Annotated in this window: 386 protein-coding genes, 1 tRNA gene, 3 rRNA genes, 8 pseudogenes and 2 riboswitches (2 of these 400 only partly in view); of the genes and pseudogenes, 267 read left to right on the top strand and 131 right to left on the bottom strand. The window is 71.0% G+C overall.

The window, feature by feature from the left end:
• Nucleotides 1-1,345: the 5' portion of a purine-cytosine permease family protein gene (locus CP970_RS12135; protein ID WP_055551048.1), read on the bottom strand. It extends 113 nt beyond the left edge of the window; only the first 1,345 of its 1,458 coding nucleotides appear in the window; its start codon is at nt 1,343-1,345; its stop codon lies off the left edge, out of view.
• Nucleotides 1,346-1,543: 198 nt separating this feature from the next.
• Between CP970_RS12135 and ftsY the strand changes: the two genes are divergently transcribed.
• The gene (gene ftsY / locus CP970_RS12130) at nt 1,544-2,773 is read left to right on the top strand and encodes a signal recognition particle-docking protein FtsY (RefSeq protein WP_150493280.1); all 1,230 of its coding nucleotides are present in this window, start codon (nt 1,544-1,546) and stop codon (nt 2,771-2,773) included.
• Nucleotides 2,774-2,857: 84 nt separating this feature from the next.
• Here ftsY and CP970_RS12125 read toward each other — a convergent pair whose 3' ends face one another.
• The gene (locus CP970_RS12125; RefSeq protein WP_055547513.1) at nt 2,858-3,520 is read right to left on the bottom strand and encodes a bifunctional DNA primase/polymerase; all 663 of its coding nucleotides are present in this window, start codon (nt 3,518-3,520) and stop codon (nt 2,858-2,860) included.
• 471 nt (nt 3,521-3,991) lie between these two features.
• On the opposite strand from CP970_RS12125, the gene nsdA reads away from it, so the two are divergent.
• From nsdA to ftsH, 6 genes are all read left to right on the top strand, one after another.
• The gene (gene nsdA, locus CP970_RS12120) at nt 3,992-5,467 is read left to right on the top strand and encodes a transcriptional repressor NsdA (RefSeq protein WP_055547511.1); all 1,476 of its coding nucleotides are present in this window, start codon (nt 3,992-3,994) and stop codon (nt 5,465-5,467) included.
• Between the two features lie 334 nt (nt 5,468-5,801).
• Nucleotides 5,802-7,160: an ammonium transporter gene (locus CP970_RS12115; RefSeq protein ID WP_150493278.1), complete on the top strand. Its 1,359-nt coding sequence runs from the start codon at nt 5,802-5,804 to the stop codon at nt 7,158-7,160.
• Nucleotides 7,157-7,495: a P-II family nitrogen regulator gene (locus tag CP970_RS12110; RefSeq protein WP_150493276.1), complete on the top strand. Its 339-nt coding sequence runs from the start codon at nt 7,157-7,159 to the stop codon at nt 7,493-7,495. Before CP970_RS12115 ends, CP970_RS12110 begins: the two co-directional genes overlap by 4 nt.
• Nucleotides 7,496-7,585: 90 nt before the next feature.
• Nucleotides 7,586-10,423 carry a [protein-PII] uridylyltransferase gene (locus CP970_RS12105; RefSeq protein ID WP_398654969.1) on the top strand — a complete coding sequence of 946 codons (2,838 nt, stop codon included), beginning with the start codon at nt 7,586-7,588 and terminating at the stop codon, nt 10,421-10,423.
• 437 nt (nt 10,424-10,860) lie between these two features.
• A complete protein-coding gene (gene ffh / locus CP970_RS12100; RefSeq protein WP_055552788.1) occupies nt 10,861-12,414 on the top strand; it encodes a signal recognition particle protein in 1,554 nt (517 codons plus the stop codon).
• Nucleotides 12,415-12,539: 125 nt separating this feature from the next.
• Nucleotides 12,540-14,474 (top strand): ATP-dependent zinc metalloprotease FtsH, encoded by a 1,935-nt coding sequence (gene ftsH, locus CP970_RS12095; RefSeq protein WP_055552790.1) that lies wholly within the window; start codon nt 12,540-12,542, stop codon nt 14,472-14,474.
• Nucleotides 14,475-14,523: 49 nt separating this feature from the next.
• Here the strand turns inward: ftsH and CP970_RS12090 are convergent, their stop codons facing one another.
• Nucleotides 14,524-15,384 carry a methyltransferase domain-containing protein gene (locus CP970_RS12090; RefSeq protein WP_055552792.1) on the bottom strand — a complete coding sequence of 287 codons (861 nt, stop codon included), beginning with the start codon at nt 15,382-15,384 and terminating at the stop codon, nt 14,524-14,526.
• Between the two features lie 217 nt (nt 15,385-15,601).
• Between CP970_RS12090 and proS the strand changes: the two genes are divergently transcribed.
• The 18 genes from proS to CP970_RS12000 all read left to right on the top strand — a co-directional run bounded on the left by proS (nt 15,602) and on the right by CP970_RS12000 (nt 30,320).
• The gene (gene proS, locus CP970_RS12085) at nt 15,602-17,017 is read left to right on the top strand and encodes a proline--tRNA ligase (protein WP_055552819.1); all 1,416 of its coding nucleotides are present in this window, start codon (nt 15,602-15,604) and stop codon (nt 17,015-17,017) included.
• Nucleotides 17,018-17,278: 261 nt separating this feature from the next.
• On the top strand, nt 17,279-17,875 hold the full coding sequence (locus CP970_RS12080; protein WP_055552794.1) for a hypothetical protein: 597 nt from the start codon (nt 17,279-17,281) through the stop codon (nt 17,873-17,875).
• A 190-nt stretch (nt 17,876-18,065) separates the two neighbouring features.
• Complete coding sequence (gene rpsP, locus CP970_RS12075) at nt 18,066-18,503, top strand: 30S ribosomal protein S16 (RefSeq protein ID WP_055552796.1); 438 nt, start codon at nt 18,066-18,068, stop codon at nt 18,501-18,503.
• 2 nt (nt 18,504-18,505) lie between these two features.
• Nucleotides 18,506-18,745: an RNA-binding protein gene (locus CP970_RS12070; RefSeq protein WP_014176063.1), complete on the top strand. Its 240-nt coding sequence runs from the start codon at nt 18,506-18,508 to the stop codon at nt 18,743-18,745.
• Nucleotides 18,746-18,857: 112 nt separating this feature from the next.
• On the top strand, nt 18,858-19,457 hold the full coding sequence (gene rimM, locus CP970_RS12065; protein WP_055552798.1) for a ribosome maturation factor RimM: 600 nt from the start codon (nt 18,858-18,860) through the stop codon (nt 19,455-19,457).
• Nucleotides 19,457-20,278: a tRNA (guanosine(37)-N1)-methyltransferase TrmD gene (gene trmD, locus CP970_RS12060; RefSeq protein ID WP_055552800.1), complete on the top strand. Its 822-nt coding sequence runs from the start codon at nt 19,457-19,459 to the stop codon at nt 20,276-20,278. The genes rimM and trmD overlap by 1 nt, the downstream gene beginning before the upstream one ends.
• A 165-nt stretch (nt 20,279-20,443) precedes the next feature.
• Nucleotides 20,444-20,794, top strand: a complete 351-nt coding sequence (rplS, locus tag CP970_RS12055) for a 50S ribosomal protein L19 (protein ID WP_055529866.1) — start codon at nt 20,444-20,446, stop codon at nt 20,792-20,794.
• 45 nt (nt 20,795-20,839) lie between these two features.
• Nucleotides 20,840-21,562: a signal peptidase I gene (gene lepB, locus CP970_RS12050; RefSeq protein WP_055552803.1), complete on the top strand. Its 723-nt coding sequence runs from the start codon at nt 20,840-20,842 to the stop codon at nt 21,560-21,562.
• Nucleotides 21,555-22,646, top strand: coding sequence for a signal peptidase I (lepB, locus tag CP970_RS12045; RefSeq protein ID WP_055552805.1), 1,092 nt, complete (start codon nt 21,555-21,557; stop codon nt 22,644-22,646). The genes lepB (CP970_RS12050) and lepB (CP970_RS12045) overlap by 8 nt, the downstream gene beginning before the upstream one ends.
• Nucleotides 22,531-23,496, top strand: coding sequence for a signal peptidase I (lepB, locus tag CP970_RS12040; RefSeq protein WP_079043837.1), 966 nt, complete (start codon nt 22,531-22,533; stop codon nt 23,494-23,496). The genes lepB (CP970_RS12045) and lepB (CP970_RS12040) overlap by 116 nt, the downstream gene beginning before the upstream one ends.
• 80 nt (nt 23,497-23,576) lie before the next feature.
• Complete coding sequence (lepB, locus tag CP970_RS12035; RefSeq protein ID WP_055552807.1) at nt 23,577-24,332, top strand: signal peptidase I; 756 nt, start codon at nt 23,577-23,579, stop codon at nt 24,330-24,332.
• Nucleotides 24,322-24,849, top strand: a complete 528-nt coding sequence (locus CP970_RS12030; protein WP_055552809.1) for an NUDIX hydrolase — start codon at nt 24,322-24,324, stop codon at nt 24,847-24,849. Before lepB (CP970_RS12035) ends, CP970_RS12030 begins: the two co-directional genes overlap by 11 nt.
• Nucleotides 24,850-24,904: 55 nt before the next feature.
• Complete coding sequence (locus CP970_RS12025) at nt 24,905-25,213, top strand: DUF2469 domain-containing protein (RefSeq protein WP_003965949.1); 309 nt, start codon at nt 24,905-24,907, stop codon at nt 25,211-25,213.
• 76 nt (nt 25,214-25,289) lie between these two features.
• Nucleotides 25,290-25,694, top strand: a complete 405-nt coding sequence (locus CP970_RS12020) for a YraN family protein (RefSeq protein ID WP_079043838.1) — start codon at nt 25,290-25,292, stop codon at nt 25,692-25,694.
• Nucleotides 25,694-27,313, top strand: a complete 1,620-nt coding sequence (locus tag CP970_RS12015) for a YifB family Mg chelatase-like AAA ATPase (RefSeq protein ID WP_055552813.1) — start codon at nt 25,694-25,696, stop codon at nt 27,311-27,313. Before CP970_RS12020 ends, CP970_RS12015 begins: the two co-directional genes overlap by 1 nt.
• The gene (gene dprA, locus CP970_RS12010; RefSeq protein WP_055552815.1) at nt 27,310-28,470 is read left to right on the top strand and encodes a DNA-processing protein DprA; all 1,161 of its coding nucleotides are present in this window, start codon (nt 27,310-27,312) and stop codon (nt 28,468-28,470) included. The genes CP970_RS12015 and dprA overlap by 4 nt, the downstream gene beginning before the upstream one ends.
• Nucleotides 28,471-28,814: 344 nt before the next feature.
• The gene (gene whiG / locus CP970_RS12005; RefSeq protein ID WP_055552817.1) at nt 28,815-29,657 is read left to right on the top strand and encodes an RNA polymerase sigma factor WhiG; all 843 of its coding nucleotides are present in this window, start codon (nt 28,815-28,817) and stop codon (nt 29,655-29,657) included.
• 105 nt (nt 29,658-29,762) lie between these two features.
• A complete protein-coding gene (locus CP970_RS12000; RefSeq protein WP_150494774.1) occupies nt 29,763-30,320 on the top strand; it encodes a TetR/AcrR family transcriptional regulator in 558 nt (185 codons plus the stop codon).
• Between the two features lie 32 nt (nt 30,321-30,352).
• Here CP970_RS12000 and CP970_RS11995 read toward each other — a convergent pair whose 3' ends face one another.
• Nucleotides 30,353-30,901 carry a M23 family metallopeptidase gene (locus tag CP970_RS11995; RefSeq protein WP_150493274.1) on the bottom strand — a complete coding sequence of 183 codons (549 nt, stop codon included), beginning with the start codon at nt 30,899-30,901 and terminating at the stop codon, nt 30,353-30,355.
• A gap of 402 nt (nt 30,902-31,303) precedes the next feature.
• Here CP970_RS11995 and rpsB point away from each other — a divergent pair, with 402 nt between their 5' ends.
• The 11 genes from rpsB (at nt 31,304) to CP970_RS11940 (ending at nt 42,371) form a co-directional block, all read left to right on the top strand.
• The gene (gene rpsB / locus CP970_RS11990) at nt 31,304-32,242 is read left to right on the top strand and encodes a 30S ribosomal protein S2 (RefSeq protein ID WP_055552943.1); all 939 of its coding nucleotides are present in this window, start codon (nt 31,304-31,306) and stop codon (nt 32,240-32,242) included.
• 102 nt (nt 32,243-32,344) lie between these two features.
• The gene (gene tsf / locus CP970_RS11985) at nt 32,345-33,181 is read left to right on the top strand and encodes a translation elongation factor Ts (protein WP_055552941.1); all 837 of its coding nucleotides are present in this window, start codon (nt 32,345-32,347) and stop codon (nt 33,179-33,181) included.
• 186 nt (nt 33,182-33,367) lie between these two features.
• Nucleotides 33,368-34,129, top strand: a complete 762-nt coding sequence (pyrH, locus tag CP970_RS11980; protein WP_055552940.1) for a UMP kinase — start codon at nt 33,368-33,370, stop codon at nt 34,127-34,129.
• A gap of 158 nt (nt 34,130-34,287) precedes the next feature.
• Complete coding sequence (gene frr / locus CP970_RS11975) at nt 34,288-34,845, top strand: ribosome recycling factor (RefSeq protein ID WP_055552949.1); 558 nt, start codon at nt 34,288-34,290, stop codon at nt 34,843-34,845.
• Nucleotides 34,846-34,918: 73 nt separating this feature from the next.
• A complete protein-coding gene (locus tag CP970_RS11970; protein ID WP_079043848.1) occupies nt 34,919-36,022 on the top strand; it encodes a phosphatidate cytidylyltransferase in 1,104 nt (367 codons plus the stop codon).
• A 74-nt stretch (nt 36,023-36,096) separates the two neighbouring features.
• On the top strand, nt 36,097-36,276 hold the full coding sequence (locus CP970_RS11965; protein WP_055552938.1) for a hypothetical protein: 180 nt from the start codon (nt 36,097-36,099) through the stop codon (nt 36,274-36,276).
• A gap of 90 nt (nt 36,277-36,366) precedes the next feature.
• Nucleotides 36,367-37,473, top strand: a complete 1,107-nt coding sequence (gene rlmN, locus CP970_RS11960) for a 23S rRNA (adenine(2503)-C(2))-methyltransferase RlmN (RefSeq protein WP_055552937.1) — start codon at nt 36,367-36,369, stop codon at nt 37,471-37,473.
• Nucleotides 37,474-37,701: 228 nt separating this feature from the next.
• Nucleotides 37,702-38,787, top strand: coding sequence for a thiamine ABC transporter substrate-binding protein (locus CP970_RS11955; protein ID WP_055552936.1), 1,086 nt, complete (start codon nt 37,702-37,704; stop codon nt 38,785-38,787).
• A complete protein-coding gene (locus tag CP970_RS11950) occupies nt 38,763-40,460 on the top strand; it encodes an ABC transporter permease (protein ID WP_079043847.1) in 1,698 nt (565 codons plus the stop codon). The genes CP970_RS11955 and CP970_RS11950 overlap by 25 nt, the downstream gene beginning before the upstream one ends.
• Before the next feature lie 35 nt (nt 40,461-40,495).
• A complete protein-coding gene (locus tag CP970_RS11945) occupies nt 40,496-41,569 on the top strand; it encodes an ABC transporter ATP-binding protein (protein ID WP_107099056.1) in 1,074 nt (357 codons plus the stop codon).
• A gap of 10 nt (nt 41,570-41,579) precedes the next feature.
• Complete coding sequence (locus CP970_RS11940; RefSeq protein ID WP_055552933.1) at nt 41,580-42,371, top strand: maleylpyruvate isomerase family mycothiol-dependent enzyme; 792 nt, start codon at nt 41,580-41,582, stop codon at nt 42,369-42,371.
• A 23-nt stretch (nt 42,372-42,394) separates the two neighbouring features.
• On the opposite strand, the gene CP970_RS11935 is transcribed toward CP970_RS11940, so the two are convergent.
• Together CP970_RS11935 and CP970_RS11930 are read right to left on the bottom strand one after the other, a co-directional pair.
• Nucleotides 42,395-43,057 (bottom strand): response regulator, encoded by a 663-nt coding sequence (locus CP970_RS11935; RefSeq protein ID WP_055552932.1) that lies wholly within the window; start codon nt 43,055-43,057, stop codon nt 42,395-42,397.
• Nucleotides 43,058-43,115: 58 nt separating this feature from the next.
• A complete protein-coding gene (locus CP970_RS11930) occupies nt 43,116-44,363 on the bottom strand; it encodes a sensor histidine kinase (protein ID WP_055552946.1) in 1,248 nt (415 codons plus the stop codon).
• A 142-nt stretch (nt 44,364-44,505) separates the two neighbouring features.
• Here CP970_RS11930 and CP970_RS11925 point away from each other — a divergent pair, with 142 nt between their 5' ends.
• A complete protein-coding gene (locus CP970_RS11925) occupies nt 44,506-45,645 on the top strand; it encodes a glycosyltransferase family 4 protein (RefSeq protein ID WP_055552931.1) in 1,140 nt (379 codons plus the stop codon).
• 126 nt (nt 45,646-45,771) lie between these two features.
• On the opposite strand, the gene CP970_RS11920 is transcribed toward CP970_RS11925, so the two are convergent.
• From CP970_RS11920 to CP970_RS11895, 6 genes are all read right to left on the bottom strand, one after another.
• On the bottom strand, nt 45,772-46,908 hold the full coding sequence (locus CP970_RS11920) for an LOG family protein (protein ID WP_055552929.1): 1,137 nt from the start codon (nt 46,906-46,908) through the stop codon (nt 45,772-45,774).
• 38 nt (nt 46,909-46,946) lie between these two features.
• Nucleotides 46,947-47,351 (bottom strand): VOC family protein, encoded by a 405-nt coding sequence (locus CP970_RS11915; RefSeq protein ID WP_055552928.1) that lies wholly within the window; start codon nt 47,349-47,351, stop codon nt 46,947-46,949.
• A 137-nt stretch (nt 47,352-47,488) separates the two neighbouring features.
• Entirely contained in the window at nt 47,489-48,667 is a 1,179-nt protein-coding gene (locus CP970_RS11910; RefSeq protein ID WP_055552927.1) for a hypothetical protein, read from the bottom strand.
• On the bottom strand, nt 48,649-49,416 hold the full coding sequence (locus CP970_RS11905; protein WP_055552945.1) for an ABC transporter ATP-binding protein: 768 nt from the start codon (nt 49,414-49,416) through the stop codon (nt 48,649-48,651). The genes CP970_RS11910 and CP970_RS11905 overlap by 19 nt, the downstream gene beginning before the upstream one ends.
• 194 nt (nt 49,417-49,610) lie before the next feature.
• Nucleotides 49,611-50,990, bottom strand: coding sequence for an aspartate aminotransferase family protein (locus CP970_RS11900; protein WP_055552926.1), 1,380 nt, complete (start codon nt 50,988-50,990; stop codon nt 49,611-49,613).
• Nucleotides 50,975-51,520, bottom strand: coding sequence for an Lrp/AsnC family transcriptional regulator (locus CP970_RS11895; RefSeq protein WP_079043846.1), 546 nt, complete (start codon nt 51,518-51,520; stop codon nt 50,975-50,977). Before CP970_RS11895 ends, CP970_RS11900 begins: the two co-directional genes overlap by 16 nt.
• A 163-nt stretch (nt 51,521-51,683) precedes the next feature.
• On the opposite strand from CP970_RS11895, the gene CP970_RS11890 reads away from it, so the two are divergent.
• The 3 genes from CP970_RS11890 to CP970_RS11880 all read left to right on the top strand — a co-directional run bounded on the left by CP970_RS11890 (nt 51,684) and on the right by CP970_RS11880 (nt 57,298).
• A complete protein-coding gene (locus tag CP970_RS11890) occupies nt 51,684-53,123 on the top strand; it encodes a gamma-aminobutyraldehyde dehydrogenase (RefSeq protein ID WP_055552925.1) in 1,440 nt (479 codons plus the stop codon).
• Between the two features lie 279 nt (nt 53,124-53,402).
• Nucleotides 53,403-56,003, top strand: coding sequence for an MXAN_6230/SCO0854 family RING domain-containing protein (locus CP970_RS11885; protein WP_150493272.1), 2,601 nt, complete (start codon nt 53,403-53,405; stop codon nt 56,001-56,003).
• 131 nt (nt 56,004-56,134) lie between these two features.
• Complete coding sequence (locus CP970_RS11880; RefSeq protein WP_150493271.1) at nt 56,135-57,298, top strand: ABC transporter substrate-binding protein; 1,164 nt, start codon at nt 56,135-56,137, stop codon at nt 57,296-57,298.
• Between the two features lie 63 nt (nt 57,299-57,361).
• On the opposite strand, the gene CP970_RS11875 is transcribed toward CP970_RS11880, so the two are convergent.
• A complete protein-coding gene (locus CP970_RS11875; RefSeq protein ID WP_055548159.1) occupies nt 57,362-57,937 on the bottom strand; it encodes a CGNR zinc finger domain-containing protein in 576 nt (191 codons plus the stop codon).
• A gap of 108 nt (nt 57,938-58,045) precedes the next feature.
• On the opposite strand from CP970_RS11875, the gene CP970_RS11870 reads away from it, so the two are divergent.
• Nucleotides 58,046-59,233, top strand: coding sequence for an epoxide hydrolase family protein (locus CP970_RS11870; RefSeq protein ID WP_055548157.1), 1,188 nt, complete (start codon nt 58,046-58,048; stop codon nt 59,231-59,233).
• Between the two features lie 46 nt (nt 59,234-59,279).
• On the opposite strand, the gene CP970_RS11865 is transcribed toward CP970_RS11870, so the two are convergent.
• Nucleotides 59,280-60,032: a DUF4190 domain-containing protein gene (locus tag CP970_RS11865; RefSeq protein ID WP_063806099.1), complete on the bottom strand. Its 753-nt coding sequence runs from the start codon at nt 60,030-60,032 to the stop codon at nt 59,280-59,282.
• A 29-nt stretch (nt 60,033-60,061) separates the two neighbouring features.
• Here CP970_RS11865 and CP970_RS11860 point away from each other — a divergent pair, with 29 nt between their 5' ends.
• From CP970_RS11860 to CP970_RS11850, 3 genes are all read left to right on the top strand, one after another.
• The gene (locus CP970_RS11860; protein WP_079043546.1) at nt 60,062-61,225 is read left to right on the top strand and encodes an adenosine deaminase; all 1,164 of its coding nucleotides are present in this window, start codon (nt 60,062-60,064) and stop codon (nt 61,223-61,225) included.
• A gap of 21 nt (nt 61,226-61,246) precedes the next feature.
• Nucleotides 61,247-61,927: a glycerophosphodiester phosphodiesterase gene (locus CP970_RS11855; protein ID WP_055548149.1), complete on the top strand. Its 681-nt coding sequence runs from the start codon at nt 61,247-61,249 to the stop codon at nt 61,925-61,927.
• Nucleotides 61,928-62,112: 185 nt separating this feature from the next.
• Nucleotides 62,113-63,267, top strand: coding sequence for a serine hydrolase domain-containing protein (locus CP970_RS11850; RefSeq protein ID WP_150493269.1), 1,155 nt, complete (start codon nt 62,113-62,115; stop codon nt 63,265-63,267).
• 87 nt (nt 63,268-63,354) lie between these two features.
• Here CP970_RS11850 and CP970_RS11845 read toward each other — a convergent pair.
• Nucleotides 63,355-63,606: pseudogene (locus CP970_RS11845) on the bottom strand (WhiB family transcriptional regulator); the annotation flags it as partial.
• 53 nt (nt 63,607-63,659) lie between these two features.
• Entirely contained in the window at nt 63,660-64,226 is a 567-nt protein-coding gene (locus CP970_RS11840; protein WP_055554443.1) for an NADAR family protein, read from the bottom strand.
• A gap of 207 nt (nt 64,227-64,433) precedes the next feature.
• Here CP970_RS11840 and CP970_RS11835 point away from each other — a divergent pair, with 207 nt between their 5' ends.
• The 8 genes and pseudogenes from CP970_RS11835 to CP970_RS11800 form a co-directional block, all read left to right on the top strand.
• Nucleotides 64,434-65,936, top strand: coding sequence for a gamma-aminobutyraldehyde dehydrogenase (locus tag CP970_RS11835; RefSeq protein WP_055554446.1), 1,503 nt, complete (start codon nt 64,434-64,436; stop codon nt 65,934-65,936).
• Nucleotides 65,937-65,994: 58 nt separating this feature from the next.
• Nucleotides 65,995-67,248: a polyamine ABC transporter substrate-binding protein gene (locus CP970_RS11830; protein WP_055554448.1), complete on the top strand. Its 1,254-nt coding sequence runs from the start codon at nt 65,995-65,997 to the stop codon at nt 67,246-67,248.
• Nucleotides 67,249-67,398: 150 nt separating this feature from the next.
• Complete coding sequence (locus tag CP970_RS11825; RefSeq protein ID WP_055554450.1) at nt 67,399-68,559, top strand: ABC transporter ATP-binding protein; 1,161 nt, start codon at nt 67,399-67,401, stop codon at nt 68,557-68,559.
• Entirely contained in the window at nt 68,556-69,485 is a 930-nt protein-coding gene (locus CP970_RS11820) for an ABC transporter permease (RefSeq protein ID WP_055554452.1), read from the top strand. Before CP970_RS11825 ends, CP970_RS11820 begins: the two co-directional genes overlap by 4 nt.
• On the top strand, nt 69,485-70,306 hold the full coding sequence (locus CP970_RS11815) for an ABC transporter permease (protein ID WP_055554455.1): 822 nt from the start codon (nt 69,485-69,487) through the stop codon (nt 70,304-70,306). The genes CP970_RS11820 and CP970_RS11815 overlap by 1 nt, the downstream gene beginning before the upstream one ends.
• Before the next feature lie 31 nt (nt 70,307-70,337).
• Complete coding sequence (locus CP970_RS11810) at nt 70,338-71,756, top strand: NAD(P)/FAD-dependent oxidoreductase (RefSeq protein WP_055554457.1); 1,419 nt, start codon at nt 70,338-70,340, stop codon at nt 71,754-71,756.
• 183 nt (nt 71,757-71,939) lie between these two features.
• Nucleotides 71,940-72,404 carry a hypothetical protein gene (locus CP970_RS11805; protein WP_055554459.1) on the top strand — a complete coding sequence of 155 codons (465 nt, stop codon included), beginning with the start codon at nt 71,940-71,942 and terminating at the stop codon, nt 72,402-72,404.
• Between the two features lie 213 nt (nt 72,405-72,617).
• Nucleotides 72,618-73,625, top strand: a pseudogene (locus CP970_RS11800) (chitinase); the annotation flags it as partial.
• Here CP970_RS11800 and CP970_RS11795 read toward each other — a convergent pair.
• Complete coding sequence (locus CP970_RS11795) at nt 73,579-74,244, bottom strand: phosphatase PAP2 family protein (protein ID WP_055554461.1); 666 nt, start codon at nt 74,242-74,244, stop codon at nt 73,579-73,581. The pseudogene CP970_RS11800 and the gene CP970_RS11795 overlap by 47 nt on opposite strands.
• A gap of 416 nt (nt 74,245-74,660) precedes the next feature.
• A complete protein-coding gene (gabT, locus tag CP970_RS11790; RefSeq protein ID WP_055554463.1) occupies nt 74,661-75,995 on the bottom strand; it encodes a 4-aminobutyrate--2-oxoglutarate transaminase in 1,335 nt (444 codons plus the stop codon).
• A 256-nt stretch (nt 75,996-76,251) separates the two neighbouring features.
• On the opposite strand from gabT, the gene CP970_RS44165 reads away from it, so the two are divergent.
• From CP970_RS44165 to CP970_RS11775, 3 genes are all read left to right on the top strand, one after another.
• Nucleotides 76,252-78,405 (top strand): ATP-binding protein, encoded by a 2,154-nt coding sequence (locus CP970_RS44165; protein WP_191094904.1) that lies wholly within the window; start codon nt 76,252-76,254, stop codon nt 78,403-78,405.
• Between the two features lie 206 nt (nt 78,406-78,611).
• Nucleotides 78,612-80,333, top strand: coding sequence for a PucR family transcriptional regulator (locus tag CP970_RS11780; protein ID WP_150493266.1), 1,722 nt, complete (start codon nt 78,612-78,614; stop codon nt 80,331-80,333).
• Nucleotides 80,334-80,583: 250 nt separating this feature from the next.
• The gene (locus tag CP970_RS11775; protein WP_150493264.1) at nt 80,584-82,029 is read left to right on the top strand and encodes an aldehyde dehydrogenase family protein; all 1,446 of its coding nucleotides are present in this window, start codon (nt 80,584-80,586) and stop codon (nt 82,027-82,029) included.
• Nucleotides 82,030-82,119: 90 nt separating this feature from the next.
• Here CP970_RS11775 and CP970_RS11770 read toward each other — a convergent pair whose 3' ends face one another.
• Both CP970_RS11770 and CP970_RS11765 read right to left on the bottom strand, forming a co-directional pair.
• Nucleotides 82,120-82,419 (bottom strand): hypothetical protein, encoded by a 300-nt coding sequence (locus tag CP970_RS11770; protein ID WP_055556106.1) that lies wholly within the window; start codon nt 82,417-82,419, stop codon nt 82,120-82,122.
• A 267-nt stretch (nt 82,420-82,686) separates the two neighbouring features.
• Nucleotides 82,687-83,094: a hypothetical protein gene (locus CP970_RS11765; RefSeq protein WP_224058384.1), complete on the bottom strand. Its 408-nt coding sequence runs from the start codon at nt 83,092-83,094 to the stop codon at nt 82,687-82,689.
• 222 nt (nt 83,095-83,316) lie between these two features.
• On the opposite strand from CP970_RS11765, the gene CP970_RS11760 reads away from it, so the two are divergent.
• From CP970_RS11760 to CP970_RS11725, 8 genes are all read left to right on the top strand, one after another.
• Nucleotides 83,317-85,266 carry an acyl-CoA dehydrogenase family protein gene (locus tag CP970_RS11760; protein WP_055556115.1) on the top strand — a complete coding sequence of 650 codons (1,950 nt, stop codon included), beginning with the start codon at nt 83,317-83,319 and terminating at the stop codon, nt 85,264-85,266.
• A gap of 137 nt (nt 85,267-85,403) precedes the next feature.
• A complete protein-coding gene (gene secA / locus CP970_RS11755) occupies nt 85,404-88,169 on the top strand; it encodes a preprotein translocase subunit SecA (RefSeq protein ID WP_055556117.1) in 2,766 nt (921 codons plus the stop codon).
• Nucleotides 88,170-88,246: 77 nt separating this feature from the next.
• Nucleotides 88,247-89,506 carry a 1-deoxy-D-xylulose-5-phosphate reductoisomerase gene (gene dxr / locus CP970_RS11750; RefSeq protein WP_055556107.1) on the top strand — a complete coding sequence of 420 codons (1,260 nt, stop codon included), beginning with the start codon at nt 88,247-88,249 and terminating at the stop codon, nt 89,504-89,506.
• Nucleotides 89,503-90,804: a M50 family metallopeptidase gene (locus CP970_RS11745; protein ID WP_055556109.1), complete on the top strand. Its 1,302-nt coding sequence runs from the start codon at nt 89,503-89,505 to the stop codon at nt 90,802-90,804. Before dxr ends, CP970_RS11745 begins: the two co-directional genes overlap by 4 nt.
• A gap of 178 nt (nt 90,805-90,982) precedes the next feature.
• Nucleotides 90,983-92,140 (top strand): flavodoxin-dependent (E)-4-hydroxy-3-methylbut-2-enyl-diphosphate synthase, encoded by a 1,158-nt coding sequence (ispG, locus tag CP970_RS11740; RefSeq protein ID WP_055556111.1) that lies wholly within the window; start codon nt 90,983-90,985, stop codon nt 92,138-92,140.
• Nucleotides 92,141-93,149: 1,009 nt separating this feature from the next.
• Nucleotides 93,150-93,998 carry a GNAT family N-acetyltransferase gene (locus CP970_RS11735; RefSeq protein WP_055556736.1) on the top strand — a complete coding sequence of 283 codons (849 nt, stop codon included), beginning with the start codon at nt 93,150-93,152 and terminating at the stop codon, nt 93,996-93,998.
• A 139-nt stretch (nt 93,999-94,137) separates the two neighbouring features.
• Nucleotides 94,138-94,680, top strand: coding sequence for a GNAT family N-acetyltransferase (locus CP970_RS11730; RefSeq protein ID WP_055556721.1), 543 nt, complete (start codon nt 94,138-94,140; stop codon nt 94,678-94,680).
• 72 nt (nt 94,681-94,752) lie between these two features.
• Nucleotides 94,753-96,453 (top strand): proline--tRNA ligase, encoded by a 1,701-nt coding sequence (locus tag CP970_RS11725; RefSeq protein WP_055556722.1) that lies wholly within the window; start codon nt 94,753-94,755, stop codon nt 96,451-96,453.
• Nucleotides 96,454-96,547: 94 nt separating this feature from the next.
• On the opposite strand, the gene CP970_RS11720 is transcribed toward CP970_RS11725, so the two are convergent.
• The 3 genes from CP970_RS11720 to CP970_RS44905 are packed head-to-tail and all read right to left on the bottom strand — an operon-like array spanning nt 96,548 to nt 98,493.
• A complete protein-coding gene (locus tag CP970_RS11720; protein WP_055556723.1) occupies nt 96,548-97,441 on the bottom strand; it encodes an aminoglycoside phosphotransferase family protein in 894 nt (297 codons plus the stop codon).
• A gap of 36 nt (nt 97,442-97,477) precedes the next feature.
• Complete coding sequence (locus tag CP970_RS44910; RefSeq protein WP_055556724.1) at nt 97,478-97,948, bottom strand: ferritin-like domain-containing protein; 471 nt, start codon at nt 97,946-97,948, stop codon at nt 97,478-97,480.
• A complete protein-coding gene (locus tag CP970_RS44905; RefSeq protein WP_224058382.1) occupies nt 97,945-98,493 on the bottom strand; it encodes a hypothetical protein in 549 nt (182 codons plus the stop codon). Before CP970_RS44905 ends, CP970_RS44910 begins: the two co-directional genes overlap by 4 nt.
• Before the next feature lie 176 nt (nt 98,494-98,669).
• On the opposite strand from CP970_RS44905, the gene CP970_RS44160 reads away from it, so the two are divergent.
• The 10 genes from CP970_RS44160 to CP970_RS11670 all read left to right on the top strand — a co-directional run bounded on the left by CP970_RS44160 (nt 98,670) and on the right by CP970_RS11670 (nt 110,852).
• Entirely contained in the window at nt 98,670-98,834 is a 165-nt protein-coding gene (locus CP970_RS44160; protein ID WP_157877876.1) for a hypothetical protein, read from the top strand.
• The gene (gene rimP, locus CP970_RS11710) at nt 98,831-99,331 is read left to right on the top strand and encodes a ribosome maturation factor RimP (protein WP_055556853.1); all 501 of its coding nucleotides are present in this window, start codon (nt 98,831-98,833) and stop codon (nt 99,329-99,331) included. The genes CP970_RS44160 and rimP overlap by 4 nt, the downstream gene beginning before the upstream one ends.
• 2 nt (nt 99,332-99,333) lie before the next feature.
• Complete coding sequence (gene nusA / locus CP970_RS11705) at nt 99,334-100,323, top strand: transcription termination factor NusA (RefSeq protein ID WP_055556849.1); 990 nt, start codon at nt 99,334-99,336, stop codon at nt 100,321-100,323.
• A gap of 144 nt (nt 100,324-100,467) precedes the next feature.
• Nucleotides 100,468-100,758 carry a YlxR family protein gene (locus CP970_RS11700; RefSeq protein WP_098245106.1) on the top strand — a complete coding sequence of 97 codons (291 nt, stop codon included), beginning with the start codon at nt 100,468-100,470 and terminating at the stop codon, nt 100,756-100,758.
• 145 nt (nt 100,759-100,903) lie between these two features.
• Nucleotides 100,904-104,047, top strand: a complete 3,144-nt coding sequence (gene infB, locus CP970_RS11695) for a translation initiation factor IF-2 (RefSeq protein ID WP_150493260.1) — start codon at nt 100,904-100,906, stop codon at nt 104,045-104,047.
• A 150-nt stretch (nt 104,048-104,197) separates the two neighbouring features.
• Complete coding sequence (locus CP970_RS11690; protein WP_055554467.1) at nt 104,198-104,491, top strand: DUF503 domain-containing protein; 294 nt, start codon at nt 104,198-104,200, stop codon at nt 104,489-104,491.
• A 67-nt stretch (nt 104,492-104,558) separates the two neighbouring features.
• Nucleotides 104,559-105,008, top strand: coding sequence for a 30S ribosome-binding factor RbfA (gene rbfA, locus CP970_RS11685; protein ID WP_055554469.1), 450 nt, complete (start codon nt 104,559-104,561; stop codon nt 105,006-105,008).
• A complete protein-coding gene (gene truB / locus CP970_RS11680) occupies nt 105,005-105,910 on the top strand; it encodes a tRNA pseudouridine(55) synthase TruB (protein WP_150493258.1) in 906 nt (301 codons plus the stop codon). The genes rbfA and truB overlap by 4 nt, the downstream gene beginning before the upstream one ends.
• Nucleotides 105,911-106,191: 281 nt before the next feature.
• Nucleotides 106,192-109,758: a serine protease gene (locus tag CP970_RS11675; protein WP_224058380.1), complete on the top strand. Its 3,567-nt coding sequence runs from the start codon at nt 106,192-106,194 to the stop codon at nt 109,756-109,758.
• A 143-nt stretch (nt 109,759-109,901) separates the two neighbouring features.
• Entirely contained in the window at nt 109,902-110,852 is a 951-nt protein-coding gene (locus tag CP970_RS11670) for a bifunctional riboflavin kinase/FAD synthetase (protein ID WP_055553081.1), read from the top strand.
• A 136-nt stretch (nt 110,853-110,988) separates the two neighbouring features.
• On the opposite strand, the gene CP970_RS11665 is transcribed toward CP970_RS11670, so the two are convergent.
• The 6 genes from CP970_RS11665 to CP970_RS11635 all read right to left on the bottom strand — a co-directional run bounded on the left by CP970_RS11665 (nt 110,989) and on the right by CP970_RS11635 (nt 120,236).
• Nucleotides 110,989-111,978: an ABC transporter ATP-binding protein gene (locus tag CP970_RS11665; RefSeq protein WP_055553086.1), complete on the bottom strand. Its 990-nt coding sequence runs from the start codon at nt 111,976-111,978 to the stop codon at nt 110,989-110,991.
• 35 nt (nt 111,979-112,013) lie between these two features.
• Nucleotides 112,014-113,174 (bottom strand): ABC transporter ATP-binding protein, encoded by a 1,161-nt coding sequence (locus CP970_RS11660; protein ID WP_191094903.1) that lies wholly within the window; start codon nt 113,172-113,174, stop codon nt 112,014-112,016.
• Nucleotides 113,063-114,004: an ABC transporter permease gene (locus CP970_RS11655; RefSeq protein ID WP_055553082.1), complete on the bottom strand. Its 942-nt coding sequence runs from the start codon at nt 114,002-114,004 to the stop codon at nt 113,063-113,065. The genes CP970_RS11660 and CP970_RS11655 overlap by 112 nt, the downstream gene beginning before the upstream one ends.
• Nucleotides 114,001-115,095 (bottom strand): ABC transporter permease, encoded by a 1,095-nt coding sequence (locus CP970_RS11650; protein ID WP_055553083.1) that lies wholly within the window; start codon nt 115,093-115,095, stop codon nt 114,001-114,003. Before CP970_RS11650 ends, CP970_RS11655 begins: the two co-directional genes overlap by 4 nt.
• Nucleotides 115,096-115,098: 3 nt before the next feature.
• Nucleotides 115,099-116,988 carry an ABC transporter substrate-binding protein gene (locus CP970_RS11645; RefSeq protein WP_079043860.1) on the bottom strand — a complete coding sequence of 630 codons (1,890 nt, stop codon included), beginning with the start codon at nt 116,986-116,988 and terminating at the stop codon, nt 115,099-115,101.
• A gap of 416 nt (nt 116,989-117,404) precedes the next feature.
• A complete protein-coding gene (locus tag CP970_RS11635; protein WP_450262678.1) occupies nt 117,405-120,236 on the bottom strand; it encodes a MinD/ParA family ATP-binding protein in 2,832 nt (943 codons plus the stop codon).
• 148 nt (nt 120,237-120,384) lie between these two features.
• On the opposite strand from CP970_RS11635, the gene CP970_RS46210 reads away from it, so the two are divergent.
• A complete protein-coding gene (locus CP970_RS46210; RefSeq protein ID WP_150493255.1) occupies nt 120,385-120,636 on the top strand; it encodes a hypothetical protein in 252 nt (83 codons plus the stop codon).
• Between the two features lie 23 nt (nt 120,637-120,659).
• Here CP970_RS46210 and CP970_RS46205 read toward each other — a convergent pair.
• The 3 genes and pseudogenes from CP970_RS46205 to CP970_RS11620 all read right to left on the bottom strand — a co-directional run.
• Nucleotides 120,660-120,740, bottom strand: a pseudogene (locus tag CP970_RS46205) (SCO5717 family growth-regulating ATPase); the annotation flags it as partial.
• Between the two features lie 296 nt (nt 120,741-121,036).
• The gene (locus CP970_RS11625; protein ID WP_055548145.1) at nt 121,037-121,744 is read right to left on the bottom strand and encodes a hypothetical protein; all 708 of its coding nucleotides are present in this window, start codon (nt 121,742-121,744) and stop codon (nt 121,037-121,039) included.
• Nucleotides 121,745-121,837: 93 nt separating this feature from the next.
• Nucleotides 121,838-122,419: pseudogene (locus CP970_RS11620) on the bottom strand (type VII secretion protein EccE); the annotation flags it as partial.
• Between the two features lie 45 nt (nt 122,420-122,464).
• Here CP970_RS11620 and CP970_RS11615 point away from each other — a divergent pair.
• Nucleotides 122,465-123,076 (top strand): S8 family serine peptidase, encoded by a 612-nt coding sequence (locus CP970_RS11615; RefSeq protein ID WP_063806098.1) that lies wholly within the window; start codon nt 122,465-122,467, stop codon nt 123,074-123,076.
• Between the two features lie 53 nt (nt 123,077-123,129).
• The gene (locus CP970_RS11610; protein WP_317987150.1) at nt 123,130-123,369 is read left to right on the top strand and encodes a WXG100 family type VII secretion target; all 240 of its coding nucleotides are present in this window, start codon (nt 123,130-123,132) and stop codon (nt 123,367-123,369) included.
• 207 nt (nt 123,370-123,576) lie between these two features.
• Here the strand turns inward: CP970_RS11610 and CP970_RS11605 are convergent, their stop codons facing one another.
• Nucleotides 123,577-123,924: a DUF397 domain-containing protein gene (locus CP970_RS11605; RefSeq protein ID WP_055548143.1), complete on the bottom strand. Its 348-nt coding sequence runs from the start codon at nt 123,922-123,924 to the stop codon at nt 123,577-123,579.
• 173 nt (nt 123,925-124,097) lie between these two features.
• On the opposite strand from CP970_RS11605, the gene CP970_RS11600 reads away from it, so the two are divergent.
• The gene (locus tag CP970_RS11600; RefSeq protein WP_055548141.1) at nt 124,098-124,286 is read left to right on the top strand and encodes a hypothetical protein; all 189 of its coding nucleotides are present in this window, start codon (nt 124,098-124,100) and stop codon (nt 124,284-124,286) included.
• 4 nt (nt 124,287-124,290) lie between these two features.
• Here the strand turns inward: CP970_RS11600 and CP970_RS44895 are convergent.
• Nucleotides 124,291-124,601, bottom strand: a pseudogene (locus tag CP970_RS44895) (hypothetical protein); the annotation flags it as partial.
• 159 nt (nt 124,602-124,760) lie between these two features.
• On the opposite strand from CP970_RS44895, the gene CP970_RS11590 reads away from it, so the two are divergent.
• From CP970_RS11590 to CP970_RS11565, 6 genes are all read left to right on the top strand, one after another.
• Entirely contained in the window at nt 124,761-125,579 is an 819-nt protein-coding gene (locus tag CP970_RS11590) for an outer membrane protein assembly factor BamB family protein (RefSeq protein WP_055548139.1), read from the top strand.
• Nucleotides 125,580-125,804: 225 nt separating this feature from the next.
• The gene (rpsO, locus tag CP970_RS11585; RefSeq protein ID WP_055548137.1) at nt 125,805-126,092 is read left to right on the top strand and encodes a 30S ribosomal protein S15; all 288 of its coding nucleotides are present in this window, start codon (nt 125,805-125,807) and stop codon (nt 126,090-126,092) included.
• A 417-nt stretch (nt 126,093-126,509) separates the two neighbouring features.
• The gene (locus tag CP970_RS11580; RefSeq protein WP_055548135.1) at nt 126,510-128,726 is read left to right on the top strand and encodes a polyribonucleotide nucleotidyltransferase; all 2,217 of its coding nucleotides are present in this window, start codon (nt 126,510-126,512) and stop codon (nt 128,724-128,726) included.
• On the top strand, nt 128,723-130,102 hold the full coding sequence (locus tag CP970_RS11575) for a M16 family metallopeptidase (protein WP_055548132.1): 1,380 nt from the start codon (nt 128,723-128,725) through the stop codon (nt 130,100-130,102). The genes CP970_RS11580 and CP970_RS11575 overlap by 4 nt, the downstream gene beginning before the upstream one ends.
• Before the next feature lie 38 nt (nt 130,103-130,140).
• Nucleotides 130,141-130,893, top strand: a complete 753-nt coding sequence (gene dapB, locus CP970_RS11570; RefSeq protein WP_055548130.1) for a 4-hydroxy-tetrahydrodipicolinate reductase — start codon at nt 130,141-130,143, stop codon at nt 130,891-130,893.
• A gap of 13 nt (nt 130,894-130,906) precedes the next feature.
• The gene (locus CP970_RS11565; RefSeq protein WP_055548128.1) at nt 130,907-131,359 is read left to right on the top strand and encodes a hypothetical protein; all 453 of its coding nucleotides are present in this window, start codon (nt 130,907-130,909) and stop codon (nt 131,357-131,359) included.
• Between the two features lie 39 nt (nt 131,360-131,398).
• On the opposite strand, the gene CP970_RS11560 is transcribed toward CP970_RS11565, so the two are convergent.
• Nucleotides 131,399-131,956 (bottom strand): PH domain-containing protein, encoded by a 558-nt coding sequence (locus tag CP970_RS11560; protein WP_055548126.1) that lies wholly within the window; start codon nt 131,954-131,956, stop codon nt 131,399-131,401.
• A 145-nt stretch (nt 131,957-132,101) separates the two neighbouring features.
• Nucleotides 132,102-132,341, bottom strand: a complete 240-nt coding sequence (locus tag CP970_RS11555) for a hypothetical protein (RefSeq protein WP_055548124.1) — start codon at nt 132,339-132,341, stop codon at nt 132,102-132,104.
• A 201-nt stretch (nt 132,342-132,542) separates the two neighbouring features.
• Here CP970_RS11555 and thyX point away from each other — a divergent pair, with 201 nt between their 5' ends.
• From thyX to CP970_RS11510, 8 genes are all read left to right on the top strand, one after another.
• Nucleotides 132,543-133,283, top strand: coding sequence for an FAD-dependent thymidylate synthase (gene thyX / locus CP970_RS11550; RefSeq protein ID WP_055548122.1), 741 nt, complete (start codon nt 132,543-132,545; stop codon nt 133,281-133,283).
• Nucleotides 133,284-133,473: 190 nt separating this feature from the next.
• On the top strand, nt 133,474-134,373 hold the full coding sequence (gene dapA, locus CP970_RS11545) for a 4-hydroxy-tetrahydrodipicolinate synthase (RefSeq protein WP_055548120.1): 900 nt from the start codon (nt 133,474-133,476) through the stop codon (nt 134,371-134,373).
• 149 nt (nt 134,374-134,522) lie between these two features.
• Nucleotides 134,523-136,208: a ribonuclease J gene (locus CP970_RS11540; RefSeq protein ID WP_055548117.1), complete on the top strand. Its 1,686-nt coding sequence runs from the start codon at nt 134,523-134,525 to the stop codon at nt 136,206-136,208.
• A 543-nt stretch (nt 136,209-136,751) separates the two neighbouring features.
• A 16S ribosomal RNA gene (locus CP970_RS11530) occupies nt 136,752-138,277 on the top strand.
• Between the two features lie 295 nt (nt 138,278-138,572).
• Nucleotides 138,573-141,697, top strand: a 23S ribosomal RNA gene (locus CP970_RS11525).
• A gap of 91 nt (nt 141,698-141,788) precedes the next feature.
• A 5S ribosomal RNA gene (gene rrf, locus CP970_RS11520) occupies nt 141,789-141,905 on the top strand.
• Together the 16S, 23S and 5S rRNA genes form the textbook arrangement of a ribosomal RNA operon.
• Before the next feature lie 116 nt (nt 141,906-142,021).
• Complete coding sequence (locus CP970_RS11515) at nt 142,022-142,684, top strand: DegT/DnrJ/EryC1/StrS family aminotransferase (protein ID WP_055544883.1); 663 nt, start codon at nt 142,022-142,024, stop codon at nt 142,682-142,684.
• A gap of 131 nt (nt 142,685-142,815) precedes the next feature.
• Nucleotides 142,816-142,888, top strand: a tRNA-Thr gene (locus CP970_RS11510).
• An 82-nt stretch (nt 142,889-142,970) separates the two neighbouring features.
• Here the strand turns inward: CP970_RS11510 and CP970_RS11505 are convergent.
• Entirely contained in the window at nt 142,971-145,592 is a 2,622-nt protein-coding gene (locus tag CP970_RS11505; protein ID WP_055544882.1) for a SpoIIE family protein phosphatase, read from the bottom strand.
• Between the two features lie 436 nt (nt 145,593-146,028).
• Here CP970_RS11505 and CP970_RS11495 point away from each other — a divergent pair, with 436 nt between their 5' ends.
• The 10 genes from CP970_RS11495 to CP970_RS11450 all read left to right on the top strand — a co-directional run bounded on the left by CP970_RS11495 (nt 146,029) and on the right by CP970_RS11450 (nt 160,938).
• Nucleotides 146,029-151,422, top strand: a complete 5,394-nt coding sequence (locus tag CP970_RS11495) for a HAMP domain-containing protein (RefSeq protein ID WP_055544881.1) — start codon at nt 146,029-146,031, stop codon at nt 151,420-151,422.
• A gap of 244 nt (nt 151,423-151,666) precedes the next feature.
• Nucleotides 151,667-152,350, top strand: a complete 684-nt coding sequence (locus CP970_RS11490) for a response regulator (RefSeq protein WP_055544880.1) — start codon at nt 151,667-151,669, stop codon at nt 152,348-152,350.
• Between the two features lie 125 nt (nt 152,351-152,475).
• On the top strand, nt 152,476-155,250 hold the full coding sequence (locus CP970_RS11485) for a DNA translocase FtsK (protein ID WP_107098850.1): 2,775 nt from the start codon (nt 152,476-152,478) through the stop codon (nt 155,248-155,250).
• A gap of 228 nt (nt 155,251-155,478) precedes the next feature.
• Nucleotides 155,479-156,348: a helix-turn-helix domain-containing protein gene (locus CP970_RS11480; RefSeq protein ID WP_150493253.1), complete on the top strand. Its 870-nt coding sequence runs from the start codon at nt 155,479-155,481 to the stop codon at nt 156,346-156,348.
• Nucleotides 156,349-156,465: 117 nt separating this feature from the next.
• On the top strand, nt 156,466-157,947 hold the full coding sequence (rimO, locus tag CP970_RS11475; protein WP_055553889.1) for a 30S ribosomal protein S12 methylthiotransferase RimO: 1,482 nt from the start codon (nt 156,466-156,468) through the stop codon (nt 157,945-157,947).
• A complete protein-coding gene (gene pgsA / locus CP970_RS11470) occupies nt 157,944-158,627 on the top strand; it encodes a CDP-diacylglycerol--glycerol-3-phosphate 3-phosphatidyltransferase (protein ID WP_055553887.1) in 684 nt (227 codons plus the stop codon). The genes rimO and pgsA overlap by 4 nt, the downstream gene beginning before the upstream one ends.
• Nucleotides 158,624-159,205 (top strand): CinA family protein, encoded by a 582-nt coding sequence (locus CP970_RS11465; protein ID WP_224058375.1) that lies wholly within the window; start codon nt 158,624-158,626, stop codon nt 159,203-159,205. The genes pgsA and CP970_RS11465 overlap by 4 nt, the downstream gene beginning before the upstream one ends.
• 109 nt (nt 159,206-159,314) lie before the next feature.
• Complete coding sequence (locus CP970_RS11460) at nt 159,315-159,686, top strand: helix-turn-helix domain-containing protein (RefSeq protein WP_055553884.1); 372 nt, start codon at nt 159,315-159,317, stop codon at nt 159,684-159,686.
• 189 nt (nt 159,687-159,875) lie between these two features.
• Nucleotides 159,876-160,346 carry a Dps family protein gene (locus CP970_RS11455; RefSeq protein ID WP_055553882.1) on the top strand — a complete coding sequence of 157 codons (471 nt, stop codon included), beginning with the start codon at nt 159,876-159,878 and terminating at the stop codon, nt 160,344-160,346.
• 235 nt (nt 160,347-160,581) lie between these two features.
• Nucleotides 160,582-160,938 (top strand): hypothetical protein, encoded by a 357-nt coding sequence (locus CP970_RS11450; protein ID WP_079043902.1) that lies wholly within the window; start codon nt 160,582-160,584, stop codon nt 160,936-160,938.
• On the opposite strand, the gene CP970_RS11445 is transcribed toward CP970_RS11450, so the two are convergent.
• The 3 genes from CP970_RS11445 to CP970_RS11435 form a co-directional block, all read right to left on the bottom strand.
• Nucleotides 160,886-161,689 carry an SDR family NAD(P)-dependent oxidoreductase gene (locus CP970_RS11445; RefSeq protein ID WP_150493251.1) on the bottom strand — a complete coding sequence of 268 codons (804 nt, stop codon included), beginning with the start codon at nt 161,687-161,689 and terminating at the stop codon, nt 160,886-160,888. The two genes, CP970_RS11450 and CP970_RS11445, sit on opposite strands and share 53 nt — an antisense overlap.
• 79 nt (nt 161,690-161,768) lie before the next feature.
• Entirely contained in the window at nt 161,769-162,569 is an 801-nt protein-coding gene (locus tag CP970_RS11440) for an Fpg/Nei family DNA glycosylase (protein WP_150493249.1), read from the bottom strand.
• Nucleotides 162,570-162,619: 50 nt separating this feature from the next.
• A complete protein-coding gene (locus CP970_RS11435; RefSeq protein WP_055555080.1) occupies nt 162,620-167,293 on the bottom strand; it encodes an ATP-dependent helicase in 4,674 nt (1,557 codons plus the stop codon).
• 99 nt (nt 167,294-167,392) lie between these two features.
• Between CP970_RS11435 and CP970_RS11430 the strand changes: the two genes are divergently transcribed.
• The 3 genes from CP970_RS11430 to CP970_RS11420 are packed head-to-tail and all read left to right on the top strand — an operon-like array spanning nt 167,393 to nt 169,339.
• Nucleotides 167,393-168,265, top strand: coding sequence for an AraC family transcriptional regulator (locus CP970_RS11430; RefSeq protein WP_055555082.1), 873 nt, complete (start codon nt 167,393-167,395; stop codon nt 168,263-168,265).
• A 10-nt stretch (nt 168,266-168,275) separates the two neighbouring features.
• Nucleotides 168,276-169,034, top strand: a complete 759-nt coding sequence (locus tag CP970_RS11425) for an AzlC family ABC transporter permease (RefSeq protein ID WP_055555084.1) — start codon at nt 168,276-168,278, stop codon at nt 169,032-169,034.
• Nucleotides 169,031-169,339: an AzlD domain-containing protein gene (locus tag CP970_RS11420; RefSeq protein ID WP_055555086.1), complete on the top strand. Its 309-nt coding sequence runs from the start codon at nt 169,031-169,033 to the stop codon at nt 169,337-169,339. Before CP970_RS11425 ends, CP970_RS11420 begins: the two co-directional genes overlap by 4 nt.
• Before the next feature lie 56 nt (nt 169,340-169,395).
• Here CP970_RS11420 and CP970_RS11410 read toward each other — a convergent pair whose 3' ends face one another.
• Entirely contained in the window at nt 169,396-170,436 is a 1,041-nt protein-coding gene (locus tag CP970_RS11410; RefSeq protein ID WP_055555088.1) for a hypothetical protein, read from the bottom strand.
• A gap of 152 nt (nt 170,437-170,588) precedes the next feature.
• Between CP970_RS11410 and murJ the strand changes: the two genes are divergently transcribed.
• The 4 genes from murJ (at nt 170,589) to CP970_RS11385 (ending at nt 174,816) form a co-directional block, all read left to right on the top strand.
• On the top strand, nt 170,589-172,250 hold the full coding sequence (gene murJ, locus CP970_RS11405) for a murein biosynthesis integral membrane protein MurJ (protein ID WP_169801293.1): 1,662 nt from the start codon (nt 170,589-170,591) through the stop codon (nt 172,248-172,250).
• A gap of 443 nt (nt 172,251-172,693) precedes the next feature.
• Complete coding sequence (locus tag CP970_RS11395; protein WP_150493247.1) at nt 172,694-172,921, top strand: hypothetical protein; 228 nt, start codon at nt 172,694-172,696, stop codon at nt 172,919-172,921.
• 284 nt (nt 172,922-173,205) lie between these two features.
• On the top strand, nt 173,206-173,400 hold the full coding sequence (locus CP970_RS11390; protein ID WP_055555096.1) for a DUF3046 domain-containing protein: 195 nt from the start codon (nt 173,206-173,208) through the stop codon (nt 173,398-173,400).
• Nucleotides 173,401-173,625: 225 nt separating this feature from the next.
• On the top strand, nt 173,626-174,816 hold the full coding sequence (locus CP970_RS11385; protein ID WP_055555110.1) for an AI-2E family transporter: 1,191 nt from the start codon (nt 173,626-173,628) through the stop codon (nt 174,814-174,816).
• Here CP970_RS11385 and CP970_RS11380 read toward each other — a convergent pair.
• The 3 genes from CP970_RS11380 to CP970_RS11370 all read right to left on the bottom strand — a co-directional run bounded on the left by CP970_RS11380 (nt 174,810) and on the right by CP970_RS11370 (nt 177,136).
• Nucleotides 174,810-175,277 (bottom strand): SRPBCC family protein, encoded by a 468-nt coding sequence (locus tag CP970_RS11380; RefSeq protein ID WP_055555098.1) that lies wholly within the window; start codon nt 175,275-175,277, stop codon nt 174,810-174,812. The two genes, CP970_RS11385 and CP970_RS11380, sit on opposite strands and share 7 nt — an antisense overlap.
• Nucleotides 175,265-176,161, bottom strand: coding sequence for an RNA polymerase sigma-70 factor (locus tag CP970_RS11375; RefSeq protein WP_055555100.1), 897 nt, complete (start codon nt 176,159-176,161; stop codon nt 175,265-175,267). Before CP970_RS11375 ends, CP970_RS11380 begins: the two co-directional genes overlap by 13 nt.
• 120 nt (nt 176,162-176,281) lie before the next feature.
• Nucleotides 176,282-177,136: a class I SAM-dependent methyltransferase gene (locus CP970_RS11370; RefSeq protein ID WP_055555102.1), complete on the bottom strand. Its 855-nt coding sequence runs from the start codon at nt 177,134-177,136 to the stop codon at nt 176,282-176,284.
• Nucleotides 177,137-177,512: 376 nt separating this feature from the next.
• Here CP970_RS11370 and recA point away from each other — a divergent pair, with 376 nt between their 5' ends.
• The 4 genes from recA to CP970_RS11350 all read left to right on the top strand — a co-directional run bounded on the left by recA (nt 177,513) and on the right by CP970_RS11350 (nt 182,816).
• Entirely contained in the window at nt 177,513-178,634 is a 1,122-nt protein-coding gene (gene recA, locus CP970_RS11365) for a recombinase RecA (protein WP_055555104.1), read from the top strand.
• 3 nt (nt 178,635-178,637) lie between these two features.
• Entirely contained in the window at nt 178,638-179,402 is a 765-nt protein-coding gene (recX, locus tag CP970_RS11360) for a recombination regulator RecX (RefSeq protein ID WP_055555106.1), read from the top strand.
• A gap of 142 nt (nt 179,403-179,544) precedes the next feature.
• Entirely contained in the window at nt 179,545-180,276 is a 732-nt protein-coding gene (locus CP970_RS11355) for a helix-turn-helix domain-containing protein (RefSeq protein ID WP_150493245.1), read from the top strand.
• A complete protein-coding gene (locus tag CP970_RS11350; protein ID WP_150493243.1) occupies nt 180,273-182,816 on the top strand; it encodes an FtsX-like permease family protein in 2,544 nt (847 codons plus the stop codon). Before CP970_RS11355 ends, CP970_RS11350 begins: the two co-directional genes overlap by 4 nt.
• 66 nt (nt 182,817-182,882) lie before the next feature.
• On the opposite strand, the gene CP970_RS11345 is transcribed toward CP970_RS11350, so the two are convergent.
• From CP970_RS11345 to CP970_RS11315, 8 genes are all read right to left on the bottom strand, one after another.
• A complete protein-coding gene (locus CP970_RS11345) occupies nt 182,883-183,281 on the bottom strand; it encodes a rhodanese-like domain-containing protein (RefSeq protein ID WP_150493241.1) in 399 nt (132 codons plus the stop codon).
• A complete protein-coding gene (locus tag CP970_RS11340) occupies nt 183,278-183,835 on the bottom strand; it encodes a cupin domain-containing protein (protein WP_150493239.1) in 558 nt (185 codons plus the stop codon). Before CP970_RS11340 ends, CP970_RS11345 begins: the two co-directional genes overlap by 4 nt.
• A gap of 83 nt (nt 183,836-183,918) precedes the next feature.
• The gene (locus CP970_RS45785) at nt 183,919-183,966 is read right to left on the bottom strand and encodes a hypothetical protein (protein WP_317987190.1); all 48 of its coding nucleotides are present in this window, start codon (nt 183,964-183,966) and stop codon (nt 183,919-183,921) included.
• Nucleotides 183,967-184,239: 273 nt separating this feature from the next.
• Nucleotides 184,240-185,964, bottom strand: coding sequence for an FAD-dependent monooxygenase (locus CP970_RS11335; RefSeq protein ID WP_079043110.1), 1,725 nt, complete (start codon nt 185,962-185,964; stop codon nt 184,240-184,242).
• A gap of 247 nt (nt 185,965-186,211) precedes the next feature.
• The gene (locus CP970_RS11330) at nt 186,212-187,141 is read right to left on the bottom strand and encodes an amino acid ABC transporter permease (protein ID WP_055543640.1); all 930 of its coding nucleotides are present in this window, start codon (nt 187,139-187,141) and stop codon (nt 186,212-186,214) included.
• The gene (locus CP970_RS11325; protein ID WP_055543639.1) at nt 187,138-187,806 is read right to left on the bottom strand and encodes an amino acid ABC transporter permease; all 669 of its coding nucleotides are present in this window, start codon (nt 187,804-187,806) and stop codon (nt 187,138-187,140) included. The genes CP970_RS11330 and CP970_RS11325 overlap by 4 nt, the downstream gene beginning before the upstream one ends.
• Before the next feature lie 113 nt (nt 187,807-187,919).
• Nucleotides 187,920-188,753, bottom strand: a complete 834-nt coding sequence (locus tag CP970_RS11320) for a glutamate ABC transporter substrate-binding protein (RefSeq protein ID WP_055543638.1) — start codon at nt 188,751-188,753, stop codon at nt 187,920-187,922.
• A gap of 55 nt (nt 188,754-188,808) precedes the next feature.
• Nucleotides 188,809-189,588, bottom strand: a complete 780-nt coding sequence (locus CP970_RS11315) for an amino acid ABC transporter ATP-binding protein (RefSeq protein ID WP_055543637.1) — start codon at nt 189,586-189,588, stop codon at nt 188,809-188,811.
• A gap of 273 nt (nt 189,589-189,861) precedes the next feature.
• Between CP970_RS11315 and CP970_RS11310 the strand changes: the two genes are divergently transcribed.
• Nucleotides 189,862-190,554, top strand: a complete 693-nt coding sequence (locus CP970_RS11310) for a response regulator transcription factor (protein ID WP_055543636.1) — start codon at nt 189,862-189,864, stop codon at nt 190,552-190,554.
• 15 nt (nt 190,555-190,569) lie between these two features.
• Nucleotides 190,570-191,988: a sensor histidine kinase gene (locus CP970_RS11305; protein WP_055543635.1), complete on the top strand. Its 1,419-nt coding sequence runs from the start codon at nt 190,570-190,572 to the stop codon at nt 191,986-191,988.
• Nucleotides 191,989-192,009: 21 nt separating this feature from the next.
• Here the strand turns inward: CP970_RS11305 and CP970_RS11300 are convergent, their stop codons facing one another.
• Complete coding sequence (locus CP970_RS11300) at nt 192,010-193,005, bottom strand: TAXI family TRAP transporter solute-binding subunit (RefSeq protein ID WP_055543634.1); 996 nt, start codon at nt 193,003-193,005, stop codon at nt 192,010-192,012.
• 139 nt (nt 193,006-193,144) lie between these two features.
• On the opposite strand from CP970_RS11300, the gene miaB reads away from it, so the two are divergent.
• Both miaB and CP970_RS11290 read left to right on the top strand, forming a co-directional pair.
• The gene (miaB, locus tag CP970_RS11295) at nt 193,145-194,638 is read left to right on the top strand and encodes a tRNA (N6-isopentenyl adenosine(37)-C2)-methylthiotransferase MiaB (RefSeq protein ID WP_224059215.1); all 1,494 of its coding nucleotides are present in this window, start codon (nt 193,145-193,147) and stop codon (nt 194,636-194,638) included.
• A 77-nt stretch (nt 194,639-194,715) separates the two neighbouring features.
• Nucleotides 194,716-195,489 (top strand): class III extradiol dioxygenase subunit B-like domain-containing protein, encoded by a 774-nt coding sequence (locus CP970_RS11290; RefSeq protein ID WP_055543632.1) that lies wholly within the window; start codon nt 194,716-194,718, stop codon nt 195,487-195,489.
• Nucleotides 195,490-195,583: 94 nt separating this feature from the next.
• Here the strand turns inward: CP970_RS11290 and CP970_RS11285 are convergent, their stop codons facing one another.
• Entirely contained in the window at nt 195,584-195,859 is a 276-nt protein-coding gene (locus CP970_RS11285; RefSeq protein WP_055543631.1) for an antitoxin, read from the bottom strand.
• Nucleotides 195,860-195,881: 22 nt separating this feature from the next.
• Nucleotides 195,882-196,181, bottom strand: a complete 300-nt coding sequence (locus CP970_RS11280) for a hypothetical protein (protein WP_055543630.1) — start codon at nt 196,179-196,181, stop codon at nt 195,882-195,884.
• Between the two features lie 182 nt (nt 196,182-196,363).
• Here CP970_RS11280 and miaA point away from each other — a divergent pair, with 182 nt between their 5' ends.
• The 6 genes from miaA (at nt 196,364) to hflX (ending at nt 204,527) form a co-directional block, all read left to right on the top strand.
• A complete protein-coding gene (miaA, locus tag CP970_RS11275; RefSeq protein ID WP_055543629.1) occupies nt 196,364-197,302 on the top strand; it encodes a tRNA (adenosine(37)-N6)-dimethylallyltransferase MiaA in 939 nt (312 codons plus the stop codon).
• Nucleotides 197,303-197,409: 107 nt separating this feature from the next.
• Nucleotides 197,410-197,898 (top strand): hypothetical protein, encoded by a 489-nt coding sequence (locus tag CP970_RS11270; protein ID WP_055543628.1) that lies wholly within the window; start codon nt 197,410-197,412, stop codon nt 197,896-197,898.
• A gap of 85 nt (nt 197,899-197,983) precedes the next feature.
• Complete coding sequence (gene dapF / locus CP970_RS11265) at nt 197,984-198,862, top strand: diaminopimelate epimerase (protein WP_055543627.1); 879 nt, start codon at nt 197,984-197,986, stop codon at nt 198,860-198,862.
• A gap of 142 nt (nt 198,863-199,004) precedes the next feature.
• On the top strand, nt 199,005-201,155 hold the full coding sequence (locus tag CP970_RS11260; RefSeq protein WP_055543626.1) for a RelA/SpoT family protein: 2,151 nt from the start codon (nt 199,005-199,007) through the stop codon (nt 201,153-201,155).
• Nucleotides 201,156-201,269: 114 nt separating this feature from the next.
• A complete protein-coding gene (locus CP970_RS11255) occupies nt 201,270-202,769 on the top strand; it encodes a M1 family metallopeptidase (protein ID WP_055543625.1) in 1,500 nt (499 codons plus the stop codon).
• A 267-nt stretch (nt 202,770-203,036) separates the two neighbouring features.
• Nucleotides 203,037-204,527: a GTPase HflX gene (gene hflX, locus CP970_RS11250; RefSeq protein ID WP_055543624.1), complete on the top strand. Its 1,491-nt coding sequence runs from the start codon at nt 203,037-203,039 to the stop codon at nt 204,525-204,527.
• A 112-nt stretch (nt 204,528-204,639) separates the two neighbouring features.
• Here the strand turns inward: hflX and CP970_RS11245 are convergent, their stop codons facing one another.
• Nucleotides 204,640-205,857, bottom strand: a complete 1,218-nt coding sequence (locus CP970_RS11245; RefSeq protein ID WP_055543623.1) for a trypsin-like serine peptidase — start codon at nt 205,855-205,857, stop codon at nt 204,640-204,642.
• A gap of 187 nt (nt 205,858-206,044) precedes the next feature.
• Complete coding sequence (locus tag CP970_RS11240; RefSeq protein ID WP_063805978.1) at nt 206,045-207,280, bottom strand: trypsin-like serine peptidase; 1,236 nt, start codon at nt 207,278-207,280, stop codon at nt 206,045-206,047.
• Nucleotides 207,281-207,639: 359 nt separating this feature from the next.
• Between CP970_RS11240 and CP970_RS11235 the strand changes: the two genes are divergently transcribed.
• From CP970_RS11235 to CP970_RS11215, 5 genes are all read left to right on the top strand, one after another.
• Complete coding sequence (locus CP970_RS11235; RefSeq protein WP_398654927.1) at nt 207,640-209,325, top strand: diaminobutyrate--2-oxoglutarate transaminase family protein; 1,686 nt, start codon at nt 207,640-207,642, stop codon at nt 209,323-209,325.
• A 111-nt stretch (nt 209,326-209,436) separates the two neighbouring features.
• Nucleotides 209,437-211,530 (top strand): IucA/IucC family protein, encoded by a 2,094-nt coding sequence (locus CP970_RS11230; protein ID WP_055544954.1) that lies wholly within the window; start codon nt 209,437-209,439, stop codon nt 211,528-211,530.
• Between the two features lie 36 nt (nt 211,531-211,566).
• Nucleotides 211,567-212,310: a GNAT family N-acetyltransferase gene (locus tag CP970_RS11225; protein ID WP_055544953.1), complete on the top strand. Its 744-nt coding sequence runs from the start codon at nt 211,567-211,569 to the stop codon at nt 212,308-212,310.
• A 58-nt stretch (nt 212,311-212,368) separates the two neighbouring features.
• Nucleotides 212,369-214,237, top strand: coding sequence for an IucA/IucC family protein (locus tag CP970_RS11220; protein WP_055544952.1), 1,869 nt, complete (start codon nt 212,369-212,371; stop codon nt 214,235-214,237).
• A 40-nt stretch (nt 214,238-214,277) separates the two neighbouring features.
• The gene (locus CP970_RS11215) at nt 214,278-216,287 is read left to right on the top strand and encodes an ATP-dependent DNA helicase (protein WP_055544951.1); all 2,010 of its coding nucleotides are present in this window, start codon (nt 214,278-214,280) and stop codon (nt 216,285-216,287) included.
• A 145-nt stretch (nt 216,288-216,432) separates the two neighbouring features.
• Here CP970_RS11215 and lexA read toward each other — a convergent pair whose 3' ends face one another.
• The gene (gene lexA, locus CP970_RS11210) at nt 216,433-217,218 is read right to left on the bottom strand and encodes a transcriptional repressor LexA (protein WP_030778599.1); all 786 of its coding nucleotides are present in this window, start codon (nt 217,216-217,218) and stop codon (nt 216,433-216,435) included.
• Between the two features lie 495 nt (nt 217,219-217,713).
• On the opposite strand from lexA, the gene nrdR reads away from it, so the two are divergent.
• On the top strand, nt 217,714-218,259 hold the full coding sequence (gene nrdR, locus CP970_RS11205; RefSeq protein WP_055544950.1) for a transcriptional regulator NrdR: 546 nt from the start codon (nt 217,714-217,716) through the stop codon (nt 218,257-218,259).
• A 137-nt stretch (nt 218,260-218,396) separates the two neighbouring features.
• Nucleotides 218,397-221,288, top strand: a complete 2,892-nt coding sequence (locus CP970_RS11200) for a vitamin B12-dependent ribonucleotide reductase (protein ID WP_055544949.1) — start codon at nt 218,397-218,399, stop codon at nt 221,286-221,288.
• Nucleotides 221,289-221,487: 199 nt separating this feature from the next.
• On the opposite strand, the gene CP970_RS11195 is transcribed toward CP970_RS11200, so the two are convergent.
• Entirely contained in the window at nt 221,488-222,015 is a 528-nt protein-coding gene (locus CP970_RS11195) for a TerD family protein (protein ID WP_055544948.1), read from the bottom strand.
• 117 nt (nt 222,016-222,132) lie between these two features.
• Between CP970_RS11195 and CP970_RS11190 the strand changes: the two genes are divergently transcribed.
• Both CP970_RS11190 and CP970_RS11185 read left to right on the top strand, forming a co-directional pair.
• Nucleotides 222,133-222,954, top strand: coding sequence for an arylamine N-acetyltransferase family protein (locus CP970_RS11190; protein WP_055544947.1), 822 nt, complete (start codon nt 222,133-222,135; stop codon nt 222,952-222,954).
• Between the two features lie 33 nt (nt 222,955-222,987).
• The gene (locus CP970_RS11185) at nt 222,988-223,593 is read left to right on the top strand and encodes a YdbC family protein (RefSeq protein WP_055544946.1); all 606 of its coding nucleotides are present in this window, start codon (nt 222,988-222,990) and stop codon (nt 223,591-223,593) included.
• A gap of 49 nt (nt 223,594-223,642) precedes the next feature.
• Here the strand turns inward: CP970_RS11185 and CP970_RS11180 are convergent, their stop codons facing one another.
• Nucleotides 223,643-224,272, bottom strand: a complete 630-nt coding sequence (locus tag CP970_RS11180) for a TetR/AcrR family transcriptional regulator (RefSeq protein ID WP_055544945.1) — start codon at nt 224,270-224,272, stop codon at nt 223,643-223,645.
• Nucleotides 224,273-224,530: 258 nt separating this feature from the next.
• Here CP970_RS11180 and CP970_RS11175 point away from each other — a divergent pair, with 258 nt between their 5' ends.
• The 4 genes from CP970_RS11175 to CP970_RS11160 all read left to right on the top strand — a co-directional run bounded on the left by CP970_RS11175 (nt 224,531) and on the right by CP970_RS11160 (nt 229,703).
• Nucleotides 224,531-226,156, top strand: coding sequence for an ABC-F family ATP-binding cassette domain-containing protein (locus CP970_RS11175; protein WP_055544944.1), 1,626 nt, complete (start codon nt 224,531-224,533; stop codon nt 226,154-226,156).
• 34 nt (nt 226,157-226,190) lie between these two features.
• Entirely contained in the window at nt 226,191-226,850 is a 660-nt protein-coding gene (locus tag CP970_RS11170) for a histidine phosphatase family protein (protein ID WP_055544943.1), read from the top strand.
• Nucleotides 226,851-226,862: 12 nt separating this feature from the next.
• Nucleotides 226,863-227,771, top strand: coding sequence for an ADP-ribosylglycohydrolase family protein (locus tag CP970_RS11165; protein ID WP_055544942.1), 909 nt, complete (start codon nt 226,863-226,865; stop codon nt 227,769-227,771).
• Between the two features lie 210 nt (nt 227,772-227,981).
• Nucleotides 227,982-229,703 (top strand): DUF4153 domain-containing protein, encoded by a 1,722-nt coding sequence (locus CP970_RS11160; RefSeq protein WP_398654922.1) that lies wholly within the window; start codon nt 227,982-227,984, stop codon nt 229,701-229,703.
• 81 nt (nt 229,704-229,784) lie between these two features.
• Here the strand turns inward: CP970_RS11160 and CP970_RS11155 are convergent, their stop codons facing one another.
• The gene (locus tag CP970_RS11155) at nt 229,785-231,341 is read right to left on the bottom strand and encodes an MFS transporter (protein WP_055544962.1); all 1,557 of its coding nucleotides are present in this window, start codon (nt 231,339-231,341) and stop codon (nt 229,785-229,787) included.
• Between the two features lie 125 nt (nt 231,342-231,466).
• Between CP970_RS11155 and CP970_RS11150 the strand changes: the two genes are divergently transcribed.
• From CP970_RS11150 to CP970_RS11140, 3 genes are all read left to right on the top strand, one after another.
• Complete coding sequence (locus CP970_RS11150; RefSeq protein WP_055544941.1) at nt 231,467-232,081, top strand: TetR/AcrR family transcriptional regulator; 615 nt, start codon at nt 231,467-231,469, stop codon at nt 232,079-232,081.
• 140 nt (nt 232,082-232,221) lie between these two features.
• Complete coding sequence (locus CP970_RS11145) at nt 232,222-232,923, top strand: ribonuclease HII (protein ID WP_055544940.1); 702 nt, start codon at nt 232,222-232,224, stop codon at nt 232,921-232,923.
• A 79-nt stretch (nt 232,924-233,002) separates the two neighbouring features.
• Nucleotides 233,003-233,683 (top strand): hypothetical protein, encoded by a 681-nt coding sequence (locus tag CP970_RS11140; RefSeq protein ID WP_055544939.1) that lies wholly within the window; start codon nt 233,003-233,005, stop codon nt 233,681-233,683.
• A 165-nt stretch (nt 233,684-233,848) separates the two neighbouring features.
• Here CP970_RS11140 and CP970_RS11135 read toward each other — a convergent pair whose 3' ends face one another.
• Entirely contained in the window at nt 233,849-234,487 is a 639-nt protein-coding gene (locus CP970_RS11135; protein WP_055544938.1) for a hypothetical protein, read from the bottom strand.
• Nucleotides 234,488-234,705: 218 nt separating this feature from the next.
• Entirely contained in the window at nt 234,706-236,895 is a 2,190-nt protein-coding gene (locus CP970_RS11130) for a RecQ family ATP-dependent DNA helicase (RefSeq protein WP_055544937.1), read from the bottom strand.
• Between the two features lie 133 nt (nt 236,896-237,028).
• Here CP970_RS11130 and CP970_RS11125 point away from each other — a divergent pair, with 133 nt between their 5' ends.
• The 14 genes from CP970_RS11125 (at nt 237,029) to CP970_RS44155 (ending at nt 252,990) form a co-directional block, all read left to right on the top strand.
• On the top strand, nt 237,029-238,414 hold the full coding sequence (locus CP970_RS11125; RefSeq protein ID WP_055544936.1) for a DUF4192 domain-containing protein: 1,386 nt from the start codon (nt 237,029-237,031) through the stop codon (nt 238,412-238,414).
• Nucleotides 238,415-238,681: 267 nt separating this feature from the next.
• Nucleotides 238,682-240,742: a glycogen debranching N-terminal domain-containing protein gene (locus CP970_RS11120; protein WP_079043272.1), complete on the top strand. Its 2,061-nt coding sequence runs from the start codon at nt 238,682-238,684 to the stop codon at nt 240,740-240,742.
• Between the two features lie 119 nt (nt 240,743-240,861).
• On the top strand, nt 240,862-241,623 hold the full coding sequence (locus tag CP970_RS11115) for an NUDIX hydrolase (RefSeq protein WP_055544934.1): 762 nt from the start codon (nt 240,862-240,864) through the stop codon (nt 241,621-241,623).
• Nucleotides 241,624-241,812: 189 nt separating this feature from the next.
• Nucleotides 241,813-243,723 (top strand): ABC transporter ATP-binding protein, encoded by a 1,911-nt coding sequence (locus tag CP970_RS11110; RefSeq protein ID WP_055544933.1) that lies wholly within the window; start codon nt 241,813-241,815, stop codon nt 243,721-243,723.
• A 162-nt stretch (nt 243,724-243,885) separates the two neighbouring features.
• A complete protein-coding gene (locus CP970_RS11105) occupies nt 243,886-244,773 on the top strand; it encodes a FadR/GntR family transcriptional regulator (protein WP_191094901.1) in 888 nt (295 codons plus the stop codon).
• 454 nt (nt 244,774-245,227) lie between these two features.
• Complete coding sequence (locus tag CP970_RS11100; protein WP_055544931.1) at nt 245,228-246,772, top strand: RNA polymerase sigma factor; 1,545 nt, start codon at nt 245,228-245,230, stop codon at nt 246,770-246,772.
• Between the two features lie 92 nt (nt 246,773-246,864).
• Entirely contained in the window at nt 246,865-247,752 is an 888-nt protein-coding gene (locus CP970_RS11095; protein WP_079043271.1) for a tyrosine-type recombinase/integrase, read from the top strand.
• Nucleotides 247,753-248,121: 369 nt separating this feature from the next.
• Complete coding sequence (locus tag CP970_RS11090) at nt 248,122-248,427, top strand: hypothetical protein (protein WP_206188623.1); 306 nt, start codon at nt 248,122-248,124, stop codon at nt 248,425-248,427.
• 121 nt (nt 248,428-248,548) lie between these two features.
• Complete coding sequence (locus CP970_RS11085; RefSeq protein WP_055544929.1) at nt 248,549-249,145, top strand: hypothetical protein; 597 nt, start codon at nt 248,549-248,551, stop codon at nt 249,143-249,145.
• Complete coding sequence (locus tag CP970_RS11080) at nt 249,142-249,429, top strand: hypothetical protein (RefSeq protein ID WP_055544928.1); 288 nt, start codon at nt 249,142-249,144, stop codon at nt 249,427-249,429. Before CP970_RS11085 ends, CP970_RS11080 begins: the two co-directional genes overlap by 4 nt.
• Nucleotides 249,426-250,712: an AAA family ATPase gene (locus CP970_RS11075; protein ID WP_079043270.1), complete on the top strand. Its 1,287-nt coding sequence runs from the start codon at nt 249,426-249,428 to the stop codon at nt 250,710-250,712. The genes CP970_RS11080 and CP970_RS11075 overlap by 4 nt, the downstream gene beginning before the upstream one ends.
• 329 nt (nt 250,713-251,041) lie before the next feature.
• Nucleotides 251,042-251,338: a hypothetical protein gene (locus CP970_RS11070; RefSeq protein ID WP_055544926.1), complete on the top strand. Its 297-nt coding sequence runs from the start codon at nt 251,042-251,044 to the stop codon at nt 251,336-251,338.
• A gap of 207 nt (nt 251,339-251,545) precedes the next feature.
• Nucleotides 251,546-252,823 (top strand): phage major capsid protein, encoded by a 1,278-nt coding sequence (locus tag CP970_RS11065; RefSeq protein WP_055544925.1) that lies wholly within the window; start codon nt 251,546-251,548, stop codon nt 252,821-252,823.
• Nucleotides 252,820-252,990 carry a hypothetical protein gene (locus CP970_RS44155; RefSeq protein WP_157877669.1) on the top strand — a complete coding sequence of 57 codons (171 nt, stop codon included), beginning with the start codon at nt 252,820-252,822 and terminating at the stop codon, nt 252,988-252,990. The genes CP970_RS11065 and CP970_RS44155 overlap by 4 nt, the downstream gene beginning before the upstream one ends.
• A 459-nt stretch (nt 252,991-253,449) precedes the next feature.
• On the opposite strand, the gene CP970_RS11060 is transcribed toward CP970_RS44155, so the two are convergent.
• Nucleotides 253,450-254,694, bottom strand: a complete 1,245-nt coding sequence (locus CP970_RS11060) for a helix-turn-helix domain-containing protein (protein WP_224058370.1) — start codon at nt 254,692-254,694, stop codon at nt 253,450-253,452.
• Nucleotides 254,695-254,997: 303 nt separating this feature from the next.
• Here CP970_RS11060 and CP970_RS11055 point away from each other — a divergent pair, with 303 nt between their 5' ends.
• Nucleotides 254,998-255,258, top strand: coding sequence for a hypothetical protein (locus CP970_RS11055; RefSeq protein ID WP_150493237.1), 261 nt, complete (start codon nt 254,998-255,000; stop codon nt 255,256-255,258).
• A gap of 217 nt (nt 255,259-255,475) precedes the next feature.
• Complete coding sequence (locus CP970_RS11050) at nt 255,476-255,877, top strand: helix-turn-helix domain-containing protein (protein WP_055544923.1); 402 nt, start codon at nt 255,476-255,478, stop codon at nt 255,875-255,877.
• Between the two features lie 146 nt (nt 255,878-256,023).
• On the opposite strand, the gene CP970_RS11045 is transcribed toward CP970_RS11050, so the two are convergent.
• Complete coding sequence (locus tag CP970_RS11045) at nt 256,024-256,521, bottom strand: hypothetical protein (RefSeq protein ID WP_150493235.1); 498 nt, start codon at nt 256,519-256,521, stop codon at nt 256,024-256,026.
• Between the two features lie 382 nt (nt 256,522-256,903).
• Between CP970_RS11045 and CP970_RS11040 the strand changes: the two genes are divergently transcribed.
• Nucleotides 256,904-257,734 carry a serine protease gene (locus CP970_RS11040; protein WP_055544921.1) on the top strand — a complete coding sequence of 277 codons (831 nt, stop codon included), beginning with the start codon at nt 256,904-256,906 and terminating at the stop codon, nt 257,732-257,734.
• Between the two features lie 173 nt (nt 257,735-257,907).
• Here CP970_RS11040 and CP970_RS11035 read toward each other — a convergent pair whose 3' ends face one another.
• On the bottom strand, nt 257,908-258,138 hold the full coding sequence (locus CP970_RS11035) for a DUF7455 domain-containing protein (RefSeq protein WP_055544920.1): 231 nt from the start codon (nt 258,136-258,138) through the stop codon (nt 257,908-257,910).
• A gap of 441 nt (nt 258,139-258,579) precedes the next feature.
• Between CP970_RS11035 and CP970_RS11030 the strand changes: the two genes are divergently transcribed.
• The 6 genes from CP970_RS11030 (at nt 258,580) to CP970_RS11005 (ending at nt 265,680) form a co-directional block, all read left to right on the top strand.
• On the top strand, nt 258,580-260,703 hold the full coding sequence (locus tag CP970_RS11030; protein ID WP_055544919.1) for a DNA gyrase/topoisomerase IV subunit B: 2,124 nt from the start codon (nt 258,580-258,582) through the stop codon (nt 260,701-260,703).
• A 295-nt stretch (nt 260,704-260,998) separates the two neighbouring features.
• A complete protein-coding gene (locus CP970_RS11025) occupies nt 260,999-261,511 on the top strand; it encodes a DUF1453 family protein (protein WP_055544918.1) in 513 nt (170 codons plus the stop codon).
• Complete coding sequence (locus tag CP970_RS11020; RefSeq protein WP_055544917.1) at nt 261,508-262,650, top strand: sensor histidine kinase; 1,143 nt, start codon at nt 261,508-261,510, stop codon at nt 262,648-262,650. The genes CP970_RS11025 and CP970_RS11020 overlap by 4 nt, the downstream gene beginning before the upstream one ends.
• Complete coding sequence (locus tag CP970_RS11015; RefSeq protein ID WP_079043269.1) at nt 262,647-263,426, top strand: response regulator transcription factor; 780 nt, start codon at nt 262,647-262,649, stop codon at nt 263,424-263,426. The genes CP970_RS11020 and CP970_RS11015 overlap by 4 nt, the downstream gene beginning before the upstream one ends.
• Nucleotides 263,427-263,536: 110 nt before the next feature.
• Nucleotides 263,537-264,091, top strand: a complete 555-nt coding sequence (locus tag CP970_RS11010; protein ID WP_079043268.1) for a DUF485 domain-containing protein — start codon at nt 263,537-263,539, stop codon at nt 264,089-264,091.
• Complete coding sequence (locus CP970_RS11005) at nt 264,088-265,680, top strand: solute symporter family protein (protein WP_055544916.1); 1,593 nt, start codon at nt 264,088-264,090, stop codon at nt 265,678-265,680. Before CP970_RS11010 ends, CP970_RS11005 begins: the two co-directional genes overlap by 4 nt.
• 27 nt (nt 265,681-265,707) lie before the next feature.
• Here the strand turns inward: CP970_RS11005 and CP970_RS11000 are convergent, their stop codons facing one another.
• The 4 genes from CP970_RS11000 to CP970_RS10985 form a co-directional block, all read right to left on the bottom strand.
• A complete protein-coding gene (locus CP970_RS11000; RefSeq protein WP_055544915.1) occupies nt 265,708-266,385 on the bottom strand; it encodes a response regulator in 678 nt (225 codons plus the stop codon).
• Complete coding sequence (locus tag CP970_RS10995; RefSeq protein ID WP_055544914.1) at nt 266,382-268,022, bottom strand: sensor histidine kinase; 1,641 nt, start codon at nt 268,020-268,022, stop codon at nt 266,382-266,384. Before CP970_RS10995 ends, CP970_RS11000 begins: the two co-directional genes overlap by 4 nt.
• Nucleotides 268,023-268,050: 28 nt before the next feature.
• On the bottom strand, nt 268,051-268,980 hold the full coding sequence (locus CP970_RS10990; protein ID WP_055544913.1) for a sucrase ferredoxin: 930 nt from the start codon (nt 268,978-268,980) through the stop codon (nt 268,051-268,053).
• Nucleotides 268,981-269,084: 104 nt separating this feature from the next.
• Nucleotides 269,085-270,338, bottom strand: a complete 1,254-nt coding sequence (locus CP970_RS10985) for a citrate synthase family protein (RefSeq protein WP_055544912.1) — start codon at nt 270,336-270,338, stop codon at nt 269,085-269,087.
• 120 nt (nt 270,339-270,458) lie between these two features.
• Between CP970_RS10985 and CP970_RS10980 the strand changes: the two genes are divergently transcribed.
• On the top strand, nt 270,459-271,646 hold the full coding sequence (locus CP970_RS10980) for a citrate synthase/methylcitrate synthase (protein ID WP_055544911.1): 1,188 nt from the start codon (nt 270,459-270,461) through the stop codon (nt 271,644-271,646).
• Here the strand turns inward: CP970_RS10980 and CP970_RS10975 are convergent.
• The 4 genes from CP970_RS10975 to CP970_RS10960 form a co-directional block, all read right to left on the bottom strand.
• Entirely contained in the window at nt 271,643-272,341 is a 699-nt protein-coding gene (locus CP970_RS10975; RefSeq protein WP_224058367.1) for a DUF6082 family protein, read from the bottom strand. The genes CP970_RS10980 and CP970_RS10975 overlap by 4 nt on opposite strands.
• A gap of 125 nt (nt 272,342-272,466) precedes the next feature.
• Entirely contained in the window at nt 272,467-272,727 is a 261-nt protein-coding gene (locus CP970_RS10970) for a hypothetical protein (RefSeq protein WP_055544910.1), read from the bottom strand.
• 125 nt (nt 272,728-272,852) lie between these two features.
• Nucleotides 272,853-273,089 carry a hypothetical protein gene (locus tag CP970_RS10965; protein ID WP_098245205.1) on the bottom strand — a complete coding sequence of 79 codons (237 nt, stop codon included), beginning with the start codon at nt 273,087-273,089 and terminating at the stop codon, nt 272,853-272,855.
• A gap of 96 nt (nt 273,090-273,185) precedes the next feature.
• Complete coding sequence (locus CP970_RS10960) at nt 273,186-273,761, bottom strand: DUF6082 family protein (protein WP_055544909.1); 576 nt, start codon at nt 273,759-273,761, stop codon at nt 273,186-273,188.
• A gap of 377 nt (nt 273,762-274,138) precedes the next feature.
• On the opposite strand from CP970_RS10960, the gene CP970_RS10955 reads away from it, so the two are divergent.
• Nucleotides 274,139-275,224, top strand: coding sequence for a CobW family GTP-binding protein (locus CP970_RS10955; RefSeq protein WP_224058365.1), 1,086 nt, complete (start codon nt 274,139-274,141; stop codon nt 275,222-275,224).
• 10 nt (nt 275,225-275,234) lie between these two features.
• On the opposite strand, the gene CP970_RS10950 is transcribed toward CP970_RS10955, so the two are convergent.
• Nucleotides 275,235-277,688, bottom strand: a complete 2,454-nt coding sequence (locus CP970_RS10950) for a DNA gyrase/topoisomerase IV subunit A (protein WP_055544907.1) — start codon at nt 277,686-277,688, stop codon at nt 275,235-275,237.
• Nucleotides 277,689-277,902: 214 nt separating this feature from the next.
• Between CP970_RS10950 and CP970_RS10945 the strand changes: the two genes are divergently transcribed.
• The 4 genes from CP970_RS10945 (at nt 277,903) to CP970_RS10930 (ending at nt 282,674) form a co-directional block, all read left to right on the top strand.
• On the top strand, nt 277,903-279,255 hold the full coding sequence (locus CP970_RS10945) for a M16 family metallopeptidase (RefSeq protein WP_055544906.1): 1,353 nt from the start codon (nt 277,903-277,905) through the stop codon (nt 279,253-279,255).
• Nucleotides 279,252-280,637: a M16 family metallopeptidase gene (locus CP970_RS10940; RefSeq protein ID WP_055544905.1), complete on the top strand. Its 1,386-nt coding sequence runs from the start codon at nt 279,252-279,254 to the stop codon at nt 280,635-280,637. Before CP970_RS10945 ends, CP970_RS10940 begins: the two co-directional genes overlap by 4 nt.
• A gap of 196 nt (nt 280,638-280,833) precedes the next feature.
• A riboswitch (cyclic di-AMP (ydaO/yuaA leader) is annotated at nt 280,834-280,995 on the top strand.
• Nucleotides 280,996-281,008: 13 nt separating this feature from the next.
• Complete coding sequence (locus tag CP970_RS10935) at nt 281,009-281,809, top strand: M23 family metallopeptidase (RefSeq protein WP_055544904.1); 801 nt, start codon at nt 281,009-281,011, stop codon at nt 281,807-281,809.
• Nucleotides 281,810-281,987: 178 nt separating this feature from the next.
• Nucleotides 281,988-282,674: a GntR family transcriptional regulator gene (locus CP970_RS10930; protein WP_055544903.1), complete on the top strand. Its 687-nt coding sequence runs from the start codon at nt 281,988-281,990 to the stop codon at nt 282,672-282,674.
• Nucleotides 282,675-282,841: 167 nt separating this feature from the next.
• Here CP970_RS10930 and CP970_RS10925 read toward each other — a convergent pair whose 3' ends face one another.
• Nucleotides 282,842-283,123 carry an HPr family phosphocarrier protein gene (locus CP970_RS10925; RefSeq protein WP_030021209.1) on the bottom strand — a complete coding sequence of 94 codons (282 nt, stop codon included), beginning with the start codon at nt 283,121-283,123 and terminating at the stop codon, nt 282,842-282,844.
• A 155-nt stretch (nt 283,124-283,278) separates the two neighbouring features.
• Here CP970_RS10925 and CP970_RS10915 point away from each other — a divergent pair, with 155 nt between their 5' ends.
• The 4 genes and pseudogenes from CP970_RS10915 (at nt 283,279) to CP970_RS10900 (ending at nt 288,747) form a co-directional block, all read left to right on the top strand.
• Nucleotides 283,279-286,164, top strand: a complete 2,886-nt coding sequence (locus CP970_RS10915; protein WP_055544902.1) for a bifunctional acetate--CoA ligase family protein/GNAT family N-acetyltransferase — start codon at nt 283,279-283,281, stop codon at nt 286,162-286,164.
• 83 nt (nt 286,165-286,247) lie between these two features.
• The gene (locus tag CP970_RS10910; protein WP_055544901.1) at nt 286,248-286,835 is read left to right on the top strand and encodes a DUF5998 family protein; all 588 of its coding nucleotides are present in this window, start codon (nt 286,248-286,250) and stop codon (nt 286,833-286,835) included.
• Nucleotides 286,835-288,025 carry an alkaline phosphatase family protein gene (locus tag CP970_RS10905; protein WP_055544900.1) on the top strand — a complete coding sequence of 397 codons (1,191 nt, stop codon included), beginning with the start codon at nt 286,835-286,837 and terminating at the stop codon, nt 288,023-288,025. The genes CP970_RS10910 and CP970_RS10905 overlap by 1 nt, the downstream gene beginning before the upstream one ends.
• Before the next feature lie 60 nt (nt 288,026-288,085).
• A pseudogene (locus CP970_RS10900) lies at nt 288,086-288,747 on the top strand (thymidine kinase).
• Between the two features lies 1 nt (nt 288,748).
• Here the strand turns inward: CP970_RS10900 and CP970_RS10895 are convergent.
• Nucleotides 288,749-289,474 (bottom strand): VOC family protein, encoded by a 726-nt coding sequence (locus CP970_RS10895; RefSeq protein WP_079043266.1) that lies wholly within the window; start codon nt 289,472-289,474, stop codon nt 288,749-288,751.
• 439 nt (nt 289,475-289,913) lie between these two features.
• Between CP970_RS10895 and CP970_RS10890 the strand changes: the two genes are divergently transcribed.
• Complete coding sequence (locus CP970_RS10890; RefSeq protein WP_055544897.1) at nt 289,914-290,759, top strand: sulfurtransferase; 846 nt, start codon at nt 289,914-289,916, stop codon at nt 290,757-290,759.
• Nucleotides 290,760-290,885: 126 nt separating this feature from the next.
• Here the strand turns inward: CP970_RS10890 and sepH are convergent, their stop codons facing one another.
• Nucleotides 290,886-291,989 carry a septation protein SepH gene (gene sepH / locus CP970_RS10885; protein WP_055544896.1) on the bottom strand — a complete coding sequence of 368 codons (1,104 nt, stop codon included), beginning with the start codon at nt 291,987-291,989 and terminating at the stop codon, nt 290,886-290,888.
• Between the two features lie 475 nt (nt 291,990-292,464).
• Here sepH and CP970_RS10880 point away from each other — a divergent pair, with 475 nt between their 5' ends.
• Complete coding sequence (locus tag CP970_RS10880; protein WP_063806023.1) at nt 292,465-293,586, top strand: hypothetical protein; 1,122 nt, start codon at nt 292,465-292,467, stop codon at nt 293,584-293,586.
• A gap of 6 nt (nt 293,587-293,592) precedes the next feature.
• Here the strand turns inward: CP970_RS10880 and CP970_RS10875 are convergent, their stop codons facing one another.
• Complete coding sequence (locus CP970_RS10875; RefSeq protein WP_055544895.1) at nt 293,593-294,930, bottom strand: D-arabinono-1,4-lactone oxidase; 1,338 nt, start codon at nt 294,928-294,930, stop codon at nt 293,593-293,595.
• Nucleotides 294,872-296,128 (bottom strand): MFS transporter, encoded by a 1,257-nt coding sequence (locus CP970_RS10870; protein WP_055544894.1) that lies wholly within the window; start codon nt 296,126-296,128, stop codon nt 294,872-294,874. The genes CP970_RS10875 and CP970_RS10870 overlap by 59 nt, the downstream gene beginning before the upstream one ends.
• 144 nt (nt 296,129-296,272) lie before the next feature.
• Between CP970_RS10870 and CP970_RS10865 the strand changes: the two genes are divergently transcribed.
• Together CP970_RS10865 and CP970_RS10860 are read left to right on the top strand one after the other, a co-directional pair.
• The gene (locus CP970_RS10865) at nt 296,273-297,400 is read left to right on the top strand and encodes a ferrochelatase (protein ID WP_055544893.1); all 1,128 of its coding nucleotides are present in this window, start codon (nt 296,273-296,275) and stop codon (nt 297,398-297,400) included.
• Between the two features lie 10 nt (nt 297,401-297,410).
• Nucleotides 297,411-298,226: an inositol monophosphatase family protein gene (locus CP970_RS10860; protein ID WP_055544892.1), complete on the top strand. Its 816-nt coding sequence runs from the start codon at nt 297,411-297,413 to the stop codon at nt 298,224-298,226.
• Between the two features lie 113 nt (nt 298,227-298,339).
• Here the strand turns inward: CP970_RS10860 and CP970_RS44150 are convergent, their stop codons facing one another.
• On the bottom strand, nt 298,340-298,513 hold the full coding sequence (locus CP970_RS44150; RefSeq protein WP_169801200.1) for a hypothetical protein: 174 nt from the start codon (nt 298,511-298,513) through the stop codon (nt 298,340-298,342).
• A 311-nt stretch (nt 298,514-298,824) separates the two neighbouring features.
• On the opposite strand from CP970_RS44150, the gene CP970_RS10855 reads away from it, so the two are divergent.
• The 4 genes from CP970_RS10855 (at nt 298,825) to CP970_RS10840 (ending at nt 302,372) form a co-directional block, all read left to right on the top strand.
• Nucleotides 298,825-299,478: a response regulator transcription factor gene (locus CP970_RS10855; RefSeq protein ID WP_055544891.1), complete on the top strand. Its 654-nt coding sequence runs from the start codon at nt 298,825-298,827 to the stop codon at nt 299,476-299,478.
• Between the two features lie 6 nt (nt 299,479-299,484).
• A complete protein-coding gene (locus CP970_RS10850; RefSeq protein ID WP_055544890.1) occupies nt 299,485-300,729 on the top strand; it encodes a sensor histidine kinase in 1,245 nt (414 codons plus the stop codon).
• Between the two features lie 394 nt (nt 300,730-301,123).
• A complete protein-coding gene (locus CP970_RS10845) occupies nt 301,124-301,420 on the top strand; it encodes a DUF4193 domain-containing protein (RefSeq protein ID WP_055544889.1) in 297 nt (98 codons plus the stop codon).
• 13 nt (nt 301,421-301,433) lie between these two features.
• On the top strand, nt 301,434-302,372 hold the full coding sequence (locus CP970_RS10840; protein ID WP_055544888.1) for a hypothetical protein: 939 nt from the start codon (nt 301,434-301,436) through the stop codon (nt 302,370-302,372).
• A gap of 120 nt (nt 302,373-302,492) precedes the next feature.
• Here CP970_RS10840 and CP970_RS10835 read toward each other — a convergent pair whose 3' ends face one another.
• Entirely contained in the window at nt 302,493-302,945 is a 453-nt protein-coding gene (locus CP970_RS10835; protein ID WP_055544887.1) for a DUF3093 domain-containing protein, read from the bottom strand.
• A 58-nt stretch (nt 302,946-303,003) separates the two neighbouring features.
• Between CP970_RS10835 and CP970_RS10830 the strand changes: the two genes are divergently transcribed.
• The 12 genes from CP970_RS10830 to CP970_RS10775 all read left to right on the top strand — a co-directional run bounded on the left by CP970_RS10830 (nt 303,004) and on the right by CP970_RS10775 (nt 319,021).
• The gene (locus tag CP970_RS10830) at nt 303,004-303,588 is read left to right on the top strand and encodes a PaaI family thioesterase (RefSeq protein ID WP_055544886.1); all 585 of its coding nucleotides are present in this window, start codon (nt 303,004-303,006) and stop codon (nt 303,586-303,588) included.
• The gene (gene dut / locus CP970_RS10825; protein ID WP_055544885.1) at nt 303,585-304,145 is read left to right on the top strand and encodes a dUTP diphosphatase; all 561 of its coding nucleotides are present in this window, start codon (nt 303,585-303,587) and stop codon (nt 304,143-304,145) included. Before CP970_RS10830 ends, dut begins: the two co-directional genes overlap by 4 nt.
• A gap of 1 nt (nt 304,146) precedes the next feature.
• Nucleotides 304,147-304,920, top strand: a complete 774-nt coding sequence (locus CP970_RS10820; RefSeq protein ID WP_055544884.1) for a DUF3710 domain-containing protein — start codon at nt 304,147-304,149, stop codon at nt 304,918-304,920.
• Between the two features lie 164 nt (nt 304,921-305,084).
• The gene (locus CP970_RS10815; RefSeq protein ID WP_224058362.1) at nt 305,085-308,459 is read left to right on the top strand and encodes an ABC transporter permease; all 3,375 of its coding nucleotides are present in this window, start codon (nt 305,085-305,087) and stop codon (nt 308,457-308,459) included.
• Entirely contained in the window at nt 308,456-311,302 is a 2,847-nt protein-coding gene (locus CP970_RS44145) for a hypothetical protein (protein ID WP_191094900.1), read from the top strand. Before CP970_RS10815 ends, CP970_RS44145 begins: the two co-directional genes overlap by 4 nt.
• On the top strand, nt 311,295-312,242 hold the full coding sequence (locus CP970_RS10805) for an ABC transporter ATP-binding protein (RefSeq protein ID WP_398654903.1): 948 nt from the start codon (nt 311,295-311,297) through the stop codon (nt 312,240-312,242). The genes CP970_RS44145 and CP970_RS10805 overlap by 8 nt, the downstream gene beginning before the upstream one ends.
• Nucleotides 312,243-312,345: 103 nt before the next feature.
• On the top strand, nt 312,346-313,569 hold the full coding sequence (locus CP970_RS10800) for an alginate lyase family protein (protein WP_055551029.1): 1,224 nt from the start codon (nt 312,346-312,348) through the stop codon (nt 313,567-313,569).
• A gap of 105 nt (nt 313,570-313,674) precedes the next feature.
• Nucleotides 313,675-314,367: an ABC transporter ATP-binding protein gene (locus CP970_RS10795; protein WP_079043745.1), complete on the top strand. Its 693-nt coding sequence runs from the start codon at nt 313,675-313,677 to the stop codon at nt 314,365-314,367.
• A gap of 148 nt (nt 314,368-314,515) precedes the next feature.
• Nucleotides 314,516-317,062: a sensor histidine kinase gene (locus CP970_RS10790; protein ID WP_055551025.1), complete on the top strand. Its 2,547-nt coding sequence runs from the start codon at nt 314,516-314,518 to the stop codon at nt 317,060-317,062.
• 44 nt (nt 317,063-317,106) lie between these two features.
• Complete coding sequence (locus tag CP970_RS10785) at nt 317,107-317,790, top strand: response regulator (protein WP_055551045.1); 684 nt, start codon at nt 317,107-317,109, stop codon at nt 317,788-317,790.
• Nucleotides 317,791-317,896: 106 nt separating this feature from the next.
• Nucleotides 317,897-318,295, top strand: a complete 399-nt coding sequence (locus CP970_RS10780) for an OB-fold nucleic acid binding domain-containing protein (RefSeq protein ID WP_079043742.1) — start codon at nt 317,897-317,899, stop codon at nt 318,293-318,295.
• A gap of 3 nt (nt 318,296-318,298) precedes the next feature.
• Nucleotides 318,299-319,021, top strand: coding sequence for a DUF3159 domain-containing protein (locus CP970_RS10775; RefSeq protein ID WP_055551023.1), 723 nt, complete (start codon nt 318,299-318,301; stop codon nt 319,019-319,021).
• Nucleotides 319,022-319,236: 215 nt separating this feature from the next.
• On the opposite strand, the gene CP970_RS10770 is transcribed toward CP970_RS10775, so the two are convergent.
• Nucleotides 319,237-319,914: a potassium channel family protein gene (locus CP970_RS10770; protein WP_055551021.1), complete on the bottom strand. Its 678-nt coding sequence runs from the start codon at nt 319,912-319,914 to the stop codon at nt 319,237-319,239.
• Complete coding sequence (locus tag CP970_RS10765; RefSeq protein ID WP_055551019.1) at nt 319,914-320,582, bottom strand: potassium channel family protein; 669 nt, start codon at nt 320,580-320,582, stop codon at nt 319,914-319,916. The genes CP970_RS10770 and CP970_RS10765 overlap by 1 nt, the downstream gene beginning before the upstream one ends.
• 265 nt (nt 320,583-320,847) lie before the next feature.
• Between CP970_RS10765 and CP970_RS10760 the strand changes: the two genes are divergently transcribed.
• From CP970_RS10760 to CP970_RS10735, 6 genes are all read left to right on the top strand, one after another.
• Entirely contained in the window at nt 320,848-322,212 is a 1,365-nt protein-coding gene (locus tag CP970_RS10760) for an FAD-binding oxidoreductase (RefSeq protein WP_063806165.1), read from the top strand.
• 41 nt (nt 322,213-322,253) lie between these two features.
• The gene (locus CP970_RS10755; RefSeq protein ID WP_055551017.1) at nt 322,254-323,312 is read left to right on the top strand and encodes an amino acid--tRNA ligase-related protein; all 1,059 of its coding nucleotides are present in this window, start codon (nt 322,254-322,256) and stop codon (nt 323,310-323,312) included.
• A gap of 36 nt (nt 323,313-323,348) precedes the next feature.
• Complete coding sequence (locus CP970_RS10750) at nt 323,349-324,707, top strand: preATP grasp domain-containing protein (protein ID WP_055551015.1); 1,359 nt, start codon at nt 323,349-323,351, stop codon at nt 324,705-324,707.
• 111 nt (nt 324,708-324,818) lie between these two features.
• Nucleotides 324,819-325,703 carry an ATP-grasp domain-containing protein gene (locus CP970_RS10745; protein WP_055551013.1) on the top strand — a complete coding sequence of 295 codons (885 nt, stop codon included), beginning with the start codon at nt 324,819-324,821 and terminating at the stop codon, nt 325,701-325,703.
• Nucleotides 325,700-326,944: an MFS transporter gene (locus CP970_RS10740; protein WP_055551011.1), complete on the top strand. Its 1,245-nt coding sequence runs from the start codon at nt 325,700-325,702 to the stop codon at nt 326,942-326,944. Before CP970_RS10745 ends, CP970_RS10740 begins: the two co-directional genes overlap by 4 nt.
• 10 nt (nt 326,945-326,954) lie before the next feature.
• Nucleotides 326,955-327,464, top strand: coding sequence for a YbaK/EbsC family protein (locus tag CP970_RS10735; protein WP_317987149.1), 510 nt, complete (start codon nt 326,955-326,957; stop codon nt 327,462-327,464).
• 16 nt (nt 327,465-327,480) lie between these two features.
• Here the strand turns inward: CP970_RS10735 and CP970_RS10730 are convergent, their stop codons facing one another.
• Nucleotides 327,481-328,038, bottom strand: coding sequence for a CGNR zinc finger domain-containing protein (locus tag CP970_RS10730; RefSeq protein WP_055551009.1), 558 nt, complete (start codon nt 328,036-328,038; stop codon nt 327,481-327,483).
• A 133-nt stretch (nt 328,039-328,171) separates the two neighbouring features.
• On the opposite strand from CP970_RS10730, the gene CP970_RS10725 reads away from it, so the two are divergent.
• The 8 genes from CP970_RS10725 to CP970_RS10690 all read left to right on the top strand — a co-directional run bounded on the left by CP970_RS10725 (nt 328,172) and on the right by CP970_RS10690 (nt 339,289).
• A complete protein-coding gene (locus CP970_RS10725; protein WP_169801252.1) occupies nt 328,172-329,203 on the top strand; it encodes an EamA family transporter in 1,032 nt (343 codons plus the stop codon).
• Nucleotides 329,203-332,169 carry an AfsR/SARP family transcriptional regulator gene (locus CP970_RS10720; protein WP_055551004.1) on the top strand — a complete coding sequence of 989 codons (2,967 nt, stop codon included), beginning with the start codon at nt 329,203-329,205 and terminating at the stop codon, nt 332,167-332,169. Before CP970_RS10725 ends, CP970_RS10720 begins: the two co-directional genes overlap by 1 nt.
• Nucleotides 332,142-333,017, top strand: coding sequence for a hypothetical protein (locus CP970_RS10715; RefSeq protein WP_055551002.1), 876 nt, complete (start codon nt 332,142-332,144; stop codon nt 333,015-333,017). Before CP970_RS10720 ends, CP970_RS10715 begins: the two co-directional genes overlap by 28 nt.
• A gap of 134 nt (nt 333,018-333,151) precedes the next feature.
• Nucleotides 333,152-334,732: a pyridoxal phosphate-dependent decarboxylase family protein gene (locus CP970_RS10710; protein WP_079043739.1), complete on the top strand. Its 1,581-nt coding sequence runs from the start codon at nt 333,152-333,154 to the stop codon at nt 334,730-334,732.
• A complete protein-coding gene (locus CP970_RS10705; protein ID WP_224058360.1) occupies nt 334,729-335,967 on the top strand; it encodes a fatty acid desaturase in 1,239 nt (412 codons plus the stop codon). Before CP970_RS10710 ends, CP970_RS10705 begins: the two co-directional genes overlap by 4 nt.
• Before the next feature lie 46 nt (nt 335,968-336,013).
• Nucleotides 336,014-336,493 (top strand): cobalamin-dependent protein, encoded by a 480-nt coding sequence (locus tag CP970_RS10700; RefSeq protein WP_055551000.1) that lies wholly within the window; start codon nt 336,014-336,016, stop codon nt 336,491-336,493.
• Nucleotides 336,477-337,904: a methylaspartate mutase gene (locus CP970_RS10695; protein ID WP_055550998.1), complete on the top strand. Its 1,428-nt coding sequence runs from the start codon at nt 336,477-336,479 to the stop codon at nt 337,902-337,904. Before CP970_RS10700 ends, CP970_RS10695 begins: the two co-directional genes overlap by 17 nt.
• A complete protein-coding gene (locus CP970_RS10690; RefSeq protein ID WP_079043738.1) occupies nt 337,901-339,289 on the top strand; it encodes an aspartate aminotransferase family protein in 1,389 nt (462 codons plus the stop codon). The genes CP970_RS10695 and CP970_RS10690 overlap by 4 nt, the downstream gene beginning before the upstream one ends.
• A gap of 32 nt (nt 339,290-339,321) precedes the next feature.
• On the opposite strand, the gene CP970_RS10685 is transcribed toward CP970_RS10690, so the two are convergent.
• Genes CP970_RS10685 through CP970_RS10675 form a run of 3 tightly spaced genes read right to left on the bottom strand, consistent with a single transcriptional unit; the run spans nt 339,322 to nt 340,483 of the window.
• Nucleotides 339,322-339,897 (bottom strand): putative glycolipid-binding domain-containing protein, encoded by a 576-nt coding sequence (locus CP970_RS10685; protein ID WP_224058358.1) that lies wholly within the window; start codon nt 339,895-339,897, stop codon nt 339,322-339,324.
• 14 nt (nt 339,898-339,911) lie between these two features.
• Nucleotides 339,912-340,151, bottom strand: a complete 240-nt coding sequence (locus tag CP970_RS10680; protein ID WP_055550992.1) for a hypothetical protein — start codon at nt 340,149-340,151, stop codon at nt 339,912-339,914.
• The gene (locus CP970_RS10675) at nt 340,151-340,483 is read right to left on the bottom strand and encodes an ArsR/SmtB family transcription factor (protein WP_055551034.1); all 333 of its coding nucleotides are present in this window, start codon (nt 340,481-340,483) and stop codon (nt 340,151-340,153) included. Before CP970_RS10675 ends, CP970_RS10680 begins: the two co-directional genes overlap by 1 nt.
• A gap of 200 nt (nt 340,484-340,683) precedes the next feature.
• On the opposite strand from CP970_RS10675, the gene CP970_RS10670 reads away from it, so the two are divergent.
• The 3 genes from CP970_RS10670 to CP970_RS10660 all read left to right on the top strand — a co-directional run bounded on the left by CP970_RS10670 (nt 340,684) and on the right by CP970_RS10660 (nt 346,561).
• Nucleotides 340,684-342,942 carry an MMPL family transporter gene (locus CP970_RS10670; RefSeq protein ID WP_079043743.1) on the top strand — a complete coding sequence of 753 codons (2,259 nt, stop codon included), beginning with the start codon at nt 340,684-340,686 and terminating at the stop codon, nt 342,940-342,942.
• Between the two features lie 61 nt (nt 342,943-343,003).
• Nucleotides 343,004-345,076 (top strand): APC family permease, encoded by a 2,073-nt coding sequence (locus CP970_RS10665; protein ID WP_055550990.1) that lies wholly within the window; start codon nt 343,004-343,006, stop codon nt 345,074-345,076.
• Nucleotides 345,077-345,187: 111 nt separating this feature from the next.
• Entirely contained in the window at nt 345,188-346,561 is a 1,374-nt protein-coding gene (locus tag CP970_RS10660) for a class I SAM-dependent RNA methyltransferase (protein WP_055550989.1), read from the top strand.
• Between the two features lie 214 nt (nt 346,562-346,775).
• Here CP970_RS10660 and CP970_RS45510 read toward each other — a convergent pair whose 3' ends face one another.
• The 4 genes from CP970_RS45510 to CP970_RS10645 all read right to left on the bottom strand — a co-directional run bounded on the left by CP970_RS45510 (nt 346,776) and on the right by CP970_RS10645 (nt 351,268).
• Nucleotides 346,776-346,907 carry a hypothetical protein gene (locus tag CP970_RS45510; protein WP_263406793.1) on the bottom strand — a complete coding sequence of 44 codons (132 nt, stop codon included), beginning with the start codon at nt 346,905-346,907 and terminating at the stop codon, nt 346,776-346,778.
• Nucleotides 346,908-346,972: 65 nt separating this feature from the next.
• Entirely contained in the window at nt 346,973-350,437 is a 3,465-nt protein-coding gene (locus CP970_RS10655) for a type ISP restriction/modification enzyme (RefSeq protein WP_150493231.1), read from the bottom strand.
• Between the two features lie 151 nt (nt 350,438-350,588).
• Entirely contained in the window at nt 350,589-350,987 is a 399-nt protein-coding gene (locus CP970_RS10650) for a PIN domain-containing protein (RefSeq protein ID WP_055550985.1), read from the bottom strand.
• Complete coding sequence (locus tag CP970_RS10645) at nt 350,984-351,268, bottom strand: hypothetical protein (RefSeq protein WP_055550983.1); 285 nt, start codon at nt 351,266-351,268, stop codon at nt 350,984-350,986. The genes CP970_RS10650 and CP970_RS10645 overlap by 4 nt, the downstream gene beginning before the upstream one ends.
• A gap of 420 nt (nt 351,269-351,688) precedes the next feature.
• Between CP970_RS10645 and CP970_RS10640 the strand changes: the two genes are divergently transcribed.
• The 7 genes from CP970_RS10640 (at nt 351,689) to CP970_RS10610 (ending at nt 361,179) form a co-directional block, all read left to right on the top strand.
• Entirely contained in the window at nt 351,689-352,426 is a 738-nt protein-coding gene (locus CP970_RS10640) for a helix-turn-helix domain-containing protein (RefSeq protein WP_063806164.1), read from the top strand.
• 112 nt (nt 352,427-352,538) lie between these two features.
• Nucleotides 352,539-353,999: a CoA transferase gene (locus CP970_RS10635; protein WP_055550979.1), complete on the top strand. Its 1,461-nt coding sequence runs from the start codon at nt 352,539-352,541 to the stop codon at nt 353,997-353,999.
• 36 nt (nt 354,000-354,035) lie between these two features.
• Entirely contained in the window at nt 354,036-355,229 is a 1,194-nt protein-coding gene (locus tag CP970_RS10630) for a CaiB/BaiF CoA transferase family protein (RefSeq protein WP_055550977.1), read from the top strand.
• Nucleotides 355,230-355,326: 97 nt separating this feature from the next.
• Nucleotides 355,327-356,487, top strand: a complete 1,161-nt coding sequence (locus tag CP970_RS10625) for an acyl-CoA dehydrogenase family protein (RefSeq protein WP_055550975.1) — start codon at nt 355,327-355,329, stop codon at nt 356,485-356,487.
• Nucleotides 356,484-357,581: an acyl-CoA dehydrogenase family protein gene (locus CP970_RS10620; protein WP_150493229.1), complete on the top strand. Its 1,098-nt coding sequence runs from the start codon at nt 356,484-356,486 to the stop codon at nt 357,579-357,581. Before CP970_RS10625 ends, CP970_RS10620 begins: the two co-directional genes overlap by 4 nt.
• Nucleotides 357,582-357,727: 146 nt before the next feature.
• Complete coding sequence (locus CP970_RS10615; RefSeq protein WP_055545035.1) at nt 357,728-360,472, top strand: AfsR/SARP family transcriptional regulator; 2,745 nt, start codon at nt 357,728-357,730, stop codon at nt 360,470-360,472.
• Nucleotides 360,473-360,582: 110 nt separating this feature from the next.
• The gene (locus CP970_RS10610) at nt 360,583-361,179 is read left to right on the top strand and encodes a hypothetical protein (protein ID WP_055545036.1); all 597 of its coding nucleotides are present in this window, start codon (nt 360,583-360,585) and stop codon (nt 361,177-361,179) included.
• Nucleotides 361,180-361,231: 52 nt separating this feature from the next.
• Here CP970_RS10610 and CP970_RS10605 read toward each other — a convergent pair whose 3' ends face one another.
• The 3 genes from CP970_RS10605 to CP970_RS10590 all read right to left on the bottom strand — a co-directional run bounded on the left by CP970_RS10605 (nt 361,232) and on the right by CP970_RS10590 (nt 364,317).
• Nucleotides 361,232-361,900: a response regulator transcription factor gene (locus CP970_RS10605; protein WP_224058356.1), complete on the bottom strand. Its 669-nt coding sequence runs from the start codon at nt 361,898-361,900 to the stop codon at nt 361,232-361,234.
• Between the two features lie 64 nt (nt 361,901-361,964).
• Complete coding sequence (locus CP970_RS10600) at nt 361,965-363,260, bottom strand: sensor histidine kinase (RefSeq protein ID WP_224059206.1); 1,296 nt, start codon at nt 363,258-363,260, stop codon at nt 361,965-361,967.
• A gap of 202 nt (nt 363,261-363,462) precedes the next feature.
• Nucleotides 363,463-364,317 carry a helix-turn-helix domain-containing protein gene (locus CP970_RS10590; RefSeq protein ID WP_055545038.1) on the bottom strand — a complete coding sequence of 285 codons (855 nt, stop codon included), beginning with the start codon at nt 364,315-364,317 and terminating at the stop codon, nt 363,463-363,465.
• Between the two features lie 125 nt (nt 364,318-364,442).
• Here CP970_RS10590 and CP970_RS10585 point away from each other — a divergent pair, with 125 nt between their 5' ends.
• From CP970_RS10585 to CP970_RS10575, 3 genes are all read left to right on the top strand, one after another.
• A complete protein-coding gene (locus CP970_RS10585; RefSeq protein ID WP_055545039.1) occupies nt 364,443-365,234 on the top strand; it encodes an SDR family oxidoreductase in 792 nt (263 codons plus the stop codon).
• An 81-nt stretch (nt 365,235-365,315) separates the two neighbouring features.
• Nucleotides 365,316-366,110: an SDR family oxidoreductase gene (locus CP970_RS10580; RefSeq protein WP_055545040.1), complete on the top strand. Its 795-nt coding sequence runs from the start codon at nt 365,316-365,318 to the stop codon at nt 366,108-366,110.
• 125 nt (nt 366,111-366,235) lie between these two features.
• Nucleotides 366,236-366,991, top strand: coding sequence for an SDR family oxidoreductase (locus tag CP970_RS10575; protein WP_055545044.1), 756 nt, complete (start codon nt 366,236-366,238; stop codon nt 366,989-366,991).
• On the opposite strand, the gene CP970_RS10570 is transcribed toward CP970_RS10575, so the two are convergent.
• From CP970_RS10570 to CP970_RS10550, 5 genes are all read right to left on the bottom strand, one after another.
• Nucleotides 366,940-367,878 (bottom strand): LysR family transcriptional regulator, encoded by a 939-nt coding sequence (locus tag CP970_RS10570; protein ID WP_055545041.1) that lies wholly within the window; start codon nt 367,876-367,878, stop codon nt 366,940-366,942. The genes CP970_RS10575 and CP970_RS10570 overlap by 52 nt on opposite strands.
• A gap of 57 nt (nt 367,879-367,935) precedes the next feature.
• Nucleotides 367,936-368,826, bottom strand: coding sequence for a hypothetical protein (locus CP970_RS10565; RefSeq protein ID WP_224058354.1), 891 nt, complete (start codon nt 368,824-368,826; stop codon nt 367,936-367,938).
• Nucleotides 368,823-370,697, bottom strand: a complete 1,875-nt coding sequence (locus CP970_RS10560) for a GMC family oxidoreductase (RefSeq protein WP_150493227.1) — start codon at nt 370,695-370,697, stop codon at nt 368,823-368,825. The genes CP970_RS10565 and CP970_RS10560 overlap by 4 nt, the downstream gene beginning before the upstream one ends.
• Nucleotides 370,694-371,104 (bottom strand): hypothetical protein, encoded by a 411-nt coding sequence (locus CP970_RS10555; RefSeq protein WP_055556917.1) that lies wholly within the window; start codon nt 371,102-371,104, stop codon nt 370,694-370,696. The genes CP970_RS10560 and CP970_RS10555 overlap by 4 nt, the downstream gene beginning before the upstream one ends.
• A gap of 84 nt (nt 371,105-371,188) precedes the next feature.
• Entirely contained in the window at nt 371,189-372,259 is a 1,071-nt protein-coding gene (locus tag CP970_RS10550) for an aldo/keto reductase (protein WP_055556919.1), read from the bottom strand.
• A gap of 123 nt (nt 372,260-372,382) precedes the next feature.
• On the opposite strand from CP970_RS10550, the gene CP970_RS10545 reads away from it, so the two are divergent.
• The gene (locus CP970_RS10545; protein ID WP_224058352.1) at nt 372,383-373,213 is read left to right on the top strand and encodes a helix-turn-helix transcriptional regulator; all 831 of its coding nucleotides are present in this window, start codon (nt 372,383-372,385) and stop codon (nt 373,211-373,213) included.
• A gap of 28 nt (nt 373,214-373,241) precedes the next feature.
• Here the strand turns inward: CP970_RS10545 and CP970_RS10540 are convergent, their stop codons facing one another.
• Entirely contained in the window at nt 373,242-373,850 is a 609-nt protein-coding gene (locus CP970_RS10540) for a CGNR zinc finger domain-containing protein (RefSeq protein WP_150493225.1), read from the bottom strand.
• 38 nt (nt 373,851-373,888) lie between these two features.
• Here CP970_RS10540 and CP970_RS10535 point away from each other — a divergent pair, with 38 nt between their 5' ends.
• Nucleotides 373,889-375,301 carry an MFS transporter gene (locus CP970_RS10535; RefSeq protein ID WP_150493223.1) on the top strand — a complete coding sequence of 471 codons (1,413 nt, stop codon included), beginning with the start codon at nt 373,889-373,891 and terminating at the stop codon, nt 375,299-375,301.
• On the opposite strand, the gene CP970_RS10530 is transcribed toward CP970_RS10535, so the two are convergent.
• The 4 genes from CP970_RS10530 to CP970_RS10515 form a co-directional block, all read right to left on the bottom strand.
• Entirely contained in the window at nt 375,276-376,448 is a 1,173-nt protein-coding gene (locus tag CP970_RS10530) for an FAD-dependent oxidoreductase (protein ID WP_150493221.1), read from the bottom strand. The two genes, CP970_RS10535 and CP970_RS10530, sit on opposite strands and share 26 nt — an antisense overlap.
• Nucleotides 376,449-376,612: 164 nt before the next feature.
• Nucleotides 376,613-377,044 carry a molybdopterin-dependent oxidoreductase gene (locus CP970_RS10525; RefSeq protein WP_055556976.1) on the bottom strand — a complete coding sequence of 144 codons (432 nt, stop codon included), beginning with the start codon at nt 377,042-377,044 and terminating at the stop codon, nt 376,613-376,615.
• Between the two features lie 90 nt (nt 377,045-377,134).
• The gene (locus CP970_RS10520; RefSeq protein WP_055556977.1) at nt 377,135-379,903 is read right to left on the bottom strand and encodes a molybdopterin-dependent oxidoreductase; all 2,769 of its coding nucleotides are present in this window, start codon (nt 379,901-379,903) and stop codon (nt 377,135-377,137) included.
• A complete protein-coding gene (locus tag CP970_RS10515; protein ID WP_055556979.1) occupies nt 379,900-380,760 on the bottom strand; it encodes an FAD binding domain-containing protein in 861 nt (286 codons plus the stop codon). The genes CP970_RS10520 and CP970_RS10515 overlap by 4 nt, the downstream gene beginning before the upstream one ends.
• A gap of 263 nt (nt 380,761-381,023) precedes the next feature.
• Here CP970_RS10515 and CP970_RS10510 point away from each other — a divergent pair, with 263 nt between their 5' ends.
• On the top strand, nt 381,024-382,682 hold the full coding sequence (locus tag CP970_RS10510; protein ID WP_150493219.1) for a helix-turn-helix domain-containing protein: 1,659 nt from the start codon (nt 381,024-381,026) through the stop codon (nt 382,680-382,682).
• Here CP970_RS10510 and CP970_RS10505 read toward each other — a convergent pair whose 3' ends face one another.
• Nucleotides 382,683-383,108: a TOBE domain-containing protein gene (locus tag CP970_RS10505; protein WP_055548428.1), complete on the bottom strand. Its 426-nt coding sequence runs from the start codon at nt 383,106-383,108 to the stop codon at nt 382,683-382,685.
• A gap of 23 nt (nt 383,109-383,131) precedes the next feature.
• Complete coding sequence (locus CP970_RS10500; RefSeq protein ID WP_055548426.1) at nt 383,132-383,545, bottom strand: Ohr family peroxiredoxin; 414 nt, start codon at nt 383,543-383,545, stop codon at nt 383,132-383,134.
• Nucleotides 383,546-383,660: 115 nt separating this feature from the next.
• Here CP970_RS10500 and CP970_RS10495 point away from each other — a divergent pair, with 115 nt between their 5' ends.
• Both CP970_RS10495 and CP970_RS10490 read left to right on the top strand, forming a co-directional pair.
• On the top strand, nt 383,661-384,221 hold the full coding sequence (locus tag CP970_RS10495) for a MarR family winged helix-turn-helix transcriptional regulator (RefSeq protein ID WP_079043570.1): 561 nt from the start codon (nt 383,661-383,663) through the stop codon (nt 384,219-384,221).
• A complete protein-coding gene (locus CP970_RS10490) occupies nt 384,218-384,985 on the top strand; it encodes a maleylpyruvate isomerase family mycothiol-dependent enzyme (protein WP_055548422.1) in 768 nt (255 codons plus the stop codon). Before CP970_RS10495 ends, CP970_RS10490 begins: the two co-directional genes overlap by 4 nt.
• A gap of 42 nt (nt 384,986-385,027) precedes the next feature.
• Here CP970_RS10490 and CP970_RS10485 read toward each other — a convergent pair whose 3' ends face one another.
• Nucleotides 385,028-385,411, bottom strand: coding sequence for a hypothetical protein (locus CP970_RS10485; RefSeq protein ID WP_055548420.1), 384 nt, complete (start codon nt 385,409-385,411; stop codon nt 385,028-385,030).
• Between the two features lie 60 nt (nt 385,412-385,471).
• Between CP970_RS10485 and CP970_RS10480 the strand changes: the two genes are divergently transcribed.
• The gene (locus CP970_RS10480) at nt 385,472-386,047 is read left to right on the top strand and encodes a hypothetical protein (RefSeq protein WP_055548418.1); all 576 of its coding nucleotides are present in this window, start codon (nt 385,472-385,474) and stop codon (nt 386,045-386,047) included.
• A 13-nt stretch (nt 386,048-386,060) separates the two neighbouring features.
• Here the strand turns inward: CP970_RS10480 and CP970_RS10475 are convergent, their stop codons facing one another.
• The gene (locus tag CP970_RS10475; protein WP_276204653.1) at nt 386,061-387,995 is read right to left on the bottom strand and encodes an acyl-CoA dehydrogenase family protein; all 1,935 of its coding nucleotides are present in this window, start codon (nt 387,993-387,995) and stop codon (nt 386,061-386,063) included.
• A gap of 357 nt (nt 387,996-388,352) precedes the next feature.
• Here CP970_RS10475 and CP970_RS10470 point away from each other — a divergent pair, with 357 nt between their 5' ends.
• From CP970_RS10470 to CP970_RS10460, 3 genes are all read left to right on the top strand, one after another.
• On the top strand, nt 388,353-389,054 hold the full coding sequence (locus tag CP970_RS10470) for a ScbR family autoregulator-binding transcription factor (RefSeq protein WP_055548416.1): 702 nt from the start codon (nt 388,353-388,355) through the stop codon (nt 389,052-389,054).
• A 75-nt stretch (nt 389,055-389,129) separates the two neighbouring features.
• On the top strand, nt 389,130-390,365 hold the full coding sequence (locus CP970_RS10465; protein WP_055548414.1) for a cytochrome P450 family protein: 1,236 nt from the start codon (nt 389,130-389,132) through the stop codon (nt 390,363-390,365).
• A 49-nt stretch (nt 390,366-390,414) separates the two neighbouring features.
• Complete coding sequence (locus CP970_RS10460; RefSeq protein ID WP_055548412.1) at nt 390,415-391,383, top strand: Gfo/Idh/MocA family protein; 969 nt, start codon at nt 390,415-390,417, stop codon at nt 391,381-391,383.
• Between the two features lie 23 nt (nt 391,384-391,406).
• Here the strand turns inward: CP970_RS10460 and CP970_RS10455 are convergent, their stop codons facing one another.
• Complete coding sequence (locus CP970_RS10455) at nt 391,407-392,063, bottom strand: histidine phosphatase family protein (RefSeq protein WP_055548410.1); 657 nt, start codon at nt 392,061-392,063, stop codon at nt 391,407-391,409.
• Nucleotides 392,064-392,196: 133 nt separating this feature from the next.
• Between CP970_RS10455 and CP970_RS10450 the strand changes: the two genes are divergently transcribed.
• Entirely contained in the window at nt 392,197-393,453 is a 1,257-nt protein-coding gene (locus CP970_RS10450; protein WP_055548408.1) for an amidohydrolase, read from the top strand.
• A 37-nt stretch (nt 393,454-393,490) separates the two neighbouring features.
• Here CP970_RS10450 and cobN read toward each other — a convergent pair whose 3' ends face one another.
• Nucleotides 393,491-397,099: a cobaltochelatase subunit CobN gene (gene cobN / locus CP970_RS10445; RefSeq protein ID WP_055548430.1), complete on the bottom strand. Its 3,609-nt coding sequence runs from the start codon at nt 397,097-397,099 to the stop codon at nt 393,491-393,493.
• 35 nt (nt 397,100-397,134) lie between these two features.
• Nucleotides 397,135-397,272: riboswitch (cobalamin riboswitch) on the bottom strand.
• A 117-nt stretch (nt 397,273-397,389) separates the two neighbouring features.
• On the opposite strand from cobN, the gene CP970_RS10440 reads away from it, so the two are divergent.
• From CP970_RS10440 to cobJ, 3 genes are all read left to right on the top strand, one after another.
• A complete protein-coding gene (locus tag CP970_RS10440; RefSeq protein ID WP_317987148.1) occupies nt 397,390-399,201 on the top strand; it encodes a cobalamin biosynthesis protein CobG in 1,812 nt (603 codons plus the stop codon).
• Between the two features lie 11 nt (nt 399,202-399,212).
• Nucleotides 399,213-399,839 (top strand): precorrin-8X methylmutase, encoded by a 627-nt coding sequence (locus CP970_RS10435; protein ID WP_107098953.1) that lies wholly within the window; start codon nt 399,213-399,215, stop codon nt 399,837-399,839.
• 101 nt (nt 399,840-399,940) lie between these two features.
• Nucleotides 399,941-401,407 carry a precorrin-3B C(17)-methyltransferase gene (gene cobJ, locus CP970_RS10430; protein WP_240507348.1) on the top strand — a complete coding sequence of 489 codons (1,467 nt, stop codon included), beginning with the start codon at nt 399,941-399,943 and terminating at the stop codon, nt 401,405-401,407.
• A gap of 156 nt (nt 401,408-401,563) precedes the next feature.
• Here the strand turns inward: cobJ and CP970_RS10425 are convergent, their stop codons facing one another.
• Entirely contained in the window at nt 401,564-402,310 is a 747-nt protein-coding gene (locus tag CP970_RS10425) for a cobalt-precorrin-6A reductase (protein ID WP_055548440.1), read from the bottom strand.
• Between the two features lie 17 nt (nt 402,311-402,327).
• Here CP970_RS10425 and CP970_RS10420 point away from each other — a divergent pair, with 17 nt between their 5' ends.
• Both CP970_RS10420 and CP970_RS10415 read left to right on the top strand, forming a co-directional pair.
• On the top strand, nt 402,328-403,467 hold the full coding sequence (locus CP970_RS10420; RefSeq protein WP_055548442.1) for a cobalt-precorrin-5B (C(1))-methyltransferase: 1,140 nt from the start codon (nt 402,328-402,330) through the stop codon (nt 403,465-403,467).
• 52 nt (nt 403,468-403,519) lie between these two features.
• The gene (locus tag CP970_RS10415) at nt 403,520-403,966 is read left to right on the top strand and encodes a DUF4279 domain-containing protein (RefSeq protein WP_055548445.1); all 447 of its coding nucleotides are present in this window, start codon (nt 403,520-403,522) and stop codon (nt 403,964-403,966) included.
• Here the strand turns inward: CP970_RS10415 and CP970_RS10410 are convergent.
• Complete coding sequence (locus CP970_RS10410) at nt 403,963-404,745, bottom strand: MBL fold metallo-hydrolase (protein ID WP_055548446.1); 783 nt, start codon at nt 404,743-404,745, stop codon at nt 403,963-403,965. The genes CP970_RS10415 and CP970_RS10410 overlap by 4 nt on opposite strands.
• Before the next feature lie 116 nt (nt 404,746-404,861).
• Between CP970_RS10410 and CP970_RS10405 the strand changes: the two genes are divergently transcribed.
• Nucleotides 404,862-405,464: a TetR/AcrR family transcriptional regulator gene (locus CP970_RS10405; RefSeq protein WP_055548448.1), complete on the top strand. Its 603-nt coding sequence runs from the start codon at nt 404,862-404,864 to the stop codon at nt 405,462-405,464.
• A gap of 21 nt (nt 405,465-405,485) precedes the next feature.
• Here the strand turns inward: CP970_RS10405 and cobM are convergent, their stop codons facing one another.
• Together cobM and CP970_RS10395 are read right to left on the bottom strand one after the other, a co-directional pair.
• Complete coding sequence (cobM, locus tag CP970_RS10400) at nt 405,486-406,235, bottom strand: precorrin-4 C(11)-methyltransferase (protein ID WP_055548450.1); 750 nt, start codon at nt 406,233-406,235, stop codon at nt 405,486-405,488.
• Entirely contained in the window at nt 406,232-407,488 is a 1,257-nt protein-coding gene (locus CP970_RS10395; RefSeq protein WP_055548452.1) for a bifunctional cobalt-precorrin-7 (C(5))-methyltransferase/cobalt-precorrin-6B (C(15))-methyltransferase, read from the bottom strand. Before CP970_RS10395 ends, cobM begins: the two co-directional genes overlap by 4 nt.
• Before the next feature lie 164 nt (nt 407,489-407,652).
• Between CP970_RS10395 and tsaD the strand changes: the two genes are divergently transcribed.
• Nucleotides 407,653-408,708, top strand: coding sequence for a tRNA (adenosine(37)-N6)-threonylcarbamoyltransferase complex transferase subunit TsaD (tsaD, locus tag CP970_RS10390; RefSeq protein WP_150493217.1), 1,056 nt, complete (start codon nt 407,653-407,655; stop codon nt 408,706-408,708).
• 90 nt (nt 408,709-408,798) lie between these two features.
• Here the strand turns inward: tsaD and CP970_RS10385 are convergent, their stop codons facing one another.
• Entirely contained in the window at nt 408,799-409,830 is a 1,032-nt protein-coding gene (locus CP970_RS10385) for a FecCD family ABC transporter permease (RefSeq protein WP_150493215.1), read from the bottom strand.
• Nucleotides 409,827-410,837: a FecCD family ABC transporter permease gene (locus CP970_RS10380; RefSeq protein WP_055549307.1), complete on the bottom strand. Its 1,011-nt coding sequence runs from the start codon at nt 410,835-410,837 to the stop codon at nt 409,827-409,829. The genes CP970_RS10385 and CP970_RS10380 overlap by 4 nt, the downstream gene beginning before the upstream one ends.
• Before the next feature lie 28 nt (nt 410,838-410,865).
• Between CP970_RS10380 and fes the strand changes: the two genes are divergently transcribed.
• The 6 genes from fes (at nt 410,866) to CP970_RS10350 (ending at nt 416,227) form a co-directional block, all read left to right on the top strand.
• The gene (gene fes / locus CP970_RS10375) at nt 410,866-412,407 is read left to right on the top strand and encodes an enterochelin esterase (protein WP_224058349.1); all 1,542 of its coding nucleotides are present in this window, start codon (nt 410,866-410,868) and stop codon (nt 412,405-412,407) included.
• Between the two features lie 41 nt (nt 412,408-412,448).
• Nucleotides 412,449-413,429 (top strand): ABC transporter substrate-binding protein, encoded by a 981-nt coding sequence (locus tag CP970_RS10370; protein ID WP_055547348.1) that lies wholly within the window; start codon nt 412,449-412,451, stop codon nt 413,427-413,429.
• Nucleotides 413,430-413,555: 126 nt separating this feature from the next.
• On the top strand, nt 413,556-413,948 hold the full coding sequence (locus tag CP970_RS10365) for a cell division protein SepF (RefSeq protein ID WP_055547346.1): 393 nt from the start codon (nt 413,556-413,558) through the stop codon (nt 413,946-413,948).
• A gap of 126 nt (nt 413,949-414,074) precedes the next feature.
• The gene (locus tag CP970_RS10360) at nt 414,075-415,244 is read left to right on the top strand and encodes an AAA family ATPase (RefSeq protein ID WP_055547344.1); all 1,170 of its coding nucleotides are present in this window, start codon (nt 414,075-414,077) and stop codon (nt 415,242-415,244) included.
• Nucleotides 415,241-415,573 (top strand): nucleotide pyrophosphohydrolase, encoded by a 333-nt coding sequence (locus CP970_RS10355; RefSeq protein WP_055547342.1) that lies wholly within the window; start codon nt 415,241-415,243, stop codon nt 415,571-415,573. The genes CP970_RS10360 and CP970_RS10355 overlap by 4 nt, the downstream gene beginning before the upstream one ends.
• Nucleotides 415,574-415,744: 171 nt before the next feature.
• Nucleotides 415,745-416,227, top strand: coding sequence for a DUF6099 family protein (locus CP970_RS10350; RefSeq protein ID WP_055547340.1), 483 nt, complete (start codon nt 415,745-415,747; stop codon nt 416,225-416,227).
• Nucleotides 416,228-416,292: 65 nt separating this feature from the next.
• On the opposite strand, the gene CP970_RS10345 is transcribed toward CP970_RS10350, so the two are convergent.
• On the bottom strand, nt 416,293-416,541 hold the full coding sequence (locus CP970_RS10345) for a hypothetical protein (protein WP_055547338.1): 249 nt from the start codon (nt 416,539-416,541) through the stop codon (nt 416,293-416,295).
• Between the two features lie 248 nt (nt 416,542-416,789).
• On the opposite strand from CP970_RS10345, the gene CP970_RS10340 reads away from it, so the two are divergent.
• The 3 genes from CP970_RS10340 (at nt 416,790) to CP970_RS10330 (ending at nt 418,745) form a co-directional block, all read left to right on the top strand.
• Nucleotides 416,790-417,713 carry an LLM class F420-dependent oxidoreductase gene (locus CP970_RS10340; RefSeq protein WP_055547336.1) on the top strand — a complete coding sequence of 308 codons (924 nt, stop codon included), beginning with the start codon at nt 416,790-416,792 and terminating at the stop codon, nt 417,711-417,713.
• 122 nt (nt 417,714-417,835) lie between these two features.
• Nucleotides 417,836-418,387 (top strand): hypothetical protein, encoded by a 552-nt coding sequence (locus CP970_RS10335; RefSeq protein ID WP_055547334.1) that lies wholly within the window; start codon nt 417,836-417,838, stop codon nt 418,385-418,387.
• 67 nt (nt 418,388-418,454) lie between these two features.
• Complete coding sequence (locus tag CP970_RS10330; protein WP_150493213.1) at nt 418,455-418,745, top strand: hypothetical protein; 291 nt, start codon at nt 418,455-418,457, stop codon at nt 418,743-418,745.
• On the opposite strand, the gene CP970_RS44140 is transcribed toward CP970_RS10330, so the two are convergent.
• The 5 genes from CP970_RS44140 to CP970_RS10305 all read right to left on the bottom strand — a co-directional run bounded on the left by CP970_RS44140 (nt 418,729) and on the right by CP970_RS10305 (nt 423,975).
• Nucleotides 418,729-419,823 carry a hypothetical protein gene (locus tag CP970_RS44140; protein WP_191094899.1) on the bottom strand — a complete coding sequence of 365 codons (1,095 nt, stop codon included), beginning with the start codon at nt 419,821-419,823 and terminating at the stop codon, nt 418,729-418,731. The genes CP970_RS10330 and CP970_RS44140 overlap by 17 nt on opposite strands.
• Before the next feature lie 168 nt (nt 419,824-419,991).
• Nucleotides 419,992-420,801 carry a TetR/AcrR family transcriptional regulator gene (locus CP970_RS10320; protein ID WP_191094898.1) on the bottom strand — a complete coding sequence of 270 codons (810 nt, stop codon included), beginning with the start codon at nt 420,799-420,801 and terminating at the stop codon, nt 419,992-419,994.
• A gap of 188 nt (nt 420,802-420,989) precedes the next feature.
• Nucleotides 420,990-421,727: an HAD family hydrolase gene (locus CP970_RS10315; RefSeq protein ID WP_055547488.1), complete on the bottom strand. Its 738-nt coding sequence runs from the start codon at nt 421,725-421,727 to the stop codon at nt 420,990-420,992.
• Nucleotides 421,724-422,872, bottom strand: a complete 1,149-nt coding sequence (locus CP970_RS10310) for an acyl-CoA dehydrogenase family protein (protein WP_055547486.1) — start codon at nt 422,870-422,872, stop codon at nt 421,724-421,726. Before CP970_RS10310 ends, CP970_RS10315 begins: the two co-directional genes overlap by 4 nt.
• Entirely contained in the window at nt 422,866-423,975 is a 1,110-nt protein-coding gene (locus tag CP970_RS10305) for a ScbA/BarX family gamma-butyrolactone biosynthesis protein (RefSeq protein WP_079043508.1), read from the bottom strand. The genes CP970_RS10310 and CP970_RS10305 overlap by 7 nt, the downstream gene beginning before the upstream one ends.
• Nucleotides 423,976-424,189: 214 nt before the next feature.
• Between CP970_RS10305 and CP970_RS10300 the strand changes: the two genes are divergently transcribed.
• The 16 genes and pseudogenes from CP970_RS10300 (at nt 424,190) to CP970_RS10230 (ending at nt 441,495) form a co-directional block, all read left to right on the top strand.
• Nucleotides 424,190-424,855: a ScbR family autoregulator-binding transcription factor gene (locus CP970_RS10300; protein ID WP_079043507.1), complete on the top strand. Its 666-nt coding sequence runs from the start codon at nt 424,190-424,192 to the stop codon at nt 424,853-424,855.
• A 385-nt stretch (nt 424,856-425,240) separates the two neighbouring features.
• On the top strand, nt 425,241-425,948 hold the full coding sequence (locus CP970_RS10295; RefSeq protein ID WP_079043506.1) for an ATP/GTP-binding protein: 708 nt from the start codon (nt 425,241-425,243) through the stop codon (nt 425,946-425,948).
• 69 nt (nt 425,949-426,017) lie between these two features.
• Nucleotides 426,018-426,605, top strand: a pseudogene (locus tag CP970_RS10290) (flavodoxin family protein); the annotation flags it as partial.
• A 33-nt stretch (nt 426,606-426,638) separates the two neighbouring features.
• Nucleotides 426,639-427,004, top strand: a pseudogene (locus tag CP970_RS44890) (nuclear transport factor 2 family protein); the annotation flags it as partial.
• 38 nt (nt 427,005-427,042) lie between these two features.
• A complete protein-coding gene (locus CP970_RS10285; RefSeq protein WP_055547482.1) occupies nt 427,043-427,963 on the top strand; it encodes a DMT family transporter in 921 nt (306 codons plus the stop codon).
• The gene (locus CP970_RS10280) at nt 427,960-429,414 is read left to right on the top strand and encodes an FAD-dependent oxidoreductase (RefSeq protein WP_055547480.1); all 1,455 of its coding nucleotides are present in this window, start codon (nt 427,960-427,962) and stop codon (nt 429,412-429,414) included. The genes CP970_RS10285 and CP970_RS10280 overlap by 4 nt, the downstream gene beginning before the upstream one ends.
• 72 nt (nt 429,415-429,486) lie before the next feature.
• Entirely contained in the window at nt 429,487-429,870 is a 384-nt protein-coding gene (locus tag CP970_RS10275; protein WP_157877710.1) for a nuclear transport factor 2 family protein, read from the top strand.
• A 67-nt stretch (nt 429,871-429,937) separates the two neighbouring features.
• Nucleotides 429,938-430,951: an AvrD family protein gene (locus CP970_RS10270; RefSeq protein WP_055547476.1), complete on the top strand. Its 1,014-nt coding sequence runs from the start codon at nt 429,938-429,940 to the stop codon at nt 430,949-430,951.
• Nucleotides 430,952-431,006: 55 nt separating this feature from the next.
• On the top strand, nt 431,007-432,026 hold the full coding sequence (locus CP970_RS10265) for a beta-ketoacyl-ACP synthase III (RefSeq protein WP_055547474.1): 1,020 nt from the start codon (nt 431,007-431,009) through the stop codon (nt 432,024-432,026).
• 82 nt (nt 432,027-432,108) lie between these two features.
• The gene (locus CP970_RS10260; protein ID WP_224058346.1) at nt 432,109-432,363 is read left to right on the top strand and encodes an acyl carrier protein; all 255 of its coding nucleotides are present in this window, start codon (nt 432,109-432,111) and stop codon (nt 432,361-432,363) included.
• Between the two features lie 101 nt (nt 432,364-432,464).
• On the top strand, nt 432,465-433,160 hold the full coding sequence (locus CP970_RS10255; RefSeq protein WP_055547466.1) for an HAD-IB family hydrolase: 696 nt from the start codon (nt 432,465-432,467) through the stop codon (nt 433,158-433,160).
• A 139-nt stretch (nt 433,161-433,299) separates the two neighbouring features.
• Nucleotides 433,300-434,808 (top strand): 3' terminal RNA ribose 2'-O-methyltransferase Hen1, encoded by a 1,509-nt coding sequence (locus tag CP970_RS10250; RefSeq protein ID WP_055547504.1) that lies wholly within the window; start codon nt 433,300-433,302, stop codon nt 434,806-434,808.
• On the top strand, nt 434,805-437,405 hold the full coding sequence (locus CP970_RS10245) for a polynucleotide kinase-phosphatase (RefSeq protein WP_055547464.1): 2,601 nt from the start codon (nt 434,805-434,807) through the stop codon (nt 437,403-437,405). The genes CP970_RS10250 and CP970_RS10245 overlap by 4 nt, the downstream gene beginning before the upstream one ends.
• Nucleotides 437,406-437,665: 260 nt before the next feature.
• Nucleotides 437,666-438,898 carry an arginine deiminase gene (locus tag CP970_RS10240; RefSeq protein WP_055547462.1) on the top strand — a complete coding sequence of 411 codons (1,233 nt, stop codon included), beginning with the start codon at nt 437,666-437,668 and terminating at the stop codon, nt 438,896-438,898.
• Nucleotides 438,899-438,999: 101 nt separating this feature from the next.
• A complete protein-coding gene (argF, locus tag CP970_RS10235; protein ID WP_055547455.1) occupies nt 439,000-439,998 on the top strand; it encodes an ornithine carbamoyltransferase in 999 nt (332 codons plus the stop codon).
• Nucleotides 439,999-440,046: 48 nt separating this feature from the next.
• Nucleotides 440,047-441,495: an amino acid permease gene (locus CP970_RS10230; protein ID WP_055547448.1), complete on the top strand. Its 1,449-nt coding sequence runs from the start codon at nt 440,047-440,049 to the stop codon at nt 441,493-441,495.
• Here the strand turns inward: CP970_RS10230 and CP970_RS10225 are convergent.
• Entirely contained in the window at nt 441,467-441,904 is a 438-nt protein-coding gene (locus tag CP970_RS10225) for an ATP-binding protein (RefSeq protein ID WP_055547502.1), read from the bottom strand. The two genes, CP970_RS10230 and CP970_RS10225, sit on opposite strands and share 29 nt — an antisense overlap.
• A gap of 269 nt (nt 441,905-442,173) precedes the next feature.
• Here CP970_RS10225 and CP970_RS10220 point away from each other — a divergent pair, with 269 nt between their 5' ends.
• The gene (locus tag CP970_RS10220) at nt 442,174-443,001 is read left to right on the top strand and encodes an enoyl-CoA hydratase family protein (protein ID WP_055547447.1); all 828 of its coding nucleotides are present in this window, start codon (nt 442,174-442,176) and stop codon (nt 442,999-443,001) included.
• Nucleotides 442,998-445,391: a bifunctional salicylyl-CoA 5-hydroxylase/oxidoreductase gene (locus CP970_RS10215; protein ID WP_079043504.1), complete on the top strand. Its 2,394-nt coding sequence runs from the start codon at nt 442,998-443,000 to the stop codon at nt 445,389-445,391. Before CP970_RS10220 ends, CP970_RS10215 begins: the two co-directional genes overlap by 4 nt.
• Nucleotides 445,392-445,395: 4 nt before the next feature.
• On the opposite strand, the gene CP970_RS10210 is transcribed toward CP970_RS10215, so the two are convergent.
• Together CP970_RS10210 and CP970_RS10205 are read right to left on the bottom strand one after the other, a co-directional pair.
• Nucleotides 445,396-446,217, bottom strand: a complete 822-nt coding sequence (locus tag CP970_RS10210; RefSeq protein ID WP_055547445.1) for a PaaX family transcriptional regulator — start codon at nt 446,215-446,217, stop codon at nt 445,396-445,398.
• A 4-nt stretch (nt 446,218-446,221) separates the two neighbouring features.
• Entirely contained in the window at nt 446,222-447,889 is a 1,668-nt protein-coding gene (locus CP970_RS10205) for an AMP-binding protein (RefSeq protein WP_055547443.1), read from the bottom strand.
• A 108-nt stretch (nt 447,890-447,997) separates the two neighbouring features.
• On the opposite strand from CP970_RS10205, the gene CP970_RS10200 reads away from it, so the two are divergent.
• Nucleotides 447,998-449,110: an acyl-CoA dehydrogenase family protein gene (locus tag CP970_RS10200; protein WP_055547442.1), complete on the top strand. Its 1,113-nt coding sequence runs from the start codon at nt 447,998-448,000 to the stop codon at nt 449,108-449,110.
• Nucleotides 449,111-449,197: 87 nt separating this feature from the next.
• The gene (locus CP970_RS10195; RefSeq protein WP_055547440.1) at nt 449,198-449,599 is read left to right on the top strand and encodes a RidA family protein; all 402 of its coding nucleotides are present in this window, start codon (nt 449,198-449,200) and stop codon (nt 449,597-449,599) included.
• Nucleotides 449,600-449,707: 108 nt separating this feature from the next.
• On the opposite strand, the gene CP970_RS10185 is transcribed toward CP970_RS10195, so the two are convergent.
• Entirely contained in the window at nt 449,708-451,237 is a 1,530-nt protein-coding gene (locus CP970_RS10185; protein ID WP_055547438.1) for a helix-turn-helix domain-containing protein, read from the bottom strand.
• Nucleotides 451,238-451,330: 93 nt separating this feature from the next.
• Entirely contained in the window at nt 451,331-453,235 is a 1,905-nt protein-coding gene (locus CP970_RS10180) for an amidohydrolase (protein ID WP_055547498.1), read from the bottom strand.
• Nucleotides 453,236-453,328: 93 nt separating this feature from the next.
• Between CP970_RS10180 and CP970_RS10170 the strand changes: the two genes are divergently transcribed.
• The 3 genes from CP970_RS10170 to acnA all read left to right on the top strand — a co-directional run bounded on the left by CP970_RS10170 (nt 453,329) and on the right by acnA (nt 457,889).
• Entirely contained in the window at nt 453,329-454,336 is a 1,008-nt protein-coding gene (locus CP970_RS10170) for a LacI family DNA-binding transcriptional regulator (RefSeq protein ID WP_055547436.1), read from the top strand.
• 109 nt (nt 454,337-454,445) lie between these two features.
• A complete protein-coding gene (locus tag CP970_RS10165) occupies nt 454,446-454,970 on the top strand; it encodes a hypothetical protein (protein ID WP_224058344.1) in 525 nt (174 codons plus the stop codon).
• Between the two features lie 204 nt (nt 454,971-455,174).
• Nucleotides 455,175-457,889 (top strand): aconitate hydratase AcnA, encoded by a 2,715-nt coding sequence (gene acnA / locus CP970_RS10160; RefSeq protein ID WP_055547494.1) that lies wholly within the window; start codon nt 455,175-455,177, stop codon nt 457,887-457,889.
• Between the two features lie 64 nt (nt 457,890-457,953).
• Here acnA and CP970_RS10155 read toward each other — a convergent pair whose 3' ends face one another.
• From CP970_RS10155 to CP970_RS10145, 3 genes are all read right to left on the bottom strand, one after another.
• Nucleotides 457,954-458,346, bottom strand: a complete 393-nt coding sequence (locus CP970_RS10155) for a VOC family protein (RefSeq protein ID WP_055547434.1) — start codon at nt 458,344-458,346, stop codon at nt 457,954-457,956.
• Nucleotides 458,347-458,467: 121 nt separating this feature from the next.
• A complete protein-coding gene (locus CP970_RS10150; protein ID WP_055547492.1) occupies nt 458,468-459,808 on the bottom strand; it encodes an MFS transporter in 1,341 nt (446 codons plus the stop codon).
• Between the two features lie 188 nt (nt 459,809-459,996).
• On the bottom strand, nt 459,997-461,373 hold the 3' portion of the coding sequence (locus tag CP970_RS10145) for an amidase family protein (protein ID WP_055547431.1). 186 nt of this gene lie beyond the right edge of the window; 1,377 of the gene's 1,563 nt are visible here — the last part of the coding sequence; its start codon lies off the right edge, out of view; it ends in the stop codon at nt 459,997-459,999.

The following is a 461,373-nucleotide window of genomic DNA, read 5'->3' as shown; positions in this document are numbered from 1 at the left end:
TCGTGGCCAGCCAGCCCAGGCCGTGACGGCCGATCCAGGACGTGGCCAGCGGCCCGCTGAACCAGTCGACCTTGGTGAAGAGCAGGCCCACCACCAGGGCGATCGCCCACGCCGTCATGGCCTGCCAGGCGAAGCCCGCCCGGTACCAGTAGGCGCTGGTGCGCTTGGTGTCCATCAGGGCCTCGCCGTCGTACGTCTTGCGGCGCAGCATGTCGATGCCGAAGACGCCGATCCAGGCGGAGAAGGCGACCGCGAGCAGGGTGAGGAAGGAGATGAACGAGCCCATGAAGCTCGTCGCCACGTTCATCAGGATGTAGCCGAAGATCAGGCTGATGACGGCGTTCACGCTGACCGCCCACGCGCGCGGGACCTTGATGCCGAGCGTCATCGCGGTGAAGCCCGCGGAGTACATCGACATCGAGTTGATCAGCAGCATGCCGATCAGGGCCATCAGCAGGTACGGCACCGCGATCCACATCGGGAGCAGCTCGCCGAGGAAGGAGACCGGGTCCTGCGCCGAGGACAGCTTCGGGTCGGAGACGGCCATGACCGCGCCCATCAGGACCATCGGGACGACCACGATGCCCGCGCCGCCGATGGCGTGGCCGATGAGCGGCTTGTTCGACGCGGCGCGCGGGAGGTAGCGGGTGAAGTCGGGGCCCGTGGGAACCCAGCTGATGCCGCCGGCGGCGATCGTGCCGACGCCCGCGACCATCATCGCCGTGGAGCCCGCGGGCTTGTCGAAGACGGCCGACCAGTCGGTCTCGGCGAGCAGGTAGACCAGCACGAGCACGCTGAACGCGCCGAAGGCGTACGTCGACCAGGTGCTGCAGATGTGCAGGATCTTGCGGCCGAGACCACTGATCAGGAACGTGCAGGAGACGAAGGCGACCAGCGTGACGACGGTCAGCCAGGTGCTCGACTCCACGCCGAAGCAGATGTTCAGGACCGTGAGGATCGCGTACGCGCCCGTGACCGCGTTGATGGTCTCCCAGCCCCAGCGGGCGACCCAGATCAGCGCGCCGGGGAAGAGGTTGCCGCGCTGGCCGAAGACCGCGCGCGAGAGCGTCATGCCCGGCGAGCCGCCGCGCTTGCCCGCGATGGAGATCAGACCGACCATGCCGTAGCTGAGCAGGGGCGAGACGAGCGCGACGACCAGGACCTGCCAGAAGTTCAGGCCGTTGGACACGATCAGGCCCGCGCCCATGGTGAGCAGCAGGACGCTGATGTTGGCCGCGACCCAGGTGGGGAACAGTTCGCGGGTCTTGCCCGTGCGCTCGGCGTCCGGGACGGGTTCAAGGCCGCGCGTCTCGAGGGCGCCTTCGGATTCGGCGGTGGTGCTCATGGGGGTGGGTCCGTGCCTCTCGCTCGGCTCGCAACGTCGCGATCCGTCGGTGGGGTTGATCGCGATGGACTCTACGCGCGTTGATGCGGCGAGCTCCATCGTACTTTAGTCCGAGTAACGCCCTCCCGAGGCTTATGTTCTTTGGAGGAACACACAATCTGGGCCTCCGCCGGAGCCATGGCCGATACTGGGAGCGTTATGGAAATCGTCATCCTTGCTGTAGTCATCGCCGTGGTCGTGATCGGCGCGCTCGGCGGGCTCGTGATCGGCAGCCGCAAGAAGAAGCAGCTGCCCCCGCAGGCCCCGTCCGGTACGCCCACCATCACCGCCCCTTCCGCCGAGCCTCAGGTCGGCGACGAGGCCGAGACGCCGCGCGACGAACCGCGCCGCACGATCGAGGAGGTGGAACTCCCGCTCGTCGATCCTTCGGCTTCCGCCCCGGTCGTCGAGGAGCCGGTCACCGAACCGGCCGCGCCGGAGATCGAGACCCCCGAGCCCACCGCCGGACGTCTGGTCCGGCTCCGCGCCCGGCTCTCCCGCTCGCAGAACGCGCTCGGCAAGGGGCTGCTCACGCTGCTGTCCCGCGAGCACCTCGACGAGGACACCTGGGAGGAGATCGAGGACACGCTCCTCACCGCCGACGTCGGCGTCGCCCCCACCCAGGAGCTCGTGGAGCGCCTGCGCGAGCGCGTGCGCGTGCTCGGCACCCGTACGCCGGACGAGCTGCGCACGCTGCTGCGCGAGGAGCTCATCGCGCTGCTCGGTACGGGCGAGGGCGCCGACTTCGACCGCGTGGTCAAGACCGAGTCGGGCCTGGAGACCCCGGGCATCGTGATGGTCGTCGGCGTCAACGGCACCGGCAAGACCACCACCACGGGCAAGCTCGCGCGCGTGCTCGTCGCCGACGGCAAGTCCGTGGTCCTCGGCGCCGCCGACACCTTCCGCGCCGCCGCCGCCGACCAGCTGCAGACCTGGGGCGAGCGCGTCGGCGCCCGCACCGTCCGCGGCCCCGAGGGCGGCGACCCCGCCTCGATCGCCTTCGACGCGGTCAAGGAGGGCATCGCGGACGGCGCGGACGTCGTCCTCATCGACACCGCGGGCCGGCTGCACACCAAGACCGGCCTGATGGACGAGCTCGGCAAGGTCAAGCGGGTCGTCGAGAAGCACGCCCCGCTGGACGAGGTCCTTCTCGTGCTCGACGCCACGACCGGTCAGAACGGCCTGGTGCAGGCGCGGGTCTTCGCCGAGGTCGTCGACATCACGGGCATCGTCCTGACCAAGCTCGACGGCACCGCCAAGGGCGGCATCGTCGTCGCCGTCCAGCGCGAACTGGGCGTCCCGGTCAAGCTCGTGGGCCTCGGCGAGGGCGCGGACGACCTGGCGCCGTTCGAGCCCGAGGCGTTCGTGGACGCGCTCATCGGGGAGTAGGAGCGCCGCCACGTATACGAAGAGGGCCCCTCGCATGGTGCAGATGCGAGGGGCCCTCTTCGTATGCGTGATGCGTGGGCGGCGCTACGCGGGGGACCGGTGTGCCACGTACGCCAAGGTCCCCAGGAGCAGCCGCGCCTGTGGTGGGTTCGTCGCGGTGTCGAGGGCGGGGGAGCGGAGCCACCGGACCGGGCCGAGGCCGCCGCGGTCGGAGGGCGGCGCCGTGATGTGGTCGCCGGGGCCCAGGCCGTGCAGGTCGAGGGCCGCGTCGTCCCAGCCCATGCGGTAGAGCAGCTGGGGGAGTTCGGTGGCGGCGCCGGGGGCGACGAAGAACTGCGCCCGGCCGTCCGGCGTGACCGTCACGGGACCCAGCGGAAGGCCCATCCGCTCAAGGCGCACGAGCGCCCGCCGCCCGGCGGTCTCCGCCACCTCGATCGCGTCGAAGGCGCGCCCCACGGGCAGCAGCACCGAGGCGCCGGGGAACTGGGCCCAGGTGTCCGTCACTTCGTCGAGCGTGGCCCCCGCGGGGACCTCGGGGGCGAAGTCGAGCGGGTGGGCGCCGGGGGCCGCGCATGCGGCGGCGCCGCACGAGCAGGCGCCGTCGAGCGCCCGGGCGCCGGGCACCGCGGTCCATCCCCACAGGCCGGTGTACTCCGCCACCGTGGTGCGGTCCGACGCGCGAGCGCGTCGCCGTGATCCGGTCCGGGGCTTGTCGGTTCCCCGGATGCCGCCGATCGTGAAGCCCATGCCCCCTCCAACGGGTCGAACGCACCGCGGTTACGTGACGGAATCGGATCGTGACCCTCTGCTTTCGCGACGGCGCCCGGTGGTCTCACGGGTGGTGCGCCCGGTGTCATGCGCCCCGGCGCACTCCGCTCCGCCCACTTTCTGTCGTCCCCTGTCAAGTGAATCGCTTGTAGCGGCAGGGGAGTTCATTCGAAGGGGTGGCGAATGGTGGCGTTTCCGTAATCGCCCTCGCCGGAGGGGTGATCGTAGGATTACTTTCAGTGCACGGCCCCGGGAGTTCGAGCACCCGTGGGTATGCCGGAGGCAAGTCGGTTTCCTGTTCGATGGGTGACATTCACCGGACGGACGGCCGTAAGTAGCGGCATTCTGTTAGGGCTTGGCGTGGACGATGCGCGGCCGATGGGCAGTGCACAGGCGTGGACAGCGCGGCGCGGACAGCGCACAGATGTCTTGAAGGATGGGGGCGTTCCAGTGGGCGGCAATGGCGGAGGCGGTATGAACGCTGAGAAGCGCCCCAATGAGATGCTCACATCCTGGTTCGTGCGCAGCGGCTGGTCGAAGGGCGAGCTCGCGCGCCAAGTCAACCGCAGGGCGCGGCAGTTGGGTGCCCATCACATCTCGACGGACACCTCGCGGGTGCGCCGCTGGCTCGACGGCGAGAACCCGCGCGAGCCGATCCCGCGCATCCTGTCCGAACTGTTCTCCGAGCGGTTCGGCTGCGTCGTCGCCGTCGAGGACCTGGGGCTGCGCGCCGCGCACCGCACGCCCGCCTCCTCCGGGGTCGACCTGCCCTGGACGGGGCCGCAGACCGTCGCACTCATCAGCGAGTTCTCGCGCAGCGACCTGATGCTGGCGCGCCGGGGCTTCCTCGGCACCTCGCTCGCGCTCTCCGCGGGCCCCGCCCTGATCGAGCCCATGCAGCGCTGGCTGGTGCCCACCCCGTCGACGCCGCCCGAGGATCCCGAGCCCGCCGCCGTGTCGCGCCGCCCGGCCCGGCTCTCCAAGCCCGAACTGGACCTGCTCGAATCCACCACGGTGATGTTCCGCCAGTGGGACGCCCAATGCGGGGGAGGGCTCCGGCGCAAGGCCGTCGTCGGTCAACTGCACGAAGTGACGGACCTGTTGCAGGAGCCCCAGCCCGAAGCCACATCCCGTCGCCTGTTCAAGGTCGCGGGCGAACTGGCCGAACTTGCCGGCTGGATGAGCTACGACGTGGGCCTGCAGCCCACCGCCCAGAAGTACTTCGTCCTCGCCCTGCACGCCGCCAAGGAAGCGGGCGAGAAGTCCCTCGGTTCGTACATCCTTTCCAGCATGAGCCGCCAGATGATCCACCTCGGGCGGCCCGACGACGCCCTGGAACTCATCCACCTCGCGCAGTACGGCAGCCGTGACTGCGCGAGCCCGCGCACCCAGGCGATGCTGTATGCGATGGAGGCCCGCGCCTACGCCAGCATGGGCCAGCCGGGCAAGTGCAAGCGGGCCGTGCGGATGGCCGAGGACACCTTCGCCGACGCCCTGGAGTTCGACGAGCCCGAGCCGGACTGGATCCGCTTCTTCTCCGAGGCCGAGCTGAACGGCGAGAACGCCCACTCGTACCGCGACCTGGCCTACGTGGCGGGCCGCAGCCCGACGTACGCCTCGCTCGCCGAACCCGTCATGGACCGTGCCGTCGAGCTCTTCGGCAAGGACGTCGAGCACCAGCGTTCGTACGCCCTGAACCTCATCGGCAAGGCCACCGTCCACCTGCTCCAGCGCGAGCCCGAGCAGAGCACGGTGCTCGCGGGGCAGGCCCTGGACATCGCCAAGAAGGTCCGCTCGGAGCGGGTGAACACCCGGCTGCGCAAGACCGTCGACACGGCCGTGCGGGACTTCGGAGACGTCGGCGAGGTCCTGGAGATCACCGAGCGGCTCGCCATCGAGATGCCGGAGACCGCGGAGGCGGTCTGAGCACCGGCACGACCGGCTCCGGCCGCGGCAGCCATCCCGAACAGCCCGACTCGGCTCCCCCACGCCAGGTCAGTCGGATGGCCGCCGCGGCCGGTTCTCGTGCCGTGCGCAGGGTAGGAAATCCCGCCCCCGCCGACCCGGCAGTTCATGGCCGCGTAACACGCACGACCTCTTCGTCACTGCGGTGAAACACCGAGGCGCACGCGCCGAAACCGCGCTGGGCCAGTCTCTGGCCCACAACCGGCCCACCGCCCCGCCCCCACCGGGAGCAAGGGCCCTCGGTACCGCACAGGCTCAGTCCGCACGGGCCGCATACGACGACGAGGAGACGCCGATGCCCCCAGGCATCACGATCGCCGCAGACGCCCCCGCGCTGTCTGCCGCCAACACCGGGTTCATGCTCATCTGTTCCGCCCTGGTGATGCTGATGACGCCGGCCCTCGCCTTCTTCTACGGAGGCATGGTCCGCGTCAAGAGCACCCTCAACATGCTGATGATGAGCTTCATCAGCCTCGGGATCGTCACCATCCTGTGGGTCCTCTACGGCTTCTCCATCGCCTTCGGCACCGACCACGGCAGCCTCCTCGGGTGGCAGGGCGACTACGTCGGGCTGAGCGGCATCGGCCTCACCGAGCTCTGGGACGGCTACACCATCCCGGTCTACGTCTTCGCCGTCTTCCAGCTGATGTTCGCCGTTCTGACCCCCGCCCTGATCAGCGGCGCCCTCGCGGACCGCGTGAAGTTCACGGCCTGGGCGCTGTTCGTCGCCCTGTGGGCCACGATCGTGTACTTCCCCGTCGCCCACTGGGTGTGGGGCACCGGCGGCTGGGCCTTCGAGCTCGGCGTCATCGACTTCGCGGGCGGCACGGCCGTGCACATCAACGCCGGAGCCGCGGCCCTCGGCGTGATCCTCGTCATCGGCAAGCGCGTCGGCTTCAAGAAGGACCCGATGCGGCCGCACTCCCTGCCGCTCGTGATGCTCGGCGCGGGCCTGCTCTGGTTCGGCTGGTTCGGCTTCAACGCCGGATCCTGGCTCGGCAACGACGACGGCGTCGGCGCGCTCATGTTCCTCAACACGCAGGTCGCCACCGCGGGGGCGATGCTCGCCTGGCTCGCCTACGAGAAGATCCGCCACGGCGCGTTCACCACGCTCGGCGCCGCGTCCGGTGCCGTCGCGGGACTCGTCGCCATCACCCCGTCCGGCGGCTCCTGCTCGCCGCTCGGCGCGATCGCCATCGGCGCCATCGCGGGGCTGCTGTGCGCGATGGCCGTCGGCCTCAAGTTCAGGTTCGGATACGACGACTCCCTCGACGTCGTCGGCGTCCACATGGTCGGCGGTGTCGTCGGCTCGATCCTCGTCGGTTTCTTCGCCACCGGCGGCGGGCAGTCCGAGGCCCAGGGCCTCTTCTACGGAGGCGGCCTCGGCCAGTTGGGGAAGCAGCTCGCGGGCGTCGGCGCCGTCCTCGCGTACTCCCTGATCGCCTCCGCCGTCCTCGCCCTGCTCATCGACAAGACCATCGGGATGCGGGTCGGCGAGGACGAGGAGGTCGCGGGCATCGACCAGGTCCAGCACGCCGAGACGGCGTACGACTTCAGCGGCGCGGGCGGTGGCACCGCTCCCCGTACGGCAACGCTGCCGGGGCCCGGCGCGGACGGCGCACAGACGAAGAAGAACAAGAAGGTGGACGCATGAAGCTCATCACCGCGGTCGTCAAGCCGCACCGGCTCGACGAGATCAAGGAAGCCCTCCAGGCCTTCGGCGTCCAGGGCCTTACCGTCACCGAGGCCAGCGGCTACGGACGCCAGCGCGGGCACACGGAGGTCTACCGCGGCGCGGAGTACACCGTCGACCTGGTGCCGAAGATCCGCATCGAGGTCCTCGTCGAGGACGACGACGCCGAACAACTCGTCGATGTCGTGGTCAAGGCCGCCCGTACCGGCAAGATCGGGGACGGCAAGGTGTGGAGCGTGCCGGTGGACACGGCGGTACGGGTACGGACGGGGGAGCGGGGGCCCGACGCGCTGTGAGCCGGTGAGGCGGGGCGTCGGGGCGGTGGGACCGGGCGGGGGTCGGGTGGGGTCGAACGTGACTGAGCTGGACTGAACAGGAGCTGCTGGGTGACGCGTGTGGACGTACGAACCGAATCGGAAGCGGAAGACTCCGGACCCAGCGGCTACGCGGCGGCCCGGCTGCGGCTCCTCCACGAGGGGGCGCGGTCCGGGCCGCCGCGCCGTGCCGCCCTCGCCGACCTCACGGACGAGTGGCTGACCGGTCTCTTCACCGCGGCCGAGGTGCCCCGGGGCGTCTCCCTGGTCGCCGTCGGCGGCTACGGGCGCGGTGAACTCTCCCCGCGCAGCGATCTCGACCTGCTGCTCCTGCACGACGGGAGCGCGGACGGCGCGCTGATCGCCGCCCTCGCGGACCGCCTCTGGTACCCCGTCTGGGACCTCGGGCTCGCCCTCGACCACTCCGTCCGTACGCCCGGTGAGGCGCGCAGGACCGCGGGCGACGACCTCAAGGTGCACCTCGGGCTCCTCGACGCGCGGCATGTCGCGGGGGACCAGGGCCTCACCGCGGGGCTGCGCACCGCCGTCCTCGCCGACTGGCGCAACCAGGCCCCCAAGCGACTGCCCGAGCTGCGCGAACTGTGTGAGGAACGGGCCGAGCGGCAGGGCGAGTTGGGCCACCTCCTCGAACCCGACCTGAAGGAGGCGAGGGGCGGGCTGCGGGACGTCACCGCGCTGCGCGCCGTCGCCGCCTCCTGGCTCGCCGACGCGCCTCGCGAAGGGCTCGACGACGCGCGGCGCCGGCTCCTCGACGTGCGCGACGCGCTGCACCTCGCCACGGGCCGGGCCACCGACCGGCTGGCCCTCCAGGAGCAGGACCAGGTCGCCGCCGAACTCGGGCTGCTCGACGCGGACACGCTGCTGCGTCAGGTGTACGAGTCCGCGCGCGTCGTGTCGTACGCCAGTGATGTCACCTGGCGCGAGGTCGGGCGGGTGCTCAGGGCGCGGGGCGCCAGGCCGCGGCTGCGGGCCATGCTCGGCGGGCGCGGGGCCGCGCTCGGCGGTCGCGGGGCCCTCGCCGCCGAGCGGTCGCCGCTGGCCGAGGGCGTCGTGGAGCACGAAGGGGAGGCCGTCCTCGCGCGGACCGCCAGGCCCGAAAGGGACCCCGTGCTTCCGCTGCGGGCCGCCGCGGCCGCCGCGCAGGCCGGGCTCCCCCTGTCCCTGCACGCGGTGCGGCGGCTCGCGGCCTCGGCAGGGCCGCTGCCCACGCCGTGGCCCGCCGAGGCGCGGGAGCAGCTCGTGACGCTGCTCGGCGCGGGGCGGCCCACCGTGGACGTGTGGGAGGCGCTGGAGGCCGAGGGGCTCATCACGCGGCTGCTGCCGGACTGGGAGCGGGTGCGGTGCCGTCCCCAGCGGAACGCCGTCCACACGTGGACGGTCGACCGGCATCTGGTGGAGACGGCGGTGCGGGCCGCGGAGCTCACCCGGCGGGTGGGGCGGCCCGATCTGTTGTTGGTCGCGGCGCTGCTGCACGACATCGGGAAGGGGTGGCCCGGGGACCACTCCGTGGCCGGGGAGATCATCGCCCGCGATGTCGCCGCGCGGGTCGGGTTCGACCCGGGCGACGTGGCGGTCGTGGCGTGTCTCGTGCGGCACCACCTGCTTCTCGTGGAGACCGCCACGCGGCGGGACCTCGACGATCCCGCGACGGTGCGGGGGGTCGCGGACGTGGTCGGGTCCGTGGGGACGCTGGAACTGCTGCACGCCCTGACCGAGGCGGACGCGCTCGCGACCGGGCCCGCGGCGTGGTCCGCGTGGCGGGGGGCGCTCGTCGGCGATCTGGTGAAGCGGGTCGGGGCCCTGCTCTGCGGGGACGAGCCCGCGGAGCCGGTGGACGTGGCGCCGACGGCCGAGCAGGAGCGGCTCGCGGTGGAGGCGGTGCGGACGGGCGGGCCGGTGCTGGCGTTGCGGGCCCGGACGGAGGGGGCCGCGGGGGCGGCGGCAGCGGAGCCGTTGGGCGTGGAGTTGCTGATCGCCGTGCCGGAGCAGGACGGGGTTCTCTCCGCTGTGGCCGGGGTGCTCGCGTTGCACCGGCTGGCCGTGCGGACCGCGGAGCTTCGGGGGGTGGCGTCGCCGGTCGGGGCCTCGGGGGCCTCGGGGGCCTCGGGAGCCGAGGGGGGTGCGGGTGGGGGTGGTGTGCTGTTGCTGAACTGGCGGGTCGCCGCCGAGTACGGGTCGTTGCCGCAGGCGGCTCGGTTGCGGGCGGATCTGGTGCGGGCGCTCGACGGGTCGCTGGACATCGCGGCGCGCCTTGCGGAGCGGGACGCGGCGTATCCGCGGCGGCGGGGGACGGTGACGCAGGCGCCGGCGGCGCGGGTGACGGTGGCGTCGGCGGGGTCGCGGCTCGCGACGGTGATCGAGGTGCGGGCCCAGGACGCGCCGGGGCTGCTGCATCGGATCGGGCGGGCGTTGGAGGGGGCGGGGGTGGTGGTGCGGAGTGCGCATGTGTCGACGCTTGGGGCCAATGCGGTGGATGCGTTTTATGTGACGGGGGTTGATGGGGGCCGTTGGAGGGGGAGCGGGCTGTGGGGGTGGCTCGGGGGTGGAGGGGGCGTTGAGAGCCTGAGCGGGTTGCCTTGGGCTGGGGTCTGCGCCTTGTTTTCGTCTTGGGGGCGGGGCCGCGGGGGTATGTGCGTACTCGCCATCCCGGGGCGGGAGCTACTGGCCTTGCTTCCTTGCCTCGGTCTCCACTGTGCTCCGTTCGCACATACCCCCACGTCCCCTCGGGAGCGTTCGCGGCTGCGGGCGGGTGGGGGTTCCGTCCCCCCGCCCGCGCCGTGGCTTGTGCTCCCGTCCTCGCTCCTCGGCGACGGGGGCTGTGCCCACCCGTGCCGCCCAGCGGCACGATTGCCCACAGCAGCGCGGGCCCGCAGTCGCCGTCCGGTCTGAGGGGACGTGGCGGTATGTCCGCCCGGAGCACTGGGGGCCTCGTTCCGAGGTGCCCAAGCCGTGGCGGTGCGCCTGGGACGGCGAGGACGGACATACCGCCGCGGCCCCGCCCCACAGCCGAAGCCGAGGCGGGTTGTTCCTACAGGGACGGTCCGTCGCGGAGATACGGGTGGGCGGGTGGGAAAGGTATCCGGCGCGAAGCGGCGGGGTCGGTGCTCCGCCCCGAGGGGCGGTTACGGGGGCGTGAGGCACGGTGCCGGAGTGGTTGGGCCACGGTGGGGAGGGGCCAGGACGGGGGCGTACGCCCCGGGGCGAGGTGGAGCGGAACCGTGCGGAGGAAGGGAAGTCCCGCCCAGAGCCCCAGGCACTGGCACGTGGCAGATACTCTGGAAGGCGACCTGTCAGCCCGCCCCCAGATCCGAGGATTCGCGACCGCCGTGTTCGATACTCTCTCCGACCGCCTCGCAGCGACATTCAAGAACCTCCGGGGCAAGGGCCGCCTGTCCGAGGCGGACATCGACGCCACGGCGCGCGAGATCCGCATCGCCCTGCTCGAGGCGGACGTCGCCCTGCCCGTGGTCCGCGCCTTCATCAAGCAGATCAAGGAGCGCGCGGCCGGCGCCGAGGTCTCCCAGGCGCTCAACCCCGCCCAGCAGGTCATCAAGATCGTCAATGAGGAGCTCATTGGCATTCTGGGTGGCGAGACCCGGCGCCTGCGGTTCGCGAAGACCGCGCCGACGGTCATCATGCTCGCGGGTCTGCAGGGTGCCGGTAAGACGACCCTCGCGGGCAAGCTCGGCCTCTGGCTGAAGGGGCAGGGCCACTCGCCGCTCCTGGTGGCGTGCGACCTGCAGCGTCCCAACGCCGTCAACCAGCTGTCGGTCGTCGCCGAGCGCGCGGGCGTCGGCGTGTACGCCCCGCAGCCGGGCAACGGCGTCGGCGACCCGGTGCAGGTCGCCAAGGACTCCATCGAGTTCGCCAGGACCAAGCAGTACGACGTCGTGGTCGTCGACACCGCCGGTCGCCTCGGCATCGACCAGGAGCTGATGCAGCAGGCCGCGGACATCCGCGACGCCGTCAGCCCCGACGAGGTCCTGTTCGTCGTCGACGCGATGATCGGTCAGGACGCGGTCAACACCGCCGAGGCCTTCCGGGACGGCGTCGGCTTCGACGGCGTGGTCCTGTCGAAGCTCGACGGTGACGCCCGCGGTGGTGCCGCGCTCTCGATCGCGCAGGTCACCGGGCGCCAGATCATGTTCGCCTCGAACGGCGAGAAGCTGGACGAGTTCGACGCGTTCCACCCGGACCGCATGGCGTCCCGCATCCTCGGCATGGGCGACATGCTCACGCTGATCGAGAAGGCCGAGCAGACCTTCTCGCAGCAAGAGGCCGAGAAGATGGCCTCGAAGCTTGCCTCCAAGAAGGGGCAGGACTTCACGCTGGACGACTTCCTGGCCCAGATGGAGCAGGTCAGGAAGATGGGCAGCATCAGCAAGCTGCTCGGGATGATGCCCGGCATGGGGCAGATCAAGGACCAGATCAACAACCTCGACGAGCGCGACGTCGACCGCACCGCCGCCATCATCAAGTCGATGACGCCGGGCGAGCGCCAGGAGCCGACCCTCATCAACGGCTCGCGGCGCGCGCGCATCGCCAAGGGCTCGGGCGTCGAGGTCAGCGCCGTCAAGAACCTGGTGGAGCGGTTCTTCGAGGCGCGGAAGATGATGTCCCGCATGGCTCAGGGCGGCGGCATGCCGGGTATGCCCGGGATGCCGGGCATGGGCGGCGGTCCGGGCAAGCAGAAGAAGAAGCAGAAGCAGGCCAAGGGCAAGCAGCGCTCCGGCAACCCGATGAAGCGCAAGCAGCAGGAGCAGGAGGAGGCCACGCGCCGGGAGCAGGGCGGTCAGCCCGGTGGCGCCTTCGGTCTCCCGGGCGGCCAGGCCGGGCAGGACTTCGAGCTGCCGGACGAGTTCAAGAAGTTCATGGGCTGAGTCCGCGCCGCCGCGCGAGCCTTCTCTCGTACGTACGAGATCCGGGGCGTCCCTCTACGGAGGGGCGCCTCTGGTGCGTTCCGGGAGCGGGTGCCCTGCCGCATTTTGTGACGTAACGTCCGAATATGAGCAACCCTGTGCCGCCGCGCCAGGCGCCCGATCAGCCGTGGCGCTCCGAGGGCGCGCCCCCGCCCGAGCCCACGCCGCCGCCGAAGAAGAAGATGCCGGGCGGCTGGGGGAGTCTGATCCTGACGGCTCTCATCGTCTACCTCATCGCCAACCTCGTGCTGTCCTTCTTCAACGACGGCGACGAGCCGACCATCTCGTACACGGAGTTCAGCAAGCAGGTCGACTCCGGCAACGTCACGAAGATCTACGCCAAGGGCGACGCGATCCAGGGGCAGCTCAAGAAGGAGCAGCCGCAGCCGGACGGTGACAAGGGGAACTACACCAAGTTCACGACGCAGCGTCCCGCCTTCGCCGACGACAAGCTCTGGGACGACCTGACCAAGCACAAGGTCACCGTCACCGCCGAGCCCGTGGTGCAGGAGCGCAGCTTCCTCTCCAACCTGCTCATCTCGCTCGCCCCGATGCTGCTGCTCGTCGTGCTCTGGATCTTCATCGCCCGGCGGATGAGCGGGGGCATGGGCGGCGGTGGCGGCATGCTCGGGCGCAAGGCGCCGCCCAAGCCGGTCGAGCTGGAGCCCGGCGCGAAGCGGACGACGTTCGCGGACGTCGCGGGCATCGACGAGGTCGAGGGCGAGCTCAACGACGTCGTCGACTTCCTCAAGAACCCGGACGCCTATCGCGCGATGGGCGCCAAGATGCCGCGCGGTGTGCTCCTCGCGGGTCCGCCCGGCACCGGCAAGACGCTGCTCGCGCGCGCCGTCGCGGGCGAGGCGGGCGTGCCCTTCTTCTCGGCCTCCGCCTCGGAGTTCATCGAGATGATCGTGGGCGTCGGCGCCTCGCGCGTACGGGAACTCTTCGCCGAGGCCCGCAAGGTCGCCCCCTCGATCATCTTCATCGACGAGATCGACACCATCGGGCGCGCGCGGGGCGGCGGCAGCGGCATGGGCGGGCACGACGAGCGCGAGCAGACCCTGAACCAGATCCTCACCGAGATGGACGGCTTCTCGGGCTCGGAGGGCGTCATCGTGCTGGCCGCCACCAACCGTGCCGACATCCTCGACCCCGCCCTCACCAGGCCGGGACGGTTCGACCGCGTCGTCAACGTCTCGCCCCCCGACCGCGGCGGCCGCGAGGCCATCCTCAAGATCCATACGCGCACCATTCCGCTGGCCGACGACGTCGACCTCGCCCAGGTCGCCCGTACGACCCCGGGCATGACCGGCGCCGAGCTCGCCAACCTCGCCAACGAGGCCGCCCTGCTCGCGGTCAAGCGCAAGCAGAAACAGGTCACGCAGTCCGACCTCTCCGAAGCCATGGAGAAGGTGCAGCTGGGCGCCGAGCGGCCGCTGGTCATGCCGGAGGAGGAGCGCAGGCGCACGGCCTACCACGAGAGCGGTCACGCACTGCTCGGGATGCTGCAGCCCGGTGCCGACCCGGTCCGCAAGATCACGATCGTGCCGCGCGGCCGGGCCCTGGGCGTCACCCTCTCGACCCCGGACTCCGACAAGTACGCCTACACGGAGGATTATCTTCGGGGCCGAATCATCGGTGCCCTAGGAGGCATGGCCGCCGAACACGTCGTCTACGGAGTCATCACCACCGGCGCCGAGAACGACCTGGAACAGGTCACCAACATCGCGCGCGGCATGGTCGGCCGCTGGGGCATGAGCGAGCGCGTCGGCCGCCTCTCGGCCCTCCCGAACGACGCCCAGCAGGCCTACGGGCTCGCGGCCGCCCCGGAGACCCTCGACGCCATCGACGGCGAGATGCGGCGGATCGTCGACGAGTGCTACGAGAGCGCCTGCCGCCAGCTCAGGGAGCACCGCGGGCAACTGGACGACCTGGCGGCGGCGTTGCTGGAGAACGAGACGCTGGAGGAGGCACAGGCGTACCGGGTCGCGGGCGTCACGCGGCTGACCAAGGACAGCTGAGGGCGGATGAGGGCCGTCGAGGACAGCTGGAGGCGGCTGAGGGGCGCGACTACGTCGTACGCGCGATCAGGTACCGGAAGACGTTCGGCATCCACACCGTCCCGTCCCCGCGCCGGTGCGGATGCAGCGCCTCCGCGAGCTCCTTGTCGACCTGCGCCTGGTCCGTCGCGCCCACCGCCGCGTCGAAGAGGCCCGTCGAGAGCAGCCCGCGGGCCGCGCTCGCCACGTTCGCGTACCCGAAGGGGCACGCGACGCGTCCCGAGCCGTCCGGTTTGAGGCCCGCCCGGTGGGCCACCTCCTCCAGGTCGTCCCGCAGCGCCGGGCGCCAACTTCCCGTACTCCGCAGGGGGTCGGCGAGCTTGGTCGCCACCCTCAGGACCGAGGAGGACGCACAGCGCTCCGGAGGACCCCATCCGACGAGCACCACCGGGGTGCCGCGGGCGGCGAGCGGAGCCGCGGCCTCCAGGAGGGCCGAGAGGCCTTCGGAGTCGCCCGCCACGCAGCCGATCGGGTGGAAAGCGGTCACCAGGTTGTACGGCAGGGCGTCCGGGTCCGCGGCGTCCGCGGGATCGCCCGCCACCAGCCGCGTGTCCGTACGCGCGCGTGCGCCCCCCGTGGTGTCAGGCAACAGGCGTTCGCGCGCGAGGGAGAGCCGCTCGGGCGCCGAGGGGTCGACGCCGGTGACCGCGGCGCCCCGTGACGCCGCCATCAGCAGGGCGAGGCCGGAGCCGCACCCGAGACCGAGCAGCCGGGTGCCGGTGCCCACTTCGAGCCGTTCGTAGACCGCTTCGTAGAGCGGGACCAGCATCCGTTCCTGAATCTCCGCCCAGTCACGCGCGCGTGCCCACAGGTCCACACGAGGGGTCGCGCCCGCGTGGAGGTGGTGCGACTGCACGAGCGTTGGTGTCATCGAAAGCGCCCCAATCCGCCGAGAGTTACTGCCGTGCCGGAATTCAACGGTTCGTCCGCCCCCGTGTAGTGCGCTCGCACTCCCCCCGTATGCCAGAGAACTCCGCATCCGTCGTGGCGTCCAGAGGTTGTGGGCCAATGCTTGCGTGCCACCGTTGTGCGCCCCCTGGGTGATAAAGACGCGCGCTCTTCGAAGGGTCGCCCCTACGATGCGCGCCATGGCCAAAACACCCGTTCTCACGCCTCAGGCGGACGATTTCCCGCGCTGGTACCAGGATCTGATCAACAAGGCCGAGCTGGCCGACAACGGCCCGGTGCGCGGCACCATGGTGATCCGACCGTACGGGTACGGCCTGTGGGAGCGGATGCAGCAGGACATGGACGCGCGCATCAAGGCGACCGGCACGCAGAACGCGTACTTTCCCCTCCTCATCCCGCAGTCGTACCTGACCAGGGAGGCCGAGCACGTCGAGGGCTTCGCGCCGGAGCTCGCCGTCGTCACGCACGGCGGCGGCAAGGAGCTGGAGGAGCCGGTCGTCATCCGCCCCACTTCGGAGACGATCGTCAACGAGTACTTCGCCAAGTGGGTGCAGAGCTACCGCGACCTGCCCCTGCTGATCAACCAGTGGGCGAACGTGGTCCGTTGGGAGCTGCGCCCGCGCCTGTTCCTGCGCACGTCGGAGTTCCTCTGGCAGGAGGGCCACACCGCCCACGCGACGTACGAAGAGGCCCGGGACTTCGCCGCCCGCATCCACCGCCACGTCTACGGAGACTTCATGCGCGACGTCCTCGCCATGGACTTCGTGCTCGGCCGCAAGACCGCCAAGGAGCGCTTCGCCGGCGCCGTCAACACCCTCACGCTCGAAGGCATGATGGGCGACGGCAAGGCCCTCCAGCTCGGCACCAGCCACGAGCTCGGCCAGAACTTCGCCCGGGCCTTCCACACCCAGTACCTGTCCAAGGAGGGCAAGCAGGAACTGGTGTGGCAGACCTCCTGGGGCAGTACGACGCGGATGATCGGCGCCCTGGTGATGATGCACGGCGACGACAACGGCCTGCGCGTGCCGCCGCGGCTCGCGCCCGTCCAGGTCGTCGTGCTCGCCATCAAGGGCGACGACGCCGTACTCGCCAAGGTCCGCGAGATCGGCGACACCCTGCGGGCGGCCGGTCTCCGCGTCCAGGTCGACGACCGCACGGACACCCCCTTCGGGCGCCGCGCCGTCGACTGGGAGCTCAAGGGAGTGCCCGTCCGCGTCGAGGTCGGCCCGCGCGACCTGGAGAACGGCACCGCGATGGTGGCCCGCCGCATCCCCGGGGGCAAGGCGCCGGTCGCGATCGACGCCCTCGCCGCGCTGCTGCCCACCGCCCTCGAAGAGGACCAGGCGCTGCTCCTGGCCCAGGCCCGCGAGCGCCGCGAGTCCCGCACCGCGGACGTCGCCACGGTCGACGAGGCGGTGGAAGCCACCGCCGCGGGTGACTGGGCGCGCATCCCTTGGGCCGTGCTCGGCGAAGAAGGCGAGGCCAAGCTTGCCGAGCACGCCGTGACCGTACGGTGTCTGGTCGCCGAGGACGGGGCGGTGCCGGACGCCGACGAGACCCCCGGTAACGTCGCCCTCGTGGCCCGCTCCTACTGAGGAGGGCGCCTCCGGTACCGCCGCGCCCGATCTCGACTCGTATGCCCGCCCCGGCAACACGAGCCCCGGCGCGAGGAGTTGTCCTACGCGCCGGGGCGTACGCGCCACTACGTACCGGCTTGGTGTGAGCTGTGAGGCTTCTCCGCAGATCAGCGCACCCGCCCTCGTCCGGACGCATCAATGGCAACTGACGGGTACGTGCAAATTATTTGAGATGCCCCGGAATGGAACCCCCGGGGCTCCCGGCTCGTTGTTCACGACGTGAGCACGACACCACCTGTTCTCGCCGCAGAGCTGGCACAGGCGTGGGCCGACATTCAGCGGCACCACTCCGAGCTGCCCGACCTTGCCGCGCCCGAATCCCTGATCGGAGAGTCGTCGTCCGCCTGCGGCGCCGAGCTCTCCTTCGAGCGACTGCTTCACGAGGCAGTCCATGGCATCGCCGCCTCGCGCGGCGTACGCGACACCTCACGCGCCGGCCGTTACCACAACCGCAGATTCCTGGCGATCGCCGAGGAGCTGGGTCTTGACCACTCCGAGGAGCCACATCCCAGCAGTGGCTTCTCGCTGGTCATGCTCAACCCCGAGGCGAAGAAGCGCTACCGCCCGACGATCGAGCGCCTGCAGCGTGCCCTGAAGGCACACACGGCGGCGACGACCGCGGACACCGCGCGCAGCTTCCGCGGCCCGGCCGCACGGCACGGCTCCTCCGGGGGCGGCGTCCGCGTGAAGGCGGTCTGCGACTGCGGGCGCAACGTCCGCGTCGTGCCGTCCGTACTGGCCCAGGCGCCGATCATGTGCGGCGGCTGCGGCAAGCCCTTCCGCATCCCGGAGGCGATCGGCGCGGGCGTGGGCTGAGCTGGACCGGGGCGGCCGAACCGGGTTCGGCCGCCCCGGCGGCGTATGGCACAATGGCTAGCTGTACTCGACAGCCGCATAGGACCCCTCTCTCCTCCGGCTGACGCGTCCATCGGGCACTCGAGTACCGCAACCCCACGCGGCATCGTCGTTGTGCCCACCCACGTCAAGACCAGGAGACACCACTCCCGTGGCAGTCAAGATCAAGCTGAAGCGTCTGGGCAAGATCCGTTCGCCTCACTACCGCATCGTCGTCGCCGACTCCCGTACCCGCCGTGACGGCAGGGCCATCGAGGAGATCGGCCTGTACCACCCGGTGCAGAACCCCTCGCGCATCGAGGTCAACTCGGAGCGTGCCCAGTACTGGCTGTCCGTCGGCGCCCAGCCGACCGAGCCGGTCATGGCCATCCTGAAGCTCACCGGTGACTGGCAGAAGCACAAGGGCCTGCCGGCCCCGGCGCCGCTGCTCGTCGCGGAGCCCAAGGACAAGCGCGCCGCGTTCGAGGCCTTCACCAAGGGTCTCGAGGGCGACGACGCCAAGGGCGAGGCCATCACCCAGAAGGCCAAGAAGGCTGACAAGAAGGCGGACGAGGCCGAGGCCGCGTCCACCGAGTCGACCGAGGCCTGAGCATGCTCGAGGAGGCTCTCGAGCACCTCGTGAAGGGCATCGTCGATAACCCCGACGACGTGCAGGTCGCCTCGCGCAACCTGCGTCGCGGACGCGTCCTCGAGGTTCGGGTCCACCCCGACGACCTCGGCAAGGTGATCGGCCGTAACGGCCGCACCGCGCGCGCTCTGCGTACCGTCGTAGGCGCCATCGGCGGCCGCGGTGTCCGCGTCGACCTCGTCGACGTGGACCAGGTTCGCTGAACCGGGTTCGCTGAACCGACAGGGTTCACAGAATCACAGCAGCACCGGCTCGGGCCGGGGAGGGCTTACGAGCCGTCCCCGGCCCGTAGTCGTTGGATGAGGAGAGAACGCAGTGCAGTTGGTAGTCGCCCGCATCGGCCGTGCGCACGGCATCAAGGGTGAAGTCACCGTCGAGGTCCGCACCGACGAGCCGGAGCTGCGGCTCGGGCCCGGTGCCGTGCTCGCCACCGACCCCGCCTCCGTGGGTCCGCTGACCATCGAGACCGGCCGGGTGCACAGCGGCCGCCTGCTGCTGCGCTTCGAGGGCGTGCGGGACCGCACCGGCGCCGAGGCGCTGCGCAACACCCTCCTGATCGCCGCGGTGGACCCGGAGGAGCTCCCGGAGGACCCCGACGAGTACTACGACCACCAGCTGATGGACCTCGACGTGGTCACCAAGGACGGGACCGAGGTCGGCCGGATCACGGAGATCTCGCACCTGCCCTCGCAGGACCTGTTCATCGTGGAGCGCCCCGACGGCAGCGAGGTCATGATCCCCTTCGTCGAGGAGATCGTCACCGAGATCGACCTCGAGGAGCAGAAGGCCGTCATCGACCCGCCGCCCGGGCTGATCGACGACCGCGCCGAGATCGCCTCCGCGCGGGACGACGACGCGGCCTCGGAGGCCAACGCGGCTTCGGAGGGCAACGCGGCTTCGGAGGGAACGGCGTAATGCGGCTCGACGTCGTCACGATCTTCCCCGAGTACCTCGAACCGCTGAACGTCTCCCTCGTGGGCAAGGCACGCGCGCGTGGGCAGCTCGACGTCAACGTGCACGACCTCAGGGAGTGGACGTACGACCGGCACAACACGGTCGACGACACCCCCTACGGCGGCGGCCCCGGCATGGTCATGAAGACCGACCCCTGGGGCGCGGCCCTCGACGACGTGCTCGCCGAGGGGTACGAGGACGGGGCCCACGGGCCCGTCCTGGTCGTCCCCACGCCCAGCGGGCGCCCCTTCACCCAGGAACTCGCCGTGGAGCTCTCCGAGCGGCCCTGGCTGGTCTTCACGCCCGCCCGCTACGAGGGCATCGACCGCCGCGTCATGGACGAGTACGCGACCCGGATGCCCGTCTACGAGGTGTCCATCGGCGACTACGTCCTGGCCGGCGGAGAAGCCGCCGTGCTGGTCGTCACGGAGGCCGTGGCCCGGCTCCTGCCGGGGGTCCTCGGCAACGCCGAGTCCCACAGGGACGACTCCTTCGCCCCCGGAGCCATGGCCAATCTGCTCGAAGGCCCGATCTACACGAAGCCTCCCCAGTGGCGCGGGCACGGCATCCCCGACGTCCTGCTCAGCGGCCACCACGGCAAGATCGCGCGCTGGCGCCGGGACGAGGCGCTGCGGCGCACCACCCGCAACAGGCCCGATCTGATCGAGCGTTGCGACCCAGGAGCCTTCGACAAGAAGGACCGCGAGATGCTCTCGATCCTGGGGTGGCGGCCGGGGCCCGACGGCCGATTTGGGCGAGACCCCGAGGCCGTGGAAGAATAGACCGCTGCTGTACGTCCAGCGTGCGCCCCTGCCACAGGGGGATCGACCGTTGCTCCCCGTGTACCCGGGGATGGTCCAGACGCCCGCCCGACGCGATCAGCTATCGAATCCTTCATCACGAATACCGCTGATGACCTGTGGCATCGGCGAAGAAAGCAGACGATCATGGCTAACCTGCTCGACTCGGTCGACAGCGCGTCGCTGCGCAGCGACATCCCGGCCTTCCGCCCGGGTGACACCGTCAACGTCCACGTGCGCGTCATCGAGGGCAACCGCTCCCGTGTGCAGCAGTTCAAGGGCGTAGTCATCCGTCGCCAGGGTGCCGGCGTGCGCGAGACCTTCACGGTCCGCAAGGTCTCCTTCTCCGTCGGCGTCGAGCGCACCTTCCCGGTGCACACCCCGATCGTCGAGAAGATCGAGCTCGTCACCCGCGGTGACGTGCGTCGCGCGAAGCTGTACTACCTCCGTGACCTGCGCGGCAAGGCCGCGAAGATCAAGGAGAAGCGCGACAGCTGAGGTCCCGCGCGGGTCCACAGCGGGGCCGGATAGCATCTGGCCCCGATGGACACCGAAGCACGGAACACGGAGCGCGACCGCTCCTCCCCACCCTCCGATTCCGGAGACGTCACGCACGTCGCCGAAGAATCCGAGGAGGCGGAGGAACGGTCGCGTTCCGTTTTCATGTCACTGGTCTCCTGGTTGCCCGGCGGCCGGATCACGCTGTCGATCTTGGTGTGCATGGGGTTCCTGCTGCTCCTCAGTACGTTCGTGGTGCAGCCCTTCCAGATCCCGAGCGGCTCCATGGAGCCCGCGTTCCGGGTCGGGGACCGGGTACTCGTCAACAAGTTGGCGTACCGTTTCGGTTCCGAGCCGCAGCGGGGTGACGCGGTCGTCTTCGACGGCAGCGGGTACTTCGGAGACGCCAACTACATCAAGCGGGTCGTGGGCACAGGGGGAGACCGGGTGGTCTGCTGCGACAGGCGGGGGAGGGTCAAGGTGAACGGCGAGCCCATCGACGAGCCGTACCTGTACCCCGGGGACACCCCCTCCCAGGTGCCCTTCGAAGTCGTCGTCCCCGAAGGCAGCCTCTTCCTCCTCGGCGATCACCGCAGCGACTCCCGGGACTCGCGCGACCACCTGGGGCAGCCCGGCGGCGGCATGATCCCGGTGGACGAGGTGATCGGCAGGGCCGACTGGATCGCCTGGCCGGCCGGACACTGGACCTCCCTGAAGCGTCCCGAGAGCTACGCGCGCGTGCCGGCACCAGGCGGCGCACATGGGTAGCCGCGGACGCACTCGCTCCGACTCCGGTCACCACGGGGCTGACACCCCCCTGCCCACCGGGTCCCGGCCGACCGGCGAGCCCGCACGGCCGGGCAGGGCGGAGCGGCGCAAGCTCGCCAAGAAGGTCAAGCGGCGCAGGCGGCGTTCGGCGATCAAGGAGATACCCCTCCTCATAGGTGTGGCGCTGCTGATAGCCCTCGTCCTGAAGACCTTCCTGGTGCAGGCCTTCGTGATTCCCTCGGGCTCCATGGAGCAGACGATCCGGATCGGCGACCGGGTCCTGGTGGACAAGCTCACCCCCTGGTTCGGGTCGAAGCCGTCGCGCGGGGACGTCGTCGTGTTCAAGGACCCGGGCAACTGGCTCGAAGAGGAACAGGGCAAGAAGAAGGACCCCCCTGTCGTCGTCAAGCAGATCAAGGAAGGGCTCACCCAGATCGGGCTGCTGCCCTCCGACAGCGAACGGGACCTGATCAAGCGCGTGATCGGCGTCGGCGGCGACACCGTGAAGTGCTGTGACAAGAACGGCAAGGTCACCGTCAACGGAGTGGCGCTCGACGAGCCGTACATCCACCCCGGTGACAAGCCGTCGGCCTTCGAGTTCACGGTGAAGGTCCCCAAGGGCCGCCTCTTCATGATGGGCGACCACCGCAGCGACTCGGCCGACTCCCGGTTCCACCGCACCGAGAAGTTCAGCGGCACCGTCTCCGAGGACGAGGTGGTGGGACGGGCGATCGTCATCGCCTGGCCCTTCGGCCACTGGCGCAAGCTGGAGGAGCCGGACACCTTCGCGTCCCTGGCCGACGCGCGCCAGGGATCGGACGTCGTCACAGGGGCGTCGCATAGGGTGGCCCCCGGCGATCGATACGGATTGATCCGACTCCCGACCCCTGCGGAACTCCCGCTCGTTATGGGAGTGGTGGGCCTGCATCGCATCTGGGGCAGGCGGCGGCACGGACTGAGGAGTGGATGTGGGGGATTTGGCGGTCGGCGCACGATCCGGACACGAAGGGCCCGAGGAGCGGCCGGGGCGATCCGACGAGCCGGTCGGCGAGGCCGTCGCGGACGGCACGAACCCCGGGAGTGACGCCGTGGACGGCGGCGACGAGGCGAAGGGCGAGCAGGGCGGCAAGCCGCCCAAGAAGGCCCGTTCCTTCTGGAAGGAGCTTCCGCTCCTCATCGGCATCGCGCTGGTCCTCGCGCTGGTCATCAAGACCTTCCTGGTCCAGGCGTTCTCCATCCCGTCCGACTCGATGCAGAACACGCTGCAGCAGGGCGACCGCGTCCTCGTCGACAAGCTGACGCCGTGGTTCGGCTCCGAGCCCGAGCGCGGCGAGGTCGTGGTCTTCCGGGATCCGGGCCACTGGCTGGACGGCGAGCCGACCCCCGACCCGAACGCGATCCAGCGGGTCCTCGGCTGGGTCGGTCTGATGCCGTCCGCCGACGAGAAGGACCTGATCAAGCGCGTGATCGGGGTCGGCGGCGACACCGTGGAGTGCAAGGGCACCGGACCGGTGAAGGTCAACGGCAAGGCGCTGAACGAGCCGTACGTCTTCGCGGGGAACACCCCGTGCAGCGTCGACGACCAGGGCGGCCAGTTCAAGGTCACCGTGCCCAAGGGCAAAATCTGGGTCATGGGTGACCACCGGCAGAACTCGCTGGACTCCCGCTACCACCAGAACCAGCCGGGGGGCGGCGCCGTCCCCGTGGACAACGTCGTGGGCCGCGCCATCGTGATCGCCTGGCCGCCCACCCGCTGGGCCACGCTGCCCAAGCCGGACACCTTCGACCAGCCGGGCATCAACGCGCTGTCGAGCGCGGCGCCCGGCGTCCTCGGACTCGCCGGTGCGGTGCCGATCGTGCTGTGGCGCAGGCGGCGTCTCACGGTCGCGGCCGCCCAGGGCGCGAGGGTTTCTGGCGGAGGTACCGCCAGGTAGGGTGCCGTCCCAGATCGCCGATCTTCCGCCGTCCGTGGGTACGGACGGCGGGGTCGTCTCCGAGACGGGGGAGCACCGGGATGAGCAGGACACGTCGTACGGACGAGGGTCACGGACGGCTCGGCAGCGTGCTGTCGGGTGTCGCCGTGGCCCTCGGCTGTGTGCTCTTCCTCGGTGGTTTCGTCTGGGGCGCCGTCCTGTACCAGCCGTACACCGTCCCCACCGGATCCATGACGCCGACCATCGGATCCGGCGACCGGGTCCTCGCCCAGCGGATCGACGGCGACGACGTGCGCCGCGGTGACGTCGTCGTCTTCAAGCAGTCGACCTGGGGCGACCTGCCGATGGTCAAGCGCGTGGTCGGAGTGGGCGGCGACCGGATCGCCTGTTGCGAGGACGGCAAGCTGACCGTCAACGGCAAAGAAGTCGCAGAACCGTATCTCCCCGACGGCACGGGCGCTTCCGCGACCGGCATCCCCACCACGACCGTGCCCAAGGGCCGCCTCTTCCTGCTCGGCGACGAGCGCAGCGGCTCCCTGGACTCCAGCGTGCACCTGGGCGACAGCGACCATGGCTCCGTGCCGCGCGACGCGGTGAAGGCACGGGTCGACGCGGTGGCCTGGCCGATGGGCAAGTTCGGGATGCTCGAACGTCCGGACGGCTTCGCGCAGATGCCGGGCGGCATCTCCGAGCCGGGCCCGCTGCGGATGGTGCTGGCCGCGGTGGTGGTCGGCGTGGTGCTCGTCCTGGGCGGCGCCGCGTACGGTCCGGTGGCCAAGCGGCTCGGCCGCAGGCGCGAGGCGAGCCGTACGAGGGCGGTGACCGGTGCGAGCTGAGGAGACCGGGTCGTCTACGACCTCCGAATCCGGGCGGCCGCTGCGCAGGGTCGCCAGGGTGGTGCTGCTCGATCCCGACGACCGCATCCTGCTGCTGCACGGCTACGAGCCCGCGGATCCGGCCGACGACTGGTGGTTCACGCCGGGCGGCGGTCTGGAGGGCGACGAGACGCACGAGCAGGCGGCCCTGCGTGAGCTGCGCGAAGAGACGGGCGTCACGGACGTCGAGCTCGGCCCCGTCCTGTGGCAGCGGATCTGCTCCTTCCCGTTCGACGGGCGGCGCTGGGACCAGGACGAGTGGTACTTCCTGGCGCGTACGTCACAGACGGCGACAGCTCCCGAAGGGCTGACGGAGCTGGAACGACGCAGTGTCGCCGGAGCACGTTGGTGGTCGTGCCGGGAACTGACCGAGGCTCATGAGACGGTGTATCCGACCAGGCTCGCCGAGCTGCTTCGCAGACTGCTCGACGAGGGGCCCCCGAAGAGGCCCGAGATCCTCGACACGGAAATCGTGTAGGGGCTCGCGGGGCTGACGCACAATAGGGGGACGCACGGCTGAAGGGGAACATGCCATGAGCGCCGAGGACCTCGAGAAGTACGAGACCGAGATGGAGCTGAAGCTCTACCGGGAGTACCGCGATGTCGTCGGTCTGTTCAAATATGTGATCGAGACCGAACGGCGCTTCTACCTCACCAACGACTACGAGATGCAGGTGCACTCGGTCCAGGGTGAGGTTTTCTTCGAGGTATCCATGGCGGATGCCTGGGTGTGGGACATGTACAGGCCCGCCCGGTTCGTGAAGCAGGTCAGGGTACTCACGTTCAAGGACGTGAACATCGAGGAGCTCAACAAGAGCGATCTCGAGCTGCCGGGAGGCTGAGTTCACTCGCCGGGGTGGCGGAGTTTTCCACAACCGGCGAGTAATGCACCAAGATCCAATAGGTGCGGGCTGATCCGTGACGGTGGGTGCCGGAGGTGGTGCCCACATGAACGCACGAGGAGCACTCGGAAAGTACGGCGAAGAACTGGCCGCGCGGCGGCTGGTCGAGTCCGGCATGACGGTTCTGGAGCGCAACTGGCGCGCGGGCCGAATCGGTGAGATCGACATCGTGGCGATGGACGGCGAGGCCCTCGTCGTCTGCGAGGTCAAGACGCGCAGGGCGGGCCTCGCGGGCACGCCCTTCGAATATCCGATGGCGGCCGTGAGCCCGGTCAAGGCGGCCCGGCTCAGGCGGCTCGCCGAGCACTGGATCGAGGAACGCGGCGGCCCACCACCCGGCGGCGTCCGCATCGACCTGGTCGGCGTGCTGCTCCCCCGGCGCGGCGCTCCCCTCGTCGAGCATGCGCGGGGGGTGGCCTGATGGGATTCGCGCGTACGTGTTCCGTGGCCCTGGTCGGCGTCGAGGGCGTGGTCGTCGAGGTGCAGGCCGATCTGGAGCCCGGCGTCGCCGCCTTCACACTGGTGGGGCTGCCGGACAAGAGCCTGAGTGAGAGTCGCGACCGGGTCAGGGCGGCCGTGGTCAATTCGGGCGGTGAGTGGCCCCAGAAGAAGCTCACGGTGGGACTGAGCCCGGCGTCGGTGCCCAAGGGCGGCAGCGGATTCGATCTCGCGGTCGCCTGTGCCGTGCTCGGGGCCGCGGAGCGGATCGACCCGCGCGTGCTCGCCGACATCGTCATGATCGGGGAGCTGGGCCTGGACGGGCGGGTGCGGCCGGTGCGCGGCGTGCTGCCCGCGGTCCTCGCGGCGGCCGACGCGGGGTACGAACAGGTCGTCGTCCCCGAGTGCACGGCGGCCGAAGCCTCGCTCGTGCCCGGCATCTCGGTCCTCGGCGTACGCAGTCTGCGGCAGCTCATCGCCGTCCTCACCGACGAGCCGGTGCCCGAGGAGGAACCGGTGGAGCCGGGGCGGCCCGACCCGATGCTCGCGGGCCTCTGCGTGCCGGGAACGGGCATGGGCACGGGACTGAGCGGCGCCTCGGACGACGCCCACGCGCTGGACCTGACCGAGGTCGTGGGACAGACGGCGGCACGGACCGCCTTGGAGGTGGCCGCCGCAGGGGCGCACCACCTCTTTCTGCAGGGGCCGCCGGGAGCGGGCAAGACGATGCTCGCGGAGCGGCTGCCCGCGATCCTGCCCCGGCTCTCCCGTGAGGAGTCGCTCGAGGTCACGGCGGTGCACTCGGTGGCGGGCATGCTGCCGCCCGGCAGACCGCTGGTGGACGTCGCGCCGTACTGCGCGCCGCACCACTCGGCGACGATGCAGTCGCTCGTGGGCGGCGGGAAGGGGATCGCGCGGCCGGGGGCCGTTTCGCTGGCTCATCGCGGCGTGCTCTTTCTGGACGAGGCACCGGAGTTCAGCAGCCAGTCCCTGGACTCCCTGCGCCAGCCCCTCGAATCCGGTCATGTGGTGATCGCCCGAAGCGCCGGGGTGGTGCGGCTGCCCGCCCGATTCCTGATGGTGCTCGCGGCCAACCCCTGCCCCTGCGGTCGGCACACGCTCCTGGGGGACGGCTGCGAGTGCAGCGCCTCCGTCGTCCGCCGATACCAGGGGCGGCTCTCCGGTCCACTGCTCGACCGGGTCGATCTGAAGGTGGAGGTGGAGCCTGTCACCCGGTCCGAGCTGGCGGGGCACGGCATCGCGGGAGACTCCACGCGCACCGTGGCCGACCGGGTGCGCACCGCGCGCGAGAGAGCGGCCGCCAGGCTGGCCGGTACGGGCTGGCGGACGAACAGCGAGGTCCCCGGACACGCGCTGCGCACCCGCTGGCCCGCCGAGCCCGGCGCCCTGGACGCGGCCGAGCTCGACCTGGAGCGCGGCTTCCTGACCGCCCGCGGGCTCGACCGGGTGCTGCGGGTCGCGTGGACCGTCGCGGATCTCGCGGGGCGCGACCGGCCCGGCGTGCACGACGTGGCCCTGGCGCTGCAGCTGCGTACCGGCATCGCGCGGGGCGTGCCGATGGCGATCGGGTCGGGGGCGTGACCGGTGGATCCGCGCCGGACGAGGAGCGGCTCGCACGGGTCGCGCTGACGCGGGTGCTCGAACCGGGGGACGCCGTGGGCGGGCGGTGGCTTCGCGAGGCGGGTGCCGTCGAGGTGCTGCGCCGGATCAGCGCGGGGGAGGAGCGGTTCTCCGGCGTGACAGGACGCAGATGGGCAGGTCTTGGCGCGCGGGCCGCCAAGGTCCGGCCCGCGCGGGACCTCGAGTCGGCGCGGGACGTCGGGGCGCGCTTCGTGGTCCCCGGGGACGCGGAGTGGCCGGTGCCGCTGGACGACCTGGGGGATGCGCGACCGATCGGGCTCTGGGTGCGCGGGCGGCCCTCCCTGCGGATATGGGCGCTGCGGTCGGTGGCCGTCGTGGGCGCGAGGGCCTGCACGGAGTACGGCGCGCACATGGCGGCCGGGCTCGCCGCGGGGCTCGCGGAGCGCGGCTGGGTCGTGGTGTCCGGTGGGGCGTACGGCGTGGACGGCGCGGCGCACCGGGGAGCCCTCGGCGCCGGTGGGGCCACCGTGGCGGTGCTCGCGTGCGGGGTGGACAGGACCTATCCGCGCGGACACGCCCAGTTGCTCGGGCGGATCGCGGAACAGGGGCTCGTGGTCGGGGAGTTGCCGCCGGGTGATCATCCGACGCCGAGCCGGTTCATCCTGCGGAACAGGGTGATCGCCGCGCTGACCCGGGGCACGGTGGTGGTCGAGGCCGCCTACCGCAGTGGTGCGCTGGTCACGGCGCGCGGTGCCCAGGAGTTGGGGCGCTTCACGATGGGGGTGCCGGGGCCCGCGACCAGCGGCCTCTCCGCGGGGGTGCACGAACTGCTGCGGGGGGACGGCGTCCTCGTGACCGATGCCGCGGAAGTCGTCGAGCTGGTCGGGGACATGGGTGAGCTCGCGCCGGAGCGGCGGGGCCCCGTCGTCCCGCGAGACCTGCTCGCCCCGGGAGCGGCCCGTGTCCTGGCCGCGCTGCCAGGGCGGGGGTGCGCTCGGGCGCGGGACATCGCGCGCGACGCGGGCACGACGACGGACGACGCCGTAAGCCGACTGTACGAGCTTCGCTCTCTCGGGTTCGTCGAACGACACGGCGACGGCTGGCAGTTGACACGCCAGGCGTTTCTGTCCGTCTCCACCGCTGGAGGTGAATCGTGACCGAGCGTGTTCCGCCGGATGGACGGCACCCGACGACCTTGGGAAATCGGGCAGTTGATACTTCGGATCCGTCACTCAGGGCGACGGAATCGACTCCTTGGTGCACCCAGCGGAACGTATCTGCGCACTCAGGATCCCATAGCCTTCGCACACTGCGACACTTCAGTCACGCTACGCTCACAAGGATTCCGACGCGTACAGGCGACCAGACGGACAACCTCATTCATTCCACGCAAGATCTCCACCGCACCGGAGCGAGCGGCACCGGCGAGTCCGTCGGGCCGAGCGACCTCACCGACCCACGCGACCTCAACAGTTCACGGCAGAACGGCTCAAGGCGACGAATGCCCCAGCACACCTCAGGGTCCGACCGGGCGGCGGTTCCCCCCGCCGCCCGTAGCGGGGAGCGGGAGCGGCCCCCCGCGCCCTCGTCGCTGGACGAGTTGTGGCGGTCGTACAAGGAGACCGGGGACGGGCGGCTGCGGGAGCAGCTGATCCTGCACTACTCGCCGCTGGTGAAGTACGTCGCGGGGCGGGTGAGCGTGGGGCTGCCGCCCAATGTGGAGCAGGCCGACTTCGTCTCGTCCGGGGTGTTCGGTCTGATCGACGCCATCGAGAAGTTCGACATCGAGCGGTCCATCAAGTTCGAGACGTACGCGATCACCCGCATTCGCGGGGCGATGATCGACGAACTGCGGGCGCTCGACTGGATCCCGCGCTCCGTGCGGCAGAAGGCGCGCAACGTGGAGCGGGCCTACGCCACGCTGGAGGCCCAGCTCCGCAGGACGCCGTCGGAGAGCGAGGTCGCCTCGGAGATGGGGATCGCGCTGGAGGAACTGCACGCCGTTTTCAGCCAGTTGTCGCTGGCGAACGTGGTGGCGCTGGAGGAGTTGCTGCACGCCGGAGGGGACGGCGGTGACCGCCTCAGCCTCATGGACACCCTTGAGGACCACGCGGCCGACAACCCCGTCGAGGTCGCGGAGGACCGGGAGCTGCGCAGGCTGCTCGCGCGGGCGATCAACACGCTGCCGGAGCGCGAGAAGACCGTCGTGACGCTCTACTACTACGAAGGGCTCACGCTCGCCGAGATCGGCAACGTGCTCGGCGTGACCGAGAGCCGGGTGAGCCAGATCCACACGAAGTCCGTGCTGCAGCTGCGGGCGAAGCTGGCGAGTTTCGGGCGCTGAGGGGCGCTGAATCGTCCCTGCCCCAGCGGTGTGAGCGGGGAGTCACTCCCGCGCGGGGCGTCCCGTCCGTAAAGTGGAGCTGTGCCAAGGATTCGAGCGGCCTCTGTGGCCGAGCACCGGTCGATGCAGCGCGGCGCCCTGCTGGACGCTGCGCGATCCCTGCTGTCCGAAGGCGGTACGGAGGCGCTGACCTTCCCCGCACTCGCCGAGCGCACCGGGCTCGCCCGGTCGTCCGTCTACGAGTACTTCCGGTCACGGGCCGCCGTGGTGGAAGAGCTGTGCGAGGTCGACTTCCCCGTCTGGGCCGCGGAGGTCTCCGCGGCGATGGAGGGGGCGGAATCGGCCGAGGGCAAGGTCGAGGCGTACGTGCGCCGGCAGCTGGCCCTGGTCGGTGACCGGCGCCACCGCGCGGTTGTGGCCATCTCCGCCAGCGAGCTCGACGCCGGTGCCAGGGAGAAGATCCGCGCCGCGCACGGCGGGCTCATCGCGATGATCGTCGAGGCGCTCGAGACGCTGGGGCACGAGCAGCCCCGGCTCGCGGCGATGCTGCTGCAGGGCGTCGTGGACGCGGCGGTGCGGCGGATCGAGCTCGGCGCGGCGGAGGATCCGACCGCCATCACCGAGGCGGCCGTCGCCATGGCGCTGCGGGGCGTGCGGGGCTGAGGCCCTCACCGCGGGGGTGTCCCGCCCTCGTCTCACCACGGGGGTGCTCCCGTCATGGGCAGGAGCCGTGACGGGCCCCGGCGCAGGAGCCACGGGGGCAGCAAGGTCAGCGGGTTGAGGTAGGTCTCGGACCGGAGCAGGCCCCAGTGGAGGCAGCTGCCGGGGCAGTGGCCCGTCGGCGCCTCCAGGACGCCCACCGTGTCGCCCGGGGTGACCTCGGCGCCCTTCTTCAGGGTCGCCCGCACCGGTTCGTAGGTGGTGCGCAGAGGCGGATCCCCCGTGCCGTCCAGTTCCACCGAGACCACGCCCCGGCCCGCCACGCGGCCCGCGAAGGAGATCCGGCCCGCGGCGACCGCGCGCACCGGGGTGCCCGCGGGGGCGGAGAGGTCCACGCCGCGGTGGCCCGCTGTGTAGTCCGTCGCCGGGGGGTCCCAGCCCCGTACGACCGCGGGGCGGGCGCCCACCGGCCAGGTCGTGGCTTGCGGCGTCGGGGCGGCCGGTGGGGCGGCGGGCTGGGGCAGGAAGGTCGCGAGCAGGGCCGCCAGCGTGGGCAGCAGCAGTTCCAGGTGCGTGAGAGCCATGCGAGAAGCGTTCCGTGCCGGGCCGCGCCGTGGGGATCTTGGTCCGGATCTGGGGATTACCGGCCGGTTGTGGACAGCCGTGTCACCCGGTCGTGGACAGACATGTCACCCGGTCGTGGACAAGCCGCGTCACCCGGTCGTGGAGGCCCGCGCGGCGGAGCTCGGCCGGTCAGGAAGAGGGCTCGGGAGGTCAGGGGCAGTGGCGTCACCCGCCGCCTCGCGGGTCCCGTACACTTCTTGTGGCGATCCGGGTCACCGGGTCGACTTCGCACGCCCCGACATCTGGCCATGAAAAAGCCGGTGTCAGCGCCCCTCGGTCCCTAGTGGCAAGGCGCAAAGCGGGCGTCAGGCGCGACCGCCATCCGGCGGACGCGGCAACCGAGAACACCAAGGAGTACGGCCATGGCCGTCGTCACGATGCGGGAGCTGCTGGAAAGCGGCGTCCACTTCGGTCACCAGACCCGTCGCTGGAACCCGAAGATGAAGCGCTTCATCTTCACCGAGCGCAACGGCATCTACATCATCGACCTGCTCCAGTCGCTGTCGTACATCGACCGCGCCTACGAGTTCGTCAAGGAGACCGTCGCCCACGGCGGCACGGTCATGTTCGTCGGCACGAAGAAGCAGGCGCAGGAGGCGATCGCCGAGCAGGCGACCCGCGTCGGCATGCCCTACGTGAACCAGCGCTGGCTGGGCGGCATGCTCACCAACTTCTCGACCGTCTACAAGCGTCTGCAGCGCCTCAAGGAGCTCGAGCAGATCGACTTCGAGGACGTCGCCGCTTCCGGTCTCACCAAGAAGGAGCTTCTCGTGCTCTCGCGCGAGAAGGCCAAGCTGGAGAAGACCCTCGGTGGTATCCGCGAGATGTCCAAGGTGCCCAGCGCCGTCTGGATCGTGGACACCAAGAAGGAGCACATCGCGGTCGGTGAGGCCCGGAAGCTCAACATCCCGGTCGTCGCCATCCTCGACACCAACTGCGACCCCGACGAGGTCGACTACAAGATCCCGGGCAACGACGACGCGATCCGCTCCGTCACCCTGCTCACCCGCGTGATCGCCGACGCCGTCGCCGAGGGCCTCATCGCCCGTTCCGGCGTGGCCACCGGTGACTCGAAGCCGGGCGAGAAGGCCCAGGGCGAGCCGCTCGCCGAGTGGGAGCGCGACCTGCTCGAGGGTGAGAAGAAGGCCGACGAGGCCCCCAAGGCTGACGACGCCAAGGCCGACGAGGCCAAGGCCGAGGACAAGCCGGCCGCGGACGCCGCCGAGGCGCCCGTCGCCGAGGCCCCTGTCGCCGAGGCGCCCGCCGCCGAGGCTCCGGCCGCGGACGCCGAGCAGGCCTGACCCTCACAGGTTCGGTAGTTGACGGCGGGGGCCCGATCGGCCCCCGCCGTTCACCCGTAGACCTTCGTAGATCTTTCAGACTTCGAGAGAGAATTTTCGATCATGGCGAACTACACCGCCGCTGACGTCAAGAAGCTCCGTGAGCTCACGGGCGCCGGCATGATGGACTGCAAGAAGGCGCTGGACGAGGCCGACGGCGATGTCGACAAGGCCGTCGAGGCCCTGCGCATCAAGGGCCAGAAGGGCGTCGCCAAGCGCGAGGGCCGCTCCGCCGAGAACGGCGCCGTGGTCTCCCTCATCGCCGACGACAACACCTCCGGTGTCATCGTCGAGCTGAAGTGCGAGACGGACTTCGTCGCCAAGGGCGAGAAGTTCCAGGCCGTCGCGAACAACCTCGCCGCCCACGTCGCCAAGACCTCCCCGGCCGACATCGAGGCGCTGCTCGCGTCCGAGATCGAGGCCGGCAAGACCGTCCAGGCGTACGTCGACGAGGCCAACGCCAACCTCGGCGAGAAGATCGTCCTGGACCGCTTCGCGCAGTTCTCCGGCGCCTACGTCACCGCGTACATGCACCGCACGATGCCCGACCTGCCCCCGCAGATCGGTGTCCTCGTCGAGCTGGACAAGGCCGACGCCGCCGTCGCCAAGGGCGTCGCGCAGCACATCGCCGCCTTCGCGCCGAAGTACCTCTCCCGCGAGGACGTCCCGGCCGAGGTCGTCGAGTCCGAGCGCCGCGTCGCCGAGGAGACCACCCGCGCCGAGGGCAAGCCCGAGGCCGCGCTGCCGAAGATCGTCGAGGGTCGCGTCAACGGCTTCTTCAAGGAGGCCACCCTCCTCGGTCAGCCGTACGCGCTGGACAACAAGAAGTCGGTCGAGAAGGTTCTCGCCGAGGCCGGTGTCACCCTGAAGCGCTTCTCGCGCATCAAGGTCGGCATCTGAGTCCGTACCGCGATCGACGGTAGACCCCGCTAGGGTCGACAGCGGTCGCCCGCGCACGGCACCTCGTGCGTGATGTACGACCGCAGGATCTGACGAGGAGGCCATTGCCGAGCATGGGATGCGAACGACACCCCACCGGCAGTGGCCTCCTTCGTATGTGTGCCAAGTAAGAGAAGCGAGAACCACATGACCACCAAGGCCGACTCGAAGAGTGACGACGACAAAGTTGCCGGACGCTTCCTGCTGAAGCTCTCCGGCGAGGCGTTCGCCGGTGGGGGCGGCCTCGGGGTCGACCCCGACGTGGTGCACGCCATCGCCCGTGAGATCGCGGCCGTCGTCCGTGACGGCGCCCAGATCGCCATCGTCATCGGCGGCGGCAACTTCTTCCGTGGTGCCGAGCTCCAGCAGCGCGGCATGGACCGGGCCCGCTCGGACTACATGGGCATGCTCGGCACGGTCATGAACTGCCTCGCGCTGCAGGACTTCCTGGAGAAGGAAGGCATCGACTGCCGCGTCCAGACGGCCATCACCATGGGCCAGGTCGCGGAGCCGTACATCCCGCTGCGCGCCGTGCGGCACCTGGAGAAGGGCCGTGTGGTCATCTTCGGTGCGGGCATGGGCATGCCGTACTTCTCCACCGACACCACCGCCGCACAGCGCGCCCTGGAGATCGACGCCGAGGCCCTGCTGATGGGCAAGAACGGCGTGGACGGGGTGTACGACTCCGACCCCAGGACCAACCCCGACGCGGTGAAGTACGACGCCCTCGGCTACGGCGAGGTCATCACCCAGGACCTGAAGGTCGCCGACATGACCGCGATCACGCTGTGCCGGGACAACAAACTGCCCATCCTCGTCTTCGAGCTGCTCTCCGAAGGCAATATCGCCCGGGCCGTCAAGGGTGAGAAGATCGGCACTCTCGTGGGTGACCAGGGAAGCCGGGCCTGACCCCAGGGACCTGGGCCAGTCTCGAGGGACGTACGCGAGACGCCCCTTGAGGGGATGGACAAAGCCCTGCCGGTCGGACACCGTGCAGGAAAGAGACGCGACGCAGCCGGCCGCCCCCGTGCAATGCCGGGCCTACTCAAGACACGCAGGAGCAAGTGGTGATCGAAGAGACCCTCCTCGAGGCCGAGGAGAAGATGGAGAAGGCCGTCGTGGTCGCCAAGGAGGACTTCGCCGCGATCCGCACCGGCCGTGCGCACCCGGCGATGTTCAACAAGATCGTGGCTGACTACTACGGCGCCCTTACGCCGATCAACCAGCTGGCCTCGTTCTCGGTGCCCGAGCCGCGGATGGCCGTGGTGACCCCGTTCGACAAGAGCGCGCTGCGCAACATCGAACAGGCGATCCGCGACTCCGACCTCGGCGTCAACCCGAGCAACGACGGCAACATCATCCGTGTGACGTTCCCGGAGCTCACCCAGGACCGTCGCAAGGAGTACATCAAGGTCGCCAAGACCAAGGCCGAGGACTCCAAGATCTCGATCCGGTCGATCCGTCGCAAGGCCAAGGAAGCCTTCGACAAGGCGATCAAGGACGGCGACATCGGCGAGGACGAGGGACGCCGCGCCGAGAAGGAGCTCGACGACACCACCGCGAAGTACGTCGCACAGGTGGACGAGCTGCTCAAGCACAAGGAAGCCGAGCTGCTCGAGGTCTGACCGAGTTCTGACCGAGGTCTGCTCGATGTTCGACCGAGGCTGATCGAAGTCTGAGGAATCAGGAAAGCGATCCGTGAACGACTCTTCCTGGGAGGCGCCGCCCAGAGCCGGGTATTGGGGGCCGCCCGACCAGGGGCCTGGTCAGGGGGCGACCCCGGCAGGTCCCGCGTACGATGCGCAGGACGCGCTGTTTCCGTCTGAGACGCAGCCCATGCCCATCGTGCCCGACGTACCCGTGAGCGGCGGAGACCAGGACGACGACCGGGGGGCCACTCGGATGGGCGGCCCCCTGTTCCGTGACGAGCCTCCGCAGGAGCCCATGCCCAGCGCACCACAGCCCGCCCCGGCAGCACCGCAGAAGAAGAGCGCGGGCCGCGACCTCGGGGCGGCCATAGGAGTCGGGGTGGGACTCGGCGCGGTGATCATCGCGTCGTTGTTCATCGTGAAGGCCGTCTTCATCGGCGTCATAGCGGTCGCCGTCGTGGTCGGTCTTTGGGAGCTCACCTCCCGGCTCGAGGAGCGCAAGGGCATCAAGGCGCCGCTGGTCCCGCTGGCCGTGGGCGGCGCCGCGATGGTCGTCGCCGGTTACGTGCGCGGGGCCGAGGGCGCGTGGGTGGCGATGGCGCTCACCGCGCTCGCGGTCCTCGTGTGGCGCATGACCGAGCCGCCCGAGGGCTATCTGAAGGACGTCACGGCGGGGGTCTTCGCGGCCTTCTACGTCCCGTTCCTCGCGACCTTCGTGGCGCTGATGCTCACCGCGGACGACGGCCCGCAGCGGGTCCTCACGTTCCTGCTCCTGACCGTGGTCAGCGACACCGGTGCGTACGCGATCGGCTGGCGCTTCGGCAAGCACAAGCTGGCGCCGCGCATCAGCCCCGGCAAGACCCGCGAGGGCCTGCTCGGAGCGGTCACCTTCGCGATGGCGGCGGGTGCGGTGTGCATGCAGTTCCTGATCGACGACGGGACCTGGTGGCAGGGCCTGCTCATCGGCTTCGCCGTCGCGGTCAGCGCCACGCTCGGCGACCTCGGCGAGTCCATGATCAAGCGGGACCTCGGCATCAAGGACATGGGCACGCTCCTTCCGGGCCACGGCGGCATCATGGACCGGCTCGACTCCCTGCTGCCGACGGCGCCCGTGGTGTGGCTGCTGCTGGTCGTCTTCGTCGGATCGGGCTGAGCCCGCCCGCTTCCCGCGTCACGCACGAGCCCCGTCCGGTGCCGGACGGGGCTCGTTGCGTACAGTCACCCGCCATGGGGCGGGCGAGACGCGAGAAGGACGGCACCTACCACGGGGATCTGCCGTGCAAGTGGTGCGGAACACTCATCGACCAGGGCGGGCGGCGCAGGCCGCGGCAGTACTGCCGGATGTCACACCGGTGGAAGAGCTACGGCTCCCACGTCGCCGTGATTTTCGGCGGGATCTTCGGCTGAGGGCAGCTGAGGGCAGGGGCCGGGTTGGGCCGGAGGCCGGATTTCCGCCCGCGCGAGGTGGGCGCGGTCATCTGCGACACTGGAAGAACCATGCCTGTACCCGGAGAACTCACTTTCGTCGCGCCCCGCGGTGCCAAGAAGCCCCCGCGGCATCTCGCCGACCTCACGCCCGCCGAGCGCAAGGAAGCCGTCGCCGCCATCGGCGAGAAGCCGTTTCGCGCCAAGCAGCTCTCGCAGCACTACTTCGCGCGGTACGCGCACGACCCGGCCGAGTGGACCGACATCCCCGCCGGTGCGCGCGAGAAGCTCCGTGAGGCGTTGCTGCCCGATCTGATGTCCGTCGTGCGGCACATCAGCTGTGACGACGACACCACCCGCAAGACGCTCTGGCGGCTCTTCGACGGGACGCTGGTGGAGTCGGTGCTCATGCGCTACCCGGACCGGGTCACCATGTGCATCAGCTCCCAGGCCGGGTGCGGCATGAACTGCCCGTTCTGTGCCACGGGACAGGCCGGTCTCGACCGGAACCTGTCGACCGGCGAGATCGTGCACCAGATCGTGGACGGCATGCGGGCGCTCAGGGACGGCGAGATCCCGGGCGGTCCCGCGCGGCTCTCCAACATCGTCTTCATGGGCATGGGCGAGCCGCTCGCCAACTACAACCGGGTGGCGGGCGCCATCCGCCGCCTCACCGACCCCGAGCCGGACGGCCTCGGCCTCTCGCAGCGCGGGATCACCGTCTCGACGGTCGGCCTCGTCCCGGCGATCCACCGGTTCTCGGACGAGGGCTTCAAGTGCCGCCTCGCCATCTCGCTGCACGCGCCGGACGACGAGCTGCGCGACACCCTCGTACCCGTGAACACGCGGTGGAAGGTGAGCGAGGTGCTCGACGCGGGCTGGGAGTACGCCGCGAAGTCCGGGCGTCGGCTCTCCATCGAGTACGCGCTGATCAGGGACATCAACGACCAGGCGTGGCGAGGAGACCGGCTCGGCCGGATGCTCAAGAACAAGCCGGTGCACGTGAACCTGATTCCGCTGAACCCGACGCCGGGCTCGAAGTGGACGGCGTCGCGCCCCGAGGACGAGAAGGCGTTCGTCGCGGCCATCGCCGCCCACGGGGTGCCGGTGACCATCCGGGACACCCGTGGCCAGGAGATCGACGGAGCGTGCGGCCAGCTCGCCGCGGCCGAGAGGTAGTCTGGCGGGCGTACGGCTTCGTACATACATCTGCATATTCCGACAGGGGAGCGCCACAGCGCTGAGAGTGCGGCATCCGGACAGGTGCGCCGCAGACCCTCTGAACCTCGCCCAGGTCATTCTGGGTAGGAAGTTCGGGCATTACTCAAGCTGTAGCGCCCTGCCCGCGGACCACTCGGTCGGCGGGCGGGGCCGCGTCTTCTCCTGGTCACCCAGGAGGAAGTTTCCGTGAGCACCACCAAGAAGGTCACGTTCACCGCGGTCGCGGTGGGCATCGGGCTCGTCGCGGTCTCCGCGTGCGGCAGCTCCGACAGCGGGTCGGGGAAGACCGACTCCAAGAGCGTCACGCTCGTCAGCCACGACTCCTTCAACGTCTCCAAGGACGTACTGAAGGACTTCGAGAAGCGCTCCGGCTACAAGGTCAACGTCCTCAAGGACGGGGACGCGGGCGCCGCCGTCAACAAGGCGATCCTGTCGAAGGACAATCCGCAGGGGGACGTCTTCTTCGGCGTCGACAACACGCTCCTTTCCCGCGCGCTCGACAACGGGCTCTTCCAGCCGTACGAGGCCAAGGACGCAGGGATGGTCCTGCCGGAGTACCGGCTGGCCAAGGGCGAGAAGCGCGTGACGCCCGTCGACTCCGGCGACATCTGCGTCAACTACGACAAGAAGTACTTCGCCGACAAGAAGCTCGCGCCGCCGAAGTCCTTCGAGGACCTGGTCAAGCCCCAGTACAAGGACCTGCTCGTCACCGAGAACGCCGCGACCTCCTCGCCGGGGCTCGGCTTCCTGCTCGGCACCGCCGCCGAGTACGGCGACGGCGGCTGGGAGGGCTACTGGAAGAAGCTGAAGGCCAACGGCGTCAAGGTCGTCGACGGCTGGGAGCAGGCCTACAACGAGGAGTTCTCCGGGTCCGCGGGCGGCAAGAAGGCCAAGGGCGACCGGCCGCTCGTCGTCTCGTACGCCTCGTCGCCGCCCGTCGAGGTCCTCTACGCCAAGCCGCAGCCCAAGGAGGCGCCGACCGGCGTCGCGACCGGCACCTGCTTCCGGCAGGTCGAGTACGCGGGGCTGCTCAGCAACGCCAAGAACACCAAGGGCGGCAAGGCCCTGCTCGACTTCCTGAGCGGCAAGCAGTTCCAGGACGACATGCCGCTTCAGATGTTCGTGAATCCCGTCCGGGAGGCCGCCCAGGTCCCCAAGCTGTTCCGGGAGTACGGCGTGGAGGTCAAGAAGCCCGAGACCATGGACCCCAAGAAGATCGCCGACAACCGTGAGCCGTGGATCAAGTCGTGGACCTCGCTCGTACTGAAGTGACCGAAGCGAAGGCGCGCCCCGGGAAGGGGCGCTCGCGCGGGGGCGCGGCGCGGCTCGGTCTGATGGCCGTGCCCGTCGCGTTCTTCGCGCTCTTCTTCGCCTATCCGGTCTCGGCGATCGTCGGGCGCGGTCTGCACATCGACGGCGCCTGGCAGTTCGGGCGGATCACCGAGGTGCTCGGGCAGTCCGACATCCGGCACGTGCTGTGGTTCACCACCTGGCAGGCGCTCGCGTCGACCGCGCTCACGCTGCTCATCGCGCTCCCCGGCGCGTACGTCTTCGCGCGCTTCGACTTCCCGGGCAAGCAGGTGCTGCGGGCCGTCGTCACTGTGCCGTTCGTGCTGCCGACGGTCGTCGTCGGGACCGCCTTCCTCGCGCTGCTCGGCCGGGGCGGGCTGCTCGACGAGCTGTGGGGCGTGCGCCTGGACACGACGGTGTGGGCGATTCTGCTCGCGCACGTCTTCTTCAACTACGCGGTCGTCGTACGGACCGTGGGTGGGCTCTGGGCGCAGCTCGATCCGCGGCAGGAGGAGGCCGCGCGGATGCTCGGCGCCTCGCGTTTCAGGGCCTGGCGGACGGTGACGCTGCCCGCGCTCGGGCCTGCCGTCGCGGCCGCCGCGCTCATGGTCTTCCTCTTCACCTTCACCTCCTTCGGCGTCGTGCAGATCCTCGGCGGGCCCGCGTACTCCACCCTCGAAGTGGAGATCTACCGGCAGACCGCCCAGCTGCTCGACCTGCCGACGGCCGCCGTCCTGACGATCGTGCAGTTCGCCGCGGTCGGGCTGATCCTGGCCGTCCACGCGTGGACGGTGCGGCGGCGCGAGAGCGCGCTCAAGCTCGTCGACGCGGCCACCGTCGCGCGGCGGCCGCGCGGCGCGGGGCAGTGGACGCTGCTCGGCCTGGTCATTGCCACGGTCGCCGTGCTGATCCTGCTGCCGCTCGGAGTGCTGATCCAGCGGTCCTTCGACGGTCCCGACGGGTTCGGATTCGCGTACTACAAGGAGCTGACCTCGGCGGAGGGCGGCGCCTTCCTCGTGCCGCCGATCGAGGCGGTCGGGAACTCGCTGCGGTACGCGATCGTGGCCACGGCCATCGCGGTCGTCATCGGCGGGCTCGCCGCCGCCGCGCTCACCCGCAGGGCCGGGCGGCTCGTGCGCGGCTTCGACGCGCTGCTCATGCTGCCGCTCGGGGTCTCCGCGGTGACCGTCGGCTTCGGTTTTCTTATCACCCTGGACAAGCCGCCGCTCGATCTGCGGTCCTCCTGGATCCTGGTGCCGCTCGCCCAAGCCCTGGTGGGCGTGCCCTTCGTCGTACGCACGATGCTGCCTGTCCTGCGCGCGGTGGACGGACGGCTTCGCGAGGCGGCCGCCGTGCTCGGGGCTTCGCCGCTGCGGGCCTGGCGGGAGGTCGATCTGCCGATGGTGCGGCGGGCGCTGCTTATCGCCGCCGGATTCGCCTTCGCCGTCTCGCTCGGCGAGTTCGGCGCCACCGTCTTCATCGCGCGGCCCGACAACCCGACGCTGCCGGTCGCCGTGGCGCGGCTGCTCGGCCGGGCCGGAGACCTCAACTACGGCCAGGCGATGGCCCTTTCGGCGATCCTGATGGTGGTGTGCGCGGTGTCGCTGCTGCTCCTTGAACGCATCCGTACCGACCGCACCACGGGGGAGTTCTGATGACGACCGCCTTGACGGGCCCCGTGACGGACTCCGTGACGAACCCCTTGCTGAGCCTGCGCGACGCGACCGTGCGGTTCGGGGCGCGGGCCGCGCTCGACGCGGTCGGCCTCGATGTCGCCGAGCACGAGATCGTCTGTGTGCTCGGGCCGAGCGGCAGTGGCAAGTCGACGCTCCTGCGGGTGGTCGCCGGGCTGCAGGGGCTCGACGCGGGGCGGGTCCTGCTCGGCGGCCAGGACCAGGGCGGGGTGCCCGCGCACAAGCGGGGCGTCGGCCTGATGTTCCAGGACCACCAGCTCTTTCCGCAGCGCGACGTGGCGGGCAACGTGGCCTTCGGCCTGCGCATGCACGGGGCGTCGCGGGGCGAACAGGCCGACCGGGTCGCCGAGTTGCTGGAGCTCGTCGGTCTGCCGAAGGCGCAGCGGCGCGCGGTGGCCTCGCTGTCCGGCGGCGAGCAGCAGCGGGTCGCGCTCGCGCGTGCGCTGGCGCCGCGCCCCAGGCTCCTCATGCTGGACGAGCCGCTCGGGCAGCTCGACCGTTCGCTGCGGGAGCGGCTCGTCGTCGAACTCCGCGAGCTCTTCGGTGAGTTGGGCACCACCGTGCTCGCCGTCACGCACGACCAGGGCGAGGCCTTCGCGCTCGCCGACCGGGTCGTGGTGATGCGGGACGGGCGGATCGCCCAGTCCGGCAGCCCGCTTGAGGTGTGGCAGCGGCCCGCGGACGAGTTCGTGGCGCGCTTCCTCGGCTTCGACAACATCGTCGCGGCGACGGTGTCGGGCGGGGGTGCGGACACGGTGTGGGGCAAGGTGTCCGTGCCGGAGGGCACCCCGGCGGGACGGCACAAGATCCTGGTGCGCCCGGCCGGTGTGCGCCTCGTCCCCGCAGATGAGGGCCTGCCCTGCGTGGTGACGGCACGTACCTTCCGCGGTACTCATGTCGCCGTGCACCTCCAGCCCGTCGAGGGGCCGCGCCTGGAGGCGGCGTGCGCGCTGCGGCGGGCGCCCGAGGTGGGGGAGCGGGTCGGCGTCGGGTTCGACGCGGAGGACGTGGTGGTGCTCGCCGACGGCACCGGACGAAACGCAGGTGCCACCCCGGCGAAGTCGCTCTAGAGTTCGAGCCATGACCACCCTGAGCCATGATCGGTACCGCGCCGAAGTCACCCGCCAGTTCGACCTCTTGAGGGCCACCCTGTCCGGTGCCGACCTCTCCGTCACCGTGCCGACCTGCCCCGACTGGACGCTGGGGGAGCTCGCCCGGCACATGGGCGGAGCGGTGCGCTGGAGCGGGCACCTGGTGGCGACCCGCGCCGAGAGGAACGTCCCCGACGAGGCCGTGCCGAACGCGCAGGGCCCCGGGGACGACGACCCCGCCGCCCTCGACGCCTGGCTCGCCGAGACCGCCGCGTTCGGGGCGCGCGTCTTCGGGGACACCGATGCCGACACCGCGGTGTGGTCGTGGACGGCGGACCACACCGCGGGATTCTGGGCGCGGCGCATGACGCACGAGCTGGCGATCCACCGCGCGGACGCGGCGATCGCCGCGGGCGTCGCGTACGAGGTGGCGCCGGATGTCGCGGCCGACGCGATCGACGAGTGGCTGGAGATCGTCCGGTTCGTACAGCGGACGTCTCCCGAGGACAGCGCGTCCGAGCTGAAGGGCGCGGGGCGCAGCATCCATCTGCACGCCACCGATGCCCCGGAGGGCCTGGACGCCGAGTGGCTCATCGAGTTCGGCGAGGACGGCTTCACCTGGCGGCGCGGGCACGCGAAGGCGTCGGTCGCGCTGCGCGGGCCGCTCTCGGAGGTGCTGCTCGCCTTCTACCGGAGGCGGCCGCTGGACAGCGGGCTTGTGGAGGTCGTCGGGGAGCGGGAGCTGCTCGAATTCTGGCTGGAGCGGGCGACCTTCGGCTGAAACGATCGTGGTCGCGCCACCTCTCACCCGGCCGTCGACGGTCTGACCAGGCCCAACTCGTACGCCAGGATCACCGCCTGGGCTCGGTCGCGCAGTTCCATCTTGGTGAAGAGCCGGTTGATGTGCGTCTTCACGGTGTGGTCGGTGATCGTCAGGCGGTCGGCGATCTCCGCGTTCGACAGGCCCTGCGCGATGAGGACGAGCACCTCGGCCTCGCGGGCGGTCAGGCCCTCGATGTCCCGCGCCGGGGGCACGGCGGACCGCTGGCGCGCGAACTCCGCGACGAGGCGCTGGGTGATCTCGGGCGAGAGCAGCGCGTTGCCCGCCGCCACCACCCTTACGGCGTGCAGGAGTTCGGGGAACGTGCAGTCCTTGAGCAGGAACCCGGAGGCTCCGGCGGTCAGCGCGTCGTACACGTACTCGTCGAGTCCGAACGTCGTCAGCATCAGGGCCCGGGTCGCGCCGCCGGACGCGGTGAGGATCTCGCGGGCCGCGTCGATGCCGTTCACCCGGGGCATGCGGATGTCGAGGAGCACGAGGTCGGGGCGGTGCTCGGCGGCGAGCGCGACCGCCTGGGCGCCGTCCGCCGCCTCGGCGACGACCTCGATGTCGTCCTGGGTGTTGAGGAGGTTCACGAATCCGGTGCGCACGACGGCCTGGTCGTCGGCGACGAGGGTTCTGATCACGCGGAGGCCGTCCTGTCGCGGGGAGTCTGCTGGGCTTGCGGGATGTCCCGGGCTCGTGTCACCAAGGGAGTTCGGCCTCCACCGTGAAGCCGCCGGTGGGTCCCGCGCCCGCGGTCAGGCTGCCGCCGACCAGCGCCGCGCGCTCGCGCATGCCGGTCAGGCCGTGGCCGCTCGTGGAGCCGCTGTCCGGCGGCCCTGGTCCGTCGTCGCTCACGCGGAGCGTCAACCGGTCGGCGCGGTAACCCAGTTCGACCACGGATCGGGCGCCCGGCGCGTGCTTGCGGGCGTTCGTCAGGGACTCCTGCACGATGCGGTACGCGGACAGTTCCCACGCGGCGGCCAGGGGCACGCGCTCCCCGGTGATCCGCAGCTCCGCGCCGCCGCCCACCGCGCGGTGTTGTTCGAGGAGTTCTGCCAGGCCCTCCAGGGTGGGCTGCGGGGCGGTCGCCGCGCCCGCCCCTCGCGCGTCCTCGGTACGTTGCGGGGTGCGCAGGACGCCGAGCAGCCGCCGGAGCTCGGCCATCGAGTCCCGGGCCGTGCCCGCGATCTGCTGGAATCCCTCGCGGGCCTCCGGGGTGAGCCCCGGCGTCGTGTACGTGGCGCTCTCCGCCTGCACCGCGATCATCGACACCGAGTGCGAGACGATGTCGTGCAGCTCGCGGGCGATCGCCGCCCGCTCCGCCTGGGCGGCCTGCCGCCGCTCCATCGCGATCAACTGGGCCTGGGCGAGCGCCCGTTCGCGCCGGGTCTCCTCGCGGGCGCGCACCGCGTCGCCCATGCTGACGGCGCCGAGGATCACCGCGCAGAGCCCGAACGCCTCGGCGAACAGGCCGAGCGATCCCGCGTTGCCGAGCGCGGGGACGTCGGGGAGGCGGTCGTCGCGGGCCCAGCTCAGGATGTGCCACAGGTTGATGGCGAGGGCGCCGAGCGTGCCGCCCGCGACGAGCAGCGCGGGGTGCAGGACGCGGTGCCTGCCGAGGACGTAACAGCCGATCAGGCCGCTGATCATCACCGCGATGGACAGGGAGGTGTCGGCGCCGAAGCTGACGAGACCGGCGGCGACGGTCACCAGGGCCACCGGCGGGAAGGCGCGGCGCCACATCAGCGAGGCCGTGGACAGCAGGATCGCGCTCGCGTTGGTCGCCGAGCCGGGGAACACCACGAGTTCGGCGGCCGCGCCCACGGTCAGGACCGCGCCCGTGAGCCACGGGTAGGCGGGGGTGGCGGCCAGCGCGCGCAGGCGGCGGCGCAGGACGGTCGCCCCGGGTGGAACGGTTGGTCGGGGCGGGGCGGTGGTCGTGCTCATGGCCATGATTCTTCCGTCCGGACGGGGCGGGTGCGTCGCCGCCGGGGTGGAGACGGGCGGCGCACGTCATGCCACGGGTTGACGTACGGGTCCGGAGCCTCGGGTGACGCCTCGGGCGCGGCGGCTTCCTACCGTCGAAGCCATGCCTCGCACCCTCGTCGTCACCAATGACTTCCCGCCCCGGCAGGGCGGCATCGAGACCTTCGTGGACGCGCTCGTCCGCCGGTTCCCGCCCGGCGCGGCCGTCGTGTACACCTCGGCCGAGCCGGGCGACGTGACGTACGACGGTACGTTCCCGCACCCCGTCGTACGCGACCGGGCGCGCACCCTGCTGCCCAGCAGGGGAACCGGGGAGCGTGCCGTGGCCATTGCCCGGCGGTACGGCTGCGACCGCGTCTGGTTCGGCGCCGCAGCGCCGCTCGGGCTGCTCGCCGGGCGGCTGCGGCGCGAGGCGTCGGTGCGGACGGTGGTCGCCACGACGCACGGCCACGAGGTGTGGTGGGCCCGCACGCCGGGCGCGCGGGCGCTGCTGCGGCGCGTGGGGGCAGGGGCGGACTGCGTGACGTACCTCGGCGAGAGCACCCGGGGGCCCGTGCGGCGGGCGATGGACCCCGGGGTGCGGTTCGCGCGTCTGGTGCCCGGTGTCGACGCGGCGGGTTTCCGGCCGGGCGCCGACGGGCGCGCGGTGCGCGAGCGGTACGGGCTCGGCGACGGCAGGCCCGTCGTCCTGTGCGCCGCCCGCCTGGTGCCGCGCAAGGGGCAGGACACCCTGATCGAGGCGCTGCCGATGGTGCGCAGGGCGGTCGCCGACGCCACCCTGCTGCTGGTCGGCGCGGGCCCGTACGAGGCCAGGCTGCGCAGGATCGCCGAGGAACAGGGCGTCGTGGACGGCGTCGTCTTCGCGGGCGGCCATCCGCACGAGGCGATGCCGCCCTTCTACGCGGCCGCCGACGCCTTCGCCATGCCGTGCCGCACGCGCAGGCGCGGCCTGGAGGTCGAGGGGCTCGGCATCGTCTTCCTCGAAGCCGCCGCGGCCGGACTGCCCGTCGTGGCGGGCGACTCGGGCGGTGCGCCGGACGCGGTGCTTGACGGGGAGAGCGGCTATGTCGTCGACGGCCGGTCGCCCGCGGCCGTCGCGGACCGTCTCGTACGGCTGCTCAGGGATCGTGAACTCGCCCGCGCCATGGGGGAGAAGGGGCGGGCGTGGGTGCGGAGGGAGTGGGACTGGGATCGGTCCTACGAGGTGTTGGCCGGGTTGCTCTCTGCCGACCGGGTTCACTAGCCCGCCGCTTCGCGGCGGATCATCCCCACCCGCCCATCCGTATCTCCGAACCGACCGGCCGAGGTAGGGGCGGGGAGGGAGGGGGCTCGTTTCGCCGCGTCGGCCGACGGAGTAGCCGCTCCGCCTCTACGCCGACCGTAGCGATTCCAGTGTCTTCGGTGCCTCCTCCACCGTGTCCACCAGTGCGATCCGCGATTCCATCGGCCGCCCCTTGGCCAGTGCCTTGAGGAGTGGCCAGGCCGGGAGGTGTTCCGTCCAGTGCGTGCGGTCCACCAGGACCATCGGGGTGGGTTCGCCGCGGGACTCGTAGTAGTTGGGGGTGGCGTTGTCGAAGATCTCCTGGACCGTGCCCGCCGCGCCGGGGAGGAAGACGACGCCCGCGTTCGAGCGGGCCAGGAGGCCGTCCTCGCGGGTGGCGTTGGCGAAGTACTTGGCGAGGTGGGAGGCGAACGCGTTCGGCGGCTCGTGGCCGTAGAACCAGGTGGGGATGCCCACCGAAGGGCCGCCGGAGGGCCAGCGGTCGCGGACCGCGAAGGCCGCCTTCGCCCACTCGGTGATCGACGGCGTGAACGACGGCGCCTCGGCGAGGAGTTCGAGCGCCTCGTCCAGCATCTCGTCGTCGAAGGGGGCCGCGTACGCCCCGAGGTTGGCCGCCTCCATGGCGCCGGGGCCACCGCCCGTCGCGACCGTGAAACCGGCCCTGGCCAGCTCGCGGCCGAGCCGCGCCGCGCCCGCGTAGTCGTCGGTGCCGCGGGCCATCGCGTGGCCGCCCATCACGCCCACCACCCGCGCCCCGACGAGGAGTTCGTCGAGGGCGTCGGAGATGGAGTCGTCGTGGATCGCGCGGAGCATCGAGGCGAAGACGTCGCCGTCGGACGTGGTCCGCTGGAACCAGGAGTACGCGTGGGCGTCCGGCGTCGCCTCGTACCCGCCGTCGGCGAGGCCCGCGAACAGGTCGCCGGGGGTGTACAGCAGCCCCCGGTAGGGGTTGAAGGGCAGTCCGGGAACCGGCGGGAAGACCAGTGCCCCGGCGGCCCGCACCCGGTCGGCTGCCTCCTGCCCCATCGGGCAGCCGAGGAAGACGGCACCGGCCACGTCGGCCGTCAGGAGCGCGGCGGTGCGCTGCGTCAGGTCGACGGCCTGGACGCGGTACCCGGCGACGCCACCGCGCGCCGTGACCTCGTCGAACTCGGCGAGGGTCTCGATCTCACGGTCGTCGCCCGGGAGTTGTGGGGCGGATGCGTGTTCGGGGTTCGGCTGCATCCGCCCATGCTAAGCAGCGGCGTGCGGGACGGGTCGGGTCAGCCCTGGACCTCGGAGGCGTCCATCCACATGACCTCCCAGGTGTGGCCGTCCAGGTCGTCGTAGGCCCGGCCGTACATCGTGCCGTAGTCCTGGACCTTGCCCGCGGTGCCGCCCGCCGCGATCGCCTTGTCGACGAGCTCGTCGACCTTCTCGCGGCTCTCGGCGCTCAGACAGATGAGCGCCTCGCTCACCTTGGTGGCGTCGGCGATCTCCTTCTGCGTGAATTTCGCGTAGTGCTCCTTGCTGAGCATCATCGCGATGATGGTGTCGCTGATGACCACGCACGCGCAGTCGTCGCTGGAGAACTGCGGGTTGAGGCCGTAGCCGAGCTCCGTGAAGAACTTCTTCGTCGCCGCGACGTCGTTCACGGCCAGGTTCACGAAGATCATCTGCTGGTACATGAGGTCTCTCCCGGTGGATGCGTCCCGTACGTGCGGCCGTACGTGTGTGCGTGCCTTACGGAGGGTTAGACAGCCGTTCGATCCGGAACTCATCGCCCGTCACGAACTTTCTTCCCACGAGTTCTCCCGGGTGGCGTTCAGCGCCCGAGCGGCACCGCGGCCAGTTCCGCGACCAGCCAGGTCAGCGTCCCGAACACGGCGGCGAGCGCGCCCGCCCGCAGCGCCGCGGAACTCCGCAGCATCGTCGCGGGCGCCCCGAGCCGCAGCAGCGCGGCCGTCGTGTCCGAGCGGGCCTGCCTGGCCTCGACGGCCGCGGTGGCCAGGGTCAGCACCGCGCAGCCCGCGACGAGCAGCGCGCCGAGCGCGGTGAGCGGACCGACGTCGGGCCGCGGCCCCGCGTACAGGACGACGGACGCGTACGCCCCCGAGGCCACCGCGCACACCACGCCGAGCGGCCGCCCGATGCGCCGCGCCTCCTCCTGGAGCACGCGCCCCGCGAGCAGCCGCACGGCGCCGGGCCGCACCGCCTGGAGGATCCGTCCGCACAGGTACGTGAGGCCCGGGCCCGCGAGCGCGAGGCCGAGCGCGGTCAGCGCCCAGCCCGCGAGGACGCCCGCGGGACTGCCCGCGAGCCCGCCGGGCATGGGCAGTCCCGAGCCCACGCCTGAACCGTCCTGGGCACGGCTCGCGTACGTCTCGACGGCGAGGCCCGCGGCGAGCAGCGCGACGCCCCAGGGCAGACCGCTGGGCGCGGGGGCCGGTCCTTCCCGCTCCGGTTCCGGCTCGGCGCCGATCCCGGTGCCCGCCTTGGCGGGCCGCGGCCGCAGCGCGAGGGCGCTCGCGACCGACGCGAGGATCGGGACGAGCGCGAGCAGGGTGAGCGCGGCGGCGAGCGGCAACGGCTTGTCGGCGGCGAGCGATTCGGCCGCGGCCCCGTCGAACGGGAGCCCGGACAGATCGCCGCGCAGGTGCAGGAAGAAGAGCAGCGCCAACATGGAGCCGAGCGTGCACGCCACCGCAGTGGAGAGCGCGGCGAGCGCCATCAGGCGGCCTGGGCCGAGGCCCACGGCGGAGAGCCCGGCGCGCGGGCGGGTGCCCGGGTCGGTGCGGGCCACGGCGACCGCGAAGTACACGGTGGCGGCGATCGGCGCGAGGCACCAGGCCAGGCGCAGGACCGATCCGGCACCGGGGTGTTCCATCGCGTACGTCAGGGTGCGGAGCAGCAGGAAGCCGGTGCCCGCGGACGCGGCGGCGACCAGGAGCCGGCGCAGCTGGACGAGCGGGTGGGCGCCGCGGGCTAGACGGAGAGCGAGCACGCGGCCCGGCCTTCCGCCTCGGTGGTGCCGGCCTTCGGCCTGGCGGGGTCGCCGGAGCCCGGCAGGTGCACCGTGTTCACGCGCCGTCCGTCGAGCAGCGAGACGGTGCGGTCGGCGAGGGCGGCGACCTCCGCGTCGTGCGTGGCGAGGACGACCGTGATGCCGTGCGAGCGGGCCGCGGTGGTCAGGGTGCGCAGCACGTGCGCGCGGTCCGCGCGGTGCAGCGGGGCGGTGGGCTCGTCGGCGAAGAGCACGGACGGCGTGCTGACCAGGGCGCGGGCGACGGCGACGCGCTGGCGCTCGGCCTGGAGGAGGGCGTGCGGGCGCTTGCGGGCGCAGGCGCCGATGTCGAGGCGCTCCAGCCACTCCAGCGCCACGGGCTTGGCGGCGCGGTGGGAGGCGCCGCGCAGCATGAGCGGCAGGGCGACGTTCTCCCAGGCGGTGAGCTCGGGGACGAGGTGCGGCTCGGGGTCGATCCAGCCGAACCGGTCGCGCCGCAGGCGTTCGCGCACCAGCGGGCGCATGGTGTGCACGGGCGTGCTGTTGAACCACACCTCGCCCTGCTGGGGGAGCAGCTGGCCCGAGAGGCACCGCAGGAGGGTCGTCTTGCCGCAGCCGCGCGGGCCGCTGACCGCGAGGATCTCGCCCTCGCGGACGCCGAGCGAGACGCCGGTGAGGGCGGGGGAGCCGTTGTGCTTGACGTGCAGAGCGCGTGCCCACAGCACGTCGTTGTCCGGTGGGGCAGCCATCGCGTACACCTCGGTTCAGATCAGTTTGCCTCCCCCGTCCGGGGGAACGAAGGCGGGGCCGATCGGTCACTGGGCACGCTAAGGATTCGGGCGGACTTGCTCGGAAACGACGCGGCCCTGTGGCGCCCGTTGTCACTCGAACGGGTGCCACAGGGGCCGGTGTTGATCAGTCAATAACCGATCAGAGCTTCGTCTCAGAGCTTCGTCCAGGCCTCCGTGAGGACCTGGCGCAGGATGCCCTCGATCTCGTCGAAGGTCTCCTGGGTGGAGATCAGCGGCGGGGCGAGCTGGACGACCGGGTCGCCGCGGTCGTCGGCACGGCAGTACAGGCCGTTCTCGTACAGCGCCTTGGAGAGGAAGCCGTACAGGACGCGCTCGGTCTCCTCGTCGTTGAACGTCTCCTTGGTCTCCTTGTCCTTCACCAGCTCGATGCCGTAGAAGAAGCCGTTGCCGCGGACGTCGCCGACGATCGGCAGGTCGTGCAGCTTGCGGAGGGTCTGGAAGAAGGCGTCCTCGTTGTCCAGGACGTGCTGGTTGAGGCCTTCCTTCTCGAAGATGTCGAGGTTGGCGAGGCCGACCGCGGCGGAGACGGGGTGGCCGCCGAAGGTGTAGCCGTGCAGGAAGGTGTTGCCGCCCTTGTAGAACGGCTCGGCGATCTTGTCCGAGACGATGCACGCGCCGATCGGGGAGTAGCCCGACGTCATGCCCTTGGCACAGGTGATCATGTCCGGGACGTAGCCGAACTTGTCGCAGGCGAACATCGTGCCGAGGCGGCCGAAGGCGCAGATGACCTCGTCGGAGACGAGCAGCACGTCGTACTTGTCGCAGATCTCGCGCACGCGCTGGAAGTAGCCGGGCGGGGGCGGGAAGCAGCCGCCCGCGTTCTGCACCGGCTCCAGGAAGACGGCCGCGACCGTCTCCGGGCCCTCGAAGAGGATCTCCTGCTCGATCTGGTCGGCGGCCCAGCGGCCGAAGGCCTCGGGGTCGTCGCCGTGGATCGGCGCGCGGTAGATGTTGGTGTTCGGCACCTTGTGCGCGCCGGGGACCAGCGGCTCGAAGGGGGCCTTCAGGGCAGGGAGCCCGGTGATGGACAGGGCGCCCTGCGGGGTGCCGTGGTAGGCGACCGCGCGGGAGATGACCTTGTACTTCGTGTGGTTGCCGGTGAGCTTGTGGTACTGCTTCGCCAGCTTCCACGCGGTCTCGACGGCCTCGCCGCCACCGGTGGTGAAGAAGACCTTGTTGAGGTCGCCGGGCGCGTAGTCCGCGAGGCGCTCGGCGAGCTCGACGGCCTTGGGGTGGGCGTAGGACCACACCGGGAAGAAGGCCAGCTCCTGCGCCTGCTTGTAGGCGGTCTCCGCGAGCTCGTGACGGCCGTGGCCCGCGTTGACGACGAAGAGGCCGGACAGGCCGTCCAGGTACTTCTTGCCCTTGTCGTCGAAGATGTAGGTGCCCTCGCCACGCACGATGGTGGGCACGGGCGCGTTCTCGTAGTCCGACATGCGGGTGAAGTGCATCCACAGGTGGTCGTACGCGGTCTGGCTGAGGTCCTTGCTCACGGCTATCGGGTTCCCCACATATAGGTCTGCTTCTTGAGCTTGAGGTAGACGAAGCTCTCGGTGGAGCGCACGCCGGGGAGGGCGCGGATGCGCTTGTTGATGACTTCGAGCAGGTGGTCGTCGTCCTCGCAGACGATCTCCACCAGGAGGTCGTGCGAGCCCGCGGTCATCACCACGTACTCGGCCTCCGGCATGGCGGCCACGGCGTCCGCGACCGGGTCCACATCGCCCTCGACATTGATGCCGACCATCGCCTGCCTGCGGAAACCCACGGTGAGCGGGTCCGTGACGGCGACGATCTGCATCACGCCCTGGTCGAGCAGCTTCTGGACGCGCTGGCGCACGGCCGCTTCGGAGAGGCCCACGGCCTTGCCGATCGCCGCGTACGGACGGCGGCCGTCCTCCTGGAGCTGTTCGATGATCGCCAGAGAGACGGCGTCCACGGGCGGGGTGCCGTTCCCATTGCCGCTCGCGCCCGGATTTCCGGTGCGTGAGCCGCGGGGGCTGCTGGGGTCTGCGCTGCGACTTGCCACGACCTCACTGTGCACGACGTCTCGTCACTTCCGCAAGGCCAGATCGATGAAATTCGTTGTCTACGACTTCGATAGTCACGGATTCCGCAGTTCTGGGCCGCTGGGTATGTTGAAAGCGTCGGTACAGCGACTAGGGTGGGTGTCTCATCCACTGGACATCTGACCTGGAGGGCCGGAAGTGACCACCGAGCTGCGACGTCTGCGCAACTACATCAACGGAGAATTCCGGGACGCGGCCGACGGACGGACCACCGAGGTGATCAATCCGGCGACCGGCGAGGCGTACGCGACCGCGCCGCTGTCGGGGCAGGCCGATGTCGACGCCGCCATGAAGGCCGCCGCCGACGCGTTCCCCGCCTGGCGCGACCTGACGCCCGCCGAGCGGCAGAAGGCCCTGCTGAAGATCGCCGACGCCTTCGAGGAGCGCGCCGAGGAGCTCATCGCGGCCGAGGTCGAGAACACGGGCAAGCCGATCGGACTCACGCGGTCCGAGGAGATCCCGCCCATGGTCGACCAGATCCGCTTCTTCGCGGGCGCGGCCCGGATGCTCGAAGGCCGCGCCGCGGGCGAGTACATGGAGGGTCTGACCTCCATCATCCGCCGCGAGCCGATCGGCGTCTGCGCGCAGGTCGCGCCGTGGAACTACCCGATGATGATGGGCGTCTGGAAGTTCGCCCCCGCACTCGCGGCCGGTAACACGGTCGTCCTCAAGCCCTCGGACACGACGCCCGCGTCGACCGTCCTGATGGCCGAGATCATCGGCTCCATCGTGCCGCCCGGCGTCTTCAACGTCGTCACCGGCGACCGCGACACCGGCCGCGCCATGGTCGAGCACAAGACGCCCGCGATGGCCTCCATCACCGGCTCCGTGCGCGCCGGCATGCAGGTCGCCGAGTCCGCGTCCAAGGACCTCAAGCGGGTCCACCTGGAGCTGGGCGGCAAGGCGCCGGTCGTCGTCTTCGAGGACACCGACATCGCCAAGGCCGTCGAGGACATCTCGGTCGCGGGCTTCTTCAACGCGGGCCAGGACTGTACGGCCGCCACGCGCGTGCTCGTCCACGAGTCCATCCACGACGAGTTCGTGACGGCGCTCGCCAAGGCCGCCGCCGACACGAAGACCGGGCAGCCGGACGACGAGGACGTGCTGTACGGCCCGCTCAACAACGCCAACCAGCTGAAGCAGGTCTCCGGCTTCATCGACCGCCTGCCCGCGCACGCGCGCGTGGAGGCCGGTGGCCAGCGGGTCGGCGAAAAGGGCTACTTCTTCGCGCCGACCGTCGTCTCGGGCCTCCAGCAGGACGACGAGATCATCCAGAACGAGGTCTTCGGCCCCGTCATCACCGTGCAGTCCTTCACGGACGAGGCGCAGGCCGTCGAGTACGCGAACGGCGTGGAGTACGCGCTGGCGTCGTCCGTCTGGACCAAGGACCACGCGCGCGCGATGCGGATGTCCAAGGTCCTCGACTTCGGCTGCGTCTGGATCAACACGCACATTCCGCTGGTCGCGGAGATGCCGCACGGTGGCTTCAAGAAGTCCGGGTACGGCAAGGACCTTTCGGCGTACGGGTTCGATGACTACACGCGCATCAAGCACGTGATGACGTCCATCGAGGGCTAGTCGCCGCGGGCGGCGTGAGCGGTCCGGCGGCGCGTCTGCCTTGTTGCCCGCCGTCGGCCCCCGCGGGTGCGTGGGGGCCGATCGCGCAGTTCCCCGCGCCCCTTACGGGGCCGCCCTCACCTGCGCCGATAATCGGGTGACCGCCTCCCCGCCCCCGCGTACCGTTGCGTACGCGGGGGCGGCTCCGTGGTGTGCTTCCTTCTTTCTTGTCTCTGCAAAAGATCCGTAGCGCACCCACTTCCCGCCCCCGCCTTTGCTGTCCTACGGGGGTGTGACCTGATGAAGACGACGACGGCTGACGACCTCGCGGGGCTCCTGCTGCGCCGCAGGCAGAGCGTGTACGTGGGCTCCGGTGCCGGACGGTCCGCCGTCACCGACGCCGCCGTGGTCGTCCTCGAAGCCGAACTCGCCGACCGCGGGCACCTGTTGACCGCCCCGCTGCGGCGCGCGCTGACCGCGCTGTCCGTCGACGACCTCGCCGCGACCGGGCGCGGGCTGCTCGCCGACGTCGACGCGCTGATGGGCTCCGACCGCCACCACGCCCCGCTGTTCCGGCGCTTCCCCGACGAGGTCCCCTACGAGCACGCGCGCGGCCACTACACCGACCTCGTCGTCGCGCGCCTCGCCGCCCAGCCGCACCAGCCCTGCATGAACTGCGCGGGCACCGGGCACCGGGTGCGCGCCCTCGGGCCCTGCGCCCACCTGCTCTGCGACGCCTGCGTCACCAAGATCGACAACTGGGGCTGCTGCGAGGAGTGCTGCGTCTGGTACGCCTGCCCGATCTGTGAGCAGCGCTACGAGACCGACGGGCCCACCGACCCGTGGCTCGACACGGGCGCGGGCCTTGGCGGTGACGGCGGCGAGGTCCTGCGAGTGCTGCGCGTCGCCGCGCCCGGCGACGCCGCCGCCGAACTCGCCGCGCTGCTCGCCCGTCGTACGCCGCTGGACCCGCAGGACCACGACGACCTGGTGCTGCTCCTGGGGCACCTGGACCCGGCCGACGCCGCCGACTGGCTGCCCGAGTCCATTCCGCTGCGCGAGAGCAAGGCCCTCGCGCTCGCCCCGCTGCTCGGCCTGCCCGCGGTCCGGCCGCTGGTCGCGCGGTACGCGGACACCGCCACCGACGTGCTGCGGATCCTCGTCGTGGCCTCCGGGGGCGACCCCGACCTGCTCGAACCGCCGCGGCTGCGCGGCCTTTCGCGGCCGGTGCGCCGTGCACTCCTCGGGCTGCTCGACGGGTTCGACTTCGAGCGCCTCGTCGAGGACATCGCCAGGCATCCGCGTGCCTGGAAGCGGGTCGGGGAGATCCTGCACCCCTTCGAGCACGCCCACCGGCACGCGCGCGTGGCGCTCGCGTTCGCCGTTCTCCGCGAGACCCGGGTCCGCGACGACGCGCTCGGCGAGGTGCTGCTCGCCGAGGCCGCCCGGCACGAGGGCGTCCGGCTCGCCGGTGACCGGCTGCGCGTGGTCACCTGGCAGGGGCGCGTCGAGGAGGCGCTCGGCCGCTGGGACGTCCCTGGCGCCGTACGGCTGCTCGGTGAGCGGCCCGGTGAACTCCTGCGCAGGCTCGACCTGTTGCTCGCCCGGTCCGGCTCGGCGACCCTGCCGGAGCCGGTCGGCGAGGCGCTCGCCGACGCCCTGCCGCGCACCGCCCCCGGCCCGCTGCTCGGCGCGTACGGCCGGATGAAGGTCCGTGCCGAGCCGGGGCACCGCCGGGTCTTCTTCCCGCGCGGCCGGGTCACCAAGGCGTACGCGGTCGAGGACCACCGGCCGCCGCTGCCCGCGCGGGTCGCGGGGCGCGCCGGTGAGCTGATCGGGGCGGAGGCCGTGCGGCGGCTCGCCGAGCGGGCGGGGGAGCGGTACGACGTGGCCGTCCTGGACGCCTCGCTCGCCGATCTCCCGGTGCCCTTCGCCGAGCGCGCCTCGGCCGCGTCGCTGGTAGCCGTGCCGCGCGGCAGCTCGCTGCCCATGCCCGCGGACAGCGAGACCGTGCGGCTCTTCCTGCACTGGACGCAGCCCAAGGGCACGCGCGTCGACCTCGACCTGTCCGTCGCGCTCTACGACGACCTGTGGCGGTTCGTCGGCCTGTGCGACTACACGCATCTGACGTACGCGGGCGGCGCGGCCCGGCACTCCGGGGACCTGACCTCCGCGCCCGCCCCGCACGGCGCCACCGAGTACCTGGACCTCGACCTGCCGCGGCTCGCCAACTCGGGCGTGCGGTTCGTGGTGCCCGCGGTCATCTCGTACAACGACGTGCCCTTCGACGAACTCCCGGACGCCTTCGCGGGGTTCATGGCCGTCGAGGGCAAGGAGCGCGCCGTCTACGACCCGCGCACGGTCCGGCAGCGCTTCGACCTCGCGGGCGACGCGAAGCTGTGCGTGCCGATGATCGTCGACCTGCGGACCCGGCACGCCTGGTGGACCGACGTCACCCTCGCCACGACGGGCGTCGGCCACGACGTGGAGCGCTACCGGGGGCAGCTCGGCCGGATGGGGAACGACTTGCTCGACACCTTCCAGCCGTGCGGCCGCGCCACGCTGTGGGACCTGGCCTGCTGGACGGCGGCCGCCCGCACCGACGGCGACGTGTACGTGCGCGGCCGGGGGCACGTCCTGTGGGGCTACCGCCGCGCCGCCGACGAGCCGCGCGCCGACTTCGCGCTGCGCATCCGCGACGGCTGGGAGCCCGACGTGCTGAGCGCCGAGCCGGAGCTGGCCGAGCGCCGGGCCCTTCTCGCCCTGCTGCACGGGGAGTTGGCGGGCGCGGGGGACGCCGCGTCCGGCACGGTGTACCGCCTCTACCCGGGGCCCGTCGACGCCGCGCCGCTGGAGCGGGTCACGGCGGGGGATCTGGCGGGGTGGCTGGCGCCCGCATAGGGGGCGCGGGTGATCGACAGGGTGTCGGGTCCAGGGGGCGGGGCTCGACGCTGCGTCCATTGTCCGGCCGGGGAGCGGGGGCGCATGCTGCCGGGGTGCGAGCGAACCCCAGAGCGTCCTCAGCCCGTCCGATGTCCCGCCGTTCCCTGCTGCGCGCCGTCGGCGGCGGGGCGGCTCTCAGCGCGCTCGCGGGCTGCGGTGTGCCCGCCGCGTACATCGGCCCCGGTGAGCGCGGTGCGAGCGACCGCTCGCGGCAGGACAAGAGGCTGACCTTCGCCAACTGGCCGCTGTACATCGACACCGACGACAAGGACAAGACGAGGCGCCCCTCGCTCGACGCCTTCGAGAAGCGGACCGGGATCGACGTCCGCTACACGGAGGAGATCAACGACAACGACGAGTTCTTCGGCAAGATCAGCCCGTCCCTGATGAACCACCAGGAGACGGGGCGCGACCTCATCGTCATCAGCGACTGGATGTGCGCCCGCTTCGTACGCCTCGGCTGGGTGCAGGAGATGGACCGTGCGCACCAGCCCAACGTCACCAAGTACCTCGACCCGCTGCTGCGTTCACCGCACTTCGACCCGGGGCGCAAGTTCACGGTGCCCTGGCAGTCCGGCATCACCGGCATCGCGTACAACAAGCGCAGGGTCGGCCGCGAGATCAAGCACGTCTCCGACCTGTGGGCCGACGACCTCAAGGGCCGGGTCACGCTGCTCTCCGGGCTCGACGAGGCGTTCGCGCTGCTGCTCCAGGGCGACGGCGTCGACGTCACCAAGTGGACGGCCGACGACTTCCACCGGATGTGCGACAAGGTCGAGAAGATGGTGAACTCCCACCACATCCGCCGCTTCACCGGCAACGACTACATCAAGGACCTCTCCAGCGGCGACGTCCTCGCCTGCCAGGCCTACAGCGGCGACGTCATCCAGCTCCAGGCGGACGACCCGGACATCGAGTTCATCGTCCCCGAGGAGGGCGGCGAACTGTGGGCCGAGTCCCTCATGGTCCTCAACCTCGCACGCCACAAGCGCAATGCCGAACGCCTGATCGACTACTACTACGAGCCCGAGGTCGCGGCATCGCTTGCCGCCTGGGTCAACTACGTCTGCCCGGTGCCCGCCGCCCGCGACATCCTCGCCTCGTCCAAGGACAAGGAACTCGCCGAACTCGCCGAGGACCCGCTGATCTTCCCCGACGACACGATGCGCGAGCGGCTCGCGATCGCGCGCGACATCACGTCGAAGGAGCGCACGGAGTTCGCGAAGCGGTGGAACGCGTTGGCGGGGCTGTAGGCGGGGCTGTAGAGGCGGCGCCGCGCGTGAGGCGGCCTCGCGCGCGGCACATCGAGGTGACGGTCACTCCGCCGAGCCGGGCTTCTTGCGCTGGTTGGCCTGGAAGCGCGCCTTCTTCTGGCGGTTCCCGCACGTGTTCATGTCGCACCATTTGCGGGTGCGGCTCCGGCTGGTGTCGAAGAAGGCGGCACGGCAGGTCGGTGACGCGCACAAGGCCAGTCTTCCGTCGCGTTCGCCGGCGATGACGCTGATCGCGTCGGCGGCGATCACACCGAGGGCGTCTTCCACGCTGGACGTCGAACCGAGCCGCCATTGCCGCTTGCCCTCGGGCGTCAGGACGGCCGCGGCCCGGCCCCGAGCGCTGCGGTCGTTGATGACCTGGACAGCGGATGCGGGAAGGGCCTCCTGGAGCGCGGCCGCTGTCGCGGCGGCGTGGATCGACTCCCTCAGCTCCCTGGCGAGGTCGAGCTGGGCGCTGGTGCAGGAGTCCACGGCGAGGCCGTTCACCGCCAGCCAGTCGATGAGTCGCCGCGGCGTGGGAATGCGCTCCACGGCGTCGCCCCGCCGCTCCGAGAGAGTCCCCGTGAAGCTGGTCGCCAGCACCGTACCGAGGCGGAAGTCAGGGAACCCAGCAGGCATGGAACCACCTTAGCCGGTTGCGCCCCGGCACGAAGACGCGCTAGAACCGTCTTAGCCGGTTCAGGGAGAGTCGTAGCCGGTTCCGCGATGGCATGGCCAGGAGGTCCCATGAGCCGCCCCACCAGCGACGTACAGGCGTTTGAAGCCCGCGCGACCGACGCCGACCTCGACGACCTGCGCGCGAGACTCGCCGCGGCGCGACTGCCGGAGGCGGAGACGGTGCACGGCGCCGCGCCAGGACCGCGCCGATGGGGGCAGGGCGTTCCGCTGGCCGACCTCGTCGACGTCGTGAACTACTGGCGCACCGGGTACGACTGGCGGTCGTTCGAAGCGCGCCTCGACCGGATCGGCCAGTTCCGTACGACCATCGACGGGCTGGGAATCCACTTCCTGCACCGCCGGTCCCCGCGCGCGGACGCCACTCCGCTGATCTTGACGCACGGTTGGCCGGGCAGCGTCGCCGAGTTCATCGACGTGGTGGACGAGCTGGCGGATCCGGAAGACGCGGACGCGCCGGCGTTCCACGTCGTCGTCCCCTCGCTGCCGGGCTTCGGCCACAGCGACAAGCCGACCACCACCGGGTGGGGAGTCGAGAAGATCGCCGCCGCGTGGGTGGAACTGATGGGGAGGCTCGGCTACGGCACGTTCGTGGCCCACGGCGGCGACTGGGGAGGTGTGATCACCACGGTTCTCGGCGGCAGGTTCCCGGCACACGTCCTCGGCATCCACACCACGCTCGCGCAGGAACCGCCCGGCCTCACGACGGACGGGCTGACGGAGGTCGAGCGTCGGTGGACCGAGGAAACCCGCGACTTCTGGCGCCGCCGCTCGGCGTACGCGAAGCAGCAGGCGACCCGGCCGCAGACCATCGGCTACTCGCTCGTCGACTCACCGGTCGGACTGCTCGCCTGGATCCTCGACAAGTTCGCCGAGTGGTCGGACACCGAGGACAGCCCGTTCGAGACGATGTCCATCGACAGGATCCTCGACGACGTCACGCTGTACTGGCTGACGCGGACCGGTGCGTCGGCGGCCCGCATCTACTACGAGAGCCACGGCGGCGTGAACGCCCTTGACCCCGGACTCCGGGTCGACGTGCCGTCGGCGATCAGTGTGTATCCCCGCGACATCGAGAAGTGTCCGCGCCCCTGGGCACAGGAGCGGTACCGGCGGATCGTCCGCTGGGGGTCGCCCGAAAGCGGGGGACACTTCCCGTCGCTGGAGGTTCCCCAGTACTTCGTCAAGGATCTCCAGGAGGGCCTCGCGGCGGTGCTGGCCGCTCGTGCTCATCGGTGAACGCGGCCGGGGGCGACACTCGCCCGCCGAACCGGCCGGGCGCCGGTCAGCGCCGGGAGTCCACGACCACCGTCGCGGAGAAGCCCGGGTCGTCCGACGAGCCCGAGTCGTCGTCCTCGTCCGGCACCACGAGCAGGAAGACCACCATGGCGACGCCGAGCACGATCCCGCCCACGCCGCAGATGATCCCGGCCAGCGCCTGCCCCCCGTTCGTGGCCTCGCCCCGCCGCGCCTTGCGGCGGCCTATCGAGCCGAAGACCACCGCGAGGATGCCGAGCACGATCGCCAGCGGCCACAGGCAGAAGCCGACCGCCGCGACGATGCCGAGGACCAGCGCGGCGACGCCCATGCCGTTGGCGGGCGCCATCGGCATCGCGGGCCAGCCGTAGCCGGGGGGACCCTGGACCGGGTAGCCGGGATGGCCCGGGTAGCCGGGCCATCCCTGGGGTCCCGGATGTCCTGGGTGTCCGTGCCCTTCGTATCCCGGGGGTGCCTGATATCCGTCGTACCCCGCGTTGCCCGGGTAGCCCGGGTGACCGGCCGGGCCCGCATAGCCATGGCCCGGGTACCCGTACGGCGCCTGCCCAGGGCCGTCCGGGGACACCGGAGGCGGCGGCACCGGCTCCCCCTGCCCCGCGCCGGGCGGCGCGAAGCCGGGCGGCGGCACCAAAGCTCCCGGCGGCGGCCACGCCCCCCGCTTCTCCAGGGACGGCGGCGGCACCGCGTCCTCCGCGGGCGGGGCCCAGGGATCCCGCTCCTGAGGCGCGTCCGCGCCCCGCGCGGCATCGTCCTCGGACATAACGGGTCACCTCTTTCGTACGTTCCGTCATGCTACGGCCCCTGGTTGGCCCACGCCGACCGGTGCCGACCTACGATGATCCCCGTCCCGTCGATCAGCCGATCAAGCCCGTTCCTGGGGAGGAAACCGTGACCGAGCAGCAGCAGCCCGCAGCCGCGCAGGACAGAGACCCGCATGCCTTCATCGCCGGGCTGCCCAAGGCCGAACTGCACGTGCACCACGTCGGCTCCGCCTCCCCCCGGATCGTCTCCGAGCTGGCCGCCCGGCACCCCGACTCCGCCGTGCCGACGGATCCCGAGGCGCTCGCCGACTACTTCACGTTCACGGACTTCGCGCACTTCATCAAGGTGTACCTGTCCGTCGTGGACCTGATCCGCACCCCGGACGACGTGCGCCTGCTCACCTTCGAGGTGGCCCGCGACATGGCCCGGCAGAACGTCCGCTACGCCGAGCTGACCATCACCCCGTACTCCTCCGTACGCCGCGGCATCGACGACCGCGCCTTCATGGACGCCATCGAGGACGCCCGCACGGCCGCCGAGGCGGAGTTCGGCACCGTACTGCGCTGGTGCTTCGACATCCCCGGCGAGGCCGGGCTCGTGTCGGCCGAGGAGACGCTCCGGCTCGCCACCACCGACAAGCTGCGCCCCGAGGGCCTGGTCTCCTTCGGGCTCGGCGGGCCCGAGATCGGCGTGCCGCGCCCGCAGTTCAAGCCGTACTTCGACGAGGCGATCGCCGCGGGCCTGCACTCGGTGCCGCACGCGGGCGAGACCACCGGGCCCGAGACCGTGTGGGACGCGCTGACCCACCTCGGCGCCGAGCGCATCGGCCACGGCACCAGCTCCGCCCAGGACCCGAAGCTGCTCGCGCACCTCGCCGAGCGTGGCATCCCGCTGGAGGTCTGCCCGACCTCGAACATCGCGACGCGCGCGGTCCGCACCCTCGACGAGCACCCGCTCAAGCAGTTCGTCGAGGCCGGGGTGACGGTGACGATCAACTCCGACGACCCGCCGATGTTCGGCACCGACCTGAACACCGAGTACGCCGTCGCGGCCCGCCTCCTCGACCTCGACGAGCGCGGCATCGCGGCCCTCGCCAAGAACGCCGTCGAGGTGTCCTTCCTCGACCGCGCGGGCAAGGACCGCATCGCCGCGGAGATCGACACGTACACGGAGACGTGGCTCGCCCCGTAAGCACGGCACCACAATGGGCCCATGCGCACCGTGACAGCTGTGGCCCACCGAGGCGATCCCTACCGCGTCCGCGAGAACACGCTCCCCTCCCTGCGCTCCGCGCTCGAACGGGGCGCGGACGCGGTGGAGGTCGACGTCCGCCTGACCGGCGACGGCGTGCCCGTCCTGCTGCACGACGAGTCGCTCAAACGGCTGTGGGGTTACGACCGGCCGCTCGCCGCGCTGTCCGCCGCGGAGGTCGCGGGGCTCACCGAGGACGGCGTACCCACGCTCGAAGCGGCGCTGAAGGCCACGGACGGGCACCGGCTCATGATCGACCTGCCGGGCGCGACGCCCGCCGCGGTCCGCGCGGTCGTCGGGGTCATCGCCGACTGCGGGGCGGCCGAGCGCGTGTACTACTGCGCGGGCGCGCAGACCATGCTCGCCGTGCGTGCCGCGGATCCGGCCGCCGAGATCGCGCTGACCTGGACGAGCCTGGCCCCGCCGCGCCGCGCCGTGCTCGACGCCCTGAAGCCGCGCTGGCTCAACTACCGCTTCGCCCTGGTCGACCGCGAGCTCGCCTTCCACCTCCACCGCGAGGGGTTCCTCGTCTCGGTCTGGACCCCGGACACCCGCCGCTCGATGCGCCGTCTGCTCGACGCGGACGTCGACTCGATCACCACGAACCGCGTGGACGTCCTGGACGCGCTGCGCACGTCTTGAGGGCCCGCGCGTAGAACACCCCTTGAGCACCCCTTAGGGGACTTCCCTCAGCAACACCCCTGATCCGTACGCCCTTTGACCCCGACGGCTGCCCGGGACCATGCCCTCCCCGTCGACGATCCGCCCCGGTCCGGTGATCACCAGGATGAGAGCACCACACCGCACCGACCGAGGAGTCCGTCACCGTGAAGGTCCCCGCCCGCGCCGCGCTCGCCGCCGCCCTCGTCCTCGGCCTCACCGGCGCGGCGGCCGCACCCGCCCTGGCCAACGCCCCCGCCGCCCACGCCCCCCACACTCGACCCGCGCCGGACCCGTCCACCGCCCCCGACGCCAAGGCCCTGCGCGACGCGATCAAGGGCCTGCCGAACGCCGACGCGACCGCCGCGCTCGTCCGCGTCGGCGGCACGGAAGGGACCTGGCGCGGCAGTTCCGGCGTGCACGACCTGGTCACCCACCGCAAGGCCGATCCGCACGGCCGGTTCCGCGCCGGTTCCACGACGAAGATCGTGACGGCGGCCGTGGCGCTCCAACTGGCCGCCGAGGGCCGGATCGACCTCGACAAGCCCGTGCAGCACTACCTGCCGGGCCTGTTCACGGAGGCGTTCAAGCCCATCCCCGTACGCAGCCTGCTCAACTACACCAGCGGCCTCAGGTCGGGCGACGGCTTCGACGACGAGTACGCGCACCGCTTCGAGACGCTGGACTACGAGACCGTCGTCGCGTCGGCCATCGCCAAGGGCCCCGAGCACGACCCCGGCGAGGAGCAGCACTACCGCAACATCGGCTACACCGTGCTCGGCATGCTGATCGAGAAGGTCACCGGGGACACGTACGCGCACCAGGCCCGCGCGCGGATCTTCGAGCCGCTGCGCATGCGCGACACGTACTTCCCCGGCGCCGATCCCCGCATCCGGGGCCCGCACAACCGCGGTTACCAGACGCGGGAGCGGGCGGACGGCACCACCCGGCTCGTCGACGTGACCGAATGGAATCAGTACGACCGGTTCGCGGCGGGCGACATGATCTCCTCCACGGCCGACCTGGAGCGGTTCACGCGGGCACTGTTCGGCGGGGAGGTCGTGCCGCGGCCGCAGCTGAAGGAGATGTTCACGCTGCCCGCGAAGGTCAAGGACGCGACCTTCGGCGCGGGACTCCAGCGGTACCGGATCGGCGACCGGGTCATCTGGCTCAAGACCGGCGCCCGCTACGGCTACACGAACATGATCGCCGCGACCGAGAACGGCTCCCGGACCCTGGTCTACTCGGTCAACGCGACCGACGCGAAGGGCACGGACATGAACGCGGTGGCCGAACGCATCGCGCGCGCGGCGCTGAGCTGAGCCAGCTCACCCACGTGGCGTCGAGTGCTCCCGAGCCCCTGCGGCCCGGCGCCCCTTCGAACTCCGCCCCGCCGGGGCCCGCCGCTTCGCGTTGCGGGCCCTGCGCCGTGACGCCCTGGACATCGCCGCGCGCTCCGTCTCCGACGTACCGCCCCAGACTCCCGTGGACTGCTCCGTCTCCAGGGCCCACTCCAGGCACTGGGTCACCACCGGGCACCGGCAGCACACCGCCTTCGCCTCACGGACGTCCCGCAGCGCGGGCCCGGAGCCGCCCACCGGGAAGAACAACTCAGGGTCCTGCCTCTCCCGCACGCACGCCGCCCTGTCGAGCCACTCCATTTCCTTCTCCCTCATTGGTAACGGAGCACCGCGAGTACCCCGAAACCCTTCGCTCAAGGCGCCCCCGCCAGCTCCCGCGCGGCCATCAGCGCGAATCCCAGCAAGTTCGCGCCCTGCCACTTCGTGGGGTCCTGCGCGCGAGGATCGTCCGCGGCCAGGCCGATGCCCCAGACACGGTCCAGGGGGCTCGCCTCCACGAGGACCCGCTGCCCCGTCCCGGCCAGGAAGTCCCGGAGCGCCGGGTCGGACGTGAACTTGTGGACGCTGCCCTCGACGACGATTCCGAAGCGCTCCCTGGCCCATGTCGCCTCGTCGAAATCCCGCACGAGCCGTCCCGCGTTCTTCGCCTCCGCGGGCGTCCGCGCCGCGAGGACCGCCCGCTCCGCGTCCGCGTCGTCGAAGAGGCGGGCCTTGGCCGCCATCATCCAGTGCTCCGCCGTCGCGTACCCGACAGCGTCCACGGTGAACGGCGAGGGCCACCACTGGCTGAAGCAGCTCGCGCCGAGGGAGCCGTCCCTGCGCGGGGCGTGGCCCCAGAAGTGCAGGTACTTCACCTTCTCGCCCGCCCGCACCACGCGGACGAGGTCCGTCACGGAACGCACCGAGTCGATCTTCGCCATACACGGGAGTCTGGCACGCACCACTGACACTCCGTCCTGCGTTTTCCGGGACGACTCGACACCTGGTCGACAGATTCCGTCGCGTAACCAAAAGGCAACAACGGAATCACTTGTTGGACTACTGCCGCTCTGCCAGGATCGGCACTCAAATCGATCTGGAGCTACGCCGACCCCCGCGCGACGGGGAGGACGGCGGAGGAGAGCGTCATGCACAACTTCCAGGCGCAGGACCACTTCTCGGACGGCGCGCAGTACATCGCGGGGCGGCTGACCAAGGGGACTTCGGGCACCCAGCACGCCGTCGTCGACCCCGCCACGGGCAACGAGGTCTACTCGTACGAACTCGCCGGAAGAGACGACGTCGACGCCGCCGTCGCCGCGGCCGCCGAGGCGTTCCCCGGCTGGGCGGGCGCCACCCCGGGCGAGCGCTCGGACGCCATGCACCGCTTCGCGGGCGTGCTGGCCGACCGCGCGGAGGAGATCGCGCGGGCCGAGTCCTTGCAGTGCGGGAAGCCGATCAAGCTGAGCCGGGAGTTCGACGTCCCGGGGACCGTCGACAACGCCGCCTTCTTCGCGGGCGCGGCCCGCCATCTGCAGGGCCAGTCGGCGGGCGAGTACACCGGGGACCACACCTCGTACGTACGCCGTGAGCCGATCGGCGTGGTCGGCTCCATCGCGCCCTGGAACTACCCCCTCCAGATGGCCGCCTGGAAGGTCCTCCCGGCGATCGCCGCAGGCAACACCATCGTGCTGAAGCCCGCGGAGCTGACGCCCTTCACCTCGCTCCTGTTCGCACAGGCCGCCACCGAGGCCGGGATCCCCGACGGCGTCGTCAACATCGTCACGGGCGCGGGCAAGGAGGCGGGCGAGCGCCTGGTGGGCCACCCCGACGTCGCCATGACGTCCTTCACCGGGTCCACCGGCGTCGGCAAGCGCGTCGCCGAGATCGCCACGGCCACCGTCAAGCGCCTCCACCTGGAGCTCGGCGGCAAGGCGCCCTTCGTGGTCTTCGACGACGCCGATCTCGACGCGGCCGTGCACGGCGCGGTCGCCGGTGCGCTGATCAACTCGGGCCAGGACTGCACGGCCGCCACGCGCGCGTACGTCCAGCGCCCGCTGTACGACGCCTTCGTGTCGGGCGTCGCCGACCTGATGGAGAGCGTGCGGCTCGGCGACCCGTTCGACCCGAGCACCGACATGGGACCGCTCATCTCGCACGCGCACCGCGACCGCGTCGCCGGTTTCGTCGACCGGGCCCGCTCCTACGCGCGCGTGGTGACCGGCGGCGCGCCGCTCCAGCACCCCGGCGCGTTCTACAAGCCCACGCTCATCGCCGACGCCGCGCAGGACAGCGAGGTCGTGCAGTCCGAGATCTTCGGGCCCGTGCTCGTGGTGCTGCCCTTCGACAGCGACGACGAGGGCATCCGGCTCGCCAACGACACCCCCTACGGACTCGCCGCGTCGGCCTGGAGCCGCGACGTGTTCCGCGCCAACCGGGCGACCCGCGAGATCAAGGCCGGGTGCGTGTGGGTCAACGACCACATCCCGATCCTCAGCGAGATGCCGCACGGCGGCTACAAGGCGTCCGGCTACGGCAAGGACATGTCGGCGTACTCGTTTGAGGAGTACACGCAGGTCAAGCACGTCATGTTCGACAACACCGCGGTGGTCCGCAAGGACTGGCACCGCACGATCTTCGGGGACCGATAGCCACCACAGGGCCGCCTGACCCGCGGCCGCCCATCCTCCCGAAAGGGCAACCACGCGCATGGAGCAGTACGAGCCCGACCGCCTGCCCTCCCCGGCCCAACTGGCCGCCATGCACCGCAGCCTGCGCAACGGCAGGGGCTCCCTGACCCGCCGTTCCCTGCTGCGCGCCACCTCGGGCGGCGTGCTCGCCGTCGGCGGACTCGGGGCGCTGAGCGCCTGCGGGATCCCCGCGGCGGGCAAGGGCAAGGGAGGCGTCGCCGCCGATGACCACTCGGCCGACGAGAAGCGCGTCACCTTCTCCAACTGGACCGAGTACATGGACGTCGACGAGAAGGACGCGAACCGGCGGCCCACCCTGGAGGCGTTCACCAAGCGCACCGGGATCACGGTCAAGTACACCGAGGACATCAACGACAACGTCGAGTTCTTCGGGAAGATCAAGCCGCAGCTCGCCGCGGGCCAGGACACCGGACGCGACCTCATCTGCGTCACCGACTGGCTGGCCGCCCGGCTCATCCGCTTCGGGTGGGTCCAGAAACTGGACCCGGCCAATCTGCCGCACGCGTACGCCCATCTCTCCACCCAGTTCCGCGATCCCGACTGGGACCCGGGGCGGGCCTACTCGTACCCCTGGACCGGCATCTCCACCGTCATCGCCTACAACAAGAAGGCGACCGGCGGGAAGAAGATCACGTCCGTCTCGCAGCTGCTCGACGACCCGGAGCTCAAGGGGCGCGTCGGCTTCCTCTCCGAGATGCGCGACACCGTCGGCATGACCCTCATCGACCTGGGCAAGGACCCCGCGGACTTCACCGACGACGACTTCGACGCGGCGATCGCCCGCCTCCAGAAGGCCGTCGACAACAAGCAGATCCGCCGTTTCACCGGCAACGACTACACCTCCGACCTGGACAAGGGCGACATCGCCGCGTGCCTCGGCTGGGCCGGTGACATCGTGCAGCTCAAGGCCGACAACCCGGCCGTCGACTTCCACATTCCGGACCAGGGCTACATCACGTCCACGGACAATCTGCTGGTCCCCAACAAGGCGCGGCACAAGAAGAACGCCGAGCGGCTCATCGACTACTACTACGAGCCGGAGCCTGCGGCTCGGCTCGCCGCGTACATCAATTACGTGTGCCCCGTGGACGGGGTGCGGGATGCTCTCGCGAAGATCGACGCCGACGCGGCGTCGAATCCGCTGATCATTCCCGACAAGGAGATGAAGGCGAAGTCCCGGGCGTTCAGGTCGCTGACGCCCAAGGAAGAGACCGCGTACGAAGAGAAGTTCGCGAAGCTTACTGGCGCGTAGCGCTTGGGCAGGCAGCTGTCGGCCTGCGTCCGCAGGTTGTCTTCGGCTGGTCGCGCCCCGCGGCGGAGCCGCAAGTGTCAGAGCCCCGCGCCCCTTCGGGGGCGCCCCTTGTCCGCCCCTCGTTCCCCCTCGACTTCCCCTGGACCCACCATGACCACTGCTCAAGACCACGGCGGCGACGTCCGTCTCTCCGGGATCAGCAAGACCTACGGCTCCTTCACCGCCGTACAGCCGCTCGATCTCACCGTGCCGCAGGGCTCCTTCTTCGCGCTGCTCGGGGCGTCCGGCTGCGGCAAGACCACCACGCTCCGCATGATCGCCGGTCTGGAGGAGCCCAGTTCCGGCACGGTCCACCTCGGTGACCAGGACGTCACGGCGCTGCCGCCCTACAAGCGTCCGGTCAACACCGTCTTCCAGTCGTACGCGCTCTTCCCGCACCTGGACATCTTCGAGAACGTCGCCTTCGGCCTGCGCAGGCGCGGCATCAAGTCCGTGAAGAAGCAGGTCGGCGAGATGCTCGACCTGGTCCAGCTCGGCGAGCAGGCCCGCAAGAAGCCGCACCAGCTCTCCGGTGGACAGCAGCAGCGCGTCGCCGTCGCCCGCGCGCTCATCAACCACCCCAAGGTGCTGCTCCTCGACGAGCCGCTCGGCGCCCTCGACCTGAAGCTGCGCCGCCAGATGCAACTGGAGCTCAAGCGCATCCAGACCGAGGTCGGCATCACCTTCGTGCACGTCACGCACGACCAGGAGGAGGCCATGACGATGGCCGACACCGTGGCCGTGATGAACGGCGGCCGCGTCGAACAGCTGGGCGCCCCCGCCGACCTCTACGAGAACCCGGGGACCACCTTCGTCGCCAACTTCCTCGGCACCTCGAACTTCATCGAGGCCGAGATCGGCGGCACCAGCGGCGACGACATCGTCCTCAAGGCCGGGGACGGCAAGCTCGTGCTGCCCGCCGCCCGATGTACCGCCCCGACCACGGCGGGCGGCAAGGTCCTGGTCGGCATACGCCCGGAGAAGATCTCCCTCACGCACGCCGACGACGCGGGGCAGATCCCCGAGGGCCGCAACCGCATCACCGGCACCATCGCCGACAGCAGCTTCATCGGCGTCTCCACGCAGTACGTCGTCGACAGCCCGCTCTGCGACTCCTTCGAGGTGTACGCGCAGAACATCGAGCGCGACGGCAGGCTCACCCCTGGCGCCGAGGTGGTCCTGCACTGGAACCCCGCGCACACCTTCGGCCTCGACGCCACGCAGGACGTCGAGGCGGGCGTCGAGAAGGTCGAGGAGGACACCTCCGCATGACGACGACCCTCACCGACGCGCCCCCGAAGGAAGAACCCGAGGCGCCATCGCGCAAGCCCCGCAGGCGCGGCCGCCTCGTCCCCTACTGGCTGCTGCTCCCCGGCATCCTCTGGCTCGTCGTCTTCTTCGCGCTGCCGCTGGTCTACCAGGCGTCGACGTCCGTGCAGACCGGCTCCCTCGAAGAGGGCTTCAAGGTCACCTGGCACTTCGCGACCTACTGGGACGCGCTGAGCGACTACTGGCCGCAGTTCCTGCGCTCGGTGATGTACGCGGGCGCCGCCACGGTCCTGTGCCTGCTGCTCGGCTATCCGCTCGCGTATCTGATCGCGTTCCGCGCGGGCCGCTGGCGCAACCTCATCCTGGTCCTGGTCATCGCGCCGTTCTTCACCAGCTTCCTCATCCGTACGCTGGCGTGGAAGACGATCCTCGCCGACGGCGGGCCCGTCGTCGGCGCCCTGAACTCGCTGCACGTCCTGGACGTCACCAGCTGGCTGGGCGTCACGGACGGGGACCGGGTCCTCGCCACGCCACTCGCGGTGATCTGCGGACTCACGTACAACTTCCTGCCGTTCATGATCCTGCCGCTCTACACCTCCCTGGAGCGCATCGACGGCCGCCTGCACGAGGCCGCGGGCGACCTGTACGCCAGGCCGTCCACGACCTTCCGCAAGGTGACCTTCCCGCTCTCCATGCCGGGCGTCGTCTCCGGCACGCTGCTCACCTTCATTCCGGCGGCGGGCGACTACGTGAACGCGGACCTGCTCGGCTCCACCGACACCCGCATGGTCGGAAACGTCATCCAGACGCAGTTCCTGCGCATTCTGGATTACCCGACGGCCGCGGCGCTCTCCTTCATCCTCATGGCCGCGATCCTCTTCATGGTCACCTTCTACATCCGCAAGTCAGGGACGGAGGACCTCGTCTGATGGCTGCCTTCTCGCCTTTCTCCGCCTTCTTCCGCTGGCTCCGGCGCAATGTCATCGTCATCGCCGGTCTTCTTACGCTCGCCTATCTGCTGCTCCCGAACGTCGTCGTGACGGTGTTCTCCTTCAACAAGCCGAAGGGCCGCTTCAATTACTCCTGGCAGGAATTCTCGCTCGACGCCTGGCAGGATCCGTGCGGCGTCGCCGACATGTGCGGTTCGCTCTCGCTGAGCCTGCAGATCGCCACCTGGGCGACGATCGGCGCGACCGTGCTTGGCACGATGATCGCCTTCGCGCTCGTGCGCTACCGCTTCCGGGCGCGCGGCGCGGTCAACTCGCTGATCTTCCTGCCGATGGCGATGCCCGAGGTCGTCATGGCCGCTTCGCTGCTCACGCTCTTCCTCAACATGGGCGCGCAGCTCGGTTTCTGGACCGTGCTGATCGCCCACATCATGTTCTGCCTCAGCTTCGTGGTGACCGCCGTCAAGGCACGCGTCATGTCGATGGACCCGCGCCTCGAACAGGCCGCGCAGGACCTTTACGCGGGACCCGTGCAGACGTTCCTGCGCGTGACGCTGCCGATCGCCGCGCCGGGAATCGCGGCGGGCGCGCTGCTCGCCTTCGCGCTCTCCTTCGACGACTTCATCATCACGAATTTCAACGCGGGCTCGACTGTGACGTTCCCCATGTTCGTCTGGGGATCCGCGCAGCGGGGTACGCCCGTTCAGATCAATGTGATCGGCACGGCGATGTTCCTCGTCGCCGTCCTTCTCGTACTCTCCGGAATGCTCATCGGAAAGCGCCGGAACAAGCAAGCGAACTGACGCTCTTACCTTTTCTGAAGGAGTGGAAATCATGGCCCCTAGCGCCATGACCCGTTGGACCAAGTCCCTCTCCGACGCCCAGCCGGTGTCCTTCTGGCTGGACGACCCCGGCAGGCCGACCCCCGAACCCGCCCTCACCGGCGACGACCGGTGCGACCTCCTGGTCGTGGGCGGCGGCTACAGCGGACTGTGGACCGCGCTCATCGCCAAGGAGCGCGACCCGCGCCGCGAGGTGGTCCTGGTCGAGGGCCGCGAGGCGGGCTGGGCCGCCTCGGGGCGCAACGGAGGCTTCTGTGCCGCGTCCCTCACGCACGGCATCTCCAACGGCCTGTCCCGCTGGCCCGGCGAGATCGAGAAGCTGGAGGAGCTCGGCGCCCGCAACCTCGACGAGATCGAGGCGGCCGTCAAGCGCTACTCCATCGACTGCGACTTCGAGCGCACCGGCGAGATCGACGTGGCCACCGCGCCGCATCAGCTGGCCGAACTGCGCGAGATGTACGCGGAGATGGCCGAGCACGGTCTCGCGGCGGGCTCGGAGCTGCTCGACGCGGACGCGCTGCGCGAGCAGGTCGACTCGCCGACGTTCCTCGGCGGCCTCTGGGACCGCGACGGCGTCGCCATGCTGCACCCGGCGAAGCTGGCGTGGGGCCTGAAGCGGGCATGCCTGGAGAAGGGCGTGCGCGTCTACGAGCACACCCCGGCGCTCCAACTGGCGTCGTCCGGCGCGGGGATGGCGATCCGCACGCCGTACGGCAGGGTCTTCGCCCGTCAGGTCGCGCTCGCCACGAACATCTTCCCCTCCCTGGTCAAGCGCCTGCGTTCGTACACCGTTCCGGTCTACGACTACGCGCTGATGACCGAGCCGCTCACCGAGGACCAGCTGGCCTCGATCGGCTGGAAGAACCGCCAGGGACTCGGCGACAGCGCCAACCAGTTCCACTACTTCCGGCTCTCGGCCGACAACCGCATCCTGTGGGGCGGTTACGACGCGATCTATCCGTTCGGCGGCAAGGTGCGCGCCGAGTACGACGACCGCCCCGAGACGTACGCGAAGCTCGCGGGCCATTTCTTCACCTGCTTCCCGCAGCTGGAGGGGGTGCGCTTCACGCACGCGTGGGGCGGCGCGATCGACACCTGCTCGCGCTTCTCGGCGTTCTTCGGCACGGCGCACAAGGGCCGCGTCGCGTACGCGGCGGGCTACACGGGCCTCGGCGTCGGAGCCACCCGGTTCGGCGCCGACGTCATGCTGGACCTCCTCTCCGGAGAGCGCACCGAGCGTACGGACCTGGAGATGGTCCGTACGAAGCCGCTGCCGTTCCCGCCCGAGCCCTTCGCGTGGACCGGGGTGGCGCTGACCAAGTGGTCGCTCGCCAGGTCCGACGCCAACGGCGGCAAGCGGAACCTGTGGCTCAAGACCATGGACAAGCTGGGGCTCGGCTTCGACAGCTGAGCGGCCGGGCGGGCGGGTCGTCCCGCGCGGCTGAGCGGGGCGTGCTCGACCGGCGTACGCCCTGCCCTCGGCCAGTGCCCCTCTCCACTGCCAACTGGTGGCGGGAAACCGCGTAATGCTCGGCCCCGGGACCTCTCTCACCTGTGTACGCACCGTTATTGCACAGGTAAGGGAGGTCCCGTCATGACTGGCTCGGAGGCCAAGTCGGCGGTCGAATGGCTCGTGTCGGTGGCACCGGATCCGGACGCCTGCCGCTGGGAGTGGGAACGCAATCCCCTGGGGGTCGCGCTGCTGCCCGCGGGCAAGCGCTGGGACGTGCTGATCCTGCCGGGTGAGCTCGGATACCCCACGCTCGACGTGCTGACCCGCTGCGTCGACCGTCCGGGCCCCGTGCTCGCCGACTTCGGCGACGCCCGCATGGGGTTCTTCGTGCCGCCGGGCACGGTCGCCCGCTGGATCGGCACGGGCGTACGCGGCGCGGGCCGCGGCACCTGGATCGTCGTGCCCTACCCGGGGCGGGCCAGCGGCGGCGTCCGCTGGCTGGTCCCGCCGGACGGCGCGGGCACGCTGACGGACCCGGCGCTGCTCGAACTGGCGATGCACGAGGCGGCCGCGCGGGTGGCGGGTGACGGGGAGGCTGGGGGCTGAGCTGCCGGAAGTCTTGACAACTTAATTGGTCTGGACCAAGTTGGGCGCGCCACCCTCCCATCCCCCCATGTGCCGGAGGCAGTTGTGGACCGCTCGCTGATAAGCCATGTCAGACGTACGACCCTTGCCATCGCCGCGGCGCTCGCGCTCGCCGCGCCCGCGGTGACCTCGGCGACCGCGCAAGCCGCCGACGCCGCGCCCAAGGCCCCCGCCGACCACGCCCTCGTCGGCTATCTGCACACCAGCTTCGCCAACGGCTCCGGGTACACCCGGCTCGCGGACACCCCCGACAGCTGGGACATCATCGACCTCGCCTTCGGCGAACCGACCTCGGCGACCTCGGGCGACATCCGCTTCGGCCTCTGTCCGAAGACCGAGTGCCCGAACGTGGAGACGAAGGACGAGTTCAAGGCCGCGATCAAGGCCAAGCAGGCCGCGGGCAAGAAGGTCCAGATCTCCATCGGCGGCCAGAACGGCCAGGTCCAGCTGAAGACGACGGCGGCCCGCGACAAGTTCGTCTCCTCCGTCTCGGCGATCATCGACGAGTACGGGCTCGACGGCCTGGACATCGACTTCGAGGGCCACTCCCTCTCGCTGAACGCCGACGACACGGACTTCAAGAAGCCGAAGACCCCGTCGATCGTGAACCTCATCTCGGCGGTGAAGACCCTCAAGGCCAAGTACGGCTCCGGCTTCACCCTCACGATGGCGCCCGAGACCTTCTTCGTACAGCTCGGCTACCAGTTCTACGGCACCGGCAAATGGGGCGGCCAGGACCCGCGCGCGGGCGCCTACCTGCCGGTCATCCACGCCCTGCGCGACGACCTCACGCTGCTGCACGTCCAGGACTACAACTCGGGCCCGATCATGGGCCTGGACAACCAGTACCACTCCATGGGCGGCGCGGACTTCCACATCGCGATGACCGACATGCTCCTGACCGGCTTCCCGGTGGCGGGCGACAAGAACAACGTCTTCCCGCCGCTGCCGCCGCAGAAGGTCGCCATCGGCATGCCCGCCTCCGTCAACGCGGGCAACGGCCACGTCTCCACGGGCGAGGTCAACAAGGCCCTCGACTGCCTGACGAAGAAGACCAACTGCGGCTCGTACCAGACCCACGGCACCTGGCCGGACCTGCGCGGCCTGATGACCTGGTCGATCAACTGGGACCGGTTCAACAGCTGGGAGTTCTCGAAGAACTTCGACGCGTACTTCGGCTGACGCGCGCCACGACCAGCACCATCACCTGCAACAACATCGCTGACAGCAGCCACGACGCCACGACGTCCAGCGGCCAGTGATACCCCTGCCGCACGAGCCCGAAGCCGATCGCCGCGTTCAACAGGACGCAGCCGATGACCAGTTCGCGTCGGCCGTAGGCGCCGTGCGGCAGGGGGAGCAGGAGCAGTGCGGCCGCTCCGTAGGCGACCGCGGCCGTCGCCGCGTGGCCCGAGGGGTAGAAGCCGCCTTCGCCGGTCATGCCCGGCGGTCCCGGCCGCGTGATCATGGACTTGAGCGGGGCGACGAGCGCGGGCACGCAGGCCATCGTGACGGCGGCGGCCAGGCCCGGCAGCCACCAGCGGAACGTTCCGGCGCGCCGCGCGTGCCAGGACACGTACGCGATGACCGCCGCGAGGACCGGCACGGCGACCGCGATGTTGCCGAGGTCGGCGAGGAACTCCGCGGCCCGGTCGGGCAGACGGCTGCCGACGACGGCGCGCCCCCATCGTTCGTCGGCCCCGCGCAGCGGGCCGTCGATGACGACCTGCCAGGTGAGGAGGGCGAAGAGGAGCGCACACGACGTGAGGGACAGGGCGGTCCGTCCCTGGGAAGTAGCCATGGGCAGCAGCCTGTCAGGAAGGAGCGGCCGGACGCGCCGAAGGGCTAGCGCAAGGGGGGGTGTGCGCTAGCCCTTCGGTGAACAGCCGTTCCCGATGGGCGGCCGTCCGGATCGGGGTGCCGCGCGCCCCGGGGGGTTTGGGGCGGGCGGCCATCCGATCGGTGAGGAGTTCCGGAGCCTGAAGCTCCGGGTGTGCGCGAGGGCACGACCAGGGTGAGGCCGGGGAAGCTCCACCGTGGTGCCGCCCACAGTCCCCTGTGGGCGGGGTGTTTCTCTCAACTGCAGAAACCGTACGTCAGCGACGTGCGGGCCAACAGGCGGAACAGCATCCCGACATGGGGCCCGCACACGTTCTTCACAGGCCCCGACGGTCGCCCCGGGACACCGGGGCGGCACCGCACGGGGATCCCCACACGTCAGACGCCCGCGAAGACGCCCTCGATGATGTCCATGCCCTCGTTCAGGAGGTCGTCGCCGATGACCAGCGGCGGCAGGAAGCGCAGGACGTTGCCGTAGGTGCCACAGGTCAGGACCAGCAGACCCTCGGCGTGGCAGGCCTTGGCGAGGGCCGCGGTGGCCTCCGGGTTCGGCTCCTTGGTCGTGCGGTCCTTGACCAGCTCGATGGCGATCATCGCGCCGCGGCCGCGGATGTCGCCGATGATGTCGAACTTCTCGGCCATCGCGGACAGGCGGGCCTTCATCGTCGACTCGATCGCCTTCGCCTTGGCGTTGAGGTCGAGCTCCTTCATCGTCTCGATGGCGCCGAGCGCACCGGCGCAGGCCACCGGGTTGCCGCCGTAGGTGCCGCCGAGGCCGCCCGCGTGCGCGGCGTCCATGATCTCGGCGCGGCCCGTGACGGCGGCGAGCGGCAGGCCGCCCGCGATGCCCTTGGCCGTCGTGATCAGGTCGGGGACGATGCCCTCGTCCTCGCAGGCGAACCACTGGCCGGTGCGGCAGAAGCCGGACTGGATCTCGTCCGCCACGAAGACGATGCCGTTGTCCTTGGCGTACTCCACGATCGCGGGCAGGAAGCCCTTGGCGGGCTCGATGAAGCCGCCCTCGCCGAGCACCGGCTCGATGATGATCGCGGCGACGTTGTCCGCGCCGACCTGCTTGCCGATCATGTCGATGGCCTGCTTGGCGGCCTCGACGCCCGCGTTCTCGGCGCCGGTCGGCCAGCGGTAGCCGTAGGCGACCGGGACGCGGTAGACCTCGGGCGCGAACGGGCCGAAGCCGTTCTTGTACGGCATGTTCTTGGCGGTCAGCGCCATCGTGAGGTTCGTGCGGCCGTGGTAGCCGTGGTCGAAGACGACGACGGCCTGGCGCTTGGTGTGCGCGCGAGCGATCTTGACGGCGTTCTCGACGGCCTCGGCGCCCGAGTTGAACAGCGCCGACTTCTTCGCGTGGTCACCCGGCGTGAGCTCGGCGAGCGCCTCGGCGACGGCCACGTAGCCCTCGTACGGCGTGACCATGAAACAGGTGTGCGTGAAGTCCTGGAGCTGGGCGCTCGCCCGGCGTACGACGGCCTCGGCGGAGGCGCCGACGGAGGTCACGGCGATGCCGGAACCGAAGTCGATCAGCCGGTTGCCGTCGACGTCCTCGATGATGCCGCCACCCGCGCGCGCGGCGAAGACGGGCAGGACCGAGCCCACACCACCGGCGACCACGGCGGTACGGCGGGCCTGCAGCTCCTGCGACTTCGGTCCGGGGATGGCGGTGACGACGCGGCGCTCCTGCGGAAGGGCGGTCATGGGGGGCTCCTGGGGGTGGGGCGACGATACGGACGCTGCACTGCTTTCTTCGCAGGTTAGGGGCGGGGCCAGGGGGTGGGCATGCTCCATGGGGGAGTCGTTCGGCGTGGCGGTTGTCCGTGGTGGACATAGCGGCGCACCCGGCCCGGCGACGCCGGATCGTCGGGGGCCCGGGCGCGTATTCGGTGAACTCCCCCTTCCGGGGCACTAGATTGACCCGCGAAACAACAGATCGGCTGGTCAGGGGGCAAGGGGCATGGACTCCGACGGCACGCACGACGCACGCGGCACTCACCCGACACCGGTGCCGCGCCCGGCGGCGCCTCCGCCAGGGGCCGTGACGCCGCATTCAGGGGTGCCCGCACCGGGCCTGCCGCCCCGCCCGGCGGGGGCTCCCGGCGCCCCGCCGCTGCCCGACGGGGCCGCCTTCCTCGGCTGGCTGCGGGCGCCGCGACCTGCGACCCTGCCCGGCATCTGGCGCTTCGCGCACAAGCCGAGGCCCGCGCAGGAGCCCGAGGTCGTACCGACCCGGCAGCTGCTCAGCGGCGCGCTGATCGCCTTCCTCGTCGGGTGGCTCGTCTGGTCCCTGCTCTGGAACGGCTACCTGGGCGGCTGGTGGGTGCTGCCGCTCGAACTGTTCCTGCCCGACTCCTGGATCTACGCCCACGACGAGCTCGGCAACGCGTTCGTCTGGTACGGCTACTACACCCTCATCGCCTTCGGCATCATGATCGCGGTCGGCAAGATCGGCCGCTGGGGCGAGGTCTGGCGCCGCTTCGCCGCTCCCCACCTGCGCCGCCGCGAGGCCCCCGCGCCGCCGCCCCCGCCCGAGGAGGACCCCGCCCGCTGGCCCCAGCTGCGGGCGGCGGGCGCGGCGGCGGCCGCCGACCGGCTCGCCGCCGACGCGGGCGCGGGCCTGATGCGGGACGTGGACCACGCGCGGATCGCCCGGGCCTGGCGCTCCGTGCGGTCCGGGCGCAGCCCTCTCGCCGCCTTCACCGACGCCGTCGTGCGCGACGGCGCCCGCGCCTGCCCGCACCCCTCCGGGGACCGGGACCTGCCCGCGCGCGCCGCCCGGCATGACCTGGCCACCGCGCAGGTGCGGATCGGCACGACCGCCGACGACCCGCGCAACCCCTACGCCTACCGGGGCACCGGGCTCGCCCTCGGCCCCGAGCTGCTCGGCACCTCGCTGCTCGCCGTCGGCCCCGGCGGCTCCGGCAAGACCGCCCGCGTGGTGTGGCCGCTCGCCGAGTCGCTCTGCCTGGGCGCGCTCGCCGGGCGGGCCGCCGTGGTCGTCGTCGGGGCGGCGGGCGCGGGGCTCGGACCCACCGAGGACTACGACGTGGTCGTCCGCGTGGGACACCCCGACTCGGAGTACGACCTCGATCTGTACGGCGGCACCACCGACCCCGACGAGGCGGCGGCCGTGCTCGCCGAGGCCCTCGTCGGCGACCTCGTCGACCCGCACCCCAGCGGCGACAGCCGCCGCTCCACGACCTGCCTCGCCCAGCTCCTCGGCCCCCACTACGCCGTCCACCGGCGCTTCCCCTCCGTGCCGGAACTGCGCGCGCTCCTCGACGGTTCCCCCGGACCGCTCGGCGCGCTGCGCAAGGCGCTGCAGGACGCGGGGCAGAACGCGATGATCCGCGAACTCGACGCGCGCGAGCGCCAGTTGGGTCACCCCGGCGACCCGGGCGCGGTCCTCGCCGACCGCATCGCCCTGCTCGACCGCCCGGCCTTCGCCGCCTTCTTCGACACCACGGGCCGCAGCACGCCGTTCTCGCTGCGGGCCCTCGACCATCCCGTACGCGTCCGCGTCGACCTGCCCGAGCGCGGCCACGCGGACGCCTCGCGCATCCTGGCCCGCCTTGTCCTCGCCCAGTTCACCGCGAGCGCCGCCGTCCGCGAGGACCGCTCCCTGTTCGCCTGCCTCGTCCTGGACGACGCGTCGGGCACGGTCACCCCGGAAGCCGTACGCCGGGTCCAGCGCCTGCGGTCGGCCAACGCGGGCGTCGTGATGACCTTGCGTACGCTCGATGACGTACCCAGGCCCCTGCGCACACCGCTGCTCGGCGCGATCGGCTGCCGCATGGCGCTCTCCGGTCTCACTCCGTGGGACGGCCAGGACTTCGCGGAAGTCTGGGGCAAGGAGTGGACGGAGGCACGCGATGTCACCGACCGGCAGATCATCGCCGAGACCCCGCTGGGCAAGACGGTGCACATGCTGCGCCGCGTCATCACCGGCAACGCCCCGACGGCCCGCGCCGTCACCGTCCGACAGGTCGAACGCGAGCGCTGGTCCGCCTCCGAGCTGGCGCACGGGGTGCCGCCGGGGCACGCGGTGCTCTCGCTGACCGACGTACGGGGGGAGTACGCGCCGCCGCTGCTCGTGGACCTGCGGGCCTGAAATGGCCGGGACGGGGCACCCGGGGTGTCCAGGGCGGCCGGGGCCTCCGGTCCGTACGTACGAGGTGTTCGGTCTCGGGCGCACCATACGGTGAGGCAGAATCGACACAGGTCGTTCATACGGACCGGCCAAAAGATCCACATCCCGGCGCCCGCATCCCGGGGGCCGGGAACCGCCCGCCCCGCTGCCGCAGACCTGAAGGTCCCATGCCGCCCACGCTCGCCTCGCTCGTCCACCACTCCGCGCTCAAGCTGACCGTGCGTGCGGGCGAGGAACGCCTGGACACCCCCGTGCGCTGGGCACACGCCAGCGAACTCGCCGACCCGGTGCCCTACATGGAGGGCGGCGAGCTCCTCCTGATCACCGCGCTCAAGCTGGACGCGGAGGATCCGGAGGCCATGCGGCGCTATGTGAAGCGCCTCGCGGGCGCCGGCGTCGTGGGCCTCGGCTTCGCCGTCGGCGTGCACTACCCCGACATCCCGGGGGCCCTGCTCGACGCCGCGACCGACGCGGGCCTGCCGCTCATCGAGGTGCCCAGGCGCACCCCGTTCCTCGCCATCAGCAAGGCCGTGTCCGCCGCCATCGCCGCCGAGCAGTACCGCGCGGTGACCGCGGGCTTCGCCGCCCAGCGCGAGCTGACCAAACAGGCGCTGAGCGACGGCCCCGAAGGACTGCTGCTCGCGCTCGCCGGACAGGTCGACGGCTGGGCCGCGCTGTACGACGCGTCGGGCGCCGTCGTCGCCACCGCGCCGGAGTGGGCCTCGCGCAGGGCGGGACGGCTCACCGCGGACGTCGAACGCCTCAGGGAGCGGCCCGCGCCCGCCAGCTCCGTCGTCGCGGGCACCGAGGACCGCGTCGAGCTGCACTCGATCGGCACCGGGCGCAGGCCGCGCGCCGCGCTCGCCGTCGGCACGGCGTCCACCCTCGGCACCGCCGAGCGGTACGCGGTGCACTCCGCCATCGCCCTGCTCACCCTCACCACCGAACGGTCCCGCTCGCTGCAGGCCGCCGAGCAGCGGATCGGCGCGGCCGTGCTGCGCATGCTGCTCGCGGGGGAGCCCGAGCACGCGCGGACCGTCGCGGGCGACCTGTACGGCGGGCTGCTCGACGCGCCCTTCCGGCTCGTCGTCGCCGACGTCGCGTCCGCGTCGGCCGCGCGGGTGCGGGCCGGTGCCCAGGGAGCCACGGGCGCGGGGGCCGCGGGGGAGGGGGACGCGCGGGACGAGGGCACGCACCCCGTCGCCACGTCGGCCGCCGTCGTCCTCGCGGCCGCGGAGGCGCACGGCGCCGACCAGCTCGCCGCGCTCGTCGACGTCGTCGAGGCGGCGGCCGCCCGCGCGGGCGAGGCACTGCTCGTCGTTCCGTACGGGGAGCGGCTCGTGCTCCTCGCGGTGGACGGCGGCGCCGGGGTGCGGGCCTGCGCCGAGTACGCGGCGGCGCTGGAAGCGGGCCGCGTCGGCGCGGCGACGGAGCCCGCGACCGCCTCGGGCGACGAGGCCGAGCTGGTGATGGGCCTGTCCGCACCGGCGGGACCGATCGCCGCCGCCACGGCGTACAAGCAGGCGGAACAGGCCCTCTCCGTCGCCCGCAGGCGCGGCCGTGCCCTCGTCGAGCACGAGGAGCTGGCCGCCGGATCCGTCCTGCCGCTCCTCGCGGACGACGCGGTGCGCGCGTTCGCCGACGGCCTCCTGCGGGCCCTGCACGAACACGACGCCACGGGCCGCGGCGACCTGGTCGCCTCGCTCCGCGCCTGGCTCTCCCGCCACGGCCAGTGGGACGCGGCGGCGGCCGACCTGGGCGTCCACCGCCATACGCTGCGCTACCGCATGCGAAGGGTCGAGGAAATCCTCGGCCGCTCCCTGGACGACCCGGACGTCCGCATGGAGCTGTGGCTGTCGCTGAAGGCAACATCAATGGGCTCGGACTGACGCGCCCCGTAAGGGGGGGCGGGGAACGGGCCCCGTAAGGGGCGCGGGGAACTGCGCGCCCAGCCCCCTCCGGCCCGCGGAGAAAGAACCGGCCCCAAGGAAGCCCGAGGCCCAGGGGCCAGCACACGTACAAACCGGTGCAGGCCCCCCGGCCAGTACTCCGCGTCGGATAAACGTCAGCCCCACCCCCTACCCCTACGGTGAGGGACGTACCCCCCGACACATCTCCGCGGAAGGGCCGGGAATCGACATGACTTCCATCCACGCCTTCTGGCTCGCCGGTCGCCAGACCACCGGCGAGACCACCCTCGACGTCACCTCGCCCTGGGACGGACGGGTCGTCGGCAAGGCAGCCGTCCCGACCGACGCCCAGGTCGAGGAGGCCGTCGCCGCCGCGTACGCCGTCCGCGACGAGTTCGCCGCGACCCCGGCCCACGTCCGCGCCGCCGCGCTCACCCACGTGTCGAACCGCCTGGTCGAGCGCACCGAGGAGATCGCCCAGCTGATCTCCGCCGAGAACGGCAAGCCGATCAAGTGGGCCCGCGGCGAACTCGGCCGCGCGATCTCCGTCTTCCGGTTCGCCGCCGAGGAGGCCCGCCGTTTCAACGGTGGCGAGGCCCAGCGCCTCGACACCGACGCGGGCGGCCAGGGCCGCCTCGCCCTGACCCGCCGCTTCCCCAAGGGTGTCGTCCTCGGCATCGCGCCGTTCAACTTCCCGCTGAACCTCTGCGCGCACAAGATCGCCCCGGCCATCGCCGTCGGCGCGCCGATCATCCTCAAGCCCGCCCCGGCCACCCCCCTTTCCGGCCTGATCCTCGGCGAGCTGCTCGCCGAGACCGAGCTGCCCGCGGGCTCCTGGTCGATCCTGCCGGTCACCAACGACAAGATGCCCGCCCTCGTCCAGGACGAGCGGCTGCCGGTCATCTCCTTCACCGGCTCCGACAAGGTCGGTTACGCGATCATGGACTCGGTGCCGCGCAAGCACTGCACCCTGGAGCTCGGCGGCAACGGCGCGGCCGTCGTCCTCGACGACTTCTCCTCGGACGAGGACCTGGACTGGGCCGCCTCGCGCATCGCGACCTTCTCCAACTACCAGGGCGGCCAGTCCTGCATCTCCGTGCAGCGGGTCATCGCGGACGCCACCGTGTACGACCGGCTCGTGCCGCGCGTCGTCAAGGCCGTCGAGGCCCAGGTCACCGGCGACCCGTCGGACCCGAAGACCGACGTAGGACCGCTGGTCAGCGAGGACGCAGCCAAGCGCGTGGAGTCCTGGGTCGACGAGGCGGCGAAGGCGGGTGCCAAGGTGCTCACCGGCGGCAAGCGCGACGGTGCCTCCTACGCGCCGACCGTGCTCGCCGACGTGCCCGCCGACGTCACGATCGCCTGCGAGGAGGTCTTCGGACCGGTCCTCACGTTCAAGAAGGTGAACGGCGAGGAGGAGGCGTTCGCCGCCGTCAACGACTCCAAGTTCGGCCTCCAGGCGGGCGTGTTCACGCACGACCTGCAGGCCGCCTTCCGCGCGCACCGCGCCCTGGAGGTCGGCGGCGTGGTCATCGGCGACGCCCCGTCCTACCGCGCCGACCAGATGCCGTACGGCGGTGTGAAGCAGTCCGGCGTGGGCCGCGAGGGCGTGCGCTACGCGATGGACGACTACACCTACGAGCGCGTGATGGTCCTGACGGGCCTCGCCCTCTGACCGAGTGACCAAGCCGCGACCAGGCGGCAGAAGACCACGGCCGGAGCCCACTGTGCGGGGGCTCCGGCCGTCGTGCGTGCGGGGCGTGCGTCAGAGGACGCGCTCCTGCGCGTCGAACTGGTCGACCGGCGCGTTGGTGCAGGCCGCCACCGGGCCGCCGAGCACGTTGCCGCCGACGCCCTGGGGCGCCGGGACGGCGCAGCGCAGGTCCACGTTGACGAACGAGGCGCCGTAGCTGTTCAGGATGCCGCCCGCGTCGCCGCCGATGGCCACGTCGCCGTTGTCGGTGGCGAACTCCGTGGAGTCCGCCGCGGCCACGCCCGCACCGCCGAGGGTCGCGACGGCCGCCGCGGCCATGAGCGCGGCACCGGTCAGAACTTTCCGGATCATCTTTGCTCCAATGGGGAGAGGAAGGTGATGGCGGCAGGAGCGGCCATCAACCGGAAAAAACACGGCGGCCGCGGAAAGGTCACCGCGTTTCATTCATTCAGTGCAATGCCCGGTCAATTAGCCGAGGGTGAATTCTTCAATTCATTCATGGCTGAATGCGCCGGAGCGAGGAAACGAGCGGGCCCTCCCCCGACCGCGCGAGGAGACAGCACGGTGGGGAAGGGCCCGCTCAGACCCGCGACGGAGGAAGGGCTCCCCGACGGAGGGTCAGATGATGCGCTCGGGAGCGTCGAACTGGTCGACCGGCGCGTTGTTGCAGGTCGTGACGGGGCCGCCGAGCACGTTGCCGCCGACGCCCTGGGCCGCGGGGACGGCGCAGCGCAGGTCCACGTCGACGAACGGGGCGCCGTAGGCGTTGGCGACACCGCCCGTGTCGCCCGCGATGGCGACGTCACCGTTGTTGGTGGCGAACTCCGAGGAGCCGTTGCCCGTACCACTGACCGTCTCGCCGTAGGCGACGCGGGCGGCCTTGTTCATGTCGTGCGCGCTGGTGGTCACGTTCTCGGCCTCGGGACCACCGCCCGTCGTCGCCGAGGCGATACCGGCGGCACCCACGGTCGCGGCGGTGGCGGCGGTCGCGAGCGCGGCGCCGGCCAGAACCTTCCGGATCATCATTTCTCCAATTGCAGAGGGAGTGACGGCTGCATTCTGTAGCAGTCGTTCTGCTGGAACGGGGCATGAGGAAGAAAGGTCACCGGCATTCACGCATTCAGTCCAATTCAGCGGGATCGTGCGCGAGGGCTGGCCGGGATGCCCTGAATCGGGTACATACGATCGAGTAGCACCGGTCGGTAACGAGCCGGACCGGTGGTCCCGACACGCGGCGAGGTGAACCTCATGTCCGCAACATCCCCCGCACCCGAGCACCGGGCGAAGGTCTCCGAACGGGAGGCCAGGCAGGTCGCAGAGGCCGCCCGCGAGCAGGACTGGCGCAAACCCAGTTTCGCCAAGGAACTCTTCCTCGGCCGCTTCCGGCTCGACCTGATCCATCCGCACCCGATGCCGCCCGACGAGGACGCGAAACGCGGCGAGGAGTTCCTCGCCAAGCTCCGCGACTTCTGCGAGACGAAGATCGACTCGGCACGCATCGAGCGCGAGGCACAGATCCCCGACGAGGTCATCAACGGGCTCAAGGAGCTCGGCGCCCTCGGCATGAAGATCGACACCAAGTACGGCGGGCTCGGCCTCACCCAGGTGTACTACAACAAGGCCCTGGCCCTGGTCGGCTCGGCGAACCCGGCGCTCGGCGCGCTGCTCTCCGCGCACCAGTCGATCGGCGTGCCGCAGCCCCTGAAGATCTTCGGCACGCAGGAGCAGAAGGACGCCTTCCTGCCGCGCTGCGCCCGCACCGACATCACCGCGTTCCTGCTCACCGAGCCGGACGTGGGTTCGGACCCGGCGCGGATGGCGATGGCGGCCGTCCCCGACGGCGACGACTACGTGCTCGACGGCGTGAAGCTCTGGACGACCAACGGCGTCGTCGCCGACCTGCTCGTCGTCATGGCACGGGTGCCGAAGTCCGAAGGGCACAAGGGCGGCATCACGGCCTTCGTCGTCGAGGCGGCCTCCGAGGGCGTCACGGTCGAGAACCGCAACGCCTTCATGGGCCTGCGCGGCCTGGAGAACGGCGTGACCCGCTTCCACCAGGTCCGCGTCCCCGCCGCGAACCGCATCGGCCCCGAGGGGGCGGGCCTCAAGATCGCCCTGACCACCCTCAACACCGGACGCCTCTCGCTGCCCGCGATGTGCGTCGGCGCGGGCAAGTGGTGTCTGAAGATCGCCCGCGAGTGGTCGGGCGCCCGTGAGCAGTGGGGCAGGCCGGTCGCGTACCACGAGGCGGTCGGCGCGAAGATCTCCTTCATCGCCGCCACCACCTTCGCCCTGGAGGCCGTCCTCGACCTGTCCTCGCAGATGGCCGACGAGGACCGCAACGACATCCGCATCGAGGCGGCCCTCGCCAAGCTCTACGGCTCCGAGATGGCCTGTCTGATGGCCGACGAGCTCGTGCAGATCCGCGGCGGCCGCGGCTTCGAGACCGCCGCCTCGCTCAAGGCCCGCGGCGAACGCGCGGTCCCCGCCGAGCAGGTCCTGCGCGACCTGCGCATCAACCGCATCTTCGAGGGCTCCACGGAGATCATGCACCTGCTGATCGCCCGCGAGGCCGTGGACGCCCACCTGAAGGTCGCCGGCGACCTCATCGACCCCGACAAGTCCCTGTCCGACAAGGCGAAGGCGGGCGCGAAGGCGGGCGGCTTCTACGCCCGCTGGCTGCCCAAGCTCGTCGCGGGCCCCGGCCAACTCCCGCGCTCGTACGGCGAGTTCCACCCGGCCGGGCACGCGGACCTGTCCGGACACCTGCGCTACGTCGAGCGCAACGCCCGCAAGCTGGCCCGCTCCACCTTCTACGCCATGTCCCGCTGGCAGGGAAAGATGGAGACCAAGCAGGGCTTCCTCGGCCGGGTCGTCGACATCGGCGCCGAGCTCTTCGCGATGAGCGCGGTGTGCGTGCGCGCCGAACTCCTGCGCACCACCGAGGAGTACGGCCGCGAGGCGTACCAACTGGCCGACGTCTTCTGCAAGCAGTCCCGCATTCGCGTCGAGGAACTCTTCAACCGGCTGTGGAGCAACACCGACGAACTGGACCGCAAGGTCGTCAAGGGCGTCCTTTCAGGGACGTACACCTGGCTCGAATCAGGAATCGTCGATCTCTCCGGAGAAGGCCCCTGGATCGCTGACGCCACTCCCGGACCCACCACCCACGAAAACGTCCACCGACCCATTCGCTGACCCCTGTTTCCCCCGCCCCTCGCGCCCCTCGACTGCTTGCTGTGCGGATTCCGCACGACAACAATGAGCGGACCGGTGCCGAGGGGTGGGGGATTTCCGTGTCCGTCCTCAAATTGGATCGCCTCACCGGAAAGATCATGCGTGCGGGCGAGGGCAGAATGCTGCGCAAGCTGCAGCACATCGCGGCTCAGGTCAACTCCGTGGAGCCGGACTTCGAGGATCTCTCGGACACCGAACTGCAGGCGCTGACCGCCGAGTTCAAGGAGCGGTACGCCGAAGGGGAGAGCCTCGACGACCTGCTCCCCGAAGCCTTCGCGACCGTCCGCGAGGCGGCGCGGCGCACCCTTGGCATGCGCCACTTCGACGTACAGATCATGGGCGGCGCCGCGCTGCACCTCGGCAACATCGCCGAGATGCAGACCGGTGAGGGAAAGACGCTCTCCGCGACGCTGCCCGCCTATCTGAACGCCCTCGCGGGCGAGGGCGTCCACCTCGTCACGGTCAACGACTACCTCGCCGAGCGCGACGCCCAGTGGATGGGCCGCGCCTACCGCTTCCTCGGCCTGACCGTGGGCGTCATCAAGTCCGACATGGCGCCCGCCGTCCGCCGCGAGCAGTACGCCTGCGACATCACGTACGGCACGAACAACGAATTCGGCTTCGACTACCTGCGCGACAACATGGCCTGGTCGAAGGCCGAACTGGTGCAGCGCGGCCATCACTTCGCGATCGTCGACGAGGCGGACTCCATCCTCATCGACGAGGCCAGGACACCGCTGATCATCTCGGGCCCCGCCGATCAGCCCACCCATTGGTACGGCTACTTCGCCGACGCCGTGCGCGGGCTGAAGGGCATCGCGATCCAGGAGGAGAAGTTCACCACCCCGACGCGCAAGATGGAACTGGCGGAGCTGCGGGCCGCGTACGACTACGAGTACGACCCGAAGAAACGTACCGTCGCGATCCTCGACCGCGGCGTGGAATTCCTGGAGGACCAGCTCGGGATCGACAACTTCTACGACTCCGCGCACACGTCGCTCATAGGCCAGCTGAACAACGCGCTCAAGGCCAAGGAACACTTCAAGAAGGACAAGGACTACGTCGTCACCGACGGCGAAGTCCTGATCGTCGACGAGCACACCGGACGCATTCTCGCCGGACGCCGCTACAACGAAGGCGTCCACCAGGCGATCGAGGCGAAGGAAGGAGTGACGATCAAGGACGAGAACCAGACGCTCGCCACGATCACCCTGCAGAACTTCTTCCGCCTCTACGGAAAACTCTCCGGAATGACGGGCACGGCCATGACGGAGGCCGCCGAATTCCATCAGATCTACAAACTCAACGTGGTGCCCATCCCCACCAACAAGCCGATGGTCCGCGCGGACCAGGCCGATGTGATCTACCGCGAGGAGTCCGTGAAGTTCGGCGCGGTCGTCGCCGACATCATCGAGCGGCACGAGCTCGGCCAGCCGATCCTCGTCGGCACCGTCTCCGTGGCGAAGTCCGAGCACCTCTCGGCACTGCTCACCCGGCGCGGCATCCGGCACGAGGTGCTCAACGCCAAGAACCACAAGGGCGAGGCGCGGATCGTCGCGCAGGCGGGCCGCAAGGGCGCGGTCACCGTCGCCACGAACATGGCGGGCCGCGGCACCGACATCATGCTCGGCGGCAACCCCGAGGCCATGGCCGACGCCGCACTCGCGGACGAGGGACGCACCCCCGACGAGGCCCCCGAGCGCCACCGCGAGCTCCTCGCGCGCATCGAGGCCGAGGCCGCCGCCGAACACGACGAGGTCAAGGAGCTCGGCGGCCTCTACGTGCTCGGCACCGAACGCCACGAGTCCCGCCGCATCGACAACCAGCTGCGCGGCCGCAGCGGCCGCCAGGGCGACCCCGGACAGTCCCGCTTCTACCTCTCGCTCGGCGACGACCTGATGCGGCTCTTCCGCGCCGAGCTGGTCGAGCGGGTCATGCTCATGGCCAACGTGCCCGCCGACGTCCCCATCGAGAACAAGATGGTGACCCGGGCCATCGCCTCCGCGCAGTCCCAGGTCGAGCAGCAGCACTTCGAGACCCGCAAGAACGTCCTCAAGTACGACGAGGTCCTCAACCGCCAGCGCGGCCTCATCTACGCCGAGCGCCGCCGGGTCCTGGAGGGCGAGGACCTCCGCGAGCAGGTCTTCCACTTCATGGACGACACCGTCGAGGCGTACGTGGCGGCGGCCACCGCCGAGGGATTCCCCGAGGAGTGGGACCTGGAGCGGCTCTGGAGCGCCTGTCGCGAGCTGTACCCGATGGGCGTCACCCCCGCCGACCTCGACAAGGAGGCGGGCGGCCGCTCCGAGGTGGACGCCGAACTGATCGGCGAGGCCCTGACCGAGGACATGCACGCGCGCTACGAGGAACGCGAGCGCGCGCTCGGCGAGGACGCCGTGCGCGAGCTGGAGCGCCGCGTGGTGCTCTCCGTCCTCGACCGCAAATGGCGCGAACACCTTTACGAAATGGACTACCTCCAGGAGGGCATCTGGATGCGGTCCTACCTCGGCAGGGACCCCCTCTTCGAGTTCCAGCGCGAGGGCTACGACATGTTCACGGCCATGATGGACGCCATCAAGGAGGAGTCCGTCGGCTTCCTCTTCAACCTGGAGGTCCAGGTCGAGCAGCCCGCGCCCGACACCGTGCAGGACGCGGTCGAGATCAGCGCGAAGGGCCTCGAAGCCCGCAGGAGCGCGGGCCAGCTCCACTTCAGCGCACCCACGGTGGACACGACGGAGGGTGTTGTCGAGGGCGACTTCGAGCCGTCCGACGACACCGTGGATGCCACCGCCGACGGCCCTGCCGACCTCGACGACAACACTGACGCCCCACCCAGGAGCGGGCGCCGCCGCAAGAAGCGATGACTCCGGACGGACGCCACGCGCGCCACATCGGGGCCCGCACTGTCCGGGCCCACAGGAGTTGCGGCCACAATGGGGGGATGAGCGACAGCCCATCCCCCCTCGCGGACCCGCATCTCGTCTTCGATCCGGTCTCCGGAGAAGCGCCGCGGGACATCGTCATCCTCGGCTCCACGGGCTCGATCGGCACCCAGGCCATCGACCTCGTCCGCAGCCATCCCGACCGCTTCCGCGTCACGGCGCTCTCCGCCGCGGGCGGCCGCGTGGGTCTCCTCGCCGAGCAGGCACGTCAGCTGCGGGTGAAGACCGTCGCGGTCGCCCGCGAGGACGCCGTACCGGCCCTGCGGGAGGCGCTCCAGGGGCAGTACGCCGCCGGGGAGCCGCTCCCCGAGATCCTGGCCGGACCCGACGCGGCGACCCAGCTGGCCGCCTCCGCCTGCCACACGGTGCTCAACGGCATCACCGGCTCCATCGGCCTGGCCCCGACGCTCGCCGCCCTGGAGGCGGGCCGCACCCTCGCGCTCGCCAACAAGGAATCCCTCATCGTCGGCGGGCCCCTGGTCAAGGCGATCGCCAAGCCCGGCCAGATCATCCCGGTCGACTCCGAGCACGCGGCGCTCTTCCAGGCCCTTGCCGCGGGCACCCGCGCGGACGTGCGCAAGCTGGTCGTCACCGCCTCCGGCGGCCCCTTCCGGGGACGTACGAAGGCCGACCTCGTGAACGTCACCCCCGAGGACGCGCTCGCGCACCCCACCTGGGCGATGGGCCCGGTCATCACGATCAACTCCGCGACGCTGGTCAACAAGGGTCTTGAGGTCATCGAGGCGCACCTCCTCTACGACATCCCCTTCGACCGCATCGAGGTCGTCGTCCACCCGCAGTCCTACGTGCACTCCATGGTCGAGTTCACCGACGGCTCGACGCTCGCCCAGGCCACCCCGCCGGACATGCGGGGCCCGATCGCCATCGGCATCGGCTGGCCCGAGCGCATCCCCGACGCCGCCCCCGCCTTCGACTGGACGAAGGCGTCGAGCTGGGAGTTCTTCCCCCTGGACAACGACGCGTTTCCCTCGGTCGGGCTCGCCCGGCACGTCGGGGAGCTCGCGGGCACGGCCCCGGCGGTGTTCAATGCCGCCAACGAGGAGTGCGTGGACGCGTTCCTGAAGGGCGCGCTGCCCTTCAACGGGATCATGGAGACGGTGACGGAGGTCGTGGCCGAACACGGCACACCGGCCGCGGGAACCTCCCTGACCGTCGCGGACGTCCTCGAGGCGGAGACCTGGGCACGTGCTCGGGCACGTGAACTGGCAGGCAAGGCGACCGCGGAGGCTCGTGCATGACGACCTTGATGATGATCCTCGGGATAGTCGTCTTCGTGATCGGGCTGCTGTTCTCGATCGCCTGGCACGAGCTGGGGCACCTGTCGACCGCCAAGATGTTCGGCATCCGCGTGCCGCAGTACATGGTCGGCTTCGGACCGACCATCTTCTCGCGCAAGAAGGGCGACACCGAGTACGGCATCAAGGCCATCCCGCTCGGCGGCTACATCCGCATGATCGGCATGTTCCCGCCGGGCCCGGACGGCCGCATCGAGGCACGCTCCACGTCGCCCTGGCGCGGCATGATCGAGGACGCCCGCTCGGCGGCCTTCGAGGAGCTGGAGCCCGGCGACGAGTCCCGCCTCTTCTACACGCGCAAGCCGTGGAAGCGCGTGATCGTGATGTTCGCGGGCCCCTTCATGAACCTCGTCCTCGCCGTGGCGATCTTCCTCGGCGTGATGATGACGTTCGGCATCAGCACCCAGACGACCTCCGTCGGCAAGGTCTCGGACTGCGTCATCCAGCAGAGCGAGAACCGCGACAAGTGCGAGAAGGGCGACAAGGCCACGCCCGCCAAGGCGGCGGGCCTCAAGGCGGCCGACAAGATCGTCGCCTTCCAGGGGCAGCCCGTCGACGACTGGTCCACGCTCCAGGCGAAGATCCGCGAGACCATCGGCCCGGCCACGATCACGGTCGAGCGCGACGGCAAGCGGCTCGACCTGCACGCCAACCTGATCAAGAACCAGGTCACCAAGACCGACGGCGACGGCGCGTACGTCGAGGGCAAGTACGTCTACGCGGGCTTCCTCGGCTTCACCCCGGCCAGCGGCATCGTCCAGCAGTCCTTCGGCGACTCCGTGAACCGCATGGGCGACATGATGGAGAACGGCGTCGAGTCGATCATCGCCCTGCCGTCCAAGATCCCCGACCTGTGGGACGCGGCGTTCGGTGACGGCGAGCGCAAGCAGGACTCCCCGATGGGCGTGGTCGGCGCGGCCCGCGTCGGCGGCGACGTGTTCACCCTGGACATCCCGCCGGAGAACCAGATCGCGATGATGCTGTTCCTCATCGCGGGCTTCAACCTCTCCCTGTTCCTGTTCAACATGCTGCCGCTGCTCCCGCTCGACGGCGGCCACATCGCGGGCGCCCTGTGGGAGTCGGTGCGCCGCAAGACCGCGCGGGTCATGCGCCGCCCTGACCCGGGCCCCTTCGACGTCGCGAAGCTGATGCCGGTCGCCTACGTGGTGGCGGGGATCTTCATCTGCTTCACGATCCTGGTGCTCATCGCGGACGTGGTGAATCCGGTCAGAATTTCCTGATTACGAGAAGTTTGCGGCGGCCCGGCACTCTATGTGTCGGGCCGCCCACCATTGAGTGGACTTCGGGGCGTGGTGTGCTCCGGCGCACCGGGGTGACGTAATCTCGAAGCCTGGAGCCCGCCGATCTCGGGACCTTGATCCACACCTTGTGATCCACACTCTTGGGGATGCTCGCCAGATGACTGCCGTTTCGCTCGGAATCCCGTCCGTTCCGACCAAGCTCGCCGACCGCAGGGTCAGCCGCAAGATCCAGGTCGGTTCTGTGGCTGTCGGTGGAGACGCACCGGTCTCGGTGCAGTCGATGACGACGACGCGTACGTCTGACATCGGTGCGACGTTGCAGCAGATCGCGGAGCTGACGGCGTCGGGCTGCCAGATCGTGCGGGTGGCGTGTCCGACGCAGGACGACGCGGACGCGCTGGCGACCATCGCGCGGAAGTCGCAGATCCCGGTGATCGCGGACATTCACTTCCAGCCGAAGTACGTGTTCGCGGCGATCGACGCGGGGTGTGCGGCGGTCCGGGTGAATCCCGGGAACATCAAGCAGTTCGACGACAAGGTCAAGGAGATCGCGAAGGCGGCTTCGGCGGCCGGGACGCCGATCCGGATCGGGGTCAACGCGGGGTCGTTGGACGCGCGGTTGCTGAAGAAGTACGGGAAGGCGACGCCGGAGGCGCTCGTGGAGTCGGCGCTGTGGGAGGCGTCGCTGTTCGAGGAGCACGGGTTCCGGGACATCAAGATCTCCGTGAAGCACAACGACCCGGTGGTGATGGTGAATGCCTACCGGCAGTTGGCGGCGGCCTGTGACTATCCGCTGCACCTGGGTGTGACCGAGGCGGGGCCCGCGTTCCAGGGCACGATCAAGTCGGCCGTCGCCTTCGGGGCGCTGCTGAGCGAGGGCATCGGCGACACGATCCGGGTCTCGCTGTCGGCTCCTCCGGCGGAGGAGGTCAAGGTCGGCATGCAGATCCTGGAGTCCCTGAACCTCAAGCAGCGCCGCCTGGAGATCGTGTCGTGCCCGTCCTGCGGGCGCGCCCAGGTCGATGTCTACAAGCTGGCCGAAGAGGTGACCGCGGGGCTCGACGGCATGGAGGTGCCGTTGCGCGTCGCTGTCATGGGGTGTGTCGTCAACGGTCCCGGTGAGGCCCGTGAGGCGGACCTCGGGGTCGCGTCCGGCAACGGCAAGGGGCAGATCTTCGTGAAGGGCGAGGTCATCAAGACCGTTCCCGAGTCGAAGATCGTCGAGACGCTCATCGAAGAGGCGTTGAAGATCGCGGAGCAGATGGAGAAGGACGGGGTGGCCTCCGGCGAGCCCTCTGTGGCGGTCGCGGGCTGAACCGTTTCCTTCTCGGCGCGGGTCCCTGGGCAGGGGGCGTTCGTGTAGGAGCGACCCCCTCCCACGCGCGGCTCCGCGCCGCCCGCTCCCTGTAGGAACCCGCCCGCTCCGCGGCGGCCGACTCCCACCCACCCACCCGTGACTCCGCGCCGGTCCCTCCCTGTAGGTGCCCGGGGCTCTCGGCATCGCCGCTCCCTGTAGGTGCCCGCCCGCTTCGCGGCGGTCGATTCCCACCCGCCCGCCCGTGGCTCCGCGCCGGTCCCTTCCTGTAGGTGCCCGGGGCTCTCGGCGCCGCCGCTCCCTGTAGGAGCCCGCCCGCTCCGCGGCGGCCGGTCCCCACCCGCCCGCCCGTGGCTCCGCGCCGGTCCCTTCCTGTAGGTGCCCGGGGCTCTCGGCGCCGCCGCTCCCTGTAGGAGCCCGCCCGCTCCGCGGCGGTCCGTCCCCACCCGCCCGCCCGATTCTCGGCACCGGCCTCTCCTTGTAGGGGCCCGCCCGCTCCGCGGCGGTCGGCTCCCGCCCGCTCGCCTGTGGCTCTGCGGCGCCCCTCCCTGTAGAGGCCCGCCCGCTCCGCCGAGGTTCGCTCCCTCCTGCCTGGCCCTGGCCCTGGCCCACAAGCCAGCCCGCAGCTTCGCGGCGCCCCTCTGTAGGGGCGGGCCCACCACCAATCCGCCGCCTCCCGCACCCCACCCCGCTCCTACCTCCACACCCCGGCGCGGAGTCACGGGTGGGCGGGTGGGGACCACGCCGCGGAGCGGCGGAAAAGCGCCAGCCCCCACCGGGGGAAAGCGGCACTCCAGGGCTCAAGCCTCACGGACCAATGCCACCCCCCCGGCACAAGCGGGCGGCTGGGGTGGGGACCACGCCGCGGAGCGGCGGAAAGCGCCAGCCCCCACCGGGGGCAACCGGCACTCCAGGCCCAGGCCCCACGCACAAATGCCACCCCCCGCACAAGGCGCCCCCGCCAGGTACAGTGCGGAGATCAGCAGACCGTATGGTGAGGCCCCCGCACGTGTTGACTCAGACCACCACCAGGGTCCTCGAACCGAGTGACCTGGACGCCGCGCTCGCCGTGCTCGACCGCGAGCCGGTCGCGAACGCCTTCGTGGCCGCCCGCGTGCAGGTCGCGGGTCTGGATCCGTGGCGGCTCGGCGGCGAGATGTGGGGCTGGTACGAGGACGGCATGCTGCGGTCCCTCTGTTACGCGGGCGCCAATCTCGTACCGATCTGCGCCACCCCACGGGCCGTACGCGGCTTCGCGGACCGTGCGCGCAGGGCCGGGCGCCGCTGTTCCTCGATCGTGGGGCCCGCCGGTCCCACGGCCCAGCTGTGGCGGCTCCTGGAGCCGTCCTGGGGCCCCGCCCGCGAGGTCCGCGCGCAGCAGCCCCTGATGGTCGCCGACCGGCTGCCGGACGACATCGCCCCCGACCCGTACGTCCGTCGTGTCCGCAAGGACGAGATGGAGACGATCATGCCTGCGTGCGTGGCGATGTTCACCGAGGAGGTCGGGATCTCGCCGATGGCCGGTGACGGCGGGCTGCTCTATCAGGCGCGGGTGGCCGAACTGGTCGGCTCCGGACGCTCGTTCGCACGCCTGGACGAGCACGGCAAGGTGGTCTTCAAGGCGGAGATCGGCGCCGCCACCCCGCAGGCCTGCCAGGTCCAGGGCGTCTGGGTGGCCCCCGAGTACCGGGGCCGCGGACTCGCCGCCCCCGGCATGTCGGCCGTCCTGCGCTACGCACTCGCGGACGTCGCCCCCGTCGCCAGCCTCTACGTGAACGACTTCAACACCGCGGCCAGGGCGGCCTACCGGAAGGTGGGCTTCAAGGAGATCGGCGCGTTCATGAGCGTGTTGTTCTGACACCCCGCTCCGACACCCCGCTCCGACACCCCGCTCCGACACCCCGCTCCGACACCCTGCTCCGACACCCCGCTCTGACCCCCCGCACAAGAAGCCGCGCCCTGTTCAGAAGCGCCGTGGTGCGAAGTAGGGTCGGGCCATGACAGACGATGTCGTGATCGGTCCGCTCGACCTCGGCGCACGCGTGGACGAGGCGCTGCGCGTCCAGGCCCACGCCTTCGGTCTCAGCGAGGACGAGGTGGCCGTACGACGACAGATCGTGCTGCGGCACCTCACCTACCCCCGCGCCCGCGCGTTCGGGGCGACCACCGGCTACGGCCGTCTCGTCGGCTTCGTCTACGGCATGCCCAACGACCGCGCCCACTGGTGGTCCACCGTCGTCGAGCCGTATCTGCGCGGCCAGCACCTGGACGGCTGGCTCGACGAGTCGTTCGTGATCACCGAGCTGCACGTGCACCCCGGCTACCAGAACCGGGGCATCGGGCGCGCGCTCATCACGACCATCACGGACGGCGTCCCCGAGCCCCGCTCGATCCTCTCCGCGATCGACACCGAGAGCCCGGCCCGCGGCCTCTACCGCTCCCTCGGATACGCCGATCTGGCCCGCCGCGTCCTGTTTCCCAGCGCCCCCAAGCCGTACGCGGTGATGGGCGCGCCCCTGCCCCTGAACCGCCGCGCCTGAATCGATTTCCGGCCGGGGCGGGCCCCCGGATAACCTCCTGGGACCAACCTTTTGCAGCAGGAGTCAATAATCATGGCCAAGGCCCAGGTCCAGCGCATGTCCCGATTGATGGCGAAGACCTTGCGCGACGACCCGGCGGACGCCGAGGTGCTGAGCCACAAACTCCTCGTCCGCGCCGGTTACGTGCGCCGCACCGCCGCCGGTGTCTGGTCCTGGCTGCCGCTGGGCAAGAAGGTCCTCGCCAACGTCGAGCGCGTCGTGCGCGAGGAGATGGACGCCATGGGCGGCCAGGAGGTCTCGCTGCCCGCCCTGCTGCCCAAGGAGCCCTACGAGGCGACGGGCCGCTGGACCGAGTACGGCGCGGAGCTGTTCCGGCTCAACGACCGCAGGGGCGGCGACTACCTCCTCGGCCCCACCCACGAGGAGATCTTCACCCTCCTGGTCAAGGACCAGTGCACGTCCTACAAGGACCTGCCCGTGATCCTCTACCAGATCCAGACCAAGTACCGCGACGAGGCCCGCCCCCGCGCCGGCATCCTGCGCGGCCGCGAGTTCCTGATGAAGGACTCCTACTCCTTCGACCTGGAGGACGAGGGCCTCGCCCAGTCGTACGCGCTGCACCGTGACGCGTACCAGAAGATCTTCCAGCGCCTCGGCCTCGACTACCGCATCTGCGCCGCCACCGCGGGCGCCATGGGCGGCTCCAAGTCCGAGGAGTTCCTCGCCCCGGCCGCGGCCGGTGAGGACACCTTCGCCGACTGCCCGAAGTGCGACTACGCGGCGAACACCGAGGCGGTCTCCTTCGCCCTGAAGCCGGTGGACGCCGCCGAAGTGCCCGCCGCCGAGGAGATCCCCACCCCCGACACCCCGACCATCGAGACGCTCGCCGCGCACCTCGGCGTCGAGGCCTCCGCGACGCTCAAGAACCTCCTCGTGAAGGTCGACGGCGAGATCGTCGCCGTCGGCGTCCCCGGCGACCGCGAGGTCGACATGGACAAGGTCGAGGCCCACTTCGCCCCGGCCGCCGTCGAGCTGGTCACGGCCGAGGACTTCGAGGGCCGCGACGACCTGGTGCGCGGTTACGTCGGCCCGCAGGGCCTGGCGAAGGTCCAGTACGTCGCCGACCCGCGCGTCGCCCCCGGCACCGCCTGGATCACCGGCGCCAACAAGGACGGCGTGCACGCCAAGAACGTCGTCGCGGGCCGTGACTTCGAGGTCGACGCGTACGTCGACGTCGTGGTCGTCCAGGAGGGCGACCCGTGCCCGAACTGCGGCACCGGGCTCAAGCTGGACCGCGCCATCGAGATCGGCCACATCTTCCAGCTGGGCCGCAAGTACGCCGACGCCTTCCAGCTCGACGTGCTCGGCAAGGAGGGCAAGCCGGTCCGCGTGACCATGGGCTCGTACGGCATCGGCGTCTCGCGTGCCGTCGCCGCGCTCGCCGAGCAGCACGCCGACGACAAGGGCCTGATCTGGCCCGAGGAGATCGCCCCCGCCGACGTCCACGTCGTCGCCGCGGGCAAGGCCCTGCAGACCGAGCTGGCCCTCGAGGTCTCGGACAAGCTGGCAGCGGCCGGTGTCCGGGTCCTGGTCGACGACCGCCCCGGCGTCTCCCCGGGCGTGAAGTTCACCGACTCCGAGCTGATGGGCGTCCCGAAGATCCTCGTCGCTGGCCGCCGCTCGGCCGACGGCGTCGTCGAGCTGAAGGACCGCCGCACGGGCGAGCGCGAGGAGCTCCCGGTCGACGAGGCGATCGCGCGACTGACTGCTTAGTAAGAACCCGGAGGGGCTGAGAATTCAGCCCCTCCGGCGTTTGAGGAGCGGGGTCCGGGGCGGAGCCCCGGGAGACGGCGCCGCGGAGCCGTGACTACAGCCAGCCCGCGAACTCCAGCAACAGCTCCGCGTCCTGCACGCGCCCCACCCGCAGCGCCCGGGCACCGGACTCCACCGCGCGGAACAAGGTCCATCCCCGCAGCCGTTCCTGATCCACTTCGAGGGACTCGGCCAGCTTCTTCACGCGCCGTCGCGTGATCGACGCCCCGGACGGCGAGGCGATCAGGTCCTCCACCCGGTCACGGACCAGGCGCGCCAGGTCGAAGGCGGGTTCGCCGACCACCGGGTCGGGCCCCACGGCCAGCCACGGCACCCGGTCTCCCGCGAGGACCTTGCTCTGCCGGAAGGTGCCGTGCAGGAGCCGTGCCTCCGGCTCCGCGGCGAGGAGTTCCTCGCGGGCCGAGATCGCGGCCGAGACCAGTGGGGCGACCTCCGCGTCCGCTGAGGCCCGCATGGCCGCCGCCTGCCGTCCCGTCCGCTCGGCCACCGTCTCGAAGCGGTGTCCCGCCGGTGGCTCCACCCACAGCCTGCGCAGCGTCCCCGCCGCCTCCAGGAGGGCCTTGGCCTCGGGCAGGGTGCGCACCGACACGTCGCGGTGCAGCCGTTCGACGAGCAGCGCCCCGTCGGACGCGGCGGGGTCGAGCAGCCGTGCGGCGCCGAGTCCGTTCCAGTGCGCGAGCGCGGCCCGCTCGCTCTCCGGGCGCGACCGGGGCGGCACCAGCTTCAGCACGGCGGGGGTGTCGTCGGCCTGCCGCACCAGCAGCACAAGGCTGCTGCGCCCGCCGGGCACATGCACGCGTTCGACGGTCAACTCGCGTAGAGCGACTGCCTGTTCGGCTGCCATCGGCAGCTTCTCCAGCCAGTCGTCGCCGTCCCGCGCCGTCTCGCCGAGCGCGGTGACGAGGCGCTGCGGCGGTTCGAAAGCCATGCGCGAGTCGTTCCCTTCCTGAACTTCCTGTACGGGTTACGCCTGGGGCGTCGCCGGTGCCGAGGGGTCGGCGGCGGCGGACCGCTCGGCGAGCCCAGGGAAGGCTACGCTCCCGCCGCGCCACCGTGCCGCCCGGACCGCCGCCTCGCGCAGCGCGAGGGCCGCGTTGCCGCGCCGGGTGCCCGTGGCGGCCCGTACGAGATCGGAGTAGACCCCGGCGACCCGGTCCTCGAGCTCCGCGGCGAGCCGCACGGCGGAGGCGGAGTCCGGCACCGGGAACGGCAGCGCGTACGCCGGGTCCGCTGGCTGCGGCTCGCCGCCCAGGTCGCGCACCGCGCGCTGCAGCTCGTCGCGCCGGGCGCGGTGGGCGTCGTACGCGGTGCGGGCGTCGTCCCTGCGCTTCTCGCCGACGCGTCCACCGACCACTCCGAAGCCGTACACCGCCGCGTGCTCGGCGGCCAGCGCGGCCTGCACGGCCTTCAGCTCCTCGTCCTTCGAACCGCTCACTTGTCGCCCTCCGTCAGCAGATACGCGTGTGCCGCTCCCGCGGCGCTCACCGAGGCGAGCAGCCTGGCCTGTTCCGCAGGGGCGTCGAGCAGGGCCTGGGCCCGCCGGTCCGCCAGCGTCCGCTCGGCCTTGGCGAGCTCGCGCACGGCGTCCTTGGGATCCGCGGCCACGGACGGCGCGGGTGATGCGGCGCGGGAGCCCCGGGGGCCGGGGGAGCCCGCGGGGGACGCGGAAGCCGGAGCGCGGCCGTCCGTGAACGCCTCCACATGGCGCCGCACCTCGGCCCGCAGCGGCCGCAGCCGTTCGGCGAGCGAGGGGTGCGCCGCGAGGACGGCGTCGTAGCGCCCAAGGAGTTCCGTGCTGTCCGCGGCCGCGTGGGCGCGCAGCCGCCGGGCGGCGGACGGGCGCTCGTCGGTGTCCGTGGCGTCCGAGCAGCCCGCGAGCAGCGCGGCTCCGGCGATTCCGGCGGCACCGGCGACCCCGGTGAGCAGACTCCTTCGGCGCGGTCCCGAAGGGGACCGTGGGGCGGTGAGATACGACGGCACGGCAGACGTCCTCGGAAGGCGGGCCAAAAGGCGTGAGTGAGCAGGAAGCGAGCAGGTGGGGGGAGGGGAAGGGCGAGGGGAAGAGCGAGGGGAAGACGAGGGGAAAGGTGAGGGGAAACCTGGCGGGGCGGAGAACGGGGGCGGAGACGGGGGTGGAGAAGGAGTGGCGCGGGTCCGTGATCACCGTACCCGCGGGCCGCTCCCGCACCCGCGAGCGGCTCGGCACGGAGCGGTGCATCGCCCCGCCCGTGGGCGGCAACACCCCTCGGGACCGGATACCCTTTGACCTGACACGCGACGATCCCACAACAGCACACGCGGCCGAGGAGTCACCCGGATGAGCACCACCCAGAGCGAGAGGCTGCGGCAACTACTGGAACCGCTCGTCAGCTCCCAGGATCTCGATCTCGAAGAGATCGAAGTGACCCCGGTCGGACGCAAGCGAGTGCTGCGAGTCGTCATCGACTCAGAGGACGGCGTGGACCTCGACACGATCGCGGAAGTGAGCCGCCTGCTCTCCGCGAAGCTCGACGAGAGCGACGCCATGGGCGAGGGGGAGTACGACCTGGAGGTCGGATCCCCCGGCGCCGAGCGCGCCCTGACCGAGCGCCGCCACTACGTGCGCGCCGTGAACCGCCTGGTGAAGTTCCAGCTGACGGAGGGCGGCGGCGAGCTGGTCGCCCGCATCCTCACCGTGGACGACGAGGGTCTCGACCTCGAGGTGCCGGGCGTGAAGGGCCGCAAGCCCACGTCGCGCCGCCTGGCCTTCGACGAGATCGACAAGGCGCGCGTACAGGTCGAGTTCAACCGCAAGGACAAGAAGGAAGAGGAGGCGTAGCCGTGGACATCGACATGAGTGCCCTGCGGGGTCTGGTCCGGGAGAAGGAGATCTCCTTCGACCTCCTCGTCGAGGCGATCGAGTCGGCCCTCCTCATCGCCTATCACCGCACCGACGGCAGCTTCCGCCGTGCGCGCGTGAAGCTGGACCGCGAGAGCGGCCACGTGACGGTGTGGGCGACGGAGGACCCGGCGGACCTCGAAGAGGGCCAGGAGCCCAAGGAGTTCGACGACACCCCGTCCGACTTCGGCCGCATCGCCGCGACCACGGCGAAGCAGGTCATCCTGCAGCGTCTGCGCGACGCCCAGGACGACGCGACGCTCGGCGAGTACGCGGGCCGCGAGGGCGACATCGTCACCGGCGTGGTCCAGCAGGGCCGCGACCCGAAGAACGTGCTGGTCGACATCGGCAAGCTGGAAGCCATCCTGCCGGTGCAGGAGCAGGTGCCCGGCGAGGAGTACCCGCACGGCATGCGCCTGCGCTCGTACGTCGTACGCGTGGCGAAGGGCGTCCGCGGTCCCTCCGTGACGCTGTCGCGCACGCACCCGAACCTGGTGAAGAAGCTCTTCGCGCTGGAGGTCCCGGAGATCGCCGACGGTTCCGTCGAGATCTCGGCCATCGCCCGCGAGGCCGGTCACCGCACCAAGATCGCGGTCCGCTCGACCCGCTCGGGGCTCAACGCCAAGGGCGCCTGCATCGGCCCGATGGGCAGCCGCGTGCGCAACGTCATGGGCGAGCTGAACGGCGAGAAGATCGACATCGTCGACTGGTCCGAGGACCCGGCCGAGATGGTCGCCCACGCGCTCTCCCCGGCCCGCGTCAGCAAGGTCGAGATCGTCGACCTCGGCGCCAGGTCGGCCCGGGTCACGGTGCCCGACTACCAGCTGTCCCTCGCGATCGGCAAGGAGGGGCAGAACGCCCGTCTGGCCGCGCGGCTCACCGGCTGGCGCATCGACATCAGGCCCGACACCGAGCAGCCCGGGGACCAGTAGCCGCGCCGCGGTGACCGGCCTCCGGCAAGATCGCCGGGAATAAATTCCCGGCGATCACCGCTGGGATCACGACAGTATGTGGCGAGTAGCCGTTCGATTGTTGCCCCAAAGGGGTGAGGTCGGTGCGGGGAGGTAGACTTAAGAGTGTCTGGCCGGACGCATGCCCGCGCATGCCCTGAGCGCACCTGTGTGGGGTGCCGGGAGCGAGCGGCCAAGAGCGATCTGCTGCGCATCGTGAGGAAAGAGGGCGCCTGCGCCCCCGATCCAAGCGGTACGCTGCCCGGCCGGGGTGCGTATGTACACCCCGCCCTGGTCTGTCTGGACCTGGCGGTCCGCCGCCGGGCGTTCCCTCGGGCCTTTCGCGCCCAGGGGCCGCTCGACACGGAGGCGTTGCGCCGAGCCGTCGAGACAGTTGCCCAGCAGGCGACACCGTAAGACGTGGCCGCACGGAACCCCGTGCGGCCTGGTATTCCGCGAGTTGGAAGTAGGTCGAGATTGCGATGAGCACTCGATGAGCACGCGATGAGTACGCCCATGAAGTAGCGACGGTCCGGCGTAACCCGGACCTAAAAGGAGCGAAGTGGCTAAGGTCCGGGTATACGAGCTCGCCAAGGAGTTCGGCGTAGAGAGCAAGGTCGTCATGGCCAAGCTCCAAGAACTCGGTGAATTCGTACGTTCGGCGTCCTCGACGATCGAGGCGCCGGTAGTACGTAAACTGACTGACGCATTGCAGCAGGGCGGCAACGGCAAGTCCGCCGCCAAGCCCGGGGCGCCCCGCAAGGCGGCCGCCCCCAAGCCGCCGGCCCCCTCGGGTCCGGCAGCCCCCTCTCCCGCGCAGGCCGCCCGTCCGGGTCCGGCCGCGCCGAAGCCGCCGGCGCCCAAGCCCGCCGCGGCCGAGAAGCCCGCGGCCGCCGCTCCGGTGACCCCGGGCCCGCGCCCGACGCCCGGTCCGAAGCCCCCGGCCCCCAAGCCGGCCCCGGCCTCCCCGGCGCCGACCGCCCCGGAGTTCACCGCTCCGCCGGCTGCTCCGGCCGCCCCCGCGGCTCCGCAGTCCTCGCAGGCTCCGCGCCCCAGCACCCGTCCCGGCGCCCCGAAGCCCGGTGGCCGTCCGGCCCCCGGTCAGGGTGGCCAGGGTCAGGGTGGTCAGGGCCAGGGCGGTCGTGGTGACCGCGGCGATCGTCCGGAGCGCGCCCCGCGCCCCGGCGGCCAGGGTGGCGCCCCGCGTCCCGGCGGCGCCCGTCCCGCGGGTCCGCGTCCGGGCAACAACCCCTTCACCTCTGGTGGTTCCACCGGCATGGCGCGCCCGCAGGCGCCCCGTCCGGGTGGTGCCCCGCGTCCCGGCGGCGGCCCCGGTGGTCCCGGTGGCGCCCCGCGCCCGCAGGGCCAGGGCGGCCAGGGTGCTCCCCGTCCGCAGGGTCAGGGCGGCGCCCGTCCGACCCCGGGCGGCATGCCTCGCCCGCAGGGCGGCGCTCCGCGTCCCGGCGGCGGTCCCGCCGGTAACCGTCCGAACCCGGGCATGATGCCGCAGCGTCCTGCCGCGGGCCCGCGTCCCGGCGGTGGCCCCGGTGGCGGCGGTGGCCGTGGGCCGGCCGGTGGCGGTCGTCCCGGCGGTGGCGGCGGTCGTCCCGGTGGCGGCGGCGGCTTCGCAGGTCGTCCCGGTGGCGGTGGCGGCGGTTTCGCAGGTCGTCCCGGTGGTCCCGGTGGCGGCGGCGGTGCCGGTCGTCCCGGTGGTGGCGGCGGCTTCGGCGGTCGTCCCGGCTTCGGTGGCCGTCCCGGCGGTCCCGGTGCCCGTGGTGGCACGCAGGGTGCCTTCGGCCGTCCCGGTGGGCCCGCCCGTCGTGGTCGCAAGTCGAAGCGGCAGAGGCGCCAGGAGTACGAGGCCATGCAGGCCCCGTCGGTGGGCGGCGTCATGCTGCCCCGCGGCAACGGACAGACCGTCCGCCTGTCGCGCGGTGCCTCGCTGACGGACTTCGCGGAGAAGATCAACGCGAACCCGGCCTCGCTCGTCGGCGTGATGATGAACCTCGGCGAGATGGTCACTGCCACGCAGTCCGTCTCCGACGAGACGCTGAAGCTCCTCGCGGACGAGATGAACTTCGTCCTGGAGATCGTCAGCCCGGAGGAGGAGGACCGCGAGCTCCTCGAGTCGTTCTCCATCGAGTTCGGCGAGGACGAGGGCGGCGAGGAGATGCTCGTCTCCCGTCCGCCGGTCGTGACCGTCATGGGTCACGTCGACCACGGTAAGACCCGACTTCTGGACGCGATCCGCAAGACGAACGTCGTCGCGGGCGAGGCCGGCGGTATTACGCAGCACATCGGTGCGTACCAGGTCGCCACCGAGGTCAACGGCGAAGAGCGCGCCATCACCTTCATCGACACCCCCGGTCACGAGGCGTTCACCGCCATGCGTGCCCGTGGTGCGAAGTCCACCGACATCGCGATCCTCGTGGTCGCGGCCAACGACGGTGTGATGCCGCAGACGATCGAGGCGCTGAACCACGCCAAGGCGGCCGACGTGCCGATCGTGGTCGCGGTCAACAAGATCGACGTCGAGGGTGCCGACCCGGGCAAGGTGCGCGGTCAGCTCACCGAGTTCGGTCTGGTGGCCGAGGAGTACGGCGGCGACACGATGTTCGTCGACATCTCCGCGCGCAAGGGCGAGAACATCGAGCAGCTGCTCGAGGCCGTGGTCCTGACCGCGGACGCCTCGCTCGACCTGCGGGCCAACCCGGAGCAGGACGCGCAGGGCATCGCGATCGAGGCCCACCTCGACAAGGGCCGCGGCGCCGTCGCGACCGTCCTCGTCCAGCGCGGTACCCTCCGCGTCGGCGACACGATGGTCGCCGGTGACGCGTACGGCCGAGTCCGCGCGATGCTCGACGACAAGGGCGAGAACGTGGAAGAGGCGACTCCGTCGACTCCGGTCCTCGTGCTCGGTCTCACCAACGTCCCGGGCGCCGGCGACAACTTCCTGGTTGTCGACGAGGACCGTACGGCCCGTCAGATCGCCGAGAAGCGTGCCGCCCGTGAGCGCAACGCCGCGTTCGCCAAGCGCACCCGCCGGGTGTCCCTCGAGGACCTCGACCAGGTGCTCAAGGCCGGTCTGGTCCAGGACCTCAACATCATCATCAAGGGCGACGCGTCCGGTTCGGTGGAGGCTCTCGAGTCCTCGCTGCTCCAGCTCGACGTCGGCGAAGAGGTGGACATCCGCGTCCTGCACCGCGGTGTGGGTGCGGTCACCGAGTCCGACATCGACCTGGCGATGGGCTCCGACGCCATCGTCATCGGCTTCAACGTCCGTGCGGCCGGTCGTGCCGCGCAGATGGCGGAGCGCGAGGGCGTCGACGTCCGCTACTACTCGGTGATCTACCAGGCCATCGAGGAGATCGAAGCGGCCCTCAAGGGCATGCTCAAGCCGGAGTACGAGGAGGTCGAGCTCGGCACCGCGGAGATCCGCGAGGTCTTCCGCTCGTCCAAGCTCGGCAACATCGCGGGTGTCCTCATCCGTTCCGGCGAGGTCAAGCGCAACACCAAGGCCCGACTGCTGCGCGATGGCAAGGTCATCGCGGAGAGCCTCAACATCGTGGGCCTGCGCCGCTTCAAGGACGACGTCACCGAGATCCGCGAAGGCTTCGAGGGCGGTATCAACCTCGGCAACTTCAACGACATCAAGATCGACGACGTCATCGCGACGTACGAGATGCGCGAGAAGCCGCGCGGCTGATCAGCTCGCTGATCTGCGCGGTCAGTGTCGGGGCCGGTCGGCGGGAGAAATCCCGTCGATCGGCCCCGGCCGTTCCGTGTACGGTTCTGATGTTCCTGCCAAGCGGTTGGCGGGGCCTCTACCCCGTACCGGCGGGACATCCGGATACACATGTATGTGGGGACTCTGTCCTTCGACCTACTCCTCGGCGACGTACATTCGCTGAAGGAGAAACGCTCCGTCGTCCGCCCGATCGTCGCCGAACTCCAGCGCAAGTACGCGGTGAGCGCGGCGGAAGTGGGCGGTCAGGACCTGCACCGCAGGGCCGAGATCGGCCTCGCCGCGGTGTCGGGTGACACGGGCCATCTGACGGACGTACTGGATCAATGCGAGCGCCTCGTCGCGGGCCGGCCCGAAGTGGAGCTGCTGTCCGTCAGGCGGCGGTTGCACGGCGACGACGATTGAATGAAGCAAGACCGGCCCGGGGCCAGACCCCCGGGAATCGGAATGTGGCAAAAAGGGAGACGGAGCAGTGGCCGACAACGCGCGGGCGAAAAGGCTGGCGGACCTCATCCGAGAGGTGGTTGCCCAGAAGCTGCAGCGCGGGATCAAGGACCCGCGGCTCGGTACGCATGTGACCATCACGGACACCCGGGTCACGGGTGACCTGCGAGAAGCGACCATCTTCTACACGGTCTACGGCGACGACGAGGACCGCGCGGCGGCGGCCGCGGGCCTGGAGAGCGCCAAGGGCGTGCTCCGGTCGGCGGTCGGCCAGGCCGCGGGCGTGAAGTTCACGCCGTCGCTGGCCTTCGTCGCGGACGCCCTGCCGGACAACGCGAGGGCCATCGAGGACCTCCTCGACAAGGCACGGATGTCCGACGCCAAGGTGCGGGAGGTCTCCGCGGGCGCCGAGTTCGCCGGTGGGGCCGACCCGTACAAGAAGCCCGAGGATGACGAGGACGGCGACGCCCCCGCATGAGCACGAGCAGCACCACGCCGGACGGCCTTGTCATCGTCGACAAGCCGTCCGGCTTCACTTCGCACGACGTGGTGGCCAAGATGCGCGGGATCGCCAAGACCCGCCGCGTCGGACACGCGGGCACCCTCGACCCCATGGCGACGGGCGTCCTCGTGCTCGGCGTGGAGCGCGCCACCAAGCTCCTCGGTCATCTGGCGCTGACCGAGAAGGAGTACCTGGGCACCATCCGCCTGGGCCAGAACACGATCACGGACGACGCCGAGGGCGAGCTCACCTCGTCCGCCGACGCCTCCGGGATCACCCGCGAGGCGATCGACGCGGGCATCGCCAAGCTGTCCGGCGACATCATGCAGGTGCCGTCGAAGGTCAGCGCCATCAAGATCGACGGCAAGCGGTCGTACGCGCGGGCGCGCAAGGGCGAGGACTTCGAGATCCCCGCCAGGCCCGTGAAGATCTCCGCCTTCACGGTGTACGACGTGCGCGAGGCCGTCGCCGATGACGGCACCGCCGTCCTCGACCTGGTCGTCTCCGTCGTCTGCTCGTCGGGGACGTACATCAGGGCGATCGCCCGCGACCTCGGCGCGGACCTCGGCGTCGGCGGGCATCTGACCGCGCTGCGCCGCACCCGCGTCGGCCCGTACAAGCTGGACGCCGCCAAGACGCTCGACCAGCTCCAGGAGGAGCTGACGGTGATGCCGGTGGCCGAGGCCGCGAGCCGGGCCTTCCCCCACTGGGACGTGGACGACAAGCGCGGACGGCTGCTGCTCAACGGGGTGCGGATCGACATGCCCGAGGAGTACGCGGGCCGGGGCGCCGTCGCCGTCTTCGACCCCGAGGGCCGCTTCCTGGTCCTCGCGGAGGAGTCGCGGGGCAAGGCCAAGAGCCTGGCCGTCTTCGCCTGAGGCGGGATTCCTTCCGGGGCGGGGCCGCCGCTCCGCCGAGACGGGGCTTCTGCTCCGTCGTGTATTCAGTCGTGGAGCGGCGGGCTTTCCAGCGCGCCGCTCCACGATCCCCCCACCCCCCACCCAAGGTGTTTCCACCGCTCGGCGCCGATTCACCCCTTCGGGCAGGCGCTCGGAGTGAACCGAGGGAGCGGAAGGGGGCGCGTTCGCGCCGCGTTCTGTCCCGCTGATCACCGCCGACCTACGGTCGGAAGGACGGGGTGCGGCGGGGAGGTTCGGTCATGGGGGGACGGGGCCCGCGGGCCAAGGGCGCGGGGGACGCCAGGGGGGCGGGGGACACCGGCGGCGCGCGGGGCGGTGACGGCGCGCGGGACAACCGGGTGCTCGACCGGTCCCTGGTGCGGATATGCGACCTGGCGGGCCGCCCGCGCGGCACGGGCTTCGCCGCCGACGAGCACGGCACGGTCATCACCAGCCACGAAGCGGTCGACGGCCTGGCCAGGGTCGTCCTGCACGGCCCCGGCGAGCGCACCTGCGTCGTACCGGCCGACGCCGTGGTGGCACTGCCCGGCACCGATCTCGCGCTGGTCCGCACCGAAGGGCTCGATCTGCGGCCCCTGCCCGTCACCGTCAGGGACTCCGTGGAGACCGGCGCCTATGTGCGGATCGCCGCCTGCGGGTGGCGCGAGGCGCGGGTGCTCGGCACCTCTCCGGTGACGTACACGGCGACGGACCGCTTCCATCTGGTGGGCGCCGCCCTGGAGTTGGCGATCGGCACGCAGGGCGCGGACGCGCTGCGGCTCGGTGGCGGCGCGGCCGGGGGCCCTGTCGTCGACGCCGCCTCCGGTGCGGTGCTCGCCGTCCTCGGGACCGCCCTGCTGCCGCAGGCGTCCGAGCGCGCCCCGGCCGGGGAAGCGCCCTTCGCGCACCGCGCCGCGGGCTTCGCCGTGCCGTTGCGGGAGGCCGCCGCCGCCGACCCCGGCGGGCCGCTCGACGAGCTCCTCGCGCGCAACGCCGCGACCGTCCCGGCGTACGGCCACGACCTCAACACGGCAGGAGCGCTGCACCTGACCGCCACGTCCCTGGGCTCGGACGGGCCGCGCGCCGCCGTGCTCGAACCCGTGGAGCGGCCCGACACGACAAGGGAGTTCGACGCCTTCACCGCGGCCGCGGGGCACGCGTGCGTGCTCGGACTCGTCGGCGACCCCGGCACCGGGCGCACGACCGAGCTCGCCGCCCTCGCCGCGCGGCGGGCCAGGGGCGCCGCGCCCGCCCCCACGCTCTGGCTGCGCGGCGCCGACCTGCGGGCCGACGACGCGTCCGTGGCCGACGCGGTGGCGCGCGCCCTCGACCGGGCCGGCCGGATCCTCGCCGCGTCCGAGGAGACACCGGCCGACAGTGGGCCCGGGGACATCTCGGCGGCGCGGGTCGCGCGGGTGGCGCGGGACGCGGGGCGGCCGCTCCTGCTGCTCCTCGACGGGCCCGAGGAGATGCCGCCCGCGCTCGCGCACCGCCTGGCCGGATGGAGCGACGGCACGGCCGCGTGGCTGCGGGAGGTCGGGGCGCGCCTCGTCGTCGCCTGCCGCGCGGAGTACTGGGAGCAGGCGGGGGCGTACTTCGACGCGGCGTCGCTGCACGGCACCGGCACCGGTTGCGGCGACGGTCTGCCGGGCTGCGTACGACTCGGTGACCTGCCCGCGCCGCAGGCCGCGCGGGCCCGTGCGCGGTACGGCATCCCGGAGGGCACGCTCGCCGCCGCCGACGCACGGCATCCGCTGGCGCTGCGGCTTCTCTGGGAGGTGCGGGCGGCGCTGCCCGACGCGCCGCCGCCGGGCGGGCCGGACCGTGCGGAGATCTTCGCGGCCCACCTGGACCTGCAGTGCCTGCGGGTCGCGGTGCGGCTCGCGGCGGCGAACGGACTGCGGGGGACCGCCGTGCGGCGCCTCGCGGCGCGGGTGTCGGGGCAGCTCCACGAGGCGGCCCGGCGCTGTCTCGGCCCGGGCCAGGGCGAGCTCGACCGGGCCGCGTTCGAAGAGGTGTTCCCGTGGGGCGCGCTGCCGGGCAAGGGGTTCGACACGTGCACGGGGTGGGCCTCCGCGGTCCTCACGGAGGGCCTGCTTGTGCCCGCCGGATCGGGCTACCGCTTCGCGCACGAGGAACTCGCCGACTGGATCCAGGGCCTCCACCTCGACGTGGACGGCGCCCTGTCCTCCCTGATCCACCGCCACCGTCCCCCGGGCCCGCTGCCGCGGGGTCCTCGCCCGCTGCCGGTCCCGCGCCACCGGGCGGGCCCCGTGATCCAGGCACTCCTTTCGCTGGAGAGGCAGCGGGGCGCGGCCGAACTGGCCGCGCGGCTCGGGGAGTTGGTGGACGCGTTGGGCGAGTTCAGGGACGGGGAACCGGGCGCGCCAGCCGGTAGCGAGGGAAGCGACGGGAAGTGGTGGGCCGGGAGACTGCTGACGGAGGTCCTTTCGCGGGTGGGGGACGCCACGCCGTACCTCGGGGTGCTCGGGGTGCTCGCCGACCGGGGGGAGTTCGGCACCGGGTTCTGGCTCGGTCTTCCGCTGGGGGAGGCCGCGCGGTTCGACCTGCTGCGGCGGCTCGTCGTCCGGGACGGCCCGCCGGGCACCCCCGACCGCTGTCTGGACGCCGTCGCCGAGCTCCTCGCCGAGGACCCCGCGGGCGTGCAGCCGCAGCTCGCGGGATGGTTCGCCGACGAGCGGCCGCTGGACGCCGCGCCCGACGCCACCGTCGCCTCCGCCGCGCAGGCGCTCCTGTACACCCACCGGCACCGCGCCATCGACGACCTGACCGAGGCCCTGGTGAGGTGCGCCAACGCCCGTGCCGACGAGCTGCTCGCCGCCCTCGCCGAGGAGGAGCCGTCCGCGGTCTGCCGCGCCGTCGACCGCTGGGCCCACGACGAGCGGCCCGCGCGCCGGGTGGCCGCCGTCGCCTACGGCCTGCGCGCCGCCCCGCACACCGTCACCGAGGCCGACAGGGAACTGCTCAGGTACGCCGCCTTCGCGCTGCTGGCCCGTCCGGTCGACGACACCCTGCACGGCGCCGCGCTCGCCCTCCTCGTCCGCGACCCGCACACCCGGTCACGGCATCTGCCCCGGGCCCTGCGGCACTTCGCGGACGGCGACCCCCAGCTGCCCGCGAGCGCCCTCGCCGAGGCCATCGCCACCCACCCCGAGCCGGTGCTCGCCGCGTTCCGGGCCCGCCTGCACGCGCCGGGACGGGCCGCCGACGACGTCCTGCGCAGCCTCGCCGACGTCACGACGCCCACCCTGGCGCGCCGCGTGGCCACCCTCGTGCACGACCTCCTGGAGGCCCGCCCCGAGGCGGCGGGCCCCGCCGCCTCGTACATCGACCGGCGTCTCGAACAGGGTCCCGGCGTGCGCGCCGTGCTCTTCCCGCTGGTCGCGGGGCTGCTGCACAGCCGCCCCGCCCAGGTGCGCGCCGCCCTCGCGCCCGTCCTGGCCGCCTCGGGCACCGCCGCGTCGCGGGAGCTGCGGGGCGAGCTGCTCGACGTACTGCTGAGCCAGGAGCGGGACTGCGCCGTCCTGGAGAGCGTCCTGCGGTCCGTGGTGCGCGGCCTTCCCGAGTGCGGCGAGGTCCGTACCCGCGCGCGCGTGCACCGCACCGCGCTGCTCCTGGTGCGCACCCCCGAGGGGGCCGTCTGCTTCGACCGGCGCCTGGTGGAACTGGCCCGCTCCGAGCCGGGCTTCGCCGCGCTCGTCACCCGCTGGATCGGCGCGGCCCCGCAGGAGTGGGCCGCGCTCGTCGGCCCGAGCGCGCGCCGCACGCTCGGCGGCCTGGCGGGCGGGGACCGGGTCCCTGCCTAGGCCCGAGTGACCCCCGCCACCCCCTCCGATGAGATACCGATGCGAGCGGGAACCCGTCGGCATGGCAGTCTTAGACCTGCGCAATCGGCAACGGGAACGTACAGACGTACGTGCCATACACGGGTTCGGCGAGGAGCAAAGAAGTGCAGCGCTGGCGTGGCTTGGAGGACATCCCCCAGGACTGGGGGCGCAGCGTCGTCACCATCGGTTCCTACGACGGCGTGCACCGCGGGCACCAGCTGATCATCGGCCGCGCCGTGGCGCGCGCCCGTGAGCTCGGCGTGCCCGCCGTGGTCGTCACCTTCGACCCGCACCCCAGCGAGGTCGTGCGCCCCGGCAGCCATCCGCCGCTGCTCGCCCCGCACCACCGGCGCGCCGAGCTGATGGCGGACCTCGGCGTGGACGCGCTGCTCATCCTCCCCTTCACCACCGAGTTCTCGAAGCTGTCGCCCGCCGACTTCGTCGTGAAGGTCCTCGTCGACAAGCTGCACGCGCGCGTGGTCGTCGAGGGCCCCAACTTCCGCTTCGGTCACAAGGCCGCGGGCAATGTCGACTTCCTGACCGAGCTCGGCGCGACGTACGACTACGAGGTCGATGTCATCGACCTGTACGTCAGCGGCGCGGCGGGCGGCGGTGAGCCGTTCTCCTCCACCCTGACGCGGCGCCTGGTCGCCGAGGGCGACGTCACGGGCGCCGCGGAGATCCTCGGCCGCCCGCACCGCGTCGAGGGCATCGTCGTGCGCGGCGCCCAGCGCGGGCGCGAGCTCGGCTTCCCCACGGCCAACGTGGAGACCCTGCCGCACACGGCGGTCCCGGCCGACGGCGTGTACGCCGGGTGGCTGCAGGTCGAGGGAGAGGCGATGCCCGCGGCGATCTCGGTCGGCACGAATCCGACGTTCGACGGGACCGAGCGGACGGTCGAGGCGTACGCGATCGACCGCGTCGGGCTCGATCTGTACGGGCTGCACGTCGCCGTCGACTTCCTGGCCTTCGTGCGGGGGATGGCCAAGTTCGACTCGATCGATGAGTTGCTGGTCGCCATGGCGGATGACGTTAAGCGGTCCCGCGAGCTGGTTGAGGCGGCTGGGGCGTAGTCCTTTTCCGCGTGCCGGTGGGGGCTTGTCGCGCAGTTCCCCGCGCCCCTAAAGGGGCGCCCCGTCAGGGGCGCGGGGAACTGCGCGAGCAACCACGACGCACCTGCGGGCGCCGACGCGCGGGTCCCGGCAGACGCTACCGCGCCACCGCCCAGTGACAGGCAACCTGCGTCTCCCCGCCGCCAGACAGGACCGGCAGATCCTCCCCCCGGCACCGATCGGCAACGCCCACCCGCTCGGCCTCGCCAGAGGAAAGCACCTGGCACCGCGCGTGGAACCGGCACCCGCCCGGAATGCGTGAGGGATCCGGCGGCTCGCCCGTGAGGACCACGGGCGCACCCGGTGCCTCCGGGAGTACCGACAACAGCGCCTGCGTATAAGGGTGTTGAGGAGACGTCAGCACCTCCTCCACCGTCCCCGTCTCCACGATCCGGCCCAGGTACATCACCGCCACGCGGTCCGCGATGTTCCAGGCGAGGCCCAGGTCGTGCGTCACCACGAGCGCGGAGAGGCCGAGTTCGTCGCGCAGCCGGAGCAGCAGGGCGAGGATCTCGCCGCGTACGGACGCGTCGAGGGAGGCCACCGGCTCGTCGGCGACGATGAGTTCGGGTTCCAGGACCAGCGCGCCCGCGATGACCACGCGCTGGCGCTGGCCGCCCGACAGCTCGTGCGGGTAGCGCAGGAAGAAGCGCTCCGGCGGGCGCAGGCCCGCCCGGGAGAGGGCGTCGGCGACCGAGGCCCGTTCGTCGCCCGCGTAGCCGTGGATGCGCAGCCCTTCGGCCACCGCGTCGTACACGGTGTGCCGGGGGTTGAGCGAGCCGCTGGGGTCCTGGAGGACCAGTTGGACCCGCTTGCGGTACGCCTTGAGGGCGCGGCCGGAGTAGTCCAGGGGCTGCCCGGCGAACGTCACCTTGCCGGTGGTCGGCGGCACCAGGCCGAGGAGCGAGCGGGCGAGCGTCGTCTTGCCGCAGCCCGACTCGCCGACCAGCGCGACGATCTCACCGGCCTTGATGTCGAGGTCGACGCCGTCCACGGCGCGGGCGGTCGGCGCGCCCCGCCGCCCGGGGAAGGCGATGTGCAGGGCGGCGGCCGACAGGAGGGGGCCGCCCGGGGTGTCGGTGGTCATGCGCGGCTCCTCGTGGCTCTTCGGCGTGCTCTGGTTCACGATGCGCTCTCCGCGGCCGATGCCGAGGTGGGCTGTGCGGGGAGCTGGGAGCCCGCGTGGACACAGGCCGACCGGTGCTGAGGGCCCGCGTCCCGCAGGGCCTGGTCGTCGGTGGCGCAGGAGTCGATGGCGACCGGGCAGCGCGGATGGAACGTACAGCCGGTGGGGAGCGCGGACGGGTCGGGCGGGTCACCGGGCAGGCCGCGCGGGGCGAACCGCGATGCCGCGTCGCCGATCCGCGGGAAGGCGGCGGAGAGGGCCTTTCCGTACGGATGCCGGGCGTTCTCGTAGACCTCGGACGCGGGGCCCTCCTCGACGACGCGGCCCGCGTACATCACCGCGAGCCGGTCGCAGGTGTCGGAGAGCACCGCGAGGTCATGGCTGATCATCATCAGGCCGAGGTCCTGCTCGGCCACCAACTGTTCGATCAGGCGCAGGATCTGGGCCTGGATCATCACGTCGAGCGCGGTGGTCGGCTCGTCGGCGATGATCAGGCGCGGGTCGCAGGCGAGCGCCATCGCGATCATCACGCGCTGGCGCTGGCCGCCGGACAGCTCGTGCGGATAGGCGTCGGCGCGGGCGGCGGGCAGCCCCACGTGTTCGAGGAGTTCGCCGACCTTCGTCTTCGCGCCGGTCTGCGTCGCCTTCTTGTGCAGCAGGATCGGCTCGGCGATCTGGTCGCCGATGCGGTGCACCGCGTTCAGCGAGTGCATGGCGCCCTGGAAGACGATGGACGCGCCCGCCCAGCGGACCGCGCGGACCCGCCCCCACTTCATGGTGAGGATGTCCTCGCCGTCGAGCAGGATCTCGCCGGACACCTTGGTGCCCGCGGGCAGCAGCCGGAGCAGGGCGAGCGCGAGCGTCGACTTGCCGCAGCCGGACTCGCCCGCGACGCCGAGCTTCTGGCCCGCGCCGACGGAGAGGTGCACGCCGCGGACGGCGGCGGCGCCGTTCGCGTACGTCACTTCGAGGTTCTTGACGTCCAGGAGGCGCTGTTCGGCCGGGCGCGCGCCGCCTGCCGCCACGTCGTCCTTGCTCACATGGTTCAACGGGAGGCCCCCAGCCTGGGGTTGAGCACGGATTCCACGGCGCGGCCGCACAGCGTGAACGCCAGTGCGACGATCGCGATGGCGAGTCCGGGCGGGGCGAGGTACCACCAGTGGCCCGCGCTGACCGCGCCCGCCTCGCGCGCGTCCTGGAGCAGGCCGCCCCACGAGACGCCCGTCGGGTCGCCGAGGCCGAGGAAGGCGAGCGTCGCCTCGGTGAGGATGGCGCCGGAGATGACGAGGGTGGTCTGCGCGAGGACGAGCGGCATGACGTTGGGCAGCACGTGCCGGGCCATGATGTGACCGTGGCCGCCGCCGAGCGCCTGGGCCCGCTCGATGTAGGGGCGCGACTCCACGGCGAGCGTCTGCGCACGGACCAGGCGCGCCGTCGTCGGCCAGGTCGTCACGCCGATCGCCAGGATGATCGTCCAGATCGAGCGGGACATGACGGACGCGAGGGCGATGGCGAGGACCAGGGTCGGCATCACCAGGAACCAGTCGGTGACGCGCATGATGACGGTCGCGTACCAGCCTTTGAAGTGTCCCGCCGTGATCCCGACGAGGGTGCCGATGGCCACCGAGAGGACGGCCGCGAGCAGCCCCACGGAGAGCGAGACGCGCGCGCCCCACACCAGCAGCCCGAGCAGATCACGCCCGAACTGGTCGGTGCCGAGCGGGAATTCGCCGCTCGGCGACTCCATCGGCTTGCCCGGCGCGTCGGTCACGCTCTGCGCGTCCGAGCCGACGAGCAGCGGCGCGAAGATCGCCGCGAGCCCGATCAGGACGAGCACGGCGAGGCCGAAGAGCCCGGCCCTGTGCGTGCGGTACTCCCGCCAGAAGCGGGCGGCGGAGTGCCTGCGCCGGGTCCAGGCGAGCGACCGCGCGCTCTTCGCAGCCGCTGTCGGCGTGGTCGGGGTGGTCGGTGCGGATTCGGTCGTCATCGGCCCACCCGGGGATCGAGCAGCGGATAGATCACGTCGGCCAGGGTGTTCATCAGGATCACCGCGGTGGAGAAGACGAAGAAGAGCCCCTGCACCAGCGGCAGGTCGGGCACGCTCAGCGCCGAGTAGAAGAGCCCGCCGAGCCCCGGCCAGGAGAAGACGGTCTCGACGAGGATCGCGCCCGCCACCACCGTGCCGAGATTGACGAACATCAGGGTGACGGTGGGCAGCATGGCGTTCGGCACGGCGTGCCTGCGCCGTACGAGATCGTCCCTGAGCCCCTTGGCGCGCGCGGTCGTCAGATAATCGCTGCCCATCTCGTCGAGGAGCGAGGAGCGCATGACGAGCAGCGTCTGCGCGTAGCCGACGGCGACCAGGGTGATCACGGGAAGCACCATGTGGTGCGCGACGTCGAGGACGTACGCGATCCCCGTCTCGCCGCCCGACTCCAGACCGCCGGTCGGGAACATCCCCGGAATCGGCCCGATGCCCACCGCGAACGTGATGATCAGCAGCAGGCCGAGCCAGAACGACGGCACGGAGTACAGCGTCAGCGCGAGCCCTGTGTTGAAGCGGTCGCCGAGCCCGCCGTTGCGCCAGGCCGTGCGGGTGCCCAGCCAGATGCCGATGAGCGTGTAGAGGACGTACGCCGTTCCGGTGAGCAGGAGCGTCGCGGGGAGCGCCTCGGTGATCTTGTCCATCACGGGCGCGTGGAACTGGTAGGAGGTGCCGAAGTCGCCGGTCAGGACGTTGCCCGTGTAGTCGAAGAACTGGGCCATGACCGACTTGTCGAGGCCGAACTCCTGGCGCATCGCGGCCAGTTGTTCGGCGGAGACGCGCTTGCCGCCCGTCATCTGCTTGACCGGGTCGCCGGGGATGAGCCGGAACAGGAAGAAGCTGGTGACGAGCACGGCGAACAGCGACACGACGGCGCCGCCGAGCTTGCCCGCCACGTAGAGGAGATAGGCGCGGGTGTCGCGGGCGCGCGGCCCGCGGGCCGACGACAGACCGGCGGTGGCCGGTCCGCCGTCGGCCCCGGGGCCCGGCGGGCCCTCGGTGTCGAGCAGTGCGGGATTGCTGTCAGCGGTCATGCGTTACTCGCGGTCCTCTGCGGTCGAACGGCGGCGCAGGGCGAACAGGACTCCGCCGCCCACGAGCACCACCGCGGCAGCGGCGATACCGATGATGACACCGGTCGAGCTGCCGTCCTTGGAGGAACTCTTCCCATCCGCGGGCACGGCCGACCACCAGCTCCAATATCCGTCCTGGCCGTAGATGTTGCCCGCGGCCGTCGGCATGGTGGTGATGGACTTGATCTGGTCGGTGCGGTAGGCCTCGACGGCGTTCGGATACGCGAGGACGTTCATGTATCCCGAGTCGTACAGCCACGACTCCATCTGCTTGACGATGCCGGCGCGCTTGGCCGGGTCGTACTCGGCGAGCTGCTTGTCGTAGAGCTCGTCGTACTTCTTGTCGCAGATGAAGTTGTCGGTGGCGGCGCTCTCCTTGGCCTTCTTCGGCAGCGCGGGGCAGGTGTGGATGCCGAGCACGAAGTCAGGGTCGGGGTTGACCGACCAGCCGTCGAAGGCGAGGTCGTACTCGCCCGCGTACCAGGGCACGGACACGTCGTCCAGGCAGTCGACCTTGAGCCCGATGCCCAGGTCGCCCCACCACTCCTTGAGGTACTTGCCGACCGCCTTGTCGTTGGGGTCGGTGGCGTGGCACAGGATGCGGAAGTCCAGCGGCTTGCCGTCCTTGCCGACGCGCTTGCCGTCACCGTTCTTCTTGTAGCCCGCCTCGTCGAGGAGCTTGGCGGCCCGCTTCGGGTCGTACTTCAGCTCCTGGTCGGCGGACGGCTTCCACGCGTAGTCGGCGAAGCGCGGCGGAATGTAGCCCGCGCCCTCGACGGCCTGTCCCTGGAAGACCTTGTCGACGATCGCCTGGCGGTCGACCGAGAGGAACAGCGCCTGGCGGACCCGCTTGTCGAGCAGGGCCGGATTGCCGTCACCGAACTTCTCGCCGTCCAGCGTCTTGGCGCCCGGATTGGTGGCAAGGGCGAAGAAGCGCCGCCCGGGCCCTTCGTTGACCTTGATGTTCTCCTCGCCTTTGAGGGAAGCCGCCTGCGCGGGAGTGAGCGCGGGCTGCCCGGCGACGAACGACACCTCGCCCTTCCTGAGGGCGGACACGGCGGCGTCCTGGTCCTTGTACGTCTTGAAGACCAGCTCGTCGAACTTGGGCGAGCCGCGCCAGAAGCTCTTGTTGGCCTTCAGCCGTACGTACTGGTCGACCTTGTAGTCCGTCAGGATGAACGGGCCGTTCCCGACGATCGGGAAGTCCTTGTCGTTGTTGAACTTCGAGATGTCGTCGACCTTCTCCCACACGTGCTTGGGGACGATCGGCACGTCGAGGGCGGCCATGGTCGCCTGCGGCTTCTTCAGCTCGATGACCAGCTTGGTGGGGCTGGGAGCGGTCACCTTCTTGAAGTTGGTGACGAAGTTCGAGTTCGCGGTGGCGGTGCCCTCCTTGGACATCACCTTGTTGAACGTCCAGGCGGCGTCCTCGGCGGTCGCCTGCTTGCCGTCCGACCACTTGGAGTCGCCCCGGATGGTGTACGTCCAGGTCAGCTTGTCGGCCGAGGGCTTCCACGAGGTGGCGAAGCCGGGGATCGCCTTGTTGTCCTTGGGGTCGTAGTTCGTCAGGTACTCGTACGTGAGCCGGTGGATGCTGGTGCTGAGCAGCCGCTGGGCGAGGAAGGGACTGAGCGAGTCGACGCTCTGCGCGACGGCGACGGTCAGCACCTTCTTGCCGTCGTCCGCCTTGGCCGCGGCCTGCTGAGGGGCCGGGTTGAGCGGCGTGGCGAGACCGGCCGTCAGAGTGAACGCGGCGGCGCCACCGGCGAGTGCGATCCTCAGGCGGCCGTGGGGTCGGCGGGGTGCTGTGCTCTTCGGTGCTGCTGTTCTGCCGTGCTGATCTTGTGTGTCCATGGCTCGGTGACCTCGCGTCATCGCTCGCGCAGGGATGGCTGGTTGCACGTTGTGTGATCAAGGGACGTCAGCTGGTTGATGTGAGTGTCTACCAGCGCCAGTCTGCGCGCGTCAACGGCAGGTGAACCCCATGTGGCCTGCGGAAATAACGAGTTGACCGGGATTTCATCCGCATTGGTCAAGACCTTTGATGCTTGGCTGGTGAGGGGGTGGCGGTGGGGGGAGGGGCTGGTAGGGGGGCTCCCGCTGTGGGCGGGCGTTCCGCAGGGCGAGTGGGGTCTCCCCTGCTCGAGCGAAGCCGAGAGCTTGGGGAAGGGTGGGCACAGCCCCCGTGTGGCGTGGCGATGACCAGGGCAGGAACGCGGATGGGCCCGCACCGAGAACGGTGCGGGCCCACTGGAGTTGGCGTACGGCGATTACTGCTGCTGCTGCTGCTGCGGCGGTGGCTGGTGCCCCTCGGGAGGCGGAGGCGGGGCCTGCGCTGCCTGCCCCGGCTGGAAGGGCGCACCCGGCTGGAAGGGCGCCCCGGGCTGCACGGCTTGGGGCTGCCCGGGCTGCTGGGGCTGCTGCGGCACAGCCTGCACGTGAGGCTGAGGCTGAGGCACCTGCCCAGGCACCGCCCCCGGCGCGGAATACGCCTGGGAAGCCCCAGTCGACTGCCACCCTTGAGCCCCTCCGGGCTGCCCCGGATACCCGTACTGCCCGGGCTGCTGGGGCTGCTGGGGCTGACCGCCAGGACCCGGCTGCCCCGGATAGGGCGCCTGCGGCTGAGCGTACGGCTGAGGCTGCTGCCCCTGCTCCGGGTAAGGCGCCTGCCCCGGATAGGGCGCCTGCCCGGGCTGAGGCACCTGCCCCCCGCCGTACGGCTGAGGCTGCTGCTGCCCCGGCATCGGCGGAGCCATGTGCGGCGGCGGATTCCCGTCCGACGTCCACAGCCCCTGCTTCTGCTGGGCCCGCACGAAGTCCTCCGCCACCAACGCGGAGAGGTTGAAGTACGCCTCCCGCACCTTCGGCCGCATCATGTCGAGGTCGACCTCGGCCCCGGCGGCGAGATGCTCGTCGAAGGGGATGACGACGACGCCGCGGCACCGCGTCTCGAAGTGCGACACGATGTCGTCGACCTTGATCATCTTGCCGGTCTCGCGCACACCGGAGATGACGGTGAGGGACCGCGAGACCAGATCGGCGTACCCGTGCGCGGAGAGCCAGTCGAGCGTCGTCGACGCGCTGCTCGCGCCGTCCACGGACGGGGTCGAGATGATGATGAGCTGATCGGCGAGGTCGAGGACCCCGCGCATGGCGCTGTACAGGAGTCCCGTACCCGAGTCGGTGAGGATGATCGGGTACTGCTTGCCCAGTACGTCGATGGCGCGCCGATAGTCCTCGTCGTTGAAGGTCGTGGACACGGCCGGGTCGACGTCGTTGGCGATGATCTCGAGCCCGGACGCCGCCTGCGAGGTGAAGCGGCGGATGTCCATGTACGAGTTGAGGTACGGGATGGCCTGCACGAGGTCACGGATGGTGGCCCCGGTCTCACGGCGCACGCGGCGCCCGAGCGTACCGGCGTCGGGGTTGGCGTCGATCGCGAGGATCTTGTCCTGCCGCTCGGTGGCGAGCGTGGAGCCGAGCGCCGTGGTGGTGGTCGTCTTGCCGACGCCACCCTTGAGGCTGATGACGGCGATGCGGTAGCAGGACAGCACCGGAGTCCGGATCAGCTCCAACTTCCGCTGCCGCTCGGCCTCCTCCTTCTTGCCACCGATCTTGAACCGGGAACCGCCGCCCGCGGGCCGACTGCTCTTCGCCTTCGGCTTGTTGTTGCGCAGCAGCCGGTCGGAGGAGAGTTCGACGGCGGCGGTGTACCCGAGCGGGGCGCCGGGATTGGTGCGCTCGCGCTGGTCGTGCTGTAGGGCCTGCGGCCAGGCGGCGCCGGTGCGGGGGTCGATGGGGGGCTGCCCCGGCATCTGACCGGGCTGCTCCGGGGCCGGGGCCGGGGCCGGGGCCTGGTGCTGCTGCGGCGGCTGGGGCTGGACCGGAGGCTGTGCCTGGACGGGCGGTTGAGGTTGCGGCTGCGGCTGGGCCGGGAACGGCTGCTGCTCCTGCGGCGCGGGCGCGGGCGGCTGCGGGAACCCGTAACCGGCCGGGGGAGCACTCTGAGGACCTGCCTGCGGGAACCCGTAACTGCCGGGCTGAGGCTGGGCCTGCGGCTGAGGCTGCGGCTGCGGTACGTGGGGTGCCTGCGGAGCGACGGGCGGCTGGGCCTGAACCGGCGGCTGCGGCTGAGGTTGCGGCTGCGGCTGTGCCGGGGCGGGCGCGGGCGGCGGGGTCTGCGCCTGTACGGGCTCGGGCTGCACCGGCTGCGCGGGCGGCGGAGTGGGCGTGGGCGCGGGCCACTGCGGCGCGGAGGCAGGAGCGGCGGGCTGATAGGCGGGCGGCAGCGGCGGAAGCCCGGCCTGCGGCGTGGGCGGCGGAGTCCAGGCGGACGGCACGGAGTCCTGCACGTCGTCGACGACGTCGGGAGCGGCAACGGCATCGAGTGCGACTCCCGAACCACTGTCGACGTCACCCGTCACAGAACCGGAAGGCACGTCGTCCGCGCCCGGCTCCTGCCCCTGATCCGAGCCGAGGCCGGACCCCGAGTCGACGGAAGCCACAACAGCATCGGCAGCTTCGCCCTCGGCCTCGTCCTCAGCGGCCACGGACAGCTCAGCACCACGATCCTCGCCCTCGCCCTCACTCTCATCCGGCTCCGCGGAGTCGTCCGATACCTCGGCCAGGACGGGAGCGGGATCGACGACGGGAGCGGGATCCACGACGGGAGCCGGAACCGGCGCAGGAGGCATGGCGGGAGCAGGAGGCACGACCGCGGACTCACCCGGCCCGGATTCCTCCTTGCCCGATTCCTCCTTGCCCCGCTCCTCGATCTCCCGCTTCAACGCGCGAGCGGAGAACCGCATGGTGGCGCCACTCTCAAGATCGCCACCCCCCAGACTCTCGGCAACGGGCGAAGCGGCGGCGGCAACTTCAACGTCTTCGGCGCGCTCAGCGCTCTCGGCGTCCTCAGCGTCCTCGACCTCTTCGGCGTCCTTGGCCGCAACGAGAGAGTCGACCTCGCCCTTGGGCACCACACCGGTCACGTGAACGGAGGCGGCGGGCCCGGCGAGGGCCCCGCTCCAGTCGGAAGCACCGCCGCCGGACGCACCGACCGGGGCCTCGTCCGGCGGGGAGGCGGGCAGGAACCCGTTCCCCACGGGAAGCTTGGGCAGCGCGCTGGGCGCGGGCGCGACACTGGACGGCGCCTCGGAAGACGAGGGAACGTCCCCCACAGGCGACACAGGCGACACGGGCCCGGAAGGCGGAGCGAGAGGCGCAGGCGCAACAGGCGGAGCGGCAGGCGGAGTGAAGACGGGCGGAGCCACGGGAGCCGAACCAGGACCAGCCGCCCCCGACGGAGCCGCCCCCGACGGAGCCGCCCCCGACGGAGCCGGGAAGGGCGAAGCCGAGGCGGGCGGCGGCGCAGGCGCGAAGGGGGCCGCGGCCGGATCCGGGGCGGGCGGAGTGGAGACAGGCGGAGTCGAGACAGGCGGTGCCGACGGAGTCTCCCCCGCGCTGCCGGACGCGTTCTGCGTGTACCAGGCGGGCGGGGCGTAGTCGATGGTGAACTCGCCCGTCGTCTCGGCGGCGGACTCCGCGTCGGACTGATCATCGACGGGTGAGTCCCAGCCCCCGCGGATCTCGTCCCGATCGCTGTTCACAATGCCTCCTGGTGTGGTCGAGCACCCTCGTGCCGTGGTGGGGGGCGACCGTTCCTGTCGTCCGATCCGCCTGGCTCTCCCCGTAGAGGGACGCGCACGACCCGCTCGCGGGTTCTGGCGTCGCGCCCTGTCCCAGCCTAATCACCAAAACCACGAGCACGGCAGGGCAGTCCACCCCACCAATGCTGTCCATTACGTCACGCCCCACCCAGGAGCGATCCGCGTACATCAATCCGCGACGGACAATTCCCCCAACATCCGACACTCCACCGTGAATTCACCCGATACCCGGGCCCTCAATCCATCCGCCGGGCGGCACCCAACAATCCGGTCTCGGCATCGGTGGCCTGCGTCATCACGTACTGCCGGTCGCGATCGGCACACCACAACGTCACCCCGTCGGCAAGCGTCGGCAGCGAATCCACGTCCCCCCCCGGCAATCCGAGCGACCGCCCGATCTGCACCGCCTCGTCCGGCGACACCCGCTGCACCCCCACGAGCCGTGCCTGCCGCATCAGCCGAGGCGCGACGGGACTCAAATAGGGCAACACCGTCAGCACGGACTGCCAGGGCCCGGACACGACCCGCCCCCGAGGCGGCCGCATCCCACAGTCCCGCACGACGAGCACGGGACTCCCGGCCGAGGCCCCCTGCGGCGGCACCCGCCCCACGTCATGCACGGACATGGATCTCTGCCCGACCCCCAACGCCTGAACCAACCGCGCCCAGGCCCCGGTCCGCCCGGTCTCCACCGCCACTCGGGCCCCGGTAGCAGCGGCCCGCAACGCGATCACCTGCGCGGTCCAGAGCCCGCCGACGAACACCATGTCGTACGGAGTGGGGCGGTTGACCCCGAGAGTCGCGGGCTCACCCTGCGCGTCCACGCCGATCACGATGCCGTCGTCCCCGATGGGCAGCGCGAGCGCGTCCACCTGCTCGACGGAGAGGCCGTGCCTGCCGTGCCTGGGCCCTGCCAGACCGAACCCGCCGCGCACGGCGGCCACGCGGGTGCCGCCGCCCGCACCGGCGACGGAAGGGCCGGGAGCGCCTGAACCAGGGCCGGGCGCGGCAAGCCGCCGAAGGAGTCCCCCAAGCCATCAGCGCGCCCCTCCCAACGGAAGCGTCGCCAGCATCCCGGGCAGCTGCTCGCGGTCGAGCCGCACGAGCCCGGTGCCGGCCTGCCGAGCGCCTTGTTCCAACGCCCGCCGTGCCGCGTCGAGTTCGGCCGCACTGCGTCCCGTCACGCGTACGTGCCCGCACAGTGCGACCTCCTGCCGCTCGCCTCGCGCGAGTGTGAGGCTGAACGTCGTGGCAAGCGCCGGTACGGCGGTGAGCAGGGCGACGAGTCGCGGCAGCGGGGGCTCGCCTGACGTGCCGGACGTGCTGGACCCGCCGGGTGCGCCGGACCCGCCCAACTGGGGCCAGCGCCGCACCCCATAGGTCGTGTGCCGCCGGTTGTCGCAGCGCCACGCGCGCGGGGACTCCTCCGTGCGCCGTTCCACCGGCTCGGGCCGCCCAGCCTGCGCGGTCACCAGGGGGTTGGCGCAGGCAGAGGTGGCGATCACGGTGGACACCTCCGTCTCGTTCAGGACCGTCACCCGAAACCCCTTGCCCGTCAGCTGACTTGAGAGCTGGTCCGCAGCCCGCACCAGGCACTTCTGGGCGCCCACGAGGCCGCCGACAAGTCCGGCAAGGTCGCCAAGTACTCAGAGTTCGGGCAGTACGTGGACTTGGCGGCCCCTGGCCTCGACACCCCCCACTGGTGCGACGCCACCTTCCGCTCCTACTGCGACGAAGGCGGTGGCGGCACCAGCTCAGCCACCGCCATCGCCTCCGCCTCCGCCGCCCTCGTCCGGTCCAATCCCGACTGGACCGCCAGCCAAGTCCTCCGCGTCCTCATCGACACCGCAGGCCGCGACTGGCCGAAGGACAAGCCGAGTGACTACCTCGGCTACGGCCTGATCCGCCCGGCTCGCAACGTCGTGAAGGGTGAGGGCAAGCCAGGCCCCGCCGACATCGACCCGATCACGAGCAAGAAGATTCCGGGTGTCGGCTCCGCCGCTGACGGTGCCGCTCCTTCCCCCTCCGCGCCCGCCGCGTCCGCGAAGCCCTCGGAGAAGGACGCCTCAGGCGACGAACAGGCCGCAGTGGTGAAGTCCTCCGACGGCGACGACAACAACCCGCTCTGGCTGGTACTCGGCGGCATCACCGCAGTCCTCGAAGGCATCAGCGACAACGAAAAGCTGACCGACGGGCTCGAGGACCAGGTCCGCTCGACGATGGACAGCATCGACGTGCAGTACGGCGGAAAGCACTCGGCCATCAGCGGCTACTGACCGCAGGGCACGGGGACGACGTCCCACAACCACTGAGAGACGGGGCAGCAGGCATGGCAAACGTTCACTTGGACGAACTCGCGGTCAAGTACGGCGGCCTTGACGCCATCACCACCGAACTCGGCATCCAGGCACGGCAGCTGGAGGCCGACCTCGCGGACATCAAGCGAGCCGTGGCCAAGGTGGTCGAGGGCTGGGAGGGTGAGGCCCACACGGCGTACACCCTGAAGCCGGGCGCTCGTGGACATCGGCCAGAAGGTCGGCCAGGCCGGTGGCGACTACCGCGGCGGTGACCTCAAGGGCGCCAGCTACTTCCAGTGAGTCATGACGGCGGTACGTACGACAACGGGGCGGGGCGGGGCGGGGGCGGGCGCGGGAGGCGTCCGCCCCGCCCCGTTGTCGCGGCGGGCCTCCGCTTCCCGCGGGCAGCGCACACGAATCCCGGTGACACGCAGAATCCCATGACGTGCCCGCCGGGGCGTTCCCGCAAGGCGTCGGCGCTACTCCGCCGCCAACCCGCCGTTGCGAGTCGACGGCTCCAGATCGAACTCCCCGTCCCGTGCCCCCAGAACGAAGGCCTGCCACTCCGCCTCCGTGTACCGCAGCACGGTCTCCGGATCCAGCGACGACCGCATCGCGACGGCGCCCGCGGGGAGGTACGCGATCTCGACCCGCTCCTCGTGTTCCTCGGTCCCGGGCGCGCTCTGCCATTCGACGCCGGAGATGTCGAGGGAGTAGAGCTCCTCCTTCTCGCGTTCCTTGCGAGCCTTCTCCTGAGCCTCGACGGCCTGCGTCTCGGTGTCCTGTGTCCCGGTGTCCTGCGCCTCGTGGTCGTGTGCCTCGGTCATGGCGGAGGGGTCCCTTCACAACGTACGAAAAAGCTGTGCGCTCACCCTACTTGGGGTGTTCCGTCGCTGTTCAGAGGTTTGACAGGCCCGCGAACGTCACGGTGGCGTCACGCCCGCGCAGCAGAGAGTGCAGGGGCGTGCTCATGACAGGATCGCGTGCATAAGGTCCTGCCATGGACCTGAATCACCTGCAAACACTCGCCATCGGCGGTCGGCATGGCGGCGGCCACTACCACCACCACTACGGAAGTTCGACGGGTGGAGGCGGCGGAGACCTGCCGTGGGCGTGGATCATCATCGGCATCGTCGTCGTGGTGGCCCTGTGTGTCTGGGCGCACCACCATCAGCAGGCGAACAGCTGAGGCCTCAATACTCGCCAGCCACCAGCCCCGTCTGCACCATCGACTTCCCCCGTCTCCGCGACACGAAGATCCCCCGCCCGTCGGCATGGGCCGCGCCCGCACCCCGCCCAGGAGATCGCCCTCGTCCGGGTCTCCGGCCAGGGCCACTCCCTGTGCGCCCAATTCCTTCATGCGCTGCATGAACGGCTCGTACGACGCACGACCCGCGCCCGCCGTCGAGCGGGCGATGATGAAGCGGTCGCCCACGTCGCGGGCGAACGGGAGGAGTTCGGTGAGGGCGCCGAGCGGGTTGCCCGACGACGTGGACACCAGGTCGGTCCCTGGCTGACACGGACGGCACGGCGCGGGCATCGACGGCCCGGCAGGCGCCCGACGCGATCAGGGAAACCGTGGAGAGGGTCCCGAAGACCCCCGAGGGGCAGGTCGCCGTCGAGTGGGTGGAGGAGCTCAAGGAAGGCGGGCCCGCTCTGCGCCGTGACCCGGCACGTCAGCGTCGACGGCAGGACAGCCGTCGCCGTGCCCGGCAAGCGGCCCGAGAAGGGCAAGCCCGAGAAGAGCAAGCAGAGGGCGGAGCCCGAGGCACCGTGCGACCACCTCGCGGTAGTCGACATCGACACAGGCAAGAAGCTCTGGGAGAAGCCGCTGCCGAACGGGGGCAGCGGCTCGACGGGTGTGAACGTCACGATGACGCGAGGGACGGTCGTCGCTACCTGGGGGCAGGGCTCGGCGGCGTACGACATGACGACAGGGAAGCGGCTCTGGGCCGACCTGAACCCGTCGACCTGCACCGACACAGGATTCGCCGGAGGTCGCGGGCTGCTCGCGCTGCGGTCCTGCGGAGACTCGGCCGACCCCGAGTTCCGGGTGCAGAAGGTCGCCCCGCGCACCGGCAGGACCGTATGGACGCACAAGGTGGCCCGGGGTATCGACAGCGTCTACCTGGCCTCTTCGCAGCCGCCGGTCATCGCCGTCGCCACCGGCAACGACGGCACGATCGACTACTTGCACTCTCTGGACGACCGGGGCAGGAACCGGGCAACCATCCCCCTCCCGGACCGGCGCTACCTCCACAACTGCGACGAAAGCTTCAGCGCCGAGGTCGAGCGGTGCAGCGGTGTGGTGGTCGGCGAGCGGCAGCTCTACATGGCGACCAAGCCGCGAGATACGTACGAAGCCGGCCTGTCGCGGAGAGTGCCCAATGAGGTCGTCGCCTTCGATCTGGCACGCCAGACCGGCGAGCAGGACGAAGGGCCACAGGCCCCGCTGATGCACGGCTACGAGAGCAGTCGCTGACCCCGCCCCGCGAGCGGCGCCGCAGGCTCCCGCCGAGGCACCGACCTCCGACTGGTACCCTGTGTAACGGCCGCATGTCTACGCTCCCCCAACCCTCCCACGGAAACCCTGACGGAGACCCTGGAGGAAGCGCCCTGCGGACCCCCGCCTCCCGAGTCATGGAAGCTTCCCTGAGATGTGGACCAGGGGCACTCGGTGGCCACGAAAAGACTACGAGGAGTACGCGTGTCGCTCGACGCCGCTACGAAGAAGCAGATCATGACCGAGTTCGGCCAGAAGGAGGGCGACACCGGCTCCCCCGAGGTGCAGGTCGCGATGCTCTCCCGTCGGATCTCCGACCTGACCGAGCACCTCAAGACGCACAAGCACGACCACCACTCCCGTCGTGGTCTGCTGATCCTGGTCGGTCAGCGTCGCCGCCTGCTGCAGTACCTGGCCAAGAAGGACATCCAGCGCTTCCGTGCCCTGGTTGAGCGCCTGGGCATCCGCCGCGGTGCGGCGGGCGCCAAGTAAGACGTCGTGAAGGGAGCGGTTCCCACTCGAAGCACTCGAAGGGGGCCGCTCCCTTTGCTGTACGTGCGCAGTGTCACCGACGCTTTGTAGTCTGGTCGCACAACGCATTGCGCATTACCGCACATGCGGTGACGGAAGGGACGGAAACGGACCGTCCATTCCAGGCGTACGCCGGGCCAGCCAGCCCGTGCGAACAAATGAACGAATGACGAGGAGAGGCGCCCCAGCCGCCGCCGGTCCTCGGTAGTGGCCCCCGGGATGCGCAGACGAACAGCCCCGGGTGCTTCGATCGAAGACCGGCCCGCATCCGAGGCGCGCTTCTCCGCCCCGTCCCCCCGCCACACGGGCCCGGGGACGAAAGACGACACGTACGACGAACTACGTACGTACGACGACACGTAAACGGAGAAACCGCTAGTGGAGAACGAGACCCACTACGCCGAGGCCGTCATCGACAACGGCACGTTCGGCACCCGCACCATCCGCTTCGAGACGGGCCGCCTGGCCAAGCAGGCCGCAGGCTCCGCCGTCGCGTACCTGGACGACGACACCATGGTGCTGTCGGCCACCACCGCTTCCAAGCGGCCCAAGGACCAGCTCGACTTCTTCCCCCTCACGGTGGACGTCGAGGAGCGGCAGTACGCCGCGGGCAAGATCCCCGGTTCGTTCTTCCGTCGTGAGGGTCGCCCCTCCGAGGACGCGATCCTCACCTGCCGCCTGATCGACCGCCCGCTGCGTCCTTCCTTCAAGAAGGGCCTGCGCAACGAGATCCAGATCGTCGAGACGATCATGGCGCTCAACCCCGACCACCTGTACGACGTGGTCGCGATCAACGCCGCCTCCTGCTCCACGCAGCTGGCAGGACTGCCCTTCTCGGGCCCGATCGGCGGCACGCGCGTGGCGCTCATCAAGGGCCAGTGGGTCGCCTTCCCGACGCACACCGAGCTCGAGGACGCCGTCTTCGACATGGTGGTCGCCGGTCGCGTCCTCGAGGACGGCGACGTCGCGATCATGATGGTCGAGGCCGAGGCCACCGAGAAGACCATCCAGCTGGTGAAGGACGGCGCCGAGGCCCCGACCGAAGAGGTCGTCGCCGCCGGTCTGGAAGCCGCGAAGCCCTTCATCAAGGCCCTCTGCAAGGCCCAGTCGGACCTCGCCGCCAAGGCCGCCAAGCCCACCGGCGACTTCCCGGTCTTCCTGGAGTACCAGGACGACGTCCTCGAGGCCCTGACCGCCGCGGTCAAGACCGAGCTCGCCCAGGCGCTCACCATCGCCGGCAAGCAGGAGCGCGAGGCCGAGCTGGACCGCGTCAAGGAGATCGCCGGCGAGAAGCTGCTCCCGCAGTTCGAGGGCCGCGAGAAGGAGATCTCCGGTGCCTACCGCGCGCTGACCAAGAAGCTGGTCCGCGAGCGCATCATCAAGGACAAGGTCCGCATCGACGGCCGCGGCGTCACGGACATCCGTACGCTGGCCGCCGAGGTCGAGGCCATCCCGCGCGTGCACGGCTCGGCGCTGTTCGAGCGTGGCGAGACCCAGATCCTGGGCGTCACCACGCTGAACATGCTCCGCATGGAGCAGCAGCTCGACACCCTTTCCCCGGTGACGCGCAAGCGCTACATGCACAACTACAACTTCCCGCCGTACTCCGTCGGTGAGACCGGCCGCGTCGGTTCGCCGAAGCGCCGCGAGATCGGCCACGGCGCGCTCGCCGAGCGCGCCATCGTGCCGGTCCTGCCGACGCGCGAGGAGTTCCCCTACGCGATCCGTCAGGTGTCCGAGGCCCTCGGCTCCAACGGCTCGACGTCCATGGGTTCGGTCTGCGCCTCCACCATGTCGCTGCTGAACGCCGGTGTGCCGCTGAAGGCCGCCGTCGCCGGTATCGCCATGGGCCTCATCTCCCAGGAGATCGACGGCGACACGCACTACGTGGCCCTCACCGACATCCTCGGTGCCGAGGACGCGTTCGGTGACATGGACTTCAAGGTCGCCGGTACGAAGCAGTTCGTGACCGCGCTGCAGCTCGACACCAAGCTCGACGGCATCCCCGCCTCGGTCCTGGCCGCCGCGCTGAAGCAGGCCCGCGACGCGCGTCTGCACATCCTCGACGTGATGAACGAGGCCATCGACGTTCCGGACGAGATGTCCCCGAACGCGCCGCGCATCATCACCGTCAAGATCCCGGTGGACAAGATCGGTGAGGTCATCGGCCCCAAGGGCAAGATGATCAACCAGATCCAGGAGGACACCGGCGCCGACATCACGATCGAGGACGACGGCACGATCTACATCGGTGCCGCCCAGGGTTCGCAGGCCGAGGCCGCCCGCGCCACGATCAACGGCATCGCCAACCCGACCATGCCGGAGGTCGGCGAGCGCTACCTGGGCACCGTCGTGAAGACGACGACCTTCGGTGCGTTCGTCTCGCTCATGCCGGGCAAGGACGGTCTGCTGCACATCTCGCAGATCCGCAAGCTCGCCGGCGGCAAGCGCGTGGAGAACGTCGAGGACGTCCTCGGTGTGGGCCAGAAGGTCCAGGTCGAGATCGCCGAGATCGACTCCCGCGGCAAGCTGTCCCTCATCCCCGTCATCGAGGGTGAAGAGGACGACGACAAGAAGGACGACACCGACAAGTGACGTCGCGTAGCACCACGACGACGGCCCGCACCTCCTCGGAGGCGCGGGCCGTCGCCCGTACCCAAACCCTGATCAAGGGCGAGAACGGCATCGGCACGGTCCGCAGGACCACCCTCCCCGGCGGCCTCCGCGTCGTCACGGAGACCCTGCCCTCCGTCCGCTCGGCGACCTTCGGCATCTGGGCGAACGTCGGCTCCAGGGACGAGACCCCGTCCCTGAACGGCGCCACGCACTACCTGGAGCACCTCCTCTTCAAGGGCACGAGCAAGCGCAGTGCCCTCGACATCTCGTCCGCGCTCGACGCGGTCGGCGGCGAGATGAACGCCTTCACGGCGAAGGAGTACACGTGCTACTACGCGCGCGTGCTCGACACCGACCTGCCGCTCGCCATAGACGTCGTCTGCGACATGCTGACGGGCTCCCTGATCCTCCAGGAGGACGTCGACGCGGAGCGCGGCGTCATCCTCGAAGAGATCGCCATGACCGAGGACGATCCGGGCGACTGCGTGCACGACCTGTTCGCGCACACGATGCTCGGCGACACCCCCCTCGGCCGCCCGGTCCTCGGCACGGTCGACACGATCAACGCCCTGACCGCCGACCGCATCCGCCGCTTCTACAAGAAGCACTACGACCCCACCCACCTGGTGGTCGCCGCCGCGGGCAACGTGGACCACAACAAGGTCGTACGCCAGGTCCGCGCGGCCTTCGAGAAGGCAGGCGCACTCCAGCGCACCGACGCGACCCCGATGATCCCGCGCCAGGGCTCCCGCGCCCTGCGCACCTCGGGCCGCGTCGAGGTCATCAACCGCAAGACCGAGCAGGCGCACGTCATCCTCGGCATGCCGGGCCTGGCCCGCACCGACGAGCGCCGCTGGGCCCTCGGCGTCCTGAACACCGCGCTCGGCGGCGGCATGTCGTCCCGCCTCTTCCAGGAGGTCAGGGAGAAGCGCGGCCTGGCCTACAGCGTGTACTCGTACACGTCGGGCTTCGCCGACACCGGCCTCTTCGGGGTGTACGCGGGCTGCCGCCCCAGCCAGGTGCACGACGTCCTGAAGATCTGCCGCGACGAGCTCGACCAGGTCGCACAGGACGGTCTCTCGGACGACGAGATCGGCCGCGCCATCGGCCAGCTCGCGGGCTCCACGGTCCTGGGCCTGGAGGACACCGGCGCCCTGATGAACCGCATCGGCAAGAGCGAGCTCTGCTGGGGCGAGCACATGTCGGTCGACGAGATGCTGGCCAAGATCTCCGCGGTCACCCCCGACGAGGTGCGCGAGGTGGCCCGCGACGTGCTCGGCCGCCGCCCGTCCCTCTCGGCCATCGGCCCGCTCAAGGACAAGCAGGCGGCCCGGCTCCACGAAGCGGTCGCCTAGGCCGCCCGAGGGCCCAACTCCCCTAAGGAATGAAGGACATGAGCAAGCTGCGCGTGGCGGTCATCGGCGCCAAGGGCCGCATCGGCTCCGAGGCCGTCAAGGCCGTCGAGGCCGCCGACGACATGGAACTGGTCGCGGCGCTCGGCCGGGGTGACGGCCTGGAGACGCTGGCCGAGACCGGCGCCCAGGTAGCGGTCGAACTGACCCATCCCGATTCGGTGATGGACAACCTCGACTTCTGCGTACGACACGGCATCCACGCCGTCGTCGGCACGACGGGCTGGAGCGACGAGCGCCTCGCGCGGCTGCGGGCCTCGCTGGCCCGGTCCCCGGAGACGGGCGTGCTGATCGCGCCGAACTTCTCCATCGGCGCGGTCCTGACGATGAGGTTCGCGCAGCTCGCGGCGCCGTACTTCGAGTCCGTCGAGGTCGTCGAGCTGCACCACCCGAACAAGGCCGACGCCCCCAGCGGCACCGCCACGCGCACCGCCCAGCTCATCGCCGAGGCGCGCAGGGCGGCGGGCAGCGCCCCGCAGCCCGACGCCACGACGACGGCCCTGGACGGCGCCCGCGGCGCGGACGTCGACGGCGTTCCCGTGCACTCGGTGCGCCTGCGCGGCCTCCTGGCCCACCAGGAGGTCCTGCTCGGCGGCGAGGGCGAGACCCTGACGGTCCGGCACGACTCGCTGCACCACAGCAGCTTCATGCCGGGCATCCTGCTCGGCGCGCGCCGCGTGGTGAGCACGCCGGGCCTGACCTTCGGCCTGGAACACTTCCTGGACCTGAACTGAGCGCCTGACCCTCATGCGAGCGAAAATCACCTACGCCGTCACGGCTGCCGTCCTGGTCGTCTACTTCGTCCTGGTCGGCAGCCGCGGCGTGCTCCTGATACAGCACGGCACCGTCCTCACCGTCACCTTCGGTGTCGCGGTGCTCATCCTGCCGGTCATCGGCGTCTGGTTCCTCTGGAAGAACACCCAGTTCGTCCGGAACGCCAACCGCCTCGCCGCCGAACTGGAGGCCGAAGGCGGCCTCCCCGTCGACGAGTTGAAGCGCACGCCCGGCGGCCGCATCGACCGCGACTCGGCCGACGAGGTCTTCGCCCGGCGCAAGGCCGAGACGGAGGACACCCCGGACGACTGGCGCTGCTGGTTCCGCCTGGCCGTCGCCTACCACGACGCCAGGGACACCCCCCGCGCGCGCAAGGCCATGCAGCATGCGATCGCCCTGCACGAAGGCAGGGCGATCAACGCGTAGTTCGTAGGTAGTGGTCCCCGGGTCGGGCGCCCGTACGCGTCAGGCCGTGCGCCCGTACTCGTCGGCCCACACCTCGATGGAGTCGGCCGCCCGGTCGAAGGCCTCGTGCCGCGCCAGGAAGTCGGCGTTCCGGTCGGTCAGCAACGGCTGCTGCCCTTCGGCCCGCTGATCACGGCGTACGAGAATGAGTGCCTGCCCCTGCACGGTCCGCGGCAGCCCCAGCCAGCGCACCGGCTGCTGCGCCGTCCGTACGGCCGTGATCTGGGCCCACGGCACGGTCTGGGTCGTCAGGAAGCCGACGCGGCGCAGCCCCCGCGCGCTCACCCAGGTGCCCATGCGCAGCAGCCGCAGGGAGCTCGCGATGATGACCACCGCGAACCCCGCGCAGATCGCCGCGCCCGCGAGGGAGCCCGCGAACGCGATGATCACGGCGGCGACGAGGACGAAAGAGGCGAGCAGCAGCAGGAGTGCGCCCGCCCCGACCCGCCACGGTCCCGGCCGGTAGGGCCGGCGCCAGTGGTCGCGGTCGTCGAAGGGCAGGGCGGTGTCGTCCGTCTCTTCGAAAGCGCGGTCCGCGGTCAGGAAGGGCAGGGGCACGGGCTGATCCTCACTCGATCCACACAGGGGCTGTGCCCGGTGAGGCTATCGAGCCGTGTCCCCTGCGACCACCCTTGGGGGGCCAAGGGGGTACCCGCCCGGCCATTGGTGCCACGGAGGCGGACCGGAGGCGGACCTGAGCAGGTCAGCGTCCGTCGGAGGCTTCGGACTGCTGTGTCTTGGCGGGTGACTGATCGGCGGACATCGCGGGCATCCCGAAGATCAGGGATCCCACGAGACCGGCCACCACGGTCAGTCCCATCAGGGTGCGCCCCAGGATCTGACTGGCCGAGGCGCGTTCACGGGGCGGGGGAGTGACGTTGCTGCGGAACTTGTCGGCTTCGGCGATGAAGGCGAACGGGACGGGCTCTCGCCGACGGAACATGGGGCGCGCTTCTCCTCACGGGTCTCGAACGGAGCTCTGTGGACTCTGTTGTATAGAGAGACGCTCGAAACGCCCAAAAGGTGCCCTGTTTCGGCAAATTAGTCGAAGAATGTCGTAGCGGGTCACCGAACGGCCGATTGTCAGTGGCGGGCCATAGAGTGGGCGCCGCCCCGAGTGACGCATACGGAAGGACCCCCGCCAGTGAGCGAGACCCCCACCGAAGACCTCAAGCCCAGCTTCCGCAGCGAGGTCACCGTCGAGTTGGTGAAGCACGCCGCCACCGACTCCGACGTCCTGTGGGCAGCCCGTGTCTCCACGGCGGGCGAGCAGTCCCTGGAGGAGCTCCAGAAGGACCCGGAGCGCTCCAAGGGTCTGATCAACTACCTGATGCGGGACCGCCACGGCAGCCCCTTCGAGCACAACTCGATGACGTTCTTCATCAGCGCCCCGATCTTCGTCTTCCGCGAGTTCATGCGCCACCGCGTCGGCTGGTCGTACAACGAGGAATCGGGTCGCTACAGGGAGCTCCAGCCGGTGTTCTACGTCCCCGGTGAGTCCCGCAAGCTGGTCCAGCAGGGCCGCCCCGGCAAGTACGAGTTCGTCGAGGGCACCCAGGCGCAGCAGGAGCTGACGGGCCGCGTCATGGAGGACTCGTACCGCCAGGCGTACGAGGCGTACCAGGAGATGCTCGAGGCCGGAGTCGCCCGCGAGGTCGCCCGCGCGGTCCTCCCGGTGGGCCTCTACTCCTCGATGTACGCGACGTGCAACGCCCGTTCGCTGATGCACTTCCTCGGCCTGCGCACGCAGCACGAGCTCGCCACGGTCCCGTCCTTCCCGCAGCGGGAGATCGAGATGGTCGGCGAGAAGATGGAGCAGCACTGGGCCGAACTGATGCCGCTGACGCACGCCGCCTTCAACAAGAACGGACGCGTGGCGCCGTAAGGCACTGATGTACGGGTGGGCCGAGTGAAGTGTCCGTATTGCGGCATTTCGGGAAGTTCATCTAGCCTGATCAAACGGACCCGGCACTGCTTGAACCCCCGAGCAGGCAGTGCCGGGCTCCACACTTGTCAGGTCCGCTCACATCCCCCGAGGGGCGACCCCGCGCTGAGCAGCGAGTAGCGTGTTACCCATGGCTCCGACCTCCACTCCGCAGACCCCCTTCGGGAGGGTCCTCACCGCCATGGTCACGCCCTTCAAGGCGGACGGCGCACTCGACCTCGACGGCGCGCAGCAGCTCGCCGCCCACCTGGTGGACGCAGGCAATGACGGCCTCGTCATCAACGGCACCACCGGTGAGTCCCCGACCGTCAGTGACGCGGAGAAAAACGATCTCGTACGAGCCGTAGTGGACGCCGTCGGAGACCGCGCCCACGTCGTCGCGGGCGTCGGCACGAACGACACGCGGCACAGCATCGAGCTCGCCCGCGCCGCCGAGCAGCGGGGCGCGCACGGCCTGCTGACCGTGACGCCGTACTACAACAAGCCCCCGCAGGAGGGCCTGTTCCGGCACTTCACCGCGATCGCGGACAGCACCGAACTGCCGGTCATGCTCTATGACATCCCGGGCCGCAGCGGCGTACCGATCAACACCGAGACGATCGTCCGCCTCGCCGAGCACCCCCGGATCGTCGCCAACAAGGACGCCAAGGGCGACCTCGGCCGCGCCAGCTGGGCCATCGCCCGCTCCGGCCTCGCCTGGTACTCCGGCGACGACATGCTGAACCTCCCGCTCCTCTCCGTCGGCGCGTGCGGCTTCGTCTCCGTCGTCGGCCACGTCGTCACCCCGGAGCTGCGCGCCCTGCTCGAGGCGCACCTCACGGGCGACGTCCAGAAGGCCACGGAGATCCACCAGAAGCTGCTCCCGGTCTTCACCGGGATGTTCCGTACGCAGGGTGTGATCACGACGAAGGCGGCGCTCACCCTCCAGGGCCGTCCCGCAGGTCCCCTCCGGCTGCCGCTGGTCGAGCTGTCCCCCGAGGAGACGCACCAGCTCAAGATCGATCTCGCCGCCGGCGGGGTACAGCTGTAACCACAGACTTCACAACTGAATAAGCGCAACACCGCGGGCGCGACACGAGCTGTCGGCCGCCCGCACCCCACACAACAACTGCTACTGCACGAACGTCATGCGCGCCACGTGCCCCTCAGGTACGTGGCGTGCGTGGTGAGGAGAGTCTTTTGAGTCATCCGCATCCTGAACTCGGCGCTCCGCCGAAGCTCCCGAAGGGCGGCCTGCGGGTCACCCCGCTCGGCGGCCTCGGCGAGATCGGCCGGAACATGACCGTCTTCGAGTTCAACGGTCGCCTGCTGATCGTCGACTGCGGAGTGCTCTTCCCCGAGGAGGAGCAGCCCGGAATCGACCTGATCCTGCCGGACTTCACGTCCATCAGGGACCGCCTCGACGACATCGAGGGCATCGTGCTCACGCACGGCCACGAGGACCACATCGGCGGTGTCCCCTACCTCCTGCGCGAGAAGCCGGACATCCCGCTGATCGGCTCCAAGCTGACCCTCGCGCTGATCGAGGCGAAGCTCCAGGAGCACCGCATCCGGCCGTACACGCTGGAGGTCGTCGAAGGCGACCGCGAGCACCTCGGCCCGTTCGACTGCGAGTTCGTCGCGGTCAACCACTCCATCCCGGATGCCCTGGCCGTCGCCGTCCGCACCCCCGCGGGCATGGTCGTCGCCACCGGCGACTTCAAGATGGACCAGCTGCCGATGGACGGCCGCCTCACGGACCTGCACGCGTTCGCGCGGCTGAGCGAGGAGGGCATCGACCTCCTTCTCTCCGACTCGACGAACGCCGAGGTGCCGGGCTTCGTCCCGCCCGAGCGGGACATCTCGAACGTGATCCGGGGCGTCTTCGCCGGTGCCCAGAAGCGGATCATCGTGGCGAGCTTCGCCAGCCACGTGCACCGCATCCAGCAGATCCTGGACGCCGCCCACGAGTACGGCCGCCGGGTCGCCTTCGTCGGCCGCTCGATGGTCCGCAACATGGGCATCGCGCGTGACCTGGGCTACCTCCGCGTACCCCCGGGCCTGGTCGTGGACGTCAAGACGCTCGACGACCTCCCCGACAGCGAGGTCGTCCTGGTCTGCACGGGCTCCCAGGGCGAGCCGATGGCCGCGCTCTCCCGCATGGCCAACCGCGATCACCAGATCCGGATCGTCCAGGGCGACACGGTGATCCTGGCGTCGTCCCTCATCCCGGGCAACGAGAACGCGGTCTACCGCGTGATCAACGGCCTGACCCGCTGGGGCGCGAACGTCGTCCACAAGGGCAACGCGAAGGTGCACGTCTCGGGCCACGCGTCCGCGGGCGAGCTCCTGTACTTCTACAACATCTGCAAGCCCAAGAACCTGATGCCGGTCCACGGCGAATGGCGCCACCTGCGCGCCAACGCCGAGCTCGGCGCCCTCACCGGCGTCCCGCACGACCGCATCGTGATCGCGGAGGACGGCGTGGTCGTCGACCTCGTCGAGGGCAAGGCGAAGATCGTCGGCAAGGTCCAGGCGGGATACGTCTATGTGGACGGCCTCTCCGTGGGCGACGTCGGCGAGCCCGCCCTGAAGGACCGCAAGATCCTCGGCGACGAGGGCATCATCTCGGTCTTCGTGGTGGTGGACTCCAGCACCGGCAAGATCACCAGCGGTCCGACCATCCAGGCCCGTGGCTCCGGCATCGACGACTCGGCATTCAGCGCCGTCATGCCCCGGATCCAGGAAGTCCTGGACAAGTCGGCCCAGGACGGCGTGGTGGAACCCCACCAGCTGCAGCAGCTCATCCGCCGCACGCTGGGCAAGTGGGTCTCGGACAACTACCGCCGACGCCCGATGATCTTGCCCGTGGTCGTCGAGGTCTGACCCTCACGACTGCGTGATCTCCGGAGCGGGGCGCCTCGATTTGCATCGGGGCGCCCCGCTCCGTTAGGTTTACGGCTCCGCCAGCGAGGGAAGCCCCGAGCACTCACGTGCCTGGGACCGACCCGAGCGGGGCGGGAATTCCGACTCAGAACTTCTGATAAAGTCGGAACCGCCGGAAAGGGAAACGCGAAAGCCGAAAGGCCGGAGCGGGAACCGGAAAGGCACCGAGGAAGTCGGACACGAAAGAGTCTGATAGAGTCGGAAACGCAAGAACAAAAGAAACACCGAAGGGAAGCGCCCGGAGGAAAGCCCGAGAGGGTGAGTACAAAGGAAGCGTCCGTTCCTTGAGAACTCAACAGCGTGCCAAAAGTCAACGCCAGATATGTTGATACCCCGACTCACTTCGGTGAGTTGAGGTTCCTTTGAAAAAGTCCTGTACGGCCTCGGTCGTGCAGGCAGCACAGCGAGGACGCTGTGAACCGGGAGATTATTCCTCTCCTTGGTTCCGCTCTCGTGTGTGTCGTCCCGGATTACCGGTACACATTCACGGAGAGTTTGATCCTGGCTCAGGACGAACGCTGGCGGCGTGCTTAACACATGCAAGTCGAACGATGAAGCCCTTCGGGGTGGATTAGTGGCGAACGGGTGAGTAACACGTGGGCAATCTGCCCTTCACTCTGGGACAAGCCCTGGAAACGGGGTCTAATACCGGATAACACCTTCTCTCGCATGGGAGAGGGTTGAAAGCTCCGGCGGTGAAGGATGAGCCCGCGGCCTATCAGCTTGTTGGTGAGGTAGAAGCTCACCAAGGCGACGACGGGTAGCCGGCCTGAGAGGGCGACCGGCCACACTGGGACTGAGACACGGCCCAGACTCCTACGGGAGGCAGCAGTGGGGAATATTGCACAATGGGCGAAAGCCTGATGCAGCGACGCCGCGTGAGGGATGACGGCCTTCGGGTTGTAAACCTCTTTCAGCAGGGAAGAAGCGAAAGTGACGGTACCTGCAGAAGAAGCGCCGGCTAACTACGTGCCAGCAGCCGCGGTAATACGTAGGGCGCAAGCGTTGTCCGGAATTATTGGGCGTAAAGAGCTCGTAGGCGGCTTGTCACGTCGGTTGTGAAAGCCCGGGGCTTAACCCCGGGTCTGCAGTCGATACGGGCAGGCTAGAGTGTGGTAGGGGAGATCGGAATTCCTGGTGTAGCGGTGAAATGCGCAGATATCAGGAGGAACACCGGTGGCGAAGGCGGATCTCTGGGCCATTACTGACGCTGAGGAGCGAAAGCGTGGGGAGCGAACAGGATTAGATACCCTGGTAGTCCACGCCGTAAACGGTGGGAACTAGGTGTTGGCGACATTCCACGTCGTCGGTGCCGCAGCTAACGCATTAAGTTCCCCGCCTGGGGAGTACGGCCGCAAGGCTAAAACTCAAAGGAATTGACGGGGGCCCGCACAAGCAGCGGAGCATGTGGCTTAATTCGACGCAACGCGAAGAACCTTACCAAGGCTTGACATATACCGGAAAGCATCAGAGATGGTGCCCCCCTTGTGGTCGGTATACAGGTGGTGCATGGCTGTCGTCAGCTCGTGTCGTGAGATGTTGGGTTAAGTCCCGCAACGAGCGCAACCCTTGTTCTGTGTTGCCAGCATGCCCTTCGGGGTGATGGGGACTCACAGGAGACTGCCGGGGTCAACTCGGAGGAAGGTGGGGACGACGTCAAGTCATCATGCCCCTTATGTCTTGGGCTGCACACGTGCTACAATGGCAGGTACAATGAGCTGCGAAGCCGCGAGGCGGAGCGAATCTCAAAAAGCCTGTCTCAGTTCGGATTGGGGTCTGCAACTCGACCCCATGAAGTCGGAGTTGCTAGTAATCGCAGATCAGCATTGCTGCGGTGAATACGTTCCCGGGCCTTGTACACACCGCCCGTCACGTCACGAAAGTCGGTAACACCCGAAGCCGGTGGCCCAACCCCTTGTGGGAGGGAGCTGTCGAAGGTGGGACTGGCGATTGGGACGAAGTCGTAACAAGGTAGCCGTACCGGAAGGTGCGGCTGGATCACCTCCTTTCTAAGGAGCACTTCTTACCAACTCCGGTTGGTCAGAGGCCACTACGTCGGCAAACGATCGACGGTGGTTGCTCATGGGTGGAACGTTGACTACTCGGCACGATCGGTTGGCTTCACTAGTACTGCTTCGGCGTGGAACGTGAATGTTGATGGGTCGGGTCGGGCACGCTGTTGGGTATCTGAGGGTACGGGTTTGTCCCGACCTCAATGCCGACCCCGGTGAAGCATCCTGGTAAGGGTGTGTGACGGGTGGTTGGTCGTTGTTTGAGAACTGCACAGTGGACGCGAGCATCTGTGGCCAAGTTTTTAAGGGCGCACGGTGGATGCCTTGGCACCAGGAACCGATGAAGGACGTGGGAGGCCACGATAGTCCCCGGGGAGTCGTCAACCAGGCTTTGATCCGGGGGTTTCCGAATGGGGAAACCCGGCAGTCGTCATGGGCTGTCACCCGCTGCTGAACACATAGGCAGTGTGGAGGGAACGCGGGGAAGTGAAACATCTCAGTACCCGCAGGAAGAGAAAACAACCGTGATTCCGGGAGTAGTGGCGAGCGAAACCGGATGAGGCCAAACCGTATGCGTGTGATACCCGGCAGGGGTTGCGCATACGGGGTTGTGGGATCTCTCTTTTGCAGTCTGCCGGCTGTGAGACGAGTCAGAAACCGTTGATGTAGACGAAGGACATGCGAAAGGTCCGGCGTAGAGGGTAAGACCCCCGTAGTCGAAACATCAGCGGCTCGTTTGAGAGACACCCAAGTAGCACGGGGCCCGAGAAATCCCGTGTGAATCTGGCGGGACCACCCGTTAAGCCTAAATATTCCCTGGTGACCGATAGCGGATAGTACCGTGAGGGAATGGTGAAAAGTACCGCGGGAGCGGAGTGAAATAGTACCTGAAACCGTGTGCCTACAAGCCGTGGGAGCGTCGGACATCAAGCTTGCTTGGTGTCTCGTGACTGCGTGCCTTTTGAAGAATGAGCCTGCGAGTTTGCGGTGTGTTGCGAGGTTAACCCGTGTGGGGAAGCCGTAGCGAAAGCGAGTCCGAATAGGGCGATTTAGTAGCGCGCTCAAGACCCGAAGCGGAGTGATCTAGCCATGGGCAGGTTGAAGCGGCTGTAAGAGGTCGTGGAGGACCGAACCCACCAGGGTTGAAAACCTGGGGGATGACCTGTGGTTAGGGGTGAAAGGCCAATCAAACTCCGTGATAGCTGGTTCTCCCCGAAATGCATTTAGGTGCAGCGTCGTGTGTTTCTTGCCGGAGGTAGAGCACTGGATAGGCGATGGGCCCTACCGGGTTACTGACCTTAGCCAAACTCCGAATGCCGGTAAGTGAGAGCGCGGCAGTGAGACTGTGGGGGATAAGCTCCATGGTCGAGAGGGAAACAGCCCAGAGCATCGACTAAGGCCCCTAAGCGTACGCTAAGTGGGAAAGGATGTGGAGTCGCACAGACAACCAGGAGGTTGGCTTAGAAGCAGCCACCCTTGAAAGAGTGCGTAATAGCTCACTGGTCTAGTGATTCCGCGCCGACAATGTAGCGGGGCTCAAGCGTACCGCCGAAGTCGTGTCATTCATACAATAGGGCCAACGCCTGTATGGATGGGTAGGGGAGCGTCGTGTGCCGGGTGAAGCTGCAGCGGAAGCTAGTGGTGGACGGTTCACGAGTGAGAATGCAGGCATGAGTAGCGATACATACGTGAGAAACGTGTGCGCCGATTGACTAAGGGTTCCTGGGTCAAGCTGATCTGCCCAGGGTAAGTCGGGACCTAAGGCGAGGCCGACAGGCGTAGTCGATGGATAACCGGTTGATATTCCGGTACCCGCTGTGAAGCGTCAAACATCGAATCAGGCGATGCTAAGTCCGTGAAGCCGTCCCGATCTCTTCGGAGTTGAGGGAAGTGGTGGAGCCGACGGACCAGACTTGTAGTAGGTGAGTGATGGGGTGACGCAGGAAGGTAGTCCAGCCCGGGCGATGGTTGTCCCGGGGTAAGGGTGTAGGACGTGAGGTAGGCAAATCCGCCTTGCATGAAGTCTGAGACCTGATGCCGAGCCGATTGTGGTGAAGTGGATGATCCTATGCTGTCGAGAAAAGCCTCTAGCGAGTTTCATGGCGGCCCGTACCCTAAACCGACTCAGGTAGTCAGGTAGAGAATACCGAGGCGTTCGGGTGAACTATGGTTAAGGAACTCGGCAAAATGCCCCCGTAACTTCGGGAGAAGGGGGGCCATCACTGGTGATGACATTTACTGTCTGAGCTGGGGGTGGCCGCAGAGACCAGCGAGAAGCGACTGTTTACTAAAAACACAGGTCCGTGCGAAGCCGTAAGGCGATGTATACGGACTGACGCCTGCCCGGTGCTGGAACGTTAAGGGGACCGGTTAGTGCGCTTTCGGGCGTGCGAAGCTGAGAACTTAAGCGCCAGTAAACGGCGGTGGTAACTATAACCATCCTAAGGTAGCGAAATTCCTTGTCGGGTAAGTTCCGACCTGCACGAATGGCGTAACGACTTCTCGACTGTCTCAACCATAGGCCCGGTGAAATTGCACTACGAGTAAAGATGCTCGTTTCGCGCAGAAGGACGGAAAGACCCCGGGACCTTTACTACAGTTTGATATTGGTGTTCGGTTCGGCTTGTGTAGGATAGGTGGGAGACTTTGAAGCGGGCACGCCAGTGTTCGTGGAGTCAACGTTGAAATACCACTCTGGTCGTGCTGGATGTCTAACCTCGGTCCGTGATCCGGATCAGGGACAGTGTCTGATGGGTAGTTTAACTGGGGCGGTTGCCTCCCAAAGAGTAACGGAGGCGCCCAAAGGTTCCCTCAGCCTGGTTGGTAATCAGGTGTTGAGTGTAAGTGCACAAGGGAGCTTGACTGTGAGACCGACGGGTCGAGCAGGGACGAAAGTCGGGACTAGTGATCCGGCGGTGGCTTGTGGAAGCGCCGTCGCTCAACGGATAAAAGGTACCCCGGGGATAACAGGCTGATCTTCCCCAAGAGTCCATATCGACGGGATGGTTTGGCACCTCGATGTCGGCTCGTCGCATCCTGGGGCTGGAGTCGGTCCCAAGGGTTGGGCTGTTCGCCCATTAAAGCGGTACGCGAGCTGGGTTTAGAACGTCGTGAGACAGTTCGGTCCCTATCCTCTGTGCGCGTAGGAATATTGAGAAGGGCTGTCCCTAGTACGAGAGGACCGGGACGGACGAACCTCTGGTGTGCCAGTTGTCCTGCCAAGGGCATGGCTGGTTGGCTACGTTCGGAAAGGATAACCGCTGAAAGCATCTAAGCGGGAAGCCTGCTTCGAGATGAGTATTCCCACCCCCTTTGAGGGGTTAAGGCTCCCAGTAGACGACTGGGTTGATAGGCCAGATCTGGAAGCCCGGTAACGGGTGGAGGTGACTGGTACTAATAGGCCGAGGGCTTGTCCTCAGTTGCTCGCGTCCACTGTGTTGGTTCTGAAACCACGAACAACCCCGTATGTCGGGCCACGACTACGGTGCGGTTGTCAGTTTCATAGTGTTTCGGTGGTCATAGCATGAGGGAAACGCCCGGTTACATTCCGAACCCGGAAGCTAAGCCTCATAGCGCCGATGGTACTGCAGGGGGGACCCTGTGGGAGAGTAGGACGCCGCCGAAATCATCTTGATAAGAGCTGGTCCCTGAACTTCGGTTCAGGGACCAGCTCTTTTTTGTTTTGTGTTACCTGCCGTTCACGTTGCGCAGCCAACATCCGCAGACATGGGCACAGTTGCAATGTTGCGCGCCGCAGGTGTCGGTACCGGTGACGAGGTCGTCGTGCCGGCCTTCGGCAATGTCGAGGTCGCCGAGGCCGTCGTCACCGCGGGGGCCGTGCCGGTCTTCGCCGACATAGAGCCGTCGACGTACTGCCTCGATCCTGATGCCGTCGCCGCCGTGGTGACCCCGCGTACGGCCGCCGTCGTCGTGGTCCACCGCTTCGGGAACCAGGCCGACATGGGCCTGCTGCGGGGCGTGGGGCAGCGGCACGGGCTTCTCGTCCTGGAGCAGGGCGACTTGGGGGAGTCGCACGACGGGCAGGCGCGGCGGCGGGCGCACGCCGCTTATCTCAGTGGGCGGCTCAGTGGCGTCGTGACGCCGACCGGTGGCGCCGGGCACAGCTTCCAGCAGTACGTCGTGCGGGTGCCGGGGAACGGGCGGCCCGACCGGGACGCGTTCGCACGGGCCGTACGGGTCAAGGGAGTTGACTGCCGGGTGCCGGTGAAGACGCCGGTGCACCGCATGCCGGAGTTCTGGCGGGACGTGGTGCTTCCGCAGACCGAGCGGGCCGCCGACGAGACACTGGCGCTGCCCGTCGACGCGTCGATGTCGCGGCGGGACCTGCAGCGCCTGGTCTCCGCCTGCAACGCGCTCGGTGGGCTTCTCCAACCGGCCTTCTGACGAATGGGCGGATGAAGCGGATGAATGGGCGCGACGAAGATGAATGGGCGCGATGAATCGGCGGTTCGAGAGGCCTTCGATTTCGGGTATGATCTATCTCGTTGCCAAGCGGGAAACCGCGAAGGCGACAGGCCCCTATAGCTCAGTCGGTAGAGCGTCTCCATGGTAAGGAGAAGGTCAGCGGTTCGATTCCGCTTGGGGGCTCAATGTGTGAAGGACCCCGCCCGGTTGGGCGGGGTCCTTTTGCGTTTCCGGAGGCCCGGGGCGCTGTGGCCCCCGGACTGCGTCAGTCCTTCTGGAGGCCGGGGACGCGCATCGCGAGGATCGCCATGTCGTCCGACGGGGCGTCCGTGGCGAAGCGCTCCACCGCGCGCATGATGCGGCCGGCGACCGCGCCCGCCGTCAGGCCCGTGCACGTGGTGAGGACGTCCGCGAGGCCGTCGTCACCGAGCATGCGGGTGCCCTCGCGGCGCTCGGTGACGCCGTCGGTCACGCAGAGCAGGACGTCGCCGGGGTCGAGCGTCATCGTCTGTTCGTAGAGCTCCAGGTCGTCCATGACGCCGAGCAGGGGCTGCGGTTCCGCGTACGGCTCGACCGTGCCGTCCTGGCGAAGGCGGAGCGGGAGCGGGTGTCCGGCGCAGACGACCTTCAGGACGGCCGAGCCGTCCTCCTGGGGCCACAGCTCGCCGTACAGGAGCGTGAGGAAGCGGCTGCGGGCGCCCTCGTCGAGGATCGCCGCGTTCAGGCGCTCCAGGACCGCGGGGCCGCCGAAGCCCTCGCGGGCGAGCAGGCGCAGGGCGTGCCGGGCCAGGCCCGTGACGGCCGCCGCCTCCGGGCCCGTGCCGCAGACGTCGCCGATCGCGAAGCCGTACGCGCCGTCGCGGATCGGGAAGAGGTCGTAGAAGTCGCCGCCGACTTCGTTGCCCTCGCCTGCCGCGCGGTAGATGACCTCGACCTCGACGCCGGGGACCTGCGGGAGTCCCGGCGGCAGCAGGCTGCGCTGGAGGGACTGGCTGATGGCCATGCGCTCGGAGTAGAGGCGGGCGTTGTCCAGGGCGAGAGCGGCTCGGCGGGAGAGATCTTCGGCCAATTCCAGGATCTCTTGGCGGAAGTGTTCGTCGGAGGGCTTGCCGAGGGTCAGCATGCCGATGACGCGGTTGCGGGCGACCAGGGGCAGGACCACGGTCTCGCCGCCCACCGCCGATGCCGTGGAGAGCGTCGTGCCGATGCCCGAGCTCAGGGTCATGGGCTCGCCGAGGCCCAGGCTGCGCATCGAGGAGCGCAGCGCAGCCTGGTGCGCGGCCTCGGAGGGGGCCGCCCAGACGCGGGCGCCCGGGGTGGGTACCGGGTCGGGCGGGGCGATCTTGGAGAGGAGTGCCTTGAGGCCGTCGATGCGCTCCTCGTCCTCGTGCAGGACGTACGAGAGGTAGGGCTCGGCCGACTGGTCGGCGATGGTGTAGACGGCGCACCAGGTGGCGAGCGTCGGCACCGTCATCTGGGCCATGAGCGCGAGGGTCTGGTCGCGGTCCAGGGTGCCCGCGAGCAGGTCGGACGCCTCGACCAGGAAGGAGAGGGAGCCGCGGCGCAGCCGTTCCAGCTCGCCGAGGCGGGCGGACTCCACGGCAAGGGCGATCCGGTCGGCGGCGAACTGGAGGCGCAGCGCCTCTTCGTTCGAGTACCGGTCGGGGGCCTCGGCGGCGACGCCGAGGGATCCGGTGAGGCGGCCCTCGACCTTGAGGGGGACCGTGACGACCGAGCGCATGCCCGTGCCGCCGAGCAGCGGGACGGCGCCGGGGACGACGGTGAGGTCCTCGTGGACGGCGGGCATGCGGGCCGAGCCGTAGCGCCCGGGACCCGCCTCTACGGGGACGCGGGCGAAGCGCTGGCGGGCCGAGGGCAGGCCGGTGGAGGCGCGGACCTCCAGCTCGGTCTCGTCGTCGGTGGCCAGGAGCAGGAAGGCGGCGTCGCCGTCCAGCATGTCGCGGGCGCGCTCGACGGTGCGCTGGAGCAATCCGTCGAGGTCGTCGGGGGCGGGGGAGCCGATGAAGACCTCGAAGGGGTCCGTGGCGTTCGGCTCGCTGAGCGTGCTCTGGTCGGGGTTCGGGCCGCGGAGCGGGGTCTGCAGCACCGCGCGCTCCTCGTCGCGTACGAGGAGGCAGACCGTGGACGGTTCGCCGTCGGTGTCGCGGACGCGCAGGTGCGAGGCGTAGACGGGCAGTACGCAGCCGTTGGAGCCGCGGATGCCGTAACTGCCTTCCCAGCGGGAGAGTTGGAGAGCCTCGGCGATGCCGGTGCTGGTGCCCGGGGTGTGCGGCCAGGCCGCGAAGTCGTTGAGCGGCTTGCCCATGACCTGCTCGGCGACGTACCCGAAGAGTTCTTCGGCGTCCTCGTTCCAGGCGGAGATGGCGCCGACGCGGTCGATCTGGACGACGGCGACGCGGACCCGGCCGTCGGCGATCGGGAGGAGGTCGGCCGGTAGGGCGGGGCCCGCGGTGCGGGTGCCCACCGGGCGGTCGGGGAGGTCGAGTTGGAACCAGACCTGCTTGTGGGTGGGGGTGTAGTCGACGCCCCAGCGGGTGGCCAGTGCCGCGCAGAGCTGGAGGCCGCGGCCGCCCTCGCGGTCGGGGCTGCCCGTGTTGACGGAGGACTGCTGGAGCGGGATCTCGCGCTCCGGGTAGCGGTCGGAGACTTCGATGCGTACGGCGTCCTCGGAGCGCAGGCACAGCACGTCGGCGGCCGTGCCCGCGTGCACCACGGCGTTGGTCACCAGCTCGCTGGTGAGGACGACGGCGTCGTCGACGACGTCCGTGAACCCCCAGCCCTGGAGGGTGTCGCGGACGAAGGAGCGGGCCGTCGCGACGGAACGTCCGACGGGGTCGAAGGTCGCAGCCGCGCGCGCGGTGATCACAGCACTCCTCGTACGAGTATCGACAGTATCGACTGTATCGACGCCCAGGTCTCCCGAACTCATGGTGCGGCCGCCCCTCCGATGCCCGCTTGTTCGTGTACCACCGCCCTGGCCGGGCAGGACCGGGGTGGTTGGACAGCCGGATGCAAGGTTACTTACCTTCGCCGTCCATGCTGATGCCGGTCGTCAGTGTTTCCGCCCGGAGGGTGTGCGGACGGTGTGCGAAGCTGCCGAACTGTTATGGCCTGGTTCAGCCATGGTGAAACACTGGGCAAGCTTCATGGAGAGAGCCCAGAACAACCCGAGCAGTACGGTCGACCCTTGCGGGAGGGACACAGTGGAGTCTGGCGCAGCGACGCGGGGCACTAAGACGCGCGCGAAAGACGGACAGTCCCTGAACAAACAGCGCAAACCGCGCAACGGGGCGACCGCTTCCGTGGACGCGGCGGCATTGAACAGGCTTCTGGCGGCGCTGGTGGCGATGCGGGACGGAAATTTCCGCAAGCGCCTCACCGTCTCCGGCGACGACGTCATGTCGGAGATCGCGGCTGTTTTCAATGAGGTGGCCGACCGGAATCTGCATCTGACAGGTGAGCTGTCACGGGTGCGGCGGATGGTCGGACGTGAGGGAAAACTCACGGAACGACTTGAGACCGGAGCGAGCGAGGGCTCGTGGGCGGCCGCGATCGACGCGTCGAACGCGCTCGTAGACGATCTCGTACGTCCCGTCTCCGAGGTCGGCAGGGTCCTCTCCGCCGTGGCCGACGGCGATCTCGAGCAGCGGATGGAGCTGCGGGCGCAGGCGGTCGACGGGAACGGGCATCCGCTGCGCGGCGAGTTCCTGAAGGTCGGCAGGACCGTCAACAACCTCGTCGACCAGCTCTCCACCTTCACCGACGAGGTCACCCGCGTGGCCAGCGAGGTCGGCACGGAGGGCAAGCTCGGCGGGCAGGCCAGGGTGCGGGGGATGTCCGGGTCCTGGAAGGACCTCACGGACTCCGTGAACACCATGGCGTACCGCCTGACCGCTCAGGTGCGGGACATCGCCCTGGTGACGACGGCGGTGGCCAAGGGTGACCTCTCCCGGAAGGTCACCGTCCATGTCGCGGGCGAGATGCTCGAGTTGAAGAACACCGTGAACACGATGGTGGACCAGCTCTCCTCGTTCTCCTCCGAGGTGACCCGGGTGGCCCGCGAGGTGGGCACGGAGGGCGAGCTCGGCGGGCAGGCGCAGGTGCCCGGGGTGGCCGGCGTGTGGAAGGACCTCACCGACTCGGTGAACCTCATGGCGGGCAACCTCACCGCGCAGGTGCGCGGGATCGCGGAGGTCACGACGGCGGTCGCCAACGGTGATCTGTCGCGGAAGGTCACGGTGAGCGCGCGCGGCGAGGTCGCCCAGCTCGCCGAGACGATCAACCAGATGACCGAGACGCTGCGCACGTTCGCGGACGAGGTCACGCGCGTGGCCAACGAGGTCGGTGCCGAGGGCCAGCTCGGCGGGCAGGCCAACGTGCCGGGCGCCGCGGGGACGTGGAAGGACCTGACGGACTCGGTCAACACGGTCTTCCGCAACCTCACCACGCAGGTGCGGGACATCGCGACGGTGACGACGGCGGTGGCGAGCGGCGATCTGTCGCAGAAGGTCACGGTCGACGTCGCGGGCGAGATGCTCGAGCTGAAGAACACCGTGAACACCATGGTCGACCAGCTCTCCGCCTTCGGTTCCGAAGTGACGCGTGTGGCGCGGGAGATCGGTGTCGAGGGTGAGCTCGGCGGGCAGGCGCAGGTGCAGGGCGCGGCCGGTACGTGGAAGGACCTGACGGACTCGGTCAACACCGCCTTCCGCAACCTCACCGGGCAGGTCCGCAACATCGCGCAGGTGACGACGGCGGTCGCCAACGGTGACCTGTCGCAGAAGGTCACCGTCGACGTGTCCGGCGAGATGCTGCAGCTGAAGAACACCGTGAACACGATGGTGGACCAGCTGTCGTCCTTCGCCGACCAGGTCACGCGGATGGCGCGCGACGTGGGCACCGAGGGGCGGCTCGGCGGGCAGGCGCGCGTGGACGGCGTCTCCGGCACCTGGAAGGACCTCACCGACTCCGTCAACTTCATGGCGGGGAACCTGACGTCGCAGGTGCGCCAGATCGCCCAGGTGACGACGGCCGTGGCTCGCGGTGATCTCTCCCAGAAGATCGAGGTCGACGCCCGGGGCGAGATCCTGGAGCTGAAGAACACCATCAACACGATGGTCGACCAGCTCTCCGCGTTCGCCGACCAGGTGACCAGGGTGGCCCGTGAGGTGGGCACGGAGGGGCGCCTGGGCGGGCAGGCGCAGGTGCCCGGCGTGGCCGGTGTGTGGCGCGATCTGACGGACTCCGTGAACGGCATGGCGGGGAACCTCACCGCGCAGGTGCGCAACATCGCGCAGGTCGCGACGGCGGTGGCCCGCGGTGACCTGTCGCAGAAGATCGACGTGGACGCGCGCGGCGAGATCCTGGAGCTCAAGAACACCCTGAACACGATGGTCGACCAGCTGTCCGCCTTCGCGGAGCAGGTCACGCGGGTCTCCCGCGAGGTGGGCACGGACGGCATCCTGGGCGGCCAGGCCGAGGTCCAGGGCGTCTCCGGGACCTGGAAGGACCTCACACAGTCCGTGAACGGCATGGCGAACAACCTCACCCTTCAGGTGCGGAACATCGCCGAGGTCACCACGGCCGTCGCCATGGGCGACCTCTCCAAGAAGATCACCGTCGACGCGAAGGGCGAGATCCTCGAACTCGTCACGACCGTCAACACGATGGTCGACCAGCTGTCGTCGTTCGCGGAGCAGGTCACGCGCGTGGCCCGCGAGGTGGGTACCGAGGGCCAGTTGGGCGGCCAGGCGCGGGTGCCGGGTGTCACCGGCATCTGGAAGGACCTGAGCGACAACGTCAACCTGATGGCCAACAACCTGACCAGCCAGGTGCGGAACATCTCGCAGGTCTCGGCCGCCGTCGCCAACGGTGACCTGACCAAGAAGGTCACGGTGGAGGCGCGCGGCGAGGTCGCGCAGCTCGCCGACACGGTCAACACCATGGTGACGACGCTGAGTTCGTTCGCCGACGAGGTCACGCGCGTGGCCCGCGAGGTGGGCACCGACGGCATCCTCGGCGGCCAGGCGCGCGTGCCGGGCGTCTCGGGTACGTGGAAGGACCTCACCGAGTCGGTGAACTCGATGGCGTCCAACCTGACCGGACAGGTCCGCAACATCGCGATGGTCACCACCGCGATCGCCAAGGGTGACCTGACCAAGAAGATCGACATCGACGCGCGCGGCGAGATCCTGGAGCTCAAGACCACCATCAACACGATGGTCGACCAGCTGTCGTCCTTCGCCGAGCAGGTCACCCGGGTCGCCCGCGAGGTAGGCACGGAGGGCCAGCTGGGCGGCCAGGCACGCGTGCGTGACGTCGACGGCACCTGGCGCGACCTCACCGAGTCCGTGAACGAGATGGCGGGGAACCTGACCCGTCAGGTGCGCGCCATCGCGAAGGTCGCCACCGCGGTGACCCGGGGCGACCTCAACCTGAAGATCGAGGTCGACGCGTCGGGCGAGATCCAGGTGCTTCAGGACAACATCAACACCATGATCGCCAACCTGCGCGACACCACCCTCGCCAACAAGGAGCAGGACTGGCTGAAGGGCAACCTGGCGCGGATCTCCGGCCTGATGCAGGGCCGCCGCGACCTGGAGGACGTCGCCTCGCTGATCATGAGTGAGCTGACGCCGGTCGTCTCGGCCCAGCACGGCGCCTTCTTCCTGGCGCTGCCCACGGACGACGCCACGGACCTCGGGGGCGACCACGAGGACGCGTACGAGCTGCGCATGCTGGGCAGCTACGGCTACTCCATGGGGTCCATGCCGACATCGTTCCGGCCCGGCGAGACCCTCATCGGCACGGCCGCCAAGGAGCGGCGCACGATCCTCGTGGAGAACGCGCCGTCCGGCTACCTGCGGATCGCGTCCGGCCTCGGGGAGGCGCCGCCCGCGCAGGTCATCGTGTTGCCGGTGCTCTTCGAAGGGACCGTCCTCGGCGTGATCGAGCTGGCAGCCTTCCAGCCCTTCACGCAGATCCAGAAGGACTTCCTCAGCCAGATCGCCGAGATGATCGCGACGAGCGTCAACACCATCAGCGTCAATACGAAGACCGAGGTGCTGCTCAAGCAGTCGCAGGAGCTGACCGAGCAACTGCGCGAGCGCTCGGCGGAGTTGGAGAACCGGCAGAAGGCGCTGCAGGACTCGAACGCGGAGCTGGAGGAGAAGGCGGAGCTGCTCGCCCAGCAGAACCGTGACATCGAGGTCAAGAACACCGAGATCGAAGAGGCGCGGCAGGTCCTCGAGGAGCGCGCCGAGCAGCTCGCGGTCTCGATGCGGTACAAGTCCGAGTTCCTGGCGAACATGTCGCACGAGCTGCGCACACCGCTCAACTCGCTGCTGATCCTCGCCAAGTTGCTCGCCGACAACGCCGACGCGAACCTCACCCCGAAGCAGGTCGAGTTTGCCGAAACGATCCACGGCGCGGGATCGGACCTGCTGCAGCTGATCAACGACATCCTCGACCTGTCGAAGGTCGAGGCGGGCAAGATGGACGTCTCCCCGACGCGCATCGCCCTGGTCCAACTCGTCGACTACGTAGAGGCCACTTTCCGTCCGCTGACCGCGGAGAAGGGCCTCGACTTCTCCGTACGGGTGTCCCCGGAGCTGCCCGCGACGCTGCACACGGACGAACAGCGCCTGCTCCAGGTGCTGCGCAACCTCCTGTCCAACGCGGTGAAGTTCACCGACTCCGGAGCGGTCGAGCTGGTCATCAGGCACGCGAACAACGACGTGCCCAACGCGATCCGCGAGCAGCTCCTGGAGGCGGGCTCGCTGCGTGACGCCGACGCCGATCTGATCGCCTTCTCGGTGACCGACACCGGCATCGGCATCGCGGCCAGCAAGATGCGGGTCATCTTCGAGGCCTTCAAGCAGGCGGACGGCACGACCAGCAGGAAGTACGGCGGCACGGGCCTCGGTCTGTCGATCAGCCGGGAGATCGCGCGGCTGCTCGGCGGCGAGATCCACGCCCAGAGCGAACCGGGCCGCGGCTCGACCTTCACGCTCTATTTGCCGCTGCACCCGAGCGAACTGCCGCCCCAGGGCTACACGCAGCTGGCGGCCCCGGCCGCGCCGCGTGAACTGCCCGCCGTCGAGCAGTCCACGGCGGCCGACGCCGCGGTGCCGATCGAGGGCACCGTGGTGCGCCACGAGGCGCCCACGGGGCCCTCGGCGCTCTTCAGGAGGCGGCGCAGGCCCGCACCCGCGCAGGAGCCTTCGGCTCTGCCCGCCGCGGACTCCCAGGAGCGGCGGCCGCAGGAACAGTGGCCCTCCGCGGCGACGGATGCGCCGTCCGCGAGGCCCGCGTTCCACTTCGGCGGCGAGAAGGTGCTGATCGTCGACGACGACATCCGCAACGTCTTCGCGCTCACGAGCGTCCTGGAACAGCACGGCCTGTCGGTGCTGTACGCGGAGAACGGCCGCGAGGGAATCGAAGTCCTGGAACAGCACGACGACGTGACGGTCGTTCTGATGGACATCATGATGCCGGAGATGGACGGGTACGCGACGACGACGGCGATCCGCAGGATGCCGCAGTTCGCCGGGCTCCCGATCATCGCGCTCACCGCGAAGGCGATGAAGGGCGATCGCGAGAAGGCGATCGACTCCGGAGCTTCCGACTACGTCACGAAGCCGGTCGACCCCGACCACCTGTTGTCGGTGATGGAGCAGTGGATGCGCGCGGAGTGACCGAGAACCGGCTTCGTCACACGGAGTTGCTGACAGAGTGTGGCCGAGGCCGTGTAGAACCGCGGTATTCGGGGAACCTTCTGGTCTCCCACCGCGTTTCTGCTACGTGCACAGTGACATCGCGGTGACAGGGTGTGGCGACAGGCGGGGTGCGGCTACCATGACCGGCACAAGGACGGACGGCGCAAGGGAGTCGTCCTCTGGGGCGGCGCCCGGTGTACCGCCGGGGCGAGGAGGGCGGGCCATGGTGCAGAAGGCCAAGATCCTCCTGGTCGATGACCGGCCGGAGAATCTGCTGGCGCTGGAGGCCATCCTCTCTGCGCTCGATCAGACACTGGTGCGGGCATCGTCCGGGGAGGAAGCGCTCAAAGCACTACTCACGGACGACTTCGCGGTCATCCTGCTGGACGTGCAGATGCCGGGAATGGACGGCTTCGAGACCGCGGCGCACATCAAGCGGCGGGAGCGGACCCGGGACATCCCGATCATCTTCCTCACCGCCATCAACCACGGACCGCATCACACGTTCCGCGGTTATGCCGCGGGAGCGGTGGACTACATCTCCAAGCCGTTCGACCCGTGGGTGCTGCGCGCGAAGGTCTCGGTGTTCGTCGAGCTGTACATGAAGAACTGCCAACTGCGGGAGCAGGCGGCCCTGCTGCGGCTCCAGCTCGAGGGCGGCGGCAAGTCCCCGGCGGGCGACGCGAAGGAGCCCGCGGGTCTGCTCGCGGAGCTCTCGGCGCGGCTCGCGGCCGTCGAGGAGCAGGCCGAGGCGCTCTCCAAACAGCTGGACGAGGAGTCGGCGGACGCGGCGGCGGTCGCCACGGCAGCCCATCTCGAACGCAAACTCACCGGGCTGCGCCGGGCTCTTGACGCACTGGAACCGGGCACAGGGAGCGGCACGCCCTCGGTCCCCTCACAGAACTGACGTGCCATGGAGCCCCGCGGGTCCGTTGATTCCCCGTCAGTTGACGGACCCCGCAGGGGCGACACAGGCGGGTGAAGCAGTGGGCACACGTGTCCACAGTGGCCCGCACCGGTAACCTCACACCCATGGCCTCACGTCAGTCCGCAGCCAAGAAGACGCCCGCGAAGAAGGCGGCCGCGCCGACGAAGGCTCCGGCGAAGAAGGCCGCTGCCAAACCGCCCGCCAAGAAGTCGGCGGCGAAGAAGGCGCCCGCAAAGAAGGCACCTGCCAAGAAGGCGCCCGCGAAGAAGCCCGCACCCAAGCCCGCGCCCAGCCCCACAGGGGGCGTGTACCGGCTCGTGCGCGCCGTCTGGCTCGGTGTCGCGCACGGGGTGGGCGCCATGTTCCGCGGCATAGGGCGGGGCGCCAAGGGCCTCGACCCGGCCCACCGCAAGGACGGGCTCGCGCTCCTGCTCCTCGGCATCGCGCTGATCGTCGCCGCGGGCACCTGGTCGAACCTGCGCGGCCCCGTCGGCGATCTCGTCGAGGTCCTGGTGACCGGCGCGTTCGGCCGCCTGGACCTCCTGGTGCCGCTGCTCCTGGGCGCCATCGCCGTCCGCCTCATCCGGCACCCGGAGAAGCCCGAGGCCAACGGCCGCATCGTGATCGGTCTGTCCGCCCTGGTCATCGGGGTGCTCGGGCAGGTCCACGTGGCGTGCGGTTCACCGGCCCGCAGCGACGGCATGCAGGCGATAAGGGACGCCGGAGGCCTGATCGGCTGGGGTGCGTCCACCCCGCTGATCTTCACCATGGGCGAGATCCTCGCGGTGCCGCTCCTCGTGCTCCTCACCGTCTTCGGGCTGCTCGTCGTCACGGCGACGCCCGTCAACGCCATCCCGCAGCGGCTGCGGCTGCTCGGCGTGAAGCTCGGCGTGATCCATGAGGAGCCCGAGGCCGACGACTTCACGCACGACGACGAGCGCTACGAGGACCAGTGGCGCGAGGCGCTGCCCGCGCGCTCCTCGCGGCGGCGCTCCGCCGCACCCGAGGAGTACGAGCCCGACCAGGCCGAGCAGGAGGCGCTCGCCAGGCGCCGCAGGCCGCGCAGGACTCCCGTACAGCCGGACATGGACCGTCCGATGGACGCCGTGGACGTGGCGGCCGCCGCGGCCGCCGCCCTGGACGGTGCCGTGCTGCACGGCATGCCGCCCTCGCCGCTGGTCGCCGATCTGACGCAGGGCGTGTCGGGGGAGCGGGAGGAGCGCGCGGAGCGCGAGCGTGCGGCCCCTGTGCCGACCGCGCGCGCCACGGACGCCCCCGTGCCCGGCAAGCTCAAGAAGAAGCCGGAGGCGCCCGCTGAGAGCCTCGTGCCGGACCTCACCAAGTCCTCGCCCGAAGCCCCGCGCGACCTGCCGCCGCGCGCCGAGCAGCTGCAGCTCTCCGGAGACATCACTTACTCGCTGCCCTCGCTCGACCTCCTGGAGCGCGGTGGGCCCGGCAAGTCGCGCAGCGCGGCCAATGACGCGGTCGTCGATTCGCTGTCGAACGTCTTTGCGGAGTTCAAGGTCGACGCGGACGTCACGGGCTTCACGCGCGGACCGACGGTCACCCGGTACGAGATCGAGCTCGGTCCCGCCGTGAAGGTCGAGAAGATCACGGCCCTCGCCAAGAACATCGCGTACGCCGTGGCATCCCCGGACGTGCGGATCATCTCGCCCATCCCCGGCAAGTCCGCGGTCGGCATCGAGATCCCGAACACCGACCGCGAGATGGTCAACGTGGGTGACGTGCTGCGCCTCGCGGACGCCGCCGAGGACGACCATCCGATGCTGGTGGCGCTCGGCAAGGATGTCGAGGGCGGCTACGTCATGGCGAACATGGCGAAGATGCCGCACATCCTGGTGGCCGGAGCCACCGGTTCCGGCAAGTCGTCCTGCATCAACTGCCTGATCACTTCGATCATGATAAGAGCGACGCCCGAGGACGTACGGATGGTCCTCGTGGACCCCAAGCGCGTCGAGCTCACCGCGTACGAGGGCATTCCGCACCTGATCACGCCGATCATCACCAACCCCAAGCGGGCCGCCGAGGCCCTCCAGTGGGTCGTACGCGAGATGGACCTGCGCTACGACGACCTCGCGGCGTTCGGCTACCGGCACATCGACGACTTCAACCAGGCCATCCGCGACGGCAAGCTCAAGACGCCCGAGGGCAGCGAGCGCGAGCTGAAGACGTATCCGTATCTGCTGGTGATCGTCGACGAGCTCGCGGACCTGATGATGGTCGCGCCGCGCGACGTCGAGGACTCGATCGTGCGCATCACGCAGCTCGCGCGTGCGGCCGGTATCCACCTGGTGCTCGCCACGCAGCGTCCGTCCGTGGACGTCGTGACCGGTCTGATCAAGGCGAACGTGCCGTCCCGGCTCGCCTTCGCGACCTCCTCGCTCGCCGACAGCCGCGTCATCCTCGACCAGCCGGGCGCCGAGAAGCTCATCGGAAAGGGTGACGGTCTGTTCCTGCCGATGGGCGCGAACAAGCCCACCCGTATGCAGGGCGCCTTCGTCACCGAGGACGAGATCCACGCCGTCGTCCAGCACTGCAAGGACCAGATGGCGCCGGTCTTCCGGGACGACGTCACGGTCGGCACCAAGCAGAAGAAGGAGATCGACGAGGACATCGGCGATGACCTCGATCTGCTGTGCCAGGCCGCTGAGCTGGTGGTTTCCACCCAGTTCGGGTCCACCTCGATGCTCCAGCGCAAGCTGCGCGTCGGCTTCGCCAAGGCGGGACGGCTGATGGACCTGATGGAGTCGCGCTCCATCGTGGGCCCGAGCGAGGGATCCAAGGCTCGTGACGTTCTTGTGAAACCTGATGAGCTGGACGGCGTGCTGGCCGTGATCCGCGGGGAGGCTCAGCCATAAGGGTGGGCTCGGCCATCAGGGTGGGCGGCTCACCCTTAAGGGATCGCCGGGCAACCGTTTCCCTTCGGCGTACGTCAAGTTGAGGGGGAGAACAGCACGATGTCCCACCATCGGGATGTCCGGCCATTCTGATGGCGTACAAACTCCGTCCGCCCGGTTGCCCCACCCTTTCAAGGCCCCCCTAAAATGAACCTCCGGCAGGTGGCTACACGCTCGAAAGGCGCCCCCGTGTCCATCGGCAACTCCCCTGAAGACGACCGCCCTTCAGACGACCGCCTCGCGGACGAGATCCCTTCGGGTGACCGTCCGGCCGACGACCGGCCCTCGATCGGCCAGGTCCTGCAGCAGGCGCGCGTCGCCGCCGGCCTGACGGTCGACGAGGTCAGCTCGTCCACCCGCGTGCGCATTCCGATCGTGCACGCGATCGAACAGGACGACTTCTCGCGATGCGGCGGCGACGTGTACGCCCGCGGCCACATCAGAACCCTGGCGCGCGCCGCGGGCGTCGATCCGGCCCCGCTCCTCGCCCAGTACGACGAAGGGCACGGCGGACACCCGCCCGCCCCCACCCCGGCGGCGCCCCTCTTCGAGGCCGAGCGCATCCGGTCCGAGCCGCGGCGGCCCAACTGGACCGCCGCCATGGTCGCCGCGATCGTCGCGGTGATCGGTTTCGTCGGCTTCACCGCGTTCAGCGGCGGTGACGACGGCGACGGCTCGAAGTCGGTCGCCGAGGGCTCCACGCCCGCCCCCTCCAAGACCGCGGAGAAGCCCAAGCCCCACAAGCCCGCCGACCCCAAGCCCGACCCGTCCGACAGCGCCATCGCCGGTGTCCCGCGCGACAAGGTCACGGTCAAGGTCGACGCCGCGGACGGCCGCAGCTGGATCTCGGCGAAGGACCACAGCGGACGCACCCTCTTCGACGGCGTGCTCGAGCAGGGCCAGGCCAAGACGTTCCAGGACAAGCAGAAGATCGCCCTCGTCCTCGGCGACGCCGGTGCGATCCAGCTCTACGTGAACGGCAAGCAGGTCGACAACGAATTCGAACCCGGTCAGGTCGAGCGCCTCACGTACACCAAGGGCGACCCCGAGGTCGGCTGAGCGGCAGGTCAGGGCCGGGAGCGCCGGAAGGCCCGGTGACGCGGCGGTGGCCCGGGGCTGACCGCCGGGTAACCCTGGCGGCGGGTGCCGAGGCGGGGACGAAGTAGTCTTGAGACCATGCCCGAACGCCGTACTGTCGCCCTTGTCACTCTTGGCTGCGCCCGTAACGAGGTGGACTCGGAGGAGCTCGCAGGCCGCTTGGAGGCGGACGGCTGGCAGCTCGTCGAGGACGCCGAGGACGCGGACGTAGCCGTCGTCAACACCTGTGGTTTCGTCGAGGCCGCCAAGAAGGACTCCGTCGACGCCCTCCTCGAAGCCAATGACCTCAAGGGGCACGGCAGGACGCAGGCCGTCGTCGCGGTCGGCTGCATGGCCGAGCGGTACGGCAAGGAGCTCGCCGACGCGCTGCCCGAGGCCGACGGCGTGCTCGGATTCGACGACTACTCCGACATCTCCAACCGCCTGAACACCATCCTCAGCGGTGGCAGCGTCGAGGCGCACACCCCGCGCGACCGGCGCAAGCTGCTGCCGATCAGCCCGGCCGAGCGACAGGACGCCCAGGCGGCCGTCGCGCTTCCCGGCCACGCGTCCGTCGAGCCCGCGGTCATCCCGCAGGACCTGCCCGAGGGCGTCGCGCCCGCTTCCGGGCCGCGCGCACCACTGCGCCGCCGCCTGGGCAGCAACCCCGTCGCCTCCGTGAAGCTGGCCTCCGGCTGCGACCGGCGCTGCTCCTTCTGCGCCATCCCTTCCTTCCGCGGCTCCTTCATCTCGCGCCGTCCCTCCGACGTGCTCGGTGAGACCCGCTGGCTCGCCGAGCAGGGCGTCAAGGAGGTCATGCTCGTCTCCGAGAACAACACCTCGTACGGCAAGGACCTCGGCGACATCCGGCTCCTGGAGACGCTGCTCCCCGAGCTCGCGGCCGTCGACGGCATCGAGCGGGTCCGCGTCAGCTACCTGCAGCCCGCCGAGATGCGGCCCGGCCTGATCGACGTGCTCACGTCGACCGAGAAGGTCGCCCCCTACTTCGACCTGTCCTTCCAGCACTCCGCCCCGGGCGTGCTGCGCGCCATGCGCCGCTTCGGGGACACCGACCGCTTCCTGGAGCTCCTGGAGACCATCAGGTCCAAGGCGCCGCAGGCCGGTGTGCGGTCCAACTTCATCGTGGGCTTCCCCGGTGAGAGCGAGGCCGACCTGGCGGAGCTCGAGCGGTTCCTGACGGGCGCGCGACTGGATGCCATCGGCGTCTTCGGATACTCCGACGAGGAGGGCACCGAAGCCGCGACATACGAGGAGAAGCTCGACCAGGACGTCGTCGACGCGCGCCTCGCGCACATCGCGCGGCTCGCGGAGGAGCTCACCTCGCAGCGCGCGGACGAGCGGCTCGGCGAGAGCGTCGAGGTCCTCGTGGAGTCCCTCGACGAGGAGGAAGGCCCGCTCGGCAGGGCCGCGCACCAGGCCCCGGAGACGGACGGCCAGATCCGCTTGACGGGCGCCACGGGTGGGGCCGGTCTCGAGGTCGGTCGTATGGTCGTGGCAAAGGTCGTCGGCACGGAGGGCGTGGACTTGGTGGCTGAGTGTCTAGAGGAGGCCGGCAGATGACCGGAGTCCCGGCATCCGCGTCTGGCGGCTCCGGCGCGCAGCCGGTGCGCGGCGGGAAGCTGGGCGCTGCGGCCGTCAACCAGGCCAGCCTGTGGAACGTCGCGAATCTGCTGACGATGGTCCGGCTGCTGCTCGTGCCGGGCTTCGTGATGCTGCTCCTCGGCAACGGCGGGTACGACCCGGCGTGGCGTGCCTTCGCTTGGGCCGCCTTCGCCGTCGCCATGATCACCGACCTCTTCGACGGCCATCTGGCGCGCACGTACAACCTGGTCACGGACTTCGGGAAGATCGCCGATCCGATCGCCGACAAAGCGATCATGGGCGCCGCGCTGATCTGTCTGTCCTGGCTCGGGGACCTGCCCTGGTGGGTGACCGGGGTCATTCTCGGGCGTGAGCTCGGGATCACGCTGCTGCGGTTCTGGGTGATCCGCTATGGAGTCATTCCGGCCAGTCGCGGCGGCAAGATGAAGACGCTCGCGCAGGGCACGGCCGTCGGGATGTACGTCCTGGCGCTGACCGGGCCGCTCGCGACGCTGCGGTTCTGGGTGATGGCGGTCGCCGTGGTGCTGACCGTGGTGACCGGGCTCGACTACGTGAAGCAGGCCGTGGTGCTGCGCAGGCAGGGCATGGCCCAGGCGCGGGAGTCCGCCGTCGAGGCGGCCGAGGAGGCCGCGAAGTGACGTCCCCCGGGCTCTCGGCCACCGCGGTGTCGGCGAGCGGGCTGCTGCGTCTGCTGGCCGCGCGGGGCGAGACGCTCGCCGTGGCGGAGTCGCTGACCGGGGGCCTGGTGGCCGCCGAGATCACGGCGGCGCCCGGGGCTTCGAAGGTCTTCCGGGGGTCCGTCACCGCCTACGCCACCGACCTCAAGCGGGACGTGCTGGGCGTCGACGGCACTCTGCTGGCCGAGCGCGGGGCCGTGGACCCGGAGGTCGCGCGGCAGATGGCGGACGGTGTGCGCAAGGTGCTCGGCGCGGACTGGGGGATCGCGACCACCGGCGTCGCGGGCCCGGATCCGCAGGACGGGCAGGCCGTCGGGACCGTGTATCTGGCGATCGCGGGTCCGGATGTCGAAGGCATGCGCGGTTACGCCGATGGCGGAGCCGAGGGGAAAGTGACCGCCCCACGGTTGAACGGCGACCGTTCGGAAATTCGTATGGAGAGTGTACGGAGCGTGCTCACACTGCTTCTCGAGCGGCTCTCCGGCGAACGTGCCGAGAATGGGCGGGCACAGGATACGGAACAGAACGGGGGGAATTGATGTTTGCAGCCCTGAGTGAACACGACATCGCTCCCCGCACGGCCGCCGCGCGAGGCGGTACGGTGGGGCGTGAAGGATGCGGCTACGCGGTCCGAGGAGGGAGCCACCGATGATTCTGCTCCGTCGCCTGCTGGGTGACGTGCTGCGTCGGCAGCGCCAGCGCCAGGGCCGTACTCTGCGCGAAGTCTCCTCGTCCGCCCGAGTCTCGCTCGGCTATCTCTCCGAGGTGGAGCGGGGGCAGAAGGAGGCATCCTCCGAACTGCTTTCCGCGATCTGCGACGCGCTTGACGTACGGATGTCCGAGCTCATGCGTGAAGTGAGCGATGAACTGTCGCTCGCCGAGCTGGCTGCGTCTGCAGCAGCGGAACCGGTGCGCGCACCGGTTCGCCCGATGCTCAATTCCGTCTCCGTGGCCGGTGTGCCACCGGAACGGGTAACGATCAAGGCGCCCGCGGAGGCGGTGGACGTCGTCGCCGCGTGATGTCGCGCTGATGGTGTTCGCTCCCTGAGCGCTCATGTTGGTGAAAGCCCTGGCCGGGTAACCGGCCAGGGCTTTCGTGTTTCCATACGGGCGGAAGCGCACGAAAGTACCCCGAAGTGACCTATATGGCTCTTATATGCCATGGTTGGTGGGGATTTCTCTTGTTCGTGGATGAGTTGGAGGAGACAGATGTACGTCGTGAAGAGCCCGCTGTCCGACGCGGATCTCAAGACGGTCTCGGAGGCGCTGCAGGGCGCGCTCGTGGACCTGGTCGACCTGTCGCTGGTGGCCAAGCAGATCCACTGGAACGTGGTCGGCCCGCGCTTCCGCTCCGTGCACCTTCAGCTCGACGAGGTCGTGGACACGGCCAGGCTGCACTCCGACACCGTCGCGGAGCGCGCCTCGACGCTGGGCGTATCGCCCGACGGCCGCGCCGTCACGGTGGCGCGGACCAGCGGCATCGGCACGGTCGGGGACGGCTGGGTCAAGGACGCGGACGCGGTGGGGACGCTCGTGGACGCGCTCGGCGCCGTGATCACGCGGATGCGCGAGCGGGTCGGGGCGACCGGTGACGCGGACCCGGTCAGCCAGGACATCTTCATCGGGATCACGGCCGACCTGGAGAAGCACCACTGGATGTTCCAGGCGGAGAACAGCTGACGGCAGGTGCGGGCCCGCGGGCGTGGGAGCGCCGCGGGGGAGCGAGGGGGCGCCCTCGTGCGGTACGGGGGTGACCCCGTGTCGTGCGGGGGCGCTTCTGTTCGCCGTGATGCCTCCGGTGGCCTCGGTACGCCCTCCCGTGGGGTGAAGCGGGACGTTTAGCGTTTTACGTCGATCCCAGGTCGGGCGGGAGGTGGCAGTCGTGGCAGCAGCCGTGAGCGGGGCGGCGGCCGTGATGTGGCGTCTGGCGCGCTGGCTGCCCGCTCTGGGGCTCGGCGCGCTGTGGTGGTGGGGCGTGCTGAGGCTCGCCCTCGCGCCCGACGCGGGAGTGCTCGAGGGCGCGGTCGCGGCCGGGGGCTGGGGGCTGAGCGTGCTTCCCGTGCACTGTGTGTCGAAGGCGCGGGCGGCCGGTGTGGCGAGGCCCGGGGGCCGGCGGCATGCCCGGCGGCCGGACGGTGCGCTGCGGTGGCCCGGGGAGCGTACGGCCGCGAGGTGCCGGGCCCGCGTGGTGTCGGCGGCGGGGCGGCTGCGGGGGCAGGTCACCACGGCATGGCGACGCCGCCGTTCGGGCGGAGGATCTGACCGGTCGTGAAGGCCGAGGCGTCGGACGCCAGGTGCAGTACGGCGTGCGCGATGTCGGCCGGTTCGCCGACGCGGCCCAGGGGGGACATGCGGGCCATGAATCCCTCGGTGTGGGTCTGCGCCTCGGCGTCGTGCCGGTGGGTCATGGGGGTGCGGATCCAGCCCGGCGCCACGGCGTTGACGCGGATGCCGTGGGGGCCCACTTCGGTGGCGAGGGTCTTGGTGAGCTGGACGACGGCTGCCTTGGCCGCGCCGTAGCAGAGGAGGCCGGGACCGCCGGTGTCCACGGCGCCGGAGGCCATGGTGATGATGCTGCCCTTGGTGCCGACGGTGTGGGTGGTGGGCGTGGCGGCTTTGAGCATGGTGCGGGCCGCTGCCTGACAGGCGTACAGGACGCCCTTGAAGTTGATGTTCAGGACGCGGTCGAGGTCCTCGTCGGTGGTCTCCAGGACCGGGCTGCTGTGCATGATTCCGGCGATGGCCGCCATGATGTCGAGGCGGCCGCCGGATGCTTCCGCCGCGGCGGCCACGGCCTCGTCGACCTGCGCCCTGTCGGACACGTCCAGCGGGTGGATGTGGGCGGTGCCGCCGCTCTCCTTGATGAGCGCGGCGGTCTCGTGGAGTCCCTGGGGGTCGCGGTCGGCGCAGTGGACGGTGGCGCCCGCCTCCGCGAGGAGCAGGGCCGAGGCGCGGCCGATGCCACTGGCGGCGCCGGTGAGGAAAGCGGTGCGTCCGGTGAGGTCGTACGCCTTGAGGGACATGACGGGACGGTACGGCGGGATCTGACGGGGCGTCAACTGGCTTGGTGAGATGGGTTGGTGCGGTGCGTTGGTGCGGGTCTCAGGGGGTGGGGCCCTGCTGGCAGGTGGGGCACCAGTACGTGGGGCGGCTGCGGGAGCCGTCGCCCTGTTCGGCGGTACGCACGGGGGTGCCGCAGCGCAGACAGGGGCGGGGCGCGCGGCCGTAGACGTACAGGCGCTGGTCGGGGCGGGGGCGGCCGGTGGTGGTGCGCGAGGGGCGGTCGCGGTTGGCCTCCAGGAGCTTCTTGGCGAGGACCGGCAGGCGGGCGGCCGTGTCTTCGGGGAGCTCGCCCACGGGGAGCCAGGGGGTGACACCGAGTACGAAACAGAGCTCGCTCTTGTAGATGTTGCCGATGCCCGCGAGATTCCGCTGGTCCAGGAGGGCTTCGCCGAGCGGGCGGTCGGGGGCCGCGAGGAGGTTGGCGAGGGCGCGGTCGGGATTCCAGTCGGGGCCGAGGAGGTCGGGGCCCAGGTGGCCCACGGCCTTGTGCTCGTCGGTGGTGCGGAGCAGTTCGAGCACGGGCAGGCGGTAGCCGACGGCGATGTGCTCGGGGTTGCCGATGATCGCCCGGATCTGGTGCCCGGGGCCACCTCGCCAGCGCTCGCCCGGGGCGTACACGCGCCACGAGCCGTCCATGCGGAGGTGGGAGTGCAGGGTGAGCCCGCCCTCGACGCGGGTGAGGAGGTGCTTGCCGCGCGGGGTCACGTCCAGGACGGCACGCCCGGTGAGGTCGACCGTCGCGAGCTTGGGGACGCGCAGGTCGGAGCGGGTGATGCTGCGCCCGGCAAGCGCGGCGTGCAGCCGCCGGGCCGCCTGGTGGACGGTGTCTCCTTCGGGCATGGGTTCAGGGTGGCACGGCGGGGAGTCGTGTGCCCTGTGCGTGTGCGGGGTCAGGCGCGTAGGCGTAGGCCGCGGGGTGTGGCGTGGAAGCCGGAGCCTTCCAGGAGGGGGGCGAAGGGGGAGGTCAGGGCGGAGGTGCCGTTGACGCGCTCGACGGTGACCGTGCCGAGTGAGCCCGCGCGGGCCGCGGTGGCCAGGGCTTCGGCGGCGGCGTGCAGGCGGGGGTCCTCGTCGATCGGGCTCTCCGGAGTGGCGGGCCAGGCCAGGAGGGTCTTGCCGCCCCGCTCCATGTAGAGGGTCAGTTCTCCGTCGACCAGGACGACCAGGGAGCCTGCCTTGCGGCCCGGCTTGTGGCCCGCGTCGTTCGGCGGCTCGGGCCAGGGCAGGGCCGCGCCGTAGGCATTGGCCGGGTCGGCGGCGGCGAGGATGACGGCGGACTGGGTGCCGGAGGAGAGTGAACCGTCCGTCCGCTCCCGGGAGTTCGCCGTGGCGCGCAGGCGGTCCACCGCGCCGTCCATCGCGAACTGGGCGGCGCCGAGGCCTTCGACGACATAGCCGCGGCGCGCCTGGCCGCTGTCCTCGAACGCCGAAAGGACGCGGTACGTCGCCGAGAAGCCGCCCTCGACGCCTTCGGCCGCCACCGCGCCCCGGGTGACCACGCCGTGGCGGTCGAGGAGGGTGCGGGCCAGTGCGTGGGCGCGCAGGGTGGGGTCGGGTTCGCGCAGGGGGAGCAGGGACCAGCGGCCCGCGACCGTCGGGGGGCCGGTGCGGGAAGCGGGTCGGGCGGCGGCGGTCAGGCTGCCGTAGCGCCCGCGCGGGATGCTGCGTTTGGCGCGGTGGGCCGTGGCGCCCGCGGTGCGGCCCGAGCCGAGGAGCGAGCGCATCGGGGCGAGCGTGTCGTTCGTGAGCCGTCCCGACCAGGTCAGGTCCCAGACCGCGTCGGCCAGTTGGGGATCGGTGGCGTCCGGGTGGGTGGTGGCGCGGACCTGGTCGGCGATCTGGCGGAAGAAGAGGCCGTAGCCCCCGGAGAGGGCGTCCAGGACGGACTGGTGCAGCGCGGTGAGCTCCAGGGGGTGCGGGGGCGGCAGGAGCAGGGGCGCGGCGTCGGCCAGGTAGAGGGAGACCCAGCCGTCCTTTCCCGGCAGGGATCCCGCACCGGCCCAGACCACCTCGCCCGCCGCGGTGAGTTCGTCGAGCATCGCGGGGGCGTACCCCGAGACGCGGGAGGGCAGCACGAGCTTCTCCAGGGCGGAGGCGGGGACGGTCGCGCCCTGGAGCTGCTCGATGGCCCGCACCAGGCCGTCGACACCGCGCAGGCCGTGTCCGCCCAGGTGCTGCCACTGGGGCAGGAACTGGGCGAGTGCGGCCGGTGGCACCGGCTCCAGTTCGTGCCGCAGGGCCGCGAGCGAGCGGCGGCGCAGTCGGCGCAGGACCGCCGCGTCACACCACTCCTGGCCGATGCCCGCCGGGTGGAACTCTCCTTGTACGACGCGGCCGTTCGCCGCGAGGCGTTGCAGCGCGCCCTCCGTGACCGCCGCGCCGAGGCCGAAGCGGGCGGCCGCGGCGGCTGACGTGAAGGGGCCGTGCGTACGCGCGAAGCGGGCGAGGAGGTCGCCGAGCGGGTCCTTGACCGGCTCCGTGAAGGCCTCGGGCACGCCCACGGGCAGCGCCGTGCCGAGGGCGTCGCGCAGGCGGCCCGCGTCCTCGATCGCCGCCCAGTGGTCGGTCCCGGCGATCCTGACCCGGATGGCGCGGCGGGCCGATGACAGCTCCTCGGCCCACTCCGGCTCGGCGCCGCGCTCGGCCAACTCGCCCTCGGTGAGAGGGCCGAGGAGCCGCAGCAGGTCGGCGACGCCCTCGGCGTCCTTGGCGCGGCGGTCCTCCGTACGCCACTGGAGCTCCTGCTCGAGCTCCGTGAGGACGTCCGCGTCGAGCAGCTCGCGCAGCTCCGCCTGGCCGAGCAGCTCGGCGAGCAGCCGGGAGTCCAGGGAGAGGGCCGCCGCCCGCCGCTCGGCGAGGGGGGAGTCGCCCTCGTACAGGAACTGCGCCACGTATCCGAAGAGGAGCGAGCGGGCGAAGGGGGAGGGCTCGGGGGTGGTGACCTCGACGAGGCGGACGCGGCGGGACTCGATGTCCCCCATCAGTTCCGTGAGGCCCGGTACGTCGAAGACGTCCTGGAGGCACTCCCTGACCGCTTCGAGGACGATCGGGAACGAACCGAACTCGCTGGCCACTTCGAGCAGTTGAGCGGCGCGCTGGCGCTGCTGCCAGAGCGGGGTGCGCTTGCCGGGGCTGCGGCGCGGAAGCAGCAGCGCGCGGGCGGCGCACTCGCGAAAGCGCGAGGCGAACAGGGCCGAGCCGCCCACCTGGTCGGTGACGATCTGGTGGACCTCGCCCTTGTCGAAGGCGACGTCGCCCGCGCCGATGGGTGCCTTCTCTGCGTCGTACTCCATGGAGGGCGCGCTCGGCTCCTGGTCGAGCAGGTCAAGGCCCATCAGGTCGGCGTCGGGCAGGCGCAGCACGATGCCGTCGTCGGCGTGCATGACCTGCGCGTCCATGCCGTACCGCTCGGTGAGGCGGGCGCCGAGCGCGAGGGCCCAAGGGGCGTGCACCTGGGCGCCGAAGGGGGAGTGCACGACGACGCGCCAGTCGCCCAGCTCGTCGCGGAACCGTTCGACGACGATCGTGCGGTCGTCCGGGATGTGGCCGCAGGCCTCACGCTGCTCGGCGAGGTACGTCAGGACGTTGTCCGCGGCCCAGGCGTCCAGGCCCGCGGCGAGGAGACGCGCGCGTGCCCGCTCCTGCGGGAGCGCCCCGACCTCCCGGAGGAACGCGCCGAGGGCCCGCCCCAGTTCGAGGGGGCGCCCCAGCTGGTCGCCCTTCCAGAAGGGGAGCCGACCGGGGACACCGGGGGCGGGGGAGACGAGCACGCGATCGCGTGTGATGTCCTCGATGCGCCAGGAACTCGTGCCCAGGGTGAAGACGTCGCCCACCCGGGACTCGTACACCATCTCCTCGTCGAGCTCTCCGACGCGGCCGCCGCCCTTCTTGGGGTCGGCGCCCGCGAGGAAGACTCCGAAGAGGCCGCGGTCGGGAATCGTGCCCCCGGAGGTGACGGCGAGGCGCTGTGCGCCCGGGCGGCCGGTGACCGTGCCCGCGACGCGGTCCCAGACCACGCGCGGGCGCAACTCGGCGAAGGCGTCGGAGGGATAGCGGCCCGCCAGCATGTCGAGGACCGCCGTGAACGCGGACTCCGGGAGAGAGGCGAAGGAGGCGGCCCCGCGGACCGTGGCAAGGAGGTCGTCGACCTGCCAGGTGTCCAGCGCGACCATCGCGACCAGCTGCTGGGCCAGTACGTCCAGAGGGTTGGCGGGGACGCGGAGCGACTCGATGGCGCCGGTGCGCATGCGTTCGGTGACGACGGCGGCCTGGACCAGGTCGCCCCGGTACTTGGGGAAGACGACTCCCGTGGAGACCGCGCCCACCTGGTGGCCCGCCCGGCCCACGCGCTGCAGCCCGGAGGCGACGGACGGCGGCGACTCGACCTGCACGACCAGGTCGACCGCGCCCATGTCGATGCCCAGCTCCAGGCTGGACGTGGCGACCACGGCGGGCAGCCTGCCCGCCTTGAGGTCCTCCTCGACCTGCGCCCGCTGCTCCTTGGAGACCGAGCCGTGGTGGGCGCGGGCCAGGACGGGCGGGGCGCCCTTGGCGGCGCCCGACTCGGCCATCAGCTCCGCGGGGGAGTGGTCTTCGGGGAGCGCCTCGCCGGTCGCCCGCTCGTACGCGATCTCGTTCAGGCGGTTGCACAGGCGCTCCGCGAGGCGGCGGGAGTTGGCGAAGACGATCGTCGAGCGGTGCGCCTGGACGAGGTCGGTGATGCGCTCCTCGACGTGCGGCCAGATCGAGGGGCGCTCGGCGCCCTCTTCGGAGTCGGCGACCGGGGAGCCGCCCAGCTCGGCGAGGTCCTCGACGGGGACGACCACCGACAGGTCGAACTCCTTGCCGGACGGCGGCTGGACGATCTCCACCTTGCGCTGCGGGGAGAGGTAGCGCGCCACCTCGTCCACCGGCCGCACGGTCGCGGAGAGGCCGATGCGGCGCGCGGGCCTCGGCAGCAGCTGGTCGAGCCGCTCCAGGGACAGGGCGAGGTGGGCGCCGCGCTTGGTGCCCGCGACCGCGTGCACCTCGTCCAGGATGATCGTCTCGATGCCGGTCAGCGCGTCCCGCGCGGCGGACGTCAGCATCAGGAAGAGCGACTCGGGCGTGGTGATCAGGATGTCCGGCGGCCTGGTCGACAGGGCTCGGCGCTCGGCGGCCGGGGTGTCGCCCGAGCGGATGCCGACCCGTACCTCGGGCTCCGGCAGGCCGAGGCGCACCGACTCCTGGCGGATGCCGGTCAGCGGACTGCGCAGATTGCGCTCCACGTCGACCGCGAGGGCCTTCAGCGGCGACACGTAGAGCACCCGGCAGCGCTTCTTGGGGTCGGCGGGCGGCGGGGTCGAGGCCAGCTGGTCCAGCGCGGCGAGGAACGCGGCCAGGGTCTTGCCGGAGCCGGTCGGCGCGACGACCAGCACGTCGGAGCCCTCGGCGATCGCCTGCCACGCCCCTGCCTGGGCGTCGGTGGGCGCGGAGAAGGCACCGGTGAACCAGCCGCGGGTCGCGGGCGAGAACCCGGCGAGAGCGGCGTGGGCGCTGGGGGCGCTGGGCGCGGACCTGACCATGCCCCCATCGTGCACCCCACCACTGACAACACCCCTGACAACCGCGTCCACCTGCGAAATCACGGTGAGCACAAGGGCCCGGACGCGCAGAATGGGGGCATGGCGGGTTCGGCGGAGCAGGCACGGCACTGGCGGTACGCCGAGCTGCCCGGCGTCGACCTGCTGCAGGCCCGCTACATCCACAAGACGTTCGTCCGGCACACCCATGAGCACTTCGTGATCGCCGCGATCGCCGAGGGCGTCGACGTCTTCCAGCACGGCGGCGGCGAGCAGGCCGCGGGGCCGGGCGCCCTCGCCCTGATCAATCCCGACACCGCGCACACGGGCCGGGCCGGTGTGCCCGAGGGCTGGCGGTACGGGGCGGTCTACCCGGCGCCCGAGCTGGTCTCCGCCATCGCCGCGGAGACCACCGGCATCCGCGGCACCCCCGGTTTCGTCCGTCCGGTGCTCGACGATCCGTACGCCGTGGCCCTGGTCCACCGGGTGCTGCGGGCCGCGGAGGAGGGCAACGCGCTCGCCGCCGACACCGTGCTGCGGATGGCGGTGACCCGGCTGCTGCGGCAGAACGGCGGGCGCCTGCCGCAGCGGACCGTGCGCACCGCGGGCGCGCGCACGGCGGCACGCGCGCGTGCCGTCCTGGAGCAGCGGCTCGTCGCTCCGCCGAGCCTGGAGCAGCTCGCCACCGAGCTCGGAACCGGCCCCTTCGCCCTGCTGCGCGCCTTCCGCGAGGCCTATGGAATGCCGCCGCACGCCTGGCTCACCGACGCGCGGGTGCGCCGGGCACGTGGCCTCCTGGACGCGGGCACGCCGCCCGCGGAGGCGGCCGTCGCCGTGGGCTTCACCGACCAGCCGCACCTCAACCGGCACTTCACCCGGATCGTCGGGGTGCCCCCTGGGGCGTACCAGCGCGAGCGCAGGGGCGTCGTACGCGAGCGCAAGAACGTACAAGACCCGGCAGTCGCCCCCTCGTAGCGTCCGGGGCGTGGCAGAACAGACAGTCCCGTCGGACGCGGGCGAACTCGCGCAACCGAAGCCGGAACCGAAGCCGGAACCGAAACCGGACGCGGCCGTCGTCCGTGACGGGCTCGGCGTCGGAGTCGCCGTCGGGCTCTCCGGCTTCGCCTTCGGAGTGACCTCGGCGGGCAGCGGCCTCACCGTGCCGCAGACGTGCGTGCTCAGCCTGCTGGTGTTCACCGGAGCCTCGCAGTTCGCCCTGGTCGGCGCGCTCGTGGGCGGCGGGAACCCGTTCACCGCCGCCGCGGGTGCCTTCTTCCTCGGCGTGCGCAACGCCTTCTACGGGCTGCGGCTCTCGCAGTTGCTGGCCCTCCCGCGCGCGGTACGGCCGTTCGCCGCGCACTGGGTCATCGACGAGACCACGGCGGTCACCCTCGCCCAGCCCACCCGCCGCAGCGCCCGCATCGGCTTCACCGTCACCGGGATCAGCCTCTACGTGCTGTGGAACCTCACCACGCTCCTCGGCGCGCTGGGCGCCGAGGCGATCGGTGACACCGACGCGTGGGGGCTCGACGCGGCGGGGCCCGCGGTCTTCCTCGCGCTGCTCGCGCCGATGCTGCGTACGACGAGGGAGCGCGCGGCCGCGGCCTTGGCCGTCGTCCTGGGGCTCGGTCTGCTGCCCGTACTGCCCGGCGGAGTTCCGGTCCTGGTGGCGGCCCTCGCGGCGCCGGTCGTGCTCTACGTAGAGGGCCGCTCGGCACGGGCGGCACGGGAGGAACTCCGTTGAGCACCTGGATCGCTATCGGTCTGACCTTCGTCGGCTGCTACCTCGTCAAGCTCGCCGGACTGCTGGTGCCCGCGGGCGCGCTGGAGCGGCCGCTCGTCAGACGGCTGGCAGCCCTGCTTCCCGTGGCCCTCCTGGCGGCGCTCACGGCCCAACAGGCCTTCGCCGACGGGCGGGAGCTCGTCCTGGACGCCAAGGCGGCGGGGCTCGCCGCGGCGGCCGTGGCGCTGTTGCTGCGCGCGCCGTTCCTCGTGGTCATCGCGGCGGCGGTCGCCGTCACGGCGGGGGTGCGGGCGTTGACGGGCTGACGCGGCCGCTGACGGGCCGAGGGGAGGGGCAGGGGGGGGGAGGCGCCCGTCGGCCCTCAGTCGATGGACCGTCCGTATGCCCGCAGGGTGCGCAGCGCCTCGATGGTCACGATCGGGCGTGCCTCCAGGGCCGTGCCGGGCGCCCACTGCCGCCAGCGGACGGGCCAGCCGCCGTCGGCCCGCTGGTCCCGTTCGAGGAAGTCCAGCGAGCGTTCCATCTCGTCGTCGGTGAACCACGCGCGCGCGAGGGACTCGGGGGTCTTCGCGAAGTCGTGCGGGAAGTGGTGCTCGCCCGGCGCGTAACCGGCCGCCACCGGGTAGGCGTCCAGGTCCGTCGGATCCAGTGCCGCGATGCGCTGCTCGCGCACGAGGCGGCCGAGCCGGTCGGCCGCCGCCTGGGCGCGGGGGCGGTCGGGCGCGCCGTCGAGGAAGGCGACGGCCGCCTGCACTTCGTACGGATGTGACTTCTCGAGCGCCTCGACGGCCGCCCAGCAGAAGTCCGTGGCGCGGAACAGCCAGGCGTGCCAGACCTCGTTGTGGTGCAGCAGGCCCACCACGGGGCCGGTGGCGAGGAGTTCACTGGGCGGATCGTCCAGGATCGGGACGAACGGCGCCGAGGGATAGCCGCGTTGGCTGGGATGGATCGCCGGAAGGGCACCGTCCGGCGTCGACACGGACGTCAGATAGCGGCACACGCGCTCCACCCGCTGCCCGCCGCAGCGCCCGATCGAGTCCAGGACGCGCAGCGCGTGCCCGGTGTGCAGCGGCTGGCTGACGGGCCCGCGCAGGTCGGGTTCCAGCGCGTAGCCGTACCCGCCGTCCCCGGTGGCATAGGCGGTCAGGGCGGCCTCCACCGCGTCGGCGGCCTGGTCGCCGCCGGTGTCTGTGGAGCTTGCGGTGCCTGCGGTGCCTGCGGCTGTGGTGCCTGAGGCTGTGGTGCCCGTGGTGCCTGCGTTGCCTCGGGGAAAGTGGTACGCGAACCGTCGCTGTTCGAGGACGCGCGCGGTGAGCCAGACGAACTGCTCGGCGCGGGCGACCGGGGAGAGCGCCGCGTCGGGCGAGGGCACGGGGTCGGGGGATGCTCCGGTTTCGGCCATGCTCCGACCGTAGGACGGAAAGCGTTCTCGGCAAGCCCCCTGGGACGGGCTGCACTCTCAGGGGCGCGATACGGGAGGCATGGGGTTGACGGCTGCGCGTGATCTTCAGGCCGTAGGTTGGGCCCATGACGGAGGGGACGCGGACCGGGGCGATGACGCGGTCACGGAGAAAGCAGCGGCGAGGGCGGCACGCCGCGCCGAAGTCGGACGGGGGCAAGGGCGGGTTAATGCGCTCGTCCCTGTTGATGGCGGCGGGGACGTTGGTGTCCCGGGCGACCGGGCTGATCAGACTGGTCCCGCAGGGTGCGGCGCTGGGAACCGGGCTGCTCGCCACCACGTACAACCAGGCCAACACCGTGCCGACCAGCCTGTACTTCCTGTTCATCGGCGGGGCGCTCAATTCCGTGCTCGTGCCGCAGCTGGTACGGGCGCGGATCGAGCAGCCGGACGGCGGCAGGGCGTTCGAGCAGCGCCTGGTCACCCTCGTCCTGTGTGTGCTGGGCATCGGCACGGCGCTGGCGGTCTGGGCGGCGCCGCAGATGATCAGCCTCTACCAGAGCGATACGCCCGACAACCATGAGGCGTTCGAGCTGACCGTGACGTTCGCCCGGTTCCTGCTGCCGCAGATCTTCTTCTACGGACTGTTCAGCATCCTGGGCCAAGTCCTCAACGCCCGGAACCGGTTCGGGGCGATGATGTGGACTCCCGTCCTCAACAACGTCGTCCTGGTCGCGGTGTTCGGCATCTACATCGGGCTCATGACGGTGCCGGACCGGGTGCAGGACATCACGCGGACCCAGGTGACGCTCCTCGGGGTCGGCACGACGCTCGCGCTGGCCGTCCAGGGACTCGCCCTGATCCCCTTCGTCCGCGCGGCGGGCTTCCGCTTCCGCCCCCGCTTCGACTGGCGCGGCACGGGCCTGCGCAAGAGCGTCAGCGCGGCTCGCTGGACGCTGCTCTTCGTCCTGGCCAACCTGGTGGCCAGTACGGTCGTGACCCGGTACGCCTCGGCAGCCGACCAGGCACTGCCGAAGGACGGCGTGGGCTTCACCGCCTACTCCAACGCGCAGACGATCTGGATGCTGCCCCAGGCGATCATCACGGTCTCCCTGGTCACCGCCTTGCTGCCGCGGATGAGCCGGGCCGTCGCCGAACGGCGCCTGGACGACGTGCGCGGCGACCTGTCCCGGGCGCTGCGGATCAGCGGGGTCGTCATCGTTCCCGCCGCCTTCTTCTTCCTCGCCTTCGGACCGCAGACAGCACAGTTGCTGTTCGCTCACGGTGCCGCCGACGCGGCCGCCGCCCGGCCCCTCGGCCACATGCTCCAGGCCTTCGGGCTCGGCCTGATCCCCTTCTCCGCGCAGTACCTGCTGCTGCGCGGCTTCTACGCCTTCGAGGACACCCGTACGCCGTTCTGGACGGCCGTATGGATCAGCGCCGTCAACATTGCCCTGGCCACCGGGTGCCATCTGCTGCTGCCCGCTCGCTGGGCGGTCACCGGGATGGCGGCCGCGTATGCCGCCTCGTACGCCACCGGCCTGCTCATCACCGCCCTACGCCTGCGAAGGCGCCTGGAGGGCCGCCTCGACGGCAAACGCCTGTGCCGTACCTACGGCAAACTGACGGTCTCCGCCGCGACAGCCGGTGCGTTCGGCTGGCTCGTCGCCCGCGTCTGTGCCATGAACCTGGCGACGGAAACCTGGGCTCTCGCGCTGACCCTGGCCGCGGGCGGCGTCACGATGGCGCTCCTGTTCCTGCTCCTTGCCCGTGTCCTCAGGATCAGCGAGCTGCGGACCTTGCCGGGACTGAGGTGACGACGCCACCGGGACCGGTCGACGTCATCAGGCGCGCCACTGCTGGTCGGGCAGGAAGCGCACGTCGTACCGTTCGGGGACCGAGTCGAACCTGTCGTGTTCCGGGATCAGCGGCTGGGGCGGCAGGCCGTGCCGTTCGGTGGGTGCACTGAGGTTTTCGAAGAACCGCTCGAAGAAGTCGCCGGGGGTGAGCAGCTTCTCCTGCTGTACGCCTTCGGTGCCCTCTACGAAGAGTCGGACCGCGCCCTGGGTGACGTAGAAGACCTCGTGTGTGTCGGTGTGCTCGTGGGCCGGTATGAGGTCGCCCTCGGGGTGAGGCTGCCGCCTGAGTCCACCACCGCCGACTTCCGACGAGGGGTGAGGTGCCCGGGGCCGGGAGCGGGGCGGGCGCCCGCCGTGGGAACGCGTTGCTGCGGCGGCGGGCCTTTCGCTATGCCGCGATCGTGCCCGCCTCTTCCATGCCCGCCGGCGTCTCCTTGGTCGCCGACAACCAGCCCCTCACGCCCATCGTCAACACCCTGTGCGGTCTTCTGATGGGCACGGAGATCGGCGACGACGGCATCATCGCCATCGCCTGGTGCGTCGGCATCGTCCTGGTCGGCTACTTCTGGTCGAAGCGTCCCTTCAGCCGGAACTCCACCGCTCCCGTCGCGGCCGTCGCGACCAAGTAACGCTCACCGCCTCCCGAGTGGTGTGCCCCCCGCCGCCCCTCGGGCCAAGGCCCCCACCGCCGCCGCGACGTCCGTCCTGTCCGTCACCTTCGGTTCGCACATCGCGGCGGGCATGTCACCGCACCGGCGCCTCTCGGTAGCATCGAGGCCATGACAGACGATCTCCCGGAACCCGCCCGCCGTGGTGAGCTGCTCGTCTCTCAAGAGCCGAGAGCGCCGCAAGCTGAAGCGCGATCAGTCACGCTGATCAACAGGTAGGGCAGAGTGAGTGTGGAGCGGATTGCATGCGGTTGACGGTTTTCTGGCAGCGGATGGCGGCTCACTTCGGAGCGGGGTACGCCGATTCCTTCGCGCGCGATCACGTGATGGCGGAGCTCGGCGGACGTACGGTCAATGAGGCGCTGGACGCGGGCTGGGAGGCCAAGGACGTCTGGCGCGCGGTCTGCGCGGCGATGGACGTACCGGCCGAAAAGCGCTGACTCCGGGAGGGTCGGGTCGCGGTGGGGCCGCGGTAGGGCGCCCCACGCGCGCGTGGGGCGGGTGTCGACCGACGAGGGTGGCGGCCGAATGTCGTCGGAGTGGGCGAGACTGGCACCGTGGCACCCACCGACGAGACCGCGCAGGTCACCCAGAGCACCGCTTCACTCGGCACGACGCCGCCCACGCAGCCCCCCACCGGGGCCGATGCGGGCCGTGGCGCCCGCATGCCGCGCTGGCTGCCCCGGGCCATGGTGCTTGCCCTCACGCTCATCGCCTGTTTCCAGCTCGGCAGTTGGGCCTTCCACCAGCTGACCGGTCTGTTGATCAACGTATTGATCGCGTTCTTCCTGGCGCTCGCGGTCGAGCCCGCGGTGAGCTGGATGGCCGCGCGCGGGCTGCGCAGGGGCTTCGCCACCTTCCTCGTCTTCCTGAGCGTCGTGATCGCGAGCGCGGGCTTCATCACGTTGATGGGATCCATGCTCGCGGGCCAGATCGTGGACATGGTCGAGGATTTCCCCGACTACCTCGACAAGGTCATCAGCTGGATCAACCAGACCTTCCACACGGACCTCTCCCGCGTCGAGGTCCAGGACAGCCTGGTCCACTCCGACTGGTTGCAGAAGTACGTGCAGAACAGCGCCAGCGGCGTCCTGGACGTCTCCGCACAGGTCCTCGGCGGTCTCTTCCAGCTCCTGACGATCCTGCTCTTCTCGTTCTACTTCGCGGCCGACGGGCCCCGACTGCGCCGCGCCCTGTGCTCGGTGCTGCCGCCCGCCAGGCAGGCCGAGGTGCTGCGGGCCTGGGAGATCGCGGTCGACAAGACCGGCGGCTATCTGTACTCGCGCGGCCTGATGGCGCTGATCTCCGGGATCGCGCACTACATCCTGCTCCAGGCGCTCGGCGTGCCCTACGCGCCCGTGCTCGCCGTCTGGGTGGGCCTGGTCTCCCAGTTCATCCCGACCATCGGCACGTACCTGGCGGGCGCCCTGCCGATGCTGATCGCCTTCACGGTCGACCCCTGGTACGCGCTCTGGGTGCTGGTCTTCGTCGTGGTCTACCAGCAGTTCGAGAACTACGTGCTGCAGCCCAAGCTCACCGCCAAGAGCGTGGACATCCACCCGGCGGTCGCCTTCGGATCCGTCATCGCGGGCACCGCGCTGCTCGGCGCGGTCGGGGCGCTCATCGCCATCCCGGCCGTCGCGACGCTGCAGGCGTTCCTCGGGGCGTACGTGAAGCGGTACGACGTCACGGACGACCCCCGGGTCCACGGGCACCGGCGCCGGGGCGGAGCGCCCTTCGTCGCGCGCGTGCGGCGCGCCCTGCGCGGGCCGAACCATCCGGCGGCCCCGGCGGAGTCCGAGACCGGGCCGCGGACGGACGGATCCCGGCCGGACGGACCGGACAGCCGTCAGTAGGAGTTCCTGGGCGCGGCAGTGCGCGTCAGGGCCGTGTCGGCGGCTTTGAGGATGGCGCCGAAGGTGCGGGTGATGACCGGCCGCGCGAGGCGCCTGGTGAGGAACGGGCCGAGCAGCGGGACGGGGATCTCGGCGCGGGTGGTCCAGCACACCCGGGTGCCCCCGTCGACCTCGGTGAAGGTCATGCGGCCGAGTTCGTGCCGCGACGGCGGCAGGCTGCGCTCCACGACGTACTCCGTGGCGTACGGCGGGTCGTACCGCGTGATGCGCTCCTTGAACCAGCCGATCAGCCAGAGGTGATCGCGCACGGCGCCCACTCCGTAGGGTGCGCCTTCGCCGTGCCTGGCCAGGCGGCAGCGGAGCACCAGGGGCGAGCTCGTGTAGTGGGTGGTCGTGGTGAGCCAGGTGAACACGTCCTCGACCGGGGCGGCGATGACGCGTTCCACCGTCATGGTTTCCATGTCCCGTGACCTCCTCTGTCGAGCGGGAGCACCGCATCGGTGCGGTGCAGCTTGTCCGGGTTGCGCACTCCGTAGAGGCCGGTGATCCGTCCGTCGTGGATCTCGAACGCGACCAGCCAGTCGAGTACGCCGTCGGTGACGAACCGGGCCGCGGGCATGCCGTTGTACGTGGCGGGTTCGGCGCGCGTCGCCGGAGTGGTGCTCCGGATCACGCCTAGGACGAACCGAGCGACATCGGCGCGGCCGGTGATCGGACGGCGGGCGGCGACGACCTTCCCGCCGCCGTCGGAGATCTGGACGACGTCGGGCGCCAGCAGGTCCATCAGGGACTGGATCTCGCCGGTCGCCGCCGCGCGCAGGAACCGCTGGACGATCTCTCGTCCGGCATCGGAGTCCGGCTCGAAACGGCGCCGCCGCGCGTGGACGTGCCGACGGGCACGGTGGGCGATCTGCCGTACGGCGACCTCGCTCCTGCCGACCGACGAGGCGATCTCGCCGTGGGTGTAGCCGAAGACGTCGTGCAGCACGAACACCGCGCGCTCGGTCGGATTCAGCGTCTCCAGGACGAGCATCATGGCCATCGACACCGACTCGGCGAGGATCGCGTCCTCGCTCACCTCCGGCGCGGTACGGATCGGCTCGGGCAGCCACGTGCCGACGTACTCCTCGCGCCGTGCCCGCACCGCGCGCAGGTGGTTGAGGGACTGCCGGGTCACCACACGGACCAGGTACGCGCGCGCGTGCTCCACGCTCTCCTGGTCCACCGCGCTCCAGCGCAGGTAGCTCTCCTGCAGCACGTCCTCGGCGTCGGAGGCGCTGCCCACGATCTCGTACGCGATGGTGAACAGCAGCGGACGGTGCTCGTTGAAGGCGTCCTCAGCCATGGCTCGGCCCTCCCGCGCGCGCGTGTCGGCGTCTCGGCATCACACCCGGCTCCTCTCTTCGGCCGCCCATCGAGACACCGCGGACCGGCGAACCGTGACAGTCGGCAGGTGTGATTCAGTTCACAAGGTGGATTCGGGAGGGTCTTTGCGCCAGACGACGGCCTCGGTGCTCGGCCGACGCTCGGAGAAGCGGCCCGAAAGGGATGCCGCCTTCAGCAGTCGGCGCAGGTCCGCCTCGAAGGCGTCGCGGTGCGCGCCGAACAGGTGCGGGGTGGATGACGACAGCGAGAACACCGCCGCGACGACGTCGTCGACGGTGCGCTCAAGCGCCTGGCCTGCGGGCACGGCGAGGCGCCGGGGGCCGTGGAGGCCCGCCCTGGCGAACACCGCGGCCTCGCCGCCCGGCGTCCCGTGCGGGAGCACGCCGCGACCGGCCCGCCGGACGGGACCCAGATACCGCCGCACCAGTTCCCCGATCGCCTCCTGGGGCACCGCCGGATGCGGCAGGCCGACTACGGAGAGGTCCTCTGTCTTCAGGTCCGAGATGTGCACCAGTGCTCCACCGGGCCGGAGCATGTCCCTGACCGTCGCCGCCACCAGATCGCGGTCCATCCAGTGGAAGGACTGCGCGAAGGTCACGACGGTGAACGTGCCGAGACCCGCGGGCAGTTCCTCGGCCCGGATCCGTACCCAGCGCGTTCTGTCGGCCACTCCCGCCGCGGCGGCGTCGCGCGCGGCCTCGGTGAGCATCCCGCTGTCCGGGTCCACGCCGACGACCTCGCCGAACGAGTGCGCGAGGGTCAGCGCGACGGTGCCCGGTCCGCAGCCCACGTCGAGCAGGCGCCCCCGGCCGTCGAGCGCCAGGGCCTCCGTGAGGGCGTCGGCCAGGCCGGGGGCGTAGGGGAGCCGACCGCGCCGGTAGTGGGCGGCCGCGCCCGAGAAGAGGCTCTCGTCCCACTCCCAGTCGGTGTCCATGACTGTTCACCGTCCTTGGTGTGCTTGGTGTTGCGTGGTGCCCTTCGGGTCCGTCGGCGTCCGTCAGTATGCGTGGTGGCGGGGCCCGCGCGGGGCGGTCCTGCCCCGGCGCGGGGTCCGGGTGAGCCCGTCGGGTGAGGGTGCCGACGCGCAGCGTGGTGCGCTTGACACTAAAATCGAACATCCATTCTCATGGGGTGTCCGGCGGCGATTTTCCGGGGCTGGGCGGGCGGATCCCTGCGAGGCTCCGGAGGATTTCGATGAGGGATTGCCTCGAGTTATCCACAGGCTGGACGGGCGTCGGGGCGGATTGTCAGTGGCAGGCGTTAGCGTCTTTGACGTGAAGCGATCGACTCAAGCAAATCGGGTGGAACCCATGGCAGGAACCGACCGCGAGAAGGCGCTCGACGCCGCGCTCGCACAGATTGAACGGCAGTTCGGCAAGGGCGCAGTGATGCGCATGGGTGAGCGGCCGAATGAGCCCATCGAGGTCATCCCCACCGGGTCGACCGCGCTCGACGTCGCGCTCGGCGTCGGCGGCATCCCCCGCGGCCGTGTGGTGGAGGTGTACGGACCGGAGTCCTCCGGTAAGACGACGCTGACGCTGCACGCCGTGGCGAACGCACAGCGCGCGGGCGGCGCCGTCGCCTTCGTGGACGCGGAGCACGCCCTCGACCCCGAGTACGCGAAGAAGCTCGGCGTGGACATCGACAACCTCATCCTGTCCCAGCCGGACAACGGCGAGCAGGCACTCGAGATCGTCGACATGCTGGTCCGCTCCGGCGCCCTCGACCTGATCGTCATCGACTCCGTCGCCGCCCTGGTGCCGCGCGCGGAGATCGAGGGCGAGATGGGCGACTCGCACGTGGGCCTCCAGGCCCGCCTGATGAGCCAGGCGCTCCGGAAGATCACCAGCGCGCTCAACCAGTCCAAGACCACCGCGATCTTCATCAACCAGCTCCGCGAGAAGATCGGCGTGATGTTCGGCTCCCCGGAGACCACGACCGGTGGCCGCGCGCTGAAGTTCTACGCCTCGGTGCGGCTCGACATCCGACGCATCGAGACCCTCAAGGACGGCACGGACGCGGTCGGCAACCGCACCCGCGTCAAGGTCGTCAAGAACAAGGTCGCGCCGCCCTTCAAGCAGGCCGAGTTCGACATCCTCTACGGCCACGGCATCAGCCGCGAGGGCGGCCTGATCGACATGGGCGTGGAGCACGGCTTCGTCCGCAAGGCCGGCGCCTGGTACACGTACGAGGGCGACCAGCTCGGCCAGGGCAAGGAGAACTCCCGCAACTTCCTGAAGGACAACCCCGACCTCGCCAACGAGATCGAGAGGAAGATCAAGGAGAAGCTGGGTGTCGGTGTGAAGCCGGAAGCCGCGGCTGCCGAGCCGGGCGCGGACGCCGCGGGCACGGCACCGGCCGAGGACGCCGCCAAGTCGGTGCCCGCACCGGCGGCCAAGGCCACCAAGAAGGCCGCGGCGGTCAAGAGCTAGTCCGTGACGCGACGAACCGACTGGGCGGACCACACCGCCCCCGAAAGCCGCCCCGGCACCGCGGGGCGGGGCCACGGGGGCGGTGTGGAGCAGGGTGACCACGGCCAGGGCGGCGGCTATGGAGAGGACGGCTTCGGAGAGGGCGGCTTCGGGGACGACGGCGGTCGCAAGGGCGGCCGACGGCGTCGGCGGCGCGGCGGCTTCGACGGCCACCAGGACAGCGGCCCCCCTTCCTCGTCGAGGGCCGAGAAGGGGGAGCCGCCCAAGGGGGATCCGGCTGAGCGGGCGAAGGCGATCTGCCTGCGGCTGCTCACCGGAACCCCTCGCACGCGCAAGCAGTTGGCGGACGCGCTGCGCAAGCGGGAGATCCCCGATGAGGTGGCGGAAGAAGTGCTCTCCCGCTTCGAAGAGGTCGGTCTGATCAACGACAGCGCTTTCGCGGACGCCTGGGTGGAGTCCCGGCACCACGGCCGGGGCCTGGCCCGACGGGCACTCGCGCGGGAGCTGCGCACCAAGGGCGTGGACTCCACGCTGATCGACGAGGCCGTGGGGCAGCTCGACTCCGAGCAGGAGGAGGAGACCGCGCGCGAGCTGGTCGCCCGGAAGCTCCGCTCCACGCGGGGCCTCGACCGCGACAAGCGCCTGCGCCGCCTCGCGGGCATGCTCGCCCGCAAGGGCTACTCGGAGGGCATGGCACTCCGCGTGGTCCGCCAGGCCCTGGAAGAAGAGGGCGAGGAAACCGAGGACTTGGGATACGAGGCGTTCTGACCGGGCCGCTCCCACGGGGGTGGGGCGGCCCGCGACGAGCCACGTATCCCAACACGCTTTCCCCACAGGGGGGTTAACCCCCCTGTGGAGACGCCGGGCCGCCGCAGTGCACAGGAACCTGTGCACAGGCGACTGTGTACGCATGGCACAGGAACCCGGCACCACTGACGCGACGAGGTCCGGCGCTCCGGCGCCGGACCCGGCTTCGGCTTCGGACCCGGCTTCGGACCCGGCTTCGGCACCGGAAGAGCTGAGCGACCTCCGCGTACTCAAGGCGCTCGCGCAGCCGCGCAGACAGCGGATGCTGCAGCACCTCACCGTGCACGGCCCCGCCACCTCCGCGACGCTCGCCAGGGCGCTCGGTCTCAACACCGGGGCCACCAGCTACCACCTGCGCGAACTCGCCCGCTACGGCTTCGTCGAGGAGACGAGTGGTCCGGGGGCGAGCGGTCCCGGGCACGGGGGCCGCGAGCGCTGGTGGCGGGCCGTCCCCGGTGACCGGCGCTTTCCGCCTCGCAGTCGGCAGAGCCCCGAGGTGCGGCTCGTCATGGACGAGCTCGACCACCTCTCGTACGCCGCCGACCTCGAGCTCTTCGAACAGCTGCGGCAGGAGAGCGGCGCCACCGAACTCGGCGAGTGGGCCGACGCGTTCCCGTACTCGCGCGGCACGATCCGGCTGACCCTCCCCGAACTCCACGCGTTCTTCGAGGAGTACATCGCGCTGCTCAACCGCTACAAGCGGTCCGATGCCGACACTCCAGCCGATGCCCGCACCGTGCTCACCCGGCTCCTGGCCTTCCCCGCGCCGACGGCTCCCGCGCCATCGACCGACGCGCCCTCCCGCGACAACCGAGAAGAGACCGAGACCTCATGATGCTGCGCTACGCACTGCAGACCGTCAGGGACCGCAAGGGTGGATTCCTGGGCTCGTTCCTCGCGTTGATGTGCGCTGCCGCCCTCATCACGGCCTGCGGCACCCTTCTGGAGACCGGGCTGCGCGGCACCATCAAGACCGAGCGCTACGCCGCGGCGCCCGTGATCGTCTCCGCCGACCAGAACGTCCACCAGACCACGGTCAAGCACAAGAAGGGCAAGACCAAGGTCAAGCACAAGGCGAAACCGATCGCTGAACGGGCCTGGCTGCCACGGGACATCGAGGACCGGCTGAAGGCGGCGCCGGGCGTCGGTATGGTCGTGCCCGAACTCACCTTCCTCGCCCAGCCGTTGACGCCCGCCCTCGCGAGCGCCACCGACCGGCCCTCGTACGGTCACGCCTGGGAGTCCGCCGCGCTGACCCCCTTCCGTCTCGTCGAAGGCAAGGCGCCGCGCACGGCCCACGACCTCGTCATCGACCGGGGGCTCGCCGACCGCGCGGGGCTGAGGTCCGGCGACCGCCTCACCGTCCAGTCGACGCGGAGTCCGCGCGACTACCGCATCACCGGCATCGCCGCGCCCGAGCAGGGCGCTCTGGCTCACCAGACCTCGCTCTTCTTCTCCTCGGCGGAGGCCGAGAGGCTCGCGGCGCACCCCGGCAAGGTCACGGCATTCGGCGTAGTCCCGGCGAAGGGTACCGACGCCGATGCGCTCAAGCAGGCCGTCGAGCACGCCGTCGACGGCACGACCGCGCAGGTCAGCTCGGGGGCGGGTCGTGGTCCCGTCGAGTTCCTCGACGCGGCGGGCGCCAGGATCAAGCTCGTCAGCATGGGCGGTGCCATGGGCGGCACGTCCCTGCTCGTCGCCATCCTGGTGGTCGTCGGCACCTTCGCCCTCTCCGTCCAGCAGCGTCATCGCGAACTGTCCCTGCTGCGCGCCATCGCCGCCACACCGCAGCAGATCCGCAGGCTCCTCGGCCGCGAGGCCCTGCTCGTCGGCGCTGTCGCGGGCGTCGTCGGGGCGCTGGCCGGCATCCCGCTCGGCGGCTGGCTGCACGGCCGGTTCGTGGAGATGGGCGCCGTGCCCGCCACTCTGGAGCGCACCGTCAGCGTCTTCCCGCCCTTCGCCGCCATCGCCGCGACCCTGCTCGGTGCCTGGGCCGCCGCCCGCATCGCGGGGCGCCGCATCGTCCGGATCCACCCGGCCGAAGCGCTTGCCGAGGCGCGGGTCGAACGCACCCGCCCGGCGTGGAGCCGCATCATCGCCGGTCTCGTCCTGCTCGCCGGTGGCGTCGTCCTGGTCGCCGTGCTGAGCGTGCTGCGCACCGAGGCCGCGTCGACTCCCGTCACCTTCCTGACCGTTGTGGTCTTCGCCTGCGCCATCGCCCTGCTCGGGCCGCTCGTCGTCCGGGCCGCGGCCTTCCTGCTGCGCGGCCCGCTCCGGATGACGGGACCCGGCGGCAAGCTCGCCCACGCCAACCTGCGCGGCAACGCGGCCCGGATGGCCGCCGTCGTCACCCCGCTCGCCCTGCTCACCGGCATGACCTGCACCGTGCTCTTCGTCCAGCCCACCCTCGGCGACGCCGCCCGAGCCCAGGCCCGCGACGGCATCCACGCCGACTGGGCGCTCGCCGCGCAGGGCCCGGGCGTTCCGGCCGAGGCCGCGCGGAAGCTGCGTACGACCGAAGGCGTCGATGCCGCCACCGAGGTCGTCCGCACCACCGTGCGCGTCGGGCTCGACAAGTACCCGGCGCAGGGCGTCACTCCCGAAGGCCTCACCCGGACCTGGGACCCCGATGTCACCGAGGGATCCCTGAAGGGCTTCGGCGAGGGCGGCGTCGCCGTGAGTGAACTCGCCGCCGACCGGCTCGGGCTGAAGCCGGGCAGCACGCTCAAGCTCACTCTCGGGGACGGCACGAAGACCGAGCTCGCGGTGCGCGCCGTCTACGCACGCGGGCTCGGGTTCGGCGACCTGACCATGGCGCACGACCTGGTCGCCCGCCACGTGGACAACCCGCTCGCCGCCACGGTCCTCGTCAAGAGCGACCGTACGCAGGAACAACTCGCGGCGGAGGTCAAGAAGTTCCCGGGTGTGCGGGTCCTCGCCCCGGCCGCCGTCGACGACCTCCAGGCGGCACAACAGCAGCAGAACGCCGAGGTGAACTACCTCGCCATGGGCCTCGTCCTGGCCTTCACCGCCATCGCCGTCGTCAACACCCTCGCGATGTCGGTCTCCGAACGCATCCGTGAGTTCGCGATGCTCCGTCTCGCGGGTGCCACGCGCCGCCAGGTCCTGCGGATGCTGCGCACCGAGGCGCTGTCGGTCCTGTTCATCGGCACGGCGCTCGGCAGCGGTGTGGCGCTCGCCGTCCTGACCGCCTTCAGCGTCGGCATGACGGGCAGCGCGGCACCGTCGATCACTCCGCTGGTGTACGTCTCCGTGGTCGCCGTCGCAGGGCTGCTCGCCCTGGCCGCGACCGCTCTGCCAGGCCGCGCCGCGCTCAAGCCGCTCCCCGTCACGGTGGCAACTGCCAAGGAGTAAGGGGCAGTACGCAATGGTGGGCGCCCCTTACCGAGATGGAGGGGCGCCCAACCATGCGCTACGCGGTCACGTCGTGACCGGAAGCCCGGCCGCCCGCCACGCCTGGAAGCCACCGACCAGGTCGGTGGCGTTGTTGAGCCCCAACTGCCGCAAGGAGGCGGCCGCGAGGCTCGACGCGTACCCCTCGTTGCAGATCACGACGACCCGCAGATCATGCCCGGTGGCCTCCGGAGCGCGGTGGCTGCCCTGCGGGTCGAGGCGCCACTCCAGTTCGTTGCGCTCGACGACCAGGGCACCGGGGATCCGCCCGTCGCGCTCGCGCAGCGCCGCGTACCTGATGTCGACCAGGAGCCCACCGGCGTCGGCGGTGTCGTACGCCTCCCGGGGAGTGACCCGGTGCAGGTCGGCGCGGACGCGCTCCAGCAACTCGTCGATGCCTAGGGGGCCTATGGGGTACTCGCTCACTGCCAGTCCTCCGGGCGTTCCACGGACTCCAGGCGGAGCACCTCGCCGGTGCGGCTGTAGCGGCGGATCTGCGGCAGCGGCGGATAGTAGGCGTGCACCGAGACGGCGTGCTCGGTCGTGGACTCGTTCAGCACCTCGTGCACGTGGTTGCGGCCGAAGGCGCGGCCCTGGCCCGTCGCCAACTCCCGTTCCCTGTCCACTCCTTCGGAGAGCTCCAGGGTCTTCCAGCCGTCGGTGGGCAGCCGTGCGGCGAGCGAGTGCTCCTTGAGCGTGCCCGCCGCGGTGAGGAAGGCGCCGACCGACTCCGCGTGGTCGTGCCAGCCGGTGCCGGTGCCCGGCGGCCAGCCGATCAGCCAGGCCTCGCTGCCCCCGGGCCCCTGGAGGCGCACCCAGGTGCGGCCCTCCGGATCGAGCGGCAGGGAGGCGATGAGGTCGGGGTCGGCCGCGGTGCGGCGGACGAAGTCGAGGAGCTCGGCCGAGGTGGGCGAGACGGCGTGTGCGGGCGTCGTGGCGGCAGGGGCCGAAGGCGTGGAGGGGGGTACGGAAGGTGACACGGTGACCGTCCTGGAAGTTCGCGGAAGCGCGCGCGGGCGGGTCAGCAGACCGCGGCCCGGCGCGAAGGAAGAAGGAGGCGAATTCAGCAGGACGGGTGACACACGCAGCCCGCATAGCGGACGAGGTCCATGTGGACCCTCCGCCACAGGCGCACATCGGTGTCGGTCACGATCCGGAGTAGACCACGGGGGTGGGGGCGGGTCAACTCCGGCTCAGCATGCGGTCGGCGGGGGGCCGGAATACGGTCGGCGAGGGCCTGGACACGGTCGGCAAAGGGCTTGGATGCCGTCGGCAAGGGGGCGTGGACGCGGCCGGGGCCGGGGTGCGTACACCCCGGCCCCGCGTATCTCTGTGGACGCGTCCCTTCGCGGGCGCGCCTGCCTCGGCGCGTCCCTGCGCGCCCTCACTTGCCGGGTCGAGCCGCCCCCGCCGCCTTCTCTGTTCCCGTCGCCGTCGTCGTTCCCACAGCCTTCGCCGCTCCCGTGGCACTCGCCCGCTCGCCCGCCTGGTCCGACCGGTCCGCCCGCGCCGACGGGTCCGCGTCGGCCCCCGAGTCCCGTGTCACCGCCGCCCCGCCAAGGGCCGCCTCCGCCGCCGCGTACAGCTCGGCGGGGCGCACCCCCGAGAGCGCGGTGACCAGGTGCCCGTCGGGGCGTACGAGCAGCACGGAGTGCGCGGCCGCGCCCGGGTAGCTCTCCGCGACGAGCAGCTCGGCACGGTGCGGCAGCGCCGTGACGGCGGCGGCGAGACGCGGCATGATCCCGGCCGTGACCCAGTGCCGCCGTTCCCACACCACGGTGCCGGGGGCGACGAGGACGACGAGCAGATGTCCGAGCCCGAGCCGGTCCCGCAGTTGGACGAAGGACCCGTCCGGCGCCGTGACCTGCACGTCGGTGACCGGCGCGCCCGGTTCCGTGGCTACCGGCACCGCCGAATCGGACGGTTCGGGTGCCAGCGGGGACTCGGCGTACGTACCCGGCGCACCGAGCGGGCCGCGTCCCACGTGCCCGTCCGTGAGGAGCGTGTCGTGCCCGCGCGCGGTCCCCGGCACGTACGACCGGAGGCCTCCGCCGCCGCGCAGCACCGGCAGCGACTGGTCGGCCGCGCGCAGCCGTGCGGCCACGCCTGCCCGCCGCTCGGCCTGGTAGCTGTCGAGCAGCGATTCGCGGGCGCCGTGGTGCCAGCTGAGGGCCAGCTTCCACGCGAGGTTGTCGGCGTCCCGCAGTCCCTCGTCGAGCCCCTGGGTGCCGAGCGCGCCGAGCAGGTGGGCGGCGTCCCCGGCGAGGAAGGCACGGCCGACCCGCCACCGGCGGGCGAGCCGGTGGTGGACGGTGTGCACGCCCGTGTCAAGCAGTTCGTACGGCGGTGTGGAGCCTCCGCACCAGCCCGCGAGGGTCTCCCTGATCCGCTCGACGAGGGCGTCGGGCGTCACCAGGTCGCCGCGCGGCGGCAGGAGCCAGTCGAGCCGCCACACCCCGTCGGCGAGCGGACGGCCCGTCACCTCGGAGCCCCCGCCGCGCCACGGGGGCATCCGATGCAACAACGCCTCACCGGGCCACGGAAGTTCCGTGCGCAGCGCGGCCACGGCGTGTCGTTCGACGGCCGTACGCCCCGGGAAGCGGATGTCGAGCAGCTTGCGCACCGTCGAGCGGGGGCCGTCGCACCCCACCAGGTAACTGCCACGCCACCAGGTGTCCTTGGGCCCGCGCGTGTGCGCGGTGAGACCGCCCGCGTCCTGCTCCAGGGAATCGAGCTTGCTCTCCACGGCGACCTTGATCAGCCGCTCGTCGGCGATGGCCGCGCGCAGGGCGCCGGTCAGCACGTGCTGCGGTACGTGCAACGGGGTCGGTGCCTCATCACTGAACGTGAGCTCCCGCATCAGCTGCTTGCGTCGCAGGGACCGCCAGCCGCCCCACCGGGCGCCGGATTCCTGGTCACCGAAGGAGTGCCCGGCGAGCCGCTCCACGAGGGCCGCGGTGTCCTCCCGCAGGACGACGGTCCGCGCGGGCCGCTGCTCGTCCTTGCCGGGCCCTTCGTCGAGCACCACCGTGGGTACGGAGTGCCGGGCGAGGGCCAGCGCGAGCGTGAGCCCCACGGGGCCCGCGCCGACGACGATCACCGGGTCCACGGTGCGCACCCCTCCGCCACGAGGGCTCGGGAGCGCTGGACGTACGTACAGGAACTGACAGTTGGAGCCCGGTGCACGATCACAGAACGTATGCAACCCATTGCCGGTGCTTGCGTCAAGTGACGTCGTCGTGAGCTGGCGCCTCAAATGAAAGAGGCAGCAAAAAGAGGCAGGGGCGCCGTGGCCGCTGCCTCTTTCCGCTGTGTGTCTGTTGTGCCGGTGGAGCCGATGGCTTCCGAGGGTCCAGTCAGCCTGCGCCTGCGCTGTTGTCCCCGTAACCGTGATCGGGCCCCTTGACCGTCTTGGGACCGATCGTCTCCAGCTCGTCCAGCGCGCCGGGACCCACCACGGCGCCCGTGCTCTTCTTGGAGCGACGCATCCTGCGCTCCAGCCAGGACGCCAGCGTGGTGAGCAGCAGGTTGAGGACGATGTAGACCACCGCGACCACGATGAAGCTGGGGATGACGCTCGCGTAGAACGAGGCGGCCGTCTTCCGCGCGTTGAGCAGCTCCGTGAAGCTGAGCAGCGCGCCGCCGAGCGCGGTGTCCTTGACGATGACGACGAGCTGGCTGACGAGCGCGGGAAGCATCGCGGTGACGGACTGCGGCAGCAGGATGCTCGTCATCGTCTGGCCCTTGCGCAGGCCGATCGCCTTGGCCGCCTCCGTCTGGCCCTTGGGCAGCGACTGGATGCCCGCCCGCACGATCTCGGCGAGCACCGAGGCGTTGTAGAGCACCAGGCCCGTGACCACCGCGTACATCGGGCGCGCGTCGACGCTGATGTCGGTGTAGTCCGCGTAGAACTGGTTGGCGAACACCATCAGGATCAGGACCGGGATCGCGCGGAAGAACTCGACGACCACAGCCGAGGGAACCCTGACCGATACGTGGTCGGAGAGCCGCGAGATGCCGAAGAGCGCGCCCAGCGGGAGGGCGATCACCATGGCGAGCCCCGCGGCCTTCAGCGTGTTCGCGAGCCCCGGCAGCAGATACGTCGTCCAGGCCTCGGAGTCCGCGAGCCAGGGGCGCCACTTGGCCCACTCCAGCTGTCCCTTGTCGGACATGGCGGACCAGGCCCACCAGGCGCCCAGGAGCAGCAGGACGAAGAAGAGGACGGACAGCAGGACGTTGCGGCGTTTGGCGCGGGGGCCCGGAGCGTCGTAGAGGACGGAGGTCATCGCTTCACCGCCAGGCGCTTGCCGAGCCAGCCGAGTATGAGGCCGGTCGGCAGGGTCAGGACCACGAATCCGAAGGCGAATATCGCGGTGATGAGGAGCAACTGCGCCTCGTTCTCGATCATTTCCTTCATCAGCAGAGCCGCCTCGCCGACGCCGATGGCCGCCGCGACCGTGGTGTTCTTGGTCAGGGCGATCAGTACGTTGGTCAGCGGGCCGATCACGGAACGGAAGGCCTGCGGCAGCACGACGAGACCGAGCACCTGACGGAAGTTGAGCCCGAGGGCGCGGGCCGCTTCGGCCTGGCCGAGCGGCACCGTGTTGATGCCCGACCGCACGGCCTCGCAGACGAAGGCCGACGTGTAGGCCCCGAGGCCGAGCACCGAGAGGCGGAAGCTCAGGGCCTTGAAGTCATCGGCCGCGCCCAGGGTGATGCCGAAGACGTCGGCGAGCCCGAGCGAGCTGAACACGATGATGACGGTCAGCGGAATGTTCCGCACGATGTTGACGTAGGCCGTGCCGAACCAGCGCATGACCGGAACGGGGCTGACGCGCAGAGCGGCCAGTACGGTGCCCCAGACCAAGGCGCCTATGCCGGAGTAGACGGTGAGTTTCACCGTTACCCAGAAGGCCCCGAGCAAGTCGTAGTCTTCAAGAAAGTCGAACACGATCTCCCGCGCTCTCGCGTGTGGTGATGGCGAGGCACGCCGCCGCGTCCGTGCGGCGGCGTACCGGCGTGTGCCCGGTCAGGGGGCCGACTTCAACAGTCGGCCCGACTGGGTCACTTGACGATGTCGCCGATCTTCGGCGCGGGCTCGTTCTTGTAGTGGGCAGGACCGAAGTTGTCCTTCACGGCCTTGTCCCAGGCCTTGTCCTTGACCATCTTCTCAAGGGCCTTGTTGATCTTGTCCTTGAGCTTGGTGTCGCCCTTCTTGATGCCGATGCCGTAGTTCTCGTTGGTCAGCTTCAGGCCGGCGAGCTTGAACTTGCCCTTGTACTGGTCCTGCGCCGCGTACCCGGCGAGGATCGAGTCGTCGGTGGTCAGCGCGTCGACGGCGCCGCCGCTCAGTCCGTCGATGCACTCGGAGTACGTGCCGTACTCCTTGAGCTGGGCCTTGGGCGCGATGGTCTTCTTGACGTTCTGCGCCGAGGTCGAGCCGGTCACGGAGCAGAGCTTCTTGCCGTTGAGGTCCGTGGCCTTGGTGATCTTGTCGTCGGACCGGACGAGGAGGTCCTGGTGGGCAAGGAGGTACGGGCCCGCGAAGTCGACCTTCTTCTGCCGCTCGTCGTTGATGGAGTACGACGCCGCGATGAACTTCACGTCACCGCGCTCCAGCGCGGTCTCGCGGTCAGCGCTGGGCGTCTCCTTCCACTGGATGTCGTCGGCGGAGTAGCCGAGCTCCTTGGCGACGTAGGTCGCGACGTCGACGTCGAAGCCGGTGTAGCCGTCAGGTGTCTTCAGGCCCAGGCCCGGCTGGTCGAACTTGATGCCGATGGTGATCTTCTTGCCACCACCGGAGCCGTTGTCGTCCTTGTTCGAGCCGCCGCAGGCGGTGGCGGTGACGGAAAGGGCGAGCGCGACGGTAGCCGCCGCGGTGACCTTGCGAACCTTCATGGTGAACATCCTTTGTGTCGGCAGGAGAGAAGTGAGACGCAGGGGGCGTCGCGCGTCAGTGGTGAAGGATCTTCGAAAGGAAGTCCTTGGCCCGGTCGCTGCGCGGGTTGCTGAAGAACTGATCCGGCACGGCCTCTTCCACGATCCGGCCGTCCGCCATGAACACGACGCGGTTGGCCGCGGACCGGGCGAAGCCCATCTCGTGGGTGACCACGACCATGGTCATGCCGTCACGCGCGAGCTGCTGCATGACCTCCAGGACCTCGTTGATCATCTCCGGGTCGAGCGCCGACGTGGGCTCGTCGAAGAGCATCACCTTCGGGTCCATCGCCAACGCGCGGGCGATCGCCACGCGTTGCTGCTGGCCACCGGAGAGCTGCGCCGGGTACTTGTCGGCCTGCGAGGCGACACCCACGCGGTCCAGGAGACCGCGTGCCTTTGTCTCAGCTTCCGCCTTGGACGTCTTGCGCACCTTGATCTGGCCCAGCATCACGTTCTCGAGCACGGTCTTGTGCGCGAAAAGGTTGAAGGACTGGAAGACCATGCCCACGTCCGCACGGAGACGGGCGAGCTCCTTGCCCTCCTGAGGCAGCGGCTTGCCGTCGATCGAGATCTCTCCCGACTCGACCGTCTCCAGACGGTTGATGGCGCGGCACAGCGTCGACTTGCCCGACCCGGAGGGGCCGATCACGACGACGACCTCACCACGGGCGATGGTCAGGTCGATGTCCTGGAGGACGTGCAGAGCGCCGAAGTGCTTGTTGACGTTCTTCAGCACGACAAGGTCGTCCGCCCCGGGCGGTATGGCGTCCTTGGTCACCGATACTTCGGTCACGGCTTGTTGCTCCATCCTCCTCGGTTGGGAGGACAGTAATAACCCAGTGCGACCAGCGTCATTACATCTGAGGGGAAATTGAGCATAACGATCCGGCCGCAACCGGACACACCGTGTGAAGAGGGTGCACGGCGTGCGTACCGGGTGGGTAACGGAACGTGCTCGCGCCCCGAACCCTCTTGACGCGGTCCTTATCCATCGGCGTGGATGCCTTGGTGCGTGTGCGCGGATACCGGCCACGCAGGAACCACGGATGAACTGGAGGGGGCCCGCATGAGACTGCTTCTCGTCGAGGACGACGACCACGTGGCCGCCGCCTTGTCCGCGGTCCTGTCCAGGCACGGCTTCGACGTCGTGCACGCGCGCAACGGCGAAGAGGCGCTGCAGGCGCTCCTGCCCTCGCAAATGCCCTCCTTCGGAGTGGTCCTTCTGGACCTGGGACTGCCCGACCAGGACGGCTACGAGGTGTGCGGCAAGATCCGCAAGCGCGGCTCGATCCCGGTCATCATGGTGACGGCCCGCGCGGACGTACGCTCCCGGATCCACGGCCTCAACCTCGGAGCCGACGACTACGTAGTGAAGCCGTACGACACCGGGGAGCTCATCGCCCGCATCCACGCGGTCATGCGGCGCCCCGCGTCCGGCGGCGCGGAGGCCGCCGAGGACGTCAGCGACCTGAGGCTCGGCGCCGTACACATCGAACTCCCCACCCGGCAGGTCAGCGTGGACGGTTTGGTCGTCCAACTGACCCGCAAGGAGTTCGACTTGCTCGCGCTTCTCGCCCAGCGACCCGGAGTGGTGTTCCGCCGCGAGCAGATCATCAGCGAGGTGTGGCGCACCAGTTGGGAAGGGACGGGCCGCACCCTGGAGGTGCACGTGGCGTCCCTGCGCGCCAAGCTGCACATGCCGGCACTGATCGAGACCGTGCGCGGCGTCGGCTACCGCCTCGTCGCCCCGGCGACGTAGCGCGGGCGAGGACAGGTGCGCTCCCGCCTCCTCCCGCTGCTCATCATCCTCATGGCGGGCGTCCTGCTCGCGCTCGGCTTCCCGCTCGCGGTGAGCGTCGCGGCGGCCCAGCAGCAGAAGGTGGTCGTCGACCGGATCGACGACACGGCGCGCTTCGCCTCACTCGCCCAGTTCGTCACGAAACGCCCCACGGGGTCACGGGTGGCGCGCGACCCCGACGAACGCCGCGAGACGCTCCAGAAGGAACTCGACTTCTACCACGACGTCTACGGCATCAAGGCGGGCGTCTTCTACCGCGACGGCGGCCCGATGGCCAACGCTCCCGGCAGCTGGTTCCTGCCCAGGAGCGGCGAGGTGCGGGACGCCTTCGAGGAGGCCCTCAGGTCCCGTGGCAGCCACGACCCCGAGCAGGTGTGGCCGTGGCAGCGCGGACGCCTGTCCGTCGCGACGCCGGTCATCAGGGACGGTGACGTCGTCGCCGTCGTCGTCACCGACTCGCCCACCGGGCGCATGCGTTCACAGACGCTGCGGGGCTGGCTGCTCATCGCCGCGGGCGAGTCCGCGGCGATGCTCCTGGCGGTCGGCGCGGCCCTGCGGCTCACCGGCTGGGTGCTGCGCCCCGTCCGCGTCCTCGACGCGACCACGCACGACATAGCGACCGGAAGCCTCAAGTCCAGGGTCGCGGCCGCGGGCGGGCCACCGGAACTCCGGCGCCTGGCCCGCTCGTTCAACGAGATGGCGGACAACGTCCAGGACGTGCTCGAACAACAGCGCGCCTTCGTGGCCGACGCCTCGCACCAGCTGCGCAACCCCCTGTCCGCGCTGCTCCTGCGCATCGAACTGCTCGCCCTCGAACTCCCCGAGGGCAACGAAGAGGTGGCCTCGGTCCGCACCGAGGGCAAGCGCCTGGCCCAGGTCCTCGACGACCTGCTCGACCTGGCCCTCGCGGAGCACGCCGCGGCCGACCTGAGCCTGACCGACATCGGTGAACTGGCGGCCGAGCGGGTCGGCGCCTGGCGGCCGCTCGCCGACGAGCGCGGGGTGCGGCTGACCGGCGACTGCCCGGCCACCACCGGCTGGGCCGATCCGGTCGCCCTCTCCAGCGCGCTGGACGCGGTGATCGACAACGCCCTGAAGTTCACGCCGGAGGGAGCGGCGGTCCACGTCATCGTCTCCTTCAGCGTCACCGCGACGACCGTCGTGGTCACCGACGGCGGCCCCGGCCTCACCGAGGACGAGCTGGCCCGCGTCGGCGACCGCTTCTGGCGCAGCAACCGCCATCAGAACGTGAAGGGTTCGGGCCTCGGCCTGTCCATCTCGCGGGCCCTGCTCACGGCGGGCGGCGGCTCCATCACGTACGCGCGCCATGAACCGCGGGGACTCAGAGTGACCGTCAGCGTCCCGCGCAGCGAGCCGGTGCCGCAGACACGCTGAGTACGGGCCGGGCCGGGCGGGTCAGGGTTTGACCGACCGGTAGTAGCGCCGCGCTCCCTCGTGCAGCGTGAGGGGGTCCGTGTAGAGGGCGGTACGCAGGTCCACCAGCTGAGCCGCGTGCACCTGCGCGCCGATGTGGTCGCGGCTGTCGATGACCGAGCGGGTCAGCCCCTCGGTCAGCTCCGGATCGGCCCGGTCCGTGGTGACCAGGAGGTTCGCCACGGCGAGCGTCGGCACGGCGGAGCCCTGCTGGGCGCTCGGGTAGGCGTCGGCAGGCATCGTCGCCGCCCGGTAGTAGCGCGAGGCGCCGCCCTGCTTGTGCAGTTCGTTGACCAGGCCGCCGAGCTTGACCAGGCGGACGGGCATCTCTTCGGAGAGCTCGCGCACGGAATCGGTCGGCAGCCCGCCCGACCAGAAGAACGCGTCGATCTTGTCCTTCTTCAGGAGCTCGGGCATGGTGTCGATCCCGGCGGCCACCGGCGTGATGTCCTTGGCCGGGTCGAGGCCCGCTGCCTCCAGCACCCGGTCCGCTATCAGCCGCACGCCCGAGCGGTCCTGTCCCACGGCCACCCGCAGGTTCCGCAGGTCCTCCGCGGACTCGACGTCGGACGAGCGCGGCACGACGAGCTGTACGTAGTCGTCGTACAGCCGCGCACAGCCCCGTAGACGGTCCGCGCCGGGCTTGCCCTCCAGGCGGTACTTCTCGACGGCGTCGGCGGCGGCGATCGTGAAGTCGGCCTTGCCGGTCGCCACCCGCTCGACGTTCTGCTGCGAGCCCTCGCTGTTGATCAGCTCCACATCGACGTCGGGCATGTCCCGGGAGATCGCTGTCTTCAGGAGCTTGCCGTAATGCTCGTACACGGCGTTCCGTACGCCGGTACTGACGGTCACCCGGCCGCTCGGCGAGCTCTCGCCCATGGGGAGCAGCCACCACAGCAGCAGCCCGAACACCACGAGGGCCGCGGCCGAACCTTGCAGGGCGCGGCGCCTGCTGATGTGGGGGAGTGCCTGGAACATGCGCGCGATCCTGCCAGCTCGGCCGCCGCCGGTCCATGGCCGACGGGGGCGCCCCGGAGCCCGTGGGCCGCCGGGGTCGGGGACGACTTCTCACACCGCCTACCCTTGTTCCATGACCAGCAGCGACCGGAGCCAGGCAGTGGACGTCAATCGAACATATGAGGTCCGCACCTACGGGTGCCAGATGAACGTCCACGACTCCGAGAGGCTCTCCGGTCTCCTTGAGGACGCGGGTTACGTGCGCGCTCCGAAGGATGCGGACGGCGACGCCGACGTCGTCGTCTTCAACACCTGCGCCGTGCGCGAGAACGCCGACAACCGCCTGTACGGCAACCTCGGCCGCCTCGCCCCGATGAAGAGCAAGCGTCCCGGGATGCAGATCGCCGTCGGCGGCTGTCTGGCCCAGAAGGACCGCGACACCATCGTCGAGAAGGCGCCCTGGGTCGACGTCGTCTTCGGCACGCACAACATCGGCAAGCTGCCGGTCCTCCTGGAGCGCGCCCGCGTCCAGGAAGAGGCCCAGGTGGAGATCGCCGAGTCGCTCGAGGCCTTCCCCTCGACGCTGCCGACCCGCCGCGAGAGCGCGTACGCGGCGTGGGTCTCCATCTCCGTGGGCTGCAACAACACCTGCACCTTCTGCATCGTCCCCGCGCTGCGCGGCAAGGAGAAGGACCGCAGGAGCGGCGACATCCTCGCCGAGATCGAGGCGCTCGTCGGCGAGGGCGTCTCCGAGATCACCCTCCTCGGGCAGAACGTGAACGCGTACGGCTCGGACATCGGCGACCGCGAGGCCTTCAGCAAGCTGCTGCGCGCCTGTGGTCGGATCGAGGGCCTGGAGCGCGTGCGCTTCACCTCGCCGCACCCGCGCGACTTCACTGACGACGTGATCGCCGCCATGGCCGAGACGCCGAACGTGATGCCGCAGCTGCACATGCCGCTGCAGTCGGGATCGGACCCGATCCTGAAGGCGATGCGCCGCTCGTACCGCCAGGACCGCTTCCTGGGGATCATCGAGAAGGTCAGGGCCGCCATGCCGGACGCGGCGATCTCCACGGACATCATCGTCGGCTTCCCCGGGGAGACCGAGGAGGACTTCGAGCAGACCATGCACGTGGTCCGCGAGGCGCGCTTCACGGGCGCCTTCACCTTCCAGTACTCCAAGCGCCCCGGGACCCCCGCGGCGACCATGGAGGGGCAGATCCCCAAGGAGGTCGTGCAGGAGCGCTACATGCGGCTTTCCGCCCTCCAGGAGGAGATCTCCTGGGACGAGAACAAGAAGCAGGTCGGCCGCACCCTGGAGCTGATGGTCGCCGAGGGCGAGGGCCGCAAGGACGGCGCGACGCACCGCCTCTCGGGCCGCGCCCCCGACAGCCGTCTGGTGCACTTCACCAAGCCGGACGTCGACGTGCGTCCCGGTGACGTGGTGACGGTCGAGATCACGTACGCGGCCCCGCACCACCTGCTCGCCGAGGGCGCCGTCCTGAACGTGCGCCGCACGCGCGCGGGGGACGCCTGGGAGAAGCGGAACGCCGAGGCGGCCGCCAAGCCCGCCGGCGTGATGCTGGGCCTGCCGAAGATCGGCGCTCCCGCGCCGCTTCCGGTGGCGGCGGGCAGCGGCTGCGGCTGCGACTGACCGGACGCGCTGTTCCGGATCGGCTCGGGCAGTCGACCCGGGTCCGCTCGCGCGGGGCGGGCATTACGCTGCGGATCATGCTTGTCGCCGCAGCCGTCTGCCCTTGTCCGCCCCTGCTCGTCCCCGAGGTCGCCGCGGGCGCCGCTCCTGAACTGGACGCCGCGCGCGCGGCCTGCACCGACGCCATCGGGGTGCTCGCCGCCGCCAGGCCCGACCGGCTCGTCGTGGTCGGTCCCGCCGAGCAGGCCGGGCGCGGGCCGCATCAGCAGGGGGCCCGCGGGTCGTTCCGGGGCTTCGGTGTGGACCTCGACGTACGGCTCGGAGTCGCCGAAGCCGAGGGCCAAGCCGACGCGGACGCCTCGGACGAGGACGCCTCGGACGAGGACGCCTCGGACCAGGGCCCGGAGCGTGAACTTCCGCCCTCGCTCGCCGTCGCCGCCTGGCTGCTCAGGCGTACGCGGTGGTCGACCGCTCCGCTGGAAGGTCTCGGTGTGGGGGAACCACTTGCCGCCGAGCGGTGTATCCAAGTCGGAGGGGACATCGCGGCGCGGGCGGACCGGGTGGCACTGCTGGTGATGGGCGACGCCAGCGCGTGCCGCACGCTGAAGGCGCCGGGGTATCTCGACGAGCGGGCGGCCGGTTTCGACGCGGCGGTCGGGCGGGCCCTGGGCGCGGCCGACGTGACCGCGCTCAAGGCGCTGGACGCGGAGCTCGCGTACGAACTGAAGGCCGCGGGCCGTGCCCCGTGGCAGGTGCTCGCCGGAGCGGCAGACGGCGCGGGGCTGAGCGGCGAGCTGCTGTACGAGGACGCGCCGTACGGCGTGGGGTACGTCGTGGCGGCCTGGTCCTAGCGGGGGCCGCGGCCGCTACGGCACGTAGCGCCAAGGCGCGCACGCGGCGACGGCCGCGAAGCGTGACTGCTTCACGGCCGTCCGCCGATGCGATTCAGGATGCCGGAGGGGGTGACGGGGGCGACGGCGGAGTGGCGCCGCCACCCGCGTCCTTGCCCTCGTCCGTCCCCGCGAGGCGGTCGACGGCCTCCTTGGCCTTGCCCGTACCCGACTGGATCTTGTCGCTGTACTTGCCCTTGGTCTTCTCGTCGGCGACCTTCGCGGCCTTGTCCAGGCCCTGGTCGATCTTGTCCCCGTGCTGCTGCGCGAGGTCGGAGACCTTGTCCTTGACAGGGGCGATCTTGGCTTTCAGCTGGTCCAGGAAGCCCATGGATCCACCTTCCCTCGCTGGGCTACTTGCGGGCGCTCTCACCGGCCTCGTTGTCGGCCGCCTCCTCCGCGGACTGCTGCTTCGGGATCTCCACACCCTCCGCGGCAGCCGTCTCGGTGGCTTCCTCCGGCTTGGCCTCGGCCTCGTTGTCGGCGTCGGTGGCCTCGGCGGCGGGCTTCGGGTCGGCGGGGGCCTCCGCGGACTCCTTGGCGGACTCCTCGGCCTCCTCCGGCTCTGCCGTCAGCGTGGCGGCAGCCGCATCGGTCGTTGACGCTTCATCGGTGGCCTTGGACTTCCGGCGAAACCGTGAAAAAACACCCATATCTACTCCATACGTTACTCGTGTGGGCGAAATCCCGCGCCGCCCGGTGCGCCCCATTGCGTCGCCCGGGTCATCGGTCCTCGAAACCGGCGGCCGGAACCTCGCAACAGGCAACGACCCCGGAGCCGTGCCGTCACGTAGCTCATTCGGGAAGTGGTCGTGGGGTTTGCGAGACTGGGACGGTGAGTAGCGCAGCTCCCGCCCCGCGGGTCATCGCCGTCGTCGGTCCGACCGCGGCAGGAAAGTCCGATCTGGGCGTTTTCCTCGCCCAGCGCCTCGGCGGCGAAGTCGTCAACGCCGACTCCATGCAGCTCTACCGAGGGATGGATATCGGCACCGCCAAGCTGACGCCCGACGAGCGCGGCGGCGTGCCCCACCAGCTCCTCGACATCTGGGACGTCACGGAGGCCGCGAGCGTCGCCGAGTACCAGAGGCTGGCACGCGCGGAGATCGACCGGCTCCTCGCCGAGGGGCGCTGGCCGATCCTGGTCGGCGGCTCCGGTCTGTACGTCAGGGGGGCCGTGGACAACCTGGAGTTCCCCGGCACCGACCCCGCTGTCCGGGCCCGCCTTGAGGAGGAGCTCACGCTGCGCGGCTCCGGCGCCCTGCACGCCCGCCTCGCCGCCGCCGACCCCGAGGCCGCCCACGCGATCCTGCCCAGCAACGGCCGCCGGATCGTCCGCGCCCTGGAGGTCATCGAGATCACGGGCAAGCCCTTCACGGCCAACCTGCCCGGCCACGACTCGGTGTACGACACGGTCCAGATCGGCGTCGACGTGGCCCGCCCCGAACTCGACGAACGCATCGCCACGCGCGTGGACCGCATGTGGGAGGCGGGCCTGGTGGACGAGGTGCGCGCGCTGGAGGCGGAAGGGCTGCGTGAGGGGCGCACGGCGTCCCGTGCGCTCGGCTACCAGCAGGTGCTCACGGCGCTCGCGGGGGAGTGCACCGAGGACGAAGCGCGCGCCGAAACCGTGCGCGCCACCAAGCGCTTCGCGCGCCGCCAGGACTCGTGGTTCAGGCGCGATCCGCGGGTGCACTGGCTCAGTGGGGCCGTGGCCGATCGCGGGGAACTTCCGGAGCGCGCACTGGCGTTGCTCGAACGACCGGTCACAGCCTGATCACGTGATGGCATCGGGACGCTCCGGCGGTCATCCCGGCACCTGACGGCGTGCCATCATCGACCATCGATCGACCGGTGGAGTCCGAAGTGGGAGGGCGCGTGGCGATGGAGGCCGGCCCTCGTGACACCGCACATGACGGCGGGGAGCAACTCAGCCCCGACGGGCCCGACGACCTCGCGGGCGGCGTGACGGACGACGGTCCGGGCGCGGACGAGATGGCGCCCGAGGCCGAGGTCGAGGTGGAGCTCCGACCGCAGCGCCGCCTGCGCATCTGGCAGCTCGCGCCGATCGTGATCCTCGCCGCACTCGGCTCCCTGATGTTCGCCTTCCCGCTGGCCTTCGAGTTCGGCGGCGGTGGCGGGGGCGGTGCGGGTGACGGCGGTGCCGTGGTCGCCATGCTCGGCCTGCTGATCAGCTGCTGCGCCGCGGGCTGGGGCATGATGGCCGCCCGCCGCGTGGGGCACACCTGGCCCGGGCTCCCGGAGCGCGGCTCCGGACGACGCCCGGACTGGCGGGTCGTCTGCGCGTACGCACTGCTCTTCCTGGCCGCCGTGGGGCTCGCGGTGTGGCGGGTGGCCAGGCTCCGTTCCTGACGGAACCTCCGCCTCCGGGCCACCTGCGATGCGCCCCGAAGGCACCGCGGGACCGTGTGTCGTACCCACCCCGTACGATCGAGGAATGAGCACGCGGATCGCCTTCCTCAAGGGGCACGGGACCGAGAACGACTTCGTGATCATCCCCGACCCCGACAACACCGTCGAGCTGCCCCCGGCCGCCGTGGCCGCCCTGTGCGACCGCCGCGCGGGCATCGGTGGCGACGGCCTGCTCCATGTCGTACGCTCCGCCGCCCACCCCGAGGCACGCCACCTCGCGGACCGCGCCGAGTGGTTCATGGACTACCGCAACGGCGACGGCTCGGTCGCCGAGATGTGCGGCAACGGAGTGCGCGTCTTCGCCCGATACCTGCAGCGCGCGGGACACGTCGGCGAGGGAGACGTCGCGGTGGCCACCCGCGGCGGCGTGAAGACCGTGCACATCGCCAAGGCGGAATCCGGCGGCGAGATCACCGTCGGCATGGGCAAGGCGCGACTCCCCGAAGGCGACGTCACCGTCTCCGTGGCCGACCGCAGCTGGCCCGCGCGCAACGTGAACATGGGCAATCCGCACGCGGTCGCCTTCGTCACCGACCTCTCCGAAGCGGGCCATCTGTACGACCCGCCGCCCTTCAGCCCGGCCAGCGCCTACCCGGACGGCGTGAACGTCGAATTCGTGGTCGACCGCGGCCCGCGTCACGTCGCCATGCGCGTGCACGAGCGCGGCTCGGGCGAGACCCGGTCGTGCGGCACGGGCGCGTGCGCCGTGGCCGTCGCGGCGGCCCGCAAGGACGGTGTGGACCCCGCGGTGACCGGCGCCCCGGTGACGTACACCGTCGACCTGCCCGGCGGACGCCTGGTCATCACCGAGCGGCCCGACGGCGAGATCGAGATGACGGGACCCGCCGTCATCGTCGCCGAGGGCGAGATCACGTCCGAATGGCTCGAAACGGTACTCGCATGAACTGTCGCTCGAATGGGTGATCCGTTTCACGCTCGGCGAGAGGCGGTCAGCACCGCGTGATGGGCTCGGTAGCATCAAGCACCGGCCCGGACGGAGCACGCCACCGTCCGTTCACCGCCGGTAGAAGCAGCCGGAGGTGCCCATGAGTGCGGAGGCTACGAACCCTGCGACGCCCGGCCCCGTGACACCCGGGGTCCAGCGCAGGCGCGGCCGCGCCCGTCTCGACCTGCGCAGGCTCGGCCGTGCGGCCCTGCTCGGACCCGCGACACGGGACCGTCTGCCCGACGCGATCGGCCATGTGGCGGAGGCCCACCGGGCCCACTACCCGGACATCGACCTGGAGCCGCTGCGCCGCGCGTACGTCCTCGCGGAGTCCTCGCACCGTGGCCAGATGCGCAAGAGCGGCGAGCCGTACATCACGCATCCGCTCGCCGTGACGCTGATCCTCGCCCAACTGGGCGCGGAGATCACGACGTTGACCGCGTCCCTGCTCCACGACACCGTCGAGGACACGGACGTCACGCTCGACCAGGTGCGCGACGAGTTCGGCGACGACGTCTGCTACCTGGTCGACGGCGTCACCAAGCTCGAAAAGGTCGACTACGGAGCGGCGGCCGAACCGGAGACGTTCCGCAAGATGCTGGTCGCCACCGGCAACGACGTACGCGTCATGTCGATCAAGCTCGCCGACCGACTGCACAACATGCGCACCCTGGGTGTCATGCGCCCCGAGAAACAGGCGCGCATCGCCAAGGTGACCCGGGACGTACTCATTCCGCTCGCCGAGCGCCTCGGTGTGCAGGCGCTCAAGACCGAGCTGGAGGACCTCGTCTTCGCGATCCTCCACCCGGAGGAGTACTCCCAGGTCAACGCCATGATCGCGGCGAATACCGACGGAGTGGGGGACCCGCTCGGGGACATCGCGGGCGATGTGCGCGGCGTGCTGCGCGACGCGGGCATCACCGCCGAAGTCCTCATCAGGCCGCGGCACTTCGTCTCGGTGCACCGGGTGCACCGCAAACGGGGCGAGCTGCGCGCGGCGGATTTCGGGCGCCTCCTCGTCCTCGTGAACGAGGACGCCGACTGCTACGGAGTCCTCGGCGAGCTGCACACCTGCTTCACGCCGGTGGTATCGGAGTTCAAGGACTTCATCGCCGTCCCGAAGTTCAACCTGTACCAGTCGTTGCACACGGCGGTGGCCCGGGCCGACGGCGAGGTCGCCGAAGTCCTCATCCGTACGCACCAGATGCACCAGTTCGCGGAGGCGGGCGTCGTCGCACTGCGCAATCCCTACGCCCCGTCCGCGGAGGAGATTCCCGCGGGCGCGGACGACGAGCGCATCGACCCCACCAGGCCCGGCTGGCTCTCCCGGCTCCTGGACTGGCAGCAGGCCGCGCCCGACCCGGACACCTTCTGGTCGACGCTGCGCGAGGACCTCGCGCAGGACCGCGAGATCGCCGTCTTCCGGCCCGACGGAGGCACCCTCGGACTGCCCGCGGGCGCCAGCTGCGTGGACGCCGCCTACGCCCAGTACGGGGAAGACGCCCACGCCTGCATCGGGGCCCGCGTCAACGGCCGCCTCGCGACGCTCAGCACGGTCCTGCGCGACGGCGACACGGTCCAGCTGCTCATGGGCCAGGACGCGGCCTCCGGACCCTCGCGCGACTGGCTCGACCACGCCCGCACGCCCGCCGCGCGGATCGCCATCCGGCGCTGGCTCACCACGCACCCGGCCCCCGACGCCCCCGCGGCCGCCCCTGCCGGACAGCGAAGGCCGCCGCGCCAGCCCTTCTCGGCCGATTCCGGGCCGGAATCCGTCGACAGTCCGCGCCCCGCCGCGGCGAACGCCGTCGTGGACCGTGAGGGCGCGAGCGTGCGTCTCGCGGGCTGCTGTACGCCCGTGCCGCCCGACGAGGTCACCGCGTTCGCCGTGCGCGGCGGAGTCGTGACCGTGCACCGGGTCGGTTGTCCCGCCGTGGAGCGCATGAAGGAAGTGGGGCGCCCGGAGATCGGCGTGCGCTGGGGGGACACCGCGGAGTGTCGCGTCACGCTCATCGCCGAATCGTTCGGCCGCGCACATCTGCTCGCAGACCTCACCGAAGCGATCGCCCTCGAAGGCGTGGCGGTCATCTCCGCGACCGTGGAGCCGCCGACCCAGCAGCGCGTGCGCCATACGTACACGCTGCAACTCCCGGACGCCGCGCACCTTCCAGGACTGATGCGGGCGATGCGCGCTGTGCCAGGGGTGTACGACGTGAGCCGCGCCCAGCATCCGGCGGCGGCAGCTCCCTGAGCCGTGCCCCGAAGCCTGCTCCGCGCGTTCCGCGAGTCCTCCGTCCGCGACTCGTTCGAGTGGCTCGGCGCGCGCCGTCCCACCGGGGAAGGCCTGCGCTGATAGCGGTAGTTCATGCTGCTCACCCCTCGGCCCAAGGCCACCAGGACGAAGGCCCTCCGCACGCGCCGCGTTGCCGTCGCCCTGCTCGCCGCCTCCGCGTCCGCCGCCCTCATCGCGGCGAGCGCCCCGCCGCCCGCGACCCCCCTCGGCATCGGCGACCGGCTCTTCCCGCACCTGGGCAACCCCGGTTACGACGTGGCGTCGTACGACATCGCCTTCACCTACCGCGGCGACAACAGCAAGCCGCTGGACGCCGTGACCAAGATCGACGCGCGCGCGACGGCTCCCTTGGAACGCGTGAATCTCGACTTCGCGCACGGCAAGGTCCGTTCCGTCGAGGTCAACGGCAAGGCCGCCCGCTTCGTCGGCACCGGCGAGGACCTGGTCGTCACACCGGCCGCCCCGGTGGCGCCCGGCGAGCGGATGCTGATCACCGTGCGGCACACCAGCGACCCGGTCGCCGCGAAGGGCGCCGAGGGCGGCTGGGTGCGCACCGGGGACGGGCTCGCCATGGCCAACCAGGCCGACGCCGCCCACCTGGTCTTCCCGTGCAACGACCACCCCTCGGACAAGGCGGACTTCACCTTCCGGATCACCGCTCCGAAGGGCCTCACCGCGGTCGCCAACGGCCTCCCGGTCGCCAGGACCCGGCACGGCGGAGGCGGCACCACCTGGTCGTACCGGACCCGCCACCCCATGGCCACCGAGCTGGCCCAGGTGTCGATCGGCCGCTCCAGCGTCATCCGGCGGAAGGGGCCGAACGGCCTCCCCGTACGCGATGTGGTGCCCACCAAGGACCGCAAGACCCTGGAGCGCTGGCTGAAGAAGACGCCCGGCCAGCTCGGGTGGATGGAGAAGAAGGTCGGCCGCTACCCCTTCGAGGCGTACGGAGTGCTGATCGCACAGGCGCAGACCGGCTACGAACTGGAGACGCAGACGCTCTCTCTCTTCGAGAGAGAGCTCTTCACCCGCCCCGAGTACCCCGAGTGGTACGTCGACTCGATCATGGTGCACGAGCTGGCGCACCAGTGGTTCGGCGACAGCGTGAGCCCGCGGTCCTGGTCGGACCTCTGGCTCAACGAGGGCCACGCCACCTGGTACGAAGCGCTCTACGCCCAGGAGAAGGCGCAGCGGCCGCTCGCGGTGCGGATGCGGGACGCCTATCGCCAGTCGGACGCCTGGCGCGCGGCGGGCGGGCCGCCCGCCGCGCCGAAGGAGCCCGCGCCGGGGCAGAAGATCAGCATCTTCCGGCCCGTCGTCTACGACGGCAGCGCGCTGGTGCTCTACGCCCTGCGGCAGGAGATCGGGCAGCCCGCCTTCGACCGCATCGAGCGGGCCTGGGTCCACGAGTACCGGGACGGCAACGCGACGACCGACGACTTCGTGCGGCTCGCGTCCCAGGAAGCGGGGCGTGACCTGGGCGGATTCTTCAAGGCCTGGCTGTACGGGGAGAAGACGCCGCCGATGCCGGGGCACCCGGACTGGCGTACCTCGACGACGGACGGGAAGTAACCGGGAGCGGGGCGGCGGGCGGCGTGAGGGGCCGGAGCCCGCGGCGGCCCCGGTGCGGGAGCCCGCAATAACCCGCGTGACGAGACGGGGCGTGCCGTGCAACCATCTTCAGGTCGGCACGGCGGCCCGTCCGGGACATCCCCTCGGGGAGATCTCAGGGTCGGCTCAGGCCGGTCCGGGGAATCTCCGGACGGCCCGGGGCGTTGTCGAAGGTGACGGATCAGGCAGCCGTCCGCATTCCCATCGACGAATCGACGTAAGGACCCAATGACCTCCTCTTCTTCCCCTTCCCAGGACGCACAGAGCTTCGCGCAGAACTACCCCGAAGGTCTTCGGGCCGATGCCCTGATGGAAGAGGACGTCGCCTGGAGCCACGAGATCGACGGAGACCGGGACGGCGACCAGCTCGACCGCTCCGAGCGCGCGGCCCTGCGCCGCGTCGCGGGCCTCTCCACCGAGCTCGAGGACGTCACCGAAGTCGAGTACCGACAGCTCCGTCTGGAGCGCGTGGTGCTCGTCGGCGTGTGGACTTCCGGGACGGTCCAGGATGCGGAGAACTCCGTCGCCGAGCTGGCCGCCCTCGCCGAGACCGCGGGTGCGCTCGTGCTCGACGGCGTCATCCAGCGCCGCGACAAGCCGGACCCGGCGACGTACATCGGCTCCGGCAAGGCCCTTGAGCTGCGCGACATCGTCCTCGAGACCGGCGCCGACACCGTCGTGTGTGACGGTGAGCTCAGCCCCGGCCAGCTGATCCACCTCGAAGACGTCGTCAAGGTCAAGGTGGTCGACAGGACCGCCCTGATCCTCGACATCTTCGCCCAGCACGCCAAGTCCCGAGAGGGCAAGGCGCAGGTCGCCCTCGCGCAGATGCAGTACATGCTGCCGAGGCTCCGCGGCTGGGGTCAGTCGCTCTCCCGTCAGATGGGTGGCGGCGGCGGTGGCGGCATGGCCACCCGTGGTCCCGGTGAGACCAAGATCGAGACGGACCGGCGACGGATCCGCGAGAAGATGGCGAAGATGCGCCGGGAGATCGCGGAGATGAAGACGGGCCGCGACATCAAGCGGCAGGAGCGCCGACGCAACAAGGTGCCCTCGGTCGCGATCGCCGGTTACACGAACGCGGGCAAGTCCTCGCTGCTCAACCGACTCACGGGCGCGGGCGTCCTGGTGGAGAACTCGCTGTTCGCCACCCTCGACCCGACCGTGCGCCGGGCCGAGACGCCGAGCGGTCGGCTCTACACGCTGGCCGACACCGTCGGGTTCGTACGGCATCTGCCGCACCACCTCGTCGAGGCGTTCCGCTCCACCATGGAGGAGGTCGGCGAATCCGACCTGATCCTGCACGTGGTGGACGGCTCGCACCCGGTGCCGGAGGAGCAGCTGGCCGCCGTGCGCGAGGTGATCCGGGACGTGGGCGCCACCGACGTACCCGAGATCGTGGTGGTCAACAAGGCGGACGCGGCGGACCCGTTGGTCCTCCAGCGGCTGCTGCGCAACGAGAAGCACGCGATCGTGGTCTCCGCGCGGACAGGTGCCGGTATCGAGGATCTCCTCGCGCTCATCGACGCCGAACTGCCGCGACCCGAGGTCGAGATCGAGGCCCTCGTTCCGTACACGCACGGCCAGCTCATCTCGCGGGCGCACGCCGAGGGCGAGGTGCTCTCCGAGGAGCACACCGCCGAGGGCACGGTGCTCAAGGCGCGGGTGCACGAGGAGCTTGCCGTGGAGCTCGCTCCGTATGTGCCGGCCACGCACTGACCCGTTTCGGTAGACAGACGGAAGGCCCGTCCCCACTTCGGTGGGGACGGGCCTTCCGTTCGTACGGGCCGTGCCGCCCGCTCGCGTGCGGCACGGGCTCCTGCTCGAAGGGCTACTGCGAGCCGTACTTCTTGCTCATCATGTCGTAGACCTGCTCGGCGCCCTTGCCCAGCTGCGGTCCGGCGAGCCAGGTGTTGGCGGCCGGGCCGATCGAGGTGTTGGACACGAGCTTGGTCTTGTCGCCGACGACCCGGAACCAGCCGCCGCCGGACGAACCGCCGGTCATGGTGCAGCCGATGCGGTACATCGTCGGCAGCGACGGCGACAGGGAGAGACGGCCCGGCTTGTCGACGCACTTGTGCATCATCAGGCCGTTGTACGGCGGGGCGGCCGGGTAGCCCCAAGCGCCCATCGAGCTCACGGTCTGCGTCGAGGGGGTCGAGAAGTCGACGTCGAGCGCGTTGCCGACCGTCTCCTCGAGCGACTTGCCGCCCTGCTCGGGCTTCACGTGCAGCACGGCGTAGTCGTACGTCGCGCCCGCGCCGCCCGTCGGGCCGCCCTCGTCGATCCACTCGTTGGAGGTCGAGATCCAGTCGGCCCAGTACTGGCCGTAGGGGGCGACTTCCTGCGGGGCCGCGTTGGCCAGCTCGGCCTCGGACTTGCCCAGGTCGTTGTACGAGGGGACGAAGGTGATGTTGCGGTACCAGCCGCCGTTCTTACCGGCGTGCACGCAATGGCCCGCGGTCCACACGAGATTGGACTTGCCCGGGTTGCGGGGGTCCTTCACGACGGTGCCGGAGCAGACCATCGACCCGTCGGGGGAGTCGAAGAAGATCTTGCCCACCGGGGCGGCGTTCTCGTGGTACGGCGTCTTCTCGGGCTTGGCCTGGACCGGCGTCGGCTCCGGGTCGGTCGCGCCCTGGTCGGCGCTCGCGTCCTTCGCGGCGATCGTCTTGTTCGGGTCCTTGGCGTCCTTCATCCGCTCGGGCTTCCAGAGCCCCTCGATGACCGGATTGACGAAGTCCTTGGCCTCGCGAAGCCACTCGCCGTTGCCCCAGTTCTTCTTCCAGCCGCCCTTCTTCCACTCATCCAGGTCGATGCCGTGGTCCTTGAGCTTGTCGGCGATGTCGCCGGGCAGTTTGGAGTCGGGACCGGAGTCGGAGCCGCCGTCGGCTCCCTGCGACGCGGCGGCGTCCGGCTTGTCGCCCGCCTTGTCTTCGCTCGGGCCGCAGCCCGTGGCGGTGAGCGCCAGGGTCGCGGCGAGGCCGGTGGCGGCGAGTGCGACGCCCCGTCCACGGCGGCGCGCGAACGGCGCACGAGTGGAACGCATGGTGGTGTTACCCCCGTTGAGAACGTGTGGTTGCCATGTACGTGTCATCTGTCGAAGCGGGCACTCCGCGGAGCTCCACATCGACGCAACACCTCACTATGCCTGTGAGGTTGAGGGCGAACGGCGGCGGGGTCGTGAAGATTTCCGGTGCCCCGCCGCCGTACGTCCGCTGCCGCCGACCAGTCGACTACTGACCGGCGAACTTCTTGCTGACCGAGCTGTAGACGCCCTTGGCCTCCTTGCCCAGGCGCGGACCGGCGAGCCAGCCCGCCGTCACCGGGCCGATGGAGGTGTTCGACACCAGCGCGGGCTTGCCGTCCTGGCCCTCGGCGACCCAGCCGCCGCCGGACGAACCGCCGGTCATGGTGCAGCCGATGCGGTACATCGTCGGGTCGGGCTTGCTGAGCGAAAGGCGGCCCGGCTTGTCGGCGCACTGGAACGCCTTCTGGCCGTCGAACGGCGGTGCGGCCGGGTAGCCGGTCGCCGTCATCCCGTCGATCTGCGGCACCGCGGGAGCGTTGAAGTCCACGGGGAGAGCCGAACCGACCGTCTCCTCCAGCGACTTGCCGTCACCGCCCTTCTCGGGCGTCACGTGGATGACCGCGAAGTCGTACGGGGCACCCAGGCCGCCGGTGGGGCCACCCTGCTCGATCCACTGGTCGGAGGTCTGTGCCCAGTCGCCCCACCAGACGCCGTACGGAGCGACTTCTTCCTTGGGAGCGTTCTGGAGCTCTTCGACCGACTTGCCGCTGTTGTTGTACGAGGGGACGAAGACCATGTTGCGGTACCAGCCGCCCTTGGCGCCCGCGTGCACGCAGTGGCCCGCGGTCCACACCATGTTGGACTTGCCGGGGTGGGCCGGGTCCTTGACGACGGTCGCGGAGCAGACCATCGAACCGTCGGGACCGTCGAAGAAGAGCTTGCCGGACTCGGCGACCTGGTCGTGGTACGGCGTCTTGACGGCAGCCGCGTCCACGGGCTTCGGCGTCGGGTCCGTGACGCCCTGGTCACCGGAGATGTCGTTGTCGTCGACCCCGTGGTCGGGATTCTTGTCGGCGTCCCGCATCCGCTCCGGGTCCCACAGGTCCTTGATGATCGGGTTGACGAACTCACCGGCCTCGCGAAGCCACTTGTCCTTGTCCCAGTTCTTCTTCCAGCCGCCCTTCTTCCACTCGTCCAGGTCGATGCCGTGCTCTTTGAGCTTGTCCTTCAGACCGTCCGGGATCGTGACCTTGCCGTCGCCGCCACTGTCACCGGGCTGCGAAGCGGACGAGTCGCCACCGGCGTTGTCGTCGCCGGGGCCGCAGGCCGTGGCGGTCAGTACGAGCGCCGCGCCGAGCGCCACAGCGGCCGCCACGGGGGAGGTTCTGGAGCGCTTGCTCCTCCCGCCGCGAGCGGTAGAGAGCGGACGTATGGGTCGCATCGTGAAATTCCCCCTGGGCCTAGAAATCGTTCCAAAGTGCCGTACATCCGGGCACGGAGCACCCGCTGCGACCGGGTGTGGAGCGCCCGTCGTCGCCGGGTGCGGAACACCCCGTTCCTGATGAACGGCACCCCACACTATGCCGGTGCCGTTGGGGACGGCCGACGGAAGGGCAACGGTTCCGTCACGACAAGGATCTTCTGATTACCCGTGATCCTCCGGGGCTCTCGTCGTTGGTACGTACGGGGGACCAGAGCCATGCGTTCATCCCCCCTGCCAACTTGCCACCGAGCAGGCCCGCGTGGAGCCCCCCGGACTCCACGCGGGACGCACTCATCCCAGCGGGAGGACCAACAGTCGTGGCCGTGACCGATCCTGCGCCCGCGGCGGCATCCGCAGCGCACTCCGCGACGCACCCCGCCCCACCCGCCACCGGAGCCCCCGCGGAACACTCCGGCGCGCACTCCGCGGCGCACGAGGGAATCCTGCGCCGCCAGTCGGCGCGCGAGTCGGCGGCGCGCACCTACGCGCGGGCCCTGCCGATCGTGCCCGTACGCGCGCGCGGCCTGACGATCGAGGGCGCGGACGGGCGCCGCTACCTCGACTGCCTCTCGGGCGCCGGAACCCTCGCCCTCGGCCACAATCACCCCGTGGTGCTCGAAGCCATCAGGAAGGTCCTCGACTCGGAGGCTCCCCTGCATGTTCTCGACCTGGCCACCCCCGTCAAGGACGACTTCACCACGGAGCTCTTCCGTACCCTGCCGGCCGGCCTGGCCGACCGGGCGCGCATCCAGTTCTGCGGCCCGGCGGGCACGGACGCGGTGGAAGCGGCCCTGAAACTGGTCCGCGCCGCCACCGGCCGCGACGGCATGCTGGCCTTCACCGGCGCCTACCACGGGATGACGGCCGGGGCCCTCGAAGCCTCCGGCGGCGCACCGGACGTACGCGTCGCGCGCCTGCCCTACCCGCAGGACTACCGCTGCCCGTTCGGACTCGGCGGCGAGTACGGCGCCGAACTCTCCGCCCGGTGGACCGAGAGCCTCCTCGACGACACCAAGTCCGGCGTCCCCGCACCGGCCGGCATGATCCTCGAACCCGTCCAGGGCGAAGGCGGCGTCCTTCCGGCCCCCGACGCATGGCTCCGCAGGATGCGCGAGATCACCGCGGCGCGCGGCATCCCGCTCATCGCCGACGAGGTGCAGACCGGCGTCGGACGCACCGGAGCCTTCTGGGCCGTCGAGCACAGCGGCGTCGTCCCGGACGTGATGGTGCTGTCCAAGGCGATCGGCGGCAGCCTCCCGCTGGCCGTCGTGGTCTACCGCGACGACCTGGACGTCTGGCCGCCCGGCTCCCACGCGGGCACCTTCCGCGGCAACCAACTCGCGATGGCCGCGGGCACGGCGACCCTCGCCTACGTCCGCGAGAACGGCCTCGCCGAACGCGCCGCCACCCTCGGCGCCCGCATGCTCACCCAACTGCGCTCCCTGGCGGCCGAACACTCCTGCATCGGCGAGGTCCGAGGCCGGGGCCTGATGATCGGCGTCGAACTCGTGGACCCGACGGGGGGAGGATCCGGCCCGGTGGGCGGATCTGGCCTGGCGGGAGGCGTAGGTCCGGCGGGAGGCTCGGGGGCGACGGGAGGTGCAGGTCCGACGTGCGGTGCGGGCCAGGGGGCAACTTCGGGCCTGGCCTCGGACTTGGCGACGTCTCCGGACGTATCGCTTGCCTCGAACGCGGCACCGGCTCCGGCACCGGCCGCCCCGATCCCGGCACAAGGCAAGAAGCACGCCCCGGTTCTGATTCCAAGTGGCCCCTCCCCGGACGCTCTGCCGCGCATCACCCAGCCCCACCCACCAGCCCCCGAACTGGCCGCCGCCGTCCAGCGCGAGTGCCTGCGCCGCGGACTCATCGTCGAACTCGGCGGCCGTCACTCCAGCGTCGTACGACTCCTTCCTCCTCTCACCATCACCGATGAACAGGCAGCCGCAGTCCTCGACCGCCTTGCCGATGCGCTGTCCGCCGCGGCGCGCCCGTCCCACGCATAGCCAAGGCGGACACCCGGGGCCTTTGCGGCGGTCATGAACTGTCGACAAGCGCCCAGTCCAGTCGCCACACGGAGCCCGAACAAGCCCGAACAACCTCGCAAGGAAGCCCTCTTGAACGCCACCCCTGCATCCGAAGGCCGACCCCACCACCACGCCCCAGGCGCGGGCGGCACGCAATCCTCACTGGTGGCGGATTCCAGTACGGTCCCCCGGCAGAAGGGCGGCGGCCAGGAGGCCGAGCGCCTGCACGGCATCTCCATCGATCTGCTGGAGCACCCCGACCCCCACACCGCCGCGCAGGCGGCGGCCGTCGAGAACCTGCTCCGCTGCTGGGTCAGGGAGAACAACCTCCCCGCCCCGGACCAGGGCGCCCTACGCATCCCGCTGGCCGCGAGCGGCACGGCCCTGCTGGTCCCCGTCCACTACTGGTCGGCCACCGGCTGGCACCGCTTCGGTCTCCCCTATCTGGCGGACGGCCCGGACAGCGCGCCTCCCGTCGACGCCGTCACCGTCGCCGCACTCCTCGGCCGCGAGACCGCCCGCCGCGACGCCGAGGTCCCAACGACCCGGACCGCGGAGCCGCCCGAGCCGGAGCCGACGGCTGGCCAGGCCGAGGCCACGCCTGACCAGGCCGAAGTCACGCCCGACCGGGCCGAGGCCACACTCGACAGAGCCGAGGCCATGGCCGCCCCGTCCGCGGACGCCGGTGCCGACGAGGCCGTCAAGAGCATCGGCATGGTCGACAAGGTCGACGGCGCCGACCTCGTCGGCCGCGTCGCGGACTCCGTACGCCGCACCGCGGAGTTCATCGCCGACCGCCGCGACAGCCCCGTCGATGAGCCCGACCTCTTCCTCGCCGCCGAACAGTCCCTGCTCCTCGGCCACCCCCTGCATCCGACCCCCAAGAGCCGCGAGGGTCTGTCCGACACCGAATCCCGGCTCTACTCACCGGAGCTGCGCGGCGCCTTCCCGCTGCACTGGCTGGCGGTCGACCGGTCCGTGCTCGCCATGGACTCGGCCTGGACCGAGCGCGGCCGCCCCCTTCCGGCCGACCAGCTCACCGCCCGCCTCGCCGGACCGGGACTGCCGTTGCCGGACGGCCGCGTGGCCCTGCCCGTGCACCCCTGGCAGATCCGTGAACTGCGGCACCGCCCCGCAGCCGCCGACCTCCTGGATGCCGGACTCCTCCAGGACCTCGGCCCCCATGGCGCCCCCTGGTACCCCACCTCCTCCGTGCGCACCCTCTACCGCTCGGGCGCCGCGGCCATGCTGAAGCTCTCGCTCGGCCTGCGCATCACCAACTCCCGTCGTGAGAATCTCCGTAAAGAACTCCACCGCGGCGTCGAGGTCCACCGGCTGCTGCGCAGCGGCCTCGCCGAGCAGTGGCAGGCCGCCCACCCGGGCTTCGACGTGGTCCGCGACCCCGCCTGGCTCGCCGTCACAGGATCCGACGGCGCGCCCGTCCCCGGGCTCGACGTCATGATCCGGCACAATCCCTTCGGCCCGGGCGACGACGCCACCTGCATCGCCGGACTCGTGTCGCCCAGGCCATCGACACGGGCGGCGGAGCACGGTCGCCGCCCGATGCGTTCCCGGCTGGGCGAGACCATCACGAGGCTCGCCGGACGAACGGGCCGTCCCCGGGGCGCCGTTGCCGCCGAGTGGTTCCTGCGCTACCTCGAAACCGTCGTCCGACCCGTGCTGTGGCTGGACAGCGAGGCGGGCGTCGCCCTGGAGGCGCACCAGCAGAACACGCTCCTCCTCCTTGACCCCCACGGCTGGCCGGTGGCCGGCCGCTACCGGGACAACCAGGGCTACTACTTCCGCGAGTCCCGACGCGCCGAACTCGACCGGCGCCTCCCCGGCATCGGACAGGACAGCGACACGTTCGTCTCCGACGAGGTGACGGACGAGCGGTTCGCCTACTACCTCGGCATCAACAACGTCCTCGGCCTCATCGGAGCCATCGGCGTCGAACGGCTCGCGGACGAGAGGCTGTTGCTCGCGGCCTTCCGTCGCTTCCTCGGCGACGTCGCGTCCGGCCCCGACAGGCTGCGCACCTCGCTGCCCGCGACGCTGCTCGACTCACCCGTGCTGCGCTGCAAGGCCAACCTGCTGACCCGACTGCACGGCCTCGACGAGCTCGTCGGCCCGGTCGACACCCAGTCCGTCTATGTCTCCATCGCCAACCCCCTTCATTCCTGAGGAACATGACCCACCACTTCTGACAGGAGCGACGCCGTGCCTCCCACCGATGCGAGCACTGACGCCGGAACGGCATCCGCACCAGCGGGCGCCGACAGCACCGACACCCTCGACCTGCGGCTGCCCGACGACCTCATCGGCCTGATGGCCGAGACCGATGCCCGAGCTGCGCGGACCGGCCCCCTCGGCAGCGAGGAATCCGTCGCGTACGACCTCCTCGACGGCGTCGCCCAATGGGGCCCTGCCACGACCGCGGCCGGGGTCTTCCAACTCGTGCCCGTCCGGCTGGAACGCGACCTCACCCTGATCAGTCGGTGGATGAACGACCCCGCCGTGGCGGCCTTCTGGGAACTCGCGGGATCCGAGGCCGTCACGGAATCCCATCTGCGCCCCCAGCTCGACGGCGATGGACGCAGCGTCCCCTGCCTGGGCGTACTCGACGGCACACCGATGAGCTACTGGGAGATCTACCGGGCCGATCTCGATCCGCTGGCCCGGCACTATCCCGCCCGTCCGCACGACACCGGAATCCACCTCCTGATCGGTGGTGTCGCCAACCGCGGCCGCGGGCTTGGTACTTCGCTGCTGAGAGCCGTGGCCGACCTGGTGCTCGACCACCGCCCCGCATGCGCACGTGTCGTAGCAGAACCCGACCTCCGCAACACCCCCTCCGTCTCCGCATTCCTGAGCGCAGGCTTCCGCTTCTCCGCCGAAGTGGAGCTGCCCGACAAGCGAGCCGCGCTCATGGTCCGTGACCGGGCCCTGCGCGCCGTGCTCTGACCCGGTCACTCTTAGTACACCGCTCGACCCGATCCGGTTCCCTCCCTGAGGAGTTCCCGTGCCGAATCCGCCCGCCAGTCAGATTCCCCATCCCTCCGCCGAGCTCTTCGACCCACCCGAGCTGAGCCAGGACAGGTGGCAACGGGCGGGGCGCCGCCTGCTCGCCAAGATGCTCGGGGAGTTCGCGTACGAGGAGATCATCCGGCCCGTGCCGGAAGCGCTGGGCGAGGCGGACACCTACCGCCTCGACCTCGAATCCACCGAGGTGGGGCAGACCTTGGCGCAGATCGGCCACTACGGCACGTACCTCACCTTCGGCGCCCGCCGCGGCGCGTACGGCAGTTGGTGTGTGGACCCGGCCAGCGTGGCCCTCGCCGAGTGCGGCGACCAGCCCGTTCCGTTCGGCGATCCGCTGCGATTCCTCGCGCTCGCCCGCCGGACCCTGCGCCTCGACGGCGCGACCCTCGGCCACCTCATCCGCGAGCTGAACGTCACGCTCTGTGCCGACACCAAGATCGACCACTCTGCGCTCACCGCCGATCAGCTGGCCGATCTCAGCTACGCGGACCTGGAAGGACACCAGACCGGCCACCCCTGGCTCGTCCTCAACAAGGGGCGCATTGGTTTCTCCGCGAGCGACACCGACCGCTGGGCGCCGGAAGCCCGCCGCGCCACGACGCTGCCGTGGATCGCCGTCCACACCGACCTCGGCCTCTACCGCGGCGTCGCAGGCCTGGAGACCGCGCAGCAGCTCTACGCCCGCGAATTGTCCACCGCCACGCAGGAAGCCTTCGCGGACTTACTTCGCGCGCGTGGGCTCGACCCACAGGACTACCTCTACCTCCCGGTCCACCCCTGGCAGTGGGACGACGTCGTCCTGCCGCTCTTCGCCTCGTCCGTGGCCGCGAACACCATCGTGCCGCTCGTCACCGACGGCGATCTGCGCCTGCCCCAGCAGTCCATCCGCACCTTCCTCAACACGTCCCGACCCGACCGGCACACGGTGAAGTTGCCGCTGTCGGTGCTCAACACGCTGGTCTGGCGCGGCCTGCCGACCGTGCGTACGCTCGCGGCGCCCGCCGTCACGGCGTGGATGCACCAGCTGCGCGACACCGATCCCTTCCTGCGCGACGAGTGCGGTGTGATCCTGCTCGGCGAAGTCGCATCGGTGACCGTCGAGCACCCGGTGTACGACGCGCTGCCCGAAGTGCCGTACCAGTACAGGGAACTGCTCGGCGCCATCTGGCGTGAGCCCATCACCCGGTATCTGGCCCCGGGCGAGCGCGCCCGCACGCTGGCCTCGCTGCTGCACACCGACCCGGACGGCAGGACGTTCGTCAGGGAACTCGTGGAGCGTTCAGGGCTCGCCCCGGACGTCTGGTTGCGGCGCCTCTTCGCCGCCCTGCTGCCCCCGCTGCTGCACTTCCTCTACCGCTACGGCACCGTGTTCTCCCCTCACGGGGAGAACGCCATCGTCGTCTTCGACGACAACGACGTACCCGTACGGCTCGCGGTGAAGGACTTCGTCGATGACGTCAACGTCAGCGCCGAGCCCTTGCCGGAGCACGACTTCATGCCGGAGGACGTACGGAACGTCCTGCTCACGGAGCAGCCCGGCTTCCTCACCCAGTTCATCCACTCCGGCCTCTTCGTAGGCGTCTTCCGCTACTTCGCACCGCTGTGTGAGGAACAACTGGGCGTTCCGGAGCGCGATTTCTGGTCCTTCGTGCGGGCGGAGATCCTCCGGCACCAGGCGCGCGCTCCGGAGATGAAGGAGCGGTACGAGATGTTCGACCTGCTCACCCCGCGGATCGAGCGGCTGTGCCTCAACCGGAACCGGCTCCACCTCGACGGGTACCGCGACCGCCCCGAGCGGCCGCACGCCGCCGTGCACGGAACCGTGCCCAACCCCCTCCATCAGCCGTGATCGCGGGAATGTCAGTGGGGCACCGTAGGGTGGTCGCGCTATGACGAAGCCCTCCCTCCCCGAGCTCCTGCACGCCGCCGTCACCGCTGTCGGCGGCACGGAACGCCCTGGCCAGGTGTCCATGGCCGAGACCGTCGCCGAGGTGATCGACGACGGCTCCCATCTGCTCGTCCAGGCCGGCACCGGCACGGGCAAATCCCTCGGCTATCTCGTACCGGCGCTGGCGCACGGGGAGCGGGTGGTCGTCGCGACGGCCACCCTCGCCCTGCAGCGCCAGCTCGCCGAGCGGGACCTGCCGAGGACGGTGGAGGCGCTGCATCCACTGCTGCGCCGCCGTCCTCAGTTCGCGATGCTCAAGGGGCGCTCGAACTATCTCTGCCTGCACCGCCTCCACGAAGGCGTGCCGCAGGAAGAGGAAGAAGGTCTCTTTGATCAGTTCGAGGCGGCCGCGCCCACCAGCAAGCTGGGCCAGGACCTCCTGAGGATGCGGGACTGGGCCGACGAGACGGAGACGGGCGACCGCGACGACCTCACCCCCGGGGTCTCCGACCGGGCCTGGTCGCAGGTGTCCGTCTCCTCCAGGGAGTGCCTCGGCGCCTCGAAGTGTGCCTACGGAGCGGAATGCTTCGCCGAGGCCGCGCGTGAGCGGGCCAAGCTCGCCGAGGTCGTCGTCACGAACCACGCACTGCTCGCGATCGACGCCATCGAAGGCGCCCCGGTCCTGCCCCAGCACGAAGTGCTGATCGTGGACGAGGCGCACGAGCTGGTCTCCCGGGTGACCGGCGTGGCCACGGGCGAGCTCACCCCGGGACAGGTCACCCGCGCCGTTCGGCGTGCCGCCAAGCTCGTCAACGAGAAGGCGGCCGACCAGCTCCAGACCGCCTCCGAGGGCTTCGAGCGGCTGATGGAGCTGGCTCTGCCCGGCCGCCTGGAAGAGATCCCCGAGGACCTCGGGTACGCGCTGATGGCCCTGCGCGACGCCGCCCGCACGGTCATCACGGCACTGGGTTCCACCCGGGACAAGTCGGTCCAGGACGAGGACGCGGTCCGCAAGCAGGCGCTCGCCTCCGTCGAATCGATCCACGACGTGGCGGAGCGCATCACGAACGGCTCCGAGTACGACGTCGTCTGGTACGAGCGGCACGAGCGCTTCGGCGCCTCCCTGAGGGTGGCGCCCATGTCCGTCTCGGGGCTCCTGCGCGAGAAGCTCTTCGCCGACCGTTCGGTGATCCTCACCTCCGCCACGCTCAAGCTCGGCGGCGACTTCAACGGAGTGGGTGCCTCCCTGGGCCTCGCTCCGGAGGGCATCGAATCCGAGGACGCCCCCGTCTGGAAGGGCCTGGACGTCGGCTCGCCGTTCGACTACGGCAAGCAGGGCATCCTGTACGTCGCCAAGCATCTGGCCCGTCCGGGACGCGAGGGCACGCGCAGTGACATGCTCGACGAGCTGGCAGAGCTGATCGAGGCGGCCGGTGGCCGCACGCTCGGGCTGTTCTCCTCGATGCGTGCCGCCCAGAGCGCCGCGGAGGAGCTGCGGGGCCGTCTGGACAAGCCCATTTTGCTGCAGGGCGAGGAGACCCTGGGCGAGCTGATCAAGAGTTTCGCCGCCGACCCGCAGACGTGCCTCTTCGGGACACTCTCCCTGTGGCAGGGCGTCGACGTGCCGGGTGCCAGCTGCCAGCTGGTGATCATGGACAAGATCCCGTTCCCGCGCCCCGACGACCCGCTGATGAGCGCACGCCAAAAGGCGGTGGACGAGGCCGGAGGCAATGGCTTCATGGCCGTCGCGGCGACCCATGCAGCCCTGCTGATGGCCCAGGGCGCGGGCCGCCTCGTACGGGCGTCAGGCGACCGCGGCGTGGTGGCCGTCCTGGACCCCCGCCTGGCCACCGCGCGCTACGGCAGCTACCTGCGGGCCTCACTGCCCGATTTCTGGTACACGACGGACCGCAATCAGGTGCGTCGTTCCCTGGCCGCGATCGACGCTGTGGCGAAGGCGGCGGACGATACGAAGGTGGCGGACAAGGCGGAGGTGGCGGACGAGGCCTAGCCTCGCTCTGCCCGGGCGCCTCGCTCTACCTGGTGGAGCCTGGCGTCCGGGTGATGCCCGGATACAGCAGGCCGTGCCCCCCCCGGATACAGCAGGGCCCCGGAACCGGCGCAGTTGGTCCCGGGGCCCGGTCAGGGGCGGTCTCTCACACCCGCCTCAGCACCGCCACGACCTTGCCGAGGATCGTCGCCTCGTCGCCGGGGATCGGCTGATACGCGGAGTTGTGCGGCAGCAGCCACACGTGACCGTCCTCGCGCTTGAAGCGCTTGACCGTGGCTTCGCCGTCCAGCATCGCCGCCACGATGTCGCCGTTCTCGGCGACGGGCTGGCGGCGCACGGTGACCCAGTCGCCATCGCAAATGGCGGCCTCGATCATCGAGTCGCCGACGACCTTCAGCACGAAGAGCTCTCCGTCACCGACGAGCTGCCGGGGGAGGGGGAAGACGTCCTCCACCGACTCCTCGGCGAGGATCGGCCCACCTGCGGCGATACGGCCGACGAGCGGGACGTACGAAGCGGCTGGCTTGCCCGTGGTGTCGGTGGGCTGGCTGCTCGGCTGGTCCGAGCCGCGCACCTCGTACGCGCGCGGGCGGTGCGGGTCGCGGCGGAGGAAGCCCTTGCGCTCCAGGGCCATCAGCTGGTGGGCGACCGACGACGTGCTGGAGAGCCCGACCGCCTGCCCGATCTCACGCATGGACGGCGGATACCCCCGCCGCTGGACGGAATCCCTGATCACCTCGATCACCCGGCGCTGCCGGTCGGTGAGCCCCGAGCTGTCGGCGCGGATTCCTGGAGGTCGGCCCGGCAGGGAGCGTGTGGGCTTGGGCCCCTCCTGGTTCGTGGCTGCGTCATTCATGGCATGCACCGGCTCGAGTCGGCTCTGGGAGCGGTCCTGGGCAGTGATGGTGGCGCTGTCTGCGGTGGTGGTCACGTCGGTCGGCCCCTCTCGAGATGTTCTCTCCCTAGCTAGCCAACGGTAGTTGCTTTCGAAAGGTTGCGCCAAACACACGTTCGAGTGAAAAATTGCAGATTACCTGACGTGATCATGTGCCCAGGTGTATGGCTAGCGCTCGGACCGAATGCCAATTCGGTTCATTACGGTACGCTTCACCGCCGGGACGCCAGCCCCTCGGTGGAGCCTCCATAGTGCCATCCGGCGCCCCGTCAGCCCGGCACCGGCCCCCTTTCCGGGCGGTGCGGGCGCGGCTGCGTATGCCTGTCACGGTCTGAGGCGGCGCGACACGCGATTGGTGTCGGAAAAGCGGCCAAACCCCAGATCTAGTGGTTGGATTGCAACAGCGGCCCAGAAGTTGTGGTCCCTGGTCTTTCGAGGCTCCGGGGATCGCCTATGCTTGGGGCTGCTTCGAGGGCCCCGAGGGCCTGTTGAAGCTTATGAGTCGTGCCGTGAAGGAGGGTTGGGAGTTCCATGCACTGCCCCTTCTGCAGGCACCCCGACAGCCGTGTAGTCGACAGTCGCACCACTGACGACGGCACGTCGATCCGCAGGCGCCGTCAGTGCCCCGACTGCTCCCGTCGTTTCACGACCGTGGAGACGTGCTCACTGATGGTGGTCAAGCGCAGCGGCGTGACCGAACCCTTCAGTCGTACGAAGGTCATCAATGGCGTCCGCAAGGCATGCCAGGGGCGGCCGGTGACCGAGGACGCCCTCGCTCTGCTCGGCCAGCGGGTCGAAGAGGCGGTGCGCGCCACCGGAAGTGCCGAACTGACCACTCATGACGTGGGCCTGGCCATACTGGGTCCGCTGCAGGAGCTCGACCTCGTCGCCTACCTGCGCTTCGCGTCCGTGTATCGGGCCTTCGACTCGCTCGAGGACTTCGAGGCCGCCATCGGGGAGCTGAGGGAACAGCGGCTCGACGCCGAGCCGTGCGACGCGGACGGAGAGCGCGCCGTGAATGACTGCGGGCCCGGAGGGACTGTAGAAGTCCCGGTGCCCGCCACCGCCGCCGACTGACCGGCTGACCGACCGGCCGGCGGCGAACCAGACCTGTTGTGGGTGTCATCTGCGATGCCCGCAACATCAGACACACATCCGTGCCACGGGAAGAACGTGGCACTTCAGGGCGTTTTAGCCTGATACAGGGAGGCGGCATGACCGAGACGACGAGCGGCCCGGCACGAGGTTCCCGCGCCAAGGGATCCAAGGCCAGCAAGGGTCTGCGTATCGAGCGCATCCACACGACGCCCGGCGTGCATCCGTACGACGAGGTGGTCTGGGAGCGCCGTGACGTCGTCATGACCAACTGGCGCGACGGCTCGGTCAATTTCGAGCAGCGTGGCGTCGAGTTCCCCGACTTCTGGTCGGTGAACGCGGTCAACATCGTCACCAGTAAGTACTTCCGCGGGGCCGTCGGTACCCCGCAGCGCGAGACCGGCCTCAAGCAGCTGATCGACCGCATCGTGAAGACCTACCGCAAGGCCGGCGAGGACTACAGCTACTTCGCCTCGCCCGCCGATGCCGAGATCTTCGAGCACGAGCTGGCGTACGCCCTCCTGCACCAGATCTTCAGCTTCAACTCGCCGGTCTGGTTCAACGTCGGAACGCCCCAGCCGCAGCAGGTGTCCGCCTGCTTCATCCTGGCCGTCGACGACTCCATGGAGTCGATCCTCGACTGGTACAAGGAAGAGGGCATGATCTTCAAGGGCGGCTCCGGCGCCGGCCTGAACCTGTCCCGCATCCGTTCCTCCAAGGAACTGCTGTCCTCCGGAGGCAACGCCTCGGGTCCCGTCTCCTTCATGCGCGGTGCCGACGCCTCCGCAGGAACGATCAAGTCCGGTGGCGCCACGCGCCGCGCGGCCAAGATGGTCATCCTCGACGTCGACCACCCCGACATCGAGGGCTTCATCGAGACCAAGGTGAAGGAAGAGGAGAAGATCCGCGCCCTGCGTGACGCGGGCTTCGACATGGACCTGGGCGGGGACGACATCACGTCCGTCCAGTACCAGAACGCCAACAACTCGGTCCGTGTGAACGACACGTTCATGAAGGCGGTCGAGGAGGGCGGCAAGTTCGGCCTGACGTCCCGCATGACGGGCGACGTCATCGAGGAGGTCGACGCCAAGTCGCTCTTCCGCAAGATGGCCGAGGCCGCGTGGGCGTGTGCCGACCCCGGCATCCAGTACGACGACACCATCAACGCCTGGCACACCTGCCCGGAGTCCGGCCGGATCAACGGCTCGAACCCGTGCAGCGAGTACATGCACCTGGACAACACGTCCTGCAACCTCGCCTCGCTGAACCTGATGAAGTTCCTGAAGGACGACGGCAAGGGCACCCAGTCCTTCGACTCCGAGCGCTTCTCGAAGGTCGTCGAGCTGGTCATCACCGCGATGGACATCTCCATCTGCTTCGCGGACTTCCCGACCCAGAAGATCGGCGAGAACACCCGCGCCTTCCGTCAGCTGGGCATCGGCTACGCCAACCTCGGCGCCCTGCTCATGGCCACCGGTCACGCGTACGACTCCGACGGCGGCCGTGCCCTCGCCGGTGCCATCACGTCGCTGATGACGGGTACGTCGTACAAGCGCTCCGCGGAGCTCGCCGCGGTCGTCGGTCCGTACGACGGCTACGCCCGCAACGCCACGCCGCACAAGCGCGTCATGAAGCAGCACGCCGACGCCAACGCCTCGGCCGTCCGCATGGACGACCTGGACTCGCCGATCTGGGCCGCCGCCACGGAGGCCTGGCAGGACGTCGTCCGCCTCGGTGAGAAGAACGGTTTCCGTAACTCCCAGGCGTCGGTCATCGCCCCGACCGGCACCATCGGTCTCGCGATGTCCTGCGACACCACGGGCCTGGAGCCGGACCTCGCCCTGGTGAAGTTCAAGAAGCTCGTCGGCGGCGGCTCGATGCAGATCGTCAACGGCACCGTGCCGCAGGCGCTGCGTCGCCTGGGCTACCAGGAGGAGCAGATCGAGGCGGTCGTCGCCCACATCGCCGAGAACGGCAACGTGATCGACGCCCCGGGTCTGAAGACCGAGCACTACGAAGTCTTCGACTGCGCCATGGGCGAGCGTTCCATCTCCGCGATGGGGCACGTCCGCATGATGGCCGCGATCCAGCCGTGGATCTCGGGCGCCCTCTCCAAGACGGTCAACCTTCCGGAGACCGCCACCGTCGAGGACGTCGAAGAGGTCTACTACGAGGCCTGGAAGATGGGCGTCAAGGCGCTTGCCATCTACCGCGACAACTGCAAGGTCGGCCAGCCCCTCTCCGCCAAGAAGAAGGAGCAGGAGAAGGCCGAGGTCACCGAGAAGACCGAGGACACGATCCGTGCCGCGGTCGAGAAGGTGGTCGAGTACCGCCCCGTCCGCAAGCGCCTTCCCAAGGGCCGCCCGGGGATCACCACCTCCTTCACCGTGGGTGGCGCCGAGGGCTACATGACCGCCAACTCCTACCCGGACGACGGTCTCGGCGAGGTCTTCCTGAAGATGTCCAAGCAGGGCTCGACCCTCGCGGGCATGATGGACGCCTTCTCCATCGCCGTCTCGGTCGGTCTGCAGTACGGCGTGCCCCTGGAGACGTACGTTTCCAAGTTCACGAACATGCGCTTCGAGCCGGCCGGTATGACGGACGACCCGGACGTGCGGATGGCGCAGTCGATCGTCGACTACATCTTCCGCCGCCTGGCGCTGGACTTCCTGCCCTTCGAGACCCGCTCCGCGCTCGGCATCCACTCCGCCGAGGAGCGCCAGCGGCACCTGGAGACGGGCTCGTACGAGCCCGCCGAGGACGAGGTCGACGTCGAGGGTCTTGCCCAGTCCGCCCCGCGGCAGACCGAGGCGCTGAAGGCGGTCTCCACGCCTAAGGCCGAGGCGGTCGTGCCTGCCTCGCAGCAGGCGCACACCAGCGCCGAGCTCGTCGAGATGCAGCTGGGCATCCAGGCCGACGCCCCGCTCTGCTTCTCCTGCGGTACGAAGATGCAGCGGGCCGGTTCCTGCTACATCTGCGAGGGCTGCGGCTCGACCAGCGGCTGCAGCTGACCCGGTGGGGTCTGGTCGGACGCGCCTCCGGCCAGACCCTCAAGGGGTGCTGACGCGCAGCGGTGGCTGACCCGTAGCGGCAGCTGATCCACAGCGCACGAAGGGGACCGACGCACCGTCGGTCCCCTTCGCCGTGTCCGGGTGGTATCAGACCGTGGCGACCTGTCCGCAGGCCAACAGGAAGGCCTCCGGCGCAGCGTCAGAGCTCGCTTCCCATGAGTGCGGCGAACGACGTCGGGTCGGCGTCGAAGCCCCGGAGGACCTCGCGGAACAACCATGCTCCGGACTCGTCCCGTGCGAACTCGGCGATGACCGCAGCCGTGGACCGCGAGACGTCGCCCAAGTCGCTCTGGGCCAGGTCGGTGTGACCTTCACGGATCCGGACCATCGTGTTCGCGATGTCGCCGAACACCCTCTGCTCTTCCTGCTGTTGTATCGCCACGCCCACCACGACCCGGGAGTACGTGGACGAGAGCCGGTCGAGCTCCAGGGTCATCACCTCGTCGAAACCGAAGCCCTGTCCCGTCCTGCTGTCGCGGTTGAGCGTGATGGTGCCGTCCGGTGAGCGGCTGTCGAAGTGCACGAGATAGACAGGGCTGCCGTACGGAGCGTCCGTCGCGTACGTCGCGGTGATGATGTCGAGATCGTTGGGCGGCTCTCCGGCCGGGCTCGGATCCCATTTGAGACCGATTTCGACCTTCGAGATCCCCTTGTTGACACTGCTCACCGGACTTCCCCCTTCTCGTGCTCTGACCACGGTGGACTCGCTCGGCAAGTCCAAGGCACACGCTACGGCGTACGACAGCCGGTTGGCGCGGGATCCGGTGATGCGGATCATTGCCCCATGACATGGAACGGGGAAGAACTCGATATCGACTCCTACGTGGCGCGACTCGGGCACAAGGGAGAGCTGAAGCCGGACCTGGAGACGCTGCGCGCGCTGCACCGGGCGCATGTGGCGGCGATTCCCTTCGAGAACCTGGAGATGATGCTTGGCCGACCGGTCCCGCTCGAACTGGCGGCCCTCCAGGACAAGTTGGTGCTCAGGCCGCGCGGCGGCTACTGCTACGAACAGAACCTGCTCTTCGCGGCGGCCCTGGAGCGCATCGGCTTCAGTGTCACCGGACTTGGCGCCAGGGTCAGGGCCGGGGCGTCCGCCACGCGCGCGGTGACGCACATGCTCCTCAAGGTCGAGGCGGACGGCGAGGAGTGGCACTGCGACGTCGGCTTCGGCGGCGACGGACTCCTGGAGCCGATCCCGCTGCGTGAAGGAACCGAATCACGGCAAGGAGAGTGGCGCTTCCGGCTCGACCGGGAGGTCAACGGCGTTCTGGTGCTGCGGACGTGGCGGTCCGACGGGTGGTTCGACCTCTACGCGTACACGGGGGAACCGCGCCTGCCCGTCGACTACGTAGTCATGAACCACTACACCTCGACCCACCCGAGGTCGTCGTTCATGCGTCGCCCCGTGGTGCAGAAGGCCGGCCCGCAGGCGAGGCGCAGCCTGGTCGGCGATCGATTTTCGGTGACGCATCCTGACGGCTCGGTGGCCGAACGAAGCGTTCCTGTGGGCGAATTGACGGATATTCTCGCTCAGGAGTTCGGTGTCGAGCTGACTGCCGAGGAGATGGCCACGCTGATCCGGGTGCACTACGCCGGAGCGTGACCCGGGCCATGCTCCGCGCCGTACGATGGCGCGGTGCTGGTCAAGTGGATTCGCTGCACCGTGGTGGACCGTAGGGGGTTCGAGCGAGGGCAGCGGAAGTGGGCGGGGCTTTTGGGCGAGCCGGGATTTCGAGGACAAGGCGGGGGGTGGAGTCGGGGACGGCCGGGTGTGGCCCATGTCTTCGCCTTCTGGGAGAGCCGCGCCTTCTACGACTCCTTCATGGCTCGCTCGCACGACCGCCTGGCGGCCGCGCAAGGAGGCACCTACAGAAACCTCCAGGCCAAGCTCTTCGACCACCGTTTCGACGTGAAGACAGGGTTCGAGCCGCGCTTCACGGACGCGGACGTGGTGCGGGTGGCGCACTGCCGCATCCGTGAAGCACGCGTCGACCACTTCGCGTTGATGCAGGAGAAGGTCTGGAATCCGGCGATGGCCGGATCGCCGGGGATGGTGCGGGGCCTCTTCGGAGAGGCACCCGGACACGAGTTCATGGTGCTTTCCATGTGGCAGTCGGCCGCCGAGCACGGGAAGTACCGGGCCGAGCGGGTGGAGCGACTCTCGCTGAGAGCTCAGACAGACGCCGATGTCGCGGCCCTCGCGGGCGACATCGTCGAGCTGGAACCGGCTTGGACAGTGTGACTCTTCCGGTCCCCATCGTGGCGTACGGGTGGTCGGCGCGGAGGAATCGTCATCGCCTGTTGTAGGCACCGGCGCGCGTGGCGGCGAGTGCCGCGGCCGCCGACTGGTCGGCGAGCGCCGAGTCGATCGGCTCCCGGGTGATGAACACACGGAGCAGGAGAGGCGCGGAGACCGCGCGGACCAGGGCCGCCGCGTCGATGTCCGTGTCCGCCTCTCCGCGTTCCACCGCCCGTGCGACCACGGCCGTGCAGCGGGTGAACCGCTCGGCGTAGAAGGCGTGCAGGGCCTGCGCGGCCCGCTCCGACTGGAAGGCCGCAGCGACGAACGCGGTGGGCGCGGAGGCGGCCGAGCTGTCGGAGAAGGAGTCGACCACCTCGCGGGCGAGTTCGCGTAGATCGCCCTCCAGGCTGCCGGTGTCCGGCGGAACCCACGAGTCCTCGCCCGCCATGTCCAGGGCGTCGGCGACCAGTCCTTCGAGACCGCCCCAGCGACGGTACAGCGTGGTCTTGTGGACGCCGGAGTGATCGGCGACGTACTCGACGGTGAGGCCCGGGTAGCCGTGGTCGGCGAGGCCGGTCAGTACGGCGTCGCGGACGGCGGCGCGAGTGCGGGCCGTACGGCCGCCGGGGCGCCGGGTGCCGGGCGCGGGCGGCACGGACTCGGTGGCGGTGGATGCCACCTCGGTTCCGCCTGCCCCAGTTCCGCCTGCCTCAGTTTCGGCTGTCCCTGTTCCGTCTGCCTCTGTCGGGCTTGCGCCTCGACCGCGCTGACCAGCTGGAACACGCTTGTCCGTCATTGATCTTCCTTCTCTTCCACCTCATGCGCGGACCAGGAACGTCTCACGTACGGAACTCAATGGCAACTCGTGTTGCATTAGCTCGGCGGCCGTGTCAGACTCATCGTAACGCGACAGAGGTTGCGTTTATTTGGAGTGGACATGAATGCGGGGGTGCCTTTGCCTACTCAGATTTCGTTGCACGGCGTGACCAAGGCTCGTGGTGAACGGCAGTTGTTCGATGACGTGTCCCTCGCGGTCCGCCCGGGCGAGCGCATAGGCGTAGTGGGGGAGAACGGCGCCGGGAAGTCCACGCTGCTCCACCTGATGTCCGGCCGCCAACTGCCCGACGAGGGCGAGGTCGTGGCCGTCGCCGAGCGAGGAGCGGGGTTCCTCGCGCAGACACCGCAACTGCCCCCGGACAGCCGCGTCGGGGACACGATCGATGCCGCACTGGCCGAACTGCGCTCCATGGAGCAGCGGTTGCGCGACCTCGAGGCCGATCTCGGTACCGCGACCGAGCAGACCCTGGGCGACTACGGAGATCTGCTCACGGCCTTCGAGCTGCGCGGTGGCTACGAGGCGGACGCGCGTGTGGACAAGGCGATGCACGGACTTGGCCTCGCCCACATCGACCGGGACCGGATCCTGGGCAGCCTGTCCGGTGGCGAACAGGCCCGGCTCGGCTTGGCGTGCCTCATCGCGGCGGCACCCGAAGTCATGTTCCTGGACGAGCCGACCAACCACCTGGACGAGGACGCCCTGGACTGGCTGGAAGATGCGCTCGGGGCGCACCGAGGCACCGTGATCGCGGTCTCGCACGACCGCACCTTCCTGGAGCGCGTCGCCACCGCGATTCTCGAAGTGGACGCCGACCGCCGCTCGGTCGTGCGGCACGGCGGCTATCAGGGCCTTCTCGCGGAACGGGCGGCCGCCCGTCGCCGCTGGGAGCAGGAGTACGAGGAGTGGTGCGTGGAGACGAGCAGGCTCCAGGAGTTCATGGCGACGACGGCCCATGCCGTGGCCGGCGGCCGCGGCATGAAGGACAACAACAAGATGGCGTACGACCGGGCGGGAGGCCGTGTCCAGGCCTCGGTCGCCGGACGGGTGCGCAACGCGCAGGAGCGACTCCGTCGGCTGCGCGAGCATCCCGTGGCCAGACCGCCAGAGCCGCTGCGCTTCACGGCACGCCCGGTCGCGGGAGCGGCCGAAGGGGCGCTGGTGACTCTGCGCGACGTACGCGTGGGCGAGCGCCTCGCCGTGGACGAGCTCACGGTGTCGGCAGGCGAGCGTCTGTTGATCCACGGGGGCAACGGAGCGGGGAAGTCCACGCTGCTGCGGACCATGGCGGGCGTTCTGGAACCGGACGAAGGGACCGTCGTCCGCAGAGGCAGGATCGGGTATCTCGCGCAGGAGATACCCGTGGGGGCGCCTGCCGAGCCGGTGCTCGCGGTGTTCGGCAGAGGGCTGGGGCTCACCGAGGAGGAGCAGGCGGAACTGATCCTTTCGTATGGACTGTTCCGGCCCCGTGACCTGCACGTCCCGGTGGGGTCGCTCTCCGCGGGGCAGCGTCGGAGGCTGGCCCTCGCCCGGCTCCTGGCCAGGCCCGCGGACCTGCTGCTGCTCGACGAACCCGCCAACCATCTGGCGCTCGGCCTGGTGGAGGAGCTGGAGACGGCGCTGGACCAGTGGGCAGGGGCCCTGGTCGTCGTGTCGCACGACCGACTGCTGCGTCGGCGCTTCACGGGTCGAATACGCCGGATGGAGTCCGGACGGCTACCCGGTTGAGCCGGTCGGCAGGGAGCCGATCTAGGGTCTTCTTATGGCACGCCCGCGGCGCATCATCCTGGTCCGGCACGGCGAGTCGGCGGGAAACGCCGACGACACCGTGTACGAGCGCGAGCCCGATCACGCGCTCGCACTCACCGAGACGGGCTGGTCCCAGGCGGCGGACACCGGCAAACGCCTGCGGGAGGTGCTCGGCAGGGAGCGGGTGAGCGTGTACGTCTCTCCCTACCGCCGCACCCACGAGACCTTTCAGGCCCTGCGGCTCGACCCGGAGCTGGTGCGCGTGCGGGAGGAGCCGAGACTGCGGGAGCAGGACTGGGGCAACTGGCAGGACAGGGACGACGTACGGCTGCAGAAGGCCTATCGCGACGCGTACGGACACTTCTTCTACCGCTTCGCACAGGGTGAATCGGGGGCCGATGTCTATGACCGGGTAGGAGCTTTCCTGGAGAGCCTCTACCGGAGCTTCGAAGCCCCGGACCATCCGCCGAACGTCCTGCTGGTCACCCATGGTCTGACCATGCGGCTGTTCTGCATGCGCTGGTTCCACTGGTCGGTCGCCGAGTTCGAGTCGCTGTCCAACCCGGGGAACGGTGAGATGCGGATGCTGGTTCTCGGGGACGACGGCAAGTACACGCTGGACCGTCCCTTCGAACGCTGGCGCGAACCCGAGCCGTACGGCATCACCGGATAGAGTGGCAGGGCGATGACCGCTGACTCTTCTCCCGACCGGCGCCTGGAGCGCGCTCTGGCCAGCCTGCGCGGACTGGCGGTGGGGGACGCGCTGGGCTCCCAGTTCTTCGTGCCCGCGCACTACCCGCTACTCAAGCGACGACAGCTGCCGGACGCTCCATGGCAGTGGACCGACGACACCGAGATGGCCTGCTCCGTGCTGGCCGTCCTCATCAGGCATCACCGGATCGACCAGGACGCGCTGGCCCGGTCCTTCGCCGAGCACCACGACGTCGACCGGGGGTACGGCCCTGCCGTGAACCGGCTGCTGCGGCAGGTCGGTGACGGCGGGGACTGGCGGGAGCTGGCTTCCGCGCTCTTCAAGGGGCAGGGGTCCTGGGGGAACGGAGCGGCCATGCGGATCGCGCCGCTCGGGGCCTGGTACGCGGACGACCCGGAGCAGGCGACGCACCAGGCGGAGATCTCCGCCTACCCCACGCACCAGCACCGGGAAGCCGTCGTCGGGGCCATGGCGGTGGCCGCGGCCGCGGCGTTGACGGCCGACCCCGCTGGGCCGCCCACGCCGAAGGCACTGCTCGACGGAGTCATCGCCCTGGTGCCGCGGAGCGCCGTCGGCGCCGGTCTGCGCAGGGCGCGGGACATGCTCGACTACGGAGACTCCGCGACGGTCGCCGCGGTGCTGGGGTGCGGACGTCGTACGACGGCCCATGACACGGTGCCGTTCGCGCTGTGGTCGGCCGCCCGCGGGCTCGGGGCGTACGAGCGGGCCATATGGGACACCGCTCAGGTCGGCGGCGACATGGACACGACGTGCGCCATCGTGGGCGGCGTGGTCGCTTCCGGTGCGGGCGGGGCACCTCCCGAGGAGTGGCTCGAGCGAACCGAGGCATTGCCGGACTGGGTTCCCGTCGGCGTGAGCTGACCTCGGACACGGGCGTCCGGGCGGCACTGTCACGGTCCTGCCACAGGGGAGGCCCGGGGCAGGAGCCGCCGTCGGCCGCGCGGCTACTGTGGGGCGGGCCGCCAGTTGATCTTGACTTGCGTGCGTTGAACGAGATGCCGGTCCCGGCCATCCCACGGCTCTGTGTACGTGCCGTGAGGTGCGCCTGCGGACCGGCCGGGAGGGGGTCCCGTGGCTGAAACACCAGACGGACGCGACGGTCCGGGCGGGTCTGAACCGTCCGACGCTGTTCCGTCAGATGCGCCTGTTCCGTCGGGCGGGCCAGTTCTGTCGGGTGGGGAAGGCCCATCGGGCGGGCCAGTTCGGTCCGAGGCGTCGGCTCCGTCAGATGGCGAAGAGCCGCGCCCCAGCCCGGGACGGCCCACCGGGAACGGAGTTCCTGGGCCGCGCGCGGGGTGGGATTATCCGGCGCCCTCCCACACGCCGCTGCTCGCCGACCTGCGGTCGAACCCGCCCGTCCCGGTCCGCACGGCCACACTGTGCGCGGTGCTCGCCACCGGCGTACTGAGCATGCTGCTTCTCGGCGACGGGCTGGCGCTCAACCTGCTGATCGTCGCCGTGCCCGCCGCGCTCGCCGCCTACTTCGCCGCGCAGGCGGCAGGACGCAGACCGCGGCCCTGGTCGCTGGCGTGGGCCGTCGGAGGTCTCGCGCTGCTGGTCGTGCCCGCGCTGCGCGACGCGGGATGGCCGTCGTTCCTCGCGATCGTCTCCGCGGTCGCGCTCGGCTCGCTCGCGCTGCACGGCTCCAGGACCTGGCTCGGCGTACTCCTGAGCCCTCTCGGCATCTTCGACGCCGTCTTCAGCGGGGTTCGCTGGGGCTGGCAGGGGCTGCGTCGGCGCTCGGGCAGCGCACGAGGCTTTGGCCCCGTGCTGCGCGCGGCCGCGGTGACCGCCGTGCTGCTCCTGGTCTTCGGGGCGCTGTTCGCCGGGGCCGATGCAGCCTTCGCGGATCTGCTCGGGGACCTGATACCCGACGCCTCCCTCGAGGGCAGTCCCTGGCGCTTCCTGCTCCTGATCGTCGGTGTGGTCGGGGCGCTGGCCGCCGCGCACACGGCCGCCGCTCCCGTGCGCTGGGACCGGCTGGTGGTGCAGCCCGGCCGCGCCCGCGGCCGGGTCGAGTGGGCGCTGCCGCTGATCGTGCTCAACGTGCTGTTCGCCGCGTTCAACGCCGTGCAGCTGGCCGTGCTCTTCGGCGGATACGACGCGGTGCTCGACAAGACCGGACTCACATACTCCGCCTATGCGCGGCAGGGATTCTGGCAACTGCTCCTCGCCACCCTCCTGACGCTGCTTGTCATCGTCTTCGCGCTGCGCTGGGCCCCTCGCGACGGAGCCGGGGACCGGACGCTGGTGCGTGGCGTGCTCGGCACCCTCTGCGCACTGACGCTGGTCGTGGTGGCGTCCGCGGTCCGCCGGATGGACATGTACGTAGAGGCGTACGGGCTGACCAGGCTGAGGATCTCGGTCGTCGCGGGGGAGCTGTGGCTCGGCGTGGTCATCCTGTTGATCATGGCGGCCGGGATCTGGGGCACCCGTTGGCTGCCGCGCGCCGTCGCCGCGAGCGCCGCGGCCGGTGTGCTCGCGTTCGGCCTGCTGTCACCGGACGCGCTGATCGCCGAACGCAACGTGCAGCGTTACACAGAGACCGGCAAGTTCGACTTCGACTACATGGGGCAGCTGTCCGCCGACGCGGTGCCCGCCCTGGACAAGCTGCCGGAGCCCCAGCGTTCCTGCGCGATCGAGGCCATCATGGACGGACTCGGCGCGGAGAGCCGCCCCTGGTACGCGACGAGCCTGGGGGAGTCCCGAGCCCGGCGCATCGTCGAGGAGCGGCCGTCCCCGGCGTCTTCCGGGCTCTGTGACGGGGCGAGCACTGATCCCACGTACCGCTAGATCCCATGTACGGCCAGTGCCAGGAGGGTCCCGGGCGGCGGAGAACGGTCGACCGGGACCCCCTGCGTGGAGCCGTGTCCGTCAGCCGCCCGCCGGGCCTGCCGCGCTCGCCGTGCCCGCGAGCGCGTCGAGGTCGCTCTTGCGTACGCGGATCACCAGGAGGGCGGTGACCAGGGCGAGGACGGCCATGGCGGCGGCCGGGATGAAGGCGGTGGAGATGCCCTGGGAGAGGACTTCGTGGCTCCAAGGGGCCGGGAGTTCGTGGGTCTTGGCGAATGCGGCCTTCTGTTCGGGCGAGGCGTGTGCCATGAAGTCCGCCACCTGCTTCTCGGCCTCGTTGCGGCTCGCCGTGCCGAACACCGTGGTCAGGATGGAGAGTCCGAGTGAACCACCGACCTGCTGCATGGCGTTGAGCAGCCCGGATGCCGCGCCCGCTTCGTGAGGGGCGACTCCGGAGACCGCTGTCAGTGTCAGTGTCACGAAGTTCAGGCCCATGCCGAAGCCGAACAGCAGCATCGGGCCGAGTACGCCACTGACGTACGAACTGTCCGGGCTGATCAATGTCTGCCAGCTGAGCCCGATGGCGACGATGAGCGAGCCTGTGACCATGAACGGCTTGGGTCCGAGCACCGGAAGGAATTTCTGCGACAGGGCGGCGCCAAAAGCGATCACGACCGTCACCGGCAGGAAGGCCAGGCCCGCCTCGATCGGGGTGTAGTCCAGGACGTTCTGGACGAAGAGCACGATGAAGAAGAACATGCCGAACATCGCCGCGGCCAGACACAGCATGATCACGTAGGTGCCCGAGCGGTTGCGGTCGGCGAACATCCTGAGCGGAGTGATCGGTTCCTTCGCCCGGCGCTCGATCAGCACGAAGGCCAGGAGCAGCACGACCGCCGCTCCGAACGACCCCAACGTGAGCTCGTCGCGCCAGCCCTCTTCGGACGCGCGGATGAATCCGTAGACCAGGGAGGCCATGCCCGCCGTCGAGGTGAGTGCGCCCAGGAAGTCGAAGCGGCCCGGGTGGCGCTCGGATTCACTGATGTAGAGCGGGGTGAGTACGGCGATCAGGACCCCGATGGGCACGTTCACGAACAGGACCCAGCGCCAGTCCAGCCATTCGGTGAGCATGCCGCCCGCCAGCAGGCCGATCGCGCCGCCGCCTGCGGAAACGGCGGCGAAGACGCCGAACGCGCGGTTCCGCGCGGGGCCCTCGGGGAAGGTGGTGGTGATGAGCGCCAGCGAGGTGGGCGAGGCGATCGCACCGCCCACGCCCTGCAGGACGCGCGCGGCCAGCAACTGCCAGGGCTCCTGGGCGAATCCGCCCAGGAGCGAGGCGAGTGTGAAGAGGAGGATGCCGGTCATGAAGACACGGCGACGCCCCAGAATGTCACCGGCGCGGCCGCCGAGCAGCAGCAGACCGCCGAAGGTGAGGGTGTAGGCGCTGACGACCCACGTGAGGTCGGTCGTCGAGAATTTGAGCGCGCCCTGTATGTGGGGCAGCGCGATGTTCACAATCGTCGCATCCAGGACCACCATGAGTTGGCAGGCCGCGATGACGGTGAGAGCTATGCCGGGATGCCCCTCTCGGCGGGCGGCCCCGGGCTTTTGATTGTGCGTCAATTGAGAGGCGGTCATCATGATCCCCCGCAAGCGCCATAGTGAACGGTTCCGTTCACTGTCCTGAAAGACGGTAGTGACTCCCCCTCAGTGAACGCAAGCGTTCACTGAGGCTTGCCCGCTCGCTCAACGGAGAGAAGACGATGGCTACTTCGCGCTGGACGGCCGTTACCACTCGGACGGCATCCCCGCGCCGCCGGGGGCCCGTCCTCGAGCGGGCGATCCTCGAAGCCGCCCTCGAACAGCTGAGTACGGTCGGCTGGCGAGGGCTCACGATGGAGGGCGTGGCCGCGGGCGCGCAGACGGGGAAGGCCGCGGTGTATCGCCGCTGGCCGTCCAAGGAGGATCTGGTCGTGGACGCGCTACAGGCCGGGTTGCCCACGCTCGACAGTGCGCAGGACCTCGGAAGCGTGCGGGAGGATCTTCTTCAGCTGTGCAGACAGGTGCGGGAGGCGATGTTCTCGCGCTCCGGATTCGCTCTGCGCGCGGTGCTTCACGAATGCGATACGGCAACGGCTGAGCGCTTCCATGATGTGATCTACGAAGGTGTCATCGAGCCGGTCGTGAAACTGATCAGTGACGTCGTACGTCGCGGAATTGAGCGCGGAGACGTGCGTTCCGGAGGGGGCGACTCTTATGTGTGCGATGTCATTCCGGCCATGCTCATGTATCGCTCCAAGGTGTGCGGGAGCGAATGGCTGGACGAGGAATTCGAGGACCTGATCGACCGTGTCATGGTGCCGTTGCTACGCCCCTGAGGGACTCTTCCCGCTGCCGGGGACCGGTGGTGAAAGCGTTGGCCGGCTTCCTTCGGGCGAGGTGTCGGCGCGAGCTTTCGAGCGACTCGGCAAGCCTGGGTGTCGCGTGCGGTCTCCGGCGGCGTACGCTGTCTGGCGCCATGCCGTACGAAGCACCCACCCACGCCGTCGAGCGCTCTTTGCGCGCCACCACCGGAGCGAAGATCGTTGCCGGTGTCGACGAAGTCGGGCGCGGCGCGTGGGCAGGCCCGGTCACCGTCTGTGCGGCGGTCACGGGACTGCGCAGGCCGCCCGAAGGACTCACCGACTCCAAGCTGATCAGCCCCAAGCGGCGCACCGCGCTCGCGGAAGAGCTGGAGGGCTGGGTCACGTCGCACGCTCTCGGGCACGCTTCGCACGAGGAGATCGACGGACTGGGGATGACGGCCGCGCTGCGGCTCGCCGCGGTACGTGCTCTGGAGGGGCTGCCGGTCCGGCCGGACGCGGTCATCCTCGACGGGAAGCACGACTACCTCGGGTCTCCCTGGCGGGTTCGTACCGTGATCAAGGGTGACCAGTCCTGTATCGCCGTCGCCGCGGCTTCGGTGATCGCCAAGGTCCGGCGCGACAAAATGATGGCCGAACTGGGCATCGAACATGCAGACTTCGGTTTTGCGGCCAACGCCGGCTATCCGTCGCCGGTGCACAAGGCCGCACTGGAGGTTCGGGGCCCCACCCCGTACCACCGGCTTTCGTGGGCGTATCTTGATGCGCTGCCCCAGTGGCGGCACCTCAAGAAGGCCCGCAGCTGGGCGGACGGAAACGTTCCGGAAATCGAGGGTCAGCTCGGCTTTGAGTTCTGACGCTTTTCCGGCACTTCCGGTCGCACTCATGTGCCACCCGCCGACGCGAGTCGCATCGGCGTTTGATAGACAACACTTCATGCCTCTCATTCCCGAGGAGCCTCAGATTCACGAGAGTGCCCAGGGTCCCCGCGCCACGCCGGCCAACAGCCGTACCGCGCCGACCCCTCGTCCTGTACCCGGCCCGCGTCCCGCGGCTCCGCCGCGCCCCGGCCGTCCGGGTCCTGTCCGGCCGATGCCACCCGCGCAGCGCACGCCGCGCGATTCGGCCGCCAAGCCAGGGCCGTCCGCCCCGGCTGCTTCTGTTCCCTCCATTCCTTCCGCTCCCTCCGCTTCCGGAGCAGCCGCCGACGGTGCTGCCACCGCCTCGGTTCCGCAGGTCCAGCTGATCCCGGCTTCGGTCGAGGGCGCGCTGGACGCGGCCGAGGAGGCCGTCGACCTGCTCCTGGACTCCGGGCGCGCGCCCGGGGAGGTCCTGGTGATCACCACCGGCGAACCGCACCCGTGGGCCACGCACGAGCTGTCCTTCGGTGAGGCCGCCTACTGGGCTCAGCACGACGCGGGTGACGACGTCTTCTACGCGGACGCCGCCGCTCTCGACCGTGCCGCGGCCCGACCGGTGGTCGTCGTCGCCGTCAACGGCGGCGACGAAGAGGTCGCGCTCGGCGCACTGCCGACGGCCCTCACCCGGGCAGGCACTCTGCTGATCGTGTGCGGCGACCCGCAGCGGATCAACTCGATGCTGGGCGCGGGCGTCTGACGTCCGCGTCCGGCAACGGTGATCCGCCGCCGGTCCTGTGATGCCTGACGTGTGTCGCGCGAGGCACGGCTGGTTCGGCCGCGTGCCGATCCGTGCTGTGCCGTGCGTGCGGTACCGCTCGGGCAGCGGTGCCGTCGCTGGTGGACGGTGGCGGCGAGCGGTGCCTCAGCGTGCCGCCGCGCGCCGCAGCACATCCGAGGCCGCGCCTCCGGTGCGCGCCACGGGTGGTTCGGTCTCGGTGAACAACTCGGGTCGTGAACCGGCGCTCGGTCGGCGGCCGCCGCGTCCCTCGCCGAGCACCTGCCAGCCGTCGCGGGTCAGCGTGATGTACGCGCCGCACCGCAGCCCGTGCAGCGTGCAGGCATCCCGTAGGCCCCACATCCAGGCTCCGTCCTCCTGGGTCCAACGCGCGTCCCCGTCACGGCAGTAGAGCAGCACCGCGGTACGTATCGGGGTGCGGCGCCGCAGGTCGTGCGGAATGATCCGACGCAACTGCGCGAGCAGGGCGTTGCGGAACACCCAGCCGTCCGTCACGGTCGCTCGCCGACTGAACGAGGCGCTCGCCCTGAGACGTTCGTCCGGGTCCAGTACGGCCACGACGGCCGTCAGGGGGGTCGGCCGGTGGCGTGAGTGGAGACCGCTCACGACATCGCGCGGGTTGCGCAGCAGCGGGATTCCCGCGGCAGACCACTCCGCGGGTTCGAGCATCCGGGCCAGTCGGTGGGCGGAGGCGGCGGACAACTCGGCCGACGTCGGGGACTCCGGCTTCGATGCCGCGGCGGACGGAGCGAATCCGAAGGTCACGGTCCTCCCTTCGGCTACGCGCCCATACAGCGGGCGGGGTCGGACTGGGGGAGCGCACCACGGCACAGCCCTACCGGACCGCGAGGAGCCGCGCGGGGAGCTGTTCCGATTCTTCCCGTCGCAGTGGCTTGCGGCAACGAGCAATCGTCACCGCACACCGGTATCGGCCGATGCGCCGCCTATATCCCTGCCCAGCCCATCCTCCGTCGACGCGTACGTCATCCCTGCACGGCCAGGACCAGCGGCAACACCCCCTTGGCTCCGGCGCGTCGGAGCATGCGCGCGGCCACCGCGAGGGTCCAGCCGCTGTCGGTCAGGTCATCGACGAGGAACACCGGGCCGTTCGCTTCCTGGAGCGCGGTGGCCAGTGCGTCGGGCACTGTCAGCGCGCCGTGGAGAGCCCGCAGGCGCTGGGCACTGTTGCTCCTCGGGACCCGTGCGGCATCGGCGCCCGCGGCGTACTCGATGGAACCGAGGAGCGGAAGCCGACCGATCTCGGAGATCCGCGCGCCCAGCGTCTGGATCAACTGCGGCCGTGTGTACGAGGCCATGGTCACCACGCCGACCGGGCGCGCCTGCGCGTCATTCGCGCCCGATGCCCAGCCGCCAGGGCCCTTCGCCCAGTCCGCGAGCACCTCCACCACGGCCTTCGCGACATCGTCGGGCACCGGTCCGTCCGGGGCCTGGGGGGCGAGCATGGGGCGCAGCCGGTTGCCCCAGCCGATGTCGGAGAGCCGCCCCAAGGCCCGCCCCGGCGCCGCCTGCTCGCCCGCGGGGATGCGCCCCTTGAGGTCCACGCCGACCGCGGCCAGACCGGTGGGCCACATCTTCCGCGGCTCCACGTCGGCGCCGGGACGGCCGAGCTCACCCTTCGCCGCGTCCAGGGCCTCGGGGGACACCTTGTCGCCGAACCGCGCCCCCGCGCAGTTGTCGCAGCGCCCGCAGGGTGCCGCTCCTTCGTCGTCCAGCTGGCGCCGCAGGAACTCCATGCGGCAGCCCGGTGCCGACGCGTATTCGCGCATCGCCTGCTGCTCCGCCTGCCGCTGCTTGGCGACCCAGGCATAACGATCGGTGTCGTAGGCCCACGGCACGCCCGTGGAGATCCAGCCGCCCTTGACGCGCTTGACCGCGCCGTCCACGTCGAGGACCTTGAGCATCGTCTCGAGCCGCGAGCGGCGGAGCTCGACCAGGGGCTCGAGAGCGGGCAGTGACAGCGGCCGGTCGGCCTGGGCCAGGACGTCCAGAGTGCGTCGCACCTGCTCCTCGGGCGGGAAGGCGAGCGAGGCGAAGTAGTTCCAGATCGCCTCGTCCTCCTTGCCGGGCAGGAGCAGCACCTCGGCGTGGTCGACGCCGCGGCCGGCGCGACCCACCTGCTGGTAGTAGGCGATCGGTGAGGAAGGAGAGCCGAGGTGGATGACGAAGCCCAGGTCGGGCTTGTCGAAGCCCATGCCGAGGGCGGAGGTGGCGACCAGGGCCTTCACACGGTTGGCGAGGAGGTCTTCTTCGGCCTGCTGGCGGTCCGCGTTCTCGGTCTTTCCGGTGTACGAGGTGACCGTGTGCCCGCACTGGCGCAGATAGGCGGTCACTTCCTCGGCGGCGGCGACCGTGAGCGTATAGATGATCCCGGAGCCCGGCAGATCGTCGAGGTGGTCGGCGAGCCAGGCCAAACGGTGTGCGGCGTTGGGCAGTTGGAGCACGTTCAGGCTCAGGCTCTCGCGGTCGAGCGCGCCGCGCAGCACGAGCGCGTCGGTGCCTCCGCCGGTACCGAGCTGCTCGGCCACGTCGGCCGTCACTCGGGCGTTGGCCGTCGCGGTGGTGGCCAGGACGGGGACGTCGGGCGGCAGGTCGGCGAGCATCGTGCGCAGCCTGCGGTAGTCGGGCCGGAAGTCGTGGCCCCAGTCGGAGATGCAGTGCGCCTCGTCGACCACGAGAAGGCCGGTGGCGGCGGCGAGCTTGGGCAGGACCTGATCGCGGAAGTCCGGGTTGTTCAGCCGCTCGGGGCTCACGAGCAGCACGTCGACCTCGCCTGCGGCGACCTCGGCCTGGATCGTCTCCCACTCTTCCGTGTTGGAGGAGTTGATCGTGCGCGCGCGGATTCCGGCGCGCGCGGCCGACTCGACCTGGTTGCGCATGAGGGCGAGCAAGGGGGAGACGATCACGGTGGGGCCGCTGCCCCGCTCGCGCAGCAGGGCGGTGGCGACGAAGTACACGGCGGACTTGCCCCAGCCCGTGCGCTGCACGACCAGAGCCCTGCGCTTGTCGGCCACCAGGGCCTCGATGGCGCGCCACTGATCCTCGCGCAGCCGGACCTCGCCGGACGAGGGCGTCTCGCCGGACGTGGATGAGGGGCCGCCGACCAGGCGGGAGAGTACGGCGTCCGCCGCCGTGCGCAGCTCTTCGTTGCTCATGCCCCCATGCAACCCGATGGGTCGGACATTACGCGAACGACCCCGCGAGGCTGTGGATAACTCTTGGCGTGCCCCTGATCGTAGTTATCCACAGGGCCAACCGGAATCTTGTCATTCGCGGGAGAGTCGGCGCATGACGAATCACAGCGAAGCCATCGGTCCGACCGACCCCAGCACGCCGATCGACCAGCCCGTGGTCACCTTGCGCACCCCTGCCGAACTGGCCGACGCCCTGCCGTACTTGCTCGGGTTCAAGCCCGAGAACAGCATCGTGCTCATCGCCCTGCACGGCGAGCGCGGGAGGTTCGGCGGGCGGGTGCGCCTCGGTATTCCCGAGCGCGCGGAGGACTGGGCGAGCACCGCCAACCAGCTGGCTCAGTGCCTGGTGGGCGGGTGCGAGCGAAGGGGCTCGCGGCCCGAAGGCATCGTCGCCTTCCTCTGCCGGGAGCCCACCGGCGGGGAGTCGGGGAAGCAGGTCGTGGACGGCCTGCGGTCCCTGGCTCAGTTGCTGCGCACGGCGTGCGGGGGCCTCGACGTTCCGGTGGTCGAGGTCGTGTGCATCTCGGGAGGCCGCTTCTGGACCTACTGCTGTCCGGACACCCGATGCTGCCCGCCGGAGGGCATCCCCCTGCTCAGGCCCGGCACTTCGGTGCTGGCTGCCGCCGCGACCTACATGGGAGTCCAAGTGAGCAGCACACAGAGCGAGCTCAGGGCGCGGCTCACCCCATGGGAGACCGCCGCGGCCGTGGAGCAGGAGCGTGCGCTCGACACCGCCGGTCTCGCGCTCATTCCCAAGATGCTGGGCGAGGAGGGAAGCGATATCGCCATCGGGATCCTCGACCTGGCCCGTCGTGTCATGGCGCGCCTCGCGGCCGCGGATCTCGTCACCGACAGGCTGCAGGCGGACAACAGGGACGATGAGCTGCTCGCGCACGACGAGGCGGCCGCACTGATCCTCGGCCTTCAGGTCCGCACGACACGCGATCGGGCGGCAGCGTGGATGGAAGGCGACGCCGCCCCTGCCGCGCTGCGTCTGTGGAGGGCACTGGCCCGCCGCTGCGTCGGCGCCTACGGAGAGCATGCGGCGGCACCGCTCGCTCTCGCAGGGTGGGTCGCCTGGTCCCTCGGAGACAGTGTGGAGGGACAGGAGGCTCTGGACATGGCGCTGGGCGCCGACCCTGACTATCTCTTCGCCCAGCTGCTGAACCGCGCCTGCAACGATGACCTCGATCCGGAGCCGATTCGGCGCCTTCTGCGTAGGGACCACGGTGACCAGGCATCCGAACTCCTCGGCGCCGACGAGTGGTTGGAGAGGCAGCCCTTGGAGTGTCCGGAGGGCCAGGAGCCTTTGGAGGATGCCGAGCCCACTCCTCCGCGTCGGCGCCGCCGCCGCTTGCCGCACGCTGCTGGGGGAGGCGGTCGGACCTCGGGCGGTGGTACCTGGACCTCGAACGGTCCGGGGACGGGGCCGCGCAACCGTCGTCGTACGATCCGGCGCGGCGCGAGGAACGGGCGATGAACGCGCCGGTCCGGTGGTGGGCGAGGTGGGCCGCGAGATTGGTGACCGCTGCGGCGCTCATAGGAAATTTCCTCCACTCGGCCGGTGCGGCGGCCGAGAGGTGGCGCCATACGGTCGGCTTCCTGCCGAGCGGGCGTGACTTGAGGCCGGGTCGGTCCGTTCACCTGAGTGGCGGTACCTGTGGCCGGGTCTCGCCGCCGCACCGCCTCCGACCCTCCGCAGCGCAGACGACGCAGTCGCCGCAGACAACGCAGAAGAAGCCGCCCCATGTCTCTTCCCGCCCTGTCTCCTGTCTCCGGCAGAGAGGGTCCCCAACAGGCCGTGCCGGCCCTCGGGCGCCCGCCCGGCGGACCCGTGCCCGCACCGGTGCAACGCCGCACCGTGGAGCTCCCACCCGCGCACACCGCGCTGATCTGCGTCGCGCTGCCTGCCCTCGCGATCTCCACCGACCAAGGGCAGTTGACGGGCCACGGACTGGAGGGCTTCTACCGCGCGGGGCGTCGCGTCCTCTCCCGCCTCCACGTGCGGGTGGCCGGGCGCGAGCCCGTCGCGGTGCAGGCCCGGATGGTCTCGGCCGACAGCGCCCGTTTCGTTGCGACCGTGCGGCTGCCGACGGATGGAGGACCCGATCCGGAGGTCATCGTCGAGCGGATCCGATACGCCGACGGCACCGAACGGATCACGCTGCACAGCGCGGTCGGGCGCCACCTGAGGCTCCCCCTCGAGGTGTCACTCGGCACGGACCTGGCCGAGGTGGGCATGGTGGCGTCCGGCAGGGCCGGTCCCGAACTGCCCGCCAGCGTCCACGACTCCGGCATGCGGTGGTCGTCGGCCACCGGTCATTGCGTCGTCACCGCCAACCCGCCGCCCGAGGATGCCCTGGCCTCGGCAGGACTGCTGCGCTGGGAGGTAAACCTGCCACCGGGTGCCGCGCGGAGCGTCGAGCTGCGGGTGCGGCCCGACGGCGCCGGGCCCATCAGAAGTGTGGGACACGGCACGACGCGCTCCGTCGCCGGGGCGCGTGCCGTCGGCGACGATCCGAGAGTCCAGCCGTTCCTCCACCGATCCGTCGAGGACCTGCAGGCACTGTTGCTGCGCGACTCCGCATGCCCGACCGACATGTATCCGGCCGCGGGAGCACCTTGGCGCTGCGGGCTCGCCCCGGCTGAAGCACTGGTCGCCGCCCGTATGGCGCTGCCACTCGGAACCCGGATCGCCGCAGGGACGTTGCGCACCCTCGCACGCAGTCAACTCGGGGGTCCGGGTCCTCGGTCGGGCATGATTCCGGGTCCGCTTCGAGATGCCGGCCCGCACCTGCCGCCCGGGTGCACCGGAACGGAGGCGACGCTGCTCTTCCCGGTGCTCCTCGCTGAGGCGTGGCGTTGGGGGCTTCCCGCGCAGGAGGTGGAGGACCTGCTGCCGACCGCGGAGAAGTGCTTGGAGTGGCTGCGCGCCTCGGTCGGCGACGGGGCGTTCTTGTCGGACGCGCAGCCGGGTGGGCTGGCGCGCTGTGAGGTCCAGGCGTACGCGCACAGGGCAGCACTGCTGGGTGCGGACCTACTGGACGCGCACGGGCGTACGGACACGGCCGGGCTGCGGCAGTGGGCCGCGCGCCTCCGAGCCAGGTTCCGTGAGGAGTTCTGGGTGGAGGACCGCGCGGGCGGTCGCCCCGCCGCGGCCCGCCTCGCCGACGGTCGGCCCGTGCCACAGCTGACCGCTGGGGCCGCCCACCTCCTGGACACCGGTCTGCTCGGGGCGGGCGCGATGGCGCCCGGGCTGCTCGACAAGGTCCAAACCGAACAGCTGGCGCGACTGCTCGGCGGTCCCACCATGGACTCGGGCTGGGGGTTGCGCAGCCTGGGGACGAAGGAGGTCGCGTACAACCCGTTCGGGCACCGGGGTGGAGCGGTTCGCGTGCAGGAGACGGCAGTAGCGGTCGCGGGTCTGGCGGCGGCGGGGTACGAGAAGGAGGCGACTTCGCTCCTGCGGGGTGTGCTGGCGGCGGCCGAGTCCTTCGGCCATCGACTGCCGGAGATGTACGCGGGGGAGCAGCGTACGGAGGGCGGGAGCCCGCTGCCCCATCCCGCTGCCTGCCGTCCTGCCGCTACCGCGGCGGCCGCCGGGGTGTTCCTGCTCGTGGCACTGGCCGGGATCCGTCCCGACGCGCCGACGGGCACGGTGACCTTGCGGCCTGTCCGCAGCGCGCCGCTGGGGGAGCTGGGTCTTACGGGGCTGAGCATCGCGGGCGGCCCGTTTTCCGTGCGTGTGAGTCGGCTCGGGCTGGCCATGGTCGAGGAGGCGGCCGATGGGTTGCAACTGGGGGTGTGAGCTCGTTGTGGTCGGACCGAGGGAGGGGCATACAGCGGTCAGTCGTGCTCAGTGAGCCGAGCCGGGGAGGGCTTGGCCAAGGAGGTGTTTATCGTCAGGCAGACGACTATGATCGCGTCATGTCGCCCTACGACCCGTCGGCCTTCGAGCCCTTCGCAGTCACCGTCGACCTGGTCGTGCTGACCGTGCGCCGTCACGCACTGTGTGCGCTGGCCGTGCGGCGCGGTGAGCCGCCATTCCAAGGGCGTTGGGCGCTCCCCGGCGGATTCGTACGTCCTGATGAGGACCTGTCGGCCGCGGCCGCGCGTGAACTGATCGAGGAAACCGGCCTCTGCGCCCACGACCCGGGCGCACCGGCCCAGGCCAACGGAGCGCACCTCGAGCAGCTCGCCACGTACGGCGACCCCAAGCGTGATCCGCGGATGCGTGTGGTCAGCGTCGCCCACCTGGCCCTCGCCCCCGACCTGCCCGCGCCCCGGGCGGGCGGCGACGCGCACAGCGCGCGCTGGGCACCGGTCGAGGCGCTGCTCAACCAGGGGGGTTACGGCAGAGAGGGCGAACAGGCAGCGCCGCTCGCCTTCGACCACGCGCAGATCCTGGCGGATGGCGTGGAGCGCGCCCGCTCCAAGATCGAGTACTCCTCGCTGGCCACGGCCTTCTGCCCGCCGGAGTTCACCGTCGGCGAGCTGCGACGGGTGTACGAGGCCGTCTGGGGCGTCGTCCTCGACCCCCGCAACTTCCACCGCAAGGTGACGGGCACGCCGGGCTTCCTCGTACCCACCGGCGGTACGACCACGCGGCAGGGCGGCCGCCCCGCGCAGCTCTTCCGTGCGGGTGGCGCGACGCTGCTCAACCCGCCGATGCTGCGCCCCGAGGTCTGAGGCCCGCGCTCGCTGTCACCTGCCGATCTTGTCGATTTACCCGGCTCGGTGGACACCAGTGGGTCACACCCTGCCCGAAAAGCCGTAAATGTCGCGTTATCTTGCTGCAGTACCCACGGGGTTCGTCCGTCCCCGATCCGGCGGACGGATCCCGGCCGCCGAGCGGTCGCACATCCTGCGAGAGAAGCGATGATCCAGGCCATCGGACTGACCAGCAATCCCCGCCAGGAGCTCCCGCCCGCCGTCGACGACGTGTCCTTCGAGGCGCGCACCGGCCGTGTCACGGCGCTGCTCGGCGCCGAGGCCGCCGGCAAGACCACGGCGCTGCGGCTGATGCTCGAACTCCAACAGGGCCGTGGAATCACGTACTTCAGAGGCCGCCCACTACACCGCATCGCCCATCCGTCCCGCGAGGTCGGCGTGCTTCTGGGCGAGGTTCCTGGGCACCCGGCTCGTTCTGTCCGCGGGCATCTGCGCATGCTCTGCGCGGCCCGTGGAGTGCCCGTGCGGCGTGCCGACGACGTCCTTGAGGTCATCGGTCTCGTCAGCCTCCGGGAGCAGCGTCTCGGCACGCTCTCGCGCGGCATGGACCGACGCCTCGGACTGGGCTGCGCGCTGCTCGCCGACCCGCACACTCTTGTCCTCGACGGTCCTGCCCACGGGCTGTCGACCCGGGAGGGCGCATGGCTGCACGGCGTTCTGCGGGCCCATGCGCGCCAGGGCGGCACCGTCCTGTTCACCACGGACGACCCCAAAGAGGCGGCCAGGACCGCCGATCGCGTCGTCACGCTGGAGGCGGGGCGGCTCGTCGCCGATCAGGAGGTCGCGGACTTCGCGCGCACCAGGCTCCGTCCCAGGGTCGCCGTCCAGAGCCCGCATGCGGCCCGTCTCGGCGCGCTGCTGGCCAAGGAGGCACGTGCGGGCCGACGTTCCGTGGAGGTGGTCAACGAGGACGGCAGCAGGCTCTCCGTATACGGCAGTAACTGTGCCGACGTGGGGGAGACCGCGTATCGCCACGGCATCCTCGTCCACCAACTCGCCGATGAGATCGGGGATGCGGGGCCGCCGCTTCTTGCGGAGGCCAGGGCCGACGCCTTGACCGGCAACCAGATCGACAGCCGAACCGAGAGTCGAAACGATGACCGAATCCCTAGTCGGCTCGGCACCACCGCGGGCGACGACTCGACCGTAGACCCGGCCGAGATCCTGCTGACTCCGCTGGTCCCTCTCGAAGGCGCTGATGACGCCGACCACGCACGCGTCGGCGCGGCCTCGCCCGCTCCGCAGGACCCGGTGTCCTCGCTGCCGCCTCCCATCACGGTCCGTCACGGCCGGAGCCCTCTTCGGCCCCTGCGCTACGAGCTGCGTCGCGTCGCGGGCGTCGGCAGCGGATATCTCACCGTGGCCGCCGTCCTGGCCGTCTCCGCCCTGATCGCCGTCTTCCTGGCCAGGGCCGGTCATACGCCGCAGGCGCGCCTCATCGCCGCATGGCCCGAGGAGCTTCCCCTGCCGCCCGCAGCTCTTGGCGCCGGTCTGCTCGGTGCGCTCGCGTTCGGCGACGAGTTCCGTCACCCCGCCCTCGCCGCGGACCGGGGCACCGTCCCGCGCCGCCTGGGGCTGCTCGGCGCCAAGCTGGTCATCGCCGCCGCCGCGGCGCTGATGCTGTGCCTGCTCGCGGTGGTCTCCGACGCCGCGCTCCTCCATCTCGTATACGGAGAAGAGCTCACGAAAGTTCCCGCTGACTGGCTCTCGCTGAGCGTGAGTTGGGTGGCGTTGGTGACGGGCTGTGCGTGGGCGGGTGTGCTCGCCGCCGGTGTTTTCCGGTCAACCACCGCGGGGCTCGCCGCCGTGCTCGCGGTGCCGATCGTCGTCGTACCCCTCGTACAGAAGGCCTTGGAGGGACCATCTGTGCGATCGGCGGCCGGGCTTCCCGCGAGGCTGCGCGACCTCGCGCTGGTGCAGTGGCCGTTCGGGGCCGAGCGATACCTGGCCGGTGGCGTGCGCATGGTCGCCCAACCCGTGGGCGGCGCACTGATGTTGTCGCTGACCGCTCTGCTCTGCGCATATCTGCTCACGGCGATGCGTAGCAGGGTCCGTTGAGGACCGTCCGGTTCCGTCCGTTGCGGTGCTGTGCGCAACTCCCCGGATAACGCCCATTTCTTTCCGATAAGGCGTCAATTGCGGCGGGGTAAGCGATCACCCTTTCGTGTGCTTTTCACCAAAGACCTCAAGGGAGTTGAGGGCAGCGCCGACAACTGATCCGTGAGTACCCTTGCGCACACCATGATGACCACCGCCCGCTCCGCCGACTCCGGTCTCGCAGGCCCGGGCGAACTCGACCGATACCCCTACGCCGAGGCCCCCGGCGGGGATCGCGTCGGCGCCCCCGTCTGGGACGGCGCCGGACAGGACCTGGGGCGCGTGGGCCGGCGCACCGCCGGCAGCCGCGGCCGTGGGCTGCACGGCCAACTCGTTCAGCAGCTGGGTCAGATGATCGTCTCGGGCGACCTGGGCGCCGACCGCCCGCTCGTCCCCGAGGAGATCGGCCAGCGCTTCGAGGTCTCCCGCACCGTCGTGCGCGAGTCGCTGCGCGTACTTGAGGCCAAGGGCCTGGTCAGTGCCCGGCCCAACGTTGGCACGCGCGTGCGCCCCGTCAGCGACTGGAATCTGCTCGACCCGGACATCATCGAATGGCGGGCGTTCGGGCCGCAGCGCGACGATCAGCGGCGCGAGCTCGGCGAGCTGCGCTGGATGATCGAGCCGCTCGCCGCCCGCCTGGCCGCCGGTCACGGTCGCGAGGAGGTGCAGCAGCGCCTCGCCGACATGGTCGAGATCATGGGGCACGCGCTGGCGCAGGGTGACTCGATCACCTTCTCCCGCGCCGACGCGGAGTTCCATTCGCTGCTCATCCAGCTCGCGGGCAACCGGATGCTGGAACACCTGTCCGGCATCGTCTCGGCCGCCCTCCAGGTCTCGGGCGGGCCGATCACCGGCTGTGACCGCCCCAGCGAAGGCTCCCTCGTGCACCACTCTCGTATCGCCGATGCCCTCGCGGCGGGCGACGGCTCCGGCGCCGAGGCCGCCATGCGGCAGCTGCTGACCGTCCACCCGGAGGTGGAGCGAGTAGTGCCTGCCCCTCGCGAGCACTGACCGCGAGTCCGCGTCGGCGGGGCCGACGTGTGTACACCCGCTGGCATCGCTGCGTCGTTCCGTACGCCGTCGACGGCTCCGCTGCCGCACTGAATGTCGCCGGATCCCCGCGGGCTCCCCAGGAGCCTGGCGGGGATCCGGCGACACGATCGTGGGGTGCCTTACAGGGCGTCGGGGGGCCATTCGTGCGGGTAGATCGGACGCTTCTGACCGCATCTAGCCGTTTTTGAGCACTTACGGGGTGTGACTCGGGCCACGTAGATTGGGCGTAACGCTCGTAGGAGCAGCGCGATGACCTAAGAGGTGATAGCCGAGGAGGGAATACAGCGGTCGTTCGCGACGCTGTGCAGCTCCCCGGCCCCGCCCGCGCCGTCGGCCCAATCCCCAGCCGTCGGTCGTCGGCTCCGGTCCACAATGGACGGGGCCGGAAGTCGTTTACCAACGTTCCGAGAGGTTGTTCGTGTCGGCCAGCACATCCCGTACGCTCCCGCCGGAGATCGCCGAATCCGTCTCTGTCATGGCGCTCATCGAGCGGGGAAAGGCTGATGGGCAGATCGCCGGCGATGACGTGCGTCGTGCCTTCGAAGCTGACCAGATTCCGGCCACTCAGTGGAAGAACGTTCTGCGCAGCCTCAACCAGATCCTCGAGGAAGAGGGTGTGACGCTGATGGTCAGTGCCGCGGAGCCCAAGCGCCCCCGCAAGAGCGTCGCAGCGAAGAGTCCGGCCAAGCGCACCGCGACCAGGACGGTCGCGGCCAAGACCGCCACGGCGAAGCCCACCGCCACCGCCGCCACTGAGGCACCGGTCGCGGACGGCACCGCCGAGGACGCGCCCGCGAAGAAGGTCGCTGCCAAGAAGGCGACGGCCAAGAAGGCCGTTGCGAAGAAGACCGCCGTCAAGAAGACGGCGGCCAAGAAGTCCACTTCCAAGAAGGACGCCGACGAGCTCCTGGACGAAGAGGCCACCGAAGAGGCACCCGCCGCAGGCAAGCCCGGCGAGGGCGAGCCCGCCGAGGAGGGTGCCCAGGGCTTCGTGCTCTCCGACGAGGACGAGGACGACGCGCCCGCGCAGCAGGTAGCTGCCGCCGGTGCCACCGCGGACCCGGTCAAGGACTACCTGAAGCAGATCGGCAAGGTTCCGCTCCTCAACGCCGAGCAGGAGGTCGAGCTCGCCAAGCGCATCGAGGCCGGCCTGTTCGCCGAGGACAAGCTCGCCAACGCCGACAAGCTCGCGCCGAAGCTCAAGCGCGAGCTGGAGATCATCGCCGAGGACGGCCGCCGCGCCAAGAACCACCTCCTGGAGGCCAACCTCCGTCTGGTGGTCTCCCTGGCCAAGCGCTACACCGGCCGCGGCATGCTCTTCCTGGACCTCATCCAGGAGGGCAACCTCGGTCTGATCCGCGCGGTCGAGAAGTTCGACTACACCAAGGGCTACAAGTTCTCCACGTATGCCACCTGGTGGATCCGTCAGGCGATCACCCGCGCCATGGCCGACCAGGCCCGCACCATCCGTATCCCGGTGCACATGGTCGAGGTCATCAACAAGCTGGCCCGTGTCCAGCGCCAGATGCTCCAGGACCTGGGCCGTGAGCCCACTCCGGAGGAGCTGGCCAAGGAACTGGACATGACCCCCGAGAAGGTCATCGAGGTCCAGAAGTACGGCCGCGAGCCGATCTCCCTCCACACCCCCCTGGGTGAGGACGGCGACAGCGAGTTCGGTGACCTCATCGAGGACTCCGAAGCGGTCGTGCCCGCCGACGCGGTCAGCTTCACGCTCCTCCAGGAGCAGCTGCACTCGGTCCTGGACACCCTGTCCGAGCGTGAGGCGGGCGTGGTCTCCATGCGCTTCGGTCTCACGGACGGCCAGCCCAAGACCCTGGACGAGATCGGCAAGGTCTACGGAGTGACGCGTGAGCGCATCCGTCAGATCGAGTCGAAGACGATGTCGAAGCTGCGTCACCCGTCGCGCTCGCAGGTGCTGCGCGACTACCTCGACTAGGTCGACACTACATAGACGCCCGTAACCTGCGAAGACGTAGGTTACGGGCGTTTTGTGTTTCAAGCTCAGCGCTCCTAGTACAGATAGTGAGCATGGGTGAACTCGAACACTTGATGGATTCCTGGATCTTGCACCTTCGGGCCGAACGCAAGAGCGGTCAGACGATCAAGACCTATGGCGATGGCCTGCGCGCCTTCCTGCGGTACTGCGCCAATGCGGGCGTCGTGCCTGAGCTGGACCGTCCGACCGTCAACAGCTTCACCGCCGCCCTTCTGGACGGCGGCGCGGAGGCGTCGACCGCTCGCAGCCGCCAGCTTGCCGTGCGCCGCTTCTCTGCATGGCTGGCCGAAGAGGGTGAGATCGACTCCGACCAGCTGACTGCCCTGAAGCCGCCGAAGCTCGACACCAAGGTTGTGCCCGAACTGGACGCCGACCAGCTCCGCGCGCTGATCAAGGCGTGCAAGGGCAGCGACTTCCGCGACCGCCGGGACGAAGCGATCATCCGCTTCATGGTCGAGACCGGAGCCCGCGCGGGCGAGGTCGTTGACATGCTGGTCGACGACATCGACCTGAAGCGCGGGGCGGCCGTCGTAAGGCGCGGCAAGGGCGGCCGTGGCCGCACGGTGCCCGTCGGGCCGCAGACGGCCCGCAGTGTCGACCGGTACTTGCGGGTGCGCCGTACGCACCGCCTCGCGGCTCTGCCCGGCCTGTGGCTCGGGGAGCGCAACCGTGGCTTCTCGTACTACGCGCTGCACAAGACCTTGGCCTACCGTGCCGAGCTGGCCAAGATCGAAGACTTCCATCCGCATATCTTGAGGCACACGGCGGCCGGGCGGTGGCTGGCGGCGGGCGGCAGCGAGGGCGGCTTGATGGCCGTCGCCGGATGGTCGCGCCGGGACATGATCGACAGGTACACCCGCGCGACGTCGGAGCGCAGGGCCGCCGACGAGGCCCGCAAGCTGGGTTTGGGGGACCTGTGAGGCGGCCCCCCGCGCTCACGGTGTGGTGCGCCGAGTGCGACGCCGACCGCGAGGTGAGCGAATCGGACTGTCTCGGAGTCCTGGAGCGCAGCGTACGGGGCAGCCTGCGGTGGGTGGTGACCGACCGCCATCGCCGCCGTCATCCGGTCGACGGCCGCAGGTTCGAGCGAGGGATTTACCTGGAACATCACGCGAGCGACAGCGTCGACATCCCCGAGTCCCTCCCCGCGCGATGCAGTCGGCACGGGCGCGGAAGCGTGCGGTCTAAAGATGTCCTAGCACAGCGTGGTAACGTCTCACTTAAGGTGATTTGGGCTACGCCGTAGGGCGGACTCCGTAAGGGCATACGGGCAGTTTGGAGGCTGCCCAGTGTCCATAGATCCACTGACCGAACGAACAGGTCTCACCTCTGAGGAGCGCCGCCTTCGCGGCTCCATCGCAGCCAACTCCATGTGGTCCAAGATCGAGGACCGCACGGCCCACACGGCCGCCGCTCGCCGGGCCTTCATGGACCGCTTCGAAGTCGAGGTCGATCCCGACGGCTCCCTGAGCCCGCAGGAGCGCGCCACACGGGCAGAGAGCGCCCGCCGCGCCCACTTTCAGCGTCTGGCCTTGGCATCGGCCAAGGCCCGCCGTGCCCGCCGTACGAAGGGCGGCGCGAGCGATGCAGCGTGATCATGGCGCGACCCCCGAGCCGACGAACTCGGAGGCCGCTGCGAGCGACCGGGCGACGGAGGCTCTGCGTACGAGCGTAACGCCCGACGGACGCAGGCCCCTGACAGCCGAGTCCGCGCGCGTGCTGACCAACCGCATCAAGGTGGGAATCGGGCGACTCTGGGAGGACGTCCAGGCCGCGTACGCGGGCCGTGCCTGGGCCGCTCTCGGATACCGGACCTGGGACCGGTACTGCCGCGAGGAGTTCGGCTCCGCCGCGATCCGGATACCGCTGGAAGAACGCCCCGAAGTTGTCGAGTCGCTGCGGAGTGCAGGGCTGAGCAACCGCGCCGTCGCGAGCGTCACGGGCTTGAGTGAGGCGACTGTCCGCCGTACCGCTCAAGGTGCGTCATCTGGCGCACCTGAGACCGTCGTTGGCACGGACGGCAAGCACTATCCGGCCCGGCATCTCAGCGTCGTGCGGAACGACCTGGTGCCGGAACCGAAGAAGCGGCAGCGCACCCGCGAGGGCTGGAAAAGGGTCATGATCGCGGACATCGAGCGCGGTCACGCGGGAGGCCTGCCTTTCCTGCTCGGCATATTCGAAGAGCACGCCGACATCATCCGTGAACTCCCGGCCGACTTGCTGGACAACTTCGTTACCACGCTGAAGCAGGAAGAGGAGGCGTCTCGTCGGCTGCGCAAGCTGATCGAGGAGCGCAGGGGCGGTGTGTCATGAGCCGCCGCCGCAAGCCGAATTCCGGCGACCCCCGCAAGCGCAAGCCCGACGCCGTGGCGCAGAGGGCAGCGTCGGCGTACCGGTGCGGGCACTGCCGCAGCCGCAGCCTAGGCGTGACCGTTGACCAGTACGGCATCAATCACCTGAATATCGGCCACGACCCGTCATGCCCCGTATTGCTGGGCACCGTTGACGACGCCCCCGACGTTCTGCGTGCCGCTGCTGCGGCCGAGGGGCCGCTTGTCGTCGTCCTCGGGGACTTCGAGGGGGGTGGAGAGGAATGACGACACCGCCGTACAGCCTGCCCTCGGCGGCGATAGAGGCGCAGGCGGCTTCTTACGTTGACGCTACGAGCACGGAACAGCAGACGGGCATCCTGCTTTCCGTCCCCTCACACCAAAGGGCGGAATTCGACGCGCGCGTCCAGGACGCTCAGTTCCGCAAGCAGCATGCCTACAAGAGCGCTGTAAGCCGCGAGATGGAACACCGCGCGCTCATGGCCGAGTGCGACCAGCTGGAGGCCGCCGCAAAGAACGCCCTCACCATCGACAAGCTGAACGAGCGCTCCCACACGCTGCGCGACTTCCTGGCCGCTCCCGACGAAGGCCCGGTGTACGCCATAGACGGCCTGCTGCCGACCGACGGGAACGCGACGCTAGTCGCCCCGAAGAAGGCCGGTAAGACGACGTTCCTGGGGAATGTGCTGCGGTCCTTCGCGGACGGTGAGCCGTTCCTGGGCCGCCTCGCCACTTCCCCGGCCGCGGTGGCGCTATGGAACTACGAGATGAGCGACCGTCAGCAAAGGGCGTGGCTGCGTGATGCGGGTATCCGCAACACGGACCGCGCGCATGTGCTCGGTCTGCGCGGCGTGACCCTCTCTCTGCGGGCCGAGGCGTACGAGAACTGGGCCGTGGAATGGCTCGGCTCGCGCGGCATTCAGGTCTGGGTCATCGACCCGGCGCACCGCGCCATGAGCGGCTTCATTACCCGTGGCGACCCCAACGAAGCCGTCCAGATGTTCACGGAGACGCTGGACCGCGTCAAGGAGCGCGCCGGGGTGCGCAACATCGTCATGGCCGTGCACACCGGGCTCAACGGCGAGCACGCCCGTGGCGCATCGCGGTGGGGTGACTGGCCCGACTCGATCTTGACGTACAGCAGGGACGACTACGGCATCCGCAGTCTCAAGGCGGACGGCCGTGACGTCAGTCTTGAGGACACGCCCCTCGCGTACGACCGCGAGACACGGCTGCTGTCGATGCCGGGGGTGGACTTCGCGCAGCCGTCCGCGTACAAGGTCAGCGACACGGACCGCCTCTGCATGTGGCTGCGGGACAACCCCGGTAAGCACCCGTCGAAGCGGGTCACCGCTCAGGCGCTCGGCATCCGCGCCGAGGCCGCAGCAACCGCGTTCGAGGTCGGCGAGCTGGACGGCCGGATCGTCATCCGTCCAGGGCTACGCAGGGCGCATGTCGCCTGGCTCGCAGAGGACTGGGAGCGTCACGAGCGCGAGCTGAAGGAGGGCGTCCAGGGCGAACTGGGAGAGCCCGAAGACGACCAGCGGTGAGCAGTGCTCCGGTGAGTGCTTCCCAGTGCTTCCGTATCACTCGGGAAGCACTCGCTGTAGCACTGACGCCGCAGGCCAGACCGCTTCCCAGTGCTCCGGAATCACTTATAGGGCCTATCCCTATAGGCGGAAGCACTCACTGGGAAGCACTGCCGTTGCTGGACGGATGACACCGCTACACCGCCCCGCTGGTCGACCAGGAAGAGCAGCCCCGCCCCGCTGGACGGCCCTCTCCGCCTCGTACGGTCGCGCCCCGGCACCGGGCGCCCCCGACACCGCCAACGGCCCGCCAACGGCCGCCTGTCCAACATCACTCGGAGGTACCGCCCATGACCGACTGGACGCCCGACCCGACCGGGATGCGCCGCGCCTTGGAATCACTCGCCGACCCCGCCGACCGCCGCCGCTTCCTGCGCGACTTCGATCACTTCCGCATGGTCCGCGAACATCACGAGATGGCCGCCGAACGGGGCGTCAAGGTGGCGCCGATCTACGGGCGCAAGATCTCCGAGCAGATCGCCCACGAGGCCGACCGGCGCCGCAGCAACGCTGATCCGACGTGGCGCGTATGGGACGCGGCGGCCACCGCCGCAGCACGCGCCGAAGCGCCGGACGTACCTGACTGATTGTCAGCCGGGGCGGGTATCCTGAAGAACAGTCGTGCAGTCGGGCCAGGGGCCCGGCGAGAACCCGGACGGCGCGGTACGGCTACCACGTCCGTCCGGGGCGTTCGTAGACGCCGACCGGTGCGGCCCGGGATTGCGCAGACGCGCGTGAGCCGAATTCCTTTGACCTCGCACGCCTTTGTGCGTGCCGCATTCCCGGGATTCCTCATGGCAATAAGCTTTCCGGCCCTCGAAGAGAAGCGGGCCGAACTGAAGCGCATCTTCGATGAGGCAGGCGACGATTTCGACCTGTCCCGCGTCACGGTCAAGAACCATCACACCGCGACCGAAAAGGCCCAGTACATCAAGAAGCTGAACTCGGAGATAGACGACCTCAAGCGCGTCGCTGAGGCCGCCGAGATCGGCGGGTACGGGCACGAATCCGGCGACGGCGCGCGTCCCGCGTCGCGCGGCAATACGGGGGGCCATTCCCTCAAGGGTGCCGAGACTCTCCGCAAGGACCAGTCATTCGTACAGTGGGGCCGCGACAACGGCCACGGTAACCGCGACCACGAAGGCCTGAGCTTCGATAGGCTTATCCGGGGAATGGCAACCGGGAAATGGCGAGACGCCGACGCGGAGCGAAAGGCGCTCTCCGAGGGAACCCTTTCAGCCGGTGGATATCTGGTGCCGACCCCGCTCGCCGGAAATGTCATCGACCTCGCACGAAATCAAATGCGGGTCGCGCAGGCGGGTGCGACCTTTGTGCCCATGACGGCGCAGACGCTGAAAATCGCACGCCTTACCGGCGAAGGTTCTCCCGGGTGGCGCAATGAGAATTCCGCGATCACCGCGGCCGATATGACATTCGACTCCGTGACCTTTCAGGCCCGTTCCCTGAATCGCCTTGTGACGATGAGTGTCGAACTCTTCGAGGATTCCGACCCGTCGGCGTCCAACGTCATCGCGAACAGCTTTGCCCAGCAGATCGCACTCGAAATGGACCGGGTGGCCCTGCGCGGCACGGGGACTGCTCCCGAACCTAGGGGGGTGGCTAATACAGCAGGGGTCACCACCACGGGGCACGGGGCAAATGGGTCGGCCATCTCGAATTATGACTTCCATTTGGACGCGGTGGGCGCCGTGCGGAATGCCAACTTCGAGCCGGGCGCCCATATCCAGGCGCCCCGCACGAACACGAGCCTTTCCAAGCTGAAGGAAGCGACGACGAATGCGTACCTTCAGCCGCCCGCCGGAATGCTCCCGATGCTGCCGACTAGGCAGGTCCCGGTGAACCTCACCGTCGGGTCGTCGTCGGATTGCAGCGAAATCTACACGGGTGATTGGTCGCAGCTCGCTATTGGCATCCGTACCGAATTCCGTATCGAATTCCTGCGGGAAAGGTATGCGGATAATGGGCAGGTTGCATTCCTTGCCTGGCTCCGTGGTGATGTCCAGCTACTCCAGCCATCCGCATTCGTGGTCGACGTCGGAGTTCGCTCGTGAGCGGCTTCGAGATCTTGCGCGACGTCGCCGCGCACAACGCCGCCGCGCGCGATGCCGAGTACGACCGACTCGCCGACGCGCTCACTGCACGCCGCGAAGGCATCGACACGAGCCTGTGGCGCTGCCTGCCGGACGCCGACGACGTCGGCGTCGACGACGCCGACTAGGACCCCGGCGCCGCATTCTCCCGGCGCCGGACCGCCGCGCTCATGATCCCGTGGCGAGGTCATGAGCGCGGCACTTTGCGTGAGTGAATGATCCGCCCGAGCGTGAAGTGTCGCGACTCGATGAGTGATCGTCGCGGGGGAGCGGACGACTTCGAGGCGGGGGCGGATCGATCAAGCGTTGACCTGCGTCGATGTCTCATCGCAAGCGCAAACGTGGGGGGCGGGGGTCGACCGTGACCGTTTGGCCCGGTGACCTGCTCCGCCCTTGTGTCCGCAAAAACCCTCTACTGAGGCTTGGTGCAAACGACTGCAAACTCGCAGGTCAGGGGCATGATCGGCGCCCCTGAGGGCTGTTTCGGACCCTTGGCCGCGCGCATCGCGAGCGGTGATCGACCAGGTGGGGCGGCACGCGAATGATCGAGTTGCGATGTGCAAACGCTGGACATGGTGATCGGCCAGCTACACGAGCAAGAGGTGCCCGTGATCGTCCAGGACCGCCCGAGCCTCCGGCACGTCCTCGTACGCCTGGAGCCGCCGGAGGATGACCCTTGTGCGCTCTGCCGTGCGGTCGCTCGCGAGGTCGCCGGACAGCTCGATCACCGCACGCGCCTCTTCCGCTGCGGCCTCCGGCTCGTTGGCGTCCGCGTACGCGATGCTCAACCACGATCGGTACAGAGCCAACTCGCGGGCGTGCGTGGCTTCGTAGCGGCCCAACACATCCGTCAGCAAGGGCACGGCCCGCAAAGGGCGCTTCAGCTCGGTGAAGACGCGCGCGTCCATGATCTCAAGCTCTTCCCGAGAGACCCAGTACGACCATGTCGGCGCCGCGCGGTCGTTGGCATCCGACAGCGCCGCGTGCGCTTCTTCGAGGGCGCGCATGGCGGGCTGCGCTTCGTCGACCTTGGTGAGTGTCCAGGCGACGCGATCGAGGAAGAGCGCTCGGGTCTTGGGTGGCGCGTCGGGTCCGGCCTCTTCGAGGGCTGCACGGGCCAGGTCGACGCCTTCGCGCTCCCGTCCGTTGTTGGCGTGCTGATAGGCGAGCGACCCGGCGACATTGCCGACCAGAGTGGTGTCACCTGCCTGCCGGGCGGCAGAGATGCCGATCCCGTATGCGTGCTCGGCATCGGCGTGGCGTCCGGCGTCACTCAAGATCCACCCACAGATTTGCGCCAACTCGCCGATCTGGACGAGCAGCGCACGCCCGGTGTCGTCGTCGTACGACGACTCGCGGTGAATCTTCACGGCGGCCCGCAGTTCGCGCACCGCGGGCCCTGCGAGGTCACCCCCGGACAGGACGTCATCGGCGAGCCGTAGACCGTGGACGCGTCCGGCGAGGCTGTCCACGGTCGTCATCCCGATGCGACGTCCCGAGCGGGCCGTGAGCGGCGCCAAGGGGTCGTCCGGGGGCAGGAGTTCGGCGAGCGTCGCGGCGGGCCCCGGAAGGGGCGCCAGGGCGTCGCCACGCGCGTACGCGGCAGCTTGTTCGAGGTCTGCGAGAGGGGTCTTGAGGGCGCTCGCGAGGAAGGGCAGCCACACCCCGGGCAGGCGCTCACCGCGCTCCCACCGGGAGATCTCATTACGCGTGACCGACTGGACACCGGACAGGGCGCAGAGGTCTGCGGCGAGCTGCCGCTGTGATCGGCTGGTTCGTCGCCGCAGCCGCGTGAGGTACATGCCGAACTGCCGCTTCCGCTCGCTGCTCATGCTGGCCCCCTCTCGCTCACAGTCTGGCCCCCCGTTGGCCCCCCGGCTGGCTCCTTTCCACGATCGATATCGGGAGTTCGATGAAGCAAGGAGCCTCGGCGACCGCGCGAACGGTCCCGAGGCGTGGCCACCTGAGAAAGCAGGCGACATGGCTGACAGTACGACCCAGGACGGCGTTGCTGAAGTGGGTGCTGGAAGCGCCATGACGCTGAGGATCTACGTCGTCGACCGGTACGGGACGGTCACCTCGGACACCGGCACGCGGCGCGTCGACTGCACGGACGCGGTGTCATCGTCGTCCGCGTGCCGCTACCCGCCGTGCTCCTGCCCGGACTGCGTCCGGAAGCGGGCGCGGCGATGACGACCAAGGTGCAGGAGCTGAGTCCCGAGTGCGAGATGGGGCTGTGCAGCCTCTGCCCCGGCGACAACGTCCCGGTGTACGCGCCCGGCAAGCGGCCGCCCTGCGAGCCGCCGATCTTCGTGTACCGCTGTGACCACGGCTGTCGGCATGGCGGCCGGACGGTCATCCCGACGATGCCGGGGCGCCCGTGGAGTGAGCACTAGGCCCCCGGTCCGGTCACTCCCCATGTCGGGCCGGACCGGGCAGGAAGCGCCCCCGCCTCGTACGACAGAGGCGGGGGCGCGGTGGTGTCCAGGGCCTGAAACAAGGAAGGCCCCGCCCGGTGTGACCCGGACGGGACCGCTTCTGCACTTGAGACATATGCCATTTCAAGGTACTCCATACCTCATCAAATAGCCCAGGACTGGGCATACTTATGACATGACCAGGCGGGGCAACTCCCAGAGGCGGCAGCGGTTCGGCGCGAACTTGGCGGGCTGGCGTGTGCGCGCGGGCCTGACCCAGCGGCAGCTGGCACAGATCATGTTCGCCCTGTCGGGCAGACGGTGGCAGGTGTGCCGCTTCAAGATCGCACTGTGGGAGCGGGGCGCACGTATCCCGCACGAGTGGCTGGCGATCTACGCGCAGGCGCTCAAGGTCCCCTTCGAGCAGTTCGCCCGGACCGCGCAGGTGCTGGACGCGCCCCTCGGGGGTGTTGTCCAGGAGGACCGCGCAGGGCCGCAGGGCCGCCGTCACCGCCCTGCGGCGCGCAGTCAGGATTCCCAGGGGCGGCGGCATGGCCGACTTCCCCAGAAGGGCACCGGAGGGCTGCCCGTCGTCTGAGGACGAGAAGCGCCCCCGCCTCTGTCGTACGAGGCGGGGGCGCGGTGGTATGCGGGGTCAGTCCTGGACGCCCGCACCGAGGGCGAGGACGGCGGGCACGAGCGCGTACCAGTGCCCCCACATCGTGCGGAAGATCTCGATGAGGATCATGACGTCTTCCTTTCGGTCCAGCCGTCGCGGACGGCGACCTCGTACATGACCGTGACGGCCGTCCTGCCGCAGTCGGCCAGGGTGACGGCGCCAGGATCCTGGCCGAGGACGCGGGCTTCGTAGTCGAGCACGAGGGAGGCCAGCGCGTGTGTCAGCCGCACCCCGAGGGTGCGTTCCAGCAGCTCCGCACGCGCCTGGTCGGTGTCCGCCGTGGCGACGGCGTACGCGAACGCGCTGGCGAAGAGCACTCCGAGGACGGTGCTCTTGGCGCCGTCCGGGATCTCCTCCGATCCGGCGAGGAGCAGCAGTTCCTCGGGGATCTCCGGGAAGGGCTCCGGAGCGGGCTTGGTGCCCCGCAGGAGGGTGCGGAGGCACTCCAGGGACTCGATGTCCTCGCGGCGCATCGGGGGCAGGCCGCGCACCATGTCGCGGGCCCACTGGTCGGCGTCATCCGGGCCCTTGCCAGGGTCCGGGGCATCGCTAAAGTCAGCCATGGGTTGTCGCCTGCTTCCGTCAGGTGATGACCAAGGCGCTGTCGGGTGGTAGGACACCCGGCGGCGCCGTCTTGTGCCTCCGGTATCCGCCTCGATGGCCGTGGTGTCAAGGGGGTGCGCGACGCCTTGATGAGCAGGCTCTCAGTCGAGGATATTTCGCGCCTCACGCTCACGGCTGACCAGCGTTTACGCAGGTCAAGCACAGCGCTTAGACGTTCATACTGCGCGACTACCTCGACTAGGCGGCGAGAGTAGCCCGTGCGCTCCACGAAAGGCCCGAAGTCTCCAGACACGAGACTTCGGGCCTTTCGCGCGAGGGTGCGCGGTGTGCTGCACTGGATGACTCTGGGTACGCAATGGCAACCCAGAGTGAGGAGATCGCATGCGTCGTCCCTTCGCCCGAGTGTGGACGGGGGCACTGGCCCTGATGGCCGCTGCCGCCGCGCTGCCGCTGGTTTCCCCGATCCCCGCGTCAGCCGACAGTGTGGTCATCGGGGGCGGCCCGGTGCGGGCTTCCGACAGTCCGTGGGCCGTGGCGCTCTCCAGCCGTGACCGGTTCGGCGGTACCCGGTCGGGGCAGTTCTGCGGCGGTGTGGTGATCGGGCGCACAACGGTCCTGACCGCCGCGCACTGTATGGGCCGGGACGTGCTCGGAGTGCCGCTGAGCGACGTCGAGGACCTGAAGGTCATCGCGGGCCGCGGTGACCTGCGGGCGGCCGACGGAGCGGAGATTCCGGTGCGCCGAGTCTGGATCAATCCGGAGTACGACAGCTACACGAACTCCGGTGACGTAGCGGTACTGACCCTGGCCGAGCCGTTGCCCAAGGGGTCTGCGATCCCCGTGGCCGGGCAGGGGGATCCGGCGTACGAGGCGGGTACCGCTGCCGCCGTCTACGGCTGGGGAGACACCACCGGGTCGGGGACTTACGCCCGTACGCTCCACTCGGCGCGCGTTCAGGTGCTCGCCGACGCCGTGTGCGAGAAGGCGTATCCGGGCAGCGTTGACGGAACGTACACGGCCGCGACCATGGTGTGCGCGGGCGAGCTGGACGGTCGGCGCGACGCCTGCCAGGGGGACAGCGGAGGGCCGCTCGTCGCGCACGGGCGACTGATCGGACTGGTGTCCTGGGGGAGTGGCTGCGGGCGGGCCGGGAGCCCGGGCGTCTACACGCGGCTCTCGGGTGTCGCCGGAGTGATGCGCGGGCGCGGCTGAGGGTGCCTGTGCCCGGAAGTGCCCGGACCCGGCCGGAAGGTCGGGCCTCAGGGGTCCGAGAAGGCGCCTGGGCGCCCGCGTAACGAGAGCGGGCGGCCGCCCCCGTGTGGTGGGAGGCGGCCGCCCGTTCGCCGGCCTGTGTGCCGGTGCTGGCTCGTCGTGGATGCGAGGTGTCAGCGTTCCTCTTCGGTGGCGCTTTCGGGAACGGCGGTCAGTCGCTCCGTCTCATCCTGTATCTCAGCGGCGATCTTCTTGAGTTCCGGCTCGAACTTGCGGCCATGGTGGGCGCAGAAGAGCAGTTCACCGCCGCTCAACAGGACGACGCGCAGGTATGCCTGGGCGCCGCAGCGGTCGCAGCGATCAGCGGCCGTCAGGGGGCTCGCGGGGGTCAGAACAGTAGTCACGTCGCCTCTTCTCTAGCTCGACGAGCTGTCGTACCAGGGTCAACATCCAACCAGGCCGAAAACGTTCCCGCTCGTGGCTTTTCCTCGAAGTTTCTTTTCGAGGAGGTTGTCCGTTGCCGGTTGGCGGCGAATGTGCCGTATTGCGTCTCTTACGTGTCTTACGGTTTCGCGCTGGTGTACAGGTCGGGTCCTCCCCGGCTGGCTTGCCGGTTGTTCATGAGGACGTGCCCGGAGCCTAAATGGTTCATGCCTCGAAGGGAACGTGACGTGCGCTTCACTCCATTGAGGGATCGAACATGCATGCGAGTCTGGACTAGTCTGAGTTGAGACGAGGGTGGCGTAGCAACGGCTCTACCAGGCATCGGTACCCTCTGACGGGCAACCGAAGCCGCGTCCTTACCCCAAAGGACTCCCTTTGAAATTCAGCGAGGAGCGAACCGCGTGACCGCCGAGACGTCCGTGCCGTCCACAGCGTTGCTGACCGGAGCAGACCGGGACGGTTCCAACTACACCGCGCGGCACCTGCTCGTCCTGGAGGGACTCGAGGCCGTCCGCAAGCGTCCGGGCATGTACATCGGGTCGACGGACAGTCGCGGCCTCATGCACTGCCTCTGGGAGATCATCGACAACTCCGTCGACGAGGCCCTGGGCGGGTACTGCGACCACATCGAGGTCATCCTCCACGACGACGCCTCCGTAGAGGTCCGGGACAACGGTCGAGGCATCCCGGTGGATGTCGAGCCCAAGACCGGCCTCTCCGGAGTCGAGGTCGTCATGACCAAGCTGCACGCGGGCGGAAAGTTCGGCGGTGGCTCGTACGCGGCCTCCGGCGGTCTGCACGGCGTGGGCGCCTCCGTGGTGAACGCGCTCTCCGCCCGCCTCGACGTCGAGGTGGACCGTGCCGGTCACACCCATGCGATCAGCTTCCGGCGTGGTGTCCCGGGTGCCTTCGCCAAGCCGGGGCCCGACGCCGCCTTCGACTCGTCGGCCACGCTGAGCAAGGTCAAGAAGATCCCCAAGACCCGCTCCGGTACGCGGGTGCGGTACTGGGCCGACCGCCAGATCTTCCTGAAGGACGCGAAGCTGTCGCTGGAGCATCTGCACCAGCGGGCCCGGCAGACCGCCTTCCTGGTGCCGGGTCTGACCATCGTCGTACGTGATGAGTTCGGCCTCGGCGAGGGCGGCACCAAGGGCGAGGAATCCTTCCGCTTCGATGGCGGCATCAGCGAGTTCTGCGAGTACCTGGCCCAGGACAAGGCCGTGTGCGACGTCCTCCGCTTGTCCGGGCAGGGCACCTTCAAGGAGACGGTGCCGGTCCTCGACGAGCACGGCCAGATGACGCCGACCGAGGTCACCCGTGAGCTCGCCGTGGACGTGGCGCTGCGCTGGGGCACCGGGTACGACGCGACGATCAGGTCCTTCGTCAACATCATCGCCACGCCCAAGGGCGGCACCCATGTGACCGGGTTCGAGCGCTCGCTCACCAAGACGATGAACGAGGTGCTGCGCAGCCAGAAGCTGCTGCGCGTGGCCGAGGACGACATCGTCAAGGACGACGCCCTGGAGGGCCTCACGGCCGTGGTCACGGTCCGGCTGGCCGAGCCGCAGTTCGAGGGGCAGACCAAGGAGGTGCTCGGCACCTCGGCGGCCAACCGCATCGTCGCCAACGTCATCGCCAAGGAGCTCAAGGCGTTCCTGACCTCCACCAAGCGGGACGCCAAGGCCCAGGCACGCGCCGTGATGGAGAAGGCCGTCGCCGCGGCCCGTACACGCATCGCGGCCCGCCAGCACAAGGATGCCCAGCGCCGGAAGACCGCTCTGGAGTCCTCTTCGCTGCCCGCGAAGCTCGCCGACTGCCGCAGTGACGACGTGGAGCGCAGCGAGCTCTTCATCGTCGAGGGAGACTCCGCGCTCGGCACCGCCAAGCTGGCCCGGAACTCCGAGTTCCAGGCCCTGCTGCCGATCCGCGGCAAGATCCTCAACGTTCAGAAGGCATCCGTTTCGGACATGCTGAAGAACGCCGAGTGCGGCGCGATCATCCAGGTCATAGGAGCGGGGTCCGGCCGGACCTTCGACATCGACGCGGCGCGCTACGGCAAGATCATCTTGCTCGTCGACGCCGATGTCGACGGCGCGCACATCCGCATCCTGCTGCTCACCCTCTTCCAGCGGTACATGCGCCCGATGGTGGAGGCGGGACGGGTCTTCGCGGCCGTGCCGCCCCTGCACCGCATCGAGCTGGTCCAGCCCAAGAAGGGCCAGGACAAGTACATCTACACGTACTCCGACCGCGAGCTGCGCGAGACGCTGCTCGAGTTCCAGCGCAAGGGCGTGCGGTACAAGGACTCGATCCAGCGTTACAAGGGCCTGGGTGAGATGGACGCCGACCAGCTGGCCGAGACGACGATGGACCCGCGGTACCGCACGCTGCGCCGGATCAACATCGGCGAGCTGGACTCCGCGGAGCAGGTCTTCGATCTGCTGATGGGCAACGACGTCGCCCCGCGCAAGGAATTCATCACGAAGTCCGCTGCGACGCTGGACCGGTCGCGCATCGACGCGTGAGGGCGGGCGGCGCGTGAGGGGGTCGGAGCGCGACATCGGCGGCGCGTGGCGTCGCTGGTGGGTGACGTCGGCGGTGCGCGACGTGGGCGCCGTGCGGCGTACGACGTGGGCGCCGCCCGCTCCGATCCGGCGGCTCCGCGCAGCCCGTACCGTGCGCTCCACCCACGGGTGGAGCGCACGGATCCACCCACGTTCCACCCCAGCGCCGATCTCCTGACCAAGCAATTTCCGTAGCGTCGAAGGCGTCGATCCTCCGCGGATCGGCCTCGCTCTTCCTCGTCGTGCGGAGGCTGACATGTCCGGGCTCACCAATGCTGTGGTGATCTGCGCCGTTGTGGTGCTCGTGATCGCGCGCCAGTTCAAGGCGCAGCAGATCGGCACGGACCGGCGCTGGTGGGTCATACCGGCGGTCCTCGTCTTCCTCGCAGTCCGCGAGCCCGACGTGATCGACCACCATCACCAGGCGGCGTCCGTGGCGCTGCTCGTCGCGGAGTTGCTCGTCGGCCTGGCCATGGGCGTCGGCTGGGCACGCACCTCGCACGTCTGGACCGAGGCCGACGGCACCGCGTGGAGCAAGGGGACCAAGGCCACCGCGCTGGTCTGGGCCGTCGGGATCGGGCTGCGGGCCGGTCTGTTCGGGCTCGGCGCGGTGCTGGATGTGCGCCAGGGCAGCGCCACTCTGATGCTGGCGCTGGCGGCCACGCTGCTGGTCCGCAGCGGGTTGCTCCTGCAGCGGGCCGGTGCCGGACGCCGGACGTACGGTGTTGCCGGTGCGGCGTACGAACCCCTGCGGAAGGACCCTGTGTGAGCTGGGACCGATGGACGCGATGGCCTTCCAGGGAGGCACTCACCTGGGCGGGGATGAGTGTCGCCCGGCTGTGGTTCGTCAGGGTCCTGCGCGTGTCGATCCTCGGCAGCCTGCTGTGGGAAGCGTTCCACAAGGAACGGGGCTGGCCTTTGGTGGCCGGGGTGGCCCTGGTCGTGGCGGTCACCTTCTTCGGATGGGCGTTCTTCCGTATCTCGTACGCTCATCGGCTGTGGCCGTCGCTGGCGTTGATGGTGCTGCTCCTGGCGTCCGCGCTCGCCGCGGAGCTCGGTGAGTGGAGGCTCCTCGCCCTGGTGCTGTGGTGCGGCTCGGCCATCTCCGCACTGGAACGGCTGCCGCTGGTCGCCAGTGCTCCCTGTGTGCTCGTGGGGATGACCGGGTTCGTCGCGTACAACGACGACAGCTGGCTCACCACGGCACTCACCGTCGTAGGGCTCGTGCTGGCCGGATACACCCTGAGGCTCGACGCGGAGGCGCGGGGAAGTGCCCACCGCCTGCTGACGCAGGAGCGGGCGGCGCGCGCCGCGGAGGCGGAGTCGGCCGCGCTCGCCGAGCGGGCCCGGATCGCGCGCGAGATCCACGACGTGCTCGCGCACAGTCTCTCCGCGCAGCTCGTCCACCTCGAGGCGGCCCGGCTGCTGATCGAGAGGGACGCGACCAAGCAGCAGATCCTGGACCGTGTGGTGGCGGCGCGGTCCATGGCCCGCGAGGGGCTTGCCGAGACCAGACAGGCGCTCTCCGCGTTGCGCGGGGAGATGACCCCGGTCGAGGATTTCCTGCGCGAGCTGGTCACGACGGACCACGCGTCGGTCACCGTGACGGGAGAGCAGCGCCCGCTGCCGGCCGAGGCGTCCCAGGCGGTGCGCAGGGTGGCGCAGGAGGCTCTGACGAACGTGCGCAAGCACGCTCCGGGCGCGAAGGTGCAGGTGTGTCTCGAGTATGGCGAGGCTGAAGTGAGGCTGGTGGTAAGGGATTCGGGTGGACCTGCGGGGGAGCTCGCCGCCTCCGGGGCCGGGTACGGTCTGCTGGGAATGCGTGAGCGGGCCGAGCTGCTGGGTGGATCCCTGCAGGCAGGGCCGGGCGAGGAGGGCTTCGTGGTGACGCTGAGGGTGCCGGGATGACAGAGAACGACGGTGCCACCGGGGCCGCGGACGACGGAGCGGGCAAGGCCGCGGACGACGGGGCGGGCAAGTCAGTGGGTGACGGGAGGGCGGCCGGGGCGAAGCCGCCCGCGCGGGTGATCGTGGTCGACGACCAGACCGTGGTGCGCGAGGGCATCGTGATGCTGCTCGGACTGCTCCCCGGCATCGAGGTGGTGGGCTCCGGGGGTGATGGCGAGGAGGCCGTCCGGCTCGTGGCCGAACTCGCACCGGACGTGGTGCTGATGGATCTGCGCATGCCCCGTTGCGACGGGGCGGAGGCCACGCGGCGTATCCGTGCGGAGTATCCGGGGACGCAGGTCGTCGTGCTCACCACGTACGCCGACGACGACTCGCTGTTCCCCGCGCTGAGGGCGGGCGCGCGCGGCTATCTCACCAAGGACGCGGGCGGGGACGAGATCGTGCGAGCCGTCGAGGATGTGCTCTCGGGGGACGCGGGGCTCTCGCCGAGCATCCAACGGCGGCTCCTGGAGCGGCTGTCGGAGCCGGATGCCGGGCCCGCTGCCGCCGCCGAGCCGCCGGACGGCCTCACCGCGCGGGAGACCGAAGTGCTCGTACTGATCGCGGAGGGGATGTCGAATCACGAGATTGCCAGGGCCCTGCACGTCTCCACCGCGACGGTGAAGACGCACATCAACAATCTCTTCGCGAAGACGGGCCTGAAGGACCGTGCGCAGGCCGTGCGCTACGCCTACCGGCACGGACTCGCCAAGCCTCCGGGGAGCGTGCGCGTCTGAGGGGCCTTCACCTGATGGGGTGAAGAGCGCGGAGAGAAGAGTCAGGGATCTTCCCCTTCTGTCCATCCTTGGGCACGCGGCCGAACAGGGCAGCGGACAAGGAGAGTTCGGTGGAGAAGCGCGACGGGCCCGAGGCGGGGTCTGGCCGGGGCGGTGGGGGGCAGGGCCGGATCGGTGATCAGAGGGATCCCTGGTACGACGCGCTCGCCTCCGGCTGGGGAGAGTTGGACGGCACGGGCGTGCCGGCTTCCGTGACGCCGTCCCCGGCGGCCTCTGAGCGGCAGGGTGCGAGTCCTGCCGACATCTATCTGGAGGCGCAGCGCAGCGAGGCCTTCCAGGAAGTGCGCAGCCGGTACCGGCGGTTCGTGTTTCCGGGCGTTGCGGTTTTCTTCACCTGGTACGTCGCGTATGTCGTGACCGCGACGACGGCGCCCGGGCTGATGGCCCGGCCCGTTGCCGGCGCGGTGAATGTGGCGATGCTCGCGGGGCTCGGGCAGTTCCTCACGACCTTCCTGCTGACCTGGGCGTATGCCCGGCATGCGCGGCTGCGCAGGGATCGCGCGGCGCTGGATCTGCGCTGGGCCGTCTTCGAGCAGAAGCGGGAGCAGGAACAGGAGCAGCGGCGGGTGCGTGAGGTGGCGCGGGAGCAGGGGGCCGAGCGATGACCGGTGATCATCAGACCCTCGCGCTGCTGCTGTTCGGCGTGTTCGTGGCCGTCACGCTCGCCATCACCACGTGGGTGAGCCGCAATCGGCATGGTTCGGCGGAGGAGTTCTACGCGGGCGGACGGCTCTTCTCGCCCATGGAGAATGGTTTTGCCATCGCGGGTGACTACATGTCGGCCGCCTCGTTCCTCGGCATCTCCGGGCTGATCGCGCTCTTCGGGTACGACGGGCTGCTCTACTCGGTGGGCTTTCTCGTGGCCTGGCTCGTGGTGCTGTTCCTGGTGGCCGAACTGGTGCGCAACTGCGGACGGTTCACGCTCGCCGACGTCGTCGCCGCGCGGATGCGGGAGCGTCCGGTGCGGATCGCGGCGGGAACGTCCTCGGTGACCGTGTCCGTTCTCTATCTGGTGGCGCAGATGGTGGGGGCGGGCTCGCTGGTGGCGCTGCTGCTCGGGGGGACGAGCGGGGCGGCGCAGACCTGGACGGTGATCGGTGTCGGCGCGCTCATGGTGATCTACGTGTCGATGGGAGGGATGCGGGCCACCACCTGGATCCAGATCGTCAAGGCGGTCCTGTTGATGTGCGGCACGATCGCGCTGACCGTGCTCGTCCTGATGCGTTTCCACGGAAACTTCGACCTGTTGCTGCGGACCGCCGCCGATCACAGTGGACAGGGAGAGCGGTTCCTCGCGCCCGGGTTGAGGTACGGCGGGGACTGGACCTCGCGGCTGGACTTCATCAGCCTCGGGCTCGCGCTCGTGCTCGGCACCGCCGGGCTGCCGCACATCCTCTCGCGCTTCTACACCGTGCCGACCGCGCGGGCCGCCCGGCGCTCGGTGGTCTGGTCGATCGGGCTCATCGGGAGCTTCTACCTGATGACGATCGTGCTGGGTTTCGGGGCGGCGGCCATCGTGGGGTCTGACGCGGTGCGCGGGTCGAACGCCGCGGGGAACACGGCAGTTCCGCTGCTCGCGCTCGATCTGGGCGGTGGTGCGGACTCCACAGGGGGAACGGTTCTGTTCGCGATCGTCGCCGCCATCGCCTTCGCCACGATCCTCGCCGTGGTCGCCGGGATCACGCTCGCCTCGTCGGCGTCCGTGGCCCACGACCTGTATGCCTCCTTGCGGCGGCGGAACGCGAAGCCGCGCAGTGAGGTGGCGGTGGCGCGTCTTGCCGCGGCCGGGATCGGCGTGCTGGCGATCGGGCTCGGGCTGCTGGCCCGCGACCTCAATGTGGCGTTCCTGGTGGGCCTCGCCTTCGCGGTCGCCGCGTCCGCCAATCTGCCGGTGCTGCTCTACTCGCTGTTCTGGCGGAACTTCACCACGCGGGGCGCGGTGTGGTCGGTGTACGGGGGACTGTTGCCCGCGCTCACGCTGGTCGTGCTGTCGCCCGTGGTCTCCGGAGGGCCCGATTCGCTCTTTCCTGGCGTCGATTTCCAGTACTTCCCCCTGGAGAACCCCGGTCTCGTCTCCATCCCGCTGGGCTTCCTCGCCGGATGGCTCGGCACGCTGACCTCGCGCGAGCCCGCCGACGAGGCCAAGCACGCGGAGACAGAGGTACGGTCGCTGACCGGCTCCGGGGCGGTGTAACGATTCCGCGAAGCGCAGAGGGTGTGGCTAGACGCTCGCCGCCCACTCGTAGCGGTGCTCCGGGCGGCCGGTGTCGCCGTACTTGAGGCTCAGTCTGACCCGGCCCGCGCGTTCCAGGAGCTTCAGATAGCGCTGTGCCGTCTGACGGCTCAGTCGGGTGTGGTCCGCCAGCTCCTGGGCGGAGAGCGGCCCCTCAGCGGCCATCAGGGCCCTTCGCACCAGCTCCGCCGTGGTGGGGGAGTGGCCCTTGGGCAGGTCGGGCGCCGTGGTTGCCGAGAGGGCGCCGAAGATCCGGTCGACCTCGGCCTGTTCGGCCTCGCCGCCGCCGTCCAGGGTGCGACGCAGGGTCGCGTACGCGTCGAGCTTGGCGCGCAGGCCCCCGTAGGAGAACGGCTTGACCAGGTACTGGAGCGCGCCGTGTCGCATCGCCGCCTGCACCGTGGCCACGTCGCGCGCCGCGGTCACCATGATCACGTCGGTCTGGTGGCCGCGCTCACGCAACGTACGTACGACCGAAAGGCCCGTCTCGTCCGGCAGGTAATGGTCCAGCAGGACCAGGTCCACGGGGACGTCCTCGACGAGCCGGAGCGCCTCGGCCGCGTTGTGCGCCTTCGCCGCGACCCGGAAGCCGGGGATCTTCGCCACATAGGCGGCGTTGACGTCCGCGACCCGGACGTCGTCGTCCACGACCAGGACCTCGATCATCGTGCTTCCTCCGTAGTGGCGAGCTCGGGCTCGGTGAGCGCTTCGGGCAGGACGACGGTGAACTCGGCGCCGCCCTCGGGAGCCTCGCCGGCCCGGGCGCTGCCGCCCTGCCGCTCGGCGAGTCTGCGCACCAGGGCGAGGCCGATGCCCCGCTTGCCGTGCGCCGGGGGCTCCTTGGTGCTCCAGCCCTCGGTGAAGATCGTCTCGCGCTGCTCGGCGGGGACTCCGGAGCCGGTGTCGCGCACCCGCAGGACGACGGCGCGTCCCTCGGTGCGCACGGAGACCTCCACGCGTGCGTGGCGGGTGCCCGCGGCCGCGTCGAGGGCGTTGTCGACGAGGTTGCCGACGATCGTGACCAGGCCGCCCGGGTCGACGAGCAGGTCAGGGAGCGCGGTGTCGCGCGGCACGTCGAGGGCGACGCCGCGCTCCGCCGCGACCGTGGCCTTGCCGACCAGGAGGGCCGCGAGCAAGGGGTCGCGGATCTTCTCGGTGATCTGCTCGGCGGTCACCCGGTGCGCGCCCGCCACCTCGCCGACGAACTCCGCGGCCTCCTCGTACATCTCCAGTTCGAGCAGGCCGAGGAGGGTGTGCATGCGGTTGGCGTGTTCGTGGTCCTGGGCGCGCAGGGCGTCGATGAGACCGCGGGTGGAGTCGAGTTCGCGGCCGAGCTGCTCCAGCTCCGTACGGTCGCGCAGGGTGGCCACGGCGCCGCCGTCGTCGGTGGGCATGCGGTTGGCGATCAGGACGCGCTGACCGCGCACGGTCAGGAGGTCGGTGCCGGTGACCCGTCCCGCGAGGACATCGGTCGTGCGGCCCTCGCCGAGGGCCTCGTCCAGCGGCCGTCCGATGGCTTGGCCGTCGAGGCCCAGGAGGCGCTGTGCCTCGTCGTTGAGCAGGCGGATCCTGCCCCCTCGGTCCAGGGCGACGACGCCCTCGCGGATGCCGTGGAGCATCGCCTCGCGCTCCGCGAGCAGCGCGGAGATGTCCGAGAAGGCGAGGTCGCGGGTCTGCTTCTGCACCCGTCGGGAGATCAGGTACGCGGCGAGCGCGCCGACCGCGAGCGCCCCTCCGGCGTAGGCGAGCAGCCCGGGAATGGAGTGGATCAGGCGGGCGCGCACGCTGTCGTATTCGATGCCTACGGAGACGGCGCCCACGATGTGCCCCTCCCCGTCCCGCAGCGGCACCTTGCCGCGGGCAGAGCGGCCCAGGGTGCCGTTGTCGATCTCCATGACGTCTTGGCCCGCGAGCGCGTCGCTGGGGTCGGTGGAGACGACCTTGCCGATCTGGTCCCGGTCGGTGTGGGACCAGCGCACCCCCTCCTTGTTCATGATCACGACGTACTCGGCGCCGCTGGCCCGCCGGATCCGGTCGGCCGCGGTCTGCACGGCCCCGTCCGGCCGGGGGGCCGTGGAGGTCAGGTCCTCGGCGATCCCCGGCTGGGCCGCCGTGGTCTGCGCGATGGCGAGCGCGCGGCGCATCGCCTGGTCGTCGAGCTGGTCGCTGAGCGGCGCGAGGAAGAGCCCCGTGGCGAGCACCGCGACCCCGGCGGCGATCGCCAGCTGCATCAGCAGGACCTGCGAGAACACGCGCCGGGGCAGGCCGAGGCGGAGGCGTCGCGCGGGGGAGGTCGGGCTCATGGTTACGAACGGTACGGCCGTGGGCGGGCTACTCCGTAGTCACTGTGGCGGGGATCTCGATCTCCCGTACCGCCACCACGTCCATCCGCGCCGGAGACCCGAGGGCCCCACCGCAGCTCTCGGGGCGGGGCGGCAGCGAGGCTTCCTGGGCGACGAGAACCCGCCAGCGGCGGCCGTCGGCGTGGGCGACGGTCACCTGCCAGCGCGGGGCCGTGCCGTCCGTGTGGACGACGCTCAGGGCCTCCGCGGCGTCCTCGCCCGTCGAGGCGCGCACCGCCAGCTCGGCGGCCTGTCCCGGGCGCTCCCAGGCGGAACTGCCCCGACACCCTTCGGTGACGACGCGGCCGGTGCGGACCGCGGCGAGGACCTCCTTGACGGCGTCCGCCCCGGCCCTGCCGTACGCGTATCCGTACGGCAGCACGAGCAGCGTGGGCGAGAAGCGGTGGCCGCCCAGGTGAGTGACCTCCCAGGCGCCTTCTTCGCCGAGCGCGGCGAGCTCGGCGGCCAGCGGCCTGCCGAGCAGGGCGCAGCAACGGTCGCGCTTGCCGTTGGTGCAGACGAGGGCGAGCGGGGCTCCCGTGTGCGGGGCGCCGAATCCGCCGTGGTCGCCGGTGCCGAGGGCCGTGAAGTCCAGGTCCAGCAACTGCCGGGGATCGTCGATCACTTGGCCGCGCAGCCAGGTACGGCCCGGTGCGGTGTGGGCGAGGTACACCTGGTGCCGGGTGGGCGCGTGGCAGTCGGCGTGCCGCCCCGGGCGGCGGATGAGCGCGACGCGTACGCCGGTGCCCTCCGCGGCCCTCTCCAGGGCGCGGCCGATCTCCGGGTCGAGATGGCTTGAGGTCAGCGCCTTGGCGCCCCAGGGGCCGGGTTGTTCGATGAGGAGCCATGTCCTGGCGGTGGCGGCAGTCCCCGCGAGAGGCTCGTTCAGGTCCCGCGAAGCGGTCGCGCACGTACTCACGCAGGCGAGCCTAACCCGCGCTCCGCCCCGGGCCGTTCACGCCTCGTCGAAGGACTACGAAGAGGACGGCGAGGACGACGAACGCGGGGACTACGAAGCGGGGACTACGAAGAGGACGGCATGGGCTGTGGCGGACGCATACCTACGTACTGGCCGCTGGGGCGCATCCGCAGCGGCCGTTCGTCGTACTCCTCCAGGGCGTGTGCGATCCAGCCCGCCGTGCGGGCCACCGCGAAGATCGTCTCGCCTGCTTCCGCGGGCATCCCCGAGGAGGCGCTGAGGACGGCCAGGGCGAGGTCGACGTTGGCGTGCAGGTTCGTGTGGCGGGCCGTGGTGGCCACCACGTCGCGGGCCGCGGCGAGGGCGGAGCCCGCCGACGGCATCTCCTCCAGGAGACCGAACAGCGCCTGCGCACGCGGGTCTTCGCCCGGGTAGAGACGGTGGCCGAGCCCGGGGACCCGGCGTCCCGCGCGCAGTTCGTCGGCCACGACGGGGGTCGCGCTGCCCCGGTCGAGTACGTCGAGGAGCATGCGGTGGGCCAGACCGCTGGCCGCCCCGTGCAGCGGGCCCTCCAGGACGCCGAGTCCGGCCGAGACCGCCGCGTAGGGGTGGGCGCGCGCGGAGGCGGCGACGCGGACGGCGAGCGTCGAGGCGGCCAGATCGTGGTCGACGAGCAGCGCGAGGGCGGTGTCCAGGGCGTGCAGCGCGGCCTCGCCGGGCTTGCGGCCGGTCAGCCGCGCCCACAGGCGTCGCGCCAGCGGGCCCTCGTCCCGGTGGCCGGGAAGGACCGGCGGGAGCGCGGCGACCAGCGTGGGGATCAGGGAGCGCGCGGTGCCGATGACCGCTTCTTCGGAGAGGTCGAAGCGGAGCGGGTCGGCGGTCGCGGCGGAGATCGCGGCGACGCGCAGCCGGTCCGTCGGGCCGCTGTGCTCGGGCAGCGCGTTCACGGCGCGACGGGCCGTGCTGACGGTCTCCCTGGGGGCGATGAAGCCGATGCCGGGGCGCAGGGCACCGGTCCACAGCCACTCGGCCACCTCTTCGTAGGAGTGGGTCAGGGCGAGTTGTGCCGCGTCGACGCCGCGGTAGTAGTAGCGGTCCTTGTCGATCAAGGTGATGCGGGTGCGTACGGAGAGTTCGTTGGCGGAGGTCGGAGCGGCGGGTTCCCGTCTGTTCCTGCGGGCCAGTGCCTCGACCTCCTTGGCGTCGAAGGTGCTGCCCCGTGAGCCGGCGCCGCGACTGCTGCTGAGCTGGCCGCGGCTCACGTACGCGTACACGGTCTCGGGCTTCACTCCGAGCAGTTCGGCGGCCTCCTTGGTGCTGAGCCGCCGACCCTCGCGCGGGGTTCCTTGATCCGTCATGGGCGTCACCGTATCCGCATCCTGACGACTGTACTTGCACATTGATTCAATCAATATTGACAGAGCTTCAGTCAATCATGGACAGTCAAATCAAGTCCAGGGAGGAAGTCGAGGAAGAACATGCCGATCAATGGCTCCGCCGCCACCCCCGCCGAGCCGGTCGAGGTCCCACGAGGACTCGCCGGTGTCGTCGTCACCGAGACGGAACTCGGAGACGTCAGGGGATACGAGGGCTTCTACCACTACCGCCAGTACTCGGCCGTCGAGCTCGCGCAGAGCCGCAGCTTCGAGGACGTATGGCATCTGATGTTCCACGGCGAGCTGCCGGACGCGGAGCGGAGCGCCGCCTTCGCCGCGCGGACCGCGCGGCTGCGGCACCTGCCCGAGGAGGTGCGGGACGCGCTGCCCGCCATCTCCAGGGCCAGCGCGCTGTCGGGGCCGCTCTCCGGGCTGCGCACCGCTCTCTCGCTCTTCGGGGCGTCGAAGGGCTTCCGTCCGGTGTACGACATCGACGACGACCGGCGGCGTGAGGACGCCCTGGCCGCGGCCGCGGTGGTGCCGACCCTGCTCACGGCGCTCTACCGGCTCGGGCAGGGCCTCGCGCCCGTCGAGCCGCGCGACGACCTGTCGTACGCCGCCAACTACCTGTACATGATGACCGGTTCGGAGCCGGATCCCGCCCGGGGCCGGGCGATCGAGCAGTACTTGATCTCGACCATTGATCACGGCTTCAACGCGTCAACGTTCACGGCGCGGGTCATCATGTCGACCGGTGCGGATGTGGTGGCCTGTCTGGTGGGTGCGGTCGGGGCGCTCTCCGGGCCGCTGCACGGCGGGGCGCCGAGCCGGGCCCTCGACACGCTCGACGCGATCGGCACGCCCGAACGCATCGACGGCTGGATCCGCGAGCGGGTCCTCGCGGGCGATCGCATCATGGGCTTCGGTCATCCCGTCTACCGCACCGAGGACCCGCGCTCGCGCATGCTGCGGGGCATCGCGGGGCGGTTCGGCGGCGACATGGTCGAGTTCGCGATCGAGGTGGAGCGGCGGGTGGAGGCGATCCTGGCGGAGCTGAAGCCGGGGCGCGAACTGCACACGAACGTGGAGTTCTACGCCGGAGTCGTCATGGATCTCTGCGGTCTGCCGCGTGAGATGTTCACGCCGACGTTCGCCGCGGCGCGGGTGGTGGGCTGGAGCGCCAACATCCTGGAGCAGGCGCGGGATTCGAAGATCATTCGGCCTGCGGCGCGGTACGTGGGGGAGACTCCGCCGGTTCCGGTACCCCCGGCTCCCGTTCGGGTGGCCTAGGGAGAGGCCGGAGGCGTGCCCTGCGGCCGGTCGGCGAAGGCCCGATCGAAGAGCTGGAACACCTGCCCCTCCGGGCTGTCGGGCGAGAGCTGCGCCTTGTGCGCCCGGGTGGCGTTCCAGTAGCGCCGGAACGTGCTGCTGTCGAGCAGGTTCTCGGCGTGGGCGATCAGGTCGTCCTCGGAGAAGCTGCCCCAGCTGTAGGCCAGTACGTAGTGGTTGAAGGTGAGGTTGGCGAAGAGGTTCTGGCGGAGTGCGGAATCCGGCTCCCTGCGGAAGTCGTTCCACACCGCGGCCAGCGAGGGGTCGTCCATGACCATCTGTGTCAGCTGGACGTGCAGCGTGCGCAGGTCGGCCTCCGCGCTGCGGTGCAGTTCGTCGCGTGAGGCGATCAGCTCCGCGCGCTGGAGGGAGAGTTCGAGCCGCTGCATCCGCAGTTCCCGCTGCTGGAAGAGGAGGGTGGCGACGAGCAGCAGGAGGGCGAGGCCGGAGAACACCGCGCTCACGCCGCCGAAGTAGTCCCCGAGCGAGCTGCGTTCCTCCGCCGTGCGCCGGTCGCCGTTGGTCGCTTCCACGCCACGTATCAGCCAGCCGCTGACGGCTAAGGAGGCCACGCCCACGAGTGCGATCCCCGCAGTGATGGCCGCGGTCCACGCGCCGACGGAGAGCGCGGTACGCCAAGCCTGCTGACGCGCCATCAGTCCCTCCCTGGGTTCGCCGAATTCTTCCCGTGGGCAGGGGGCGGAAACGTGCCCGGCCCCTGTGGGGGCCGGGTGTGCGATCGCGGAGGCGTCCGGCCCAGGGGTGCCCCGGGCCGGACCTGCTATGCGTCAGGGATGTCGGATCTGGCCCGCAGGAGGGTCTCGCGGGTGATCACGACGATGCGCTGGTCCTGGCCGCAGGCGAGGCCCGGTGGCAGGGCGTGCCGCAGGCTCTCGGTCACGTCGGTCCCTATGAAGGCGAATTCGCCGGTGGAGAGCTCGAAGATGTCGGGACAGGTCTCCCCGCTGATGCTGCCTCGCAGGCGCGGGGGAACGCCCAGTCTGCGTGCTATGTACGGCTTTCGGCCGAGACGGACGGCCATGGTGGCCTCCTTGTGGGCGGGTGGAGATCGACGAAGGTGAACTGTACGTACTTGATCAATCACCGAGGGTGGCGGTGAGTGGTACTGAATGACCGGGTCCGGTACAGCGGGGGGAGCCGAGCGGCTCAGGCCTCGGGGATGTCGACCTTGGCTCGGACGAGGGTCTCTCGGCTGACTACGACGATGCGTTCGTAGTCAGCACATCCGGCGTCAGCGGGCAGTTCGCCCTTGAGCGCTTCGGTCTTGTCCGTCCCGATGACGGCGAAGTTCCCGTCGCTGAGCTCAAAGATGTCGGGGCAGGTCTGGCCGGTTGCGCTGCCCCGCAAGCGGGGAGGCACGCCGATGCGGCGCACGATGTTCAAAGGGATCCCTGTCCTCGGGCGATAGGTGCTGGGCTGGGCTGGCGACAGGCTAGCCGCTAGATGCCGCGAGACGGTCCCAGTGTCATCCAACCGGCCCTATTCGGCGGGAGGTTCGCCCACCACCCACCACTCGTCGGTGTCCGCTTCCTGGAGTTCGCGGTCCAGACGATCCATCATGCGGCCCACCTTGGCCTCGTCGGAGGAGCGGTCCAGGCTGGCGCGATGGTGCCGTGTGGCATCCCAGTAGTGCCGGAAGATCGGGTTCTGGCACATCACCCGAAGGTGTCCGTGCAGCTCTCCCAGGCTCATGGCGCCGATCCGGTGGGCGTGCAGTGCGTTGATGTACAGGGCGTTGGCGAAGAGGAACTGGCGTTGCTGTTCGGGAGAGATCTCCTCTTCGTAGGTGTTCAGGACCGCCGCGAGCGAGGCATCCCCCATCGCCGTGCACAGCAGGTCGAAGTGGAGCCGGTGCTGTTCCGTGAGGGCCGCGTTCCTGCGTTGTGCGGCCAGGGCCAGGCGTTCGTGTTCGGCTGCCCGGCGTTCGCGTTCCTCGATGTGCGCCGACCGGCGCCACTCCTTGCCGCGGAGCAGCAGGAACGTTCCGGCCGCGAATGAGAGCCCTGCCGTCGCGGCCGGACCCACCTCCCGTGTCCAAGACTTCCGTGTGGCCATGTCAACCCCCCCGAATAGGCGACCGTCCGCCGGTCGTCGGGATGCGGGTCGACAGGGAGCGGACCGGCGAGCGATGGGCGGTGCGCTTGCCGTCTCCCAGGGTGCCGAGCGGCTCTGATCGGCGGGGAGGCGGAGAGGAGGCGCACGGAAGGAAGCGGTGGTCGCACATCCGGGCGCCGTGCCAGATGTGTGCCCCGCGAGCGCCGCTAACAATCGTTCACTTCGCGAGCCCCCTACGCGCACATATCCTGGGACGGTCTTCAATCGTCGTACGGGATTCGATGAGGTCCGATGAGGCCGGACGAGGTCCGACGGGTTCCGACGAGGCCCGCCGGGGTCCGGCGCGAGTCGTGCCGGCGTCGACACGAGAGGTCCACGTGAACAAGCAGCAGATCCCGGTCGTCGTCCTCACGGGCTTTCTCGGCTCGGGGAAGACGACCCTGCTGAACCATCTGCTGCACCGCAGCGGCGGCACCCGGATCGGGGCGATCGTCAATGACTTCGGCTCGATCGAGATCGACGCCATGTCGGTCGCGGGGCAGCTCGGCGACTCGACCGTCTCGCTCGGCAACGGATGCCTGTGCTGCGCGGTGGACGCGAGCGAGCTCGACGAGTATCTGGAGCGGCTCGCCAGGCCCTCCGCGGGGATCGACGTCATCGTCATCGAGGCGAGCGGGCTCGCCGAGCCGCAAGAACTCGTGAAGATGCTCCTCGCCAGCGAGAATCCGCACATCGTGTACGGCGGTCTCGTCGAGGTCGTCGACGCCGCCGAGTTCGACGCCACCCGGGAGCGGCACCCCGAGGTCGACCGGCATCTGGGCATCGCCGATCTCGTCGTGGTCAACAAGGCCGACCGGGTCTCCGACGAGGAGCGTGAGCGCGTCCTGGACGTCGTCCACGGGTTCGCGGGCCGTGCGTCCGTCGTCGCGTCCTCCTACGGGCGCGTCGACGTCGAGCTGCTCTTCGACCGCGCGCCCGTGGGGGAGCGGGTGGGACAGCTTTCCTTCGACGATCTGCGGGACGACGAGACAGGTGATGCCGATGGCGCCGACGGCCGCTGCGGTCAGCCAGGTCACCACGACCATCTGCACTCCGCCTACGAAAGCCTCTCCTTCACCTCCGAAGTGCCCCTGGGGCCGCGCCCCTTGATGGCGTTTCTCGACAGCAGGCCCGAAGGGCTCTACCGCATCAAGGGGTACGTCGATTTCGGTCCGGCCGACCCGAGGAACCGGTACGAGGTGCACGCCGTGGGGCGGTTCCTGCGCTTCTACCCCCAGCCGTGGGCCCCGGGGGAGGCGCGGCTGACCCAGCTCGTGCTCATCGGGTCGGGCGTCGACGTACCGGCTCTGGAGAAGGATCTCGAGGCCTGTCGCGAGTACGCCCCACAGGCCGATGAGCAGGGCATGTGGGGCGTACTGCGGTACGTCCAGGAAGCAGAGGCGGAACCGGACCAGGAGCGTTAGCGGCGTCCGGTCACACCGGGCCCGCCACCGAGGCCACCGGCTTCGCCAGGGAGACGCCCGAGCCGTCACGGCGCGGGTCGATCTCCGGAAGCTCGGCGGGTGAGCCGTTGCGCTGTGCCGCGTGCGGTGGCGTCGGGCCCGCCCAGCCGAAGCTCAGGCAGTCCTCGCCCTTCAGGAACCGCTGCACCCGGACACCACCCGTGGCGCGGCCCTTGCGCGGGTACTGGTCGAACGGCGTGAGCTTCGCCGTCGTCTGTACCGAGTCGTCGAGCGTGCCGCGCGAGCCCGCCACCGTGAACACGACCGCGTCGACCGCGGGGTCCACCGCGGTGAAGGCGATGACCTTCACGCCGTCCGCGAGCTTGATGCCCGTCATGCCGCCCGCGGGGCGGCCCTGCGGGCGGACCTGGGAGGCCTGGTAGCGCAGCAGCTGGGCGTCGTCCGTGATGAAGACCAGGTCCTCCTCGCCGGTGCGCAGCTCGGCCGCGCCGACGATCCGGTCGCCGTCCTTGAGGGTGATGACCTCCAACTCGTCCTTGTTGGACGGGTAGTCGGGGACCACGCGCTTGACGACGCCCTGCTCGGTGCCGAGCGCGAGGCCCGGCGAGGACTCGTCGAGCGTCATCAGGCAGATCAGCTTCTCGTCGCCCTCCAGGGAGAGCAGCTCGGAGACGGGTGCTCCGCCGGAGAGGTTGGGCGCGCCCGCCGTCTCCGGAAGCTGCGGGAGGTCCACTACGGAGAGGCGCAGCAGCCGTCCCTCGGAGGTGACGGCGCCGACCTCGCCGCGGGCCGTCGCGGGGACCGCGGAGACGATCACGTCGTGCTTGACGCGCTTGGCGTCGCCCTCCGCGAAGGGCTCGCCGTTGGCCGTTCGGGCGAGCAGGCCCGTCGACGACAGGAGCACCCGGCACGGGTCGTCCGCGACCTGGAGGGAGACCGAGGCCACGGGGGCGCCCGCCGACTCCAGGAGCACCGTGCGCCGGTCGGTGGCGAACTTCTTGGCGACGGCGGCCAGTTCGGTGGAGACCAGCTTGCGCAGCTCGGTGTCCGACTCCAGGATGCCGGTCAGCTCGTCGATCTCTCCGTTGAGCCTGTCGCGCTCGGACTCCAGCTCGATGCGGTCGTACTTGGTGAGTCGGCGCAGCGGCGTGTCCAGGATGTACTGCGTCTGGACGTCGCTCAGCGAGAAGCGCTCCATCAGGCGCTCCTTGGCCTGCGCGGAGTTGTCGCTGGAGCGGATGAGGCGGATGACCTCGTCGATGTCCAGGAGGGCGACCAGGATGCCCTCGACCAGGTGCAGCCGGTCGCGCTTCTTGCCGCGGCGGAACTCGCTGCGGCGGCGCACCACGTCGAAGCGGTGGTCGAGATAGACCTCGAGGAGCTCCTTGAGGCCGAGCGTGAGCGGCTGGCCGTCCACCAGCGCCACGTTGTTGATGCCGAAGGTCTCCTCCATCGGCGTCAGCTTGTAGAGCTGCTCGAGGACGGCCTCGGGTACGAAGCCGTTCTTGATCTCGATGACGAGGCGCAGGCCGTGCGCGCGGTCGGTGAGGTCCTTGACGTCGGCGATGCCCTGCAGCTTCTTCGAGCCGACCAGGTCCTTGATCTTGGAGATCACCTTCTCCGGGCCGACGGTGAACGGCAGTTCGGTGACGACCAGGCCCTTGCGGCGCGCCGTCACGTTCTCCACGGAGACCGTCGCGCGGGTCTTGAAGGTGCCACGGCCCGATTCGTACGCGTCCTTGATGCCGCCGAGGCCGACGATCCGGCCGCCCGTGGGCAGGTCGGGGCCCGGCACGAACTTCATCAGCGTCTCGAGGTCGGCGCCCGGGTGCTTGATCAGGTGCCGGGCGGCGGCGATGACCTCGCCGAGGTTGTGCGGCGGCATGTTCGTCGCCATGCCGACCGCGATGCCCGACGCTCCGTTGACCAGGAGGTTCGGGTACGCCGCCGGGAGGGTGGTCGGTTCCATCTCCTGGCCGTCGTAGTTCGGCTCGAAGTCGACCGTGTCCTCGTCGATCGACTCCGTCATCAGGGAGGTGGCGTCGGCCATCTTGCACTCGGTGTACCGCATGGCGGCCGGCGGGTCGTCGTTGCCGAGCGAGCCGAAGTTGCCGTGGCCGTCCACCAGGGGCAGGCGCATCGAGAAGGGCTGGGCCATGCGGACCAGCGCGTCGTAGATCGACGCGTCGCCATGGGGGTGCAACTTACCCATGACCTCGCCGACGACACGGGCACACTTCACGTAGCCGCGGTCGGGGCGCAGGCCCATCTCGTTCATCTGGTACACGATGCGGCGGTGCACCGGCTTCATGCCGTCGCGGGCGTCCGGCAGGGCACGCGAGTAGATGACCGAATACGCGTACTCGAGGAAGGAGCCCTGCATCTCGTCGACGACGTCGATGTCGAGGATCTTCTCCTCGTACGAGTCGTCGGGCGGCGGGGTCTTCGTGCTGCGGCGGGCCATCGCTGCTGCGGCTCCTTCACCAAGCTAGTGCGGGATCTGACGCCGACCATTGTGGACCGTCCCACTGACAACGCCGACCACGACCCGTACTCCGGCGCCGTCACGCGTCGACTACGCCGTGGGCGGACCGGGAACTTCCTCAGGTGTCGGCACGCTTGCATACAGTGTCAGGACTGGCAGAACCAGCAATGTTTCAGCGATCGAAGGGACGTACATGCCCATGGGTCACACGGCCACAGCCGAGGCCGGCTCCGGCGGGCTGACAGCGACCGAGCACCGGCTGGCCAACGGCCTGCGCGTGGTGCTCTCCGAGGACCACCTGACCCCGGTCGCCGCGGTCTGCCTCTGGTACGACGTCGGTTCCCGTCACGAGGTCAAGGGGCGAACCGGCCTCGCGCACCTCTTCGAGCACCTCATGTTCCAGGGTTCCCAGCAGGTGCACGGCAATGGCCACTTCGAGCTGGTGCAGGGAGCGGGCGGTTCGCTCAACGGCACCACGAGCTTCGAGCGCACCAACTACTTCGAGACGATGCCGGCCCACCAGCTGGAGCTGGCCCTGTGGCTTGAGGCCGACCGGATGGGCTCGCTGCTCTCCGCGCTCGACGAAGAGTCCATGGAAAACCAGCGCGACGTCGTCAAGAACGAGCGCCGACAGCGCTACGACAACGTTCCGTACGGCACGGCGTTCGAGAAGCTGACCGCTCTCTCGTACCCGGAGGGCCATCCGTACCACCACACGCCGATCGGCTCCATGGCCGACCTGGACGCGGCCACCCTGGAAGACGCCCGCGACTTCTTCCGTACGTACTACGCGCCCAACAACGCCGTCCTCTCCGTAGTCGGCGACATCGACCCGGAGCAGACGCTCGCCTGGGTCGAGAAGTACTTCGGGTCGATCCCCTCGCACGACGGCAAGCAGCCGCCGCGCGACGGCTCCCTGCCCGAGCGCATCGGCGAGCAGCTGCGCGAGGTCGTCGAAGAGGAGGTCCCGGCCCGCGCCCTGATGGCCGCCTACCGGCTGCCGGAGGACGGCACGCGCGCGTGCGACGCGGCGGACCTGGCGCTCACCGTCCTCGGCAGCGGCGAGTCGTCGCGGCTCTACAACCGCCTGGTGCGCCGTGACCGTACGGCGGTCGCGGCGGGATTCGGCCTGCTGCGGCTCGCCGGGGCGCCCTCGCTCGGCTGGCTGGACGTGAAGACCTCCGGAGACGTCGAGGTGCCGGTGATCGAGGCCGCCGTCGACGACGAGCTCGCCCGCTTCGCCGCGGAGGGCCCCACTCCGGAGGAGATGGAGCGCGCTCAGGCGCAGTTGGAGCGCGAGTGGCTCGACCGGCTCGGCACGGTCGCGGGCCGCGCCGACGAACTGTGCAGGTACGCCGTCCTGTTCGGTGACCCGCAGCTCGCCCTGACCGCCGTCGGGCGCGTTCTCGAGGTGACCGCCGAGGAGGTCCAGGAGATCGCCAAGGCCCGCCTGCGCCCCGACAACCGCGCGGTGCTCGTGTACGAGCCGGTGACCCCCGAAGACGGCGCCGACGCCGACGCAGACGACGAGGAGGCGGCGAAGTGACCGAGGCCGCGACGATGCAGTTCCACGCGCAACCCCAGGCGGGCACCGCCAAGCCCTGGGCCTTCCCCGCGCCCGAGCGCGGCACCCTCACCAACGGCCTCACGGTGCTGCGCTGCCACCGCCCCGGCCAGCAGGTGGTCGCCGTCGAGATCCACCTCGAAGCGCCTCTCGAGGCCGAGCCCGCGGGCCTCGACGGCGTCGCCACGATCATGGCGAGGGCCTTCAACGAGGGCACCGACAAGCACTCCGCCGAGGAGTTCGCCGCCGAGCTCGACCGCTGTGGCGCCACGCTCGACGCGCACGCCGACCACCCGGGCGTACGCGTGTCGCTCGAAGTCCCGGTCTCCCGGCTCCCGAAGGCGCTCGGCCTGCTCGCCGACGCGTTGCGCGCCCCGGCCTTCGCGGACAGCGAGATCGAGCGCCTGGTGGCCAACCGCCTGGACGAGATCCCGCACGAGGCGGCCAACCCGGCCCGCCGCGCCGCCAAGGAGCTCTCCCGGCAGCTCTTCCCCGCGACCTCGCGCATGTCGCGGCCGCGCCAGGGCACCGAGGAGACGGTCGCGGCCATCGACTCGGCGGCCGTGCGCGCCTTCTACGAGAAGCACGTCCGGCCCGCGACGGCCACCTTCGTCATCGTCGGCGACCTCACGGGGACGGATCTGGACGCCGTCCTCGCCGACACCGTCGGCGCCTGGACCGGCGACACGGCCCAGCCGCGTCCGGTGCCCCCGGTGACCGCCGACGACACCGGCCGCGTCGTGATCGTGCACCGCCCCGGCGCGGTGCAGACGCAGCTCCTGATCGGCCGCATCGGCGCCGACCGGCACGACCGCGTCTGGCCCGCCCAGGTGCTCGGTACGTACTGCCTGGGCGGCACCCTCACCTCGCGCCTGGACCGCGTCCTGCGCGAGGAGAAGGGATACACCTACGGCGTACGGGCGTTCGGCCAGGTGCTGCGTTCCGCGCCGGACGGCTCGGGTGCGGCGATGCTCGCCATCAGCGGCTCGGTCGACACGGCGTCCACCGGACCCGCGCTCGACGACCTCTGGAAGGTGCTGCGCACGCTGGCCGCCGAGGGCCTCACGGACGCCGAGCGTGACGTGGCCGTGCAGAACCTGGTGGGCGTGGCCCCGCTCAAGTACGAGATGGCGTCCTCCGTGGCGGCCACGCTCGCCGACCAGGTCGAGCAGCACCTGCCGGACGACTTCCAGGCGCAGCTGTACCGGCAGCTCGCCGCCACCGGCACCGTGGAGGCCACCGCGGCCGTCGTGAACGCCTTCCCGGAGGACCGCCTGGTGACGATCCTCGTCGGCGACGCCGAGGAGATCGAGGAGCCCGTCAGGGCGCTCGGGATCGGCGAAGTGACCGTCGTCACGAGCTGAGGGGCAGTCAGGACATATCGGGACCCCGGTGGCCGAAGTGGCCGCTGGGGTCCCCATATGTCCGAATTCATATGGAGGTTGCCTGTCTGCCCTGTGGCGTGCGCTACAAAAAGCTAGTTCTGTTTGTCGATTGAAAGACGGTCCGTTTAGCTTCAATCCGGCTGTCCGTCACGCAGTACGTCGCATCCGCGGCACCGGACAGTCATCGCCGAGTCCCCGTACGGCGCGAGCCAGGGGAGCCGGGGACCCACACGTCCCCTGGGGTGAATCGGGAACCTTGCCGCGAGGCGAGGAACTCGTAGGAGACCTTCCTGCTCCGAACCCGTCAGCTAACCCGGTAGGCGAGAAGGAAGGAAAGGATCAGCCGCTTCATGGCGTTCACCCGTGCCACCGGGAAGCACCGTCGTCCGAGCCGCCTCACGCGTACCACCGCGAACGTAGCGGGCGTCGCCGCGCTCACCACCACCGGTGTCATCGGAGGCCTGGCCGCTCCGGCGCTCGCCGCCGAAGACGCCGCCGTCGAGCACACCGGCCTCACCCAGGCCATCTCCGTGGGCGACTCGCTCGCCGAGAGCGTCGACGCCCAGGCCGCCGCGCAGAAGCAGGCCGCCGACGACGCCGCTGCCGCGAAGAAGGCCGAAGAGGCCGCCAAGAAGCAGGCCGCCGAGGAGAAGCGCAAGGCCGAGGCCAAGGCGAAGGCCAAGGCCAAGGAGGAGCGCGAGGCCAAGGAGCGCGCCGCCCGCGAGGCCGAGCGCAAGCGCCTGAACACCTTCGTCGCCCCGATCTCCGGCTCGTACGTCTCCACGGGCTACCAGACCGGTGGCGCCATGTGGTCCTCCGGCAGCCACACCGGCATCGACTTCCACGCCGCGTCCGGCACCTCGGTCCACGCGGTCGGCTCCGGCACCGTCGTCGAGGCCGGCTGGGGCGGCGCCTACGGCAACAACGTGGTCATCAAGATGAACGACGGCACGTACACCCAGTACGGCCACATGTCGTCCCTCGGCGTCACCGTCGGCCAGACGGTCACCCCGGGCCAGCAGATCGGCCTCTCGGGCTCCACCGGCAACTCCAGTGGCCCCCACCTCCACTTCGAGGCCCGCACCGGCGCCGACTACGGCTCGGACATGGACCCCATCGCGTACCTGCGCGGGCACGGCGTCAACGTCTGACCCGCCCCCTCCGCGACGCACCGAAAGCCCCGGCTCCACTGGAGCCGGGGCTTTCGTCTTGGCCAAAAGGCATCCATGAATTTCGGCCCGCCGTCGGAAATCACCGCGCCCTGCAATAGAGTCGACGGGCGAGCGTCAATCGACCGCGTTTCGCGGGGATTAAGGCGGAGGTTGGGTCATGCGCATTCCCGCGCAATCGGTCTGCACGGCCATCCGGGACGACATCGTCTCCGGCGTCCATGAACGGGGCGGCCGGCTCACCGAGGAACTCCTCGCGCGACGCTACGGAGTATCGCGCGTTCCCGTGCGCGAGGCGCTGCGCACCCTGGAGGCGGAGGGTTTCGTGGTGACCCGCAGGCACGCGGGCGCGTGCGTGGCCGAGCCCACCGGGCGGGAGGCCGCCGACCTCCTGGAGGTCCGGGCGCTGCTGGAACCGCTCGCGGCGGCGCGCGCGGCGCAGCACCGCACCGAGGCGCACCTCAAGGTCCTTCGCGGCCTGGTCAGGCTCGGCCAGGACCGCTCACGGCGCGGGCAGGGGGAGGATCTGCGCTCGCTGGTGGGCTGGTTCCACGAGACGCTCGCCCAGGCGTCCGGCGGCCCCGGCATCGGCGTGCTGCTCACCCAGCTGCGGCGCAAGGTCGACTGGATGTACGTCGTGGAGGCCCGGGCGGCCTCTCCGGAGTCGTGGTCCGAGCGGGCGGCGATCGTCGACGCGGTGTCCCGCGGGGACGCGGAGCGCGCCAGGGCGCTGACCGCGGCGCACGTGGAGCGGGCGAAGGGCGCGTACCGATTGCGCCCACCGGTGCGGGGCGACGGTGTGAGCGAAGTGCAACCTGCCGTAAACACGGCGGCGCTCCCGAATTAACACGGGCGCCGTATACAAGACGTACGCAAAGAGAGGCCCAAAAAGAGGCCCTTTCCCCTTTCCCTCTTTGTCTTTTTGTTTCCCCGCGCATGCATTGATGGGGAATACGTCGATGGGGTCACCCGGAATTCCGGGTGACCCCATCGACGTGTTTCGTGGAACGTGTCCTAGACCGTCTCCGGGAGCTCCTCGAGGCCCTCGGCGACGAGCTTCGCCAGGCGGTCGAGGGCGGCGTCCGCGCCCTCGGCGTCGGAGGCGAGCACGATCTCCTCGCCGCCCTGGGCGCCCAGGCCGAGCACCGCGAGCATCGAGGCGGCGTTGACCGGGTTGCCGTCGGCCTTGGCGATCGTCACGGGGACGCCGGCGGCCGTGGCCGCGCGGACGAAGATGGAGGCGGGTCGGGCGTGAAGGCCCTCGGCCCAGCCGACGTTGACGCGGCGCTCAGCCATGTGTTGCTGCCCTTCCAGGTGTTTCACACTTGTCTAGACCAGTGTCTCATGCCGTCACGGGTGCTCTGCCGGACGTACGTCCCGCTCCCGGCCGCCTTTCGACCTGTCCTAGCCTGCCCCGGCCCCAGCGGACGCGCGACCCGTACCCTGGCCCCATGCAGAGCCCGTCGGATCAGCAGGATCGGCACGACTATCCCGCCCACTGGGAAGCCGATGTGGTGCTGCGCGACGGGGGCACCGCCCGGATCAGGCCCATCAGGGCCGCGGACGCGGACCGTCTGGTCAGCTTCTACGAACAGGTCTCCGACGAGTCGAAGTACTACCGGTTCTTCGCGCCCTACCCCCGCCTCTCCGCCAAGGACGTGCACCGGTTCACCCATCACGACCAGGTGGACCGGGTGGGGCTCGCGGCGACCGTCGGCGGCGAGTTCATCGCCACCGTGCGCTACGACCGCATCGACGGGCGCGGCATGGCCGCCAGCGCGCCCGCCGACGAGGCCGAGGTCGCCTTCCTCGTGCAGGACGCCCACCAGGGCAGGGGAGTGGCCTCCGCGCTCCTCGAACACATCGCGGCCGTCGCCAGGGAGCGCGGCATCCGCCGCTTCGTGGCCGAGGTGCTGCCCGCCAACACCAAGATGATCAAGGTGTTCACGGACGCGGGCTATCAGCAGAAGCGCAGCTTCGAGGACGGCGTCGTACGCCTGGAATTCGATCTGGAGCCGACCGACCGCTCGCTCGTCGTGCAGCGCGCCCGCGAGCACCGGGCCGAGGCGCGGTCCGTGCAGCGGCTCCTGACGCCCCGCTCGGTCGCCGTGGTCGGCGTGGGCCGCACCCCCGGCGGGGTGGGCCGCAGCGTGCTGCGCAACCTCCAGGAGGCCGGATACGCCGGGCGGCTGTACGCGGTGAACGGCGAGTTCGACGACGACGGCGAGCTCGACGGAGTGCCCGCCCACCGCTCCGTGCGGGACATCGACCCCGGCGAACCGGTCGACCTCGCGGTCGTGGCAGTGCCCGCCGACCGGGTGCCGCAGGTCGTCGCCGAGTGCGGTGAGCGCGGCGTGCAGGGCCTGGTGGTGATCTCCGCGGGCTATGCGGAGAGCGGCGCCGACGGGCGCGAGCGGCAGCGCGAACTGGTGCGCCAGGCGCGGTCGTACGGCATGCGCATCATCGGCCCGAACGCCTTCGGAGTCATCAACACCTCTCCGGAGGTGCGGCTCAACGCCTCCCTCGCGCCCGAGGCGCCCGTGCGCGGCAGGATCGGCCTGTTCACGCAGTCCGGCGCGATCGGCATCGCCCTGCTGTCCGGCCTTCACCGGCGGGGCGCGGGCCTGTCCACGTTCGTGGGCTCGGGCAACCGTGCGGACGTGTCGGGCAACGACGTCCTCCAGTACTGGTACGAGGACCCGGACACCGACGTCACGCTGATGTACCTGGAGACCATCGGCAACCCCCGCAAGTTCACCCGCCTCGCCCGCCGTTCGGCGACCGCCAAGCCGCTCGTCGTGGTGCAGGGCGCCCGGCACAGCGGCATCGCGCCGACCGGGCACGCGGTGCAGGCCACGCGGCTGCCGCATGCCACCGTCTCCGCGCTGCTGCGCCAGGCGGGCGTCATCCGCGTCGACACGGTCACGGAGATGGTCGACGCGGGGCTGCTCCTCGCGGGCCAGCCGCTGCCCGCGGGGCCGCGCGTGGGCATCCTCGGCAATTCCGAGTCCCTCGGACTCCTCACGTACGACGCGTGCGTCGCCGACGGGCTTCGGCCGCTGCCGCCGCGCGATCTGACGACCGGGGCCACGCCTGCCGACTTCCGGGCGGCGCTCGCCGAGGCGCTGGCGGACGACGCGTGTGATGCGGTGATCGTCAACGCGATTCCGTGGGTGCGGGAGGACGGGGTCGCTGCCGACCCCGAGACCCTGGCCACGGAGTTGCGGGCCGCGACCGCGGGGTGCCCTGCCAAGCCGGTTGCCGTGGTTCATGTCGAGCTTGGGGGGCTCGCGGGTGCGTTGGCTGCTGCTACTAGTACCCGGCCCGATGCCGCCGTCCCGGTACTCGGAGCCGGGGGTTGTGCCCACCCTTCCCCAAGCTCTCGGCTTCGCTCGAGCAGGGGAGACCCCACTCGCCCAGCGGGACGATTGCCCACAACAGCAGCGGCTGAACCCCTCTCGGATGAGTACCGGATTCCCGCCTACCCCGCCGCCGAGCGGGCCGTCCGTGCCCTCTCCGAAGCCGTCAAGTACGCGCAGTGGCGGCGCGATGCCGCCGAGCCCGGGCGGGTTCATGAGTACGAGGACATCGACGAGGGCGGGGCCGCCGAGCGGATCGGGGAGTTGCTTGCCGGGGAGGACGATCCGCGCGGTGCCACCCTCGGCCAGGACGACGCCCACGAGCTGCTCGGGCGCTACGGCATTCGCGTACGCCACGCCCTGCCCGCGCCCGGTCCGGACGCGGCCGCCGCGGCCGCCCGCACGCTCGGCTATCCCGTCGCCCTGAAGACCACGGCCCCGCACCTGCGCCACCGCGCCGACCTCGGCGGCGTCCGGCTCGATCTCGCGGACGAGGAGCAACTGCGCAGGGCCTACCAGGAGTTGACCGACACCTTCGGCAAGCCCGCCGAGCTGCGGCCGGTCGTCCAGGGGATGGTCCCGCGCGGCGTCGACACCGTCGTGCGCGCGGTCATCGACCCGGCGGCCGGAGCGGTGCTCTCCTTCGGCCTCGCGGGCGCCGCCTCCGAGCTGCTCGGGGACACCGCCCACCGCCTCGTCCCGGTCACCGACCGGGAGGCCGCGTCCCTGGTCAGATCCATCCGGACCGCGCCGCTCCTGTTCGGCTGGCGCGGCTCCGCCCCCGTGGACACCCCGGCACTCGAAGAGCTCCTCCAGCGGGTCTCGCGGCTCGTCGACGACCACCCCGAGGTGGTCGGCGTCTCCCTGGAGCCCGTAGTCGTCGCCCCGCACGGCATCTCCGTGCTCGGCGCCTCCGTGCGGCTGGCGCCCCCGCCCGCCCGCGACGATCTCGGGCCGCGCACCCTGCCCGGCTACTGAGCGGGACGCCCGAGCGCGCCCGCCGGGCACCGGGGCCGCCACGGGGCACCGTGCGCCCCGCGCCGGGCCGTAGGATGGAGGGCATGGCAAAGACCGGTACGACGACCCAGGGGCTGCGCGCGGCGATCGAGCGCAGCGGCTACTACCCGGCCCTCGTGGCCGAGGCGGTGGAGGCCGCGATCGGCGGTGAGGCCATCGGGTCGTATCTGGTCCACCAGGAGACCACGTTCGACGCGAACGAAGTGCGTCGGCACGTCACGGTCCTCGTCCTGACCGGCACGCGCTTCATCGTCAGCCACACCGACGAGCAGGCGGCGGACAGCACGTCCCCGACGCCGTACGCGACCACCTCCACCGAGTCGGTCAAGATCGGCCGCATCTCGTCGGTCGTCGTCAGCCGCGTCGTCGCCAACCCGGAGAAGTACGTTCCCGGCGCGCTGCCCCGCGAGGTCGTCCTGACCATCGGCTGGGGCGCCGTCTCCCGCATCGACCTGGAGCCCGCGGCCTGCGGCGACCCCAACTGCGAGGCGGACCACGGCTACACCGGCAGCTCGACCGCCGACGACCTCAGCCTGCGCGTCAGCGAGGCGGGCGACGGCCCCGACGCCGTGCGCCAGACGCTGGCCTTCGCCCAGGCACTGTCCGAGGCGACCGCGGAGACCGCCCGCTGATGTCCCTGCCCGCCTGGGACGACGTAGAGCCGCTCGCCCTCGACACCGCCCCCGTGCCCGCGTACGGCGCCGGATCGCTCGCCGATCTGCTGCCCACCCTGATCGCCCACCAGGGAGTGCCCGGCTACGAACAGCCGGTCATCCCCGAACTCGCCCCCGCTGACCGGAACTGCGTCTTCCTGATCGACGGTCTCGGCTGGGAGCAGCTCAAGGCCCACCCGGCCGAGGCGCCCTTCCTGACCTCGCTCATCGCGAGTTCGCGCGGCGGCACCGGGCAGCCCATCACCGCGGGCTTCCCCGCCACCACCGCGACCTCGCTCGCCTCGGTCGGCACGGGCCTGCCGCCCGGCGCGCACGGCCTGCCCGGCTACACGGTCCGAAATCCGGACACCGCGGAGCTGATGAACCAGCTCCGCTGGAACCCCTGGACCGAGCCGCGCGCGTGGCAGCCCTACCCCACGGTCTTCCAGCAGGCGCACGCGGCGGGCGTGCACACCGCGCAGGTGTCGTCGCCGACCTTCGAGAACACCCCGCTCACCAAGATCGCCCTGAGCGGCGGATCCTTCCGGGGCAGGCTCTCCGGAGAGGACCGCATGGACCTCGCCGCCGCGCAACTGGCCGCGGGGGACCGGTCCTTGGTCTACACGTACTACGCGGAGGTGGACGGCAAGGGCCACCGCTTCGGAGTGGACTCCGACGCCTGGCGCGGCCAGCTCATGTACGTCGACCGGCTCGCCCAGCGCCTCGCGGAGCAGCTGCCGCCGCGCAGCGCCCTGTACGTGACCGCCGACCACGGCATGCTCGACATCCCCTTCGACGACGCGTCGCGCATCGACTTCGACGAGGACTGGGAGCTGCGCGCGGGCGTCGCCTTGCTCGGCGGAGAGGGCCGCGCCCGGCACGTCTACGCGGTGCCAGGCGCCGAGAACGACGTCCTGACCGTCTGGCGCGAGGTGCTCGGCGAGCAGTTCTGGGTGGCGAGCAGGGACGAGGCGATCGCCGCGGGCTGGTTCGGTCCACACATTGATCAACGTGTGTACGGCCGCATCGGGGACATCGTCGCCGCGGCCCACGACGACGTGGCGATCATCGCCACGGAGCGGGAGCCCAAGGAGTCCGCCCTGGTCGGCATGCACGGCTCCATGACCCCCGTCGAGCAGCTCGTGCCGCTCCTCGAAGTACGCTCCTAGCCGTACGCCCCGCACGGCACCCCCCCCATGACGCCCGTACCGAAAGGTCCTCAACTTCCCATGCCCGAGCTGGTGTTCTTCTCCGGAACGATGGACTGCGGAAAGAGCACCCTGGCTCTGCAGATCGAGCACAACCGCTCGGCCAGAGGGCTCCAAGGGATGATCTTCACGAGGGACGACCGGGCGGGCGAGGGCAAGCTGTCCTCGCGGCTCGGGCTCGTCACCGACGCGATCGAGGCGGCCGACGACTTCGACTTCTACGCCCACCTCGTCGACCACCTCTCCCAGGGCGGCCGCGCGGACTACGTGATCGCGGACGAGGCACAGTCCTCGCCCCGGGACAGATCGACCAGCTCGCCCGCGTCGTCGACGACCTCGGCCTCGACGTCTTCGCCTTCGGCATCACCACGGACTTCCGCTCCAAGCTCTTCCCCGGCTCGCAGCGCCTGGTCGAGCTCGCCGACCGGGTCGAGGTGCTCCAGGTCGAGGCGCTCTGCTGGTGCGGCGCCCGCGCCACGCACAACGCCCGCACCATAGGCGGCGAGATGGTCGTCGAGGGTGCCCAGGTCGTCGTCGGTGACGTCAACCAGCAGCCGGGCGAGGTGGGTTACGAGGTGCTGTGCCGCCGTCACCACCGGCGCAGGACGACCGCGGCGACCGCGCGCGCCGGAGCCCTCTCGCCCGACGTGCTGCCGGTCGACGCGGTGGCCTCCCGCTCCTGACTCAGTCGGCGGGGTGCGACCGCACGACGGTGAAGACCGCGCCCTCCGGGTCGGCGACCGTGGCCATCCTGCCGTGCGTGCCGACCTTGGCCGGTTTGACGACGTGGCCGCCGAGCTCGACGACCCGGTCCACCGACTCGTCCACGTCGGCGACCTCGAAGTACGTCATCCAGTGCGGGCCCCGGTCGCGCGGCAGCGCCTGGCCCGCGCCGTGCATGGACGCCACGGGACGGCCCGCCACGTGCAGCGTCAGATAGTCGAAGTCGGCCGAGACGACCGCCTCCTCGGCGAAGCCGAAGACGGTCCGGTAGAACTTGACGACGCTCGCGGTCTCCCGCGTGAGCAGCTCGTTCCACACGGGCGTGCCCGGCCTGCCCGCGACTGCCTGGCCCACGTGGCCCGCCGCCTGCCAGATGCCGAAGACGGCGCCCGCCGGGTCCGAGGCGATGGCCATCCGCCCGGCCTCGCCCGCGTCGATCGGGCCCACGCCGACCGTGCCGCCGCAGTGCCGTACCGCCTCGGCCGTCGCGTCCACGTCGTCGCTGGCCAGATAGGGCGTCCAGGCGATGGGCAGGTGCCGGTCGGGCGGCAGCTGGCCGATGCCCGCCACCTCGTGGCCGTCGAGCAGCGCCCGCACGTAGGGGCCGAGCTGCTCGGGTCCCGGCCGGAACTCCCAGCCGAAGAGCGCCCCGTAGAACTCCTGGGTGGCCCTCAGGCCGTGTGCCATCAGGCTCACCCAGCATGGTGTGCCGGGTGTGTGCCGACCGGTCCTCGCGCCGTCACGCGAAGCCTGCCCCAAGGACTCCGACGAGTTCCTTTCAGGGGAGGCTCCGTCCGCCCGTGCCTCGGTCATCGTCAACCTCTCCTCGGCCCTCATGGGGCCGCTCCGCTTCCGAACACGCGTACCCTCGCCGCGCGAATGCGCGCCCTCGCAGATGCTCGCACCACCTGTCGCGCCGCGCGTCCCGGCCGCGCCGCGCCGCCGCTTTCCCGCGGAGGATGCCCGGCATGTGGTTGATCACCCACGAACGCGTGCTTGCCGAGCTGTGTCCATCTGCTGTACAGGGCGTGCTGGTTTCCGTACGCCCCGTGTTCGGGCGACGTCCGGCGGAGCAGGGTAGCCGGACCTTGGCGGCGCGGCCACCCCGTGCGCAAGGATGGGGCCCATGAATGCCATCATCTCCGTATCCGAACTCGCGAGCGACCTGGCGGGCGAGCAGCCGCCCGTCGTCCTCGACGTCCGCTGGCAGCACGAGGGCTCCATGCGCTCCGCGTACCGGGAAGGACACCTCCCGTCTGCGGTTTTCGTCGACCTGGAGGCCGACGTCACGGGTGAGGCGGGCGCGGAGGGTCGGCATCCGCTGCCGGATCTCGACCACTTCGGTGCCGTCATGCGGGCGGCGGGCGTCTCTCCGGAGCGGTCTGTCGTCGTGTACGACACTGGCCAGAACTGGGCGGCCGCACGTCTGTGGTGGATGCTGCGCTGGACGGGGCACCCCTCGGTCCGCGTCCTCGACGGCGGCATCGCCCTGTGGACGGGTGATGTGGAGCAGGGCGAGGGCGACGCCCCGGCCGCGGGCTCCTTCGTGCCCGCGCCGAACAGCACCGACTTCCTGGACGCCGACTCCGCGGCGGCCCTGGCCCGCTCGGGTCTGCTCCTGGACGCCCGCGCGGGCGAGCGCTACCGGGGCGAGGTCGAGCCGATCGACAGCGTCGCCGGGCACATCCCGGGCGCGGTGTCGGCGCCGACCACGGAGAACGTCACCGCGGACGGCCGCTTCAAGCCCGCCGCCGAACTGGCGGACCGCTTCAAGGCGCTGGGCGCTTCGGGCCCTTCGAGCGCTTCGGGTACTTCGGAGATCGGCGTCTACTGCGGATCCGGCGTCTCCGGCGCCCATGAGGTGCTCGCCCTCGCGGTGGCGGGCATTCCGGCCGCGCTGTACGTCGGTTCGTGGTCCCAGTGGTCGGCCGACCCCGAGCGCCCCGTGGCGACGGGCCCCGACCCGCAGTAGTCCGGCTGCGGCCTCCTGCCCGCGGCCGTACGCGAACGGGCCCCGCACCTGTCCGGTGCGGGGCCCGTTCCTGCCGCTGCGCGGTCGCCCGCGGACGGGCGAAGGCTGATTCCTGCTGCTGGACGGCTACTCCTGCTTCTTGCGGCGCGTGCCGAAGACGATCTCGTCCCAGCTGGGCACCGCCGCGCGCCGCCCCGGGCGCACGCCGTCGGCCTCGGCCTGGCGGTCGGTGGAGCCGACGAGGCGGTCCCGGTGGCTGGCCACCGAGCGGGGCATGAGCACGTCCGCGTACGCCGCACCGGCGCCTGCCGCGGCGGGCGGCTCCTCCGCGTCGGGCTCCTGCTCGGGCTCCTCCTGCGGAGGAAGCTCCGCGGCGGGCGCCGTGGACGGGCGCTCCGGCACGACCATGTCGCCCCGGAAGCTCGGCACCGCCTCCAGGAGGCTGGTCAGCGAGTCGCGCTCCTGCTCGGCGACCGCGGCACCCGCACCCGCGCTCTCCTCCGACGGGTCGGCCGGAGGGGCCGGAATGCTCGGGCGGTCCAGCTGCCGGTCGAGGGCGCGGTCGAGCGGCCGGTCCAAGGGCCGGTCGAGGGGACGGTCCCTGGGCAGCCTGGCGATGCGCGGCACGAACGGGAAGCTGGGCTCGGGCGCGGCGATGTCGTCGCTCTCGCCGATCAGCGAGCGCGCCTCGTCGTCCACGGCCTGGACGAGCCGCCTGGGCGGGTCGTACGTCCAGCTCGCGGAGTGCGGCTCGGTCGCGACGCGGTAGACGAGCAGGACCTCCCAGGTCCCGTCGTCACGGCGCCAGGAGTCCCACTGGACGGTGTCCTTGTCGGCGCCGCGAAGGAGCAGGCGCTCCTGGACGGCCTCGCCGAGCTGGGGTCCGGTGTTCTCGCCGGGACGGCGGACGGGAGTCTTCCGGGCGCGCTCCGCCATGAAGGCGCGCTCGGCGAGCACGGGTCCTTCGAAGCGGCGGACGCGATCGACGGGGATTCCGGCGAGGGAGGCGACTTCCTCCGCGCTGGCACCGGCACGTATCCGCGCCTGGATGTCGCGCGGGCGGAGGTGGCTCTCCACCTCGATCTCGATCTGGCCGAGTCGGGGCCGGTCGCCGCGGACTGCCGCACGCAGCCGCTCGTCGATCGGAAGCGTGTACTCCGTGCTGTCCGCAGCCTTCAGCACCAGCCGTGTGCCGTCGTTGCTGACGGCCACGACACGCAGTTCGGGCATGGGGACCTCCCGGGTGGTGCCTGCCGACGTCACGTGCGTCGCTGCTTCCGCTAGTCGAGTGTGGCCTGCCCGGGTGCAGCCTGCCACAACCTTGCCGAGTTGCCCGGCGTGTCGGGCAGGGGCCCTGGACCGCCGTTATGGCACGGTTACCTTTTCGCAACGCTAAGTGACGACGTTCGTCACCCTGTGCAGCGAGCCCCCCACCCGGCGGTCCTGGCAAGGTCCCGGGCACCCTGGCGGGAGACCGGACCCAGGGCTCGCAACAGTACTCCATTCGGGCCACGCGGGTGGACCGCCGCGCCGCCGAACTTCTCGTGGAGGAAGGGAGTTGGCGGGCCCCTCCGTTCGGTGTGTGTCCGGCGGGCCGTACGCACGCGTGGCGCACTTCACGGAAAAACCGGAAACGGAACTAATCACTTCGGTCATACGTCCCTTTCTCGTGTAGTCAGTCGAGAAAGGTAGGCAAGGGTCGGAGATGCGTGAAAAGCCGGATTCCGGCAAGGAGTCGAACGACCAGCAGGCGCCGGAGGGGAAGCGGCGCCTCGATCTCAGCGTGCCGCAGGTGGCGGGAAGCGCCATCGCCGCGGTGGTGGCGGCGAAGCTCGCCTCCAACCTCGGTGTCTACGGAACGATCCTCGGCGCCGGTGTCGTCAGCGCGGTCGCGACCTGTGGCGGAACGATCTTCCAGCACTTCTTCAAGCGCACGGGCGAGCAGATACGTGACGTCACTGTCCAGGCCAAGCCGAAGGCGCGCCAAGTCCCGGTGACCGCCGTGACGCAGGTGCCCGAGACGTTCAGGACCGCCGCCTACACGGGAGCCGTGTCCGCGACCGGACCCGTCACCACCACGTGGGGCAGACCGCAGGCCGCCGATGCCGACGAGACCACGGTGCTGCCCGCCGCGGACGCCGCGGATCCCACGGCCGTGCTGCCCGCCGCGGACCCGGACGCCGAGCGGACCCAGCTCCTCGGCTCGGTGGACGCCACGCGGCCGGTGCCGCGCGACGACGCCACGCGCGTGCTGCGCGCCGGGGGCCCTGTGCCGGTTCCGCCGCCCGCCACCGAACCGCCGCCGTCGGACGAGTTCACCGAGGGCACCACGCACCGCACGCGGATCCGCAGCTGGAAGCGGCCGTTGATCGCGGCGGCCGTGGTGTTCGGCGTCTCGATGGCGGGGATCACCACGTACGAACTCGTCTCCGACGAGAACTTCAGCGGCAAGGGCACGGGCACGACGCTCAACAACTTCTTCAAGGGGAACAACACCCCTCCGGAGTCACCGTCCACGCCGTCGAGCGACCCCTCCAGCCATCCGTCGGACGACGGCACTTCGGGCACGGACGACGGATCCCAGGAGGGCAACGGGGCCACCCAGGACCCGAACGGCACCGGCAGCCAGGACCCCGACAAGGGCACCGGCACGGATCCCGACAAGGACAAGGACAAGGACACCGGCTCCGGAGACGACGGTTCGAAGACCGACCCGACGCCCACGCCGACCCCGACACCCACGCCGACCCCGACGCCCACTCCGTCGAGCGGCACGGGGACCGGCACGGGCGGTGACCCGCAGCAGGCGGAGACCCCCGAGCAGTAGGCGGGGTCAGTCGCCGAGGACGCGCCGGAGGTAGTCGTTGCCGAAGAGGCGGTCCGGGTCGAGGCGGTCGCGCAGGGCCGTGAACTCGCCGAAGCGGGGGTACGCCTTGGAGAAGTACTCCGCGTCGCGCGTGTGCACCTTGCCCCAGTGCGGCCGCCCCTCGTGCGCGGTGAAGATCCGCTCGGCGGCGGTGAAGTACGCCTGGTAGGGCGTGCCCTTGTACATGTGGACGGCGATGTACGCGCTCTCCCGGCCCGATGCCGTGGAGAGCGCGATGTCGTCCGCGGGCGCCGTACGGACCTCCACGGGGAAGCTGATCCGCAGCCTGGAGCGCTCCACCATCGCCTTCAGCTCGCGCAGCGTCGCCACCAGGGCCTCGCGCGGAACGGCGTACTCCATCTCCATGAAGCGGACCCGGCGCGGGCTGGTGAAGACCTTGTAGGGGATGTCCGTGTAGGTGCGGGCGGAGAGCGCCTTGCTGGAGATCTTGGCGATGCCGGGGATGGTGGCGGGCACGGCGCGGCCGAGCGAGTTGACCACCTGGAAGAGGCCGTTGGAGAGCAGCTCGTCCTCGATGAAGGCGCTCACCTTGCCGGGCGGGGCCGCGGGGCCGGGGCTCCGGTTGTTGCGCTTGGTGTTGCAGTTGCCCGTGTGCGGGAACCAGTAGAACTCGAAGTGCTCGTTCTCGGTGAAGAGCGCGTCGAATTCGCCGGTGACCTCGTCGAAGGTCATCGGCTCCTCGCGAGCCGTCAGATAGAAGACCGGCTCCACGGCGAAGGTGATCGCGGTGATGACGCCGAGCGCGCCGAGCCCGATGCGGGCGGCCGCGAAGACGTCGGGGTTCTCCTCGGCGGAACAGGTCAGCACCGTGCCGTCCGCGGTGACCAGTTCGAGCGCCCTGATCTGGGCGGCGATCGAGGCCGAGTCGCGGCCCGTGCCGTGCGTCCCGGTGCTGACGGCTCCGGAGACGGTCTGCTCCATGATGTCGCCCATGTTCGTCAGCGACAGGCCCTCGCGGGCGAGCGCCGTGTTCAGGCGCTTGAGCGGAGTACCGGCCTCCACGGTGACCGTGCCCGCCTCGCGGTCGATCTTCCGGATGCCGGTGAGCAGATCGGGGCGTATCAGCAGGCCGTCGGTCGCGGCGGCCGCAGTGAAGGAGTGCCCCGAACCGACGGGCTTCGCCTTGAGGCCGTCCTCCCTGGCCCCGCGCAGGGCCGCGGAGAGTTCCTCCACCGACGCGGGCGTGGTCTCCCTGACCGGCCGCGCGGCGACGTTGCCCGCCCAGTTACGCCACGTCGCTGTGGTCTTCCCGCCGCTCGTGCCCCTGCCCGTTCCCGTGCTCATGGGTCCCTCCCCGTCGCGGAACCGGCCGCTTCAGCCGGCGATACCCCAGGAACCCGACCGCGACCGCGACGGCTCCGGAGATCCCCGGAACCCCGTACCCGGCGTCCGGGCCCGCGGCGTCGATGACCCAGCCGGCCGCGGAGGAGCCGAGCGCGACACCGACCGCGAGGCCGGTGCTCACCCAGGTCATGCCCTCGGTCAGTTTCGCGCGTGGTACGTGCTGTTCGACGAGGGCCATCGTCGTGATCATCGTCGGCGCGATGGAGAGGCCCGCGACAAAGAGCGCCACGGCCAGCAACGGAAGGTTCCCGACCAGTTGAAGCGGGATCATACTCACGGCCATCGCGCAGACACCCAGCAGCCACCGGGGTGCCGGGGCTCCCTTGAAGTGGATGAGGCCGAACGCCGCTCCGGCGAGGCACGAGCCGAGGGCATAGACCGCGAGCACGAGACTCGCCAGCGACTTGTGGCCCTGGTCCTCCGCGTACGCCACCGTCACCACGTCGATCGACCCGAAGATCGCACCGGTCGCGACGAACGTGGCGACGAGCACCTGAAGGCCGCCGGAGCGCAACGCCGAGCCGCCGGTGTGGTGTTCGCGCGAGTGCGGCACCGGCTCGGTGGCGCGCTGGGACGTCAGCCAGAAGACGCCCGCGGCGAGGAACACCCCGGCGAGCAGCGGTCCCGCCTCGGGGAACCAGACGGTGGACAGGCCGATCGAGATGATCGGGCCGAAGATGAAGCAGACCTCGTCGATCACGGACTCGAAGGAGTACGCGGTGTGCAGCTGCGGGGTGTCGCGGTAGAGCACGGCCCAGCGGGCCCTGATCATCGAGCCCACGCTCGGCACGCAGCCGACCAAGGCGGCGAAGAGGAACAGCGTCCAGTCCGGTGCCTCGAACTTCGCGCAGAGCAACAGCCCGGTGACCGCGACCAGGGAGACCAGCGTCGCGGGCCGAAGCACCCGGCGCTGGCCGTGCCGGTCCACGAGGCGGGAGATCTGCGGTCCGATCGCGGCCGCGGACAGCGCGACGGTGGCGGACAGCGCGCCCGCCAGGCCGTACCGCCCGGTGAGCTGGGACACCATCGTCACGATGCCGATGCCCATCATCGACAGCGGCATCCGGCCGAGGAACCCGGCGGTGGAGAAGGCCTTGGTGCCGGGGGCGGCGAAGAGGGCGCGGTAGGGGCTTGGCACGTGGGACTCCGCTGAGGCGCCGGGGCGGCTCCGCGGGGAGGGGCTCCGGTAAGGCGTAAAGATGGCCCATACAGCTTACGGCTCCGACAGGCCGGACCGCACCGTGATTTTTCGCTGTCAGTGGCGGGTGGCAGGATCGGATACATGTCCGATGCGCTCGATCCCACTCCCTATGACGCCCTGCTGCTGCTCTCGTTCGGAGGCCCGGAGGGGCCCGACGACGTCGTCCCGTTCCTGGAAAACGTGACGCGCGGGCGCGGCATCCCCAAGGAGCGGCTCAAGGAGGTGGGGCAGCACTACTTCCTGTTCGGCGGGGTCAGCCCGATCAACGACCAGAACCGCGCCCTGCTCGACGTCCTGCGCAAGGACTTCGCGGAGCACGGCCTCGACCTGCCGGTCTACTGGGGCAATCGCAACTGGGCGCCGTATCTGACCGACACCCTGCGCGAGATGGTCACCGACGGGCACCGCCGCATCCTGACCCTCGCCACCAGCGCGTACGCCTCGTACTCGGGGTGCAGGCAGTACCGGGAGAACCTCGCGGACTCGCTCGCCACGCTGCGGGCCGAGGGCCTGGAGCCGCCCCGGGTCGACAAGCTGCGGCACTACTTCAACCACCCCGGTTTCGTACGCCCCATGATCGACGGCGTCCTGACGTCCCTCGCCGACCTCCCCGACGACGTACGCGAGGGCGCGCACCTGGCCTTCACGACCCACTCGATCCCCCACTCCGCGGCGGACACGTCGGGCCGCGTCGAGGACCACGGCGACGGCGGCGCCTACGTCAAGGAGCACCTGGACGTGGCCCGGCTGATCGCCGACGCGGTGCGCGAGGAGACCGGCGTCGAGCACCCCTGGCAGCTCGTCTACCAGTCGCGCAGCGGCGCCCCGCACATCCCGTGGCTGGAGCCGGACATCTGCGACCACCTGGAGGAGCGGCACGCCGCCGGGGCGCCCGCGGTCGTGATGGTCCCGATCGGCTTCGTCTCCGACCACATGGAGGTCCTGTACGACCTCGACACCGAGGCCGAGGCCAAGGCGGCGGAGCTGGGGCTCGAGGTGCGCCGCTCGGCGACCGTCGGGGCCGACCCGCGGTTCGCCGCGGCGATCAGGGAACTGGTTCTCGAACGGGCCGCGACGGAGAACGGCAGAACCGTCACGCCTTGCGCCCTCGGGGCGCTCGGGGCGAGCCACGACCTGTGTCCGGTGGGCTGCTGCCCGGCCCGCGCGCCGAAGCCCGCGGCCGCGGGTGTCGACAGCCCGTACGCGTAAGGACGTTGACGTGACCGACCTCAAGGCCCACGAGGCCCTCAAGGCAGAACTCCTCGACGTCGCCCTGGAGGCCGCGCGGCGCGCGGGGACCTTCCTGCGCGACGGACGCCCCGACGACCTGGGAGTCGCCGCCACCAAGTCCAGCGCCGTCGACGTCGTCACCGAGATGGACATCGCGTCCGAGAAGCTCATCACCGGCTTCCTCGCCGAGCGCAGGCCGGCCGACGGCGTGCTCGGTGAGGAGGGCGCGAGCTCCGAGGGCAGCAGCGGCGTGCAGTGGGTGATCGACCCGATCGACGGCACGGTCAACTATCTGTACGGGCGCCCCGACTGGTCGGTGTCCATCGCCGCCCGCAAGGACGGCGAGACCCTCGTCGGCGTCGTGCACGCCCCGATGCGCGGCGAGACGTACCGCGCGGTCCTCGGGGAGGGCGCCTTCGTCAACGACCGTCCCGCGCGCGTGCGGCCCGCGCCGCCGTTCGCCGAGGCCCTCGTCGGGACCGGCTTCGGCTACCTCACCGAGCGCCGCGTGCGCCAGGCCGAGGTGGCCAGACATCTGATCCCCCAGGTGCGGGACATCAGGCGCGGGGGCTCCGCCGCGATCGACCTGTGCGACGTCGCGGTCGGCCGCCTCAACGCGTACTACGAGCGCGGGCTCAACCCGTGGGACTTCGCGGCCGGAGACCTCGTCGCCCGCGAGGCGGGCGCGCTGACCGGTGGCCGCCCCGGTGAGGCACTCTCCGGGGAGCTGGCCGTCGCGGCACCGCCCGGCCTCTTCGAGACGCTCCAGGGCCTCCTGGACGACCTCGGCGCCTGGCACGACTGACCGGGACCACCGCCTCGCGGGCACGCCCGGGAGGCGGCGCACGCGGACACGCAGAAGGCCCCGGCACCTCTCCTGGGATGCCGGGGCCCTTCCGTGTCGTGCTGAGGCGTCGGTCAGGCCTGCAGAGCGCCTACCTCGACTCCGTGCTCGGCGGCCAGGCGGTGGAGATCTTCCAGCTCCGCCTGCTCGACCTCGGCAAGGAAGTCGTCTCCCGTCTCACGGGCCTTCGTGAGGTCGGACTCCGTGGCCTTTATGCGCTGCAGAAGACCTGCGGTGAATGCGTCCATGGTTGCGCCCCCTCGGCTGGGTCGTGGGTCGATGGCACGGGGGTGTGCCCTCAAAGAAGGGGCGATCACGTCTCTCGCTGCCCTGGAAAGCAGTTCGTGGCGTGCCACATACAAAGCGTGATCGCGGGTGTAAGGCCGTCCTCCCCTTGCTCCGTTCCGCAGAAACCTCAACAGCGGGAGAAAATCCCGCATTCCCGGGGGCCCGGAGCCGCCTTACAGCCGGTTTATGGCCGAAAGGGGCAGGATGGAGGCCTCACCCCCCGTAAACAGAGACCTGCCCTGCCCGCAGGGCACAGAGGAAGGACAGCGACGTGCGTGTACTCGTCGTCGAGGACGAGCAGCTGCTCGCCGATGCGGTGGCCACCGGACTGCGCCGGGAGGCCATGGCCGTCGACGTCGTGTACGACGGAGCGGCCGCCCTGGAGCGCATCGGGGTCAACGACTACGACGTCGTGGTGCTCGACCGGGACCTCCCGCTCGTGCACGGCGACGACGTCTGCCGCAAGATCGTCGAACTCGGCATGCCGACCCGTGTCCTGATGCTCACCGCGTCGGGCGACGTCAGTGATCGTGTCGAGGGCCTGGAGATCGGGGCAGACGACTACCTCCCCAAGCCCTTCGCGTTCAGCGAGCTCACGGCACGCGTGCGTGCCCTCGGGCGGCGCACCAGTGTGCCGCTGCCGCCCGTCCTGGAGCGCGCCGGGATCAAGCTCGACCCCAACCGCCGCGAGGTCTTCCGGGACGGCAAGGAGATCCAGCTCGCCCCCAAGGAGTTCGCGGTCCTCGAAGTGCTGCTGCGCAGCGAGGGCGCCGTCGTCTCCGCCGAGCAGCTCCTGGAGAAGGCCTGGGACGAGAACACGGACCCGTTCACGAACGTCGTCCGGGTCACCGTCATGACCCTGCGCCGCAAGCTCGGTGAGCCCGCCGTCATCGTGACGGTGCCGGGCTCCGGCTACCGGATCTGATCCGCGGTGGCCGCGACCCCGGCGCCACCGGCAGCGCCCCCGAAGCCGACGTGGGACCCGAGGAAGGCAGACCCGCCGTTCCCGTGGCTGCGCCCCACGATCCGCATACGCCTCACGCTGCTCTACGGCGGCATGTTCCTGATCGCGGGCATCCTGCTGCTCTCGATCATCTACCTGCTCGCCGCGCAGGCCCTGAACGTGGGCAGTGATCTGCCGTTCAGGATCGAGGGCGGCTCCAAGGTGAGCAGCCAGACCTGTCACAACCTGCCGGCGGAGGCCCGGATCCCGGCGGACCAGCTCAACTCGGTGCTGAACGACTGCGTCAACGACCTGCGCCAGAACGCCCTGGACAACCTCCTCAGCCGTTCGCTGCTCGCCCTCCTCGGGCTCGCCGTGATCGCCTTCGCGTTCGGGTACGCCATGGCGGGCCGTGTCCTGTCCCCGCTCGGCCGCATCACGCGCACCGCGCGCCGCGTGGCGGGAACCGACCTGTCCCGGCGCATCGAACTGGACGGCCCTGACGACGAGTTGAAGGAACTTTCGGACACGTTCGACGAGATGCTCGACCGTCTGGAACGGGCCTTCACCGCCCAGCAGCGGTTCGTCGGCAACGCGTCGCACGAGCTGCGCACACCGCTCGCGATCAACCGGACGCTGCTCGAAGTGCACCTCTCCGACCCGGCGGCGCCCCCCGAGCTCCAGCAGCTCGGCAAGACGCTCCTGGCGACCAACGAGCGCAGCGAGCAGCTCGTGGAGGGCCTGCTGCTGCTCGCCCGCAGCGACAACCAGATCGTGGAGCGCAAGCCGGTCGACCTCGCCGAGGTCGCCAACCGCGCCGTCGACCAGGTGCGGAGCGAGGCGGACGTGAAGGGCGTGGAGATCCGCGGGGAGCGTGCGCTGGCGGTCGTCCAGGGCAATGGCGTCCTCCTGGAGCGGATCGCCCTGAACCTCGTCCAGAACGCCGTTCGGTACAACGTGCCGCAGGACGGCTGGGTCGAGGTGACCACGGAGGCCCAGCACGGCCAGGCGGTCCTCGTGGTGTCGAACACGGGTCCCGTGGTGCCCGCGTACGAGATCGACACCCTCTTCGAGCCCTTCAGGCGGCTGCGGACCGAGCGGACCGGCAGTGACAAGGGCGTCGGTCTCGGTCTGTCGATCGCCCGCTCGGTGGCCCGGGCCCACGGAGGCCGTATCATCGCGGAGCCGCGAGAGGGGGGCGGACTCGTGATGCGTGTCACCCTGCCCCTCTGAGATGCTGCCGGGGACGCGCCTCGATGTTCGCTTTGCGCGGAATTTTCAGGACCCGATCCCGGAGATTTCATGTGTGATCGATCACAGAGGTGAATTTTCGGCCATCTACTCTCTGTGATCACCAAAGTCGTCGGAAAGCCGGGAAAATCCGGGTTTTCGGGGGTCTTGATCACGGGAAGTACACGGGGTGGCGCCCGTGAAGTGCGACATTCGGACCGTGTACGGTCCCGATCGCCATCCAAACCGATCACCTCTTCAGGGGTGCGGTTGGGTGTCGATTGAGTAACAGACCTTGATGTGAGGCAAAATCTCCGCCTCAGGTCGGGCACAAGTCCGGCCTCTCACGCGTTACGTGCGCTGAGACACCCGCAGACACCCAGAGGGGGAGAGCGACATGGCAACGGACTACGACACCCCACGCAAGACCGACGATGACGTCAACGAGGACAGCATCGAGGAGCTGAAGGCTCGACGGAACGACAAGTCGACCTCGGCGGTCGACGTCGACGAGTTCGAGGCCGCCGAAGGCCTCGAACTGCCCGGCGCGGACCTTTCCAACGAGGAGCTCGCCGTACGCGTGCTCCCGAAGCAGCAGGACGAGTTCACCTGCATGAGCTGCTTCCTGGTCCACCACCGCAGCCAGCTGGCCCGCGAGAAGAACGGCCAGCCGATCTGCCGCGACTGCGACTGAGACGGGGTCGGCCGTGACTGGCTCGACCCCGTTCAGGAAGCGCCGCTCCCGCAAGCGCGGAGCGGACCAAGCCGGCGCCCAGGGCGACGGCGCACGTGACGACGAGCGGGGCTCTTCCCCCAGTGGAGCAGCCTCGCTCGAACCGGCGGGCGCCCGCGCCCTAGAGACGGCGCCGGACGAGACGGCGGCCGACAACGCGCTCAGGACCGTACGCAAAAACGGTTTCCTGGGTGGCCGCGTTGCCGCCGTCACGGACGGGGTGAAGGAAGGTGTACGCAAGGGCGGGCGCGGCGCCAAGGCCGGCATCGGCTATCTCGCCGACCGGCTCATCGAGAACGCCCCGCGGATCCCGGTCCGCGATCTACAGACCCTCCGCAAGCAGTTCCCGGGCCTCGGCCCCGAGCAGCTCGCGGACAAGCTCATCGCCGGTGCGGCCAACGCCACCTCCACGGTCGGCGCGGGCGTGGGCGCCGCCGCGATGATGCCCGTACCGCCCGCGATGCCCGCCGAGCTCGCGGCCGAGATCACCGGCGTCGCCGCCATCGAACTGAAACTGATCGCCGAGCTGCACGAGGTCTACGGGCGACGGCCCGAAGGCAACCTCAAGCAGCGCAGCACGGCGTACCTGAACTCCTGGTCGGAAGAGCGCGGCATCGACGTCGCGAAGCCCGCGACCATAAACGCGGCGCTGGGCGGCCAGATGAAGCGGGAGCTGCGCCAGCAGATCATGAAGCGGACGGTCCGGAACCTGCCGAACCTCATGCCGTTCATGGTCGGTGCGGCGGTCGGGGCGGTCATGAACCGCCGGGACACGAAGAAGCTGGCCGCGCGGATTCGGGAGGATCTGCGCAAGGTCCAGGTGCCGTGGGATGCGTTGCCGGAGCTGCCGCCGTTGGAGAAACCCGCCGATCCATTGCGGGTGGGGGAGATTCCCAAGGTGCTGGGGCGTTAGGCGCTTCGCTTCGGATGGTGCGGGTGGGCTGTGGCTCGCGCCCCTTACGGGCCGCTCCGCGGCCCTTGCGCAGTTCCCCGCGCCCCTTACGGGGCCCTCGCGTCGTTCCTCGCGCCTCCCTTACGCGGCGCTCTCGCGTACGGCGTCCAGTGCCGCCGACAGGGCCTCGGGGTTCCTCGTCGAGACGTACACGTACGGGGTGGGGTCCTCGGGGTCGGTGATCTCGATGCGCAGGGCCGTGGGGATGTAGGCGCGCAGCAGCATGTGGGCGCGCGGGTCGGCCTTGTGCGTGCGCCAGGCGCGCGCCTCTTCGGCGTTCAGGACCTCGGCCTCGCCCAGGGCCGAGACCGGGATCTTCGCGTCTCCCATGACCAGCGAGCCCGCCACCACGCGGATCCGCGGGGAGCCGTAGGAGCTGGTGACGACCGCGGCCACGGCCGTGCCGCCGACCAGGCCGCCGAGCAGCGGCAGCGTGCCGAACGGCAGCAGGATCAGGGCCATCGCGACGCCCACCAGGACCGAGACGAGCCACCACGTGCGGGGCGCGGTCAGGCGTTCTTCGTAAGGCTGCATGGAGCCAAGCTTGGCACGGTGAGCTGTGAGCGCTGACGCGGAGGTAAGGTCTGCGCCTGTGAGTGGTACATCTTCAGCCCTGAAGCCCCCGGCCGACGCGATAGCGCCCGTCCGGCACCCCGACGCACCCGCTCCCGGTGAGCTCATCGGTGCCCACTACGAACACTGTTTCGGCTGTGGTGCGGGGCAGGCCCACGGACTGCATCTCGCGGCGCGGGCCGGTGAAGGCGTCTGCATCACCGCGGAGTTCACCGTGCGCGAGGCGCACCAGGGCGCTCCGGGGCTCGCCCACGGCGGCGTGCTCGCGACCGCGCTCGACGAGACGCTCGGCTCGCTGAACTGGCTGCTGCGGGTGATCGCCGTGACCGGCCGCCTGGAGACCGACTTCGTGCGGCCCGTGCCGCTGGGCACCGTGCTGTTCCTGGAGGCCGAGGTCAAGGCGGTCGCCGGGCGGAAGATCTACTCGGCCGCGACCGGGCGGATCGGCGGCCCCGACGGGCCCGTCGCGGTCCGCGCCGACGCCCTCTTCATCGAGGTGAAGGTCGACCACTTCATCGACAACGGCAGGCCCGAGGAGATCAAGGCCGCCATGAACGACCCGGACCAGACCCGGCGCGCCCGCGCCTTCGAGGTGAACCCGTGACAACCCGTGCCCCGTTGGACGTACTGATCAGGCGCGTCGACCCGGAAGTGCCGCTGCCGCAGTACGCGCGGCCCGGTGACGCCGGTGCCGATCTGCGGACCACCGAATCCTGTGAACTGGCGCCCGGCGAACGGGTCGTGCTGCCCACCGGAGTGTCCATCGCGCTCCCCGAGGGGTACGCGGCCTTCGTGCACCCCCGTTCGGGGCTCGCCGCACGCTGCGGTGTCGCCCTGGTGAATGCCCCGGGGACGGTGGATGCCGGGTACCGTGGGGAGATCAAGGTGATCGTGGTGAATCTCGACCCGCGCGAGGCCGTGCGGTTCGAGCGTTTCGACCGGATTGCCCAACTGGTCGTCCAGCAGGTCGAGAAGGTGCGCTTCCAGGAGGTCGCGGAGCTTCCCGCATCGGCGCGGGCCGAGGGGGGCTTCGGGTCCACAGGTGGCCATGCCGCCGTGGGCGCGGGCTTGGTGGAGAGCGCAGGTCCGGACAGTGGTCCGGGCCGACGAACGGGTGGGAATCGATACGCATCGGTCGTATCCGACCGGGAAGGACAGTGACGTGTTCGGACGTCGCAAGAAGGACAGTGCCGCCGAGGACGCGGCGGGCGCGGACGAGCAGGTCGTCGACGGCGTGGACAGCGATGACTCCGCTGACGCCGGCGCCGCGCGGTCGCGTGTGAGGCTCGAGCCGGAGCCCCGTCCCGACGGACCCTGGGACATCTCCGAGGTCCGTGAGCCCGGCGAGGGCCGGGTGGACCTCGGCGGGCTCTTCGTGCCCGGTGTCGAGGGCATGGAGCTGCGCGTCGAGGTCGCGGGCGACGCGATCGTCGCGGCCACGGTCGTGCTCCAGGACAGCGCCATCCAGCTGCAGGGCTTCGCCGCCCCCAAGAAGGAGGGCATCTGGGGCGAGGTCCGCGAGGAGATCGCCTCCGGCATCACCCAGCAGGGCGGTGTCATCGACGAGGTCGAGGGCACCCTCGGCTGGGAGCTGCGGGCCCAGGTGCCGGTGCAGCTGCCGGACGGCACGGGTGGCGTGCAGGTCGTGCGCTTCATCGGCGTCGACGGTCCCCGCTGGTTCCTGCGCGGTGTGATCTCCGGCCAGGGCGCGGTGCAGCCGGGGGCCGCCGGGCTGCTCGAACAGATCTTCCGGGACACCGTCGTGGTGCGCGGCGAGGGCCCGATGGCGCCGCGCGACCCGATCGTCCTGAAGCTTCCCGACGACGCGCAGATGGTCGCCGAGGGCGGCGTCCAGCAGGAGCAGCAGGAGGGCTCGCGCTTCTCCGGTGGCATGGGGCAGCTGCAGCGCGGTCCCGAGATCACCGAGGTGCGCTGACCCGCCGGAGCCGAATCCAGCACGGCCGATGGGCCGCGTCCCCCATGGGGGACGCGGCCCATCGGCGTTCTCCCGTGAGGGAGCGGTCGGCTCGTCGCGGGCATTGCGGGTGATCTTCGCGTGCGCCCATACTGTGCCCGGTCGTTCGGGGGGAGACCGGTGCGGTGAGGGGACGACGGATGCCCGCCGCGGTGCGGGAGGGTCGGCACCACGGGCTTGTGCTGGGAGCGGCGGGGCTCGCCGTGCTGCTCGCCGCGACCGTGCTCGCGGCCCTGGCGACGCTCTCCGAGCGGGCCGTCGAGGGCGGGATCCAGCGGCGGCTCGCCGCGGACAGGGACGCCGTCGTCGAGGTCGCGGTGCCCCGTGAGGCGGGTCTCGGCGCTGGCGTGGACCGGTCCGTACGCGCCGTCTTCGATCGCACCTACGGCCGCGTGCCCCATCACACCTGGGCCGCGCTGCGGGCGCCCGCGGCGCGCAACAGCGAGCTCTTCGTCACCGGGCAGGACGGTCGCCCGCGCGAGGACATGACCGTCTCCGTGGTCGCCGTGCAGGGCGCGGGGCGGCATGCCGTACTGACGGCGGGGCGGTGGCCGAGGGCGGGGGCCGGGCGCGGCGAGGCCGTGCTGCCCGAGGCGCTTGCCGCCGAGCTCGGTGTGCGGCCCGGGGGGCGGTTCTCCGTACGCGGTGCGGGCGACCGGCTCGTGCGGCTCGATGTGGTCGGGCTGTACGCGACGCGGGGGCGCGCGCCTGCCGTGTGGGCGTCGCTGAGCAGTACGTCGGGGCTGCCTGACACGGTCGTCCTCGTGTCGCGGGAGGCCTTCGCCCGGGAGGCGGGGCTCGGCGCGGACTCGGTGGCTCTGTGGCTCGGGGTGCCGGACGCGCGGGGGGTGCGGCTCGGGGACATCGGGGCGCTGCGGGAGCGGGCTCAGCGGTTCGGGCGTGGTGCGGTGGGGGTTCACGTGGGCGCCGAGGGCGTTCGTGGGTCGGGGGCGCGGGCGGATGCGCGTACTCGCCGTCCCGGGGTGGGGGTCAGTGGGCTCGTCTCTGCCTCGGTCTCCACCGGGGGTGACTGCTGTCGGGAGCGGGTCGCGGCCGGGGGGCCGCCTGAAGTGACCGTGTCCGGAGGGCTGCGGCGGGCGCTCGGGCGGCTGGGGGCGCCCATCGCCGTGGCGCGCGCGGGGCTGTACGTGCCCGGCGCGTTGCTCGGCGCGCTCGCCTGCGCCGCTCTGGTGCTGACCGCGCGGCAGCTCGCCGAGCACCGGAGGCCCGAGCTCGCCCTGCTGGCCGCGCGGGGGGCCGGTACGCGAAGGCTCGCGCTCGCGACGGCCGCGCAGTGGGCCTGCGTCGCGGTGCCCGCGGGGTGTGCCGCGCCGTTCCTCGCCGGGCCGCTGCTGCGGGGGCTGCACGGGGCGGGGCTGCTGAGCGGCGACGTGCCCGCGTCCGCGGCGACCGGCGTGGGGTGGACGGCCGCGCTGATCGCCGTCGTGGTGCACGGCGTGGCCGTGCTGGTTCCCACGGTGCTGGCCGTGCGGGAGCGGCGGGCGGTGGCGAAGCTGCGGCTGCGGGTCGCGCGGTTCGCGGGTGCGCAGCGGTTCGGCGCGGATCTGGCGCTCGGCGCGGTCGCCGTCCTCGGCTGGCTGCAGCTGCGGCAGTACCGGTCGCCGGTGACCGGTGGCGACGGCGTCGATCCCGTCCTCGTCCTGGCACCCGTGGCGATGACGGTGGCCGCCGCGCTGCTCGCGCTGCGCTGCCTGCCGCTGGCCGCCCGGCTCGTGGACCCGCTCGCGCGGCGCGGCAGGGGGTTCGTCCTGCCGCTCGGCGGCTGGCAGTTGGGCCGCAGGGCGGCGCGGCACGCCGGGCCCGCCCTGGTCGTGACGCTGGCCCTCGCCGTCGCCGCGCTCAGCAGTACGGCCCTGGCGATCCTGGACCGGGGCGACCGGGACCAGGCGGCGTTCCAGGTGGGCGCCGATGTGCGGATCGAGCCGGGGGACGGGACGCCGCCGCAGCAGCGGCGCGCCGCGTACGAGGCGCTGCCGGGGGCCGAGGCCGTGACGCCCGTGGTCACGTCGGACGCGTACATCGGCCAGGAAGCCGTGACCGTCACGGCCGTCAACACCGCGCGCGGGCCGCTGCCTTCGCTGCGCGGCGACCTCGCGGACCGGCCGGTGCGCGACCTCGTGGCACCGCTCGGCGCGGGGGTGCCCGCGCACGGGATCGCGGTGGCGGGGGCCGGTGGAGGGGCCGAGCGCGAACTGCCGCTGCGCGTGCGGATGTCCGCGGGCGGGAGCGGGCAGCCCCGGCCGGTGCGGCTCACCGTCTTCTTCGAGGACGGGGACGGGCTGACGCGTTCGTCCGCCGTGCTGATCGAGGAGGGCGGCGCGCGGACCGTACCGCTGAAGGTGCCGGTGCGCGGCGACGTACGCATCGTGCAGCTGGAGCTGAGCATGGTGGGCGAGCGGCACCGGCGGACCTACCGGCTCACCGTCGATCAGGTGCCGGGGCTCGCGCGGCCGGCCGGGTGGCGTGACCTGCGGCAGGACGCGCCCGACCGGTACGTCGCCGGATGCCCGGGGGCCGAGCGGGAGCGGCGGGGCTCGGGGGAGGCGCCGGGGCCCGTGCTGTGCCGGGACCGGCCGGGCGCCGGGAAACTGCTCGACGCCGTGCTGCGCGGGCCCGACGGGGATCTCCGGTACCCGACCTGGGCGGTGCGGCTCGGCACCGACGGGACCGGGACGCGGCCCGCCAAGGCCGCGCCCGCGCCCGCGCTCGCCGCCGACGCGCTGCTGGACTCCGGTGCGGTGCGCGTCGGGGACACGGTCACCGTGCGGCGCGGCGTGGGCGGCAGCGCCCGGGTCAGGATCGTCGGGCGGATCGCGGCCGTGCCCGGGGAGCCGAGGGACCGGGCCCGGCTGTTCGCCGACTCCCGTGCCATGGCGGCCCAGTGGGCGCTGAGCGGGTCGCTGACGGGGGCGGAGAGCGCCTGGTGGGTGGGGGTGAAGGGGACGGAGACCGGGCCCGCGACGGCGGCGGTGCGCGAGCGGCCCGGGCTCGGCAGGGCCGTCGATGTGGCGCATGCGCGGGCGGAGTTGGCGGCGGATCCGCTGCGGCGCGGGGCGCGCGGGGCGCTCACGCTCTGCCTGCTGCTCGCGCCCGCCTTCGCGGTGATCGCGTTCACCCTGCACACGGTGCTCTCCGCGCGGGCCAGGGCGCGTGAGTTCGCGCTGCTGCGGGCCCTGGGCGTACGGAAGGGGCAGCTCGCCGCGTATCTGTGGACGGAACAGCTGGGGCTCGCCGGAGCGGCCGCGGTGCTCGGCACGCTGCTCGGGGCCGGGCTCGCCGTGCTGATCATGCCGGTGGTGACGGTGGACGCCTCGGGGGCGCCCGTCTTCCCCGGGCTCCTCACCTCGGTGCCGTGGGTGCGGGTGACGCTGACGGCGGGCGCCACCGCGCTGGTGATCTGCGCGGTGGTGAGCGTGGCGGCGCGGTTCCTGGGGCGGGTGGATCTGGCGCGGGTCCTGCGGGCCGGGGAGGACGTGTGAGGGGTGTCGTGCGGCTCGGGGGGCTGCGGTGGCGGAAGGGTGCCTGGCGGCGGGAGGGGCCGCTGCTCGGCTGTCTCGTCGCGCTGGTCGTCGTGCTCGTGGCCGTGGTCGTCGGCGGGCCCGGGGCGTGGGAGCGGCTCGCGGGCGAGGCGCTGGCCTCGCGGCTCGAACAGGCGCAGCGGGGCGTGCCCGGGGTGGTGCACAGCGCGCGGTTCGACCCGGAGGAGGCGCGGGCCGGGGAGGAGAGCGACTTCGGGGCCGATCTCGCGGCGTATGCGAGCGCCGTCGAGAACGCGTCGCCGAGCGGCCTCGGCGGCCGCATCGTGCACGACTCGACCCGGATCCAACTGCCCGGCTTGGGCGTCTCGTTGGGCCGTTGGAACCGGATGTCCGCGGTGTACGCGTCCGATGCGCCGAAGCGGGGGGCGTACGTCGAGGGGCGGGCGCCACGGGCGCGTGGCGGCGCGGTGGTGGAGCTCGCGGTGTCGGCGCGGACGCGCGAGGCGCTGGGGCTGCGGGTCGGCCAGCGGATCCCGCTGGGGCCCGGGGCGTTGCGGAACGTGGACGCCGCGGGGGTCGTCGTCGGGGTCTTCCGGGCCGGGGGCGGGGCGCGGCTGTGGAGCGAGGTGCCGTCGCTGGTGCGTCCGGGCGAGGGCGAGTTCGCCGCGCTCGTCGCGGCGCGCGGCGTCGAGGTGCTGCAGAGCCAGGCGGACGCCGAGCTCACGGTGGCGTGGAACATGCGGCTCGTCATCGGCGGGCGGGCGGCGGGGCGCTTCGTGGGGGAGCGCGGGGAGCGTGACTTCCAGCGGCTGATGGTTCAGTACGGGCCCGCCGTACGACAGGCCTCCTGCGCCTCCGGAGGGTTCGGCGGCAAGTACTGCGTGATCGGCACGCATCCGGCGACCGAGCTGGACACCGCCACCGAACTGCCCGACGCCTTCGAGGAGTTCGGGCGGCAGTGGCGGGAGGGTGCCGTGGTGATCTCGTTCGCGACGGCCTCGCTGATCGTGGTCGGGGCGGCCGCCGTGGTCGTCACCGCGCTCCTCTCCGTACGCCGCAGGGCGGACAGCGACCGGCTGCGGCGGGCGCGGGGCGCGTCGGCCGCGGGGCTCGCCCTGGAGTGCGCGGCGCGGATCTCGCCCGTCGTGCCGCTCGGCTTCGCGGGCGGCTGCGCGGTCGCGGGGGCGGTGCTGGGGGACGCGCCCGCGTACGGCGCCGGGCTCGCTGTCGCGGTGCTGTGCTGGCTGCCCGCGCCCGTCCTGACGTGGGGCGCGCTGCGGGACGGGGCCGTGCTCAGGGACCGGGGTCCTGTGGGGGCGGGGCGCAGGATCGTCGTCGAGGTCATGGTGCTCGTGCTGGCGGCGGGCGGCGTGTTCGCGCTGCGGGCGCGCGGTACGGAGGGGGTCGCGGGGCCCGATCCGCTGCTCGCCGCCGTGCCCGCGCTGCTCGGACTCGCCACCGTCACCGTACTGGTGCGCTGCTACCCGCTGCCGGTGCGCCTTGTGGCGCGATGGTCGGCCAGATGGCGCGGCGCCGTGCCCCTCATCGCCCTGTCCCGGGCCGCCAAGGAGGCGCCCGCGCGGGGCCTGGCCCTGCTCGTCCTCGTGGTGACGCTCGCCGGTGCGGTCTTCGGCGGGCTCGTTTCGGGGACGCTGGCGGAAGGCCGCAGGGACGCGGTGGCGTGGGAGGTGGGCGCCGACGCGTCGTACGTCGGCGCGGGACGCGACCCGGAAACGGCCGACCGCCTGGCACGCGCGCGTGGCGTACGGAACACGGTGACGGTACGACAGCTCCGGGTCGACCCGATCAGCGCCACGGACGGCGGCCGCTACGGAATCGCCAACTTGATCGGCGTGGACGGCACCAAGCTGCGCGCCGCGCGGGGGAGTTCGGCGGCGGGGCGGGCGTTGGGGGAGGCGGGGATCGGTGAGTCGGGGGCGGGGCTGGTGTCGTCACCGGCTTCGCCGAGTTCGTCCTCAATCGCCGGACGGGCTGATATCCGCCTGCGGGCCGCATTCCGTGTGCGGGCCGGATCCCCCGCCGCTGCGGGGGAGATTCCCGTGCTGGCCGATGCCGCGCGGGTCGGGGAGGTCTTGAGCTTCGCCTGGCACGGGAAGGGCGTGCGGATGCGGGTCGTGGGGGCGCTGCCCGATGACGTGGTGCGGGATCCCGCGCTCGGGCCCGTGCGGCGTGCCGCCGAGGACAGGGAGCACCTGCTGCTCGCCGACAACCGGGACCTGACCCGCTTCGCCGCCGCCGACTTCGAGGCGTACGCGCTCCTGCTGTACGGGTCGGGGCTCGACACCGACGAGCTGCGCTCCCTCGTGCCGCGCGCCGCCCCCGGCGCCGTCACCGGCGAGCTCCGCATCCGCGCCGAGGAGCAGGCGGAGGCCGCGGACGACGGGCTGATCGCGGCCATGACCACCGCGCACACCGCCTGCGCCGCCCTCACCGTGCTGCTCGCGCTGCTCGCCCTCGTCCTCGAACTCCTGCTCTCCGCCCCCGCGCGCGGCCGCACCACGGCCCGGCTGCGCACCCTGGGCCTCGGCGGCCGCGCCACCTCCGCCCTGCACCTGCTGCAACTGCTGCCCCTGGTGCTCGCGGCCGTCGCGGGCGGCGTCGTGCTCGGCCTGACGCTGCCCGCGCTGCTCGGCCCCGCCCTGGACCTGCGGGAGTTCACCGGCGGCCCCGCCGCGCCCGCCTCGCACACCGATGTGCTGTTCACCGCGGCCCTCGGCGCGGGACTGTGCGTCCTGGTCGCCGCCGCGGTGGGTGTGGAGACCTGGCTCGGACGGCGCCGGGGGCTCGGCGCCGTCCTGCGACTCGGGAGGTCGGATGACTGATATGGAGGACATGACGGAGATGTCCGAACTGGCTGGTCTTGAGGTGCGGGCCCGCGCCGCCGCCCGGCCCGTGGCCGACGAGGGCCTCGTCGTCTGCGACAACCTCGTCCGCGTCTACCGCACCGACGAGGTCGAGGTGCAGGCGCTCCAGGGCCTCGACCTCGTCGTCGGTGACGGCGAGTGCGTGGCCCTGGTGGGGGCGTCGGGGTCCGGCAAGTCCACGCTCCTCTCGATCCTCTCGGGCCTCGACCTGCCCACGGCGGGCCGCGCGAAGGTGGCGGGCCACGACCTGCTCGCGATGGGCCGCAGGGAGCGCCTCGGCTACCGCAGGCGCACCGTCGGCTTCGTCTGGCAGCAGACCGGACGCAACCTGCTGCCCTATCTGACCGCCCTGGAGAACGTGGCGCTGCCGATGAAGTACGCGCGCGTGCCGCGCCGTTCGCGCCTGGAGCGGGCCGCCGAACTCCTCGGCGTACTCGGTGTCGCGTACTGCCGCGACCGGCGCCCCGCCGAGCTCTCCGGCGGCGAACAGCAGCGCGTCGCCGTCGCGGTGGCCACCGCCAACTCGCCGCGCGTGCTGCTCGCCGACGAGCCCACCGGCGAGCTGGACACGGCGAGCGGCGCCGACGTCTTCGCGGCCCTTCGCCGCGCCAACGAGGAGCTCGGCGCGACCGTCCTCGTCGTCACCCACGACCCGCTCGTCTCGGACCAGGTGCGCCGCACCGTACGCATCCGTGACGGCCGTACGTCCGCGGAGACCCTCCGCGAACAGGGCGGCGAGGGCGCGGAGTTCACGGTTCTGGACCGGGTGGGGCGGCTTCAGCTGCCGACGGAGTACGTGGAGCGGTACGGGCTGAGGGGGCGCGTGCGGCTCACGGCGGAGCCGGACCACGTGGGCGTATGGCCCGATACGCCCGGAGACGCTGAGCAAGGGCTTTAACTTCACGCCTTGACGGAAGCCTGGTCCGTACCTATGGTCACGGGCCAACGCGCGCGTTCAGAAAGGCACTTGAAGTTCACATACGAGAACGGATGGTCCCCCCATGCCGGATGCCCCCGCACGCCATCGTCGCCGCGGCACACGCCTCTCCACAGGTGCGGCCGTCGCCTCCACGGCGGCGGCCCTCGTCGCCGGACTCCTCGCCTGGCCGGGAGCCGGGAAGGCCGACGCGGCCCCGACAGACTTCGCCCACCCCGGAGTCACCGTCTCCCGCGGCCAGCTCGACCTCGCCCGTGAGAAGGTCACCGCGGGCGCCCAGCCCTGGAAGTCCGCCTACGACCAGATGATGGGCAGCAAGTACGCCTCCCTCTCCCGCGCCCCCAAGCCCCGCGCGGTCGTCGAGTGCGGCTCCTACTCCGACCCCAACCACGGCTGCACCGACGAGCGCGAGGACGCCATCGCGGCGTACACCACCGCCCTCGCCTGGTACCTCACGCGTGACGAGCGCTACGCGAAGAAGTCCATCGAGCTGATGGACGCCTGGTCGGGCACGATCAAGGACCACACCAACAGCAACGCCCCGCTGCAGACCGGCTGGGCGGGCTCCAGCTGGCCGCGCGCCGCCGAGATCATCAAGCACACGTACACCGGATCCTGGGCGAACTCGGGCCGCTTCGCGACCATGTTGCGCACGGTCTATCTGCCCGAGGTCATCAACGGCTCGAAGTCCAACGGCAACTGGGAGCTGTCGATGATGGAGGCCGCCGTCGGCATCTCCGTCTTCCTGGAGGACAAGGCGTCCTACGACAAGGCGATGGCCACCTTCCGCACGCGCACGGCCGCCTACGTCTATCTCGCCTCCGACGGGCCGCTGCCGAAGACCGTGCCCAAGCAGAACCTCGACACCCGCGAGAAGATCGTCAAGTACTGGCAGGGCCAGGGGACGTTCACCACCGGGCTCACCCAGGAGACCTGCCGCGACTTCACCCACACCGGATACGGCCTCTCCGCGATCTCGCACATCGCCGAGACCAGCCGCATCCAGGGCCAGGACCTCTACGGCACGGACGTCGGCGAACGGCTGCGCCAGGGCCTCGGCTTCCAAGCCAAGTACGAACTGGGCGAGGCGCCGCCCGCCTCGCTCTGCGAGGGCACGATCAAGCGGGGCCTCGGACCGGTCACCGAGATCGGCTACAACGCACTCGCCGGACGCCTCGGCCACCCCATGGGCAATACCCAGAAGCTCACCGAACGCAACCGCCCGGCGGGCTCCAACAACCTCTTCGTGGCCTGGGAAACCCTGACCCACGCGGACAATCCGCGCTGATCCAGCCCTTGTCGGGCCGGGCATCGGGTGACAATACTGGCGCCCGGCCCCTGCGGACCCAGGGGCGTACCAGGGGAGTGTGCAGTGGTCGTGGGCGCCGGGGACATGGTCGTCGTGGAGGATCTCCACCGGACGTACGGCAGCGGGGCCTCCGCCGTGCACGCGTTGCGCGGGGTCTCCTTCAGCGTGCCGCGCGGTGAGCTCGTCGCCCTCAAGGGGCGCTCGGGATCCGGCAAGACCACACTGCTCAACCTCGTCGGCGGGCTCGACGCCCCCGACGCGGGCCGGATCACCGTCGACGGCCTGGAGCTCGGGAGCCTCGGCGAGAGCGGCCTCCTGGAGCTGCGCAGGGACCGGGTCGGCTTCATCTTCCAGTCCTTCGGCCTCATCCCCATCCTCAGTGCCGCCGAGAACGTCGGCGTACCCCTGCGGCTGTGCAGGACGGACCCGCGCGAGCGGGAGGAGCGGGTCGCCCTGCTCCTCGCCCTCGTCGGTCTCGCGGACCACGCCGAGCAGCGCCCGGGCGAGCTCTCCGGAGGGCAGCAGCAGCGGGTTGCCATCGCCCGCGCCCTCGCGAACAAGCCCGCGCTGCTGATCGCGGACGAGCCCACCGGGCAGCTCGACGCGGAGACGGGGCTCGCGGTGATGGAGCTGCTCCGCGCGGTCGTGCGCAGCGAGGGCGTCACCGCACTGGTCGCCACCCACGACGCGACGCTGCTCGGCCTCGCCGACCGGGTGCTCGAACTGGGCGACGGCGAGATCGTCGAGCACGGAGCCGCCCCCGCCCTGCACGCGTAGCAGGCACAGCGCGCACAAGGTCCACATCCCGCCCGCATCAGGGTTATGTCAAGGAGCGCGCCCCCGTACCCCCTCGTCCGTAATGCCGGAATTGGTGGCCGTAAGGTCGACGCTGCGTACACAGCAGTTTCGGGAAGACAATGGGGCCATGGCACGCGGCAAGCTTCGGATATACCTCGGTGCGGCACCGGGCGTCGGCAAGACGTACGCGATGCTCTCCGAGGCACATCGCCGTGTCGAGCGCGGCACCGACTGCGTGGTCGCGTTCGTGGAGCACCACGACAGGCCGCGCACCGAGGTGATGCTGCACGGCCTGGAGCAGGTGACCCGCAAGGACCTGGAGTACCGGGGCACGGCGTTCACCGAGATGGACGTGGACGCGGTCCTGGAGCGCGCCCCCGCCGTCGCCCTGGTCGACGAGCTCGCCCACACCAACGTCCCCGGATCGCGCAACGCCAAGCGCTGGCAGGACGTGGAGGAGCTCCTCCAGGCGGGCATCGACGTCGTCTCCACCGTGAACATCCAGCACCTGGAGTCCCTCGGCGACGTCGTGGAGTCCATCACCGGCGTACGACAGCGCGAGACGGTGCCCGACGAGGTGGTGCGCCGCGCCGACCAGATCGAGCTGGTCGACATGTCGCCCCAGGCGCTGCGCCGCCGCATGGCGCACGGCAACATCTACAAGCCGGACCGCATCGACGCCTCCCTCTCCAACTACTTCCGGCCGGGCAACCTCACCGCCCTGCGCGAACTCGCGCTGCTCTGGGTCGCCGACCGCGTGGACGAGTACCTCCAGCAATACCGGGGCGAGCACAACATCCGCTCCACCTGGCAGGCCCGCGAGCGCATCGTCGTGGGCCTGACCGGCGGGCCCGAGGGCCGCACGCTGATAAGACGCGCGTCCCGCATGGCCGCCAAGGGCTCGGGCAGCGAGATCCTCGCCGTCTACATAGCCCGCAGCGACGGCCTGACCGCCGCGTCGCCCAAGGAGCTCGCGCTCCAGCGCACCCTCGTCGAAGACCTCGGCGGCACCTTCCACCACGTCATCGGCGACGACATACCGGCCGCGCTCCTCGACTTCGCGCGCGGCGTCAACGCCACCCAGATCGTCCTCGGCTCCTCGCGCCGCAAGACCTGGCAGTACGTCTTCGGGCCCGGCGTCGGCGCGACCGTCGCCCGCGAATCGGGACCCGACCTCGACGTCCACATCGTCACGCACGGCGAGGTGGCCAAGGGGCGCGGCCTGCCCGTCGCGCGCGGCGCGCGGCTCGGCCGCTCCCGGATCATCTGGGGCTGGCTGGTAGGCGTCGGCGGCCCGAGCCTCCTGACGGTGCTGCTCACCAACATCGACGCCGACCTCGGTCTCGCCAACGACATGCTGCTGTTCCTGACGCTGACCGTGGCGGCCGCGCTGGTCGGCGGCCTGCTCCCGGCCCTGGCCTCGGCGGCGTTCGGCTCGCTGCTCCTCAACTACTACTTCACACCGCCGCTGCACCTGTGGACGGTCTCCAACAACAAGAACATCGTCGCCATCGCCGTCTTCGTGGGCGTCGCGGTGTCGGTGGCCTCCGTCGTGGACCTCGCGGCCCGGCGCACCCATCAGGCGGCCAGGCTGCGCGCCGAATCGGAAATACTGTCGTTCCTCGCGGGCAGCGTGCTGCGCGGCGAGACCAGCCTGGAGGCCCTCCTGGAACGGGTCCGCGAGACCTTCGCCATGGAGTCCGTCGCCCTCCTGGAGCGCGCGGGGGACACCGACCCCTGGACCTGCGCGGGCAGCGTCGGCGACGGCCGTCCGATGGTCCGGCCCGAGGACGCCGACGTGGACATGCCCGTCGGTGACCACATGGCCCTCGCGCTCTCGGGCCGGGTGCTGCCCGCGGAGGACCGCCGCGTCCTCGCCGCGTTCGCCGCGCAGGCCGCCGTCGTCCTGGACCGCAAGCGCCTGCAGTCCGAGGCCGACCAGGCCCGCGCGCTCGCCGAGGGCAATCGCATCCGCACCGCGCTGCTCGCCGCCGTCAGCCACGACCTGCGTACGCCGCTCGCGGGCATCAAGGCCGCCGTGTCCTCGCTGCGTTCCGACGACGTCGAATGGTCCGAGGAGGACGAGGCGGAACTCCTGGAGGGCATCGAGGACGGCGCCGACCGCCTGGAACACCTGGTCGGCAACCTCCTGGACATGTCCCGCCTGCAGACCGGCACCGTCACCCCGCTCATCCGCGAGATCGACCTCGACGAGGTCGTGCCGATGGCGCTCGGCGGCGTACCCGACGGCAGCGCGGAACTCGACATCCCCGAGACGCTGCCGATGGTCGCCGTCGACAAGGGCCTCCTGGAGCGCGCGGTCGCCAACATCGTCGAGAACGCCGTGAAGTACGCCCCCCACGGCGAGCCCGTGAAGGTCTCCGCGAGCGCCCTGGGCGAGCGCGTGGAGGTCCGCGTGGTGGACCGCGGCCCCGGCGTCCCCGATACCGCCAAGGACCGCATCTTCGCGCCGTTCCAGCGCTACGGTGACGCTCCGCGCGGTGCGGGCGTGGGCCTGGGCCTCGCGGTCGCCCGCGGCTTCGTCGAGGCGATGGGCGGCACGCTCACCGCCGAGGACACCCCGGGCGGCGGCCTCACCATGGTCCTCACCCTGCGGGCGGCGGCCGGACGGCCGCCGGTCCGCCCCGATCTCTCCGCCCAGGTCACCTCGTGACCCGGGACCAGGCCCAGCTCCAGAAGCCGGAAAGGCAGGTACGCATGACCCGGGTGCTCGTGGTCGACGACGAGCCGCAGATCGTACGCGCCCTCGTGATCAACCTGAAGGCGCGCAAGTACGAGGTGGACGCGGCCCCCGACGGCGCGACGGCGCTGCAGCTCGCCGCGGCCCGCCACCCCGACGTGATCGTGCTCGACCTCGGTCTGCCCGACATGGACGGCGTGGAGGTCATCAGGGGCCTGCGCGGCTGGACGCGCGTGCCGATCCTCGTCCTCTCCGCCCGGCACAGCTCGGACGAGAAGGTCGAGGCGCTGGACGCGGGCGCGGACGACTACGTCACCAAGCCCTTCGGCATGGACGAGCTCCTCGCCCGGCTGCGCGCCGCCGTCCGCAGGGCCGAGCCCACCGGCTCCGGCGACGACGACGTCATGGTGGACACCGAGGACTTCACCGTCGACCTGGCCGCCAAGAAGGTCAACAGGGGCGGCCGCGACGTGCGCCTGACCCCCACGGAGTGGCACCTCCTGGAGGTCCTGGTCCGCAACACGGGCCGCCTGGTCAGCCAGAAGCAGCTGCTCCAGGAGGTCTGGGGCCCCTCGTACGGCACGGAGACGAACTACCTGCGCGTCTACATGGCACAGCTGCGCCGCAAGCTGGAGACGGACCCCGCGCACCCGCGGCACTTCATCACCGAACCGGGGATGGGCTACCGCTTCGAGAAGTGACCGGATTGCTGGCTTCAGCGACCGCCGGAACGGGTACTGAGCGGGCATAAGCACAGATGAGCGCACCCCATGCCGCTGTGTCCACGTCCCCCGGTACGCTTCTGTTATGAGTGCTGTTCCTGGTTCCGAAAAGCCGGCAGGCCGTTTCCGGCGCATGCTCGACCGGCTGTCCTCCTCCCAGGAGGACCTGGAGTCGGAGGAGCTGCGTGAGGACGCCGAGACGGCGGGATGCGTCCGCATCGGCGACTGCCACGACCGCCAGATCGTCACCGTTACTGGTACCTTGCGCACGGTCACCCTGCGGCCACGCGCCGGAGTCCCGGCCCTGGAGGCCGAGCTCTTCGACGGTTCGGCGGCGCTGGACGTGGTGTGGCTCGGCAGGCGCTCCATCGTGGGGATCGAACCGGGGCGCAAGCTGATCGCGTCCGGCCGGATCTCGATGAGCAGGGGCCGCCGGGTGCTCTTCAACCCGAAGTACGAACTCAGACCCCTCGGACGGGAGTAGCCGGTGACGTCCCTCGACAAGCCGACGGACCAGGGAAACACGGATCAGGACGCCGATTCCAGGGCCGTGACCGAAGCCGCGCTCTTCGAGGCATTCGGCGGCGTGCGGGGCATGGTGGAGACGGTCGTACCCGGCCTGCTCTTCGTGACCATCTTCACGATCAACAAGGACCTGCACATGTCGGCCATCGCGGCCCTCGCGGTGTCCCTGGTGCTCGTCGTGGTCCGGCTGGTCATGAAGGACACCGTCAAGCACGCCTTCAGCGGAGTCTTCGGTGTGGCCTTCGGTGTGGTCTTCGCGATGATGACCGGCAACGCGAAGGACTTCTACCTGCCCGGCATGCTCTACACGCTGGGCCTCGCCCTGGCGTACATCATCACGACCCTCGCGGGCGCCCCGCTGATCGGCCTGATCCTGGGCCCGGTCTTCAAGGAGAACCTCTCCTGGCGGACCCGCAATCCGGGCCGCAAGAAGGCGTACGCCAAGGCCAGCTGGGCCTGGGGCCTGATCCTGCTCGCCAAGTGCGCGATCCTCTTCCCGCTCTACTGGTGGGGGGACACCACGCAGTTCGGCTGGGTCCTGGTCGCCCTGAAGATCCCGCCGTTCCTGCTCGCCGTCTATCTGACCTGGGTCTTCCTGGCGAAGGCGCCGCCGCCGATTGACGTCTTCGCTGAGATGGAAGCGGCGGAGAAGGAAGAGGAAGCGCGTAAGGCCGCGCGGCCTTAACGGACTTCGGCATGCGCCCCGGACGGGGCGCGCCCCGTAGGGGCGCGGGGAACTGCGCGCTCAGCCCCCACGCACCCGCAGGTGCGACGTGAACGCGAGGGGGGGCGCCCGGACTGATCCGGGCGCCCCCCCTCGCGTCATTCTTGGCTGCCGCGCCGTCGTGGCTGGTCGCGCAGTTCCCCGCGCCCCTTACGGGGCGCACTGCCCCGTGCCGCTTAGGGGGCAGCCTCCTCGCGGCGTACCGAGAGAAGGTCCTCCAGCTGCTCCTCACGCGCCTGCGCCGCGACGAAGAGGAGTTCGTCGCCCGCCTCCAGGGAATCGTCGGGCGTCGGCGCCAGCACCCGCGTGCCGCGGATGATCGTGACCAGGGACGTGTCCTCGGGCCACTGGACGTCGCCGACCCGTGTGCCCGCGAGGGCCGACTCGGGCGGCAGCGTCAGTTCGACGAGGTTCGCGTCGCCGTGGCTGAAGCGGAGCAGCCGGACGAGATCGCCGACGCTCACCGCCTCCTCGACGAGCGCGGACATCAGACGCGGCGTGGAGACCGCGACGTCGACGCCCCAGGACTCGTTGAAGAGCCACTCGTTCTTGGGGTTGTTCACGCGGGCGACGACCCTCGGGACGCCGTACTCGGTCTTGGCGAGCAGCGAGACGACGAGGTTGACCTTGTCGTCGCCGGTCGCGGCGATCACGACGTTGCAGCGCTGAAGCGCCGCCTCGTCGAGCGAGGTGATCTCGCAGGCGTCGGCGAGCAGCCACTCGGCCTGCGGGACGCGCTCGACCGAGATGGCGGTCGGCGCCTTGTCGATGAGAAGGACCTCGTGGCCGTTCTCCAGGAGCTCACCGGCGATGGAACGGCCCACCGCACCGGCTCCGGCAATGGCGACCCTCATCACTGACCGCCCTCCTCGGGGCCTTCGGCGAATGCCGCCTCGACCTTGTCCACGTCACCGGTGCGCATCATCACGTGCACCAGATCGCCTTCCTGCAGCACCGTCTGCGAGGTCGGCAGGACCGCCTCGCCCAGCCGGGTGAGGAAGGCGACGCGTACGCCGGTCTCCTCCTGGAGCTGGCTGATCTTGTGCCCGATCCACGCGGTCGACGCGTGCACCTCGGCGAGCTGCACACCACCGGTGGGGTCGCGCCACAGCGGCTCGGCGCCGGACGGGAGCAGCCTGCGCAGCATCTGGTCGGCGGTCCAGCGGACCGTGGCGACCGTCGGGATGCCCAGGCGCTGGTAGACCTCCGCGCGGCGCGGGTCGTAGATGCGGGCCGCGACGTTCTCGATGCCGAACATCTCGCGGGCGACCCGCGCGGCGATGATGTTCGAGTTGTCGCCGCTGGAGACGGCGGCGAAGGCGCCCGCCTCCTCGATGCCCGCCTCGCGCAGGGTGTCCTGGTCGAAGCCGACGCCGGTCACCCGGCGGCCGCCGAAACCGGAGCCGAGGCGGCGGAAGGCCGTGGGGTCCTGGTCGACGACCGCGACCGTGTGCCCCTGTTGTTCAAGGTTCTGCGCGAGAGCGGATCCGACTCTCCCGCAGCCCATGATGACGATGTGCACCTGTCCTTTACCCCGCACTCCTGGTCATCCCGCTGACCTGCGAAAACATCGTGCTCACTCTTCTCTCTCAGTTCTGCTGGCAACAACGGGGCAACAGCGTGCGGCGTTGCCAAGAGACGAGCTTAAGCCGCAACAGCGCCCTTGTACTCACCCGTGTGCTCACCCGCGTCCGATCGCGGGCTGATAGGCGCCCGATAGTCCCCTTCCGTGCACTGGGTGGGGACAGGGCGGCTGAGGCGCCGAGGGTCGGACGAGGGTGGCGGGCATGGTGGCGAACAGGCTTGGCGGGGACTTCACCGGGGCGGTGCTCGGCCCCGGCGACCCGGCGTACGACGCGGCGCGCCGGGTGTGGAACGGCACGGTCGACCGGCGGCCCGCGCTGATCGCCCGCTGTCACGGTGCGGGTGACGTCGCCGCGGCGCTGCGGTACGCGGTGGCCGAGGGGCTCCCCGTCTCGGTACGCGGCGGTGGGCACAACGTCGCGGGTACCGCGGTCGCCGACGGTGCGCTCCTGATCGACCTGTCGCCGATGCGTGCGGTGACGGTAGACGCGGCCGCCGGGCTCGCTGTCGCCGAGGGCGGCTGTCTCCTGGGCGACCTGGACGCTGCCACCACGCCGTACGGCCTCGCCTGCCCCGCGGGTGTGGTCTCGCACACCGGGCTCGGCGGGCTCGCGCTGGGCGGCGGCTACGGCTGGCTCGCCCGGAAGTGGGGCCTGACCTGCGACCACCTGGAGGCCGCCGAGGTCGTCCTGGCCGACGGGAGCATCGTCGAGGTGACCGGCCACCGGCACCCCGAGCTGCTGTGGGCGCTGCGCGGCGGCGGCGGGAACTTCGGCGTGGTCACCCGCTTCACGCTGCGGCTGCGGCCGGTCGGGCCCGTGTACCTCCGGCGCGCGGTGTACCCCGTGGCCCAGGCGGGCCCGGTCCTCGCCGCCTACCAGGAGTTCGCCGAGGCGCAGGGCGCGGACCTGCACGCGGTCGGCACGCTGCGGTGCGCGGCGGCGAACGCCTGGGTGCCCGCGGAGCTCGACGGGCGGCCCGCGCTGTACCTCTCCACCGCCTGGTTCGGCGACCCGGCCTACGGCCACACCGTCACCGAAGCCCTGCACGGCGCCGTCGCCCCCGCCGGGGCCGCCGAGGAAGTCCTCCCGTACGCCGCGCTCCAGGCACTCGGCGACACGTCCGAGCCGCACGGCCACCGCTACTACACCAAGTCCTGCTACCTCACCGGAATGTCGGCCGCCGCGGACGAACTCGCCGCCGCCACGACGGAGATCACGGCGCCGCTCTCCACGATCGACTTCGAGTTCCTGCGCGGCGCCATCGCCGAGGACGGCGGACACTCCGCCTTCCCCAACCGCGACGCCCCCTACATCTGCACCGCCTCCGCGCACTGGACCGACGCGGCCGACGACGACCGCAACGCCGCGTGGTCCCGGCGCACCATCGGGCGGCTCGACTCCTGGCGGCACCACGGCGTCTACGTCAATTACCAGGAGGACAGCGGGAATTCCCGCGCCATGGACACCTACGGCGGTCCCCGCTACCGGCAACTCGCCGAGGTGAAAAGGAAGTACGACCCGCACAACCTCTTCCGAGGCAATCAGAACATCCGCCCCAGCGAATGAATTCATGAGCCAGCAGTCGTGAGTGAGAAGGAGTGAGGATCATGCAGAAGAGCATCATGGAGACCGCCGGGCACTTCGCGCCGCCGCGCACCTGGGGCGCGGAACCGGACGCCTTCATCCGCGCACTGCGCTCCCCTTGGTACGGCCTGGTCGCCGATCTGGAGGACCTGGTGCTCAGGGCGACCGTGGAGTACGCCCACTCCCGCGGCCTGCGGGCGATGTACCTGCCGATGACGACGCGGACCATCACCTGCCCGTCCGGGCTCGGCAGCGACTCGGAGCCGGTGCCGGTGACGGTCTCCGGAGTGGACACCTATCTGCCCGACTCCATGCAGTTCCTCCTGGAGTACGGCTGCAGGCTCGCGCCCGGCGGCTGCTACAACGTCCTGCCGTCCTTCCGCGGCGAGCAGCCCGACCGCACGCACCTGGGCCAGTACGTCCACAGCGAGGCCGAAATCCCGGGCGGGCTCGACGACTTGATCGAGTACGTCGAGGGCTACGTGCGCCACCTGGCGGGCAGCATGCTCGACCAGTACGGGGCCAGGCTGACCGAACGGGCGGGCGACGTCGCGCACCTGGAGCGGATGGCCGGGCACTCCGGCGGCTTCGAGCGGCTCACCTTCGACGAGGCGGCCCACCTGCTCAGGAACGACGAGGGCACCATCCGCGACGAGGGCGACTGGCGCACGCTCACCAAGCGCGGGGAGCACCTGCTCATGGAGCGGGTCAGCGAATTCGTCTGGGTCACCCACTTCGACCACCTCTCCAACCCCTTCTACCAGGCCTTCTCGGACAGCACTCAGCGCAGCGCCAACAATGCCGACCTGCTGTTCGGCATGGGCGAGGTGGTCGGTTCCGGGGAGCGGCACATCGGCAGCGGCGACGTACGCAAGGCGCTCGCCATGCACGACGTGCCGGAGCGCGACTACGCCTGGTACGTGAACATGAAGGACGAATTCCCCATGCACACCTCCGGGTTCGGCATGGGCGTCGAGCGGTTCTTGATGTGGGTCCTCAAGCACGACGACATCCGTGACATTCCGCTGATCTCGCGGGTCGCCGAGGAGAAGTCGTGGCCCGAGAGCGTCGACCGTCCCTGAGAACGTCCCGCCCCCCGTACGCAAGGAGTTCTGGGCATGCCGAAAATCCTCTTCGCCAATCCCAACAGCCGCGCCATGGTGGCGCGTCCCGAGGACATACCCGTCGACGTACGGCCGTTCTACGACGTCATCGGCGACCGGCTTCTCTGGTCGCTGGAGAGCGGTGACATCGCCGTCATTCCCGGGCCCGTCAACAAGGACTTCCTGGGCTATCTCGCCGACACGCTCGGCCTGTTGCCGGAGGAATTCACCGTACTGAGCCTGCGCGACCACGCCTCGGCGAGCTGGTACCCGGACAGCAATCCCGGGCTCGTCGAGGAGCTGCGCGACCGCATCGCGGCGAGCGGCGTCGGCGCGGACGCGTGGACCGTCGGCTGCTATCTGCACGACAGGGACGTCGCCCGCTGGGAGACGCTGCTCGGGGTCGGTCACGTCGAAGCGCGGCCGTTCGCGCAGAACATGGTCGAACTGGTCAACACCAAGTCGGTGTTCCGCGCCCTCGCGCTCGCCGCCGGGGTGCCGGTGCCGGAGGGGCGCGTCACCGACCCCGGCGCGGAACTCATCGACGCCGTCACGGAGTTGATGCCCCGTACGGGATCGGTGATCGTCAAGCAGGACCAGAACTCCGGCGGCGACGGCAACGTCCTGGTGACCACCGACCCCGACGTGGTCGGCCTCGGCGCCTACCGGGTGCTGCGGATCGCGGGCACGGGACGGGCGCGGGTGCGCGACGCGCTCGCCGAGGTGGGCCTCGCCGAGCCGCCGGTGCTGCCGCGCTACACCGCGGGCGCGCGCATCGTCGTGGAGGTCTACCACCCGTACGCCAAGACGCTCTCCTCGGAGCTGTACGTCCCGACGCACACCGCGCCGGTGCTGCTCAACTACGGCGACATGCGCATGGAGCCGGTGTGGAAGGGCTACGTCTTCCCGCCGCAGGACCTGGCGGGCCCTGACCATGCCCAACTCTGCGCCGACAGCCAGCAGATCGCGCTGCTCGCCCAGCGCATCGGCTACCACGGGCTCATCAACATCGACGCCGTACTCGACCAGCGGGGGCGGATGCTCTACACCGAGTTCAACGGGCGGGCCGGCGGTGCCACGAACATCGACGTCATCGCCCGGAGGCTGCTCGGTGCGGACTATCTGCGTACGCATGTCGTCGTGTCCCACAACTCGCTGCCCGCGCGGAGTCTGGGGGAGTTGCTCGCCCATCTGCGGGCGGCTGGGCAGCTGTTCTCCGCGGAGCGGGGGCACGGGGTGATCGTTGCCACGGACAGCACCCAGACGACCGGGACCGTCGAGCTGGTCTCCATCGGGCTTGACCGGGCACAGGCCGAGGGCCTGGAGGCGGAGGTCGAGGAGCATCTGCGCCGTGCGGAGGCGCCGTCCGTCTGAGAGCTTCCGCCGGACCGTGCATTCCTGCGGGGCCGTTGTGGCTGGTCGCGCAGTTCCCCGCGCCCCTGACGGGGCGCGGCTCTCCCCCTCAACTTCTCGCCTGGAGGCGTCATGCGCATCGGAATTCTCGGCTGGGACCGGGAGGAGACGGAGTCGGTCGGGCTGTCGCACGCGGGGAAGGAGCGCGGGCACGACGTCGCGCTCTTCACGCTCGACGACATCGCGCTGACCCGCACCGACTCGGGCTCCGAACCCACCGCTCTCGGCATTCCCGTCCGTCACTTCGACGTCATCGTGTCCCGGGCCGAGCTGAGGCCCGCCACCTTCCAGGCCGACCACGAGCGCTACGCGCTGCTCAGCGAGGTCCCCGGCGTCACCGTGCTCGACCCGGCCTTCACCTATCTCACCGCCGAGTGCAAGCTGCAGGGCCTGCACCGGCTCGCCGCCGCGGGGCTGCCCGTGGCGCCCACCCGGTCCTGCGGCTCGCTCGCGGACGTCACCGACGCCCTGGACGAGTGGGGGCCCCTGGTCCTGAAGCCGTCCTTCGGCTACGGCGGTACGGACGTGGAGCGGGTCTTCGACGTCCGGTCGGACCCGGCCGACCGGGCCGTGGTCGACCGGCTGTTCGCGACGTATCCGGTCCTGGTCTGCCAGCCCTACCTGCCGCACCCGGACGGGGACGTACGCATCACGCTGGTCGGCGACGAAGCGGTGCTCAACTGCCGTCGCGTACCGGCCGGTGGCGGGCTCTGGAAGGCCAACATCATGCAGGGCGCCACGTCCGTGCCCTTCGAGGCGGACGAGGAACTGCTCGACGTCTCGCGCAGGGCGGCCCGGCTCATGGGCATCACGATCGCGGCCCTGGACTTCCTGCCGAGCCCGGACGGCTATCGGATCGTCGAGATCAACAACACCCCCGGCTGGTATTTCGTCGACGAGGAGGAGCAGCGGCGCATCTGCCATGCGGTCCTCCGGTTCGTGGAGCGGACGGTATGACGAGCGTGCAGGAACCACCCGCGTCAGAGGCAGAGGAGACGACGGCGGAGGCCGGGCGCGGGCGCGGGGCAGGTCGGCTCCGGGCGGTCGCCGAGCTGCCGCGCGCCGTGAAGCTCGGCCTGGCCACGCTCTTCGTCATGAACGCCGCGACGTACGTGGCGTTCCCGCTGCTCGCCGTGAAGCTGACCACCGTCGACCACGCGTCCGCCGTGCAGATCGGCACCACGCTGACCGTCTTCCTGCTCGCCGCGCGCCTTACACCCGTCGTGGCGGGGCCGCTCGCCGACCGGTACGACCCGCGCATCGTCATGGCGATCGGCGCGCTCGCGCGCGCCATCGGCTTCCTCGGGCTCGGCCTCGGCCACGGCACGGGGCAGCTCCTCGTCTCGGCGTTCCTCGCCGGTGTGGGGGCGATCTACGAGGCGCCGGTCAGCGCGATGCTCGCCGCCCAGCCCGAACCCCTCAGGTCCCGTGCCTTCGCCCTGGAGAACGCGCTCCTGAACGCCGGGGTGATCGGCGGCCCCGCGCTGGCCGCCGCGCTGCTCGCGGTCGGGCCGCGGGCGCCGTTCGTCGCCAGCGGAGTGCTCTTCGTGCTGCTGCTCCTGGTGGTCCGCGGGATCACGATGCCCGGCGGCGGTGACAGCGAACAGGAGGCGCCGCAGAGCGTGTTGCGGCACTTCAAGAACGTCCTCGGGCATCGCTGGTTCGTCGGCTTCTGGCTGCTGATGCTGCCCTGGTGGTTCCTCTTCACCCAGCTGGGCGTCGCGGTACCGCTGCGCTCGGACGCGCTGGCCGACACCAGCTGGATCAGCGTGCTCTACCTGGCGAACGGCGTCGTCGGCATCACCAGCATCCTGTTCGTCAAGCGGCTCCACGACCGCTACGGGGCGCGCATGATGCCCGCGCTCGGCTACCTCCTGGTGGCCGTCGGGTTCGGTTCGGTGTCCTTCGGCGAGTCGCCGTGGTGGCTGCTCGCCTGCGTGGCCGTCTACTCCGTGGGCGAGACCGTCATCCTCTTCTCCTCGCAGCTCATCCTCGCCTCGTTCGCGGGCGGTTCGACGCGCGCCAGCTTCTTCGGGATCTACGCAGGGTCGTGGGCGCTCGGCGGCAGCGTGGGCAACTATGCGGGCAGCAGGCTCGCCGCGGACCCGCTCAGTCATACGCCCTGGCTGCTCTTCGGGGCCGTCGGGCTCGTCGCGGCCCTCGTCGCCGCGCTGACCTTCTCCCGCCGTGAGATCTGAGGAGCCGACCGTGCGAGCCGAGGAGCTGATGGAGATGCCGACGACGGCCTTCCGGCGGCTGATGTCCGTCCTCGACGGGTCCTTCGCCGACTACCGCGTCATCGACCACGAGGCGGAGGGGGAGACGCTGCGCGCCAGCGACCTGCGCGGGCACGAACCGGCGCAGGCGGCCAAGTGCATGGTCGTGCAGGTGCGCAGGAAGGCCCCCACGGAGCACGTCACGGTCCTCGCCGTGGTGCCGGGGGACCGGCGGGTCGACTTCAAGAAGGTGCGGCGGCTGTTCGGCGGCGCCGACGCCTCGCTGGCCGACCGGTCCCTCGCGGAGCGGATCACGGGCTGCGTCAGCGGCTGTGTCATCCCCTTCGCCTTCGACCCGGGGCTGCACCTGGTCGTCGATCCGGAGCTGCTGCTCCACGACGAGATCTACTTCAACGCGGCGCGCCTGGACCGGTCGATCGCCCTCGGCACGGAGCACTTCGTCGCCCTGAGCGAACCGCGCGTGGCGCCGATCGCGCGCTGAGGCTCTGCCGTCGGGGTCAGGACCCCGACGGCGTACGACGGGCGCGGAACGTCCGGCCCTTGGCGCGGTTTCCGCACTCGGCCATCTGGCACCACGTCCCCGAGCGGTTCTTGGAGTGGTCGTAGAAGACCCACAGACAGTCCTCGGCGGGACAGACCTTCAGACGCGGCCACGTCCCCTCGCGGGCGGCCGCGTCCACCAGCGCCAGGATGCGGCCGAGCGCCGGGCGCACACCGGTCCGCTCCTCGGGGCCCACGTAGGACGTGCCGTCGTCGCGGAACCTGAGCCGGATCACGGTGTCCGCGGCGAGGGTGTCCAGGGTGCGCGCGGCCGCCGGATCCATCGCGCGCCCCGAGTGGGTGGCGGCCAGGGCGCGCAGGGCCTCGCGGACCTCCAGAGCGGTGTGCCAGGCGCCGTCGTCGACCGGTGTCCCGGCGCCGATCAGCTCATGTCCCGCGAGCCATGTCCGCAGGTCGTCGGGGGAGTCGAGGCCGTCGCTGCGGGTCTCCAGGTCGCGTGTGTTGATGAATTCCCGGACCAGCTCCAGTGCGCCCGGTGCGTCCTGTCGCTTCATGCCTGCCCTCCATTGACTAACCGGTAAAACCTTTTGTAGGTTACTTCGTGGTGGTGCTCGGGGCAACCAGCCGGCCCGCCGCCCCCACACAGAGGGAGAAACGGACATGGGTGCCGAGCGGAGCACGGGTTCCGTGACACATCGGTCAGGCCCCTCGTCATGGGCCCGCCATTCCGGTACGGCGGCGATGGTGCTCGCGGCGGCCCTGTGGGGTCTGGGCGGCACGACGGCGGGCCAGCTCTTCGCGCGCGGCGCGGACCCGCTCGAAGTGGTGGAGGTCCGCACCTGGGTGGCCCTCGCCGGATTCGCCGCCCTCTATGCCGTACGACGCAGGCGCGAGAGGCCGGAGCTCGTGGCCCGGTCCCGGTCCCGGTCGGCGCGGCGCGTCGACCGGCGTGCGGTGCTCGGCTTCGGCATCGCCGTCGCGGTGTCGAACGCCGCGCTCTTCCTGGCCATCGACAAGCTGCCGGTGGCCGTGGCGCTGGTACTGCAGAACCTCGCTCCCGCCTTCGTCGTGGGCTGGGTGCTCCTGGTGACCCGCACGCTACCGAGTCCCCGCGTGGTCATCGGCCTGGTCGTCGCGCTCCTGAGCGTGGCCCTCGTCGTGGAGCTGCCCACCACCCCGCTCGGCGACATCGACGCGGTCGGCATCCTCCTCGGGCTGCTCGCGGGCGCCGGCGTCGCCGCCTTCTCCGTCCTCGGGGCGCGGGCCGCGGGCTCCGGCGGCACGCTCGTCGCCAACACCGGCGGCTTCACGGTCGCGGCCTTCGCCTGGCTCCTCTTCCAGCTGCCGCAGGGGCTGCCCGCGCTGTTCGAGCACCCCGCGCTGCTCGCGGGGGCCGTCGCGGTCGGGGTGTTCGGCACGTTCGTGCCCTTCCTGCTCTACGCGTGGGCGGCCGCGAGGGTCGGACCGCAGGCCGGTGCGGTGAACATCTCCCTCGAACCGCTGTTCGGCGCGGTGCTCGCCTGGATCTGGCTCGGGCAGGCGGTCACCCCGGTGCAGATCGTCGGCGGGCTCGTCCTCCTGGTCGCCGTCGTCTTCCTGCAGAGCAGCCGCAGCGCGGCCCCGCCGCCCGTACGGCCACCGACGGGCAAGGACCCAGCGGGTCCGCAGGACCGCCCCTCGCCCGATTCCCGCTCCGGCTTACTGCGGTCGGGGGCGTGATGAGCACATCGGCCTGCGGCACGGACGCCGCCCCCGCGCCCGCCGACGCCCCGGACCCCGCGGCGGCCGGGTCACCCGCGCCCCGGCCCGCCATGCAGATGCGGCTGCTCGGCCCGATGGAGGCGTCCCTCGGCGGCGAGCCGATGCTCCTGGGCGGTTCCCGCCAGCAGACGGTCCTCGCCGCGCTCGCCCTGGAGGCCAACCGGGTCATCCCGCTCGACCGCCTCATCAGAGCGGTCTGGGACGACGCCCCGCCGTCCACCGCGCGCTCCCAGATCCACATCTGCATCTCGGCGCTGCGCCGCATCCTCTCCGTCGGTGACGCACCGGTGATCGTGACCCGCTCGCCCGGCTACCTGCTCGCGCTGCCGCAGGACAACATCGACGCCCACTGGTTCGACAGCCTGGTCACCCAGGGCCGTGCGGCCGCGGGCCAGGGCCACACCGCGGCGGCCGCCGACAGCCTGCGCGAGGCACTGACGCTCTGGCGCGGCCCCGCCCTCTCCGGCATCCCGAGCCGCATCGTGCAGGCCGGTGCCACCAAGCTCGACGAGGCACGGATGGCCGCCACGGAGGAGCGCATCCGGCTCGACCTGCGGCTCGGCAGGCACCACGAGATCATCGGGGAACTCCACGCGCTGACCGCCGCCGAGCCCTTCAGGGAGACCCCGCAGGCCCAGCTCATGCTCGCCCTGTACCGCTCGGGGCGGCAGGCCGAGGCGCTGGAGACCTATCAGCGGGTGCGCGCCACGTTCGCCGCCGAGCTGGGCATCGAACCCGGCGAGGAACTGCGCAGGCTGCACCACGACATCCTCGCCCGGCACGCCCGCCTCGACCTCGCCGTCCAGCAGGCCGAACACGCGGGGGACCGCGCGCCGGGCCCCGTCGAGATCGTCAGCACACCCCGCCAACTGCCCGGCGGCATCGACGACTTCGTCGGCCGTACGCGCGAACTCGACCGGATCAGGGCCGCGTTGCTGCCCGACCCGGCAGGCGCCCCGGGCGCTCCCGCGCCGCCGCGCGTCATGGCCATCAGCGGCCAGGCGGGTGCGGGCAAGTCCACCCTCGCGGTGCGGGCCGCGCACGAGGTGTCCGAGGTCTTCGGCGACGGCCAGCTCTACGCCGACCTCGGCGGCTTCCGCGACCCCGCGCGCAGCGCCCACGAGGTGATGGGCGGTTTCCTGCGGGCGCTCGGCGTGGCCGCGCACGTCATCCCCGACGACGCCCGCGAGCGCACCGAGCTGTACCGCAGCAGGCTCGCCGCGGCCCGCGTCCTCATCGTCATCGACAACGCCGTCAGCGAGCAGCAGGTGACGCGGCTCTCGCCGGGCAGCGGCAGGTGCGCCGTCATCGCCACCAGCCGCTCCCGGTTCACCGGGCTGCCCGGCGCCCATCAGCTCGACCTCTGCGTGCTCGGCCGCAAGGAGTCCGAGGAGTTCCTCACCCGGATCCTCGGAGCCGAGCGCGCCGCCGCCGACCCCGCGGCGCTCGGCGCCCTGGCCCGCCGCTGCGGCGGCCTGCCGCTGGCCCTGCGGATCGCGGGCGCCCGGCTCGCGGCCCGCGCGCACTGGCCCGTGGGGCGCCTGGTGGAGCGGCTCGGCGACGAGGACCAGCTGCTCGGCGAGCTCGTCCACGGCGAACTCCAGTTCAGGGGCTGCCTCCAGGAGTCGTACGAGGCGCTCGACCCGGCCGCCCGCGCCCTCTTCCGCAGGCTGGCACTGCTCGAAGCGCCGGACTTCTCGGGGTGGATCGCCGCCGCGCTGTGCGACCGGAGCCTCCTGGAGGCGGAGGACCTCCTCGAAGCCCTGGTGGACGCCCGGCTCATCGAGGCGGGCAGCGGCGCCCGCGGCCAGGGCAGCCGCTACCGCTTCCCCGACCTGGTGCGCGCCTACGCCCGCGAGCGGCTGCGCCAGGAGGAACCGCAGGCCGAGCACCGCGCCGCCCTGCTCAGGACGCTGGGAACCTGGCTGGCCCTCGCCGAGGAGGCGCACCGCAAGGAGTACGGCGGCGACTTCCTCCTCGTGCACGGCGACGCGCCCCGCTGGCGGCTGCCCAAGGCGTTCACCGACCGGCTGCTGCGCAGGCCGATGGCCTGGCTGGAGAGCGAGCGGCGCTGCCTGACCGCCGCCGTACTGCAGGCGGCCGACCATCAACTTCCCGAACACTGCTGGGACTTGGCGCTCACCTCCACCACCCTCTTCGCCGCGGGCGGCCACTTCGCCGACTGGCGGCAGACCGCGAGCGCGGCGATCGGGGCCACCGAGCAGTACGAGATCCCGCGCGGCCGCGCCGCGAGCCACTACTCGATGGGCTCCCTGCACAGCGCCCAGGGCAGGCTCGACCAGGCGGCCGCGCACTTCGACACCGCGCTCGGCCTGTTCACCGCGCTCGGCGACGACCGCGGCGCGGGCCTCGTCCTCACCGCGCTCGGCGACGTCAGCCGCAGGCTCGGCCGCGACGCCACCGCCCTGCGGCAGTGGGCGGCGGGCCTGCGCGCGCTGTGCCGCGCGGGCGACCGGGTCGGCCAGGCGCGGGTCCTGTGCGCCATGGCGCGGGCCGGGATCGCGGCGGGCGACTACCCGCGGGCCCGGCGCCATCTCGTCAAGGCGCTCGGGGCCTGCCGCCGGGCCGGGTCCAGCAGGGCGGAGGCGCCCGTACGGCTGCTCTTCGGCCAACTTCATCTGCGCACCGGCAGGCTGGGCTCGGCCGAACGCGGATTCCACTGGGCGCTGCGCGTCGCGCGCGCCGACGGCGACCGGGCCTGTGAGGTGCGGGCCCTGCACGGCCTCGGCCTGGTGCGCAGGGGCCAGGGCAGGCCCGGCCCCGCAAGGACCGCCCTGAGCCAGGCGCTGGAACTGGCCAGGCAGACCGGCGACCGGGAACTCGTCGACCAGGTCGGGCGGTCACTGGTTGCACCCTCGCAGGCAGGAGAGCGGTCATGTCCCCCTTCCCACGACTCCGTCTGACCACCGGCGAAGCGGAGAGCGCCGTGCGGGGCCTCGATGCGGTCGATGTCGTACGGGAGGCGCTGACCATGCCGTCGGACGCCACGGGGGACGAATCGGTGATGAGCTTCGACGCCGCCGCGGACGAACTGCTCCTGTACGACCGCGTGACCCGGCAGGAGTGGCGGCTGCCCGCGTCGACCGCCGTCCGGCTCTGGCGGGCCTGCCTGTGCGCGGCCGCGGCCCGGGCCTTCGTCGCCCCCGGAGTGATCACGGCGGGCGTGATCGGCGCCGACGCCATGGACAACGCCTCGCTCGTCCTGCTCTCCCGCGCGCTGCCGGGCCTGAGCCACGTGGCGCTCTACGACGACGAGGCGCCGGGCCCCGACGGCGGGACCAGGCCGCCGCGCGACGTGCCCGGCGTACGCGACGTGCGCACCGTGCGCGGCGGTGACGACGTGGTGGCGCTCGCCCTGATGCGCAGCGCGCGGGAGGCGCTGCTCGGCGCGGACCTGGTGGTGCTCGCCTCCAACGCCACGTGCGTGGCGGGGGAGTGGCTGGCCCGGGGCACGGTCCTGGTCAACGCGACGGCGCAGGACGTCACCGACGACCTGCACAAGGAAGTCGCGCACCTCGTCGTCGACGACCCCCGGCTGCTGTCCCTCGCGCCGGGGCGGCGGGCGGCGCGGATGGCCGAACCACCCACCAGACTCGGCCAGTTGCTCGGCGTCGGCGCGGTGTTGCGCCGCCACCGCGACGACACGGTCCTCGTCGACCTCTACGGCGCGGGGCTGCACCAGCAGTGGTTCGTCACCCGGCTCTGCCGCTCGGCCCACGTGCGTGGCCTGGGCAGACGCTGCGGCCGATAGCCACGGCACGGTTACCGGCCTTTTCCCATCGCGGGCCGATAGCCCACGGATAGTCCTCCCTCCTGGAATCGGATGCGGCGCGTTACTGCCGCATCCGATTTCTGCTTCACCCACCACAAGAGGGAGGTCGTGGCATGACCACGGTCGACGAGCAGCGAACAGACGAGCAGCGAACAGCGGTCTTCCGTCCCGCGGGCACCCCCGAAGGGCTCGAAGACCTGCGCACCCTGGTCAACACGGCGATCGACACCCTGCGCGACGCCCATCTCGTACGCGGAGGGCCCGTGCTGCCCGGCGGCCCGCCCGCCGTCGCCGAGGCCGCCCGGCGCGCGCTGGAGGGGCCGCTGTTGCCCGAGCGCCCCCAGGCGCCCGACGAGGTGTTCCGCGAGCTGATCGCGGCGTACGCGAACTGGGCGGTCGACCTCACGCATCCGGCCGCCGTGGCCAGGATGCAGTGCCCGCCGACCTCCGTGGCGATCGCCGCCGAACTGGTCACCGCCACCCTCAACCAGTCGCTGCACGCCTGGGAGAGCGGCCCCTTCGCCCTCGAACTGGAGCGGTACGTGGTGCGCGAGCTCGCCGAACTCGCGGGCTACGGAACGGAGTCGGGCGGCACGCTCACCGCGGGCGGCTCCCTCTCCAACCTCATGGCGGTCCTCGCCGCGCGCGACAGCGTGGTGACCACCCCGGCGGGCGGCACCCCCTTCGCCGATGGGCTCGCGAACCTGGGGCGCCGCCCCGTGATCCTCTGCTCCGACGCCACCCACTTCTCGATCGGCCGCGCCGTGGGCATTACCGGCATCGGCGAGGACGCGATCCTGCGGGCGCCCGCCGACCCCACCGGGCGTCTGATCCCCGACGAGCTCGACCGCATGCTGGCCGAACTCCCCGCCGACACCGTGCCCGTGGCGATCATCGCCTGCGCGGGCTCCACCGACGAGGGCTGGGTCGACCCGCTCCCCGAACTGGTCGCGGTGGCCCGCAAGTACGGCGTGTGGCTGCACGTCGACGCGGCGTACGGCGGCGGCATGCTGCTCTCGCCCCGGCTGCGCGGGCGCCTGGCAGGGATCGCGGACGCCGACTCCATCACGATGGACCTGCACAAGTTCGGCTGGACCCCGGCGTCCACCGGCGTCTTCCTGGTGCGCAGCGCCCGCTCCCTGGACGCGCTCTCCCAGCAGACCACCACGCTCAACGCCGACGACGACAAGGCGGCGGGCTACTACGGCCTGTACGCCGACTCCGTCCAGGCCACCCGCAGGGTCGACGCCCTCAAGGTCGCGGTGACCCTGCGCTCCCACGGCAGGGACGGCATGGCGGAACTGGTCGACCGCTGCCACGAACTCGCCGGGCACGCGGCGGAGCGGGTCGCCGCGGAGCCGCGCCTGGAACTCGCCGCGGCGCCCGCGCTCAGCACCGTGCTGCTCCGCTGGGCCCAGGACCCCGACCTGGAGCGCGCCGACGCCTTCAACGGCGCCCTGCGGCGGCGCCTGATGTCCGACGGCACCGCCCTGCTCGCCCGTACCCGCGTCCCGCGCGCGGACGGCACGAACCCGGTCTTCCTCAAGCTGATGCTGCTCAACCCCGCCACCACCACGGAGCAGTTGGACCTCGTCGTCGCCGGGATCGTCGCCACGGCCGAGGCGATGGAGGCGGAGTCCGCGGGGACGGCCGCCGCGCAGGACCGTCCCGTACCGGATCACGGAGGGGCGTGACCGTGTACGTCGCCGAATCCGGTCCCTTTCCCGGGGCGCCGGGCAGCGTCCCGGCCATCGACAGCGGCGTCCGGGACTCCATGCGGGTGCGGCCCGCCTTCCTCGCCCTGCCCCTGACCCTCCTGACGGGCAAACCCCACACGGGACAGCGTCCGTTGCGGATCCCGCCCACCGTCCACCTCGTCAACGCCCTGTGCTCCATGGTCTGCGGGCTCGCCCTCAGCGGCACCGCGCTGGCCCTCGGCGGCGGGGCGCTCGCCCTGCTGCTGCCCGGCTGGGCGATGACCCTGCACGGCATGCGCAATCTACGGATGATGATCTTCCACCAGTGCGCGCACCGGAACATGTGGGCCCGCAGACGCCCCGACCGCGCCGTCGGCCGGATCATCTGCGCCCTGCTCCTGATCCAGCACTTCGAGGAGTACAGCACCGAACACGTCAGGGACCACCACGCGGTCCACCACATGACGCTGCGCGACCCCACCGTGCAGGCCTTCCTGCTCAGCCTCGAACTGCGGCCCGGCATGAGCCGCCGCCGGATGTGGCGCGTGCTGCTCGGCAAGCTGGTCTCGCCACTGTTCCACCTGCGCTTCCTGCGCTCGCGCCTGCGGTCGTACGCGGCCACCGCGTCGGCGGCGGAGCGCGTCGCGGCCGTCCTGTTCCTCGCGCTGGTCGCGGGGCTCGCGAACTGGCTGCACGCCTGGACGTTCGTGCTGGTCGCCTGGGTGCTGCCGCTGACCTTCTTCTACCAGGTGAGCAATACGCTCCGGCTCTGCGTCAAGCACACGTTCCCTGCCCCCGGCGGCGCCGAGAGCGGCGACCGGCGCGGCAAGGCGTACTTCGCGGGCCTGACCAACGCGATCTTCCTCGGGGAGCGGGCGCCCGCACGGGAGTTGACGGGCCCCGCAGCCCTCCTCGCCTGGACCCGCTGGTGGACGCGGATGCTTCTGGTGCACTTCCCCGCGCGCTATCTGGTCCTCACCGGCGACACCGTCTGCCACGACTTCCACCACCGGCATCCGATGAGCCGCCGCTGGGGCGACTACGTCTTCGCGCGCGCCGCCGACGAACGCTCGGGCCACCCCGGCTGGCCGCCCTACCGGGAGGTGTGGGGCCTGGTGCCCGCCGTCAACGCCGTCTTCGACTCGCTGGCCGCGGCGGACCCGGCGGAGTTCGACGTGGAGCGCCTGGCCGACGTCAGCAAGCGCAAGCTCTATGCCGCGTTCGACGACTGAGACGACTGAGACGACTGAGACGACTGAGACGACTGAGGGGAACACCATGGACGACGCCGCAGAACCGCCCGCCCGCACCGTGCTCCTCGGCGTGGCCGAGAGCGACGCCCACGCCGTGGCCAACCGGCTGATCGAGATGCAGCTGCGCCGACACGGCATCGACGTGATCAACCTCGGCGTGTGCACCCCGCTGCGCGAGTTCGCCGAGGCGTTCGCCGCGCACCCGACCGCCGAGGCCGTCATCATCGGCAGCCTGAACGGCCACGCACAGGAGGACCTGCGCGACCTGCCGCGACTGCGCGCCGCCGGGCACATCGCCTGCCCGGTGATCGTGGGCGGCAACCTCTCCGTCGGCAGCCACAAGAGCGAGGACGACGACGAACGCAGGCTGCGCGCTCTCGGCGTGGACCACGTCCTGAGCGACGCCACCCAACTCCCGATCCTGCTCGACCTGTTGGCGGGGGCGCGGCTCGCCACCGGGCCCGGCGAGCCGGGCGGGGGAGTCCACCGTGTCCTGGCTCGATGAACTCGACGTGGGGCGCGGCGAACTGGACACGGCGTGCGGCGGCGCCGAGCTGCCGCCCGCCGCCGAGTCCGTCGCGTACCTGCGCGGCAGCCGCAAGCCCGCGGTGGCGCAGGTGCTGCGCGCCGCGGACCGCGACGCGCGCACCGTCGTCCAGCCGCGCTGCGGCGTGGGCGGGCACGCGCCGATGCTCGGTCTCCTTCGCACCCTGCGCGGGGCCCGCCCCGGCGTCCTCTCGGTGACCATCGACGCCTATACGAGGCTGGGGCGGTTCGGGACCGCACGGCGGGTCCTCGACACCGATCCCGCGGGCCTCAACGGCTATCCGCTGGTCGCCCACGGCTGGCGGCGCGGCCGCGAGCTGAACGAGGCGGTGGGGGTGCCGCTGGAGATCAGGCACGGCTCCCCGGACGCCCGGGTGCTGTTCGCCGTGGCGATCTCCTCCGGCATCTCCTCCTTCGAGGGCGGCGGCATCGCGTACAACCTGCCGTACTCGAAGGACGTGCCGCTCGCCCGCTCGCTGCGCGCCTGGCAGCGGGTGGACGCGGCCTGCGGGCGCCTCGCCGAGGACGGGGTGATCGTCGACCGCGAGCTGTTCGGCACCCTCACGGCGGTGCTCGTGCCGCCATCGCTCAGCCTCGCGGTCACCCTTCTGGAAGCCGTCGCGGCGGCCCGCGAGGGGGTGCGCTGCCTCTCCATCGCGTATCCGCAGGGCGGCGACGCCCACCAGGACGTCGCCGCGCTGCGTTCGATCAGGGTGCTCGCGCGGCGCCATCTGCCCGCGTCGGTCGAGGTCTATCCGGTCCTGCACGAGTTCATGGGCGTCTTCCCGCGGGACCGGGAGACCGCCGACGCGCTGGTCCGCTACGGCGGTCTGGTGGCCCGGCTCGGTGGCGCCGTCAAGGTCATCAACAAGACCCACCAGGAGTCCTCGGGCGTTCCGGACGGCCCCGCCAACGCGCACGGCATCCGTACCGCGGCGTGCGGCGTCGCGGACGCGGCGGACTGCGCGGACCTCGACGAGGCCCGGGTGCGGGAGGAGATGTACTGGATCCAGCGCGAGGTGACCGAGCTGGTCGCGCCGGTGCTCCAGGGCAGTAGCCTGCTCGACGACATCGCGGCCGCCTTCCGCGCGGGCACCCTCGACATCCCGTTCAGCGCCAGCAGACACGCGCGCTCGGCGGTGCTGCCCGCGCGCGAACCCGGCGGCGCCGTGCGCTACTTGGACCCGGGCGGGCTGCCCTTCTCCCCGGGGACCCGCAGGTTCCACGCCGGGCGGCTGCGCGGCCACCGCGACGCGCGGAACCTGCTGGAAGGCATCACCGCCGACATCGACTACTTCCTCACCGAGGAAGGCCGCGCGAGCACCACGTCCCTTCGTGCCACCGGAGCCACAGGAGTGAGGACACCGTGACCACACACCCTTCGCACGTCCGCGACGCGGCGCGCGCCGCCGAGTCACCGCAGCGGGCCGAGGAGATCAGGGCGGCGGACCGCGCGCACGTCTTCCACTCCTGGTCGGCGCAGCGGCACATCGATCCGCTGCCCGTCGCGGGCGGCAAGGGGTCGTACTTCTGGGACCACGAGGGCCGCAGTTACCTCGATCTGGCCTCGCAGTTCGTCAACCTCAACATCGGGCACGGCCACCCCGCGGTGATCGAGGCCGTCGAGCGGCAGGCCCGGCAGCTGTGCACCGTCGCCCCGACCTTCGCCAGCGAGCCGCGCGGTACGGCGGCGCGGCTGATCTCCGATCTCGCGCCCGGCGACCTGGACCGGGTCTTCTTCACCAACGGCGGCGCGGAGGCCAACGAACACGCCGTCCGCATGGCCCGGTTGACGACGGGCCGCCCCAAGATCCTCGCCGCCTACCGCTCCTACCACGGGGCCACCGCCACGACCATCAACCTGACCGGCGACCCCCGCCGCTGGCCCAGCGACAACGGCACCGCGGGCGTCGCGCACTTCTTCGGCCCCTTCCTCTACCGCTCGCCCTTCCACGCCACGACCGAGCGCGAGGAGTGCGAACGGGCCCTGGACCACCTGGAGTCGACGATCGTGATGGAGGGGCCATCGACGATCGCCGCGGTGATCATCGAGCCGGTGGTGGGCACCGGGGGAGTCATCGTGCCGCCCGAGGGCTATCTCGCGAGCGTCCGCGAGCTCTGCGACGAGCACGGCATCCTCATGATCGCGGACGAGGTGATGACGGGGTTCGGGCGCACGGGCAGCTGGTTCGCGGTCGACAACTGGGGTGTGAAACCGGACCTGTTGACCTTCGCCAAGGGTGTCAACTCCGGGTACGTCCCGCTGGGCGGCGTGCTCATCTCCGAGCGCGTGGCCGCACAGTTCGACGACAGGCCCTATCCGGGCGGACTGACGTACTCGGGCCATCCGCTGGCCTGCGCGGCCGCCGTCGCCACGCTGGAGGCCATGGCGGCGGAGGGCATGGTCGAGCACGCGGCGTGGCTCGGCGAGCACGTCCTCGGCCCCGGTCTGCGCGAACTGGCCGAGCGGCACCCTTCGGTGGGCGAGGTGCGCGGCCTCGGCGTCATGTGGGCCCTTGAGCTGGTGCGCGACCGGGACAGCCGCGAGATGCTCGTGCCGTACGCGGCGGCGCCCGCGGACGCCGAGCCGGTGAACCAGGTCATGGCCGCCTGCCGCAAGCGCGGCGTGTGGCCGTTCGCCACGGCCAACCGCATCCATGTGGTCCCGCCGTGCAATCTGAGCGAGGCGGAGGCGCGGGACGGGCTCGCCGTGCTCGACGAGGCGTTGTGCGTGGCGGACGCGTATACGACCTGAGAGGTCCTGGGCGGGCGTCTCAGGCGGGCGTCTCAGGCTGGAGGCGGGAGTCGGCGCGCTATCCCCGGATAGGCGACGACCAGGCCCGCTTCGTCGAACTCCAGGTCGGAGACGTACGTCCCGGAGGCGTAGCGCACCGTGGCCCCGCCGTCCCCGGCGCGGCCGAGGTGCGTGTACGTCTGCCGGGACGGGCGGACCGTGAGGTCGGGTACGGACACCCAGGCCATCAGGAAGTCCCGCTGCCCCGCGCCCCGGTGGAGCCCGTGGCGGAGCACCGGCATCGTGTTGGTCAGCGGGCAGAGGCCGAGGTCGCAGTCGAGCGCGCCGTCGACGAGCGGCAGCGGCGAGCCGTTCGCGGTCCAGCTGTCGCCGTCCCTGCGCAGGTCCAGGCTCCGGGTTCCCGCGGCGTCCTCGGCGGTGACCTGGAGCCGCCGGGTGACGAACTCCTCGTCGGTGTCGAGCTCGTAGCTGAGCCAGTAGGGGTGCGGGACGGTGCCGACCGCGCGCCCCCGGGCCCGCAGCGCGCTCCCGGTGAGTTCGACCCAGGCCGTCTCCAGCCCTCCGCTCTCCTCGTTCTGCCAGGTCAGCACGGACTGCCGCATACCCATCTGTCTCTCCCGGTTCAGTCCACGCTGCGGAGCAGGCCCTCGACCTTTTCGAGGCGGTGGCCGAGCTCGACGAGCTGCAGACGGTTCGCTTCCTGCTCGGATCTGGCGCGTTCCACGGCCTCGCGGTAGCCGTGCATGGCCTCGGCGTACTGGCGGTCGCGCTCGCGGTTGCGCTGCGACTGGAAGTAGGCGACCGCGACGACCGCGCCGGCGAGTATCAGGAAAAAGGCGACCGGAATGATCACGTCTTCCACTAGGACGTCCCCCTTGATGAGTGCTGTTCGTCGTCGCCCGCCTGGTCCTGTCGGAGGGCGGCGATGATCGTATCCACATTCAACTGCACGTCGAACGGCGCCAGTTCGAAGTACTTGAGCGCCTTGCCGTCCTCCGAGAGCTCCAGGCGGCCCACGACGAGACCGGCCTTCTCCATGCGTTCGAGGTGCATGTAGAGCAGGGGGCGGGACACGCCGAGCCGCCGGGCCAGTTCGCTGACGTACAGCTGTCCGGCGGCGAGCTCGTTGATGATCCGGATGCGCTGCGCGTGGCCGACCGCCGCGAGGAAGGCCAGTAGCTCCTCGCTGTTCATGGCGCCCATGGCCCGCCTTCGCGCTGTTCCCGAAACCTGTCAGTCAAGGCTTACGCATGACGGGATCCACTGTCAATCCGCCGCTCGTCCGGCTCCCCGCAGCTCCGAATGACAGTTGACGGCTTGTTCCTTCACCTGTCAGTCTCCACTTACACATGAAGGCGTGAATGTACGTGGACGTACGAAGGGGCGGGACGAACATGAGGAAGCGATCGGCCACGGTGCGCGTGGCCCGATGGAGCGCGCTGCACCCGTGGCGGGCGATCATCGGCTGGCTGGTCTTCGTGGTGCTGTGCCTCGGGGGCGGGATCGCCGCGGGGATGAACAGCGCGACGTCGGAGGACTTCCGCGTCGGCGAGGCGGGCAGGGCCGAGGCCCTGGCGACCGAGGGCGGCGTCCCGCTGCGGTCCACGGAGCACGTGCTGATCCGCGCGGAGTCGGGCCCCCTGGACGAGGCGGCGGCCGCCGCGGCGGTCAAGGACGTCACCGCCCGGATGAAGGCGCTGCCCGAGGTCGCCGCAGTCGCGGCCCCGGTGCGCTCCGCCGACGGACGCGTGCTGCGGGTCCAGGTGGAGCTGAACGGCTCGGAGCAGGACGACCAGAAGAACGTCCCGCCGCTCCAGGCCCAGACCGCGGAGGCCGCCAAGGCCCACCCGGACCTGGTGATCGAGGAGACCGGCGACGCCTCCGTGAGCAAGGGCGTCGACGACCAGCGCAACAAGGACCTGCAGTTCTCCGAGGCGATCACGCTGCCCGTCACGCTGATCACGCTGGCCGTGGTCTTCGGCTCGGTCGTCATGGTCGGCGTACCGCTGCTGCTCGCGATCACCTCGATCGTGGCGACCATGGGCCTGGCGATGCTGGCCTCGCACCTGCTGCCCGACACCGGCGTCGGGATGAGCATGATCCTGCTCATCGGCATGGCCGTCGGCGTCGACTACACGCTCTTCTACCTCAAGCGCGAACGCGAGGAACGGGCCCGCGCGGGCGGCCGCCTCACCTCCGAGGCGCTCGTCGAGGCCGCCGCCGCGACGGCGGGCCGCGCGATCGTCGTCTCCGGACTCGCCGTGATCGTCTCCACCACCGCGCTCTTCCTGGCCCGCGACGTCATCTTCGACTCCCTCGCGACCGGCACCATCCTGGTCGTCGCGGTGGCCGTGGTCAGCTCGGTGACGGTGCTGCCCGCGCTCCTGGTCACGCTCGGCCACCGCGCCGAGCGCCGCAGGGCCAGGCGCCTCGCGCGGGGCAAGTCGGTGCGGCCGTACGCCGAGAAGAAGCCGGGCCGCGCGTGGAACGCGCTGCTCGCCCCAGCCCGCAAGCGCCCCGCGCTCACCCTGTGCCTGGCGGCCCTCGCCATGGTGGGGCTCGCGCTGCCCGCGCTCGACATGAACCTCAAGAACCCGGCGCGGGACAGCTTCTCGCGCGACATCGAGGCGATGAAGGGGTACGACAGGCTGCTCGACGCCTTCCCCGAGCAGCGCGTGCGGCACCTGGTCGTGGTGCGGGCCGAGGCGTCGCAGGCCGGTGACGTGCGCGAGGCCCTGACGCGGCTGGACCGCGACGCGCAGGCCGACCCGCTCTTCGCGCACTCCTCCGCCGCTCCGGTCCTGCGCTCCTCAGAGGACCGGAGGACCACGACACTGGAGCTGAACACCGCCCACCCGACGTACTCCGAGCAGGCCGAAGCCTCGCTCGGTCACCTCCGCGACGACTATCTCCCCGCCACCGTCGGCAAGCTGCCCGGCGTCGAGACGGCCGTCACCGGCGAGGTGCCGCGCGGCATGGACTACGTCGAACACCAGAACGAGAAGCTGCCGCTCGTGCTCGGCTTCCTGCTCCTGATGACCTTCGCCATGACGGTCTACGCCTTCCGCTCGATCGTCCTCGGGCTGCTCAGCGCCGTCCTCAACCTGCTCTCCGTCGGGTCCGCGCTCGGTCTGCTCGTCCTCGTCTTCCAGGGCCACTGGGCCGAGGGCCTGCTCAACTTCGACTCGCTCGACGGGATCTCCTCGCGCGTCCCGCTCTTCCTCTTCGTGATCCTCTTCGGGCTCTCGATGGACTACCAGGTCTTCGTGGTCAGCAGGATCCGCGAGGCGGCCCTGAACGGCGTGCCCACGCGGCAGGCGGTCCTCGACGGCATCGCGTCCTCCGCCAAGGTCGTCACCAGCGCGGCGATCGTCATGGTCACCGTCTTCGCGAGCTTCGTGATGCTGCACATCCTGGAGATGAAGCAGATGGGCTTCGTCCTCGCGGCGGCCGTCCTGCTCGACGCGTTCGTGATCCGCGTCATGATCCTGCCCGCCGCGCTGCTCCTCCTCGGCCGCGCCACCTGGTGGCCGTCCGGCGCGATCCGGCGTGCGCAGGCCCGTGCCGCGGCACGGCACGCGGGGCCCGGCGGCTTCGCGGAACGTCCGCTTTCCGGTCAGTCGGAGGGGCGCAGGGTGGCTCAGAACGGATAACCGGAGCAGTTGGGGGGTGGTGGGTGGGCGGGCACCCATTCGAACGCTTACGATCCTCTGCGTGTCCAAACTGACCGACGTGCCCAAACGGATCCTCATCGGGCGCGCACTGCGCAGTGATCGGCTCGGAGAAACGCTCCTGCCGAAGCGCATCGCACTCCCCGTCTTCGCGTCCGACCCGCTCTCCTCCGTGGCCTACGCGCCGGGAGAGGTACTCCTCGTCCTCTCCATCGCGGGTGTGTCGGCCTACCACTTCAGCCCGTGGATCGCCGTCGCGGTCGTGGTGCTGATGTTCACCGTCGTGGCGTCGTACCGACAGAACGTGCGCGAATATCCGAGCGGTGGTGGCGACTACGAGGTCGCCAACACCAACCTCGGCCCCAGGGCCGGACTCACCGTCGCGAGCGCCCTGCTCGTCGACTACGTCCTGACCGTGGCCGTGTCGATCTCCTCGGGCATCGAGAACCTCGGCTCCGCGGTCCCCTTCGTCGTGGAGCACAAGGTGCTCTGCGCGGTGGCGGTCATCGTGCTGCTCACGCTGATGAACCTGCGCGGCGTGAAGGAGTCCGGGAAGCTCTTCGCCATCCCGACGTACGTCTTCGTGGCCGGTGTCTTCATCATGATCGCGTGGGGCGCCTTCCGGGGCCTGGTCCTCGACGACACGATGCGGGCACCGACCGCCGACTACGAGATCAAGCCCGAGCACCAGGGCCTGGCCGGCTTCGCCCTCGTCTTCCTGCTCCTGAGGGCCTTCTCCTCCGGCTGTGCCGCCCTCACCGGCGTCGAGGCGATCAGCAACGGCGTGCCCGCCTTCCGCAAGCCGAAGTCCAAGAACGCCGCGACGACGCTGGCGCTCATGGGCGGCCTCGCCGTCACGATGTTCTGCGGCATCATCGCGCTCGCCATGGTGACCAAGGTGCGGATGGCGGAAGTCCCGGGCAAGGACCTGTTCGACAACGGCGTCCCCCTCGGCTCCGACTACGTCCAGAACCCGGTGATCTCCCAGGTCGCCGAGGCGGTCTTCGGCCACGGCAGCTTCCTCTTCATGATCCTCGCCGCCGCCACGGCCCTCGTCCTCTTCCTCGCGGCCAACACCGCGTACAACGGCTTCCCGCTGCTCGGCTCGATCCTCGCCCAGGACCGCTACCTGCCGCGCCAGCTGCACACCCGCGGCGACCGCCTGGCGTTCTCCAACGGCATCGTGCTGCTCGCGGGCGCCGCGGCCCTGCTCGTCGTCATCTACGGCGCCGACTCGACCCGCCTCATCCAGCTCTACATCGTCGGCGTCTTCGTCTCCTTCACGCTCAGCCAGATCGGCATGGTCCGGCACTGGAACCGCCACCTGGCCAAGGAGAAGGACCCGAACAAGCGCCGCCACATGATCCGCTCGCGCGCGATCAACACCTTCGGCGCCTTCTTCACCGGCCTCGTCCTGGTCGTCGTCCTGGTCACCAAGTTCACCCACGGTGCCTGGGTCGCGCTGCTCGGCATGTGCATCTTCTACGCGACGATGACGGCCATCCGCCGCCACTACGACCGCGTGGCCGAGGAGATCGCCGCCCCGGAGACCCCCAACGACGACACCGTGCGCCCGTCCCGGGTCCACTCGATCGTCCTGGTCTCCAAGATCCACCGCCCGACGCTGCGCGCCCTCGCGTACGCGAAGCTGATGCGCTCGCACACCCTCGAAGCCCTCAGCATCAACGTCGACCCGGCGGAGACCAAGGCCCTCAAGGAGGAGTGGGAGCGGCGCGGCATCACCGTCCCCCTGAAGGTCCTCGACTCGCCCTACCGCGAGATCACGCGCCCGATCATCGAATACGTGAAGAACCTGCGCCGCGAGAGCCCGCGCGACGTGGTCAGCGTGATCATCCCCGAGTACGTGGTGGGCCACTGGTACGAGCACCTGCTGCACAACCAGAGCGCGCTGCGACTCAAGGGCCGCCTGCTCTTCACGCCGGGCGTGATGGTGACGTCCGTCCCCTACCAGCTGGACTCCTCCGAGGCCGCGAAGAAGCGGGCCCGCAGGCGCTCGGAGTGGAGCGCGCCGGGTGCGGTGCGACGGGGCCCGGTGGAGAAGCTGCCGAAGCGCGCGAAGGAACAGAACAAGAAGGAGCCGAGCAAGAGGTCCTGATCTTCTCAAGGCTCGGGCTGATCCTTTTGGTCAGGCGGCCGGACGACACCCACGTAGACTGGTGGGCTGTTGTCCGGCCGTTCCCCTTTTACGTTGTGGAGTCACCCCGCCATGCAGGCAGAACCGAAGAAATCGCAGGCGGGGAACTCGTCGGCGGCCACCTCCGAGGCGAAGGTCTCGCTGGTCGGCCAGGAGTACGAGGTGGAGGTCGGCCCCGTCGCGCACGGCGGCCACTGCATCGCCCGTACGGCCGAGGGCCAGGTCCTCTTCGTACGGCACGCGCTGCCCGGTGAGAAGGTCGTCGCGCGTGTGACCGAGGGCGAGGAGGGCGCACGCTTCCTCCGGGCCGACGCGGTCACGGTCCTCGACCCCTCCAAGGACCGCGTCGAGGCCCCCTGCCCCTACGCGGGCCCCGGCCGCTGCGGCGGCTGCGACTGGCAGCACGCCAAGCCGGGCGCCCAGCGCCGCCTCAAGGGCGAGGTCATCGCCGAGCAGCTCCAGCGACTCGCGGGCCTGACCCCCGAGGAGGCGGGCTGGGACGGCACGGTCATGCCCGCCGAGGGCGACAAGCTCCCCTCCGGCGAGGTCCCGCAGTGGCGCACGCGCGTGCAGTACGCCGTGGACGCCGACGGCAACGCGGGCCTGCGCCGCCACCGCTCGCACGAGATCGAGCCGATCGAACACTGCATGATCGCCGCCGAGGGCGTCTCCGAACTCGGCATCGAGGAGCGCGACTGGTCCGGCATGGAGTCGGTCGAGGCGATCGCGGCGACGGGCTCCCAGGACCGCCAGGTGATCCTCGCCCCGAAGCCGGGCGCGCGCCTGCCCATCGTCGAACTGGACAAGCCGGTCTCGGTGATGCGCGTAGCCGAGCAGGACGGCGGCATCCACCGCGTCCACGGCCGCCCCTTCGTCCGCGAGCGCGCCGACGGCCGCACCTATCGCGTCGGCAGCGGCGGCTTCTGGCAGGTCCACCCGAAGGCGGCCGAGACCCTGATGCTCGCCGTCATGCAGGGCCTCACCCCCCGCAAGGGCGACACGGCCCTCGACCTCTACTGCGGCGTAGGCCTCTTCGCGGGCGCACTGGCCGACCGCGTCGGCGACAAGGGCGCGGTGCTCGGCATCGAGTCCGGCAAGCGCGCGGTGGAGGACGCCCGCCACAACCTGGCCGCGTTCGACCGCGTCCGCATCGAACAGGGCAAGGTCGAATCGATCCTCCCGAAGACGGGGATCACCGAGGCCGACCTGATCGTCCTGGACCCGCCGCGCGCGGGGGCGGGGAAGCAGACGGTCCGCCACCTGGTGGGCCTCGGCGCGCGCCGGATCGCGTATGTGGCTTGTGATCCGGCTGCGTTGGCTCGGGACTTGGGGTATTTCAGGGAGGGGGGGTACAAGGTGCGGACGTTGCGGGCGTTTGACCTGTTCCCGATGACGCATCATGTGGAGTGCGTCGCGATCCTCGAGCCTGCTGAGAAGGGTCGCTGACCTGCGGTTTCGTCGAGTGTGCATGATGTGCCTTGTGGGTTTTACGGGCGATATCTTGATGCATATTCGACGTACGTGAGGCTCTTCTGACGCACGTTCTGATGTGCCGCCAGGCGGCTGTTCGCGTAGGCGACCTTGCGTCGGGTGAGGTCTGTCGGGGTTCCTTCTTTGCTATCTCTTGATGAAGAGCTGTCGTTTATGGCTGGGTTGGGTCTCAGTAGGAGCGGGGGCTCTGCAGGGTCTGGGCGTCGGCCTTGTGCCTACTGTCCGGCCAGACAACGTCGGGACACCCCTGGCCGACCCAGTCGAGTACGGTCTGCTGCCGGTCGTTGAGGACCTGATGCATGTGTCCTCCTGTGCCGCCCCGGGGGAGGATGCTCGTTGCTTCCGCGGGGATTCGGGCGCCATCAATCAGGCCGGACCGCGACGCCGTCGGGCGCGTGGGGCGGGGTGCGTTGGTGAGGGCGACTTGGGCGGCGTGGTATCCGCGGGGTCGTTCGGGAGAGACAGAGGCTCGACAGGGCTTGGCGGCTGGCCATCGACTGTGTCCATGCCGGGCAGGAATGCATGGTCCGCACCGGTGTGGGCGTGCTGGGCGCGCTCAGGTACTGGGAGGATATGGCGGCGGGTGAGTTCAGCGACGTCGATCGTGGGGGCGGCGACTATGCGGTCGAGAAGCTCTGCCTGCTGAGGTTCCAGGGTTGTGAGATGCCTGAGTACGGCTAGGACTTCGACGAGTTCCCGGCTCCATTCGGGTTCCCAGCGCTCGGGGCGTTCACGGTCGAGTTCGCTGGTTATTTTGCCGGCGGTGCGGTCGCTGCGGTAGGCGAGCCAGCTGTCGAGCACGTTGCGCCCGCCCGTGGAGTAGTCGCGCATGCGTGGAGTGACACCGGTGAAGATGCCGCCCTCGATAACGAGGTGCTGGCGTTCGACGTCGTAGTTGACAGCCGATGGGAGGCAGTCGGATGCGATCTCCCGGGCGTACGTGATCTCGGGGTGTAGGCGCCGCCAGCAGTTCCATGTGCCTGCCGGACGGCCGTCGTCGGGGTCGATACAGCGTGTGCCGAACGTTGAGGCCCACAAGACGTGGTGCCCAACGCTGATGGCCTCATGCCAGAGGTCACGGTCGGAGGTCAGGGGGACACGAACACCGAGGGAGTTGAGGTCATCCGCATACCGTTCGGTGAAGGCGGGGTGGGCAGTGACAGCGGCGATATAGGCGAGCAAGTCTTTGGGGAGGACTTGCTGGAGGCCGTAGGAGTTCGCGAGGTGGGGTAAGAGGCCCGGCGTGATGTTGGGGGTTCGGTCGGCGTGCATGAGTGGTAGGACACGGCCACCGTTTCCGTTGAAGTAGTGCATGTCGGGGACCAGGGCTGTGAAAAGCAGTCCCGCACCTGTCTGCAGGCGTTGGGTGTGCTGTTCGGCAACGAAGATTTGGCCGTCGATATCGGCTTGCCACAACTCAGGTCGGGAATAGTCGATGACGCGGCCGTCGGGTATGAGCCATTGGCGATCCAGGGCTCTACGGGCAATGCGTATCGGATTGGGACAGGGGCCTCGCTCGATGCGCAGGCGGATCGGTGGGTGGGGATGGCCCGGGATCTGGAGGGCTTCCTTGTCCAGGGTGCGGTCTCGGGTCTCTTTGAACAGTTCCTGTTTCGTCGCGGGGTCGCGTTCTTGGACGAGGCGGTTCCAGCGTCGTTGCAGGATGGTCTTGGACGGACTGATGACCCAGTTCCGGTTGGTCTTGATGCCAGGCTTGCACCAGGGCATTAGCTCGGTGAGGGCGGGGAAAGTGTCCCAGCCGCTCTGAGGAGCAGGCGTGAAAGGGGCGTGCTTGACAGACCGGGAAGTGCGCCAGCCGGGGCCGCTGATATGCAGGTTGTGCAGCTGCTCCTCTTTGCTCTGGCGGGTTCCGTGAACGGCTGCGTAGTGGACGGGTGCTAAGTCCTCCTGTCGTTTGCCTTGTCGGCGGACGAAGATGGCGATGGCCAACTCCTGCTGGACTCCAGGGAAGAAGCGGCTGTTGAGCGGAGGTCTCTTGGTCTCGGGTGTGAGGTCGATGACCCAACCCTCTGTGCAGGTGCATCGCAGGTAGGAACGCATGCCCTGGAAGCCAGCACTGCGGATGAAGCCGCCGGTGCTGACGAAGCAGACGACGCCGTGACGGTGATCGCCGTACTGGTCGAAGACTTTGTGAGTGGCCCAGCGCCAGAAGTAGGTGCACAGGCTCTTCAATTTGTTCTCGTACGCGCCTGCCGCGCCACGCAGCCGAAAGTCGTCCAGAGGCGGGGCGCCGCGACCCGGTGAGCCCTTCTCTATCCATCCGCCCTGGCCCTCTGCCTGTTCGCGATGGGGAGGATTGCCGATGACGACGGTGATGCGCTCGTTGCGCTGGATCGTGCTGGCTGCCTCAGCGTCATCACGTAGAGGCCCCCACAAGGCGCCGTAGCGATCGAAGAGTTCACTTGGTCGCCAGGGGTCGGCGAGAGTGTCGGCCAAGTGTAGGCGCATGTCACGCAACCGGACTCGGGCATTGAGGTGCCGGAGCATCTGCCCCACACGCATCTGAGCGACGGCAAAGGGACCCATCTGCTTTTCGAACCCGATCAGTCGGCTCGCGAGTTCTTGCACAGATTCGGCGCGGAAGCCTTCGTTGCCACCTTCGGACTGTTTGCTGGCGACGAGGTCGATGATGCCGGTGAGGAAGGTGCCTGTTCCCATCGATGGGTCGATGATGGACACACCGGGGTCAGCGAAGCCATCTGGGCAGTCCAGAGTGGTCGCCAGCACCTCATCAACCAGACGGATCATCTCTGTCACCAGCGGGGCCGGCGTGTAGTAGGTGCCAGAGTCCTTACGTAGTTCGGCGTCGTACTCCTGCAAGAAGTGCTCGTAGAGATGGATGTGGAAGCCAGGTTCGCCGACGAGGGCGCTTTTCCAGTCGATGGCGTCAATGACGCGGACGAGCATGTCCAAGCTGTCACGGAATTCACCCTCGACCTGATCGGTGAGGATCTGTAACGCGCGGCCCATGACGGAGTGCTCAGCCCCAAGGCGTCGGCCTACCTCGTGCAAGCTCATGCCGATCAATGCTTTGTCCTTGTCGCCAGCGGTATCTGAGCTAGCGAGCAAGAGGGCAAAGGTGACGGACTGGGCATATCGGTCAGCGAAGGTGGCACGCTTGTCCCGGCCGTCTGTGGTCGGGAAGAGGTCAACCTCAAGTGTGGAAGCCAGGTCGGTGAACGGGCGTTGATGGCGCGGAAGGATGGCTTCGGCATCGAGGCGATCGTGAACGGCATCACGCAGAAGAGTGCACAGCGGGGCGACTTGGGTGACCACTTCCCGCATTGACGTCAGTGGCCGGGGTTGCCAGCCGAAGAAGGCGACAAGCATGGCCTCGAAGGCGGCCCCACTGGCGGCAGGCAGCCGTAGATGGGAGCCAGCGCTGCGCAGATCTCCCTCGAAGTGGATGGTGTCGCCGTACTGCTGACCTGAGCGGTACATGATCCAGGTCTGACCGTTCGTGTAGATCAGGTTGGGCAGTTTAGCCATGCCCTCCCATTGACGACGGTCGCGCCGATTCAAGCCGCCGGGATGAATCGTGCTCTTGTCGGGGCTCTTCAGCTCGACGTAGCCGACGATGTTGCGCGGCAATTTCCCGATCCGCACTGCCAGGTCCGGCCGTATCCGGTGCGCGGCGATGGCTACCTCGGCGTGCAGGACCGCCTGCAGCCCCAACACCCCTGCCGAGTCGACTAGGAGGGTTTCTACCGCCCGGCGGATCGCGGCTTCCTTCTGCCCGTGCAGCAACGCCTGCTTACATGTCGCGCCGAATTCGCTGACGATGCTTCGAAACCGCTCCTTGCGCTGCATCCCGCCCCCTGAGGCCAGCACACGCCCGCATCTTATTCAACTTACGGTAAGCGTGACATCACTCCCCGTCGAGAGCGTGGCCTCGTCGATACGTCGAGTGCGCGTGCTGCCAGCGGGGGCAGGGTACGGATTGGTGCTGACTCTGACTGCGTCAGACCTTCTCAGCCACGACTCGGGCGTGGTCCGCGGTGAGCATGGCGATGTCCTCGACGTCAGTGGTCAGGATCGTGACGCGGCCAGGCTGAGCGAGCGCGGTGGCGCAGAGCATGGCGTCGATGGCGTACTTGTGGCCGTGTAGTCCGGTCGTGCGCAGCAGCGTCGCCGCAGTCTGGGCGGTGGCCTGGGTGACGGGCTCGACCCGCAGTCGGGACAGTGTCCATTTCAGTGCGGCGTCATTGATCCTGGGGTGGATCACCTCGACCAGCACTGCGGCCGAGGTGACGACGGGCCAGTCGGCGTCGCGGGCGGCAGTGAGCCACTCCTGGACTTCGCGGTCGCGCTGGACGGCTTTCGCCAGGCCCTCGCTGTCGAGGATCAGAGCGCCGCTCACGCGGCCGCACCGGCTCCGGAGGAGGGGGTGCCGGTGAGTCTGGCCCGCTTGGCGGCCACGGCCTCCGGATCGGCGGGGCCGTTGGCGCTCTCGAAGTCGGCGATCAGCTCGTCCAGGCTGTCGCGCTCGATCTGCCGCTGTGCGGCCTTCTCCAGGTAGGCGGACACGCCCCGCTTGCCGACCCTCTCCCGGATCGCCTGCAGGGTGCCGGCGGCGAGGGAGATGGAGATGCCGCTGCTGGGCCCGTCGCCGGGCAGGAAGTCAGTGCTGTCGTCGGCCATAATGGGAGTATGGCATTTCGAATGCTATACGGCGACACTCTGGCTGGTTCCCTGCTCGGGCCTGGGCTCTGTCGTCGCGAGCTGGAGGGGTGTCCAAGTCGGGTGGGTCGTGCGTCAAGGGATCGCACGTAGCGCCCGTAACGCATGTCGAACCCGGCCCGAATTGCTCTCAGTGCGCCGCTGACCTGCGGCTTTCTTTCACGTGTTTTTGATTCACATGTTCCCGATGGCGCATCATATGGAGTGCGTCGCGATCCTTGAGCCTGCCGAGGAGGGCCGCTGACCTGCGGTTTCGTCGAGTGTGCATGATGTGTCCCGGGGGTTTTCCGGGCGACATCTTGACGCATGAACGACGCACGTGACGCACATCCTGATGGGGCGTCAGGCGCTCGGTCTGCCAGACAGACGAGGTGGGGCAACATGAGCGAGCACGGCCGACGGCGGCGGCACCGTACGGTGGACCGGGTCGCTTGGATCCTGGAGGCCGCCGCTCGGGCGTCGGGCGGAGTGACCGTGGCCGAGTTGGCGCGGGCGGTCGGGGCGCCGGCGAGTTCGGTGCAGGATTTGGTCAACGGCCTTGTCGCGACCGGTTTCCTGCTGGAACAGCACGGGCGCTTCAGGCTCGGGCCCGCCCCGCACGTCCTCAACCTCATCGCCGGGCGGGTCGTCCCGCGGATCAGTCAGGCCGAGCTCGACGAACTGAGCCGCGTCGCGGGCACCCCGGTGCTGCTCACGGTGCGGGTCGGGCTCGACGCCGTGCACCTCGCGCGCGGTGGCGAGGACGAGATTCCGCGCCTCGTGCCGCTCGCCGACGAGCATGTGGCCCGGCCGTTGCTGCGTACCGCCGCGGGCCGTCTACTGCTGGCCTTTACCGACGAGTCGGAGCGTCGCGGGCTGCTCGACGAGCTCGCCCGCCATGATCCCGAGGCGGTCGCCGAGTTCCGCCGTGTTCTTCCGGCTATCCGTGCGTCGCGGATCAGTCGCAGCGAGGGGCTGGCCGATCCCGAGGTCAGCGCGCTCGCGATCCCCGTCACCGAAGGGTCCGTCGTCACGGGCGCCCTCGTGCTCATGCACCGGCGTCGCGGCCGCTCGGAGCGGCTGAGTCTGGACCGGGCGGCGGCCCGGCTCCTCGCGCACATCCAGGAGGGACACATCTAGGGGGGGTACGTCTAGGGGGGGCATTTAGGAGAGGTGGGCGTGACCTTCGCATCCGTTCACGGATATCCGTGAATCTGGGTGCTCCTGCCGTGCCGGGAACGAGCATCCCGGCATGACTTCGAACATGCTGACCACGACCGCGGCGGCGGCGGTGTCTACGGCGCCGCTGACGTCCTCCGGCGAGATCGTCTCCCGGCTGTTGCACGCCCTCGGTGACCCCGATCCGGCCCGGGGCGCCGAGGACATCACCGTCGTCGGAGCCGATCCCCTGGTGCCCTCCGTGCACCGCCTCGCCGATGCCATGTCCGCCGCGATCGGGGTCTTCGGGCGGCAGGCGGCGGCGGTCGGTGAGTATCGCGGCCACCCGCACCAGAGGGTTCGGGTGCAGGCCGGAGCCGCGATCGACCAGCTCATGGCGACCTATCACACGACGCTCTCGGGGCGCCCCCTCGGCACTCTCCTCGACGATCCGACGCTGCTCGGCAACAACGACTTCTACCGGGCACGCGACGGCCGGTGGATTTTCGTCATCACCACCTATCCGCATCTGCGGGACGCGGTCCAGTCCGTGCTGAGGTGCGAGCCCGACAAGGTGGGGATCGCGCGGGCCGCGGCCCGTTGGGACGCCTTCACGCTGGAGGAGGCCATCTGCGCGCGAGGCGGCGTCGCCTGCGTGGTGCGCGGTCGGGACGAGTGGCTCGCGCACCCCGCCGGGCGGTACGTCGCGCGGCGCCCGGTCGTCGAGATCGACCGCGTCGGTGACGGCCCTGTCCGGCCCCTGGAGCCGATCGGCGAGGCCGACGAGGCGCTCGCGGGCGTACGGGTGCTCGATCTCACCCACGTCATCGCGGGTCCCGTCGGGGCGCGGCTGCTCGCCCAGTTCGGCGCCGACGTGCTGCACCTGTCGCGTCCCGACCGCCCCGACCCGATCCCGATGATCGCGATGACCGGCGGCGGCAAGCGCAACGCCTACTGCGATCTGCGCGACGGTCGCGACCGTGCGGCCTTCCACGACGTGCTCCAGGAAGCGGACGTCTTCGTGCACGCCTACCGGGGACTCGCCCGGCACGGGGCGTCGACCGAGGAGCTCGTCCGGCGGCGACCCGGACTCATCACTCTCGAATACCACGCCTGGGGCGCCGAAGGTCCCTGGGGCGAACGCGGCGGATTCGACCAACTCGCCTGCTCCGCCACCGGATTCGCCGTCGAGGAGTGGACCGACCGGCCGTCGCTGCCGCCGACGTACCTGCTCAATGACTACCTCGCCGCCTACCTCGGGGCCGCCGCCGTGGCAACCGTCCTGCGCCGACGTGCGACGGAGGGCGGCTCCTGGCGGATCCGCGTGACCTTGGCCGGGGTGTGTCACTGGGTTCAGGAACTGGGGCTGCTGGCAAGGGAGGACGTACTCGACCTGCCCAGGCCGGGGCGTGCCCCGTTCGCGGAACTGTCCACGACCCAGACCGACTTCGGCCCGCTCATCGAACCGGCGACGCCGTTCGCGTACAGCGGGCGCACGGTCCCTCAGGCCGGTCGGCGGTCCCCGCTCGGGTCCGCCGCTCTTCAGTGGCGCTGAGCGCTCCCCCCTCGATACCCCAGGAGGCACCAGAAGATGTCCGAAAAGCCGAGCGGCCCGTCCGGCCGCGGGCTCCTCGCCGGAGTCCGCGTCATCGAACTGGCCAGCGTGATCATGGCCCCGTACGCCGCCCAACAGCTCGGCGACCTGGGCGCGGACGTGATCAAGGTCGAACCGCCCACCGGCGACATGACGCGTCACTACCCGCCACGGCGCCACCCCGGCATGGGCGGCCCTGCGCTCAACCTGAACCGCAACAAGCGCGGCGCCGCCATCGACCTCAAGGCCCCGCACGGCCGCGACGCCCTGCTCGCCCTGCTGCGCACCGCCGACGTCTTCATCACCAACCTGCGCCCGCAGGCCCTGGCGAAGCTCCGCCTCGGCTACGACGCGGTCGCGGCCGTCAACCCCGGCCTGATCTACGCCAACGCCCAGGGTTTCCGCAGCGACAGCCGCTACGGCACCCACGCCGCCTACGACGACATCATCCAGGCGGCCAGCGGCCTGGTCTGGCTCAACCACCAGGTCTCCGGCCAGCCCCACTACGTGCCCACCGTGCTCGCCGACAAGATCTGCGGCATGCAGATCGCCCAGTCTGTCCTGGCCGCGCTGCACTACCGGGAGCACGGCGGCACCGGACAGCACATCGAGGTCCCCATGGCCGACACCATGCTCGCCTTCAACCTGGTCGAGCACCTGGGCGCGGCCGCCCTTGAGGCCGATGGCGCGTTCGGCTCGGCCCGCTCGCTCAGTCCGCGGCGCCGCGCCCTGCGCACCGCCGACGGCTGGATGTGCATCCTGCCGCACAGCGACCGCAACTGGCGGGACTTCACCGCCTACGTCGACCGCCCCGAACTGGCCGCCGACCCGCGCTTCGCCACCGGACCCGAACGGGCCCGCAACGCCGACCAGTTCTATCCGCTGCTCGAGGAGCTGACACCGCTGCACACCAGCGCCGAGTGGCAGGAGTTCTGCGACCGGGCGGGCATCGCCGCCGCCCCCGTACTCGACCTGGAGTCCGCCGCCACCACCGCCTACGCCCAGGAGGGCGGCCTGCTGCGCGAGGCCGAGCACCCCACCGAGGGCCCCTACCGGGTGATCGGCCGCCCGGTCCGCTACTCGGCCGACCCGGACCCGGAGCTACGGCCCTGCCCTGCCATCGGCCAGCACACCGATGAGGTGCTGCGCGAAGCGGGTTTCGACCCTTCCCTGCTGCACCCCGCGGGCTGATCGGCATCCCTGACGAACAGTCAATTGGCCCTGACAGTAAGTTAATTCACCTACCCGGAGCGAATGAACCATGTCCCCTTCGATGTCGTCACCCTCGATGCCTTCACCGGTCGCCTTCCCCGATGTCGCCCTGCCCGAATCGGCCCGCCGCCTCCGCGGCGAGGTCCGCGCCTTCCTCGACGAGGAGCGTGCCCGCGGCACCGTCCTCGGCCGCCCCGACTCCTGGCTGGCCGGCTGGGATCCCGGCTTCAGCCGTCGCCTCGCCGAGCGCGGCTGGGTCGGCATGGCCCTGCCCACCGAGTACGGCGGCGCGGGCCGCGGCTTCCTGGAGCGTTACGTGGTGATCGAGGAACTCCTTGCCGCAGGTGCCCCGGTGAGCGCCCACTGGGTCTCCGACCGACAGGCCGGTCCTTCCGTCCTCCAGCACGGCACCGAGGAACAGCGCCGCTTCTTCCTGCCGAGGATCGCCGCCGGGCAGTGCTTCTTCTCCATCGGCATGAGCGAGAAGAGCAGCGGTTCCGACCTCGCCTCGGTCGCCACCCGCGCCGAACGCACCGCCGACGGCTGGCGGTTGACCGGCACCAAGATGTGGACCGGCGGCGCTCACGTCAACGACTACGCCATCGTCCTCGCGCGCACCGACGACGCCGAGGACAGGCACGCAGGGCTCAGCCAGTTCATCGTCGACCTGCGCGCCCCTGGCGTACGCGTCGAGCCGATCCGCCTGATGAGCGGCGAGCACCGCTTCAACGCCGTCCACCTCGAAGGCGTCGACGTCCCGGACGGCATGCTGCTCGGGCGGCGGGGCGACGGCTGGCAGCAGGTCACCGGCGAACTCGCCTTCGAACGCAGCGGTCCTGAACGCTACCTGTCCACCTTCCCCCTGCTGGTCTCCCTGCTGCGCGAACTGGAGCAGCGGCGCGCCACGGCCGAACAGCTCACCCAGGTAGGCATCCTGACGGCCCGTCTCCTCAGCCTCCGCCAGCTGTCCCTCGGGGTGGCCGCGGCCCTGGACGCCGGAGCCTCGCCCGACACCCAGGCCGCCCTGGTCAAGGACCTCGGCACCCGCCTGGAAGGCACGCTCGTCGACACCGTCCGCAGCATCCTGCCGACCCCGGCCGATCCGTACGCCACCCCGGGGAGTCACCCCGAACTGCTCGCCTTCGCCCTGCTGCACAGCCCCGGCTACACGCTGCGCGGCGGCACCAACGAAATCCTTCGCGGCATCATCACTCGCGGTCTGGAGCAGCACTCATGAACACCCGAACGATCGACACCCACACGGTCAACACCCACACGATCGACACCAGCACCCCGGTCATTCCCGCCGACGCCTACGACACCACCGCCTTCTACGCCGATGCGGACGCCATCGCCACCGTCACCAACCCCACCGCCCCCGACGCCGTGACCCTCCCCTCCGAGGACGCCTCCACCGCCGAACTCCTCGCCGCCGCACAGGAAGCCGGACGCCGCGCCGTCCCCGCCCCCCTCGCCGAGACCGCCCTGGTCGCCCGCCCCCTGCTGCGCCGCGCCGGACTCCCCGTCCCCGAAGGACCGCTCAGCTACGCCATCGCCCCCGAGCTGACGATCCGCTACGCACACCCGGCCGATTCCCCCGTAGGCTCGGCCGGCTGCCTGGGCGAAGACGACACCCTGCTGGTCACCGGCACCCTGCCCCGCGTCCCCTGGGGGCGCGCCGCCACCGCGGTGGTCGTCCTGGCCGCCGCCCCCTTCGGCCCCGTCCTGTTCACCCTCACCCCCGACCTGGCCGACCTCGCCCCCGGCGGCAACCTCGCCGAGGAACCCCGCGACGACCTGCACCTCGCCGCCCTGGAGGTTCCCGCCGCACAGGTTCGCCGGATCGCCCCCGAACTGCTCGACGAGGCCCGGCTCCGCGCGGCCCTGGCCCGCGCCGCCCTGATCGCCGGAGCCGCCGAACGCTGCGTCGACCTGACGGTCGCCCACACCACCGCCCGCACCCAGTTCGGCCGTCCGCTCAGCCACTTCCAGGCCGTCAAGCAGGAAGAGGCACGGCTGATCGAGGAAGCCGCACTGGTGCGCGCCGCCGTCCGGGCCGCCGCCGTCCCGCTGGACACCGGCGGCCCTGCCGTACGGCTCACCGTCGCCGCGGCCAAGACCCAGGCGTCCGCCTCGGCTGCCGAGATCGCCCGCATCGCCCACCAGCTCCACGGCGCCATCGGCATGACCCGGCTCCACCCGCTCCACCTCGCCACCACCCGGCTGTGGTCCTGGCGCGACGAGGACGGCGACGAGACCCACTGGGCACACTGCCTGGCCCGCCCTCTCACCGCTGCCACTCTCTGGCCCGCCCTCACCACCACACCCTGACGGGATCCCCCTGGCCGGATCAGCCTGACCGGATCACCAGGGCCGCCAATCGCCACAAAGCGCGCGAACTCGCCAGTAACCCCTGGCGATATGCTCGCTATCCTCGTCCTTCCGTTCCCGTCAGCCCGCCTGGAGAGTGCACGTACATGGAGTTCCAGCTCCTCGGAACCGTGGCGATCAACGACGGGGCGGGGCCCGTGCCGCTCGGGCCCGTCAAGCGGCGGAGTCTGCTCGCCATGTTGTTGCTGCGCGCGCCGGCCGCCGTCTCCGTCGACACGCTCACCGAGGTGCTGTGGGAGGACGAGCCGCCGCGGCACGCGCGCACCGTCATCCAGGGGCACGTCTCACGGCTGCGCGCGCTGATCGCCGAGACGGACCTGGCCGCGTACGGCGTCGAAGTGACCACGCAGGGGCGGGCGTACGCGCTGCGGCTGCCCGAGACGCTCCTTGACGTACGCCGTTTCGAGGACCTGGCCGCGCTGGCCCGGCGGCAGCGCGAGCCGGCCGACGCGGCGCTGATGCTGCGCGAGGCCCTGGCCCTGTGGCAGGGTCCCGCGCTCGGCGGGATCACCGGCACCGCCCCACTGCTCGCCGCCGCGAACGCGCTGGAGGAGAGCAGGATCGCCACGGTCGAGCAGCTGGCGGCCACCTATGCGGTGCTCGGCGAGCACGACCGGGCGGTGGCGCTGCTCGGCAAGGAGGCCGCGACACATCCGCTGCGCGAGCCGCTGATCGCCGCGCTGATCCGGGCGCTGAATCGCGCGGGCCGCCAGTCCGACGCCCTGGAGCAGTACCACCGCACCCGCGAAGAGCTCGCCGACGCGATGGGCGTCGACCCGGGGCCCGTGTTGCGAGAGGCGTACGAGGAGGTCCTTGAGGTGACGGCCGGAGCGGGAGGGGAAGAGGGGGCCGCGGCGCGGCAGGCACCTGGGCGGACCCTCGTGCGGGACCCCGAGGCCGCCCCCGACCTGCTGCCGCGCCCGCCCCGCGGATTCCACGGCCGCGCCCCCGAACTCGCCGCGCTGACCACCACCGCCACCGTCACCGAGACCCCCATCGCCTTGGTCACGGGACCCGCCGGGGTCGGCAAGACCTCGCTGGTCGTGCACTGGGCGTACGCGCACGCCGACGCCTACCCCGACGGCCGGCTCTTCGCCGATCTGCGCGGGCACAGCGGCACCGATCCCGCCCAACCGGCCGATGTCCTCCGGGAGTTCCTGCTCGCCCTCGGAGTGCAGGCCCCGGCCGTGCCCGACTCGCTCGACGCCGCGGCGGCTCTGTTCCGGTCCCTGGTCAAGGACCGGCGGCTGCTCGTCGTCCTCGACAACGCCAAGGACTCCGCCCAGGTCCGCCCTCTCCTGCCCGGCGGCCCGGGCTGCGCCACCGTCGTCACCAGCCGGACCCGGCTCGACGCCATCATCGCCTCGGACTGTGCGACGCCGGTCCCCGTCGAAGTGCTCGACGAGGACGACGCGGCCCTGCTGCTCGCCGAGGCGCTCGGCCCCGACGCCTCCGACGAGCGCGCCGTTCGCGAGGTGGCCCGGCTGTGCGACGGCCTGCCGCTCGCCCTGCGCATCGCCGCCGCCCGACTCAAGGGCCGTCGGCACTGGACGGTCGCCGACCTGGCCGTCGAACTCGCCGACGAGGGCGCCCGGTTGACGCTCCTGTCCGCCGAGGACACCGGAGTCGAGGCCACCCTGCGCGCCTCCGTCGCCCGGCTCGCGCCCGCCGACGCAGGGCTGCTCGGCGCGCTCGGCCACTCCTTCACCCGCGAGAGCGATGCCTACGCCGCCGCGGCAGCCGCCGGCGTCCTGGTCACCGAGGCCCGCGCGGGCCTGGACCGGCTCGCCGCCGCGCACCTGATCCAGGAGACCGCGCCCGGCCGCTACGGCCTGCACGACCTCGTACGTCTCTACGCGCGCGGACTGCCCCGCACCGAGGAGGCCGACGCGATCACCCGGCGCCTCGTCGACCACTGGCTGCGCGCCCAGCTCGCCGCCGTGGACGTCTTCGACACCGGCGGCTACCGCACGGTGCCGCCGCCCGACGGTTTCGAACTCTGGCCGCCCGTACCGGAGTTCACGGACCGGGACGCGGCGCTCGCCTGGTTCATCGGTGAGCAGGAGTCGCTGGTGGCCGCCGTGTCCGCAGCCGCCAGGATCGGCGACGACGAGCGGACCTGGCGGGTCGCCGCCCTGCTGTGGCCGATGGTGCAGTGGCGGCCGCACCCCGGCTGGCAGCTGCCGCTGAGCATCGCCCTCGCCGCCGCCGAGCGGGTCGGCAGCGCCGAGGGCATCGGACGCCTTCGCGCCACGATGGGCATGCTGCTCGTGGAGACCGGGCAGTTCGCCCGGGCCGAGGCGTATCTGACCGGCTCGCTGGAGCCGCTGCGTCGCGTCGCGCCCGAGGTCGCCGCCCACACCCTCGTCCTGGTCGGCCTGGTCCACCAGCGCCTCGGCGACGCGGACGGTGCGCTCGACGCGCTGGCGGACGCCGTCCGCACCGCCCGCGCGATCGACCACCCGACGGCCGCCACCCTGGAGCACTACCACGCCACCCAAGTCGCCCTGACCGCAGGCGACTTCACGGCCGCGGCCCGGCACACGGCACGCTGCCTCGACACCATTCCCGAAGGTGAGGTCGCCGGATGGCGGCCGCTGATCTGGGAGTCGTACGGCGTCGCGCTGCACCACAGCGGGCGGCACCAGGAGGCCCGCGACGCGCTGCTCGCCGCGCTCGGGGCCACCGAGGAAGAGGACCTTCCCGCCCGTACCGTGCGCGCCCTGGCCCGGCTCGGGGAGATCGCAGCGGTGCTCGACGGGCCGACCGAGGAGGCCGTGTACCTGGCCAGAGCGGAACAGGTCGAGAAGTCCCTTACGCGACCCCTTTGACCTGCGACGACACTGCCGCCGCGGACATTAGCCGGGTGTTAGCGGAACGGCAGCGCGAGGCGGCAGGCTGAGGTCGTACACCAGAACCACCACCATCGGGGGACACCACCATGCGTACAGCCCTGCGCAAGAAGTCCACGCTCGCCGTCGCCGCCGTCGCGGCCCTCACCCTCTCGCTGACCGCCTGCAACGACGGCAGCGGTACGAAGGACAGCGGCGCAGCCGACTCCACCAACTCGGCGACCGCCTCTACGGCGCCGGACAACTCATCGGAGTCGAGCGGAAGTTCGGCATCCACCGACGGCAAGCCCGAGGCCGAGGCCGGCGGCGACAAGAGCGACACCGGCTCCGCCGACTCCGGCGGCGCCTCCGAGCAGGACGGCACCAGCACCGGCGCCGACGGCGAAGGCGTCAACACCGGAGGCGGTGAGGGCACGTACACCGGCACGCTCACCTACCTCGCCGACCACAAGATGATGGTCGGCGACCAGGCCTTCCTCATCGACGACACCACCGCCATCCTCGGCGCCGCGGCGATCTGCGGGGCTCCGGACGGCAGCGTCTCCGCGGACAACACCGGCGCGGGCACCCTCAAGTGCACCTACGACGACCTGGTGAAGGCCGCCAAGACGGGCAGCGTCAAGGTGAAGGTCCTCAAGGATTCGGACGGCATCGCGGTGAAGGTCGCCGAGATCTACCACCCGTAACCGGCAGCCGACGCCAGGCTCCCTGGCCGGTCCCCCGGAGCGGCGCCTGCCCTCAGTCGAGCCGGTCGAGGTAGTGCAGGACCGCCAGGACGCGCCGGTGCTGGGACTCGGTTCGGGGGAGGTCCAGTTTGTCGAAGATCGCTGCGGTGTGTTTTTCCACCGCCCGGCGGGAGATGCCGAGCGCGTCCGCGATGGCCGCGTTGGTGCGGCCCTCGGCCATCGAGGACAGCACCTCGTGTTCCCGTTCGGTGAGGGGGGAGAGGGACTCGGCCGAGCGGCGTGCGGACAGGAGTTGGGCGACCACTTCCGGGTCTAGTGCCGTGCCGCCGTCCGCCACCCGGTGCAGCGCGTCGACGAACTCGGCGATGTCCACGACGCGTTCCTTGAGCAGATAGCCGAGTCTGGCGAGGCCGCCCGCCGCGAGCCGGTCGGCGTAGCGGGTCTCGACGTACTGGGAGAAGAGCAGTACGCCGAGGTCCGGATGGCGCTCGCGGAGTGCCAGTGCGGCGCGCAGGCCGTCGTCGCGGTGGGTCGGCGGCATCCGGATGTCGGCGACCACGGCGTCCGGATGCTGTTCCTCGACGACGGTGACCAGCGCCTCGGCGTCACCGACCGCGGCGACCACGTCCAAGCCGCGGTCGCGCAGGAGCTGCACGAGGCCCTCGCGGACGACGGCCGCGTCCTCGGCGACGACGATCCGCAGCGGTTTGGCGGGTGGCATGGAGTCTCCAGTCTCCCCTGGTTCGGATGGTTCGGATGGTTCGGAGATGCGCCGTGCCCCCCCGTCAGGGTGCCCGATGCGGCGTCAGATCCTTTGTGCGGAAAGGTAGTTCTACGGTGATGGTGGTGGGGCCGCCGTCGGGGCTGGCGATCAGCAGTCTTCCGTCCACCGTACTGACCCGCTCGGCGAGTCCGGCGAGGCCGGTTCCGCCACCGCCCCGTGTCGTGCCACGGCGGCGCGGGTGCGCGCCGCCGTGGCCGTCGTCCCTGACGGTCAGCGTGAGTACGGCCCCGGCGTGCGCGGCGTCGACGTCGATGCGCGCGACGATCCGGACCGCGGTGGCTCCCGAGTGCCGGGTGGCGTTCGCGAGCAGTTCGGCCGCGCAGAAGTAGGCGATCGACTCGATCGCCTCCGGTGGGCGCAGGGGCAGCTCGGTCTCCGCCGTGGCCGGGATCCCGGCCCGGGCGGCCAGGGTCTCCAGGGCCACGTCGAGACCGTCGTTGAGCGCCGGTGGGTGGATGCCGCTGATGAGCTCCCGCAGTTCGCCGATCACGGTCTTGGACTCGGCGAGCGCGGTGTCCACCAGCTCGCGCCCGGAGGCGAGTTCGGGCTCCGTACCGGGGAGCCTGGCCAGCTGCTCGCGAGCCCGGGCGAGCGTCATCGCCACCGCGATCATCCGCGACTGGGCGCCGTCGTGCAGGTCGCGCTCGATCCGGCGGAGGGCGGCGGCGGAGTCCTGCACGGCGAGCGCGCGGGTGTCCTCGAGGACGTGGACGCGGGCGTCGAGCTTGCCGGGCCCGAGCAGGGCGCGGGCCATCGGCCGGACGGCCAGGTCGAGCAGCCACCGGGTGCACCAGGTGGAGATCGCCATCGGCAGGAAACCGGCCAGGCAGGTCAGCAGTGCGGTGGGCCAGGTGTCCAGTTGTACGCCGCCGAAGCCGAGTCCGAGACCGCGGTGGCCGTCGTCCGCCGGGACCAGCCGCCACCAGATCGGGTAGGTCAGCGCGATGAGCCCGTACAGGCGGACCGTCGCGAACAGCATGACGAGCAGCACCCCGACCGGCAGGTAGGCGAGGGTGAAGGCGGCGGAGCGCCAGCCGTCGGGGTCGGTCAGCGCGGCTCGGGCGCGCACGAGCAGCTTGCCGCGCGGCTGAGGCCGAGGCCGCGGGGGCGGTGGCTGGATCCGCTCGCCCAGCAGCCCGCGGAGCAGCGCGCGGTGTACGGCCCCGGCGCCGCGTGCCGCGAAGGGGACGCCGATCAGCAGCACGGGGCCGACCAGGACCACCGAACCGAGCAGACCCGCGGCGAGGATCCCGAGCAGTACGACCCCGCAGATGAGCCCGGGCAGCGGGGCGAGCAGCGCGTACGTCGCCTCTCCCGGCGTGCCGAGGACCGTGCGGAACAGGGCCCGGGTGAGGTGCCACAGTCGGTGAGGTCGATGGGTTCGTCGGGGTCGCTTCCCCGAGGTCGCGGAGCACTACTGGAACATGTACACGAGACGTGATCGCGTCGAGCAGTTCCACCCCGAGTCGCAGACTCCGCGGGTCGCGGCGTAACAAGGATTACGCCAGCGTCACCGGATGCCCGATGAGCGTGCGCAGCGCCTCCTGGGACGCCGTGTCCGGTTCGGCCGCGAAGGTGACCAGGGACTGGTCGGGCTCGGTGGGCAGGGACAGCGTCTCGTGGTTCAAGGTCAGCTCGCCCGCGAGGGGGTGGCGCAGCCGCCGTACGCCGTGAGCGTGGTCGCGCACCTGGTGTTCGGCCCACAGGCGACGGAACTCGGCGCTGCTGACGGACAGTTCGGCGAGCAGTGTGCACAGGCGGTCGTCGCAGGGGAAGCGTCCCAGGTCCATGCGGAGCGCCGCGACGGTGTCCCGGGCGGCCTCCTCCCAGTCGAGGTGCAGCTCGCGCATCACGGGGTGGCGGAAGTGGAGCCAGGCCACGTTGCGCTGTGCGGTGGGCAGGGCGTCGAAGTCGACGAACAGGGCGCGGGCCGGGCGGTTGGCGGCCAGGACGTCGAGCCTGCGGCCCAGCACGTAGGCGGGTACGTCACCGACCGCGTCCAGGAGGATGCGTACGCCGCCGCGCACCGGTTGCGGCGTGACCGAGTCCAAGCTCGGCTCCGATTCGTTGCCGCGCAGCGCCCGCGTCAGGTGGCCCAGGTGCGCCCGCTCGGACGCGTCGAGCCGCAGCGTACGGGCGATGGCGTCCAGGACCTGTTCGGAGACGTTGGGGGAGCGCCCCTGTTCGAGCCGCACGTAGTAGTCGACGCTGACTCCGGCCCGCTCGGCCAACTCCTCCCGGCGCAGGCCGGGAACGCGGCGCCGCCCGCTGAGCGGACGTACGCCGAGGTCCTCGGGCTGCACGCGGGCTCGGCGGGACTGCAGGAACGAGGCCAGTTCGGTGCGGAAATCCATCCCTCAAGTGTCCGTCAAGCCTGGTACTGCCAGACCCAGGGTCAGCCGGAGCCCTGGGTCACCTCGGTTCGATCGACCAGAGTCGAGGGCGCAAGACATCGCACCACGCGCTCTCGGAGATCACCATGACCACAGCAGCAACGCAGTCCCGCTCGTCCGTCCGCCCCCTCGCAGGCCGGGTGGCCGTCGTGACGGGAGCCTCCAGCGGCATCGGTGAGGCCACCGCACGCCTGCTGGCCGAACAGGGCGCCCACGTCGCCCTCCTCGCCCGGCGGGCCGAGCGGCTGACCGGCCACGTGGCGCGGATCGAAGCCGCGGGCGGCCGCGCGCTCGCGGTACCGGCGGACGTCGCCGACCCCGCCTCGCTCACGGCGGCCGCCGAGCGGATCCGGGAGCGTATCGGCCGCGTCGACCTGGTGGTCAACAACGCGGGCCTCGCCCTCCCCGACCTGCTCGGCCGGGGCGCCGAGAGCAACTGGCAGCGCATGATCGAGGTGAACGTCTCCGGCGCGCTCTCCGTCGTCACGACGTTCACGCCGGACCTGATCGAGGCCGCGGCCGACGGCGGCCACGCGGACCTGGTCAACGTCTCGTCCGCCGCCGCGCAGACGGTCCTGCCCGGCTTCGCCGGATACGCCGCGACCAAGGCCGCCGTCAGCCACTTCTCCCGGAACCTGCGCGCCGAACTCAGCCCGCACCACGTCCGGGTCACCACGATCGAACCGGGGGCCATCGACACCGAGCTGCGCGATCACCTCGGCGACCCGGCGATCAGCGCCGCCGTCGAGGAGGCGGTGGGCTCCCTCGGCGACCTGCCCACCGGAACGGACGTCGCCGAGGTGATCGCGTTCGCGGCGAGCCGCCCGCGCCACGTGAACCTGTCCCTGCTCTCGGTCCTGCCGACGTTGGAGGCGTGAGTTCCCTATAGGAGTTCCCTATGGCGGCTGCTGATATTTCGTCTTTGCCCCTCGTGATTTGCCGGAACTACCGTGAGGCGCATGACTGATATCGGAAATGGAAACGGAAACAAAACGGGAATTGGCGTGCGGGAGCTCGCGGGGAAGCGGGCCCTCGTCACCGGCGGTACCCGCGGAATCGGCGCGGCCGTCGTACGTCAACTCCTCGACGCGGGCGCCGAAGTGCTCACCACTGCCAGGTCGGCGACGAGCACCGCACCCGAAGGCGCCGAATTCGTTGCGGCCGACGTGCGGACCCGGGCCGGTGCGCAGGCGCTCGCCGCGGCCGTGCGCGAGAGGTTCGGCGGGGTCGACATCCTGGTCCACAACGCCGGTGGCGCGGCGCCGCACGCGGGCACTTCGGCCATCTCCGACGAGGAGTGGCAGGACGCGCTCGACCTCAACTTCCTGGCGTCGGTGCGGCTGGACTCGCTGCTGGTGCCGGGAATGCGGGAGCGGCGTTCGGGGGCGATCGTGCACGTCTCGTCGGCCGCGGTCCTCACTCCGGTGGCGCCGTTCCTGCACTACGTGGCGGCGAAGGCGGCGCTGGAGGCGTACAGCAGGGGACTGGCCCTTGAGCAGGCCCCGTTCGGGATCCGGGTCAACACCGTGTCCCCCGGCAGGGTCGCCACCCCCGGTGGCGAAGCGACCCGGGAGGAGTGGGCGCGCCTGGACCCGGCATCCGGCGGGGACGGCACCCCCACCGTGCCGCCGCTGGGGCGCGAGGGCCGACCCGACGACATCGCCGACGCGGTGCTGTTCCTCGTGTCCGACCGGGCCAGCTGGCTCACCGAGAGCAATCTCATCGTGGACGGCGGTGAATTCCCCAGGGGCTGATTCCAGGGGATGACACCGGCAGTGATTTCTTCGGGCGTATCGCCGATTCGCGAGAGAGATGAGTGAGGGGTTCTGACATGGGCGAGAACGTGGGCAAGGATATGGGCAAGAACGTGGGCAAGGATATGGGCAAGAACGTCGGCAAGTACAGCGGTAAGAATGCAGTGATCACCGGTGGCGGCAGCGGCATGGGATTCGCGATGGCGCGCATGCTGGTGGACGGCGGAGCCCGCGTCGTGATCACCGGTCGTTCTCAGGCCACGCTCGACGCCGCGCGGGAGCGGCTCGGCGAGAACGCGGTGGCCGTACGGGGTGACGTGGCCTCCCTGTCCGACCTGGACGTGCTGGCCGAGCGGGTGAAGAGCGAACTCGGCACGGTCGACGCCCTGTTCGTCAACGCCGGGATCACCGCTCTCACGCCCTTCGAGTCGACGACCGAGGAGACGTTCGACGAGCTGTTCGCGGTCAACGTCAAGGGCGCCTTCTTCACTGTGCAGAAGCTCGCCCCGCTGCTGAGCGCGGGCGCCGGCGTCGTCCTCACCACCTCGATCGCGAACACCATCGGCATGCTGGAGACCAGCGTCTACGCGGCCGGCAAGGCGGCGCTGCGCTCGATGGCCCGCAGCCTCTCGCGTGAGCTGCTGCCGCGCGGGATCCGTGTCAACGCGGTCAGCCCCGGCCCCATCGACACGGGAATCCTGGAGAGCACGCTGTCCCCGGAGGCCGCCGAGCAGTTCAAGGCCGAGCGGGTCGCGGACAATCCCATGCGGCGTTTCGGCACCAGCGACGAGGTCGCCACGGCGGCCGCGTTCCTCGCCTTCGACGCCACTTACACCACCGGCACCGAATTCGCCGTGGACGGCGGCGCCACCCAACTCTGAGTGGAGAAGACGGCGGACTCGGGCCAGGTTTCCGTGCGCAGGAGTTCGAGCAGGGCCCGCTGTGCCGGGCCGGGGCCCGGCCGGACCACGGCGATGACGGGCTGGTGCACGGCCGGAGACACCGGGCGCACGAGGTGTTCGTGGCCGTGGGGCACGGCGGAGGCCGGGACGAGCGTCACCCCGAGGCCCTGGGCGGCCCAGCGCACGGCCGTCGCCGTCTGGGAGACGCGGGCGGCCGTGGCCGGGGCCAGATCGTGCTTTCCCAGCACGTCGACGAGTACGGCGTCCAGCGCGCTGTCGCGGTCGAACCTCACCCACGCTTCCCCTGCCAGCTCGCGCAGTTCGACCCGTTCCGCGGCGAGCAGCGGGTGTCCGGGGGCGAGGGCCACGACGAACTCCTCGTCGCCGAGGTGGTGGGCGTCGGAGGGGCTCCGCTCACAGGCCGCCATGAGGGCGAGGTCGACGGCGCCCCTGCGGCACAGCCGGTCCAGTTCGGCGGAGCTCGGCTCCTCGAAGACGGTGACCTCCAGGCGCGGGAACCGGCGACGCAGCGTGCCGAGCGCACGCGGCAACTGCCGGGTGCCGAAGCCGATCTGCGCCGCGACCGCCAGCTCGCCCACCAGGTCCTCGGCACCGGCCCGCGCAGTCTCCCTCGCCTTGCGCGACGCGCTCACCGCGACCTCCGCCTCCCGCAGGAACGCGCGGCCCACCGCGGTGGGCACCAGGCCGGACGGCGTACGGGCGAACAGCTCCACGCCGAGTTCCCGCTCCAGGCCGCGGATCTGCTGGGACACCGACGGCTGCGCGACGTGCAGCACTTCCGCCGCCGCCGTGACCGAGCCCTCCTGGGCGACGGCCAGGGCGTACTCGTACTGACGAAGGCTCATTGGCTCCCGCCCCCTCTCTGTCTCTCTGTCGTCCCCCGCAACAGCAGGTAACTCCATTCAGGTTACGGACGTTCCCGTGGACGTCCGCAGGTAGTACGGGCGGTTGTGGGCGGCCACCGGGGGAGACTGGTACGTCCAGGCGCCGACGGCCGGTGTTCCGTCGGCGAGGAGAGCACGGATGTCGTGGCCGAGGCCGTCGCCCGGGGCGTGGACCGCGAGGCGCGTGCGGCCGGAGTGCTCGGGGGCGGCCAGGTCGTACCAGCGGTAGGGCTGGTAGACGTTCATGGGACCGGCGAGCAGGCGCCCCTCGGCGTCGGTCCCGTAGCCGGTGATCGGGGCGGAGTTGGCGGCGACGGCGGTGAGGCCGTCGAGCTCGGCCGTGATGTCGAGCAGCGGGTCCGGGCTCTTCTCCAGGGTGTCGTCCGGGCCGATCGTCGCCGCCCTGCACCGTACGGTCCAGGTCTCGCCCGCGGGGCCGTTGAGGGACGGCAGGCCGACCTCGAACCAGCCGGGGTGCTTCGGTTCGGCGTAGAGCTCCTGCCCGGCCCTGATGGCGAACGGGTTGTCGCACACGACGTGGACGCGGGCGATGCCGAGCAGCTTCGTCTGGTCCCAGCCCTGCGCGTACTGGGCGTAGGTCAGGCGCGGCAGCCGGTCGCCCTCGTCCGTCGGGAACGCGATGACGCTGAACTCGATCTCCTGGGTGATGCCGCCGCCGAACGGGTACTGCGCGAAGTACAGCTGGTAGTTGAGCGAGACCAGCGCCCGCCCGTCCTCGAAGGCGGCCGCGCTCAGATCCGGATGGTGCTTGGCGAGCAGTTCGCGGGCGGGCCCGGGATCGACCAGCCAGTCGATGCCGACCTGGTGCAACGCCCCGTAGTGGAAGGGGAGTTGGAAGGGTTCGGGCACGGGGGGCAGGGACAGGGGCAGCGGCAGGGGAGGGGTCACGTCGAGGCTCCTCGGGTCGGTGAAGGCGGGGTGGGCGCCTGGGGTGCGGACGGCGCCGGGGGCGGGGTGAGGTGGCCGGGGCGGTCGCGGGCCGCCAGGTCCGCCTCGACGCGCTCCGCACTGCGCAGTGCGAGCGCGGCCATCGTCAGCGTCGGGTTGGAGGTGGCCACCGAGGGCATGCTGCCGCAGCCGACCGCGTAAAGACCGGGATGGTCCCAGCAGCGCTGCCAGGCGTCGACCACCGACGTGGCCGCGGAATCGCCCATGATGTGGGTGCCCGCGGCATGACCGGCGCCGCGGTAGCCATACGTACGGCCGCCGTACGAGAAGCGGCCGGGCCAGGCCGCCGCGGGGGAGTAGTCCGTGTGGTCCTCGGCGTCCAGCAGTGCGAAGATCTGGTCGGAGACGGCCCGGGCCGCCGCCATCCCCTCCTTGACGTGCTCGTCGAGGTCGTACGTGACCAGGGGGCGCGGCAGGCCCAGCGGATCGCGCTCGCGGGGGTGGAGGGTGACGCGGTTCGCGGGGTCGGCGCCCTGTTCCATCTCGAACTGGAGCGTGAACTGGCGGCGTACCCGGTCACCGACCGCCCGCCGCAACTCCGCCCCGAAAAGGCCCTGTTCGGTCAGGAAGTGAGCCACGTCCGAGTCGACCGATCCCTTGGCCCAGGCCCAGCCCCACGCCCCGAGCTCGATGCGGAAGGGCGCCCGCAGCCGCCGGGCCCGTCCGGTGCGGAAGCCCTCGAAGCCGGAGACCGAGCCGGGGCCCCGGTACGGTCCGGCGTCCTCGGGCAGCAGACCCCAGGTCAGCAGGACGGGATGGTCCATCAGGTTGCGGCCCACCTGGCCGCTACGGTCGGCGAGGCGGGAGAGGAGCAGCAGCCGGGCGTTCTCCACGGCGTGTGCGGCGAGCACGACGACATCGGCGTGCGCGACGGAGACCTGCCCGTCGTACGAGCGGTACTCCACGCCCGTGGCGCGCCCCCGCCCGTCGACGAGCACACGGCTCACCACGGACCGGTCCCGGAGCGTGACGGTCGGGCTCCAGCGCCCCTGGGTCTTGAGCGGTGTGTACTTCGCGTACGACGGGCAGTGCGGGACGCAACTCGCGTTGCCCACGCACCGGTTGCCCGGCTCCGGCCGCCCGTCGCGCCCGCGCGGCACGTAGCCGCGGCCGCCGTCGTAGCGGGGGTCGGGAACGCCGTTGCGCGCGTGCGGGGTGCCGACCACGCGCAGTTCGACCTCGCACGAGGAGGCGGGATCCTTTACGCGCCGTCCGTCGAGGCGGGCCGCGAGGAGGCGGTCCACCCGAGAGGCGGGCAGCGGGCGCATGGGGAACACATAGCCGTCGGGCAGGGGCAGACCGGCGTGCTCGCGCTGTTCGTCGGCGTCGGCGGCCACCCCCAGCTCCGCCTCGGCCGCCCGGTAGTGGGGCTCCAGGTCGGCGTAGGTGAGGGGCCAGCGTCGTCCGTACCCGAAGGACTCGGTGTCGAAGTCCTCCGGGAGCATGCGCGGCGCGAGGCCCGTCCAGACGTTGCCGGTACCGCCGTTGACGCGGACGTACCCGCTGGCGTACGCGAGCGGGCCGTCCTGGCGCAGGTGGCCGACCGCACGGAAGCCGGGGGACGCTTCCGTGCCGGAGAGGTCCGTCACCTCGGGCCAGGGGGCTGCCGGGTGGGCCCGGTAGGGGGAGCCCGGCACCTTGGCGGATGCCGTGAGGTAGGTGGTCAGCGGGTCGGCGGACGGTTCGTGGGAGGCGGGGGCCGCCGCTCCCGCCTCCAGGACCAGGACCCGTCGCCCGTGCCCGCCGAGCCGGTGCGCGACGAGCGAACCCGCGACACCGGCGCCGACCACGATCACGTCGTACCGCGTCACCGGCCGTTCCCCTCGACCTCGTCACCCGGCCGGGACAGATCGCCTCCATCGGCCCAACTCCCGTACCCACCCGGCTCGGTGGCGGGAGCCTTGAGCCCTGCCGCCTTCCACACCAGGCCCTCGGCGTAGGCGCGCGGCGAGACCACGAACGGCGGCGGGCCCGGCCAACTGCCCGTGTACCAGAGGTGCGTCACCGCCCGGGCCGCATCTCGCAGCTCGCCGTCCATGGCGTCGCCGGGATCCCCCAGCTCGCGCACTAGACGTGTGTACCGCTCCGTACCGAGCTGCTCCTCCGCCACCGCTCGGTACGTTCCGGTCAACCCGGTGGATTCCAGGGCCACTTCGTCGAAGCCGGTCAGCCGTGCCGACAGGGCGGTGAAGCGGGGTAAGTCGTCTGTGAGGGACACGCGGGCATCGGTGCCCAGTGGTTCTTCGGTCCATGCGCCCCGCCCCGGGATGGGCTTGATCGCGACGTCGGCGTCGGCCGTCGGCTATGGGTGCCGCGCCTCGATCTTCATCGTGCCGCGCGTCATCGCGACGGTCGTCTCGCGGGCGAGTGCGTCGTGCGGGTGGCCCAGTTCGAAGGCGCTGGCCTCGTCCAGGCGGGCCAGGTGGGCGGGGGTGAGGTCGATCTCCAAGGCGCCCAGGTTGTCCTCCAGTTGGGCGGGCGTGCGGGCGCCGACGACCGGGGCCGTCACGGCCGGGTTCCGCAGGGTCCAGGCGAGGCCGACCTGAGCGGGGGTGCGGTCGAGCTCGGCGGCGACCTCCTTCACGACGTCCACGACGGCGAGGCTGCGTTCGGTGAGCGCGCCGCCCGCGAGGGTGAGGTTCCTGCGGGTGCCGTCGTCGGGTGCGGTGTCCGGCGTCGCGGTCAGGTCGGCGCGGCTGTACTTGCCCGTCAGAATGCCGCCCGCCAGCGGTGACCACGGGACCACTCCGAGGCCCATCTCGCGTGCCATGGGGATCAGGTCGCGCTCCCCGGTGCGTTCGATCAGGTTGTACTCGATCTGCAGCGCGACCAGCGGCGACCAGCCGCGCAGGTCGGCGATCGCCTGCATGCGCGCCACCTGCCAGGCCGGGGTGTTGGAGATCGCCACGTACAGGACCTTGCCCTGGCGGACCAGATCGTCGAGGCCGCGCAGGATCTCCTCGACCGGTGTCGTGAAGTCCCACAGGTGCAGGTAGAGCAGATCGATGTAGTCGGTGTTCAGCCGTCGCAGACTGGTCTCCACCGAACCGAAGAGCGTCTTGCGGTGATTGCCGCCGGAGTTGGGATCGCCGGGCCTGCGCAGCGTCGAGAACTTCGTGGCGAGTACCAGGCTCTCGCGGTTGTCGCGGGTGAATTCCCCGAGCAGGCGCTCGGAACTGCCCTCGGTGTACGCGCTCGCGGTGTCGATGAAGTTCCCGCCGCGCTCGACGTAGTGGTCGAACAGCTTGCGCGCGTCGTCCCGTTCGGCGCCCCAGCCCCACTCGGTGCCGAAGGTCGCCGCGCCGAGGGCCAGGGGTGAGACCCGCAGCCCTGACCGGCCGAGGAGCCGGTAGGTGTCGAGGGTGAGCGGCATGGTGATGTCCTCCTGTGCTCGTGCTCTGCTGCCGAGACCAAGACTGTGGCCGCCGCGGGTCGGGGGTAAGGGAGAGGTTTTCCTGGGAATGCGAGTCCTACCTTGGCTGTTGGATCGCACGTGATGACCCGCACCGTGGACGCGACACAGGAACTGGCCGCGTTCCTGCGGACCCGCCGCGAACGCCTGGACCCGGACGACTTCGACCTGCCCTCGCGGCGGCGGTCCCGGCGTACGCCCGGCTTGCGCCGCGAGGAGGTCGCCGAACTGGCCGGGGTCAGCATCGACTACGTCGTACGCCTGGAACAGGGCCGAGGGCTGCGGCCGTCGGCGGACGTGGTGGAGGCGCTGTCCCGGGCGCTGCGCCTGGGTCCGGACGAGCGCGCCTACCTCTTCGGCCTGACCCGGCAGCGCCCCCGCACCACCGAGGAGCCCGCCACCGCCGCGGCCCCGCAGCTCGCCCGCCTCGTCGCCGACCTGTCGCCGCTGCCCGCCATGCTGATGAACCACCGGTACGACATCCTGACCTGGAACCCCGAAATGGGCAGGCTGCTCCGGGACTTGGACACCTTGCCGCCCGCGCGGCGCAACGCGATGTGGCTCTGCCTGATGCACCCGGGGATGCGCGACTTCTACCTCGACCGCGAAAGCGTCGTACGAGAAGGGGTGGCCCATCTGCGCGCCGCGTGGGCGGCGCATCCGGAGGACCGGGCGCTGAGCGAGCTCATCGCCGAATTCACCCTGCGCGACGCGGAGTTCGCGCGCCTGTGGAACGAGGGGGACGTCAAGGTCAACGGCCGGGGGCGCAAGGAGATGCGCCATCCCGACGTGGGCGTGATCGCGGTGGATTTCGAGGTGCTGATGCCGCTTCAGGACGCGGACCAGCGGTTGGTGATCTTCCGCGCGGCGGACGGTGGGAGCCAGGCGGCGTTGGATCGGTTGGGCGCGGCGTGAGACGCGATCTTGCCGTTCGACGGGCCGTTCATTCGTGCGCCGAGCCGGGTCGTTCGGCGGCGCGGGCGCGGCGGTGGGCCGCGACGCGTTCACGGGTGGCGCAGCGCCGGGAGCAGTAGCGGCGTTCCTGGCCGCTGCCCTGGGTGATGAAGACGTTCCGGCAGGCGGGGGACGCGCAGGTGCGGCCGGGTGGGCGCTGGTGGTCCCAGGTCAGGACCGTCAGGGCCATGCACGACGAGGCGAGGAGCCACTCGGCCCAGGGGGCGTCGTCGGCGCGGTCGAGGTGGGGGTGCCAGGGGGCGGTGCCGCCGTGCGAGGTGAGGCGGAGGGGGCCGGTGTGGTCCCGCAGGAGGCCGTTGAGGGTGGCCGCCGCGTCGTCGGTGTGTTCCGCGGTGAAGACCTGGCGCAGCTGGGCGGCGGCCGTGCGCATCGTGGCGACATCGTGGGGCGTGAGGTCGACGGGGTCCGTCTCGCCGTAGGCGCGGAGTACGTCGGCGATGTCGGAAGGGCGGGCGCCGTCGTCGGCCAGGGCGTTGATCAGGGCCGCGGTTCGCCTGGCCGTGGTCAGCACGGAGTGCCGGGTCGACCAGTCGTCGGTGGGGCGGGAGGGCAAGGGCACGGGGGGAATGTAACGCATCTTGTGAGGTTTTGAGTTACATACGTAACGTCTCGTGGATGGAGAAGCGTTACTCGTTCGGGCGGTATCTCGCCGGGGCCGTCGCCGCTCGTGCCGGGGACGAGATGTCGGGGCCCGCGCTGATGCTGGCCGGGTTCGCCCTGACCGGGTCGGCGGTCGACGCGTCGTCGCTGCTCGCGGGCGTCACGGTGGCCGCCGCGGTGGGCGGGCCCGTGCTCGGGGTGCTCCTCGACCGGTCCCGGCGGCCGGGACGGCTCCTTGCCGGGGCCCTCGCTCTGTACGCGGCCGGGCTCGGGGCGATTCTCGCGGGGCTCGGGCGGCTGCCGTTCGCGGGCATCCTGCTGATCGCCGTGCCGGTGGGGTTGTTGGGCCCTGCGCTCTCGGGTGGGTGGACGGCCCAGTTGCCTCGCGTGGTCGTGCCGGGCGAGGGTCGCCTGGAGCGGGCCAACGCGCTGGACGCGATGACGTTCGGCGTGGCGAGCCTGGCCGGTCCGGCGCTCGCGGGCGGGGTGGCGGAGGTGCTGGGGGCGCCTGCGGCGGTGGTCGTGTCGGTGGCGCTCATCGCCTTGGCGGCGCCGGTCGCGTGGCTGCTACCTGCCGCGCGGCCACCGGGGTCCCGTGTCGCGGGTTCCCGGCACGCGCTCGCCGGGAACCCGCGCGCCCGGCTCGGGCGTGCCGGGCTCTCGCGTTTCCGTCCCCCGCGTGCCGCGCTCTCGCACGCCGGGCTCCCGCGTTCCCATCCCGCGCGCCCCCGGTTCTCGCTTCCCCGTCCCCGGCTCCCGCACTCCCGTCCTACGCGGAGCGTTCGCGTCGGCTCGGTGGTCGGTGAGCTCGTTGCCGGGATGCGGGTCATCGGCGGGCGGCCCGCCCTGGTCAGGGCTACGCTCTCGTCGGTCGTCTCCTGCGTCGCCCAGGGCGTGTTCGTGGCGTGCGTTCCCCTGTTGGGGGAGCGGTCGCTCGGCGGGGCCGGTCGTGGTGCGCTGCTTCTCGCCTGCGTCGCCGTCTCCGCCCTCGCGGCCAACGCCGTACTCGCCCGCTACCCGCGCGCCGTCGCCCCCGACACGATCATCTGGGCCAGCGCCCTGGTCCAAGCGGTCGCACTGGCCCTGGCACTGGCCACGACCCTGGTCGGCCGGGGGCACCCCTTCGTACTCGTCGCGGCCGCATGCGTCCTGGGGATCGGTGAAGGGCCCCAGCTCACCGCCCTGTTCGCGATCCGCCACCGGGAGGCCCCGGAACACCTGCGCGGCCAGATCTTCACCACCGGCGCCAGCTTGAAGATCACCGGGTTCGCCCTGGGGGCCGCGGTCGCCGGGCCGGTCGTGGCCCGGTCGCTCCCCGGAGCCCTGGCGCTCGCGGCCGGCGTGGCGGTACTCGCCGCCCTGGCCTGCCTCCGCCCGCCGCGTCTTCTTTCGTCGGCTCGGCTCACGGAGTCCGGTCGGGGGCGGTGAACACGTCGAGCAGCGCCTGCGCCGGGTCGTTGGCGGCATCGGAAGCGGCATCGGCATCGGAAGCAGGGCCGGTTCCGTGCGCCTCCTCGCCCTCGAAGGTGACGACCTCCGTGCTGCGCGGGAACATGTCCCGCTCGTACGCGGCGAGCGCGGACTCGATGTCGTCGGGGTGGGCGACGATCGCCTTGGCGAGTTCGGCGCCGTCGAGCATCGCGAGGTTGGCGCCTTCGCCGTTCGGGGCCGAGAGGTGGGCGGCGTCGCCGAGGAGGGTGACTCCCGGTGTGCGGTCCCAGCGGAGCCCCGTCGGCAGGGCGTGGAGGGAGCGCAGGATCGGCGTGGTGTCGCTCTCGCTGATCAGCGTGGTGAGCTCGGGTGCCCAGCCGTCGAACTCCCGAGCGATCCGTGCGGCGGTCGCGGCCGCGGCGGCGTCGGTGAAGTCGATGGCGTCGAACCAGTCCTGCGGCATGGGCAGCCCCACGTACGCGTGGAGCGTGTCGCCCTTCTCCCGGTGGGCGAAGATCTCCTTGCCGGGGGACGGCGCGATCATCATGCCGCCGCCGACCGCCTTCGCGGCGGCCGGGTGACGGGTGTCGGCCTCGAAGAGGTACGTCTCCACCACCGACTTGCCGATGTACTCGGGTACGGCATCGGTGAGCAGCGGCCGGACCCGGGACCAGGCGCCGTCCGCGCCGACCAGCAGGCCGGTGGTGACGGTGCGGCCGTCGGCGAAGGTCACCTCGTGGCGGCCCTCGCCGAGGGCGCGGGCGCCGCTGACCTTGTGGCCCCAGCGCACGGTGTCGGCCGGGAGCGAGTCGAGCAGGATCTGCCGCAGTTCGCCGCGCGGCACCTCGGGACGGCCGCCGGTGCCGTCGTCGGCCTTGTCCAGCGTGACGGTCCCGTCCGGATCGAGGACGCGCAGGGCCTGGCGGCCCGCCAGGATGATGGCCTGGAACTCGTCCATCAAGTCTGCGTCCTGCAGGGCGAGTTGGCCGTTGTAGTCGTGGATGTCGAGCAGTCCGCCCTGGGCGCGTGCCGACGGGGACGACTCCGCCTCGTAGACCGTGGCCTCCATGCCGTGGACGTGCAGGACGCGGGCGAGGGTCAGCCCGCCGAGTCCGGCGCCGATGATCGTGACGGGGCTGTTCATGGTGGTGGCTCCTTGAGGGATCGGGTGGCAAGGGCCGCCGCCCGATGGGCTCCGGCGGCAGCCGTCCCTGAAAGGTGCCAGCCCCCGCCTACAGGCCACCTACAGCCCACCGACAGGTCGCGACCTGCGCACCGACAAGGACCCCCGTCGGTCCGTCGGCCCGTTCAGCCCGTCGTCCCGAGCCGTATCCGCGTGATCCCACTGATGTAGCGCGCCCCGCAGCGGTCGGTGGGCACCACCAACTGACTGCCCAGGTCGTCGAGTTCGGCGCCGTCGAGTTCGGTGGCGAGGAGGACGGGCGCGTTGCCGAAGTCCTCGTCGATCTCGGCCCAGGACAGCACCGTGCCGTGGCCGTCCTCGCCGGTGATCTCCAGGAGGAAGCGGGAGCGGTCCTTGCGCCGCGCCGGGTGGAAGCCCGGCTCGGCGGCGAGGACCACGTCGCGCAGCAACGGGCCCTGGAAGAGGTGGTGCCGAGGGCCGCTGGTGGCGCAGTGGAACGTCACGTCGGCCCGCTGGGCGGGCCACCGCTTGCGCAGGTCGGCGACGCTGAGCGGGACCGGCCGGGCGACCGCGCCCACCACCATGAGTTCGCTCATATCCCCACCCCGTCGAGAACGGTCCCCGCGGCTCCGTGACTCCGCGACTCCTTTGAGGATGCCCGCTGAAGTGGCCATAGAACATGGTGTCTATGAGCTGTGTACGGGATCGAGGCTGGCAGATGCCGCTTCGTGCAGTGCCAGCCATATCCGGTCCCGGGTCACCGGCAGTTCCGTGAAGCGCAGCCCCGTCGCGTCGCGCAGGGCGTTGGCGAAGGCGGGGGCCACCGGGTTGAAGGGGCTCTCGCTCATCGACTTGGCGCCCAGCGGTCCGATCGCGTCCGCCGTCTCCATGAAGTGCACCTCGGTGCGCGGGACATCGGCGTACTGCGGAAGGCGGTAGCGGCGGAAGGCGGCCGTCGTGACCTCGCCGCGTTCGTCGATCCGCACGTTCTCGAAGAGCGTGGCGCCGAGCGCCTGGGCGACACCGCCCTCCACCTGGCCCCTGCACTGCATGGGGTTCATGACCTTGCCCGCGTCGGCCGCGTGGACGCTGCGCAGGATGCGGGTCTCGCCCGTGTCCGGGTCGACGGCGAGCTTGAACCACTGGGCGTTGAACGCCACCGAGCGCGGGCTGCCGCCCCAGTGTCCTTCCGCCGAGAGCTCGCTGTCGGCGCCGCGCGCGTGCGCCGCCTCGTACAGCTCCTTGAGCGTCACGATCCGGCCCGCGCAGTCCAACGCCTCGGCACCCAGGGCACATTGGTGCCGGGGGACGCCGGTGTACCGGGCGGCGAGCGTCCGCAGCCGTTCGGCGAGCGAACCGGCCGCGAGGAGGACCGCCTTGCCCGCCACCACCGTGCCCGCCGAGCCGAAGGCGCCCGTGTCGTGCCGTACGACGTCGGTGTCGGACTGGCGGATGACGATCCGGTCCGGTGTCGTGTTCAGGGCGCCCGCGGTGATCTGCTTGTGCACGGTGGTCGTGCCGTTGCCGAACTCGGCGGTGCCGACCGCGATGTCGTAGGTGCCGTCGGAGAGCAGGCTGACCGTCGCGTCGGCGTAGTGGCCGCCCGGCGGGCCCGTCGCGATCATCGCGAGGGCCGTGCCCTGTCCGGACAGCCAGCCCTCCGGCACCTCGCTGGTGTCCTCCTCGATCGCCCGGCGCACCACGGACAGGCACTGGTCGAGTCCGTAGGAGGCGATGTGCAGGTCCTCCTCCTCGCCGATCGGGCTGAGCATGGCCTCGCCCGCGCCGATGATGTTGCGCTCCCGGAAGACCAGCGGGTCCATGCCGAGGAGCCGGGCGACCTCGTCCATGGCCGACTCGACGGCGAAGGTGACCTGGCCGAGGCCGTAGCCGCGGAAGGCGCCCGCGGGAACGCAGTTGGTGTAGACCGAGAACGCGTCGACCTTCTTGTGCGCGGCCCGGTAGACCGCGAAGGACTCGCCGACGCTGTGGAACATCACCGCGGGACCGTGATTGCCGTACGCGCCCGTGTTGGAGACCACCCTCATCTGTACGGCGGTCAGGGTGCCGTCGGCGCGCGCCCCGACCTTGATGGTGATGGTGAACGGGTGCCGGGTGGTGGCTCCGTAGAACTGTTCGGCCCGGGTGTACTCCAGTTTCACCGGGCGGCGCAGCCGCAGCGCGGCGAGCGTGACGATGTCCTCGGTGAGCATCTCCTGCTTGCCGCCGAAGCCGCCGCCGACCCGGCCCGCGACCACCCGGACCTCGTCCTCGGGCAGGCCGTGCAGCGCGCACAGGGCGCGCCGGGTCAGGAACGGCGTCTGGGTGGAGGAGCGGACGGTGAGCCGCTCGCCGGTGCCGTCCTCCTTGGGTTCGAAGTAGGCGACGCAGCCGTGCGTCTCCAGGCTGGCGTGCTGGACGCGCTGGGTGCGGTACGTCTCCTCGTGGATCACGGCGGCCTCGGCGAAGCCCGCGGCCACGTCGCCGATCTCGCCGTGCACCTCGCCCGCCACGTTGTTCGCGGCCCGCGCGATCCGCGCCTCGGGGCCCTTGTCGCCGTGCAGCGCGGGCGCGCCGTCCCGCATGGCCTCCTCGGGATCCGTGACGTGCGGCAGCACCTCGTACGTCACCTCGACGCGGCGGCAGCCCTCCTCCGCGGCCTGCTCGCTGTCGGCGACCACGGCGGCGACGCGCTGGCCGACGTACCGGACGACGCTGTCCAGGAGCCGGGTGTCGTCGGGGTCCTCGGTGGGGTGCTCGTGCCGGGCCGAGGAGTAGAGCACGTCCGGGGCGTCCTCGTGGGTGAACACCGCCTGTACGCCCGGGACTTGGCGGGCCTCCCGGGTGTCGATCGAGGTGATCCGGGCGTGCGGGTGCGGGGAGCGGAGCAGCTTCATGTGCAGCAGCCCGGGCACCTCGACGTCGAAGGTGTAGCGCGCCGTGCCGGTCACCACCTGGGGTCCCGCGGGGGCGCCGAGACTGGCGCCGACGGCCTTGCCCGCGCAGGGGAGTTCGGTGTGGCGCACCCCGCGTACGGCGTCCTCGATGGCGCGGTAGCCCGTGCAGCGGCAGAGGTTTCCCTTGAACGACCTGGGCAGATCGGCCAGTTGGTCCTCGTCGAGGGCGGCCGTGGTCATCAGGAACCCGGCCGTACAGAAGCCGCACTGGAAGCCCTGCGCGTCGAGGAACTTCCTCTGGACGGGGTGGAGTTCACCCTCGGGCGACGCGAGCCCCTCGACGGTGGTGACGCTGCGGCCCTCGGCCCGTACCGCCGGATAGAGGCAGCTGTGCACGGGATCCCCGTCGACGTGCACCGTGCACGCGCCGCAGTCGCCCGCGTCGCAGCCCTTCTTCACGCCGAACCAGCCGTGCTCGCGCAGATAGGTGCGCAGGCACTGGCCGGGGCGCGGCTCGGTGGTGCAGCGCTGCCGGTTGATCTCGATCTCGTACGTCATCGGGTGTCCCCCTGTCCGGGTGCCTCGGCCTGCGCGGGTTCCTGCGCTTCTTCGAGTTCGCGGCGGATCTCCTCGGCGAGCCGGTACGCCATGTGCCGACGCCAGGCGGGCAGTCCGTGGATGTCGTCGAACCAGTCGGCATCCGCCACCGAGCGCGCGATGGCCGCCCGCAGCTCTGCGGCCGTGGGCGGCAGCGGGAACCAGAGGCGGAACGGGCGTACGGTCGCCGCCGTCACCGTCAGCGCGAAGGAGCCGTCGTCCGGGTCGACGGCGCCGATGACCAGGGCTCCCGAGCGGCCGAGGCCGTACAGGGACACCTGACGGAAGGCCGTGCGGCAGGCCAGGGAGCGCGCGGGTACCGTGACCGAGCGCAGCAACTCGCCCTCGCGCAGCACCTTTCGGCCCGCGCCCGTCACGAAGCCGGTCACCGGGACCCGGCGCGTCGAGCCGTCCTGGGCGAGCAACAGGCAACTGCCGTCCAGGGCCGCGGTGAGCGAGATCATCGGCCCGGCGGGCAGCGCGTTGCAGAGGTTGCCGCCGACCGTGGCCATGTTCCAGATCTTGAACGAGGCGAGGAAGGCCCGGCAGCACTGCTCGAACAGCGGGGCCGCGGTGACGTCCATGTCCCGCGCGTGGCGCGACAGTTGGGCGATGGTGCAGGTGGCCGCGATCTCCAGGGAGCCGTCGGGGAGGTGGCGCAGCGGGGTCCAGCCCATCCGGCTGAGATCGATCAGGCGTCGCAGGTGCGGCTGCGGCTCGGAGAAGAGGTACGTGCCGCCGCCGAGCCAGCCGTCGCCGGGCCGCCAGGACGTGCGGCGCCGCGCGTCCCGCACCTCCATGACCGTGGTGAGATCCATGGCTTGACCGCCTCCAGTCGCCGGGCAGCCGATTTCGGGCTGACGTCACGGGGTGAGGCCGCCAGTGAAGCAACGCGGGGGCGGCGGGCACGACTGGTGCCGAGCACGGAAAAACCGGTGCCGCCGGGTCCCGGACTGGTGAATCATCCAAGAGGGATACCGGCCATCTGACCTAGCACTTACGATGCTGGGACTCACTTTCCCCTGGTGAATGTGAGCTGCCGTGCCCGCAGCGCGGCGACCGCACCAAGGAGCAGCCACCCATGCACGTCGAAGACCTCCTGCACGACACCGCCCTCGACCTCGACCTGCTCTGGGGCGACGGCGCCTTGCTCACCCGGGAGATCAGCGGCGTCACCGCCACCGATCTGGAGGACCCGACGCGCTTCCTGCGGGCCGGTGAGGTCGTGCTCAGCGGACTCGTCTGGTGGGGCCCGGAGCAGGGGCGGGAGAAGACGGACCGGTTCGTCGCCGCACTCGCCGCCGCGGGGGCCGCCGCGCTGCTCGCCGGTGAGGAGACCCACGGCACGGTGCCGGATGCCCTGGTCGACGCCTGCCGTACGCACGGCATCGCGCTGGTCGCGGTGCCCCCGCACACCAACTTCCGCGCCATCATCGACGCCGTCTACCTGCGGCAGTGGGGCGATCTGAGCCGACGCCCCTCGGGCCACCACGCGCTCCCCGAGAACGTACGCATCGAGCTGAGCCGTCTCCTCGAATCGGGCGCGGACGCCGCGACGCTGCTCGACCGGGCGCTCGCCCATCTCGGCACACCGGCCTGCCACCTGCTGACCGCGACGGGCCGCACCGTCGCGCGCACCCCGACCGCCCCGCCGCTCGCCCCCGCCGAGGCCGTCCGCCGCCTGACCCGCCCCTCGGGGATCAGCCTGCGCATCGAGACCGACGCGACCGAGTACGACGCGACCGCGTACGACAGCTGGCACCTGTATCTGCACGACCCCGACGAGGCGCCGCCGCGCCTCCTGCACGAGATAGCCGACGTCGTCGCCCGGCACCAGGAACGGCGCAGCCGCGAGGAGTCAGGGGCGAGGGAGCGGGCGGCCGCCCTCCTCGTACTCATGGACGCGGCCGCGCGGGAGCCGGAGGGACCGGCGCTGCGGGCCGCGCTGCGCGCCTGCGCGCTGCCCGAGGAGGGGCCGTACCAAGTGGTCGCCGCCGACGTGGGTGGCGCCGCCGCGGGCGGCGCGGGCAGGCAGACCGTGCAGCCCACGGCGGCGCTCGGCGCGCTGACCGAGGCGCTGCGGCATCTGCCGGGAGGCCCGGCCTTCGCCGTCGGCGCGCTGCCGGACGGAACGGTCGCGGCGGTGGTGCATGTGGCGGGACTCGGTGACGATCCGGCGGACGGCAGTCAACGGGAGGGCGGTCAGCTGGGCGGCCGTCAACGGGAGGGCGTCCAGCTGGACGACGGTCAACAGGACGGTGTCCAACTGGAAGGCATCTGGCCCCTGTTGACCGCCTGTACGCCGCACGCGCCCGTGCACGGCGGGATCGGTGACACGGCGCGGACGCCCGAGCGGCTGCGGCGCAGTCTGACCCAGGCCCGCTACGCCCTGGCCGCCGCCCGCTCGGCGGCACCCCGGCGCGGCGAGCTCACGCACACGCGGGACATGACCACGCTTCCCGCGCTGCTCGCCGGGGTCCCTGACGACGTGCGCTCGGCGTTCCTCGCGCGGACCCTCGGCACGCTGACGGACGACACCGACCAGTCCCAGCGCACGCTGCTGCACACCCTGGAGACCTATCTCGCGCACAACGGCTCCTGGGCCCGCACCGCGGAAGCGCTGCACCTGCACGTGAACACCGTGCACTACCGGATCCAGCGCATCGAGACCCTCACCGGGCGCGACCTGTCCCGCCTCGACCACAAGCTCGATCTGTATGCCGCCCTGCGGTGCCGCTGATCAACCCGCGGTCTCCGGCCGGTCGATGTGCACGTTGGTCGACTTCACCCGCGCCGTCACGGTGACGCCGACCTCGATGCCCAGCTCCTCCACCGCTTCCCGACTGACCACCGACACCACGCGATGCGGGCCCGACTGGACCTCCACCTGCGCGAGGACGTCGTCGACGGTGACCGCGGTGACGATCCCGGCGAGCGCGTTGCGCACCGAGGTCCGCACGTCGCCGGGCACCGGATGCAGCCCCTCGGCCCGCTCCTTGGCGAACGCGGCCAGGCTCACCCCGTCGACCACCCGGTTACCGGCCCCGGCCCCTGTCCCGTCCGAGGACCGCTCCATCCGCAACTGACCGCCGTCGGCCCAGCGGCGCACGGTCTCGGGACTCACGCCGAGCAGTCGCGCTGCCCGGCCAATGCTGTACGACGGCATGCGGCGACCCTACGGCGTCCCGGCTACTCGATGACGAGCTCGACCGGGATGTTGCCGCGCGTGGCCTTGGAGTAGGGGCAGAACGTGTGGGTCTTCTCGAGGAGTTCGCGGCCCGCATCGCCCTCCAGGTGCGCGGGGAGCTCGGCCCGCACCACCACGGCGAGGCCGAAGCCGCCGTCGGTGTCCTTGCCGATGCTGACCTCGGCGGTCACCGAGACATCGCTGACGTCGATCTTCTCCTGGCGCGCGATGAGGCCCATCGAACTGGCGAAGCAGGCGGCGAAACCGGCGGCGAAGAGCTGCTCGGGGTTGGTGCCCTCGCCGTTGCCGCCCATCGAGACGGGGAAGCCGAGGGGCAGGTCGAGCTGGCCGTCGGAGCTGACCGCGCGGCCCTCGCGGCCGTTGGCGGTCGCGACTGCGGTGTAGAGCGCGTCCATGGGGTCCACCTTTTCTCTTCGTCTCATCCGGTCACACGGGCTGTGTCGCCCTGCGGAGAAGTAGAGCACGCAATTCAGTTGTGCACAACTGAATGACGCGCGGTACTCTGCTGACATGGCAAACGGCGACGTGCACGAAGCGCGAGACGTACGAGACGTACGGGATGCACGAGACGTGCAAGACGTACGAGACGTACGAGACGAGGACTTCCTCCGTCTCGACCACCAGATCTGCTTCTCCCTGCACGCCGCGACGCGCGCGTTCAACGGCGTCTACCGGACGGCGCTGAAGGACCTCGGCCTGACCTACCCCCAGTACCTGGTGATGCTCGTGCTCTGGGAAGACGGCGAGCTGCCCGTCAAGCGGATCGGGGAACGCCTGCGCCTTGACTCCGGCACGCTGTCGCCGCTGCTCAAGCGGCTGGAGGCGACGGGGTACGTGGAGCGTCGGCGCAGCGCCGACGACGAGCGTTCCGTCACCGTCCGCCCGACCGGCGAGGGTGCCGCGCTGCGCGATCGGGCCGTCGGCGTGTACCGCGCGATCGCGGGCGCCACGGGCCTGGACCTCGACGAGGTCAGGGACCTGCGCGCCCGGCTCATCGCCCTGACGGAGGCGCTGGACGGGGCGCAGTCGGACCTCGACGCCTCGGCGAGCGCCTGCGGGGTGGCCGAATGATGTCCCCCGACGCGCACCGGACCGCGATCGCGGAGGAGAGTGCCAAGTTCGCCGAGGCCATCAAGGGCGCGGACTTGGCGACACCCGTACCCGGCTGCCCCGGCTGGACGCTGCTCGACCTGGTCAGGCACGCCGGAAGCGTGCAGCGCTGGTTCGCCGTGCTGCTGCGCCAGTCCGTCCAGGAACCGCCGCGCTCCCGCGATGTGGACCTGCGCCTTCCGGCGAGCGACGACGGCTGGCCCGACTGGCTCCTGGAGGGCGCTGCCGAGGCGGCGGACGTCTTCGGGGCGATGGACCCGGACGCCCCGATGTGGACGTGGGGTGCGGACGGGCACGCCAGGTTCTGGGTGCGGCGCATGCTGTTCGAGACGCTGGTGCACCGCGTCGACGCGGAGGCCGCGCTCGGGCTGCCGTCCACGATCGATCCCGCTCTCGCGGCCGACGGCGTGGACGAGTTCCTGGTCAACCTGCCCTTCGCCACGCCCTTCGCGCCCGGAGTGGCCCGGCTGCGGGGCACCGGCGAGACGATCCGCTTCCACCGCACGGACGCGCCGGGCGACTGGCTGGTCCGCCTCGCCCCAGACGGCTTCCGGGCCGTACGGGACGACGTGCGCGCCGATGTCACGCCGACGGCCACGGTCGGCGGCCCCGCCGCGGAGCTGCTGCTGCTCCTGTACGGCAGGACCGACCGTGCCGCGGCCGCGTTCGAGGTGGCGGGGGACGAGGCGCTGCTCGCGCGTTGGTTCGACAACTCCCGTTTCTGAAAGGGGAGTTGTCGAGCGCTGTCTTGAGGACCCGCCCGGACCTCAGTCGGTGATCGTCACACAGGGCAGCCCGACGCTGTCGCCGCCGCGGAAGCCCTCGGCGCAGAGCCGGGTGCCCGCGGGGAAGTGGCGCTGGGGGTACGCCTGGTCGCGGTAGGTCCGGAAGGCGTCGACGTCCTCGACCTTGGTGTTGGCGCTCCACCCGTCGGTGGTCCACACGCGCGCGGAGATCCGGTGGGGCTGGTTGGTGTTGATGACGGACACCTCGACCCGGCCGAGGTAGGTGCCCGAGTCGTACGTCTCGATGCAGACGGAGTTGTTGCACCACTTGCCGTCGGCCGCGGCGGGCGGCCCCGCGGCGAAGACGAGACCGAGGGCGGCGGTGGTCGCGCCGATACCGGCGACGATCTTGCGAAGGTTGGTCATGGCGTGCCCAACGAAGGCGCCGGACCCTTGTTACGCAGAGTCATCCTGCGGAGGGGCCCGGTGCCCTGGTACGGGAAGAGCTCGCCGCTGGACCGCTTGCGGGCCAGCAGGTCGACGTGGCCGTTCCCCGTGACGTCGCCGGAGGTGCTTGTCCTCCTCGCCGTCGGGGCGTTCGGTTCCTGGGCCGTGGTCGTGGGGTGGGAGAGGAACGATCCCGGGGAGATGGCTCTCCTGGGGACCTTCCTGCTCGCGCTCATGCGGTTCATGTGGCGCGCGGTCGTCCGGCCCCGGGTCGACGTGTACGCGGACGGATTGCAGGTCATCGGCTTCTGGGGTCGACACTGGATTCCCGGCGCCGCCATTCGCCGCATCGACGCCGAGGACGGCATGACCGTCACCACCGTGCGGGGGGACGAGATCCCGGTGTTCGGCTTCTCGCGGTCGCTGCTCGACCGTGGGCAGGCTGCCGCCGCGGCCGGGCAGATGCGCCGGGCGAAACCGGCCAGGCCGGGGCGTCCCGGTGAGGTCCCCGCCGTTCTCCGCGCTCCCGATTGGACCTGGGCCGACCTCCTCTTCGTCCCGATGCCCGTCCTTACGATCCTCGCCATGACCGGCGTCTACGGCACCTGGAGCTGACGCCCGGGCCGCCTCAGAAGTTCACCGTGTGCGGCCTCCGCGGCCGCGGTACCGAATGGCTCGGGCGCAGGGGAGCGGGGGAGGGCCACGGGGCGTCGGGGACGGTGTGTTCGACGTACTCGCCGTTGGCGATCGGGATGGCCGCGAGGTACTCCGCGGGCAGGTCGAACGCCTCGACGAGGGTCGGCAGGTGGGGGGCCAGCGCGGCGGTCGTCTCGTCGACCGCGAGGGGCAGCGCGCGGACGTGGTGCGCGGCGAGATGGCCGTCGGCGAGCAGGTCGCCGGTGTGTTCGCCGAGCCGCTTGAGGAGGAACAAGCGGCACAGGGACGTGAGCAGCGTGCGCGCCTCGGGTGATTCGGCGTCCGCGATCGCCCGGAGGAACGCGTCGGTCGCCCGCAGCCCCGCGTGCGCCGCGACCATCTGCAGGGCGGACGAGGACGCGGCGTTCCAGCGGCCCACCGGGTCGCCCGCGGGGGCCCGGCGCAGCGCGGTGCGGGTCCTGTCCTGCCACAGCGCCTCGGTCCGCGCGAGCAGTCCGCGCAGGAAGGTGAGGTCCGTCAACTCCTGTTCCAGGAGCGGGACTTCGGATGGCGCGACCGGCTCGGACTGGTGGTGGAAGACCATTTCGGCCGCCGCCTTCACCCAGATGACGAGGTTGTCGCCCTCGGCGGTGATCGCGCCCTCCAGGTTGAGCGGGAAGTCGGCGAGGCCGTTGACGGGGAAGAGTCCCTGGGCGCCGCACCGCTCCCGGCACTCGATCGTGATGTCCCGCGCCTGCCAGGTGATCCAGCCCTTGGCGACGGCCACCAGGCGCTCGGCCGACGCCCGGTCCTCCTCGGTGTGCCCGGCCCACGCGGCGGTCACCTCCCGGTGCAGGAAGGTCATCGCGTACGACGTGGCGAGTGCCTCGGCGAGCCTGCCGTGGTGGCTGCGGTGGGCGTTGAGGGGGACCCGCTCGCCCGCCTTCGGGCCGCTGATGTGGCGCTGTTCCGCGTACCGTACGGCGATGGCGAGCGCGGCGCGGGTGACGCCGACGGCGGCGCCGCTCATGCAGAGTTTGCCGACCGTGACGCGGCTGATGGAGTGCAGGAACCGCTTGCGGGGGTTGCCGAGGGCGCCGGTGACCGTGCCGTCGGCGCCGAGTCGGCCGTGCGCCCCTTCGAGCAGGGCCTCGCGCGGCAGCCTGACCCGGTCGAAGGAGGTCAGGCAGTGGTCGACGGGACTGCCCGTGCGTTCGGGCAGCCTGCGGACCCGGACGCCGGGCAGCGGCCCCGTCTCGTCGCTCAGCGGGGTCAGGAAGAGGAAGACGCCCTGGTCCTCGCCGTCCACCAGGAGCCGCGCCGCCACCACGGCGCTCTTGGGGCCGCCGGTGGCGCTGGTGTTGGGCATGAACTTCCGGGCCCCCGGGGTGGGGGTGTGCAGGATGAAACCGCCGGTCGCGGGGTCGAGTTCGGCGGTGGTCCGCAGGGCGGCCACGTCGTTGCCGTGGGCCAGCTCGGTGCAGAGGAACGTTCCTGTGCGACGCATCGAGGTGAAGTCGGAGAGGTCTCGGCCCGCGCCCGCGCCCGCGCCCGCACCCGGGCCGGGGTCGTGGTCGATGAGGCTGCCGAGGAACAGGTTGTAGTGGATGCCCGCGAGGGTGCCGAGCCCGCCGTCCACGACACCGGTCCACTCGTGCATGGCCGCGAGGCGCCGGGGATCGCGGGCCAGCTCCGCCGCGGAGTCGACCGCGTCGTCGAGGAGCCGCAGCCTGCCGTAGGACAGGGCGGTCCGCTCGGCGGGCGTGAGGTCGGCGCGGTGGCGGAACTCCTGTCTCGATATGAGTCGTTGCCAGGGTTCGTGGACGGTGGACCGGTGGGCGCCCTCGAAGAGCAGGCGGGTCAGGTCGTCCGCGGCGGTGGCAGGGGCCCGGGTGACGGAATCCTGAGGGCGCGTCAACAAGGTCACGTTTCTCTCCACATGGTGTCGAACGTGGTGGATGAAGAGGTGCTCTGTGCGGTGCCTGACTAAAGTTAAGGGACCAGCCGGTTTCTTTGTAAAGGCCCTTCAGCGGTCGCGGAGGTCACTCATCGCGTGACTGAAGTGGCCCGTGGTGACTGGCTGTTCCTGTGTCCTGTCGGTCCGCAGTGGTTCGCGGCCCGAAACGGCCGCGAGGCCCGCACGGTACCTCTCCGAGCATTGAAGAAACCAGGCAGTAGGTTTTATTCTCTCGGGGAGCCGCCAAGCGTCACCGGGGCACGGGGAAGGGCTCGGTGAGAGGTTCGCGGGCCGGTCGGCCCGCACGACGTGGCGCGGAGGTGCCCGATGGCACGGCAGGAACGGGCGATCAGGACGCGACAGGCGATTCTGGTCGCGGCGGCCCAGGTCTTCGACGAGGTGGGGTACGAGGCCGCGACCATCTCGCAGATCCTGCGGAAGTCAGGAGTGACCAAGGGCGCCCTCTACTTCCACTTCGCGTCCAAGGAGGAGCTCGCCCAGGGCGTGCTCGCCCAGCAGGTCGACGCGCTGCCGGTCGCCCCGCCGCAGGAGCTGAAGCTCCAGGACGCCGTGGACCAGGCGCTGCTGCTCGCGCACCTGCTCAAGAAGGACACCGGCGACCCGATCGTGCAGGGCAGCGTCCGGCTCACCGTGGAACAGGGTTCCGCGAAGGACGGCCTGGACCGTCGGGTGCCGATGAAGCAGTGGACCGAGCACACCCTGGAGATCTTCGAGCAGGCGAAGCAGGCCGGGGAGCTCCCGCCGCACGTCGACGTGGTGCGCATCGCGGAGCTGTCGGTGGGCGCGTTCACCGGGGTGCAGCTGCTCTCGAACATCATGAACGACCGCGAGGACCTGACCGAGAGGGTCGCCGACCTCTATCTGTATCTGCTGTCGGCCGTCGCGACCCCGGCGATCCTCGCCAGGCTGGACTTCGCACCGGAGCGCGGGGCGCGGGTGTACGAGGCGGCCATGGAGCTCGCCCGCGAACGGCGCGAGCGGGAGGACGACGTCCCCGAGCCGGGTTGAGCCGTGCGCGATCGCCCCCTGCCCTTTCCGTGACGTGCCGACGGGCACCTCATGGCCAACTGATCGGAGTGCACGATGGTCGAGGCCGTATGCCCGTACGCGCTGGACGTCTCGGGGAGCGATCTCGCCGGTGAGGCCGCGCGGCTGCGGACCGAGGAACCGGCGGTCAAGGTGGAGCTGCCCGGCGGCGTGATCGCCTGGGCGGTCGTCCGCCACCAGTACGTGAAGCGGCTGCTCACGGACCCGCGGGTGTCCAAGGACGCCCGGCTGCACTGGCCCGCGTTCATCGACGGGACGATCACTCAGGAGTGGCCCCTCTACCCGTGGGTGGCCAACGAGAACATGCTGTTCTCGTACGGTGACGACCACGCGCGGCTGCGAAGACTCGTCGCGGGGGCGTTCACCGCGCGGCGCGGCGAGGCCCTCAGGCCCCGTGTCGAGGAGATCGTCGCCGAACTCCTCGACGACCTCGCGGCCCTGCCCGCGGGGCAGCCCGTCGAGGTGCGCTCGACGTTCGCCAAGCAGCTGCCGATGCGGGTGATCTGCGAGCTGTTCGGGGTGCCCGAGGAGACCAAGGGTCCGCTGTGCACCCTGATGGACACGCTGTTCAGCACCTCGGTGTCGGCCGCGGAGATGCACGCGGCGCAGGTCGCCATCCACGGTCTGCTCGCCGAACTCGTGGCCGCCAAGCGGGCCGCGCCCGGCGACGATCTGACGTCCGCGCTGATATCGGCGCGCGACCACGGCGACGGCCTCACCGAGCAGGAACTCCTCGGCTCCCTCAACCTCCTGATCGCGGCGGGCGTGGAGACGACGAACACCCTGATCACCAACGCCGTCGGCGCCCTGCTCACCGACCGCCGCCAACTGGCGCACGTGCGCGAGGGCCGCGCCGACTGGAACGACGTGGTCGCCGAGACCATGGGGACGCGCGGCCCCGGCGGCTACTCGCCGATGCGCTTCGCCGTCGAGGACATCGAGATCGACGGCATCCTGATCGAGAGGGGGGACCCGATCATCGTCTCCTTCACCGGCGCGATCCTCGACCCCGACGAACACGGCGAGGACGCCGCCGTGTTCGACGTCCTGACGGCGGACCGCCGCGACACCATCGGCTTCGGGTACGGCGCGCACTTCTGCATGGGCGCGCCGCTGGCCCGCATCGAGGCGTCGGTCGCGCTCGCCGCGTTCTTCGAGCGCTTCCCTGGCGTCGACCTCGCCGTACCGGCCGACGAGCTCGCCCCCCTGCCGTCCTTCATCGTCAACGGCTACCGCGAACTGCCCGTGCTGCTGCGGCCCGCCACGGACTGACGCGGGCTGATACGGACTGACAGGGACCGACCCGGGGGATACACGGCTCATGAAGACGATCCGCATCGGGATCCTCGGCTGCGCGGACATCGCGCGGCGCCGCATGCTGCCCGCGATGGCGGCGCAGGACGATCTGGCGGTCGCGGCGGTCGCCAGCCGCGACGCCGCGCGGGCGCGGGAGCTCGCGGGGGAGTACGACGCCCGGCCCGTGACCGGCTACGCGGAGCTCCTGGAGCGGGACGACATCGACGCGGTGTACGTCCCGCTGCCCGCGGCCCTGCACGCCCGGTGGACCGAGGCGGCGCTGCGCGCGGGCAAGCACGTGCTCGCCGAGAAGCCGCTCACCACGTCGTGGCGGGAGACCGGGCGGCTCGTCGCCCTGGCCGGGGAGTGCGGCCTCGCCCTGATGGAGAACGTCATGTTCGTCCACCACTCCCAGCACGCCGCCGTGGCGAAGCTGATCACGGACGGGGTCATCGGTGAACCGCGCGCCTTCCACGCCGCGTTCGCCGTTCCCCCGCTGCCGCACGACGACATCCGCCACCGCCCCGAGCTCGGCGGCGGCGCCCTGTGGGACGTCGGCGTCTATCCGGTGCGCGCCGCCCTGCACTTCCTGGGCGAGGGCCTCGACGTACTCGGCGCCGCGCTCACCGAAGGTCCAGGGCGGGCGGTCGACACCGCGGGCACGGCCCTGCTGAGCACGTCGGACGGGGTAAGTGCCCAGCTCACCTTCGGACTTGAGCACGCCTACCGCTCCGCGTACGAGATCTGGGGCAGCCTCGGTCGGATCACCGTGGAGCGTGCCTTCACGCCGCCCGCGGAGCATCGCCCGCGCGTCAAGGTCGAGCTGCGCACCGGCAGCGAGGAGATCGTGCTGCCCGCTGACGACCAAGTGGCCGCCACCGTAAGGGCGTTCGCGGCAGCTGTCCGGTCGGGGGCGGCGCCGGATCCGGCCGTCGTCGAGCAGGCGCGGCTGCTGCGCGACCTGCGCGAGCGGGCGCGGGTGGTCCGCCGCTGACCGGGGCCCGTCCCGTCGGCCGGTCAGTCGTGGGGACGCAGTTCCGGCGGGAAACCGGTCCAGCGCAGCTCCGCGGGCAGGTGCCGCATGTCGTTCTGGAAGAGCAGCGCGGCGGGCTTGCCGGGCGTGTAACGGATGGCGGTCAGGGCCGCGTTGGCGTGGTTGAGGCCGAGCCAGCGCCACGCGGGGGCGTCGAGCGCGGCCCTGACGAGCCAGGCGATCAGGAAGTTGTGGGTGACGACCAGTTCGTGGCGGGGTTCGTCGCCGGGCACGGGTCCGGTGAACAGGTCCATGGCCGCGCGGGCGAGCGCGGGCCCCTCGTCGCGCTCGCGGGCGGGGAACCCGGCGAGCCGCTTCAGGGTCTCGTCGGCCGACTCCGGCGGCAGTTCGTCGCGCGTGGGCAGATACGGCAGGTAGTCACCGGCCGGTTCGCTCCGGTGGGTGGGGACGTGGTCGAGCTGTTCGCCGATCAGGCGGGCGGTCTGCTCGGCGCGGGGGAGCGGGCCGTGGTGGATGGCGGTCAGCGGGATGTCGCGCAGCCGTTCGCCGAGGAGCACGGCCTGGCGCCGGCCGTTTCCGGACAGGCCGCTCTCGTCCGGCGTGGCCTCGCCGTGCCGGACGAGGTAGAGGTGGCGCGTGGCGGAGGCGGCGGAGACGACGGGGGTGGCGGAGACGGTCACGGCGGGGGCGGCTCTCCCTCTGACAGTTGACGATCTTCGTACGGTAGGGGGAGGGACGTCCCCCGCCGCCCACCGGTTCCGCCGCCCGGCCTGTCCGTACAGTGGCGGAGCAGCACGAGCAGAGGAGCGCGACATGACCGCAGCCGACCCGACCTCCGCCGCCCTGAGCGGCCTCGACGCCGTCAAGGACGACCTCGCGGATCTCTACCGCGATCTGCACGCGCACCCGGAGCTGGCCTTCGAGGAGCACCGCACCGCCGCCGAGATCGCCCGCCGCGCGAAGTCGTACGGATACGAGGTCACGCCGGGCGTCGGCCGCACCGGCGTGGTGGCCGTCCTGGCGAACGGCGAGGGCCCCACCGTCCTGCTCAGGGCCGACATCGACGCGCTCCCGGTGACCGAGCGCACCGGCCTGCCGTACGCCTCCCGCACCGAGGGCGTGATGCACGCCTGCGGCCACGACATGCACGTCACGTGCCTGCTCGGCGCGTTGCGGCTGCTCGCCGACGCGCGCGCCGACTGGTCGGGGCGGATCCTCGGCGTCTTCCAGCCCGCCGAGGAGGCCGCCCTCGGCGCGCAGGGGATGCTCGACGACGGTCTCTACGAGCGGTTCGGCACGCCGGACGTGGTCCTCGGCCAGCACGTCGCGCCGATGCCCGCGGGGATGATCGGCGCGCACGCGGGCCCGGCGTTCGCGGCGACGGACGCGCTGCGCGTGCGGATGTTCGGCAAGGGCGGGCACGCCTCGCGCCCCGAGACGACGATCGACCCGGTGGTGATGGCCGCGTCGACCGTGATGCGGCTGCAGACGATCGTGTCCCGGGAGATCGCGGGCGGCGAGACGGCCGTGCTGACCGTCGGCTCGATCCGGGCGGGCACGAAGGACAACATCATCCCGGACGAGGCCGAACTGCAGATCAACATCCGCACCTACACGCCGGAGGCCCGCGCCAAGGTCATCGCCGCCGTCGAGCGGATCGTCAAGGGCGAGGCGGCCACCGCGGGCGCGGAGCGCGAGCCCGAGATCACGGAGATCGACGCCTTCCCCGTCCTGAACAACGACGCCGACGCCGTGGAGCGGACCATGGCCGCGATCGGGGCCGTCATCGGCCCCGGCCTGATCATGGACCCGGGCCCGGTCACCGGCAGCGAGGACGTCGGGTACTTCGCGACCTCCACGGACCCCGAGATCCCGCTCTGCTACTGGCTGTTCGGCGGCGCGGACCCGGCCGAGGTGCTCGCCGCGCAGCGGGCGGGCACCTTCGAGAGGGACATCCCCTCCAACCACTCGCCGCTCTTCGCACCGCTCGTCGAGCCGACCCTGAGCACCGGGGTCACGGCCCTGACGGCGGCCGCGCTCGCCTGGCTCGGCGGCCGCCCGGCACGGTGACGGGCGGCCGCCGACGACGGCGGAGGGGGAGGCGGGCTCAGCCCTTGTCCTCCAGGTCGCCCTCGGTCTCCAGGTAGGCCTGGCGGAGCGCTTCGAGCACCGCCGGGTCGGGCTTGGCCCACATGCCGCGCGACTCCGCCTCCAGGAGGCGTTCGGCGATGCCGTGCAGGGCCCAGGGGTTGTTCTCCTGGAGGAACTGACGGTTCGTCGGGTCCAGGACGTACGTCTCGGTGAGCTTGTCGTACATCCAGTCGGCGACCACGCCGGTCGTCGCGTCGTACCCGAACAAGTAGTCCACGGTGGCGGCGAGTTCGAAGGCGCCCTTGTAGCCGTGGCGGCGCATCGCCTCGATCCACTTGGGGTTCACCACGCGGGCGCGGAAGACGCGGGACGTCTCCTCGACCAGGGTGCGGGTGCGGACCGTCTCGGGGCGCGTCGAGTCGCCGATGTACGCCTCGGGCGCGGTGCCCTTGAGCGCGCGGACCGTGGCGACCATGCCGCCGTGGTACTGGAAGTAGTCGTCGGAGTCCGCGATGTCGTGCTCGCGGGTGTCCGTGTTCTTCGCCGCGACCGCGATGCGCTTGTAGGCCGTCTCCATCTCGTCGCGCGCCGGACGGCCTTCGAGGCCGCGGCCGTACGCGTAGCCGCCCCACACCGTGTACACCTCGGCGAGGTCGGCGTCGGTGCGCCAGTCGCGCGAGTCGATGAGCTGGAGCAGACCCGCGCCGTACGTGCCCGGGCGCGAGCCGAAGATGCGGGTGGTGGCGCGGCGTTCGTCGCCGTGCTCGGCCAGGTCGGCCTGGGTGTGGGCGCGCACGTGGTTCTGCTCGGCGGGCTCGTCGAGGGAGGCGGCGAGCCGCACCGCGTCGTCGAGCAGCCCGATCGTGTGCGGGAACGCGTCGCGGAAGAAGCCCGAGATGCGCAGCGTCACGTCGATGCGGGGACGGCCCAACTCCTCGTACGGGATGGCCTCAAGGCCCGTGACGCGGCGCGACGCGTCGTCCCAGACGGGGCGGACGCCGAGCAGCGCGAGCGCCTCGGCGACATCGTCGCCCGCGGTGCGCATGGCGCTGGTGCCCCACAGGGAGAGGCCCACGGAGGTGGGGTACTCGCCGTTGTCGGACTTGTACCGCTCAAGCAGCGAGTCGGCCAGGGCCTGGCCCGTCTCCCAGGCGAGGCGGGACGGGACGGCCTTGGGGTCGACCGAGTAGAAGTTGCGCCCGGTCGGCAGGACGTTGACGAGACCGCGCAGCGGGGAGCCGCTGGGCCCCGCGGGGACGAAGCCGCCGTTCAGGGCGTGCACCGCGTGGTCGAGCTCGGCGGTGGTCGCGGCCAGGCGGGGGACCACCTCGCGGGCCGCGAACTCCAGGATGGCGGCGACCTGTTCACCCTGGTCGGTGGGGACGGCGGACAGGTCCCAGTCCGCGTCGTCCATCGCCTGGACCAGGGCGCGGGCCTTGTCCTCGGCCTCGTCGGCGCTCACGCGCGTGGCCGCCGACTCGTCGAGGCCGAGCGCCTCGCGCAGGCCGGGCAGGGCCGTCGTGCCGCCCCAGATCTGGCGGGCGCGCAGGATCGCCAGGACGAGGTTGACGCGGTCGGCGCCCGCCGGGGCGGCGCCGAGGACGTGCAGTCCGTCGCGGATCTGCATGTCCTTGATCTCGCAGAGCCAGCCGTCGACGTGCAGCAGGAAGTCGTCGAAGCCGTCGTCCCCCGGGCGCTCCTCCAGACCGAGGTCGTGGTCCAGCTTCGCGGCCTGGATCAGCGTCCAGATCTGTGCCCGGATCGCGGGCAGCTTCGCCGGGTCCATGGAGCTGATCTGGGCGTATTCGTCGAGGAGTTGCTCCAGGCGCGCGATGTCGCCGTAGGAGTCGGCGCGGGCCATCGGCGGCACCAGGTGGTCGATGAGGGTGGCGTGCACGCGGCGCTTGGCCTGGGTGCCCTCGCCCGGGTCGTTGACCAGGAAGGGGTAGATGAGGGGCAGGTCGCCGAGCGCGGCGTCGGGGCCGCAGGCGGCGGAGAGGCCCGCGTTCTTGCCCGGCAGCCACTCCAGGTTGCCGTGCTTGCCCAGGTGGATCATCGCGTCGGCGCCGAAACCGCCGTCCGCGGCGGAGGCCGCGATCCAGCGGTACGCCGCCAAGTAGTGGTGCGAGGGCGGCAGATCGGGGTCGTGGTAGATCGCGATCGGGTTCTCGCCGAAGCCGCGCGGCGGCTGGATGAGGATCAGCAGGTTGCCGCGGCGCAGGGCGGCGAGCACGATGTCGCCCTCGGGGTCGCCGCCCTGGCCGACGCGGGACTTGTCGAGGAACATCTCGCCGGGCGGCGGGCCCCAGTGCCGCTCGACGGACTCCCGCAGCTCCGTGGGGAGCGTCGCGTACCAGCGCTTGTAGTCGGCGGCCGGGATGCGCACCGGGTTGGCGGCGAGCTGCTCGTCGGTGAGCCACTCCTGGTCGTGGCCTCCGGCGTCGATCAGCGCGCGGATCAGCTCGTCGCCGTCGCCGGAGACGAGACCGGGGATCTCGTCCGAAGGACCGAACTCATAGCCCTCGCCGATGAGCCTGCGAAGGAGCGCGACGGCGGACGCGGGGGTGTCGAGGCCCACCGCGTTGCCGATGCGGGAGTGCTTGGTCGGGTACGCGGAGAGCACCAGGGCCAGGCGCTTGTCGGCGGCCGGAATGTGCTTGAGGCGGGCGTGTCGTACGGCGATTCCGGCTACCCGCGCCGCGCGCTCGGCGTCGGCCACGTAGGCCGGGAGCCCGTCCTCGTCGATCTCCTTGAACGAGAACGGCACGGTGATCAGACGGCCGTCGAACTCCGGCACCGCGATCTGGCTCGCGGCGTCCAGCGGGGACACGCCCTCGTCGTTCTCCTCCCAGGCCGCGCGGGACCCGGTCAGGCAGAGCGCCTGGAGGATCGGCACGTCGAGGCCGGTGAGGGCGCCCGCGTCCCACGACTCGTCGTCGCCGCCCGCCGACGCCTCGGCGGGCTTGGTGCCGCCCGCCGCGAGGACGGTGGTCACGATGGTGTCGGCGGCGCGCAGCTCCTCGATGAGCTCCGGTTCGGGGGCGCGCAGCGAGGCAACGTACAGCGGCAGCGGGCGGGCGCCCGCGTCCTCGATCGCGCCGCACAGGGCGTCCACGAACGCGGTGTTGCCGCTCATGTGGTGGGCGCGGTAGTAGAGCACCGCGACGGTCGGGCCCTCGATGCCGGTACGGGCGGTGCGCTCGAGCGGGCCCCAGGAGGGGGCGGGCGCGGGCGGCTCGAAGCCGTGCCCGGTGAGCAGCACGGTGTCGGAGAGGAAGCGGGCCAGCTGCTCCAGGTTGGCGGGGCCGCCGTGCGCCAGGTAGGCGTGGGCCTCGGCGGCGATGCCGACCGGCACGGTGGAGGAGGCCATCAGCTGGGCGTCGGGGGCCTGTTCACCGGTGAGCACGACGACCGGCAGGCCGCTCGCGGTCAGCTGGTCGAGGCCGTCCTGCCAGGCGCGGACACCGCCGAGGAGGCGTACGACGACGAGCTCGGCGCCGTCGAGCAGCGCGGGGAGCTCGGCCAGGTCGAGGCGGGAGGGGTTGGCGAACCTGTAGTCGACGGGACCCCCCGCAGCACGGGCGCTGAGCAGGTCGGTGTCGGAGGTCGACAGCAGCAGAAGCATGCGGGCGCAGGCCTTCCTCGGGGTGTCCGCGCCCCGGGTGGTCGTGTTGGACGGCAGGAGTTCCTGGCTCACCCCACACGGGTGGGGCTCACAGTGGCGGGACCGCGCCGGATTCGCACCGGGCTTCCTCCTTCGGGTCCTGGTGGACCCACGCCGTCGCTGGCGTCGGCGGACCTGGCGGCCCGCCGCCTGCATAGTAAGTCCTGCCCAGGTCGCGGTGGGCGGCCACCTGCCGGGACGGCCGGTATCGGGAGGCACCCCGCCGGATCCGCGTGGGTATGCTCGCCGCCATGCCGCCCACCCGAGCAACCTACACACAACAGGGCGAATCCCTCATACGTGACCGGGGCGACGCCTGCCCCGGAGCCCTCCGCCTGCACCGCGCCGACGACGGCTCGCTGGCCCGACTCCGGCTGCCCGGCGGCCTCTTGACGTCCCGTCAGGTAGAGGTCCTGGCCACCGCGGCCGAGCGCCTCGCGGACGGTCACCTCAGCATCACCTCGCGTGGCAACGTCGAGCTGCGCGGCCTCGGCGAGGCCTGCGGCGGCGAACTCTCCGCGCTCCTCGCGGACGCGGGCCTGCTCCCCTCCGAGCGGCATGAACGCGTCCGCAACGTGGTGGCGTCCCCCCTGGCCGGAATCGACGGACTCGGCCATGCCGACGTGCAGTTGTGGGCCCGTGAGCTGGACGGACTCCTCTGCGCGCGGGAGTGGACGACGGAGCTCTCGGGCCGCTTCCTGTTCGCCCTGGACGACGGGCGGGGGGACGTGGCGGGGCTCGGGGCGGATGTGACCTTGATCGCAGAATCGGGCGGCACGGCGGTGCTCCTGCTCGGCGCCGCCGCCTTCCGGGTGCCCGGTGCCGACGCGCCCCGTGCGGCACTGGCCGCGGCGGGAGCGTTCCTCGCCGCGGCGCGCGAGGCGGGCAACGGGGCCTGGCGGGTGCGGGAGCTGCCCGGGGGGCAGGGAGTGGGGGTGGCGGAGGCACTGACGGGGGCGGGGATTCCCGGCACCCTCACGGGCCCGCCGAGGCTCGCTGCGCCTTCGACGCTTGCCGCGCCGCTGCCTTCGACGCTTGCTGCGCCTTCGACGCTCGCCGCGCCGCTGCCGCCGACGCTCGCCGCGCCGCTGCCGCCGACGCTCGCCGCGCCGCCGCCGGCGCTCGGCGGCTCTCCGGCCCTCGCCCACCCTCCGACGCTCGGCGGCCGGGCCGCTGCCTCGACTCCCGACGTTCCGGCTGCCGCCGCCCCGGCCGCTGCTCCGGTTTTCGGTACTCCGGCCGTCGCTCCGGCTTTCGGTGCCACGGCTGACTCTTCGGCTGCCGTTCCGGCCTCGGACGCACCGGGCGCACCGGGCGCACCGGGCGCACCGGATGCACCGGATGCACCGGATGCGCCGGACGCTCCTGCGGCCTCCGGTACTCCGACTGCCGCTCGGGCTCCCGGTAGTCCGGGCGGCCCTGCGGCTTCCGGTCTTCCGGGTGACGCTCAGGCTTCTGGTGGTCCGGCCGTTGTTCCGGCCCCGGGTGCCCCGAGCATCGCTTCGCCCTCCGGCACTTCGATCGCCGCCCCGGCCCCCGGCGTCCTGCGCGGCGCCGTGCTGGTGCAGGCGCCCCTCGGGCGGGTCAGCGCGGACCAGCTGCGGGCCCTGGTGCCCGCGCCCGATGACGAGGTGCGCGTCACGCCCTGGCGCGGTTTCGTCGTTCCCGGGTTCACCGACGAGGCCGCGCGGGAGCGGCTGCGGGTGCTGGCCGACGCCGGGTTCGTCACCGAGCCCGGTTCGCCCTGGCTGGGCGTCGGCGCCTGCACCGGGCGGCCCGGCTGCGCCAAGTCGCTCGCCGACGTCCGTGCCGACGCCGTACCGGGCCACGGCGGACTCCCCGTCCACTGGTCAGGATGCGAGCGGCGCTGCGGACATCCGCACGGCGACTGGGTGGACGTCCTCGCCACGGGGGACGGCCGCTACGAGGTGACCGTGCGCACCGGCGGCTCGGCCGTGCCCGTCACGGGACCCACCCTGACCGAGGCGGTCACCACGGCACGCGCGAGCACGCGTACGACGGTCCCCATGACCACGACGACTCCTACGACCACGACGAGATGAGCGAGAGCACAGTGTTCGACTACGAGAAGGACGGCGCGGCGATCTACCGCGAGTCCTTTGCCACCATCCGCGCGGAGGCGGACCTAGCGGGGCTGCCCGCCGACGTCAGCCAGGTCGCGGTGCGGATGATCCACGCCTGCGGGATGGTCGACCTCGTGCGCGATCTCGCCTACAGCCCCCAGGTGGTGGCCGACGCCCGCAAGGCGCTGCGCGAGGGGGCGCCGATCCTCTGCGACGCGAACATGGTCGCGAGCGGCGTCACGCGCAAGCGGCTGCCCGCGGACAACGAGGTGATCTGCACGCTCGCCGACCCGTCCGTGCCGGACCTCGCGGCTCAGCTCGGCACCACCCGCAGCGCCGCCGCCCTCGAACTCTGGCGCGACCGCCTGGAAGGCTCCGTCGTCGCCATCGGCAACGCGCCCACCGCGCTCTTCCGCCTCCTGGAGATGATCGAGGAGGGCGCCCCGCGCCCGGCCGCCGTGCTCGGCATACCGGTCGGCTTCGTCGGCGCCGCCGAGTCCAAGGACGCGCTGGCCGCACACGCGTCGGGGATCGAGCACCTGGTCGTACGAGGACGTCGCGGCGGCAGCGCCATGGCCGCGGCGGCGATCAACGCGATTGCGAGCGAGACGGAGTGAACACCGAACAGGCCCAGCAAGCCCAGCAAGCCCAGCAGGCCCAGCAGGTCCAGCAGGGAAGGCTTTACGGGGTCGGGCTCGGTCCCGGCGACCCGTCGCTGATGACCCTCCGCGCCGTCGAGGTCATCGCCTCCGCCGACGTGATCGCGTACCACTCGGCGCGGCACGGCCGCTCCATCGCCCGCTCGATCGCGGCCGCGCACCTGCGCGCCGACCACATCGAGGAGCCGCTGGTCTACCCCGTCACCACGGAGGGCACGGACCACCCCGGCGGCTACCGGGGCGCACTCGACGACTTCTACGAGGAAGCCGCCGCCCGGCTCGCCGCGCACCTCGACGCGGGCCGCACGGTCGCCGTGCTCGCCGAGGGCGACCCGCTCTTCTACGGCTCCTACCAGCACATGCACAAGCGCCTCGCCGACCGTTACCCGACCGAGGTGATCCCCGGCGTGACCTCGGTCAGCGCGGCGGCGGCCCGGCTCGGCGAGCCGCTGGTGGAGGCCGAGGAGGTCCTCACGATCCTGCCGGGCACGCTCCCGCGGGAGGAGCTGGCCGCGCGCCTGGCGGCGACGGACTCGGCGGTCGTGATGAAGCTCGGCCGCACCTTCGGCAAGGTGCGCGGCGCCCTGGAGCGCGCGGGCCGTCTCGACGAGGCCCGCTACGTCGAGCGCGCCACGATGGAGGGGGAGCGCACCGGCCAACTGGCCGACGTGGACCCGGAGTCGGTGCCGTACTTCTCGGTGGCGGTGCTGCCGAGCCGGGTGGCGCCGCTGACCGGCGGACCCGCGCCCGAGCCCGCGGCCTCGGCGGACCCGGCGCGCGGCGAGGTCGTCGTCGTCGGCACGGGACCCGCGGGCCCCCTGTGGCTGACCCCCGAGACGCGCGGCGCGCTCGCCGCCGCGGACGATCTGGTCGGCTACACCACCTACCTGGACCGCGTGCCGCACCGCCCCGGACAGCTCCGGCACGGCTCCGACAACCGCGTCGAGTCCGAACGGGCCGAGTTCGCCCTGCAGTTGGCGCAGCGGGGCCGTCGCGTCGTGGTCGTCTCAGGCGGCGATCCCGGCGTCTTCGCGATGGCCACGGCCGTACTCGAAGTCGCCTCGCAGGACGCGTACGCGGACGTCCCGGTGCGGGTGCTGCCCGGTGTCACCGCGGCCAACGCGGCGGCGGCCCGCGCGGGCGCGCCGCTCGGCCACGACTACGCCACGCTCTCCCTCTCCGACCGGCTCAAGCCGTGGGAGGTCATCGCGGAACGGCTCGCGGCGGCGGCTTCGGCGGATCTCGTTCTCGCCCTGTACAACCCCGGCTCGCGGAGCCGGACCTGGCAGGTCGGCAAGGCGAGGGAGCTGCTCCTCGGCTACCGTGCGCCGGACACGCCCGTCGTTCTCGCCCGTGACGTCGGCGGCCCCGAGGAGAGCATCCGTATCGTCCGCCTGGCCGATCTGGACCCCGCCGAGGTAGACATGCGCACGCTGCTGATCGTGGGCTCCTCGCAGACGGAGGTCGTGCGACGCGGGGGCGGGGATCAGGTCGTCTGGACGCCGCGGCGCTACCCGGAGGGTTAGGGCCGGGGCGGGTGGTTGTCCCTGCGGGCGCGTCGCGGTTGCTCGCGCAGTTCCCCGCGCCCCTTACGTGGCACGGGGAACTGCTTCCCGGGTGGCGTGGGGACGGGGTAGTTAGGGGCGCGGGGAACTGCGCGACCAGCCCAGAACGACCCGCGCTTACCCACCCAGCAGCCGCACCCAGGCAACGGCTTCCCCCGGCGTGGCAACGGCGGCAACCCCCTCCGGGCCAGGAGGCCGCCGAACCACCACCACAGGAACCCCCGCCTCACGCGCAGCGACAAGCTTCGGCGCGGTGGCCGAACCCCCACTGTCCTTGGTCACCACCACATCGATCCGATGCCGACGCAACAGCTCCCGCTCCCCGTCGAGGGTGAACGGCCCCCGGTCCAGGAGCACCTCCACGCGCGCGGGGATCGGCCGCTCGGGCGCGTCGACGGAACGTACGAGAAACCAGAGACCAGCCAGTTCGGGTCCGGCGAACGCCGCGAGTCCCATCCGCCCCGTGGTGAGGAACACCCGCGAACCCAGCCCGGGAAGGGCCCGCGCGGCCTCCTCAAGGGAGCCGACCGGGCGCCAGTCGTCGCCGTCCGCGGCGACCCAGCCGGGCCGCCGCAGGGCGAGCGGGGGAACATGGGCGAGCGCGGCGGCCGCCGCCGCGTTGGCGGAGATCGTCCCTGCGAAAGGATGGGTGGCGTCGATGAGCGCGTCCACGCGGTGCTCGCGCAGCCAGTCGGCGAGCCCGTCGACCCCGCCGAAACCACCGACGCGGACCTCGCCGGGCGGCAGCCGGGGCGCGGCGACCCGCCCCGCGAGGGAGCTGGTCACCCGGAGCCCCGCCTCACCCGCGAGGAGCTCCGCCAAGCGGCGGGCCTCGGTCGTTCCCCCCAGAATCAATACGTGCACGGAGTTCGGTTTCCTTCATGAGTGAGGCAAAGGGTGGGCGCGGCGCCCAACTCAAGCACACCGGTCTGCGGTCCGGCTGGACGACGGGGGCCTGCGCGACCGCGGCCACCACGGCCGCGTACACGGCGCTGCTCACCGGCGATTTCCCCGACCCGGTGACCATCACGCTGCCCAAGGGCCAGACACCGGCCTTCGCGCTGGCCGCCGAGGAACTCACCACGTCGTACGCCATGGCGGGCATCGTCAAGGACGCCGGCGACGACCCGGACGTCACGCACGGCGCGCTGGTGCGTGCCACGGTACGGCGGCTGCCGCCGGGCTCCGGAGTGGTCTTCAAGGCGGGTCCGGGGGTGGGCACGGTCACCCGCCCGGGACTCCCCCTGGACGTGGGGGAACCGGCGGTCAATCCGGTCCCGCGCCAGCTGATGCGCGACCACGTGGCGCTGGTCGCGGGCCGCCACGGCGGTACCGGGGACGTCGAGATCACGATCTCCGTCGACCACGGCGAGGAGATCGCCCGCTCCACCTGGAACCCGCGCCTCGGCATCCTCGGCGGCCTGTCGATCCTCGGCACCACCGGCATCGTCGTGCCCTACTCCTGCTCGGCGTGGATCGACTCGATCCGCCGGGGCGTGGACGTGGCGCGCGCGGCGGGGCGCACGCATGTCGCCGGGTGCACCGGCTCCACGTCGGAGAAGACGGTGATCGCCGAGCACGGCCTGCCCGAGGACGCGCTCCTGGACATGGGCGACTTCGCGGGCGCGGTCCTCAAGTACGTACGCCGTCACCCCGTGGACCGCCTCACCATCTGCGGCGGCTTCGCCAAACTGTCCAAGCTGGCGGCGGGCCACCTCGACCTGCACTCGGCCCGCTCCCAGGTCGACAAGGGCTTCCTCGCGGAACTGGCCCGCACGGGCGGTGCGTCCGGGGCCCTCGCCGAGAGCATCGCCGCCGCCAACACGGGCCTTGAGGCCCTGCGCCTGTGCGAGGCGGCGGGGGTCCCGCTGGGCGACCTGGTGGCGACGACGGCACGCGACGAGGCACTCGCGGTCCTGCGCGGCGCCCCGGTGACGGTGGACGTGATCTGCGTCGACAGGGCGGGGAACGTGGTGGGCAGGAGCGGGCTCGGCGGGCCCTTTCCCGGTGGGCGCTCCTAAGACGCCCTCAGGTGGCTCTACCGACGATTTCCGCGCGGCTATCCTCCACGGGATGCCACTTCGCCAGTACGCCTACTTCGCGCTGTTCAGCCAGCACATCTCGGCAGACGACATGACCTCCCAGTTGGGTATCGCTCCCGACGAAGTGACTGTTCGCGGAAGCCGGTTCACCGAGCCCGCGGTGGTTCCGGTCGACCACTCGTGGAAGGTCGTCTGCCGGGAGCCAGGGCTGCGCGTCGACGAACAGATCACCCGCATTCTCGACAGACTCCAGCCCCACACGGACCGCATCCGGGACCTCACCAGGCAGCTGGCCCGCACCGATGGCGGAGCGGCGCTTCACGTCGTGCGCCACTTCAACGACACCGACCGACCCCGGCAGGGCGCGGCGGCTGCCCCCAACCTCTTCGGCTGGCACCTGGACCGCAAGGTCCTGGACTTCCTCAGCACCACCGGAGCCGAGCTCGACATCGACGAGTACGACATGGCCGGAGCCTAGGAGGCCAGGTCCAGCCATTCCCCGACGGCCAGCACGTGTGCGCGCCGTCCGGCGTGTGTACGGAACTCCTTCTCCGGGTCGGAGGTTTCGACGTAGCCCGCGATCTTGTCCGGCTGCTCCGCCTCGTAGTGCATCGGCACCGCGTACCGGGCGTCGAGTATCTCCGCGGCCGCGGCGGCCTGCCTCGGGTCAAGGGCGGCGGGCAGCGGGCTCGGCGGCTGCAGGTGCGGTGCGTCGACCACCGCACCGTTGGCGGGCAGGAACACCGCGTCGAACGGGCTGAACCGGCGCGAGACGCGCCACCAGAAGCCGTGGAACATCGTGTCGCCGCCGTGGAAGACCCGCTGCCCGTCGGCCTGCACCACCCAGTTCAGCTGCGGGTCGCCGAGGCCGTCGACGGAGGGGACCGCGGTGACGCCGAACGGCCCGATGTCGCGGGTGGACCAGGCATCCACGACCTCGGTGGCCAGCCGGTGCAGGGCCAGCTCGCGTTCGGCCAGCAGCGTCGTCACATTGTCCACGTCGTCGCCGGGGCCGGGCGCCGGTCGCAGCACCGGTGCCCCGGGCGTCAGCGTGTCGGCGAGCGCGGCCGCGTCGGTGTGGTCCCGGTGCAGGTGGGTGACGAGTGCGGCGGTGGCCTTCCCGCTCGGCGCCGCGAGGCCCACGCCGGGCTTCCACCCGGTGAACAGCGGTGAGAGGTCCCGCACGTAGTCGATCACCAGTCGCTCGCCGCCCGCCTCGATCTCCAGCCCGGCCCAGCCCAGTCGTCGCACTCGCATCTCGCACTCCTCATGTTCCGTCGCGGTGGTTGCCCCCGTCCCCGTGGGCGCTCCGAAATTTAGCGTACGGGCGTTCTCTAAAGCAATAGCGAACGCGCGTACGCTATTCTCGTCGCATGTCACCACGACGCTCAGCGGCCGAAGCGCAGGCCACCAGGGGCAGGATCCTCGGCCGTGCCGCCGAGATCGCCTCGGAGGAAGGGCTTGACGGCATCACGATCGGCCGGCTCGCCGAGGAGCTGGAGATGAGCAAGTCCGGGGTGCACAAGCACTTCGGCACCAAGGAGACGCTGCAGATCTCCACGCTGGACAAGGCGTTCGTGGACTTCTGGCACCGGGTGGTCGAGCCCGCCCTGACCGAGCCCCCGGGGCTGCGGCGGCTGCGTGCCGTGTGCGCCAACTCCGTGGGCTACCTCGAAGCGCCGCTGCTGCCCGGCGGCTGTCTGATGACGGCGGCGCTCAGCGAGTACGACGGCCGCCCCGGCCGGGTCCGCGACGCGGTGGCCGAGGTGTGGTCACGCTGGCGGGAACAGCTGCGGGCGGACCTGGCCGCGGCGGTGGAGAACGGCGAACTGCCCGCCGGGTTCGACATCGACCAGGCGCTGTTCGAGATCGTCGCCGCGGGGCTCGCGCTGAACGCGGCCATGCAGCTCCAGCACGACCGGGCGGCCGCGGGCCGGGCCCGCCGCGCGATTGATCGGGCCCTGGACCAGTCCTGACCGCACGCAACCCGCGTCAGCTCAGCAGACGTGCCGGTCCCTGTCGGCGGAGTACAGGTGACTGTCCCGGAACTGCTCCGCGCCCAGCGTGCGGCCGACCATGATGACGGCGGTCCGTACGATCCCGGCGGCCTTCACCTGCTCCGCGATGTCGCCGAGGGCCCCGCGCAGAATCACCTCGTCCGGCCGACTGGCCAGAGCGACCACGGCGACAGGGCACTCCGCCCCGTAATGCGGAAGCAGCTCCTCGACCACGCGGTCGACGTACCCCGCGGCGAGGTGGAGGACGAGCAGTGCCCCGCTCCGCCCCAGAGTGGCGAGGTCCTCGCCCTCCGGCATCGCCGTGGCCCGCTGCGCGATCCGCGTGAGGATCACCGTCTGCCCGACCGTGGGCACGGTCAGCTCCCGCTTGAGCGCGGCCGCCGCCGCGGCGAACGCCGGTACACCGGGCACCACTTCGTACGGCACGCCCGCCGCGTCGAGGCGCCGCATCTGCTCGGCGACCGCGCTGAACACGGAAGGATCGCCGGAGTGCAGCCGCGCCACGTCGAGCCCCTGCTCGTGGGCCCGCACCAACTCCCCGGTGATCTCATCGAGGTTGAGCCGCGCGGTGTCCACCAGGCGTGCCCTGTCCGGGCATTCGTCGAGGAGCTCGACCGGCACCAGGCTGCCCGCGTACAGGCAGACCTGGCAGGCGGCGAGCGTGCGGGCGCCGCGCACCGTGATCAGGTCGGCGGCGCCGGGTCCCGCGCCGATGAAGTACACGGTCATCGTTCTTGATCTCCAGACTTGGTGACGGACCACTGGGTGACCGGCATGGCCTGCCGCCATCCGGTGAAGCCGCCGACAGGGACGGCCTGTGCGACCGCGAGGCGCACGAGGTCGCCGCCGTGCCGTCGGTACCGGTCGGCGAGCAGGGCCTCGGACTCCAGCGTGACGGTGTTGGCGACGAGCCGCCCGCCCACGGGGAGTGCGGCCCAGCACGCGTCGAGCAGGCCGGGCGCGGTCAGGCCGCCGCCGATGAACACGGCGTCGGGCGTGGGGAGTTCGGCAAGGGCAGCGGGTGCGGCGCCGGTGACGACGCGCAGTCCCGGCACGCCGAGCCGGTCGGCGTTGCGGGTGATCCGCTCGGCCCGTACGGGGTTCTTCTCGACGGTGCAGGCGCGGCACGAGGGGTGCGCCCGCATCCACTCCACGGCGATCGAACCGGAGCCGCCGCCCACGTCCCACAGGAGTTCGCCGGGCGCGGGCGCGAGGGCCGCGAGGGTGGCGGCGCGCACGTGCCGCTTGGTGAGCTGGCCGTCGCTGTCGTACGCCGCGTCGGGCAGTCCCGGCACGGCGCCGAGCCGCAGCGCGCCGGGGGAGCGGCGGCACTCGACCGCGACGACGTTCAGCGCGTCGCCGGGCGCGTGCTCCCAGGCGTCGGCGACGCCTTCGTACGTCAACTCCCGCTCGGAACCGAGCTGTTCGAGTACGCGGAGCCCGCTCGGGCCGAAGCCGCGCTCGGTCAGCAGGGCGGCGATCTCGCCGGGGGTCGCCGCGTTCGCGCTCAGCACGAGGAGGCGGCGCCCGTCGTGCAGCGCGGCGGCGAGCCGGGCGGCCGGGCGGCCGACGAGCGTGACGGCCTCGGTGTCCTCGACGGGCCAGCCCAGGCGCGCGCAGGCGAGGGAGACGGCGGAGGGGTGCGGCAGGACGCGCAGCGCGTCGGGGCCGAGCACCTCGGTCAGGGCGCGCCCGATGCCGTAGAACATCGGGTCGCCGCTGGCGAGGACCGCGACGCGGCGTCCCGCGTGGGCGGCGAGCAGTCCCGGCACGGCGGGCCGCAGCGGCGACGGCCAGGCGACGCGTTCGCCGGGACAGTCGGCGACGGGCAGCAGGTCGAGCTGGCGCGGGCCGCCGATCAGGACGTCGGCGGCGGCGAGGGCCGCGCGCGACGCGGCGGGGAGCCCGGTCCATCCTTCGGCCCCGATCCCGACGACGGCGACGGGTATGCCGGAGGGGGAGGCCGGTGGTGCGGGGGTCACGTGCGGGTACCTCGGAATCGGTCTTCGGGAGGGGGCTGCTCGGGAGGGGGCTGCGCAGCCGCACTCTACTGGTGACCAGGCGGCGTACCCTTATTGCACATAACTTGCAATAAGCCCGTGCGGGTCGTCCCGCGGGGGCTCCTGGGCAGAAAGGCCAATCCGCGATGGGCTCTGTGGTGGTGCTCGGCATCGAGTCGTCCTGCGACGAGACGGGCGCGGGACTCGTCCGCGACGGGCGGCTCCTGGGCCACGCCGTCGCGTCGAGCATGGACGAACACGCCCGCTACGGCGGCGTCGTCCCGGAGATCGCCGCCCGCGCCCACGTCCACGCGCTCACCCCGGTGGTCCGCCGCGCCCTGGACGACGCGGGCCTGCGGATGTCCGACATCGGCGCGGTCGCGGTGACCACGGGACCCGGGCTCTCCGGCGCCCTCCAGGTCGGCCTCGCGGGCGCGAAGAGCCTCGCGTACGCCCTGGACGTGCCGCTGCACGGCGTGCACCACCTCGCGGGCCACGTCGCCGCCGACACCCTGGAGCACGGTCCGCTGCCCGACCCCTGCGTGGTCCTGATCGTCTCCGGCGGCCACACCTCGCTCCTTCTCGTACGCGACCTCGCGCGCGACCCGATCGTCCACCTCGGCGACACCCTGGACGACGCGGCGGGCGAGTGCTTCGACAAGGTCGCCCGCGTCTTCGGACTGCCCTACCCCGGCGGCCCCGCCATCGACCGGGCGGCCAGGGACGGCGACCCCGCGGCGGTGGCCTTCCCGCGCCCGCTCACAGGACCGCGCGACGCCCCGTACGACTTCTCCTTCTCCGGCCTGAAGACGGCCGCAGCGCGCTGGGCCGAGGGCCACGCGGGGCGCGCGCTGCCGGTCGCCGACGGCGCGGCGGCGCTCCAGGAGGCCGTCGCCGACGTGCTCACCCGGAAGGCGGTCGCGGCCTGTCGCGCGCACGGCGTGGGCACGCTGGTCGTGGTCGGCGGCGTCGCGGCGAACTCGCGCGTTCGCTCGCTCGCCGAGGAGCGCTGCGGGGCGGCGGGCATCGAATTGCGGGTGCCGCCGCTGCGGCTGTGCACGGACAACGGCGCGATGATCGCGGCGGTGGGGGATCTGCTGGTGCGGGCGGGGGCGGGGGCCGCGCCGCTGGACGTGTCGATCGATCCCTCGGCGCCGCTGGAGTTCGCCGCGCTTGCGCCGAGGGCGGCGGTTGGCGGGTAAGGGGGCTATTGCCGGTGGTCCGCCGCGGGTGCGTCGTGGTTGCTCGCGCAGTTCCCCGCGCCCCTTACGGGGCTGCCCCTTGCGGGGCCCTCACACCCGCCCCGCCCGTCTCTCCCGTATCAGCAGCCACGCCAGGTAGAGGCCGCCCGCTACCCCCGTCACCACCCCTACCGGCAGGATCGTCGAGTCCGAGATGCGTTGGGTCGTCCAGTCCGCGCAGGTCACCAGGGCCGCGCCCATCAGCGCGGCGGGCAGGACGTTCGGGCCGGGGGCGCGGGTCACCCGGCGGGCCAGTTGCGGCGCGGCGAGTGCGACGAAGGGGATGGGGCCCGCGGCCGCGACCGCCATCGCGGTCAGGCCGGTGCCCGCGGCGAGCAGCACGAGGCGGGTGCGCTCGGGAGGTACGCCGAGTCCGGCCGCCGTGTCGTCGCCCATCTCCAGGAGCGTGAGCCTGCGCCCGTACACGAGGATGACGGGGGTCAGGGCGGCGAGCCCCGCCGCCGCGATCCACACGTCGCTCCAGCCGCGGCCGTTGAGCGAGCCGATCATCCAGGTCGCGGCCTGCGCCGCCTTGCCGATGTCCGCGCGTACGTAGAGGAAGCTCGTCACGGAGCCGATGACCGCCGACGCGCCGATGCCCACGAGCACCAGGCGGTGCCCGTGCACCCCGCGCTTCCACGCGAGCAGATAGACCGCCGCGGCGGTCGCGAAGCCGCCGCAGACCGCGCCGAACGCCGTCTGCGGAGCGCCCGCGTCGAGCACGATGATCGCGACGAGCGCCCCCACGGACGCGCCGCTGCCGAAGCCGATGATGTCCGGGCTGCCCAGCGGATTGCGCGAGAGGGACTGGAAGACCGCGCCCGCCATGCCCATCGCGCAGCCCACGAGCAGACCGTCGAGGGCGCGCGGCAGCCGCAGGTCGACGACGATGAACTCCGCGCCGGGAGGGCCTTCACCGGCGAGGGTGCGCAGCACCTCGGCGGGGCTGAGTTCGTACCGTCCGGTGCCGATCGCGAACACGGTCACGGTGGCGGCGACGAGCAGCAGGACCAGACCGGTGAGGAGCGCGCGGGGCGCGACGCGCAGCGAGAGCCCGCCCGCCCTGAAGTGCCGTCGGCTCACAGCTGGACCGCCTTCCGCTGCCGCACCAGGTGGATGAAGAGCAGGCCGCCCACGAACGTGGTGACGATGCCCACCTCGATCTCGGAGGGGGGTACGAGGATCCGCCCGATGACGTCGGAGCCGAGCATCAGGACCGGGGCGTACAGGGCGCTGAGTGGGAAGAGCCGCCGCGGCTCCGTGCCGCCGAACGCGCGTACGGCGTGCGGGACCATCAGGCCGACGAAGCCGATCGGGCCGCAGACCGCCGTCGCGCCGCCGCACAGCAGCGTGATCGCGACGATGGACAGGACCCGGGTGCGGCCGACGTGCGCGCCGAGTGCCCGTGCCGCGTCGTCGCCGAGGGCGAGCGCGCCGAGCGGCCTGGCGAGCGCGAGGGCGAGGAGGGCGCCCGCGGCGAGCAGCGGCAGGACGGCGACGAGCAGGTCGGGGTCGCGGCCCGCGAGGGTGCCGACGGACCAGTACCGCATGGTGTCGAGGGTTTCCGGGTCGGCGAGTTGGAGGCCGTTGACGTAGCCGAACAGGGCGGCGTTGACCGCGGTACCCGCCAGGGCGAGGCGTACGGGCGTGGCGGAGCGGCTGCCGCCGAGCGCGTTGACCAGGACGGCGGCGAGCGCGGCGCCGCCGAGCGCGAACCAGAGGTAGCCGGTGAAGGAGCCGATGCCGAGGACGCCGATCGCGGTGACGACGGCGGCGGACGCGCCCGCGTTCACGCCGAGCAGTCCGGGGTCGGCGAGCGGGTTGCGGGTCAGCGTCTGCATCAGGGCCCCGGCGAGGCCGAGCGCGGCGCCCGCGGCGATGCCGATCAGGGTGCGGGGGAGCCGCAGTTGGCGCACGATCCCGTCGTACTCGCTGCCGGTCGGGTGGAACAGCGCGTCCCACACCTGGTCGAGCGGGATCCGCTGGGTGCCGACGGCGAGGCTCGCGGCGCCGGCGACGACCAGCAGGGCGAGGCCGACGAGCAGTCCTGTGGCGAGGCCGCGGCGTGAGGGGGGACGGTCGACGAGCATGTAGGTTAGCTTAGGCTAAGCTAAGTTGATGTTGTCACCTCTCGGATCGGAGAAGGCGGTGGTCATGCACGCCGGACCGGACATCAAGGGGGTGGTGAGCGCCACCGCGCCGCCGTCGGCGGCCAGGGGTGCTGTGGAGGCCACCCGAGTCAGAAGCCCACGCGTCGAACGCCTGGCCCGCGGTGTCGCGGGCGCGGATGCCCATGAACGGGCCGCCCTCGTCGAGGAGTTCTGGTCGGAGATCGAGCGGCGGGGGACGCCGCTGGTCGAGTACGTCGAGTACGTCGACGGGGCTGATGGGGTCGATGGCGCTGATGGGCCCGGCAGGGCGGAAGGGGCCTCCGGTGCTGGCGTTGGCGTCGGCATCGGTGCTGGCGTCGGCCGCGATCCCGGCCTCGGTACGGGCACTGGCACGGGCCCCGGTCCCGGCGACCGCACCGACGGCGGCGACCCTGCCGACGGTGAACTCACCCACCGCGCCGTCACCTTCCTCTGGCGAGGGCACCGCGCCACGCGGCAGGTGTTGCTGCTCGTCAATCGCGTCGTCGACCGCGAACACCTCGCCGACGCCCTGCTGAGCCACGTGCCCGGCACGGACGTCTGGCACCTCACCTACCGGCTGCGCGCCGACCACCGTGCCGCGTACCGCATGGCGGCCGACATCTCCCCTGGCGAACCCCCTGCCGACCCCGCACTCCTGCAGCGCAGGCTCCGCTCGCTCTCGGTGTACGCCTCCCATGACCCGCTCAACTCGCAACGCCTGCCCAGTCGTTGGGGTCAGCCCGACAGCTCCGTCTTCGCGCTGCCCGAAGCGCCCGCGCAGCCGTGGGCGGAGCGCCGTGCCTCGGTCGCGCGCGGCCGGGTCGAACGGCACCGGCTGCCCGCGGGCGCGCTCGGCGCCGAACGGGACGTGTGGGCGTACCTGCCACCGGGCGGACCGCGCCCCGGCACGCCCACCGTGGTCCTGTGCGACGGCGACGTGTGGTTCGGTCAACTCGCCTTCCAGGACACGCTGGACGCCCTGATCGCCGACGGCGCCGTACCGCCCCTGGCCGTGCTCGCCCCGGACGCCGTCGACCTCCACACCCGCTGGTACGACCTCACCGCCCGCGACACCTATGTCCACTTCCTCGCCGACGAGTTGCTGCCGTGGGCGGCCGGGCGCTGGCCCCTCACCACCGACCCGGCGCGCACCGTCGTGGCGGGCCAGAGCCTCGGCGGTCTCACCGCGCTGTACGCGGGGCTGCTGCGGCCCGAGCGGTTCGGCGCCGTCCTCGCCCAGTCCGCCTCGCTGTGGTGGCGACCCGGACTGCCGCCGGGCGTACCGAAGTCGGCGCCGTCCGGCGACCTCCCCTGGCTCGTCTCGCGCTTCATCGAGAAGCCGCGTCCGCCCCTCAGGATCCACCTCGACGCGGGCCTCCACGAAGGCGCGATGGTCGGCTACAGCAGCGCCCTTCACGAGCAACTGGCCGTGCGCGGCCACTCGGTGACGTACTCCACGTACAACGGCGGTCACGATTACGCCTGTTGGCGCGGCTGCCTCGCGGACGGCCTGACCGCCGTCCTCTGACCACCCTTCCGTACCCCTTACCCACGAGGAGCCGCACCGCCATGCCCCGCCCCGCCCACCGCCGCCGCCGCACCACATTGACCGCGGCCGCCCTCGCCGGAACCCTCGCCCTCGCCCTCGCGGGGTGCGGTGGCGACAAGGACGACGCCTCGGACAAGGCCGAGTCGTCCGACACCCGCACCGTCACCGACGCCAACGGCAAGTCCGTGGAGGTGCCGAGGGATCCGAAGAAGGTCGTCACTCTCAGCGAACCCACCCTGGACGCCGCACTCGCCCTCGGCGTGCACCCGATCGGCACCACGGCGGGCCGCGGCCAGCAGGGCGTGTCGAGCTACCTCGCCGACAAGGCGGGCAGCGCGGAGACCGTCGCGAGCGTCGCCGAACCCGACCTGGAGAAGCTGGCGGCCCTGCGGCCCGATCTGATCCTGCTCGACGAGACGGTCGGCGCCAAGCGCGTCCTGGACAAACTGGCGGCCATCGCCCCGACCGTCATGACCGCCAAGCTCAACGAGGACTGGAGGAAGTCCTTCACCGCCACTGCCGACGCCCTCGACAAGAAGACCGACGCGGCAGGCTGGCTGACCGACTTCGACGGCGAGGTGGCCGCGGCCAAGAAGCGCCTCGGTGCGAACAAGAACGCCGTGACCAGCGTCGTCCGCTGGCAGAACGGCGCGCCGTCGGTCGTCGGCAAGGGCAAGGGGCACGTGGGTTCGACACTCGCCGCACTCGGTCTGAAGCGCCCCGCCGACCAGCGGGGCGAGAGCGCGGGACACAGCGAGCCGGTCAGCCTGGAGAAGCTCTCCACCATCGACGGCGACTGGCTCTTCCTCGGCGCGCTCGGCGACCGGGCGACGGGCGAGAAGGCGTACGGCGAGGCGAAGAAGGTGGCGAACTTCACGAAGTTGAGGGCCGAGAAGAACGGCCATGTGGTCGTCATCGACGGCTCGGCGTGGAACAGTTCGGGCGGGCCCATCGCGGCGCGCGCGGTCCTCGGCGACGTGCGGGACGCGCTCTCGAAGTGACCGGAACCACCCTCGTGGGGACCCCTGACGAGGGCGCCGTCCGTGTCGCTGTTGGGCTGAACGGGTGACTTGGCGTAAGAATTGCCCGGTGCAGACAACGAGTGCGAGCCAGGACGGGGTGGGTCAGTGAGTAGTAGTCAGCGCCACGACGTCACCGATGAACAGTGGGAAGGGCTCGCCCAGGTCGTACCGCTGCGCAGCCGCAACGAGTGGCCTTCCTGGCCGGGACACCGCGCGCTGCCCGACGCGGAGACCGAGACGCGCAGGCGTTTCGTGGTGATGCGGGTCAACGTCTTCGCGGACGCCCGTGAGGTCGCGGAGACCGTGATGGCGCAGATCCCGGTCCTGCTCGACCTGACGGGCGCGGAGACCGAAGTCGCCAAGCGCGTCCTGGACTTCAGCAGCGGCGTGGTCCTCGGCCTCGGCTGCGCGATGCACCGGGTCGACAAGAACGTCTTCCTCCTCGCGCCGCCCGGCACGGAGGTCCAGGGCCTGGTGGAGGCGGTCGCCCAGCCCTGATCCGCCGGACGGGGCCGTAGCCCTTCCCGGTGCGGGCCGGGCCCTCTTGCGGGGGAATCCCTCGATCGTAGGAAGGTCGGTTGGGCGGAACGGTTCACCGGATCCGGCGCCGCTTACCTTCCGGACATGACGGTCCATTCCCCGGTGTCGGTCGCGGAGCCGCCGGCAGGCCACGGGCGGCCGCAGGTCACCGAGCTGCGCCTGTCCGCGTTCGCCGGGCACCGGAGCGCGGTGCTCCCGTTCGGCCCGCTGACCTTCGTCACGGGACCGAGCGGCAGCGGGAAGACCAGCGCGCTGCGTGCGTACGAGGCGCTCGCGCGGCTCAGCGCCGGGGACGAACTCGTCGACGTCTTCGCGGATCCGGTGTCGTGCGTGCCCGAACGGGCCCGCGCCGACGACCAGCAGCGCCGCGGTTTCCGCATCGGCTGCACGGTCGACGGCGCGGTCGGCCCCGTCCGCCTCGAACTCGCGATCCAGGCCGAGCCCGAACTGCGCGTCGTCGGCGAGCGCCTGAGCATCGGCGGCCTCACCCTCCTGGAGACGGCGCTGCGCGACCCGGGCCGCCGAATGGTGCAGGCGTCCTGGCACACGGCGGGCCCGGCCCCCGTGACCCGCGCCCCGATGCCCGACGACCGGCTCGGCACCGCGCTCGTCCCGCTGCGCGTGGCGGGCAAGACCGCGGGGCAGCGCCTGGTGCTCGCCGCGGCGGAACAGGTGGTGGTCGCGCTGCGCTCGGCGTTCGCCTGCGACCCGCGGCCCAGCCTCATGCGCGCCCCGGTCCCCGCGGGACTCGTCGGCCCCGGCCGTCTCCTGGGCGGCTGTGACAACCTCGCCGAAGTCCTGTGGCGCACGCGGGCCGAGTGCGCGGCACGCCACGCGCTGTTCGTCTCCGCGGTGCGCACCGGATGCGCGGGTCCGGTCGCCGACGTGCTCGCCGAGGAGGCGGAGGACGGCGCGCTGCACGCCTTCATCGACCGGGGCGACGGGGTGCGCACGCCGCTCGCTAGGCTCGGCGACGGCGAGTTGAGGTACCTCGCCCTCGCGCTGGTGCTCCTCACAGGGCCCGGTGTCCTCGCGGGCGACCCGGTGGCCGAGGTCCCCGAGGCGTACCAGACCCTCACGCTCCTCGCGGACAGCCTCGACCGCCGCCTCGATCCGCGGCAGTCGCTGGCCCTCGCCGAACTGGCCGCCCGCTGCTGCGCGCGCGGGCACATCCGCCTGGTGGGGGCGGTGCGGGACACCGTGTGGGCGGCCGCGGCGGCGGGCGACGCGGTGGTGGTAGACCTTGAGCCGTGACAGAACTTGACGTGGCAGGACTGCAGCGCAGGCTGGCCGAGTTCGCGGCGGCCCGCGACTGGGAGCAGTACCACACCCCGAAGAACCTGGCCGCCGCGCTCAGCGTGGAGGCGTCCGAACTGGTCGAGATCTTCCAGTGGTTGACCCCCGACGAGTCGGCGCGGATCATGTCGGACCCCGATTCCGCGCACCGGGTGGCGGACGAGGTCGCCGATGTCCTCGCCTATCTCCTGCAGTTCTGCGAGGTCCTGGGAATCGACGCGCTGGCCGCCCTTGCGGCCAAGATCGACCGGAACGAACGGCGCTTCCCGACGGCCGAAGGCCCCTGAGAACGCACTTTCGTCACTCTCCGGAGTGGACAGCTTGTCCAAAGTCGATTGGTTGTCCACAGAATTCCGGCTTCCCCTGGCTTTTCGCCCGGATGAGTATCACTCTGGGTAGTGGACAGCGGGGTTCGGGCGACGTGCGGCGGATGCGTACGCGAGGGAAGGCGGCTGCGCATGAACGCGATGCGGCTCATCGAGGCGAACAGGCTTGCTCTGGCGCGGAGTCAGGACCCCGCCGACATCGTCGCGGAGGTGTGGCAGTCGCAGGCGCTCGCGCAGGCGATCGGCAGCCGTCTCGCGGTCGCGGGCCCTCCCGAGTTACGGGGCGAGGCGCTGGGCCTGAGCGAGGTAGGGGGCAGAGCCTGCGGGGTGCTCGACGCCCCGCACCTCGGCACGGAGGACATACGGGCCGCCCGGCTCACGGACACGGGCGACGCCCATGAGGTCCTCCTCGGACTCGGCAGGCTCCTCGGCGAGGTGGGGATCGCGCTCGTCGGGGTGGCCATGGGCGCCGCCGAGGAGGGGGTGTACTGGCAGTGCATGGAAGCGATCGACGCCGCCGACGAGTCGAGGGACCGGGTCATCGAGATGCTGCGCAGGCTCGCGGTGCGCGAACAGGGCCTGCCCGAGCCCGACTCGGCGGCGGGGCCGTCATGAGGCGGCTCCGTGCGGCCCCCGCCGGAGGGCAGGGCCGCGGCGGCGCGGAGGGCGCGCCGGTGCCGTCAGGCGCGGTCGCTGATGGACGGGGAACCGGTGGACGTGGTGCCGATGGACGTGGTGTCCGGAGAGTCGGGGAACGCCGCACCGGGCGGCGCGGACTGCTGCAGATCGGCGTCGAGCTGGGTCAGATCCGCGTTGAGCGCTGCCATCAGCTCCTCCATCTGCTGCAGCAGGCCCTTGGGTGCGCCCTGCTGGGCAGCCACGGACGGATCGTGCGCGGCCTCCTGATCGGGCACGGCTTCCTGGGACATGACGGCCTCCTCGGCCCTCGCCCTTCCACGGGGGAAGGGCAGTTGACACAAGCGACGCCCCGGCTGCGGCCGCCGGTGCGGGTGCCGGGCGGTCCGGCTCCGCCCGAGCCAACGATCTCCCGTCGCGCGGGGTCACTGGGGCGGGCAGGGGCCGAGCGCCGTGTTGACGGATTTTCACCCGACCGGGGCGACGGCGGATCGGCGGGACCGGCGGGGTTGACGGGCGCCCGAGCGTGCAGGATGGAGCCATGGATCTTCGAATTTTCACGGAGCCCCAGCAAGGGGCCACCTACGACACCCTGCTCACGGTCGCCAAGGCCACCGAGGACCTGGGATTCGACGCCTTCTTCCGCTCCGACCACTACCTCCGCATGGGGTCCGCCGACGGACTGCCGGGCCCCACGGACGCGTGGATCACCCTGGCGGGGCTCGCCCGTGAGACCAAGCGGATCCGGCTCGGCACGCTCATGACGGCCGGTACCTTCCGGTTGCCCGGCGTCCTCGCCATCCAGGTGGCGCAGGTCGACCAGATGTCGGGCGGCCGCGTCGAACTGGGGCTCGGCGCGGGCTGGTTCGAGGAGGAGCACAAGGCATACGGCATTCCGTTCCCCAAGGAGAAGTTCGCCCGCCTGGAGGAGCAGCTGCAGATCGTCACCGGACTCTGGGCCACGGAGACCGGCAAGACCTTCTCGCACGACGGCAAGCACTACCAGCTCACCGATTCCCCGGCCCTGCCCAAGCCCGCGCAGGCCAAGGTGCCGGTGCTGATCGGCGGCCACGGCGCGACGCGCACCCCGCGGCTCGCCGCCCAGTTCGCCGACGAGTTCAACATCCCCTTCGCCTCCCTGGAGGACAGCGAGCGGCAGTTCGGCCGGGTCCGCGCGGCCGCCGAGCAGGCCGGACGCAAGGGTGACGACCTGGTGTACTCCAGCGCGCTGGTGGCCTGCGTCGGCAAGGACGACGCGGAGGTCGCCCGGCGGGCGGCCGCCATCGGGCGCGAGGTGGACGAGCTGAAGGCCAACGGCCTCGCGGGCTCCCCGGCCGAGGTCGTCGACAAGATCGGCAGGTACGCGGCGATCGGCGCGAGCCGCATCTACCTCCAGTGCCTGGACCTGGCCGACCTGGACCACCTGGAACTGATCTCCTCCCAGGTGCAGTCGCAGCTGTCCTAGGCGGGCGAAGCCCCGGGCCCTCCTCGGCCCGGGCCCAGAACGTGACCGCCGGGCTCACCCCTCCGGTGCCCGGTGGTCACCCCGTCCGGCTGGACTCCGGCCCTGCGAGAGGGGGCGAAGCGATGACCTTGCGTTCCGATGTGGCCGAGTTGCTGGCCGGGGCCGCCATCCTCGACGACGCCCTCGCGGACGAGCACGTCCGATCGTCCGCGTACCAACGCGTCGTCTCGGTGACCGCTGCCTCGCGGAGCCGCGAACGGGACCGGGTGATCGTCGCCACGATCCTGCGTGACCCCGACGAGATGGGGTCCAAGACGGCGGTGGTCGCCCTCGTGGACAGGATCGCGAAGCGGGTGACCGGTCCTGCCGAGTTCCGGCGGTGGTCGGCCGAACTGCTGCCGGAGATCGACCAGCTCACGACGGAGGCGTACCGAGAGTTCATCCGCCGCCGCATCCACGACTGGCTGTTCTACCTGTCCGTCGCGGACGGTCACGTGCCGACACCGGTCGAGTTGGCGAAGGTCACGTACTGGATGCAGCGCGTCCTCGCCGAGCAGTCGACGTCGCCGGAGGTGCTCGCCCTGCTCGCCGGGTCAGGCTGCGGCAAGAAGATACGGAACATCGCGAAGGACCGCGTCATGTCCCACAGCCAGGCTGCACGCATCACCCTTTAGGCCAATCGGGGGAAGGTGGAGCGGTCTCCATCGATGTGAGCCCGCCAGCTGCGGAAGGATGCCTTCCATGCGAACCATGAAGCGCGTCCTCCTCGCGGCCGCGGCCGCGTCGCTGCTGGTGGCGAGCCACGGCGCGACTGCCGCGGCCTCGGCGCCCGCACCCACGCCCGTACAGTCCGCGCCCGTACAGTCCAGGCCGGCGGCCGGGCCGGGCTGGCACCACGTGGCGGACTTCCCTCCGGGCGAGGAGAACGCCTGTCGTGCGCGCGGCCAGTGGTACATGGACAACGGCGCACGCGCCTACGAGTGCCGACCCACCGGAGTCTGGGAGTTGTGGGTTCTCACCGAGCCTTCCTGACCAGGGTCGGGGCCGGATCGTTGCCTTCCCGGCTTTGGTCTTGGCCGACCGCGTGGCTGCCCGCGTTCAGGAGGCGGGAGCCCAGGTCGGTGAGCAGGTGTTCCACGCGCTTGCCGCGCCGCACCGTGACGATCAGTCCCGCGCGGCGCAGCGCCGTGGCGTGGCTGGAGGCGGTCGCGGCTCCCACGCCGAGCCGGTCGGCGAGCTCCGTGGTGCTGCAGCCGGTGCCGATGGAGGCAAGGGCGTGGGAGCGGGCCCGGCCGATCAGGGCGGTGATGGCCTGTGGCCGTGAGGCGGACCGCTCGCTCTCGGCCCGCAGGTCGAAGCCGTTGCGGGCGGGATAGCGCAGCACGGGCAGTTCGCCGCCGCAGAGCAGGGCCGGGGTCTCGGCCGTCCAGCTGGGCACGATGAGCAGCCCTTCGGCCGCGCGCTGCGGGGCGTACGGCGGCTCGGCCGCTCCGTGCCCCGCGCCGGTTCCGGCGGTTGGGGGCGGGGTGACATACAGCAACTGGTCGGCGTAGCTGACCTGTTCGTGCAGGGAGTCGATGACCTGCTCGGCGCCGTAGCGGATCAACAGGTGGGCTCGGTAGGCGAGATCGTCCTCCAGCGATCTGAGTCTGCCAGGCCAGTCGTCGGCGAGCCACAACTCGTAGGCCGCGCGCAGGGCGTCCAGCAAGGCGGTGACGTCATCGTCATCGGCGTCCGCATCGAGCAGCCTGCCGCGCAGGGCTCCCAGCTCCTGGTCCAGGTCGGGGCAGGTGATGCCGGTGAGCCTCGCGGGGGAGAGGAGCCCGGCCCTCGGCCACCGGGTCGCGCGCAACGCTTCCGACAGGGCCCGGAGGGTGGCGTCGGCTTGGGCGGTGCGTACGGCGGCGCGGTGCCGGTAGAGCCGGGTGGGCTGTGGGGCGGCGGAGCCCGCGTAACGGGTGGCCTCGGCGAGGGTTTCGTTGAGCGGGGAGATCATGAACCGGGTGCGGGACAGGGCGGGGCCGTCCAGGACGACGGCGGTGGCCCGAGGGGCCATCGGGGCGCGGAGGCGGGGGTTGGGGATGGTGGTGCGGAGGTCGGCGATGGTCACGACGGGCCTTTCCGGGGTGGTGAGTTGGGGCGGTGAAGAAAAAAACCTTTGCAAAGGTATGTTTTTTGGTCGGGTGGGCGCGGTCGGCGGTGACCGCGCCCGGGGGGGTAGGCGACCTTGCCCTGGGTCAGGCGACTGTGTCCGGGGGGCGGGTGGCTGTGCCGGGGGTCAGGGTGATCGTGTCTGGGGGGTGGGTGGCTGTGCCCGGAGCCAAGGTGACTGTGTCCGGGGGCGGGTGGCCGCGCCCGGAGGCAGGGCGATCGTGTCCGGGGCGCAGGCGGCCGCGCTCGGGGTCAGGGTGATCGTGTCCGGGGGGCAGGCGGCCGCGTCCGGGGGCAAGGTGACCGTGTCCGGAGGCCAGGCGGCCGCGTCCGGGGGCCAGTGGCCGTCGGGTCCGTCTTCCCGTAGCGCGCCGAGCAGGACGCGCGCCGCCTCCTCCCAGTCCGACTGCGACTCCTCCTCCGTGGCGCCGCGCCGGGCGAAGACCGCGCCGCAGATGAGGCCGAGCAGGATCTGGGTGACGGGCTCGGGGCGCCAGGTGCGGGCGTGTCCCGCGTCGTGCTGCCAGGCGCGGCGCAGCTGGGCGAGCAGGAACTCGGCCACCACGTCCAGCAGGTTCGGCACGGTGTTCCCGCGCGGCGGGCCCTCGGCGGCCAGTCTGACGACGGCGCGCATGCGCGGTTCCGCCATGGCGCGGACCAGGCCGAAGACCGCGCCGTCCAGGGCCTGTTCGGGTGGCAGGGCGGGGGAGTCGGCGGTGTCGCGGAGCAGGGCCCACCGTTCGGCGGCCTCGCGCTCCAACGCGTCGGCGATCGCCTCCTTGTTGGCGAAGTGGCCGTAGAGCGCGCCGGTGGTCATGCCCAGTTGCCTGGCCACGTCCTTGAGGTTGGTGCGGGTGAACCCCTGGGCCGCGAAGGCCTCGGCTGTGAGGTTCAGGACGCGTTCTCTGGTGCGCCGGGCCCTTTCCTGCTGGACCATGTGTGACTCCTTCCGCCGGTGCGACGCCGTCGTCGCGTTTCCGGTCGCCTTGTCATCCTCACGTAAAATTCCTTCCCAAAGGTATGTTTTTTGGATGCTCGTCAATTCCCTTCTCTCCTTGGGGATTTTCCCGAAGCTCTCCCGTCGCCGGCCCGCGTCGACGGCGCGGGCCGGCGAGCGAGGGGTGGTCATCGTGGCCGTCGGCCGCCGGGGCCCGTGGCGGAGGGCAGTCGGGGCCAGCCCTCGCGCACCGCCCAGTGGGTCAGCTCCGGGTCGTCGCCGACCACGACGGGGTTTCCGACGGCGCGCAGCATGTCCAGGTCGCTGGCGTGATCGCCGTACGCGTGGCTGTCGGCGGCGGACAGCTCGTGCCGGGCCAGGTAGGCGGCGACCGCGGTGGCCTTGGCCCCGCCGATCATCGGGGTCCTGACGTCGCCGGTGAGCAACCCGTCGTCGCCGACGAGCAGTTCGGTGCAGAGCACCGCTTCGGCGCCCAGGTCGTCGGCGAGCGGGCGGAGCATCGGGGTCGCCGAACCGGAGACCAGGACCACGGTGTGCCCGGCGGCCCGGTGGCGGCGCAGGGCCGAGAGCGACGCGGTGACGAAGGCCGAGGGGGTGGTGCGGTACGTGGCGTACCACTCCTGGCCCGCCGCGTTCAGTTCGTCGGGGGACGCGCCCCGGTAGCGCAGGAAGTGGGCGCGGTTGAGGGCGGCGCGGTCGGTCGGGGACGGAGGCATCCCGTGGCTGCCGTCCTCGGCATCCCTCCCGTCCTTCCCGCCCCGCGCCGACCAGTGGTCCCAGAAAGCGAACATGCTCTTGGCCGCGATGAGCGTCTCGTCCACGTCGAAGAACGCCGCCCGGCGCGGCTCCGCCGCCACCGTCGTGGCCGCCCTCACCGCCCTCACCGTCGTTTCCGTCGGCGTCATGCCAGGCCCTCCGCCTCAAGGGCGGCCCGCGTGTACGCCTCGGCGGCCGGTTCGAAGCTGACCGCGGCGTGTGAGGCCACGGCCGCGATGTCGTGCCAACGGCGCTGCACCGGGTCTCCTTCGGCCAGGCCGCTCGCGCCCATGGCCCGCCACAGACTGTCCACCGCGCCCGAGCACAACTCGACGGCGAGCGCCGCGTCCCTGCGGTTCGACGCGACGGCGAGGGGTGTCACCTCGGCGTGGTCCGCCTGCCAGGCCGCCTGGTGCAGCAGCAGCCGGGCGGAGTGGATCTGGGCCGCGGCGCGCGCCATCAACTGCTGTGCCGCGCCGCCCGCGAGGGCGGGGCGCCCGTCGGCCCTCACCTTCGTCATCATCCCGGTCCGCCAGTCGCGCAGCGCGCCCCGTGCGGAGCCCAGGGCAGGAGCCGCGAACATCAGAGAGGCCACCATCGCGTACGGAACCCGGTGACAACGCGCCGCGTCCGGTCGTACCCGGCCCAGGTCGGCGAGGGTGAACGTGCGGTGCGTCGGTACGAACTCGCCGGTCACGGCGACCGAGTTGCTGCCCGTGCCGCGCAGGCCGACGGAGTTCCAGGTGTCGCTGACCGAGACCCGCTCGCGGGGTACGGCGAAGATGCGGTGTCCCGCTTCGCCCTCGCCGGGGGTGCGGCTGGCGAGGAGCACCCACTCCGCGTGGTCCACGCCGCTGGCCAGTGTCCAACTGCCTGTCAGGCGCCAGCCGTCCGGCTCGGGGACGGCCTCGCCGCGCGGCGGGATGACGGACGCGGCGATGCGCGCGTCCGGCGTATCGCGCCACAGGTCCTCGCGGCCCGCGCGCGGCAGGTAGGAGGCGAGTCGGCCGTGTGCGGCGTAGAGCGCGGCGACCCAGGCGGTCGAGGCGCAGGTCTCGCCGACGCCCGCCACCGAGTCGAGCAGCGCGCCGAAGGTACCTGCGGCGCCGCCGTGTTCCACGGGGACGAAGTGGCGCGGGAACCCGGCCCCGGTGAGCGCGTCGGCGAGCGGCGCGGAGAGCGAACGGCGTCCGTCCATCGCGTCGCGCTCACCGTCCGCGAGGGCGGCGACGGCGGCGTGGTCGAGCTCCCTCGGGGATGTGGAGGTCCCGGGGGTGAGGTCGGCGATCAGCATGCCGGGCCGCCTGCGACCGACACCGTGCAGGAAGCGATGGTGCGGCCGGACTGGACCGCGGTGAAGTGGTGCGTCTCCTGCCTCGTGGACTCCTGCCTCGTGGTCTCCTGCCGCGTGGCCCGTGCACCGGGTTCTTCCGTCGCGTACTCCTCGCCGTTCTGCCGGACGATCAGCGCGGGCGGGTCCGTCAGTTCGCCGAAGGCGTGGAAGGAGACCGCCGCCGCGAGTGGCCCGCCGACGATGCCGCCCGAGCCCGAGCCCGAGCCCGAGCCCGATCCCGATCCCGATCCCGATCCCGATCCCGCATCCCTCAGAAGGGCCGCCTGCCGGAAGCCCTCCAGGAGGACCATGCCAGGGATGTGGTCGCTGAGGTGGTCGAAGAGCACGGGGTGGCCGAAGTCGAGGCGCACCTGCCACTGGCCTGCCGCGCCCGGCACAGCCGCCAATACCTCGTCGGAGTAGGTCATGTGAGGAACCGTCAGCTCATCGTTCGCCATCTCGGGGAGGAGCGTCGTGCCCCCGCCCCGCAGCCGCAGCGTCGCGTACTGCCGACGGTCCACCGCCTGCCACCGCGCTCCGGCGCGCCCGATGCGGCGGCCGTCGCAGTGGACCTCCGCCTCCAAGGTCGCCCCGAGGCGGCGCGGGCCGCGCGGGGCCGCGACGCAGGTGACCTCGAGGACCAGCGGCGCCGCGTCGGGGCCGCCGGGCGGCAGCGGCTCGTCCAGCGCGAAGTCCAGTGCCGACAGGATGAAGGCGTGGCCCTCGGGGATGCCGTAGAAGCGGTGCGAGAGGTAGATCACCGACTGGCGCACCGCCTCGGCGAGCAGCAGCGGATCTCCCGTGGACGCCGTGCCGCGGTGGCCGAGGAAGTGGTCCCTCGGCATGCGGGCCGCCACGGTGAACCGGTTCTCGCCGGTGCGCACCGCGTCCTGGAGGAGGACCTCTCCGTCCGCGGCCTTGTGTACCAAATCCCTCGGTACGTGGGTGCTCCCGCGCGGCACGTACGTGCTCTGTCGTTCACCCCCTGCCGCCGGGCGTCTCTCTCCCGGCGCTTCCTCATGCGTCGTCGTCCGCTCCCCAGCGGAAAAAGCTTGCACAGTCATATCGAATCCCTCCCCGTCGGTGCCCTGAGGTTCAGACCCCCCCTCCGGACACCGATCAAGCAACCCCGTGAGACGGCCGCCGTACTGCTCTGAGCAGCGCGTCTCTTGATCCGTTGATCAGCGGGGTCGAAAATATACCTACAGGAAGGTATCTTTCAAGCCTCAGAGTCGACCTCATGGCCGATACGGACCGCACCCGGAGAGCTGACGCCTTATGCCACGACCCACCGCCGACGCCGCCGGTACCGCCTCGGTGGCCTTCAACGCCAGGAAGATCACCACCGCTCGCGGCCCCGAGCCGCGGCAGGACCGGTCGGCGCGCACCAAGGCCGTCATCCTCGACGTGGCGTCGGAGCTGTTCGCCACGCGCGGCTTCCGGCACACGTCCGTCAAGGACATCGCCGAGGCGGTCGAGATGACCAAGGGGGCGGTGTACTTCCACTACCCGACGAAGGAGGCGCTCGCCGTCGCGGTCGTCGAGGGCCACTACGCGTACTGGCCCCGGCTGCTCGAAGACGTCCAGAAGCGGGAGCTGCCGCCGCTGGAGACGGCCCTTGCCATGCTGGACGGCGCGGCCCTCGCCTTCCGGGACAACGTCGTGGTGCGCGGCGGCGCCCGGCTGCAGATCGAGCGCCCGCACATCGACGCCGAACTCCCCACGCCGTACGTGGACTGGACGGAACTGCTGCGTTCCCTGCTGTCCGACGCGTACGACAAGGGGCAGCTCGCTTCGGACGTCGATCCCGGTGCCGCCGCCCGGTCCCTGGTGTCCGCGTTCTTCGGTGTGCAGCACGTCTCGGACGTCCTGCACGGCCGCGCCGACATCACCGACCGCTGGGCGGAGACGCGCGATCTGTTCCTCCGGGCGCTGCGGCCCTGAGGCGGCGGCGCGGGCGGATCGCCGACAGCAGACAGATCAGGTACGCCCGCTCGGTGAGCGGGGTTCAGGGAGGACCGTGTGACGCGGTCCTCCCTTCGGCGTTTTCGGGCACTGGTCCGGGGGCGGACCTCCGCCGTCACCGATGCTTTTCGGCCGTCCTCGAAATGATGCGCTGTCACGCCCCATGGTTTCGGGGACCGGTCGAATCGTTCGCGCGGGCGGCCGCACTTTCCTAAGTTCCTGTCTGCGCCACCGAGGCTGCCGCTGAATTCGACGGCCGACCGAAGGGTGCCTGACCACGTCGAAGGCGCCGCCCCTCTCGGCCCGTGCCGCGCCGAGTGCGCAGCGGGCGGGCCGAATTCTCCGAGCCGAAAGGCCCTTACGCATGAAGATCGCTATTTCCGGCACCTATTCCGCGGGCAAGACATCGACGGTGATGGCGCTGGCCCACTACACCGGCGTACCGCGTACTCTGGCGCGCACCATTCGGGAGATCCTGCCGGAGACCTTTCCCGGCAAGGCGCTCTCGGACGTGGCTCCGCACGAGTTCCTGCAGCTGATGCTGCGCAGGCACTCGGGCCGCGTCGCCCAAGAGGCCATGCTCGGCGAGCACTTCATCTCCGACGGCTCCTCGCTGCAGGAGTGGCTGTACGGCGCGGGCCGCGTCATCCACGGGATGAACCCCAACGCCACCGCGGGCAACGAGGGCGGCAAGGTGGCCGAACTCTCCGCGGAGATGCGGTTCTTCGCCAAGGTCGTCGACCAGTACGGCCACGCGCTGAAGCAGCACGTCAAGGACACCTACGACGCGTACGTGCACCTCCAGCACGAGCTGCCCATCGCCGCCGACGGGCACCGCCCGATGAACGAGGCGTTCCGCGCGACCATCGACACGATGCTCCTGCGGACGCTCGACGAGCTGGAGATCCCGTACCACGTCGTCAGCGGCTCGATGCCCGAGCGCCTGGAGACCATCGCGGGGATCTTCGGTCTCGAGCCCGTCATGAGCCCCGCGGAAGCGATCGATCTGGCGTGGAAGGACTACGGCCGCCAGGACTTCCGCATGGAGACCGAGCGCGCCGCCGCGGCCTGAGCCTCGGCCTCCCCGCTCGTCCCCACCACTGTCGAAACCACTCCCGAACCTCACCGGAGGAACGTCTTCATGTCCACAAAGCCCACGGTCGCGATCGCCTACTACTCGGGTTACGGCCACACCGACGTGCTGGCGCAGGCCGTCAAGGACGGTGCGACCGACGCCGGGGCGGAGGTCACCCTGGTGCGCGTCGACACGATCACCGACGAGCAGTGGCAGGTGCTCGACGACGCGGACGCGATCGTCTTCGGTTCGCCGACGTACATGGGCTCGGCGGCCGGCAAGTTCCACGTGTTCGCGGAGTCCACGAGCAAGCGGTGGGCGGGCGCGGTCTGGCGGGACAAGCTGGGCGCGGGCTTCACCAACGCGGCCTGCAAGGCCGGTGACAAGCACTCCACGCTCGCCTACTTCGCGACGCTCGGCGCGCAGCACCAGATGAACTGGGTGAACCTGGGCCTGCACCCGGGCTGGCACACGAGCCTGGAGTCGGAGAACGACCTCAACCGGCTCGGGTACTTCAACGGCGCCGCGGCCAGCACCCCCGCCGACCTGCCGCCCCAGGACGTGTCCAAGGCGGACATCGCCACCGCCGAGTACCTCGGTGCCCGGGTCGCCGAGCAGACCGCGATCGTCCTCGCCGGGCGCGCGGCCGCCTCGACCGCCGCCACCGACACGGCCGTCGACGCCTTCTTCACCGCGTTCGGCTCCGGTGACGTCGACGCGACCGTCGCGCTCTTCGCCGACGAGGTGGACTTCCGCGTCAGCGGCGCGCCGAACGTCCCGTGGACCGGCGCGCGCTCCGCCAAGGGTGAACTCGCCGAGTTCTTCGGCACGTTCGGGCAGGTCCTCACCATGCCGGAGTCGTTCGAGCTCACCGGGCGCGTGACCGAGGGGGAGCACGCCGTCGTGACGGCCAGGTGCGTCTTCGGGGTGCTGGCCACCGGACGGAAGTTCACCAACCACTACGCGCTGCACTTCACGGTCTCCGACGGCCGCGTGAGCCGCTACCACATGTACGAGGACAGCCACGCCATCGCCGAGGCCTTCGCCGCCTGACCCGCGCCCATGGCCGTACCTTCCACGGAGCTCACCAGATGAAAAACTCAGCCCTCCTCATCCGCACCGGACTCGGTCCGGCCATCGGCGGCACCCTCTTCTTCGTCGCCGCCCACTACCTGCCGCCGACGCCCTACTGGGACGGCTTCTTCCGGGTGCTGCCCGCCGGACTGCTGCTCCTCGCGATCCGCTTCGGCCTGCCGCGCGGCGCGTGGTGGTGGAAGTCGCTCGTGCTCGGCACGCTCAACATGGGCCTGTTCACCGTCCTGTTGCTGATCTCGGCCCAGCGGCTGCCCGGCGGTGTGGCGGCCACCCTGAACGCCATGTCGAGCCTGGTGGCCATCGCGGTCGCCTCGGTGGTGCTCAAGGAGAAGATCCGGCCGCACCACTACGTCGCCTGCCTCATCGGCGTCGTCGGTGTCGCGCTGCTCGTGCTGCGCAGTTCGGCGACGCTCGACGCGATCGGCGTCCTCGCGGGCATCGGTTCCGCGTCCAGCATGGGCGTAGGCACGGTACTCGCCCGCAAGTGGGGCCGCCCCGAGGGCGTGCACAGCCTCACCACGGCGGGCTGGACCCTGCTCGGCGCGGCCGTCTTCCTGCTGCCACTCGCGTTCGTCTTCGAGGGCGCGCCGCCGAGCTTCACCGGCAAGCAGCTCCTGGGCCTGGTCTGGGCCGCGTTCGTGGTCGGCGCGCTCGGCTTCGCCCTCTACCTCTCCGGCGTCCAGCGCCTGCCGGTCTCCCTGACCGCGCCGCTCACCCTGATGAACCCGGTCACCGCGGCCCTGCTCGGCTGGGTGGCGGTCGGCGAACGGTTCACCCCGCTGCAGCTCCTCGGCGGCGTACTCGTCTGCGCCGCGATCATCCTGGTCGCGAACCCGGACATCCTGGGCCGGTTCTTCACCAAGCCGGAGCCCGAGTCCGCCCCGGAGCCCGAGCCGAAGCCGGTGTCGGTGGCATGAAGGACTTCGATGTCGTCGTGGTCGGTGCGGGGCCCACCGGCCTCGTCCTCGCGGGACTGCTGTCGCGCGCCGGGGTGAAGGTCCTCGTCGTGGAGCGCAGGATCGACCGCGGCGACCGCCCCAAGGCCGTCGTACTGCACGCGCCGACGCTCGAACTCCTGGACTCCTTCGGCCTGTTGGACGAGGTGACCGACCGCAGCATCCCGCTCGAACGGTTCGCCTTCCACCTCAACGGAACCGGGTCGTTCACCGCCGACATGACGGGTCTCGACACCCACCTGGACGGCTACCGGAACATGCCGCAGCCGATCCTGGAGGGACTGCTCGAAAAGTACGCGCTCGGATACGGCGCACGGATCGAGTACGGCGTCAGCTACCTGTCCCACGAAGCCGGTGACTCGGGCGGCTCGGACACCGTGGTCCGCTTCGAGGGGTACGACGACGTCCGCTGCTCCTATCTGGTCGGCAGCGACGGCCCGCGCAGTGCCGTGCGCGAGTCCCTGGACATCCCGATGGCGGGGCGCAGCCTCTCCACGAGCTATCTGCTGATCGAAGGGGTCCCGCGAGAGCTCGTCGGCCGCGACGAGGTCGGTGTGCACGTCGGGGCGAACGGCATGGTCACGATGATGCCGATCCCCGGTGACCAGGTGCTCATGGCGGGACCCGTGGTCAATGGACTCACCCTGGACCGGGGTGCGTCGGTGCCGTGGCGCCGGATCGCGGACGCGATCGACACGCTGGGTTTTGGCAGCCGTCTCAAGCTGGCCGAGGCCCTGCGCACGAGCCACTACTCCGTGGACCTGAGGGTCGCCGAACGGTGGGTGAGCGGCAACGTCGTCCTGGCCGGGGACGCCGCACACCTGAACACCCCTGCCGGGGGGCAGGGGTTGAACCTCGGCATCGGCGACGCCCTCGCCCTGTCCTGGAGGCTGCTCGCGGCGCTGCGGCACGACGAAGCGGAACTGCTCGCGGGGTACGAGGCGGAACGGCGGCCCTATGCGACGCGGGTCGGGCAGACCACGTTCCTCGCGCCGCTCATCGACCGGATGCGGTCCGCGGTGGACGTCAACGACCCCGCCGTACGAGCCGAGTTGGCGGAGCTCGCGCTGAGCTGGAGCCAGCTCTACCCGGACCACGGGAACCGGCCCGGCGCCCGCCACGACGCCCGCTACGAGCTGAGCGCCGGGGCGCGCGTGCCCACCTCGATCAGGGACGCCGAAGGGCGGCTGACCCCGTTCCTGCCGTCCAGCGACCGCGTCGACGCATCGACCCTGCTGTGGTTCGACGACACGGAGCCCGCGTCGGTGGAGAGCGATCTGCCGGTTCCCCCGGTACGGGAGGTGCGCCGGGTCGCCAGGCCCGCCACCGACGGCCGCGTCACCGTGCCGGACGGCGCGAGGGGGCTCCTCGTACGGCCGGACCGGTTGGTCGCCGAGGCCATCGGTTCCTGAACCACTCCTCCCTTTACCCACCTATCCATGAAGTCAGTTGAGAAAGAGAGAAATACCATGACGTTTCCCGCCATGCCCAAGGCAGTTCACCAGTTCTACGCCGGTTCGCAGGCGGCCGACGCCGACCTCTGGGCCGGAGCCTTCGCCGAGAACGGCCTCTTCCACGACCCGGTCGGCAGCGAGCCGATCCGCGGCCGTGAGGCGATCCTCGCCCGGCTGCGCAAGGTGATCCCCCAGTTCGACCCGTTCCTCGGCATCACGCCCGTCGACGCCTACACCACGGGCAGCCAGACCGCCGTGCACTGGCGCGGCGCCGTCGTCACCACCGACGGCAAGCCCGTCAACTGGTCGGGCATCTCGGTCTTCCGCCTCGACGAGGACGGTCTGATCGCCGAGCTCTGGGCCTACTTCCACCACGGCGTCTTCACCGCGCAGCTCGGCGACAGCGAGCACTGACGCACGTCCCTCCCCGCCCGCGCGGGCGGGGAGGGCCCGATTCAGGGCAATCACAAGGGGGACAACCATGCAGGGCACCACCATCACCAGGGAGAGATTCCGTCTCGACTCCGTCGACGACGCCCTGGGCAACCGGCGAGGACGCTTCTTCGGCGAGGGCTTCAAGCGCGTCACGCACGGCCTGGAGGCCATCTCCGTCCGTCCCGCCGACACCTCGGCGCCGGGGGGCGTCGAGGCCACGGCGGGGATCCGCATCCCCGGCGTCTGGTCGCGCAAGGGCGAGTCGCACCAGCGCCCGCACCTGTCGACCATCGACGCCATGCAGTTCGCGGCCCAGCTCACCGGCCTCTACGCGGCCCACGTCCACGATCTGCCCCCGTCGGGCCACTTCGTCGTACGGTCGCTGTGCGTCAAGGCGGGCTGCACGCCCGACGAGGAGTTCCTCGACCGGTTCCCGGTCTCCGCGCAGCACGAGTCGACCCTCGAACTGCCGGGCACGAACCGCCTGTTGACCACCATGGACTGCCGCATCGGCTCGATGACCGTCCGGGTCGAGGCCGAGCACTCCGCAGCCGCCGCGCCCGTGCGGACCGAGGGCTTCTACGCCCATCCCGAGTACCTGCCCGGCGGGTGGAACGACGCGCCGTACGGGGCCTCCCACCACACACGCCACCAGTACCTCCTCGACGTGGCGGGCGACGCCGACTGCCTGTCGGCCGACGCCGAACTGCGGATCACGGAGGCGCCCGACGTACCCGGCGCCCACGACGCCACGGCGCGGGAACCGCTCGAACCGACGATGGTCGACCTCTTCGTGGCGGCCCTGCAGCTGGGCCAGGTCCTGCTCTACCGGCTCGACGGCCTCGACCGCGCCACGTCCAACACCCTCTGGATGCGCGGCACCACCATCACCCCGGCCGACGAAGAGCCCGCGCCGCCCGCGCACGACCGGCGCCTGCGCGTGGTCCTGGCCCGCCCGAACGAACTGCCCACCGCCCAGGGGACCTGGCGCGCCGCGCGGATCCAGGCGACGTACGGCGGTCTGCGGCTCGCCTGCAACGTCGCCCACCTCCTGCCCTGACCCCCTGCCCCCTGACCGAACCACCGCACTCCGCAACCGCAAAGGAAGGCCACGCATGGCGTACCGACCTGCCGCGCTCATGGGACTCGGCAGCTACCTCCCGCCCTGGGTCATCAGCAACGAGGACCTCGCGGCCGAACTCGACACCACCGACGAGTGGATCACCACGCGGACCGGCATCCGCGCCCGCCACCGGGTCTCGCCCGGCACCTCGACCGGCGACCTCGCCGTCGAGGCCGGGCACCGGGCACTGAAGTCGGCGGGACTCGACGCGGAACCGGGCGCCGTGGACGCCGTCGTCCTCGCCACCACCACGCCCGACCACCCCTGCCCGGCCACCGCGCCCGACGTCGCCGCCCGCCTGGGACTCGGTCCCATCGGGGCGTACGACATCTCGGCCGTCTGCTCCGGATTCCTCTACGCCCTGGCCACCGCCTCCGCGCAGATCACCGCGGGACAGGCCGAGCGCATCCTGGTGATCGGGGCCGAGACGTACTCGACGATCATCAATCCCGCCGACAGGACCACCTCGGTCATCTTCGGCGACGGGGCGGGCGCCGTCGTCCTCGCCGCGGCCGACGACTCCGGACAGCCCGGCGTCCTGCTCGGCGTCGACCTGGGCTCCGACGGTCTGCACCGGGACCTCATCAGCATTCCGGCCGGTGGCTCCCGGCAGCGCTCCACGCCGGGTGAACCCGACCCCGACGGCCGGTACTTCACGATGCAGGGCAAGAAGGTGTTCGCCGCCGCGGTCGCCAGAATGGCGGAGTCGTCCACCTCGGTGCTCGACAGCATCGGCTGGACCACCGAATCGGTCGACCACCTGGTGGGTCACCAGGCCAACGCGCGCATCCTCAAGGCGCTCGCCAAGCAGCTCGGCATCCCCGAGGAGCGGGCCGTCGTCCATCTCGACCGGGTCGGCAACACCTCGGCCGCCTCGATCCCGCTGGCCCTTGCGCACGCGGCGTCGCAGGGCACGCTCACGCCGGGCTCGCGCGTCCTGCTCACCGCGTTCGGCGGCGGGCTCACCTGGGGGTCGGTCGCCCTGACCTGGCCCGACGTGACGCCCGCCTGACGCTCGCGCACGACGAATTCCCCTACTCCAGAACATTCCCCTACTCCAGAACAGCGGGTTACCTGTCATGACCATGCAAACCATGCAAACCATGCCCCAGAACTCCACCCTCTCCGCCGAGTTGATGGAGATCCTCACCACCGAGTACGAGGCGCCGGAGGGCACCACCGCCGACACCGCGTACGACATGCTCGGCTTCGACTCCCTCGTGCTCGTCGAGCTGGCCGTCGCACTGACCAAGCAGTTCGGCGTGCAGGTCACCGACGACGAGCTCCAGGAGGCCGGGAACATCGCGGGGACCATCGAGCTCCTGCGCGCCAAGGGCGTCCCCGCCTAGGCGCCCGGGCGCCGAGCGGGGCGGCGGCCTACCCCCAACAGGCCGCTGCCCGCCCGCCCTTGAGACCCGAACACGACCACGGATCACCCCGAAGAGGACCGATGAACCGCACCCGGCTGGCGTTCTTCGACGTCGACGGCACCCTGACCACGGCGACCACCCTCTTCCGTTTCCTGCGCCACTACCTGGCCGCCGAGGGGCACGAGCCGCACGAGTACGACAGGCGGCGCCAGCGGCTCAAGGCCATGACGGAGATCGGCGTGCCGAGGGAGCGGACGAACCTCGCGTACTTCGAGAACTTCGCGGGGGCCGACGCCGCGCGGGTGTCGGCACTGGCGCGCGACTGGTTCGCCGCCGAGCTCCGGCAGGGCGGCCTCTTCAACGAGTACGCCCTCGACGCCCTGCGCGGGCACCAAGCCGCGGGAGACAGGATCGTGCTCGTCTCCGGTTCGTTCGCCGCCTGCCTCGCGCCGCTCGCCGAGCACATCGGCGCCGACGACGTGTGGTCCACCTCGCCGGAGATCGCGCACGGCCGCTACACCGGGGGCCTCGGCCGCCCGCCCATGATCGGCCGCGCGAAGGCCGACGCCGTACGCCTCGCCGCCGCCGCGCACGGGGCCGCGCCCGCGGACTGCGTCGCCTACGGAGACCACGCCTCCGACTTGCCCATGCTGGAGGCCACCGGATCCGCCGCTGTCGTCGGCGGCGACGCCGCGCTGCGCGCGCTCGCCCGGCGCCGCTGCTGGCAGCTCCTGCCCGGCGCCCCGGCCCCGGAACCGCTGCCCGGGCCCGAATAATCCCGAGTGTGCCTCCGGTGTTTCGCTGTACGTTGCGGAGGAACGCCCGCGGACCACCGCGGCGTGCCACCGGCGCGTGCGCCACACCGGCGGGACCGGTGCGTACGCACAGCTCAGACTCCCTTTCGAGGCCCACCCCGTGTTCCTGACGATCAGTACAACCGGCACCCCCGAACGCCCGGCGACCGACCTCGGGTTCCTGCTCCACAAGCACCCCGACAAGGCGCAGGCGTTCTCCACGTCGTACGGCACCGCGCACGTCGTCTACCCCGAGGCGAGCGAGGAGCGCTGCACGGCCGCGCTGCTTCTGGAGGTCGATCCCGTCGCGCTCGTGCGGCGCGGCAAAGGCAAGGGCAACGGCAAGGGGCGGGGCGGTGCGCCCGACGCGGCGCTCGCGCAGTACGTGAACGACCGGCCCTACGCCGCGTCGTCGCTGCTCGCGGTGGCCCTGAGCGCGGTGTTCTCCAGCGCGATGCGCGGCGTGTGCGCCGCGCGTCCCGAGCGGGCCGCGCGGCCGCTGCCGCTGCGGATCGAGGTGCCCGCGCTGCCCGCACGCGGCGGCGCCGAGCTGGTGCGGGGGCTCTTCGAGCCGCTGGGCTGGACGGTGCAGGCGACGCCCGTGCCGCTGGACGAGCGGTTCCCGGAGTGGGGCGACTCGCGGTACGTGCGTCTCGTGCTCGACGTGCCCGAGGGAAAGCTGACCCTGGGCGAGGCGCTGCGGCACCTCTACGTGCTGCTCCCGGTGCTCGACGACGCCAAGCACTACTGGGTCTCGCCCGACGAGGTCGACAAGCTGCTTCGCGCGGGCGAGGGCTGGCTCGCGGTCCACCCGGAGCAGCAGGTCATCACCAACCGCTATCTGGCGCGCCGCTGGTCGCTGACCCGCGAGGCGACGGAGCGGCTCGAACTGGTGCGGCTCGCCGACGCCGACGACACGGACGTCGAGGAGATCGACAACGCGGTAGACGAGGAGAGTGACACCGAAGAGAAGCCGGTGCCGCTCGCCGTGCGCCGCCGTACGGCGATCCTCGCCGAGCTGGCCGCGTCGGGAGCCGCGCGCGTGCTCGACCTGGGCTGCGGGCAGGGCCAGTTGGTGCAGGAACTGCTCAAGGACGTCCGCTACACCGAGATCGTCGGCGTGGACGTGTCCATGCGCGCGCTGACCGTCGCCTCGCGGCGGCTCAAGCTGGACCGCATGGGCGAGCGCAGGGCCGAGCGCGTCACGCTCATGCAGGGCTCGCTCGCGTACACCGACAAGCGTCTCAAGGGGTACGACGCGGCCGTGCTCAGCGAGGTCATCGAGCACCTCGACGTCGAGCGGCTGCCCGCCCTGGAGTACGCGGTGTTCGGCTCCGCGCGGCCCCGCACCGTCCTGGTGACGACGCCGAACGTCGAGTACAACGTGCGCTGGGAGACGCTGCCCGCCGGGCACGTGCGGCACGGGGACCACCGCTTCGAGTGGACCCGCGAGGAGTTCCGCGCCTGGGCCCACCGGGTCGCCGAACGGCACGGGTACGACGTGCGGTTCGAGCCCGTCGGGGACGACGACCCCGAGGTGGGGCCGCCGACCCAGCTGGCGGCCTTCACGCGGCAGGACAAGAACGCGACGACTGCGAACGACAAGAAGAAGGAGGTGCGGGCCGCATGACGAACGAGACCGAGACCGAGACCGAGACCGGCACCAGCACCAGCAGTGACACCGGCACCGAAGCAGCCCGCGCGGGACGCGTGCTGCCCGTCACCGACCTCTCCCTCGTCGTCCTGATCGGCGCCACCGGATCCGGCAAGTCCACCTTCGCGCGCAGGCACTTCAAGCCCACCGAGGTCATCTCCAGCGACTTCTGCCGCGGGCTCGTCGCCGACGACGAGAACGACCAGGGCGCGAGCCGCGACGCCTTCGACGTGCTCAACTACATCGCGGGCAAGCGCCTCGCCGCGGGACGCCGCACCGTCGTCGACGCGACCAGCGTGCAGAGCGACAGCCGCAAGAAGCTGATCGAGCTGGCCAGGGCGCACGACGTGCTGCCCATCGCCATCGTGCTCGACGTGCCCGAGGAGGTCTGCGCCGAGCGCAACGCCGCGCGCGCGGACCGGGCGGGCATGCCGCGCCGCGTCATCCTGCGCCACCAGCGCGAACTGCGGCGCTCCTTGCGGCACTTGGAGCGCGAGGGATTCAGGAAGGTGCACGTCCTGCGGGGCGTGGCGGAGGTCGAGGCCGCCGAGATCGTCACCGAGAAGCGCTACAACGACCTCTCCCACCTCGTCGGGCCCTTCGACATCATCGGCGACATCCACGGCTGCGCTTCCGAACTGGAGACCCTGCTCGGCAAGCTCGGTTACGTCGAGGGGGTGCACCCGGAAGGACGTACCGCCGTGTTCGTCGGCGACCTCGTCGACCGCGGCCCGGACACGCCCGGCGTGCTGCGCCGCGTGATGTCGATGGTCGCGGGCGGCACCGCGCTCTGCGTGCCGGGCAACCACGAGAACAAGCTCGGCCGGTACCTCAAGGGCCGCGGCGTCCAGCACACGCACGGACTCGCCGAGACCGCCGCGCAGTTGGCGGGGGAGAGCGAGGAGTTCCGCGGGCAGGTGCGGGAGTTCGTGGACGGACTCGTCTCGCACTACGTCCTGGACGGGGGGAAGCTGGTCGTCTGCCACGCCGGGCTGCCCGAGAAGTACCACGGCCGCACGTCGGGCCGGGTGCGCTCGCACGCGCTGTACGGCGACACGACCGGCGAGACCGACGAGTTCGGCCTGCCGGTGCGCTACCCGTGGGCGGAGGAGTACCGCGGCCGCGCCGCCGTGGTCTACGGCCACACCCCGGTGCCCACCGCGACCTGGCTGAACAACACCATCTGCCTGGACACGGGTGCGGTGTTCGGCGGCCACCTCACCGCGCTGCGCTGGCCGGAGCGCGAGCTCGTCGACGTACCGGCCGAACAGGTCTGGTACGAGCCGTCGAGGCCGCTGAGCACCGAGGCGCCCGGCGGGCGCGAGGGGCGGCCGCTCGACCTGAACGACGTGCACGGCCGCCGTGTGGTGGAGACCCGGCACGCGGGCCGCGTCGCCGTGCGCGAGGAGAACGCGGCCGCCGCGCTGGAGGTCATGAGCCGCTTCGCCGTGGACCCGCGCCTCCTTCCGTACCTGCCGCCGACGATGGCGCCGACCGCCACCTCGCAGCGCGAGGGCTATCTGGAGCACCCGGCGGAGGCGTTCGCCTCGTACGCGCGGGACGGCGTCGCCCGCGTCGTGTGCGAGGAGAAGCACATGGGCTCGCGCGCGGTGGCCCTGGTCTGCCGTGACGCGGACGTGGCCCGCGAGCGGTTCGGCATGGAAGGGCCCACAGGATCGCTCTACACCCGCACCGGACGGCCCTTCTTCTCCGACGCGTCCGTCACCGAGGAGATACTCGGCAGGCTGCGCGCCGCCGTCACCGAAGCGGGCCTGTGGCAGGAGCTCGCCACCGACTGGCTGCTCCTCGACGCCGAGTTGATGCCGTGGTCGCTCAAGGCGTCCGGGCTGCTCCGCACGCAGTACGCGGCGGTGGGCGCCGCGTCCGGGGCCGTCTTCCCCGGCGCGCTCGCCGCCCTGGCGGCGGCGCGGGAGCGCGGTGTGGACACCGGCGCGCTGCTCGACAGGCAGCGGGAACGGGCCGCGGACGCCGCCGCGTTCACCGACGCCTACCGCCGCTACTGCTGGCCGACGGACGGCCTGGAAGGGGTGCACCTCGCGCCGTTCCAGCTCCTTGCCGTCCAGGGCAGGAGCCTCGCCGCGCTCCCGCACGACGAGCAGCTGGCCCTGATCGACCGCATGGTGGAGCACGACGGCACGGGCCTGCTGCGGACCACGCGCAGGCTGTACGTCGACACGGGCGACGAGGAGTCGGTCCGCGCGGGCGTCGACTGGTGGCTGGAGATGACGAGCCGCGGCGGCGAGGGCATGGTCGTCAAGCCGGTCGGGGCCCTGGTCCGCGACGACAAGGGCCGCCTCGTCCAGCCCGGCATCAAGTGCCGGGGCCGTGAGTACCTGCGGATCATCTACGGTCCGGAGTACACGCGCCCGGAGAACCTGGCCAAGCTGCGCGGCCGCTTCCTCGGCCACAAGCGCTCGCTCGCCACCCGGGAGTACGCGCTCGGCCTGGAGGCCCTGGACCGCCTGGCGGACGGTGAGCCGCTGTGGCGGGTGCACGAGTCGGTGTTCGCGGTCCTGGCCCTGGAGTCGGAGCCGGTGGACCCGCGGCTCTGAACGCGCCCCGGGGTTAGGGCCTGTCCGGCGGATCATGGCGCTGTCGCGGGGTCTGGCACGCACTCCCCCAAGCTCTCGGCTTCGCTCGAGCAGGGGAGGCCCCACTGCGTAGCCGCCCTCCTCCGCCTTGCAGCCGCACGCACCAGACCCCGCTCGTGCCCACCGGACGGGGGACGCCAGCCGAGCGCGCCCTGATCCGCCGGACAGGCCCTATGTGATTGCCCGCGCGTAGGCCGCCCGGCCGGGGAAAGATGGAACCCATGGGATTCCATGTCGACTCCGAGGCCGGGCGGCTGCGCCGCGTCATCCTGCACCGCCCCGATCTGGAGCTCAAGCGGCTGACTCCGACCAACAAGGACGCCCTGCTCTTCGACGACGTCCTGTGGGTGCGCAGGGCCCGCCAGGAGCACGACGGGTTCGCCGACGTGCTGCGCGACCGGGGCGTCGAGGTCCATCTCTTCGGCGATCTGCTGACCGAGACCCTGGACGTGCCCGAGGCGCGGCTCCTCGTCCTGGACCGGGTCTTCGACGAGAAGGAGTACGGGCCGCTGGCCACCGACCACCTGCGGATGGCCTTCGAGACGATGCCGTCCGCCCAACTGGCCGAGGCGCTGATCGGCGGGATGACCAAGCGCGAGTTCCTGGCGGGCAACGCCGAGCCGACGTCCGTGCGCTTCCACTGCATGGACCTGGACGACTTCCTGCTCGGTCCGCTGCCCAACCACCTCTTCACGCGGGACACCTCGGCCTGGATATACGACGGCGTCTCGATCAACGCGATGCGCTGGCCCGCCCGGCAGCGCGAGACCGTGCACTTCGAGGCGATCTACCAGCACCACCCGCTGTTCCGGAAGGCGGACTTCAACGTCTGGTCGCAGGGCCAGGCGGACTACCCCTCCACCATCGAGGGCGGCGACGTCCTGGTGATCGGCAAGGGCGCCGTGCTCATCGGCATGAGCGAGCGCACCACGCCGCAGGCCGTCGAGATGCTCGCCCACAAGCTGTTCGCGGCGGGCTCGGCGAAGACGATCGTGGCGCTCGACATGCCGAAGCGGCGCGCGTTCATGCACCTGGACACCGTCATGACGATGGTCGGCGGCGACACCTTCACGCAGTACGCGGGGCTCGGCATGCTCCGCTCGTACACCATCGAACCGGGCGTGGGGGAGCGGGAGTTGAAGGTGACCGACCATCCGCCCGAGCACATGCACCGGGCGATCGCCGCGGCGCTCGGGCTCAGCGAGATCCGGGTCCTGACCGCCACCCAGGACGTGCACGCGGCCGAGCGCGAGCAGTGGGACGACGGCTGCAACGTCCTCGCGGTGGAGCCGGGCGTCGTCGTCGCCTACGAGCGGAACTCGACGACGAACACGCACCTGCGCAAGCAGGGCATCGAGGTGATCGAGATAAGAGGGAGCGAGCTGGGGCGCGGCAGGGGCGGGCCGCGGTGTATGAGCTGTCCGGTCGAGCGGGACGCGGTGCCCGGGTCGTAGTCAGTACCCTCGCCGGTTCCGCGCCTGTTCCCGCGTGTATAGAAATGTGGAGCATCGTATATAGTTTCAATGTCCCCGTATTCGCATCCCAGGAGCGCCCCATGGCCACAGACCTCACCGGCCGCCACTTCCTCAAGGAGCTGGACTTCACCGCCGACGAGTTCCGCGGCCTGCTCGACCTGGCCGCCGAGCTGAAGGCGGCGAAGAAGGCAGGGGCCGAGACGCAGCGCCTGCGCGGCAGGAACGTCGCGCTGATCTTCGAGAAGAGCTCGACGAGGACGCGCTGCGCCTTCGAGGTGGCCGCCGCCGACCAGGGCGCGTCGACGACGTACATCGACCCGGCGGGCTCGCACATCGGTACGAAGGAGTCCGCCAAGGACACCGCCCGGGTGCTCGGCCGGATGTTCGACGCGATTCAGTTCCGCGGGGACGCGCAGGACACCGTCGAGACGCTCGCCGCCCACGCGGGCGTGCCCGTCTACAACGGCCTGACGGACGAGTGGCACCCCACCCAGATGCTCGCCGACGTCCTCACGATGACCGAGCACAGCGCCAAGCCCCTCACCGAGATCGCCTTCGCCTACCTCGGTGACGCCCGCTTCAACACGGGCAGCTCCTACCTGATCACCGGCGCCCTGCTCGGCATGGACGTCCGCCTGGTCGCGCCCCGGGCCTACTGGCCCGCCGACGAGATCGTCGCCAAGGCCCGCGAACTGGCCGAGGCCAGCGGCGCCCGCGTCACGCTCACCGAGGACGTCCCCGAGGGCGTACGGGCCGCCGACTTCGTCGTCACCGACGTCTGGGTGTCGATCGGCGAGCCCAAGGAGGTGTGGGCCGAGCGCATAGCCGCCCTCGCGCCGTACGCGGTGACGATGGACGTCCTGCGCGCCACCGGGAACGCGGACGTGAAGTTCCTGCACTGCCTGCCCGCCTTCCACGACCTGGGCACCACGGTCGCGCGCGAGATCCACGAGACGTACGGCCTGGAGTCCCTGGAGGTCACCGACGAGGTCTTCGAGTCGGCGCACTCCGTCGTCTTCGACGAAGCTGAGAACCGGCTGCACACCATCAAGGCGATCCTCGTCGCGACCCTGTCCTGACCGTTCCCACCGCGCCACCCCAGCACCACCAGAAACGAGAACCACCCCATGAGCCCCATGAGTCCCACCGGGCTTCGCATCAAGTCCCCCGAGCAGCTCGTCGCCGAGTCGGGCGCCGACCTCGAAGGCCACGGCCTCAAGCGGACCATGGGGCTCTTCCAGCTCGTGTGTTTCGGCGTCGGCGCCATCGTCGGCACCGGGATCTTCGTCGGTCTCTCCGACTCCGTCGCCGAGGCGGGCCCCGCCGTCGCGGTCTCCTATGTGCTCGCCGCCGTGACCTGCATCTTCACCGCGTTCTCGTTCGCGGAGCTGGGCGGCGCCATCCCGGTCTCGGGCAGCTCGTACTCCTTCGCGTACGCCTCGCTCGGCGAGCGCACCGCGTTCCTGGTGGGCTGGTGCCTGCTCCTGGAGTACGGCGTCTCGGTCTCCGCCGTCGCGGTGGGCTGGAGCCAGTACCTCAACGAACTCCTGAACAGCCTCACCGGCTGGGAGCTGCCCACCGCCCTCTCCGCGGGGCCCGGCGAGGGCGGTGTCGTGAACCTGCCCGCCGTGGTCGTCATCCTGCTCGCCGCCACGCTCCTGGTGCGCGGCATCCGGGAGAGCGCGGGGGCGACGGCCGCCATGGCCGTGCTGAAGATCGGCATCCTGCTGCTCTTCCTCGCGATCGCCTTCTCGGCGTTCGAGGACGGCAACCTCACGCCCTTCATGGGCGCGGGCGTCTCCGGCGTCACCGCGGGCGCGTCCCTCGCGTTCTTCTCGTTCATCGGCTTCGACGCGGTCACCACGGCGGGCGAGGAGGTCAAGAACCCGCGGCGCAACATCCCGCTCGCGATCATGATCTGCATCGGTGTGGTGACCCTGCTGTACGTCGCGGTGGCCCTCGCCGCCATCGGCGCGATCGGCTCGGACGCGGTCGCCGACAAGCCCGCCGCGCTCTCCCTGATCGTCAACCAGGTCACCGACTCGACCGTCGGCGGCGGCATCATCGCCTTCGGCGCGGTCGTCGCCATCGCCTCGGTGGTGCTCGCCGTGATGTACGGCCAGACCCGCATCCTGATGTCGATGTCCCGCGACGGCCTGATGCCGCGCGTCTTCGAACGCGTGTCGCCGAAGACGTCCACGCCGGTGGCCAACACCTGGATCGTCGCGGCCGTCGTCGCCGTGCCCGCCGCCTTCTCCTCGCTCGACGTGGTGGTCAACCTGACCACCATCGGCACCCTCGCGATCATGGTCGTGGTGAACATCGCGGTGATCGCGCTGCGCCGTACGAGCCCCGGCCTCAAGCGCACCTTCCGGGTGCCGCTCTACCCGCTCAGCCCGGTCCTCGGCGTCGCCTTCTGCCTCTATCTGATCTGGGGCACCGGCTGGTCGACGTGGCTGCAGTTCGCGGTGTTCGTCGCGGTGGGCGCCGTCGTCTACGCGCTCTACGGGCGCGGTCACTCGCGCCTCGGCAGGGGAGAGGCGCCGGTCAGTGCCGGTGCGTCCCGGGGAGCGTGAACCAGACGGCCTTGCCGGACTCGGTGGCCCGGTGACCGCAGGACGAACTCAGGGTGCGGATGAGCAGCAGCCCGCGCCCGTGCTCCTGCCAGGGGTCGGGCTCGCCGGCCGTGGGGTCGGTCAGATCGCCCGGCGGCAGCGGGTTGGAGTCGTGGACCTCGACCTGGCAGCCGGTCGGCAGGAGCTCGATCACCAGCTCTATGGGGTCCTCGCCCGACGTGTGCTCGACGGCGTTCGCGACCAGCTCGGCGGTGAGGAGCTCGGCGGTGTCGGTGTCGGCCGACGACTCGATGTCGGTGAGCGCCGTACGGACCAGGGCGCGCGCGACCGGCACGGCTGCCGTGGTGTGGGGCAGTGCGATGCGCCAGGAGGCGGGAGAAGGAGGTTCGTGCAAGGCGGGTCCGTTCAGGGCAGCAGGCGGTCCTGGTCCTGCTTTCAACCGTACGAATCTTAAGCGCTATGTCGACAGGGGCGACGGTCGGGCATTTCCGGGACGTCCGGCCCTGCCGTGCTCTGTGTGACAAGACGCGTATATCGGGAAATTCGTTCCCTTGTGGGGCGGGTTCGAGGGTCCTGCTCCCCGGCTGCTGTATCGCGTACTCATGACGGCAGTCACAAACAAGTGATAACTTCGAAAGGTAGCGAACTCCAGCCCCAGGCCGAGGAGGCCGCACCCTCATGAGTCCCTTCACCGGCTCCGCGACCCGCACCCCCGACTGGCGGCATCTGCGCCTGGCCGTCGACGACGGCGTCGCCACGGTCACCCTCGCCCGCCCCGACAAGCTCAACGCGCTCACCTTCGGCGCCTACGCCGACCTGCGCGACCTGCTCGCCGAGCTGTCCCGCGACAAGTCCGTGCGGGCCCTGGTGCTCGGCGGCGAGGGGCGCGGCTTCTGCTCGGGCGGCGACGTCGACGAGATCATCGGCGCGACGCTCGCCATGGACACCTCCCAGCTGCTCGACTTCAACCGCATGACGGGCCAGGTCGTCCGCGCCGTCCGCGAGTGCCCCTTCCCGGTGATCGCCGCCGTGCACGGCGTCGCCGCGGGCGCGGGCGCGGTCCTCGCCCTCGCCGCCGACTTCCGGATCGCCGACCCGTCCGCGAAGTTCGCCTTCCTCTTCACCCGCGTCGGCCTCTCCGGCGGCGACATGGGCGCCGCCTACCTGCTGCCCCGCGTCGTCGGCCTCGGCCACGCCACGCGGCTGCTGATGCTGGGCGAGCCCGTCCGTGCCCCGGAGGCCGAACGGATCGGCCTGATCAGCGAGTTGACGGAGGAGGGCAAGGCGGGCGAAGCGGCTTCCGTACTGGCCCGCAGACTCGCCGACGGACCCGCCCTCGCCTACGCCCAGACCAAGGCGCTGCTCACCGCCGAACTCGACATGCCGCTCGCCGCCTCCGTCGAACTGGACGCGGCGACCCAGGCCCTCCTCATGAACGGCGAGGACTACGCGGAGTTCCACGCGTCCTTCACGGAGAAGCGCCCGCCGAAGTGGCAGGGCCGATGAGCGCCCCCGAAGGGGCGCGGGGAACTGCGCGACCAGCCACAGGCGACCCGCAGGATACGCACGGCCCCACCGAGGCGCCCGACGGCGGCAAGGCGTCCACACCGCCCACGCCGCCCGAGGCGCACCGCATCGCGATCATCGGCGGAGGCCCCGGCGGCCTCTACGCCGCCGCCCTGCTCAAGCGGCTCGACCGGGACCGCGAGATCACCGTCTGGGAGCGCAACGCGCCCGACGACACCTTCGGCTTCGGCGTCGTCCTCTCCGACGAGACGCTCGGCGGCATCGAGCACGCCGACCCCGTCGTCTACGCCGCGCTCCAGGACGAGTTCGTGCGCTGGGACGACATCGACATCGTGCACCGCGAGACCCGGCACACCTCCGGCGGCCACGGCTTCGCGGCGCTCGGCAGGCGCAGGCTCCTGGAGATCCTGCACGCGCGCTGCCACGACCTGGGCGTCGAGCTCCGCTTCCGTACGGAGGCACCGCCCGCGGCCACGCTCGCCGACTCGTACGACCTGGTCATCGCGGCCGACGGCGTGCACAGCGCCACCCGCGACGCGCACGCCGAAGCCTTCGGCCCCGACCTCACCACCCACCGCTGCCGCTACATCTGGCTGGCCGCCGACTTCGCCTTCGACGCGTTCCGCTTCGAGATCGCCGAGACCGAGCACGGCGTCATGCAGCTGCACGGCTATCCGTTCTCGCCGCACGAGTCCACCGTCATCGTCGAGATGCGCGAGGAGGTCTGGCGCGCGGCGGGGTTCGACGGGCTCGACGAGCGGGAGTCGACCGAGCGCTGCGCCAAGATCTTCGCCGACGCGCTCGGCGGCCGCCCCCTGCGCGGCAACAAGTCCGCCTGGATCAACTTCCGTACGGTGGTCAACTCCCACTGGTCGTACGGCAATACGGTCCTCATCGGCGACGCCGCGCACACCGCCCACTTCTCCATCGGCTCCGGCACCAAGCTCGCCGTCGAGGACGCGCTCGCCCTCGCCGCCTGCCTCCAGGAGCAGCCCGACATCCCGAGCGCGCTCACCGCGTACGAGGCGGAGCGCCGCGCCGTCGTCGCGTCCACGCAGCGCGCGGCCCGCGCCAGCCTGGAGTGGTTCGAGCGGCTGCCCGACTACCTCGACCAGCCGCCGCGCCAGTTCGCGTTCAACCTCCTGACCCGCAGCCGCCGCGTCACGCACGACAACCTCCGGCTGCGCGACGCCCGCTTCACCGCCTCCGTCGAGCGCGACTTCGGCTGCCCGGAGGGCACGCCGCCCATGTTCACGCCCTTCACCCTGCGCGGCCTCACCCTGCGCAACCGCGTCGTGGTCTCGCCCATGGACATGTACTCCGCGGTGGACGGCGTCCCCGGCGACTTCCACCTCGTCCACCTGGGCGCGCGGGCCCTGGGCGGCGCGGGCCTGGTGATGACCGAGATGGTCTGCGTCAGCGAGCACGGCCGGATCACCCCGGGCTGCGCCGGGCTCTACACCGACGAACAGGCCGAGGCCTGGCGGCGGATCACCGCCTTCGCGCACGAGCGGGCGCCCGGCGCCGCGATCGGCGTGCAGCTGGGCCACTCGGGCCGCAAGGGCTCCACGAAACTGATGTGGGAGGGCATCGACGAGCCGCTGCCCGACGGCAACTGGCCCCTGTCGGCCGCGTCCCCGCTCCCGTACCGCCCCGACAGCCAGACCCCGCACGAGCTCTCCCGCGCGGGCCTCACCGAGATCCGTGAACAGTTCGTCGCGGCGGCCCGCCGCGCCGCACACGCGGACTTCGACCTCCTCGAACTCCACTGCGCCCACGGCTACTTGCTCTCCGGCTTCCTCTCCCCGCTGACCAACCACCGCACGGATCCCTACGGCGGCCCGCTGGAGAACCGGCTCCGCTTCCCCCTCGAAGTCCTCGACGCGGTAAGGGAGGTGTGGCCGGACGACAGGCCCATGACGGTCCGCGTCTCGGCGACGGACTGGGCCGACGGCGGCACCACGGCGGACGACGCGGTCGAGATCGCCCGCGCGTTCGCGGCCCACGGCGCCGACGCCATCGACGTCTCCACGGGCCAGGTCGTCTCCGAGGAACGCCCCGCGTACGGCCGCTCCTACCAGACGCCGTACGCCGACCGGATCCGCAACGAGACCGGCATCCCGGTGATCACGGTCGGCGCCATCTCCTCCTGGGATGACGTCAACTCCCTGATCCTGGCGGGCCGGGCCGACCTGTGCGCCCTGGCACGCCCCCACCTCTACGACCCGCACTGGACCCTGCACGCGGCGGCCGAACAGGGCTACACGGGCCCCGGCGCCCCCTGGCCCACCCAGTACGGAGCGGGCAGCCGCCGCCCGCAGACGGGCCGCACGGACGCGCCGAAGCAGCGCCTGAAGCTGGAGAGTTGATGTTTCAGGGCGCGGTCGTCACGAACGCCGCGCCCGCCTCCCGCAGCCACCCGTCGAGCTCCGCGAACACCGCCGCCGAGCGGGCCCCCGGCCAGTCGTCAGGAAGCAGTTCTGGGGGCAACCCCGGGTCCGCGTAAGGCAATTGGCGCCAGGAGTCGAGCGCGAGCAGATAGTCCCGGTAGGCCTCCTCCGGCGGTGGGGGAGTGTCGCGGCGGGCCTCCCAGGAGCGGAGCACCGGCTCGTGGCGGTCCAGGAACGCCTCGTGCTGCTTGGCGAGCGAGGAGAGGTCCCACCAGCGGGCCACCGCCTCGGCCGTCGGCGCGTAGCCCAGGTGCTCGCCGCGGAACAGGTCGACGTACGGGGCGAGTTGGAGGCGCTCCAGGGTGTGCCTGGTCTCCTCGTAGAGGTGCGCGGGGGCGATCCAGACGCCGGGCGCCGCCGTGCCGAAGCCGAGGCCCGCGAGGCGGGAGCGCAGGACGTGCCGCTTGTGGCGCTCCGCTTCGGGGACGGAGAAGACGGCGAGGACCCAGCCGCCCTCGCGCCGGGCGTCGGGTGACGCGCCGTAGATGCGGCGGTCGCCGTCCTCCAGGAGCTGACGGGCGTCCGGTGAGAGGGCGTAACCGGCCGCGCCCGAACCCGTGCGGGCGGGCACCAGGAGCCCCCGGCGTTTGAGGCGGGACACCGACGAGCGCACCGACGGCGCGTCGACGCCGACCGGCGCGAGGAGGCGCACCAGCTCGGCGACCGGCACCGGACCCGGTGCCGCCCGGCCGTAGGCGCCGTAGAAGGTGACGATCAGGGATCGTGGAGTGTGCTGCTCGGACACGTGATCACTCTACGGGCGACCGGGGTCCTTCGGCGGCACCGCTGTCCTTCGGCGGCTCCGCCCGCAGCCGGAACCTCTGCAGCTTCCCCGTGGGCGTGCGCGGCAGCGCGTCGAGGAACACGAACGCGCGCGGGCACTTGTAGGGGACGAGTTCCGCCTTCACGAAGTCGCGGAGCCGGTCCGGGTCCCTGGCCGCTCCCTCGCGCAGCACGACGTACGCCACCACGATCTGCCCGCGCAGCTCGTCGACGCGCCCCACGACGGCCGTCTCCGCGACGTCCGGGTGGCGCATCAGGGCCTCCTCGACCTCGGGGCCCGCGATGTTGTACCCGGCGGAGATGATCATGTCGTCGGCGCGTGCGATGTAGCGGAAGTAGCCGTCGGTGTCGCGGACGTAGGTGTCCCCGGTGACGTTCCAGCCGTGCCGTACGTAGACCTGCTGGCGTTCGTCGGCGAGATAGCGGCAGCCGACCGGGCCGCGCACGGCGAGCAGCCCCGGTTCGCCGTCGGGCAGCGGTGCCCCGGAGTCGTCCACCACGCGCGCGTGCCACCCCGGCACGGGGAGCCCCGTCGTGCCGGGCCTGATCGCCTCGTCGGCGGCGGAGATGAAGATGTGGAGCAGCTCGGTGGCGCCTATGCCGTTGATGATGCGGTGCCCGGTGGCCCGGTGCCAGGCCTGCCAGGTGCCCGCGGGCAGGTTCTCGCCCGCCGAGACGCAGCGGCGCAGCGAGGAGATGTCGTGCGCGTCGAGGTGGTCGAGCATCGTGCGGTACGCGGTCGGCGCGGTGAACAGGACCGTCACGCCGTGCTCGGCGATCGCGGGCAACAGCTGCTTGGGGCCCGCCTGTTCGAGCAGCAGCGAGGAGGCGCCGAAGCGCAGCGGGAAGATCACAAGACCGCCGAGCCCGAAGGTGAAGCCGAGCGGCGGGCTGCCCGTGAAGACGTCGTCGGGGCCGGGCCTGAGGACGTGGCGCGCGAAGGTGTCGGCGATGGCGAGCACGTCGCGGTGGAAGTGCATGCACCCCTTGGGGCGGCCCGTGGTGCCCGAGGTGAACGCGATCAGCGCGACGTCGTCGGCCGCGGTGTCCACCGCTTCGTAGGAGGCGGGCTGCCGGGCGGCGCGCGCGAAGAGGTCGTCGGGGCCCTCACCGGCGTACGTCGTGATGCTGAGCCCCGGGATCCCCGCCTTGATCAGGTCGTCGACGGCCCTGATGTCGCACAGCGCGTGTCGCACCTCGGCGATCTCGCACATCGTGGCCAGCTCCTGCGCGCGCTGCTGGGCCAGGACGGTCACGGCGACGGCGCCCGCCTTCATCACCGCGAGCCAGCAGGCCGCGAGCCAGGGCGTGGTGGCCCCGCGCAGCAGCACGCGCTGTCCCGGCAGTACGCCGAGTTCGGAGGTGAGCACGTGCGCGATGCGGTCGACGTGGTCCTGGAGCTGTCCGTACGTCCAGGTCTCGCCGGACGGGGCGTGGAAGGCGGGGCGCTCCGCGCCGTGCCGCTCCACGGTGCGGTCCAGGAGTTCCGCGCCGCAGTTCAGGCGGGCGGGGTAGTGCAGCTCGGGCCGGTCGTGGACGAGGGCGGGCCACTGCTCGCGCGGCGGGAGGTGGTCCCGGGCGAACGTGTCGACGTGTCCGGATGGTGTCAGCCCTGGAATGCCGATGGATGCCATGGCGGGGTGCCCCCTTGCCTGCCGGTCGGGCGCTGTGGTGGGCTCGCTCCACGAGCGTATCGTGATGGTGACGACAGTCAACGGTGCGCGATAAAGGAGGGGCCTGGGATGACGGCATTCTCGCTCAATCCTGACCAAACCGCCCGATGTGCGGAACTGCGCACGCTCGCCGCCGAGCGGCTGCGCCCCTTGGTGGAGCAGGGCGATCCCGGCCACGTGAACCGCCCGCTGGTGGCGGCGCTGGGTGAACTCGGGCTCCTGGACGGCCTGTTCACCTCCGGCGCCCTCGACCTCTGCCTGATGCGCGAATCCCTCGCCTACGTCTGTACGGAGGCCGAGACCGCCCTTGCCCTGCAAGGCCTCGGCGCCCATCCGGTGCACGCCCACGGCTCTCCCGCGCAGCGCGAACGCTGGCTGCCGCAGGTCCGCAAGGGGCATGCCGTCGCCGCCTTCGCGCTCTCCGAACCGGGCGCGGGCTCGGACGCGGCCGCCCTCTCCCTCGAAGCGGTGCGGGACGGCTCGGACGGCTGGCGCCTCACGGGCGAGAAGTGCTGGATCTCGAACGCGCCCGAGGCCGACTTCTACACCGTCTTCGCCCGCACGTCACCGGACGCGGGAGCCCGCGGCGTCACCGCGTTCCTGGTCCCCGCCGACCGCGCGGGCCTGACCGGCACCCCCCTCGACATGCTCTCCCCGCACCCGATCGGCGCACTCGCCTTCGACGCGGTACGGGTCGGCCCCGACGACGTGCTCGGCGAGGTCGACCGCGGCTTCCGGGTGGCCATGACGACCCTGAACCGCTTCCGGCCGAGCGTCGGGGCGTTCGCGGTCGGCATGGCACAGGCGGCGCTGGACGCGACGCTGGCTCATACGGCCGAACGGGACGCGTTCGGCGGCAAGTTGAAGGACTTGCAGGCCGTGAGCCATCAGGTCGCGGAGATGTCCGTGCGGACGGAGGCGGCGCGGTTGATGGTGTACGCGGCGGCTTCCGCGTACGACGCGGGGGCGACGGGTATTGCACGGCGTGCGGCCATGGCGAAGCTTCTTGCCACGGAGACGGCGCAGTATGTGGTCGACGCGGCCGTTCAGTTGCACGGGGCTTGTGCGTTGCGGCGCGGGCATCTGCTTGAGCACCTGTATCGGGAGGTGCGGGCGCCTCGGATTTATGAGGGGGCGAGCGAGGTGCAGAGGTCCATCATCGCTAAGGAGCTTTATGGGTGAGCGTCGTGGGAATCCGCGGGCCCGTCGTGGCTGGTCGCGCAGTTCCCCGCGCCCCTTTTCCGCACGTCCCCTATCAAGGAGTCGCAGCTGATGCCCCTACACCGTGTGAATCCCGCTGAACTCTCTCCCGCCACTGGCTTCTCGCACGCTGTCACCGCTACCGGGTCCCAGCTCGTCTTCCTCGCCGGGCAGACCGCTCTCGACGGCTCGGGCAAGGTCACGGGGGTGACCCTGCCCGAGCAGTTCGAGGTGGCGCTGGGCAATCTGCTCACCGCGCTGCGCCACTCCGGCGGCACCCCCGCCGACCTCGCCCGCGTCACCGTGTACGCCACGGACGTCGCCGACTACCGCGCGTGCGCGCCCGAACTGGGCCGTATCTGGCGGCGGTTGGCGGGCCGCGACTACCCGGCGATGGCGGTGATCGGAGCGGTCCGCCTCTGGGACGAGCAGGCGATGGTGGAGCTGGACGGGGTGGCTGTGCTCGACTGAGGACTTCCAGTCCGGCCGGGGATATTCAGCCCGTCCGGCGTTTGAGGACGAGGCCGTCCAGGCCGATAAGGGGGTCCGGGGGCGAAGCCCCCGAAACCCCGGCTCCACTTAGATGTCCCGGAACGTCTCAATCTGCGCACCCACGGAGTTCAACCGCTCCGCGAGATCCTCGTACCCCCGGTTGATCACATACACATTGCGCAGCACGGACGTGCCCTCCGCGGCCATCATCGCGAGCAGCACCACCACAGCCGGCCGCAACGCGGGCGGGCACATCATCTCCGCCGCGCGCCACCGAGTGGGACCCTCCACCAACACCCGGTGAGGATCAAGCAGCTGCAGACGCCCACCGAGACGGTTCAGGTCCGTCAGATAGATCGCCCGGTTGTCGTACACCCAGTCGTGGATCAGCGTCTTGCCCTGCGCCGCCGCGGCGATCGCCGCGAAGAAGGGGACGTTGTCGATGTTCAGGCCGGGGAACGGCATCGGGTGGATCTTGTCGATCGGCGCCTCCAGCTTGGAGGGCCGCACCGTGAGGTCGATCAGGCGCGTCCGGCCGTTGTCGGCGGGGTACTCCGCCGTGCGGTCGTGGTCGAGGCCCATCTCCTCCAGGACCGCGAGCTCGATCTCCAGGAACTCGATCGGCACGCGGCGCACGGTCAGTTCGGACTCCGTGACGACGGCGGCGGCAAGCAGGCTCATCGCCTCGACCGGGTCCTCGGAGGGGCAGTAGTCCACGTCGACGTCGATGTTCGGGACGCCGTGCACGGTCAGGGTCGTGGTGCCGATGCCCTCGACCTCGACGCCGAGCGCCTCCAGGAAGAAGCACAGGTCCTGGACCATGTAGTTCGACGACGCGTTGCGGATGACCGTCGTACCGGCGCTGCGGGCCGCGGCGAGCAGCGCGTTCTCGGTGACGGTGTCCCCGCGCTCGGTGAGCACGATGGGGCGGTCGGGGGAGACGTCCCGCGCGACCTCGGCGTGATACAGCCCCTCGGTCGCCGCGATGTCCAGGCCGAACCTGCGCAGCGCGATCATGTGCGGCTCGATCGTGCGGGTGCCGAGGTCGCAGCCGCCCGCGTAGGGCAGCTTGAAACGGTCCATGCGGTGCAGCAGCGGACCGAGGAACATGATGATCGAGCGGGTGCGGATCGCCGCCTCCGCGTCGATCGCGTCCATGTCGAGCTTGGCGGGCGGCACGATCTCCAGGTCGACGCCGTCGTTGATCCAACGGGTGCGCACGCCGATGGAGTTGAGCACTTCGAGGAGGCGGTAGACCTCTTCGATGCGGGCGACGCGGCGCAGCACCGTGCGGCCCTTGTTCAGCAGGGACGCACAGAGCAGCGCCACGCACGCGTTCTTGCTCGTCTTGACGTCGATGGCGCCGGAGAGACGGCGGCCGCCGACCACTCGCAGGTGCATGGGGCCCGCGTACCCGAGCGAGACGATCTCACTGTCGAGCGCCTCGCCGATCCGGGCGATCATCTCAAGGCTGATGTTCTGGTTGCCGCGCTCGATGCGGTTGACGGCGCTCTGGCTGGTGCTGAGCGCCTCGGCGAGCTGCGTCTGCGTCCAGCCCCTGTGCTGCCGGGCGTCACGGATGAGCTTGCCGATGCGTACGAGGTAGTCGTCTGCCATGTGTCGCAGGTTATCTCAGATATGAGATGACGCATGCGCTGGGGTAGGCCATATGAGGATCGGCCGTCCGGGGGACGTCTCCCGTACGGGAGTTCAGCCACAGCCGCACGAGGCGTGCCGTCCGCCGTGCACCGACGCGTACGACGTGGGCCGGGGCCCCGCCGCCGCCCGCGTCACTCGGGCGGCGGCCGCGCGACCTGCCGACGACTCGGCGTCGTGCACCACTGTGCCCCCGACAAGCGTGAGGCGCACCTCGGATGAGCTGATATCAGCCACCGGACACCGCGTCACATCCCTGTCGAGCAGCACGATGTCGGCTGCTTTTCCTCTCTCCACGGTCCCGGTGACGTGCTCCATGCGAAGTTGACGCGCGGTGCCCGCGGTGTGCATGAGCAGGGAAGACGTACGGCTGAGACCTTCCTGTGCGCGGTACAGGTCGCCGCCGCCCTCCATGCCCTCGCGGTCGATCGCGGTACGGATCTGGTTCCAGACCTGTAGGGGGTCGACCGGCCAGTCCGAGCCACCCGCGAGCGCCGCGCGCCGCTTCTGGAGACTGCGCGCCGGGTACTGCCACCGGTGGCGTTCGGCGCCGATGTAGGGCAGCAGTGCTTCCATCGTCCAGGTGTTGCGGGCGGCCCACTGGAGCTGCATGCAGGCCACGACGCCGAGCGCGGCGAAGCGCGGCAGGTCGGCGGGGTCGACCAGTTGGAGGTGGGCCGTGGTGTTGCGGAGATCACGGCGGCCCGTCTCGCGCAGGGCGTACGCGTAGCCGTCGAGCGAGGTGCGTACGGCGCGGTCGCCGATGGCGTGCGCGTGCATCTGCCAGCCCTCGGCGTTGAAGGCGGCGCTGAGCCGTCCGTAGTCCGCCGCCGAGACGTACAGGTCGCCGCGGTGGTCGGTGGGCCTGCCGTCCTTGTCGAGGTAGGGCTTCAGGAGCGCGGCGGTCTGCGCCGGGTACTCGATGACGCCGTCGAGGAAGACCTTGACGGTGCCGAAGCGCAGCCCGGGGACGTCCTTGAAGTCGGCGCGCAGGCCCTTGGCGTACGCGAGCGCGCCCGCCGGGTCCGTCGTCAGATCGGTCTCGACGCGCAGCGCGGGCACGATGCGCTGGAGCAGGCGCCCCGACTCGGCGAGACGCTGATAGAGCTTCAGTTCGCCGCGGCCCACGACGGCTTCCATGAAGGTGGTGATGCCGGACGCGGCGGCCTCGGCGAGGATCTTCGCGGCGGCATCGGCCAACTGGGTCTCGTCGGGCTCGGGGATGTGCCGGGAGACGAGCGGCTGGGCGTCGTCCTTGAGCACCCCGCTCGGCTTGCCGTCGGGACCCTTGACGATCTTTCCGCCGACCGGGTCGGGGGTCGACGCCGTGATCTTCGCGATGTCCAGGGCGCGCTGATTGGCCCACAGGTTGTGCCCGTCGCCGCCGCGCAGGGCGATGGGGCGGCGGGTCGGCAGGGCGTCGAGCATGTCGTGGTGCGGTGCGGTGCCCTGGGGCAGCAGCCCGACCGGGTTCCAGTCCTCCACCACGAGCCACCCGTCGGGCTCCTGCTCGGCGGAGTCCTTCAAGAATCCGGTCAGCGTCTTCTGGAGCTCCTCGACGGTCTGCTCGGCCCCGGCCAGGGAGGGCCGCAGTGAACGGCTCGCGGCGTCCATCGGATGCGCGTGCCCGTCGTGCACACCGCTCATGACGGTGCCGCCGCGCCCGTCCACCACCTGGGTGTCCCGCCCGATGAACCGCTTGAGCGAGGAGTCGCTCCCGACGGCGAGGATCTTCCCGTCCCGTCCGACGGCGACGGCCCTGGCTCGTGCGTGGTCCGAAGTCCCGGTGAACACATGGGCGTTGTGCACGACGAGCGCGGCGGACCTGCGGGGCGAGGCGGCGGCCGTACCGGAGGCGGCGGCCGCCCCCGACGCCCCGACGGCGACGGCGGCCCCCGCGGCCCCGGCTGCGGCGAGCAGCCCGCGACGGGAGAGCGGAGGAACGTTCGACTGGGACACGACCACTCCAAGGGATGGGCGACGGTGAGTGGGGGGAACCCTCGACGAGTAATCCGTTAACCAGAACCCGCCCCGGACGACGGATTCCGTACGATGTGCCGCGTGCCAGGCCCGACTCTCGCCGACATAGCCCGCGCCGCGGAGGTTTCGACCGCGACGGTCTCGCACGCCCTGAACGGCACGGGACGGATCGGCGACGCGACCCGCCGCCGGGTCCGCGAGACGGCGACACGGCTCGGCTACGGCACCCCGGGGCCCCCGCGCAGCCGCACGCTCGGCATCGCCGTCACCACGTTCCCCACCGCCTGGAACTACGCGGAGATCGCCTACTTCTCGCGCGCCCTCACGGCGGCCACCTCCGCGGCCCACGCGCGCGGCTACGCCCTGACCACGCTGCCCGCCGACCGCGCGGCGGACGACTCGTGGCACAGCCTCGCCGTCGACGGCATGCTGATCATGGACAGCCCGCGCGGCGACCCGATGGTCCACGCGCTGCGCGCCCGCGGCATCCCGCTCGTCTTCGACGGCATCCCCGGCGACCCGCGCCCCGGCGACCACTGGGTCGACAACGACCACGAGGCGACCACCCACGAGGTCCTCGACCACCTCGCCGCGTCCGGCGCCCGCCGGATCGCCCTGCAGTCGGGCAACGGCGACGAGCACTACGCGCGCGCGGTGACGGCGGCGTACGAGCGGTGGTGCGCGGAGCGCGGCGCGCCCGCGCTGATCGTGCCCTTCGACGTGGCCGACGACCAGGGGCACGGCTTCGACGAGCTGCTGCGCGGCGGCCAGGACCGCGCCGACGCCGTCTACGCCGCGTACGACCCGGGAGGCCGCCAGCTCCTCGCCGCCGCGGCCAGGCTCGGCCTGCGCGTCCCGGGGGACCTGCGCGTGGTGTGCGCGAGTGAGGACCCCGGGTACGCGGCGACGGACCCGCCCGTGAGCACGGTGACCCTGGACCCGGAGCGGACGGCCCGCGCCGCCGTGGGCCTCCTCGCCGACTTGGTCGAGGGTGCCACCGAACGGACCGCGGGCCCGGTCGTCGTCCCCGCCGCCCTCCTCGTTCGCGCCTCGTCGCTCGCCCGGCCCGCCGAGGGGTAGTCGAGCCCCGCACGCCGCCGAAAGAATTCACCTACCCCGAGGGAACGTTTCGCGCGGACGGCTCCTCAACAGGGCGACGGAATCCCACCTCGCCCGCCCAGGAGGCCACATGCCGAACCGGCCGCACACCCTCGCCCCCGCCCGCGGCGACCCCCAGCTCTCCGCCGACATCAGGGACGTCATGACCGAACCCTGGCCCGTCACCGACCTCGACCCCGTACGCCGCCTGCATGCCTTGGCCGACGGCATTCGCGCCGCCCACGTGACCGAGGCGTACGTCGACGCGCCGTACGAACGGGTCTGGAGCCTGCTGAGCGACCTGGAGGGCACCTTCGGGCAGGTCGTGCCCGACATGGAGCGGCTGCGCGTCGTCCGTCGGCAGGGCGAGCGGGTGGAGGCGCTGGCGCGCAGCCGGTACGGGATGCGGGCGCGCCTGCGCGGGGTGCAGCGGCCCGGCTGGTGCTGGCTGCAGAGCCGGTTCCTGCTGATCGGCGTCGCGGCGACGCCGGATGGCCCGGGCACGCGGGTGGCGTTCACCGGAGGCGTGCGCCTGCCGACCCGCGCCGCCCTGATCCCCCTGGGCGTACGCCGTGAGGGCAGCCGTAGCGTGCGGCGCCTGACGGCGCTGCTGTGACGGGTGACGACGAGGCGGCGGGCGCGCCTCGTCGTCACGACGGTTCATGTACTAGAGTTATCTCGACATCGAGATATCTGCCGAGGCGCACCAGAAGCCGCCACTCGGTAAGGGTTACCTAACTAAGCCTTACCTTAGCGGATCGACGAGGAGTCGTGGCGGCAGGATGTGACGGAAACGCGCACATATATGAAGGAGACTGTCGTGTCGGCGAACAGCTTCGACGCCCGCAGCACGCTGCGCGTGGGCGACGAGTCGTACGAGATCTTCAAGCTGGACAAGGTCGAGGGCTCCGCACGCCTTCCCTACAGCCTGAAGGTCCTGCTGGAGAACCTGCTCCGTACCGAGGACGGCGCGAACATCACCGCCGACCACATCCGTGCCCTCGGCTCCTGGGACTCGCAGGCCCAGCCCTCGCAGGAGATCCAGTTCACGCCGGCCCGCGTGATCATGCAGGACTTCACCGGCGTGCCCTGCGTCGTCGACCTCGCCACCATGCGTGAGGCCGTGAAGGAGCTCGGCGGCGACCCGGCGAAGATCAACCCGCTGGCCCCGGCCGAGCTGGTCATCGACCACTCCGTCATCGCCGACAAGTTCGGCACCGCCGACGCCTTCGGCCAGAACGTCGAGCTGGAGTACGGCCGCAACAAGGAGCGCTACCAGTTCCTGCGCTGGGGCCAGACCGCCTTCGACGAGTTCAAGGTCGTCCCCCCGGGCACCGGCATCGTGCACCAGGTCAACATCGAGCACCTGGCCCGCACGGTCATGGTCCGTAACGGCCAGGCGTACCCCGACACCCTCGTCGGCACCGACTCGCACACCACGATGGTCAACGGCCTCGGCGTGCTCGGCTGGGGCGTCGGCGGCATCGAGGCCGAGGCCGCGATGCTGGGCCAGCCGGTCTCGATGCTCATCCCGCGCGTCGTCGGCTTCAAGCTGACCGGTGAGCTCAAGCCGGGCACCACCGCCACGGACCTCGTGCTGACCATCACCGAGATGCTGCGCAAGCACGGCGTCGTCGGCAAGTTCGTCGAGTTCTACGGTGAGGGCGTCGCCGCCACCTCCCTCGCGAACCGCGCCACCATCGGCAACATGTCGCCCGAGTTCGGCTCCACCGCCGCGATCTTCCCGATCGACGACGAGACGCTGAAGTACCTGCGCCTGACCGGCCGTGACGAGCAGCAGGTCGCGCTCGTCGAGGCGTACGCCAAGGAGCAGGGCCTCTGGCTGGACCCGGCCGCCGAGCCGGACTTCTCCGAGAAGCTGGAGCTGGACCTCGCCACGGTCGTCCCGTCGATCGCCGGTCCGAAGCGCCCGCAGGACCGCATCGTCCTCGCCAACGCCGCGCAGCAGTTCGCCGTCGACGTGCGCAACTACGTCTCCGACGACGAGGAGGCCGGCAAGGAGTCCTTCCCGGCGTCCGACGCCCCGGCCACCACCAACGGCGTCCCGTCGAACCCGACCACGGTCACGGCCCCCGACGGCTCGACCTACGAGATCGACCACGGCGCGGTGACGGTCGCGGCCATCACCTCCTGCACCAACACCTCGAACCCGTACGTGATGGTCGCCGCCGCGCTCGTCGCGAAGAAGGCCGTCGAGAAGGGCCTGACCCGCAAGCCGTGGGTCAAGACCACCCTCGCGCCCGGCTCGAAGGTCGTCACCGACTACTTCGACAAGGCGGGGCTCACCCCCTACCTCGACAAGGTCGGCTTCAACCTCGTCGGCTACGGCTGCACCACCTGCATCGGCAACTCGGGCCCGCTGCCCGAGGAGGTCTCGAAGGCCGTCAACGACCACGACCTGGCCGTGACGTCCGTCCTCTCCGGCAACCGGAACTTCGAGGGCCGCATCAACCCCGACGTCAAGATGAACTACCTGGCGTCCCCGCCGCTGGTCGTCGCGTACGCCATCGCGGGCTCGATGAAGGTCGACATCACGACCGAGGCGCTCGGCACCGACCAGGACGGCAACCCGGTCTTCCTCAAGGACATCTGGCCCTCCGAGGCCGAGGTCAACGACGTCGTCGCCAACTCCATCGGCGAGGACATGTTCAACAAGTCCTACTCCGACGTCTTCGCGGGCGACGCCCAGTGGCAGGCGCTGTCGATCCCGACCGGCAACACCTTCGAGTGGGACGCCGAGTCGACCTACGTGCGCAAGCCCCCCTACTTCGAGGGCATGGCGCACGAGCCGTCCCCCGTCCAGGACATCACGGGCGCCCGCGTCCTGGCCAAGCTGGGCGACTCGGTCACCACCGACCACATCTCCCCGGCCGGTGCGATCAAGGCCGACACCCCGGCGGGCAAGTACCTCACGGAGCACGGCGTCGAGCGCCGCGACTTCAACTCCTACGGCTCGCGCCGTGGTAACCACGAGGTCATGATCCGCGGCACGTTCGCCAACATCCGCCTGCGCAACCAGCTCGCGCCGGGCACCGAGGGCGGCTTCACCCGCGACTTCACGCAGGCGGACGGGCCCGTCTCGTTCATCTACGACGCCTCGCGCAACTACATCGACCAGGGCACCCCGCTGGTCATCCTGGGCGGCAAGGAGTACGGCTCGGGCTCGTCCCGCGACTGGGCCGCCAAGGGCACCGCGCTCCTCGGCGTCAAGGCCGTCATCACCGAGTCGTACGAGCGCATCCACCGCTCGAACCTCATCGGCATGGGCGTCCTCCCGCTCCAGTTCCCGGAGGGCCAGAACGCCGACTCCCTCGGCCTGACCGGCGAGGAGACCTTCTCCTTCACCGGCGTGACCGAGCTGAACAACGGCACGACGCCGCGCACGGTCAAGGTCACCACCGACACCGGCGTGGAGTTCGACGCGGTCGTCCGCATCGACACCCCCGGTGAGGCGGACTACTACCGCAACGGCGGCATCATGCAGTACGTGCTGCGCAGCCTGATCCGTAAGTAGGCTTCGCGCACTGAGTAGTTGAGGGCCGCACCCCCTGGTCGGGGGTGCGGCCCTCGCGCGATTCCTACCGCTGCGGCCAGCCGCCGTACGGGACCGTGATCAGTTCCATGGCGTGGTCCGACGGGTCCAGGAAGTACACGCCCTTCCCGCCGTCGTTGCGGTTGATCTCGCCCGGCTGCTTCTGGTGCGGGTCCGCCCAGTGCGTGATGCCGCGCTCGCTGATCTTCGCGTACGCCGCGTCGAACTCCTCCTCCGAGACGAGGAAGGCGTAGTGCTGCGGCGTGATGGATTCGGCGGGGATCGTGGCGAAGTCAAGGGTGACTCCGTTGCCCAGGGCCACCGCGATGAACGGGCCCCACTCACCGGTGATTTCGAGGCCAAGGAGGTCCGCGAAGAACGCGGCGGACTCCCGGTTGTCCCGGGCGTGGACGATCGTGTGGTTCAGCTCGACTGACAAGGAATGCCTCCAGAAGGCATCTCCCGACACCTCCATGCCTCACCCGGTCGGTGACCGGCACGCGATGTCGCCGTGGATCTTAGACACGACGACGTCGCGCTGTCGAGCCGTTCCCGCCGGGCTAGGCCTTTCGCGGGACTCGTGGGATTCGTGGGACGAGCGCCACGGCCGCCGCCGTGACCAGGACGCCCGCCGCCGCCCAGGCGAACGCCGCCCGGAAATCGGCCACTTGGGCGCCCGCGCCGCCGACCGTCGTACCCACCAGGACCGCGAGGCCGAGCGAGCCGCCGAGCTGGTCGACGGAGCGCTGGACGCCGGACGCGGTGCCCGCGTCGTGCTCGGTGACGTCGGAGAGGGCGGCGTTCTGCAGGGCCACCAGGCCGATGCCCATGCCCGCGGCGACGGCAACCATGCCCGGCAGTACGTCGAGCCAGAGATCGCCCGCGTCGGGGAGGCGGGCAAGCCAGGCGAGTCCCGCCGCCGTGAGGAGCAGGCCCATGACCGCGGTCCGCGTGGTGCCGAGCACGCGGATCAGGCGGGAGACCTGGGAGACCGCGACGAGCAGCGCGGCACAGAAGGGCAGATAGGCCAGCCCCGCCTGGAGCGGGGTGAGTCCGAGCGCGTCCTGGAGGTAGAGCGTGGCCAGGAAGAACGTGGTGGAGAGCCCCGCGCTGAGCGGAACCGTCGCCGCGTTCGCGACCGCGCGGGTGCGGTGCGTGAAGAAGGAGAGCGGGACGAGCGGGCTCTTCGACCGGGCCTCGACCACGACGAACGCGGCGAGCAGCGCCAGGCCGACGACGACGCCCGGTGCCGAGCCGCTCAGCACGCCGTACACCAGGGTGAGCGGGCCGCCGGTCAGGAGCGCGGCCCCGGGCAGGTCGAGACGGGCCCTGTCCGTGCCGCGCGGGCCGTCGGGGCGTACGAACGCGGGGGTGAGCGCGACGACCACCGCGACGATCGGCACGTTGATGCCGAAGATCCAGCGCCAGTCGAGGAATTGGACGATCGCGCCGGACAGCAGGACGCCGACGACGAGGCCGCTCGCGGAGATCGCGCCCCAGATGCCGAGCGCCTTGGCGCGCTCGGCGGGGGCGGGGAAGAGCAGCGCGATCAGCGACATGGCGGCGGGCGACGCGAGGGCCTCGCCCGCGCCCTGCGCGAAGCGCGCGGCGATCAGCGTCGGAAGGTTCGGCGCGAGCCCGGCGGCCAGCGACGCGAGGGCGAAGAGCACCGCGCCGAGCAGGAACATCCGCCGCCTGCCGAGCAGATCGGTCAGACGGCCGCCGAGCAGCAGGAGGCCGCCGCCGACGAGGGTGTAGCCGGTGACGACCCAGGACAGGGAGCCCGTCCCGGTGCCGAAGTGCGCCCCGATGGAGGGCAGCGCGACGTTCACGACGGTGACGTCGACAGCGATGAGGAATTGGAGCAGGGAGAGCAGAGCGAGCGCGGGAAAGCGGCTCATGACGGGTTTCGTGACGCGATTCATGACGTGGGCACTCCAGGTCGGCCCCTGGCCGCGGCGCGGCGGCGGGGCTGAGGAAGACGGACGCTTCCGTGCCACTGGCCCGCGGGGCGGGCGGGGCACCTGGAGTTACTTGGTCACGGACATGCCGGGGACCGTAGCCGACCCGGCATGCCCGGCGCATCTGGTTATTGCTCGGGGGAATCCACCGTCGGCAGGTAGCGCGGGGCGCGCCAGGCCTTCAGGCGGTGCTCCACCGCGGCCCCCAGGGAGAGCAGCTCGGTGTCCTGGCGGTCACCGGCCATCAGGAGCAGACCGACAGGGAGTTCCCGTACGGTCCCGGCGGGCACCGAGAGGGACGGGTATCCGGCGACGGCCGCGGGCGTGGAGGAGGGGATGACGTCGTTGTCGCCGCGCGCGCAATCGGTCGTCCAGGCGGGCGGGTTGGTGGGCGAGGCGATGGCGTCCAGGCGGTGGGCGGCCATGGTCTCGTCGATGGAGCGCCGCGAGAGGTCCTTCAACTCGGCGCGCATCGCACGGTACTTGGGGTCGGTGGTGGGCGGCGCGGCAAGGGCCTGCTCGAACAGCTCCTGCCCGGCGAAGCAGCTCTGCTCCTCGGGGTGGGTGCGGTTGAACTCGATGAGCCCCGCGAGGTCCTTGGGTCCTTCGCGCGTGCCGAGGTAGGCGTCGATGTCCCGGTGGAACTCGCTGAGCAGCGCCGGGAATTCGAGCTCGGCGAGCCGCGCCTGGTACGGGGGCGTCACCTCGACGACCGTGGCCCCGGCCTTGCGCAGCTTCGCCGCCGTACGGGTCATCACCGCGTCGACGTCGGATCCGAGCGAGGGCAGGCGCCACAGGCCGATGCGCTTGCCGCGCAGATCGGTAGCACCCCTCCCCGCGTCGGCGCGCCCGCCGCTCAGCACCGCGAACGTGAGCGCGGTGTCGATCACGTTGCGGGCCATGGGCCCGGCGGTGTCCTGCTCGGCGGAGATCGGCACCACGCCCGACTGGCTGACCTGACCGAGGCTCGGCTTGTGGCCGACGACGCCGTTCATCCCCGCAGGGCACACGATGGAGCCGTCCGTCTCGGTGCCGATCGCCACCTGCGAGAGCGACGCGGCGAGCGCGGCGCCGGACCCGGCGGATGAGCCGCACGGATTCCGGTCGAGGACGTACGGATTGTTGGTCTGTCCGCCCACCGCCGACCACCCCGAAGTCGGCTTCGCGCCACGGAAGTTGGCCCATTCGGACAGGTTGGTCTTGCCGAGGATCACCGCCCCCGCCTCGCGCAACCGGGTCACCAGTGCGGCATCGGTGCGGGGCGGGCTCCCGGCGAGCGCGAGCGACCCGGCCGTCGTCGGCATGTCACGGGTGTCCACGTTGTCCTTGAGCAGGACGGGGATGCCGTCCAGCGGACCCAGGGGCTTGCCGCTCCGGTGCCTGGCATCACTGGCGGCCGCCTCGCGCAAGGCCGTCGGACTGGTGCGCAGGACCGCGTGGATCTTGGGATCGACCTTCTCGATCCGCCGCAGGTAGGCCCGGGTCAGCGCGGCAGAGGTCAGCGA

Origin of the sequence: Streptomyces kanamyceticus (genome assembly GCF_008704495.1) — a bacterium.
GTDB classification, from domain to species: Bacteria; Actinomycetota; Actinomycetes; order Streptomycetales; family Streptomycetaceae; genus Streptomyces; species Streptomyces kanamyceticus.
This window is presented reverse-complemented; position numbering and strand designations above follow the sequence as displayed.

Coding starts and splice junctions, on each gene's coding strand:
- dapA (WP_055548120.1), top strand. CDS start 133,474: ATGGCTCCGACCTCCACTCCGCAGACCCCCTTCGGGAGGGTCCTCACC.
- CP970_RS11775 (WP_150493264.1), top strand. CDS start 80,584: ATGACTTCCATCCACGCCTTCTGGCTCGCCGGTCGCCAGACCACCGGC.
- rplS (WP_055529866.1), top strand. CDS start 20,444: ATGGCTAACCTGCTCGACTCGGTCGACAGCGCGTCGCTGCGCAGCGAC.
- CP970_RS11260 (WP_055543626.1), top strand. CDS start 199,005: ATGAGTGCGGAGGCTACGAACCCTGCGACGCCCGGCCCCGTGACACCC.
- CP970_RS11440 (WP_150493249.1), bottom strand. CDS start 162,569: ATGCCCGAAGGAGACACCGTCCACCAGGCGGCCCGGCGGCTGCACGCC.
- CP970_RS10440 (WP_317987148.1), top strand. CDS start 397,390: ATGCCGCCCACCCGAGCAACCTACACACAACAGGGCGAATCCCTCATA.
- CP970_RS10610 (WP_055545036.1), top strand. CDS start 360,583: ATGCGTACAGCCCTGCGCAAGAAGTCCACGCTCGCCGTCGCCGCCGTC.
- CP970_RS10230 (WP_055547448.1), top strand. CDS start 440,047: ATGAGCCCCATGAGTCCCACCGGGCTTCGCATCAAGTCCCCCGAGCAG.
- CP970_RS10500 (WP_055548426.1), bottom strand. CDS start 383,545: ATGGACGCGCTCTACACCGCAGTCGCGACCGCCAACGGCCGCGAGGGC.
- CP970_RS10875 (WP_055544895.1), bottom strand. CDS start 294,930: ATGAGCACGGGAACGGGCAGGGGCACGAGCGGCGGGAAGACCACAGCG.
- CP970_RS11255 (WP_055543625.1), top strand. CDS start 201,270: ATGCTGCTCACCCCTCGGCCCAAGGCCACCAGGACGAAGGCCCTCCGC.
- CP970_RS11830 (WP_055554448.1), top strand. CDS start 65,995: ATGGAGCAGTACGAGCCCGACCGCCTGCCCTCCCCGGCCCAACTGGCC.
- CP970_RS10420 (WP_055548442.1), top strand. CDS start 402,328: ATGAGTGAGGCAAAGGGTGGGCGCGGCGCCCAACTCAAGCACACCGGT.
- CP970_RS10530 (WP_150493221.1), bottom strand. CDS start 376,448: ATGAACAGCCCCGTCACGATCATCGGCGCCGGACTCGGCGGGCTGACC.
- CP970_RS11780 (WP_150493266.1), top strand. CDS start 78,612: ATGCCGCCCACGCTCGCCTCGCTCGTCCACCACTCCGCGCTCAAGCTG.
- CP970_RS10790 (WP_055551025.1), top strand. CDS start 314,516: ATGGCACGCGGCAAGCTTCGGATATACCTCGGTGCGGCACCGGGCGTC.
- CP970_RS10315 (WP_055547488.1), bottom strand. CDS start 421,727: ATGACGCCGACGGAAACGACGGTGAGGGCGGTGAGGGCGGCCACGACG.
- CP970_RS11690 (WP_055554467.1), top strand. CDS start 104,198: ATGTATGTGGGGACTCTGTCCTTCGACCTACTCCTCGGCGACGTACAT.
- CP970_RS11375 (WP_055555100.1), bottom strand. CDS start 176,161: ATGGCTGAGGACGCCTTCAACGAGCACCGTCCGCTGCTGTTCACCATC.
- CP970_RS10170 (WP_055547436.1), top strand. CDS start 453,329: ATGTGCCGCGTGCCAGGCCCGACTCTCGCCGACATAGCCCGCGCCGCG.
- CP970_RS10345 (WP_055547338.1), bottom strand. CDS start 416,541: ATGTCCCAGGAAGCCGTGCCCGATCAGGAGGCCGCGCACGATCCGTCC.
- CP970_RS10715 (WP_055551002.1), top strand. CDS start 332,142: ATGTCCCCCTTCCCACGACTCCGTCTGACCACCGGCGAAGCGGAGAGC.
- CP970_RS11865 (WP_063806099.1), bottom strand. CDS start 60,032: ATGTCCGAGGACGATGCCGCGCGGGGCGCGGACGCGCCTCAGGAGCGG.
- CP970_RS10980 (WP_055544911.1), top strand. CDS start 270,459: ATGCCGATCAATGGCTCCGCCGCCACCCCCGCCGAGCCGGTCGAGGTC.
- CP970_RS10770 (WP_055551021.1), bottom strand. CDS start 319,914: ATGAGGGTCGCCATTGCCGGAGCCGGTGCGGTGGGCCGTTCCATCGCC.
- hflX (WP_055543624.1), top strand. CDS start 203,037: ATGACCTCCTCTTCTTCCCCTTCCCAGGACGCACAGAGCTTCGCGCAG.
- CP970_RS10450 (WP_055548408.1), top strand. CDS start 392,197: ATGACCGCAGCCGACCCGACCTCCGCCGCCCTGAGCGGCCTCGACGCC.
- CP970_RS10585 (WP_055545039.1), top strand. CDS start 364,443: ATGACCACAGCAGCAACGCAGTCCCGCTCGTCCGTCCGCCCCCTCGCA.
- CP970_RS10935 (WP_055544904.1), top strand. CDS start 281,009: ATGGCGTTCACCCGTGCCACCGGGAAGCACCGTCGTCCGAGCCGCCTC.
- CP970_RS10625 (WP_055550975.1), top strand. CDS start 355,327: ATGCCTTCACCGGTCGCCTTCCCCGATGTCGCCCTGCCCGAATCGGCC.
- CP970_RS11880 (WP_150493271.1), top strand. CDS start 56,135: ATGTCCCGCCGTTCCCTGCTGCGCGCCGTCGGCGGCGGGGCGGCTCTC.
- cobN (WP_055548430.1), bottom strand. CDS start 397,099: ATGCTTCTGCTGCTGTCGACCTCCGACACCGACCTGCTCAGCGCCCGT.
- gabT (WP_055554463.1), bottom strand. CDS start 75,995: ATGACCGCCCTTCCGCAGGAGCGCCGCGTCGTCACCGCCATCCCCGGA.
- CP970_RS10205 (WP_055547443.1), bottom strand. CDS start 447,889: ATGGCATCCATCGGCATTCCAGGGCTGACACCATCCGGACACGTCGAC.
- CP970_RS44150 (WP_169801200.1), bottom strand. CDS start 298,513: ATGGACGCATTCACCGCAGGTCTTCTGCAGCGCATAAAGGCCACGGAG.
- CP970_RS11385 (WP_055555110.1), top strand. CDS start 173,626: ATGCCGCGCTGGCTGCCCCGGGCCATGGTGCTTGCCCTCACGCTCATC.
- CP970_RS11355 (WP_150493245.1), top strand. CDS start 179,545: ATGGCACAGGAACCCGGCACCACTGACGCGACGAGGTCCGGCGCTCCG.
- CP970_RS12015 (WP_055552813.1), top strand. CDS start 25,694: ATGGGATTCGCGCGTACGTGTTCCGTGGCCCTGGTCGGCGTCGAGGGC.
- CP970_RS10270 (WP_055547476.1), top strand. CDS start 429,938: ATGCAGGGCACCACCATCACCAGGGAGAGATTCCGTCTCGACTCCGTC.
- tsaD (WP_150493217.1), top strand. CDS start 407,653: ATGGGCTCTGTGGTGGTGCTCGGCATCGAGTCGTCCTGCGACGAGACG.
- CP970_RS11650 (WP_055553083.1), bottom strand. CDS start 115,095: ATGACCGCTGACAGCAATCCCGCACTGCTCGACACCGAGGGCCCGCCG.
- CP970_RS11870 (WP_055548157.1), top strand. CDS start 58,046: ATGAGCCGCCCCACCAGCGACGTACAGGCGTTTGAAGCCCGCGCGACC.
- CP970_RS10635 (WP_055550979.1), top strand. CDS start 352,539: ATGACTTCGAACATGCTGACCACGACCGCGGCGGCGGCGGTGTCTACG.
- CP970_RS10470 (WP_055548416.1), top strand. CDS start 388,353: ATGGCACGGCAGGAACGGGCGATCAGGACGCGACAGGCGATTCTGGTC.
- CP970_RS10995 (WP_055544914.1), bottom strand. CDS start 268,022: ATGAGCCCGACCTCCCCCGCGCGACGCCTCCGCCTCGGCCTGCCCCGG.
- CP970_RS10215 (WP_079043504.1), top strand. CDS start 442,998: ATGAGCGCCCCCGAAGGGGCGCGGGGAACTGCGCGACCAGCCACAGGC.
- CP970_RS10330 (WP_150493213.1), top strand. CDS start 418,455: ATGCGAACCATGAAGCGCGTCCTCCTCGCGGCCGCGGCCGCGTCGCTG.
- CP970_RS11095 (WP_079043271.1), top strand. CDS start 246,865: ATGGGTGAACTCGAACACTTGATGGATTCCTGGATCTTGCACCTTCGG.
- CP970_RS10925 (WP_030021209.1), bottom strand. CDS start 283,123: ATGGCTGAGCGCCGCGTCAACGTCGGCTGGGCCGAGGGCCTTCACGCC.
- CP970_RS10460 (WP_055548412.1), top strand. CDS start 390,415: ATGAAGACGATCCGCATCGGGATCCTCGGCTGCGCGGACATCGCGCGG.
- CP970_RS11965 (WP_055552938.1), top strand. CDS start 36,097: ATGGGGCGGGCGAGACGCGAGAAGGACGGCACCTACCACGGGGATCTG.
- CP970_RS11410 (WP_055555088.1), bottom strand. CDS start 170,436: ATGGCCGAAACCGGAGCATCCCCCGACCCCGTGCCCTCGCCCGACGCG.
- CP970_RS10540 (WP_150493225.1), bottom strand. CDS start 373,850: ATGCGTTACATTCCCCCCGTGCCCTTGCCCTCCCGCCCCACCGACGAC.
- CP970_RS11370 (WP_055555102.1), bottom strand. CDS start 177,136: ATGGACACCGACTGGGAGTGGGACGAGAGCCTCTTCTCGGGCGCGGCC.
- tsf (WP_055552941.1), top strand. CDS start 32,345: ATGGCGAACTACACCGCCGCTGACGTCAAGAAGCTCCGTGAGCTCACG.
- CP970_RS11050 (WP_055544923.1), top strand. CDS start 255,476: ATGACCAGGCGGGGCAACTCCCAGAGGCGGCAGCGGTTCGGCGCGAAC.
- CP970_RS11070 (WP_055544926.1), top strand. CDS start 251,042: ATGACCGACTGGACGCCCGACCCGACCGGGATGCGCCGCGCCTTGGAA.
- CP970_RS10685 (WP_224058358.1), bottom strand. CDS start 339,897: ATGGGTATGCGGCAGTCCGTGCTGACCTGGCAGAACGAGGAGAGCGGA.
- CP970_RS11555 (WP_055548124.1), bottom strand. CDS start 132,341: ATGTTCCGTCGGCGAGAGCCCGTCCCGTTCGCCTTCATCGCCGAAGCC.
- CP970_RS11565 (WP_055548128.1), top strand. CDS start 130,907: ATGCGAGCGAAAATCACCTACGCCGTCACGGCTGCCGTCCTGGTCGTC.
- CP970_RS11310 (WP_055543636.1), top strand. CDS start 189,862: ATGAGACTGCTTCTCGTCGAGGACGACGACCACGTGGCCGCCGCCTTG.
- CP970_RS10835 (WP_055544887.1), bottom strand. CDS start 302,945: ATGCAGCCTTACGAAGAACGCCTGACCGCGCCCCGCACGTGGTGGCTC.
- CP970_RS10485 (WP_055548420.1), bottom strand. CDS start 385,411: ATGACCAACCTTCGCAAGATCGTCGCCGGTATCGGCGCGACCACCGCC.
- CP970_RS10575 (WP_055545044.1), top strand. CDS start 366,236: ATGGGCAAGAACGTCGGCAAGTACAGCGGTAAGAATGCAGTGATCACC.
- CP970_RS11015 (WP_079043269.1), top strand. CDS start 262,647: ATGACAGAGAACGACGGTGCCACCGGGGCCGCGGACGACGGAGCGGGC.
- CP970_RS10720 (WP_055551004.1), top strand. CDS start 329,203: ATGAGCACATCGGCCTGCGGCACGGACGCCGCCCCCGCGCCCGCCGAC.
- CP970_RS10675 (WP_055551034.1), bottom strand. CDS start 340,483: ATGAACAGCGAGGAGCTACTGGCCTTCCTCGCGGCGGTCGGCCACGCG.
- CP970_RS10410 (WP_055548446.1), bottom strand. CDS start 404,745: ATGCGAGTGCGACGACTGGGCTGGGCCGGGCTGGAGATCGAGGCGGGC.
- CP970_RS10645 (WP_055550983.1), bottom strand. CDS start 351,268: ATGGCCGACGACAGCACTGACTTCCTGCCCGGCGACGGGCCCAGCAGC.
- CP970_RS11515 (WP_055544883.1), top strand. CDS start 142,022: ATGTTGCGCGCCGCAGGTGTCGGTACCGGTGACGAGGTCGTCGTGCCG.
- CP970_RS10465 (WP_055548414.1), top strand. CDS start 389,130: ATGGTCGAGGCCGTATGCCCGTACGCGCTGGACGTCTCGGGGAGCGAT.
- CP970_RS11120 (WP_079043272.1), top strand. CDS start 238,682: ATGTCTCTTCCCGCCCTGTCTCCTGTCTCCGGCAGAGAGGGTCCCCAA.
- CP970_RS10780 (WP_079043742.1), top strand. CDS start 317,897: ATGAGTGCTGTTCCTGGTTCCGAAAAGCCGGCAGGCCGTTTCCGGCGC.
- CP970_RS10905 (WP_055544900.1), top strand. CDS start 286,835: ATGTCCCTGCCCGCCTGGGACGACGTAGAGCCGCTCGCCCTCGACACC.
- CP970_RS11045 (WP_150493235.1), bottom strand. CDS start 256,521: ATGGCTGACTTTAGCGATGCCCCGGACCCTGGCAAGGGCCCGGATGAC.
- cobJ (WP_240507348.1), top strand. CDS start 399,941: ATGACCCTCCGCGCCGTCGAGGTCATCGCCTCCGCCGACGTGATCGCG.
- CP970_RS11645 (WP_079043860.1), bottom strand. CDS start 116,988: ATGGACACACAAGATCAGCACGGCAGAACAGCAGCACCGAAGAGCACA.
- CP970_RS11875 (WP_055548159.1), bottom strand. CDS start 57,937: ATGCCTGCTGGGTTCCCTGACTTCCGCCTCGGTACGGTGCTGGCGACC.
- CP970_RS11905 (WP_055552945.1), bottom strand. CDS start 49,416: ATGGCTGCCCCACCGGACAACGACGTGCTGTGGGCACGCGCTCTGCAC.
- CP970_RS11915 (WP_055552928.1), bottom strand. CDS start 47,351: ATGTACCAGCAGATGATCTTCGTGAACCTGGCCGTGAACGACGTCGCG.
- CP970_RS11150 (WP_055544941.1), top strand. CDS start 231,467: ATGGCTACTTCGCGCTGGACGGCCGTTACCACTCGGACGGCATCCCCG.
- CP970_RS10545 (WP_224058352.1), top strand. CDS start 372,383: ATGACCCGCACCGTGGACGCGACACAGGAACTGGCCGCGTTCCTGCGG.
- CP970_RS10415 (WP_055548445.1), top strand. CDS start 403,520: ATGCCACTTCGCCAGTACGCCTACTTCGCGCTGTTCAGCCAGCACATC.
- CP970_RS11840 (WP_055554443.1), bottom strand. CDS start 64,226: ATGGCGAAGATCGACTCGGTGCGTTCCGTGACGGACCTCGTCCGCGTG.
- CP970_RS12090 (WP_055552792.1), bottom strand. CDS start 15,384: ATGACACCAACGCTCGTGCAGTCGCACCACCTCCACGCGGGCGCGACC.
- dapF (WP_055543627.1), top strand. CDS start 197,984: ATGAGCACGCGGATCGCCTTCCTCAAGGGGCACGGGACCGAGAACGAC.
- rimO (WP_055553889.1), top strand. CDS start 156,466: ATGCCCGAACGCCGTACTGTCGCCCTTGTCACTCTTGGCTGCGCCCGT.
- CP970_RS10255 (WP_055547466.1), top strand. CDS start 432,465: ATGAACCGCACCCGGCTGGCGTTCTTCGACGTCGACGGCACCCTGACC.
- CP970_RS10405 (WP_055548448.1), top strand. CDS start 404,862: ATGTCACCACGACGCTCAGCGGCCGAAGCGCAGGCCACCAGGGGCAGG.
- CP970_RS11285 (WP_055543631.1), bottom strand. CDS start 195,859: ATGGGCTTCCTGGACCAGCTGAAAGCCAAGATCGCCCCTGTCAAGGAC.
- CP970_RS12025 (WP_003965949.1), top strand. CDS start 24,905: ATGAGCGCCGAGGACCTCGAGAAGTACGAGACCGAGATGGAGCTGAAG.
- CP970_RS11075 (WP_079043270.1), top strand. CDS start 249,426: ATGACGACACCGCCGTACAGCCTGCCCTCGGCGGCGATAGAGGCGCAG.
- CP970_RS10200 (WP_055547442.1), top strand. CDS start 447,998: ATGACGGCATTCTCGCTCAATCCTGACCAAACCGCCCGATGTGCGGAA.
- CP970_RS11795 (WP_055554461.1), bottom strand. CDS start 74,244: ATGGCTACTTCCCAGGGACGGACCGCCCTGTCCCTCACGTCGTGTGCG.
- CP970_RS10285 (WP_055547482.1), top strand. CDS start 427,043: ATGAAAAACTCAGCCCTCCTCATCCGCACCGGACTCGGTCCGGCCATC.
- CP970_RS11600 (WP_055548141.1), top strand. CDS start 124,098: ATGGACCTGAATCACCTGCAAACACTCGCCATCGGCGGTCGGCATGGC.
- CP970_RS11460 (WP_055553884.1), top strand. CDS start 159,315: ATGATTCTGCTCCGTCGCCTGCTGGGTGACGTGCTGCGTCGGCAGCGC.
- CP970_RS10630 (WP_055550977.1), top strand. CDS start 354,036: ATGTCCGAAAAGCCGAGCGGCCCGTCCGGCCGCGGGCTCCTCGCCGGA.
- CP970_RS11940 (WP_055552933.1), top strand. CDS start 41,580: ATGACCACCCTGAGCCATGATCGGTACCGCGCCGAAGTCACCCGCCAG.
- CP970_RS10865 (WP_055544893.1), top strand. CDS start 296,273: ATGTCCGATGCGCTCGATCCCACTCCCTATGACGCCCTGCTGCTGCTC.
- CP970_RS10960 (WP_055544909.1), bottom strand. CDS start 273,761: ATGGCCACACGGAAGTCTTGGACACGGGAGGTGGGTCCGGCCGCGACG.
- CP970_RS11455 (WP_055553882.1), top strand. CDS start 159,876: ATGTACGTCGTGAAGAGCCCGCTGTCCGACGCGGATCTCAAGACGGTC.
- CP970_RS10275 (WP_157877710.1), top strand. CDS start 429,487: ATGCCCAAGGCAGTTCACCAGTTCTACGCCGGTTCGCAGGCGGCCGAC.
- CP970_RS11815 (WP_055554455.1), top strand. CDS start 69,485: ATGGCTGCCTTCTCGCCTTTCTCCGCCTTCTTCCGCTGGCTCCGGCGC.
- CP970_RS11215 (WP_055544951.1), top strand. CDS start 214,278: ATGACGAAGCCCTCCCTCCCCGAGCTCCTGCACGCCGCCGTCACCGCT.
- CP970_RS11130 (WP_055544937.1), bottom strand. CDS start 236,895: ATGAGCAACGAAGAGCTGCGCACGGCGGCGGACGCCGTACTCTCCCGC.
- CP970_RS11825 (WP_055554450.1), top strand. CDS start 67,399: ATGACCACTGCTCAAGACCACGGCGGCGACGTCCGTCTCTCCGGGATC.
- CP970_RS11040 (WP_055544921.1), top strand. CDS start 256,904: ATGCGTCGTCCCTTCGCCCGAGTGTGGACGGGGGCACTGGCCCTGATG.
- CP970_RS11140 (WP_055544939.1), top strand. CDS start 233,003: ATGCCTCTCATTCCCGAGGAGCCTCAGATTCACGAGAGTGCCCAGGGT.
- proS (WP_055552819.1), top strand. CDS start 15,602: ATGGCCAAAACACCCGTTCTCACGCCTCAGGCGGACGATTTCCCGCGC.
- CP970_RS11065 (WP_055544925.1), top strand. CDS start 251,546: ATGGCAATAAGCTTTCCGGCCCTCGAAGAGAAGCGGGCCGAACTGAAG.
- CP970_RS10320 (WP_191094898.1), bottom strand. CDS start 420,801: ATGGTCCAGCAGGAAAGGGCCCGGCGCACCAGAGAACGCGTCCTGAAC.
- CP970_RS11080 (WP_055544928.1), top strand. CDS start 249,142: ATGAGCCGCCGCCGCAAGCCGAATTCCGGCGACCCCCGCAAGCGCAAG.
- CP970_RS11380 (WP_055555098.1), bottom strand. CDS start 175,277: ATGGAAACCATGACGGTGGAACGCGTCATCGCCGCCCCGGTCGAGGAC.
- CP970_RS10515 (WP_055556979.1), bottom strand. CDS start 380,760: ATGGATCTCACCACGGTCATGGAGGTGCGGGACGCGCGGCGCCGCACG.
- CP970_RS11745 (WP_055556109.1), top strand. CDS start 89,503: ATGACGACCTTGATGATGATCCTCGGGATAGTCGTCTTCGTGATCGGG.
- CP970_RS11350 (WP_150493243.1), top strand. CDS start 180,273: ATGATGCTGCGCTACGCACTGCAGACCGTCAGGGACCGCAAGGGTGGA.
- lepB (WP_055552805.1), top strand. CDS start 21,555: ATGGGTAGCCGCGGACGCACTCGCTCCGACTCCGGTCACCACGGGGCT.
- CP970_RS12125 (WP_055547513.1), bottom strand. CDS start 3,520: ATGGGCTTCACGATCGGCGGCATCCGGGGAACCGACAAGCCCCGGACC.
- CP970_RS11855 (WP_055548149.1), top strand. CDS start 61,247: ATGCGCACCGTGACAGCTGTGGCCCACCGAGGCGATCCCTACCGCGTC.
- lepB (WP_055552807.1), top strand. CDS start 23,577: ATGAGCAGGACACGTCGTACGGACGAGGGTCACGGACGGCTCGGCAGC.
- CP970_RS10350 (WP_055547340.1), top strand. CDS start 415,745: ATGAACGCGATGCGGCTCATCGAGGCGAACAGGCTTGCTCTGGCGCGG.
- CP970_RS11655 (WP_055553082.1), bottom strand. CDS start 114,004: ATGACGACCGAATCCGCACCGACCACCCCGACCACGCCGACAGCGGCT.
- CP970_RS10490 (WP_055548422.1), top strand. CDS start 384,218: ATGATGTCCCCCGACGCGCACCGGACCGCGATCGCGGAGGAGAGTGCC.
- dapB (WP_055548130.1), top strand. CDS start 130,141: ATGAGCAAGCTGCGCGTGGCGGTCATCGGCGCCAAGGGCCGCATCGGC.
- CP970_RS10550 (WP_055556919.1), bottom strand. CDS start 372,259: ATGCCGCTCACCCTCGACACCTACCGGCTCCTCGGCCGGTCAGGGCTG.
- CP970_RS11175 (WP_055544944.1), top strand. CDS start 224,531: ATGAATGCGGGGGTGCCTTTGCCTACTCAGATTTCGTTGCACGGCGTG.
- CP970_RS45510 (WP_263406793.1), bottom strand. CDS start 346,907: ATGCATCAGGTCCTCAACGACCGGCAGCAGACCGTACTCGACTGGGTC.
- CP970_RS10750 (WP_055551015.1), top strand. CDS start 323,349: ATGCCGAAAATCCTCTTCGCCAATCCCAACAGCCGCGCCATGGTGGCG.
- CP970_RS11920 (WP_055552929.1), bottom strand. CDS start 46,908: ATGCAGCCGAACCCCGAACACGCATCCGCCCCACAACTCCCGGGCGAC.
- CP970_RS11005 (WP_055544916.1), top strand. CDS start 264,088: ATGACCGGTGATCATCAGACCCTCGCGCTGCTGCTGTTCGGCGTGTTC.
- recA (WP_055555104.1), top strand. CDS start 177,513: ATGGCAGGAACCGACCGCGAGAAGGCGCTCGACGCCGCGCTCGCACAG.
- CP970_RS11675 (WP_224058380.1), top strand. CDS start 106,192: ATGGGGGGACGGGGCCCGCGGGCCAAGGGCGCGGGGGACGCCAGGGGG.
- CP970_RS11300 (WP_055543634.1), bottom strand. CDS start 193,005: ATGTTCCAGGCACTCCCCCACATCAGCAGGCGCCGCGCCCTGCAAGGT.
- rpsB (WP_055552943.1), top strand. CDS start 31,304: ATGGCCGTCGTCACGATGCGGGAGCTGCTGGAAAGCGGCGTCCACTTC.
- CP970_RS10310 (WP_055547486.1), bottom strand. CDS start 422,872: ATGCTGATCGCCGACCTCACCCCCGGGACCTCCACATCCCCGAGGGAG.
- CP970_RS10845 (WP_055544889.1), top strand. CDS start 301,124: ATGGCAACGGACTACGACACCCCACGCAAGACCGACGATGACGTCAAC.
- CP970_RS10950 (WP_055544907.1), bottom strand. CDS start 277,688: ATGGCCCGCCGCAGCACGAAGACCCCGCCGCCCGACGACTCGTACGAG.
- CP970_RS10890 (WP_055544897.1), top strand. CDS start 289,914: ATGAATGCCATCATCTCCGTATCCGAACTCGCGAGCGACCTGGCGGGC.
- CP970_RS11885 (WP_150493272.1), top strand. CDS start 53,403: ATGAAGACGACGACGGCTGACGACCTCGCGGGGCTCCTGCTGCGCCGC.
- CP970_RS11445 (WP_150493251.1), bottom strand. CDS start 161,689: ATGTCCCTCAAGGCGTACGACCTCACCGGACGCACCGCTTTCCTCACC.
- pyrH (WP_055552940.1), top strand. CDS start 33,368: ATGACCACCAAGGCCGACTCGAAGAGTGACGACGACAAAGTTGCCGGA.
- CP970_RS10945 (WP_055544906.1), top strand. CDS start 277,903: ATGCCCATGGGTCACACGGCCACAGCCGAGGCCGGCTCCGGCGGGCTG.
- CP970_RS10300 (WP_079043507.1), top strand. CDS start 424,190: ATGCCACGACCCACCGCCGACGCCGCCGGTACCGCCTCGGTGGCCTTC.
- whiG (WP_055552817.1), top strand. CDS start 28,815: ATGCCCCAGCACACCTCAGGGTCCGACCGGGCGGCGGTTCCCCCCGCC.
- CP970_RS10505 (WP_055548428.1), bottom strand. CDS start 383,108: ATGCCGTCGTACAGCATTGGCCGGGCAGCGCGACTGCTCGGCGTGAGT.
- dxr (WP_055556107.1), top strand. CDS start 88,247: ATGAGCGACAGCCCATCCCCCCTCGCGGACCCGCATCTCGTCTTCGAT.
- CP970_RS10260 (WP_224058346.1), top strand. CDS start 432,109: ATGCAAACCATGCCCCAGAACTCCACCCTCTCCGCCGAGTTGATGGAG.
- CP970_RS11170 (WP_055544943.1), top strand. CDS start 226,191: ATGGCACGCCCGCGGCGCATCATCCTGGTCCGGCACGGCGAGTCGGCG.
- CP970_RS11605 (WP_055548143.1), bottom strand. CDS start 123,924: ATGACCGAGGCACACGACCACGAGGCGCAGGACACCGGGACACAGGAC.
- CP970_RS10805 (WP_398654903.1), top strand. CDS start 311,295: ATGACTGATATGGAGGACATGACGGAGATGTCCGAACTGGCTGGTCTT.
- CP970_RS10335 (WP_055547334.1), top strand. CDS start 417,836: ATGACCTTGCGTTCCGATGTGGCCGAGTTGCTGGCCGGGGCCGCCATC.
- pgsA (WP_055553887.1), top strand. CDS start 157,944: ATGACCGGAGTCCCGGCATCCGCGTCTGGCGGCTCCGGCGCGCAGCCG.
- CP970_RS10710 (WP_079043739.1), top strand. CDS start 333,152: ATGACCACGGTCGACGAGCAGCGAACAGACGAGCAGCGAACAGCGGTC.
- CP970_RS11155 (WP_055544962.1), bottom strand. CDS start 231,341: ATGACCGCCTCTCAATTGACGCACAATCAAAAGCCCGGGGCCGCCCGC.
- CP970_RS11835 (WP_055554446.1), top strand. CDS start 64,434: ATGCACAACTTCCAGGCGCAGGACCACTTCTCGGACGGCGCGCAGTAC.
- trmD (WP_055552800.1), top strand. CDS start 19,457: ATGCGGCTCGACGTCGTCACGATCTTCCCCGAGTACCTCGAACCGCTG.
- CP970_RS12110 (WP_150493276.1), top strand. CDS start 7,157: ATGAAGCTCATCACCGCGGTCGTCAAGCCGCACCGGCTCGACGAGATC.
- CP970_RS11730 (WP_055556721.1), top strand. CDS start 94,138: ATGACAGACGATGTCGTGATCGGTCCGCTCGACCTCGGCGCACGCGTG.
- CP970_RS11320 (WP_055543638.1), bottom strand. CDS start 188,753: ATGAAGGTTCGCAAGGTCACCGCGGCGGCTACCGTCGCGCTCGCCCTT.
- rlmN (WP_055552937.1), top strand. CDS start 36,367: ATGCCTGTACCCGGAGAACTCACTTTCGTCGCGCCCCGCGGTGCCAAG.
- CP970_RS10295 (WP_079043506.1), top strand. CDS start 425,241: ATGAAGATCGCTATTTCCGGCACCTATTCCGCGGGCAAGACATCGACG.
- CP970_RS11200 (WP_055544949.1), top strand. CDS start 218,397: ATGACCGAGACGACGAGCGGCCCGGCACGAGGTTCCCGCGCCAAGGGA.
- CP970_RS10880 (WP_063806023.1), top strand. CDS start 292,465: ATGCGTGAAAAGCCGGATTCCGGCAAGGAGTCGAACGACCAGCAGGCG.
- CP970_RS44165 (WP_191094904.1), top strand. CDS start 76,252: ATGGACTCCGACGGCACGCACGACGCACGCGGCACTCACCCGACACCG.
- CP970_RS10620 (WP_150493229.1), top strand. CDS start 356,484: ATGAACACCCGAACGATCGACACCCACACGGTCAACACCCACACGATC.
- CP970_RS11810 (WP_055554457.1), top strand. CDS start 70,338: ATGGCCCCTAGCGCCATGACCCGTTGGACCAAGTCCCTCTCCGACGCC.
- CP970_RS11765 (WP_224058384.1), bottom strand. CDS start 83,094: ATGATGATCCGGAAGGTTCTGGCCGGCGCCGCGCTCGCGACCGCCGCC.
- truB (WP_150493258.1), top strand. CDS start 105,005: ATGAGCACGAGCAGCACCACGCCGGACGGCCTTGTCATCGTCGACAAG.
- secA (WP_055556117.1), top strand. CDS start 85,404: ATGCGTGCGGGCGAGGGCAGAATGCTGCGCAAGCTGCAGCACATCGCG.
- CP970_RS10930 (WP_055544903.1), top strand. CDS start 281,988: ATGCGCATTCCCGCGCAATCGGTCTGCACGGCCATCCGGGACGACATC.
- CP970_RS10985 (WP_055544912.1), bottom strand. CDS start 270,338: ATGACGGATCAAGGAACCCCGCGCGAGGGTCGGCGGCTCAGCACCAAG.
- CP970_RS11720 (WP_055556723.1), bottom strand. CDS start 97,441: ATGGCTTTCGAACCGCCGCAGCGCCTCGTCACCGCGCTCGGCGAGACG.
- ispG (WP_055556111.1), top strand. CDS start 90,983: ATGACTGCCGTTTCGCTCGGAATCCCGTCCGTTCCGACCAAGCTCGCC.
- CP970_RS10785 (WP_055551045.1), top strand. CDS start 317,107: ATGACCCGGGTGCTCGTGGTCGACGACGAGCCGCAGATCGTACGCGCC.
- CP970_RS10895 (WP_079043266.1), bottom strand. CDS start 289,474: ATGGCACACGGCCTGAGGGCCACCCAGGAGTTCTACGGGGCGCTCTTC.
- CP970_RS11190 (WP_055544947.1), top strand. CDS start 222,133: ATGACATGGAACGGGGAAGAACTCGATATCGACTCCTACGTGGCGCGA.
- rimP (WP_055556853.1), top strand. CDS start 98,831: ATGAGCACCACCCAGAGCGAGAGGCTGCGGCAACTACTGGAACCGCTC.
- CP970_RS10590 (WP_055545038.1), bottom strand. CDS start 364,317: ATGGATTTCCGCACCGAACTGGCCTCGTTCCTGCAGTCCCGCCGAGCC.
- CP970_RS10360 (WP_055547344.1), top strand. CDS start 414,075: ATGACGGTCCATTCCCCGGTGTCGGTCGCGGAGCCGCCGGCAGGCCAC.
- CP970_RS12070 (WP_014176063.1), top strand. CDS start 18,506: ATGCTCGAGGAGGCTCTCGAGCACCTCGTGAAGGGCATCGTCGATAAC.
- CP970_RS11110 (WP_055544933.1), top strand. CDS start 241,813: ATGATCCAGGCCATCGGACTGACCAGCAATCCCCGCCAGGAGCTCCCG.
- CP970_RS11485 (WP_107098850.1), top strand. CDS start 152,476: ATGGCCTCACGTCAGTCCGCAGCCAAGAAGACGCCCGCGAAGAAGGCG.
- CP970_RS11125 (WP_055544936.1), top strand. CDS start 237,029: ATGACGAATCACAGCGAAGCCATCGGTCCGACCGACCCCAGCACGCCG.
- fes (WP_224058349.1), top strand. CDS start 410,866: ATGTTGTCACCTCTCGGATCGGAGAAGGCGGTGGTCATGCACGCCGGA.
- CP970_RS10615 (WP_055545035.1), top strand. CDS start 357,728: ATGGAGTTCCAGCTCCTCGGAACCGTGGCGATCAACGACGGGGCGGGG.
- CP970_RS10535 (WP_150493223.1), top strand. CDS start 373,889: ATGGAGAAGCGTTACTCGTTCGGGCGGTATCTCGCCGGGGCCGTCGCC.
- CP970_RS11330 (WP_055543640.1), bottom strand. CDS start 187,141: ATGACCTCCGTCCTCTACGACGCTCCGGGCCCCCGCGCCAAACGCCGC.
- cobM (WP_055548450.1), bottom strand. CDS start 406,235: ATGACCGTGTACTTCATCGGCGCGGGACCCGGCGCCGCCGACCTGATC.
- CP970_RS10495 (WP_079043570.1), top strand. CDS start 383,661: ATGGCAAACGGCGACGTGCACGAAGCGCGAGACGTACGAGACGTACGG.
- CP970_RS10520 (WP_055556977.1), bottom strand. CDS start 379,903: ATGACGTACGAGATCGAGATCAACCGGCAGCGCTGCACCACCGAGCCG.
- CP970_RS11000 (WP_055544915.1), bottom strand. CDS start 266,385: ATGATCGAGGTCCTGGTCGTGGACGACGACGTCCGGGTCGCGGACGTC.
- CP970_RS11060 (WP_224058370.1), bottom strand. CDS start 254,694: ATGAGCAGCGAGCGGAAGCGGCAGTTCGGCATGTACCTCACGCGGCTG.
- ftsH (WP_055552790.1), top strand. CDS start 12,540: ATGAGCAACCCTGTGCCGCCGCGCCAGGCGCCCGATCAGCCGTGGCGC.
- CP970_RS10245 (WP_055547464.1), top strand. CDS start 434,805: ATGACGAACGAGACCGAGACCGAGACCGAGACCGGCACCAGCACCAGC.
- CP970_RS10795 (WP_079043745.1), top strand. CDS start 313,675: ATGGTCGTCGTGGAGGATCTCCACCGGACGTACGGCAGCGGGGCCTCC.
- CP970_RS11430 (WP_055555082.1), top strand. CDS start 167,393: ATGGCGGGTTCGGCGGAGCAGGCACGGCACTGGCGGTACGCCGAGCTG.
- murJ (WP_169801293.1), top strand. CDS start 170,589: ATGACGCGGTCACGGAGAAAGCAGCGGCGAGGGCGGCACGCCGCGCCG.
- CP970_RS11610 (WP_317987150.1), top strand. CDS start 123,130: ATGGCAAACGTTCACTTGGACGAACTCGCGGTCAAGTACGGCGGCCTT.
- CP970_RS10165 (WP_224058344.1), top strand. CDS start 454,446: ATGCCGAACCGGCCGCACACCCTCGCCCCCGCCCGCGGCGACCCCCAG.
- CP970_RS10340 (WP_055547336.1), top strand. CDS start 416,790: ATGGATCTTCGAATTTTCACGGAGCCCCAGCAAGGGGCCACCTACGAC.
- CP970_RS10760 (WP_063806165.1), top strand. CDS start 320,848: ATGGTGGCGAACAGGCTTGGCGGGGACTTCACCGGGGCGGTGCTCGGC.
- CP970_RS11270 (WP_055543628.1), top strand. CDS start 197,410: ATGGAGGCCGGCCCTCGTGACACCGCACATGACGGCGGGGAGCAACTC.
- CP970_RS11290 (WP_055543632.1), top strand. CDS start 194,716: ATGCTTGTCGCCGCAGCCGTCTGCCCTTGTCCGCCCCTGCTCGTCCCC.
- CP970_RS10605 (WP_224058356.1), bottom strand. CDS start 361,900: ATGCCACCCGCCAAACCGCTGCGGATCGTCGTCGCCGAGGACGCGGCC.
- CP970_RS11390 (WP_055555096.1), top strand. CDS start 173,206: ATGCGGTTGACGGTTTTCTGGCAGCGGATGGCGGCTCACTTCGGAGCG.
- CP970_RS10970 (WP_055544910.1), bottom strand. CDS start 272,727: ATGGCCGTCCGTCTCGGCCGAAAGCCGTACATAGCACGCAGACTGGGC.
- CP970_RS11025 (WP_055544918.1), top strand. CDS start 260,999: ATGTCCGGGCTCACCAATGCTGTGGTGATCTGCGCCGTTGTGGTGCTC.
- ftsY (WP_150493280.1), top strand. CDS start 1,544: ATGGAAATCGTCATCCTTGCTGTAGTCATCGCCGTGGTCGTGATCGGC.
- CP970_RS10305 (WP_079043508.1), bottom strand. CDS start 423,975: ATGACTGTGCAAGCTTTTTCCGCTGGGGAGCGGACGACGACGCATGAG.
- CP970_RS11280 (WP_055543630.1), bottom strand. CDS start 196,181: ATGGGTGTTTTTTCACGGTTTCGCCGGAAGTCCAAGGCCACCGATGAA.
- CP970_RS10150 (WP_055547492.1), bottom strand. CDS start 459,808: ATGAGCCGCTTTCCCGCGCTCGCTCTGCTCTCCCTGCTCCAATTCCTC.
- argF (WP_055547455.1), top strand. CDS start 439,000: ATGGCCACAGACCTCACCGGCCGCCACTTCCTCAAGGAGCTGGACTTC.
- CP970_RS11760 (WP_055556115.1), top strand. CDS start 83,317: ATGTCCGCAACATCCCCCGCACCCGAGCACCGGGCGAAGGTCTCCGAA.
- CP970_RS11995 (WP_150493274.1), bottom strand. CDS start 30,901: ATGGCTCTCACGCACCTGGAACTGCTGCTGCCCACGCTGGCGGCCCTG.
- CP970_RS10525 (WP_055556976.1), bottom strand. CDS start 377,044: ATGAGCGAACTCATGGTGGTGGGCGCGGTCGCCCGGCCGGTCCCGCTC.
- CP970_RS11490 (WP_055544880.1), top strand. CDS start 151,667: ATGGTGCAGAAGGCCAAGATCCTCCTGGTCGATGACCGGCCGGAGAAT.
- CP970_RS11245 (WP_055543623.1), bottom strand. CDS start 205,857: ATGCGTTCCACTCGTGCGCCGTTCGCGCGCCGCCGTGGACGGGGCGTC.
- CP970_RS10240 (WP_055547462.1), top strand. CDS start 437,666: ATGGGATTCCATGTCGACTCCGAGGCCGGGCGGCTGCGCCGCGTCATC.
- CP970_RS11930 (WP_055552946.1), bottom strand. CDS start 44,363: ATGAGCACGACCACCGCCCCGCCCCGACCAACCGTTCCACCCGGGGCG.
- CP970_RS10280 (WP_055547480.1), top strand. CDS start 427,960: ATGAAGGACTTCGATGTCGTCGTGGTCGGTGCGGGGCCCACCGGCCTC.
- CP970_RS10660 (WP_055550989.1), top strand. CDS start 345,188: ATGCAGGCAGAACCGAAGAAATCGCAGGCGGGGAACTCGTCGGCGGCC.
- CP970_RS10370 (WP_055547348.1), top strand. CDS start 412,449: ATGCCCCGCCCCGCCCACCGCCGCCGCCGCACCACATTGACCGCGGCC.
- CP970_RS10755 (WP_055551017.1), top strand. CDS start 322,254: ATGCAGAAGAGCATCATGGAGACCGCCGGGCACTTCGCGCCGCCGCGC.
- CP970_RS10910 (WP_055544901.1), top strand. CDS start 286,248: ATGGCAAAGACCGGTACGACGACCCAGGGGCTGCGCGCGGCGATCGAG.
- CP970_RS11435 (WP_055555080.1), bottom strand. CDS start 167,293: ATGGTCAGGTCCGCGCCCAGCGCCCCCAGCGCCCACGCCGCTCTCGCC.
- CP970_RS11165 (WP_055544942.1), top strand. CDS start 226,863: ATGACCGCTGACTCTTCTCCCGACCGGCGCCTGGAGCGCGCTCTGGCC.
- CP970_RS10185 (WP_055547438.1), bottom strand. CDS start 451,237: ATGGCAGACGACTACCTCGTACGCATCGGCAAGCTCATCCGTGACGCC.
- CP970_RS11240 (WP_063805978.1), bottom strand. CDS start 207,280: ATGCGACCCATACGTCCGCTCTCTACCGCTCGCGGCGGGAGGAGCAAG.
- CP970_RS10510 (WP_150493219.1), top strand. CDS start 381,024: ATGCACGTCGAAGACCTCCTGCACGACACCGCCCTCGACCTCGACCTG.
- CP970_RS11860 (WP_079043546.1), top strand. CDS start 60,062: ATGCTACGGCCCCTGGTTGGCCCACGCCGACCGGTGCCGACCTACGAT.
- CP970_RS10915 (WP_055544902.1), top strand. CDS start 283,279: ATGCAGAGCCCGTCGGATCAGCAGGATCGGCACGACTATCCCGCCCAC.
- CP970_RS11725 (WP_055556722.1), top strand. CDS start 94,753: ATGGCCAAGGCCCAGGTCCAGCGCATGTCCCGATTGATGGCGAAGACC.
- CP970_RS11805 (WP_055554459.1), top strand. CDS start 71,940: ATGACTGGCTCGGAGGCCAAGTCGGCGGTCGAATGGCTCGTGTCGGTG.
- nrdR (WP_055544950.1), top strand. CDS start 217,714: ATGCACTGCCCCTTCTGCAGGCACCCCGACAGCCGTGTAGTCGACAGT.
- CP970_RS11925 (WP_055552931.1), top strand. CDS start 44,506: ATGCCTCGCACCCTCGTCGTCACCAATGACTTCCCGCCCCGGCAGGGC.
- CP970_RS11115 (WP_055544934.1), top strand. CDS start 240,862: ATGTCGCCCTACGACCCGTCGGCCTTCGAGCCCTTCGCAGTCACCGTC.
- CP970_RS10640 (WP_063806164.1), top strand. CDS start 351,689: ATGAGCGAGCACGGCCGACGGCGGCGGCACCGTACGGTGGACCGGGTC.
- lepB (WP_055552803.1), top strand. CDS start 20,840: ATGGACACCGAAGCACGGAACACGGAGCGCGACCGCTCCTCCCCACCC.
- CP970_RS11450 (WP_079043902.1), top strand. CDS start 160,582: ATGTGGCGTCTGGCGCGCTGGCTGCCCGCTCTGGGGCTCGGCGCGCTG.
- CP970_RS10730 (WP_055551009.1), bottom strand. CDS start 328,038: ATGAAGCGACAGGACGCACCGGGCGCACTGGAGCTGGTCCGGGAATTC.
- CP970_RS10570 (WP_055545041.1), bottom strand. CDS start 367,878: ATGAGCCTTCGTCAGTACGAGTACGCCCTGGCCGTCGCCCAGGAGGGC.
- CP970_RS10580 (WP_055545040.1), top strand. CDS start 365,316: ATGACTGATATCGGAAATGGAAACGGAAACAAAACGGGAATTGGCGTG.
- CP970_RS10745 (WP_055551013.1), top strand. CDS start 324,819: ATGCGCATCGGAATTCTCGGCTGGGACCGGGAGGAGACGGAGTCGGTC.
- CP970_RS11820 (WP_055554452.1), top strand. CDS start 68,556: ATGACGACGACCCTCACCGACGCGCCCCCGAAGGAAGAACCCGAGGCG.
- CP970_RS10220 (WP_055547447.1), top strand. CDS start 442,174: ATGAGTCCCTTCACCGGCTCCGCGACCCGCACCCCCGACTGGCGGCAT.
- CP970_RS10700 (WP_055551000.1), top strand. CDS start 336,014: ATGGACGACGCCGCAGAACCGCCCGCCCGCACCGTGCTCCTCGGCGTG.
- CP970_RS12115 (WP_150493278.1), top strand. CDS start 5,802: ATGCCCCCAGGCATCACGATCGCCGCAGACGCCCCCGCGCTGTCTGCC.
- CP970_RS10655 (WP_150493231.1), bottom strand. CDS start 350,437: ATGCAGCGCAAGGAGCGGTTTCGAAGCATCGTCAGCGAATTCGGCGCG.
- CP970_RS10800 (WP_055551029.1), top strand. CDS start 312,346: ATGCCGGATGCCCCCGCACGCCATCGTCGCCGCGGCACACGCCTCTCC.
- CP970_RS10380 (WP_055549307.1), bottom strand. CDS start 410,837: ATGCTCGTCGACCGTCCCCCCTCACGCCGCGGCCTCGCCACAGGACTG.
- CP970_RS10670 (WP_079043743.1), top strand. CDS start 340,684: ATGAGGAAGCGATCGGCCACGGTGCGCGTGGCCCGATGGAGCGCGCTG.
- CP970_RS10265 (WP_055547474.1), top strand. CDS start 431,007: ATGGCGTACCGACCTGCCGCGCTCATGGGACTCGGCAGCTACCTCCCG.
- CP970_RS11145 (WP_055544940.1), top strand. CDS start 232,222: ATGCCGTACGAAGCACCCACCCACGCCGTCGAGCGCTCTTTGCGCGCC.
- CP970_RS11665 (WP_055553086.1), bottom strand. CDS start 111,978: ATGACCACCGACACCCCGGGCGGCCCCCTCCTGTCGGCCGCCGCCCTG.
- CP970_RS10975 (WP_224058367.1), bottom strand. CDS start 272,341: ATGGCGCGTCAGCAGGCTTGGCGTACCGCGCTCTCCGTCGGCGCGTGG.
- CP970_RS10740 (WP_055551011.1), top strand. CDS start 325,700: ATGACGAGCGTGCAGGAACCACCCGCGTCAGAGGCAGAGGAGACGACG.
- CP970_RS11770 (WP_055556106.1), bottom strand. CDS start 82,419: ATGATCCGGAAAGTTCTGACCGGTGCCGCGCTCATGGCCGCGGCGGCC.
- sepH (WP_055544896.1), bottom strand. CDS start 291,989: ATGCCCGAACTGCGTGTCGTGGCCGTCAGCAACGACGGCACACGGCTG.